Here is a 352,927-nt window from a genome sequence, read left to right on the forward strand (position 1 = left end):
ATCGTCCGTGCCAGCGACGACGATGGAATTGACGCCGGTTTCCTCGGTGAAGATCGCCGCGCCGTGGGCGTTGTCCCGGATCCAGCCGGCAAAGGCGCTCGACCCGGTGTAGTCGATGATCGCCGTGGCGGGGTGGCGCACCAGCTCGCTGGTGATCTCGGCGCCGAGCTCGTCGGCGGCCAGAAGCACCACATCCGGCGAGAACCCGGCTTCGACCAGGACCTCCCGGGCGACGCGGACGGTGAGCGCCAAGGGCAGGATCGCGCCAGGATGCGGCTTGACGATCACCGTGTTGCCGGTGGCGAGGCTGGCAAAGATCGCCGGATAGCTGTTCCAGGTCGGAAAGGTCTGGCAGGCAATAACCAGCGACACGCCGCGCGGCACGATGCGCCAGTGCTTTTCCAGGCGGATCGGCTCGCCCCGGCCCTGCGGCTTCTCCCAAATCGCCTTTGCCGGGACGCGCGCCATCTCGTCATAAGCGGTCGCCACCGCCTCGAGTCCCCTATCGAGGGCGTGTGGCCCGCCCGCCTGGAAGGCCATGGCGAAACCCTGCCCCGTCGTTTGCATCGTCGCATGGCCCATGAGGAAACTCATGGCGTGGAGGCGCGTCAGGATTTCCAGACACACGCCGACACGGTCCTCGATGGAGGCGGCGGCCCAGACGGGTGAGGCGCCGCGAGAGGCGGCGATCAATGCCTCAGCGTCGGCAGCGGGATAGGAGATGGACAGTTCCGCGCCGAAGGGAGAAACCTCGCGCCCGACACGGCGCGCCTCGGGATGCCCCGGCAGATCGAAGGCAGAACGCGATAGCGCGGCAAAGGCGCTTTCACCCTCTTCGGCCGCCGTCTCGCCATATAACTTGCGGCTCGGCACCTCAGGAAACGGCGACCAATGGCCGCGCGCCCTGATCGCATCCAGCGCATCGCCGAGCAGCGCCCGGTGGCGTTCGAACAGTTCCGACACTATCGCTCTCCTCCCAGATCGCGTTTTTATAATTGACTGACCGGTCGGTTTATGCAACAACTTTTTTCGGATGCCGGGGAGGAAACGGCGTCCGGGAGGAATTCATGGCAGAATCGAACACTGTCCTGGTGTCGATGGAGGCGGGCGTCCTCACGCTGACGCTTCATCGCCCCGACAAGCTCAACGCCTTCAACGAAGAGATGCACCGAGCGCTTCGCGCCGGTTTCGAGCGGGCCCACGAAGACACGGGCGTTCGCGCCGTCCTTTTGACGGGCGCGGGGCGCGGCTTCTCGGCCGGCCAGGACCTCGGCGATCGCGATCCGCGCAAGGCAGACGGTCCACCCGATCTCGGCCGCACCATCGAGGCGTTCTACAACCCGCTGATCCGCCTTGTCCGCAGCCTTGAGAAGCCGGTGGTCTGCGCAGTCAACGGCGTCGCCGCCGGCGCCGGCGCCAACCTCGCCTTCGCCTGCGACATCACGCTGGCCGCCCGCTCGGCCCGATTCATCCAGGCCTTCTCGAAGATCGGCCTAGTGCCGGATTCGGGCGGCACCTTCACCTTGAACCGCCTCCTCGGCGAGCAGCGCGCCAAGGCGCTGACCATGACCGCCGAGCCGCTGGACGCGACGACGGCCGCTGAGTGGGGCCTGATCTGGAAGGTGGTGGACGACGAGGCGCTGATGGCGGAGGCGACGGCTCTTGCCGCCCGCCTCGCCGCCGGACCGACCAAGGGGCTCGGGCTCACCAAGCGCGCCATCCAGGCCGCCAGCGCCAACGATCTCGACGCGCAGCTCGACCTCGAACGGGACTTCCAGCGCGAGGCCGGCAGCAGTGCCGACTATGCGGAGGGCGTCGCAGCCTTCCTGGAAAAGCGCACGCCGGAGTTTTCCGGACGATGAGCGCCGCGCCTCAGGATCTTTCGCCCCAGGCGCTGGCCGAAAGCTGCGCCGCTTCCATGTGGGCCTTAGACCGCGCGTCCCAGGGGCTCGGCATGAGCCTCGACCGTGTCGCGCCGGGCGAGGCCTCCGTATCGATGACGGTGACGGAGGCGATGTGCAACGGCCTTGCGACTTGCCACGGCGGCTTCATCTTCACCCTCGCCGATTCCGCCTTCGCCTTTGCCTGCAACGGCTATAACCAGCATACCGTCGCCCAGCACGCCTCGATCACCTTCATCGCCGCCGCCTTTGCCGGCGACCGGTTGACCGCGCGCGCGCGCGAGGTTTCGCGAAAGGGACGCGGCGGCATCTACGACATTTCCGTCGTCAACCAGGCGGGCGAGATGGTGGCCGAGTTTCGCGGCCACTCGCGCACCGTCAAGGGCACGCATCTGCCGGCCCCGCCGGCCGACTGACAGCCGGCTTCGCCGGCCATCCGCACATTTCTCAGGGAGGAGAAATCATGGAAGACCTGTCGCCCCGAAAGGGCGATCTCGACCCTATCGAGATCGCCTCGCGCGACGAAATCGAGGCCCTTCAGCTCAGCCGCCTGAAGTGGTCGCTCCGCCATGCCTATGACAACTCGCCGTTCTATCGGAAGCGCTTCGACGAGAAGGGCGTCCATCCGGACGACCTGAAGAGCCTCGAGGATCTGTCGAAGTTCCCCTTCACCATGAAGAGCGACCTTCGCGACACCTATCCCTTCGGCATGTTCGCCGTGCCGCGCGAGAAGCTCGTGCGCATCCACGGCTCGTCCGGCACCACGGGCAAACCCACCGTCGTCGGCTACACGGCCAAGGATATCGACACCTGGGCGACCGTCGTCGCCCGCTCCATCCGCGCCTCGGGCGGCCGTCCCGGCGATCTCGTGCACGTCGCCTACGGCTACGGCCTCTTCACCGGCGGCCTCGGCGCCCATTACGGCGCCGAGAAGCTCGGTTGCACCGTCGTTCCGATGTCGGGCGGCCTCACCGAGCGCCAGGTGGCGCTGATGGCGGACTTCAAGCCGCGCATCATCATGGTGACGCCGTCCTATATGCTGTCGATCCTCGACGAGTTCCGCCGCCAGGGCATCGACCCGCGCGAGAGCTCGCTCGCCGTCGGCATCTTCGGGGCCGAGCCCTGGACCAACGCCATGCGCGAGGAGATCGAGCACGCCTTCGACATGCACGCCGTCGACATCTACGGACTTTCCGAGATCATCGGTCCGGGCGTCGCCAACGAATGCGTCGAGACCAAGGACGGGCTTCACGTCTGGGAAGACCATTTCTACCCGGAGATCATCGATCCGGAGACGGGCGAGGTGCTGCCCGACGGCGAGATGGGCGAGCTGGTGTTCACCACCCTCACCAAGGAAGGCCTGCCGATGGTGCGCTACCGCACCCGCGACCTCTCCCGCCTCCTGCCCGGAACGGCGCGCTCCATGCGGCGCATCGAGAAGATCACCGGCCGCGACGACGACATGATCATCCTGCGCGGCGTCAACATCTTCCCGACCCAGGTCGAGGAGCAGGTGCTAAAATGCGCCGGCCTCGCGCCGCATTTCCTGATCGAACTGTCCCGCGCCGGCCGTCTCGACACCATGACGGTGAAGGTCGAGGCAGCAGCGGACGCCACGGACAGCGCCGCCCGCCAAAAGGCCGCGGCGCAGCTCATCCACCATATCCGTTCCACCATCGGCGTCTCGGCCAAGGTGGACGTCGGCGATCCCGGCTCCCTCGCCCGCTCGGAGGGCAAGGCGCGGCGCGTGGTCGACAATCGGCCGAAGCGGTGATTCAACGGCGAAGCGCCCGGCGATGACACGCCGGGCGCTTCGCGCTAATTCCGGCTCGCCTGCCCTTTGGCGGCGGGATGGCAGAAGAGGCGAATGGCATGGCACGCACACGCGCCAACGATTTTGAAGAAAAGCGGCGCGGAATTCTGATGAGCGCGGCGGCGGTCTTTGCCCAGAACGGCATGGAAAAGGCCTCCATGGCGCAGATCGCCGAGCATTCCCAGGTTTCCAAGGCGCTGCTCTATCATTACTATGCCAGCAAGGGCGATCTGATCTTCGCCATCATTCGCGGCCATCTCGAAGAGCTGGAAGCCGCGATCGAGGCGGCGGATGATCCCGCCGCCGAGCCTCAGCAGCGGTTGCGCCGTCTGGTCGGCGCGGTGCTGGAGAGCTATCGCGGCGCCGACAACGAGCACAAGGTGCAGCTCAACGCCGCTCCCGCTCTCACGCCCGATCAGCAGGGTGAGATCACGGCGATCGAAAAGCGGGTCGTGCGCCGCTTCGCCACCGTCATCTCGGAGATCAATCCGGGGCTCGACAAGAAAACCCCGTCCCTGGTGACGCCTGTCACCATGTCGCTCTTCGGCATGATGAACTGGGTCTACATGTGGTTCCGAGACGGCGGGCCGCTGACGCGCGAGAAATATGCCGACCTCGCCACCACCTTGATCCTTGAGGGCGTCAAGGCGGTGACGTGAGGGGCGACCGCCCCGAACACGCCACCGCGCATGACTTTCAGACAGTCGCGTATCAATATCCGACGGCGGCGCCCGCCGGCCGGCGATTGTCGTTGGCGCCGGCAAGGACGCGCGTCTTCGTGCTTTCCGCTCCAGGTGCGTGGATCAGGATGCCTTCGGCAGCGCCCCAGGTCGGCTGCTCCTCGATTTCATAGCCCATGTCGGTGAGCTTCTGGCGCGTGTCCGGCGACAGCGCGAAGGGCTCGGCAAAGACCTTGTCCGGCAGCCACTGGTGATGGATGCGCGGCGCGTCGATCGCCGCCTGGATATCCATGCCGTGGTCGATGACGTTGAGGATCGCCTCCAAGGTGATGGTGATGATGCGCGAGCCGCCGGGGCTGCCGACCACCATGAAGATCTGTCCATCCTTGGTGACGATGGTCGGGCTCATGGAGCTCAGCGGCCGCTTTCCCGGCGCAATCGCGTTCGCCTTGCCCTGGACGAGGCCGAAGAGATTGGCGGCGCCGGGCTTGGAGGTGAAGTCGTCCATCTCGTCGTTGAGGAAGAAGCCGGTGTCGCCGGCGATCACCTTGGCGCCGAACAGCGCGTTGATCGTAAAGGTCAGAGAAACCGCGTTCCCGTCCTTGTCGACGACAGAAAAATGCGTCGTCTCTGTGCCCTCGTGCGGCTCCTTGCCGGGCTGGACTTCGGACGACGGCGTGGCCCGCCCTTCCTTGATCTCGGCGCGGATGGCCTCCGCGTGCTCCTTGGAGAGCAGCTTCTTGATCGGATTGTCGACAAAGGCCGGATCGCCCAGCGAGAAGTTGCGGTCGACATAGGCATGGCGCATGGCCTCGACCATCAAGTGGACGCTCTCAGCCGAATGGAAGCCGAGCTTGTCCAACGGATAGGCCCCGACCACGCCGAGGATTTCGCAGATCGTCGTGCCGCCCGAGCTCGGCGGCGGCGATGAAATGACGGCATAGCCGCGATAGGTGCAGCGCACCGGGTCGGTTTCGTCGATGGAATAGTCGGCAAAGTCCTGGGTCGTCAGGATGCCGCCGTTCTTCTCGCTGGCGGCGGAGACCGCCTCGGCGATCGGCCCCTTGTAGAAGGCGTCCGGCCCGTCCTTCTGGATGGCCTCGAGAGTGGCCGCCAGGTCGCTTTGGACGAGCTTATCGCCCACCTGCCACGGCTTGCCGTCGTGAAGAAAGATCGAGGCGACGTTGGGCTGGCCGGCGAAGGCGTCGGTGGCTTGGCCGAGAATGTCGACATCGCCCTTCTTCAGCACATAGCCCTCGCGGGCCAGACGAATGGCCGGCGCCATCACCTCCTCGCGCTTCATCGTGCCGTATCGCTGAAGCATGGTGTCGAGTCCGAGCACGGTGCCGGGAACGCCGACCGCCTTGTAGCCGTCGAGGCTGAGGCGGGGCACGACCTCGCCCTTGTCGTCGAGATACATGGTCTCGGTGGCGGCCGCCGGTGCCTTCTCGCGGAAATTGAGGAAGGTGTCCTTGCCGCTCGCCAGATGGATGGTGGCAAAGCCGCCCCCGCCGAGATTGCCGCAACAGGGATGAACGACGGCGAGCGCATAGCCGACCGCGACAGCCGCATCCACCGCGTTGCCGCCCCTCTTGAGGATGTCGGCCCCGACTTCGGAGGCATAGTGCTGGGCGGTCACCGCCATCCCCTCGCCCGCTTCGACCGGCGGTGGCGACACCGCCCCGGCGAGCGAGGGAACGAAGATCGGCGCGAGAGTGAGAATGAGCCTTGCGGCCAGAATTCGAGGCATCGAAGTCTCCTTTCGGCGAGGGCGAGGCGAAGGGAGCCGATGTCGTTTAAGACAGCGCGTCAAAGCTGCTCCCACCCTTCAAGGTAGCGCAGCTTTCGCGAATTGGTCGTGGGAAGGTGAAGATGCGGGAGCGCGCTTTCGAGCGACGCGATGGACGGGTGACCGCTCAGCTTGAATCGCTACGCGTCGTTGCTGTCAAGGCGAAAAGGATAAGCGGTATCGAGAATAAGCCGGTAAAGGATTGAAAAGACGAGCCCACAGATAAGCCAGGCGAGCACGACATCAGAAAGGAAATGTCCGCCGAAGGCGATCCGGTTCAGCGATAGCGATATGGCATAGAGGAGCGTTATTGCTGTCGCATATGGCCTTACTTGCTTAGGCGTAACCAGGGCCGCAGCGACGAGCCAAGCTGACGAGGAAGCCTCTCCGCTGACAAACGAACAGTTCTCATCGCACCGTTCGCTGATCACCCAGACCATCTGGTGCGCGGCGCTCCCACCAAAGACGTCCAGATTGACCGGTCTGGGTCGACCCCAGAACTCCTTCAGGAGGCCGTTCACGATCAGGCCCGGCCCGAGAGCTAGTCCACACAGTAACCAGATCGGTTGGCGTGCCCGTGACCAGGTCAGCGCTCCGTTGATGGCATCCCGGAGGATGCGGACCAGGATAAAAATGATGACCCCAGCCAGCACCCAGGGAGAACTCTTGCGGAGCCATTGCAGGTTGGGGTCGCTCGAGGAGATGAAGCCATCGACAGGGCTGAAGAACCACCGGCTTACAACCAAATCGACTTCTGGAAATATCCAGAAAAACGTGCTGCTTGCCAAAATGGAAAGCGAGAACGCGACAATCAGACGGTTCGATTTCGCGGCGGATGAAGCGGAGAGATATAGGGAGGCGCTCATGGCCGGCGCATGCGATGGCTAGCTTGCAGAAAACTTGCAGATCCAATCTTGCGCAAGGTTCGATGCAGCCGCCGGAAATGAGCAGCGCGCGTGGCGGTCGCGCTGGCTTGCGTGCCCTCAGCGGAAGCAGAGCATCATGTTGACCAGCCGCTGTGACGTCATGGAGAGCTGCGATGCGAATTCTGGTCGTTGAGAATGATCGTTTGCTGTCCGGGGCCTTGGAGCGACGGTTGACCGAGGTGGGTCATGCGGTCGATGTGTTCGCGACTGTTGCGGACGCCGAGGCGGCCTGGAAAATCGCGCCATACGACCTCAGCATCGTGGACATCATGCTCGACGATGGCGATGGCCGGTCGCTCGTCCGGTCTGTTCGGGCCGCCGGTCTACGGACGCCGACATTGATGCTCACCGCGCGAGATGAGATCGGGGACCGGGTGACCGGACTGGATGCGGGGGCTGACGACTATCTCGTTAAGCCCTTTGCAACCGAAGAGCTACTGGCACGATTGAGGGCGCTGCGACGGCGCTCTGCGGAGATCACGGCGAGCGAGTTGCGCATAGGAAATCTTCTCTACGATCCCCAGACCCCGAGTCTGACAGTGGGCGATCAAGTCGTCAGGCTGACCGCTCAAGAATATGCGGCCCTCGACAAACTGATCCGTGCCGGCGAGCGCATAACGCCGAAACGCATGCTGGGCGAGCATCTTTACGCGCTTCATCAGGACTGGTCTGACAACGCGGTCGAGACGCTGGTTCATCGGCTCCGCCGGAAGCTTCTGGAGGCGGGCGCCACGGTCGAGCTTAAGGCGCTGCGAGGTCTGGGCTACATTCTGTACGAGACCGAGGCATGAGACGACCCTATCGCCTCGATGTGAGACTCGCGGTCGTCGTGACCGTGATATCTGCCTTAACCCTGGTGGGTGCTGGGACGATCCTGTCCATGGAGTTTCTGCGCGGCCAGTTCGCGATCGAGGAACGAGGACTGTCAGCGCAGGTCGAGGAATGGGCGGGATTGCTTCGGCGCAATCCTGACGGCACCGTTGTGTTTGACCGCCCAGCCGAGCCGTCAGTAGAGATTGACCCACCCTATACGGGACTCCTGTCAGGTACACGGCCAGTGTACGGATACACCGTGACGGATGCGGCAGGCACGGTGCTGGATCGCTCCGAGGTCAACGCTCCAGCCGGACATCCCGGGCGCGCAGATTCGGAACCCGTTCTCTTGGTGGGACCGACGCTCGACGGCACCGGACCGGTCCTCATCGCTGAATTGTTCGTGCCGGAACTTAAGGTCTGGCTCCGACTGGCACGATCGCGCTCTGATGTGACTGCCTTGACCAACACGTTCTTTGCCCAGTCTCTCGAAGAATTGGGGTGGGCGGCGATCGGAATGCTCGTCGTCATGGTGATCACGGCCGTGAGCATCGTTCGCTTCAGTCTCTTGGGACTTCGGCGAGTAGCTGCGCAGGCCGAGCAGATCACGTTCGACAATCTGGGTCATCAGCGGCTTGCCGGCTCATCGGCACCTGCGGAGGTTCAGCCGTTGATCGCCGCCGTCAACCATGCCTTGGACAGCATAAGGGCCGGCGCCGTCGCGCAGCGTGATTTTTCCATCCATGCCGCCCATGAGTTGAGGACGCCGCTCGCCGACCTCAAGCTGCGGCTGGAAAGCCTTTCGTCCGATCCGGACCGTAACGCGGCCATGCAGGACATCGACGCCATGGCCCGTCTGATCGAGCAGCTGCTGCATATCGCTCGGTTGGACGGCAGTACGGTCTTCTCCCTCCAATCGCTCCACCTCGGCGAGACAGTTGCTCAAGTCCTGGAGGAAGCCGCGCCTCGGCTGATGTCTGCGGGCTGGTTCATTGAGGCAGACGGCCTCGACCTACCGGTCCAAATAATCGGCGACCCGACATTGATCGCGCTGGTTCTGAGGAATCTTTTGGATAATGTCCGCAAGCACACAGCGACCGGAAGTAATGTGAAAGTGTCCATCTCAAAGGACGGAACGCTTCTGTTTGCCGATACCGGACCGGGCTTGCCCAGCGGGTTTCCCACTTCAGGCTTTGCACGATTTGTCCGGGGTAATGAGAATACCCGCTCGGGAAGCGGGCTGGGGCTTTCGATATGTGAAACCGCCATGCGACGTATGAGAGGAACCTTCAGCATGGAGCCGACAGTTGGCGGCGCCGCGTTTCGAATGAACTTCAACCTGGATCGAAGTTCCAATGAGGACAAACAAACCGAACTCAAGGGGCGTAACGTCTCGGTCTGACGCCTCAACTGATTGGGGTGCGGCTTTTGCGAGGCTCGGGATCGAGCCTGAACAACCGACATAGGCGCATTCCAGCCAACCCCAGCCCGGCCAAGGGAGGGATCGCGTAGCCATACCGTCGACCGCGCGCCATCGCGACGCTTGGCACAGCCAACTGGCGAACGGTTTCCCTGCCGGCGGGCCTCACTCGCTTCCCATCCTCCTCGTCAGATGCGAGGGATCGCTCTCCGCTGGGAAGGGCGGTGGCCGGACAGGGATCGATCCTCGGCCGCCGGACTGCCTCCACTCCTGGAACCCGACCCATACGCCTCTTGCGCCGCGATCTGCCAGGAAAACGCGATTCTGAGACGTTGCGGGAGGAAGCAGACATGCAACAATAGCCCGAGGACGACTTGGGGCGGGCAAAAATGTCTGGAGAAACGCGCGAGCGGCGCAAGACCATCGCCAACATCCAGATGCTTCGCGCCCTCGCCGCGCTTGGCGTCGTCGGCCATCACATCATCGATTCTCTCAACAACTATATTGGCAATTACAATATCCATATCGATGTCGGCGCGCGAGGCGTCGACATCTTTTTCGTCATCAGCGGATACATCATGGCGTACACGGCTATGACGTCACAGACGAGCCCGCTCCGCTTCGCAACCGACCGAATTTTTCGGATCGTCCCGATCTATTACATCCTGACGCTGGCCGCGTCCGCAGCCTTGATTTCAGGCTTCAAGCTCTTCGGACAGTCGTTTTCGGCACAAGAGCTTCTTCTCTCCCTGTCGTTCATCCCTTATCCGCACGGACCGATCCTGTTCGTCGGCTGGACGCTGAACTACGAGATGTTCTTCTATGCGATATTTTGCATGTCGCTGTTCTTCGACAACAGGATCATGAGCCTGACTGTTTCGATGCTGTCGATCGTGGTCCTGTGCGCCCTGCACAGTCACATGAGCGGCGCCCTCAAGACGCTTTCGGACCCGATCATCATCGAGTTCGCGCTGGGCATCGCGCTGCTGTTCATCCTGCGCACGACAAGAACGCCGCCGCTCATCGCGGGCATGATCGGGCTTTCCGGCTTTGCCGGCCTTGTCGTGCCGGAATTCGTCGCCCTGGGCGCAGGGTCATACCGGGCTGTCGTCGCCACCTCAGCCTTCCTGATCGTCTATTCGGCCATATCCCTTGAAGGAAGCGGAAGGTACACCCGGAGCAGCCTGGTGCTCCTTCTGGGAAACGCGAGCTACTCGCTTTACTTGATCCATCCCTTTGTTCTGCAGGTCATCGGGAAGATCAGCATCAAGACCGGGATGAACGAAAGCTGGCCGGGCCTGCTTGCAACGGTGCTGACGATGATCGCCTGCTCGGCGATGGCGGGCACGGCGCTGCATCTATGGCTCGAGAAGCCGATGACCAAATGGCTCAAGGGCACCGCGCGCGGAACGGCGGGCGCGGTCGCGCTTCAACCAACGGCGAGTGAAAAGCTCGGCTGATCGGTCGCCGCTCGCGCGGGGATCATGGCCGCTAGCCTCAATCCCTTGCCGTCATCCTCGCCAGGAACAGCGGATCGTATTCCGGCGAGCGGACGCGGCGGCGGTCCGCCTCGGGCGCGGCGAGCGGCTGGGCGGGCGCAAGCTTCTCCGCCGCCTCGAAGGCAAGGCGCTGATAGATACCGGTGCCTTCGCTCTTCCAGGCGATCTCTTCCTTCGTCAGCTCGCGCATCACCCGCGCCGGGACGCCGGCGACGAGCGTGTTCGGCGGCACGATCATTCCCGACTTGACGAAGGCCATGGCGCCGACGATGGCGTTCTCGCCGATCACCGCCTCGTCCATCACCACCGCGTTCATGCCGACCATGGCGTTGCGCCTTACCCGGCAACCGTGAAGCACAGCGCCGTGGCCGATATGGCCGTCCTCCTCGACCACCACGTCGATCGCGGGAAATGAATGGACGACGCAGGTTTCCTGAATGTTGGAGCCCCTTTCGAGGATGATGCGGCCGAAGTCGCCGCGCAGCACGGCGCAGGGGCCGACATAGCAGGCGGCTCCGATGATGACGTCGCCGATGACGACGGCATTGGGGTGGACGAAGGCGGATGGATCGATCGCCGGGACGACCCCGTCATAGGCATAGATGCCGTTCATCGCGCGGTCTCCTCCGCTGCCGGCGGCCAACTCTTGGCCACCATGGTGAGCACGTCGTATTGCGCCACCACCTTGCCGTCCTGGCGCGTCACCTGACAGTCCCAGCGAACCTCGCCGTGTCCTGCGTCCTGGCGCGGATTGATCTCCTTGCAGGTGAGGCGCACCGACAGGGCATCGCCCGGATAGACCGGCGCCAGGAAGCGCAGATTGTCGGCGCCGTAATTGGCGAGAACCGGCCCCGGCGCCGGATCGACGAAGAGCCCGGCGGCAAAGGAGACGACGAGATAGCCGTGGGCGACCCGCCCGTCGAAGAACGGGTTCGCCTTGGCCGCCGCCTCGTCCATGTGGGCGTAGAAGGTATCGCCGGTAAAGGCCGCGAAATGCTCGATGTCGTCGAGCGTCACGGTGCGCGGGCCGGCGATGAGCTGATCGCCGATCTCGAGTTCGGCAAGGGATTTGCGGAACGGGTGCGTTGTGTCCGCTCGAACCGCGGCGCCCTCGCTCCACCGGCCGGTGACGGCGGAAAGCAGGCGCGGCGTACCCTGGATGGCGGTACGCTGCATGTAATGGATCATGCCGCGCAGCCCGCCGAGCTCCTCGCCGCCGCCGGCGCGCCCCGGCCCGCCATGGACCAGCACCGGAAGCGGGGAGCCGTGACCGGTGGAGGATTTGGCGCTGTCGCGATTGCCGATCATGACCCTTCCATGGAAAGGCGCGAGGCCAAGCGTCACCTCGGCGGCGACATCGGGATCGTCGGTAAAGAGCGAGGCGACGAGCGAGCCCTGTCCGCGCCGCGCCAGGGCCACCGCCTCCTCATTGCCGTCATAGGGCATGACGGTCGCCACCGGCCCGAACGCCTCGACGTCGTGGATGGCGGAAGCGGATATCGGCCTATCGCAATAGAGAAGGACGGGCGAGAGGAAGGCGCCTTTCTCCCGGTTGCCGGAGACGACCGCCGCCGCCTCATGCATGTTGCCGGCAACGATCTCGGCCTCCTTGCCGAGTTCGGCGACGCGCGCCCGCACCTCGGCGAGCTGGCCCAGCGAAGAGAGCGGCCCCATGCGCACGGCCTCGTCACGCGGGTTGCCGACGGTGGTTCCGGCAAGCCTCTGTCGCAGCGCCTCGACAAGCGCCTTAGCGTGGGCGCGTGGGGCTATGACCCGGCGGATGGCGGTGCACTTCTGCCCGGCCTTCGCCGTCATCTCGCGCGCCACCTCTTTGACGAAGAGGTCGAATTCCGGCGTGCCCGGCCCGGCGTCGGCCCCAAGGATGGCGGCGTTGAGGCTGTCGGCCTCCATGGTGAAGCGCGTCGAATTGGCGACGATCGTCGGATGGCATTTCAGCTTACGCCCGGTCGTTGCCGAGCCGGTGAAGGTGACGACGTCCTGGCCGGTGACGTGGTCGAGAAGATCGCCGACCGAACCGCAGACGAGCTGCAGCGCCCCCTCGGGCAGGATGCCGCTGGCGACGATGGCCCTCACCACGCTTTCGGTGAGGTAGGACGTCTGGCTGGCGGGCTTTACCAGTGCAGGAACGCCCGCGAGGAGGCAGGGTGCTATCTTCTCCAACATGCCCCAGACGGGGAAATTGAAGGCGTTGATGTGGATCGCCACGCCTTCGAGCGGCGTCAGGATGTGCTGGGCCGAAAAGCTGTCGTCACGCGACAGGCGTTCCAGGTCGCCATCGACGAGAACGCGCGTGTTGGGCAGCTCCCGCCGCCCCTTGGAGCCGTAGGAGAGCAGCGTTCCAATGCCGCCCTCGATGTCGATCCACGAGTCCGCTCGCGTCGCCCCGGTGGCGAAGCTCTCCTCGTAGAACGCCTCCTTCATGGCCATCAGCATCTGGCCGATGGCCTTCAGCATCGCCGCCCGCTCATGGAACGACATGGCCCGAAGCCTACGCCCGCCGATCGACCGGCCATGGGCGAGCGCCTCGCCGAGATCGAGTCCGGAGGCGTCGACGAGGGCGACGGGCTCGCCTGTCGCCGCATCGAGAAGAGGTACCCCCTCGCCCGTGCCCGCGCTCCAGCGGCCGCAGACATAGCTTTCGAGACGGCGCGGCCGGGATGCCGTGGCGGTCATGGCAGGTCCTTTGCTGGATCGGTCAATCGAGCTGAAGATCGCCGAGGCGGTCGTCGGTGAGGGTTGCCCACTTCGTCATCAGGATCTCGTTCGGCGTGTGCCGAAGGCCGAAGCGCTTCAGCACCTGATAGCGAAGCGACCCCGCCTGGCCGAAGGTCGCGGCGACGCGCGGGCGCCAATAGGCGATCGCCTTGCGCGCCTTCGCCCTGCCCTCCTCGCTCTCCGCGATCCGGGCGAGCCCCTCATAGCCGAGTTCGGCGTGGCGCGTCTCACGCTGTGCGATCTCGCGGAAGGTCTCGGCCAGAGGCCCGTAGGAGACGTGGCTCAGCTCCTCCAGCTGGACCACCGTGGCGATCCCCATGAGGACGTTCATCACCACCGCGTCGACCCAGCCCTGGAGCGGATAATGGAAGACGGAGAGGCGCATGTCGCCGCCCTGGCGCGCGGCGGCGATGTCCGCTTCTCGCTCGACCCGCGTGTCCCACGGTCGGTGCGTGGCATAGCGCGCCGTATCAACGCCGAAGGTCTCCATCACCTTGAGGACGCGCTCGGCGTGATCGGCCTTTTCGAGGACGATCCGCGCCGCGGCGATGCGCGCCTTGATGCCGGGCGCGTCGTTGATCGCGTCGGCAAACCCGGCCGAGCCGGCGAGCTCGCTGTCGACGAAGGAGGCCATGAGCCGCAGAAGCTCGCCGCGATAGCGCGACGGCACGTTGGCGGGCGAGGTGAGGATGCCGCCCTCGGCCAGATAGTCCTCAATGCTCATCGTTTCGGGCATCTCGATCCTCAACTGTCGTAGCTGACGACGACCCGCTCAGTCAGCGGATAGCTCTGGCAGGTCAGGACGTAACCCTGGCGGACCTCGTAGTCCTCGAGGGCGTGGTTGGCGATCATCTCCACCTCGCCCTCGACCACGCGGGCGCGGCAGGTGGAGCAGACGCCCGCCTTGCAGGCATAGGGCGCGTCGATCTTGTTCTCGATCGCCGCGTCGAGAAGGCTCTGGCCCTCGCGCGACATCGTGAAGTCGCGCGTCGTGCCGTCGAGCGTCACCAGCGCCTCGGTGACGTTGCCCCGGTCGTTCTGCGCGACGGCGGCGCGCTTCACCGGCGCGCGCCCCGGCTGGCCGGAGGCGAAAAGCTCGAACTTGATCTGGCGCTCTTCGAGGCCGTGCTCGCGTAAGGACTTCGCGATGGTCAGCATCATCTGCTCGGGGCCGCAGATGAAGGCTGTGTCGACGGAGGCAATATCGATCCAGCTCTTGAAGAGCGCGCTGCATTTCGCCTCGTCGATGCGCCCCGAAAAAAGCTCGATCTCGTCCGCGCCGGTCTTGAGGATATGGATCAGGGCGAACCGGCCGAGATAGAGGTCCTTCAGGTCCTCCAGCTCCTCGCGGAACATGATCGAGTTCACCTGGCGGTTGGCATAGACCAGGGTGAAGGAGGATTTCAGCTCGCGGGCAAGCGTCGTCTTGACGAGCGAGAGCACCGGCGTGATGCCGGAGCCGGCGGCGAAGGCGAGGTAGTGACGCTCGGCGGTTGGGTCGAGCTCCACGTGGAAGTTGCCCATGGGCGGCATTGCCTCAAGGACATCCCCCGGCTGAAGCGCCTCGTTGGCCCAGCTCGAAAAGGCGCCGCCATCGACGCGCTTGATGGCGACACGCAGGGCGCCGTCGTCGCAGCCGGCACAGACGGAATAGGAACGGCGCAACTCCTCGCCGTCGAAGAGCCGGCGGAAGGTGAGATACTGGCCTTGGGTGAAGGCGAAGGCGGCGCGGTCTTCCTCGCGCGGCTCCAGCGTCACCACCACGGCGTCGCGCGTCTCGCGCTTGACGGCGGTGACGGTCAGGGGATGAAATCGTGCCATGAGGCGGTTCCTCGGCATCCTCAGATGCACTTGAAATAATCGAAGGGTTCGAGGCACTCGGCGCAGCGATAGCTCGCCTTGCAGGGCGTCGAGCCGAACTGGCTGACGCGCTCCGTCCGGGTCGAGCCGCAGCGCGGGCAGGCGATGGAAAGGTCGGCGGCGCCGGCAAGGCGGCGCGCCCGCTGGATCAGCCGCCCGTCGGCGGCGGTGCCGTCGATGGGCGGGGCGATGCCATAGGCGCGAAGCTTCTCGCGCCCCTCGGCGCTGATCCAGTCTGTCGTCCAGGGCGGCGAGATGCGCCGTTCCAGGCGAAGGGCCTCGACGCCATGGTCTCGCAGCGCCTGCTCGATGTCGAGATTGATGATGCTGGTGGCGGGGCAGCCGGAATAGGTGGGCGTCACCGTGACCACCAGCGTTTCGCCCTCATAGGCGACGTCGCGGATGATGCCGAGGTCGACCAGCGAGATCACGGGAATCTCCGGGTCGGGCACTTCGGCGAGCCAGGACCAGACCTCCTCGATCGCCGGCAGGGTTCGCACAGCGCTCATGGCCGCTCACCACTTCGCGCCGGGATAGGCGCGCTGGAGGAACTGAAGATCGGCGAGAATATAGCCGAGATGCTCGGTATGGACGCCGCGCTTGCCGCCCTTGTGGCTGTAGCCGCTGTCAGGCACGGTGAGCGTCGCCTCTCCCATCACCTCGCCGATCACCGCCTGCCAATGCGGCTTGAGACTGGCCGGGTCCGGCGCGATGCCGGCCTCCGCCATCGCCGCGTCGACCGCATCGGCCAGAAACATTTCGCCCGTATAGGGCCAGAGGTCGTCGAGCGCGGCCTGCATCCGCCGGTGGCTCTCGTCCGTGCCGTCGCCCAGCCGGATGACGAGATCGGAGGAGCGTTCGAGGTGATAGGCGACCTCGCGGCCGGCCTTAGCCGCGATCTCGGCAACGCGGGAATCGGCCGAGCGCTCCAGCGCCTTCAGCATGTCGAGATGCCAGGCGTCGAAGAGGAACTGGCGCATCAGCGTCTGGCCGAAGTCGCCGTTCGGCCGCTCGACGAGGAGCAGGTTGCGGAAGGCGGCGGCGTCGCGCAGATAGGCGAGGCTGTCGGCCGTCCTGCCCTTCCCCTCGATTTCGCCGCCGAGCCCCAGCCACATCTGCGTCTGACCGATGAGGTCGAGCGCCGTGTTGGCGAGCGCGATATCCTCCTCCAAGACCGGCGAATGGCCGCACCATTCCGAGACACGATGGCCGAGGATCAGCGTGTTGTCGCCCATGCGCAGGGCGAACTCGAAAAGGGAAGCGCGATCCACGGAGGCTTCGAGCGCGCCCATCACATGTGCCCCACTTCTTCGGGAATGTCGAAGAAGGTCGGGTGGCGATAGACCTTCGAGTTGGAAGGCTCGAACAGCGGCCCCTTGTCCGATGGGCTGGACGCGGTGATATCGGCTGATTTCACCACCCAGATGGAAACGCCCTCGTTGCGGCGGGTGTAGACATCGCGGGCGTTGCGGATCGCCATTTCCGCGTCGGGCGCGTGAAGACTGCCGACATGGCGATGGTTGAGGCCATGCTGGCCACGGATGAAGATCTCCCAAAGGGGCCATTGGCTGGACATCGGTTCTCCTCCCGGATGAAAGCCCAGTTCGTCGGTGGAGCGCGGCGCCGCGTGTTTCCCGCGGCTGCCGACGACCCCGTTCAATCTGTCGGATGCGTCAGGCGGCCTGGCGCTTGCCGTGCTTTTCCGCGTGCGCCATCAGCCCCTCGCGGAACCAGGCGCCGTCCTCCCACGCCTTGACCCGCGCGCCGAGGCGCTCCTTGTTGCAGGGGCCGTTGCCGGCGATCACCTCGAAGAACTCGGACCAGTCGGGCTCGGAAAAGTCATAGCCGCCCTTTTCCTCGTTCCACCTGAGGTTATCGTCGGGGATGGTGAGGCCGAGATATTCGGCCTGCGGCACGGTCTGATCGACGAATTTCTGGCGCAACTCGTCATTGGTGTTGATCTTGATCTTCCAGGCAATCGACTGTGCCGAATGGACGGAGTCCTTGTCGGACGGTCCGAACATCATGAGCGAGGGATACCAGAAGCGGTTCAGTGCATCCTGCGCCATCGCGCGCTGCTCGGGCGTACCCTTGGCCATCTTCATCATGATGTCGTAGCCCTGGCGCTGGTGGAAGCTTTCCTCCTTGCAGATGCGGATCATCGCGCGGCTGTAGGGGCCGAAGGAGGTGCGCTGCAACGGCACCTGGTTCATGATCGCCGCCCCGTCCACCAGCCAGCCGACAGCGCCGATATCGGCCCAGTTGAGCGTCGGATAGTTGAAGATCGAGGAGTATTTCATCGAGCCGTTGTGGAGCTTCTCCATCAGCTCGTCGCGCGAGACGCCCAGCGTCTCGGCGGCACAATAGAGGTAGAGGCCGTGGCCCGCCTCGTCCTGTACCTTGGCAAGGAGGATGGCCTTGCGCTCCAGGGTGGGGGCGCGCGTGATCCAGTTGCCCTCGGGAAGCTGGCCTACGATCTCCGAATGGGCGTGCTGGCCGATCTGGCGCACCAGCGTCTTGCGGTAGCCCTCCGGCATCCACTCCTTGGGCTCGATCTTCTCGCCGCGATCGACGCGCTCCTGGAAGGCGCGTTCCTCCGGGCTCATCTCTTCCAGCGTCTTGACGCCCTTGGCGTCGGTCTTGACCATCTGCGCATACATGAAGGGGCTCCTCCCTGTTTCAGACGCGTTCAATGACGAGGGCAATTCCCTGCCCGACGCCGATACACATGGTTGCAAGGCCGTAACGCCCGCCCCGGCGGGCGAGTTCATAGGCCAGGGTCGTGACGAGGCGCGCGCCGCTCATGCCGAGCGGATGGCCGAGCGCGATGGCGCCGCCATTGGGATTGACGTGGTCGGCGTCATCCGGCAGCCCCAGCTGGCGCAGAACGGCGAGCGCCTGCGCGGCGAAGGCTTCGTTGAGCTCAATCAAGTCCATCTGGTCGAGAGTGAGCCCCGCGATCTGAAGCGCCTTGCGCGCCGCCGGCTCGGGACCTATCCCCATGATGCGCGGCGGCACGCCGGCCGCCGCCATGGCGACGATCCGAGCGATGGGCCGAAGGCCATGGGCCTTGGCGGCCGCCTCGGACGCGACGAGCAGCGCGGCAGCGCCGTCGTTGACGCCCGATGAGTTGCCCGCCGTCACCGTCAGATCGGGACCGTTGACGCCCTTGAGCTTGGCCAGCACCTCGACCGTGGTGCCCGGTCGCGGATGCTCGTCGACCGAAACGACGACAGGCTCGCCCTTCTTCTGGGGGATCGTGACAGGCACGACCTCCTCCGCGAACCGTCCCGCCTCCTGCGCCGCCGCCCAGCGCGCCTGGCTACGGGCGGCAAAAGCGTCCTGGTCGGCGCGGCTGACGCCATAATCGGCGGCGACGTTGTCCGCCGTCTCCGGCATAGAGTGGTTGCCGTGGGCCGACTTCAGCTTCGGATTGGGAAAGCGCCAGCCGATCGTCGTGTCATAGACGGCGCTTGCCCGCGAGAAGGCGCTTTCGGCCTTCGGCATCACGAAGGGCGCGCGCGACATGGATTCGACGCCGCCGGCGATCATCAAGGCGCAGTCGCCGGCGCGGATGGCGCGGGCGGCCATGCCCACCGCGTCCATGCCGGAGCCGCAGAGGCGATTGACGGTCGTTCCCGGAACGGAGACTGGTAGGCCGGAGAGCAGCACCGCCATGCGCGCGACGTTGCGATTGTCCTCGCCCGCCTGATTGGCGCAGCCATAGACGACGTCGTCGACCGCCGACCATTCGACCTGAGGGTTGCGCTCCATCAGCGCGGAAAGGGGAAGAGCGGCGAGGTCATCCGCGCGAACCTGGGCCACGGCCCCGGCATAGCGGCCGATCGGCGTGCGTACCGCATCGCAGATAAACGCCTCGGTCATCAGCGGCCCTCCCAAGCCTCTGCCGATCGTCACTCCTCGATTGATCGACCGGTCGGACGATTTATAGCCGACAATACATCACATGAAAAGCGTCTATTCTGATTTTTTTGTGACCCTTTGGCGCAAGCCGCCATAGCGCGTGCGGCAGCGGTGGAAAAAGGGAGCGGAAAGGCGCGCCGAACCGCGCCCTTCCGCTGACCCGTCAGGCGGAAACGGCTTCCTTCAGCACGGCCTCGGTCACGAGGCTGTCGTCCTCCAGGCTGCGCACGGGCGCCAGGCCCTTTTCCTTCAGCGCGCTGTGATAGGCCTTCACCGCCTCCAGCGGCATCATCTCTCCATCCACGACCTTGCGCATCATGGCGATCAGATCGAGCTGGCTTTCCGCCTGGTTGATCTTGCGCCCGAAGAGGGCAACGCGCGCGCCGTATTTCTCTGCCTGGTAGAGAAGCTCGAAGGTGTCGCGGTTGGTGCCGGCCCCGCCGCCGAGCACGCCCACCACGAGCGACGGATCGAAGGACACAAGTTCTTCCAGCGCCGCCGGGCCGTTGTAGGGATATTTCAGAAACTCGGGCCGCTCCTCCTCCAGAAGGCCCGACAGGCAGCGCAACAGGCAGTCGTTGACGTAGCTGCCGATCTCATCCGCCGGCAATCCCGTGTCGACGTTGGGGTTGAAGACTTCGAGGAAGTATGTGATCCCGTTCTGGATCGCATCCTCGCGGAAATCGCGGAAAGCCTCCAGCGAACGAAGGTCGGCCTCGAGATCGTTGTTGAAGGTGACAGAGTAGAGCGCGAGATCCGAAAGGTCGGCCTTGGAAATGCGTTTCAGCGAGGGCGAGCGGAAGGGCCGCGATGGCCCGAGCTTGCCGTAGCCCGAGGGCCGCACGCCCCAAACGTCGGTGGTGTCGTTGCCGCGGAAGGCGGGCTTGACCTTCGTGCCCTTGAAGGCGCCGGCCTTGGTCAGTTGTTCCAGGTTGGACGCCGACACCAGCATGATGTCGAGGAGGTCCTGCTGGACGACCTCGGTGACGACATCCAGGAATTCAGCCCGCGTCCTGTGGCGCAGCAGCTTTCCCTTCGCGTCCCACACCGGCCCGGCAAGGACCAGCGGGTTGGCCATGTCGCCGTCCTTGGCGTCGGCGATCATGAAATCGCCCTTGCGATACTCCCCCGCGCGGATGCGCGCGATCTTCCTGTCGTAGCGGTAGTGCATAAGTCCTCCAGCGGGTTTGCCGGGCCGTAAGCGCAAGATGGACCTCCGCGCATCATTTGCGACCGGCCGAAAACCGATTTGGAGAGTCTACCCGCCCGGCGCGATCGTTCCAATCGCTATCGCACGCCAGCGCGCGCGAATGGACGCATGGCGAAGCAGCTGCGGTGCGCTCACAGCGTCACGCGGAAGTAGTCGACATACCACTCGACGAAGCGCGCGATGCCGGTGGCCAGCGGCGTCTCCGGCGCGTAGCCGGTGAGGCGCATCAGGTCGCCCGAATCGGCCCAGGTCGCCGGCACGTCCCCCGCCTGCATCGGCATCAAGTTCTTGATCGCCTCGCGTCCAAGCGCCTTTTCTAGCGTCTCGATGAATTCCATCAGCGCCTCTGGCCGGTTCTTGCCGATGTTGAGAATGCGGTAGGGCGCGACGCCGCTGGTCGCCGGATCGGGCGCGTCGGGGTCCCAGGACGGGTCGACCTCGGGCGGAAGCGGCAGCAGCGCCTCAATGCCGGCGACGATATCGTCGACATAGGTGAAGTCGCGCCGCATCTCGCCGTGATTGAAGACGTTGATCGGGCGCCCCGCCAGGATCGCATCGGCAAAGAGCATCGGCGCCATGTCGGGCCGGCCCCACGGCCCATAGACGGTAAAGAAGCGCAGCCCGGTCGTCGGGATCGCGAAGAGGTGGGCGTAGGTGTGCGCCATCAGCTCGTTCGCCTTTTTCGTCGCCGCATAGAGCGAGAGCGGATGCTCCGCGCTCTTGTGCTCAGAATAGGGCATCTGCCGGTTGGCGCCGTAGACCGAGCTGGACGAGGCGAAGACGAAATGCGCCACGGGATGGGCGCGGGCAGCCTCCAGAAGCGACAGAAGCCCGTCGATATTGCTGTGGGTGTAGGAGAACGGCTCCTTCAGCGAATACCGCACTCCCGCCTGGGCCGCGAGATTGACGACGTGGCTCGGTTTATGCTCGGCGAAGAGCGCCATCATCCTGTCGCGGTCGGCGATATCGGCGCGAACATCGAGATATCCCGACTGGCCGATGAGGCGCGCCAGCCGCGCCTCCTTCAGTGCGACATCGTAATAGGGCGAGAGGTTGTCGACCCCGATCACCTCGTGACCGGCGCCGAGCAGGCGCCCGGCGAGATTGGCGCCGATGAACCCGGCGGTTCCCGTAACCAGAACCTTCATTCCATTTCCCTTTGTCGCATGTTGCCGCTTCAGGCGCGGCGGCACTATGGCGGCTTGCCGTGACTTGCGAAAGAGCCGCGCCGATCGAATTCCCGCGCTTCCTTAGCCGGCCAATATGGCTAGCCTTGCCGCTCATCGCCCCTATGTGCCCTACTCGCCGATGCCTCACCGGCGCCCTTCACGACCTCAGGAACGAGGCCTCTACCGGATGCCACAGATCTTCAGGCCTGGCGCCAACGCCTATGCCCGCATCGTGCTGGTCTGTCTGGTCACGGTCCCTGTCATCTCGATTCTCGTCGTTTACGTTGTGATGGGTTCGTCCTTTGTCACCGGCCAGAACGTCTTCGTCGACCAGAGCCCGCCCTTCAGCCACCAGCATCATGTCGGAGCGCTCGGCATCGGCTGCAAAATGTGCCACGTCTCGGTCGAGAAGTCGGCCTTCGCAGGGCTACCGACCACCCACGTCTGCATGACCTGCCACTCGCAGATATGGACCAACGCGCCGATGCTCGCGCCGGTCAGGGCGAGCATGGCCGAGGACAAGCCGCTGAAGTGGCGGCGCGTCAACAATCTGCCGGACTATGTCTTCTTCGACCACAGCGCCCACGTGAAGAATGGCGTCGGTTGCTCGAGTTGCCATGGCGCCGTCGACACGATGCCGCTGATGGAACAGGCAAAGCCTCTCACCATGAGCTGGTGCCTCAGTTGCCACGAGGCGCCGGAGAAGATGCTGCGCCCGGAAGACCAGATCTACAACCTCCATTGGTCGCCGCCCAAGGATCAGGAGGAGAAGGGGAAGGCTCTCATCGCCCACTACGCCATCGACCCGAAGCATCTCATCGACTGTTCGGTCTGCCACCGATGACGACGCAAGCCCCTGCCCCCTCCATCGCCTCTTCTGCCGCCGCCGGGCCGACCCGGCGCGACGCGCTGCGCCTGCTCGCCTTGGCGCTGGCGGGTTCTGCCGCCGCCTGCAGCAAGGCCGAGGACATCGTGCCGCTGACCGAGGCGCCGGAGAGCCTCATCTCCGGGGAGCCCCTGCGCTTCGCCACGACGCTGCCCCTCGGCGGCTATGGCCGCGGCATGATCGTTACATCGGTGGACGGACGGCCGATCAAGGTCGAGGGCAACCCGCGCCATCCCGGCAGCCAGGGAGCGACTGACATTTTCGCCGAGGCGGAAATCCTCTCGCTCTATGATCCAACCCGTCTTCGAACGCCCTATAAGGCCGGGCGTCCGCAAAGTTGGGAGGCGTTCTTCTCCGAACTCTCGCCGCGCCTCGACGCTCTTCGCGCACGGGGCGGCGAAGGACTTGCGATCCTGACCGGGCGCGTCACCTCTCCGACGCTTCTTCGCCAGATGGAGGCGTTGCGGCGGCTCTACCCGGCGATGCGCTGGACGCGCTATGAGCCGATCGGCGACGACAATGCCCGTGCCGGCGCCCGCGCGGCCTTCGGACGGCCTCTCGATCTCGTGCCGCATCTCGACCGCTGCGACCTCGTCCTGACCCTCGGCGCCGATCCGCTGGGCGCCGGCCCCGACCAGATCGCCAACGGCTCCGACTTCCGCAAGCGGCGCACGGTGCGCAGCAACGCGCGCGACATGATGCGGCTCTACAGCATCGAAAGCGAGCGGACGCTCACCGGCGCCATGGCCGATCATCGCTTGGCGCTCGGCCCAGAGGCCATTCTGGACGTCGCCTGGGGCTTGGCGGACGGGCTGGACGACGCCGGAACGGCACCGGCGGCGTCGCCCGATTCCAGATTTGTTGAAGCGCTTCTCGCCGATCTTGATGCCCATCGTGGCCGCGCCCTCGTTCTGGTCGGCGAAGGACAACCGCCGGAGCTTCATGCGCTCGCTCATTGGATGAACGCCCGTCTCGGCGCCTTCGGCGCGACCGTCGATCTGGTCGAGCCCAGCGACCCGATAGAGGAGGACCACGCCGCAAGCCTGAGCGCGCTGGTCGGAGACCTTCATCGCGGCGCGGTGGATACGCTGCTGATCCTCTCGGGCAATCCTGTCTACGATGCGCCGGCCGATCTCGATTTCGGCGCCGCGCTCGACAAGGCCGCCTTCTCGGCCCAGCTGGACACGCTCCCCAACGAAACCAACGCGCGCACGGCGTGGCGGCTGGCAGGGAGCCACCCGCTGGAAGCCTGGTCGGACCTGCGCTTCCGGGACGGAACCGCCTCCGTCGTCCAGCCGCTGATCAAGCCGCTCTATGAAACACGCACGGCCCATGATCTCCTCGCCCTGCTCGGCGGCGCGAACGGTTCCGCCGCTTACGACCTGGTGCGGGCGACGTGGCAGCCGGCAGCCGGCGCGGCAGACTTCGAGGCCTTCTGGCAGAATGCGCTGACGGACGGCTTCATCGCTGGCAGCGCCTCAGCCCCCGTGGCGCCTCCCCTGATCGCGGCCAAGCCGGCGCGACCGCCGCGGCGGGAGAGCGAGGGGCTGACGCTCCTCTTCCGTCCTGATCCGACGATCTGGGACGGCCGCTATGCCGACAACGCCTGGCTTCAGGAATGCCCGAAGCCGTTCTCCCGCTATACGTGGGAAAACGTGGTTCATCTCTCGCCCGAGGATGCCCGGCTTCTCGGCATCGAAAGCGGAGACGAAGCGCGGCTGGAGCTTGGCGGGCGGGCGATAGACGCCACCTGCTGGCAGGATGAGGCGCAGGCGCCCGGCACAGCGGCGATCACTCTCGGCTATGGGCGCACGAGCGCCAGCCCCATCGGTCTCGGCCTCGGCGCCAATGCCTTCGCGCTTCGCACGTCCGATACACCCTGGGTCGCGCCGGGGCTGAGGATCAGGCGCATCGGCGGCAAGGGCGCGGCTCTGCGCACCCAGTTCACGCTCGATGCCGACGGGCGCGACCTCGCGCCGGAACACCCCCTCTCGGCGCTCGCGGCCCTGGCGGGCGGCGAGAAGAAGGAGCCGGACAGTTTCTATCCCGAGCAGCCTTACGAGCGCGTCGCCGAGGAGGAGAAGCCCGGCTATGCCTGGGGCATGGTGATCGACACCACGCTGTGCACCGGCTGCAACGCATGCGTCGTCGCCTGTCAGGCGGAGAACAACGTGCCGGTGGTCGGCCCCGACGAAATCGCGCGGGGCCGCGACATGCACTGGCTGCGCATCGACACCTATGAGCACCAGGAAGAGGACGAGCTGCGCACCGTCTTCGAGCCAGTACCCTGCATGCACTGCGAGAAGGCGCCGTGCGAGCCGGTCTGCCCGGTCGGCGCCTCGGTGCATGACCACGAGGGGCTCAACGTCCAGGTCTACAACCGGTGCGTCGGCACGCGTTTCTGCCAGGCGAACTGCCCCTACAAGGTCCGCCGTTTCAACTTCTTCGGCTATGCGGACGGCCAGGAATACGCCAATCTCGGCGAGGAGCCGGCGCAGGCGCGCTACAACCCGGACGTCACCGTGCGGCCGCGCGGCGTCATGGAGAAGTGCACCTACTGCGTCCAGCGGATTTCCTCCGCGCGGCGCGAGGCCGAAAAGGAGAACCGGCGCATTGCCGACGGCGAGGTGACGCCTGCCTGCGCCGGTGCCTGCCCGACCCAGGCGATCCACTTCGGCGACATCGGAACGAAGACCTCCAAGGTCAGCGCGCTGCGCAGGGAGCCGCAGCACCACGTTCTCCTGGAAGAGGTCGGCACGCGGCCGCGCACCACCTATCTGTCGCGCATTCGCAACCCGAACCCGGCTCTTCGCGGAGGATCGCGATGACGGCGAGGTCCGGCCGCGGCTATACAGCGCTGACGGAATCCGTCGCCGACCCGGTTCTGAGCGCGCCGGCGGGCCGCTCGTGGTGGCTGCTCTTTTCGGCCGGGCTCGTTCTGACGTGTGTCTTCTTCGGCTCGATCTTCTGGCTCTTCTACGAAGGCATCGGCATTTTCGGCAACAACACCAGCGTCGTCTGGGCCTATCCGATCGCCAACTATGTCTGGTGGATCGGCATCGGCAACGCCGGCACGCTGATCTCGTGCATGCTGCTTCTGACGCGCCAGAAATGGCGCTCCTCGATCAACCGCTTCGCCGAGGCAATGACGCTGTTCGCCGCCGCCATCGCCGGCATCTTCCCGATCCTTCACCTGGGCCGGCCGCTCTATTTCTACTGGCTGGTGCCCTATCCCAACACCATGGACCTTTGGCCACAGTGGAAAAGCCCGCTGGTGTGGGACTTCTTCGCCATCGCCAGCTACCTGATCTTCTCGCTCCTCTTCTGGTATGTCGGCGCGCTTCCCGACTTCGCGACCTTCCGCGACCGCTCGCGAAGCCGCGCCGGTCAGCTCATCTATGGTGCCCTGGCTCTGGGCTGGCGCGGCTCCGTGCGTCACTGGGCCGCCTACGAGACCTTCTACAAGACGATGGCCGCGCTCGGCGTGCCGCTGGTCGTCTCGGTCCACAGCGTCGTCGGCATGGACTTTGCGGCCGGCAACATGCCGGGCTGGCAGGAAACGATCTTCCCGCCCTATTTTGTAGTCGGCGCCATGTTTTCGGGCTTCGCCATGGTGGTGGTGCTGGCGGCCATCGTACGCCGCTTCCTGCGCACCGAGGAGCTGGTCACGCGCCACCATTTCGAGGCGATGGCGAAGATCCTTCTTGCCGGGTCCATCGTCATGGGCCTGTCCTACGGCACGGAGGCCTTTCAGAGCTGGTACGCCGGCGACGATGTCGACCGCACCGTCGTCGCCTTCCAGTACACGGGCACCTATGCCTGGCTGATGTGGATGCAGATCGCCTGCAACGTCGCGATTCCGCAGCTGCTGTGGCTGCCGGCCGCGCGCCGGAGCATCCCGGTGCTCCTCGTCATCGCCGTCCTCATCAATGTCGGCATGTATCTCGAGCGTATCCTCATCATCATCAACACCTTGTCGCGCGGCCATCTGCCGTCGATGTGGAGCAGCTACGCGCCGACCCTGTGGGATTGGCTGCTGCTGGCCGGTTCGCTCGGCTTCTTCCTGTTGCTCTTCGCCTGTTTTCTGCGGCTCGCGCCCGCCATCTCCATGCACGAGATGCGCAAGCTGGTCTTCGAGGGAGGGCGCGAATGACGCTTCTCCTGGCCGAATTCGACAGCGCCCGCTCGCTTCTCGACGCCGCCCGCCAAACGCGGGAAGCAAGCACCTTCCGCGTCATCGACGCCTTCTCGCCTTTCGCAGTGGAGGGGCTGGCCGAAGAGATCGAGGGCTTTGCCACATCTCCCGTTCGCCCGGCCATGCTGGCGGGCGGCATCGCCGGAGGAGCATTCGGCCTCTTCCTGCAATGGTATTCGGCGGCCATCGCCCTGCCCATCATGGCGGGCGGGCGGCCCTTCGCCAGTTGGCCGGATTTCTTTTTCGTCACCTTCGAGATGATGGTCTTCGGCGCCGCCACCACCGGCTTCGTCGTTCTGCTCTGGTCCTGCGGCCTGCCGCGTCTGCACCACCCGATCTTCGACGCGCCGGACTTCGAGCGCGCCACGCAGGATCGCTTCTTCCTGGAGGTCGATGCTGGCAAGGCGGCGGACCGCGCCGCGGCGCGCCAGTATCTACACGCCCTCGGCGCCCTCTCGGTCAGCGAGGTGGAGACATGAGGGCGGCACTGTTTCTCGTGCTGTTCGCCGCTCTCGGTCTTGCCGGCTGCGGCGATGGCGACATGGCCGATCAACCCTCGCTGCGCGACCAGGAGGCGAGCGACATCTGGGGCATCGGAACGTCGGTCCGACCGCTGCCGGAGGGCGCCATCGCGCAGATCGCCCCCGCGACGGAAGCCGCGCTCGCCGTCCCGCCGCCGGTGTCCGAAGCGCTGCTTCATCGGGGTCAGGAGGACTTCGAGACCTTCTGCGCACCCTGCCACGGGTTCGCCGGCGATGGCGACGGCATCATCGTCCAGCGCGGCTTCTCGCCGCCGCCTTCCTATCATTCGCCCCGGCTGAGGGCGGCGCCGGCCTCGCACTTCATCGACGTCATCACCAACGGATTCGGCGCCATGTATTCCTTCGCCGACCGCGTCACGCCGGAAGAGCGCTGGGCGATCGTGGCCTATATCCGCGCCCTTCAGCTTTCGCGCGAAGCGAGCCTTGCCGAGTTTCCCGAAGCCTCGGAGAAACTGCGATGATCGTGCGCCGCTTCACTTTCGATCATTCCTCGCGCCGCATCGCTCTCATCGGCGGGCTTGGCGCGGTCGCCCTCGTGGTTGTCGCGATCTTCGATCTATCCGCCGCGCTCCACGGCCTTCTTGCCGCGCTGTTGGCGTGGATCGCGGTTCCTGTCGGCGCCCTGCTTCTCCTGCTCATCCATCGCCTGACGGGCGGGCGCTGGGGAGAGGCCTCGCGGGAGACGCTCTCGGCAACGGCACGGACGCTGCCTCTTCTGGCGCTCGCCTTCCTGCCCATCCTGCTCCTGTCGCCCTCCCTCTTTTCCTGGGCGGCCAACGCCGATGCGGCCGTTCATCCCGACGTTGCCGACCTTTATCTCTCGCCGACGCTCTTCGGCGTCCGCGCCCTGGTCATCCTGGGACTGTGGAGCGCCCTGGCCTGGACCGCATCCCAGGGCCTCCTCGGCGTTCTCGGCGCGGCTCTCGGCCTCGCGCTCTACGGGCTGTCGATCAGCTTTGCCGGGATCGATTGGGTTCTCTCGCTCGATCCCCACTTCAAATCGACAGCCTTCGCCATGAGCCTCGCGGTCTCGCAGCTCGTCGCGGGCATCGCCTTCGTGGCCCTGACACGGGATGAGGCTGCGCCGGCAACGAGCGACATTCTTGCCCTGCTCGTCGCCTTCTCTCTGGGGCTCTTCTATCTCGACATGATGCAGTTCCTCGTCGCCTATGACGGCAATCTGCCCGACAAGGCATCCTGGTATCTGAGGCGGTCTGGGCCCGGAGAGGTTGCCGTTCTGACGTGCGCGTTTCTCGGCACGGTGGCCGTTCCCTTCGCCACCGCTCTGCGCGCCCGCTGGCGGCGTTCACCTGCGGCCCTGCAGGTGTGCGGAGCCACCGCTCTCGTCGGCGTTTCCGCGCGGGTTCTTTGGCTGGTGCTCCCGGAAGCCTCCTCCACGGCCTTGAGTTGGATTGCCGCTGCGACAGCCCTTCTGGCGATCGGTTGCCTCTTTGTCGGCGCCCTCGGACGAACGGCGCGTCCCCTGCTGACGCAAAGAAAAAGGAGAGCGCATGGCGCCTGACCGCTCTTCCCGGCCCCCTCGCGACAGGAAGACCTCGTCGTCGCGCTTCATGCTGTCCGCGCTGGCGGCTTTCGCGGCGGGCGCGGCGGCCATCCCGCTGGCAGGCGGGCTGCGCGCTCTCGGCCAGCGCCTCGGCGCGACGATGGAAGGCAAGCGCGCTGACCGCGAGCCGGAAGCGCCGCACGTCTGGACCGGGCGCATTCTCCTCGTCCTCGCCGGATGGACGGTCTTCGTCGCGGCGGGCCTCTACGCGATGCTCCTCTTCGTCAACGCGCATGTTCCGGTCAACACGCCGTTCGAAAGCGTGAGCCAATTCCCCTCTCCGGCCATCGAGACAGACCCGCAGGCGCAGCTCACGGTCCTCCAGTCGAACCAGCGCCAGAGGCTCACCGGCTATGCCTGGGTCGATCGCGCAGCGGGCCTCGTCCATGTGCCGATCACGCGAGCCATGGAAGCGATCGCCGCGCGCGGTGATCATGCCTTCGATCCCCTCGAAGCGGCGGCAGGCGACGACGCGCGTGGCCGCGCGGTCGAGGCGGCCGGCCAGGCTCGGCAAGGGAGGGCTCCATGATCCGCGCCGTCGCCACCACCCTCGCGCTCTTGTGGCTCCTCACTGCTCCCGCCGTCGCGGTTCTGGCGCCGGCCGACCTCGATGGTGTGGTGCTGTCGCCTCCCCCCGATGCCGCCCTGCCTCTCGACGCCGAAGTGACAGACGAGGCCGGGCAAACGACGACGCTGAAGACGGCCCTTTCCGCCCATCCGGTCTCGCTCTTCCTTTTCGTCGACTACACCTGCACCAGCATTTGCGGGCCGGCTCTCGCCATGGCATCCAGCTCGCTTCAAAATCCCGCGCTCGCCGATCTCGATGTCGGGCTGGTGGTGGTCGGCATCGACCCCAAGGACGGGCCGCGCGAGGCGCGCGTGATGCGCGACGCCCAAATCAACCCTTCTTCGAAGCTCGCCCGGCGGGCAAGCTTCCTGACCGCCGACGAGGCGACGGTCGCCCGGCTGACCGAGGCCGTCGGCTACCGTTATCGCTATGATCCGGACACCGATCAGTTCGCGCATCCGGCGGGCACGCTTCTCGTCAACGACCATGGCACCCTCCTGCGCGTCGTCGCCAGCCTCGCCCTCGATCCCGACAATCTGCGCCTGACGCTGGTAGATGCGGGCAAGGGCCGCGTCGGCACGCTTCTCGATCAGGTGGTTCTGCGCTGCTACGGCTTCGATCCGGCGACAGGGCTCTACAACAGCCAGGTCTGGCTGCTCCTGAGGATCGGCGGGGGGCTGATCGTCGTGCTGCTTGCCGGGTTGATGATCGCTCTCAGCCGCTCCAGCGCCCGTCGGAGGAGTGAGGCCTGATGGGAGAATCGATCTTTTGGCTTCCGGCGGCGAGCGAACAGGGCGAGCAGGTCGACCACCTGTTCTTCCTGCTTCTGGCTGTCTCCGCCATCGTCACCATCGTCGTTTTCGTCCTCCTCGTCACCTTTGCCGTGCGCTATCGCCACGGCTCAAAGGCCAAGCGCGGCAAGCTGCCCAATCTCATGCGGCGCGAGCTGGAGATCGGCTGGACGGCGGCGACGGCCTTCCTCTTCCTCTTCATCTTCTGGTGGGTGAGTTCGGCGCAGCTCGAGGGCTATTCGCCGCCGCCCGACGCGCTGGAAATCCACGTCACGGCCAAGCAATGGATGTTCAAGACGCAGCAGCCGAGCGGCGTCCGCGAGATCAACGAACTCCATCTGCCGGTCGACACCCCGGTCCGGCTGGTCATGGCCTCGGAGGACGTCATCCACTCGTTCTGGGTACCGGCCTTCCGCTTCAAGCGCGACATCCTTCCGGGCCGGGTCACGCAAGGGTGGTTCACGCCCGACAAGACCGGCACCTTCCATCTGTTCTGCGCCGAGTTCTGCGGCACCAACCACTCCGAGATGACCGGCCGGATCATCGTCATGTCCCAGGCCGACTACGCCGAATGGACCGCCGGCCAGCCGCAGGGCGACGACCTCGGCAAGGAGGGCGCGAAGCTCTTCGTCGCCAAGGGATGCTCGGGGTGCCACGCGCCCTCCTCCAAGGTTCACGCGCCGAACCTTGCCGGGCTCTTCGGTCGGAAGATCCCCCTTGCCGACGGCAGCATCGTGACCGCCGACGAACGCTATATTCGCGACTCCATCCTGCAGCCGCGACGTGAGATCGCCGCCGGCTATCCCCCCATCATGCCGAGCTTCCAGGGCGTGGTGAGCGAGGAGGACCTCACGCGCCTGCTCGCCTATATCCGCTCCATCGGAAAGGAGACGCCATGACGGACGCCGCCGCCATTCGTTCCGCCGAAGCCAAGGAGCCGCCGAGCTACCTCAAGGCGGGAAGGACGGTCGCCTCCTGGCTGACGACCACCGACCACAAGCGCATCGCGCTGCTCTATTTCGGCTCGATCACCTTCTTCTTCTTCATCGGCGGTGCGGCGGCGACGCTGATCCGCCTGGAGCTGATTTCGCCGGAAGGCCGCTTCTTCACCAATGACGGCTACAACCGGCTGTTCACGCTGCACGGCGTGATCATGGTCTGGTTCTTCCTGGTACCCTCGATCCCGACCACCTTCGGCAATTTCCTCTTGCCGCTGATGGTCGGCGCCAAGGACGTCGCCTTCCCCCGCCTCAATCTCATGAGCTGGTATCTCAACATGGCGGGCGGCCTGCTCGTCCTCGCCTGCCTCATCCTTGGCGGCGTCGACACGGGCTGGACGTTCTACACGCCCTTCTCCAGCATGTTCTCCAATGGCTATGTCGTGCTGGCGGCGGCCGCCGTCTTCGTCGCCGGCTTCTCGACGATCGCCACCGGCGTCAACTTCATCGTGACGGTGCATGTCTTGCGCGCACCGGGAATGACATGGTTCCGCCTGCCGCTGTTCGTCTGGACGCAGTATGCGACCGCCGCCGTCATCGTGCTGGCGACGCCGGTCCTCGCCATCTCGCTGCTGCTGTTGATGGCCGAGAGGCTGTTCGGCCTACCGATCTTCGATCCGGCCCATGGCGGCGACCCTGTGCTCTTCCAGCACCTCTTCTGGTTCTACAGCCACCCGGCGGTCTACATCATGGTACTGCCGGCCTTCGGCGTGATCTCGGAAATCGTCACCTGCTTCTCGCGCCGCCGCATCTTCGGCTACACCGCCATGATCTGGGCGATCCTCGGCATCGCCGTCATCGGCTTCTTCGTCTGGGGCCACCACATGTTCGTGGCGGGTATGTCGCCCTTCGCCGCGCTGGTCTTCTCGTTCCTGTCCTTCGTTGTCGCCGTGCCCTCGGCCATCAAGGTCTTCAATTGGACCTTCACGCTCTATCGCGGGCAGATCTATTTCGAGGCGCCGATGATCTACGCCCTCGGCTTCATCGGCCTTTTCACCACAGGTGGGCTATCGGGCCTCTTCACCGCCTCGCTGCCTATCGACGTTCACGTCACCGACAGCTACTTCGTCGTCGCCCATTTCCACTACATCATGGTCGGCGGCTCGGTGTCCGCCTTCTTCGGCGCGCTTCATTTCTGGTGGCCGAAGATCACCGGAAGGCTGGCCCCAGACCGCTGGGCGCGCTTTTCGGCAATCCTCATGTATTTCGGCTTCAACTTCACCTTCTTCCCGCAGTTCGTCATGGGCTATCTGGGCATGAACCGGCGCTACCATCACTACGCGCCGGAATTCCAGATCTACCATGTCACCTCCTCGGCGGGCGCGGCGATCCTCGCCGCCGCCTACCTCCTGCCCATGGGATATCTCACCTGGTCCCTGTTCTACGGCCGCAAGGCCGGAGATAATCCCTGGGGCGCCACCGGACTCGAGTGGCAGACCACCTCCCCGCCGCCTCGCGAGAATTTCGTCGAGCAACCGAGGGTGGACGAAGGGCCGTATCTCTATCACCCGGACCAGGTCGCCCCGTTCGAGGAGGCGCCGGAGCGCCGTCAGCAGCATGATCCGCAGGGCAAGAGCGATCCGACCCGCGCGGGGATGGAAGAATGAGCAACGACGCCGCCCTCAAGGAGCCCTTCGAGTCGCTTGATCGTCAAAGACTATCGGCCGCGCTCGGCATGTGGATCTTCCTCGCCAGCGAGGTGCTTTTCTTCGGCGGCATGTTCCTGGGCATGACCATCTACCGCCAGATCCACCCGGACGCGATCATGGAGGCGGCGCGCGAGACGAACGTCCTCTTCGGCTCGATCAACACGGCGCTCCTCCTCATCTCCAGCGTCACCATGGTGCTGGCCGACAAGGCGGCGGAAAAGGGCCTGAAAAGCGCCGTGCTCGCCTTCCTCGCGGCGACAGCGGCGCTCGGCCTGTGCTTTCTCGTCCTCAAGGGCTTCGAATACCGCGAAGACATCCATGAGCATCTGGTGCCCGGCCCGGACTTCAAGCTGCATACGCCGGCGGCGCAACTCTTCTTCGGCTTCTACTGGATCATGACCGGCGTCCACGCCGTGCATCTCACCATCGCGATCGTCGCCGTCTCCACCTACTTCGTGCGCATCTGGCGCGGCGGCTTTCCGTTCGAAGGCAGCGCCGCCCTTCCCGTGCTCGGCCTCTACTGGCACCTCGTCGACATCATCTGGATCTTCCTCTACCCCCTTCTTTATCTCGGGGGGCGCACATGACCGCGCAGACAAGAAGCCGCACGGATCGCGCCGAGTTGTGGCGGCTGTCGCGGGGCAGCCTCGTTATTGGCGTGGCGCTGATGGCGCTCCTCGCGCTCACGCTCGTATTCGCCTATGTGCCGATGGGCGCCTGGAACGCACCGGTCAGCTATGCCATCGCGGCGGCCAAGGCGCTGCTCGTCGCCGCCTTCTTCATGAAGCTCAAGAGTTCTCCGGCGCTTCTGACGCTGGCGGCGCTGGCCGGCCTCTTCTGGTTGGCGACCCTCTTTGCCCTGTCGCTCACCGACTATCCCTTCCGCCAGGCCGGTGAGCGGATCACGGCGCCGGTTCCAAGCCGGATCGGAACAGAGTCGCCCCTGTGACAGCCGAGAGGCGCAATCTGTCTTCCGTCAGCCGCATTCGCGTGCGATGGCGAAAGAAATGAGCCCGTTCGCCCGAATCGCCTATCTTGCCACTGCCCTCGCCGCGAGCGCGACCGCCACGGCGGCGTCCGCCCATCCACACGTCTTCGTGGATGCGACGATGGAAATCAGCGCGAGCGCCGACGGTCATCTCGCCGCCGTTCACAACATCTGGTGGATGGACGAGCTCTTCTCCTCCAGCGTCATTCCCGATTTCGACAAGAACGCCAATGGCCGTCTCGATCCGAGCGAGCTGAAGGCGGTTGGCGCGCAGGTGAAGAAGTCCATCGCCGAATGGTCGTTCTATACCTTCGTACGCGTCAATGGGGCGCCGATCGAGATGCAGCCGCCGCCGGTGCTCAATGTCAGTTACGACCAGAAGCGGGGCCAATTGCTGTTCGATTTCACCATGAAGCCGGCAAAGCCCCTCGATCTGAAGAAGCAGGCGGTCAGCTTCTCAAACTTCGACGACAGCTATTTCGTCGCCTTCGACTTCAAGCGCGGGATCGAGGATTTCCGGCTGAAGGGGATCGGCTCGCGTTGCACGAAGCAGCTCGATGTTCCGACGTCCGACGAGGCAGCAAACGCCTGGATGCAGCAGATTGCGGGGCTGGGGCCTGACGCTCAGGTGCCGGACGATGGCATCAAGTTCTCGCAAGTCCTGTCGACCCGTTTCGAGCTCGACTGCACGCACGGCTGAGGTGCCGGGCGATCCTCAGACGTGGCCGCCCACGACCTTGCCCGGCCGGGCGCCGCTCTGCCGGCCAGCCTCGATGACCGCCCCGCCATTCACCCACAGCTCTGAAACGCCGGAGGCAAGCACGGTGGAATCGGCGAAGGTCGCCTCGTCGGCGATGCTATCCTCGAACAGGACGAGGTCCGCCGCCATGCCGGGGCGCACAAGCCCGCGATCGGTGAGCCCGAAGCGCTGGGCCGCGACCGAGGTCATGCGCCGCACCGCGTCCTCCAGCGGAAACCAGCCGCTTTCGCGCCGCAGCCGCCCCGCGATCCTCGGAAAGGTGCCGAAGGCGCGCGGATGGGGCTTCGAGCCCGGGCGCGGTATCCCGTCCGATCCGGCCATGTAGAGGCGGTGGCAGCAGGCGGCGTGGAGGTCGTCCTCGTCGAGCTGGAACAGAATGACGCCGGTTTGGCCGGCGTCCGCGTCGATGAGCCTCAACATGAGATCGAAGGGCGAGGTCGAAAGGCGGCGCGCCGCCTGCCGCATGTCGCAGCCTTCCAGATGCTTGAGATCGGCGGCGCCCACGGCGGACAGGCGGACGTTTTCCCATCCGATGAGGAAGACCTTGCTCTGCCCCTCGAAGGCCTCTCCGCCATGCTCGATCCAGTGCTGGAGACGCGCCCGCCATTCCGGCTGGGCGAGGCGGCCCTTCAGCGCCGGGAGGCCGCCATCCATCGCCGAGGGCGGCAGAAGCTGGAGCATCCATGTGCTTCCGGCGGGATAGGGATACATGTCGAAGCTGATGTCGATCCCCTCCCCCCGCATCTCCTCGAGCCGCGCCGCCGCCTTCGGCACCTGACCCCAGTTGGGACGCCCCGCCGACTGAAGATGGGAGAGCAGACCCGCCGCGCCGGAGATAGCAAGGACGCGGCCGAACTCCTCGATCGCGTCCATGAGCCCCGCCTCGTAGCTGCGGATATGGGCGGCGACGACACCGCCGAAGCCGCCAACCACCCGCCCGAGAGCGACAAGCTCCTCCTCGCCGGCGAAGGCGCTTGGAGGGTAGACGAGACCGAGCGACAGGCCAGCCGCGCCCTGCCGCATCTGTTCGGAAAGCAGCGCGGACATCGCCGCGATCTCCGCCTCGCTGGCGGGGCGTCGGTCATAGCCCATGACGGCGAGACGCAAGGCCGCGTGACCGACGAGAGAGACGAGGTTGAGCGCGACGCCCTCGCGCTCCAGCGCGGCGCGATAGCCGGAAAGGTCATCGAAGATCTCCGCGTCGGCTGTTTCGCCGAGAAGGCCGGAGAAATGCCCGCGCAGCGCCTCGCGCGATCCCGGCACGGCCGGATAGAGCGAGAAGGAGCAATTGCCGACGACGATGGTCGTCACGCCCTGAAACGCTTTCTCCGGGCGGTCGCGCTCCCTCAGGAAGCTCAGATCGTCATGGCAATGGGCGTCGATGAAGCCGGGCGAAAGATAGCGCTCGTCGGCGTCGACGACCCGCGCCCCATCGGCGGGAGAGAGGCCCGAGCCGATCCGCGCAATGCGGCCGTTCGCGATCTCCACATCGCCGCGATACCAGGGAGCGCCCGTGCCGTCGATGATGCGGGCACCGCGAATGAGCGTCGTGGTCATGGCGCCAGAGCCTTTCTCAAAAATCGCGTTCGCTGCCGCTTAACGCCGGCTCAATCCGGCCAGCGGCTCATGGCCGCCATCTTCGCCTTGCGGCGGGCGAGGAGCGGTGTCGCGATGACGGTGTTTGAGCGGGCCGCCCTGGTCAGTTCCTCGTCCAGCCGGCGCGCGACGATCGTCTCTTCGCCCTCGTGGAGGTTGCACGGGTCGAGGTAGAAATAATGATGTTCCACCTCGTGGTCGCGCACGATTACAGGCGGTTCACCCCGCGCCATCGCGTCGGCGAGGTCCCAGGCGGTAATATGGGCAGCCTCCGGATCGACCGTGACCTTGAGGCGGTCGAGGGGGTTGTTCGTCGGGTCGGGGACGATCCTCGGATCGACGCCGGCGCGCCCTTCCAGCGTCGAAAGCCAAAGGTCGAGCGCCCGCTTCTCCCTGGCGCGCACCGCCGCATGGTCGCGCTTTCCCCAAGCCTCCAGCGCGGCGATGGCGCCGGCGATGCTCTCCTTGCCGACCTTCATGCCGCGGCCGATGCCGAGATTCTGGAGATAGGCCGCCTTCACCAGGTCCTTGGCGCCGGCGACGATGCCTCCCGTCGGCCCGCCCAGGAACTTGTGCGAAGAATAGAGCGCCACGTCGGCGCCGCGAGCGAGAAAGCCGGTGAGATCGTATTCCGACGCGCCATCCACGATTACCGGCACACCCTTGGCATGGGCGACCTCGGCGAACTCCTCAAGCGGAATCTGGCCATATTCGACGACATGGTGGGACACGACATAGAGCGCCGCCGCCGTGCGCTCGGTGATTGCGCCGGCAAGGTGATAGGCCTCGGCCGACGTCGCCTGGCCGACAGAGACGACCTTGGCGCCCGATATCCGCACCGCCTGCTCCACCGGCGCGCCGTAGTTGACGAGATGCCCCGCCTGGACCACGACCTCGTCGCGCGGCAGACGGCTGGTATCCGGCAGGCGCTCGATGGCCGCAAGGTCCGCGCCGGTCATGGCGCCGGCGACGGCGAGCGTGATCCCGGCCGAGCATGAGGCGGTGACGAAGCCGGCCTCCGCCCCGCAAGCCTTGGCGATCGTCCTCGATGCCCTGCGTTGCAGATCGCCCATCTCGACGAATTCCGTTAGGATGGCGCGCATTGCCTCGACGGCCTCGGGCACGACGATGGAAGCACCCAGCGAGGTCATTGTGCCGGAGGCGTTGATGACCGGCCGAAGGCCCCATTCGCTTCGAATGTCGGATGATGCCATATCGACTCTCCTGCGGAATCCACACTTCCACTAATATGGAAGAGATGATATAATTAAGGAATGATACGCCCGGCCTCAGGGCCGGTCAACGCGAAAGAAGGCGTCTCCGATGTCCGAAGCCGAAACTCTCCGCCCCCGGCGGGCGCGCCAAAGCGGCATCGACCGGGCGCTGCAGATCCTCGATCATCTTCAGGCGACTGGTGTGCCGGTGACGGCCTACGAGATCGCCCGCTCCATCGGCGCGCCAATTTCGACGGTCTATTCGATCATCGACGATCTGGTGGAGAAGTCCCTTCTCAGCCGCGTCGAGGGCAATGCCGTCTGGCTCGGGCCCCGGCTCTATTATTACGGCCTCGCCTATGCCGCTTCGCTCGACGCTTTCGCGGTCGCCAGCGAAGTCATGCGCGAATTTGCCATGGAGGTCGGCGAGACAGTCCAGATCTGCGGCCGCGACGGCGACATGATGGTGGTGATGGGCATGACCGAGGGGCCGGGGCATTTCCGCGTCACCTCCAAGGTCGGGACACGGGTTCCGCTGTCCTGGACGGCGTCGGGGCGCCTTCTGGTCGGCCATCTTCCGTTCGAGGAGAGGCTGGCGATCTTCCAGCGTTCCGCCCGCCCGTCGCCGACAGGCCGGGCCGAGACGAATGCGGCAACCCTCGCCGAGGCCGCCGGCAAGGCCTTTGGCGAGTGCATCTCCGTGCAGATCGGAGAATCCGACTTTGCCGTCTCCTGCATCGCGGCGCCGATCCGCGACGAGGCGGGCCATTGCCTGATGACCATTTCCATCGTTCTGCCCGAACAGAAGGCCGTGCAGGGGCGCGAGCACTACTGCTCGGCCGTCAGGGACTGCGCCGCCCGCATCGAGCGCCGACTCGGCAGCGCCGCGCGGCAATGATCGGCGCGTCCCGTCCCGCCCCATTCTGATCAGTCCGCCACCTCGATCACCGCCTCGATCTCGACGGTGATCTGGTTCGGAAGGGACCCCATGCCGACGGCCGAGCGGGCATGGCGCCCCGCCTCTCCGAAGACTTCGATCATCAGGTCCGAGCAGCCGTTGATCACCGCCGGATGATCGGCGAAGTCAGGCGCCGCGTTGACCATGCCGAGCAGCTTGACGACGCGGCGAACGCGGCCGAGATCGCCGAGGACGTCGTGCATCACCGCAATGAGGTTGATGCCGGTGAGCCGCGCGTCTTCATAGGCACGCTCGACCGGGATTTCCGCCCCGACCTTGCCCTTGCGAAGGCGTCCCTCGGCATCGAGCGGCCCCTGCCCGGAGAGAAACAGCAGATTGCCGGCTCGAACATGGGTTTCGAAATTGGCGATGGGTTTGGGCGCGGACGGCAAAGTGATGCCGAGGGCCTCCAGGCGCTGATAGGCGGACACGGAAAATGCTCTCCTGATCATTGAAGTTCGTGGTATCGGCGTCCTACGGGACGTCCTGTCGGCTTGTCGGGAAGCGCTGGGCGCTCCCCCGTTTTTTTCAGATTGCGCTAGAGCACGCCCTCGGCCTCAAGCTCGGCGCGCCGCACGCAGGCCGATAGCTGGCGCTCCACGCCGGTGACGGGCACCGGCACGGGATCGCCCTCGGCACAGACGGGTTTGGCGTAGGGGCAGCGTGTGCGAAACACGCAGCCGGACGGCGGCGAGAGTGGGCTCGGAATATCGCCCTCCAGCACCAGCTCGGAACGCTCGGCGTCGGGATCGGGCACCGGCGCCGCCGAAAGCAGCGCCTTGGTATAGGGGTGGCGCGGCCGGGCGTAGATGGCGCGGGCCGGACCCTGCTCCATGATCCGGCCGAGATAGAGCACGATGACGTCGTCGCAGAGATATTCGACGACGGTCAAATCGTGGGCGACGATCAGCATGGTGAGGCCGAGCTCGGCCTGAAGGTCCTGGATCAGGTTGAGGATCTGCGCCTGAACCGACACGTCGAGAGCCGACACCGGCTCGTCGGCGACGATGAACTCCGGCTCGACGGCAAGCGCCCGGGCGATGCCGATGCGCTGACGCTGTCCGCCGGAAAATTCGTGAGGGTAACGCCGCGCGTGCTCGGGCTGGAGACCAACCTTGGTGAGCAGTTCGGCGATGCGCGCCTGACGCGCCGCCCCCTTGGCGAGGCCGTGGGTGTCGAGCGCCTCGCCGATGATGGCGCCCACCCGCATCCTCGGGTCGAGGCTCGAATAAGGGTCCTGAAAGATGATTTGGAGGCGCCGGCGGTAGCGGCGCATCTCCTTGGGCGGCAGCGTGAAAAGGTCGACGCCGTCGAACACGGCCTTGCCGGAACTCGGCTCGACCAGCCGCAGCACCGAACGACCAATGGTCGTCTTGCCCGAGCCGGACTCGCCGACGAGTCCCGTCACCGTGCCGCGCCGCACCTCGAAGCTGACACCGTCGACGGCGCGGACCACGCCGCGCGTCGAGGGAAAGCGCTTGGAGAGATTCTCCACGACAAGCAGGGGAGACGCATCGCTCATGACAGCTCCTCATGCCGAATGCAGCGCGAGGCATGGTCGGGATCGACCTTGACCAGGGGCGGCTTTCGCGCCTCGCAGGCATCGATCCGCAGAGGGCATCGCGGCGCAAAGCTGCAACCGTCGGGCAGCTCGGTGGTCGAGGGCACGTTGCCGGGGATGGGGGTCAGGCGACGGCGGACCGCCGGCTCGCCCCCGGCGGAAGGCGCGAGGTCGCGCGCCGGATTGGGCGTCGCGTGGAGAAGGCCGAGCGTATAGGGATGGCGTGGCTTGCGGAAGAGCTCGCGCATGGGCGCCTGCTCGACCACGCGGCCGGCGTACATCACCACCACCTCGTGGGCGATTTCCGCCACCACGCCGAGATTGTGGGTGATGAAGAGCATGCTCATGCCCATCTCGGCCTGAAGCCGCTCCAGTAGCCGTAGGATCTGCTTCTGAATGGTGACGTCCAACGCCGTCGTCGGCTCGTCGGCGATGAGCAGGCGCGGCTTGCAGGCGAGAGCGAGGGCGATCATCACACGCTGGCGCATGCCGCCGGAAAGCTGGTGCGGATAGTCGCCGAGACGGTTGCCCGCTGCGGGAATCTCGACGAGTTCCAGCATCTGCCGGGCGTGCTCCAGTGCCTTCGTCCTGCCGATGGGCTCGTGCAGCATCGTCATTTCGGCGATCTGGTCGCCGATGGTCATCAGCGGATTGAGCGAGGTCATCGGCTCCTGAAAGATCATCGCGATCTCGGCGCCGCGGATCTTGCGCATCTCCTTCTGCGAGAGCTTGTCGAGGGCAATCATCGTCCCTGAGCGCTGGCGAAAGCGGATGCTGCCGCCCGCGATCCGCCCCCCTCGCGCCAGAAGCTGCATGATGGAGAGGCTGGCGACCGACTTGCCGGAGCCGGATTCACCCACCACGGCAACGGTCTCGCCGGCGCGTACGCGGAAGGTGACGTCGTCCACGGCTTTCGCGACGCGCGGCGGCCGGCCGAAATGCGTCTCCAGCCCGTCGACGGCGAGGATGATGTCCGGATCATCTTCAGCGAGCGGCGCCCCCGCCTTGGTCATCACCGCAGCGCTCATGGCATCGCCTGTCCGCAGCACGGGCAGTGCGCCGCCTTCGCCGGAACGTGGCGGGACGCCGCGATCGTCTCGGCGCCGAGGATGACGGCACGCGGCTCGATCATCTTGGCGAGCAGGGCCGCGTGACCAAGCGAATCCCGCACGGAAAGATCGGCATCGACGACGTCGAAGATGGTGAATTCCGCCGGCCGGCCGACGTCCAGCTGGCCGTCCGTCGCCAGCCCGAGCACCGAGGCCGGCGCGGTCGTCACCGCGTCCACCACGTCCGAAAGGTCCATTCCGACGCTCATCATCTTCGACATCGTCGTGGCGAGGTCAAATGCCGGCCCGTCGAGCGAACGCGCATGAAGATCGGTGGAGATGGAAAAGGGCTTCAGTCCGCGCTTGAGCGCATACTCGCCCACCTTGAAGGAGAACGAGGCGCCACCATGGCCGATGTCGAGACGAATACCCTTGTCGGCCGACCGCTGGACCAGATCGAAGAGGTCTTCGTCCTCCATGATCGAGCCGCCGGCCTTGCCGTTGAAGCAATGGGTGACGATGTCGCCGGGCCCCAGCACCTCCAGAACCTCGTCATAGGTCGGGGGCGGCTCGCCGACATGCACCATGAGCGGCAGCTTCAATATCTTGCCGAGTTTCTTGGCGAGCTTCACCGGCGTAATGCCCCAGCCATTCAGGATGACATGGCTCGCCCGCACCTTGATGCCGACGATGATGTCGCGGTTGGCCTCGACGGTCGCGATGATCTTGTCGATGTCGATCGAGCGCATGTCGATCAGCTCGGAGGTGTTGTAGCTGTCGATCAGCCCGATGGAGCCGATGTTGAGGAAGGCGCGGACGCGCTCGCGCGCCGGCTCCACGATGAAGCGACGGAATCCGGCAAAGCTCGCCTGCCCCGCCGAGCCGGCATCGACCAGCGTGGTGACGCCACGCTTGAGGCCGCAGTCGTCCGGCATGATCGAGATTTCGGTGCCGCCCCACCAGATATGGACATGAAGATCGGTCCAGCCGGGGGAGAGATAGGCGCCGCCGCCTTCGAAGACCCGCGCCTCGGCGGGCGCTGCGAGGTCGCGGCCGGTCGCCGCGATGCGGCCATCGGCATCGACCAAGACGTCGATGGCGGTGGACGGCGCGCCGGCGATGGCGATCGGCCGGACATTGCGAACGAGAAGCGGGGTTGCGGAAAAGTCGATCATGATGCGCGGACCTCCTCCTTCAGACGTTCTGCGACAGGCGCGGATCGAGAAGATCGCGCAGGCCGTCGCCGACGAGCTGGAGCGAGAGCACGGTGAGGACGATGGCGATGCCGGGAAAGAGCATCAGCCAGGGCGCCGTGTTCATGAATTCGCGACCGAGGCTGATCATCGTTCCCCAGGTGGGAACGTCGGGCGAGACGCCGACGCCGAGGAAGGACAGCCCCGCCTCGGCCAGCATGGCATAGGCGAAGACGAAGGTGCCCTGGACGAGGATGGGTGAGACGAGACTGCGCAGGATGTGCCGCGTCAAGATGGCGAAGGTGCCGACGCCGAGCGCATGGGCCGCCTCGATGAAGGTCAGCTCGCGCGTCACCAGCGTCGAGGCGCGCACGATGCGGGCGAGACGCGGCGCATAGGTGATGCCGAGAGCGGCGATGACGTTGACGACCGAGGCGCCAAGCGCGGCAACCAGGGAGATGGCGAGGAGAATATCTGGGAAGGCCATCATGGCGTCGAGCAGGCGCGAGATGGCCGGATCGAGCCGGCGGAAGTAGCCGGCCGCGACGCCGAGCACCAGGCCAATGACGCCAGAAACAAGGACCACCGAGGCGCCGACGGTGAGGGAGAGCCGCCCCGCGTAAAGCGTGCGGGCAAAGATATCGCGACCGAAATCATCGGTGCCGAACCAATGCTCGGCCGAAGGCGGCTTGAGGCGGCTGGCGATGGAGAGCTTGGTCGGCGAGAACGGCGTCACGAAGGGCGCGAACACCGCAAGCGCGACAACGATGATGAGAAGGACGAGGCCGATCGCCACGGCGGGCCGCTGGAGAAAGGCGCGCAGCGAGGCCGGCGCGCCGGCCGAGGAGGCAGCGACGGCGGCCATCAGTAGCGCACCCTTGGGTCGATCACGACGTAGAGCATGTCGATGAGGAAGTTGATGAGAACATAGATAGCGGCGACCACCAGCAACGCCCCCTGGATCACCGGATAGTCGCGCCGAAGCACCGCCGAGACGACCAGCGAGCCGACGCCGGGAAGGCCGAACACGGTTTCGGTGACGACGGCGCCAGAGATGAGCAGCGCGAGGGTCAGGCCGATGACGGTGACGATGGGAATGAGGGCGTTCTTGAAGGCGTGGCGCATGACCGCGCGAAACTCGCTCATGCCCTTGGAGCGCGCGGTGCGGACATAATCCTCCTGGAGAACGTCGAGCATCGAGGCGCGGGTGAAGCGCACGATCAGCGCCGAGTTGACGATGCCGAGCGAGACGGCGGGAAGAACGAGGTGCTGAATGCGGTCGAAGAAGCCGGCATAGGGTCCGCCATAGCCGGAGGTCGGAAACCAACCCATCTGGACGGAGAACCACTGGATCAGGAGAAGCCCCAGCCAGAAGCTCGGAATGGAGGCGGAGAGCATGGCCGCGACGACGACCGCCTGATCGAAGAGCGTGCCGCGCTTATAGGCGGCAATGATGCCGACCGGCACGCCGATAATGGTGGCAATCAGGATCGAAAAGATGGTGAGGAAGAAGGTCGGCTCCGCCCGGTCGGCCAGCGCCGAAAGCACCGGCTGATTGAGGAAGATGGATTGACCGAGATCGCCGTGCAACAATTGTCCGAGATAGAGGAAATATTGGACAAGCATCGGCTGATCGAGCCCCAATTGGGCGCGGAGCTGATCGATGTCGGCCTGCGTTGCGTCCGGCCCCAGCATGACGGCCGCCGGATCGCCCGGCGTGACGCGGACGATGACGAAGACCACCGTCACCAACAGCGCGAGCACGACGATCATCCCGCCGAGCCGGCTCAGAACACGCCGCGCCATGGCACCCCGCGCCATCGTCATCGCACGCTCGCGCCGCGAGCCGTGGAGCCGGGGGCGGTCATGGCCTGCCCTCCGGCGGGATCACGGCATTTTTCGCGATCACGCCCCGCATCCAGTAATAGCTGCTCTTCGGGATGCGCTGGAGCGTCGGATAATCGGTGTAGACGAGGCCGAAGCGCTTGGTGAAGCCGCTGTTCCACTCGAAATTGTCCATCAGCGACCAGGCGAAATAGCCGCGAACGTCCGCCCCGTTCTCGATGGCGCCGGCGAGCGCGGTGAAATAGTCGGCGAAATAGGCGATGCGGTCCGGGTCGTGGACGCTGCGATCAGGCCGAAGGGCATCGGGAAAGGCGCAGCCACCCTCGGTGATGTAGATCGGCGGATGGCCGTAGCGCGAGCCGACATCCTCGATCTGCTCGACCAGCGCCGAAGGATCGATGCGCCAGTTGACGTCCGTCAGCGGATATCCCGGCGGCGGCACGCGCTCGATGAGGCCCCACATCGTCGTGTCGGTGGGTGCCACATAGACGCGGTTGTAGTGGTTGAGGCCGAAGAAATCCAAGGGCTGGCGGATCACCGCCATGTCGCCCTCGGCGATATGGGGCTCGATTTCGGTAGCCAGAGGCTCGGGATAGGTGCCGAGCCAGAGCGGGTCCACCATGACCCGGCGCCAGATGCACTCGGCGAGCGGCAACACGGCGCGGTGCGCCTCGTCGTCGACCGCCGGATGAACCGGGCCGAGGGAGACGATGTTGCCGGCCTCGGCGCCGGGCGCCTCCGCCCTCACCGCCTGGATGGTCAGGCCATGGGCAAGATTGATGTGGTGGATCGCCTTGACCGTATCCTCGCGCGACTGCCGGCCCGGCGCATGGCGGCCGACATTATAGGCCACCCAGGGGATGACGTTCGGCTCGTTGATGGGCACGAAGCGCTTGACGCGATCGCCGAAATGCCGCCCGACAATCGCCGCATAGTCAGCGAACCAACGGGCGCAATCGCGGTTACGCCAGCCGCCGTCCGCCTCGATCGGCGAGGGCATGTCCCAGTGGTGCAGGCAGATCCAGGGCTCGATGCCCTCATGCAGCATCAGATCGATGACGCGGTCGTAGAAGTCGAGCCCGAGCGGATTCACGGTGCCGCGCCCGCTCGGAAGAATGCGTGACCAGGCGGTCGACAGCCGGAAGGCGCCAAGCCCGAGCCCCTTCATCAGGGCAATGTCCTCGGGATAGCGGTGGTAGAAATCGCAGGCGACATCGGCCGTGTCGCCGTTGCGGATCTTGCCGGGAGCGCGCGTGAAGTCGTCCCAGACCGTCGGGCCGCGTCCGTCGATGGCGGCTGCGCCCTCGGTCTGGAAGGCCGACGCGGCGGCCCCCCACAGGAATCCGGCGGGAAATTGCCTGGTCATGCGGTTCTCAGCCCTTGCGCGAGGTGTTCCAGAAGAACGGCCACGGCACGACGGTCAGGTTTTCGAGAGACGCTGAAGCCGCCGAGAGCGCATTGAAGTTGCCGACCTTGTAGAGCGGAGCATCGTCGTAGAAGACCCTCTGCACCTCCGGGAAGAGCGCGACGCGCTTGTCCGGATCGGGCTCGGCGTTAAAGGCGCTGACGGCCTTCTGCTTCTCGTCGCTCACCCACCAGCCCGGATAGGAATCCGACATGGAGCCGATGAGCGCCGGCTCCGGCACGAACGGTCCGTGGGTGATGAAGATATCCCAGAGCGAGGGGTCCTGGCGCCGCGTCGTCAGCGTCGCCCAGTCGGACACCTGCATGTCGGTCTTGAAGCCCGCCGCCTGAAGGTAGGCGACCATGACCTGGGCGATCTTGTAGTGGAACTCGTACTGCCGGCTCGTGAGGATGCGGATGGGGCTGCCGTCGTAGCCCGCCTCCTTCATCAGCGCCGCCGCCTTTTCAGCGTCCGCCGCGCCGTAGCGCTCGACACCCCCTTCGGTGTGCCAAACGTAGTTCTCGGGATAGAGGGCGCCATCCACCTTGAAGAACTTCTCGTCACCGAAGGCGGCGAGCATCATGTCGTTCGGATCGAGCGCGGCCTGGACGGCATGACGCATCTTCTTGTTGGAGAGGATGCCGGCCTTCATGTTCATGACGATCGAAGGATTGCCGAAGGGCTCCAGGATCAGAGGCTTGACGCCGGACGCACCGTCGAGCTGGCCATAGGCCTCGGTCGGCAGAAGATCGGCAAAGACATACTGGCCCGAAACGACGCCGGCGACGCGGGTGTTCGGGTCCGGCACGGGAACGAAGCGGATCTCGTCGAAGATCGGTTCTCGCTTACCGCCATAGCCGCTGGCCGCCTCCTCGCGCGCCGCATAGTCTTCGAAGCGGGCGAGCTGAATATACTGGTCCGGCTTGTGCTCGACGAGCTTATAGGGCCCGGTGCCTACGAATTCTGTCAGCGGCTCGGCGAGCTTGCCCTTGGGCAGCACGACGGCGGCGGAGTTGTTGAACGCAAGAAGCGCCAGAAGCGGCGCCCAGGGCTCCTTCATAGTGATCTTGATGGCGTTGTCGCCGTTCGCCTCGACGCCTGAGACATAGGCGGCGGCCTGCTTGCCGCGACCGGCGACAGCAAGCCAGCGCTGAAGGGACGCCACCACATCGGCGGACGTCATCGGCGAACCGTCATGGAATTTGACGCCCTCGCGCAGCTTCACGTCGTAAGCCTTGCCGCCGTCGGAGATGGCGGGCATCTCGGCCGCCAGCATCGGCACTGTCTTCCATTCGCCATCGAAGGTGAAGAGCGTCTCGAAGATGTGCTGGGTGATGGTGCCGACGAGGTCGGCCGTCGACATCATGGGATCGAGCGTCGGCGGCTCGCCAATCATGGCGACGTCGATGATGCCGCCGGAGCCAGCGGCGGCCCTGGCGGGAAAGTTGAGGGCGAGAACGCCCATTGCGGTCCCTGCGAGAAATGAGCGGCGGTCGATGATCATCTCTAACTCCTGTCGGGCGTGGATCGGCGGCATGCGGATCAGCGGGAGCGGGACCGGCGAAGCGTCGGAGCCCAAGAGCGGGCGGCGGGAGAGCCGCGGCATTCGACGTGCGTCTATTCCTTAATTAAGGAAGCTATCTTCTAGAAATGGAAGCTAGCAGATGCTTATCATCACGTCAAACGCGCCCGATGCCGAATTTAAAGGCGATGAACAGGGTTAGATTTCACGCGGACGAACGCAAGAGGGCAATCTATGCAGCCACGACCGGTGGGAACCTCCCCTTCCCGCTACCGTTCGCTGCATCATGAAAGTCATCCCAGGCGAGAGTTCGAGTGGTGGATTGGCGGCTCCGGAAGAGCCGTCTCCCTCCAATTTTCCGGCCACTGGTACGAAAGAGCTCCAAAACGCGTCGGCGTCGGTCCGCTTCGTCTCCTACAACATCCATTCCGGTATCGGCGCCGACAGACGCCACGACGTGAGCCGCATCGCTCGTGCCCTCGACGAATGCGACGCGGCGGTTGTTGCGCTTCAGGAAGTGGACGTCGGGCGGCGGCGCACCGACTTCGCGCATCAGGCGAACCACATCGGGCAGGAACTGGGGATGCACGTCCACTTTCATCCCGCCCTGGAGATCGAGGACGAGGACTATGGCGACGCCATCCTGACGAAAATGCCATCCCGCCTCATGAAGGCAGGGCTTTTGCCGGGTCTGAAGCATAGACCTCGCCTGGAGCCACGTGGCGCCATCTGGGTCGAGATCGAGATTGGCGGGCAAGCGATTCAGGTGATCAACACCCATCTCGGCCTCAACCGCCGTGAGCGAATGGCCCAGGTCGAAGAGCTTCTCGGCGAGCGCTGGCTGGGCTCGCCGCTCTGCCGCGACCCGGTCGTGCTTCTCGGCGATTTCAACGCCCTACCCCGCTCCACCGTTTTCGCCCGTCTGGCCGGAGCGTTGACGGACGCGCGCCGAACGGCCCCGGAAGGCCGGAGCCCCGCGACGTTCCCGAGCCGTTTCCCCCTGCTGCGCCTCGATCACGTCTTCACGCGCGGCGCCGTCACCGTGCGCTCGCTCGCCGTTCCGCGCACGCCGCTGACGCGCGCCGCGTCGGACCACCTGCCGCTGGTGGTCGAGCTCGAGTTCGACCCAGGCACGAAAACCTCAACGCATGTTCCCGACAGGAGGCCCGCGTGACCGCCGTGACTTCACAAGAGGATACGGCGCCGGCCGACGATCGTGACGATGCCGGCGACAAGAAGCGCGGTCGCAGTTGGCGCATCTGGCTCACCCGCCTCACGCTCGTCCTCGGCATCGCGCTTGCCGTCTACCTCCTCGCGCGGACACTCGGCCGCTACAGCTTCAACGAGCTCGTCGCCTCCGTCACCATTTTCCCCGCCGGCCATCTCGCCATGGCGGGCGTCTTCGCCTTCGCAAGCTACGCAACGCTGACGCTGTTCGACTTTCTCGCGGTTCGCTATGTCGGGCGACGCATTCCCTATCCAAAGGTCGCGCTGGCCTCGTTCGTCGCTCTGTCGCTCGGCCATTCCATCGGCTTTGCCGGCCTCAGCAGCGGTGCGATCCGCTATCGCTTCTATTCCAAATTTGGCCTTTCCATCGGGGATGCGGCGCGGGTCGTCCTCTTTTCCGGCATCACGGTGGGGCTGGGTCTCGCGGCGCTGGGGGGCGGCACCATCCTCATCGAGCCCGACCTCGCCGCGAAGGTCATGGGGCTGTCGCGCTCCGTCACGGTCACCATCGGTATCGCCTGCCTTGCCGGCTGCGCCATCTTCCTGCTTCTGGCGGCGACGGTGCGCCAACGCCTGACGCTCTGGCGCTGGTCGATCGAAATGCCGACATTGAAGCTGGCTGCGGCGCAGCTCGTCGTCGGCACCGTGAATTTCATGTTCGCCGCCGCCTGTCTTCATCAGGCACTGCTCGGCGTCGCGGAGATCCCCTATCTTTCGGCCGCCACGATCTATGTCCTGGCCAATGCCGGCGTGGTCATCGCGCATGTGCCGGGCGGCCTCGGCGTGATCGAGGCAGTGGTCATGTACCTCCTACCCGAGCACCAGGTGATCGGCGCGATCCTGGTCTTCCGCTTCGTCTATTTCCTCGTGCCGCTGATGATCGGCGGGATCGTCTTCCTCATCGTCGAGGCGCGGTGGCGGCTGCAGAAGCGCCAGGGAGAGCAACCCGCCCCAGCCGGCACGCGGTCCAATTGAGCCTCAGCGCCCATCAGGGGCGCCAGGCGCGCCACCATGAGAGAGAGCCGAAGGGCGCGGCCGGATCGAGAAGGCCGGTGCCGGCGACGGGCTGCCTCGGCCCCTCGTCACTCATGGCCGGCAGCGGCTTCAGGCGGCGCTCCCCCGTATTCAGGCGCTCGACAGCGGCGAGCAACGAACCCTCGGCGGAAATCGTCGCGGCCACGGTCTCGGCATCCGTGCCGAGATGCTCGGCCAACAGCTTGTCACGGACCGCAGCGATGGCCGCGCGCCCCTTCTCGTCATCAGCCTCCACACAGACGTCGCACTCGGTGTCGAGCCCCATCGACCGATTGTTGAGGTTGGCTGAGCCGATCTTCAACGCGACATCATCCACCACGAGAACCTTCGAGTGGACGAATATCTCATGCGAGACGCCGTCACGCTCCGTCGCGGGATAGACCACGCGGAGCCGGCCGTGATGGTCGACCTCGCGCAGCGCGCGTATAAGGCGGTCCCGGTTGTTGCCCAGCGCGACCTGCTCGACCCAGCCATTCAGCGTCCGGCTCGTCGCCACCAGGATTTCCGGCCCGTCGGGGCGCTGCAGCAATTCCGAGAGGACCCGGCGCGCCAGGCGGCCGGAGAAATACTGGCTTTCGATGTAGACGAACTTCCTGGCCGCGCGGAGGGTATCCTCCAGCAGATGACCGACCTCGTGAACGGCGGGGGAAGCGCCCCTCGAAGGCGCGGTGATCGCCACGCCCGCCCGCATCTCTTTTACATCTGCCGGGCAGTCGCTCGGCCAGCAGCACGCCGTCCCCGTCACCGGGTCCAGCGCCTCTCCTGTGGCCGAAAGCCAGCGCTCGCGGGCGACGTTGGCGACCTCGCGCGCGATCGGTCCGCTGAAAAGCATCTGACAGTCATGGACGGGATGGTAGAGCGAGCCATCGGGCCGGGCCCGGCGCGGATCGTCTGGTCGGTGCTCGCTGGTGTCCCAGCGCTCGATCGTCAGATCGATGCCGCCGACGAAGGCGAGAGCGTCGTCGATCGCCACGATCTTCTGATGGTGGCAACCGTAGAGCGGGTGATCGGTCGCCAGTCGCAGCGAAATTCTCGGATGGTCCTGCCACTCCGCGCCGAACAGGAGAGGCTTGGGGTCGCTCGGGGTGTGCACCACGGCGACGCTCCAGACCAGGATGCGCACTTCCAGATCGGGCTTCGCCTCGACCAGCGCGCGCAGGGTGCTGCCAAGCGTAGCGGCGGCAGGGTCGCCGATATCGGGACCATGGAGCGGAATCCGGCCATCGAAATCCCAGCCGACGATCAGGATGGAGCGCTCCGCGCACTTCAGACATTCGTCGAGGCGCGAAAAATAGTCCTCCCCGTCGATCAAAAGTGCGGCCTGCTCCACCCGCGACACGCCACGACAGTTGCGCGCCGGATCGAGGATAGGCTCGCTCCTTTGCAGGGAAGGCTGGGATCGAGACTCTGTCACAACAACACGCTTCAGCATTTCAACTTCGCCCAACACTCGCGACGCACACACACTTTCATGCCCATGACGAAGCGGGCGGCCTTTCAGCCGCCTGCCCTGTCCGCCCCAGTTATGGCGTATGCGGGCTTGGACAAGCGCGAGCTATGAGCGCCACTCAAACCCCCATCAAGTGGGCGTCAACGATGAAATACATCTTTTGAATATGCAAACAGGATCGCCAATAATCGTTGACGGCTACCAAACTCCGCCCTGGAAGGCACCTGCTTCACCACTAGGTGCTGAGCATCGAGTTCGTCCCGCGAACCATGATCATCATTCCCATTCTCGCAGTTGAGTATCGTCGGAGGCCTAAGTGGGAAACCAGTACTTGGTAACAGGTGGGCTCGGCTTCATTGGCCGGGCTCTTTGTCGTGAGTTGCTCAATGCCGGTTATCGAGTTCGTGTTCTGGACGCCCTGATCGACCAGGTTCATGGCGGCAAGGTTCCGGACCTGGATGAAAGGGTGGATTTCGTCCACGGCGATGTCCGCGACCATGAGGCGGTGCGCCGCGCCATCGACGGTGTCGAAGGTGTTTTCCATCTGGCGGCCGAGGTCGGCGTCGGCCAAAGCATGTACGAGATCGAACGCTATACCAGCGGCAACGATGTCGGCACCGCCGTACTTCTGCAGGAACTGATCGACAAGCCGGTTCGGCGCATCGTCGTGGCCTCGTCCATGAGCGTCTATGGCGAGGGGCTCTACGAAACCGATCAGGGCGCGCGCGTCTCGAACGCCCGGCGCTCCCCGTCGCGGCTGAAACAGGGCCTCTGGGAGCCCACCGCCTCGGATGGCAGCGATCTCCGCCCGATACCGACCGACGAATCGAAGCCTGTCGATCTCGCCTCGATCTATGCGCTGACGAAATACTGCCAGGAGCGCGCCGTCCAGATCTTCGGCGAAGCCTATGGCGTGGAAACAGTGGCGCTGCGGCTCTTCAACGTGTTTGGCGCGGGCCAGGCCCTGTCGAATCCCTATACCGGCGTGCTCGCCAATTTCGCCTCCCGCCTGATGAACGGCCAAAGCCCGACGATCTTCGAGGATGGTCAGCAGCGGCGCGATTTCGTCCATGTCGCGGATGTGGCGCGCGCCTTCCGGCTCGCCATGGAAAAGCCTGAAGCCGCCGGCCATACGATCAACATCGGCAGCGGCCGGGCCTACGCGATCAGCGAGGTCGCGACGCTGCTCGCCGAAGCCATGGGCGCCCCGCAGATCAAGCCGGAAATTCTCGGCAAGGCGCGAACAGGCGACATCCGAAACTGCTTTTCCGACATTTCGCGCGCCCGCCAGTTCCTCGGCTTCGAGCCGCGCTTTCTACTGGAGGATTCCCTCTCCGAGTTCGTCGCATGGGTGAAGGCGGAAACGGCCCACGATCGCAACAGCCAGATGCGCCGCGAGCTCGAGACGCGAGGGCTCGTGGCATGAGTGATCCGCGCCAGAAGGAGCCGGGTTTCGGCTTCGTTGAGTGGTTCCGCAAGGGCGAGCATCAGCGAGTCGAGCGTGCCGTGGCGGGCATGGTGGGCATGGGCGCCAAGCGGGTGCGCACGCACCTTTCCTGGGCCGAGTACCACGAGCCCGATGGCCGCGACTGGTACGACTGGCTGATCCCGACGCTGGCGGACAAGCTGGACGTCCTGCCTTGCGTCCACTACACGCCGCCCTCCCTGTCGCGCACCGGCCGTTCGTCCGGCGCGCCTGTCCGTCTTCTCGACTATCCCGATTTCATCGACGAGGTGCTGACGCGCTACGGGCACCACTTCACCCATGTCGAGCTGTGGAACGAGCCGAACAACCTGCTCGATTGGGACTGGCGGATCGACCGCGATTGGAACCTCTTCTGCGAGATGATCGGCGCCGCGGCCCATTGGACTGGCGAGCGGGGCTGGAAGGCGGTCCTTGCCGGCCCGTGCCCGTTCGACGCGGCTTGGCTCGACCTCATGGGAGAGCGCGGCGTGCTCGCCAAGGTGGCCGCCGTGGGGCTTCATGGCTTTCCCGGCACGTGGGACAGCGAGTTCGGCTCATGGAAGGGCTGGCGGCAACACTATGCCGAGGCGCGCGAAATCCTCGACCGCTATAATGGCGATGCGGAAATCTGGATCACCGAGGCCGGATACTCGACCTGGCGTAACGACGAGATCGTGCAGGTGGCGGAGTTCCTCGATCTCCTCGATCTGCCGGCTGCGCGACACTACTGGTACGGCTGGCAGGATATCGCGCCGGACGTGGCGGTGCAGGAGGGACACTACTTCGACCCTCGGCATTATCACCTCGGCGTCGTCGCCGCCGGCGGACGGACGAAGCTTCTCGGCCGCTGCCTGGCGGAGGGCGGCGTCGCCAAGGCGCGAGCCATAGACGAATTGGCCCGCCCTGCCCTCGCCCGGCCCGCCAACGCGGTGACGATCATCGGCGGCGCCGGCTTCATCGGCTCCAATCTGGCGAAAACCTACCTCGAAGAAGGCCGGGACATCGTCATTCTCGACGATCTCAGCCGCCCCGGCGTGGAGCGAAACCTCGATTGGTTGAAGCGCGAGCATGGGGACCACGTTCACCCGATCGTCGCCGACGTACGCGACCGCCGCGCTCTCGATGAGGCGCTCTGCGGAACCGAGGCGGTGTTTCACTTTGCCGCCCAGGTGGCGGTGACGACCAGCCTCGACGATCCGATTCAGGATTTCTCGGTCAATGCCGAGGGCACGCTCGCGGTGCTGGAGGCGGCGCGGCGCTCGGGCCGCAAGTTTCCGCTGGTCTTTTCCTCCACCAACAAGGTCTATGGCGGGCTCGACGATCTCGCCATGAGCGAGCTCGCCGATCGCTATGCTCCCGCCGATGAGGACATTCGCGCCCACGGCGTCGGCGAGACGCGCAGCCTTGATTTCTGCACGCCTTATGGATGCTCCAAGGGCGTGGCCGACCAATACGTTCTCGACTACGCCAAGTCCTACGGCCTGCCGACGGCGGTGCTGAGGATGAGCTGCATCTATGGTCCGCGCCAGTTCGGCACGGAGGACCAGGGCTGGGTGGCGCATTTCCTGATCAAGGCGCTGCGCGGCGAGCCGATCACCATCTTCGGCAACGGCAAGCAGGTTCGCGATATCCTCCACGTGGCCGACGCCGTCGCCGCCTATCGGACCGTTTCGGCCAATATCGGCAAGGTTTCGGGCCAGGCCTTCAACCTCGGCGGCGGGCCGGCCAACGCTGTCAGCCTCAAGCTGGTCCTAGAAGAGATCGCCCGGCTGACCGGCCGAAAGGTGGCGCTGGAACATGGCGACTGGCGCCAGGGCGACCAGTTCTATTTCGTTGCCGATACCCGAAAGCTTGCTGCCGCCCTGGGCTGGCGCGCCGAAATCGGATGGCGCGATGGAATGCGCGACCTGACGGAGTGGCTGCGGAGCGGCGAAGGCCCGGTGCCGACGGCCAAAACTGTCTCGGAAGAGGCGGCGCCCGTCCTTCGAGCCATCGCATGAGCGACGATCGCAAAAAGCGGTGGGGCCTCGTCGTCCGATGACCGCGCGACGCATTCTGATGACCGCCGACGCCGTGGGCGGCGTCTGGCAGTACTGCCTGGACGCAGCCCGTGCTCTAAGCGCGTCGGGCGTCGAGATCGTGCTGGCCGTTCTCGGCCCCGCCCCGGACGCGGCGCAGCGCGCCGAAGCCATGGCCCTGCGCAACCTTTCGCTCGTCCATCTCGACGCGCCGCTGGACTGGCTCGTCGAGGATGAGGCGGAGCTTGATCCTCTCGCCCGTCAGCTCGACGGTCTTGCGGGCCGAACGGGCGTGGACCTTATCCATCTCAACGCGCCGTCACAGGTTGTGGGTCTCGGCCAATCGCGCCCGGTCGTCGCCGTCTCCCATTCCTGTGTGATCACCTGGTGGCGCGCCATGCGCGATGGTCCCTGGCCCGCGGAATGGGACTGGAAGCACCGGCGCAATCGGGCGGGTTTCAACGCGGCCGATGTGGTGCTCGCGCCAAGCCGCAGCCACGCGGAAGCCCTCAAGGCGGCCTACGGCGAAATCGCCGGTCTGCGCGTCGTCCACAACGCGGTTCGCCCCGCGCCCGAAAGCTCAAGCGGCAAGGAACCATTCGCCTTTGCCGCCGGGCGCTGGTGGGACGAGAGCAAAAACGGACATTCGCTGGACGCGGCGGCCGCCGACTGTGCTTGGCCCGTCGTCATGGCCGGAAACACCGAAGGACCGAACGGCCAGGCGCTGGATCTTCGCCATGCCGAGGCGCCGGGAGTTCTGTCGAGCGATGCGGTGCGCGAAATGATGGCGCGCGCCGCCATCTTCGTCTCGCCCTCGCTTTACGAACCCTTCGGTCTGGCGCTGCTGGAAGCGGCCCACGCGAAGTGCGCCCTCGTCGTCAGCGACATTGCCATCTTCCGCGAGGTTTGGGCGGACGCCGCGCTCTTCGTCGATGCTCGCGATGCCGGCGCGATGGCGAAGGCCCTCAACCGCCTCATCGCCGATCCGGGCGAAAGACAACGCCTCGGCGAGAAGGCGGCCGAACGCGCCGCCGCGTTTTCGCTGGAACGGCAGTGTCGCGGGCTTCTCGACGCCTATCGTGCCGCGACGCAGCGTCATGAGCAGCGGGCACGGCCCGCCGTCGCCCTGGTGGAGTAGCCATGCATTTTCTGTTCTACACCCACTCCCTCGTCTCCGACTGGAACCACGGCAACGCGCATTTTCTGCGCGGCGTCATGCGAAACCTCCACGAGCGCGGCGATTCCGCCCTGGCGCTGGAGCCGGCCGGCGGCTGGAGCCGCGACAATCTCGCCAAGGACCAGGGCGTCGCCGTGGAGGCGCGCTTCTTCCGCGCGTTCCCCACCTTGCGCTCGGAAACCTACGACGCCGATTTCGACCACGAGGCGGCGCTGGCCGAGGCGGATGTCGTCATCGTCCACGAATGGACCGACCCGGCGCTGATCGCGCGCATCGGTAGGGCACGGGCCAACGGCGGAACGTTCACCCTTCTCTTTCACGACACCCACCATCGCGCGGTGTCCCAGGAAGGAGAGATCGCCGAGATGCGGCTTGCCGACTATGACGGCATCCTCGCCTTTGGCGAGACCCTGCGCCAGCGCTATCTCAAGGCGGGGTGGGGCCGAACGGTCTTCACCTGGCACGAGGCGGCCGACACGCCCCTCTTTAGGCCGCTGCCGGAGGTGGAGAAGACCGGAGAGCTGATCTGGATCGGCAACTGGGGCGACGGCGAGCGCACGCGCGAACTCCAAACCTTCCTGATGGAACCGGCGCGCCGACTTGGGCTCGACGCCACGGTGCGCGGCGTGCGCTATCCCAAGGAGGCGCTCGCCGAACTGGAGCGGGCCGGCATCCACTATGGCGGCTGGATTGCCAATGCGGACGTTCCGGCCGCGTTCGCCGCCCACCGCGCGACGGTGCATGTGCCGCGCCGACCCTACGTCGAGGCCCTGCCGGGCATTCCGACGATCCGCGTCTTCGAGGCGCTGGCCTGCGGCATTCCATTGGTTTCGGCGCCGTGGCGCGACGAGGAGGCGCTGTTCAGGCCCGGCAGGGATTTCCTTTTCGCCGAGAACGGCGAGGAGATGGCCCGGCACCTGCGCGCCATCCTCTCCGACCCGGACCTTGCTAACTCGCTCGCCCGATCCGGCCTCGAGACGATCCTGTCGCGTCACACCTGCGCCCACCGCGTCGACCAGCTCTTTGAAATCCTCTCGGAGATCGGAACGGATAGGGTCCGCCGCCAGATCGCCACACAGGAGGCCGCGCAATGAGGATCGCCTTTTACGGCTCCAGCCTGCTCTCGTCCTATTGGAACGGCGCCGCTACCTATTATCGCGGCCTGCTTCGCGCTCTCGCCGGCCACGGGCATCAGATCACCTTTTACGAGCCGGACGTCTACGACCGGCAGAAGAACCGCGATATCGAGCCGCCGGACTGGTGCCGCGTCGTCGTCTATGACGGCACGATCGACGCCCTGAAGACGGTGTGCGCCGAAGCCGGCGACTACGACGTCGTGGTCAAGGCAAGCGGCGTCGGCTTCATGGATGACGATCTCCTGCGCGGGGTGCTCGCCCACGCGCGGCGCGATGCCGTCACCGTGTTCTGGGATGTCGACGCGCCGGCGACCCTCGCCGAAATCCGCGCGGCGCCGGATCACGCGGTTCGCGCCGCGCTCGATGAGCTCGACCTCGTCCTCACCTATGGCGGCGGCGACCCGGTCATCGATGCCTACCGGGCAATCGGCGCCGCCGAGTGCATCCCGATCTACAACGCGCTCGATCCCTCGACCCATTTCCCGGTGTCGCCCGATCCGCGCTTTGCCGCCGATCTCGGCTTCCTAGGCAACCGGCTTCCCGATCGAGAGGCGCGGGTGGAGGAGTTCTTCCTGCGGTCCGCCACCGAGGTTCCCAGCTCGACCTTCCTTCTCGGCGGATCGGGCTGGGCCGACAAGCCGATGCCCGGCAACGTATCCTATGTCGGCCATGTCGGCACGCGCGATCACAACGCCTTCAACTGCACGCCCAAGGCGGTGATCAACATCAACCGGGCGAGCATGGCCGAGATCGGCTTTTCGCCGCCGACCCGCGTCTTCGAGGCCGCCGGCGCCGGTGCGTGCCTGATCACCGATCACTGGACAGGAGTCGAGCTCTTCCTGAAGCCCGACGATGAGGTTCTCGTAGCGCGCGACGGCCAGGATGTCGCGTCCATCATGCGGGAGCTGACGCCCGAGCGGGCGGGCGAAATCGGCAGGGCCGCTCTCGCCCGCGTCCTTGCCGAACACACCTATGAGAAACGCGCCGAGGAGGCGGACTGCATCCTGAGCAACGCTTCGGCGGCCAAGCGCGCGGAGGCGGCGGAATGAGCAAGCGCCCCCTCGACATCGTCATTCTCGGCCTCTCCCTCGCCTCCTCCTGGGGCAACGGCCACGCGACGACGTTCCGTTCGCTTCTGCGCGGCGTGAAGCGCCTCGGCCACAACGTCCTGTTCCTGGAGCGCGAGGTTCCCTGGTATGCCGGGGGCAACCGCGATCTGCCCGATCCCGACTTCTGCGATCTCCAGTTTTATCAAGGCCTGGACGACCTCGAAGACCGCTTCGCCGAGCGCATTCGCGGTGCCGACGCGGTCATCGTCGGCTCCTACGTGCCGGACGGCGTCGCGGCGATCGATCAGGTGCTGGCGCTCGCCAACGGAACCGTCGGCTTCTACGACATCGATACGCCGGTGACGCTTGCCAAGCTGCGGCGAGGCGACGAGGAATATCTCTCGGTGCGCCAAATCCCGCGCTTCGACGTCTATTTCTCCTTCAGCGGCGGGCGGACGCTCGATCGCCTCCAGAGTGAATACGGGGCGCGGCGCGCCGAGGCGCTGTTCTGTTCGGTGGAGGCGGAGCGCTACCGCCCCACAGGAGAACCGCCGCGCTGGGACCTCGGATATCTCGGCACCTATAGCGACGACCGGCAGCCGACGCTGGAAAAGCTGCTGCTCGAGCCAGCGCGGCGTCTGCCGGAGTGTCGTTTCGTGGTCGCCGGGCCGCAATATCCCGACACCATCGACTGGCCGGACAATGTCGAGCGCATCGAACATCTGCCGCCCGCCGAGCACGCCTCCTTCTATAGCCGTCAGCGCTACACGCTGAACGTCACCCGCGCCGACATGATCGCCGCCGGCTGGTCGCCCAGCGTGCGCCTGTTCGAGGCCGCCGCCTGCGGCACGCCGATCATCAGCGACGCCTGGGACGGCCTGGACAAGCTCCTGCCGGGCGGCGTCGCCATCGCCGAGAACGCGGACGATGTCGTCGCTCTCCTAAGGGACAGGACGGACGAGGAGCGCGGATCGATGGCGGCCAAAGCCAAGGCCACGGTTCTTGCCGATCACACGGGCGACGCGCGCGCCCTCGAGTTCATCTCCGCCTTGCGACAGGCCGCAGCCTCCCCTGCCGCCGAACGCAAGTCGGCCCTTGCCTGAAGTCCTTTAGCAACCGCGCCGGCTCGCGGCCGGCTTCATCGAAGTTCGGAGGAACGAACCAAAACCCTCGCTGTTTTCCATAACAGAGCACCTCCCTCACCAGATCATTCTGCTGCACCGCCGGATTCGGCCGGTGAATTTTTCGCTTTCAGGAGTCAACGCACATGATGGCCAGCGCGCATCCCCACCGTGGAAACACTGTCCTGGTCGCCGGCGGCTCAGGCTTTCTCGGATCGAGCCTCTGCGAAGCCCTGATCGCCGACGGCAAGAAGGTCATCTGCGTCGACAATTTCCAGACCAGCTCGCACCACAACATCGAAAAGCTCGCCCGACGGCGCGACTTCACCTTCGTGCGGCATGACATCTGCGAGCCGCTGCCCATCGAGGAGCCGATCCACCAGATCTACAACCTCGCTTGCCCGGCTTCTCCCCCGGCCTACCAAGCCGACCCGGTCCATACGATGATGACCAGCGTCGTCGGCACGGGCAATCTTCTGCGATTGGCCGAACGCCATGGCGCGACGTTCCTTCAGGCCTCGACCAGCGAGGTCTATGGCGATCCGCTGGAGCATCCGCAGCGCGAGGACTATTGGGGCCACGTCAACTGCACCGGTCCGCGAGCCTGCTACGATGAGGGCAAGCGCGCCGCCGAAACGCTGTGCTTCGACGCGCTCCGGGCGGGAAATGTCGATGCCCGTGTCGTCCGCATCTTCAACACCTACGGCCCGCGCATGCAGCCGGACGACGGCCGCATCGTCTCCAACCTCATCGTCCAGGCGCTGCGCCACCAACCGCTGACCATCTACGGCAATGGCGAGCAGACACGTTCGTTCTGCTATGTCGACGACCTCGTCGACGGGCTGATGCGCCTGATGAACGTGACGCCCAACCCCGGCTGTCCGGTGAATATCGGCAATCCGGGCGAGTTCACCATCATGGAGCTGGCGGATCTCGTCCGTTCGCTGGTTCCGACATCCTCCATCATCGTCCATAAGCCGCTTCCCACCGACGACCCCAAGCGCCGCTGCCCCGATATTAGCCGGGCGCGCGAAATTCTCGACTGGCAACCGACGACGCCGCTCGCCGAAGGTCTGCTGCCGACGATCCGCTGGTTCCAGGAATGCGTCGAGCAGGGCCAGTTGTCCCGCCGGGCGCGGCCGAGCTTTGCACAGGCGACGGGGGCGGCCGCGCTAACGGAGCCGAGGGCGTGAGCGGGACGTCAACCGCGTTGCGGCGTGAAATCGAGGCGCTTGGGCCCTGGTTTCACAACATCCGCATCGGCGATGTCGAAACCGCTCCGGACCATTTCCTGGGCGACTATCCCGCCTTCAAATGGAACGGGTTCAAGCATGTGGTGCCGGCGGATCTCGAGGGGCGCAGTGTCCTCGATATCGGCTGCAACGCCGGGTTCTATTCGATAGAGATGAAGCGGCGAAACGCCGGCCGCGTCGTCGCGATCGATTCCGACCCGCACTATTTGCGGCAGGCGGAGTTTGCCAGCCGCCACGCCGGTGTCGATATCGAGCTCCGCCAGATGTCGGTCTACGACGTGGGCAAGCTGGGCGAGACCTTCGACCTCGTGATCTTTATGGGCGTGCTCTATCACCTGCGCCATCCGCTGCTGGCGCTCGACCTTCTCTATGAGCATGTCGTGGGTGACCGGATGTTGTTTCAGTGCATGCAGCGGGGCTCGGCGCAGTCCATGACGCCGGAGGAGAACCACTCCTTCGACGAGTGGAAGATCTTCGACGATCACGATTGGCCGAAGCTTCACTTCATCGAGGAGCGCTACGCCGACGATCCGACCAACTGGTTCGTGCCCAACAAGGCGGGCGCAGAGGCCATGTTGCGTAGCGCCGGTTTCGTCATCGAGGCCAACCCGGAGCGCGAAGTCTATCTTCTGCGGCGCGAAGAACGGCACTACGCGGCCGAGCCGCCGCCCTCCATCCGCTGAACCGTGGACTGTATGAACATCGACACGCCGAGGAGTACCATGACAGATAATCCGTCTCGCTCACCCGCGGCCATGGAGGCGGTGGTCGTCACCGGTCCGGGCAGGATCGCGATCGAGACGCACCCCGTTCCAACGCCGGGCGCCGGTCAGGTCGTCATCGAACTGGAAGGCTGCGGCGTCTGCGCCTCCAATCTCGTTCCGTGGTCGGGGCCGGAATGGATGCAGTTCCCGACCGAGCCGGGCGGGCTCGGCCATGAGGGATGGGGAACGATCCGCGCCCTGGGCGAAGGCGTGGAAGGCCTGTCCGTGGGCCAGCGCGTTGCCGCCCTCTCCTATCATGCCTATGCCGAATACGACGTTGCCGAGGCCGACGCGGTGGTGCCGCTGCCTGAGGCGCTTGAGGGCAAGCCCTTTCCCGCCGAGCCCCTGGCCTGCGCCATCAACGCCTTCAAGCGCTGCGGCATCGAGGCCGGGCAGACGGTCGCGATCATCGGCATCGGCTTCATGGGCGCGCTGCTGACACAGCTCGCCAGCGCCGCCGGCGCCCGCGTCATCGCAATATCCCGCCGGCCGTTCGCGCTCGAAATGGCTCGCCGGATGGGCGCTGCCGAGACGATCGTCATGGATGACCATTGGAGGATCATCGAGGAGGTCAAGACGCTGACTGACGGGCGGCTCTGCGACTGCGTCATCGAGGCGGTGGGTGCCCAATGGCCGCTCGACCTCGCGGCGGAGCTGACACGCGAGCGCGGCCGCCTCGTCATCGCCGGCTACCACCAGGACGGTCCGCGCCAGGTCAACATGCAGCTGTGGAACTGGCGGGGGCTTGATGTCGTCAACGCCCACGAGCGGGAACAGGCCGTCTATATCCAGGGCATGCGCGATGCGGTGGAGGCGGTTGCCTCCGGCCGCCTCGACCCCGCCCCGCTCTTCACCCACACCTTTCCCCTGTCGCGCCTGGACGATGCGCTGAACATGGCGCGCGACCGCCCCGATGGTTTCATGAAAGCGCTGGTGCTGTGCCAATGACGCTCACCTCAATGTCCGCATCCCTCGCCTCCTCCCATGGCCGGCCGCGCGTCGGCTTTCTCGGCGTCGGATGGATCGGCCGCCACAGGCTCGAGGCCATGGCGGCGACGGGAGCGATCGACGTCGCGGCGATCGCCGACCCCTCGTCGGCCATGGTGGAGGAAGCGCTCGCCGTCGCGCCCGGCGCTCAGGTGGGACAGTCCCTCGACGACCTTCTCGCCATGGATCTCGACGGCGTCGTCATCGCGACGCCGAGCGCGCTTCATGCCGAACAGTCGATCGCCGCGCTGGAGCAAGGCCTCGCCGTCTTCTGCCAGAAGCCGCTCGGACGCACCCACCAGGAGGTCGCAGCGGTGATCGAAGCGGCGCGCGCCGCCGACCGCCTCCTCGGCGTGGATCTCTCCTATCGCCAGACGGCGGGAATGGAGAAGATCCGGTCGCTCGTTCAGGGCGGAGAACTGGGCTCGATCTTCGCCGTCGATCTCGTCTTCCACAACGCCTATGGCCCCGACAAGGACTGGTTCTACGACAAGGCCCGCTCGGGCGGCGGCTGCGTCATGGATCTCGGCGTCCATCTCGTGGATCTGGCGCTTTGGACCCTGGGCTTTCCCGCCGTCAGCCAAGTCGACGGCCGCCTCTTCCGGCAGGGAGAGCGCATCGCCAGCGATGCCGACGAAGTGGAGGATTTTGCCCTCGCCACCATCGAGCTCGGCAATGGCGCCGTGGTTCGCCTTGCCTGCTCCTGGCGCCTCCAGGCCGGATGCGACGCCGTCATCGGCGCAAGCTTCCACGGGACAGGCGGCGGCGCAGAGTTCCGCAACGTCAACGGTTCGTTCTACGATTTCGTCGCCGAGCGCTTCCGCGGCACGGCGAGAGAGCCGCTTGCCGCGCCGCCGGACGAATGGGGCGGCCGCGCCGCCTCGGCCTGGGCCGAACGTCTCGCCCAAAGTGCCGCCTTCGACCCTGCCTGCGAGACGCTGGAGCCGGTGGCCAGCGTACTCGACGCGATTTATGGGCGTTGAGGGGCGGCGGCCGTCAAGCGCGGGTTATTCTCTTGGACGCGACCGGACTGCCGGAACTGATGCCGGTTCCGGCGACTTGCCCCTCCATCACTCCAAATCCATCGGACGAAGGGGAGCCAGCATGGCCGAAGCGACGACCGATCACGACACGATCCGCTCCTGGGCGGAAAAGAGCGGCGGCAAGCCGGCCGCCGTCAAGGAGACCCATCAGGGCGGCGACGTCGGCATCATCCGCATCATGTTTCCCGATGCGCCCAATTCCGAGCATGAATGGCTCGTCGAGATTTCCTGGGACGAGTTCTTCCGCGAGTTCGAGGAGCGCAAGCTGCAGCTCCTCTACGAGAAGGACAGCCTGTTCTCCAAGCTGGTCAGCCGCGACAACGGCTGAAGACAGTCATTCGGCCGGCGGAGATTTCCGCCGGCTTCTTCGTCTCAGGCTATCTGTCGCCTGAGCCGGGCTCGGCCATCTTGCGGTGCTGCCCGGCGAGGAATTCGGGCGAGGTGATATCGGCGAGCGTCGCCTGGAGCTTATTCTTCCAGCCGCTGACGACATCGCCCGTCCCGCTCATCATCGCCTTAAAGCCGTCCTCGGCGACCTTGGCCGGATCGTCCTTCTTCTGCTGGCCGACGCTGGTGTCGAGCATGCCGGCGCGGCGGAAGAACTCGGTGTCGGTCGGCCCCGGCATCAGGCAGGAAACGGTGACGCCGGTGTCCTTCAGCTCGTCGCGCAGACCGAAGGCAAAATTGTCCAGGAAAGCTTTCGTGCCATTGTAGACGGCCTGGAAGCTGCCCGGCATCCAGCCCGCGATCGACCCGGTGATGAGGATCTTGCCCTCGCCGCGCCGGCGCATGTCGTTGCCGATCCGGTGAATGAGATAGATCGTGCCGGTGATATTAGTGTCGACGACACGGCGGGCGGCATCGAAGTTCTGGTCCAGGAAGCCCTTGCCGAGGCCGCGCCCCGCATTGGCGAGAAGCGCGTCAACTGTGCGTCCCGCAGTGACCTCATACAGCTTGTCCACGCCCTCGGTGGTGGCGAGATCGGCCTCCACCGTGACGACATCGGCGCCGAGCGCGCGCAGATCGGCCGCCGCCCTCTCAATTTCGGGTTCATCGGCGGCAATGATGAGGTCGAAACCGTTTTCAGCACATTGGCGGGCGAGATGATAGCCGATGCCGCTGGAGGCACCGGTGACCACAGCGAGTTGGCGTGCCATGACATTGTCCTTGGATATGGTTGCATAAGCACGGGCGGGCTCCCTGGCCGCACCCGCGCGCGAACCGGCTAGGGCTTCAAGACCACCTTGACGCAGCCGTCCTTCTTGTCGCGGAAGGTCTTGTAGAGTTCCGGGCCGTCTTCCAGCGTCGCGCGGTGCGTAATGATGAAGGACGGATCGATTTCGCCCCGCTCGATCCGCTCCATGAGCTGCGGCAGGTAGCGCTGCACCGGCGTCTGGGCCATGCGGAAGGTCAGGCCGCGATTGATCGCCGAGCCCATCGGCACCTTGTCGAGCAGGCCGCCATAGACCCCGACGATGGAGATGGTGCCGAAGTTGCGGCAACAGTGGATCGCCTGACGCAGCACATGCGGGCGGTCCGTGCCCATGAAGGTCGCGGTCTTGATGCGGTCGAGCACGGAGTCGGCGCTCGCGGCGGCATGCGCTTCGGTGCCGACGGCGTCGATGCAGGAATCGGGGCCGCGGCCGTTGGTGAGGTCCTGGATCTTGTCGTAGATGTCCTCGTCCATGAAATCGAGCGTGACGGCGCCGCACTCGCGCGCCATTTCGAGGCGCTCCGGCACCGTGTCGATGGCGATGACCCGCTCGGCTCCCAGAAGAAACGCGCTCTTGATCGCCATCAGCCCCACCGGCCCGCAGCCCCAGACCGCGACGGTGTCGCCGCCATGGATGTTGCAGTTCTCGGCCGCCATGTAGCCGGTCGGAAAGATGTCGGAGAGGAAAAGGACCTGCTCGTCGGTGAGCCCCTCCGGCACCTTGATGGGGCCGAAATCGGCATAGGGAACGCGGAGATACTCCGCCTGCCCGCCAGGGAACCCGCCGAGGATGTGGGAGTAGCCGAAGAGCCCGGCCGGTGAGTGGCCCCAGAGCTTCTCGGCCATCGCCTTATTGGGGTTCGATCTCTCGCAGCCAGAATAGAGCCCGCGCTGGCAGAAGAAGCATTCGCCGCAGGAAATGGTAAAGGGCACGACGACGCGGTCGCCCACCTTCAGCTTGGTATTGTCCTTGCCGACCTCGACCACCTCTCCCATGGTTTCGTGGCCGAGCACGTCGCCGCTTTCCATGCCCGGCATGATGCCGTCATAGAGGTGAAGGTCCGAGCCGCAGATGGCGCAGGCCGTTACCTTGATGATGGCGTCGCGCCCGTTCTCGATCTTCGGATCGGGAACGGTTTCGCAGCGGATATCTTGTTTTCCATGATAGCAAAGGGCGCGCATGGGAACCTCCAGATTGCAGCCGGCAATGGTTGCTTTTGAAGCCCCGCGATGGCGTTCGGGTTCCTGCAAAATCGAGGAAAACCCGTCCCAAACATCTTAGCCGCCAAATATTCTCGACATATTTCGACCATATTTCAGAGGTCACCCACCAGATCTATTGCCGCCCAAGCAAATATCCCCTTTGCCGATGAACGAACAATTCCTGCGATCATTGGGACTGCGATCCGGCCCCATGTTCTCGTGCGGGCTGGAAAACGGCTAAAGAGAGGATTTGCACGTGTTTTATCATGACAAGCGACTTCAGTACCCGGTCAAGGTCGAGAAGCCGGACCCGCATTTCGCGCGGATGCTGCAGCAGGCGATCGGCGGGATCGAGGGCGAAATCCGCGTCTGCATGCAGTACTTCTTCCAGGCCTGGGGCGCGCGCGGCCCGACCACGAAATACCGCGACATGCTCCTCCACACGGCCACCGAGGAGATGGGCCATGTCGAGATGCTGGCGACGGCTGTCGCACTGAACCTTGAGCCAGCGCCGCTCCAGGATCAGGAAGAGAGCGCCGCCGACGCGGTGGTCGGCGCCGTCATGGGCGGCGAGAACCCGCGCCACGTGATGGAAGGGATGCTGCACCGGCATATCCTATCCACCGGGCTGGCCGCCTTCCCGGCCAATTCGGACGGTGTGCCCTTCGACATGTCGCATATCTACGCCAGCGGGAACCTCGCCGCCGACATGTACTGCAACGTCGCGGCCGAGAGCACGGGCCGCGTCCTGGCGACCCGCCTCTACAACGCCACCAACGACCCCGGCATGAAGGACATGCTGCACTTCATGATCGCCCGCGACACCATGCATCAGCAGCAATGGCTGGCGGTTATCGAGGAACTAGGCGGGCACGAAGGGACGCTTCCGATCCCCAACAGCTTCCCGCAGAGCAAGGAGCACCAGGAGCATTCCTACGACTTCTTCGCCACCGCCGCGGATGGTTCACCGCCGCCGCAGGGCCGGTGGACGACGGGTCCCTCGCTCGACCGCAAGGGCGAGTTTTCCGTGTTCCAGAACAAGCCTCTCGGCGAGGAACCGGTGCTCGGGCCGGCACGGCCGCACAGCGGAGCCCAAAGCGAGCAGATCGACTGACCACGCGGCGAAGGCTTACGCTTAGCCCGAAATATTCCCAGGAAACGACAGTGGGGGCGACCGATTCGGTCGCCCCCACTGACTAAAAGCTCAGCCGCTCAACCTTTTCTTAACCCACGATACGGCGCGCAATCCCTGTCTGCGCGAGTGTGCGAGAAATAGACGGGAGGCTGAAGCCAATGAACATGCTCATCGACGATGCCGTTCGCGAGGCAGCCCAGAACGCCAGCGCCATCAATTCCATCCTGGTGGTCCGCTCCACCGCCCGGCGCATCGCCGCGCAGCTCGGCGCGAGCGAAGAGGAGGATATTGACGCAGTAGCCCGGATGCTGATCAAGGAATGCGCCCGTCTCGGCGTCGCCATGGAATATCAGCCAGCCGACGCCCTGTTGCGCATCCAGCGCCATGGCGGCGGCGTTCTGCTTGAATGGTGAAGGTTCGCCACGCACCGGCCTAGCATTCTGTTCCAGCAGAAAGGCTGATGAAAGACATTTTGGTGGGCCCGGCAGGACTCGAACCTGCAACCAAGCGGTTATGAGCCGCCGGCTCTGACCAATTGAGCTACAGGCCCACACGCATCTGCCCTAGACCAAAGATCGCCGGGCGGCAAGGTCGGCAGCGCAGGCAGACGAGGTCCGGCGGGCGGGAGATCGGACACCCGGCAAGACCGCATGGACGACTGGTTATCGGGGATATCGAAAGGCAAGAGCGAGACGCAGCCTCGCCGCGCACCCTTTTGCCGCATTCTCCATCGACAACAGGCCTCCACATCAAAGGAGACTGTTTCCGATCATGCGTATCGCCCTCTGCCGCACCCTGCTTCCGCTCGTCATTCTCGCCTCGGCGCCCGCCTGGGCAGAGCAAGGCATGCCCGGCACAGCCGCCAGCTCGCCCAGGGATGTCGCCCGCATCAGCGTCAGCGGCACGGGAGAAATCTCGGTCAAGCCGGATATGGCCGTGACGACCGTGACGGTGCTGCGGGACGCGGACACGTCGCGCGCGGCGGTCGATGCCGTCAACGAGGCAGCGGCCAAGGTTATCTCGGAACTGAAGCAACTCGGGATCGAGGCGCGCGATCTACAGACATCGGATTTCTCGATCTCGCCGCGATACAGCAATCAGGTTCCCTCTCCCGATAGACAGCAGAACCCGGAAATCATCGGCTATGAAGCGCGCAACAGTGTGACGATCCGCATTCGCGATGTCGCGCGGATCGGCGAGGTGCTGGACCGCGTCGTCACCCAGGGCGTCAACCAGGGCGGCAACATCTCCTTCGTCGTGTCCGACCCGGCGCCGGCGCGCGCGGACGCCCGTCGCAAGGCGGTCGAGCAGGCCCGCTCGGCGGCCGAGACCCTCGCCGAGGCAGCTGGCGTCAAGCTTGGCCGGATCCTCTCGATCAATGACGGCGGCGAAATGGCTCCGATGCCGGTCGCCTTCGCGCAGCGCGGCATGATGAAGATGGAGGACGCTTCCGTCCCGGTCGAGGTCGGGGAAAACACCATCCGCGCCAATGTCGACATGGTCTTCGAAATCGCCGAATGATTCCGGCGCGCTTCTGACAACAGAAACGAAAAGGCCGCGAGCGCCGGGCTGGCTCTCGCGGCCCAAAGGAGCATGAGAGGCGGCGCGCCCAAAGGCCCTGCCGCCTCTTCAGCTCAACTGGTCAGCGCATGCGGACCACGGGACAGCCGGGAACGCGGGCGAAGGTCACGCGGGAATGGTGTCCCCAGCGGCGCCCGGCAACCGTAACCGAGCGGCGGCCGACATCAGCCACATGCGCCCGGTTGAAGCCCATGCGCCCTGCCTTGAAGAGGGCATCGCGCGGGGAGCAGGTGCCGCGCTGATAGCGCCGGCCGTCATGACGCGGGCCGCCCCTTCCCCATTCCGCGAGGCGAAGATCGGCGCCCCGGTCGGTCGTGATCGTGATGGAGGCAGAGCCGTGGCGCTCGGCGGCGGCGGCAGGAGCGGCAGCAAGCGTCGTGGCTCCCGCGGCAAGGGCGGCAACGACACAGGCGGCACGGGCGAGGGTCTTCAACATCTGGGTTCTCCTTTGGCTTCCGTCAGCGGCTCATCGGAGCCGAAGAATGAACACACCTTAGGAGGGGCTGGCTGAACGGGACCGGAAGGCACCGTTCATCAACCGTTCAGCGCCCGCCGGCCTCACCCGCTGGAAAGAAGGGCCGCCAGCGCCGGTCGGTCGTAGGCCAGGCTGACGCGCGAGAAACACCCTGCGTCGATATCGAAAAAGAGACCCGCCGAAAGCGCGTAGGATTGCCCCCTCGCCTCCGGCAATCCCGATACGGTTTCCAGATATTCGCCGCGCAGCGTTACCTCGGCGGCGCCACGCGTATCGTTCTGCCCCGTAAAGATCTCCGCATCCGCCATGCGCTCGCGAAAGTATCGGGACCGTGTCACGAAAAAGGTATGGAACGCCTCGCGGCCGATGAGGCGCTCGCCCTCACCGGTGTCGAATACGACCTCCTCGTCCACCAGACGGGCCATCGCGCTCCAGTCGCTCTGATTGAAGGCGTCGATGAAGGCCCTGATCAGCCTGGCGCTTGCTTCCTGTCCCACGAACAAATCTCCTCCGGTCGCTCGGTAGGAAGGATGGCGCCCGGCCGCCTTGCGGCAAGGGCGAGACGGCGCCCGGCGCAGATGCGATCGCCACTGAGCTACTGTTCACTTTGCTCACCCGCCCTTCTCGTTTCGAACATCCGCCGTGGATTTTTTGCGCATTCACCTCTTCCAGACGACCGCCGAGGCGCACTACCGTCGAAGACTTCTTCCTTTCGTCCTCAAGCACAGGTTCGCGATGCCGCTCTCCACTCCCTCGCAGAAGGCCCTGGTCCCCTTCGTCAGCGTGGAAAACATGATGCGCTTCGTCCTTCACTTCGGCGTGGAGACGATTCTGAAGGAGCTGACAGAGGCAATCACCGCCGACTTCGCCCGCTGGCAGGAGTTCGACAAGACGCCGCGCATCGCCTGCCATTCGCGCGACGGCGTCATCGAGTTGATGCCGGTCTCCGACGGGCGCACCTACGGCTTCAAGTATGTGAACGGCCATCCGAAGAACATGGCGGAAGGCCTGCAGACGGTGACGGCGCTCGGGCTTCTCGCCGAGGTCTCGACGGGATATCCGGTTCTGCTCACCGAGATGACGCTGCTGACGGCGCTGCGCACGGCGGCGACCTCGGCCATGGCGGCGCGCGCGCTCGCGCCCAAGGGTGCCCGCACGATGGCACTGATCGGCAACGGCGCGCAGGCCGAGTTCCAGGCGCTGGCGATGAAGGCGGTGCTCGGCATCGAGCGCGTCCGCCTCTACGACATCGATCCGCAAGCGACGGCGAAGGTGGTGCGCAATCTGTCCGGCTCCGGAATCGAAACCCTCGCCTGCGCGAGTTCCCATGCGGCGGTCGAGGGCGCCGACATCATCACCACCTGCACCGCCGACAAGCAGTACGCGACGATCCTCACCGACAACATGGTCGCCGCCGGCATCCACATCAACGCCATCGGCGGCGACTGCCCCGGCAAGACCGAGCTTCACCGGGATATCGTCGCGCGCTCCGACGTCTTCGTCGAATACGCGCCGCAGACCCGCATCGAGGGCGAAATTCAGCAGATGGAGCCGGATTTTGCCGTCACGGAGCTGTGGCAGGTCCTCACCGGCCAGACGCCCGGCCGCACCGGCGAGCGGCAGATCACACTGTTCGACAGCGTCGGCTTTGCCATCGAGGACTTCACCGCGCTTTCCTATGTGCGCGGAAAGCTGGAAGGAAGCGACTTTTATCAGGAGATCGACCTGATCGCCGATCCCGACGAGCCGCGCGACCTTTTCGGCATGCTTCAGCGGGCGCGCTGAGGCGCGGCAAAGGTCCAGGAGAGGTCGAAGCGCGCGAGGAGATCAGCGAGCGGGAGGTCGCGGAACGAGCCCTCCACGAGGTAGCAATTGCGGATGTAACGCAGGAAGTCCTCCCGCAGGCGCTCGTCCGGATGCCATTCATTGAGCCCTGCAATCGCGTTCCGCAGCTCTTCATAGCCGTCGGCATGACGCACGATCCCCTCGACGTTGTAGCAGGCGTTTCCGAGGGTGATTACCTTCTTGCCGAGCATCAGCCCTTCCATTCCCACCGTCGAATTGATGGTGAGGACGGCATCCGCATCGCGGATGAGGTCTCCCGTCACGCGATCGTTGAAGAAATGGATGGCCGGGTTCGGCTCGACGGTTGTCGTCAGCGAGCGCCGAAAACTCGGGTGTTCCTTGATCACGAAGACCGTGCCCGGAACATCCTTGGCAAGCCGCTCGAGAAGCCGGTGGAAAGCGTGCATGTCCGCGACCCAGGGCGACAGGTTGCGGATCTGCATGTCGCTCGGCACCTGGAAGGGCACGAAGACGTAGCGCGGTGGCAGCGCCTCGGCGCTGGTGTCGCCCGGGGTGCGCTTGTATTTTCTCCGGTTCAGCGAGCGATCGGCGATATCGGGCCCGAACTCGGCGGCTTGAGCGCGATAGAAGGCGGGGTCGCGGGGGACCGAATTGTTGCCGTTGATGCCCTTGGGGTCGACCTGAAGCGTTCCGGGGAAGAAGCCGCCCTCGAGATAGACGCGCGCCATACCCGTCTCCTCGGCATGAAGCGCAAGGACGTTTTGCGGGACCAGTGAGCCGTTATACACGATCGCGCCGGTATAGGCGTTAGCCCGGCTGGCGCGCCTCAATTCGTTGAGAAGAAGCAGCGCGCGAAAGGCGACGGAGCGGCGATAGGCGATAGCAAGGGGAGCGAGGTCATAGACCCTCGGCACGGCGATCCTGCGGCGAGCAAGGTTCTCCCGCGCGACAGCGTTGATGGCGCGCGGCACCCGGCCGAGGGCGGCGCGCAAGAAGGTGGCGATGAGGCCGCCGAGGCTGGCTTTGGCCTCCCGCCCGATGAGGCGATGGAGGGAGACCGGGATGGTGTCCGAGACTGCGAGCACCGCATCGGACAGCTTCGGCCCGTGGTCGAGACGCAAAAAGCGGAGAGCAGGGCGCGCGGCGCCGCCCGCCCTCACCGCGTCTCTCACCAGGATCGTCTGCCCATCGCCATTCTCGGCCATGTCCGCCCGCCATTCCCGTCCAGTTCGACAAGGCAATAATCGTTCCGATCGCCGAGCGACAGGTCCAGATGATCAAGCGGCCGCTTCAGCCCCAATCGAAGGGCGCCGATCAACGAGAGAAAGAGTCCGGTCTACTCGACGCCGAAGACCTCGGCGCAGCGCGAGAAGCTGAAGCCTGCCCCGTCGGTGTCGCGCGTTGCCTTCACGTTGGTGATGATGCCCTTCGCATCGGTGGTGATCTGCGCCTCACAGCCGAGCTGCTCTGTGCGCTCCGGACTGACCAGCACCTGGCCCGGAGGAGCAGAGTTGTAGCCCGCGCCGCCCCCGATGTTGATGACGGTTCTCGGGCCGTACTTGGCCTGAGCCTTCTTCTCCTCCTTCGTCATCGTGCGGTACTGCGCGGGGATGGTGCGCTGGGTGTCACCCCCCTGCCAAGTGTAGATGATGCCGCCATTATTGAGGGAGAACTGGCTTACGGGCGGGCCGTATTGGGCAAAGAAAGAGTCGCTCGACTGGCCGATCCAGCGGGATTGAATCGCCTGATTGGCTTCCTCGGTGGTCGTGCATCCCCCGACACCCACCGCCATCGCGATGATGACGACAATCCTCGCTGCTCCCATGCGCGCATCTCCCCGATGAAAGGCCAAGACCTAACCAGCAGGAGAAGGAGCGACAAGTTGGCGCGCCGGAAAGTCACGCCAAATCTGTGGAAAGAGTGGAGGGAGATGACAGCGCGCCGCAATTCAGCCGAAGAGCCGCTCGCCCTGCTCGTCGATCACCTGATGCGCCTTGCGCAACGAGGCCTGAGTCGCCTCGTCCTCGCTCTGGAAGAGGTCGGCGCGAATGAGATGGTGCGACTTCAGCTCGCCCCCCACCGCCTTCTCGATCAGGGCCGCCAGCCGGAACTGCGCGCCCTCGCGCATGGGCGCGGCCTTGACCGTGAAGCCCTTGTAGTCCTCAACGGCGGCGGGCTTGGGCTCGGACGGGGCCGCAGCCCCGCCGAAGAGTTTCTTCAGGAACGACATCAGCTGTCCAGGAAGCTGCGAAGCTTGCGCGAGCGGCTCGGGTGCTTCAGCTTTCTCAGCGCCTTCGCCTCGATCTGACGGATGCGCTCGCGCGTCACCGAGAACTGCTGGCCGACCTCCTCAAGGGTGTGGTCGGTGTTCATGCCGATGCCGAAGCGCATTCGAAGCACGCGCTCCTCGCGCGGCGTGAGCGAGGCGAGAACACGCGTCGTCGTCTCGCGCAGGTTCGCCTGGATCGCCGCGTCGATGGGCAGGACCGCGTTCTTGTCCTCGATGAAGTCGCCGAGATGGCTGTCTTCCTCGTCGCCCACCGGGGTTTCGAGAGAGATCGGCTCCTTGGCGATCTTGAGGACCTTGCGCACCTTCTCCAGCGGCATTGCCAGCTTCTCGGCCAGCTCCTCAGGCGTCGGCTCGCGGCCGATCTCGTGGAGCATCTGGCGCGAAGTGCGCACGATCTTGTTGATCGTCTCGATCATGTGCACCGGGATGCGGATGGTGCGGGCCTGGTCGGCGATCGAGCGGGTGATCGCCTGCCTGATCCACCACGTGGCGTAGGTCGAGAACTTGTAGCCGCGGCGGTACTCGAACTTGTCCACCGCCTTCATCAGGCCGATGTTGCCCTCCTGGATCAGATCCAGAAACTGAAGGCCGCGATTGGTGTATTTCTTGGCGATGGAGATGACGAGGCGCAGATTGGCCTCCACCATCTCCTTCTTGGCGATGCGCGCCTCGCGCTCGCCCTTCTGCACCATCGAGACGATGCGGCGGAATTCGGTGATCTCGAGCCCCGTCTCGGTGGCGAGGTTCTGGATCTCCTGACGCAGCGCCTTGACCTGCTCCTTCTCGTTTTGAACCAGCTTCAGCCAGCCCTTGCCGGAAAGATTGGCGATATGGCGGGTCCAGTTGGGGTCGAGTTCGAAGCCCTGATAGTTCTTCAGGAAGTCGTCGCGCTTGACGCCATAGCTCTCGGCAAGGCGCAGGAGGCGCCCCTCGTTGCCGACGAGGCGTTTGTTGATGTCGTAGAGCTGGGCGACCAGGGCATCGATACGGTTCTGGTTGAGCGACAGGCTCTTCACCGCGGCGATGAGGTCTTCCTTCAGCTTCTTGTAGCTGCGCTCCTGGCTGGGCGAGAGGGTGCCCTGGGCCGCAAGCCTGTTTTCGACGTGCTGGTCCTGGAGCCGGCGCAACCGCTTGTAGGAGTCGGCAATGAGATCGAACGTCTCCATCACCTGCGGACGAATCTCGGCTTCCATCGCGGCGAGCGACAGCGAGTTCTCGAAATCGTCCTCGTCGTCCTCGTCCTCGCCCGGCGCTCTGCCCTCCTCGTCTTCGCCGCCGCCCTCAGCGGGCTTGGCGGCCTCGGGCTGCATCTCGCCCAAGGGAGGAGTCGGCGCGGGCGTCCGCGCCTCCGGCCCGGCATAGGTCGCCTCGAGGTCGACGACCTCGCGCAACATGATGTTGCCCTCGTTGAGCTCGTCGCGCCAGATGATAATGGCCTGGAAGGTCAGCGGGCTCTCGCAAAGCCCGGCGATCATCGTCTCGCGACCGGCCTCGATGCGCTTGGCGATGGCGATTTCGCCCTCGCGGGAGAGAAGCTCCACCGAACCCATCTCGCGCAGATACATGCGCACGGGATCGTCCGTGCGGTCGGCAGCCTCGCGCTTTGGCGTGGTGGCGACAGCGCCCCCGGGGCTAACCTCGGCGAGTTCCGTGGAGCCGCTCTCCTCGGAGCTCTCCTCGGCCTCGTCGTCCTCCTCGCCCTCCTCGACGACGTTGATGCCCATGTCGTTGAGCATGGCCATCGTGTCTTCGATCTGCTCGGAGGTCACATCCTCGGCGTTGAGGACCGAGTTCAACGTGTCCATGGTCACAAAGCCGCGCTTCTTCGCGGCCTTGATCATCTTCTTGACGGTATCATCCGAAAGATCCAGCAACGGCGAATCCGTCGTCTCCGACCGCTCTTCCGCCGTCCCGTCGCTTTCGTTGACCTTTGTCGCCATGGATCGTCTTCTCCAATTGACGCGCCTTCAATCGCCGCCGAAGAGCGGATGATGCCGCATCCGTTCCCCGAACATCTCGCGCCGTTCGTAAATGCCTGGACGACCTTAATAAATTAGATCATCCCTGAACTGGAACAACGCGAGCAGCGCTTTTCGTAAAAGGCGCAGTCTATTCGTTTTTCAAGATCGTTAGCCGCGTGAAATCGGGCGTCTGTTCCGATATTATGCCGAAAAGTCAAGATCGCAGATCAATACCCAGCACCGAAAGCGTCGCTGTGGCGTGATCGTCACGAGCCAAGCGGCGTTCAATTCGTGGAGTCTGCGTCACTATGTCCGTCACATGGGCGGCTCAATACGTTCGTGCGGGCCGACCCGACAAAACGCCGAAACCGTCGATCAACGCCTCGGTCCCTGTCAGATCCTCGATTTCCCGCTTGATTTCCACGATCTGGGCGTAGGCGGCCTCGTCTATGCCCGTGCCCAAGGCTTCCTCGGCCAATTTCAGCTCCTTAGTTAGGGATCGGAATCTGTGATGCAAGTGAAGGGCCTGCCGGATCGCCTCGCGCGCGTCCTCCGGCGCCGCCCCGGCCAGTGCCGGCCAGCATCGCAGATTGCGCAGGCGCGTCTCATAGGCGTCGAAAACACCGCCGAGCCCGCGCGATCGAAGCTCTTCCACAAGGGCGTCGCGATCATCCTCCAGCCTCTCGGCGCAGATGTCGAGCACGCAGGAGCGCAGCCGCTCCAGGTCCCCCGAGGGCAGATCGACGCCAGCGAACTGCTCGAAGGCCTCGTAGATCAAAGTCGGGTGATTGATGAAGCCGATGATGATGGCCGTCGTGCGCCCGATCGCCGGCTCCGGCGTCTTTCGCACGAGGCCGGAGCGGCTGAGACGATCGGAGATGGCCACGCGCCGGCTCGCCCCGCCATGGCGCGGCGCCGGCTCGTTTCGCCGGTATCCCCCCTTGCCGGACGAGCGCCGGGCCGGCTCCGGCGCAGGACCGAAGAAGCTCGAAAGACGCTCCGCCATGTCCTGGTGATAATGGCGGCGCACGCTTTCATCGCCGATCCGCTGGACCGTCGACTTCAGGCGCTGTTCGAGATCGGCGCGCCGCTCGGGCGTGTCGAAAAGGCCTCCTTGGGTCTCGCGCATCCATAAGAGGTCGGCGAGCGGGCGCGCCTGCGAGACGAGAGAGGAAAATGCCTCGCGTCCCTCCTCGCGCACCAGATCGTCCGGGTCCCGTCCCGACGGCAGAAGCACGAAACGCAGCGATCGCCCCGGCTTCAGCAGCGCCAGCGCCATCTCGGCCGCGCGGTGCGCTGCCTTGAGGCCGGCGGCATCGCCATCGAAGCACAGCACCGGTTCGCCGGCTTCGCGCCAGAGAAGCTCGATCTGGCGCTCGGTGAGCGCCGTGCCGAGAGGCGCCACGGCGTTCTCGAAGCCTGCTTGGGCGAGCGCGATGACGTCGACATAGCCTTCGACGAGAATCATGGTGCCGGCGGCTTTGGTGGCGCGGCGCGCCTTGGCGAGGTTGTAGAGCGTCGCGCCCTTGTGGAAGACGTCGGTTTCCGGCGAATTCAGATATTTCGCTGGCACACCGGGCTGAAGCGCCCGGCCGCCGAAGGCGATCACCCTTTCCTGTGTGTCGAGGATCGGAAACATGATGCGGTCGCGGAAGCGATCGTAGGACACCGGGATTTCCGGGCCATGGACGACGAGGCCCGCGCCCTCGATCTCCTCCCGGCCGACGCCCTTGCCGGCCAGGAACTCCTTGAGCCGGTTGCGCCCGTCCGGCGCATAGCCGATGCCGAAGGCCCTTTGCGTTTCAGGGTGAAGGCCACGATCGCGCAGATAGGCCCGTGCCCGCGCGCCATCGGCCTCAGCCAGCGTGGCGCGGAAAAACCCCTGCGCCAGACGCAAGGCATCGAAAAGCGTCGTCCGCCGCTCCTCGCGGCGCTCGGCGTCGGCATCGCGGGCGGGCATCGGAAGCCCGGCCTCGCCGGCCAGCCGCTCCACCGCCTCAGGGAACGAAAGCCCCTCCGCTTCGGTCAGAAAGCGGAAATGATCTCCCGAAACGCCGCAGCCGAAACAGTGGTATCGGCCTTTCGTATCCTCGCAGTGGAATGACGCGGACTTTTCGCCGTGAAAGGGGCAACAGGCCCAGAAATCACCCTTGGCGGGCTGCGACTTCCTGCGGTCCCACGTCACGCGGCGCCCGATCACGTCGGAGATGCGAACGCGTTCGCGGATGTCGTCGAGAAAGCTTGCGGGGAACTTCATGGGTCCTCCGATAGCACGGCGGCCCGCCGATCGGCGTCAAAACAAATTTTCCACATTTTTCCACAGGCAGGACCGCAGGCCAGCCATGCGACTTCTCACAGCGAAACAAAGGTCCTTCCGTTATATAGGCTCGCGGTTGCGCAATAGCCGGGAGGGGCTCATCCCTCGTTCCGGTTTTACGGGAGTCGAAACATGCTCGAAGCGCTCACCGCCATCTTTCTGTGCCAGCTCGCCGGCGAGCTGGTGGTTGCCGCTCTCGGCCTGCCGCTTCCGGGCCCCGTTATTGGGATGGCGCTTCTCTTCGCCTTTCTGGTGATTCGCGGGAGCGTGCCCCAGGGTCTGGAACAGGCGGCAACTGGGCTGCTTTCCCACCTTACCCTGCTCTTCATCCCGGCGAGCGTCGGCGTCATGGTGCATTTTCACCGCATCGAGGAGGACGCCCTTTCCATCGGCATCGCCATCCTGGTCTCGACCTTCGCGACAATGATCGTCGCCGGCTGGATCATGCAGGCCATGACGAGCAAGAGCCGGAAGGACCGCGCATAATGGACACTCTCTCGGAGCTTCAGGACATCTGGGCCTATCTGGCGGCAAGCCCCCTCCTCTCACTCAGCCTGACGCTGGTGGCCTATGTCGCGGCGCTTGCTCTCTACCGGTTCAGCCACCAGTTCGCCCTCTTCCACCCGCTCCTGGTTTCGATCCTCGTCATCGTCGCGGTGCTGATGGCGACGGGGACGAGCTACGACACCTATTTCAAAGGCGCCCAGTTCGTTCATTTCCTGCTGGGGCCCGCGACGGTCGCGCTGGCCGTGCCGCTCTACCGGCAGTGGGACAGGATCAAGCGCCGGGCTCTCGCCATCTGCGTCAGCCTCTTCCTCGGTTCCGTCACGGCGATCGCCAGCACGCTGGCGATCGCCGCGCTCCTCGGCTCGGACCGGGAGATCATCACCAGCCTTGCGCCGAAATCCGTGACGACGCCGGTTGCCATGGGCATCGTTGAGAAGCTTGGAGGGCTGCCCTCGCTCGCCGCAGTCTTCGTGCTCATCACGGGCGTTCTCGGCGCCACAGCCGGTCCTTTCGTGCTGACGCTGGTGGGGGTGACGGACGAACGGGCGCGCGGCTTCGGCCTCGGCACGGCATCCCATGGCCTTGGAACGGCTCGCGCTCTTCAGGAAGGCGAGGCGGCGGGCGCCTTTTCGGGTCTGGCCATGGGCCTCAATGCGCTCCTGACCGCGATTCTTCTGCCACTGATCTGGTCGTTCCTTTTCTGAACGCGCTGCGATCGAGGCCGGTCAAACCCGATGCTGCTCTGGCCGAGGGCATGCGCTACTGTCCGGTCCGACCGAATCGGAGGGTTTTCATGATGGGAGAGAATTTCCAGGAAGGCGGCTGCCGCTGCGGCCAGGTCCGTTTCAGGGTGCGCGGCCGGCCGATGATCACACTGGCCTGCCACTGCACCGGCTGCCAGAAGATGAGCTCCAGCGCATTTTCCCTGAGCGCGCTCTACGGGAAAGAGAACTTCGAGCTGATCAGCGGCGAGCCGGTTCTTGGCGGCTTGCGCGGCGAACTCAAGCACTTCTTCTGCCCAAGCTGCATGAGCTGGATGTTCACGCGCCTCGACAGCCTCGGCCCCTTTGTCAACATCCGTCCCACCATGCTGGACGATGCCTCAGGCTTCCGGCCGTTCGCGGAGACCTATACCTGCGAGGCGATGCCCTGGGCGAAGACGACGGCCGTGCGCAGCTTCGAGAAGTTCCCGGAGATGGAGCAGATGCCGGCTTTGCTCGCCGAATTCGCCGAGAGCGATTTTTAGGGACCGCCGCTAAGGCACCGGCTCCCGTCTATTGTGGCTTTTGACAAGGAAAGCCTTCGCCATGCCATTGAGCGTCAGGCTCCGGCGCCTGCCGGGCATCTACGCCATTGCGCACCTCGCCCCCGGCTCGCCTATACCCGAATGGGCCGACGGCGAGGGCTTCGTCAGCATCAGCCGAACGGATGAGGAGCTATCGGTGGCGTGCCGGCAGGAGCAGGTTCCCGCCGCGGTCCAACAAGATCGGGAATGGCGCTGTCTGAAGCTCGTCGGGCCTTTCGCCTTCGACGAATCCGGCGTCGTGCTCTCGGTCATCCGGCCCATTTCCGAAGCCGGACTTGGAGTTTTCGTGGTTTCGACGTTCGACGGAGACCATGTTCTGGTCAAGGCGGTGGATCTGCCCCAGGTCGAGATGCTGCTCGAAGCAGCCGGGCACTCCATGCTCTAAAAGCAAATCCTCAGCTCAGCAGACCCTTGACCATCGTGCTGGCCTTGCAGAAGTCCATCTGGCCTCTGTAGCGCTCCTTGAGCCTCAGCATGCAACGGCCGACATCACGAAGGCTCTTCGAATCGGTCTCCTCGACCACCTCGCGGCAGACCTGCTCCATCTCGCCGCTATCGAGCTGGGCGGGAAGAAAATCGGCGATGATCGCGATTTCGTCGCGCTCACGCTCGGCAATATCGAGACGCCCGGCCTCCTCGTGGGCGCGGGCCGACTCTTCGCGCTGTTTCATCATCTTCGACAGGATGCGGATGATTTCCTCATCTCCCGTCGGATCGCGGCCTTCCCTACGGTCCGCCTCGTCGCGGTCGCGGATCGCGGCATTGACCAGCCGCAGCATTCCCAATCGGCGCTTGTCCTGCTCCTTGACCGCTGTGTTCAAGGCTTCCGCAAGCTGCTCACGCAACGCTTGATGCATCACCATAACGCCACCACTTTGCCTCATTCGCCTCGTTAGCTGGCGATGTATTGGCAATCCTTATAATCGATTCGAAAGTCGCGGTCGCCGCCTTGCGTAGGGTTCCCCATTCGCCTCGTTTTTGCTCCCACCGGGACGCAAAATCGGCCGAACAGAGTCCGCATTATATCCCAGCGCCTCGGTTTCGTCACCTTACGATGAACGGCGCGGCCGTGTAATGGTTGCGGAGTTCTGACGCAAGCCACTTGCGGAACGGCCGCTGAGCGGCGATATCCCTTTTTGGCTGGCATGGGCTGGCAAATCCACGACAAGACGACGACGCAAGAACACGAGGGCAGGCGATGACCGACGGCTGGACAAAACGCACGCCAACCGCGCTTCTGGTGCTGGCCGACGGCACGGTGATCGAAGGCCAGGGCCTTGGCGCGACAGGCGCGACCGAGGGTGAGGTTTGCTTCAACACCGCGTTGACCGGTTATCAGGAAATCCTGACGGACCCCTCCTATGCGAGGCAGATCGTGACCTTCACCTTTCCGCATATCGGAAATGTGGGCACGAATGATGAAGATTTCGAGGACCTGGTGCCGGACAACGCCGCCGGCGCGGTCGGCGCGATCTTCAGGGCCGACATCTCCCCTTATTCCAACTACCGCGCGGCGTCCGGCCTCGACGAGTGGCTGAAGAAGCGCGGCGTCATCGCCCTCTGCGGCATCGACACCAGGGCTCTCACGGTTCACATTCGCGAGAAGGGCATGCCGAACGCGGTGATCGCGCATGATCCCGAAGGGCGTTTCGACGTCGAGGCGCTGAAGGCGCGCGCTAAGGCGTGGCCGGGTCTCGAGGGCATGGATTTGGCCAAGGACGTCGCCGCCGGGAAGCCGGTCGATTTCGCCGAGGCCCCCTGGGCCTGGGGCTCCGGATATGGCCGGGGCGCCGACGATGCCCGTTATACGATCGTTGCCATCGATTACGGCACCAAACGCAACATCCTGCGCCTGATGACCGGTCTCGGCGCCAAGGTGGTCATCGTGCCGCCGACGGCGAGCGCCGAGGAAATCCTCGCCCATCAACCCGATGGCATCTTCCTGTCCAACGGCCCCGGTGATCCGGCGGCGACCGGCGCCTACGCGGTGCCGACCATCCAGGAGCTTCTGAAGTCCGATATCCCGATCTTCGGGATCTGCCTCGGGCACCAGATGCTGGCGCTGGCGCTCGGCGGCAAGACGCAGAAGATGCACCAGGGCCATCACGGCGCGAATCATCCGGTGAAGGATTTCACCACCGGCAAGGTAGAGATCGTCTCGATGAACCACGGCTTTGCGGTGGCTCGCGACACTCTGCCGGATGGCGTCGTGGAGACGCATGTCTCGCTGTTCGACGGCTCCAATTGCGGACTGCGCCTCAAGGACAAGCCGGTCTTCTCGGTGCAGCATCACCCTGAGGCTTCCCCCGGACCGCAGGATTCGCACTACCTCTTCAGCCGCTTCTTCGAAATGATCGAAGAGCACAAGGCAAACCAGGGTAAGGCTGCCTGAAACTCTGGGCCGGCGCAGCGCGCGGCCAGACAGCCGCGCTTCGTTGCCGCCGGCAACAATCTGGTCAGTTCATCTCGCGCCATCGCCGGTGCCGGCGCACGATAATTCGGCGAGCGATTCGCCCATCCGCCTCTTGAGTATGACAGCGCTCGCCGCACACACTGCCTTGAAGGGCCGGGAGGATCGCCTCTCTGCTCTGTGCGTAGGAAGACCGGCTGGACATGGATCTCAAATGATGAAACCCGAGGAGTTCCGTGCGTGGCGCCGGTCGCTGGGTCTCAAGCAGAAGGACGCGGCCGAGAGGCTGGGCCTGAAGAAGCGGGTGATTCAGTACTACGAAAAGGGTCATCGCGACGGCAAGCGCGTCGACGTGCCAAGAACGGTGGAGCTCGCCTGCCTCGCGCTTTCCCTTGGCTGCGAGCGCTATGACGGGCGCCCCCTGCCCCGCTCAGCAAGCGATCTTCCGACTCTCCAGGCGTCGAGCCGTACCGCGCGGCCCGAGGACTGACGAGCGGTCTTGAATTCAGTTTGGGATTCGCATCGGAAATTCCGCATTTCCGGGGTTCTGCTTCGCCGCGCAATTCCGTATAAGCCGCTTCCAGCCTGAAATCGCGTCAACCTGCGCCTCGACCAGCGCCTTGCGCTGGCCCATTTTTGCGCCGATCGACAACGGAACGAGACGATGCCGAAGCGCCAAGACCTCAAGTCCATCCTCATCATCGGCGCGGGGCCGATCATCATCGGCCAAGCCTGCGAGTTCGATTACTCGGGCACGCAAGCCTGCAAGGCGCTCAAGGCCGAGGGCTACCGAATCATCCTGATCAACTCGAACCCGGCGACGATCATGACTGATCCCGATCTCGCCGACGCCACCTATATCGAGCCGATCACGCCGGAAGTCGTCGCCAAGATCATCGCCAAGGAGCGGCCGGACGCCCTTCTGCCCACCATGGGCGGCCAGACGGCGCTCAACACGGCGCTGTCGCTGAAGCGCATGGGCGTTCTCGAAAAGTATGGCGTCGAGATGATCGGCGCCAACGCGGCCGCCATCGACAAGGCCGAGGACCGCGCCCTCTTCCGCGAGGCCATGGCCAAGATCGGCCTCGCCACGCCGCGCTCGATGCTGGCCAACGCCACGGAAGCCAAGGCCGCCGACAAGCGCCTCCACGAGGAGCGGCGCGCGGCGCTTGCCAGCTCCATCGCCGACGAGGCCGAGCGTGGGGCAGCGCTCGACCGGATGGAGGCCGAATGGCTTCTGGGCGAAGCGGATCGCAAGCAGCGCTACATGACGCAGGCGCTGGCCGCCGCCGCCGAGGCGCTGAACAGCATCGGCCTGCCGGCGATCATCCGCCCCTCCTTCACCCTCGGCGGGACGGGCGGCGGTATCGCCTTCAACCGCTCGGAGTTCTTCGAGATCGTCGAGCGCGGGCTCGATGCCTCGCCGACGACCGAAGTGCTGATCGAGGAGAGCGTTCTCGGCTGGAAGGAGTACGAGATGGAAGTGGTCCGCGACCGGGCGGACAACTGCATCATCGTGTGCTCCATCGAGAACGTCGACCCGATGGGCGTTCACACCGGCGATTCGATCACCGTCGCCCCGGCGCTGACGCTGACCGACAAGGAATATCAGGTGATGCGCAACGCCTCGATCGCGGTGTTGCGCGAGATCGGCGTGGAGACCGGCGGCTCCAACGTGCAGTTCGCCGTCAACCCGGCGGACGGACGTCTCGTGGTCATCGAGATGAACCCGCGCGTGTCGCGCTCCTCGGCGCTCGCGTCGAAGGCGACCGGCTTCCCGATCGCCAAGGTCGCGGCCAAGCTCGCCGTCGGCTACACGCTGGACGAGCTCGACAACGACATCACGGGTGGCGCGACGCCGGCCTCCTTCGAGCCGTCGATCGACTATGTCGTCACCAAGATCCCGCGCTTTGCCTTCGAGAAGTTCCCGGGCGCAGAGCCGATCCTCACCACGTCGATGAAGTCGGTGGGCGAGGTCATGGCGATCGGCCGCACCTTCGAGGAATCGCTTCAGAAGGCGCTTCGCGGCCTTGAGACCGGGCTCGACGGCCTGGACGACATCGAGATTCCCGGCATCGGCGAGGGCGACGACAAGAACGCCATCCGCGCCGCCCTCGGCACGCCGACGCCCAACCGTCTGCGCATGGTCGCCCAGGCGCTGCGCCTCGGCGCGAGCCCCGAGCTCGTCCACGAGGCTTCAAAGATCGATCCCTGGTTCATCGCGCGCATCAAGGCGCTCATCGATCTCGAGGCCCGTATCAAGGAGCACGGCCTGCCCCAGGACGAGCAGAACCTGCGCTTCCTGAAGGCGGCGGGCTTCTCGGATGCGCGCCTGGCCAGCCTCGCCCACACCGACCAGGCCAAGGTCCGCGCGCTTCGCGAGCGGCTGGGCGTGCGGCCGGTCTACAAGCGCATCGACACCTGCGCGGCCGAGTTCGCCTCCCCGACCCCCTACATGTACTCGACCTACGAACGCCCCTTCGCCGGCGCGACGCGCAGCGAGGCCGAGGTGTCGGATCGCCGGAAGGTGGTGATCCTCGGTGGCGGACCGAACCGTATCGGCCAGGGCATCGAGTTCGATTATTGCTGCTGCCATGCCGCCTTCGCGCTGAAAGACGCGGACTTCGAGGCGATCATGGTCAACTGCAACCCGGAGACCGTGTCGACCGACTACGACACCTCCGATCGCCTCTACTTCGAGCCGCTGACCGTCGAGGACGTCCTTGAGATCCTCCATGCCGAGAAGCAGCGCGGCACGCTCCATGGCGTCATCGTGCAGTTCGGCGGCCAGACGCCGCTGAAGCTCGCCAATGCGCTGGAGCAGGCGGGCATCCCGATTCTCGGCACGGCGCCCGACATGATCGACCTTGCGGAGGATCGCGACCGCTTCCAGCGCCTGCTGACGAAGCTCGGCCTGCTTCAGCCCAAGAACGGCATCGCCTATTCGGTGGAGCAGGCGCGCCTGGTGGCGGCCGAGCTCGGTTTCCCGCTGGTGGTGCGCCCGTCCTACGTGCTCGGCGGGCGGGCGATGCAGATCATCCGCGACGAGGCGACCCTCTCCAACTACCTGCTCGGCACCGTGCCGGAGCTGGTTCCGGAGGAGATCAAGGCGCGCTATCCCAACGACAAGACCGGGCAGATCAACACCCTGCTCGGCAAGAACCCGCTGCTCTTCGACTCCTATCTCGCCAACGCGACCGAGGTCGACGTCGACTGCCTGTCGGATGGCGGCAATGTCTACGTTGCCGGGATCATGGAGCACATCGAGGAAGCCGGCATCCACTCGGGCGATTCGGCCTGCTCGCTGCCGGTCCACTCGCTGAGCGAGGAGATCGTCGCCGAGATGCGGCGCCAGACCGAAGTGCTGGCCCGCGCGCTGGCGGTCGGCGGCCTGATGAACGTCCAGTACGCCATCAAGGATGGCGAGATCTACGTTCTCGAGGTGAACCCGCGCGCCTCGCGCACCGTGCCGTTCGTCGCCAAGACCATCGGCGCGCCAATCGCCAAGGTGGCGGCGCGCATCATGGCCGGCGAGGATCTTCACAAGGCGTTCTCGGCCTATGGCGGCGTTCCGTCGGATGGGCCGCTCGGCCACATCGCGGTCAAGGAAGCGGTGTTCCCCTTCGCCCGCTTCCCCGGCGTCGACACGCTGCTCGGGCCCGAGATGCGCTCGACGGGCGAGGTCATGGGCCTCGACCGCGACTATGCGCTGGCTTTCGCCAAGTCGCAGCTCGGCTCAGGCACGGACCTGCCTCTGGAAGGCACGGTCTTCATCTCCGTCCGGGACGAGGACAAGGCCCGCATCCTGCCGGCGGTGCGCACGCTCCACGACTTCGGCTTCCGCATCTGGGCAACCAGCGGCACCCAGCGCTATCTCGAAAGCGAGGGCGTTCCGGCGGAGAAGATCAACAAGGTGCTCGAAGGCCGCCCGCATATCGAGGACGCGATTCGCAATCGTCAGGTCCATCTCGTGTTCAACACGACGGGCGGAGCCAAGACGGTGTCGGATTCGCGCTCGCTGCGCCGGGCGGCTCTGATCCACAAGGTGCCCTACTACACGACGCTGGCGGGCATGGCGGCCGCGGTCCAGGCGATCGAGGCTCTGCGAGCCGGCAGCCTTGAAGTCAGATCGCTCCAATCCTATTTTGTTCGGGCCTGAGATGTTGGCCGCGACCGCTGGACGGCCGCGGCCCATCGATTGTAACCTTCGTGCGCTGGTTCCGACCGTTCGGTCGGGGCCGGCTTGTTTTTATCGGTCGCGTCCGCGCGGCCTGCGTTTGGGAAGAGCAGGATTCCGGCCCTGGCCGGACTTCTGGGAAGGATCAAGGCATGGAAAAGGTTCCGATGACCGTGAGCGGCTTCGAAACGCTCAAGGAAGAACTTCGCCGCCGTCAACAGGAAGAGCGTCCCCGGATCATCCAGGCGATCGCCGAGGCGCGTTCTCATGGCGACCTTTCCGAAAATGCCGAATATCATGCGGCCAAGGAGTCGCAGAGCCTGAACGAAGGTCGCATAGCCGAGCTCGAGGATCTGACGGCGCGTGCCGAGGTCATCGACGTTTCCAAGCTCTCCGGCGACAAGATCAAATTCGGCGCCAAGGTCACGCTGGTGGATGAGGACACAGAGGAAGAGAAGGTCTACCAGATCGTCGGCGATCAGGAGGCCGACGTGAAGTCCGGCCGCATCTCCATTTCTTCGCCCATCGCCCGCGCCCTGATCGGCAAGAGCGAGGGCGATTCGGTCGAAGTGTCGGCTCCGGGCGGCGCCCGCTCCTACGAGATTATGTCCGTCACCTGGGGCTGAGCGACCGGCAAAGCCATGCGGTTGAGGAATGTCGAGGTCATCGCGCCGAACTTCAAGCGGCGCCTTTCCGGCGTGACCTCGACTGTCGTTCAGCTTCTGCCCCTTCAGGCAAGGGCCCTTGGCATCGCCGCTCTCGGGCCCGGCCTTCCCAGTGACCTCCCTCATATCGCCTGGTGGCAGGTGCCGGGACTTTGGCGGAGGCCGGAGCGCCGGCCGTTCCGCATCTGGCATGCCCGGCGCAATGTCGAGATGCTGGCCGGGATCGTGCTGCGCGACATTCTGCGCATGCCGCTGAAGCTGCTCTTCACCTCGGCCGCCCAGCGCAACCACACCGCCTGGACCCGCTTTCTGATCGACCGCATGGACGCGGTCATCGCGACCAGCGCCAGGAGTGCCGCGTTTCTGAAGGTCCCGGCAACCGTAAATATGCACGGCATCGACCTCTCGCGCTTCACTCCCGACGGCCCATTGCCCGCTGAAGCAAAGCGGTTCGAAGGACGGCTCGTCGTCGGTTGCTCGGGGCGCGTGCGCCACCAGAAGGGCACGGACGTCTTCGTCGACGCGATGATCGCCCTTCTGCCGCGCCATCCCGAATGGACCGCCGTCATCACCGGCCGCACGACGCCCGAGCACGCCGCCTTTCAGCGCGATCTCGCAGAGCGGATCGAGCGGGCGGCCCTTGCCGATCGCATCGTGTTTCTGGGCGAGGTGGACGACATCACGCCGTGGTTCCGCCGTTTCGACCTCTATGTCGCGCCACCGCGCAACGAGGGATTCGGCCTGACACCGCTGGAGGCGATGGCCTGCGGCACGCCTGTGGTCGCTTCCACCGCCGGCGCATTCCAAGAGCTGGTGGTCGAGGGAGTTACGGGACGCATTGTCCCGGCGGGAGACGCCGCGGCGCTGGCGGATGCGGCCGAGGTCTACATGGCCGACGCGGCGCTGCGCCATGCCGCCGGCCAGGCGGCCCTGACTCACGTGCGCGAGCATTTCCCCCTGGAGCGCGAGGCCGCCGGCATCGCCGCCGTCTACGAGCGCTTGTGGGACACGTCGCCCTCTTCGCCGGCGAAATCGGCCTCGATGATATCCACCAGCCTGTAGCGCACACCGAAAAGACGGCTCAGATGGTCGCCCGCCAGCTTCACCTGCGTCAGCAGGCGGCGACCGAGAAAAGGCAGGTTGGTCAGAGAGATCGGCAAGGAGGCGCGCGGCGCCTGGATGGACGTGCCCACCGGGATTGGCGTCGGCAGCCCACGCCGCGCCAGAATATGCACCTGCATGGCCAGAGCCGGCTCTACCTGGAAAGACACCAGTCCTGGCAACGTGTGGAGGAAGGCGTCCACAGGCGCGGCGCGATGCTCGGCCGCGGCAAGGAGCTTCCTCGCGCCCGCTGGCCACAGGATGTAGGCGGCCGAGCCTGACTTGTCACGATAGAGCCGCAGAATCGAAAGGCCTCCGCCGATCGTCCGCTCGTTGCGGCTGACGAAACGGCGCCGGTCGAAGTTCTCGAGGTTGAGGAAATCGATGCTGAGCAGGTTTCGCGCCGTCGCGAGGAGCGCGGGGACACGAGGTGAGAGAACGACGTCGTCCTCGAGAATCAGCATCGGTTCGCTGCCCCCGGCCACCCGCCGCCACAGTGCGCGATGCGAAAGAAAGCAGCCGAGTTCGGCCGGACTCAGCGGCCTCTCCCAGCTCCGTCCGAGCCCTGCCGTCGTCGCCGCGTCGATTGTGGATGCCTCGACCGCCGGGAGGCGCTCGAGCGCCATTCCATAGCGCTCGCCCTGTGCCTCCATGAAGGCACGGCGCTCGGTGGCGCGATCGAGATTGATGTAGACGAGGTCCATGCCCGCCCCTCAGTCCGCCCAAACCGACGGAAACAGCAGCACCAGCACCGTGACTAGCTCCAGGCGCCCGAGCAACATGATCGTCGACAGAATCCACAGCGCCGGATCGGAGAGCGAGGAGAAGTTGCCCGCCGGCCCGATGATCTGGCCGAAGCCGGGACCGACGTTGGACAGCGCTGTCAGCGAGCCGGAAAAGGCCGTGATGATGTCGATCCCGAGAATCATCAGGAGGACGGTTCCGACGAGAAGAGCGCCGAAGAACAGGAAGACGAAGATCGTTACCGTCTGGATGACCTCAACCGAGACTTCCTCGTTTCCGTATTTGATGCGCTGGACCGCGTGGGGTCGGATCAGGCTGCGGAAATTCGCCCGAACCAGCAGGAAGAGGATGACGAGGCGGTTCGCCTTGATGCCGCCGGCGGTCGAGCCGGCGCAGCCCCCGAGAAACATCGCCAGAAAGAAGATGCCGATCGCCGCGTTCGACCACAGCGTATAGTCCTCGGCGGCATAGCCCGTGGTGGTGATGACCGAGACGAGATGGAAGGACGAGGAGATGAGCGCCTCGCCGAAGGGCGTGTCATTGATCACCCGCCGCGTCACGGCGATGGCGAAGGACATGGCGACGCAGGTGAGAAGAAACACCACGACCTGAGGGTCGCTCCACAGCTGGAAGCGGCGCGGCAGGAAGGCGCGGATATAGACGACGAAGGGCAAGGCCGCGAGCGCCATGAAGATGGTCGAGGCGACGAGAATTCCACGATTGTCGAAATAGCCCATGGAGGCGTCGTGGGTCGAATAGCCGCCGGTCGCCAGCGTCGTCATGGCGTGATTGGCGGCGTCGAAGACGCCCATGCCGAGCGCGAAATAGCTCAACGCACAAAGAAACGTTAGCGTGAGATAGGCGGTGATCAGGCCGGCGGCGAGCTGGTTGACGCGAGGCAAAACCTTGTCCGAGCGATCGGAGCTTTCCATGTGAAAAAGCGACAACCCGCCCGCCGACAGCGAAGGCAGGATCAGGATCACCATGACGATGATGCCGATGCCGCCCATCCACTGGAGCAGCGAGCGCCACAGGAGAAGGCCGCGCGGCAGCGCGTCGAGCCCGGAGATCACGGTCGATCCCGTGGTCGTCAGGCCCGACATCGCCTCGAAGAACGCGCCGGCATAGGTGATGTTGATCGAGGAGAAATAGAGTGGCAGCGCGCCGATGGCCGAGGTGAAGATCCAGACGGTCGTGACCAGCAGGAAGCCGAGCTTCTGACTGAAGACCTCGGGGCGCCCGCCCCGGGTCGCCACCGCTACCAGCGAACACGCCGCCGCGATCAGGGACCCGGTTCCGACGAAGATCTGCCAGTCCTTGCTCCCGTCGGCGAAGTCGATGAGGGCAGGCACGAGCATCGCGCCCGAAACCGTTATGCCGAAGATCGAACAGACGTGAAAGACGGTCTTGAGAATGGCCCGCGCCCCTGTTTGCCCCGGCGGCATCCTCTTCCGGCGCCGACGATGGCGGGTTCTACCGTTTCGTTCGTCGTCGGGCAAATCCGGCCGATGACGGGCATCCCCTTCCCGTTCACACATTTTGAGGAAGAGCGATGTTGAAAACCGCGACACCTCGCCCCGGCGGCGCCCGCGCGCGGTCGCCGGACGGTCGCGGCTCTGCTATTGAATGAGCTTTCAGAGACTGCCATCTGCCTGACAGACGCAAAGCAGGACAAGGCCATGACGGATCGCCACGCACACGTTTTGATTCTCGGTTCCGGCCCTGCCGGCTACACGGCCGCGATCTACACCGCTCGGGCGATGATGAAGCCGCTGCTGGTGGCCGGGCTTCAGGAGGGCGGCCAGCTCACCATAACCACCGATGTCGAGAACTATCCCGGCTTCGCCGATCCGATCCAGGGGCCGTGGCTGATGGAGCAGATGAAGGCGCAGGCGCTGCATGTGGGCGCCGAGATGGCGAGCGACCTCATTGTCGAGGCCGACCTTTCGTCCCGCCCCTTCCGTCTCAAGGGCGATTCCGGCGATACCTATACCTGCGACGCGCTGATCATCGCCACAGGCGCCCAGGCCAAATGGCTCGGCATCGCCAGCGAGACGACGTTCCAAGGGTTCGGCGTCTCGGCCTGTGCCACGTGCGACGGCTTCTTCTATCGCGGCAAGGACGTGGTGGTCGTGGGCGGCGGCAACTCGGCGGTAGAGGAAGCGCTCTATCTGTCCAATATCGCGCGCTCCGTCACCCTGGTTCACCGGCGCGACACCCTGCGCGCGGAGCGCATCATGCAGGAGCGCCTCTTCGCCCAGAAGAACGTCGAGATGCTCTGGAACACGGAGATCGACGAGATTCTCGGTGTCGAAAAGCCGATGCGCTCGGTGACGGGCGTTCGCCTGCGCAATCTGGCCAACGGCACTCTCAACGAGGTCAAGACGGACGGCGTCTTCATCGCCATCGGTCACGCCCCGGCTGTCGAACTCTTCGTCGGGCAGTTGAAGCAGAAGCCCTCCGGCTATCTCTGGGTCGAGCCGGGGACCACCAGAACGTCGATTCCGGGGGTCTTCGCCGCCGGCGATGTCACCGACGACACCTATCGTCAGGCCGTCACCGCCGCCGGATTGGGCTGCATGGCGGCGCTCGAAGCGGAAAAATGGCTTGCGGCGTCCTCTCGTTAGGACATCATCAAGAATTGTGTGAGGATTGTTGTCTGGCCGCCGCGGCTCTCAGCCATAGATTGCCTCACAAAGATCTGGCAGCGAAATCGAGACCAAGCGCAAATCGGCCTCAAGTTCGGTGCTTGCAAAGCAGGCGACGGCATCGAATCGGTTAGAAAAGCTCGAACGGTGCCGTGAACTGGTTGATGTCGAGGTTTGACAGCGGCCGGCAACGAAACAAGACGATAACATACGGCACTGCCATGGCGGTGCCGGGAGGGGAAGAAGGAACATGGCGCTCGACTGGGATAAGCTGCGGATCTTTCACGCGGCTGCCGAGGCCGGCTCCTTCACGCACGCCGCCGACCAGCTCAATCTCAGCCAGTCCGCGATCAGCCGGCAGGTGGCCGCGCTGGAGCAGGAGATCGGAGCTCCCCTCTTCCATCGTCACGCGCGCGGTCTCGTCCTGTCCGAACAGGGCGAGCTGCTCTTCCAGACCACCAACGACGTCATCAAGCGTCTGGAATCGGTCCAGATGCAGCTCTCCGAGACCCAGGAGAAGCCGACAGGCAAGCTGCGCGTCACCACGACGGTCGGCCTGGGGTCCGGCTGGCTGACGGAGCGCGCGAAGGAGTTTCTGGAACTCTATCCGGAAGTCGAGTTGCAACTGGTCTTCGACAACGAGGAAATCGACCTGACGATGCGCAAGGCAGACGCGGCGATCCGTTTGCGCGCGCCCCAGCAGCCCGACCTGATTCAGCGACGGCTGTTCACCGTCCACCTCCACGTCTATGCCTCGCCCGCCTATCTGTCGCGCTTCGGGCGGCCTCGCTCCATCGAGGAACTCGACAAGCATCGCATCGTCACCTTCGGCGAACCGACGCCCAGCTATCTGCGCAACTTGAATGCCCTGGAAACCGTCGGACTTCCCGACAACCAGGTCCGCAGCCCTATCCTCCAGATCAACAATCTCATGTCCATCAAGCTGGTCATCGAGAGCGGGATCGGGCTGGCGCTGCTGCCGGATTACATGATCGACAAGCAGTCGAAGCTGGTGCAGGTGCTGCCCGACGTCGATCTACCGACGTTCGACACCTACTTCTGCTATCCCGAACAGCTGCGGAACGCCGCGAAGCTGAAGGTCTTTCGCGATTTCCTGATCTCGAAGGCGCGAACTTGGTCCTATTGAGCAGCCAAGTCGCGTGCGACGCGGCCGAACGGGCGGGTATCAGGACGTCGTCGACCGCCCACCAATGAGTTATGAACAGGCGCATGCGCAAAATGCATGCCAGCCATGCGCTGGCCCCACTGGTGAGCCGCAAGATCAGGCATATCTTGATCCTCAGTTGGCTTGAGCGATTCCTCCTCCCATTGCTCGGCCAGCTATTCCTCCCAAGGGTTTGCTTTCTTGGAAAGTTCCCTTATTGGCCAGGTTCGTTGAACCTGGCTTTTTTTTGTCCGAAATAGAGATCTTCTGCTCCCTTTGCTTAGAAGACATGGGGCGCAAGGGATTGGGTGTGCAAGAGACTGCCGGCCGTCGGGTGAATCCGATTCTGTGGTCGTCGCCAGGGCATTCGGACTTTCATCCGGCGCGTGTCGCATCCTTCCGAATCATGGTCGTGCGGATCATGGCTTAGTTTCGGCGGTTCGCTGCATGGCAGTGCCGTCCCGTGTCCCGCCCGACCCCATGCCTATTCCGCAAATGCCCGGTCATGGTCCCAAGGGCTGGGCGCCCTTCCAAGACGGTTTGCGATTGCAAGGGAGAGGGCGACCGGCTCGGGCAAGCCGATCGCCCTCTTGTGATTAACGGGTGAGTGCGGCGCAGAAGCGCTGGATTCGCTCGCAGGCCTGCTCCAGCAGCTCGTCAGACGTCGCATAGGAAATGCGGAAGTTGGGCCCGAGACCAAAGGCCGAACCATGGACCACCGCGACGGCCTCCGTCTCGAGAAGCTCGGTGACGAAATCCTCGTCGTTCTGGATGATCTTGCCCGAAGGCGCTTTCGTTCCAATCAGCTCCGCGCAGGAAGGATAGACGTAGAACGCACCCTCCGGCGAAGGGCAGCGAAGACCAGGCGCCTGGTTGAGCATGGAAACGACGAGGTCGCGCCGCTTCTCGAAGCGTTTGCGCCGCTCCTCGATGAAGTCCTGCGGGCCCGTCAAAGCCTCCACGGATGCCCACTGGGCGATGGTGCATGCGCCCGAGGTCTGCTGACCCTGGATCACGTCCATGGCCTTGATCAACTCGACCGGTCCGGCGGCGTAGCCGATGCGCCAGCCAGTCATGGCATAGGCCTTGGACACGCCATTGATGGTGAGGGTGCGGTCAAAGAGGCCCGGCTCGACCTGGGCAGGCGTCGTGAACACGAAGTCGCCGTAGACGAGATGCTCGTAGATGTCGTCCACCATCACCCAGACATGGGGGTGACGCATCAGCACGTCGGTCAAACCCTTGATTTCGTCGCGCGTGTAGGCGGCGCCCGAGGGATTGGACGGCGAGTTGAAGAGGAACCACTTGGTCCTCGGCGTGATGGCCTTTTCGAGAGCTTCCGGCGTCAGCTTGAACTTCGTCTCGATTCCAGCCTCCACGATCACCGGCGTACCGCCGCAGATCGCCACCATTTCCGGATAGCTTACCCAATAGGGCGCCGGAATGATGACCTCGTCGCCGGGATTGACCGTGGCCATGAAGGCGTTGAACAGCACCTGCTTGCCGCCCGTTCCGACAATGGTCTGTTCCGGCTTGTAGTCGAGGCCGTTCTCGCGCTTGAACTTCAGCGCGATTGCCTGGCGAAGCTGCGGAATACCCAAAACAGGGGGATATTTAGTTTCGCCACGAGAAATCGCGTCGATCGCCGCCTGCTTGATATTGTCGGGCGTATCGAAATCCGGTTCTCCCGCGCCGAGGCCGATGACATCACGGCCTTTCGCCTTGAGTTCGCGCGTTTTCTGAGCGACCGCCATGGTCGCAGAGGGCTTTACGCGATCGAAGACATCGGCAAGGAACGCCATGGGAAGAAACCCCGAAGAAGAGAGATGAAGACAAGCCCGGCGGCCGTGCCGCGAAGGCGGAGCGACACTAATGCGCCCCGCGCTTGCGCGCAACCGCGTAAGGGCTGCTCCATTGCCCAGCATTTGTGCAATTGCCTGGCCCCGGGGCCAGGCAATCCGATCCGTCGACAGATTCTTCGGAGAGGACGGCGTCCGGCTTACGGTGCCGCGTAGACCACGCCGCACGCCAGCCGCGATCCGGCATCGCCAGAGGGCTGCGACTGGTAATCGTCGGTTCCTGCGTGGATGATGATGGCGGTGCCGTCGGCGTCGTTGAGGGGTGCCTCGCCGCCCGCAAGCGAAACGTGCTCGTTGAAGTGATCGAACTTGGCGGCACCATTCACAGCGCTGAAGTTCGGCATATCGCCGGCGTGTGACCCGCCTTCGACCTTAAAGCCATGTTTCGCATCGGTCGGATTGTAATGGCCCCCAGCCGACGAGAAATCGCCGTCGCAGGCGCCCGTCTGATGGAAGTGAATGGCGTGCTCGCCATCGGGCAAGCCCGAGAGGTCCGCCTTGAGCAGGACGCCGCTTGGTGTCTGCGACAGCACAATGGTTCCGAGGGATTTTCCGTCCTGCGTCTTCATATCGACGTTGACGTCTTGCGCCGTCTCCGAGACCTGGGCGAACGCGGATGAGGCGAGGCAGGCCGCGAAAGCGGTCATAACGATCATCTTCATGAGGTCGTCCTTCCTTGGGGTTGGCGGTTGGCGTGTTCAGACCGTCGGGCTGAAGCCACCGAACTCCGGGAGAAAGGCGCGCCGCGCGCTGCCGTTCCATTTCGGCAGTTCAAACGCCCGAGAAGGGCGCGCCTACCGCCGCATGCTGCCATTGTTCGTCGTCGCCAGGGGCAAGCGGACACCCGACGTCTTGCACGCGCCGCCAAGCCCGACTAGCCAGGAGCCGCTTTCTGGAGAAATTCCTTGAGTCGAATCGTTGCCAACTCGCTGCTGCTTCTCGCCGGCGCCATATGGGGCATGGGTTTCATCGCCCAATCCTCGGCGATGGATGCCGTCGGCCCGTGGACCTATACGGCCGTCCGCTTCGCTCTCGCGAGCCTGTCTGTGCTGCCCTTCGCCGTCAGGGAGGCGCGCCGCGCCCCGCAGCCGCTGTCCCGCCGCGACTGGCATGGCTTCCTCGTGGTTGGCGCCATGATGTTTCTGGGCTCCATTATCCAGCAGGTCGGTATCGCTTTCACAAGCGTCACCAACGCCGGGTTCCTCACCGGCCTTTACGTCGTCATCACGCCACTGCTCGCCATGGTGCTTCTGCGCCACCGCGCTCATTGGGTGGTGTGGCCATCGGCGGCAGCGGCCTTCGTCGGCATCGTCTTGATTGGCGGCGGCAAGCTCGCGGCGCTCGGCCGAGGCGACGCATTGATGGTGCTGTGCGCTGTCTTCTGGGCACTTCAGATTCTGTCCGTCGGCTTTTTTGCCGGCCGCGGCAGCCGACCTCTGGCGCTCTCCTGCGCGCAATTCGCCATCACCAGCGTCTTGAGCTTCGTCGGAATGGCCGTTCTTGAGCCTTTTTCGCTCAACGCGATCCTCTCCGCATGGCCTGAGATCGTCTATGGCGGCGTCTTTTCCTGCGGCTTCGCCTTCACGCTTCAGATCATTGGTCAACGATATACGACCGCGCCCCAGGCGGCCATCTTCCTCTCCTCCGAGTCGCTTTTCGCGGCGCTGTTCGGGGCCATCGTCCTTGGAGAGCGTATCGCCGCGATCGGGCTTTTTGGCTGCGCGCTTATCTTCGCCGCCATGCTTGCCGTGGAATTGGTGCCTCTGTTGGCGGGTGGGCGCCGGGCACAAGCCAGCGCGAACTGAGGCCCACGCGCCTCAATGCGCCCCGTGCTTGCGCTGCGCCTCGATCCAATCGCCGGCGCCTTCCAGATCATCGAAGATGCGGCCGGTACGCCCGCTGAGTTCGCCGAATCCAGCCTCGAGGAACCATTTGCCCCGGCTGGACTGATGAAAGTCGCTGTCCAACCTCACGAGAACGGCGATCAACGCGTCCTCGTCCATCACCAGCATGCCGTCCTGGTCCGGGCTGCTCGTCGCAACCTTGATGGGGTGCAGAGATAGGCTCCGAGCTCGATGCATTGCGCCAGAATGCGCCGATCGGCCTCCCGGTTGCCGCTCAAAGGCGTGGATTTGTTCGGTTTTTCTTTAGACGTCTTTTCATTTGAGGTGCCAAAAGATGGACCTTCCATTACTGTCGCCGATCGATACCGACTAGCCTGAAAGAGCGGCCCTCATGGCTCCCGCGCCCGCCCCGACCCACCCCTTGGTGCGCCACCTTCGAAGCACCACCGACATCACGAGCGACGACCTTGACGCCCTCTTGTCGCTGATGCGCGACCAGCAGGATGTGGACAAGGGTTACGAGGTCGTGCGCGAGGGGGACCACCCGACCCGGTGCTGTCTGCTGCTGACCGGTTTCGCCTGCCGCTACAAGCTCATGAGCGACGGCAGCCGGCAGATCGTGGCCTTTAACGTGCCCGGCGATCTTCCGGATCTCCTGAGCCTGCATCTAGGCGTCATGGATCACAGCCTCGCCACCCTGGCGCCCTCGCGGCTCGCCTATGTGCCGCACGACGCGCTGCGCCAGCTCACCGCCGAACGGCCGAAGCTGACGGCGTGCCTATGGCGCCAGACCATCATCGACAGCTCGATGTTTCTGGAATGGATGACCGGTCTCGGCCGCCGCGCGGCGCCGTCGCGCCTCGCTCATCTGATTTGCGAGGTCATGGCGCGCCTGGCGATCGTCGGGCTGGTGGACGAGGGGCAGACCATCCTTCCGGTGACGCAGGCCGACCTCGCCGACGCTCTCGGCCTCAGCTACGTTCACGTCAACCGCATTCTTCAGGAGTTCAGCCGCGAGGGATTGCTGGACTTCCGCAGGCGCCTTCTCACCGTCCACGACTGGCCCCGGCTGAAGGAGATCGCCGAGTTCGACCCCACCTACCTTCACCTGATGCAGCCGGCCACCATCGATTGACCGCGACGTCCGTTGCGGGAATATCTATTTGCAGACGCCCCGGCGGCGCTGCTTGGCGTCGATGTGGAGATGATCCGCGTGGTCCTCGTTGTAGCCGGGGCCGAGCACCGTGCCGAAGTAGCGACAGGCGCCCTGGCGCACGGCCTTCTGGAACGGCCGCTCGCGGAAGTCGAAGAAGCCCTTCTTCTCCACCTCGATCTTTTCACCGCTGGCGAACAGGAAGCCGCCCACATCGAGGGCGTTGCCGCTGGCGTGCTCGCTGATGGTGCGCGAGCCGGCGATGCGCGTGCAGCGGTAGGAGGACATGTTGATCACGGCGGTTGGGGTCTTCCATAGCGTCGAGCGCGCCGCCGGAACCACCTCGTTCTTCATCCACTGGGCGGCCTTCAGCGCCGCTTGGCAGTTGAGCGTTGCCGCCGGCTTCATCGCGATCCCCGGCAGGATTTCTGCCACCTTGACCGGGTAGTCGATGCCGCAGCTCCGGCTGGCGGAGATGCTCGTCGCGTCGACGAAGCGCACGCCCATCTGTGTCAGCGCTTGGCGGCAAGCCATTTCCGAGGACGGCATCGACGAATAGCCGCTGGGGCTCTCCGATTCCAGCGCGCCATGCGGGATCAGGCGATCGAGCAGCGAGCGGCCCGCCGGCTTGGCCGGCCGATAGGTCACATAGGTCGGAAGCGACGATTTCGGCTTCTGGCGCAGCGCCGGTGCCGCCGGCCGCGCGCCGGGCGTCACGGCCTGGAGCCCGTTCCACGGATCGGGCGCGGCATCGTTCAACTCGTTGTCGATGACGCCCATGTCCTCCAGCGGCGGCAGGGATGCTTCCTGCCGCGCCGGCTGCGGCGCGGCGGAGACCGGCGCGCGCGGCACCGCCATCTGCCTTGGCCTGCCGGGGTCGGATGGCACCGGAATGCTGGCCATCGGGGCGGGATGGACCGGCACCGCCGCCAACGGCTGCGGCCGCGAAGGCGCCGGCGCATAGGCGCTTTCGGCCGGAGCGACGTAAACCGGAACGGCAACGGGAACCGCCTGCTGCGGAATGTTGGCCAACGGCATGGGGGCAGCGGGAATGGAGCCGACGCTCTGTGGCACAGTGACCGAAGGGGCGCGCGTCCTCTGCTGCTGGACTGGCTGCGCGGCCGGAGCCACCAGCCGCTCCTGGCGCGTGGGCGCGGAAGGCTGATAGGCGTCGCCGATGGGGCCGCCCCATACCAACTGATCGGCGCGCGGCGCGCGCAGCGATCCGTCAAAGAGGGCGCTCGCCGCCGAAGCACCCATGGCGGCGAGCGCGATGATCGACCATCCAATTTTACGCGAATACATTCAGGGACGGCCTCTTGCTTTCCGCTGAACTCAAGCGGATGAGCCAAGGCTAGCCGGGTTTGGTAAGCGAACGGTAAATCCGCCGGTGGCAGACACCGGCGCGCGGCGCGTCCCGGCCGTCCAGATTCGGAAATTATCTATTCAGAACAATACCATGGCAAAATCGGCGGTGGATCGTTCAACCGCGCCGCGCCACGTGCCGCCTGGGCCGCAGCGGATCGGGGCCATAGCGGTTCGGCCCTGGCGTTCCCGCCAGAAAGCCATTCTCGACGATCACCCAGATGGCCCCGACCACGGGTACGAAGCCGATCGTCGCCCACCAGCCCGACTTGCCGCGGTCGTGAAAGCGCTTGGCCGAGATCGCGGCAAGCGGATAAAGCGCGCCGAGAGCCGCGACGAGCGCGACGACCTGACCAACACGCTTGGGCATCGGCGCAACGGCGACCGCCACGACAAACGCGGCGATAAGGACGCTGATGGCGGCGAGCCAGAAGCGCCGTCGATTGATCCGTCCCTCGAACGACAGCAGCAACTCCCGCGCGGTCACGCTCGCTCCTCTTCACAGTCTTGCGCCGACCCCTTCCAGAATCCGCTTTTGTTCTCCATATTCGCGCCATGGCTTCCAGAAAAGACCCCTCTCGCCCATCAGGCCGCCGTGGGCCCCTCACCGCGTTCAACGACGCCGCCGAATCGCGGGGCGGATTCGGCGAAGCGCCCCAGGCCGATTTGTCCGGCGATCCGGTCGATCTGTCCGGGCCGATTTCCGGCTGGGCCGACGCCATCGCCGAGGTGGCGGAAGAGCAGGCGGAGAAGAAGGCCGACACCGGAGGCAAGCCGAAGCGTTCTCACCCGAAAGATGAGAAGTCCGCCAAGGCCGGCAAAACCTCGCGCGGCACCTCCATCGGCGCCGCGACGGGACCGAAGGAGCGCGCCCGCGCCGGGCTCAACCCCGTCTCCGGGTTGAACATCGGACTCGAAGAGGCGGAGAAGATGCCGGACAGCGGCGTCACGGCGACGGTGGAGGCGCTGTCCAAGCTCATCGAATCCGGCAATCCGCTGCACAAGAACGGCGAGATCTGGGTGCCCCATCGCCCGGCCCGCCCGGAAAAGAGCGAAGGCGGCATTTCGCTGCGCATCAAGTCGGAGTTCGAGCCGCGCGGCGACCAGCCTACCGCGATTCGCGACCTCGTCTCCGGTCTCGCCGAGCATGATCAGACCCAGGTGCTGCTCGGCGTCACCGGCTCGGGCAAGACCTTCACCATGGCCAAGGTCATCGAGGAGACGCAGCGCCCGGCCCTGATCCTGGCGCCCAATAAGACTCTCGCCGCCCAGCTCTATTCGGAGTTCAAGAACTTCTTCCCCGACAACGCGGTGGAGTATTTCGTCTCCTACTACGACTACTATCAGCCGGAGGCCTACGTCCCGCGCTCGGACACCTATATTGAGAAGGAATCCTCGATCAACGAGCAGATCGACCGGATGCGCCACGCGGCCACCCGCGCCATCCTGGAGCGCGACGACTGCATCATCGTCGCCTCGGTGTCGTGCATCTACGGTATCGGCTCGGTCGAAACCTACACGGCCATGACCTTCCAGATGAGCGTCGGCGACCGGCTGGACCAGCGCCAGCTTCTGGCCGACCTCGTTGCCCAGCAATACAAGCGCCGCGACATGGATTTCTCGCGCGGCAGCTTCCGGGTTCGCGGCGATACGATCGAAATCTTTCCTGCCCACCTGGAGGACCGCGCCTGGCGCATCTCGCTCTTCGGCGACGAGATCGAGGAGATCACCGAGTTCGACCCGCTCACCGGGCAGAAGACCGACGCGCTGAAGTCGGTCAAGATCTACGCCAACTCGCACTATGTGACGCCGCGCCCGACGCTGCAGCAGGCGGTGAAATCCATCAAGGAGGAGCTGAAGCACCGCCTCGTCGAACTGGAGAAGGCGGGGCGCCTGCTCGAGGCGCAGCGGCTGGAGCAGCGCACGCGCTTCGACATCGAGATGATCGAGGCCACGGGATCCTGCGCCGGCATCGAGAACTATTCGCGCTATCTCACCGGCCGCAAGCCGGGCGAGCCGCCGCCGACGCTGTTCGAATACCTGCCCGACAACGCCCTCGTCTTCATCGACGAGAGCCACGTGACCATTCCCCAGATCGGCGCCATGTATCGCGGCGACTTTCGGCGCAAGGCGACGCTGGCCGAATACGGCTTCCGCCTGCCCTCCTGCATGGACAACCGGCCGCTGCGCTTCGAGGAGTGGAACGCCATGCGCCCGCCCACCGTGGCGGTCTCTGCGACGCCGGGCAAGTGGGAGCTGGAGGAGGCCGGCGGCGTCTTCGCCGAGCAGGTCATCCGCCCCACCGGCCTCACCGATCCGCATGTGGAGATCCGCCCGGCCAAGACCCAGGTGGACGATCTTCTCGGCGAGATCCGCGACACGGTTTCGGCCGGCTACCGCGTGCTGGCGACGGTCTTGACCAAGCGCATGGCCGAGGACCTCACCGAATATCTGCACGAGCAGGGCATCCGGGTGCGCTACATGCACTCCGACATCGACACGCTGGAGCGCATCGAGATCATGCGCGACCTGCGTCTCGGCGCCTTCGACGTGCTGGTGGGCATCAACCTTCTGCGCGAGGGCCTCGACATTCCCGAGTGCGGGCTGGTCGCCATTCTCGACGCTGACAAGGAAGGCTTCCTGCGCTCCGAGACCTCGCTCATCCAGACCATCGGCCGCGCCGCGCGCAATGTCGACGGCCGGGTGATCCTCTATGCCGACAACATGACCGGCTCGATGGAGCGGGCCATCGCCGAGACCGACCGGCGCCGCGAGAAGCAGGAGGCGTATAACGCCGAGCACGGCATCACGCCGGAGAGCGTCAAGGCCAAGATTTCCGACATTCTCGACAGCTATTACGAGAAGGATCACGTCCAGGTCGACGTGAAGAACCTGAAGTCGGAAGGCGCGCTGGTCGGCAGCAATCTGAAGGCCCATCTCGAGCATCTCGAAAAGGAGATGCGCAACGCCGCCGCCGATCTCGACTTCGAGCTGGCCGCGCGGCTGCGCGACGAGATCCGCCGGCTGGAGGCGAAGGAGCTGGAATACGGCCCGGACGTTCTCGCCCAGGAGGCCGACGCCGAGGGCCCCGCCACCGGCCGCTCCTCGCGCGGCGGCTCGAACCAGGGCCGCGCCGGCCGGCGCGGCAAGGCCGGCAAGGGCGCGGCGGAGGGCGGCAACGCCCGCTTCTCGGCCCTCGGCGAGCCGCTCAAGCCGCGCGGCAAGGGCGGCCCCCGGCCAGGGCAGAGCGAAGCCCCCTCGTCATCCCCCGCCGAAGGCGCGGCGCCGCCCGCCTCGGACAGCGCCGACGCCGCCGGCCGCTCCTATTTCCAGAAGCCGTCGCTCGACGACATGGGACCGGGCACCGACCTGCCGAAGCCCGACCGGCCGTCGCTCTTCCGCAAGAACACGCTGGACGAGATGACCGTGCGCCGCACCGAAACGCCATCCGGCGCCGACGACGCCCGCCCCGTCCGCCGCGAAAAGATCGGCCTCGGCTCCTACGAGGACAAGACGGACGAAAAACGCAGCCGCCGGCCGAAGAAGACGGGACGACCGGGAAGGTAGAGGCGAGACAGCCGCCGCCGGCGAAGGTGCCCCTTCGTCATCCTCGCCCCTTCTTCGTCATCCTCGGCCCCAGGCCGAGGATCCACCCCAAGCCGCGTCAACCGCCAATCCACCGAACGAACTGCCGTTCCCCGTCGCGGCATGGATCCCCGCGCTCCGCGCGAGGATGACGCAGCGGAGGCGAAAAGCGCGGCCGCCGGCCGAAGAAGACGGGACGACCGGGAAGGTAGAGGCGAGACAGCCGCCGCCGGCGAAGGTGCCCCTTCGTCATCCTCGCCCCTTCTTCGTCATCCTCGGCCCCAGGCCGAGGATCCATCCCAAGCCGCGTCAACCGCCAATCCACCGAACGAACTGCCGCTCCCCCGTCGCGGCATGGATCCCCGCGCTCCGCGCGAGGATGACGCAGTGGAGGCGCTTGACTCCAGAACGGCCGCCGCCTCAGCTTTGAGACATGGGCGGACACGTCTACATCATGGCCAGCCAGAAGAACGGTACACTCTACATCGGCGTGACGTCGGACCTCTCCCGGCGCGTCCACGAGCACAAGACCGAAGCGCTCAACGGATTTTCCAGTCGCTACGGCTGCAAGCGCCTCGTCTGGTACGAGGAGCACGCCGACATCCGGGACGCCATCGCTCGCGAGAAGGCCTTGAAGAAGTGGACGCGAGCCAGGAAGATCGCCCTCATCGAGGCGCTCAATCCCGACTGGCAGGAGCTCTATCGCGGAATGGGATGGTAGTCGCGCCTACGCCACTTCGACTCCGTCCCCCTGGCTTCTCCTATCCGTCACCTTCGGCCGTTCCGTCACCTTCGGCCGTGACCTTCGCATGATCCCACCCCTCCTCCGTCATCCTCGGCCGCAGGCCGGGGATCCATGCCAAGTCACGTCAACCGCCAATCCGTGACCGGACTGCCATTCCCCCCGTCGCGGCATGGATCCCCGCGCTCCGCGCGAGGATGACGCAGCGGAGGCGAAAAGCGCGGCCGCCGGCCGAAGAGCGCGGCACGGCCGGGGCGGTTTCAGCGATAGCGGGATATATCGATGATCCTGGCGCTTCTGCCATTGGCGCGCCATGGCAGAAGCCTGTTGCATCGGCGTTCAGCCGCAGTCGCCCGATCAAGCGGCCATCTCGGTTTGGCCGGCGCTGAGTTTTTCCCACAGCGCGCCGATCGTCGCGCGGTCGTAGTTGAGGCCGAAATCCTCGACGATGAGCCGCTCCAGGGCGCCGGGCGAGGTGATCGTCCAGCTTCTTGCGCCGGTTCGCGTCACTTCCCTGGCCTCGCGGTTCATGAGGGTGAGCTGGGCCTCCGGCCCCGCGCGGCTGATCATGAGGTTCCTGGAGAACGGCGCCCCGGCCGACCACCGCGTGCAGAGATAGTTGGCGCTGTCGATGTCGACGGCGGTGAAAGGGCTCTCGTCGAAGCTGTAGAGCGACAGCCAGCTTTCCCCGTCGCGCCGTTCCAGCACCGTTTCGCCGTTCTGGCCGTCCCGGCCGAACCGGAAGGTCGTGCCCGCCACGCTCTGGTGCGGCCCGACGACGAGTTCGAGCGGGCCGAACGCGCCAGGGCCGCCGAAGCCGACATCGGCCAGCCACTCACGGCCGTTCACGGTGACGATCCAGGCGAGATGAGCGCGGATGCCGCCGACCGGAGCACCCATGCGCACCCGAGCAAGAATCGGCCGCGCCGCGAATCCCACGGCGCCAAGAGCGCGGCCAAACAAGCCGTTTAGCTCGAAGCAATAGCCGCCGCACCGCTGCGCGACGAGCTTCGACCAGACGGCGTCGGGCGCAAGGTCCGGCACGCCGCCGAGAAAGGGCTCGACGTCCTCGAAGGGAATCGCGGCCATCTGCGCCCGCTGGAGCGTTTCCAGCCCGTCGAAGGTCGGAAGGCACATCGTGAGGCCGATCCGGGCAAAATAGGTCTGCAGGTCGAAAGTCATGATTGTCGTTCCGTTGGAAGAGGTGAAAGGCTGGCTTTCGGCGCGGCGGCCGGCTCAGGACTTCGGCGGCATGAACTCTGTCTCGATGACGAGCTCCACCTCGTCGCTCAGCGCCGGCGCCGCGAAGGTCAGGCCCCAGTCGGAGCGCTTCACGACACCTGTGGCGGAGAAGCCGAGCTTGGCCACCTTCTCCATCGGGTGCTCGGCCATCGAGCCGTTGTAGCGGACGTGAGGGTCATCGGGTGGGTCTCGCCGCGAAAGGTCAGATCGCCCTTGACGAGCCCGACGTCGTTGCCGGTCTGCTCGATCGACCGCGAGACGAAGGTGATCGGCTTGCCGGCCAGAAAGTCTGCCTCCGTCCCGATCTTCTTGTCGAAATCCTCGACGTCAGGGAACGGGAACTCTTTCTTCACGGAAGCCGGGTCGATCGCGACTGTCAGCTTCGACTGTGTCGGCTGCTGCTGGTTCCAGTCGAGTTCGGCCGAGATGCCGGTCAGCCGCGCGGTGTAGTGCGAGAGGCCGAAATGGCTGATCCGCCAGATGAGGCTGGTGTGCGCCGGGTCGGCGACATAATGCCCCGAGGGCGCGGGCTTGGACTCGGCTTCGGCCTGAGGCGTTCCCGGAATGATGACAAGTGCGGTGGCAAGAAGGAGGGCCAGGGGCCCGATGCTTGCCGAAGGATGGAATTTCATCGTCGCAACTCCCAGTCTGCGGGTGCGCCACCGCACGCTTTCGGTGGCATCGCGGAAGTTCCTACAAAGGAAGAGGACGTTGCGCTTCCTAATTGCCTCCTAAAAGGGCGAGACGCCTTCTTAAAATTCGCCTAAGCTTGGTTTCTTCTGCTCCCGACGAGCGTTCTTCTTGGATGGGAAAGTGGTGTTCATCCATCCCGATCTTGCCGAGTTCATCGCCAGTCCCGTGATGATCGTGATCGGGACGCGCGACCGGGCGAACCGGCCAGATATCGGCCGGGGCATCGGCGCATGGACGACGGCCGATGCCACGGGCCTGCAAATCATCGTCTCGGCCTGGCAATATGGCGGCACCATCGACAATCTGCGGAGCAATGGAGCCGCCGCCCTCACATTCGTCCGACCGTCCGACTACGTCTGTTACCAGATCAAGGGCAGAGCGAGCATCGGCGAGATCGGGCCGGCGGGGCTCGCCCTTTCCGCGCGCTACATTGCCGCCATGAGCGAGGCCCTGGCCCGGCTCGGGGTCGCGCCCGAAATGTCTGGCGTTTGGCTGGCGAGCCGCGAGCCGACCCTGTTTCAGGTGACGCCCGAGGCGGTTTTTCTGCAGACGCCGGGCCCCGGCGCCGGCACCGCGCTGGCAGGCTCGCCATGACTCCCAATCTCGCCGATCTCGCCGGCTGTTTCGAGGGCGTCATTCCGTCCATCGTGGCGACCGTTTCTGCGGACGGCACGCCCAACATCTCCTACCTTTCCCACGTGGTGATGGTGGACGAGGAGCACATCGCGCTTTCGAACCAGTTCTTCACGAAGACGGCGTCGAACCTGCGCGCCAATCCCCTGGCCACGCTCCTTCTGGTCGATGGACGCGATGGCGCGCAGTTCCGCGTCGGGGTCCGCTTCGTCGGCGCGTCCGAGGATGGGCCGCTGTTCGAGCGCGTGGCGGCACAACTGGCCGCGAGCAGCGCGCAAGTCGGGATGGCCGGCGTGATGCGGCTACGCAGCGTCGACCTGTTTCGTGTCGAGGATATCGTCGCCTATCCGTCGCCATCGCGCAGTGCTTCGAGTTCGAGCGCCTATGAGCCGGACCTTGAGAGGGTTGCGGCGGTGGTCGACGCAATTTCCGGGCAGAGCGAGCTGACGGCGGTGGTCGATGCCACGCTCACCGCTATCGAGACCCACTTCCGCATCCACAGCGCCATGATTCTGCTCGGCCCGATCGGCGGCGTTCTCACCACTGTCGGCAGCCTCGGCTACGAGCGTTCAGGGATCGGCTCCGAGGTGACCCTCGGCGACGGCGTCATCGGCATGGCCGCCGCTCGATGCCAGACGGTCAAGGTCAGCGACATGAGTCGCGTCCGCCGCTACGGCGCCGCCGTGCGTGCCTTGAGCACGGATGAGGACCGTTCGCGAAGCATCGCCGTGCCGAGCCTGCCCGATGCGATGAGCCAGATCGCGGTTCCGATGCTGGTCCAGGGCGGAGTCCAAGGCGTGCTCTTCGCCGAAAGCCGCGAGCGAATGGCCTTCGGAGCCAGGGCCGAAACCGGCCTTTCGATCGTCGCACGGCAGGCGGCGCTTGCGGTGACGCTCGCCGAAGCGCTGTCGCGCGAGGCTGCTCCGGCGGGGCAAGCCACAGTCGTCGCGGCGCCGGCCGCCACCGCTTTTCGCGTGGACCATCATGCCTTCGACGACAGCGTCTTCATCGACGGCAGCTATGTCATCAAGGGCGTCGCTGGACGGCTGCTCGTCCACATGCTCGACGCCTATGTGAGCGACGGGCGGACGGACTTCACCAACCGTGAGATCCGCCTGTCGAGAGACCTGAAGCTGCCGGAGTTCAAGGACAATCTGGAAACGCGCCTGCTGCTGCTGCAGCGCCGGCTCGATGAACGCTCGCTGCCGGTCCGTCTGCTGCGCCAGGGCCGAGGCCAGATCAGGCTCGTGCTCGATGGGGCGCCCGTTCTGAGAAAACTGACATAACCCTCCTTTCTCGAGGACTGCTACGGAGCTGCCGCGTCCTATATCGCCGGCGTTCCGTCCTCCCGTCCGACGGCACCATAATGAGCCCGTCCCGTCCGATTTTCGGCGGGCGCGTGGACGTGCGCCGTCATCGTCCCACTTGAGGACCGGCAAGCAACGCGAAAGGCCCTGCCATATGTCATATGCCCGCGCTCTCGTCCTCGCCGCAACCTTTCTCACGGCGCCGGCTGTCGCCGAGGAGGCTGCCGATACCGACCCCGCCTGCGAACAGGCGACGACGCAAGGGATCGTCGAGTGCCTGAGCGACCAGGCCGAACGGTGGGATACGAGGCTGAACGCCGCCTACAAGACAGCGATGGATGGAATGAGCGAGGAGCGCCGGAAGGGCCTGCGCGACGTTCAGCGCCAGTGGATCGCCTGGCGCGACGCCAATTGTGGCTGGTACGCCGAGGGCGAAGGCACGATCAGCCGAATCGAGGCCGCCGAGTGCGACCGCTCGCTCACGAGGGCGCGCGCGCTGGAACTGGAAGAGCTCGGGTCGAAATAGCCGGCGCTCGGCGGCGGCGGTTTTTGCCCCGCCCCTTAAGCTTCGCGCTTACGCGCTCGCTGGCAGGGGCGAGTTTTCTTCCCCGCCTCTTAAGCTTCGCGCTTACGCGCTCGCTGGCGGGGGCCCTAGCGCATCGGCCGGCCGTCGCGGCGGAAGTCGTAGCCGGGGGCGAAGCCGCCGGGCGGTTCGATCGGTTGCGCGCCCCAGGGGCCATAGACGTACGGCCCATAGTGGCGGCGGTCTTCGCGCCAGTCGCCAGTAAGGTCCGACGGGCGGGGCAGCTGGCGCATCCGCCGCTGCCACTCCTCCCGGTCATGGTCGTGTCTGCGATCCCAGCGATCTCTGTGGTCGCCCCACCGGTCATGACGATCGCCGCGCCGGTCATGGCGATCGTCGCGCCAGTCCGGCCGGTCATCGTCCCACGGCCCCCGCCCGTCCCAGTCAGAGCCACGATCGCGTTCGTCGCCGCGCCAGCTCCAGTCATCGCTACGGCGATCGCGACGGTCGCGCGGGCGTTCATGGTCGCTGGTCGCTGCGGGCGCACGGCGCGGCAGGATCTCTTCGGCGGGGCGATCAGGCACGTCGAGGGGACCGCGCGCATCCCTCGCCCATGCCGGAGCCGCCAACAGAACGAGCGCCAGGGCGGCCGCCATCCTTTTCATCGTCATTGCTCCCTCGTTCGCGCTTTTCCGCCAAGTGTCTGCGCAACACCCTGACGTTGTAGGGCCGCCGGCGCCAACCAGCCAATGGATTTCCGATTCATCGTTAGCGTAGAGGACATTGCTCCAGCCTTGCACCGCGCCGAGTCCTTGATCCTCGGTGTCCAGGCCCGTGTGCCCCGTCGTCCGGCTTGCCATGGGCGGCGGCTTGCCGCATTCGCGCGGGCATCGCTTGCGCCGCGATAAACGCCTGCCTAAACATCCCTTCCGGGTGGGGGGCCAGACACTCGAACGCATAGGCAGGGCAAGACCATGATATCAAAGACGGCAGGGGGTGCCGAGCGAGCGTCCCCGATGGAATGGATGTGCGGAAAAGCGAGCCGCGCCGCCGGGCTCCTTTCCCTGGCCTTGTCGCTTATCCTCGTCTTCGCCGCGCCGTCCCTCGCCCAGGAGGTTCAGGAAGCAGCTCATGAGGCAGCAGGGCTGAACGGCGCCGAGCTCGGCGTCGTGTGGGCTATCCCCTTCGTTGGCATCCTTCTGTCGATCGCGCTGTTTCCGCTGCTGGCGCCGCATTTCTGGCACCACCATTTCGGCAAGGTGGCGCTGTTCTGGGCGCTCGCCTTCATCATTCCCTTCGCCATGGGCCATGACGGGACCCTGGTGGTGCACGAGCTCGCCCATATGGGCCTGCTCGACTACGTGCCCTTCCTGATCCTGCTCGGCGCGCTGTTCACCATCGCTGGCGGCATCTTCATCACCGGCAACCTGCATGGCCGGCCGCGCTTCAACGTGAGCTTCCTGGCCGTTGGCGCCGCGCTCGCCTCAATCGTCGGCACCACGGGCGCCTCGATGGTGCTGATCCGGCCGGTGCTGCGCGCCAATGACGGGCGCCGGCACAACGTGCACGTCGTCGTCTTTTTCATCTTCCTTGTGTCGAACATCGGCGGTTCGCTGACGCCGCTTGGCGATCCGCCGCTCTTCCTCGGCTATCTGCGCGGTGTCGACTTCTTCTGGACGACGGCCCACATGTTCGCCGAGACGGCGCTGTGCGTCTTCCTGCTGCTCGGCCTCTTCTGGCTGATCGACCGGCGCCTCTACAATCACGACGAGGACTTCCGCAATACGTTCGATCCGACGCCCGACACCGGCAAGATCGGCATCCGCGGCAAGGTCAACATCCTTCTGCTGCTGGTCGTCGTCGGCGGCGTCCTTCTCTCCGGCTCCTGGCGCCCCGGTATCAGCTATGACGTGCTCGGCATCGAGCTTGGGCTTCAGGACATCGCACGCGACGTGATCCTGGTGCTGGCGGCGCTGACCTCGCTGGCGGTGACGCCGAAGGGGGTGCGCGAGAGCAACGGCTTCAACTGGGAGCCGATCCTCGAGGTCGCCAAGCTCTTCGCCGCCATCTTCGTCACCATCATTCCGGTGATCGCCATGCTGCGGGCAGCGCACGAAGGCGCCTTCGCGCCGCTGGTCGAGATGGTGAGCCGACCGGACGGCAGCCCGATCAACGCCATGTACTTCTGGATGACGGGTCTGCTGTCCTCGTTCCTCGACAACGCGCCGACCTATCTCGTCTTCTTCAACCTCGCCGGCGGCGACGCCCAGCACCTGATGGGGCCGCTCGCGCGGACGCTGGCCGCGATCTCCTGCGGCGCGGTGTTCATGGGTGCGAACTCCTATATCGGCAACGCCCCGAACTTCATGGTGAAGTCCATCGCCGAGAGCTCCGGCATCAAGATGCCGAGTTTCTTCGGCTACATGATGTGGTCGATGGGCATCCTCGTGCCGCTCTTCGCCATCGTCACCGTGGTGTTCTTCCTCTTCTGACGCGCTTGCCGCGCAATGCAAAAAAAGGGGTGCGGTCCTGCCGGTCCGCACCCCTTCCTTTTTGCGTCCGTCGGATGGGTCGCCTCAGTCCCTCGGCACTGCCTGATCCAGGGTCTCGGCCTTGGCGCCCCAGCGATCCCCGGGGCGAATCGGCTTGTTGATCTGAGAGAGGCAGCCGGATAGCGCCAAAGACAAGGCGAGCACGGCAAGAACGGCAGAGGAACGCGACATGGAGTTTCCTTTCGATCGGATCCCTCTTCCTGGGACCGAGAGCAGGCGGTTACAAGAGGCGGCTTGATGCTCGCTCAGCTGGATTTGCGTGCGATCACCAGATGACCGGGCACCGGCTCGCCCTGCTCGAGCCGCACCGTGATCGGCTCCAGGGAAAGAATCTCGAACCCGTGAGCGCCGAGACGGTCGCGCACATAGCCCTCGCCATGGGCAAAGCGCTGATGGGCACCCACCTTGAAGCCCTGCGGCGGCAGCATCGCATCCGGCAGCGTCTCGGATGAAAAGCCGAAGACACCGCGCCCGGTCAGCCGCCGCGCCGCGCCGGCAAACAAGCCATCGAGCCCGCCGAGATAGGGCAGAACATCGGTGGCGACGATGAGATCCCAGGGCGCTTCCTCGTCGCACTCTTCCAGAAAGCCGACAGCATCGCCAATGAACAGTTCGTCGTAGACGTCCTTCTCGTGCGCCGCCTCGACCATCTTCTCGGAAAGATCGACGCCGGCGATCTCTGCGCAACGATCGCGCAGGATCTCGCCCGCGAGCCCCGTGCCACATCCGAGGTCGAGCGCGCGCAAGAAGAGCCCCGGAACGAGCTCGCCGAGCCGGACGCCAAGCAATCCCGGCACGCCGTAACCCAGCTGCCGCACGAGAATGTCCTCGAAATCTTCGGCATGCTGATCGAAGAGTGTGGCGACGTAAGCTTCCGGCGCACGCTCGGGGGTCTCGCCGATCCCCATCGAGGCCAGTCGCACGGCCGCACCGCCATGATCGTCCGGATCGAGAGCGAGGCAGCGACGATATCCCGCCTCAGCGTCTTGAAGCCGCCCCGCCTTTTCGGCGGCAAGAGCATCGTTATAGGCGGCGGCGAGCGCTTCCTCATCGATTTGCGGCATCTTCTTGTCTCCGAGCACCTCTGGCCAGCTTTGCGTCAAGCCAATGAACCAGCTCGACCACTCCTGTCAAACGCCTGAAAAACAAGCCGTTGTTGCTGTCCCTGAACTGCCTGTGCCCGGGGCCATCAAAGGAATGTTCACATATGTGAAAACTTTCACTTGCAAATCGAAAGCAGAAATAGCAATCATTTGAGTGTTCGGGCAATTTCGCGAACGCGGTGAGACTGGAAGACTGGCGGATCGGGGACGCTGATAACCTCCGGGCGGATGTGAAAACACCCGCGATTGAACGGCTCCTTTCCTTGCAATTCAAGACTTGCCTGCCACAGCCGCCGCGAGGCGGAAACATGATAGCCGAAGGGAAAGGACTCCCATATGTCGCAGACCGGTACGGTCAAATTCTTCAACACCGAGAAGGGCTTCGGGTTCATCAAGCCTGACAACGGTGGCGCTGACATCTTCGTGCATATTTCGGCCGTTCAGGCTTCGGGTCTTCCGGGGCTGACGGAAAACCAGAAAGTCGCCTACGACACCGAGCCGGACAAGCGCGGCAAGGGACCGAAGGCAGTCAATCTGGAAGTCACGGGCTAATCCCCCGCAGCGCCTCGCGCGCTGATTCGCACAACTCATTGTCGCGACCAGCTCGTGCCGGCCGCGCGTTTTTCCTTGCTGGCTGTTTGAACACCTTCCTTGGAGGTGTCTCAATCGAGCATTCGGCACAGGCTCCAGGTATCGCACCTTGGAGGACCCGCAGGGATTCCGGCGGGTCTTTTTCACGTTTGAGGCCCGGCGAGACCGTTTTTTCCAGTGGGCCGACGGCCGGCAGATGAACGGACGGCCGGATGTGGCGATCGGGTCGGTTTGGAGAGGGGTTCTGGCTCGCTTCATCTCGCACATGGCAGGCGAGCAACCCGCAGTCGATCACACAATTGCAAGTCGCCAAGATGCGGCAAGACCAAGCGACAGCTTCAATGTTATATCTATACCTTATTAATTGTTCCGCTGTTCCCCATGCTTACCACGCCACGAGCCCGAGCCGACATGGTGACAGCTTCGGCGCTCTTCCTTAATTTACGCGGATTCCGGGTCCCTCATCCACTTGGCTCTCGCGTTATGAGGCGTCCGGCTCAACCGCGCCGGGGCCGCCAGTCATGCGGGGAAACTCGACCGCGGCTCCTCACACGCCAGACGCTCGCCCCCCGCCGAAGTCTGGGTTCATCAACCTCCATGATTACGGCGCCGTAAATGAACACGACGTTGAAACAAGCGCCCAGCGGCCGATGGAGCGTTTACACCCCCAGCGGCACTTTCCATCGCCGTGTCGGTGGGTACGCTTTGCCGAGGCAAGGCTGGGCGAGGTTGAACGGTCTCAGGCGGCGCGCCCTCTCGCCGAATCGCCGAGCGTAGGATGCGCGCCAAAACGCGAGTACGCGCGATCGCCGCCGATCTTCTGGGCTCCCCTTCTCAAGAGCGGTGAATTCTTCCTTCGGCGTAGGCCCTGGTCCCTCGTCCAGGTCAGCAGTCGTGACGTCGGCAGGTAGACGCTCCCTGCGCGTTAACCTTTTCTTCAGCTATTGCTGGCCAGCCGCCCGGCCCCGCGTTAAGTCGAGGTTAACAAAGGCTTAACACGGCGGGTGCTGACATGTTTCGGATTTCCGCTGCCGTCATGGCCACGGCGGCTGCGCTTTCCCTCTCCCTCGTCCTGGCGGGCGCGGTCACGGCTCATGCCGAGGGCTTCAGCTCTCGCAGCAGCGCATCGGTCCACCACGGAAGAACGGTCGAGCGCCATCCCCTGCCCCGGTTCGCCCGACGTGGCGGCACAGCCATCTCCGACCTGCCGGCCTATCGCGATCTGCCCCATGCGGAGATCGCCTTTCGGCCGCACGGCTCCTTTGTCTCGATCCATCGCCGCCCCCCAAGCGCAAATCCGTTTGAGAGCCCGATCGTGATCATCGAAGACAGGAATCCAGCCGAAGCCGGCATCGCCTATCGCGGTGTCGACGAGGGCGACTGGACCCCGGCCTCGCTCGGCGCCCTGCCCCTCGAAGCCCCGTCGGCTCGCCCGCGGGCGACCCTTGGTCCCAAGATCATCGACGTCGAGACGGCGCGCCTGGATCGCAAACCGATCGGCCCGTCGGGCATCGACGTGATCGAGGCGGGCGGCGCCCGCATCATACGAATCGCGCCGGAATACAAGCACGACGCCAGGGTTGCCAGTATTACGGCAACGCCATCGGAGGCGCGGCAGCCTCCGGTTCCGGCTCCCGTCGTGCGCAACACGCCATTGCCCCGCCCCTATACGCCGCCGAGGCAGGCGAAAGCTCCGTCAGCGACCATCGCGACCGAGAAACCAGCTGCCGCTGAAACGGCTAGGAAAGAGGAAACCTGGATCGAGCCCTGGTCAAACGCCTGGCGCGAGCAGTGTGCGAAAGCCTACCCCAGCTTTGATCCCGATCTCGGCACCTATCGCGCCGGAGACGGCCGCCGCCGCTTCTGCACCGGCGTCTGAGCCGAGGCAGGCCGAAACCGAGGCAAAGGTCAGATGAGGAAGGGGTTGCTGCGGCGTTCCTCGCCGAGCCGACCACCCGGCCCGTGGCCGCAGATGAAGCCGATATCATCGCCAAGCGGCAGAACCTTCCCCTTGATGGAGGCGATCAGCGTCGCGTGGTCGCCGCCCGGCAGATCCGTGCGTCCGATCGAGCCGGAGAACAGAACGTCTCCCGCATGAAGGAAGCCGGCCTGCCGGTTGAAGAACACCACGTGCCCCGGCGCGTGACCGGGGCAGTGAAGCACCTCGAAGACGTGGTCCGCGAAACCGACCGTCTCGCCCTCGTCGAGCCAGCGATCCGGGAGCACGTTGCGGTATCCGGCGCCGACGCCGAACATCCTCGCCTGCTCCTCGATGCTATCCAGAAGGAAACGATCGGCCTCATGCGGCCCGATGATATCGACGCCGAGCCGTTCCTTGAGATCGGCCGCGCCGCCGGCATGATCGATGTGGCCATGGGTGAGCCAGATCGCCTGGACGGAGACGCCGGCGCTCTCGATCGCGTCCTCGATCCGCTCGACGTCGCCGCCCGGATCGACGATGACGCCGACCTTCTCGTCTTCGTCGAAGAGGAGGCAGCAGTTCTGCTGAAACGGCGTCACCGGAATGATATGGCCGTTGAGCCGCCCCATCGCTGCCTCCTTCGAAGTTCTTCGGTCTGGCTACTCCGCCGCCTCGGCCGTGGCAAGCTTCGGCGTGACCTCGGCCGTATAGGCCTCCATCATCTTGCGGCACATCTCGCCCGGCGTGAAGCGGTGCGGCCCGATCTCGGAGACCGGCGTCACCTCGGCGGCGGTGCCGGTCAGCCAGCACTCCGTGAAGCTATCCAGCTCCTCGGGAAGGATCGCCCGCTCCTGAACCTCGATGCCGCGCTCGCGCGCGAGCCGGATCACCGTCTGGCGCGTAATGCCGTTGAGGAAGCAGTCGGCTTCCGGCGTGTGGATGACGCCGTCCTTGGCAAAGAAGATGTTGGCGCTCGTCGCCTCGGCGACACGGCCGCGCCAGTCCAGCATCATGGCGTCGGAATAGCCCTTGGCCTCGGCCGCGTGCTTGGAGATGGTGCAGATCATGTAGAGGCCGGCGGCCTTGGCGCGCGAGGGTGCCGTCTTGGGATCGGGACGGCGGTACTCGGCCATGTCGAGACGAATGCCCTTCATCCGCTGCTCGATGGAGCCGTAGTAGCTCGGCCACTCCCAGATGGCGATGGCGAGATTGATGCGGTTGTGCTGGGCCGAGACGCCCATCATCTCGCTGCCGCGCCAGGCAACCGGGCGCACATAGGCGTCGGTAAAGCCCTGCCGCTTGAGAAGCTCGTTGCAGGCTTCATCGATCTCGTCAGCCGAGTAGGGAATCTGGAAGCCCAGCGCGCGGCCCGAGGCAATCAGGCGCTCGGTGTGAGCGCGAAGCTCGAAAATTCGCCCGCCATACGCCTTCTCGCCCTCGAATACCGCACTGGCGTAGTGCAGCCCGTGGGTGAGCACATGGATCTTGGCGTCCTTCCAGGGGACGAATTCGCCGTTGAACCAGATCTGTCCGTCGAGTTGATCGAATGGAACGCTGTTCATCGTTTTACCGCGCTTTACGCGCTCTCCTTGTCGCGAGGGTCTGCCGGGCCCAGGAAGGCCTGTTCCATCAGACGGCATTCGGTGTAACAATGATCGGGATATACGTCAACCGTACTGACCTATTTATGGAAGCTCCCCTCAATCAGCCCACCCCCGCACCCACCGGCGATGCCGACGTGGTAAGAGAGCCCCTGACTTCGGACGGGCCGATCGACTTCACGCTGATCGAACTCCTGTTCTTCAGCTACCGGGAGTTTACCGCCGACGCCGACATGCTGCTCGAACGCTATCATTTCGGGCGCGCGCACCATCGCGTCCTGCATTTCGTCAACCGCGATCCCGGCATGACCATTGCCGATCTGCTCGATCTCCTCCAGATCACCAAGCAGTCGCTGTCGCGGGTGCTGCGCCAGTTGATCGAAGGCGGCTTCGTGACGCAGCAGGCGGGAACCGACGACCGGCGCCAGCGCCACCTTTACCCCACGCCCGCCGGGCGCGCCTTGACGCTGGAGCTCTCCCGCGCTCAAGTCCGCCTGATCGAGGCGGCGAAAAAGGCGAGCGTGGCCTCGCACGAAGGGTTCGACATCGCCTCCGTGGCCGAGTTCCTGTTCCAGATGGCCATGGAGAGCGGATCGACACGGCGCTGGTACAAGAAGCAGGGAATCGGCGGAAAGGCATGCTATGACCCTGGCTGAGGACGACATCGAGCCGACACAGAGCGCTCTCGACGACGCGCCGCACCTGCTCGTCATCGATGACGACCGGCGCATTCGCACCCTCTTGTCGCGCTTCCTCTCCGAACGCTCCTTTCGCGTATCCACGGCAAGCGATGCCGCCGAGGCCAGGAAGATCCTCGCGGGGCTCCACTTCGACCTGCTGGTCGTCGACGTGATGATGCCGGGCGAAAGCGGGCTCGACCTGGTCAAAAGCCTTTCCGGCAAGATCGAAACGCCGATCCTCATGCTCACCGCGCGTTCAGAGACGGAGCAGCGCATCGAGGGTCTCGAGGCGGGGGCCGACGACTATCTGCCCAAGCCGTTCGATCCACGCGAGCTGCTGCTGCGGATCAACAACATCCTCAAGCGAGGGTCGCAGACCCCCATTCAGAAGGTCGAGCATGTTCGCTTCGGGCCATTCGCCTTTTCGCTGTCGCGGCGCGAATTGAAGCGCGGCAACGAGCTGATCCGCCTGACCGAGCGCGAGCAGGAGATCATGATGCAGTTTGCCGAAAAGGCGGGTGAGACGATCCCTCGCCACCTCCTTTTGACGGCGGACGGAGAGGTCGGGGAACGGACGGTCGACGTCCAGATCAACCGACTGCGGCGGAAAATCGAGGCCGATCCGGCCAATCCGCTTTGGTTGCAGACGGTGCGCGGCATCGGCTACCGCCTCAACATAGACTGACGGACGAGGAAGCGTGGCAGCGTTCCTCGATCGGCTGAAGTCATATGCTCCGCCGCGGCGGTGGCCGCGCCGGAGCGACTTGCCGCGCTGGCGTCCGCCGAAGGTCAACATCTGGCGCGGGCCGCTGAGACATCTGCCTCGGCGATTGTCGCGACTTTTGCCGAAGGGGCTTTATCCGCGATCGCTTATCATCATCATCGCGCCGATGGTGCTGCTCCAGTCGGTGGTCGCCTTCGTCTTCATGGAGCGCCACTGGCAGACGGTGACGCAGCGCCTGTCCACCGCCGTCGTGCGGGATATCGCGGCCATCATCGACGTCATCGATACCTATCCGCAGGATGCCGATTTCGCGCAGGTGGTGCGGATCGCCCGGGAGCGGCTGGACCTCAACGTCGCCGTTCTGCCGCTGGAGGCGCTGCCCGCTCCGGCGCCCAAGCCGTTTTTCAACATTCTCGACGGAATTCTCAGCGAGGAGATCACCAAGCAGATCGCCCGCCCATTCTGGATCGACACGGTCGGCAATTCCAAATTGGTGGAAATCCGTATCCTCCTCGACCACAACATGTTGAGGGTCTTCGCGCGGCGCAATTCGGCCTATGCCTCCAATACCCATATCTTCCTGATCTGGATGGTCGGCACGTCGCTGGTGCTGCTCACCATCGCCATTCTCTTCCTTCGCAATCAGATCCGGCCGATCCAGAAGCTTGCCGAGGCGGCCGAGGGTTTTGGCCGCGGTCAGCCGATGCCGCCCGACTTCAGGCCGCGCGGCGCCTCCGAGGTGCGGCGCGCCTCGCTCGCCTTCATCCAGATGCGCGACCGCATCGAGCGCCAGATCGAACAAAGAACGGCGATGCTCGCCGGCGTCAGTCATGACCTTCGCACAATCCTGACGCGCTTCCGCCTCCAGCTGGCCCTCGTCGGCAACGAGGAGGACCAGCGCGAGCTCAACGCCGACGTCGACGAGATGCAGCGGATGCTGGAGGGCTACCTCGCCTTCGCCAAAGGCGAGGGGGAGGAGGATGTGGCGGAGATCGACCTTGAAGCCGTCTTCGCCCGCTTCGCGAGCGAGGCGAAGCTCAAGGAAAAGAAGCTCGAAACCGATATCGTCGGCGACCCGCGCATCGTCGCGCGGCCCGACGCCTTCGCCCGTCTTCTCGGCAACCTCGTCGCCAACGCCATGCGACACGGCGACCATGTCAGCGTCATCGCCAAGCATGAAGGGCGCTGGCTGACCATCACGGTGGAAGACGACGGACCGGGAATCGCGGCGGAGCAGCGCGAGGAGGTGTTCAAGCCTTTCGTGCGCCTCGATACAGCCCGCAACATCGATGCCGGCGGCACGGGGCTAGGCCTGTCCATCGCCCGCGATATCGCCCGCTCCCACGGCGGCGACATTCTCCTCTCCGACTCCGAGCTCGGCGGCCTCAGGGCCATGGTGCGAATTCCGGCATAGCCACGCCATCGCTGGCCACGCTTGAGCCATGCCGCCGAATCCCGCAAAATGGCGAGCCACGTTAGCGTCAACCTGATGGACCTGAGCCACCCCTCAATGGCTGCGCTCAGCAGACGGCAGCGATGCCATCTTCGGTTATATGCAATTACCTGAAGTTGACGCGCAAGTTTCCAACAACCTAAGCCTGAAAAACAAGAAGGGAGCCCTACAGCTCTGATTCACTCATACTCGGCGGAGTAGTTCTTGCTCAAATCCGTATCTGCACATCTTGCCGTTGCGGCATCTCTCTTTTCGTCCTCCGCGTTGGCTGCAACCGGAACGATCACCTTCAGTGGCACCGTTGGCGCGGCATGCACACTCACGGTCGTCAATTCGAGCGGGACGATGACGGCCAGTTCCACGATGCAGAGCCTCAGCTCGAAGAACCCCGGCGGGACTCCGGGCGTCGTCACAGTGACCACCACCGGCGGCGTCAATCTCAGCATCGATCCACCCGCCGGCATCACCGCTCCTGTCGGCGATGCGTCGACGACCACTTGGCTGCCGACCTACAGTGTCTCCGGGGCTTCCAACGTCGCGGAAACTTCGACGGCCAGTGCCTTGTCCGCCGCGGGCTCCAGTACGGTCAACGTCAACCTGACCGGCAGCAAGACAGGCGCGGCCACATTCGCGGCGGGTGCCTACGCGGCCACCCTCACCCTCCGCTGCGAACCATGACGATAACCGCGCGTCTCCTGACAAGGAGGGAGGTTTTGGCGCTGTCGATTCTTATGGCCATCGCCACCGATGCCGCGCCGCAGTCCATGACCCCTATGCGAGACGAAATCAAAAGCTTCTCCGACGCGTTCGCGGTGCGTGTCTATCCATCCAATCCCTACAGCCACCGCATCAAAATCGAAATGAAAGTCTACGATCAGGCTTTCGCGGAAATTCCGGCAAACATTGCTCCAAAAGAGTTCACTCTCGGGAGCAACGGCTCTCGTTCGGTCACGGTGATCGTCCCCTTCAACGGATCGAATGAGCGCAAGGTCCGAATCTGTACCGAGAGTATCCCCTTTCCCAATCAGCAAACTCAGATCCGGACACAGATATGCGGCAATTTCTTGGGCAGCGGCTGTCCTACTGATCGGAGCTCCTGCCATCGCGGGACCGGTCGGCACGGCGAGGGCCGAGGACGTCTACTATCTCAACCAAAGTCAAAGCGGCTTCAATCTGCCCGGCGTTTCGCTGCCACAGGGCCAGGATGAGGTTCATGCGGCCGACGGCACGACATGCCGCTCGGCGGTCGGCGGCTCCGGCGCCTATCTCGATATCGGCGCCATCAACAGCGGCAAGTCGAGCGGTGATATCGCCACTTACGGGCGCATTGTTATTCCCATCGGTCGAAAGTCGTCGCGCCTGAACTGCGACGAACTCTACCGCCTTGAGGTGGAAAGACTGAAGATGGAGCTCGAACTGCTGAAGATGGGGATGCGCGCCGACACAACAGTGAACATGCCGCAACCAGCCAAAGTCGCGCAGTCGAACGTTGCGCCGGCACCGGCGCCCCGCGCGAACGCTGATTGGGCCAAGGAAGGCTGGTCCAATGGGCGGTAGGGCAAGAGCCCCTTCACCCCTATCGATCGCGATCGTCGGGCTTGTCACTCTGCTGGCTTCTATTCCACCACCGCAGGCGAAAGCAGCAGCAGGAAGTTGCACGATCGTCGTCAATTCCTCGGGCGTTCTCACGCCCGATGCCAATCTGACCTCTCTCAGTACGAACAACCCGGGGGGGCGCCCCGCCTCGGCAACCATCACCGCCATGGCCAGCGGAACCCTGCCTGGGCTGGTCTGCTCCGTCGGCTTGCCACTGAACTGCTTTTCCGTGTCCGTCACGGCGCCTTCCGGCTTCAACAGCGCGCCATCTGGAATGACGGGCACCGCGACCTTCCAGCCAAACGTGCGGCTGGCCAGCGGGTCCAGCTTTCTGAACCTTGTCTCACTGGTCGTCCTCAACGGGACATCGACCGTCAACTTCGACCTGACCGCGCAGACCTCGATGGGCGTCTTCCGGGCTGGGAATTATCAGGTGCAGGAGACCGTGCGCTGCGAGTAAGGCGAGCGCCCCCGCCGGTCAGAACATTCTGGCGCCATTCGGCACGGCCTGGGAGGGGTTAAGAAGGACGACGTTGCCGTTCTCGTCGGGCACGCCGAGCGTCAGCACCTCGGACATGAAAGGGCCGATCTGGCGCGGCGGAAAGTTCACCACCGCCATGACCTGCCGCCCCACGAGTTCATCGAGGGCGTAATGCACGGTGATCTGTGCCGAACTCTTGCGGACCCCGATCTCCGGGCCGAAATCGATGGCGAGGCGGTAGGCCGGCTTCCTCGCCTTCTCGAAAGGCTCCGCAGAAACGATTGTCCCGGCTCGAATGTCGACCTTGAGGAAATCCTCGAAGGCGATTCGCGGTTCGGTCGAGGCGCTATCCATTTCCGGCCTATTCCCGCGAAAGCTCTTCGGAGCGCGCCTTGGCGGCCGCGATGGCATCCACCATCAACGCCTTAAGGCCGCCTTCGGCCATCAGCACGTTAAGCGCCGCGAGCGTCGTCCCGTTGGGCGAGGTCACGTTCTGGCGCAGCTTGGCCGGCGTTTCCTCGGATCGGATCATCAGCTCGCCCGCCCCGGCAACCGTGTGACGGGCAAGGCGCATGGCGAGCGCCGGATCGAGCCCCGCCGCCACGCCCGCCTCGGCAAGCGCCTCGGCGAGCAGGAAGACATAGGCCGGTCCGCCGCCGGAGAGCGCGGTCACGGCATTGATCTGATCCTCGGCCGCCAGCCATTCCACCGGGCCGCAGGCGGAAAGCAGAGATTCCGCCGCCCGCCGCTGCGCCGCGCTCGCCCGCTCGTTGGCAAAGCAGCCAGTGATGCCCCGGCCGATGAGAGCCGGCGTGTTGGGCATGGCCCGAACGGTGGGATGTTGCCCCAGATGCCCTTCGATGAAGGCAATCGTCGTGCCCGCCGCGATGGAGACGACCAACGTCTCCTCTTTCAGAACCGGCGCAAGACCGGGCAGAACGGTTGCCATCATCTGAGGCTTGATGGCGAGGATGACGATATCGAACGTCGCCGCCGGAACCTCGGTCACATGATGAACGCCACGCTCGGTGAAGGCGGCGACGGTCGCCCCCGGCTTCGGGTCGAGCATCGTGACGCGACCTGGCTCGATGCCCGCCGCCATCCAGCCGGAAAGAAGCGCCCCACCCATATTGCCGGCGCCCACCAGCAGAACCGTTCCAAGCTCGCCCGCAGTCATGGTTCAGGCCTCGCCCACCGTCTCGAAGATCGTGCACATCATCGCATCCTCGGCGCTCTTGTTCGCCCAGACGACGAACTGGAGGGCCTGGAAATACTTCTCGCAGGACTCGAGCCCGAGAGCCATGAGCCGTTCCGCCTGCTCGCTGCTCGGCTGAAGGCCGCCGCAAAGCAGCAGGGTGTGGCGATACATGATCGCCCCCTCCTGGGACCAAAGATCGAAATGGCCGATGAGAAGCTGTTCGTTGATCCTCGACAGCAGACGCAACACCTCGGTGCGCCGTGCCGGAGGCACCTTCATCTCGAAGGCGCAGGCCAGATGCAGGGCCTCGCAGTCCTCGAGCCAGGAAATCGAAACCGAATAGTCGGTCCACACTCCCTTGACCGAAAGAGCGATTTCATCATCGCACGACCGCTCAAACGACCAATCGCGCAAAGATGCCACCAATTCAACGACATCCACCGGGTGGATATGCCGTTCCTGGCGAAGTTCATGAAGACCCATCGACCAACCTTAGCTCCCTCGTGCCGCAAGCGGACGGGATCGGCCAGCAAACCGACCGATCCTGTCCAGACGCCTCTTGCAAGCCGAGGCGTCCGCTTCGGGCGACGCGTCCGCCGCGACGAATCACCCTTAAGAATCAGTGTATAGACGCCGATTCTCCGGCTTAAGGGGGGTAAGAAAATTTTAACGGTTCGGTGGATCAAGGCGGCGGGCGGAGGAGCGCCTTCCTCTCGGTAAACGACTCCTGGACCAGGGTTTTTTGCCCGCCGGTCGCCTATGGATTACGGCGCCGAAAGCTGTGGACGGCCTGTGGACAGCCTTATTCGGCGCCCTGCGATCCCGCGAGTTTGGCCTCGAGCTCGCTGACGCGCTTCTTAAGCGCCTCGTTTTCCGCGCGCGCCTTCATCGCCATGTCACGAACGGCATCGAACTCCTCGCGCTGAACCACGTCGAGCTGATTGAGCAGACGCTCGCCCTGGGCGCGAACGGCCGTCTCCATCTCGCGCCGGACACCCTGCGCCGCGCCGGCGGCGTCGGTCACGAGGCGAGCGAACTCGTCGAGGAGGCGGTTGGGGGCTCGGTTGGTGGTCATGGCGAAGGGCTCCGGCGCTATCGTTTGGATGCCTTGACGTAGGCGCCGCGGCCCGCCTTGGCAATGGCGCGTCGGCGCGCGCGCCGTCTCCCCCAACGATGGCGGCTTGACCCTTGGGCGCCGCCACGCCAAGTTCCGCCCGCTTCCGACCCGCCGGCTCCGACCCTGGCCGAAGGGCCTTTTAAGGGAAACGGCGAGTATTCCTGCCATGCCTCCATCAAGCCTTTTCGCGATCCTCGCCTATCCTGAGATCGACCCCGTCTTCCTGCAGATCGGCCCGCTGGCCTTGCGCTGGTACGGTCTGGCCTATGTCGCCGGCATCCTGCTCGGCTGGTTCTATGGCCGGCACCTCGCGTCGAACCCGAGGCTTTGGCCGGGCGGCGTTTCGCCGATCACCGCCGAGGACATCGACGACTTCATCCTGTGGATCACGCTCGGCATCATCCTTGGCGGCAGGCTCGGCTCGGTGCTCTTCTATGACCTGCCTCGCTATGTCGAAGATCCGCTCGCCATCTTCCAGGTCTGGCAAGGCGGCATGTCCTTCCATGGCGGACTGATCGGCGTCGTTCTGGCGATGCTCCTTTTCACCTATCGCAAGCGCCTGCCCCTTTTCAGCCTCATCGATATCGTCGCGGCCTCCGTTCCCTTCGGCCTGTTCTTCGGCCGCATCGCCAACTTCATCAACGGCGAACTCTGGGGGGCTCCGAGCGAAGTGCCCTGGGCCATGGTTTTTCCAACCGGCGGCCCCTTCCCGCGCCATCCGAGCCAGCTCTACGAGGCGCTGCTCGAGGGTGTCGTACTCTTCCTCGTGCTCCGCCTGCTCACCCATCATTTCAAGGCGCTCTCGCGCCCGCGCCTCGTCGGTAGCGTCTTTCTGGGCCTCTATGGCTGCTTCCGCATCTTCGTCGAATTCTTCCGCATGCCCGACCCCCAGCTCGGCTATCTCTATGGCGGCTGGCTGACCATGGGCATGGTGCTTTCGACGCCGATGCTCCTCATCGCCCTCTGGGGCATCCTGACCGCCAAGCCCCGGTCCTATGCGCCCAAGGACGGCGCGGCGGGGACCGTCGTTCAGCCATGACGCCCCTGGGCCAGCGGATCGCCGCCCTCATCGACGAACAAGGACCGATCTCGCTCGAGACCTACTGGTCGATGGCCCTCTACGATCGCCAAGGCGGCTACTACATGGCGAGGATGCCTTTCGGCCGCGAAGGCGACTTCATCACCGCGCCCGAGATCAGCCAGATGTTCGGCGAACTCCTCGGCGCCTGGATGGTCGCGGCCTGGCGCGGGCTCGGGGCTCCCGCCCCCTTCATCTTCGCAGAGATCGGTCCGGGACGCGGCACACTGATGGCCGACATGCTGCGCACGGCGCGCAAGCTCGAACCGGACTTTGCCAAGGCGGCGCGCGTCCACATGATCGAGGTCAGCGACCGCCTCGCCGACGTCCAGATGGCAACGCTGGATCGCCTGGATCTTCCGGTCTCGCGCGTTCGCGCGCTCGGCGAACTGCCGGAAGGCCCGCTTCTCCTCGTCGGCAACGAGCTCTTCGACGCCCTGCCCATCCGCCAGTTTATCCACGACGGAAGCGAATGGCGCGAGCAGAGAATCGGCCGAAGCCAGGATGGGCTTGCCTTCGTCGCCTGCCCGCTCGACACGGAGGATGCGGCATGGCTCACGGCGCTTCCCGGCCTGCCCCCTCCCTCGGCCGGAACGATCCTGGAGATGTCGCCGGCGCGAACGGCCCTCGCCCATAGCGTGGCGCGGAGGCTGGCGGCGGCAAGCGGCGCGGCGCTGTTCATCGACTACGGCCATGGCGGCCTCGCCTATGGCGACACGTTCCAGGCGATCAGCAGACATGAGCGCGCCGATCCTCTTGCCGAGCCCGGCGAGGCGGACCTGACGAGCCATGTCGAGTTCGGCTCGCTGGCGCGGGCGATGCAGGCGGGCGGCCTCGCCGTCGCGCCGCTTGCCAACCAGGGCGATTTTCTCCTTTCCCTAGGGCTCCTCGAACGCGCCGGAGCACTGGGCGCAGGACGCTCGGCCGCCGAGCAGGCCGCCATCGTCGCCGCCGCCGAGCGGCTGGCCGGCAGTGCCGCCGGCCAGATGGGCTCTATCTTCAAGGTCCTCGCGGCGGCCTCCAGGCCGCTCCCCCTGCCGCCCTTCATCAAAACGGGTGCCGATTGACTTCGCCTTCTCCCTCCACCACCATCCGCGCCATGGACGATCGGCCAACCGCCTCCGGTTCAGCGCTGGCGCCCGACGACGTCGTCATGAACGACGCCCTGTCGGGGTCCGGCAGAGTCGCACATGCATTCTTCACGCGGCTCGGCGGCGTCTCCACCGGCATCTATCGCGGGCTCAATGTCGGCTTCGGCTCCAAGGACGAGCGAGCGTCGGTTCGCGAGAATCGTGATCGCGCCATGGCCTTTCTCGGCACGACGCTCGAAGTGGCGACGCCCTGGCAGGTTCATTCCCCCGACGTCATCATCGTCGATCAGCCGCTGCCGGCGGAACGCCCCAAGGCGGACGGCGTCGTCACCTCGACGCCGGGGCTCGCCGTCGGCGTGGTCACGGCCGATTGCGGCCCTGTGCTCTTTTCGGATGCCGAGGCGGGGGTCGTCGGCGCCGCCCATTCGGGCTGGCGCGGAGCGCTTTCCGGCGTTTTGGAGGCGACCATCGCGGCCATGGAACAGCGTGGCGCAAGGCGGGATCGGATCGTCGCCTGCCTCGGCCCGACGATCACGCAAGCCAATTACGAAGTCGGCGCCGAGATGGAAGCCGCCTTCGCCGAGCGGGACGCGGACTACGCCCGCTTCTTCGCCCCCGGACGATCGCCGGAGAAGCGCCAGTTCGATCTGCCGGGCCTCGTGCTCGCCCGCATCGCCAGCGCCGGCGTCCAGGCGAGCTTTACCGGCCATTGCACCTATGCCGACGAGCGCCGATTCTTTTCCTTCCGGCGTACCACTCATCGCCAGGAGCTCGACTACGGTCGCCAGCTCTCCGCGATTATGCTGAAGTTTTGAGATCAAGATGCTGCACTTCGTACCCGACGAATTTCAGACTCGAAAAGAGGCGCTCATGGCCGGAATGGCCGAGCGCAAGCTGGACGCCATCCTCCTGTTCGCGCAGGAGTCGATGTACTGGCTGACCGGCTACGACACCTTCGGCTTCTGCTTTTTCCAGTGCCTAGCGCTGAAGGCGGACGGCGAGATGCGACTGCTCACCCGCTCGGCCGACCTGCGCCAGGCACGCGCCACCTCCAACATCGAAACCGTGGTCGTCTGGCGGCACCGGTTGAACGCCGATCCGGCGATGGATCTGCGCGACATGCTGGACGATATGGAGCTTCTTGGGGCGCGCATTGGCGTCGAGTGGGCGACCCATGGCCTGACGGCGGCCAACGGGCGCGCCGTAGAACAACGACTCGGCTCTTTCGCCACGCTGATCGACGCCTCCGATTTGGTTCCCCTCCTTCGAATGATCAAAAGCCCGGCCGAGATCGCCTATATGCGCGAGGCGGCGGACCTTGCCGACCGGGCCTTCGAGGCGACCCTTCCGCTGGTGCGGCCCGGCGTCAACGAGGCGGCGATCCTCCACGCGCTCCAGGGCACCATCCTCGCCGAGGGCGGAGACTATCCCGCCAATCCCTTCGTCGTCGGCTCGGGGCCCTACGCACTTCTCAGCCGGTATACGTCAGGGCGCCGCACCCTCGAGGCCCAGGATCAGCTCACCCTGGAATGGGCCGGCGTCAAGGCACAGTACCACGTGCCCTCGATGCGCACGATCATCATCGGCAAGCCGACGCAGCGCCATGAGGAACTCTATGCCGCGACGCGCGAAGCCCTGACGGCGGCCGAAGAAGTGCTGCGCCCCGATCATACGTTCGGCGAGGTGTTCGACGTTCATGCGGCGGTTCTGGAAGCCCACGATTTGGCGCGCCACCGCCTCAGCACCGCCGGCTATGCCGTGGGCGCGCGTTTCGCGCCGACATGGATGGATCGGCCGATGTTCGTCACCGGTTCGACGCGCCCCATCCTGCCGAACATGACGGTCTTCGTTCACATGGTCATCATGGATTCGGACAGCGGCACGGCGATGTCGATCGGACGGACCTATCTGACCACGACGACGGACCCCGAGCCCCTGTCGCGCCTGCCGCTCGACCTGATGGTCGTTGAGGGCTGAGGGCCACATCGGACAGACGGTGCGGCCCCCTTGGAGAAGGGCGGCGCCGGTGAGGTTTCAGGATCGTCAAGACGGGGGACCGGGTGGGATGCAGTGGCGCGCCATGCGGAGCGAGGACATTCCGGCGGTCAAGGCGATGGCGGACGAGGTCCACATCGCCTATCCCGAGGATGAGGCCATCTTCGCTGAGCGCCTGTCGCTGTTTTCGGAAGGCTGCTTCCTTCTGGAGGACGTGGAAGGACGGCCCCAGGGCTACCTGATCAACCATCCCTGGATTCTGGGGCATATCCCGCCGCTCAACTCGCTTCTCATGGCGATCCCGGAGCCGGCATCGACCCACTACATTCACGATCTGGCGCTGCTCGAAGCCGCACGAGGCTGCCATCACGGCGCGCGAATCGTCGAGGACGTCGCGCAGCTTGCGGCCGACCGGGGATTTTCCTCCGTCAGCCTGGTCGCGGTGAACGGCTCCGGCGCGTTCTGGCAGCGCCGGTCGTTCAGGATTTATCAGGATATCTCTCTCAACGATAAGCTCGTGAGCTACGGCGACGGCGCCAGATATATGATCCGGGACCTGTGATTTGACGAGCAACGGCGGTTTCGAGGCAATTGGTCGCTGCGCACGCTGCGGCGCGATACTTTGCGGGCGCCGACACAAAGAACGATCCTTCGCGCGCTTCATCCGGGTGGTCTGATATCGCATGCCAGAGCCGCTGATTTGATCTGTGATGGCCAGGCCGTGTCGGCGGCGCTGGCCAGGGGCTGGAGGGGAACAGCCAATGCGCTTCGAGCGATCCGACACTGCCGGACGAGATTCTGCGCGCCGATCGGTGGCCGTTGAGGAAGTGGGCTCGTTCGGTCATTCCGGGCCAACCCATGCCTGGGGGAGGCCGGAGAGTCTCGCACCGCCGGTTCTCGCGACGATCATGCTTCTGGCGCTCGGCGCCTGCACCAATATCGACCCGACCATGGGCATTGCGATCCCGCCGGAGCCGATCAGCGGAGCTTCCATGGCCCGCTCCTCGCCGCCCGTCGGTTCGGCTCCGCGACAGAGCGTCGGTTCCTATCAGCCGGCGGCGGTGCAATCCGCTCCCGCTCCCATGCCGGAACCGGAGCAAGCGGCGGTCGTCGAAAGCCAGCCGATGCAGCAGCCGGCCAGCCCCTCCCCCGCGGCCATGGCGACGACGGAAGTTCAATTCCTGCCAGTGATCGGCGCGCCCGTCGACCGCGTCGAGCTTCTCTCCCAAGCGTTGTCCCGCTACGCCCAGAGCAACGGCATCGCCATCGTGGCCGAGGCGAATCAGCCGGGGGGGCTGCGGCTCAAGGGCTATTTTTCGGCGTTCGCCGATGGCGGTTCCACCACAGTGACCTACGTTTGGGACGTGCTCGACACGTCAGACGAGCGGGTGCGCCGGCTTCAGGGCCAGGAGAATGTCGCCGGAACAGCAGGTGATCCCTGGTCGCTGGTGGGCCAGGAAGTGTTCGACGATATCGCCGCGCGCACGCTTGGCGAGGTCGCCGAGTTCGCCGCTTCGCGGCGTGGCTAAAACGCGTCGGCCTTAAGCCTATTGTGACAGCTTTGCGACGAGAGGCATGAGCAAGCTTGAATCTCCAGCCCGGATGCTGCAAGAGCCACGCCATGGGGGAGGCGACCCAGGGGCCATCGACGAGCGTGATCGGATGAAACTCTTCTCAGGCAACTCCAACCGCGTTCTCGCCGAGGCGATCACGGCTTATCTCGACATTCCGTTGGGCCGTGCATCGGTGCGGCGCTTCGCCGACCAGGAGATCTTTGTCGAAATCCAGGAAAACGTACGCGGCGAGGACGTCTTCATCGTCCAGTCGACGTCGTATCCGGCCAACGATCATCTGATGGAACTGCTCATCATGATCGATGCGACGCGCCGTGCCTCGGCTCGGCGCATCACGGCGGTTCTTCCCTATTTCGGCTACGCCCGGCAGGACCGCAAGGCGGGCGGACGCACTCCGATTTCGGCCAAGCTCGTCGCCAACCTCATCACCGAGGCCGGTGCCGACCGCGTCATGACGCTTGATCTGCACGCCGGTCAGATCCAGGGCTTCTTCGACATCCCGACGGACAACCTCTTTTCGGTGCCGCTGCTCTCGCGCGACATCAAGGAGCACCACGAGCTTTCCAACCTGATGGTGGTGTCGCCCGATGTCGGCGGCGTGGTGCGCGCCCGCGCGCTCGCCAAGCGCATCGACGCGCTTCTCGCCATCGTCGACAAGCGGCGCGAGAAGCCGGGCGAATCGGAGGTGATGAACATCATCGGCGACGTCACCGGCCGCAACTGCATCCTCATCGACGACATCATCGATTCGGGCGGCACGCTGTGCAACGCGGCGGAGGCCCTTCTGGCGGCGGGCGCCGAAAGCGTCACCGCCTACATCACCCACGGCGTGCTCTCGGGCGGCGCGGTCGCGCGCATTGCCGCCTCCAAGCTGCGCGAACTGGTGATTTCCGATTCCATTCAGCCGACGTCGGCCATCCTCGCCGCTCCGAATATCCGGGTGATCACGACGGCCAATCTCCTGGGCGAGGCGATCGCGCGCACCGCTTCGGAGCGCTCCGTTTCCAGCCTGTTCGATTGACGAAGGGAGCGCCGGCCTCTTCTTTCCGGCGCGGAGGAGCATATGGAAAGAAGAACTATCGGCGAACTCGACGGCTCAGCCATCGAGGAGGTGGTGCTGTCGACGCCTGAGGGCGCGCGCGCATCGATCATCACTATCGGGGCGACAGTCCGGGACCTCAAGGTTCCGCTGAGGGACGGCAGCCTGCGCCGCGTCGTCCTGGGCTTCCAGGACGTGGACAGCTACCGCGACAACCCGTGCTATATCGGCGTGACGGCGGGGCGCTGCTGCAACCGCATCGATGGCGGCCGCTTCACCCTGGACGGAAAGACCTATCAGCTCGCCCTCAACAACAACGGCACGCTCCATCTGCATGGCGGGGACAAGGGCTTCTCCCGGAGCAACTGGACCATTGCCGAGGCGGGCGACGACTTCGTGACCCTCACCCTCACCTCGCCCGATGGCGACGACGGCTATCCGGGAAAGGTCGAGGCCACCTGCCGCTATCAGCTGAAGAGTCCGGCAACGCTGTCCATCGAGATGACGGCGACGACCGACGCGGCAACGCCCATCAACCTGACCAACCATGCCTATTTCAATCTCGACGAGGGCAGCAGCTCTCACGATCACTGGCTTGAGATCGACGCCGAGCTTTATACGCCCTCGCTGCCGAGCCTCATCCCGACGGGAGAAATCCTGAAGGTCGAGGGCACGCCCTACGACTTCCGGGCCATGCGCAGGATCGGCGGTGCGGGCGTCGGCTACGATACCAACTGGGTGCTGGGCGGAACGCGCGGCGAGATGCAGGAGGTGGCGCGCCTCTCCTCGCCGAAGCGCGATCTCGACCTGGTGGTGGCCACCGACCAGCCCGGCATCCTCATGTATGACGGCAGCACCCTGCTTCAGGCGGGCGAGGGCCTGGACGGCCAGAAGCACGTGCCCCATGCGGCTCTCTGCCTCGAGACCCAGCATTTCGTGAATTCGGTCAACACCCGCCACTTCCCGTCAGTCGTGCTGCGGCCGGGCGAGACCTATCGGCATCGGTGCGACTACCGCTTCGAGGCGAAGTAGCAGCGCGCAACCGGGGGGCCGACCCTATGCTGGCCTTCGGGCGATCAAGTCGATCAGGGCGGACGGCCCCTTGTGCCGCTCGCCCTCGTCGAGGTCGGCGTCGTAATCCTCCAAAAGCAGAATTTCGCAATCGGCGAAGGCCGTGCGCAGGAGATTGGCGGTGTAGAGCTGATCGATCTGCGAGGGCCCGCCGGTGCCATTGAGGATTTGCGCCGGCCGGTATCCTTCGACAAGAATTAGGCCACCGGGACGCGCCGCCTCCCTCATGCGAACGAACATCTCGTCGCGAAGCGGCGGTGCCGCGAACTGAACGAAAATCGCGACCACGATGTCGAACTGATCTTTCGGCCAGTCCCAAGTCGTGACGTCCCCCTGGACAAGGTCCAGCGTCACATTGTGGCGTTCCGCGAGCCGCCGCGCCTTTTCAAGCCCGACCGCCGAAAGGTCCATGGAGGTGACCTTCAAGCCTTGGCGAGCCAGCCAGACGCCGTTTCGCCCCTCGCCATCGGCGATTGCCAGAGCCGTCTGTCCGGCGCGGAAATAGGAGGCGGAGCGCTTGAGGAAGGCATTGGGCTCGGTGCCGAAGAGATAGTCGGGTCGGTCGTAGTTTTCGTCCCACATGGATGCCGATCCTTTCGCTGTGTTCCACCTCACATCCGCCCGCGCCTACTCCGAACGGAGGGACGGCCTGTCGAATGCCGACGCTCATGTCTTGGCGCGTGGGACCGAGGACCGCATGCCGAACCGCCGGATCGACTTTCCAGCAATGTCGATCCCGGCGGAGTGTTCCACTGTAGCGGTAAGGAAGACGAACCTTCTTTGGGGGGCGAACTGCGACGTTCCGCCTCACCCATCACCGTCCGCTTCGCCATCATCTTTTCCTCTGTTCCATGCGAACCGTTTTTCCCGCCCGGCGTTTATGGAAGCTCTCGTTGCGACCCCACGACGTCGGGCGATGGCAATCGCAAGGGACTGCATGAGAAAGGAACCCTTGATGCTGTTCTCGAGATTGGGCCGGCGCACCCGCCTTACTCTGGCGGCGGGGGCGCTGGCGCTGCTGACCGGCGGCGCCGTCACTGGCCCAGCGACGGGCGCGGCGGCTCAGGAAGCCGTCAGCGGAACCGCCGCAGCACAGATCGAGCTTGCTCAGTATTATCCACCGCCCCGTGAATGGGGCCCTCCTCCTCCGCCGCCGCGTTGGGGTCCCCCACCACCTCCACCCCCGCGCTGGGGTCCGCCGCCGCCACGTTGGGGAGGTTGGGGACCGCCGCCTCCGCCACGGCCGCGTTGGGGGCCTCCTCCGGGAGCGCGCGGCCATATCGCTTGGTGCAGTTCGCGGTATCGTTCCTACAGCATCAGGCGTGATGCCTTTATCGGCGGTGACGGCCGCTGGCACCGTTGCTTCAGCCCCTACGACTGAGCTGAACGCGTGAAGGGCCCCGGCACGGTGTGCCGGGGCTTTTGCCGCTCAAATGGGGAACCGACCTCGGAAGTGTCGAACGCCCGGTCGGTTCAAGCGCGGCCCTTCGACCGACCGAGCTATCCGAGGATATCCCTGACCAGACGAGAGAATATGCGCGCGCCGATGGCGATCAGCTCGTCGGGAAAATCATAATCGGGATTGTGCAGATCGGCATGCTCCTCGCCGGCGCCGAGAAAGGCCATCGCGGTTTTGGAGACGGCGCGAAAGCGCCCGAAATCCTCCGAGGCGCGCATTGGCTCGCCAGGGCGGTGCGGCACGTTTTCGCCGTCGAGCGCTCTCCTGAGGAGGCGTGTTGCCTCGGTGTCGTTCTCGCAATGCGCGAAAACCTCGCGGTAGTCCATCTCCACCGAAAGCTCCGCCCCTCCGGCCGTGATGCGCACCAGCGATTCGGCGGCTTGAACGAGGGCATCCATACGCCCATCCACCAGAGTTCGCAGGGTTGCCCAGATCTCGGCTGCCCCCGGCGCCACGCCGAAGCACCGCTCGCCCATCTCGGCGTGCGTCACCGTGACCATGGCGAAATCCTCGTTCAGGATATCGGGCGAGCCAAGGGCGGTAAGCGCCGGCATGAGCTGGGCGACCGCTCGCATCGGCGATACGCCCGACTGCGGCGTCGAGGCGTGAGCGGTTCGCCCCTCCAGGCGGATCACCATGCCGCGCGAGGCGCAGTTGGCCGGCCCGTCCTTGATCCTCACCTCGCCGAGCGCGAGGCCGGGCAGATTGTGGAAGGCGAAGGCAAGATCGGGCTTGATCTCCGCGAAGCGCGGGTCGGAGATGACGGCCTCCGCGCCCGCTCCCGTTTCCTCCGCCGGCTGGAAGAGCAGCACCACGCGACCTCTTTCGGGTCGCTGGCGGCCGAGCAGCAGCGCGACGCCCGCAAGGATCGCCATATGGCCGTCATGACCGCAGAGATGCCCCTTTCCCGGGACGGTGGAGCGGTGGGGGGAGGATGAATCCTCCTCGATCGGCAAGGCGTCGAGCTCGGCCCGCAGCATCACCGTTGGCCCGTCCTCGCCGCCTTCGAAAACCGCCGCGAGGCCGTGGCCTCCCAATCCGGTGAAAAGGCGATCCGCGCCGGCCTGCCGCATCCGCTCGGCGACGGCGTGAGCCGTTTCGATCTCCTCGCCCGACAGCTCTGGGTGCTGGTGGCGAGAGCGCCGCCATGCTGTGAGCTCGGCCACGTCCTCGTGCGTGAGATGCATGCTCTCTCCCCCCAAACGAATCGGCTAGCCCGATGAGTGTCATTGAGCTGGCCAACCATGCAAGGACGAAAGCCGCCTCGGCCCTGGCTAGATGCGTTTGTGCCGCCGGCAGAAAGCGATGAACCGTCCGCTCATCGTCAACCGCCGATTAACAGCGATGTGCCAATTTGATCTTTGGGGAGCCGGCGCCGGCGGCAGCGTTTTTGTCGACGGGCAGGCGAGCGGCTCCTCGGCGTGGTCAAAAGGATCGCCTTGTGATGCCGAAATATCCAACCCTGTTGGCGCTGGTTCTGGCCTGCATTCTGCCGGCCTGCCAGAGCACCAATCTGGACGAGGTCGTCGGCTCGATCACCCGGGCCGGCTCTTCCATCGAATCCGTCAGGACGGGCGATCTCGTTGCAGCCGGCCAGCAGCAGTTCAAGGCCGGCAATTTTGGCAAATCCTATGAGCTCTACAAGAAGGCGGCCGAAGCCTATCCGCAAAATCCGTCCGCGTGGCTGGGCCTTGCGGCCTCGGCGGACCAGCTCGGGCGTTTCGACACATCGGATCAGGCCTATCGGGCCCTCGCGATGCTCGCGCCCGACAGCCCGGCCTACCAGAACAATCTCGGCTACTCCTACATGCTGCGCGGCGATCTCAAGTCGGCGCAGTCGCATCTGCTCAAGGCGCAAGGGATGGCACCCAGCAACCTCGTCGTCATGAACAATCTGCGCCTACTCGACCGTTCGACATCGTTGGCCCGCCATGGCTGACCTGACGCCACTCAAGGGGGACATCGTGACCGCCACCGCACCGCGGATCGAAGCCGCCAATCTGATCGACCTGCCCACGCCACGGAAAGTGGAGCTGGAGCCGCATCTGCGATCGCACGGAATGCTGTTCGCCTTCGGCATCGCCAGCCTCGCCGTCACCGGCACCTTGGTGATGACGATCATGTTGAGCTGGCAACCGCTTCAGTCGCTCAAGGATATGAACCGGCGCATATCCGCCCTGGATGGGGCCGAGGCGCGGCTTTCGCAACATATGGACGACGGCGTTCAGAGCGTCGTCAATCATGTCGAGAGCCGGATCAGCGGCCTGCGCAGCAACATGGACGGGCGCTTCGACCAGCTTGATTTCGAATTGAGAGGTGTCGATTCCCGCCTGACGGAGGTGCGCCATTCCATGGGCGAAGGTGTCGAGATGCTCCATGATACCAGCGCGCGCATGGACGAGGCCTTGTCGGCGGCTGTGGTCGAAATTTCGCAGCTCGGCGAGATGCAGGTCGCGGCACGGGCGGCGGCAAAATCGAAGCCGGCTATCGATCCGTTCATCGTCGGAGCAGTGCCCGCAGGCGGAACAAGCAGCGGGGGTGGCCACGCGACCCCGAGTTCACCGGAGGCCGCGGTGGCGCGCTTCCAGCGGGTCGAGCTTCCCGACGGATCGGTGAGCTATCGTATCAAGTAGCCGGAGCCGGCTTCCTGCGACATCGCTTCCTTGCCCTGCGGCGGCCCGTTGACCGGCGATTAACCAAACGGATGCAAGGTGTCGCACCAATGGGAGGCCGACCGGCCACCTGGCAGGCGAGGCGACGCGGACGAGGATGACCGGGGGACGTGCGATCTCGGCCAAGGAAGCCAACGAGGATGCCGCGCGGCGGGCCGATCTGGCCTGGCGAGCCGCGGGCGAAGGATGCGTCGTGGAAGAATTCGGCAACCAAATTCGAACGAGCGCCTCGCCGCCGACACGGCGGCGTCGGATGGTTGCGATCCTTGCCTTCCTTCTTTTCGCCCTGCCCCAGCTGTCGCCCGCCTTTGCCCAGCAGCGCGCGGTCTCCATCGGCAATGGCCAGATGACGCGCGTCGTTGTCAGGCCGAACGCAACACTGACGATCACCACCGACCGCCCCTTCGCCAACCTCGTTGTCGGCAATTCGAGCGTCGCCGACGTCGTGCCGCTCTCCGAGCGATCCTTCTATATCCAGGGCCGAACCTCTGGCACCACCAACATCTCGATCTTCAACGATGGCGACGGCCTGCTCGGCGTGCTCGACACCCGCGTCAGCATGGACTTCAGCGACGTCTCGGAGGCGATCAAGGCGGCAGTGCCGAGTTCGCGCGTCACCGTCTCCAATTTCAACGACCGCATCCATCTTTCGGGCACCGTCGACAGTGCTCCTGATGTGACGCGCGTCGTCGAGATCGCCCAACAATTCTCGGCCCAGCCCGTCATCAACGCGCTCGCTGTCGCGGCTACCCAGCAGGTGGCACTGGAGGTGCGGGTGCTCGAGGCGCGGCGCAGCGCCGGCCGCGATCTTGGCGTCAACTTCCGCGTCCGCGGCGGCACCTCGCTCGGCGTCACCGGATCACGCCTGCGGCTGAACGTGCCCAAGGACGGCAACACTGCCGGAACCGACAATTACCTCGGTGTCGTGTCCCAGCTCGACGCCGACGCGGAGCGCAACTCGCAGGGTACGCCTTTCGGCTCACTGGTGGCGCAGGTGCTGGAGGGCGCCGGCGTCAAGGTCGACATGATCATCAACGCCCTTGAGGCGAAAGGCCTGGCGCGCCGGCTGGCGCAACCGAACCTCACCACGGTGAGCGGCGAGAAGGCGAGTTTCCATGCCGGCGGCGAGGTCCCGATCCAGACGGTCGTGAGCAACGGCAACACGACCGCGACGCAGACGGACTACCGTCCCTACGGTGTGCGCCTCGAATTCCTTCCCACCGTCCTCGACCGTGGGCTGATCAATCTCAGGATCATGACCGAGGTCAGCGAGATCGACCCCTCGGTCACTGTCAACGGCAATCCGGGCTTCACCTCGCGCAAGGCGCAGACCGTGATCGAGCTGCGTGACGGCCAGAGCTTCGCCCTCGCCGGTCTGCTTCAGACGGTGAATGCCAAGACCATCGAGCAGATGCCGTGGCTGGGCAACCTGCCGGTTCTCGGCGCGCTCTTCCGCTCGACCTCTTACAAAAAGAACGAGAGCGATCTGGTGGTCGTGGTGACGCCGCATCTGGTGCGGCCCGCCCGGCCCGACGAACAGCTTCGCTCGCCGCTCGACGACACGGTGCCGTCCAACGACTTCGAGCTTTTCGCGCTTGGGCTGATGGAGGTCGACAAGTCCATGATCGAGGGCTTCAAGAACGGCACGGGGATCGAAGGCCCCTATGGGCATCTACTCGACATCGACGGAGAAGACGGTCATGTCGCCGCGCAGCAGCCTTGAGATCGTGCTGATCGCGGCGGCATCTCTCATCGCCGGCTGCAGCGAATACACCGATCATCGCGATTCGATCACGCTCGGCGCCGGCAACGCGCCCGCCGCCAACCTCGCCCTCCAGACCGAAAATCCCTTTCCCCCGGATCGCAACACGACGGCGATCCACGCCGACGGCAAACGAGCGGTGACCGTCGTCAAGTCGTACCAGGAGCGGATCGGGGCCTCGCCGGACGCAGCGGCGTCCAGCGCGGGCGACTCGCGCGACGCTTCCTCTTCTGGAAAATCCGGCATCGGCGGCTGAGCCGCGTCCGGCCTCGGTTAACGGACACTCAACGCCCGTCTGCTATTCCTGGCGTTCCGAAGAGAAAGCGGGGCCTTTCCGGCGGCTGCTTCTGGGGCAAGCATGGTTCGCATTCTCATTCTCATCGTCGCTGTGCTGTGCGGGGGAGTCGCCGCCTGGCTGGCTCTGTCCGACCCGGCGCCTCCGAAGGTCGAGGTGGTTGAGGCGCCAGCGCCGGCAACGGTGGAAGTTCTCGTCTCATCGGCGCAGGTGAAGGCCGGCACCATCCTGAAGCCAGAGATGATGCGCTGGCAGGCCTGGCCGGCGGAAACGAGCAGCGCCGACCTGATCAACCGCGCGGGCCAACCCGACGCCATCGCAACTCTGTCCGGTTCCGTCGTACGCAGTCAATTCGGCGCTGGCGAGCCGATCCGCGAGGACAAACTCGCTCCGGCCGGTTCCGGCTTCATGTCCGCCATGTTGCCGCCGGGCAAGCGGGCGGCGGCCGTGCGCATTTCGGCCGAGACGACGGCGGGCGGCTTCGTGCTGCCGAACGATCGCGTCGACGTGATCGAGACGCTGACGCCCGCTGATACGGACTCCGGCCGTTCTTCCCCGATCAGCCGCACCATCCTGCGCGATATTCGTGTCCTCGCGGTGGACCAGACGCAGGATATCGATCCGGCCGATCCCCAGAGGGTGGTGGTCGGGCGCAGGGCGACCCTCGAGCTCTCTTCCGTTCAGGCCGAGACCGTCATGACCGCCCAGGCCGAAGGTACCCTTTCCCTGGCCCTGCGCTCGGTCTCGGATCAAGTCGACGAAGCGATGCCGATCGCCCGCCGAACCACGAGCACGATCCGCGTCCACCGCGACGGCAAGATCCAGGAATTCGAAGTATCGCGCCACAGCGCGGAGAACGCACAATGACCCCCCTTCGTCCTCTTCGGGGCGCGCTCGCGCTCCGCACATTCGCCGTTCCCGAGCGACGGGGGGGCGCGGCTTCAGCCCGGCCCGGCCATCGTGCCGACGGGCGTCATCGCTGACATCGCGGCTGTCCATGTCGGCAACACCGCCTCCGCCTCCCTCCTCCGAACCGGCGCCGTCCCCGGGCGAGCGCCCGGTGCCGCAGATCTCGATCGCGGCCTTCTGCGAGGATTCGGCGCTGGCGGCCACGGTCGAGGCCGCGGCGACGGACCGGCGCATGAGCCGGGCGCGCGCGACGTGGCACATGGGTGGGCTTTCGGCGGCGATCGAGCTCTACCGCTCCTCGCCCACGCCAAGCCTCATCCTGGTCGAAACCATCGACGACGATGACGAGGTCCTCTTCGCAAGGCTCGAGGAGCTCGCCGAGCACTGCCTCACCACCACAAAGGTGATCGTCATCGGCCACCGCAACGACGTTGGGCTCTACCGCGATCTGCTGGAGCGGGGGGTCAACGATTACCTTGTCGCGCCTCTTGGTCCGATCCCGCTCATCGCGGCCATCTCCCGCCTCTATCGCGACACCGGCCCGCAGACGATCGGCCGCATCTGCGCCTTTCTTGGGGCCAGAGGCGGAGCGGGCTCCTCGACGGTTGCCCACAACGTCGCCTTCTCGCTCGCCTCCGTGAGCGAGGCCGAGGTGTTGCTGGTCGATCTCGACCTGCCCTTCGGGACGGTCGGTCTCGACTTCAACGTTGAGGCGCCGCAGGGCATTCTCGATGTCATCGGCGGCGTCGACCGGCTCGACGACGTGCTTCTCGAGCGCATGTCGACGGCCCATGGGGAGCGCCTCAATCTTCTGACGCCGCCCCTGGCGCTGGATGGCGCGTACGATCTTGCCGAAGCGGAAGTCGACCGGCTGATGGAGGTCGCCCGCGCCGGCGCCCGGATCACCATTCTGGACGTTCCGCACATGTGGACCGCCTGGACGAAGCGAATCCTGGCAGGTGCGGACGAGATCGTGGTCACGGCCGAGCCGGATCTCGCCAGCATGCGCAACGTCAAGGCCATCCTGGAGTTTCTCGCCGAGGCCCGACCGAACGATACAGCTCCCCACCTCGTCCTCAACCGGATGAAGGTGCCCAAGCGCCCTGAGATCAAGCCTCAGGCCTTCGCCAGCGCCGTTGGTCTCACGCCGGCCCTTTCCATCGCTTTCGATCCAAAGACCTTCGGCCTCGCCGCCAACAACGGCCAGATGATCGCCGAGGTCGCGGCCAAGTCGGCGCCCGCAAAGGACTTCTCCAGACTGGCGCAAACGCTTGCGGCGGGGGCCAAGAAGACGCCTTCGTTGCAGAAGAAGGGGCTCGGGCGGCTCACCGCGCGCCTTTTGGGCAGGAAATAGCCGCTTAGAGGCTGCGCATGGTGTTTTGCCGAAGAGTCATGCGACTTTTCGGCATCATGCTCCGGGCGCCCCCCCGGAAAGGGCACCGGCGGCGATGCCTCAAATCCTAACGATCAGCTTCACCGACGAGCAAAAGCACTGGCGTAGTGTTCGACCATCGACGCGCGCCGTATCGCGAAGACCGTCGGACGAAAGCCGCGCGTTGGCGCCGGCATCGAGGATACGGCCACAGTCGCCCTCGCCGGCCCCTCGCAAAGGGTTCCGGCATCGCATGATCCGGAGCCAGGATGTTCGGCAAGAAGCTCGAAGACGCCAATACCCTTTCCTTGCCGCAATCGGCGGAGCTCGCACCACCGGCCTATCGCGAAGCCGAACGCCCCCTTTCCCGACAGGAACGCGCGGATCGCGGGGATCGCGACGGCCGGACAGAGAAGTTCTACGAGCTGAAGCGCCAGATTTTCGACGCCCTGGTCGATACGATCGACGTCGCCATGCTGGCCACCATGGCACCAGCCGAAGCGCGTGAAGAAATCGTCCAGGTGGTCACGGACATTATCGGCGCCAAGAGGGTGCAGATATCGGTCAACGAGCAGGAGCGCCTGGTTGAGGATGTTTGCAACGACGTTCTCGGCTATGGGCCTTTGGAGCCGCTGCTCGCCCGCGACGACATCGCCGACATCATGGTCAACGGCGCCAACAATGTCTTCATTGAAGTGGATGGTAAGGTCGAGGAAACCGACATCCATTTCGAGGACAACCAGCAGCTCCTCAACATCTGCCAGCGCATCGTCAGCCAGGTCGGCCGGCGCGTCGACGAGTCCTCGCCCATCTGCGACGCGCGCCTGCCCGACGGATCGCGCGTCAACGTCATCGCCCCGCCGCTTGCCATCGACGGTCCGGCCCTCACCATCCGAAAGTTCAAGAGGGACAAGCTCACCCTCGACCAGCTCGTCCGCTTCGGTTCGATCTCGCCCGAGGGGGCTACCCTCCTCCAGATCATCGGCCGGGTGCGCTGCAACGTCGTCATCTCGGGCGGCACCGGTTCGGGCAAGACGACGCTGCTCAATTGCCTCACCCGCTATATCGACGCCGACGAGCGCATCGTCACCTGTGAGGACTCGGCCGAGCTTCAGCTCCAGCAGCCCCACGTGGTGCGCCTCGAAACCCGCCCGCCCAATATCGAGGGCGAGGGCGAGATCACCATGCGCCAGCTCGTCAAGAACTGTCTGCGCATGCGGCCCGAGCGCATCATCGTGGGCGAGGTGCGCGGACCGGAGGTCTTCGACCTTCTCCAGGCGATGAACACCGGCCACGACGGCTCGATGGGCACCATCCACTCCAACAGCCCGCGCGAATGCCTGAAGCGCATGGAGTCGATGATCGCCATGGGCGGTTTCTCTCTGCCTGCCCAGACGGTGCGAGAGATCATCGTCGGGTCGGTGGACGTGATCATCCAAGCGGCGCGCCTGCGTGACGGCTCTCGCCGCATCACCCACATCACCGAGGTGGTGGGCATGGAAGGCGACGTCATCACCACGCAGGACCTCTTCGTCTACGACATCCTCGGCGAGGATGCGGGCGGCAAGATCATCGGGCAGCACCGCTCCACCGGCATCGGGCGCCCCGCCTTCTGGGATCGCGCGCGCTATTTCGGCGAGGATCAGCGCCTCGCCGCCGCTCTCGACGCGGCGGAAAAGAAGGCGCCGTCGCAGGCCTGACGCGGTGCAAAGACGGCAAGCGTAACCAATCCTTTCAACATCTTGCGTTCAATAGTGTTGTCTGAGACGGTTTGTTGAACCATCGGAGAGGCCATGGACCTGCCCATTCAAGGGCTCGCCCCCCAACTTCCGATCTTCGGCCTCGCGACGCTCAGCGTCGCGGCGGCCTTGACGATGGTATTCTATCCAAAGGTCAAGAAGACCGACCTCTACGAAAGCCGCTTCACCGCGATCGCCGAAACGAGCGCGCCTAGTCACAATCGGCGCGATGGCGGCGCTCGCCGCAGACGCTCGGTGCAGGAGACGTTGCGCGATCTGGACGAGCGCCAGAAGGCGGAGGCGAAGCATTCCTCCTCCAAGCCGAGCCTGGTGCGGCGGATGCGCCAGGCGCAGCTCTCCTGGTCGAAAGAAATCTACTATCTCGTTTCTGGCGGCACCGGAATTTTGAGCTTCATCATTGCTCTTCTGTTCCGCATCGACACGTTGCCGGCCATCGCCTGCGGCATCGCCGGGGCACTTCTTCTTCCGCATCTGTTCGTCGAGCGCCGGCGCAAGCGGCGCTTCGCCCGATTTTCCGCCGAGTTTCCGACGGCCGTCGACGTCATCGTGCGCGGCGTCAAGTCAGGCTTACCGCTGGGCGACTGCCTGAAGATCATCGCCGTCGAGGCCCAGGAGCCGGTTGCCGGGGAGTTCCGGACATTGGTCGAGGACCAGACTCTCGGCCTTCCGATGGATGAGGCCGTGGGGCGTCTGGCGCAACGCGTGCCGCTGGCGGAGACGAACTTCTTTGCCATCGTCGTCGCCATTCAAAGCCGCACCGGCGGCAGCCTCGCCGAAGCGCTCAGCAATCTGTCCAAGGTGCTGCGCGAGAGGAAGAAGATGCAGGGCAAGATCAGGGCCATGAGCCAGGAGGCGAAATCATCCGCGGCGATCATCGGCGCTCTGCCCGTACTCGTCGCCGTGCTCGTCTATCTGACCAGCCCGGACTATATCGCGCTCCTCTTCACAGAGACCATCGGCAATATCGTGCTCGCCGTGTGCCTTCTGTGGATGGGCATCGGCATCCTGATCATGCGCAAAATGATCAATTTCGATTTCTGACCCGCCATGCTGCTTCCGATCGCCCTTCCCGACACCAAGCCTTTGATCGCCGCCCTCGCTTTCGCCAGCAGCGCGGGTGCCTTTCTCCTCGTTGCCTGGCCCTATCTGAAGCGCGACAAGCTGGAAAAGCGAATGCGGCAGGTGGCCAGAGAACGCGAGCGCATCCGCCTGCGCGAGCGCGCGATCCTTCAGGATCGCCACAAGGACACGATGCTGCGCGGAGAGCAGCCGAAGAAGCTCTACGAGCTGATCGTCGAGCGCTTCAACATGACAGCCAAGGCCGAAGACGGCGACATGGCCCAGATGCTGCGCATGGCGGGATATCGCGGCCGCGGCCCGATGATCCGCTTTCTCGCGGCGCGCATCCTGACGCCGATCGCCATGACACTGGCGGCGCTGTTCTACATGTTCGTGGTCATGGCAGGAAAAACCAATCTCGGTGTCCAGCTGGCCGCGACGGTCGGCGCCGGCACGCTCGGCTATTATCTGCCGCTGATCCTGCTGAAGAACCGGACCATCAAGCGCCAGACATCGATCCGGCGGGCCTGGCCCGATGCGCTCGACCTCATGCTGATCTGCGTCGAATCCGGCATGAGCATCGAAGGGGCGTTCCGAAAGGTCGCCGACGAGGTAGGAAGCCAGTCGCTGGAGCTGGCGGACGAACTCAACCTCACGACAGCGGAGCTCTCCTATTTTCAGGACCGGCGAAAAGCGCTGGATAATCTGGGACTTCGAACTGGGCTGACGGGGGTCAAGGCGGTGGTGACGAGCCTCATTCAGGCCGAGCGCTACGGCACTCCCATCGGCAACGCCTTGCGGGTGCTGGCCCAGGAAAATCGGGACATGAGGATGGCCGAGGCCGAAAAAAGGGCGGCGGCGCTGCCACCGAAGCTCACCGTGCCGATGATCCTATTCTTCCTGCCGGTGCTCTTCGCTGTCATCATCACCCCGGCGGTGATCCAGATTATGACACACCACTAGGGCCCCTCTTCATAAAGACGAATGCCCCTCTTGGCTGCGCTGGCGAAAGCCTTAGTCTCCGGTCTGCTCGATCGATGGTTCCGGAGGTCGTCATGAGCAATCCCGACACCCGTCTTCGTACGCGCACGAAGATCAAGGTGGAGCGGCCACGCCTCTACAAGGTCATTCTCGTCAACGACGATTACACGCCGCGCGAGTTCGTTGTGAAAGTGCTCAAGGCCGAGTTCCGCCTTTCCGAGGATCAGGCACAACGGGTGATGCTCACCGCTCATCGTCTCGGTTCCTGCTTGATCGCCGTCTTCCCTCGCGACGTCGCCGAGACGAAGGCGGCACGGGCGACCGACGCTGGTCGCCAGGCCGGCTATCCGCTCCAGTTCATCGCCGAACCCGAGGAATAGCCCGGCTCGCATCCTTCACTTCGGCGGAGCGGAGGGGCTTTCGGCGCAATAGATGGCATAAAGCGCGCGGACGACCGCGCGCGCCTCCTCGTCAGCGAGGCTGTAATAGATGACTTGGGCGGAACGGCGCGTCGCGACGAAGCCGGCCTCGCGCAGCCGTGCCAGATGTTGGCTGAGAGCCGATTGGCTCAATCCAATCCTGCCCTGGAGCTCGCCGACCGAGGCGTCATGCTCGATGAGGTGGCAAAGGATCAAGAGACGGCTCGGATTGGCCATCAGCGCCAGCCGGGCCGCAACATACCCGGCGCGAGCCTCCAGCGCCGCCATGTCCTCTCGCGTGCCAACGTCAGCCGATCCCAATGTCGCTCCGTTTATTCGTATTGACTAATTTACATCTTCCTAATATATAGATCGAGACGATGGGCGCGCACAAGGCCCACTCATGGAAGAACCAATCCTGGATGGCGCCCAGCGCCGGCCACGCGAAAGGGTCATCGAGTTGCAGCCAGTTCCCACGATCTTCTCTCCCCTCGCCGCGATTGCGGGCGGCGCCCTCATCGGCGTCGCAGCGGTCCTCGTCATGCTCTTGTTCGGCCGTATCGCCGGCATCGTCGGTTTGGCGTCGCGCGCCATCGGGGCTGTGGCCGGCCCGGCCGAAGACTGGGCGTGGCGGGCCGCCTTTCTCGTCGGGCTGGTCATCGCGCCACTGGTCTACTCCTTCGTCTCCGGGGTTGCGGTGCATCAGACTGTTTCCGACGATCTCCCGCTCATGGCGCTGGCCGGTCTTCTGGTCGGTTTCGGAACGGCTCTCGGTTCAGGCTGCACCTCTGGCCACGGCGTCTGCGGCCTCGCCCGGCTTTCCGCCCGATCCCTCGTTGCCGTCGCCGTCTTCATGACATTCGGCGCCGCCACGGTCTTCGTGACACGGCACCTGCTCGCCGGGAGCCTTTCATGAAAACACATCGCGTCATCTGGGGCCTTGCCGCCGGCCTCATCTTCGGCATCGGCCTCATCGTTGCCGGCATGGCCGACCCGGCAAAAGTGCTCAATTTTCTCGATATCCTCGGCGATTGGGATCCAAGCCTTGCCTTTGTCATGGCGAGCGCGGTTATCATCACCTTCGTCGGCTATCGCCTTGCATGGCGGCGCGCCAAACCGGTTCTTCTGGGCGACTTCGACCTACCAGGCAGAACCCGCATCGATAGCAAGCTCGTCATCGGCGCCGCACTCTTCGGCATCGGCTGGGGCCTCGGCGGCCTTTGTCCGGGGCCCGCTTTCACCGCCATCGCGCTGGCCGCTCCAGGCACCCTGGTGTTTGTGCCCATGATGATCATCGGTATCCTGGCCGGCGTCCGCATCCGCCAGTGGGGCAAGATGGCAAGACAGGAAAAGAAGGGAGAGAAACGATGGCAGGCAAGTTGAAGCAGCGCATCGTCCGGCACTCGCTGTCCCGCGGCCCCGGCAGCCCCGACGTCTGGGGGGTCTACGAGCCGGACAGCGGCTCTATCCAGTATGTCTGCGCCGATCCGGCGACGCGGCAGGCGGCGCTGATCGACGTGGTCTGGAACTTCGACCCCAAGTCCTTCGCGACGCATCTGGAAAGCGCCGGGCAGGTGCTGGATATTGTGAGGGAGAACGATCTCTCGGTCGCCTGGGTCCTCGACACCCACCCCCATGCGGATCATCTCATGGCCTCCGCCCATCTCAAGGAGGAGACGGGCGCGCCCACGGCGATCGGCGCCAAGGTGCGCAAGATCGCCGGCATATGGACCGGCATCTATAACGAGCCGGACGCGTTCGATCCCGACCGCGACTTCGACCGCCTGTTCGAGCACGGCGACACCTTCAGGATCGGCGAACTCGACGTTCGCGTCATGCTGTCGCCCGGCCACACGCTCGGCTCCATCACCTATATCGCCGGCGACGCCGCCTTCGTCCACGACACGCTGATGTTTCCGGATGCGGGAACCTCACGCGCTGATTTTCCGGGAGGCAGCGCGGCCGAGCTTTGGGATTCGATCCAGGCGATCCTCTCACTTCCCGCAGAGACCCGCCTTTTCGTCGGCCACGACTACGGCGCGCAAGGCCGCGACGAACCGATGTGGGAAGCAACCGTCGCTGAACACAAGGCGGGGAACATCCACGTCAAGGACGGCACGCGGCGCGAGGAGTGGATCGAGCGGCGCGAGAAGCGCGACACGACGCTTGCTCTTCCCGACAGGATGCTGGCGGCGCTTCAGGTCAATCTGCGCGGCGGTCGCCTGCCCAAGGCCGAGGCCGATGGACGGCACTATCTCAAGATGCCGGTCGACTATTTCGGCCATTGATGGAACGATCGCCGACAGACGCGGCGAACATTGTCGATGACGCAAGCCCGCAGCCCCGGGCAGGAGAAGCCAGGATGCAAGCCAAGAAGATCACCGAGGAGCTTTCGGTCGCGGGTCAGGTGCTGCCTTCGGAGATGAAGGACGTCAAGGCTGCCGGCTTCCGCGCCCTCATCGTCAACCGCCCCGATGGGGAAGAGCCCGGCCAGCCGACCTTCGAGGAGGTCAAGAGCGCGGCTGCGGCGGAAGGCATCGAGGCACGATTCGTGCCGGTTCGCGCGCCGAGCGAGGCAGACGCACAGAAGTTCGGCGAAGCCTTCGAGGCCTCTCCGAAGCCCGTTCTCGCCTTCTGCCGATCCGGCGCGCGCTCCACAGGTCTCTGGTCCATGTGGCAGGCGAGCCAGGAAAAGGGCCATGGTGACGCGAAGCCGGGCGGCCTTTTCGGCCTGTTCTCACGCAAGAAATAGACCCGCTCGGGAGCAGGCATCGCCATGGTTCTGGAGCCGCTGCAATACGCCCTCGGCATTCTTTCGGGCTCGCTGGTCGGCTTCAGCCTTGGCCTGTTCGGCGGAGGCGGTTCGGTGCTCGCGGTTCCGCTGATGGTCTATATCGTCGGCGTGCCGTCGCCCCACATGGCGATCGGAACGAGCGCCCTCGCCGTTGCCGTCAACGCCGGCGCAAACCTCGCGAGCCACGCGCGGCACGGCCATGTGAAGTGGCGCTGCGCCATCTTCTTTTCCGCCGCAGGCATCATCGGCGCCTTCCTCGGCTCGACTTTGGGAAAGGCCGTGGATGGGCAAAAGCTGCTGTTCCTCTTTGCCCTTCTGATGATCGCGGTCGGAATCATCATGGTCCGCAGACGGGCTCTGGAGGGCAATCCCGGCGCGGAATGCAATCGCGAAAACCTCTGGAAGGTGATCGCCCTCGGCTTTGCCACCGGCGCCTTTTCCGGCTTCTTCGGCATCGGAGGCGGCTTTCTCATCGTGCCGAGCCTCGTCGCGGCGACCGGCATGCCCATAATCAACGCCATAGGCTCGTCGCTTGTCGCCGTCACGGCCTTCGGTCTCACGGCCGCCGGCAACTATGCCTTTTCCGGTTTGGTGGACTGGCCCCTGGCCGTCGTGTTCGTCGGCGGGGGCGTTGCCGGAGGCATCCTCGGCATTGCGGCTGCCCGCCGCCTCTCCAAGACTCGCGGGCGGCTCAACGTCGCCTTCGCCGCGCTGATCTTCGCCGTTGCCGTCTACATGCTTGTGAGGAGCGCCGGGACGCTCCTCACCTGATCGCGTTAGAGCGAAAAGCGGTTCATCGGAATTGCAGTTCGCTCTAACACTCTGACGGAAATGATGTTTCTCCGAAAAGTCCTGAAACTTTTCGGCATCATGCTCTGGTTTCGTCCCGGATGTTTGGAGGAAGATCCATGTTCACCACCAATGTCGGCACCACAGATCGCATAGTCCGCATCATCGCCGGACTTATCCTCGCGATCGTCGCCTATGCGGCCCTGACGCCACCCTGGATCTATGTCGGCTATGTCGTCGCCGCCGTGTTGGTCCTCACGGGCCTCGCCCGCATCTGCCCCGCCTACACGCTGTTCGGCATCAACACCTGCGGGACCCGCCATGCATAATACCGTCGAACCGATGAACCGGCTTATCGGCCTCTTCCGGCTCGCTTGAGGGCTCATGAGCCGCCCCGGGCTGGCCAGTAAGCGCGAAAGCAGTGCTTTCGTGGCTCGCCAGCATAGGGCGGACGGCTGCGACGAGCGGTTGAAAAGCAGAAGGCCGCGCCCGGATGGGCACGGCCTTCGAAATTCCTGGCGCGAAGCGCCCGCCAACCGGCTGCGCTCCGCTACGCTCCCTCGCGGGCCTGATATCAGGCCTTCGCGTCGTCGATGCGCCGCGCCACGACCTTCTGATAAAGTCCGCCGAAATAGACTTCCTTGGACCACTCGAAGCCATCGGACCGCGAGGCGAAGTTGCGGATCTCAGACCAGCAAAGGCTGTTGGCGAAAGGCTCGAGGAAGCGGAACACCGACCACATGATCGGCCGCAGCGGATGGAAGGGCGAATAGCGGTGGTAATCGATGAACACCACCTTGCCGCCAGGCTTCACCGCGCCGAGCAGACCATCGACGATCCGGCGCTTGTAGCTGTCCGGCACCTCGTGGAGCAGGAAGAAGCAGTTGATGGCGTCATAGGTGCGCAGGGGCGGATTGGCCGCGTCGCCGCGCCGGATGGTGACATGAGCGAAACGGTCGAGCTTCTTGTGGCACCGCTCGATCTGGATCGGCGCGATGTCGATGATGTCGAGATGACCCTTCGGCCCGAGAAGCTCCGCCAGACGCGGCGCAACGGTGCCATAAGCGTGGGCAGGCTGATAGACGTCCTGACCGGGCTCGAACTCCTCGAGAGCGCGGTCGATCAGCTTGTTGGCGTTGCCCCACAAGATGGCCTGCACGACAAGCTGCCGGTCAAGCAGCGGCACCATCTTGGGATGCAGATAGCACCATGTGTAGATCTTGCGCAGATAATCCGGCACCGAGAGGATGCCCGAGCTGGCGACAGACGGAGCGGCGACCACAGTCTCCCGCTCGGCCGCCATGACGGGGCTGGTTTCTGAGAATTCTTGCAGCATCAGATTCGATCGTTCTCGCGTTGGAGTTCAGTCAACCGAGCAGCTGCCCCGCCGACGGGCTCATTGCCACGACGGAACGCTCCCTTTCCCACCGGCGGGAGAACCGGAGCGGGATCGGGTTTGGCTGCTGGAAAGGGGAAGGACATTCTGAGCACAGGGGACGGAGCTCAGTCGTCAGCGCGGCAGGCAGCATTCTCAGCCGCCGGCACAAAGGCGCGCAACGCGCCGTCGCGACCGAAAGGATTGTCCAGAATCGCGCCAAGACCAACAAAACCGGTCGAGCATTTGCCAAACAACCGGGCTGGTCCTCGTGAATTCAGCGCGAAAGGCGCGTCAAATCTAAACGTCATGGTGCGATCCTTTCGGAGGGATACTGGACTAAACGTGTCATAGTATCAAACCGGGGCATTGATTCCTGTCAACGGCTCCGGTGGGCCTCGAAGAGCAGCGACCATCTAACGCGCTCCTGCCGGTTTGTCTTCCTCACTTTCAGGGCGAGAAGTCGCACCCCAACAAAAAGCGGCGGCGCAAAGCGCCGCCGCTGAACTTTTTCGCCACACCAGATGGCAAATCTTGAGAGATGACCAGGGAGCCGATCTCCGCCGATGATCAGCGGTCCTCGGTCGAGCCGCGCAACGGCATGTCCTCCGCCGCACGGCGGACCGATTCCTCGATATCGCTGAGACCATCGTCCGTCTCGTCATAGCCAGCGCCATAGGCCTGATCGGTCTCGTCGCTCGCCGGCTGCGTCGCAATATCCTGCGTCACCGCCTCATCGCCCGCCAAAGTTCCGGGCTCGCGGTCGGCCTGGTCTCTCGGCTCCTCGGCATCGGCGTTCGCAAGGTCGGCAGCCTCTTCCGGCCGCGCATCGGCCTCGTTGGCATAGGGGCTGCGATGGGTGGTGATCGGGTCGCGCTGTTCAGGAAAGGTTTTGGGCATCGATCGACCTCATGGTTCCTGATTACTTGTAATGGGGGAAGCCGCTACTTTTCGTCGTCGTCGAGCGGGAGTTCGTCCGCGATCTCGCGGGCGTTGTCCCTGCGCGGGCCGGCGGGCGTGTCGCCCTGATCGGTGAGGCCTGGCAGGTCGCCCTGCTTCTCGACGGCCAACTCGGGCTCGACGTCCTCGTCGGTCACTTTCTCAACCGGGATACGCGCGGATTCGGCGCTATCGCGCTCGGCGACGATTGCCCGGGCCTCATCGAGGAAAAGGTCCGCGCCCCCCTTCGGCCGCCCCTCGCCTTCCCACAGCTTTTGCGCCTCGGCCCGGATTCTTGCCTCATCTTCCTTGGGAAGAGCGTCCATGGTCGCCATCAGACCATCCTTTCCGTTGTTCATTGCCAGGAGCCTTCGCCCCAAAAAGAGGACGGCGACGGGAAGCTCATCCCGACGGTCCATCGTTCATCGGAAGGGAAACGGCGTCGACGCGCCAAGCGTTTCATCGCCCGCGCACTTTCGGAGAGAATCCTGACCCAGGTGGCAGAGGCCGCTGGTTACGACATTGAGGGCGATGGTCTGGGCCTATTGGGCGTCGGCGCCGTCATCGACCTCCGTTTGCGGCCGGTCGTCTCCCGAGACGATCTCCTCGTGCCAGCGGCCATTGGGATCTTCATAGGTGATAGTGGCGGTGTCCTCGTCCGCCAATTGCTGGCGCTCCGCCGCATCGCGCGCTGCGGCAAGGGCGTCGCCGTGGGTCGCGAAAGTTTCCGAATAAACGTCGTCCACCTTGTAGGCCCATCCGCCGTCGTGGGGGACGATCTCGTAGTGCAGCACCACCATGGTCGTTCTCTCGCCTTCGTTGGATCGATGAGTCTTCTTCCGCAGCGCCACCTCCCGGTGTGCCGCCTAGCCGGCCATATGGCGGCGCGCCGGCTCTTGGCCAGGGTCATCGGCAACCCCCTCTTGAATCCGGTCGAGAGGTGCAGTACATAGCACCCATATTGTTAGCGTACTACATATACGCACCCTATGGACTTCCCATGGATCCCGTTCAGACCTCTCCCGAGCTTTCCGAGCTCCTTTCCATCGCAAGCCGCAAGTTGCGCACCAGCTTCAACGCCATGGTCGCTGCCCACGGCCTCACCTATTCGCGCGCCCTGGCGTTGCTGCATCTTTCGCGACGCCCCTGCCGCACGCAGAAGGATCTCGGTGAAGACCTGGATCTGGAAAATGCCACTGTCGTGCGCCTGCTCGACGGCATGGAGCGGCTCGGCCTGATCCGCCGCAAGCCTGTCGAGGGCGACCGTCGCGCCAAGCACGTGGTGCTGACGGAACACGGGCGGGAACAGGCCGCGCTGGTTTCGAGGATCATCCAGGAGCTGCGCGGGATCGTGTTGACCGGCATCGATCCCGCCGACGTGGCGGTGACGAAGGCCGTGCTGCGAATGATCACGGCCAATCTCGAACAGGCGGCCGTGGAGCATGCGGATGCGTAGCGCGGCGGCGCTTCAGGGCGCCGCAAACGCCCCCGCTGAAAATGACCGGGAAGCCGAGCTTCATCTCGTGCAGGATGAGCAGGCGAGCGAGACCGCAAGCTCCTCGCGGCCAGAAGACCGTCCGGACGGGGCGACTGGCTCTGCCGAGCCTGCTTCGCCGGAGCCTCTGACACGTCCCGACGAGAAGGAAAACAAGCAAACGGCGGCCACGCCGGAGCCACCGGCCGCGCCGCAGGGAAAGATCCTTGCCAAGCCGCCGCTCGTCGCGGCCGGCTACATGCTCGCCTCGCTGCTTCTGGGCATCACTTACGGCCTGGGAATGGGCTTCATCTCGGTCAATCTCAACCAGATCGCCGGGCCTCTGGGCGGCACGACGACGGAAGCGGCGTGGCTCTCTGCCGTCTTCATGATTCCCAACGCCAGCCTGACGCTGCTCCTGATCAAGATCCGCGGCCAATACGGGCTTCGCAAGTTCGCCGAGGTTTCGATCGTCGTCTATCTACTGGTCAGCCTCGGGCATCTGTGGATCGACGATCTCCAGTCAGCCATGGTTGTGCGCTTCTTCGCGGGCGTCGCCGCCTCGCCGATGACCTCGCTTGCCTTTCTTTACATGCTGGATGCGTTTCAGCCGGCGAAGAAGCTCAATATCGGCCTTTCCCTGGCGCTGACGACGATCTCCATAGGCTCGCCCATCGCCCGCATTATCTCGCCCTACCTGTTGGACGTGGGGGGCTGGCGCGACCTCTACATCTTCGAGATGGGCCTCTCGATGATCGGCCTGATGGCCGTCTATTATCTGCCGCTGACGTCGTCGACCTTTCCGATGAAGCTCGGCCGCACCGACTGCATCAGCTATGTCGGCATCTTCGCGGGATTCGGCGCCTTGTCCGTCGCCTCCATCATGGGCCGGCTCTACTGGTGGTTCGAGGCGCCTTGGCTCGGCTGGGTGTTCGCGCTCGGCATCGCCGGTTTCATCATGACCGCCGTCATCGAGCTCAACCGGAAGGAACCGCTGCTCGACATCCGGTGGCTGCTGTCGCGCGAGGTGCTGCATATCGCGGCAGTGCTGATGCTGTTCCGGCTCGCCTTGTCCGAACAGTCCTGGGGCGTGCCGGGCTTCTTCCAGCAGATGGGCCTGATGAACGATCAGACCCAATCCCTTTGGATCATCGTCGTCGCGGCGACGTTTCTGGCGGGCTTGGCCTCGGCCGCCGTCCTGAAGCCTGAACGCATCCACATCATCCATGCGGTGGCCGCGGCCCTTCTCGCCGTCGGCGCCTTCATGGACAGCCGCGCCACCAGCCTGACGCGGCCGGACCAGATGGTGATCAGCCAGATCCTGGTATCGTTCGCCAGCGGCCTTTTCATGCCGGCCGCCATGGTCAGGGGCTTCAGCGCCGCGCTGAAGAATGGGCCCAACTACATCCTGAGCTTCATTATCGTCTTCCTGACGACGCAAAAGCTCGGCGGCATGATGGGTTCGGCAATCTTCGGCACCTTCGTCCAGATGCGCGAGCGCCTCCACTCAAGCGCGATCGTGTCCCATCTGACGGCGACCGATCCGCTGGTGACGCAACGCATCGGCCAGCTGGCAGGTGCCTATGCCAAGACGCAGCCCGACGCGGCGCTGCGCAAGGCCGAAGGCGCCGCCCTGCTGGCCAAGACGGTGACGCGCGAGGCCTACGTCCTCGCCTACGACGAAGCCTTCCTGCTCATTGCCGCAATCAGCGTGGCGGGCTTCGCCTGGATCGTCGGCCATTCGCTTTATCTGGCGCTGCGCGAGCGGTGGGCACCGTCCCAGGCCGCGGCCGCCGCCTGAATTTTCATAGAGTTTTCCGCCATGAACCGGGTTTTCCGTTCCATCTCCACCTATGTCGCTCTTCTTGTCGGCGTCGCCGGCGTCCTGTTGGTCCTCTACGCTTGGAACCTTCCTCCCTTCCATACGAGCGTCGAGACGACCAACAACGCCTATGTGCGCGGGCAGGTGACGACGCTCAGCCCGCAGATCACCGGCATCGTCACCGAGGTTCCTGTCAAGGATTATCAGCGCGTCAAGGAAGGCGACCTTCTGGTCAAGCTGGACGACCGCATCTACCGGCAGAAACTGGATCAGGCGAAGGCGACCCTTGAATCTCAAAAGGCCGCTCTCGGCAATTCCGAGCAGGACCGGCGGTCCGCCGAAGCCAGCATCCGCTCCTACGAGGCGCAGGTGACGAGCGCCAAGGCCGCGCTGGAAAGCGCCTCCAGCAACTGGGAGCGGATCGAGCCCCTGGCCAAGAAGGGTGTGATGACGAGCGGGGAAGCCATTTCGGCGGAAAGCAAGTTTCGCCAAGCGGAGGCGGCGGTGAAGCAGGCCGAGGCAGCTCTCGATGTGGCCAAGCAGAAGCTGCAATCGACCATCGTCGGCCGGCGCTCTCTCGAAGCGGCGGTGGCCAGCGCGGAGGCGGCGGTGCATCTCGCCGAGATCGACCTTCAGAACACGCGCATCACGGCGCCGCGCGACGGCACGCTCGGCGAGGTTGGCGCCCATGTCGGGCAATACGCGACGGCCGGTAGCCAGCTCGTCTCCATCGTGCCCGACGCGGTGTGGGTGGTGGCGAACTTCAAGGAAACGCAGCTTCCTCACATGAAGCCGGGACAGCGCGTCACCTTCACCGTGGATGCTCTCGCCGATACCTCGCTCTCCGGCACCATCGAGCGCTTCTCCCCGGCCGCCGGCTCCGAGTTCAGCGTGATCAAGTCGGACAACGCTACCGGCAATTTCACCAAGATCGCCCAACGCATCCCGGTGCGTATCGGCATCGATGCGGACCAGCCTCTGGCGGAGCGCCTCGTTCCGGGAATGTCGGTGGAGGTCAGTGTCGACACCGCCCAGTCCGCGCGTCAGACGACCTTGGCGAGCAACGCCGCAGCCCGGACGATGTGACGCTGGCTAGAAACGGCTCGACATCGGCGGCGAAGACGGGCTTAAAGGCGCCATGAGATCCTTTCTCGTCTTCTCCCTTTCGGCACGGGCCGCTCTTGCGGCCCTTTGCCTGTTCGCCGTCACGCTGGCGGGGTGTACGACGCACGAGGGGGTGCTCCTCCCGATGGGACAGACGGTGCCGGGGGCGAGCACCGTCAACATGCTCGTGGCGACGACACGGGCACCCTCGCCCAACCCCGGCGTTCTTTTTTCCGGCCAGCGCGGATCGGGCGTGTCGGTCGACAACATCGTCGTCTCCATCCCTCCCGACCAGAACAGAAAGATCGGCGAGGTCGCCTGGCCCGAGCACGTACCCGGCGATCCCGCCAAGGACTTCACCGTCGTCAGCGCTGAGCGGGTCGATGTCGAGGGCGCGCAGGCGTGGTATCGGTCGGTCGCCGGCCGCCATCGGCGCGTGCTGATCTTCGTCCACGGCTTCAACAACCGCTATGAGGAGTCGGTCTTTCGCTTTGCCCAGATCGTGCACGACTCCGGCACGGACGCGGCACCGATCCTCTTTACCTGGCCGTCGGGCGCCTCAGTCTTCGACTACAACTACGACCGGGAGAGCGCCAACTACTCGCGCGGCGCTCTGGAACAACTCCTGACCCTGGCGGCGGCCGATCCCAATGTCGACGACGTCACGGTGATGGCCCACTCCATGGGGAGCTGGCTGACCATGGAAGCATTGCGGCAGCTGGCGATCCGCCAAGGCAAGGTGCCGGCCAAGATCCAAAACGTGATCCTCGCCTCGCCGGATCTCGATGTCGACGTCTTCAAGAAGCAGCTCGAAGAGATTGACACGCACCACCTCAAGATCACCCTCTTCATCTCGCGGGACGACCGCGCCCTTGCCCTGTCCCGCCGCATCGCGGGCGGCGTCGACCGTCTGGGAGCCATCGATCCGACCCAGGAGCCCTATCGCACCGAGCTGGAGACGGCGGGCATCACCGTCCTCGATCTCTCCGCGCTTCGTGCCGGGGACCGCCTCAATCACGGGAAGTTCGCGGCGAGCCCCGCCGTGGTGCGCCTGATCGGGCAACGGCTGATTGCCGGGCAGAAGGTGACGGATGCCGACGTGGGGCTCGGCGAGCGCATCGGCGCGGCCACGCTCGGAACCGCACAGACCGTCGGCTCGGCCGCCGGCGCGGTCGCCACGCTGCCGATCGCTGTCTTCGTGCCGGGTGCACGAAAGGGCCTGCAAAATCAGGTGGAGAGCATCGGCCGCAACCTCGGCGGCACGCTCCAGACCGCGGTCGGCCAATAGCCAGAAACCGGGACCAGCGCTCTACTCCAAAGGAGACGAGGCAGGCTTGCGCAGGGCGATGGTGGGGCGCGGGAACCAGCGCGGCACCTGACCGCAATAGTCGTCGAAGGATGGGCCGAAGCGCCGGCGCAGCTGGCGTTCCTCCCAGATGACGACGACATGGGCGAGGCAGCACACGCAAAGCGCCAGCGCCAGGGCATCTGGCGCGCGGCGAAACAGCGTCCAGCCGACAAGAGCGAGACAGAAGCCGAGCATCGCCGGATTGCGGCTGTAGCGGTATAGGCCGCCCGCCTCGATGGCGCCCTGCGGGCCGGTCGGCGCGGGCATGCCATCGCGCTGCAGAAGAAAGAGCAGGAAGCAGGTTCCGAGCAGGCCGCCTCCGGCGGATACGGCGACGAGGCCGAGCAACCCACCCCAGCGGGGAATGGCGAGATCAAACGGCAGGCCGAGCGCGCGCAACATCACGGCCGTCACCGGCAGGGCCGCCACCAGGGCACCGACAATCAACGCGGAACGTGCTTCAGCCTTGGCGCGCGAGGCGCGCTTCCTCCTCCTCATCATCGCCTGTTCCGATCCTCCCATCGGTGCAGAACGGATGACGGTGCGAGGTCCGTCATCAAGCGATGAAGTTATTAGCCATTCCAAAGTTCGGCAATGGTAACAATGCCAAATCCATGGAGACGAATTGCCGCTATGCGGCGTCTTCTGCCGGGATTGCCTGAGGAGTGTAGTTGAGAATAGGCGCAAGCCAGCGTTCGACTTCCGTGACACTCATGTTCTTGCGTTTCGCATAGTCCTCCACCTGATCGCGCTCGACCTTGGCGACGCCAAAATAATGCGCCTCCGGGTGGGAGAAGTAGAGGCCGGACACGGACGCACCGGGCCACATGGCAAAGCTCTCCGTCAGTTTGACGCCGGTTTGCCTCTCGGCATCCAGGAGGCGGAACAGCGTTTCCTTCTCGGTGTGGTCCGGCTGCGCCGGGTAGCCGGGCGCCGGGCGAATGCCGCGATATTCCTCCGAGATCAGCGCGTCGTTGGGCACATCCTCATCCGGCGCATAACCCCAGAACTCCTTGCGCACCTTCTGGTGCATCCGCTCGGCGAAGGCCTCGGCGAAGCGGTCGGCGAGCGCCTTGACGAGGATGGAGGAATAGTCGTCGTTGGCGCGCTCGAAGCGCTCGGCGATCGCCTCCTCCTCGAAGCCCGCCGTGACGACGAAGCCGCCGACATAGTCGATCTTGCCGCTGCCCCTCGGCGCGACGAAATCGGCGAGCGCGAGATTCGGCCGGTCGCCGCGCCGGGAAAGCTGCTGGCGCAGGGTGTGGAGCGTCGCGAGCGGGCGGCTCATCGCCTCGTCCTCGAACAGCGCGATATCGTCGCCAACCCGCGCCGCCGGCCAGAAGCCGATCACGGCGCGCGGCCGGAACCACTTTTCCGCGATGATTTTGGCGAGCATCTCCTGGGCATCAGAATAGAGATGGCGCGCCACCTCACCCTGGGTCTCGTCCTCCAGGATCTTCGGAAAGCGGCCCTTCAGCTCCCAGGCCTGAAAGAAGGGCGTCCAGTCGATATAGCGCGACAGCTCCTCGAGGTCCCAATCGTCGAAGGCGCGGGTGCCGACGAAGCCGGGGCGCGGGGGATCATAGCTGGCCCAATCGATCTTCAGGGCGTTGTCGCGCGCGCCTTCAAGCGACAGGCGCTGCTTGTCGCGCTGGCCGCGCTCATGGGCCTCGGCGACCTTGCGGTATTCGTCGCGGATCGAGGCGACATAGGCGCCCTTCGCCTCCGCCGACAGGAGGTTGGAGACCACGCCGACGGCGCGGCTGGCGTCGTTGACGTGAACCGTCTGGCCGCGATCGTAGCGCGGATGGATTTTTACCGCCGTGTGGACGCGGCTAGTGGTCGCCCCGCCGATCAGGAGCGGAATGTCGAAGCCTTCCCGCTCCATCTCTGACGCGACATGGACCATCTCGTCCAACGACGGCGTAATCAGACCGGAAAGGCCGATGACGTCGACCTTCTGCTCCTTGGCGGTGGCGAGGATCTTCTCGGCCGGCACCATGACGCCGAGATCGATGATCTCGTAGTTGTTGCAGGACAGGACGACGCCGACGATGTTCTTGCCGATGTCGTGAACGTCGCCTTTCACCGTCGCCATCAGGATCTTGCCGGCCGACGAGCGGGCGCCGCCCTCTTCCTTCTCCGCCTCCATGTAGGGAAGAAGGATGGCGACGGCCTGCTTCATCACGCGGGCGGATTTTACCACTTGCGGCAGGAACATCTTGCCGGCGCCGAAGAGGTCACCGACGACGTTCATGCTCGCCATGAGCGGACCCTCGATGACGTGGAGCGGGCGATCGGCCTTCTGGCGCGCCTCCTCCACGTCCTGGTCGACAAATTCGGTGATGCCGTTGACGAGAGCGTGCTCCAGGCGCTTCTCGACCGGCCATTCGCGCCATGAGAGGTCGCGCGCCTTCGCTTCCCGGCCACCCTGCCCGCGGTAGCGCTCGGCAAGGGCCAGAAGCTTCTCGGTGGTGTCGCCGCCGTCCTTCGGCGTACGGTTGAGGATGACGTCCTCGCAGGCCTCGCGCAGCTCGGCATCGATCGATTCATAGACCGCGAGCTGGCCGGCATTGACGATGCCCATGTCCATGCCCGCCGAAATGGCGTGGTAGAGGAAAACCGCGTGCATCGCCTCGCGCACAGGCTCGTTGCCGCGGAAGGAGAAGGACAGGTTCGACACGCCGCCGGACACGTGGACGTGGGGCAGGCGCTGGCGGATGGCGCGGGTCGCCTCGATGAAGGCGACGCCATAGCCGGCGTGCTCCTCGATGCCGGTGGCCACGGCGAAGATGTTGGGGTCGAAGACAATGTCCTCGGGCGGGAAATCCGCCTTCTCCGTGAGCAGCTTGTAGGCGCGCGAGCAAATCTCGACCTTGCGCTCGAACGTATCCGCCTGACCCTTTTCGTCGAAGGCCATGACCACCACCGCCGCGCCATACGCCCGGCAAAGGCGCGCATGATCGAGGAAGGCTTCCTCGCCCTCCTTCATGGAGATGGAATTGACCAGCGGCTTGCCCTGAACGCATTTCAGGCCCGCCTCGATCACCTCCCACTTCGAGGAGTCGATCATCACCGGCACCTTGGCGATGTCGGGCTCGGAGGCGACGAGGTTCAGGAACTCCACCATCACGGCCTTGGAGTCGATGAGACCCTCGTCCATGTTGATGTCGATGACCTGCGCGCCATTCTCCACCTGATCACGCGCCACGTCGAGCGCAGCGGAGAAATCGCCGTTGGTGATCAGCTTGCGGAAGCGGGCCGAGCCGGTGACGTTGGTGCGCTCGCCGACATTGACGAAGGGAATGTCGGACGTCAGCGTGAAGGGCTCCAGCCCCGACAGGCGCAGGCGGCGGGACACCTCCGGCACCTGGCGCGGCTCATGACGCGACACGACCTCGGCGATGGCGCGGATATGGTCCGGCGTCGAGCCGCAGCACCCACCGACGATGTTGACGAGCTTGTCGCGGGCAAAGCCCTCGACCTGGGCGGCCATCATCTCCGGCGTCTCATCATACTGGCCGAACTCGTTGGGCAGGCCGGCATTGGGATAGGCGCAGATGAAGGTGTCCGCCACACCCGCGAGCTCCGCCAGATGGCCGCGCATGGCGGCCGCGCCAAGAGCACAGTTGAGACCGATGGTGAAGGGGCGCGCGTGGCGCAGGGAGTACCAGAAGGCGGTCGGGGTCTGGCCTGACAGCGTGCGGCCCGAAAGGTCGGTGATGGTGCCGGAGATCATCACCGGCAGGCGGATGGACTTCTCGCGGAAGACCTCCTCGGCCGCGAACACCGCCGCCTTGGCGTTGAGCGTGTCGAATATGGTCTCGATCAGGATGATGTCCGAGCCGCCATCGATCAGCCCGCCGATCTGCTCGGCATAGGCGGCCTTCAATTGATCGAAAGTGATGGCGCGAAAGCCTGGACGGTTGACGTCCGGTGAGATGGACGCGGTGCGGTTGGTGGGGCCCACCGCGCCCGCCACGAAACGGCGTCGGCCATCATCCTTCTCGGCGCGCAGAGCCGCCCGCCGCGCCAGCCGCGCGCCGTCGCGGTTCAGCTCGTAGACCGCCGCCTCCATGCCGTAGTCGGCCTGGGCGATCGAGGTGGAGGAGAAGGTGTTGGTCTCCAGGATATCCGCGCCCGCCATGGCGTAGCGATAGTGGATATCCTCGATCGCCGCCGGCTGCGTCAGCGTCAGGAGATCGTTGTTGCCCTGAAGATGGCATTCACAGCCGATGAAGCGATCTCCGCGAAAATGGTTCTCGTCGAAGCCAAGCTGCTGGATCTGCGTTCCCATAGCGCCATCCAGGATCAGAATGCGCTCGCGCGCCGCCTTGACGAGCGCGTCCGCCGCGTCCCGTTGGCGGTCGATAGGCTCGATAGAGCCGAAGAGAGAGTCGGTCCGGGCGCTCATCGCTATCGTCGAAATCCCGCGTTTGTCGGAAGACATAAACTCTTCCTTATATCAATTTCAAAACTAAGGCGAGCCCTGGCAATGGCTGCCAGCCGCGCCGGACGCCCAAGTCGGACAGCCAGCCGCACGGAACTGGGCGGTTCATCCGTTAACCCTTTCTTAAGGATCAACCAACTCGCCCTTGTCTGGCCAGTTAATGCGATCAATCTTGCAGACAAATGGAATGGACACGATACGTCCCGAAAGCAGGAGATCCCATGTTCATTGCCATGAACCGCTTCAAGGTTTTGCCCGGCTCCGAAGATGAATTCGAGGCCGTTTGGAAGAACAGGGATTCGCAGCTCACGAAAGTCCCTGGCTTCGTCGAGTTCCACATGCTCAAGGGACCACAGCGCGACGATCATACCCTCTATTCCTCGCACACCGTCTGGGCGAGCCGCGAGGATTTCGAGGCGTGGACCCGTTCCGAGGCGTTTCGCCACTCCCATCGCAGCGCCGGCGACCATAAGCCGAAATATCTCGGCGCTCCCGAGTTCGAGGGCTTCGAGGTCATCCAGACCATCACGAGCGGTGGCTAGGATGAGCACTTTCGAACGAGGCCCACCCGTATCCACGGCTCTGCTGCCCACTTGGGCCGGCGTCGCCCCTAAGCGTGTCACAGCGGAGCGGTCCCTTTCCAGCCCCGGCACGGCCTTTCCGTCGTCGGAAGAGGCAGACCGTTCCAGGACGGACTTCGGCGCCACGCGGCTGGTGCGGTGGGCAATCATCGGGCCGGGCGCCATCGCCCGGCGCTTTGCCGCCGACATGCGCTTCTCGGCAACGGGAACGGTGGCGGCGGTTGCCTCAAGAGCTCCCGAACGCGCGGGCGCCTTCGCGGTGACGCTTGGGCCGGACGTCGCCCATGGGTCGGTGGACGCCGTGCTCGCGCGGAATGACATCGACGCCGTCTACGTCGCGACGCCGAGCGCCAGTCACGCAAGCCTTGCCTGCGCCGCCCTCGCTGCCGGCAAGCCGGTTCTGGTGGAAAAGCCGGTGGCGACCAGCGTTGCCGACGCCGAGAGGATTGCCGGAGCCGCGGCGGACGCCAAGCTCCTCGTGATGGAGGCCATGTGGCTTCGCTTCACGCCCGGCATCGTCAAGGCCAAGGCGATGATCGACGCGGGAGCCATAGGCAAGCTTCACTCGATCAACGCCAGCCTCGGCTTTTCGCAGCTCTATCGACCTGAGCGCTCCATCTTCGACCCGCATCACGGCGGCGCCTTACTCGACCTCGGCGTCTACGGGCTGTCGCTGGCGCTCTTCCTCGCCGGTCCGCCGCTGGCGGCGAGCGGCCAGATGCGGCGCTTCGACAACGGGGCCGTGGCCAGCGCCAGCCTGTCGCTCCGCCACGGACGCGCCTTGTCCACGCTCTCCTGTAGCCTGGAAAGCGAGGGCTCCAACGAGGCGGTGATCGCGGGAAGCGGCGGCGTCATCCGCATCGGACGGCCGTTCTTCTGCCCGCCGCTGCTCTCGCTCCGCTGCACCGCGCCCATCGTGGCCGAGGCGAACGAGGATAAAGACCCGTCTCCCCTTGGCCGCCGGCCCGCGATAGCGCGTCTCGGCGCGATCCGGCAGATGCTGTCATCGGTGAAGCAACGCCGCATTCCCACGCTCTTTTCCGGCACCGGCCTGCATTATCAGGCCGACCATTTCGCCGAATGTCTGGCTTTGGGGCGGATCGACAGCCCGGTCATGCCGATGGCGGATTCGATCGATGTCCTGAAGATCATCGAGGAAGTAACGGCCAGCGCCTCAGACTGATCGGTGGGCGAAGGCCGATCGCGGCCGGTAGGGCATCGGAATGCGCGAGGCGTTCTGTGCGACCAGCGCGAGCTCCGTGACGTGGAGCGCGAAGTCGGCACCGTAGGTCGGCTCCTTCCCCGCAGCTGCCGCCTCGGCGAGGGCGGCCGGTCCTCGGGCGAAGTCCATGCGCGAGGAAGTCGCCGGCACCTTGCTCCGCACTTTCGGCGATTCCACCCGCTCGCCGAACCAGGAGCGCCAGGGGCGACCGCCCTCCAAGCGCCGCAGCACCTTGCCGAGGATCGGCGGTCGCGAGGCCCAGTGCCCCATGCGGTCGCGCAGATAGACCGGAGAGGCGTAATCCCAGGCATCGGTCAGCGACAGAATGCCGTGGGTGCCGACGACATGGATGGAGCGGTCCTTGGGCGCGCCGAGGCCGCAGGACAGTCGCGCAACGACGCCGGAGCGGAATGTGAGGCACGAGATCGAAAGATCGTTGGCCAGTTCCTCCGGGCGCTGGCCGGTGCCCTTGTCGTCGAAGCAGCGATGGGCGAAGGCCGTCATCTCGACGACCGGGCCGAAATAGGCGCAAAGCCAGGTCAGATAATAGCCGGCGTGCTCCAGCGTGGCGCCCACGGCAAATTCATCGCGCGCCGGCCAAGGCGCGCCAGATGGATTGGTCCAGCCGCGATGGTTCTCGGTGAAGACCATGCCGTCCTCCATCTCGGCATAGACGAGACGGACGTCGCCGACGCGGCCCTCGCGGATCGCCTTTCCGAGCGCCTGGGATGCCTCGCCAAGATGGGAACAGGGCGCCGAGGCAAGCAGCCGGCCGCGCTCCCTGGCGATGCGCACCAGTTCTTCCGCCTCCTCAATCGCCATGGCCAGCGGCTTTTCCGAATAGACGTGGAGACCGGCCTCGAGCGCGGCCTTCGACACAGCGAAATGGCTGCCGGGGTTGGTCAGGTTGAGAACAAGCTCCAGCCCCGGCTCGGCGAAGAGCGCCGCCAGGCTCTCGACCATCTTGACCTTGAAATAGGCGCCGAAGCGGCGTGAGGCCTCGGGATCGCGGTCGTAGGCGGCGACCAGCTCAAGCTCGGGATGGTTCGCGAGCGTCATCATGTAATAGTCGGCGACGAAGCCGCAGCCGACGATCGCGATCTTCATGGCTCTGCCTTTCCGGTCCCACTCAGGCGAACCTGCGCCGGAAGCGGTCAAGAAACCGTCAAGCCGCCTTGCCTTCGCCGCAGGACCGAAACTGCGGACGCATCAGCCCAGTGCCACCCTCGGCTCCAGGCGTCCGCGCACGCCGATATCGAGGAGGAAGGTCCGGCCCGCATCGGCCTCGCGCTCCCGCTCTTCCGGCGACAGCCCTTCCTTGGCCGTGGTCATGGCGATGCGATCGGCCTTTTCCCCCAGGAAGGCCGGGCACGTCACCCGGCTTACCGGCAGCGCGATAGACCGGACACGACGGCCGTCGGGGGCATAGACGTCGAGCCGTCCCATGCCGTTGCACGCGTTCCAGAGAAGCCCGTCGACGTCGCAGACGGTGCCGTCCTGCGCACCCTTCTTGCCGCGGTGATCGTTGAACATTTCAGGCTCGCCGGTGGGCAGGCCCGTGGCCGGGTCGATGGCGACCCTGTGGAGAACATGGGCACGGGAATCGGTGAAATAGGCTGTCGTGCCATCGGGCGAAAAGCAGATGCTGTTGGGTACGGTGAGGCCAGAGAACAGCCGTCTCACCTCACCCCGGCAGAACCAATAGATCGAGCCGGCGCCCGTCTCGAACTCCCGGCCCATGGTCGAGGTCCAGAACGCCCCGGACGCATGGGCGCGGCCGTCGTTGGACCGCGTCGCCGGATTGTCCGCCTCAACCGGCGCGACCAACGCCAGATTCCCGTCGCCGATCCGGCGCAGATAGAGGCCATCCTCGGCGGCGATGAGATGATGATCGGCGTCCACCAGCCCCATGGCGCTGGCCATGAAGGGAAGCTCGTGAACCTTGGTCTCGGAGGTTGCAAAGCGATGCTCGATCAAGGTCTTGCCGAGAATATCGAACCACCACAGCGTATCGTCGATGGGGTCATAAACCGGCCCCTCCCCCAACTCGCTCGCATGTGGTGAAAGAACGCGGGCGCCAACGGATTCGGGTTCGCTCATCTTCTCGCTCCTCGCTGCGCCATCACGCGTCCCGAAAATAGGGCAGCGAGGGAGAAGGTCGCCCCTCTCCCTCGCCGTCGAGTATAGCGGACCGATCCGGCCGGTCCGATGCGGAGCCGCCTCAGGCGCGGCTTCTGTTGTAGACGTCGAAGATCACGGCCGCGAGGAGAACGAGGCCCTTGATCATCTGCTGCATGTCGATGCCGATGCCGAGGATCGACATACCGTTGTTCATCACGCCCATGATGAAGGCGCCGACCACCGCGCCAATGATGGTGCCCGAGCCACCCGACATCGACGCGCCGCCGATGAACACCGCCGCGATGACGTCAAGCTCGAAGCCGAGGCCGGCCTTGGGCGTCGCCGTGTTGAGTCGAGCGGCGAAGACGAGGCCGGCCAGCGCCGACAGCATGCCCATGTTGGCGAAGGTGAGGAAGACGAGGCGCGGCGTGTTGATACCGGAGAGGCGGGCGGCCTTCTCGTTGCCGCCGACGGCATAGATGCGCCGCCCAATCGTCGTGCGCGCCGCCAGGAAGGAATAGATGCCGATCAAGAGCGCCATGATGAGGAGAACGTTCGGCAGCCCCCGGAACGTCGCCATGACATAGCCGAGATAGACCAGCGCGAAGGCGATGATCGCCGCGCGGCCGATGAAGAAGGCCATCGGCTCCTCGACATTGCCGCTCTCCTCGAGATGGCGCCGGCTGCGGATGTTGGCCCACAGGAAGGCGACGGCGGTGACGATGCCGAGCACGAGAGACAGCATGTTGAAGCGGCCGCCACCGAAGATGTCGGGAACGAAACCGGAGGAGAGCAGCTGGAAGGTTGGCGGGAACGGGCCGACCGACTGGCCTTCGAGAAGCCACAGCGCCAGACCACGGAACACCAGCATGCCGGCGAGCGTAACGATGAAGGCCGGGATCTTGAAATAGGCGATCCAGTAGCCCTGAGCCATGCCGATCAGGGCACCGACGAGGAGACAAGCGACCGCGGCCAGCAGGTAGGGCACGTGCCAGTGCACCATCATGACGGCAGCGAGGCCGCCGATGAAGCCCGCCACCGAGCCGACGGAGAGGTCGATGTGTCCGGCGACGATGACCAACAGCATGCCGAGCGCCATGATGACGACGTAGCTGTTCTGGAGCACCAGATTGGTCAGGTTGACCGGCCGCATCAGAATGCCGCCGGTGACGATCTGGAAGAAGACCATGATCGCGATGAGCGCGATCAGGATGCCGTATTCGCGCATGTTGTTGCGCACGAAGCTCCACGCGCTGGCGCGTTCCGGCCCCGCCGCGGAGACGTTAACCATTTGTTGCTCCATGGGACTAGCTCCCGCTTCTCAGGATCATGGCCATGATCTTCTCCTGCGAGGCGTCCGCCGCCGGCAGCTCTCCGACGAACCGCCCCTCGCTCATCACGTAGATGCGATCGCACATGCCGAGCAGTTCCGGCATCTCGGACGAGATCATGACGATGCCCTTGCCGGCATCGGCAAGGTCGTTGATGATGGAATAGATTTCGAATTTCGCCCCGACGTCGATGCCGCGGGTCGGCTCGTCGAGGATCAGCACCTCGGGGCCGGCGAACAGCCATTTGGCGAGCACGACCTTCTGCTGATTGCCGCCGGAAAGGTTGATCGCCTTCTGGCCGACGGACGGCGTCTTGATCCGCAGCTTGGCGCGGTAGTCCTGCGCCACCGCGAGTTCCCTGGGATTGTCGATGACGACGCCGTTGGCGATGCCGGGCAGATTGGCCAGTGGCACGTTGTGTCGGATGGTGTCGTCGAGGATCAGGCCGTACCCCTTGCGATCCTCCGTAACGTAGCAGATGCCCTGGGACAGCGTGCGGTGGACGGTGGAGTTGTCGATCTTCTTGCCGTGGAGCCAGATCTCTCCCGAGATGCTGTTGCCGTAGGCGCGCCCGAAGATGCTCATGGCGAGCTCGGTTCGCCCGGCGCCCATCAGCCCCGCGATGCCGACGATCTCGCCGGCGCGGACGTTGAAGTTGACGCCGTTCACCACCTTGCGATCGACATGGAGAGGATGAAAGACGGTCCAGTCCTTGACCTCCATCACGACGCCGTTGATCCTCGGCTCGCGCTTGGGATAGCGGTCGGACATGGAGCGGCCGACCATGTCGCGGATGATGCGGTCCTCGCTGATTTCTCCGCCGGCACAGTCGATCGTCGAAACCGTCGAGCCATCGCGCAGAACGGTGATGGTGTCGGCCACCTTCACCACCTCGTTGAGCTTGTGCGAGATCAGGATCGCCGACATGCCGCCACGCTTCAGCTCCAGAAGAAGCTGAAGCAGCGCCTCGCTATCGCGCTCGTTGAGGCTCGACGTCGGCTCGTCGAGAATAAGGAGCTTGACCTCCTTGGACAGCGCCTTGGCGATTTCCACCAGCTGCTGCTTGCCGAGGCCCAGATCGGTGACGAGGGTGCGCGGCGATTCCTTGAGGCCGACGCGGGCGAGCAGACCCTCGGTCCGCCGATAGGTCTCGCGCCAGTCAATGACCCCTCCCGAGGCGCGCTCGTTGCCGAGGAAGATGTTTTCGGCGATCGACATCAACGGCACCAGCGCAAGCTCCTGGTGGATGATGCTGATGCCCTTTTCCTCGCTGTCGGCGATGCCCGAGAAGCGGCATTCCTCGCCCTTGAAGCGGATGACCCCGTCATAGGAGCCGTGCGGATAGACGCCGGAAAGGACATTCATCAACGTCGATTTGCCGGCGCCATTCTCGCCGACGAGGGCGTGAATCTCCCCCTCCTCGACTTCAAGATTGACGTTGTCCAGAGCCTTCACACCAGGAAAGACCTTGGTGATGCCCTGCATTTCAAGAATTGCACTCATCCTATGACCTCGGCGCGGTTTGCGGCCGCGAGGCCGCGGCAAGCGGCTCGCAACGAGCCGCCGGGCCGGAAGGGGCGGATGGTGCGACCATCCGCCCCAGGGCGCACTACTTCAGCTGGTCGGCCTTGTAATAGCCGCTGTCGACCAGGACCTTCTTGTAGTTTTCCTTGGTCACCGGAACCGGCTTCAGCAGGTAGGACGGAACGACCTTGACGCCGTTGTCATAGGTCTTGGTGTCGTTGACCTCAGGCTTGTTGCCGTTGAGGACGGCATCGACCATCTTGACCGTCTGCTTGGCGAGCTCGCGCGTGTCCTTGAAGATCGTCGAGTACTGATCGCCGCGCTCGATCGCCTTGATGGAAGGAACCTCCGCGTCCTGGCCGGTGATGATCGGCATCTTGGTGTCGCCCGAGCCGTAGCCCACGCCCTTGACCGACGAGATGATGCCGATGGACAGGCCGTCATAGGGCGACAGCACGCCATGGAGCTGCTTGTCGGTGTAGTAGGCCGACAGAAGGTTGTCCATGCGGGCCTGGGCGACCGCACCGTCCCAGCGCAGCGTGCCGACCTTGTCCATGCCCTCCTGGCCGGAGACGATCTTCACCTGGCCGCTGTCGATCAGCGGCTGAAGAACGCTCATGCCGCCGTTGTAGAAGAAGTAGGCGTTGTTGTCGTCCGGCGAGCCGCCGAAGAGCTCGACATTCCACGGCTTGACGTCCGGGAAGCGTTCCTTGAGGCCGTCGACCAGCGAGGTCGCCTGCTGCACGCCCACCTGGAAGTTGTCGAAGGTGGCGTAGTAGTCGACATTCGGTGAATCGCGGATCAGGCGATCGTAGGCGATGACCGGAATGCCGGCGGCCGCGGCATTGGCCAGAACGTTGGACAGCGTCGTTCCGTCGATCGAGGCAATGACCAGCGCGGCGTCGCCCTTCGTCACCATGTTCTCGATCTGCGAGAGCTGGTTCGGAATGTCGTCCTCGGCGTATTGCAGATCGGCCTTGTAGCCGGCGGCCTCGAACTGCTTGACCATGTTGTTGCCGTCATCGATCCAGCGGGCCGAAGACTTGGTCGGCATGGCGATGCCGACCGTGCCCTTGTCCTGGGCCGCCGACGGACCCGCCGAAGCGACCAAGGCGGCCATGGCGAGACCCGCCATCAATGTCGTGACTAGACGCATGTGGTTCCTCCACTCCCAAATTTGGCGCCCGCGCACGCTCCTTGGCGGCGACGGCCCATGGACTTTCCGCCTGATAGGAAGATGGCAACGCCGGTGCCGAGACGGCGAAGATCCTCGCGCGCCTCTCTCCTCTGCCGTTTGGCGACGATGCACCGCCGGCTTATTCTCTCCCATCGGGCCGACAGAGCGGGATTTTTCCGCTCTATTCCCTTTCGGATAGGCTGAGACGATCCTGTCGCACCCTACCCGCCTCCATTACACTCTCCGGTTCAGGCTCGAACCGTACCGAAGGACTATAGCAGGGCTTCGAAAGTTTGCGAAGGTTTTCAACAGCCCGTCGATCCATCATTTTCGCCGTGCCAACAGGGCCTCGCCAATCAAGGCATCCGCCGGCTCCGCGATTCCGCCGCCGTGCGCCAAAGCATTGAAGCTTCGAACCGGCGGGATGCCGTAGGCGGAAGCCGCTATGAGCGGATTTTCCTGCGCGGCGTCGCACTGCGAGTTGATTTCGGCGTTCCTCCCCGATCATCCCGATAGGATAAGCTATCGCGTAAGGTGCATCCGGCGCTAGGTTGAAAGCGGCTGGATGAATGGATGATCCTGCTGTTTTTTTGAGAGCCTGCGGCCAGCCAAGCGGGAAAACCACCTCGGCGGCAGCGTCACAGCCCCGGGGGAGCGGCGGCCACGAATGAGGGCGCCTCCGTCAACGCGGCCCACGCCACATGGATAAAGCGCATGAGCCGCCCGCGCCGGACAGACGGCGCGGCGCATCTTCATTGAGCTTATGACGCCGCGAGGAGCGAAGACGACCGCGCGATCAGACCAGCACTTCGCGGGCCGGATACTGGCTCCTGCCGAAGATGCGCTGATAGCGCTCGACTTCCTGGGGAAGGCCGCTCACCTTGCTGGGGTTGTCGGATAGCTTCACCGCCGGCCGGCCATTCGCCTCGGCCACCTTGCACACGATGGAGATCGCCTCCAGGCCGCCCGCCACCCGCTCCGGCACGATGCCGCGGAAATCGTTGGTGAGGTTGGTGCCCCAGCCAAAGGAGAGACGGACCCGGCCGTGGAAGCGTATATAGACGTTCTCGATGGTTTCCACGTCCATGGCGTCGGAGAAGATCAGGAGCTTCTCGCGCGGGTCCTCGCCGTGCCGCTGCCACCAGTCGATGATGGCCGCCCCGCCCTCGATCGGAGGCGCGGAATCCGGTCGGAAGCCCGTCCACTGGGCAAGCCAGGCCGGCGCCCGTTCGAGGAAGGCGGACGTTCCAAACGTGTCCGGCAGCACGACGAGGAGATTTCCGTCGTAATAGCGCTGCCATTCCTCGAAGACGCGATAGGGCGTCAGCCGCAGTTCCTCATCGCTCTCGGCAAGCGCGGCCAGGACCATGGGCAGCTCATGTGCGTTGGTTCCGATGGCCTCCAGGTCGCTTTCCATGGCCAGGAGCACGTTGCTGGTGCCGATGAACGCCTCACCCAGCCCCTCCTTCAGCGCCTCGACGCACCAGCGCTGCCACAAAAAGCTGTGGCGCCGCCGCGTGCCGAAATCGGATATCTTGAGGTCAGGCAGGCGGCGCAGCCGCTCGACCTTGTTCCACATCTTGGCCTTGGCGCGAGCGTAGAGAATATCCAGCTCGAACTTGCCAAGGCCGGACATGGCCGAGCGCGACCGCAGCTCGTTGATGATGGCGAGCGCGGGCACCTCCCACATGGTCGTATCAGTCCAGCGACCATGAAACGTCAGTTCGTATTGCCCATCCACCTTCTTCAGCTCGTATTCCGGCAGGCGGAACGTCTCCAGCCACTGGAGGAATTCGGGCTTGAAGATCTGCGCCTTGCCATAAAAGGTGTTGCCAGCGAGCCAGATCATCTCGCGCTTGGTGATGGTCAGCGACCGCGCATGGTCGAGCTGGGCGCGCAGCTCGCCCTCATCGATCTCGTCGGCCAAGCGGACAGACTTCGTCCGGTTGATCAGATGAAACGTTGCGTCGACATCGCGGTGAAGGCCCCAGATCATCTGGAGCATCAAAAGCTTATAGAAGTCAGTATCGAGCAGGCTACGCACGATCGGGTCGAGCTTGAAGGCATGGCTCCAGACTCTGTTGGCGATGTCAGTCGCGACCATTGGCCCATGCACCTTTCATACTGCTGTCACAGTTGGCGCAGGCACCCTAACGAGCCTTGGTAAAAAACAAAACCTTCCCTGTCAGCACCTTTGGCCGCAGCAGCGGATTTCTCCGAGATGGCATTGGGCGATGCTGCCAGAGCCCTCAGAGCGGCGGCCCGTCCTGGAGATCGCCTTCGTCTGCGACTGGCGCCAACATCTCGAGCAGGCGCGAGACATCGAGCTCCTCCAGCCGCGCCGGCGACCAGCGCGGCTGCCGGTCCTTGTCGACCACGGCGGCGCGGATGCCCTCGATGAACTCCCCCTTGGGCAGGGCGCGGGTGGCGAAGCGGTATTCCATGACGAGCGCGCGCTCGACGGTCGGCTCCTCGCGAACAGCGGCGATGATAGCCAGCGTCGCGGCAAGCGAAAGCGGCGAACCCTTTCGAATCGCCGCCGCCGCTTCGGTAGCGAAGCTCGAGGCGCCGGCTTCAAGGCGACCGACGATGGCCAGCAGATCGCCGCCGGCAAAGGCTGCATCAGTCTCGTCACGGTGGCGCGCCAGCCTGGACGAGCCGGCGTCGACAGCAAACGGCGCGATGACGTCGGGGCGGCCCGCCGCCAGCAGTTCGGCCTTGAGCGCGGCAAGCCGATCGGTCGGAACCATGACGTCGGCAAAGCCGGCGAAGAGCGCGTCGGCGGCACCCATGCGAGCGCCCGTGAGGCCGAGATATTCGCCGGTTCGTCCCGGCGCCCGCGTCAGGAGCAGCGAGGAGCCGACGTCGGGCACGAGGCCGATGGCGCATTCCGGCATGGCCACAGCCGAACGTTCGGTGACGATCCGATGACTGCCGTGAGCGGAGAGGCCGACGCCGCCGCCCATGACGATGCCGTCCATGAGCGCGACATAGGGCTTGGGGTAATGGGCGATCAGGCGATTGAGCCTGTACTCCTCGTGGAAGAAATGCTGCGCGGAAGCAAAATCGCCCTGCCGGCCCATGGCATGGAGGGCGGCGATATCGGCGCCAGCGCAAAACGCCCGTTCGCCCTCCCCCTCGATCAGCGCCATCGTCACCTGGGGATCGTCTCGCCAGGCGAGGAGCGCCACCTCGATGGCCTGGCACATCTCCGTCGTCAGCGCGTTCAACGCTTTTGGGCGACGCAGCACGATTCTCCCGACACGACCATCAATGAAGGTCGCCACCCCGTCCATGACCGTTCCTCCGCCCGCCTTTCAGGGGTGGCGGGCTTCCCTTCCGTACGCAGCGTCCCGCAGCGTCTCGATATTCCTGCCATAGCCCGCCGCGGTGCCGCGAAACAATGCCGAGCCTGCAACCAGGACGTTTGCTCCCGCTTCCACCACCGAGGCCGCCGTTTCCACGGCGATCCCGCCGTCGACCTCGATGTCGATGGGGCGATCGCCGATCATGGCTTTGACGGCGCGAATCTTGTCGAGCGTCGCGGGCAGGAAGGCCTGGCCTCCGAAGCCGGGATTGACGGTCATCACCAGGACGAGGTCGACCTTATCGAGGACGTAGCGGATCGTTTCCTCGCTGGTCGCCGGGTTGAGCGCCACGCCGGCGCGCTTGCCGAGCGCCTTGATTGTCCGGAGCGAGCGGTCGAGATGGCGCGTGGCCTCGGCATGAACGGTGAGCCCGTCACAGCCGGCCTCGGCGAAGGCCTCCAGGAAGGGGTCGCACGGCTCGATCATCAAATGACAATCGAAGAATTTTTCCGAGACCGGCCGGATGGCTTTGACCACCGCCGGCCCGAAGGTGATGTTCGGAACGAAGTGACCATCCATGACATCGAGATGAACCCAGTCGGCCCCGGCGCGGTCGATCGCAGCAACCTCCTCACCGAGGCGCGAGAAATCGCTGGCCAAAATCGACGGGGCGATGATCACGGAACCTGACACTTTTTCCTCCAAGGCTGCCCCTGTGCGAGACGCCACGATCTGAACCTTAGGCGATCGCGCCTCGCGATCATCCCTGCTCGGCGAGCCGCCGGCGCACTTCCTCCACTTCCTCGGTCGAGCCGAAGACGAGAGGAGTTCTGGCGTGAAGATCGCCGGGAACGATATCGAGAGTGCGCGACAGGCCGTCGCTCGCCGCGCCGCCGGCTCCCTCAATGCACAGGGCAACCGGATTGGCCTCGTAGACCAGCCTCAGGCGGCCCTTCTCGTATCCCTTGCGCGCATCACCGGGATAAAGAAACACGCCGCCGCGCAGCAGGATGCGGTAGGCGTCGGCCACCATCGAGCCGACATAGCGCATGGAATAGTTCTTGCCGCGGTTGCCGGCCTCGCCCGCCTCACAATCGGCGATGTAGCGGCGCAGACCCTCGGCCCAGTGGCGCCGGTTCGCTGCATTGATCGAGAATTCCTTGGTCGTGGCGGGTATGGCGAGCGTCTCACCGACCGACGTGAACCCGGCGGAACCCGGAACGTGGATGAAGGCGCGCGTCTCTCCGCCAAAGCTCGCGATCAGGAGCAGCTGCGGCCCATAGATGAAGAACCCGGCGGCGATCTGTCGCGAGCCCGGCTGCAGAAAAGCGCTCCTCGGCTCCGCCCGGTGCTCGCTCCCCACCGGTAAAATCGAGAAGATGGTGCCGATCGACACGTTGGTCTCGATGTTCGACGAACCGTCCAGCGGATCGCAGGCGACCGCGACAGAGCCCCCCTCGCTGATTGTGATTGGCGCATCCTGCTCCTCCGATCCATAGAAGGCCACCGGCGAGCGATGCATGGCGCCGACCACGGCGCGATCGGCGACGACATCGAGGGCCTTCTGGATATCGCCGCCGAGATTGGCCTCCCCCAGCGACTTGCCGAGTTCGGCGCCCGCGCCGCCGTGGGCGATGAGGCGCGCGATTTCAACGGCCGCCTCGCCAAGATTGAGAATGGTAGTGGCAGCCGCCTGGCGAAGCGGATCGGCGCCCGCCGTCTCGGTCAGATAGGTCTCCAGAGAGAGGCTCATCTACTCTCCTCATCCAGTACGAGGGGTTCAGCGATGAAGGAGAGCTAACGCCTCGCCCCGTCAACGGCAATGGTGAGAGTGGTCGCGCCCGCTTTCAACATCGGGAAACGTCGCGGAAGCAGACAGGCTGCGAAGCGTTACGCCTCGCGACTGCGCGCCAGTCTCTCCTGTCGGCGCAGCCGCGCCTCATCCAGCGCCACCGGCGCCTGGGAGCGGTGCGCGCATCGCCATCCGGTGCCGAGAATCGTCACCACGCGGTTGCCGCGAAAGTCGCTTTCGACCCTGATCAGGCCGTGTTCCGCCATGAAGGAGAGAAGGAAGCGGCCGCGCGAGGGCGAGTGGCTGCCATAGGCGCGCGCCAGGGCGTCGTCGGATGGGCATTCCGCGCCATCGGAAGCAGCGCGCGCCAGCATCAGGAAGACGCCTTGCATCTCCTCCGGCAAAGTTTCGCTGCGGCGGGCGATCTCCTGCCACGCCTCGTCCTCCACCTCCTCGCCCACCCCGGCGCGAGCCAGGGAGAGGCGGCGGCGGAAGCGCGTCATGTCGGTCTCCTCCCCTTTGAGCCGCTTCAGCCGGCAATGAGTGAGGAACTCCTGGTAGAGGATCGGCACGGGGCGGAACGCGGCCTCGGGATCGGCCAGCATCTCGGCGAAGATCGCCTCAACGAGGACCCGTCGCTCGTCGGGCGAGCGGGGATCATCATCCTCCGGCTCGACGGCGTCCGCACCCTGCCCCGCTTCGATGCGCTCGATCAGCGAGGGCGTGGCGAGCGGCGCGGCACGCGGCGCGGGCCCCGGCAGCGGAGTATCCTCGATATGGGAGAAGATAAGGTCCGACAGCGCCTCGCGCGGCGTCTCGGGCAGCGGCATCAATGTCGGCCGCCCGGTGCGCCCTCGCGTTTCGACCGGCCCGATCAGGATCGGCACCGGGCGTCGGTACAGCGCCGGACCGAGGGCGACGAAATGGCCGGGGGCGAGATCGCGGAACTGCTCGGCCTGCCGCCGGTCCATGCCGAGAAGGTCGGCGGCGCGGGCCATGTCGATGTCGAGGAAGGTGCGCCCCATGAGGAAGTTGGACGCCTCGGCGGCGACATTCTTGGCGAGCTTGGCGAGGCGCTGGGTCGCGACGATGCCGGCGAGGCCGCGCTTTCGCCCACGGCACATGAGGTTGGTCATCGCGCCGAGGGAAGCCTTCCGCACGTCCTCCGACACGTCCCCGCCGATCGCCGGAGCGAAGAGCTGCGCCTCGTCCACCGCCACCAGCATGGGAAACCACAGGCTGTGGTCGACGTCGAAAAGGCCGTTCAAGAAGGCCGCCGCGCAGCTCATCTGCACGTCGGCGTCGAGGCCCTCGAGGTTGAGGACGGTCGACACGCGGTGTTCGCGGATGCGCGCCGCGATACGGGCGAGTTCTGCCGGTGTGCGGTCGGCATCCACCACCACATGGCCGTACCGGTCGGAAAAGGAAACGAAATCGCCTTCCGGATCGATGATCGCCTGCTGAACGAGCCTGGCGCTCTGCTCCAGCAGCCGGCGCAGAAGATGAGACTTGCCTGACCCCGAGTTGCCCTGAACGAGAAGGCGCGTCGACAGCAGCTCCTCCAGGTTCATCTCCGCCGGCTCGCCTGTCCGGTTGGTGCCGAGCGTGACGGAAACCTGCATGTCTTCTCCTTCGGGCATCGTGCGACGAGAGGCGGGGCAATGGGGTGGCCCATGCGCGCGCCTGAGGCAAGGCGGGCGGCCCGCGATCCACAGATTCGTTGCCGCTCTGTGAACAACCCCTGGGATTTGAAAAGGATTTAGCTCTCGGCTTCCGTCTCGTCGCCTTCGCCTTCAGGTTCCGGCCGCTCGATGCCGAGCTCGGCCATCACCTCCTCGGTGTGCTCGCCGAGGCGCGGCGCAGGCCGACCGAGGGCGAGCGACGCATCGGAAAAGGTGAGCGGCGTCCTCAGACCCGGCACGCCATCGCTCTCGATCCGGATGCCGCGATGAACGACCTGCGGATCGGCGAACGCCTCCGCGACCGTATGAATGGGTCCTGCCGAAACTCCCGCCGCGGCGAGAGCGGCGATGAGGTCGTCGCGCTTCCAGGCGGCGAGCGCCGGCCCGATGATCTCGTTGAGAGAGGCGCGGTTGACGACGCGATCCTCGTTGCGGTGGAAGCGCGGATCTGCCGCCAAGTCCGTCTTGCCGAGGAGATTCACGAGATTGACGAACTGCTCGTCATTGCCGCAGGCGATGATCACCTGGCCATCGGAAACCGAATAGACCTCATAGGGCGCCACATTGGGGTGGGCATTGCCGGTGCGCGAGGGCGTCGCGCCGGTGGCGAAATAGTTCATTGCCTGATTGGTGAGGACGGCGGTCATGCAGTCGAGGAGCGCGAGATCGATGTGCTGGCCGTGCCCGGTCGCCTCGCGCTGGCGCAGCGCCGCCTGAATGGCGATGACACCGTAAAGCCCGGTGATGATCGAGCCGAAGGCCACGCCCATCTTCTGCGGCGGGCCGGCCGGATCGCCGGCGACGTCCATCATGCCGCTGAGGCCCTCGAGGGTGTATTCGTAGGCAGTACGATCGGCATAGGGCCCGTCCTGGCCGAAGCCGGTGACGGAACAGTAGACCAGCCGGGGATTGATCTTGCGGACGCTGTGATAGTCGAGCCCGTAACGCTCCAGCCCTCTCACCTTGAAATTCTCGATCAGAATGTCCGCCTGGGCGGCAAGCCCTTTGACCAGAGCCTGCCCCTCCTCCGTGCCGAAATCGGCAACGACAGCCCGCTTGCCACGATTGCAGGCATGAAAATACGCGGCCGTTCGTTCGCCCTCATGCTCGATGAAGGGCGGCCCCCAGCCACGCGTCTCGTCGCCTCTCGGACTCTCGACCTTCACAACGTCCGCCCCAAGATCGGCGAGCGTCTGGCCGATCCAGGGGCCGGTCAGGGAACGGGCGAGTTCGACGACCTTGAGGCCTTTCAACGGAGCGTTCATGGGTCCCCTCCTGGCATCCTGCTGCGGCGGCCGGGTGCGCCGCCCGACGGATGGGCGCCCCATCAGTGGCATTCCCGGGCGGCGAGATCAACGCAGAATGATCGCGTTGATGCGACGCAGCGTCAGCTTCTCGCGGGACGGGCCGAAAACCTCAATCTCTGGCAAGCTCCAGGATATGCAGCCTTTAGCCGCGCAATGACAAATTGTCGCACACCATTCCATCTATCCTCCAAAAACATATCTCAAGTGCCGATCCGCCTTGGAACGAGAGATCTCGTCCCAGACATTTAGCCGGGCTCGCGGCCGCCGCGCTCGGAAAAGACCGGAGCCTGCGATGTTCGATGCGTTCGACCCTGTCCTTCTGGCCCGGGTGCAGTTCGGCTTTACCATTGCCTTTCACATCATCTTTCCAGCCTTCACCATCGGCCTCGCCTCCTATCTGGCAGTGCTCGAGGGCCTTTGGCTGGCAACCGGACGCGACGTCTACATGGCGACCTTCCGCTATTGGGTCGCGGTTTTCGCCATCGTCTTCGGCATGGGGGTCGTGTCTGGCGTGGTGATGAGCTACCAGTTCGGCACCAACTGGTCGGTCTTCTCCGACAAGGCAGGGCCCATCGTCGGGCCGCTGATGGGTTACGAGGTTCTCACCGCCTTCTTCCTCGAAGCCGGTTTTCTCGGCGTCATGCTCTTCGGCCTCGGTCGGGTCGGCAAGCGCCTGCATTTCTTCGCGACCGTGATGGTGGCCATCGGCACGCTGATCTCCGCCTTCTGGATCCTTTCGGTCAATTCCTGGATGCAGACGCCGGCGGGCTACGCCATCAACGAAGCCGGCCAGTTCGTTCCAGCCGATTGGTTCGCGGCGATCTTCAACCCGTCCTTCCCCTACCGCCTCGTCCATATGGTGCTCGCCGCCTACCTCACCACGTCCTTCGTCGTCGGCGCTGTGGGCGCGCTCCACCTCCTGCGCGACCGCGCCAACCCGATGGCGCGCCTGATGTTCTCCATGGCGTTGTGGATGGCGACCATCGTCGCGCCGCTTCAGCTTCTGGCGGGCGACCAGCACGGGCTCAACACGCTGGAGTATCAGCCGGCCAAGGTCGCCGCCATCGAGGGACACTTCGAGGACGAGGAGCCGGGGGGCGGCATGCCGCTGACGCTTTTCGGCATTCCAGACATGGAAGCGGAAACGACGCACTATGCCATCGACGTGCCGCGGCTCGGCTCGCTGATCCTCACCCATAGCTGGGACGGCACCATTCCCTCCCTGAAGAGCTTCCCGCCCGAGGACCGGCCAAACTCGCTGGTCGTCTTCTGGTCGTTCCGCATCATGGTCGGCCTGGGCCTCCTGATGATCGCCATTGGCCTCTGGTCGCTGTGGCGGCGCTTCTTCGGCTCGATCTACGAGTCGCACTGGCTTCAGCGCGCCATGCTGGCCATGGGGCCGGCCGGCTTCATTGCCGTCATCGCCGGTTGGATCACGACCGAGGTGGGCCGCCAGCCCTACACAATCTATGGCCTTCTCAGGACCAGCGACAGCGTTTCGCCCGTGGCCATCGAGGCGGTCGGCACGTCCCTCACCGCCTTCATCATCGTCTACTTCCTGCTCTTCGGCGCCGGCACGTTCTACATCCTCAGGCTGATGAACCGGACGCCGACGGGCCTCGAAGGACCAGAGCGCGGCAAACCGACCCGCTCGGCCGGCACGACACCGGCGCCTTCGGTCGACGACGACACCGTCGCAACCGAGCACTGAGGAGGGCTCGTCCATGGATCTCGCGCTCATCTGGGCCTTCCTCATCGCCTTCGCCGTTCTCGCCTATGTCATCCTCGACGGCTTCGACCTGGGGCTGGGCATTCTCTTCCCCTTCCTTGGCAGCGGCGAAGATCGGGATGTGGCGATGAATTCGGTCGCCCCCGTGTGGGACGGCAACGAGACTTGGCTGGTGCTGGGCGGCGGCGGGCTCTTCGCCGTCTTCCCGCTGGCCTATTCCATCGCCATGCCGGCGCTCTACGCACCGATCATCGCCATGCTCCTGGGCCTCATCTTCCGGGGCGTCGCCTTCGAGTTCCGCTTCCGCACCGAGCGCGGCCGCTTCCTCTGGGACATCTCGTTCTTCATCGGTTCGCTGGTCGCCGCCCTCAGTCAGGGGCTGGCGCTGGGCACGCTCGTGCAAGGCATCAAGGTGGAGGGTCGCGCCTATGCCGGCGGCTGGTGGGATTGGCTGACGCCCTTCTCGCTTCTGACGGCCGTGGCGCTGGTGGTCGGCTATGCCCTTCTCGGCTCGACCTGGCTCGTCATGAAGACGGAGGGCGAGCTTAACCGGCGCGCCGCCCGCTACGCCACCTATACCGGCATCGGCACACTGACGCTCATCGGAGCGGTGAGCCTGTGGATGCCGTTCCTCGACCCGCAGTTCTACCTGCGCTGGTTCGCCTTTCCGCAGTTGCTCTATGTCGCGCCCGTGCCGATTGCCGTGGCGCTGGTCGCCTTCGTTCTCTTCCGGCAGCTGAAACGGCACGATTCGACCTACCGCCCGTTCTTCGCTTCGCTCGGCCTTTTCGTCCTTTGCTTCATCGGGCTCGGGATCAATTTCTACCCCAACATCATCCCGCCGAGCGTCACGATCCATGAAGCGGCGGCGCCGGACGACAGCCTCAGCTTCCTTCTGGTGGGCGCGGTCGTGCTGATCCCCATGGTTCTCGCCTACACCGCCTATGCCTACTGGGTGTTTCGCGGCAAGGTCCGGCCCGGAGAGGGCTATCATCACTGATGGAAGATCGCGCTCCCGCTTCCCTTTGGCGCCGGCTCGGCTGGTTCGCGGCCCTCTGGGCCGGCGGCGTCCTCGCGGTCGGGTCGGTCGCCTACCTGATCCGGCTCATGATCCTCTGAGGATCTCGCTTGGCCTTGGAGCCAAGCGTCAGCGGCCGAGCTGATGCTCGATCGCCGCCTTGTCGATGACCGACCATACGGACGCGATCTTGTCGTCCCTGAACTCGTAGAAGACATTCTCGGCAAACGAGACGGTGCGGCCGTCGACCCGAAGCCCCAGGAACTGCCCCCTCGGCGAACATTCGAAGGCGAGGCGGGCCGCGACGCGCGGCGGCTCGCAGACGAGAAGCGCGATGTTGAAGCGAAGATCGGGAATGTCCTCGAAATCCTTCACCAGCATCTCGCGATAGCCCGACAGCCCGAGCTGGCGGCCGTTGTGCTCGGCATCGTCGGCGACATAGGTTCCGAGCCGCGCCCAATCCTGACGGTTCAGGCAGTCGATGTAGGCCCGGTAAATATCGGCAAGAGACACGCGAGATCCTCCCGTAAACGCTCCGCGGACCGTGCGGAACATAAGGCGGGCCTCTTGCCGGACCAGCATCGACCTGAACTCCGCACACGGCGGGGTTTCCTGTCAGGCAGCCAGGGCGATCTCCGGCACCGCCTGCCGCACCCTGGCCATATCCTCGCGAAACAGCGCCTCCTCACGCGCCTTGGCGTCTGGGTCGGGCAGGCGCAGGAGGTAGGACGGGTGGACGGTGACGAGCGCCTGCCCCCCCGCCGGCAGGTCGATGAGCTGCGAGCGCACGGATCGGATGGTGACGGTGCGGCCGAGCACGGACGATGCCGCCGTCGCGCCCATGGCGACCACCAGCTTCGGCGCGACGAAGGAGCGCTCCAGATCGAGCCAGCCGCGGCAGGCGGCGATCTCTCCGCCGCTCGGCTTCTGGTGAATGCGGCGCTTGCCGCGCGGCACGAACTTGAAGTGTTTCACGGCGTTGGTCACGTAGGTCTGCGCGCGGTCGATGCCGGCGGCCGCGAGCGCGGCATCGAACACCTGGCCGGCGGGACCGATGAAGGGCTCGCCCGCCAAGTCCTCCTGATCGCCCGGCTGCTCGCCGACGAACATGACCGGCGCTGCCTTTGGCCCTTCGCCGAAGACCGTCTGCGTGGCCGGCTCCCATAGCGGGCACGCCCGGCAATGCCTCGCCGCCTCGCGCGCCTCCTCAAGGCTTTCCGGCCGATGATCCGGATCGAAGACCGGCGCCTCAGCTCTTGCCATCTCAAAGCGCTCCCTTTGTCGCTCGTGGCGATAACTCGGAAGCGTCGCGGGCGTTGCGATCATCGCCTCGCGCGCGGCCTCGGCGCCCTGCGCCAGTGGCGCGATCAACGCCGCCTCGGGCATGTTCTTCCAGTACTTTTTCGGCATCTGCGCCCGCATCGCCTTCATCTTGAGGCGCGAGGGGTTGAAGATCGAGGCGTAATAGGTGAGCCACAGCGCCTCCATGTCGTCGCCGCGCGGGCGCATTTCCGCGGTTGCGCCGGGGCCATATTCCAGCCGTTCGCCATTCCAGTGGGCGGAAAGAAGCGGCGTCAGGAGCGACCAGGACATGCCGGTGAAACGCCGCACGAAAAAGGGCGCGACGCGCTCCACGATGTGATGCTCGGGCTCGAACCAGGCGATGGAGCGCCGCCCCTCCTCCGTCTCGACCTCGCGAAAACGCACAAAGGCCTTCATCTTATGGCTGTCGCGCGAGACAGCCTTTGCCATGGCTTCCGCAAGCGCGACATCTCTGTCGGAGGCGACGGCGAGGAGCTTCGGCTCGGCCTGAAGCCGGAAGAGCAGCCGATAGGCGAGCGAGAACCGCGCCGGGTCGCGGTGGGAAACGAGCACTTCGGCCAGATCGATGAAGGCGCGCGGCACCGTGAAGCGGCCGCCGACATCCGGGGCCGGCGGAAGCGGCTCGGCAAAGAGCGAGGCGGCGCTTTCGCCCACCGTGAACTCGATGTCGGCGGGATCGACGCCCAGCGCTAGCGCCATGCGCGCGCCCTGACGCCAGCCTTCGAAATCCGTGGGAGATGAGAGACGGACGAACTTCATGGCGCTCGTTCTCAAAACAGCGAAAGCTGCTCTTCCTTCGGGCGCAGCCGTCCGGCAAGGCCGGGACTGTCCAGAAGCCCCCCCGGCGACCAATCCTCGGCGACGATGAACGGGCGCACCTTCTCCAGCGACTGGCACAGCCGGCTGACGTCGTCGAGGCGAAGGCGGCGGTGCCGACGCGTCGACAGAATGCGCTCCACCGCGCGTGTTCCAAAGCCCGGCACGCGCAGCAGCATCTCCTTGTCCGCCGCGTTGACGTCCACCGGAAATCGCTCCCGGCGCTTCAGGGCCCATGCGAGCTTCGGGTCGATCGAAAGGTCGAGCATTCCCGCCTGGCTCCCCTCGACGATCTCGGACCGCTCGAACCCATAGAAGCGCATCAGCCAATCGGCCTGATAGAGCCGGTGCTCGCGCATCAGCGGCGGCTTTGCCAGCGGTAGCCGACTGGAGGCATCGGGGATGGGCGAGAAGGCGGAGTAGTAGACCCGCTTGAGGCTGTACGAGCCATAGAGGTTCTCGGACCGCTGGAGGATCGCATCGTCATTGGCCCCGTCCGCGCCGATGATCATCTGCGTCGACTGCCCGCCGGGGGCAAAGCGCGCCGGCTTGGCCCGATCCTTTTTCTCCCCCTGATGCTCCTCGATCTTGAGGCGCAGATGCCCCATCGAGCGGCGAATATCGCGCGGCTTCTTCTCCGGCGCGAAGCGCTCGATGGCTCCGTCCGTCGGGAGTTCGATATTGACCGAAAGGCGATCGACGAAGAGGCCGGCTTCCTCGATGAGCCGAGGAGAAGCGTCGGGAATGGCCTTCAGATGGATGTAGCCGGCGAAATTCTCCTCAAGCCGCAGGCGGCGGACGACAGCGACCATCTCCTCCATGGTGTGGTCCGGGCTCTTGACTATGCCCGAGGACAGAAAGAGGCCCTCGACATAGTTGCGGCGGTAGAAGGCCATGGTGAGCCGCACCACCTCCTCGACCGAGAACCGGGCCCGCTCCACGTTGGAGGACGAGCGATTGATGCAATAGGCGCAGTCGTAGACGCAGAAATTCGTCAGGAGGATCTTGAGCAGCGAGATGCAGCGCCCGTCCGGCGCGTAGGCATGGCAGATGCCGGACCCTTCCGTTGAGCCGATGCCTTTCGTCTTCAACGAATTGCGTTTGACGCTGCCGCTCGATGCACACGAGGCGTCGTATTTGGCGGCATCGCTGAGGATAGCCAACTTTTCCTGGAGGGTTCGCGCTGTCATGCCGCATCCTATCGTTCTTGATATGTTCTTGCCAAGCCCGCAAATGTGAGGACCGTTCCTTCTGCTGAAAATCCTTGCGGGCGGGAACGACCGGGAGTTTCAGGCATTACGGCGGCAGGGACGCGGTCTCGCCGCACCATTCATCGGCGGCGGCTCAATTCGGGGAGTTCCAATCTTGCGCAAATTCTTCACGGCCTTCGCCAGCGCGGCGCTGGTGGCGGTTACGACGCTGTCGAGCATCGCGGTCACCACGAATCCCGCAAGCGCGCAAATGCGCGACCGCGAAAGGTATGTTGAGCGCTATTGCGCCCGCAATCCGCGCGACAGCGACTGCCGCGATTTCCGTCGTGGCCATCGTCATTGGGACGAGCGCCGCTATCAGCGTTGGTACAGAAAGCACCATGACCGCAACGACAACGCGGCTGCTGCGATCTTCGGGCTCGCAGCCGGGATAGCCGGCGGCATTGCAGCGGGCGCCAACGCGCCGCGCGATCGCGGAGACCGTGGCGTTCGCGAAATGACGCGCCATCAGGAACGCTGCGCCAACCGCTACCGGTCCTACGACTTCCGCAGCGACACCTACATTGGCAACGATGGCCGGCGCCACGCCTGCCGCCTCTGAATTCCACCAAACCACGGATTCATGAAAAGGCTGGGCGCAGCAGTGCGCCCGGCCTTTTAGCCGTTGATCCAGCTCGCGGAATTGGTGTGGCTCATTCGGCACATCGGGTCACGATTCCACCCTTCGGCTCTCTCCTTGGCTTGCTATCGCCATGAATCGCAGCAAGCTTCGCGTAAGCCGTGGAGGGGGCGGGCGGAGCTGAACTTTCAGTCATCGCTTTCCTCGCTTCGAGCCGCAGATGATGCGGCTGGACGACAGAGGTATGCGTTGAGAGCCTGCGAAAGCCATTCGACTTCGTTCCATCGAGCCAGCCTTGTGATCGCTGGGCTCATCGCCGCTTTCGCCTGGATCGCCCCGCAACCTGCGCGTGCGTTCGAGCTTTTCGGAATGAAGTTCTTCGACTCCGACCAGGAGGACGAAGCAGTGCTGGAGCCGGTCAACTACAAGGTGACTCTCGACGTCGATCCCGCCGACAAGGACCTCCGGAAAAAGCTGGAAGCCGCCTCGCTCCTGGTCGCCGACGAGGAGAAGCCCGTTTCCGGCTCGCTTGGCCTGCTCTCAAAGGCGCGCAACGACCGCAAGCGTCTCGTCGCGGCGCTTTACGAGAGCGCCCACTATGATGGTCTCGTCAACATCTTCATCGAAGGCCGCGACATTGCCGATCTTGCGCCCGACGCGACCTTCGACACCTCCGGTTCCGTGCCGGTTCAGATCATCGTTCAGCCCGGTCAGACCTATACGCTCGGCAGCATCGACATCAGCGCGAACGGCGTTCCGATCGATCCCGCCCCTTACGAGCTGAGCAGCGGCGGCAACGCCAATTCCGACCATCTTCTGGATGCCGAGGCTCACGTCCTTCAGGACTTGCGGAACGAGGGGCGGCCCTTCGTCGCCGTCACGAGCCGCGACGTGACAGCCGATGCCGCGACGGGGCGGCTGGACTACAGGATCGCCATTTCGCCGGGAGACCCTGAACCCTTCGGCCTCACCTGGGTCGAGGGCGCCAAGGCGGTCGATCCGGGCTTCATCGCCTACATGGCCGGCATCAAGCCGGGCTCGACCTTTTCGCCCGAGATGCTGGACGCGGCTCGTCAGCGGCTGGTCAAGCTCGGCGTATTCTCCTCCGTCTCGGTGACGCCGGCCTCCGCCACCGCCGACGACGGCACCTTGCCGGTGCAGATCGAGGTGGCCGAGCGCAAGTTCCACTATTTCGGCGTCGGCGGCACCTATTCGAGCACGGAAGGGGCCGGATTCAAGGCCTATTGGGGTGATCGGAACCTCTTCGGCCGGGCCGAGAATCTGCGCCTGGAAGCGAACGTTTCGCGGATTGGGGCCAGCGACCGCAACGACGACACCAATTTCGATCCGGGCGAGATCGATTATGATGTTTCCGCCGTGTTCAAGAAGCCCGGCGTGCTGGGGCCGGACTCGGTCTATGTCGGCTCGGTCGAGGCGCTGATCGAGCATCCCCTCGCCTATGACCGCGAGTCGCTGGCGGCCACGAGCGGCGTTCAGTACGAACTCAGCAAAACGCAGACGGTCGAGGTCTCACTGCGCGGCGAATACGAGAAGCTGACGGATTATCTCGGCACCGACGAGTTCTATCTGCTCTCGCTGCCGACGACCTATACGTTCGACGGACGCGACGACAAGCTGAACCCCACGGAAGGCGTGTTCGCCAAGGTCTATGTCGAGCCGACCTACGACTTCAATTCGTCGGTCGCCTTCGTGAAGGCGCGCGGCGACATTTCCGGCTACGTCTCCTTCACGGATTCCGACCGTTTCATTTTGGCTGGCCGGCTCGCCTATGGCGCGATCTTCGGCGCAGATCGGCTGGACGTGCCCAACGACCGGCGCTTCTATGCGGGCGGCGGCGGCTCGGTGCGCGGCTATGCCTTCCAGTCGATCAGCCCCTATTTTCCGGCGGAGGCCGAGCCGGGCCGCGATTCCGAGTTCGAGGACACGCCGTCCGGTGGCCTGTCCCTCTTCGAGGCGTCGGCGGAGGCCCGCATCGGCGTCACCGAGAAGATTCAGATCGTCCCCTTCGTCGACGCGGGCCTTGCCAGCGACGACATCGTGCCCGACTTCTCGGACCTGAAGCTCGGCGTCGGCGTCGGCGCCCGATACCTGACCTCCTTCGGCCCCGTCCGGGTCGATGTCGCCTTTCCCCTCGACCGTGGACCGCATGACGACAGCTTCGGCATCTATGCCGGAATTGGGCAGGCGTTCTGATGAGACCGATGCACGTTTTCGCCCCCTTCTGCCGCCTTTGCGCCCTCGTCCTCTTCGCCATGGCGCTCGCCTCGCCGCAGCCCGCGCGCGCCCAGGCCTTCGTTGCCAAGCAGATCGAGAACCTGATCTCCACCGACACGGTCACGGTGAAGATCGACGGTCTGTCGGGCGCGCTGTCCGGCAGTGTGCGGATCGACCGCGTCACCGTCTCGGATGCGGTGGGCGTGTTCCTGACGGCGAACGATCTCGCCATGGACTGGTCGCCATTGGCTCTCGTGCGCGGCAACGTTTCGATCGAGCGGCTGTCCGCCGGCAAGATCACCCTCGACCGGCTGCCGCAGGTCCCGCCGTCCGAAGGCGGCGGCGGAGGCGGGTTTTCCCTGCCCTCGATCACCGCGGACGTCGGTGAGATTTCCATTGCCGAATTCGATCTTGGAGAGGCTGTCGCCGGCGTCGCCGCCCGCCTTTCCGCGAATGCCCATCTGACGCTGGCCAAGGAGCCGGCGCGGCTCGACTTCTCCGCCGATGTGAAGCGTCTCGACACGCCGGGCACGATCTCGGCCAAGCTCGCCTTCGCGCCCGACAGCAATGAACTGACGGTCAACGTCACAGCCAGCGAGCCGGCGGGTGGCCTCGTCGCGCGGCTGCTCGAGATTCCCGGCGCGCCGCCGGTGGACCTTGCGATCTCCAGCGCCGGCCCGTTGAGCGACTTCACCGCCGATGGCGCGCTCAAGATCGGCGGCCAGGACGCCGCGACCCTTTCGGCCAGAGTGACGGATGCGAACGAAGGACGCCACATCGCCGGCAACCTCCAGATTCTTTCGGACGCCGTGGTTCCGGCCGCCTACACTGATCTTTTGGCGGGCGGCGCGCGTCTCGACGCCGATCTGACGCAGCGGCCGAACGGCGCCATCGACATCAAGACCGGCACGCTGACGTCCAATGCGCTCGAGATTACCGCATCGGGCACCTTCGACCGTAGCGGAGAGAACGACCTTTCCGTCAAGGTCGCGGCCAAGGACGGCAAGGCCCTGCCGCTCTCCTTTCCCGCCGGCGATGCCTCCGCCGACCTTGAGATCACCAGCGTCGACGCATCCCTCAAGGGCGCCTTCACCGCGGCGACGCTTCGCGCCTCGGCAGCTCTGCCCGATGCAGCCTATGGCGATTATGGCGCCACGGGCCTTCAGGCCTCCATTGCCGCGGACGGCTTCAACCTCGACACCCTGGCCGGCCCCTTCCAGGTGGTCGCCAAGGCGGCGAGCGCGACGGCGCCGGAGGGCATCCAGCAGCGCGTCCTCACGGGCCCCATCGACATCCAGCTTCGCGGTTCGCTGGCCGAGAACGCACTCTCGCTCGGCGACGCGAAGGTGACCACGGGCGTCGCGACAGCTTCGGCCGCCGGCACCGCCGCCTTCGACTTCTCGACCTTCGACCTCACTCTCGCGACCCATTTCGAAACCTCGGCGCTGTCGCCCGATGCCGTCAAGATCGCCGGCCACCGCCTCGCGGTCGATGGTCACGCGGCGCGCGAGTCCGATGGTACGATCACAGCCGATCGCCTCGTGATCCAGGGCGAAGGGCTGATGATCCAGGGCAACGCCAGCTATCAGAAGGACCGCGTCAGCGCGCATGTGACCGGTTCGCTGGATCAGGCAGCCGCCCTGACCTCGGCGCTTGGCGGCAGCGCCCGCTTCGAGCTCACGGCGGACGGGCCGGCGAGCGCGCCCACCGTCGACCTGACACTCAACGGCGAAAAGCTCAGCGTCCGCGACCAGAGGATCGAGAACCTTTCGATCGAAGCTCATGGAACGGCGGACCTGAACGCGCCGTCGGGCCGGTTCGCTCTTTCGGGAACGCTGGACGGCCAGCCGCTGACGGCGAACGCCGACGTCGCGACCGGCCAGGGCGGCGTGATCATGCTCAGCAACCTGTCGCTTCGCCAGGGCGAGAACAGCCTTGCGGGCGATCTGCGCCTGACCGCCGACAAGGTGCCTCTCGGCAAACTCACCATCGATTTCAAGGACATCGCGCCGCTCGCCGCGCTTGCCCTCCAGGACGCCAGCGGCGACCTTGCCGGCAAGGTCGATCTGGCGATGGATGCCTCACAACGGCCGACGGCGGATCTCGCCCTCTCCTCGCGCCGGCTGGCTTTCGCCGGCAACGCCCTGTCGGGCGTCTCGCTGGATGTCGCGGCAACGGATTACCTCAAGGCGCCTTCTCTCGGCGGAACGGTCAAGGCCGCGACGGTCGATGCCGGTGGCGTCTCGGTCAGGGCGCTTTCTGCTGAACTTTCCCCGCTTGAGGACGGCACGGCGATCCAGGCCGAGGCCCAGGCGAACGGCATCCCGGTGTCGCTTGCCGGCAAGGCCACCTTCACCGCAGCCCTGACCACCCTGACCCTCGACCGGCTCGACGCGGCGATCAAGGACGCGGCGGTCTCGCTCGCCAGTCCCCCCGCCACCGTCACGCTCGCCGCCGGCGTCACCAGCCTTTCGGGCGTTGCGCTTCGCGTCGGCGATGGCCAGCTCTTCCTTGACGGCTCCGTCGACGACGAACTTCACCTGACGGCGACGCTCGACCGCGTTCCCGCCGCCATCGCCAACCCGTTCGTCGCCGGCCTCGACGCGGCCGGCACCGTGACCGGCAAGGCCGTGGTTTCTGGCCCGCCGAGCGACCCTTCCGTGGTGTTGACCATCCAGGCGGACGCCATCGAGACGAGCCAGACGCGCGCCGCCCATGTCCAGCCGCTCGATGCGGCGCTCACCGGCACTTACGGCGCCGGTACTCTCAATATCGAGACGGCGACCGTCGATCTCGGCACCGGATCGATCGAGGCTCAGGGCACGGCCGGCAAGACGCTCGACCTCTCCCTCGCCCTGCGCAATGTGCCGGCGAGCCTCGCGAACGGCTTCGTCGAGGGCATCGAGGCATCGGGCAGCCTCTCGGGCACCGCGACGGCCACCGGCGATATCGGCAATCCGACCGCCGACTTCGACATCTCCGGGGCAGGCATCACCGCCCGCCAGGTCGCCGAAGCCGGCATCGCGCCTCTCCAGCTACGCCTTTCGGGGCACTACGCCGACGGCACCGCCCGACTGGAGACGGCGGTCGTCAATGTCGGCGATGGCTCGCTCCAGGCGACGGGCACGGTGGGCGAGGCGCTCGATCTCGATGTCACGCTGACGAACATCCCGGCGGGCCTTGCCAACGGCTTCGTGCCGAACCTCTATGCCACCGGAACCATTTCCGGCCGTGCCAAGGCGACGGGCTCGCTCGCCAATCCGAAGGCGGAGTTCGAACTCGAAGGGCATGGCCTCTCCGCCCGTCAGATCGCGGCGGCGGGAATAGCGCCGGTGGAGCTCAATGTTGCCGGCCGGTATGAGAACCAGACCGCGACCTTGAGCACGGCCAAGATGATCGTCGGCGACGGCTCTCTGGAGGCCACCGGCAGCATCGGGCCGAAGCTGGATCTCGCTCTTTCCCTCGACCGTATCCCGGTGGGACTTGCCAACGGCTTCGTTCCCGGCCTCGACGCGCGGGGCACGATCTCCGGCAGCGCCAAGGCCAGCGGTTCGTTGCGAGCGCCCAATGTCGAGTTCGACGCCTCGGGCTCCGGCATTTCGACTTCGCAGACCCGTTCGGCAGGCGCTCCGCCGATCGACTTCACGGCCGCCGGTCGTGGCGAGAATGGCGCCGTCGTCCTCACCGCCGGCGAGGCGCGCGTCGGCAGCGGCACGGTCAAGGTCAGCGGCAGTGCCGGCCGCACACTCGACATCAACGTCGCCATTGCCGATCTGCCGGCCTCGCTCGCGGCTGCCGCCGCGCCCGACATTGCCCCCACGGGCGCGCTTTCCGGCACAGCGCATGTCACCGGCACCACGTCCGCCCCGGTGGCCGACTACGACCTGCGGGTCGCCGGCCTGACCGTCGCGCAGACGCGCGACGCCGGCGTCGGTCCGCTCGACGTCGCCGCTAAGGGCCAGTACGCCGACAAGGCCGTCAGCCTCGACGCCATCATGTCGGGCAGCGGCATCGATTTCCGCGCGAACGGCTCGGTCAGGCTCGCCGGAACGCCCGAGCTCGACCTGTCGCTCTCGGGCACCGTGCCTCTGGCGCTGGCCAATCGCATCCTCGCCGAGGGCGGCCGCTCGGTTCAGGGCGTCGCAAGCGTCGATGCCCGGATCACCGGCCCCGCTACGGCGCCGCAGGTGACGGGCGCCATCACCACGTCGGGGGCGAGCTTCGTCGACACGGGCGCCAATGTCTCCATCACCGGCATCTCGACGCGTATCGCCCTCAGCGGGCGACAGGCGGTGATCGAGAGCTTCTCGGCGAAGATGGGCCGTAACGGCGTCATCACCATTGGCGGATCGGTCGGTCTCGACAACGGCTTCCCCGCCGACCTTTCGATGCGCGTCGTCAACGGCGACTACAATGACGGCCAGCTGCTGGCCGCCGATTTCAGCGCCGACCTCACCCTGCAAGGCCCGCTCACGGGCGCCCCGCTCCTGGCGGGCAAGGTCAACGCCTCGCGCATCAATGTGCTGGTGCCAGAGGGTATGCCGACATCGCTGAAGCGCCTCGATGTCGATCACAAGAACGCGTCCGCCGCAGTGGTTCGCCAGGCGCGGGAGCTGAAGATCAAGCGCGGCGGCGGAACCAACAGCACCGGCGTTCAGCTTGACGTCACGCTCACCGCCAACAATCAGGTGTTCGTGCGCGGTCGCGGGCTCGATGTCGAGCTCGGCGGCACCCTCCGGCTCATGGGCTCCATATCGGCGCCCCAGATCGTCGGCGCATTCGAGCTTCAGCGCGGCCGTTTCCTGATCCTCTCGCGCCGGCTCGATTTCCAGCGCGGAACGCTGACCTTCACCGGGGGATTGCTCCCCGCACTCGATCTTCTGGCAACCTCGGATGCCGGCGATGCGACGGTGAACGTCTTGGTGACGGGGCCGGCCTCCGACCCGAGCTTCAACTTCTCCTCGACGCCGGCCCTGCCGCAGGACGAGGTTCTGGCGCGGCTGGTCTTCGGCCAGGGCACCGCCGATCTCTCCCCACTACAAATTGCCCAGCTGGCGGAAGCGGCGGCGGAACTCGCCGGCGTCGGCGGCTCGACCGGTCTGCTCGGCAAGCTCAGGGCGCAGCTCGGCGTCGATGACCTCGATATCCGCACGACCGAGGACGGCCAGACCGCCGTCGGCGTCGGCAAGTACATCAACGACCGCACCTATTTCAGCGTCGACACCACGGGGCGCGCCTCGGTGGACCTGAAGCTCGGCGCGGGCGTGAAGGCGCGCGCAGCCGTCGGCGCCGATGGCGGTGGAGAGGTCGGGCTTTTCTACGAGCACGAGTACTGAGGGGCGCGCTCGCCAGCGCTGCCGGCGAGACTCTCGGCCGCTACGACGGGCCGCGTCTTTCCGCCGCTCCAAGGCGAGGAGGCGCTCCAGCCCGCGTCGCGCCTCCGCCCCGCATCAATACAACGATACGCAACCCTTAGTTGATTTGACGTTGCGCCGCTTCGGTGTTCTTGCAATACCCTCACCTGATTCGCATGACGATCCGGGCGCTTGTCCTATCTTCGTCCTCTCACACGGAGTGAATGCCAAGCCAATCAGGAGGTAGAAAGCCATGAGTACAGAGTCGCTCGGCTTCGCCAAGTTTGATCATCCGCGCCACGGCAGTTTCGACGACCCCGCCGCCGTTCTTTCCAACGAGCAGCTCTCGGATGCGGAGAAGGAGGAAGTTCTGCGGGATTGGAAGGCCGATCTGAAGCGGCGTTTCGGCGACATCACGCCTCTTAGCGGCGAACAACACCACGACCTCGACGAGGCGATTGAGCGGCTCGCGGGCGCGCGGACGTGAGGCGCAGGCATGGCTGCGGGCGGTTTGGTCGCAGCCAAGATGGGCGATTTTCACGCCTGGCATGCCTGCCCTGTGCCGCGGCGACTTGAGCCCCTCGCCGATTTCGGCTCTTCTTTCGCCGAATCGGAATGATCCAGGAATGAAGTCGCATCTATCGACCGGATCGAGAACGGCGTTATCCTTGTCGATAAGCTCCTTTCGCCTCCGGTGGCGACCAATTTGCAACGGGTGACATTTTGACCGACGCGCCTCAATCACAACAATCCGGGCTCACGAGCCGGATCGAGAAGCTGAAGACCCTGGGCCAGGAAGCCACGAAGCGCGGCACACGCGCGCTGTTCGCGGCCAACCCCAACCGCTTCGGAAGCATGTCGTTCCGGCTGGATGACCTGCTCCTTGATCTGTCCAAGTGCGCGATCAGCGAAGATGACCTTGCGGCGCTCATCGATCTGGCGCGGGCCGCGAACCTTGCCGAGAGGCGCGACGCCATGTTCGCCGGCGCCAAGATCAACGAGACGGAGGGGCGCGCCGTCCTTCACGTGGCGCTGCGCGGGCGCCCCGAGGATGGCTACGCCGTCGATGGCGAGAAGGTCGGCGAGGAGGTCGAATCCGTCCTTTCCGCCATGTCGCGGTTTTCCGCCGCGCTGCGTGACGGGTCCATCAAGGGCGCGACCGGCAAGACCTTCACCGACGTCGTAAACATCGGTATCGGCGGTTCCGATCTTGGCCCGGCCATGGCGGTGCTGGCGCTCTCGCCCTTCTGTGACGGACCGAAGCTGCATTTCGTTTCCAATATCGACGGCGCCCACCTCGCCGATACGATTGCGGGCCTCGATCTTTCTACGACGCTCTTCATCGTCGCGTCCAAGACCTTCACCACCATCGAGACGATGACCAACGCCGAGACGGCGCGCAAGAAAGTGGCGGCAGCGCTTGGCGAAGAGGCGGTTGGCGCGCATTTCGCGGCGGTTTCGACAGCGCTCGACAAGGTTTCGGCCTTCGGCATCCCGGCCGACCGGGTCTTCGGCTTCTGGGACTGGGTTGGCGGACGCTATTCGGTCTGGTCTGCCATCGGCCTGCCGCTGATGATCGCCATCGGCCCGGAGAACTTCCGCGCGTTCCTTTCGGGAGCACGCGCCATGGACCAGCATTTCAAGACGGCACCGCTGGAACAGAACCTCCCGGTTCTCCTCGGCCTTGCCGGCTGGTGGCATCGTGTCGCCCAGGGCCACCCTTCCCGCGCCATCATCCCCTACGACCAGCGCCTTGCGCGCCTGCCCGCCTATCTCCAGCAGCTCGACATGGAGTCGAACGGCAAGCATGTCGGCCTCGACGGGCGCCGGACGCCGACCGTGACGGGTCCGGTCGTATGGGGCGAGCCCGGCACCAACGGCCAGCACGCCTTTTTCCAGCTCCTCCATCAGGGTACGAACATCGTGCCGGTGGAGTTCATCGTCGCGGCCAACGGCCATGAGGGCGACCTCAAGCACCATCACGACCTGCTTCTGGCCAATTGCCTCGCCCAGAGCGAGGCGCTGATGCGCGGGCGTTCCATCGAGGAAGCGCGTCAGCAGATGCTCGGCAAAGGGATGAGCCCCCAGGAGGCGGAGCGCATCGCGCCCCACCGCGAGTTCTCCGGCGACCGGCCGTCCATCACTATCCTTTATCGCACTCTCGACCCGTTCTCCTTCGGGCGCCTCGTGGCGCTCTACGAGCACCGCGTCTTCGTCGAGGCCCAGCTTTTCGGCATCAATGCCTTCGATCAATGGGGCGTCGAGCTGGGCAAGGAACTCGCCACCGGGCTTCTGCCCATCGTGACGGGCCAGGCCTCGCCAGACGACCGAGATGCTTCGACGGCCGGCCTGGTCCGCGTCATTCAAGAGATGAGAGACCGATGAACCTGACCAATTCCGAATCCAAAAACGCCGATCTCTCCGCCGAGGCTCTCGGCAACGAGATCAAAAGCGCGCCGAACCCCGTCCCCCGCGCCAACGACGCCGACACGCTGGCCGAGGAGATTCTGGAAAAGCTGACCTATTCGGTCGGCAAGGACCCGATCGTCGCCCGCCGCCACGACTGGCTGACGGCGACGACGCTGGCCGTGCGCGACCGCATCATCGACCACTGGTTCGCCACCAGCCAGCGTGGCTACAAGGAGTCGCTGAAGCGCGTCTATTACCTGTCGCTCGAGTTCCTGATCGGGCGCCTCTTGCGCGACGCCATCAGCAATCTCGGTCTCGACAAGACGCTGCCCGTCGCGCTGTCGCGCTACAACATCAATCTCGACCTGATCGAGCTGCTCGAACCGGATGCGGCGCTGGGCAACGGCGGCCTGGGGCGTCTGGCTGCTTGCTTCATGGAATCCATGGCCTCGACCGGGGTGCCGAGCTACGGCTACGGCATCCGCTATCGCCACGGCCTTTTCCGGCAGGAAATCGCCGATGGCAGCCAGGTCGAACTGCCGGAGAACTGGCTCGCCCACGGCAACCCGTGGGAGTTCGAGCGCCAGGAGGCCTCCTACGAAATCGGCTTCGGCGGCAAGGTCATCTCGATTCAGGAAGAGGGCAAGGGGCCGCGCCAGGTGTGGCGCCCGGCCGAGCGCCTGCTGGCGGTAGCCTATGACGTTCCGATCGTCGGCTGGCGCGCCGCCTCGGTCAACACGTTGCGCCTTTGGAGCGCGCAGGCGCTTGACCCGATCCTGCTGGACGCCTTCAACTCGGGCGACCATATCGGCGCGTTGCGCGAGGCCAATAAGGCAGAAGCCATCACCCAGGTCCTCTACCCGGCCGACTCGCACCTCGCCGGCCAGGAGCTGCGACTTCGCCAGGAGTATTTCTTCTCCTCCGCGTCGCTTCAGGACATTCTGCGCCGCCACCTGTCGCAGTATCCGAGCCTCGACAACCTTTCCGACAAGGTGTCGATCCAGCTAAACGACACGCACCCGGCGGTGTCCGTCGCCGAGCTGATGCGTCTCCTGGTCGACGTACACGGTATGGATTGGGACAAGGCCTGGAAGATCACCCAGGAAACCTTCTCCTACACCAACCACACGCTTCTTCCCGAGGCGCTGGAGACTTGGCCCGTCCACATCTTCGAGCGGCTGTTGCCGCGCCAGATGCAGATCATCTACGCGATCAACGCGGCCGTCATCTCCGAGGCGCAGGGCAAGGGCTTCGACGGCGGCAAGATCGCCTCGCTCTCGCTGATCGACGAAGGCCATGGCCGCCGCGTACGCATGGGCCAGCTCGCTTTCGTTGGCTCCCATGCCATCAACGGCGTCTCCGCGCTCCACACCGAGCTGATGAAGGAGACGGTGTTCCGCGCCCTTCACGAGCTCTATCCCGATCGCATCCAGAACAAGACCAACGGTGTGACGCCTCGGCGCTGGCTGTTCCAGTCCAACCGGGGGCTGACCAAGCTTCTCGAGGAGACGATCGGGCCGGAGTTCAAGGACAATATCGACAAGCTCAAGGATTTCGATCGCTTCGCGACGGACCCGGAGACAAGGAAGCGCTTTGCCGCCGTCAAGCTCGACAACAAGAAGCGCCTCGCCAAGCTGATCTCGGAGCGCATGGCTCTCAACGTCAATCCCGAGGCGATCTTCGACATTCAGGTGAAGCGCATTCATGAGTACAAGCGCCAGCTCCTGAACGTCTTGGAGGCCGTGGCGCTTTATGAGCAGATCCGCTCCCACCCCGAGCAGAACTGGACGCCGCGGGTCAAGATCTTTGCCGGCAAAGCCGCGCCGAGCTACTTCAAGGCCAAGCTCATCATCCACCTGATCAACGACGTGGCGCGGGTCATCGATTCCGACCCGGCGGTGCGCGATCTCCTGAAGGTGGTGTTCATTCCGAACTACAATGTGAGCCTCGCCGAGACGATCATGCCGGCGGCCGACATCTCCGAGCAGATCTCGACCGCAGGCCTCGAGGCGTCCGGCACCGGCAACATGAAGTTCGCCCTGAACGGGGCGCTCACCATCGGCACGCTGGACGGCGCCAATGTCGAGATGCTGGAGCATCTGGGCGACGAGAACATCTTCATCTTCGGGCTCAACGCCGACGATGTTGCCCGCCGCCGCAACGACGGCCACAGCGGCCGTGGCATCATCGAGACGACGCCGCTGCTCAAGAGCGCGATCGACTCTATCGCCTCGGGAGTCTTCTCTCCCGACGAACCGCAGCGCTACCGCGACCTGATCACCGACCTCTACGACCGCGATTGGTGGATGATCTGCGCCGACTTCGACGCCTATTGGCAGACCCAGCGCCAGCTCGACGCCCTGTGGCTCGACAAGGACGCCTGGTACGAGAAGGCGATCCGGAACACCGCGCGCATGGGCTGGTTCTCATCCGATCGCTCGATCCGCGAATACGCTCATGACATCTGGAACGTGAAGACTCTGTCGTGAACGGCGCGGCTTCGGCCGCGCTCCCATCCACGTCGCATTCGGGCCGGCGCGAGGAGCTTTCCTCGCGCCGGTCTTTCGCGCCTGACGCTGTGACATCAGGTCACTCGCTGACCGAACGGAATATTTGTGCTCGGCCGAGCTTAATCCTTGCAGACACTGGCGTTTGCCGCATTATCTAGCCCGAGAAGCAGAGACGGCGCCTCTCTGCTTCTCTCTTATCAAGAGCGTGGGGTTCGGCGCCCTGCCGCCCCGCGGCCATGGGAGGGATATATGCCCGAAGGAAGACGCATTGCGCCTATCTCGCGCGACACGATGGCGTTCGTGTTGGCGGGCGGGCGAGGCAGCAGACTTCTCGAGCTCACCGACCGCCGCGCCAAGCCGGCGGTCTATTTCGGTGGCAAGTCGCGCATCATCGACTTCGCGCTGTCGAACGCGATCAATTCGGGCATTCGACGCATCGGCGTCGCCACGCAGTACAAGGCCCACAGCCTGATCCGCCACCTGCAGCGAGGCTGGAACTTCCTGAGGCCTGAGCGAAACGAGAGCTTCGACATTCTGCCCGCGAGCCAGCTCGTTTCCGAGGAATGGTACGCGGGCACCGCCGACGCAGTTTATCAGAATCTCGGGATCATCGAGGACTACGCCCCCCACTACATCGTCATCCTGGCGGGCGACCACGTCTACAAGATGGACTACGAGATCATGCTGCAGCAGCACGTCGACACGGGCGCCGACGTGACGATCGGCTGCCTGGAGGTGCCGCGCATGGAGGCGGTGGCTTTCGGCGTCATGCATGTGGACGGCGACGACCGCATCACCGACTTTCTGGAGAAGCCGGCCGATCCACCGTCGATTCCCGGCCGCCCCGACACGGCGCTCGCCTCCATGGGCATCTACGTGTTCGAGACGAACTTCCTCATGGATCAGCTCCGGCGCGACGCGGCCGACCCGCATTCCTCGCGCGATTTCGGCAAAGACATCGTTCCGCACATCGTCAAGCACGGCAACGCCTACGCCCACTATTTCAGCCGCTCGGTCGTGCGTTCGGCGGCGGAATCGGAAGTCTATTGGCGCGACGTCGGAACGGCGGACGCCTATTGGCAGGCCAATATCGACCTTACCGACGTCGTTCCCCCGCTCGACATCTACGACCGCGACTGGCCGATCTGGACCTATGCGGAGATCACGCCGCCGGCAAAGTTCGTCCATGACGAGGAGGGGCGGCGCGGTCAGGCGTTCTCGTCGCTGATTTCCGGCGACTGCATCATTTCCGGCGGCACGCTGCGGAAATCGCTGTTGTTCACCGGCGTGCGACAACGCTCCTATTCCTATCTCGACCACGCCGTGGTTCTGCCCTATTGCCATGTCGGGCGCGGCGCGCGCATCCACCATGCCATCATCGATCGCGGCGTTCACATCCCGGACGGCCTGGTCATCGGCGAGGACCCGGAGCTCGACGCCCAGCGCTTCCGCCGCACGAGCAACGGTGTCTGCCTCGTCACCAAGGAAATGATCGACCGGCTCAATTATCGATGACAACCAAGGTTCTGTCCGTCGCGTCCGAAATCTTCCCGCTGATCAAGACCGGCGGACTGGCTGATGTCGTTGGGGCGCTGCCACATGCGCTGGAGCCGTTCGACATCGAAACTCGAACGCTCGTTCCCGGCTATCCCTCGGTGATGAAGGCCATCGGCTCCACCGCCGGCGGGCATTGGCCCCTTGGCACGCTGTTCGGCGGCGCGGCGAGCCTGATCGAGGCCCATGTCCACGGGCTGGACCTGTTCGTGCTCGACGCGCCCCACCTCTTCGACCGTCCGGGCGGTCCCTACATCACCCCCGGCGGCTACGACCACCCCGACAACTGGAAGCGCTTCGCCGCGCTCGCCCAGGCTGGGGCGGCGGCGGCGCTCGGAGCGGTGAAAGGCTTCCGCGCGGACATCGTCCACGCCCACGACTGGCAGTCGGCTCTGACGCCCGTTTATCTGTCCTTCGCGCCGGGCCACCGGCCGAAAACGGTGCTGACCATCCACAACCTCTCCTTCCAGGGAAATTACCCGGCTTCGGTCTTCCCTGAGCTCGGTCTTCCGCTCTCGGCCTGGTCCATGGAAGGCGTCGAATATTACGGCAATGTCGGCTACCTGAAGGGCGGCATCCGCATGGCCGACGCCATCACCACCGTCAGCCCCAGCTATGCCCAGGAGATCCTGACGCGCGAGGGCGGGATGGGCCTCGACGGCCTACTCTCCGCCCGCGCCGATCGTCTTTACGGCATCGTCAACGGGATCGACGACGAGGTGTGGAACCCGGCGACCGACCCGGCGGTGCCGTTCAACTATACGGTCGAGACGCTGGACAAGCGCCAGGAAAACAAGCGTGCGCTGGAGGCCGAGTTCGCCCTCGCGCCCGGCGACGGGCCCATCTTCTCGATCATAAGCCGGTTGACGTGGCAGAAGGGCCTGGACCTTCTCGCGGGCATGCTGGACGAGGTGGTGACGCGCGGCATCCGGCTGGTGGTGGTCGGCTCGGGCGAACCGGGCATCGAGGAAATGTTCCGAGACGCCGCCGCGCGTCATCCCGATAAGATCGGCCTCAAGATCGGCTACGACGAGCCGGTTTCCCATCGCATTCAGGCCGGAGCGGATGGCATCATCGTTCCCTCGCGCTTCGAGCCGTGCGGCCTCACCCAGCTTTATGCGCTGCGCTATGGATGCGTTCCGATCGTCGCGCGCGTCGGTGGTCTGGCGGACACGGTGATCGACGCTAATTTTGCCGCTGTCGCCGCAGGCGTCGCCACGGGGTTCCTTTTCTCGCCGTTCGACTCGGAACACCTCTTCGAGGCATTGGACCGGGCCGCTCGGCTCTACGAGGACAAGACCTCCTGGCGGAGCGTGCAACTCGGCGGCATGAGATCGGACGTCTCATGGGCGGCCAGCGCCAAGCGATATGCCGACCTCTATCGGGAGCTTCTACAAGGTTGAGCCAGCCATCATGATCGAGACCGTTGCGACCACTCCCTTCGACGATCAGAAGCCGGGAACATCCGGACTTCGCAAGAAGGTGCCGCATTTTCAGACGGCCCACTACGTCCAGAACTTCGTCCAGTCGATCTTCGACGTGGCGAAGCGCCCCGAGAAGGCGGTGCTGGTTCTTGGCGGTGACGGGCGCTTCTTCAACCGCGAGGTCGTCGACATCGTCATCCGGATGGCGGCGGCCAACGGCTATGGCCGCGTCATTGTCGGCGCCAACGGGCTCTTGTCCACCCCCGCCGCCTCCAACCTCATTCGCCAGCGAAAGGCGTCGGGTGGCATCATCCTGTCGGCCAGCCACAATCCGGGTGGGCCGAAGGGTGATTTCGGCATCAAGTACAACATCGCCAATGGTGGGCCGGCGCCGGAAGGCGTGACGGAGGCGATCTATCGCCGCACCCTGGAGATCAAGGAATACCGGATCGCCAAGGCGGCGGCGCCCGACCTCTCCACGCCGGGCGAGATCGCATTCGAGGGCATGACGATCGAAGTCGTCGACCCCGTCGCCGACTACGCGGCCTTGATGGAGCAGCTCTTCGACTTTGCGAAGATCCAGGCCCTGATCGCATCCGGCTTCACGCTGACCTTCGACGCCATGCATGCCGTCACCGGGCCTTACGCCACCGAAATCCTGGAAAACCGGCTCGGCGCGGCCAAGGGCACCGTCGTCAACGGCGAACCGAAGCCAGACTTCGGCGGCGGCCACCCCGACCCCAACGCCGTTCACGCCGCCGACCTCATCGCCCGGTTGATGGGCGACGACGCTCCGGATTTCGGCGCGGCATCGGACGGCGACGGCGACCGCAACATGATCGTTGGTCGCGGCATCGTCGTCTCGCCTTCGGACTCGCTGGCGGTGCTGGCGGCGAACGCCCATCTCGCGCCGGGGTATGCCGGCGGCATTGCCGGCATTGCACGGTCCATGCCGACCAGCCAGGCCGCTGACCGCGTCGCCGCCAAGCGTGGCCTCGGCATGTACGAGACGCCGACCGGCTGGAAATTCTTCGGCAACCTGCTCGACGCCGGCAAGGTGACGATCTGTGGCGAGGAAAGCTCCGGCACCGGCTCCAACCACGTCCGCGAGAAGGACGGCGTTTGGGCGGTTCTTCTGTGGCTCAACATTCTCGCGGAGCGGGGCGAGAGCGTGAAGGCGATCCTCGAGGCCCACTGGGCCGAGTTCGGGCGCAACTACTACCAGCGCCACGACTACGAGGAGATCGACAAGCGCGCCGCCGAGAAGCTGATGGAGTCGCTTCGCGACCGTCTCGCCTCCATGGCCGGCCAACGCTTCGGCACGCTCGTCGTCTCCGAGGCGGACGACTTCTGCTACAAGGACCCGGTGGACGGTTCGATCTCCACCGGCCAGGGCGTCAGGATTGTCTTCTCGGGCGGTTCGCGCATCGTGTTCCGCCTGTCGGGAACGGGCACGAAGGGCGCAACCCTCAGGGTTTACATCGAGAAATTCGAACCGGACCCGGCCAAGCATGGGCAAAATCCGGAAGAGGCCCTTGCGGAACTGGTTGAAACCGCCAACGCTGTGGGTGAAATTGAGAAGCGAACCGGCCGCACGAAGCCGAACGTGATCACCTGACGGCAGATGCGGGATGATGGATGAACTGACAGCCGAGCGTGGCGCGCCAGCCGCGCTCGGGGCCACCGTGCACGACGACGGCATCGAGTTCGCCGTCTATTCCGAGAACGCGGACGATATCTATCTCTGCCTCTTCAGCGCGACCGACATCACCGAAAGCCGGCGCTTTCGCCTGCCGGGGCGGCAGGGCGGCGTTTGCTACGGCTTTGCTCCGGGATTGCAGCCGGGCACCCGTTATGGATTTCGCGCCAAAGGTCCATATCAACCGACCGAGGGTCATCGCTTCGATTTCTCCAAGCTGCTTGTCGACCCTTACGCGCGCGCTCTCGACCGCCCCTTCGTCTATTCGCCGGCGCTCGCGACCGCGCCTGAGGAGCAGCTCGACAGCGCGCCGTTCGTACCGCGCGCACTCGCCGTCTCGCCGTCGCCCGATGCGCGGCCCCTCCCCTTCCGCGCGCCCGGCTTCACCTACGAATTGCTGGTCAAGGGCTTCAGCCAGCGCAATCCGGGCGTTTCCGCCGAAAAGCGCGGCACCCTCGCCGCCCTGGCCGAGCCCGCCGTTCTCGACCATTTTGCCCGGATCGGCATCGACACGATCGAGCTGATGCCGATCGCCGCCTGGCTCGGCGAGCGCCATCTTCACCAGCTCGGCCTGTCCAATGTGTGGGGCTACAATCCCATCACCCACATGGCGCCGGACCCGCGCTTGGCGCCGGGCGGGCTCGCCGAGGTTCGCCGCGTGGTCGAAGCTTTGCACGCGCGCGGCATCCGCGTTCTCCTCGACGTCGTGTTCAACCATTCGGGCGAGGCCGACGAAACCGGGCCCACCGTCTGCTTCCGCGGCCTCGACAACAAGCTCTATTACCGTACGCCGCCGGACAATCCCGGCCTCCTCATCAACGACACGGGATGCGGCAACACCTTCGCCGTCGACCGGCCGCCGGTCGCCCGCTACTTCGTCGACGTGCTCAGAAGCTGGGTCGAGACCACCGGCATCGACGGTTTCCGCTACGACCTCGCCACCGTGCTCGGGCGCCTGCCCGACGGCTTCTCCATCGAAGCGCCCTTCTTCAGGATGGTCGCCGCCGATCCTGTCCTGAAGGACCGCATCCACGTGGCCGAGCCCTGGGATATTGGCCCCGGCGGCTATCAGGTGGGCAGCTTTCCGCCGTCCTGGTTCGAATGGCAGGACCGCTTTCGCGACGACGTGCGGCGCTTCTGGCGCGGCGATGCCGGCTTGGTCGGCACCCTGGCGACGCGCATCGCCGGCTCGGCGGACATCTACGATCGCGGCGGGCGCAAGCCCTCGGCGGGCTTCAACTTCGTCGCGGCTCATGACGGCTTCAGCCTCGCCGATCTCACGGCCTATGTCGAAAAGCACAATCGCGCCAATGGCGAGAACAACCGTGACGGGCATAACGACAACCACTCCTGGAACCACGGCGTCGAGGGCGAGACGAAGGACCCTGCGATCGTCGAAGCGCGCAGGCGCGACGTTCGCGCCATGATGGCCACCGTGCTTCTGGCGCGCGGCACGCCGATGATCGTCGCCGGCGACGAGTTCGGCCGCAGCCAGAAGGGCAACAACAACGGCTATTGCCAGGACAACGAGACGGTCTGGCTCGACTGGGCGAAGGCCGATGAAAAGCTCATCGCCTTCACCGGAAGGCTCGCCGCCCTCCGAAAGCGGTATCCGGCCCTGTCGCTCGATCGCTTCCTGACCGGAGCACCCATCGACGGCGATGGCGTTCCCGACGTCGTATGGCTGAAGGAAGACGGCAAGCCCCTCGCCGTTGCCGACTGGACCGCCCCCGACCGGCGCTTTCTCGGCATGGCGCTGCACGCGCCGGCGAGCGATCCAGTAGCCGGCCACAACCGTGTGCTGGTCTATTTCAACGCCGCGCCCGGAGACGCGCGCGTGCGCCTGCCTCTCCCCGGCCCCACCGGCATCTACAGGCTCGCCCTGTCCTCGGACGCGCCCGATCTCGCGCCGCGTGTGGTCGATCATCGCGCCGACTTCGTCGTCAGGGGGCGCTCCGTCGCGGTGCTGATCGAGGAGAACGTGTCGCCGGCGTGACCGCCGCCATCGGTGAATTGCGTTTTGGCGGCGGGACCGGCAAAGTCCCGCTTCCGAAGCATGATTCCGAAGCGCAAACCCTCCGAGAATCATGCTGCGTCAATAGGTTACGGCAATAGGCGGGCCGATCCATCCGCCTCTTCGCCTCGCCATACCATCTGTTCCGAGCCTATTCGCCCAATGCCGATCCGCCAACTCTCCGAAACCATGATCGATCAGATCGCCGCCGGCGAGGTCGTCGAGCGGCCGGCGAGCGTCGTCAAGGAGCTGGTGGAGAATGCCCTCGACGCGGGCGCGCGACGAATCGAGATCGTCACCGCCGGCGGCGGCAAGAGCTTGATCCGCGTTTCCGACGATGGTTCGGGCATTCCAGCCGACGAGCTGCCGCTCGCCATCCGCCGACATTGTACATCGAAGCTCGACGGCGGCCTCTCCGATATCCGCACCCTCGGCTTTCGCGGCGAGGCACTGCCCTCGATCGGCTCGGTGGCGCGCCTCAGCCTCAAGTCGCGGCTCATGGGAGCCGACGGCGCCCATGAAATCCGCGTCGAGAGCGGGCGGATCGATGGCCCTCGCCCAGCGGCGCTCGGGCGCGGAACGGTGGTCGAGGTGCGCGATCTCTTTCATGCCGTGCCGGCGCGCCTCAAATTCCTGAAGAGCGACCGGGCGGAAAGCTCGGCGATCACCGAGGTCGTGCGCCGCATCGCCATCGCCGCGCCCGCCGTGCGCTTCGAGCTTGCCGGCGCGGACCGCTCGCCCACGGTGTTCGAGCCGGCGGACGATGACAATGCGCTGGGGCGCATCGCGGCGGTGGTCGGCGCCGATTTCGCCAAGAACAATCTTGCCCTCGACGCCCTGCGGGAGGGCGTTCGGCTGGAAGGCTTCGCCGGACTGCCAACGTTCAATCGCGGCAACGCGTTGCACCAGTACTTCTACGTCAACGGCCGCCCGGTGCGCGACAAGATGCTTCTGTCGGCGCTGCGCGGCGCCTATGCCGACGTCATGGCGCGCGACCGCCATCCCGTCGCCGTGCTCTTCATCTCGCTCGATCCGGATCTGGTGGACGTCAACGTGCATCCGGCGAAGGCGGACGTGCGGTTTCGCGATCCGGGACTCGTGCGCGGCCTCGTCGTCGGGGCGATCCGCGAGGCACTCGCGGCAAGCGGGCTTCGCGGATCGACGGAGCGCGCGGCAGGTATGATGGCGAGCCTACGCCCGGCCGCCTCTGCCTATTCACCCTCGGCCAGCGCCACGCCCTCCCCGCGTTTTGGCGCGGACCACGGCTTCGGCGAGCGCCGCGACCGCCCGTTCGACATGGCCCGCTCGCCCTTCCGCCCGCTCGACGATCGGCCCGAGGCGGGTGCTCCGGCGCCGGTGCAAATGGACGCCGCCCTCGCGCCGGCGGCACGGATCGCCGAGCCGGAGCCGGCCGAGATCAGTGCGACGCACCATCCTCTCGGCGCGGCACGCGCGCAGCTCCACACCAACTATATCGTCGCCGAGACCGAGGACGGCCTCGTCATCGTCGACCAGCACGCCGCCCACGAGCGCCTGGTCTACGAAGCGCTGAAGGAGGCGCTCTATGGCCGTCCCCTTCCCTCGCAGCTGCTGCTTCTGCCTGAGATCGTCGATCTGCCGGTGGAGGATGCCGACCGCCTCGCCGAGAACGCCGAGGCGCTCAGGCGCTTTGGGCTGTCGCTGGAGCGCTTCGGCCCCGGCGCGGTGGCGGTTCGCGAAACGCCGGCGATCCTTGGCAAGGTCGACACCCAGGCACTGGTGCGCGAGCTCGCCGATCAGCTGGCCGATGGCGGTGATCCCGATCACCTCAAGGAGCGCATCGACCATGTGGCGGCCACCATGGCCTGCCATGGCTCCGTGCGCTCCGGCCGCCGTCTCACCGGCGAGGAAATGAACGCGCTTCTGCGCCAGATGGAGACGACGCCCGGCTCCGGGCAGTGCAATCATGGCCGCCCCACCTTTGTGGAACTGAAGCTTTCCGACATCGAGCGCCTTTTCGGCAGGCGGTAGGAACGGTGACGGCGTTGAGGATCGAGCTCCGGACCTCGGCGTTGACTTGAGGCGCCATCGGGGCGAAGACGGCGGCAAGATCACCACGAAAGAGGCGAAAGCCGATGATGAACCGGATGGACAGCGGGGGCGAGGCCAAGCTTCGCTATCTCGACGGAGACTTCGAAATCGTGCGCCCCGGCGCCTTCGTGCGATGTGTGGTGACGGGCGAATCCATCGCCATCGATGCGCTGCGCTATTGGAGCGTCGATCGGCAGGAGCCCTATGTCGACGCCGCCGCCGCGCTGAAGCGCGAGCTCGAATGCCATCCGGAGCTAACCCGCGGACGTTGAGCGTCCTGAACCGGGCGAAAAACGCCGGCGCTCGAAGGCCGAGAACGCCATCTCGATGAGACGCTCCGGCTGATCCTCCTCGGCGAAGCGCAGCTCGACGTCGAGCACATCGAGACAGGACCGGAGCGACGCGGCGAGGCCGCTTTCGCCGGACAAGCGCGCCGCGTCCTTCGACGTCGTGACGAGCTTGAGGTCGGCGCTCATCGCCTCCTTGATCAGGGCCGCCATCTCCGCTTCCGTCAGGCGGTGATGATCGGGAAAATCGCGGGTCGCGACGATGTGTGCTCCGGCCGCCCGAAGCGTCGCATAGAACTTCTCGGGGTCGCCAATGCCGGCGAACGCGAGGACCCGCGCGCCGGAAAAGCGCTCGGGCCGCACGGAGGCGAGATGCGCGCGCAGCATCGTCCGGCCAGCCCTTGCGCTGGCTCGTGCCGCCGCGCCGGCGCCCTCTCCCTCGCCGACGACCACCAGCACATCGGCGCGTCTCAGCTGCGAGACCAGCGGCGCCCGCAAGGGGCCAGCGGGCAGAACCCGACCATTGCCGAAGCCGCGCTTGCCGTCCACCACCAGGACGGCGAGGTCGGGATGGATCTGCGCGCTCTGAAAGCCATCATCCATGATCACCAGATCGGCCCTCACGGCGGACAGCAAATGCTCGGCGCCGCGTGCCCGATCGGGACAGACGACGGTCGGGCCGACCCGCGAGAGCAGCAGAGGCTCGTCGCCGACATCGCGCGCCGCGCTTGCCTGCGGATCGACAAGAACGGGAGAGCGGGCGCGGCTGCCATAGCCCCTCGTCAGGTAGGCGGGGTTAAGGCCACGCGCCCTTGCCGCCTGCCCGAGCGCCAGGGCGAGAGGCGTTTTGCCGGCACCGCCGACCGTGGGATTGCCGACACAGATGACGGGCACCGGCAACGGAACGCGCGGCGCAGTTTCCAGGCGCCGCCCGGCCACATGGCCATAGGCTGCGGCCAAGGGAGAAAGGGCAAGCGAGAGAGCGCCCGGCCCCTGCCACCAGAAGGCCGGCGCCCTCATTTTCCCCCGCTCAGACGATCGCGCCCGCCGAGCGTGAAGCTCAACTTCAAGGGACGCAGAAACGGGTCGAGCGCCTCCATGGTGCGCCCGAACGCGCCGCGCATTCCGGCGATGGTCTCGCCCCCGGCGGCGATCATCTTGCGGCGCGTCTGCGGCTGGGAAAGAAGGCAGTCCACCTGATCCGACAGGCTCGCTTCGTCCTTGACGAGGCGGGCGGCGCCGGCATCGGCGAGGCGCTGATAGCCCTCCCTGAAGTTCTGGACATTGCAGCCCGACAGGATCGCCGTGCCGAGCATGGCCGCCTCGAGGGGGTTCTGCCCGCCCTGGGCCGACAGCGACTTGCCCATGAAGGCGATCTCGGTGAGACGCAGATAGAGCCCCATCTCACCCATCGTATCGCCAAGATAGATATCGGTGTCGGGGGCCGGCAACGCGCCGCTGCTTCGCCGCACGACCTTGAGCCCGCGTTGGGCGAGTTCGCGCTCCAGATCCCCTGCCCGGTTCACATGACGTGGAACGATGAGGGTGAGGAGGCCGCCATGGCGAGCCTTGAGGCTCTCGTGGATCTTGGCCGCCAGCCTTTCCTCGCCCGAATGCGTGGAAAGAGCCGCCCAAATGGGACGCTCGCCAATGGCCGCCTTGAGGCGCGCGAGTTCTTCCGGATCAGCCGCGGGCGGCGGCACGTCGGCCTTGAGATTGCCCGCCACCTTCACAGCCGGGGCGCCGAGAAGGGAGAAACGCTGGCCGTCGATATCCGACTGGGCCACCACCTGGGAAAGGTTCTCCAACAGCGCCTCGGCGAGCGAGGGCAGCTTTTTCCAGCGCCGGAAGGAGCGATCGGAGAGGCGCGCGTTGACCAGGATCTGGGGAATGGACCGCCGGCCGAGCTCGGAGATGGTCACGGGCCAGATCTCGCTTTCGGCCACGATCGCCAGGTCCGGCCGCCAATGGTCGAGGAAGCGCGCGACGGACGGCCGGAAATCGAGCGGCACGTATTGGTGAAGAACCGAGGGCGACAAACGCTCGCGCACCATGGCGGCCGAGGTGACGGTGCCGGTCGTCATCAGGACGGCGAAGTCGTCGTCGATGAGGCGCTGCACCATCGGGGCGACCGCCGCCGTCTCGCCGACGCTGGCGGCGTGTATCCACACCAGCGGCACGCCCTCGGGCCGCGCTGTGGCGGAATAGCCGTAGCGCTCCCTCCGCCTCGCGCTTTCCTCCTTACCCCGGCTGGCCCGCCAGCTGACATAAGGACCGGCAAGCGGATAGGCGACCGTGCCGACGGCGCGGTAAAGCGAAAGGGCAAGGGCGGCTCGCGACAACTTCATGCCGCCTTCCTCAGGAGGGCCTCGGCCCGCTGGGACACGTCCTCGAGCGCGATGGTCACGGCGCGGCGCACTTCTTCCATCTCGACGTCATCGGCATGGGGCGAAACATGGATCGGATCGCCCACGACGACCGCGACCCGGCCGAAGGGAAGAGGAATCGTGGTCTTGTCCCAGGACCGCTCGACGACGTAGCGATGGCTGCTGACGGCCGCCGCCGGCAGGATAGGGCGGCCGGATATCCGTGACAGGGTGACGATGCCGAGGCCGGCCTCGCGGGCGGTGCCCTTCGGAATGTCGGCGATCATGCAGACACCCTGCCCTTCCTTCAAATTGCGCCGCAGCGACATCAAGGCTCGTACGCCTCCCTTCTGCAAGGATGCCTCGCGCACCCGGCCGCCAGAGCCGCGAACCGTCGAGATGCCGAAGCGCTCGACGACGACCGCGTTGATCTCTGCGTCGCGACTGCGTGAAAGCAACGCCACATAGGGCAGCGATTGCGGCCGGAACAAGGGCGCCATGAGATGCTGCCCATGCCAGAAGGCGACAATGGCAGGATGATGCTCCGTCATTGCCTTCGTCCAATCGCTCGACCCCTCGACAAGGCGCTGCGTTGCGCCGACGAATTTGAGGCAGCGATAGATCAGGCCGCCGAGGGCATGCATCGCGCGCGGCGATCGTGAAAGGCGGCGCCAGCGCGCGGATAAGCCCAACCTTCGCGCCGGCCGGGCCTTGCCGGCCGCCGGTGACGGTGTTTCCGCTTCTGCGAGGACAGGCTTCTTCGACACGATTTCCAAATTTCCGCGTGCAGCCGGCTCGCCGGCGCCCGCCACGCTGTCGCTAGGCTCTCGATCGAAACCGGCGAACGCTCAAGCGTCCTATACGCCGAGCTGCCGCGAAATCACAACCGCACTGAGACTATGGCAAAGGGAAACCGGCGCGGCGACGCCAAAGGCCCCTTCTCCACAGCTTCCGCCGAGGATCAGGCCTGCGGATCGAGAAGACGATGGAGATGCACGATGAAATAGCGCGTCTGCGCGTTGTCCACGGTCTGATGGGCCTTGCCCTGCCATGCCTTGAACGCGGAGGCGTAGTCGGGAAAGATGCCGACGATATCGATCTGCGAAAGGTCGGCGAACTCGACGCCGGTGACGCTTTTGAGCTCTCCACCAAAGACCAGATGCAGAAGCTGCTTCGGCTGTTGTTCGACCATCAATGACCTCCGCCGTCTCTTTTTCGGTCACGGTTCCCGCTCCCTGGACCGAGCCCGAGGAGAAGAACCGATGATTATCCCCGGCTCAGATCCGCCGCCTGAGCGGCAGTGTGTCCGAGCTCCTTGAGTCGCGTTAGCGCGTGTTGCGCTGCGGCAATAAGAAGGCCATGCCTTCTGCCTTCGATGTTGTAAAGCACCATACCACCGCCGGCGTCCAGGAGTGCCCCGCCGGCGCGTTCCAGAATGAGATCGGCGGCGGCAATGTCCCAATCATTTGCTCTCGGACGAATCAGGGTTCCATCCAACTCGCCCATGGCAACCATCGCCAGGCGATAGGCGAGCGAGGGCAGGCTGCGCCTGAAGTCGATGTCGGCCGTCGGCACGCCGGCAAGGCTCTGCCGGATACGATCCGGGCAGGCGACGCGCAGCTTCTCGCCGACTGCCGGCGCTGTTACTGCCGCCCCGTTCAGCAGCGCCGGCCCCGTGCGTGTGGCCGTCACCTCATGATCCAGGGCAGGAGCATAGACGACCCCCGCCACCGGTCGAGCGCCGTCCACCACCGCGATCGAGATGCACCACGACGTCTCGCCCCTCAGGTAGGCGCGCGTGCCGTCGATGGGATCAACGATGAAAAAGCGGCCGGTGCTGCCACCGAGACGATGTTCCGCCTCTTCCGAAACCCAGCCATAGCCAGGGCGGGCATCGAGGAGGAGGCTCTTCAGCAGCCGATCGACGGCGATGTCCGCCTCGCTCACCGGGGAGTTGCCCGCCTTGTACCAGACGCGCGGCTCCTTTCTGAAGAATCCGTTGGCCACGGCGGACGCGCGGCGCGCCGCATCGACGATCAGGGCAAGGTCTTCGTCGTCGCGCGGCGCGTCCATTGCTACCTCCCGGCCACCGTCATGGATTCGAGCCGCAAGGTCGGCGCGACGATCGAAAAACGTGTTTCGCCGTCGTTGGCGAAGGTGACGCTCCGGAAAAGGTCGCGCAGATTGCCGGCGATGGTGATCTCCGCCACTGGCGCACCGATCTGGCCGTTCTCGATCAGGAAGCCGGAGGCGCCCCGGCTGTAGTCGCCGGTGACGATGTTGGCGCCGTGGCCGATCAGCTCGGTCACGTAGAGGCCCTGGTGGGTGTCGCGGATCAATTCATCCGGCGACATAACGCCCGGTGAGACGATGACGTTGGTCGAGGAGGGCGAGATGGAGGAGGCAGAGCGCGATGCGCGCCCGTTGCTTTCAAGGCCAAGCTCGCGCGCCGTCGCGCTGTCGAGAAGCCAGGAGGCGAGGCGCCCATCCTCGACAAGCGTGATCGCCTTGCCCTGGAGGCCCTCGCCGTCGAACGGACGCGAGCCGGGCCGGTGCCGAAGCATCGGCTCGTCGGTGATGGAAACGCCCGCCGGCAACACCATCTGCCCCATGGCATCCTTGAGAAAGCTCGTCTTGCGGGCGATCGAGGCGCCGTTGATCGCCCCGAGAAGATGGCCGATGAAGCCGCGCGCCATGCGCGGATCGAAAATCACCGGGTAGCGCCCTGTCGGGGCCTTGCCGGGATCGAGCCGGCGCACGGCCCTTTCCCCCGCCGCCCGCCCGATCGCTTCCGGGGCGTTGAGATCGGCAAAATGCATGCGCGAATCGAAATCGTAATCGCGCTGCATCCGTGTTCCCTCTCCCGCGATCACGCTGGCGGAGCGAGAGAAACCAGACCGCTTCTGGCTGCCGCGAAACCCGGTCGAGGTGGCGAGAAGCAGGCCGCTCCATCCGGCGGAAACGCCCGCGCCATTGGAATTGGTGACGCCGGAAACGGCAAGCGCCGCTTCCTCCATGGCAAGCGCGTCGGCCAGCATCGCATCGCTCGCCGGCTCCGTGCCGTCGAAAAGATCGAGGTCGGGCACATCCTTGGCGAGGAGCGCGGGGTCGGCGAGGCCGGCGAACGGGTCCTCGGGCGAGACGCGAGCCATGGCGACGGCCCGCTCGGCAAGCCTTTCGACATCGGCGGAGGCATCGGCGGAAACCGTTGCCGAGCGCTTTCCGACGAAGACGCGAAGCGCAACGTCCGCGCTTTCGGCGGAATCCGTCTCCTCCACCGCGCCGAGCCGAACCGAGACGGATCGGCTCGCCGAGCGCACCACGGCGGCGTCGCTGCTGTCGGCGCCAGCGCGCCGCCCCGCCTCGATCAGGCGCTCCGCCATGTCGAGGAGCTTCTCGGTCTGTTCGTCCATGAGCAATCCTGCTGAATTCGGCTTTCCAACTCTCTATGATGGAACGGGCGGTCGAGGGAATCACCGCCTGCGCCGATCGACGATGCCGGAACGTGGAAACCACAACATAGGGTGCCGAGGATCAAGGTGGAAGAAACAGGCCCCCTTTTCATCGACGCCCTTCTTCTCCTTTCCAGCGGGGTCGTCGCCGGCGTGGTCTTCAAGCGAATCGGCCTCGGCACGGTGCTCGGCTATCTCTTCGCCGGTCTCGTCCTCGGCCCAGAGCTGCGCCTCATCAATGGCGACAAGGGCGGCTTTCTGCATCTCGGCGAGCTCGGCGTCGTCCTGCTGCTCTTCATCATCGGGCTCGAACTGCGCCTTTCCCGGCTATGGGCGTTGCGCCGGCAGATTTTCGGCCTCGGTCTCGCACAGGTTCTGATCACCGGCCTCATCCTGACGGGGGGCGCCATGGCCCTCGGGCAGAGCACGCCCGCCAGCCTCATCATCGGCTTCGGCCTTGCCCTCTCCTCGACGGCCTTCGCGCTCCAGATGCTGGAGGAGAAGGGCGAGACCAACACGCGCCACGGCCAAGCCGCCTTCTCGGTGCTGCTGTTCCAGGACCTCGCGGTCGTGCCGCTTCTGGCCATGCTGAAGCTGCTCGCGCCCTTCTCGGGCGGAGCGACGCTGGACCCGGTCCAGATCGCCCTTTCGCTGTCGGCGATCGTGGCGTTGATCCTGGCCGGCCGCTTTCTCTTGAACCCGTTGTTCCGGCTCATCGCGGGCGCGGGAGCGCGCGAGGTGATGATCGCCACCGCCCTGCTCGTGGTCCTCGGCGCGGCGATGCTGATGGAGGTCGCCGGCTTCTCCATGGCCATGGGCGCCTTCATCGCTGGCGTCCTTTTGGCTGAATCGTCCTACCGCCATGAACTCGAGGCGAGCATCGAGCCCTTTCGCGGGGTGCTCCTCGGTCTCTTCTTCATTGCCGTTGGCCTGTCCATCGATCTCGACGCGCTGCGGCACAACTGGCTCGCGCTCATCCTTCTGACGCCGCTCATGATGGTGGTGAAGGCAGTCGTGCTCTACGCCCTGTCGCGAGGCTTCGGCGCCTCGCGCACGGTGGCGCTGAGGATCGCGGCGCTCCTGCCGCAGGGCGGCGAGTTCGGCTTCGTCCTCTTCACCTCCGCCGTCTCCAGCTTCATCTTCGACCAAGCAATGGCCTCGCTCCTCGTCGCCATCGTCACGCTGTCCATGGCCCTGACGCCGCTGTCGAGCCTCGTGGGACGCCTCCTGGAAGAGCGCCAGGACGAGGAGGAGGTGATCGACGAGGATTTCGAGGGCGCCGGTGGCGAGGTGCTGATGATCGGCTTCTCGCGCTTTGGTCAGATGGTGGCGCAGGTGCTCTTGTCGAGCGGCATCGACGTCACCATGATCGACTCCTCGGCGAGCCAGATCCGGACGGCCGAGACCTTCGGCTTCCGCGTCTATTTCGGCTCCGGCCTCCGCCGCGACGTGCTGGAGGCGGCGGGCATTCGAAGGGCGAAGATTGTCGCCGTCTGCACCAACCAGCGCGAGGTCACAAACCAGATCGTCGAGCTCATCCGCTCGGATTTTCCCGATGTAAAGCTCTTCGTTCGCTCCTACGACCGGGTCCATTCCCTCAGTCTGCGAGCGCAGGGCGTCGACTACGAGATGCGCGAGACGGTGGAGTCGGCGCTTTCCTTCGGCGGCGCCGTGTTGACGGCGCTCGGCGCCGAAGCCGAACTCGCCGAGGCGATCGTCGCCGACGTGCGGCGGCGCGATCAGGAGCGCCTCGATCTTCAGGAGGTCGAGGGCATCTACGCCGGCAACGACATGATGACGACGAGGGTGGTGCGGCCGGAACCGCTGACGAAGCCGAAGCAGGCACCGGCACGCCAGGACGGGCCTCCAGAGGGGCGCACCCGCTCCGCCGATGCGGAAGCGTCAGGCCAACCGCGCCCCTGATCTCAGTTGCCGCGACCCGATCCGCTTGCCGGATCGGCGGAACCCGCATCGCGCTCTCGCCGTTTTCGCCCGGCTCCGTCGAGCATCTCCGCCGACGGTCTTCCGCCATGTCGCCAGACAGGAGAACGGCCCAGCCCGATCATGAACAAGCGCCTTCTCTTCCATGCCGAGCGGATCGGTCTTCTGATGGTCGACCCTCATTGCTTCGAGGTGGTTCGGCAGCGGCGCGGCAAAGGCTTCTCACTTTGTACTGGCGACGGCGAAAAAATCGCCGACAAGGCTCTGCGAGCCCGCGTGAAGGCGCTGGCCATACCACCAGCCTGGCAGGACGTGCGCATCTGTCTCAACGAGAACGGGCACATCCAGGCGGTGGGGCGGGACGAGAAGGGGCGCCTGCAATACCGCTATCATGACCGTTGGGTGGACGTGCGCAACGCGGTCAAGACCGAGCGCCTGCTCCGCTTCGGCCACGCGCTGCCGCGCCTGCGGGGCCGGGTCGCCAAGGACCTTCGGCGCAGGGATCCTTCCTTCATCCTGACGGCTGCGACGGCAACCCGCCTCATCGATCTGGAAGCCATGCGGCCGGGACACGAGAAATACGCCGAGGATGGCGGGCGCGGCGTCGCTTCATTGCGAAAATCGAACCTGCGGATCGTCAAGAAGACGGCCGTGCTCCAGTTCGTGGGCAAATCCAACAAGGCGCACCGCGTCGAGGTGAAGGACAAGGCGTTTCTCACTTCGCTGAGCCGCGTCCGCAAGGTGCGGGGCAAGCGCCTCTTCCAGTTCCCTGGCGAGACCAAGAAGCGTCGCCGCCTCACCGCCGGCCTGCTCAACGACTATCTCCACGAGGCCGCCGGCGCGCCGATCTCGGCCAAGGACTTCCGCACCTTTCGCGGCTCGGCGGAGGCGCTGCGCTTCCTGATCGAGGACGCGGAGCCCGAAGCGTCGAGCCAGGCGAAGAAGAAACGCTCCGTCGCCGCCGCCATGAAGGCCGTGAGCGAGGTATTGCGCAACACGCCAGCCGTCGCCCGCTCGTCCTATGTCCACCCGGCGATCATCACCGCCTATGAAGAGGGAACGCTGGACCCTTCCCTCTTCAAGGGCCGAACCCGCGAGGGATTGACGCGCGAGGAGACGGGGCTGATGCGCTTTCTCGAAACCCACGCCGTGGACATCAAGGAAGCCGGCGGCGCGCCCTCATCCGACGTCCTGGCCGGTCAGTGAGCGTACCGGCGCGTTCCGCTTCAGCGCGCCTTCCAGCGATCGTCTCGTCTCGTCATAGGTATCGGATGTCGCCGCAAGAATCCGCGCGGCATTGAAGAATTCGAGGACGCCGACCTTCGACACAGCCGGCCGGATCAAGAGGTCGGGGCTCGCGATGCGCAGCTTGGCCTCGATGATGGACTGCATCATCAGCTGGGATGATCCCATGATCGCCTGCATGGGCGTGGGCATGGTTCCAGCAGAGCCCTCCGGCCCGCCGGTCACGTCGACGGCCAGAATGAAGTCAGCTTCGTCCTTCAGGAGGTCGAAGGGCAGCGGATTGGTCATCCCGCCGTCGATCAGGATGGCGTCGCCCTTTCGAACGGGGCGGAAAACCGCGGGGATCGCCGCCGAGGCGGCGAGCGCCGGCAACAGCGCTCCTTCATCCATCACCTGTTGGTGCCCGGCGAAGAAATCCGTCGCCACGGCACGAAACGGAATCGGCAGCGTCTCGAAGCTCTCGGGAAGTCCCTGCGGCAGATAGGCGGCAAGCATCCGTTCGATGTTGAGCTGTCCGAGGCGAAAGCCGCCGTCCGCGACGAAATCGGCGAAGCTCGGCGGACGCGTCTGCCACAGCTTCCCGGCCATACGGGCGGGCGAGAGGTTCTCAAGTGCGTAGGCCCCCAGCTCGGCGCCGCTCATTCCCGCGGCGTAGAGCGCGCCCATGATGGCGCCGATGGAGGTCCCGGCGATGGCCGCCGGACGAATGCCTAGGTCGTCCAGCGCCTTCAACACGTGGATATGGGCAAGGCCCCGCGCTCCGCCGCCGCCGAGCGCGAGGCCGACACGGTGGCCGGCCATCAGCTTTTGGACGGCCCCACCACGACGACCGTCGGCTTGGCCGAGAGGAGCTTGTTGGCCACCCGCTTGGCATCATCCAGCGTTACCGCGTCGATGAGGGCGCCGCGACGGTCGATATAGTCGATGCCGAGATCGTCGAGCTGAATGCCGACGAGGGTCGAGGCGATGGACAGTGAGGAGTCGAGGTTGTTCACGGCATAGGCACCCTTGACGTAGTCCTTGGCCTTGGCGAGTTCCTCGGCCGTCGGCCCGTCCTTCGCCATCTTCGCCACCTCGTCCTTGATGATCTTCTCGCTTTCGTCGGCCGCCTCGGCGCGCGTCGCGGTGGCGATGCCGAGCATCGCGGAATGATCCGAGCTGGAAAGCCAGGAGGAGACGCCATAGGCCAGCCCGCGCTTCTCGCGAACCTCCTGATAGAGACGGGAGGTGAAGGGGCCGCCACCGAGCACCTGGTTCACCAGGTAAGCGGCGAAGAAGTCCTTGTCGTTGCGCTTGAGGCCCGGCAAGGCGAACTGGAGATTGGTCTGAGGCACGGCGAGCGGCACATCGACGGACTTGCCGAGGATCGGCGAGACATCGGGCACCTTCGGCAGATCGGCCTTTTCCGCCAGCGGCCCGAAGACTTCGTCCAGCTTGGCGCCGAGCGTCTTGGCGTCGATCGCCCCGACGACGCCGACATAGAGATTGTCCTTGGCGAAACCGCGCTTGCGATAGGTCTCGAGGTCGTCGCGCGTCACCGCGCCGAGAGTGTCGACCGTTCCCTCGACCGGCTTGGCGTAGGGATGACCGGCGTAAACCGTCTCGCGGAACGCGCGGCCGGCCTTCTCCTGCGGATCGTTCTCGTCGGCGATGATGCCGGTGGCGATCTGCCCGCGAATGCGCTGGATGGGCTCGTCGTCGAAGCGCGGCTGGTTGAGCGCCAGGGAAAGAAGATGGAACGCCTCGTCCTGGCTCTCCACCAAGGTTCGGAAGCTGCCGGTGAAGGCGTCGTAGCTGGCATCGAAACTCAGGGAGACGCCGAGCTCGTCCAGCTTCGACTGGAATTCGGCGCTCTTGATGTCGCCCGCGCCTTCGTCCAGCAGTCCGGACAGAAGATTGCCCGTTCCGCCCTTGCCGTCGGCATCCAGGGTCGTTCCTGCCCCCTTGAAGGCGAACTTCATGGCGATCAGGGGATTGGTGTAGTCCTCAACGAGGTAGGCCTTGATGCCGCCAGGGCTCGTCACCTCCTGAATTTCCACGGCTTCGGCAGGTTCGAGGGCGAGAAAGCCGAGGCCGAAGGTGAAGGACAGGACGGCGAGGGAACGGGCGAGCGGCCGAAAAGACATGGTCATATCAACTCTCGTGAAAGCGGTGTTCGGCGAACGGCCCCCAGGAGATGGCGACCGCTCGGACGTAGGTCTTAAGCGCCGAAATCAGGACTGGCTCTGAGAGACGGCCGGCGGCGGCGCGGGCGGCATCGCGCCTTCGGCCGCGGGAGCGGACGAGGGATGCGTCGGCTCAAGATAGCCGGTCACCGAGCGCTTGGCTTCGAGGTATTTCCGCGCGACGGCGTTGACCTCGTCCACGGTTACGGCCTCGATCCTCTCCGGCCACTTCTCGACATCCTCAATGCTGCGCCCGGTGGACAGGGCCGCGCCATAGCGTCGCGCCATCGCCGCCTGATTATCGCGCTCGAAGATCACCGCCTTGCGCACCCGATTCTTGGCGCGCTCCAGCTCGTCCGGCGTAATGCCGTCGTTGACGACCTTGGCGATCTCGGCATCGATGGCGGCCTCGATCTCGGCAATGGTCGCGCTGCCGCGCGGCATGCCGTAGACCATGAACTGGCCATCGTTGAGGGCCGTGCCGGCATAATAGGCGCCGGCGCCCGCCGCGATGCCCTGCTCCACGACGAGCGAGCGGTAGAAGCGGCTGGTGGTCCCACCGCCGAGGATATCGGCAAGGATATCCAGTGCCTCCGATTCATGCCCCTTGGCCGTCGTGTCGGACGGCACGAGATAGGTGCGCTGGAGGCTCGGCTGCGTCACCTGATCGTCCTTCAGCGTGACGGTGCGCGCCGCCAGCGGCTCCGGCTCCTGCGGGCGCACGCGCGCCCCCGGATCAGCGCGACGCGGCACCTTGCCGTAAGTCTCCTCGGCCAGGCGCTTCACCTCGTCGGTGGTGACGTCGCCGGCGACGATCAGCGTCGCGTTGTTGGGCGTATAATACTTGTCGTAGAAGGCGATGGCGTCATCGCGCGACAGCTTTTCCATCTCGCTTCTCCAGCCGATGACGGGAATGCCGTAGGGGCTGTTGGCGAAGAGCGTCGCGTCGACGGATTCGGAGAGCTGGGCCTGCGGATTGTTGTCGATCCGCATCCGTCGCTCTTCGATGATCACCTGGCGCTCGGGCAGGATCTGCGCGTCGGTGAGTATGAGATTTTCCATCCGGTCGGCCTCGAAGCGCATCATCTCCTCGAGATGATCGGCCGCGACCTGCTGGAAATAGGCGGTGTAATCCTGCGTGGTGAACGCGTTCTCCTGGCCGCCGATATCGGACACGGCGCGGCTGAACTCGCCCTCGGGATGTTTCTTGGTTCCCTTGAACATCAGGTGCTCGAGGAAGTGGGCGATGCCGGAGACGCCCGGCTTCTCGTCGGCCGCGCCCACCTTGTACCAGATCATGTGCGTGACGATCGGCGCCCGGTGATCCGGAATCACCACCACCTGAAGGCCGTTGGCGAGGGTGAAGTTGTCGATCTCGCCCGCCTTCTCCTCCACCTTCTTTTCCGCCGCCTGCTCGGTCGGCGACAGCGTCTTGGCGGCGTCCGCCTGAGCCGCCGGCTTCGCTGCGGCTGTCTCGGCCATGGCCGGCAATGTCAGGCTCGTGGCCAGAAGGGCGGCGAGAAGGGCCGGATGGCCCCGGCGAAGAATGCGTCTCATCGTCAAGAACGAACTCCCATCGATTGGTGCGGGGCCACTTGGCCCGTCCGCCGGGTCGGTCGCTCAGGAAATAGGCGGCCGCGTGTCTCGGCGCCACTTACGATTTTGTTAGGCTGGTTTTATGACGCGAAGGTGAGAAAGCGCAGCGTCGTCTCGCCCATCGAGCGCTCGTCCACCAGATCGAACCCCGCCGGCGGATCGAAAGCGGCATCGGCCGCCTCTTCCACCACGGCGAGCGCTCCCGGCTTCAGCCAGCCGCCGGACAGGGCGCTCTCCAGCGCCCTTTCGCCAAGCCCCTTGCGATAGGGCGGATCAGCCAGGAGAAGATCGAAGGGCTCCATGGTGCCCGGCACGCCGAGCCGCGTCGCATCGCGCCGAAAGATCTTGGTGCGCCCCTGGAGCTGCAGCGTCTCGATGTTGGTGCGCAGAAGGCCCCGGCCCTCGACGCCCTCCTCGACGAAGAGACAGAAGCGCGCGCCGCGCGAGAGCGCTTCGATGCCCAGGGCGCCGGTGCCCGAAAAAAGATCGAGCACCCGCCTTTCCTCAAGATCGAAACCCAGTCCATGAGCCAGGATGTTGAACAGGGTCTCGCGGTTGCGATCGGCGGTGGGCCGGATCTGGTCCGACTTCGGGGCCGCAAGACCGCGCCCGCGAAATTCGCCGCCGACGATCCGCATCGCCTATTCCTTGTCCCTGGTCGGCCGCCGCGGGCCTTTCGGGCCGGGCTTGCCGGCGCCGCGAGGGCGATCGCCGCCCCTCGCCGATGGGGCGGGCTTGCCCTCGCTCCAGCCGCCTTCGGTCGGCTTCTTGCGGCCCTCGCCCTGCGGGCGCGCCCCCGGCGCCATCCAGACATTGGCGTGCCGGCGGCCCTGACCGGTGGGCTTGCGGGGCGCGCGACCCGCATCCGTCCCGCCATCCTGGTCGCTGCGACGATCCTTGAAGCGCGGCCGCCCTGGCCCCGCATCGTCGCGCTCCTGGCTTCGGCGCGGTCGGGTGTCCATGCGCTCCAGCGCCTTTTCCCGCTTCTCCTCGCCGAACCGCTTGCGGTTGGGGCGCTCGGCGGCCTTCTCGCCGGAAGAGCTGATCCAGTCGTTGCGGCGCTTCTGCTTTGGCTCGTCGGTCTCGCGGCGTTCCTCGGACTTGACCGGCTTGTTCGAGAAGGCGTTGACGACGGGGGCGTCGAAATCGGCGCCGGACTCCTCGATCAGGCGGTCGCCGAGCTGGTCGCGCAGGGTGCGGCCCTTGATTTCCCGCACCGCGCCCTCTTCCAGATCCGCGAGCTGGAAGGGGCCGAAGGAGACGCGGATGAGGCGGTTCACCTCAAGCCCAAGATGGCCGAGGATGCGCTTGACTTCCCGGTTCTTGCCCTCGCGCAAACCGACGGAAAGCCAGACATTCGTGCCCTGCTCGCGCTCCAGCGCCGCCTCGACCGCGCCATAGAAGACGCCGTCGATGGCGATGCCGTTCTTCAGCTCGTCGAGCTGCTCCTGCTTCACGCTGCCGTGGGCCCGCACGCGGTAACGTCGGAGCCAGCCGGTGGCCGGCAGCTCCAATGTGCGGGCGAGGCCCCCGTCGTTGGTAAGAAGCAGCAGACCCTCGGTGTTGATGTCGAGGCGTCCGACCGAGAGCACGCGCGGCATATCCTCCGGCAGGCGATCGAACACCGTCGGCCGCCCTTCCGGGTCGCGGTTGGTGGTGACGAGCCCGGCGGGCTTGTGGAAGAGCCAAAGCCGCGTGCGCTCGATGGCCGGCAGCGGAGAGCCGTCGATCTCGATGCGGTCGCGCGCCGTTACCGTCAGGGCCGGGCTTTCCAGCACCTTGCCGTTCACCTTGACGCGACCGTCGGCGATCATGCCTTCCGCGTCTCGGCGCGAGGCGATGCCGGCGCGCGCCAGACGCTTGGCGATCCGCATCTCACCGGGCTGCGACGTCTCCTTGTCCTCGCTCGCGCGAGGAGCACCGCGAGGCGGACGCCGCTCGCCACGCTCGTCGCTCTTGCCGAAAGAGCGCTGCCGGCCGCCGTCGCGCTCGCCGAAGGGCTTGCGGGGCCGCTCGTCGCGCCGCTCCTGCCCCTCACCGCCGCGATCCGGACGAGACCTGCGCTCGCCACGATCCTCAGAGCGTCTTGGCCGGTCGAAATCCTTGCCGGATCGTTCGCGCGGTCCGTCCCGCCGCTCCGCGCCCTCACCGGCAGCGCCATAGGCGCGCAGTGGCCTCTCGGCCCGGTTCGCCCCTTCCTCGCCATCACGAGGACGATCGTCGAAACGCCTGGGACGATCGCTAAACCGCTCCTTGCGGCCACCGAATTCCGCCCCACCCTGCTTGCCGTGGGAAGCGCCCTTGCCGAGCTCGCGCGGCTTGCGGTCGCCGGCCGGTTCGGCCTTGACGCGGCCATAGCTCTTCGGCCGGTCGCCCTTGGCCCCGCCGCCGCCATGGGAGAACATGCCGCGAGAGCGCGGCGTGAACGACTTGCGCCCGCCTTCGCCGTTTCCCGCGCCGCCATCACGTCCACCGTCGCGCCCGCCGCCGCGACCGCCCGACTTCCCGCCGCCTTTTCTTCCGCCGTCCGTCTTGTCGATCATTGTGTCTTTGCCTTTGTTGCGGCGCTCACTATCAGGTCAAGGACGATGGAGCGAGAGGGAGGCGATGGCCAGGGTGAATTTCATGGAACTCGCGCTCGCGGAAGCGCGCGATGCCGCCGCCCGGAACGAGACGCCGGTCGGCGCCGTGATCGTCGAGGGCGGCGTCGTGGTCGCCCGCGCCGGCAACGAGACCCGCGCGCGCAACGATCCGACGGCGCACGCTGAAATACTGGTAATCCGCGAGGCTGCGCAACGGCTCGAAAGCGAGCGGCTGACGGGGTGCGACCTCTATGTGACATTGGAGCCGTGCGCCATGTGCGCGGCGGCGATCTCGTTCGCGCGCATCCGCCGGCTCTATTTCGGGGCCGGCGACGAAAAGGGCGGCGCCGTCGAGCACGGCCCCCGGTTCTACGGGCAGGCAACCTGCCATCATGCGCCGGAGGTCTATTCGGGAATCGGAGAGCGCGAGGCGGCAAGCCTCCTCAAGGACTTCTTCAAGGCGCGGCGCGACTAATCCGTCAATCGAAAGCTGACGTACCGCGTTTCGATCGATTTCGGCCTTCGCGGCGCGAAGCTCAGAAGGGCCAGAGCTTGCCGAGCGACTCACCGATGGTCGACTTGCCGCCGGCCTTGATCCTGCGCTCCTTGACCTCCTCGTCGACGCCTTGCTCGCCGACGGGCGCGCCCGCGGCCGGCTGGCGATAGCCCAGAGGCGGCTCGCTCAGATATTTCCGGCTGGTGTCGCTGCCCTGCTTCTGCTCGGCGATACGCCTCTGGAACTCGGCGCTGCGCTGCTTCGGATCGGCGATCCCGGTGTTTTCTTCGGAACGGGCGCGCGGATACTGATCCATGGTTTCGGCCAGTGCCAGCGCGGTCTTCCGGTCCCCGGCGTCGGCGGCGGCGCGAATCTTCGCGCGACGATCCTCCGGCGATTCAGGCCAATTGGGCTGGTTGGCGACCGCGACCTTCTCCTGCGGAGGCGGCAGCACGGTCGTATTGGCAGGCTTCACCAGTTCGGGCCGAGGCTTGTAGTCGATCGGGTCGTGGCGCGTCGAGTCGAGCGCAACGACATTGGTGATATCGTCGACGAGTTGCTGTCCGGCCGGCTTATCGGTTCCGTAGGTCGGTCCCATGCACCCGGCCGTGGCAAAGCCCGTCACCACCAGAGCCATGGCGAGGCTCAAGGGGAAATCCCTTTTTGACACCATCATTTCGGCCCCCTCGCCGATGAGCGGCGCCCGCAACCGTCGGGCGCGCCGCAGCTTCCGCGCTCTGTCATGAAAACTTGGCGAATTCCGGGCGAACTTCTAAGGCACAGGCACCGGAGAGGCAAGCGGGCGGCCCGCCTCTCCTTTTCACGCTCAACATTTTCGTCAAGCGATCCGGTCCGTCAGACGAGCCGCCCTGCCGCCTTGAGCTCGCGGAGCGCCTGCGCGTCGCGCGGCGTGACATCGGGAAACTCCGAATCGCTGCCGACCTCCGGGCTGATCTTCCAAGAGCGGGCGCACTTTTCGCCCTTGGCCAGTTCCGGCACCACGGCAACGCCGGGCGTATCGGCGAGCCGGAAGGCGGAGTCGGGCGACGGCCCCTCCTCGATGGCGAGACCCGACGTGATGGCGATCTCCGCGAAATCCACCTTGCGGCAAAGCTCCCGCAGATCAGCGTCCTCGATGAAGACGACGGGCGCGGCCTCAAGCGAAGCGCCGATGCGCTTCTCGCGCCGCTCTTCCTCGAGCGCGCCCATGACGACGCGACGAACGCGCTTCAGCTTCTGCCAGCGCTCGGCGAGCGCCGGATCATGCCAGGCGGGATCGACCTCGCGGAACTGCTCGAGATGCACGGACACGGCGTCGGGATGACGCGAGAGCCACGCCTCTTCCGTGGTGAAGGGCAGCATGGGAGCGAGCCACGTCACCAGATGGTCGAAGAGGGTGCGCACCACCTGGAGCGCCGCCTTGCGCGTCACCGACGAGATCGGATCGCAATAGAGCGCGTCCTTGCGGATGTCGAAGTAGAAGGCGGAGAGTTCCACCACCATGAAATCGAGCAGCTGACGGGCGATCCGCTTGAAGTCGAACTCGTCGTATCCCTGGCGGACAAGGCGGTCGAGCTCGAAGAGGCGATGGAGCATCAGCCGCTCCAGCTCAGGCATCTGGTCGAGCGGAACCGTTTCGCCCTCGTCGTGAGCGAGCGTGCCGAGCATCCAGCGGATGGTGTTCCTGAGCTTGCGGTAGGCGTCGATATTGGTCTGGATGATGGTCTTGCCGAGCCGCTGGTCTTCCCAGTAGTCGGTGTTCATCACCCACAGACGCAGGATATCGGCGCCCGATTCCTTCATCACGTCCTGCGGGAAGACCTGGTTGCCCAGGGACTTCGACATCTTGCGGCCGTCCTCGGCCATGGTGAAGCCATGGGTGACGACGGCGCTATAGGGCGCCCGGCCGCGCGTGCCGCAGCTTTCCAGAAGCGAGGAATGGAACCAGCCGCGATGCTGGTCGGAGCCCTCAAGATAGACATCGGCCGGCCATTTGAGATCGGGCCGATCCTCCAGCGTGAAGGCGTGGGTCGAACCCGAGTCGAACCAGACGTCGAGAATGTCCTTGACCTGAAGCCACGGCTCGCCCGCGCGCTCGCCCAGGAAGCGCTCGCGCGCGCCCTCGGCGAACCAGGCGTCGGCGCCCTCGGCCTCGAAGGCCTCGAGGATGCGCGCGTTCACCGCCTCATCCTTCAGCACCGCGCCCTCGCCGTCAACGAAGATGCAGATCGGCACGCCCCAGGCGCGCTGGCGCGACAGCACCCAGTCCGGCCGGTCCTCCATCATGGCGCGCAGCCGGTTTTGCCCAGCGGCGGGCACGAAGCGCGTCGCGTCGATGGCCTTGAGCGCGCGGTCGCGCAAGGTCGTGCCGTCACCGAGGTCCTTGTCCATGGAGACGAACCACTGCGGCGTGTTTCGGAAGATGACCGGCTTCTTGGAGCGCCAGGAGTGCGGATAGGTGTGCTTGAGGCGGCCGCGCGCGAACAGTCGGTTCGCCTCGATGAGCGCGGCGATTACCGCCTTGTTGGCATCGCCCTTCTTGCCGGAATCGTCGAGAACGCGCGCCGGCCCGCCCTCGCGGTCCGGTCCGAAGCCCGGCGCATCCTTGGTGTAGTAGCCGGCGTCGTCCACCGGGAACGGGATTGCGGAGGGGATGCCTCGCGCCTCGAGCGCACGCGCGCTATCCGTCCACACATCGAAGTCCTCGCGGCCGTGGCTCGGCGCGGTGTGGACGAAGCCCGTGCCGGCATCGTCGGTGACGTGCTCGCCGGGGATAAGCGGCACCGGAAAATCATAGCCGCCGCCGAGGCCCTTCAACGGGTGGTCGCAGATGGCCTCGGACAGCTCCTCGGCCGAAACGTCGCGCAGACGCTGGGCCGAGAGCTTGGCCTTGACGAAGCTCTCCTCGGCGAGCGCGTCGGCGAAGACGAGCTTTTCGCCCGGCTGCGGGCCGAACTCGTTCTCCGCTTCCGTCACGGTATAGAGGCCGTAGGCGATGCGGTCCGAATAGGCGATGGCGCGGTTGCCGGGGATCGTCCAGGGCGTCGTCGTCCAGATGACGATCGAGGCCTCCCGCAGCGGGAAGAAGCGGGAGCGGGCCGCCTCACCCACATCCTCGGGCGCACTCGACTTCGGCTTGATGGCGCCGGGCGCCTCGCGCACCGGGAACTTCACCCAGATCGTGTCGGACTCGTAGTCCTGATACTCGACCTCGGCCTCGGCGAGCGCCGTGCGCTCCACCACCGACCACATGACGGGCTTCGAACCGCGATAGAGCTGGCCGCTCATGGCGAACTTCAGGAGTTCGCCGGCAATGCGCGACTCGGCGTGGAAGGCCATCGTCGTGTAGGGATGGTCGAAATCGCCCTCGATGCCGAGGCGGCGGAACTCGCCGGACTGCACCTCGATCCAGTGGCGCGCGAACTCGCGGCACTCCTGCCGGAATTCGTTGATCGGCACCTCGTCCTTGTTCTTGCCCTTGGCGCGGTACTGCTCCTCGATCTTCCACTCGATCGGCAGGCCGTGGCAGTCCCATCCCGGCACGTAGTTGGCGTCGAAACCGCGCATCTGGAACGAGCGGTTGATGGTGTCCTTCAGGATCTTGTTGAGCGCGTGGCCGATGTGGATGTTGCCGTTGGCGTAGGGCGGGCCGTCGTGCAGCACGTAGAGCGGGCGACCCTTGGAGGTTTCGCGCAGCTTCTCGTAGAGCCCCATCTCCTGCCAGCGCGCGACCAGCTCGGGCTCCTTCTTTGGCAGCCCCGCGCGCATCGGAAAGTCGGTGGTCGGCAGGTTGAGGGTCTTGGAGTAGTCCAAGGTGTCGGCGGTCTTGCCTTTGTCGGTCATGTTCGGTCAGCCATGTCGTCGGCCGCGCGGGAGCAGCGGCAAAAAGGGAAATGCGGGGGCGAAAGCGGCGCATCGTCAGAAAGCCCGGTCCTCCCGCGTCGAATTCGCGTCAGGAGGCCGGGCAGCGAATTCGCGGGATGCGGACGGTCGCGCGCGGGCAGGACATGGCCCGTGCCCTTAGCAAGTCCGGCGCGGAAAAGAAAGAAAGATGGCGGGTTGCGGCAGACATTCCGGACGCTTCAGAAGGCGATCGCCATGTCGAGCGGGGAAAAAGGCTTGGCGCCGGCGAGCACCGCCCGCGCCTCGGCCGCGTCACGCTCCATCTGGGCGATGAGGTCCGCCACGCCGGCAAACTTCTGCTCGCTCCTGAGATAGGAGAAGAGCGAGACTTCCGCCGTCTCGCCATAGAGATCGCCGGAAAAGTCGAAAAGATAGGTCTCGAACAAGGGTGCGCCATTGTCGAAGGTCGGGCGGCGGCCATAGCTTGCGACGCCGTCGTGCAGCGTGCCGTCGGCGCGGCGAAAGCGCACGGCATAGACGCCGTGAGCCAGGATGTCCTCGGCCTCGAGCTCCATGTTGGCGGTCGGAAAGCCGAGCTGGCGGCCGAGCTTCTGCCCCCCCACCACCGTTCCTTCGACAGTCCAGTGATAGCCGAGCAGCCCGGCGGCCTCCACCACTTCGCCGCCGGCGAGATGGTCGCGGATGCGGCTTGATGAAACGACCTCCCCATCCTCGTCGGAAAAGGCCTCGATGGCCGTGACGCCGAAGCCCCGCTCCCGCCCGCGCTCGGCGAGCAGAGCGGGCGTGCCGGCGCGCTTTGCGCCGAAGCGAAAGTCGAAGCCGACGACCACGTGGCGCGCGCCGAGGGCGGTAACGAGAATCCGCTCGACGAAATCCCCGGCCGAAAGGGCCGCGAACTCCCTGTCGAACGGCTGCTCCACGACAGCATCGAAACCGAGCCCGGCAAGGAGGCGCGCCTTCATCGGCGCGGGCGTCAACCTCACCACGGGATGGCTCGGATTGAAGACGGTGCGCGGGTGCGGCTCGAAGGTGAGGCACAGCAAGGGCGCGTCGAGCGCGCCCGCCATGGCCCGCGCCTGCCGCAGCACGGCCTGATGGCCGCGATGAACGCCATCGAAATTGCCGATGGCGACGACGGCGCCCCTGAGCCTTTCGGGCAGATCGCCGGCGCCCGCCACCCTGAGGATCGGGGCGCTCATGACAGCGTTGGGATGAAGTAGCGGGCCGTCAGCCCCTCGCGGGCAAGAACCGCACCGACGCTTTCGGGACTGGTGCCGAGCACGTCCCGATGGATGCCGTTGAGGATCAGCAGCGCATCAAGACCGAAACCTTGCGCGCCGGTGATGTCCGTCGGCAGGCCGTCGCCGATGGCAAGGATACGCTTGCCGTCGATCCCGCCGATGCGCTCGGCGCAGACCTCGTAGATCGCCCGGTGCGGCTTGCCGCCGATATGCACCTCGCCGCCCAGCGCCTGATAGGCGTCGGCCAGCGAGCCGGCGCAGTAGATCATGCGCTCGCCGCGTTGAACCACCCGGTCGGGATTGGCGCAGATCATCGGCAGACCGCGCGCCGCCAGCCGGCCGAGGAGCGGCGCGTACTCCTTCGGGGTTTCCATCTCGTCGGCGAACAGGCTGCTCGCCACCACCATCTCGGCATCGTCCTCGTCGGTGAACTCGACGTCGAGCCCCTCGAAGAGATCGTGCTCGCGCGGCGTCCCGATATGAAACACGCGCCGGCCGAAGGTCGGAATGAGGGAGCGCGTGACCTCGCCGGAGGTGACGATCCGGTCGTATGCGTCCTCGCCAAAACCCGCTTCCGCCAAGCGCTCTCGGATGCCCTGTTCGAGGCGCGGCGCGTTCGTGACCAGGATCACCGGCTTGCCGCTCCTCCGGAACTGTCTCAGCGCCTCCTCGGCAGCCGGAACCTTGGCGCGGCCATCATAGATGACGCCCCACACGTCGCAGAAGATGCCATCGTATTCGCCCGCCACCGCGTCGAGAGAAACGATCGCCTTGGGATTGGCGGGCTCGCTGGTCATGCGCTCCGATCTCCGCGACTCCGCCGGCTGCGCTGGATCGTCTCCAGGGCGATGGATACGGCGGCCTTCCGCTTGGGATTTAAGAGAAGCGAAAAGGAATGGGACTCACCATGGCGCGACGCGCCATTTTGCCGAGGCGATAGCGGCGGCGTCCCGCCGGGTCAAGTCGCGCGGCGCCGGCACAGCAATCAGAAGGAAAGCAAACTGTCACGCTTCGTCAAATTCGATGAATTCCCCTGCCTTACGATTAATCCGCCTCGTTTATCTTTTCCGCCGCTAGGGTGACTGCGCGACGGGAAGTGGACATGAGATCCCTGATCAAGGACGAGTCAGGCCAGTTTGCCGTCATCACGGCCTTGATGATGGTGCCGCTTGTCGGGCTGACTGGCCTCAGCGTGGATTATGCCCGCAGCACCAACATGGTCGACTATATGCAAAACCGCAGCGACGCTGCGGCGCTTGCGATGGCAATTCAGGGTCCCACCGGCACGGATCGAAGCGCCGTCAACTTTCTCGTTAGCGACGTCAAGAACCGGCTGGAAGCGGACGGCCAGCTCAGAAACGTATCGATCGAGGCCTCCTGGACTTCGGACGTCGACTATACCGTCAAGGTCGCGGCAGACATTCCAACGACGCTATCGCGCATCGTTCCGGGTATCGGCAACGACATGGGCCTCTCCGTCATCGCCGTCGCGCGCTTCAAGGACATCACGACGACCTGGAAGCCGCCGGAAATGGCCATGCTGGACCCGGAGGCCGGCGACTACAACCGCATCTATGCCTACTGCTTCAATCCCGCCCAGAAGAACGACCCCGTCACCCACGGACGAAGTCAGGAAGTGCCCATCGCCGACAACGGCGGCACAACCTACGACACAAAGAACTTTCCTCAATGTCCCCAAGGTGTTGTCAGCTATCGGCTTTACAACGTCCGGAGCGCGCGAACGAACCCCTCGAAGTGGGACGATGCCAGGGCGACCCACTACAACCATTACACGGATACGGTGTTCAACAGCCAGATGGGCAAGAACATCGACAACTCTATGGATTCGCAAGCAGAGCGGTACGACTATAGCGATTCCGGCAAGGAAGCGCTGGAGTTGATGGAAACCGTCCTTTGCGACAATCTCAGCGAATGTAAGCCGCGATCGCAGGGTGGTGTCATTCCCAGCGGTAAGCGGCGCACGCCACAAAAGAACAAGAAGGCGTGCGCGGCGGGTAAGTTCATGTATTACGGCTGGGAGGATCGTCGGCCGAGCGTATCGTCGGACGGTTCGGACCGCGATTTCGACGATATCCGCCTGATCATCGAGTGCCCGACCGTCATTATCTCTGGCGAAAAGAACGTCCGTCTCATCCGTTAGAGGGAGCGCTCGGCCCGGGCCGGACGTTTGCCCTCATTACCAGCCGCCTTCATCGGCAAACGCCGTGTTTTTGTCCACGCGGGCTTGTATCGGTTGTGCCCAGCCCCGATATGCGCGAGCAACGCCACGCCTTGCGGCAGCGGCTCGAAGGGGCGGAAATCGACGTTAAATATAACGGAAAAGCCCCGGTCTCACCCTTGACAAGCGCGGCGCGAATTCCTTAATTGCGCGCCATTAGCACTCGACAGTAGAGAGTGCTAGCATAGACGCCAGGCGCCGTTGCGGGCCTGGCTTGTCACGTAGAACGAAGGGTTCAACGACAATGGCAAACGTGAACTTCCGCCCCCTCCACGATCGTGTCGTTGTCCGCCGCGTCGACTCCGAAGAGAAGACCGCTGGCGGCATCATCATTCCGGACACGGCCAAGGAGAAGCCGCAGGAAGGCGAAGTCGTCGCCGTCGGGCCGGGCGCCCGCGACGAGAACGGCAAGATCCAGGCGCTGGACGTCAAGGCTGGCGACCGGGTGCTCTTCGGCAAATGGTCGGGCACCGAAGTCAAGCTCAACGGTCAGGACCTCCTGATCATGAAGGAATCCGACATCATGGGCATCGTCGGCTAACGCCGCGCCCACGGTATTCTCGCGTTTCCACCCTTTAGAGATTTCACGGCGCAGCCTTTTTGAGGAGCGCCAGGGAGATAATGAACCATGGCAGCCAAAGACGTAAAATTCGGCCGCGACGCTCGTGAGCGCATGCTGCGTGGCGTGGACGTCCTCGCCGACGCGGTGAAGGTCACGCTCGGCCCCAAGGGCCGCAATGTCGTCATCGACAAGTCCTTCGGCGCTCCGCGCATCACCAAGGACGGCGTCACCGTCGCCAAGGAGATCGAGCTCGAGGACAAGTTCGAGAACATGGGCGCCCAGTTGGTGCGCGAAGTGGCCTCGAAGACCAACGACAACGCCGGTGACGGCACCACCACCGCCACGGTCCTCGCCCAGGCGATCGTCAAGGAAGGCGCCAAGGCGGTTGCCGCCGGCATGAACCCGATGGACGTCAAGCGCGGCATCGATTCGGCCGTCGCCAAGGTCGTCGAGACGCTGGTCGCCTCCGCCCGCAAGATCGAAACCTCCGACGAGGTCGCCCAGGTCGGCACCATCTCCGCCAACGGCGAGAAGGAAGTCGGGGACATGATCGCCTCTGCCATGCAGAAGGTCGGCAACGAGGGCGTCATCACCGTCGAGGAAGCCAAGACCGCCGAGACCGAGCTCGAGGTCGTCGAGGGCATGCAGTTCGATCGTGGCTACCTGTCGCCGTACTTCGTGACCAACGCGGAGAAGATGGTGGCCGAGCTCGACGACCCCTACATCCTCCTGCACGAGAAGAAGCTCTCCAACCTCCAGGCGATGCTGCCGGTTCTCGAGGCTGTCGTTCAGTCCTCGCGTCCGCTGCTCATCATCGCCGAGGACGTCGAGGGCGAGGCTCTGGCCACGCTGGTCGTCAACAAGCTGCGTGGTGGCCTGAAGATCGCCGCCGTCAAGGCTCCCGGCTTCGGCGACCGCCGCAAGGCCATGCTCGAGGACATCGCGATCCTCACGGGCGGCCAGGTGATCTCCGAGGACCTCGGCATCAAGCTTGAGAACGTCACGCTCGAGATGCTCGGCCGCGCCAAGAAGGTCTCCATCACCAAGGAGAACACCACCATCGTCGATGGCTCCGGTGATGCCGAGCAGATCAAGGGCCGCGTCGCCCAGATCAAGCAGCAGATCGAGGAGACCACCTCCGATTACGACCGCGAGAAGCTCCAGGAGCGCCTGGCCAAGCTGGCGGGCGGCGTCGCGGTCATCCGCGTCGGCGGCTCGACCGAGGTCGAGGTGAAGGAGAAGAAGGACCGCGTCGACGACGCCCTCAACGCGACCCGCGCGGCCGTCGAGGAAGGCATCGTTCCGGGCGGCGGCGTCGCTCTGCTGCGCGCCTCCAACGCTCTCGACATCAAGGGCGACAACGCTGATCAGGACGCTGGCGTCAACATCGTGCGCAAGGCCCTGCAGGCGCCGATCCGTCAGATCGTCACCAATGCGGGCGACGAGGGCTCGATCGTCGTCGGCAAGATCCTCGAGAATTCCTCGCTCAGCTACGGCTACAACGCCCAGAGCGGCGAGTACGGCGACATGATCCAGATGGGCATCGTCGACCCGGTCAAGGTCGTTCGCTCGGCCCTTCAGGACGCGGCGTCCGTCGCAGGCCTCCTCGTCACCACCGAGGCGATGGTCACCGAGGCGCCGAAGAAGGACTCCGGCGCTCCGGCGATGCCCGGCGGCGGCATGGGCGGCATGGGCGGCATGGACTTCTAAGGAGCTCCGGCTTCGCGGAAGGCACAAGGCATTCCTCTCGCAACAAGAAGCCGAAACCGGGCTGAGCCCAGTTTCGGGTTGCGGGAAGGGCCTTCGGGTCCAGCCACAATATCACGACATTAAAAAGGGCTCGGCGCTCCAGCGCCGGGCCTTTTTTGCGTCAAATAGCGCCCGTTTGCCGCTCCTCAGTCCGGCAGCCGTTGCTGGCGGCGCTCTATCTATATCCCCTCATATTCATCATAAATAATATAATATAAATCCGATTCCATCGAGGCTTTGACTTGATCCACCCGTTCGTGCGCAACCTGTGATTGGTGTTTTTCAGTCTTCCGATGTAACGCCTTCCTTAAAGGTGCATTTCTCAACGATTTGTTCATCGGACACCTTTGCCGTCGTGACGATAGGCAACAGTGCTACCCTAATTGCACTTCAAACCATTGAAGTTAGTCTGTGGTCAGGTTCGGCTCTGATAGCTCTCCCCAGCGAAACTCGAACGACCACCCGATTCGCGCTGTGCAGCCGGTGGCGCCTGGGCAAGAGACCCCCCGAACATGATTTTATCGTTGAAGCGCGCGGCGCGCCTGATCAGCGCCGTGAACTGGCTTGTCGTCCTTATGCTCGTGCTGATGCCAGCCGAGGCCGGGGCGGTCGGACTACCAACGTCCTCAGGCATAAGTCCGTCCTCAGGGCCGATGGAGGGGGGCAACACCGTTACGATCACCGGAACCAATCTGGATCAAGTTTCGAACGTGACTTGGTGCGCCACTGTAGCAGACCCCCGTTACATTGCGTCAATCACCAGCCAAAGCTCTACCGCTATAACAGTAACCATGCCTTCGATGGCATATAATACCACTGTAAGCTGCGGTATTTATATATTGTATTCATCAACACATACGATAGCTGGTGAATATTTCTACCGCCCGATCAACTTTGTTCCCTCCGGCGGAGCCCTGGCGGACGCAACGCTGGGCGTGACCTATAGCCAGACCATCACCGTCTCGGGCGGCACTTTCACCGGCGCGACCGGCCTCCCGGCGGGTCTTTCCTTCGATCCGAGCGCCGGCGTCATCTCCGGCACGCCCACCATGACTGGCGACTATTCTGTCAGGGTCTCGGCGACGAACGGCAACAACACCACCGGGACCGCCAACTACACGCTGAAGGTCAAGGCTCCGGCGGTCACCTTCTCGCCAGCCGCCGGCGCTCTGGCCGACGCCACCGTCGGCACAGCCTACAGCCAGACCATCACTGCCGCCCACGGCACGCTGACCGGCGCGAGCGGCCTGCCAGCGGGGTTGAGCTTCGACCCGTCGACCGGCATCATCTCCGGCACGCCCACGACAGCGGGCAGCGCCAGCATCACCGTCAGCGCCGATGATGCGGCGAATACGCCCGCCACGGCCACCTACACGCTCGCCGTCAAGGCTGCCCCGGTCGTGCTGTCGCCGACGCCGGGCGCCCTGCCGAACGCGGCCGTGGGCGTCGCCTATGATCAGAGCATCACCATCACCAACGGAACCGCCACGCGGCTCGATCGCTACGGAACCCCCGGTGTCTGGGGGCTGACCCCGGAACTGAGCGCCAACGTCGTCCGGCTTCACGGGACGCCTCTGCGAAGCGGGACCTACCCGCTCGATTTCAAGATGAAGGATGGGGACAATGTCGAGACGACCGTTCAGTACTCGGTCACCATCGACGCCGCGCCGCCTGTCACCTTCTCACCGACCGCCGGCCTCCTGCCGGAGGCAACCGTCGGCACCGCCTATAGCCAGACCATCTCCGTCACCCACGGCACCCTGACGGGTGCGACGGGCCTGCCCGCGGGGCTCAGCTTCGATCCGTCGACCGGCATCATCTCCGGCACGCCGACAACCGTCAGCAACGCCACTATCACGGTCTCCGCCAAGGATCTCGCCAACGTCGCCAAGACCGCCAACTATACATTGGTGGTGCAAAATGCGGTGCCGACGATCACGAGCGTCAATCCCTCGTCCGGCCCGGTCGAGGGCGGCAATCTCGCCGTCGTTCAGGGAAGCAATCTGCAGGGCGTGACCGAGGTCCACTTCTACCTGAAGCAGGCCGAGATCATCAGCCGCGACGCCAACTCCATCACGGTCAAGGTGCCGCCTGCCGATCCGAACTGGCCGACAAGCAAGCTGTGGGTTCAGCTCTACAGCCCCGGCGGCTCTCCCGTCCTCGATCAAGCCTACCAGTACACCGTGCCGGCGCCTGTGTTCTCGCCGGCTGCCGGCGCCCTGCCCGCAGCCACCGCCGGCACCGCCTACAGCCAGACGATCAGCGTCACCGACGGCACGCTCTCGGGCGCGACCGGTTTGCCGGCGGGTCTGTCCTTCAATGCTGGCACCGGCCTGATCTCCGGCACACCGATCAACGCGGGCAGCGCCACCATCACCGTCTCTGCCCTGGATAGAGCCAACGTTGCCCAGACCGCCCAGTATACTCTGACAGTCAACGCAGCCGGCGTCATCTTTTCGCCGGCTCCCGGATCGCTGCCCGGCGCCACGGCGGGGGTCGCCTACAGCCAGACCATCACTGTGACCAACGGTTCGATCCTCGGCGCCAAGGGGCTGCCGCTGGGTCTGACCATGGACACGACCACCGGCCTGGTTTCCGGCACACCGGCCATCGCCGGCGACTACTCCATCGTCGTCGGCGTCAAGGACGGCGCCGGCCAGACCGTCACCGCCGCCTATACCCTCAAGGTGAAGGCGGTGGACGCCGTGGTCTTCGCGCCGGCTGCCGGGCCGCTGCCCAATGCCACGGCGGGGGTCGCCTACAGCCAGACCATCACCGTGACCAACGGTACGATCGCCGGGGCCACCGGCCTGCCCGCGGGCCTCACCTTCGACGTCGGCACCGGCATCATCTCCGGCACACCGACGGTCGCCGGAACCGCCACTATCACCGTCTCGGCCAACGACGGCGCCAATGCCACTCAGACCGCCGCCTATACCCTGAAGGTGCAGGCGGTGGACGCCGTGGTCTTCGCGCCGGTTGCCGGGCCGCTGCCCAGCGCCACGGCGGGGATCGCCTACAGCCAGACCATCACCGTGACCAACGGTACGATCGCCGGGGCCACCGGCCTACCCGCGGGCCTCTCCTTCGACGTCGGCACCGGCACCATCTCCGGCACACCAACGGCCGCCGGAACCGCCACCATCACCGTCTCGGCCAACGATGGCGCCAATGCCACTCAGACCGCCGCCTATACGTTGACGGTCGAGGCCGCGGCGGTCGCCTTCGCGCCGGCCGCCGGGGCTCTGCCCGACGCAACCGCCGGCACGCCCTACAGCCAGACCATCACCGTGACCAACGGCACGCTCGCCGGGGCCACCGGCCTGCCCGCGGGCCTCGCCTTCGATGCCGGCACCGGCATCCTGTCGGGTACGCCGACCACCGCCGGCACCGCCACCATCACCGTCTCGGCCACCGATGGCGCCAATGCCACTCAGACCGCCGCCTATACTATCAAGATCAAGGCAGCCGACGTCGTCTTCGCCTTCACCCCGAAGGCAGGTGCGCTTGCCGAAGCCATGGCAGGCGAGGCCTACAGCCAGACCATCTCGGTTTCGGGTGGCACCGGCACCACGGTCTACCGCCTCGCCTCCGGCGCGCTGCCGGACGGCCTCGTGCTGAACGTGTCGACCGGCACCCTGACGGGCCCGCTTAAAGCCGGCACCGCAGGCAGTTACAGCTTCACGCTGGAGGTCACCGATGGCAACGGAGCCATCGGCTCCGCCTCCTACACCCTGAAGGTCGTGCCGCAGCAGGTCGCGGCGGCCGACAAGGTGGTGGAACTCGCTCCGGGCGAAGCGCCGGCCAATGTCTACCTCAACCAGGGTGCGACCGGCGGTCCGTTCAACGACGCGGCGGTCAGCTATGTTCAGCCGGCCAGCGCGGGAACGGCGCAGATCATCGAGGGCGAAGTCGCCGCGCTCGACGCTGTCAGGCCGCGGGGCTACTACCTGAAGTTCACGCCCAATCCGCAGTACACCGGCACCGCCGTCGTCGGCTACACCCTCACGAGCGCTCTCGGCACCTCGAACACCGGCACCGTGACCTACGTGGTTCCGCTCGACCAGACCGCCGTGGCGGAGGCCGCCGACCGGGCCGTGCGCAACTTCGTCAGTGCCCGGCAGAGCCTTCTCGCCAATCACGTCGCAACGCCCGGTCTGGTGGAACGGCGGATGATGTCGAGCGGCCAGACGCCGGGTACGCTGGAAATGACGCCCAATGGCAACGGCGTTGGAGTCAACTTCTCGTCCTCCACGGCCCAGATCGAAGCGGCGCGGCTTGCCGCCACGGGAGCGCCTGTGGACGCAAGCGCCCTGCCGCGTTTCAACGCCTGGGTCAGCGGCACCTTCCTTCTCCACAAGGAGGACGGTGACGACAACCAGAACGACGACTGGGACAATTTCGGCCTGGTCTCGATGGGCGCCGACTATCTGGTGACGGACAAGTTCCTGTTCGGCATCGCCTTGCATGCCGACCACACGACTGACACCACCAACGATGCCGATGTCGATGGCGACGGCTTCCTGATCGGGCCCTACGCATCGTACGAGCTGGCCCCGAGCCTCTATCTCGACGGCAGCCTCTACTATGGCCAGAGCTGGAACACCGTCGACCTCGAGAGCTTCAAGGGCGACTTCGATACCACCCGCTTCATGGCCACGGCCAAGCTGGAGGGTGTGCTCGGCTACCGTGCGCTGATGATCCGACCGAACCTCAAGGTCAGCTACCTCAACGAAAGTGTCGACGACTACTCGGTCAAAAGCGGCGCCAGCAGCGTCGATGTCTCCGGCTTCACCGAGGACGACCTGCGCTTCAGCGCCGGAGCGAAGTTCAGCTACGCCGTGCCGCTCGACAACGGCTGGACGATGACGCCGACCTTCGGCGCCAGCGTCGGACTTGCCTCGAACGACGGAAACTCGTTCGACAATATCGGCGATGGCATCTTCGGCAGCCTCGAGGCCGGCTTCGTTCTGGCCGGTGACGAGAACTGGTCTTTCCAGGCGAACAGCACGCTCGATCTGGATGACGAAGGCGTCAACGCCGTCGGCGGCCGCATCGGACTGAGCATTCCGTTCTGACGCATTGGCCTTCCGGCGGCCGGAGGGGCGGGTGCGACCGGCGCGCATCCCTCCAGATCGGCGAGAATCAGGGGCTCGGCGCTAAGGCGCCGGGCCTCTTTTGTTTGGGGCCGGCGCCTTAGCGCCGCTTCGAATGCAGACAAGTCTCCCGTCCATGCCCGGCAAGTTCGAAACATATCGCCGAGGCTCTCCTCAAGAGAAGGAATTCTCTTCAATCGACCAGTAAAGAGCCGCCAATCTCCCACTACGCCGATGCAAGCAGGAGTATCATCACGGGCATTGTTGGGAGATCCTGCATGGGCGATTTCGTTCTCTTCTTCCTCGTCGGCGGACTGGCGCAGCTGGTCGATGGCGCATTGGGCATGGCTTATGGTGTCGTCTCATCCACCGTCTTGCTCAGCTTCGGCGTGGCACCGGCTCAAGCATCGGCCTCGGTTCACGCCGCCGAACTCTTCACCACCGCCGCCTCGGGCGGATCGCATCTCATTCACCGAAATGTCGATTGGCCTTTGTTCTGGCGCCTGGTTCCGCTCGGTATCGCCGGCGGCGTAACGGGCACCTATGTGCTCACCAGCGTCAATGGCTCTGTGGTGAAGCCATATGTGGCGATTTATCTCACGATCATCGGTATCTACCTCTTGATCCGCTCTTTCCGACGCATCCCGCAGAAGCCCGTTCGCGGCCCACTGGTGCTGCCCCTGGCGGCCATCGGCGGCTTCCTGGATGCCGTTGGTGGAGGCGGTTGGGGCCCGATCGTCACTTCCGGTCTCCTGGGCGCGGGCGGCCAGCCCCGCTATGTGGTCGGCACGGTGAACACCGCGGAGTTTCTCCTGACGGTCGCAGTCTCCGCCGGCTTCCTCCTCGCCCTGGTGACGGGGCATTGGGATCAGGCGGAAGGATTGGCATCCAATGCCGTTCCCGTCCTCGGGCTGATCATCGGCGGCGTCGTCGCAGCGCCGTTCGCAGGCTACGCCGTTCGGATCATTCCAGAACGTCTTTTGCTTCGCGCGGTCGGCGTTCTGATCTGCCTGCTTGCCGCTCTCCAGATCGGCGGCCTTCTCGCACGAGGTGGAACCCTCCGGGCCTGACGCCGTTTGTTGTGCAAGACCAACATTCGTTGGCCTCCGGTCAACAGGAGAACAAGAAAATGGACAAGGACGAAGTCAAGGGCGCCGCCAAGGAAATGGGCGGCAAGGTCAAGAAGGCTGCCGGCGACCTCACCGATAACGATCGGATGAAGGCGGAAGGCGAAATGGACCGGGTCGAGGGCAAGACCCAGAAGAACGTCGGCAAGGTCAAGGACGCCGTCAAGGACGCGCTGGACTAAGCCGCGCCCAATCCAAGATTTTCTGCGGCGGCCGCCCCTTGGGCGGCCGTTTCATTTTGAAAAGCGGCGTTTCGCCCCTTCGCCTCCAAGGCGGCAGCATGCCGCAGAGGCTTTCTCTCCGGCGCCAAGACGACTAGGAAGGATGCATTCCGAGCGGCGCGATGCGTCTTGAAGGAGCAACCAGGGCGAGAGACATGACAGAGACCCGGAAGGAAACGGATACATTCGGCCCCATTGAAGTGGCGGACGACAAGTACTGGGGCGCTCAGGCGCAGCGCTCATTGCAGAATTTCCGCATCGGCTGGGAAAAGCAGCCGCTGCCGATCGTGCGCGCGCTGGGAATCGTCAAGCGCGCCGCCGCCGAGGTCAACATGGATCTTGGCAAGCTCGATACGAAGATCGGCAAGGCCATCGTTGACGCGGCCCAGGAAGTGGTCGAAGGCAAGCTCAACGAGCATTTCCCGCTGGTGGTCTGGCAGACGGGCTCGGGCACCCAGTCCAACATGAATGCCAACGAGGTCATCTCCAACCGGGCGATCGAGATGCTCGGCGGCCAGATGGGATCGAAGTCGCCGGTTCATCCGAACGACCACGTCAACATGAGCCAGTCATCGAACGACACCTATCCGACGGCCATGCATGTCGCCTGCGCGGAGCAGCTCGTTCACGATCTCCTGCCGGCGCTGAAGAAGCTTCATGGCGCGCTGAAGGCGAAGTCGGAGGCCTTCAAGGACATCATCAAGATCGGCCGCACCCACACCCAGGACGCGACGCCCCTGACCCTTGGCCAGGAATTCTCCGGCTATGCCCAGCAGGTCGAGAACGGCATCGCCCGCATCGAGCAGACCCTGCCCGGCCTGATGCAGCTCGCCCAGGGCGGCACCGCCGTCGGCACCGGGCTCAACGCCCCGGTCGGCTTTGCCGAGAAGGTGGCAGCCAAGATCGCCGAGATCACCGGTCTCGACTTCACCTCGGCTCCGAACAAGTTCGAGGCACTCGCCGCCCATGACGCCATGGTCTTCTCCCATGGCGCGGTGAACACGGTGGCGGCCTCGCTCTTCAAGATCGCCAACGACATCCGCTTCCTCGGCTCGGGTCCGCGCTCCGGTCTCGGCGAGCTGGCGCTGCCGGAAAACGAGCCCGGCTCCTCGATCATGCCGGGCAAGGTCAACCCGACCCAGTGCGAGGCAATGACGCAGGTGTGCGTGCAGGTCTTCGGCAACCACGCCGCCCTCACCTTCGCCGGCAGCCAGGGCCATTTCGAGCTCAACGTCTTCAACCCGGTGATGGCGTACAACTTCCTGCAATCGGTTCGCCTGCTGTCGGACGCCGCCCACTCCTTCACCGACAATTGCGTCGTCGGCATCGAGGCGCGGGAAGACAACATCCGCCAGGCGCTCAACCGCTCGCTGATGCTCGTCACCGCGCTGGCGCCCAAGATCGGCTACGATCACGCCGCCAAGATCGCCAAGACGGCCCACAAGAACGGCACGACCCTGCGCGAGGAGGCGATCGCCACCGGTCTCGTCACAGCCGAGGAGTACGATGCGATCGTGGTTCCGGGGAACATGGTTCATCCCGGCTGAGATCGCATCCGATCACATTCGATGAACAATTCGTGCTGGCTGTTCAGTCTGACTGAACAGCCAGTTTTCGTTTCGGCTTCTATCGTTTCACGGCCGAGCGCTTACTTTGCTCCCACCGATCCAATCCGTGGAGCAAAGACATTATGTCCGCCAACATCCTGCCGCTCAGCCGGCTGCTTCTTTCCGTGCTTTTCATAGTCTCGGGCTTCGGCAAGCTGATGGGCGCCGCCGGCTTCTCCGGCTATCTGACCAACCTCGGCTTCCCCGCGCCGCTCGCCATGGCCTACATCGTGGGCGCCTTCGAGTTCTTCGGCGGTCTTGCGATCCTCGTCGGCTTCCAGACCCGCGTCGTCGCCATTCTTCTCGCGCTGTTCTGCGTGGCGACCGGCCTCCTCGCCCATCTCGGCGATTCCACCGCGTTGATGAAGAACATTGGCCTCGCCGGCGGCTTCCTCGCGCTCGCGGCCGCTGGCCCCGGTGCCTTCGCCTTCGACACCCGCTCGCACACGGGCGCGCGCAAGTTCGCCTGAGGGACGACCCGTCGCTCAGTCGAAGCGGGCGGCGATTTCCGCGGCGAGAAGCGCGTCGGCCTCGGCGCGCTCACGCTTGGCCATGACGAGGCAGGCCTCGGACTTCAGGATCACGCCGTCCGACAGCACTTTCAGCCGGTTGGCGACGAGCGTCGAGCCGGTGGAGGTGATGTCGACGATGATGTCGGCCGAGCCCGCCGCCGGCGCGCCTTCCGTCGCTCCCAGGCTCTCGACTATGCGGTAGCTCTGGATGCCATGGCGGCGGGTGAAGAAGGACTGCGTCAGCCGCGCATACTTGGTCGCGATCCGGAGGCGCCTGCGGTGCTTCTGGCGGAAGCCGGCGGCGACGTCGTCGAGGTCTTCCATCGCCTCGACGTCGACCCAGGCTTCCGGCACGGCCACCACGACATCGGCATGGCCGAAGCCGAGGCGCGCGACGATCTCCACCGACCGGTCGGGATCGGGGATGGTCTCGCGCACCAGATCCTCGCCAGTGACGCCGAAGTCGATGCCGCCGTCGCGCAGCTCGCGCGCAATCTCGGAGGCCGAGAGCAGAAGAACTTCCAGTCCCTCGATACCGGCGACGTTCGCGCGGTAGCTGCGCGCGTCCTCGGGCGAGGAAACCATGATGCCGACCTCGGCGAGGCGCTCCACGGTCTGGTCCTTGAGCCGGCCCTTGGAGGGCAGCGCCAGGGTCAGCGTCATCGTCCGTCCTTTCCGGTGAGGGTCGCGACGCGATCGAGCCAGAGCGAGAATCCGACGGCGGGAACAGCCTCGCTGGCGCCGAGATAATCCAGAAGGCGATCGTAGCGCCCGCCACCGACCAGCGGCTCGGCGGAGCCGGGCTCACGCACCTCGAAGACGAGGCCGGTATAGTAATCCAGCGGGCGACCGAAGGCGGCGCGGTAGCGGATCGCCGAAAGATCGACCATCGCGGCATCGAGCGCGTGGTTGCGCGCCTCGAAGAAGGCGAGCGCGGGGCCGAGATCGAGCCCGCGACGGCCGGCGACGGAGGTCAGCCGCTCCCTTGCCTGATCCAGCGAACAATCGATGGACAGGAAGGCGCGAAGCGCTTCGAGCGCGCCCTCGTCGAGCCGTGTCTCGGCCACCGCCACCTTCTCGATCAGACGGGCGGCGATCTCGCCCGGCGAGCGTCCGGTGTGGATCGGAAGCCCCGCTTCGCTCATCCGCACGCGAATCTCGCGGGTCAGCTCACCCGCTTCGCCGGCCTTGGCCAAGTCGCGAAGGGCGGGATCGAGCGTGAAAGGCTTGGCGCCGCGCGCCAGCGCACCCATTGCCTTGCCGAGAAGAGCGTTCTCGCCAAAGGTGCGGATCAGGCGCCGCTGCCAGCCATCGGGCAGGCCGAGCGCGGCAAGGAAGGCTTCGAACAGCCCCTGATCGCCGAGGATCGTCTGCATTCCCGCGCCAACACCGCAGGCTTCCAGCGCCGCCAGGGAATCGGCGACGGCGCGCGCGTCGGCGCTCGCCAGATCGGGTTCGCCGAGATCCTCGACGCCCGCCTGGATGAATTCGGCGGGGCCGCTACGCTGCTGGCGGAAGATCAGCCCGCGATAGGAATAGCGGCGTGGCAGCGCCTGGCGCTCGGCGAGGTGGCTGAGACAGACGGGAATGGTGAAGTCGGGGCGCAGGCAGAGATTTTCCCCGCCCTCGCCCCGCGTCAGGAAGATGCGTCGGCGAAGCGCCTCGCCCGCCGTGTCGAGATAGGGGTCGGCCGGCTGCAGGATGGGCACGGAGACGAGCGGCGCCCCGCGCTTTTCGAACAGCGCGAGCAGCGGCCCGTCGAAGGGGGAAACCTCCAGCCCGTCCATTTTGCTCAATCCTGCTTGAGGCGCTCGGACGCCTGACGGGCGAGGATGCGGCGCACCGCGTCGACCAGCTCCGCCTCGTCCACCACCTCCTGGCCGGCGCGCGCCTCGCGCCATTCGGCATTGTCGGAGATGCCCTCGGACATCTCCTTGCCGAGCACGAGATCCTTGACCTGCACCTTGCCGGCCGCCTTCTCGTCCCCGCCCTGGATGACGACACAGGGCGAGTTCCGCCGGTCGGCATATTGCAGCTGCTTGCCGAACTGCTTCGGGTTGCCCTGGAACATCTCGACCGGGACGACGGGCTGGCCGGGAGCGTTGAGGCCGTTGCGCAGCATGGTCGTCAGGCGCTGGTAGTCGGCGAGCCGGTCACGGTCCATGACGGTGACGACCACCGGGCCTGGGCGCGCCGCCGTGCCGAGGCGGCCGAGATTCTTCAGCGCCGTCTGGAGGCGCGAGACGCCGATCGAAAAGCCGGTGGCCGGGACCGGTTGGCTCATGAAGCGGGCGACGAGCCCGTCATAGCGACCGCCGCCGCCGACCGAGCCGAAGCGCACCACCTCGCCCTTGTCGTTGGTCACGTCGAACAGAAGCTCGGCCTCGAAAACCGGGCCGGTGTAGTACTCCAGGCCGCGCACGACGGAGGTGTCGATGCGGATCCGCTTTGTTCCGTAGCCCGCAGCGCGAACGAAAGCAGAGATATTCTTCAACTCCTCCAAGCCCGCGACGACTGCTGGAGAATCCAGAAATTCCTCTAGGATAATGTCGAGAAACCGGGGATTTGCCCACACATTGGCGCCTGCAACATCTCCCATGGTTTCAGTTGGCTCGCCAAAGACCGAATCATCTTGAAGAAGCTCAGCGGCGTTCATGAAAAGGAAAAAGTCTTTTCGCCCTTCCTCCTGGACCGAGTAGAGCTTTTCGAGTCGCAGGATCTGCCCTTCATCCAGCTCCGCCCCCTTGGTAAAGTCGCCGCTCTCGTCGAGCCGACCCTTGCCGAGGAGTTCGCGCACGCCGGCAACGCCGAACTTGTCCAGCTTGTCGATGGCGCGAAGAACCGTCAGCCGTCGCTCCGCCTGTCCCTCCAGGCCGATGGCGTCGAGCACACCGTCCAGCACCTTGCGGTTGTTGACGCGGATGACGTAGTCGCCGCGCTTGATGCCGAGGGCCTCCATGGTGTCGGCCATCATCATCGCCATCTCGGCGTCGGCCGAGACGTTCGGCGCGCCGACGATATCGGCATCGAACTGCATGAACTGGCGGAAGCGCCCCGGCCCCGGCTTCTCGTTGCGGAAGACGTAGCCGGCGCGGTAGCTGCGATAGGGCTTGGGCAGGTTCTCGAAGTTTTCCGCCACATAGCGGGCGAGCGGCGCCGTCAAATCGTAGCGCAGCGACAGCCACTCCTCGTCGTCGTCCTGGAGCGAGAACACGCCCTCGTTCGGCCGGTCGCTGTCGGGCAGAAACTTGCCGAGCGCGTCGGTGTATTCGAACATCGGCGTTTCCACCGGCTCGAAGCCGTAGCGCTCGTAGACCTCGCGGATCACCGCCAGCATCGCGTCCTGGGCGCGCAGGTCCTCGGGAGTCCGGTCGATGAAGCCGCGCGGCACCCGCGCCTTGACCTTGTTGGGTTTCTTGGGGGCCATGGGAAAAACTGCCCGTCGCTGAGTTCATGACAAGAAGCCGCGTGGGAGCCTCCCGCGCGGCGAAACCGACAGCCGCGTGTTATCCGATCACCTGCCGAGCGACAAGGCGGGATAGAACGGCATGCCGCTCTTATGCTCCTTCGTTTCCGTCATCCTCGCGCGAAGCGCGGGGATCCATGCCGGGACGGCAACAGCCCGTCAGACGACCTGGCGGTTCAACTGTCTCCGGCATGGATCCCCGGCCTTAAGGCCGAGGATGACGCGGTGACTGGATCTAAGTCGGACCTTAGCCTCGCTCGCGCACATCCGCAGTCGCCGCAGGTCGCACGAACCCGGCCCGTTCCGCCTCGCAAGCCTGCCGGCAGCGGCAGCCCTCGAAATGGTCGTTGACGAAGCCCATGGCCTGCATGAAGGCATAGATCGTCGTCGGGCCGACGAAGGTGAAACCGCGCTTCCTCAGGGCCTTGGAGAGGCGGACGGAGGACGGGCTTGTCGTGTTCGCCCGCGCCCATTCGAGGCTCATGCGCTCGGGTCGCTCCTCCGCCGTCGGCTCGAACGACCAGAGGAAGGCGGCGAGCGAACCGAACTCCGCCCTCACCTCCTGGGCCCTTTTGGCGTTGTTGATCGCCGAGGCGATCTTGCCGCGATGGCGCACGATGCGGGCATCCTTGACGATGCGCTCGATATCGTCCTCGCCCATCGTCGCGACCCTGTCGATGGCAAAGCCATGGAACAGCTCGCGAAACGCCTCGCGCTTCCTGAGGATCGTGATCCACGACAACCCCGCCTGAAAGCCCTCCAGGCACAGCTTCTCGAACAGGCGGTCGTCCTCGGCGGAGGGGCGGCCCCACTCCTCGTCGTGATAGCGCAGATATTCCGTGTCATCGCCGGCCCAGAAGCAGCGCGCCTCCCCGTCCGGTCCCGGCCGCAGGCCATCGTCCAAAATCGTGCTCATGGCCGACAGTGATGGCCGAGCGGTGCGTCACAGGCAAGCCTCTCTCTGCCCGCCGGGTGGATACGGAATGCTAACCATAACGAAGTCTTTGCGTGGACGATCGTTCGCGGGGCGGATCGATTCACCTTTCGCTTGCCAATTCTCGCGCAAATTGTCTGCATCGGCGCTCAGCAGCGCCCTGTCGTTCTCCGATCCACGATCAGGTTGCCTCATGATTCCGCGTTCGTATCTCGCCGCCGTCGCCGCGCTTGCGCTTGTCGTGGCGCTCGGCTCCGGGCCGGCTCATGCCGAGAATGGCCAGCGCCCTCCGGTCAAGGTCGATCCGTCCATCGCCAGCGATTGGCTGCTCCAGCTCTCGCCGGGTAGCGGCGCCGTCGCCGACTACCGCAAGCCCCATCAGGCAAGGAACGGCGTCGTCTATTCCTCCGGCGATCCGGGCTTCCCCATCACCATGGACCCGCGCGCCAGCGGCGTCCTCCTTGCCGCGCCGCCTCAGCCGAGACCCGCCCGCGCCGCCGAGCTGCCGCCCCCGCCTGCCCCGAAGGCGAGCCGCGCGCCGGCCCAGGCGCAGGTGCGCGAGGCAGCCCTTGCGCCCACCCAGCCGGCGAAGAAGGGCCGGGGTATCGATCCCGCCTTCCTGCCGCAGACCATCGACTACCAGGGCGGCGAGGCGCCGGGCACGATCATCATCGATACCGAGGCCAAGTATCTCTATCATGTGCTGGAGGACGGCAAGGCGCGCCGCTACGGCGTCGGCGTCGGCAAGCCGGGCTTCGAATGGGCCGGCACGCACAAGGTCAGCGCCAAGCGCGAATGGCCCGATTGGCGCCCGCCGGCACAGATGATCGCGCGCGAGAAGAAGAAGGGCCGCATCCTGCCGGCCATGATGAAGGGCGGCGAGAACAATCCGCTCGGCGCGCGCGCCATGTATCTCGGCTCGACGCTCTACCGGATCCACGGCACCAACCAGCCCTGGACCATCGGCAAGGCCATGTCCTCGGGATGCATCCGCATGCGCAACGAGGACGTCACCGAGCTTTATTCGACCGTCGACGTCGGAACCAAGGTGATCGTGCGATAGGAACGCCATGGTGAGGGCATGGCGCAACAGGCGCCATGTTTCTCTTCATGCAGGAGTCATTTCGATCTTGAGCAATTGTCACCGATCGGGTCTATGAAAAGCTCGGTCGGGACGAAAAACTATTGAGGGGTTTCATTTGATGACGAAGATGCCGTGGGCGCTCGCCGCGCTTCTCACCCTTGGGCTTGCCTTGCCGGCGCCGGCCTTCGCCAGTTCCTCCGACGGGGCGCGCGTCGTGCCCGTCGCCTCGCGCCAGCTGCACACGCGCAAACCCGCCGAGCAGTTCCAGCGCCGGCGGGTCGAGATCAAGACCGGCGAGACGCCCGGAACCATCATCGTCGATACCCAGCGCCATTTTCTCTATTATGTCGAAGGCAAGGGCCTGGCCACGCGCTATGGCGTGGGCGTCGGCCGCGAGGGCTTCGGCTGGTCGGGCAACATGAAGATCGGCCGCAAGGAAGAGTGGCCGGGCTGGACGCCGCCGGCCACCATGGTTCGCCGTGAGCGCGCCAAGGGGCACATCCTGCCGGCCTACATGCCAGGGGGCCAGGACAACCCGCTGGGCGCGCGCGCCATGTATCTCTACCGCAACGGCCACGACTCGATGTTCCGCATTCATGGCACCAACCAGCCGTGGTCCATCGGCCAGAGCATGTCTTCGGGCTGCATCCGCATGATGAACGAGGACGTTAAGCATCTCTATTCACGAGCCGACAAGGGCACCAAGGTCGTGGTGATCGGCCCCGACGGGCGCGGCCGCGACCGTATCTATCAGGAGACGCGCGGCCATGTCGGGCTGCTGAAGCTGATCTTCGGGAGCTGACGCAACCGCTCGCCTGGAAATCGCGATGAAGCCCGCCCCCCGCGCGGGCTTTTTCGTCTCAGGATGAATTTTCGGGTGGACGCTCCCTCGGCGGCGTGGCTTCATTATCGAAGTTCAGCACCCGAGAGATCGCGATGCCGGTCGCTCCCGCAGTCCTTGCCGCCTTCGTTCTCGCCAGCGTCGTGCTTCTGGTGATCCCCGGGCCGACCATCGTCATGGTGGTTTCCCAGGCGCTGGCCCATGGGCGGCGCGTCGCCCTCGCCAGCGTTCTCGGGGTCGGGCTCGGCGATCTTCTCGCCGCCTCGCTGTCCATTGCCGGCGTCGGCACGCTGCTCGCCGCCTCGGCCACCGCCTTCACGATCCTCAAATGGATCGGCGGCGCCTATCTGGTCTTCCTCGGGGTGAAGCTCTGGCGCGCTCCGGTGCCCGATCTCGGCGTTCTGCCCCAGGCCGAGAGCGAGGCGCCGGTGTTCCAGGTCTTCCTCGACGCCTTTGTCGTCACGGCCTTGAACCCCAAGGGCATCATCTTCTTTCTGGCCTTCGTGCCCCAGTTCATCGACCACGGCCACGCCTTCGCACCCCAGGCGGCGCTGCTGGTCGCCGTCTTCGTCGTGCTCGGCATCGTCAACGCCTATCTCTACGCGATGCTCGCCTCCAGCGCCCGCGGTCTTCTGGCCCGCCGCTCCGTCCTCAGGGCCACCACCCGCGCCGGCGCATGCCTCCTCATGGGCGCGGGCGTCGCCGCCGCCCTCGCCCGGCGCACCGCCTGAGCGGAACGGGAAGGCTCCCCCGCCGTTTTGCTGGACGAAGCCCCCGCGCGAAGGAGCAAGACATGAGCCGAACCTTCCAGACCAACACCGATCCCGATGCCACCCGCAAGGACCGGGAGACAGGCACCGAGCAGATCGTCGACGACAAGAAGACGCCGGGCAACCAGGAGCGCCCGATGACCGAGCAGGAAGAGGTCGACGAAGCCTCGGACGAAAGCTTCCCCGCCTCCGATCCCAGCTCGCCGACACGGGTGGACGACCTCACCACCTGAGCGGCGACGGCGGCGGTGTTTGCGGAATCGCACACTGGCGCCAAGCCTTGAGACTGTGGGCTCTTGAAGCCTTGACCTCTCCGCACGATGTGTCTCGGCGAGAGGGAAAGGGGACGGGAATGCCCGACTACGATTTCCGCAGCCCCCGGCTATATGTCGACGGCACGCTCGAGGCCGGCGGCAGGCTGGGGGCAACGGCCGACCAGATCAACTATCTCATCAACGTGATGCGCCTCGGCGATGGCGACACGGTGCTGCTTTTCAACGGCCGGGACGGCGAATGGAGCGCACGGCTGGAGCGCGCCGGCAAGCGCGATCTCGCGCTCGTCGCCGAGCATCGCACGCGGCCGCAGACCATCTCTCCCGATCTCGTCTACCTTTTCGCGCCGCTGAAGCGCGCGCGCCTCGACTACATGGTTCAGAAGGCGGTGGAGATGGGCGCCTCGGTCCTCCAGCCGGTGATGACGCAGCACGTCCAGGCGCCGCATATCAACATCGAGCGCATGAGGGCCAACGCCATCGAGGCGGCCGAGCAGTGCGGCATCCTGACGATTCCCGAATGCCGCCCGATGGTTCGTCTCAGCGACTGCCTCGCCGATTGGCAGGATGGGCGCCGCCTCATCTTCTGCGACGAGAAGGCCGATTCCGCGAGCCCGATCGAGGCGCTTCGCCAAATAAAGCCGGGTCCCCTCGCCGTGTTGATCGGCCCCGAGGGAGGCTTTTCGCAGGCCGAGCGCGAACTGATCGCCGGGCATCCCGACGCTACCCCGATCTCTCTCGGCCCCCGCATCCTGAGAGCCGACACGGCGGCCGTCGCGGCGCTTGCCGTCGTTCAGGCCGCCGTGGGCGATTGGGCACACATGCCGACGCCGCCGCCTCGCCCATCTTGAAATATTGCGCCGCACCCGGCAAGGCGGCAGCAACAAGATGAAGTCCGACCGCTTGGTCGGCGGCTGAAGGCGGTTTGAAGGAAGAATTTCATGGCGCGCGATACGACCGATGCAACGCCGATCACCTCCATGGACGACCTCGTCGGCCATATCCGAAAGGGTGAAAAGCCGGCGGAGCGGTTCCGCATCGGCACCGAGCACGAGAAGTTCGGCTTTTATGCCTGCGACCTATCGCCGGTGCCCTATGGCGGCGATCGCGGCATCCAGAAGATGCTGGAGGGTCTCGGCCGGATTAACGATTGGGAACCCATCCTCGACGAGGGCAGAATCATCGGCCTCGCGGCCCGGGACGGCAAGGGCGCCATCTCCATCGAGCCGGGTGGCCAGTTCGAGCTTTCCGGCGCCCCGCTCGAGACCATCCACCAGACATGCCGCGAATCCAACGAGCACCTTCGCCACGTGCGTCAGGTGGCAAAGGAATACGGCATCGAGTTTCTCGGCATCGGCTCCAGCCCGACCTGGACGCTGGCCGAGACGCCGCGCATGCCGAAGTCGCGCTATGACATCATGAGCGCCTACATGCCGACGGTCGGCACGCGCGGGCTCGACATGATGTACCGCACCGCCACCATCCAGGTGAATCTGGACTTCTCGTCGGAAGCGGACATGCGCCGCAAGATGCAGATCGGCCAGCGCCTCCAGCCGGTCGCCACCGCGCTGTTCGCGCATTCGCCGTTCACCGACGGGCGTCCGAACGGTCTCGTCTCTTGGCGCTCGGAAGTGTGGAAGGACGTCGACAACCGGCGCAGCGGCCTGCTTCCCTTCGCCTTCAAGCCCGATTTCGGCTATCGTGACTATGTCGAATGGGCGTTGGACGTGCCGATGTACTTCGTCATGCGCGCCGGCAAGTACCACACCGCCACCCACGTCACGTTCCGCCAGTTCATCGACGGCGCGCTCAAGGGGACCATCCCCGACGCGGAGCCGACGCTCGGCGACTGGGAGAACCATCTGTCCACCCTCTTCCCCGACGTGCGGCTGAAGCGCTTCCTCGAAATGCGCGGCGCCGATGGCGGCCCGTGGCGGCGCATCTGCGCCCTACCCGCCTTCTGGGTCGGCCTGCTCTACGACGAGGCGATCCTGGCAGAAGCCGAGGCGCTCACCGCCGACTGGAGCTTCGAGGAGGTCAACGCAATGCGGGCGGAAGTGCCCCGCAGCGGCTTCCGCACGCCGTTCCGCGACGGGTCCGTGCTGGAGCTCGCGCGCGCCGCCGTGAAGCTCGCCCGGCGGGGCCTCGTCGCCCGCGACCAGCGCAACGAGGAAGGCCATGACGAAAGCCTCTTCCTTGCGCCCCTGGAGGAAGTTGTCGCCCGCGGAACCACATCGGCGGAGGAACTGGCCCGGCTTTACGAGCAGCAATGGGACCGCTCCATGGAACGCGTGTTTCAGCATCTCGCCTATTGACGGGGCTCTGCGACCAACTATTCTGAGTTGAATGGGGGATCCGTCCGGATCAACAGAAGCCTTGCTTTTCCCAATTTGTCTCGCGTCGGTGCCAGTTCTTTGAACGGGGAGGACCGCGGCATGATCGACTTCTTTGACTGGCTGACGGCGGGCGACGGCGGACGGGCGGTCCACCATCTCGCGCGACGCTATCTGATCAGCCAGCAGGAGATGCGCAACATTGCCGAGGCCGTGGCTCCAGCGTTCGCGCTGACTCTTCGGCGCGTCGAAAATCGCTGCGGTGGCCGCGCCGTCTTCGCCCACGACATGCTGTCGCTGTTGCCACGCGACGGCGTTGCCAGCATCGATATTTGCCGCCCCTCCGCCCGCCGCTTCATGGCCTCGTTCTTCGGTTCGGGGGCGCTGGCCGCAGCCGTGGCGCGGCATGCCTCATTGCTGACCAGCATCGCGCCCGATACGATCGAAAAGGTGATGCCGACGCTCGCCGCCCTGACCCTGGAAAGGATCACCCGAGAGAGAGCGACGGGGAGCATCGGAACGAAGACCGAAAAATCGATCTTCGAAGATGGGCAAGCCGGATTCCACTCCTCCTACCTGGAGCAAGTCTGCGCCAAGCCGGCGAGTTCATTGTCGGAAGATCAGGATATGGCGGCACCCGAAGCGCAGAAGAGCAGTCCTGCGAGCATCCGCCAGGGTAACGATGCCGCCGCTCGATCCTTTGCCGGTTTCCACCTCTTCCTCGCCGACAGCAGTGGGGCGCGCGTTGCCGTCACTGGCTTCGGCGGCGCCCGGCGCGGTGGAACCTGGGACGGAAGGGTCGGAAAAACGCAGGAATGGAGCGCCGGCTCGTCGGGCGAGGGAACGCGCGAGATGATCGTGCTCTTTTCGCGTTTCGACACCGGCGCCAATCGGTATGCCCGCCGGCGCTGAGAACGCCGTCGGCGGAGATGCGTTGCACTGAGAAAAAAGAGTGTCGATGCGGCGAGTGTCCCTCGCCCATCATTGGAAAACAAGCGGCGCGCGGCTCTGTGCCGCCCGCCGCCGATCAGCAGGATTTTAGAGGCGAATGACCCTGCGACGCTGGCTCGCCGTAAGCGCGAGCCGGTAGGTGGGGTCTTCACGCCAGTCCTGATTGAGCGCTTCATAAACGTCGTCGCGCTTCAGGCCGATATCCGTCAGAAGATGATCCGGCAGCTCGCCGATGCGCTGTGCCTGACGACGATTGATGACGGCGCGGACAATGGCGCCGCATGCCGCGTAAAGAACGCTGACATTGGCAAGAAAGCCGCCGGACACCCGCGTTGTGGGGACCTTGGTAATGACCGTCATGACTGCATCTCCTCGTCGGGTCATGGCGCCAGGAAAAGGTCGCCCGCTCCGACGTCGCCATAGGCGCCGCCGGCTCGGGCAAAGGGAAGATGTTCCTGACAGGGTGGAATGTAGGCGCGCGCGATTGATCAGTCCAACGAATGTTGCTTATATGATTGATCATTGGTTCTGATGTGAGAAGACCATGTCGACGCCCCTCGACCTCGACCAGATCAAGACCTTCGTGGCCATTGTGGACTCAGGCAGCTTCACCCGCGCCGCCGAGGAGGTTTTCAAGACCCAGTCGGCGGTTTCCATGCAGATGCGCAAGCTGGAGGAGCGGCTGCACGTGCCGCTGTTCGAGCGCAACGGCCGCAGCGTCCGTCTGACCGAGGACGGCCACCGGCTGCTTGCATACGCGCGCAAGATCCTTGCGCTGTCGCAGGAAACGCTTTCGGCCTTCGACGAGGACGCAATGCAGGGCCATGTGCGCATCGGCCTGCCGGACGATTATGCCGATCGCTTCCTGCCGGAAATCCTGGCGCGCTTCGCGCGCTCCAATCCGCTTGTCGAGCTGGAGATCGCTTGCGAGCCTTCGGTCTTTCTCGCCGAACACATCGAGAAGGGCCGTCTCGACGTCGCCCTCGTCTCCGATTGCCGCGACTTCAGCAACATCGCCGAAATCGTGCGGCGCGAGCCGCTTCACTTTGTCACATCGGCGGCGCACGACGTTCACAACCGGTCCATCCTGCCGCTCGCCCTCGGCCGCGTCGACTGCCCGTGGCGGCGCCAGGGTTGCAAGGCATTGGACGCGATGGGGCGGCGCTACCGGGTACTCTTCTCCTCCTGGTCGGCGCAGATCGTCACCTCGGCGGTGCTCTCGGGCCTTGCCGTCAGCGTTCTGCCCGAGTGCGCCTTAAGGCCGGGAATGCGGGTTCTCGGCCCCTATGAAGGCTTCCCGCACCTGGAGGCGACCGAGGTGGGCGTCCTGCGCGCCCGAAACGCGGAAGGCCCCTTGGTGACGGCGCTGATCGACCATATTCGCGATAGCCTGCAGAACCTCGTGCCGCCGGCAACGCAGTCGCGCCCGCACATGACCGACAGCGGCGCGATCCGCCTACCGCGCGCGGCCCTGCCCAACGCCGGCTCCAGGCCCGCCTGACGAGACGACAGGCCGCCCTCGCCGCCGCGATTGAAAAGACAAGCGATGACCCTTCTCGACGAACCGCAAACGCCCGCCTCGAACATCACCGAATATTCGGTGACCGAACTCTCCGGCGTCCTCAAGCGCACGATCGAGGACCGGTTCGGGCTGGTGCGCGTGCGCGGCGAAATCTCCGGATTTCGCGGACGCCACAGCTCAGGCCATTGCTACTTCTCTCTGAAAGACGAGCGCGCCCGCCTCGAGGCGGTGATCTGGAAGGCGACCTATGCCAAGCTCGCCTTCAAGCCCGAGGAAGGGCTGGAGGTCGTGGCGACCGGCCGGCTGACCACCTATCCCGGCTCGTCGAAATACCAGATCGTCATCGAGGAGATCGCCCCGGCAGGCGCCGGCGCGCTGATGGCCCTCCTCAACGAGCGGCGCATGAAGCTGGAGGCCGAGGGGCTCTTCGCCGCCGAGCGCAAGAAGAAGCTCCCCTTTCTGCCTCGCGTCATCGGCGTCGTCACCTCGCCCACCGGCGCCGTCATCCGCGACATCCGCCACCGCATCGCCGACCGTTTTCCTGTTCATCTCGTGGTTTGGCCGGTGCGCGTTCAGGGCGAGACGTCAGGCGAGGAGGTGGCGCGCGCCATCGCCGGCTTCGACGCCATCGAGGCGGGAGGACCGATCCCGCGACCGGACGTGATCATCGTGGCGCGCGGCGGCGGCAGCCTGGAGGACCTTTGGGGGTTCAACGACGAGGCTGTGGTGCGCGCCGTCGCCGCCTGTTCCATTCCGTTGATCTCCGCCATCGGCCACGAGACCGACTGGACGCTCATCGACCATGTCGCCGACATGCGCGCGCCGACGCCCACCGGCGCCGCCGAGATCGCCGTGCCGGTGAAGGCCGAAATCTCGGCCGCTCTTGCCGGGCTCCATGCCCGCCAGGACGGGGCAGCGTTTCGCCTCATGGAGCACGAGCGCCGGGCGGTCGCAGGCCTCGCCCGCGCCCTGCCCTCGCCCGACATGCTGCTCGCCCTGCCGCGCCGCCGCCTGGACGAGGCGGCGAGCGGGCTGTCGCGCTCGCTGCGGCTCGGGCTCTCCGACAAGCGCCGCCTGTTCGGCGAGGCGGGCGCGCGGCTTTCCGTCACCTCGCTGGAGCATTCGGTGCAGCAGAAGCGGGCCGAACTGCGCCATGCCGACGCCTGCATCCTGCACGGCCTGCAATCGTCCGTCGGCCTCAGGCGCCAACGCTTCGACCGCGTCGCCTCGCTGCTGCGCCCGCAGGCCATCGCCGCCAAGGGAGACGAGAAGCGCGCCCGTTTCGACGTCTTCGCCCAGCGCTTCGAGGCCGCGCTGGCGCACTCCATGGAGGCGCGGAGGGGCGCCCTCACCACCGCCGGGCGCATGGTCGAGAGCCTCAGTCCGATGCGCGTGCTCTCGCGCGGCTATGCCATCATTCGCGACACGGACAACAATCCCGTCACGCGCGCGGCCGACCTTCTGCCGGGAATGAGCTTTGAGGTGGAGTTCGCGGCCGGAGAGCGGCGCCGCGCTGTCGCCGAGGAGGATGGCGCGCCGCCGCGCCCGCGCCCGGCTCCCCGCCGGCGTGCCGCCAAGGCGGCCGAGGACCAGGGCTCGCTGTTCTAACCTTGCGAGTTTTTAGACCTGCGAGGCCGCCGGCGCGGCTTCGCCGTTCTCATCCGCCACCGTGTTCAGGAGCGAGCGGTGGCGCGAATAGGTGAAATAGACCAGGCAGCCGATCGCCAGCCAGATCACGAAGGCGACCCACGTCACCGGCTGAAGATAGGCCATCAGGCAAAGACAGAGGAGCACCGACAGGGCCGGCACCACCGGCACGAGCGGGCAGCGGAACGCGCGCGGCAGATCGGGCCGCTTGCGGCGCAGGACGATCACCGCGATGGAGATCAGGGAAAACGCCGCCAGAGTGCCGATGTTGATGAGTTCGGCAAGAACGTTGAGCGGCACGATCGCGGCGATCGCTCCGAAAACGAGGCCCACCATCCACGTCGCAAAGAAGGGCGTGTTGTGCTTCGGATGGATCCTCGACAGCCTCTCGGGCAGAAGCCGGTCGCGGGACATGGCGAAGATCACCCGCGTCTGTCCGTAGGTCATCACCAGGATGACCGTGGTCATGCCGAGGATGGCGCCGAGATCGACGAAGCCCGCCACCCAGTTCTCGTTGGCGTATTGCAGGGCGAGCGAGACCGGGTGGTCGATGCCCAGGAACTCGCGGTAGGGCACGATGCCCGTCATGATCGCCGCGACGATGACGTAGAGGATGGTGCAGACGGCGAGCGAGCCGATGATGCCGATGGGAAGATCGCGCTCCGGCCGCTTCACCTCCTCGGCCGCTGACGTCACCGCGTCGAAGCCGATGAAGGCGAAGAACACGAGCGCCGCCGCGCTGAGAACGCCACCGGCGCCGAAGGGCGCGAAGGGTCGCCAGTTCGCCGGCTCCACATGCCGGGCGCCGACGACGATGAACAGGATCACGATGGCGACCTTGATCGCCACCATGACGTTGTTGAGCCGGGTCGATTCGCGCACGCCCAGCGACAGCATCGTCGTCAGGAAGAGCATGATCAGGAGCGCCGGCAGGTTGATCAGCGTCACCTGACCGGGGATCGCCCCCGGCGCCGCCGACAGGGCGATGGGCAGATGAATGCCGAAGCCGGCGATGAGCGATTGGAAATAGCCCGACCAGCCGACGGAAACCGCCGAGGTCGCCAGTCCGTATTCGAGCAGCAGGTCCCAGCCGATCATCCAGGCAACGAACTCGCCGAGCGTGACATAGGTGTAGGAATAGATCGATCCGGCGATCGGCACTGTCGAGGCGAACTCGGCGTAGCACAGGGCCGCGAAGCCGCAGGCGATGGCGGCGATGACGAAGGAGACGGTGAGCGCCGGGCCGGCGGTCAGCGCGCCCGTGCCGGTGAGGACGAAGATGCCGGTGCCGATGATGGCGCCGATGCCCATCAGCACCAAATCCAGGGGCCCAAGGACCCGCTTCAGCCCCTGCTGCGAGCGGCTGGCCGCCATCGCGGTATCAAGGCTTTTCGTCCTGAAGATGTTCACGCCATTCCTCCATCGACCCCCGAGGGAACGGATCGGGGACGAGCGTCATCGTCGCTTGTTCTGTTGTTCGACCAGATGAGCCGGAGCCCTGCCCAGGAAGCCGAAAAAATCCCGGCCCTCATAGACGACTTTGCCGGTACGGAAAACCGCCTCACAACCTTTCCGCCCCCCCGCAAAGGGTCGCAGGGACGGCCTCGCGGATCATGAAGGTTGTCTGCATTGCTGAAGGCGTATCAGTCCGGACGCGCGAACCGGCACCGTCTATTCTTGAGGCGCCTTTGGCAGAGCGTGGTGGAGGATGGCGCGCAAGGCGGCCAGCCCCGGCTCGTCCGAGCGGTTCATGATGCCGACGAGCTGCATCCATTCGTCGTCGGAAGCGGCTTCGACAAAGCCATGAACGGAGGAGCAAATCATCCGCGCGCGATCGTCCTCATCGGGGCCGGCCACAGCGAGGAGGCGCGCGCGAAGCGCCTCGTCCAGGGCGGGGAGCAGGCCGAGCGCGACTTCGGGCCGCTCCAGGGCGGCAATCAGATTTCCGAGCATCGGCCTTCCTCCTATTGCACCAAGGGAGACCGCGCCCCGTCCATCGCGATGCCCCTTATGTCGGCCTGACCGATCAGGATCGAGATGAACTGCGCGCTCGCCTGCCTTCGAACATGATCGTCGAGATAGGCCGCAATCCGCTCGCGCACCGCCTCAAAGGGCAGTTGGCGCGGCTCGACGGCGCGCACCAGCCGGATGAGATGAACGCCGTAGCGCGTTTCCACCGGGGCGGAGATTTCTCCGGGCTTCAACGCGGTCAGCGCCGCCTCGAACTCTGGCGTTGTCTCGCCGGGCGTGATCTGCCCGAGGCTGCCGCCGAGCGCGCCCGAGGGGCATTGCGAGAATTCGCGGGCCAGGGACGCGAAGCGATCCGGGTCTCGGCCAAGAAGCTCAGCCAGCTCCTCGGCCTTTTGCCGGGCGCTATCAAAGGCGGCCGGATCGTCGCGGCGCGCGGCGATCAGGATGTGGTCGACCTCCCAGAGCGGCGCCGCCGTGAAGCGGCGGGCGTTGATGTCGTAGAATCGGCGCAGTGTCGCCTCGTCGGCATGGGGCACGCGAACCTCGCGCTCCATGAGGGTGCGGATCAGCGCATCCTCCTCCGTCTCGCGCCGACCGTCGGCGTCGAGCTCGGGCGCCGGCGTCAAGGCAAGACGGCGGGCTTCCTGGAGAAGCAACTCGCGAATCACCAGGGCGCGCGTCGCCGCCAGCCACCCCTCCCCCGGGTTCTTCGCCGGGAAGTTCTGGACCTCGGCGGCGATGGCGCGGCGCGAGATCGCGACGCCATTGACCGTGACGGACGGCATCGCCACGCGTTCGCGCGAGGGCTCTGTGCTGACGGGAGCGGGGCGGTGCTCATGGCGATGGCTGGCGCCATCGGCCTTGGCGGAATGATCGACGACGAGCGTGGCCATGGGGCTCTACTCCGCGGGCTGATGAGTGGGACGGATCGTCATCGCGTCGCGGCGCGGCCGGCGCGCGGCAATGACCTCGCGGCCGGCCGGCTTCAGGCTCCGGCGCGTGCGCACCACCTGATAGCCGGGACGGCCGAGATACCAGACCGGAGCGCTCCACACATGGACGAGGCGGGTGAAGGGGAAAACGAGGAAGATCGTCATTCCAAGCAGGAGATGCGCCTTGAAGATGGGGCTAACGTCGGCGACGAACCCGGCTGCGGCCGGCTGCAGCGTCAGGATGCCCTGTGCCCACGACATGAACTTCACCATCTCATGGCCGTCGAGGTGCTGAGCGGAGACGAAGATCGTCGACAGGCCGAGGGTGAGCTGGAGCCAGAGCAGAAGCAGGATGGCGGTGTCGCCGAAGCTCGACGTCGCGCGGATACGCGGGTCGAACAGGCGCCGGTGGGCGAGCAGGCTGATGCCGATGAAGCAGGCGACGCCGGCAAGGCCGCCGACCACCATCGCCAGGACCTGCTTGAAGCCATGGGAGATATAGAGAGCGTCGAGCAGCCAGACGGGCGTCAGCAGCCCAAAGAAGTGGCCGACGAAGATGATCAGGATGCCGACATGGAAGAGGTTGGAGCCCCAGCGCAGCTGGCGCTTGCGCAAAAGCTGGGAGGAACCGGTCTTCCAGGTGTACGGCTCGCGGTCGAAGCGGATGAGGCTGCCGAGCAGGAAGACGGTGAGGCAGAGATACGGATACCAGCCGAAAAGGGCGCTGTTGATGGCGGAGGACATGGGGCTTCTCCTCAGGCGGCGGGTTGGGCGACGGCACGGCGCGCGGCGCGCATGCGAGTGCGCAGCCGGTCGACGGAACAGCCGTCCAGGGCGTCGCCGGGACCGAAGGTGACGGCGCTTTCTTCCCAGGCGGCATCGAGCGCGGCGAGATCGTCCGCCGCGCCCTCCGTCTCGGCCTCTGGCTCGGCTTCCGCCGGGCGGTCCGCGAGGGCGACGAGCGCCGACATGACGGCCGCATAGGGCGAGCCGCGCTTGGCCAGCCGCTCATCGAGCAGCATCAGGATTCCGGCCGTCTCGCCGAGAAGCGCCCGCGCCTCGTCGAGCGGGCGCGTCGACAGGAACTCCAGGAACAGCGGCAGATAGTCCGGCAGTTCGTTGGCCGTCAGGATCAGCCCGGCGCGCTCATAGTGAGCGGCAAGGTCCACCATCGCCTGGCCGCGATCACGGCTTTCGCCGTGGATGTGCTCGAAGAGATGCAGCGACAGGCGCCGCGTCTTGTCGAAGAGATCGACATAGGCCTCCTGAAGGGCAAAAAGATCGCCCTCCTCGATCTCGTTCAGCAGCCGCTGCAACTGGTGGCGGCAATCCGGCGCGACCAGGCCCTCGGAGGCGATGAGCGAGGCGATTTCGACGGTCGCCGCCTGAAGCTCCTCGGACGGATAGGCGAGGAGCGCCGATAGGGCCTTGAAGGTCAAAGCGGGAGCGGCGGTCATCAGGCGATCTCCATCGGATTGGTGGCCTTCTTCGGCTTCTTGGTGCCGAACAGGTTGAGTTCGCTGTCGCCACCCGAGCAGCCATTGCCGAAGGAGAAGCCGCAGGAGCCGCGCAGGTCCTGGCTGTCCTCGCTCCATTCGCGATGGGCGGTGGGAATAACGAAGCGGTCTTCGTAGTTGGCGATGGCCATGACGCGGTACATCTCCTCGATCTCCGCGCCGGTGAGGCCGACGCGGGTCGCCAGCGCCTCGTCGATGCGGCCGTCGACCGACTTCGCCCGCATGTAGCCGCGCATGGCGAGCATGCGCTCCAGCGCCAGGGCCACCGGCTCCTCATCGCCGGCCGTCAAAAGGTTGGCGAGGTATTTCAGCGGGATGCGGAGCGAGCGCACGTCCGGCATGTCGCCATCGACGCCCATCTTGCCGGCCGCCGCCGCCGACTGGATCGGCGAGAGCGGCGGCACGTACCAGACCATCGGCAAGGTGCGATATTCGGGATGGAGCGGGAAGGCGATCTTCCACTCCATCGCCATCTTCCAGACCGGCGAGTGCTTGGCCGCCTCGATCCAGGCGTCGGGCACGCCGTCGGCGCGCGCCTGGGCGATCACGGCCGGATCGTTCGGGTCGAGAAACAGCTTCAGCTGCTCCTCGTAGAGGGTCTTCTCGTCCGGCGCGCTGGCCGCCGCCTCGATGCCGTCGGCATCATAGAGCACGACGCCGAGATAGCGGATGCGCCCGACGCAGGTTTCCGAGCACACGGTGGGCTGGCCGGCCTCGATGCGCGGATAGCAGAAGATGCACTTCTCGGATTTGCCCGAGGACCAGTTGTAGTAGATCTTCTTGTAGGGGCAGCCGGAGACGCACATGCGCCAGCCGCGGCACTTGTCCTGATCGATGAGGACGATGCCGTCCTCCTCGCGCTTGTAGATGGCGCCGGAGGGGCAGGAGGCCGCGCACGCCGGATTGAGGCAGTGTTCGCACAGGCGCGGCAGGTACATCATGAAGGTGTTTTCGAACTCGCCGTAGATCTCCTTCTGAACACCCTCGAAATTGGCGTCGGCCGAGCGCTTGGAGAACTCGCCGCCGAGGATTTCCTCCCAGTTCGGCCCCCACTCGATCTTCTCCATGCGCTGGCCGGTGATGGCCGAGCGCGGGCGCGCGGTCGGGAATGCCCTGGATTCCTTGGCGGTGGAAAGGTGCTCGTAGTCGAAGGTGAAGGGCTCGTAGTAGTCGTCGATCTCTGGCAGGTCGGGATTGGCGAAGATGTTGGCCAGGACCCGCCACTTGGCGCCGATCCTCGGCTCGATCTTGCCGTTGGCCTTGCGGGTCCACCCGCCCTTCCACTTTTCCTGGTTCTCCCACTCGCGGGGATAGCCGACGCCGGGCTTGGTCTCGACGTTGTTGAACCAGGCGTATTCGACGCCTTCGCGGTTGGTCCAGACGTTCTTGCAAGTCACCGAGCAGGTGTGGCAGCCGATGCACTTGTCGAGGTTCAGGACCATCGCGATCTGGGCACGGATCTTCATTCTGCGGCCTCCATCGGCGCTTCGGCCGTCAAGGGATCTTCGAGCCAATCGACCTTCGCCATCTTGCGCACGACGATGAACTCGTCGCGGTTGGCGCCCACGGTGCCGTAGTAGTTGAAGCCGTAGGCGAGCTGGGCGTAGCCGCCGATCATGTGGGTGGGTTTGAGAACGATGCGCGTCACCGAGTTATGGATGCCGCCGCGGTTGCCGGTGATCTCAGATCCCGGCGTGTTCACGATCTTCTCCTGGGCGTGATACATCATCATCATGCCCGACTTGACGCGTTGGGAGACCACCGCCCGCGCCGTCAGGGCGCCGTTGGCGTTGAACACCTCGACCCAGTCGTTGTCGACGATGCCGGCGGACTTGGCGTCATCCTCGGAAATCCACACAACCGGGCCGCCGCGATTGAGCGTCAGCATCAAAAGGTTGTCGGAATAGGTGGAGTGGATGCCCCACTTCTGGTGCGGGGTGATGAAGTTGAGGGCGATCTCCTTGTTGCCGTTCGGCTTCATACCGGAGATGCCGCGCACCGCCTTCAAATCGACCGGCGGCTTCCAGGTCACGAGGCCCTCGCCGAAGGCGCGCATCCACAGATGATCCTGGTAGAGCTGCTGGCGTCCGGTCAGCGTGCGCCACGGGATCAGCTCATGGACGTTGGTGTAGCCGGCGTTGTAGCAGACCTTTTCGCTCTCGATGCCCGACCAGGTCGGCGAGGAGATGATCTTCCTCGGCTGGGCCTGGATGTCGCGATAGCGGATCTTCTCGTCCTCCTTCGGCAAGGCGAGATGGGTGTGGTCGCGGCCCGTCACCTTGGACAGCGCCTCCCAGGCCTTGACCGCGACCTCGCCGTTGGTTTCCGGCGCGAGCGAGAGGATCACCTCGGCCGCGTCGATATCGGTCTCGATCTTCGGCAGGCCCTTGGCCGCGCCCGTTGCGTGGACGCCGTTGAGACGGCCGAGGCCCTCGACCTCGTGGCCGGTCTTCCAGGCGATGCCCTTGCCGCCATTGCCGACCTTTTCCATCAGCGGACCGAGGGCGGTGAAGCGGGCATAGAGATTGGGATAGTCGCGGCTGACGACGGAGACGGTGGGCATGGTCTTGCCGGGGATCGGCTCTACCTCGCCGCGCTTCCAATCCGCGACGTCGAAGGCCTGCGCCATCTCGCCGGGCGAGTCGTGCTGGATCGGTGTGAGGACCACGTCCTCCTCGACGCCCAGCACCTCGGGCGCAACCTCGGAGAAAGTCTTCGCCAGCCCCTTGTAGATGTCCCAGTCCGAGCGCGCCTCCCATGCCGGGTCCACCGCCGCCGACAGCGGATGGATGAAGGGATGCATGTCGGAGGTGTTGAGGTCGTTCTTCTCGTACCAGGTGGCGGTGGGAAGGACGATGTCGGAATAGACGCAGGTGGTCGACATGCGGAAGTCGAGCGTCACCAGGAGGTCGAGCTTTCCTTCCGGCGCTTTGTCGTGCCAGACGACTTCCTTGGAACGCACGGCGCCCTCGGCGCCAAGGTCCTCGCGCTGCACCCCGTGCTTGGTGCCGAGGAGATGGCGCAGGAAATACTCGTGCCCCTTGCCCGACGAGCCAAGGAGGTTGGACCGCCAGACGAACATGTTGCGTGGCCAGTTGGCCGGATCGTCCGGATCGTGGCAGGACAGCTCCAGATCGCCCGATTTCAGCGCCTTGGCGACGTAGTCCTTCGGCTCCAGACCCGCCGCCTTGGCGTTGGCCGCGATGGTCAATGGGTTCTGCTTGAGCTGCGGGGCAGACGGCAGCCAGCCCATGCGCTCGGCGCGGACGTTGTAGTCGATGAAGCTGTCGTTCCACTCGCCGTCCGGCGCGGTCGGCGAGACGATCTCGGCGGCCGTCAGCGTCTCGTAGCGCCACTGGTCGGTGTGGGCATAGAAGAAGGACGTCGAATTCTGCTGGCGCGGCGGGCGCGCCCAATCGAGGGCGAAAGCCAGCGGCAGCCAGCCGGTCTGGGGCCGCAGCTTCTCCTGGCCGACATAGTGCGACCAGCCGCCGCCCGACTGGCCGATGCAGCCGCAGAACACCAGGAGATTGATGATCCCCCGGTAGCTCATGTCCATGTGGTACCAGTGGTTCAGGCCGGCGCCGAGGATCACCATGGAACGGCCGTCGGTCTTCTCCGCATTGGTGGCGAATTCGCGCGCCACGGTGACGATGGCGTCGCGCTTGACGCCGGTGACGCGCTCGGCCCAGGCCGGGGTGAACGGCACGTCGTCGTCGTAGTTCACGGCGACGTTGCCGCCGCCGAAGCCGCGGTCGAGGCCGTAATTGGCCATGGTGAGATCATAAACGGTGGCGACCTTCACGCGCTCGCCGGTCGCCGTCTCGATGGTCCTGACCGGCAGGTTGCGGGTCAGGATCTCGTCATGTTCGGTGGCGGTAAAGTGCTCGCTCGCCCGGCCGCCGAAATAGGGGAAATCGACCGGCGCGAACTCCGCGCCCTCCCCCGCCAGCGACAGCTTCAGGCGGATGTCGCGGCCCTCGCCGTCCTTCTCCTCGAGGTTCCACTTGGCTTCCTCGCCCCAGCGGTAGCCGATGGCGCCGCGCGGCGCGACGGGTTCGCCCGACGCCTCGTCGATGGCGACGGTCTTCCACTCGGGATTGTTGGCCTCGCCGAGACCGCCGGCGAGCTCCGAGGCCCGCAGCAGCCGCTCGGGCACCAAGCGGCCGCCCTTCTCGGCGAGACGGACCAGGAACGGCATGTCGGTGTAGCGGCGGGCATAATCGCCGAAATAGCCGACCTGCCGGTCGAGATGGTATTCGCGCAGGATGACGTGGCCCATGGCGAGCGCCAGCGCCGCATCCGTGCCCTGCTTCGGGTTCAGCCAGATGTCGGCGAACTTGGTCGCCTCGGCATAGTCCGGGCTGACGACGGCGCTCTTGGTGCCCTTGTAGCGGACCTCGGTGTAGAAGTGGGCGTCGGGCGTGCGCGTCTGCGGCACGTTGGAGCCCCAGACGAGTAGGAAGCCGGCATTGTACCAATCGGCCGATTCCGGCACGTCGGTCTGTTCGCCCCAGGTCTGGGGGCTCGCCGGCGGCAGATCGCAATACCAGTCGTAGAACGACATGCAAGTGCCGCCGAGAAGGCTGAGATAGCGTGAGCCGGCGGCGTAGGACACCATCGACATGGCCGGGATCGGCGAGAAGCCGATGATGCGGTCGGGACCATGCTTCTTAGCGGTGTAGGCATTGGCGCTGGCGATGATCTCGTTGACCTCGTCCCAGGTCGAGCGCACCAGGCCGCCATGGCCTCGGATCGAGGTATAGGCGTGGCGCTTGTCCGCATCCTCGACGATCGAGGCCCAGGCAGCGACCGGCGACAGCTTCGCCCGCGCCTCGCGCCACAGCTTCAGGAGCCGGCCGCGCACCATCGGGTATTTCACCCGCGCGCCGGAATAGAGGTACCAGCTGTAGGAAGCGCCGCGCGCGCAGCCGCGCGGCTCATGGTTGGGCAGGTCCGGCCGCGTGCGCGGATAGTCGGTCTGCTGCGTCTCCCAAGTCACGATGCCGCCCTTGACGTAGATCTTCCACGAGCACGAGCCGGTGCAGTTCACGCCATGGGTGGAGCGGACGATCTTGTCGTGCTGCCAGCGCTTGCGGTAGCCGTCCTCCCAGGAACGATCCTCGCTGGTGACGATGCCGTGCCCATCGGAGAAGGGCTCCACCGTCTTGCGGAAGAAGGTCAGCCGGTCGAGAAATTGGGACATGATTGCTTCCTTGCGGGCTGATTATTCGGCGGGGGTCGCGGCGATGGCGCGGTCCGCGTGTTCGATGTCGTAGAGGTGGCCGCCCTTGCGGGTGTAGAGCGCGAAGGTCAGCACAACGCAGGTCACGTAGAAGGCCATGAAGCACCACAGGGCCGCCTCGGGGCCGCCGGTGAAGGCGATCGACGTGCCGTAGCTCTTGGGGATGAAGAAGGCGCCGTAGGCGGCGATGGCCGAAGTAAAGCCGATGATCGCCGCCGACTCCTTCTCCGCCTGGCGCAGGCGCGTCGCCGCGTCGGCCTTGGGCATCAGCCGGTCCATGTCCTTGCGCATGATCGCCGGGATCATCTGGAAGGTGGAGGCGTTGCCGACGCCGGTGGCGAAGAACAGCACCATGAACATGGCGAAGAAGCCCCAGAACGCCCCCGGCTGCTCCTTGATCGACAGGAAGAACAGGACGCCGCCGACGGCGAGGATCATGGCGATGAAGGTCCAGAAGGTGACGCGCCCGCCGCCCCAGCGGTCCGAGCACCAGCCGGTCAAGGAGCGCGACAATGCGCCGACGAGCGGCCCGAGAAAGGCGAAGGCGAGCGCGTCGACCATCGGGAACTGGGTCTTCATCAGCAGCGGGAAGCCCGCCGAATAGCCGATGAAGGAGCCGAAGGTGCCGGTGTAGAGCCAGCACATGGCCCAGTTGTGCTTGCGCTTGAAGATCACCGACTGCTCGGCGAAGGAGGCCTTGGCCGAGGCGATGTCGTCCATGCCGAACCAGCAGGCGAGCGTCGCCACCACCAGGAACGGCACCCAGACGAAGCCGGCGTTCTGAATCCACAATGTCGTGGTGGCGCCCGCGATCGTCGCCGTCTCGGGGTCGCCCGCGATCGCCCCGAAGACGCCCATGGTGATGACGAAGGGCACCACGAACTGGACGACCGAGACGCCGAGATTGCCGAGCCCGGCATTGAGCGCGAGGGCATTGCCCTTCTCGCGCTTGGGATAGAAGAACGAGATGTTGGCCATGGAGGAGGCGAAGTTGCCGCCGCCGAAGCCGCAGAGCAGGGCGAGAACCGCCATCACCCCATAGGGCGTCGTCGGGTCCTGCACGGCAAAGCCAATGCCGACGGCCGGCACGAGCAGCGAGGCCGTGGTCAGGGTCGACCACAGGCGGCCGCCGAAGATCGGCACCATAAAGGAATAGAAGATGCGGAGCGTTGCGCCGGAAAGGCCCGGCAGCGCCGCCAGCCAGAAGAGCTGGCCGGTGGTGTACTGGAAGCCGACCAGCGGCAACTTGGCGACGACCACCGACCAGACCTGCCAGATGGCGAAGGAGAGCAGCAGCGCGGGAATGGAGATCCACAGATTGCGGCTGGCCGTGCGGCGGCCGGTCTGCCGCCAGAAGGCAGGCTCTTCCGGACGCCAATCTTGGATGAGGTGAGAAGACATCTTTCGTGTCCTGGATCGGAGAAGAAGAGAGAAGCGAAGCAGCTATTCGGCCGGTGCGATACGACCCGCCGGAGCGGCGGATGCGCTCGACTCATCGGCGGGGGCTGGCGCCGGGAACGGGCGATCCGGCACGTCGCTGAGGAACCGTTCGCCCATCAGCGCCGGGTACTTGCGGGCCTCCATGCGCCGGATGGCGACATGCATCCACATGGTCGACACGGCGACGATGAGGAACATCAGCATGAAGCAGCTGGTCCACACGCCGGTGATGTCGTTGAGCGCGCCGAAAGCGATGGGCAGGACGAAGCCGCCGAGACCGCCGATCATGCCGACGAGGCCGCCGACCGAACCGACATGCTCGGGATAGTAGACCGGGATGTGCTTGTAGACCGCGGCCTTGCCGAGCGACATGACGAAGCCGAGGACCACCGTCAGCATGACGAAGACCGGCAGGCTGACGCCGAACGAAAAGGCGATCGGCCCCTTGATGCCGGAGACGACGTAGCTCGTCTCGGGATAGCTCAGCACGAAGAGGCAGACGAGCGACACGAGGAAGGTGAGATACATGATCGCCCGCGCGCCCCAGCGGTCCGACATCCAGCCGCCGAGGGCGCGGAAGACGGAGGCCGGCAGGGCATAGGTCGCCGCTAGCATGCCGGCGGTGGCGAGCGGCAGATCGTAGGCGCCGACATAGTAGCGCGGTAGCCAGCTGGCGAGCGCGACGAAGGCGCCGAAGACGAAGAAGTAATAGGTGGCGAAGCGCCACACCTGAAGATGCTTCAGCGGCTCCAGCTGGTTGAGCGCGGAGGCAGCCTTGCTGCCGCTCTTGCGGCGCGCCATCTGCGCCGGGTCTTCCTTGGTCAGCAGAAAAAAAGCGACGGCGACGATGGCCAGGACGGCGGCATAGATGCGGGCTGTCTCCTGCCAACCGAAGGCGAGGACCAGGAAGGGCGCGCCGAAATTGGTGACGGCCGCGCCGACATTGCCGGCGCCGAAGATGCCGAGCGCCGTGCCCTGCCGCTCCTTCTCGAACCAGCGCGACACATAGGCGACGCCGACGATGAACGAGCCTCCGGCGAGGCCGACGCCGAGGGCGGCCAGCAGGAACATCTCATAGGTCTCGGCCTTGGAAAGCAGGAAGCAGGCGACCGCCGTCAGCAGCATCTGGATCGAGAAGATGCGGCGACCGCCAAACTGCTCGGTCCAGACGCCGAGCAAGATGCGGCTGACCGAGCCGGTCAGGACCGGGGTTGCGACGAGGAGACCGAACTCCGTCTCGCTGAGGCCGAGCTGCTGCTTGATGCGCACGCCGATGATGGAGAAGATCGTCCAAACGGCAAAACATGCGGTGAAGGAGATGGTGCTGTAGGCCAGCGCCCGATTCTGCTCCCCACGACTGATCCCTGCTCGCTGGTCCATCCTGTCCTCTCAGCGTTCACGCCTTACCCCCAAGGCACACGCAAAGGATCGCCGCGCGTCCAGCAATGCTCTTTGATATCGATCAAAGTATCTTCTCTATGGCGTAGAAATAATCCAAGCGGTCATATAGTTTATCCATGGGATTGAAATTGTATTTTCTTAGCTAATGAGGATTTGTTTTGCATGATTGACAATTATCAATCGTCCATGCGAAATCAATCGATCTCCTGAACGGGGGCTTCCGCCATGCGCCAAGAAGACATCGACAGGGTTCGTGCTCTGCGCTTGTTCCGCGACGTCGCGGATGAAACGTTCGAGACTCTCCTCAGGGCGAGCTTCCTGCAGCGCTTCCCGCGCGGCCTGACGCTCATTCGAGAGAGCGAGCCTGCGGATTTCCTTCACGTGGTGATCGAGGGCGCGGTGGAGATGTTCGCGGCGGGAAACGGCCGGGAGACGACGATCAGCCTCGTTCACCCGATCGGCGCCTTCATTCTGGCCGCCGTCTTGAAGGATCAGGTCAATCTGCAGTCGGCCCGCACGCTGGAGCCCTCGCAGATCCTGATGATCCCGGCGGTCAGCGTGCGTCAGGCCATGGAACGGGACCCGGCCTTCATGTCGGCGATCGTGGCGGAGCTGGCGACCGGCTATCGCACGGTCGTCAAGGATCTCAAGAATCAGAAGCTGCGAACGGGCGCGGAGCGGCTGGCCAACTGGCTGTTGCGTCAGGAAAAGGAGCGTGGCGCCGGCGGCAAGGTGGAGATCGATGTCGAGAAGCGCACCCTCGCCGCTCTCCTGGGGATGACGCCGGAAAACCTTTCACGCGCCTTGGCGACGTTGAAGCAGCATGGCGTCGCGGTGCGCGGCGCCCAAATCGAGATCAACGAGCGCGACCGCCTGGTCCGCTTCGCGCATCCCGACCCATTGATCGACGACTACGACATCTGACGGCACATCGTCAGGCGCGAACAAGCTCCGGAAACATGCTCGCCTCGTGAAGAGCCGTAGCCACGCCCGTCACCGGCCGCCCAAGCGTTCCAAAAGCCGAACCCAGGCGGTCATGCCCAGCCGGAAATTGCTGAGCCGCAGGAACTCGTTGGGGGCGTGGTAGTCCTCGTCCGAGGTGGAAAACGAGAAGAACACCGTCCCGACCTCGAGGTGTTTTTCGAACACCGAGCCGATGGGGATGGTGGCGCCCATGGCGACGCGGATCGGCCGCGCGCCCAAAAGATCCTGCAACACGTCCTGGACGATTGCGAGGGCCGGCAGGTCTGGATCGATGGAGAAGGCGGACGTGCCCGGCCGGTGGTCGACGAAATCGAGGCGATAGCCGCTCGGCTTGACGCGTTCGAGATGCGCCACAATGGAATCGAACACGCGGTCGGGGTCCTGCCCACGAACCAGCCGGCAGGTGATCTTGGCCGACGCCGTGGCGGGAATGACGGTCTTCGTACCGTGACCGCTATAGCCGCCGGTTACGCCGTTGAGCTCGAGCGTCGGGATCAGCCATTGCCGGGTCAGCAGGTCCTCGCCGCCGGGCATCGGCTCGGGAGCCGGAGCGCCGATCTCCTCGAAATACCGCCCTGTATCGAAGCCGAGGCCTTGGATAGCCTTGACGACGGCCGGGTCGGGTGGAAGAGCATCATCGGCGAACCCTTCCACCAGCACATTGCCGTCGTCGTCGTGGAGGGTGGCGAGCATTCCGATAAGAGCGCGCACGGCATTGGGGGCGCTGCCGCCATGCCGGCCGGAATGGAGGTCCTTGGCGGCGCCATGAAGAATCACGTCGAGCGCCACCAGCCCGCGGCCCGCGACCGTCACCGAAGGCAGATCCGGCCGCCACATGGCGCCATCGGCCGAGATCACCAGATCGCAGCCGAACCGTTCGGCATTGGCGGCGACCATGCTCTCAAAGTGCGGGCTGCCGGTTTCCTCTTCGCCCTCGATCAGGAATTTCAGGTTGACCGGCAGGTCCTTTCGGCAGTCCCGGTAGGCGCGAGCCACCAGGATCGGGATCAGCAGCGGGCCCTTGTCGTCGGAGACGCCGCGCGCATAAAGCCGGTCTTCGCGGACGGTCGGCTCGAAAGGCGGGGTCTGCCACTTGTCGAGCGGATCGGGCGGCTGCACGTCGTAATGGCCATAGACCAGCACTGTCGGGGCGCCGGCGATTTCGGGGCCCTGGGCGAAGACGCCAGGATGACCGGCGGTTTCGATGAGCTCGACAGTCGGTAGGCCGGAGCGGCGCAACGCATCGGCGACGAATTCCGCCGCCTCCCTGATGCCGGCCTTGTAGGCGGGATCAGTGGAGACGCTGGCAATGGCGCAGAAGGCCTCGAGTTCGCGGAGGCTTTCGGCGGCATGGGCCGCGAGATGGGCTTCGACCGTTGCCGTCACTTGCCGCCATCCACACTGAGAACCTGCCCGGAAATCCAGCCCGCCTGTTCGGAGGCAAAGAACATCACGGCATTGGCGATATCGTCAGCAGATCCCAGCCGCTTCATCGCGATGTTCTGGATCAGCTTCTGCTGCCCCTCTTCGCCCATCGCGTGCCATTGGCGCTCGGTGGTCGGGTTGGAACGCACGAAGCCGGGCGCGACGTTGTTGACGGTGATCCCGAACGGGCCGAGCTCATGCGCGAGCTGACGCGTGAGGCCGATCTGCGCGGCCTTGGCGCTGGCATAGGCCTGGATGCCGGTGAGGCTGATGCCGAGGCCCGCGCCGGACGAAATGTTGATGATCCGGCCCGCGCCCTTTGCCTTCATGCCGGGCACGACGGCCTGGGACATGAAGAAGGCACCAGAGACGTTCACGTCAAAAATCGCCTGCCAGTCGCTCTCGGAGATGTCCTCGATGGGCCGGCCAACCTGTCCGCGCACGCCGCCCGCATTGTTGACCAGGATGTCGATGGGCCCGGTCCTTTCGATGGCCGCCCGCACCGCCGCGCAATCACCGACGTCCAGGGTGAAGACCGAAACCGCCCCGTCCGAAAGCCGCTCGGTCTCGGCGAGCCCTTCCGCATTGACGTCGCAGGCGAAGACCTTTGCCCCGTTGGCGGCGAAGGCAAGCGCTATGGCGCGGCCGAAGCCATGGGCCGCGCCTGTCACCAGGACGGCTTTTCCCGAAAACGCGATATCCACTGTGCCCTCTTCGCCGGTCAGGATGCGCGGCCGAGCGCGAGCAGGTTGTCGGCCGAAAACGAGCGCTGCCCGTTTTCCATCTCGATGATCATGCCGATCAGCCGGCTCGTCAGCGGCGTGGGCACGCCCAGGCGCCGCCCGGTTTCGACGATGGGCCCAAGCTGGTGCTCGGCCTCCGTCCGGCGCTTGCGGATCGCGAGATCGCGCCAGATCCCCGAATGGGACTTGGCCGAGCGGCGGTTGAACGCCACCATGTCATCGAAGCTCTTGTCGATCAGCGATTGCGGCGCGCCGGGCGCGAAGGCGGCGGGATCGAAGCCGTTGAAGGCTTCGGTCGTAACCCCGTTGGCCTTGGCGACCGCCCCCACCTCCTGCCCGAGCGCCGTCAGCGCCGGCCGGAACGCGGGGTTGGCCATGCAGTCGGCGATGCCGTCATTGGTCAGCGCCGTCGCAAAGAGCTGCGCGCCATAGATCAGCTTGCCCCACAGATACCCCCAGATGTTGGCGGTCAGCACGGCATTGGGCTCGAAGTCCTGTAGCAGGCGATGGAGTTCGATGACGCGGTCGGTTTCTTGCCCGTCGAGTTCGCCGACAACGACGGCGCCGCGCCCGGAATACTGGACCACGCCCGGCTCCAGGTAGTCGGCGCCGAAATTGACGAAACAGCCGACTGTTCGCTCACGCCCGACGATCTTCTCGATCACCAGTTCGTTGAGGCCGTTCTGCGCGGAGATCACGCAGCCCTGCGCCGAAAGATGCGGGGCAAGAGCGCTGGCCGCCGCTTCGGTATGAAGCGCCTTGACGCACAGGAACGCGCGCTCGAAGCTGCCCTCAACCTCATCGGAAAGAAACGCGGGGGCGCGGACGACGTCCTCGAAGATCGGGCCGACGATCTTGAGGCCACGCTCGTTGATGGCCGCGACATGCTCGGGAACGTTGTCGACGAAGACGACCTCGTGACCGGCCCGGATCAGCCCCGCGCCGAGCGAACCGCCAATGGCGCCAGCGCCCCAGATCAGGATCGGCGCCCTCACGCCCAGCCCTCCTCGAGCAGCGCGCGCGTTTCGGCGACGGCGACGTCCCAGATGGCCTGCATGTCCGTATCGGGTCGCTCGTAATGGCCGCCGAAATTTCCGTCCCCGAGATATTTCCGCACGCCGGCGGGGTCGAGCACGCGCATATAGGCAAGGTCGATCATGGGCTTGCGCTGCGTCGGCTGCGTCACGCCGGGCAGGCGCGTCCAGGCGAAGTTCTCCATCCAGGAGGCGTGCGAGGCGACACTGTCGATCTCCTGCACCTTTGCGAAGGTCTTGGGCGCATTCCACCAGTTGTGGAATTTCACCTGCACGCCGGGATTGTCGGCCATCCATTCGATGGCGAGGCTACCGGCCGGATTGTTGCCGCCATGGCCGTTGCAGATCAGGATGCGCTTGAACCCCTGGCGCGCCATCCCGTCGAGGATGTCGCGGATGATGGCGATGTAGGTCGCGTTCCGGAGGCTGATGGACCCCGGATAATCGAGGAAATACGGCGTGATGCCATAAGCCAGGACGGGAAAGACCGGAACGCCCAGGGGCTCGGCCGCGTCGAGCGCCACCTTTTCGGAAAGGATGGAATCGACGGAGAGCGAGAGCCCCGCATGCTGCTCCGTGCTGCCGAGCGGCAGGACGGCCCGGTCGTCACGCTTGAGGTAGGCCTCGACCTGACTCCAGTTCATTTCGGCGATTTTCATGATGCTTCCTTTTGCACGTCGGGCTGGTGGCCGGTCGATTGCACGATCAGGGGCATGACAAGGCGTTCAATGTCGCCGGGATCGGGGGTATGGCGGTACTCGATGAAGGTCAGCCCTTCGGGCGCCCGGTCCATGACGCGGTCCGCGCCTGTCGAATAGACGACCACGCTTGCCTGCTTCAGCATGTCGGCAAGCGCCGGGTCATCCAGGTTTGTGGCGGCGACGGTCTGCACGTGAGCCGCAAAGCGCTGAACACCGGACTTGAGAATGGGCAGAAAATCGGGAAACAGCGACACCACCACGATACTCGACATCGGATCGAGCGAAGCGAGCGCGAGCCGCGTCGCCTCGGACGGAATGAAGCGGATCGAGACCACCTTGGTGGCGGGCAAAAGCGCCGAAACCTCCCGGTGCCGATTGGCGAAAGTCAGCGCGAGATCGGCGGAGCTCGTCCGGTCGCGGAGATCCCGGCTCCGCTGGATGTCGTCGAGCGTGACCGGCTCCACGGTCGCTCCACTACCCAGGCGCGCGGCGATGAAGCGGGCGTAGCTGGTGGTCGCCTCGGGAAACATCCCCACCATCACCACGCTGAAGCGCCGCCCTAGGCTCAGCCGGTAGTTGAGCCGGGCATTGAACAGCGCGCTCACATCGGCGGAACGGATGCCCATCTTGAGCGCCTGGTCTATCAGGCCATCGATCTGCCTGTGCAGCGCAACCACGGAGGGACGGGCGGCCATGCGCGCCTGGGAACTGTCGGCGACATAGGTGCCGGCGCCGGGCCGGGTCTCGATCAGCCCATCGCTCTTGAGATCGCGATAAACGAGACTCACCGTCATCGGCGCGACGCCCGCCTGCTCGGCGAGGTCGCGGACGGAGGGCAATGGGTCGCCCACCAGCAGCTCGCCACAGGCGATGCCGTACTCGATGACACCCTTGAGCTGCAGACGGATGGGGACCTGTAGATCCCGGTCTATGCGGAAGTCCATCAACCAAACCCGATTTGTACCATGGTGCTAGCACACTCGTCGCTCAGGCCACAAGCCGTTCTATGAAGCAAGAACATTGCCGCCGATAATCGCGAAAATGGCCGTTGACAGACCGAAAATCGCGTGGAACGTTACGGTCTATTAGAACACCTTGACAGGGAACAGCGACCATGAAGACTGTGATCACAGCCGCCCTGGCGGTTACTCTTCTGTTCGGCGTCAGCCAGTCTGCGCTCGCAGTCGATCGTGGCGGCACCCTCGCCTATGGCCGCTATGCCGACAGCCTGTTCCTCGAACCCGTGCTCAACGATGGCAATGTCGACATCTGGGTCCTGTCCAACCTCTACGATACGCTGATCTTGCCGACCGACGACGGCCAGGGGCTGCGCCCCGGTCTTGCGACCGACTGGAAGGTTTCCGAGGACGGGCTTTCCGTCACCCTCACCCTGCGCGACGGCATCAAGTTCTCCGATGGCTCGCCGATTACGGTCGACGACGTGAAATGGTCGCTCGAGCGAGCGGCCAAGCCCGACAACGGGATCTGGCAGTTTCTGGTCCAGTCCATCGACCATGTGGAGACCGAGGGCGACAAGACGGTCGTGATCAAACTGAAGAAGACCGATCCGGCGATCCTCTCGGCGCTGACGGTGTTCAACACCGGCATCATGCCGAAAAAGCTGTTCGAGGCGGCTGCGGGCGCAACCGATGCCGAAAAGGCCAAGGCCTTTGCCGAGCACCCAGTCAGCTCCGGCCCCTTCATGCTCCAGTCCTGGCAGAAGGGCGCGGACATGAAGCTCGCCAAGAACCCCTATTACTGGGACAAGGGCGAGGATGGGCAGCCTTTGCCCTATCTCGACGGCATCGACTTCCAGGTCATCCCCGATGATGCCACCCGCATTCTCAAGCTCCAGTCGGGCGAGTTGCAGGGCGCCGAGTTCATTCCCTATGCCCGGGTGAGCGAACTCAAGAACGACGACAATATCAACATGGAGCTGTTCCCCTCGACCCGCGTCGAGTACGTCACGCTCAACGTCCGGCCGCAGCTCAACGGCAAGGACAATCCGCTGAGCAACGAGAAATTCCGCCAGGCGCTCAACTACGCCACCAACAAGCGGGCCATCATCCAGATCGTGACCCACGGGGTCGGGACCGAGATGACCTCGTTCATGTCGAAGGCGACGCCGCTCCACGCCGGCGACACGCCGCTCTACCCTTATGACATCGCCAAGGCCAAGCAGCTGATGAGCGAGTCCGGGGTCCCCGCCGGCTCCGAACTCACGCTCCTGACGCTTGCCGGCAACCAGGACGAGGTCGGGATCGCGACAGCCCTGCAGCAGATGTGGCAGGCGCTGGGCGTCAAGCTCAACATCCAACAGGTGGACAACGCCAGCCGCACCGAGCAGTACCGCGCAGGCACCTTCCAGATGCGCCTCGCCGCCTGGACCGATGACATCGCCGACCCCAACGAGATCACCTCGTACTTTGCCTATTCGCCCACCATCGATGCCATTCACACCAGCTGGAAGAACGACGAGGTCAACAAGCTGTTCGAGCAGTCGCAGTCGGAGACGGATCCGGAGAAGCGGCGAGAGGAATACGCCCGCATCCAGGAGATCTTCAACAGCACCGGTCCGATCGTGCCGCTCTACGAAACGCCCTACCCGGTGGCGCTTTCCAAGAAGGTCCACGACTTCGTGCAGATCCCGCTCGGCAACAACATCTTCCGCTCGACCTGGATGAGCAAGTAAACTCGCATCCGCCCGTGGCCGAACCGGCCACGGGTTTCCCTCCGGCCTCTGCCGCGGAGCATTTCATCCCTTGTCGCTGCTGCCCTATATCTTTCGCCGCATTCTTCAGCTGATCCCGACGCTCGTCTTCATCCTGGTCGTCGTCTTCGTGCTGGTGCGGCTGCTTCCCGGAGACCCCGCGAGCGCGCTGATCGGCGACCGGGCGCTCGATGCCGACGTCCAGCGGATCAACCACGAATTGGGGCTCGATCAGCCCTTGCCGGTGCAGTTCCTGTATTTCCTGAAACAGGTCGCAACGGGCGACCTCGGCAATTCGCTGTCGCTGAAGGCGCCGGTGATCGACATCGTCGCGCAGCGCCTTCCCGTCACCATCCTTCTCACCACCATGGCGGCAGTCATCGCATTGCTCTTTGCCGTGCCGCTGGCCTTTCTCGCCGCTCTGAGGCAGGACGGGGTCGTCGACACCGTCATCCGGGGCGTGTTCCAGGTCGGGCTCTCCATGCCGGTTTTCTACCTCGGCCTCGTCCTGCTGACGGTCCTCGCCGCCGGGCTCCATTGGTTCCCCGTCGGCGGCTATGGCGAAACCTTCCCCGATCGGGTTTACCACCTGTTCCTGCCGGCCCTTACCCTCGCGCTCAGTCTTGCCGCCGTCCTGATGCGAAATCTGCGATCCGCGATCATCGGAGTGCTCGGGGCAGAATATGTCGATTTCGCGCGCGCCAAGGGGCTGAAATCGCGGCTCATCCTGATCCGGCACGTCCTGCGCAACGCGTTGATCTCCACGGTCACGCTGTTCGGCCTCTCGGTCGGCACGCTCCTGGGCGGCGCCGTGATCACCGAAACCGTGTTCGCCGTTCCCGGTGCGGGGCGCCTGATGATCGATTCCATCTACGGCCGTGATTATCCCATGGTGCAGGGCCTTACTCTCGCCCTTGCCGTGCTGGTGTCGCTGACCTTCCTCCTCACCGATATCGTGCAGGCATGGCTCGATCCGCGGGTGGCGCGATGACTGTCGCCGCCCCCACCGCGACCACCACGCCTCGGCGGCGGCGCGCCCGCCTTCTGCGCCTGCCCTCGACCCTCATCGCCGGGGCAATCATCCTGCTGGTCAGCCTGTTGCTGGCGCTGTTTCCGCAGCTGATCGCGCCTTACGATCCGACCGCCTTCGACTACAATGCGCTTCTTGCGCCGCCGAGCGCGGCCCATCTCCTGGGCTCGGACAGCTTCGGGCGCGACGTGCTTTCGCGCGTCATCCACGCCTACGGGCTCGATCTCCAGATCGCGGTCTTCGCCACCGTCCCCGCCTTTACCGTGGGTGTCATCGTCGGCGCCCTCGTGGGCTATGCCGGCGGCTGGGTGGAAGCGGTGTTCGGGCGCGTCGTCGACGCGGTCATCACCTTTCCCTTCCTGGTGCTGGTGATCGCCATCGTGGCCGTTCTCGGCCCTGGCCTCACCAACATGTACATTGCCGTCGGCGTCGTGGGCTGGGTGTTCTATGCCCGGCTCGTCGCGGCGGAGGTCAAGGTGCAGAAGCGCCTCGACTATGCCGACGCCGGCCGGGTCATGGGCTACCGCCCCCTGCGCATCATCTTTCGGCACCTCCTACCCAACTCGATCACGCCGGCCATCGTCTACTGGATGACCGACATGGCGCTTGCCATCCTTCTGGGTTCGAGCCTTGGTTATCTGGGTCTTGGCGCGCAGCCGCCTGCCTCGGAATGGGGTGTGCAGATCGCGGACGGCAAGAACTTCATGAACACCGCCTGGTGGATATCCGTTTTCCCCGGCGTTGCCATCGTCATCACCGGACTTGGTTTCTCGCTTCTCGGCGACGGCCTCGCCGAACTCTTGAGGACGCGCAAATGAGCGCCCTCCCGTCTCAGGCACTGACGCCGGCGCTTTCTGTCCGCGATCTCACGACGACCTTCGTCACATCGGCCGGCCGGGTGACGGCCGTCGACAATGTCGGCTTCGACGTGTTCCCCGGAGAGGTGCTCGGCCTCGTGGGCGAATCGGGCTCGGGCAAGAGCGTGACCCTTCGCTCGATCATGCGGCTGATCCACGCCCCTGGCGTGGTGGGCGGCTCGGTGCTCTGGCAGGGGCGCGATCTTGTCACCATGCCTGAGCGCGAGCTGCGGCGCATCCGTGGCGCCGAGATCGCCATGATCTTTCAGGAGCCGATGACCGCTCTCAACCCGGTTCTCCCGGTTGGCCTCCAGATCGAGGAAAACCTCAAGGCGCATACCCCACTCGATCGGGCCGGCCGCACGAAACGTGCCCTTGAACTGATGGACCTCGTCGGCATTCCCGAGGCACGGCGCCGTCTGTCGGATTATCCGCACCAGTTCTCGGGCGGCATGCGGCAGCGGGCGATGATTGCCATCAGCCTCGCGAGCAACCCGAAGCTTTTGCTCGCCGACGAGCCGACCACGGCGCTCGACGTCACCATCCAGGACCAGATCCTGAAGCTCATTCTCGAACTCAAGCGCGAGCTCGGCATGTCCGTGGTGTTCGTCACCCACGACCTTGGCGTGGTCGCAGCCACCTGCGACCGCATGGCGGTGATGTATGCCGGACGCATCGTCGAGACCGGAGAGGTCGCGAGCGTGTTCGCAAAGCCGCGACATGCCTACACGCGCGGGCTCCTGGGCTCGGTTCCTCGCAGCGGTGCGGAACGCACGATGCTCCTGTCCATCGACGGCACGCCCCCAAGCCTTGCCGCGATCCCGCCGGGCTGCCCCTTCAACCCGCGCTGCAGCTTTGCGACAGAGGTGTGTCGCACTGTGGTGCCGCCCTTGGATGAAGTCAGTCCCGCGAGGCTCGCCGCGTGCCACCATCACGACCGCGTCGCAGCGGCGGGATCGCCGGTCGCATGATGATCCCAATGAACGACACCGTCATCTCCGCCGAAGAGGTCAGCAAGCAGTTCACCCTGCCGCAGACCATGTCGCGCCGGCTGCGCGGCGCGCCCCAGCTTGCCGTGAACGCGCTGAATGGCGTGAACTTCACGCTCAAGCGCGGGGAAACGCTCGGCATCGTCGGCGAATCCGGATGCGGCAAGTCGACCCTTGCGCGCGTTCTGGTCGGACTACTCGACTGCACCGAGGGGAAGGTGATGTTCGAAGGGAACGACATCGCCTATCTGCGGGGCAACGCCCGGCGCAGCTACAACCGCCGGGTCCAGATGATCTTCCAGGACCCCTATTCCTCGCTCAACCCCCGCATGACCGTGCGGCAGGTGCTGACCGAGGCCCTGCATGTCCACCGCATGCGACCGCGCGCCGAAATTCCTGGCCGGATTGCCGAACTGCTCGATCTGGTGCGGCTGCCCGACGATGCGGCGGACCGTTACCCGCATGAATTCTCGGGCGGCCAGCGCCAGCGCATCGGCATTGCCCGAGCCCTTGCCGTGGAGCCCGACGTGCTGGTGGCGGACGAGCTTGTCTCGGCCCTCGACGTCTCGGTTCAAGCACAGGTGGTCAACCTGCTTCTGCAGCTGCAGGAGAAGCTGCACCTGACCGTGGTGTTCGTCGCCCACGACCTTCGCCTCGTGCGCCACATCTCGCACCGGGTGGCGGTGATGTATCTCGGTAGCATTCTCGAGATCGGGCCGACCGAGGCCCTGTTTTCGACGCCGCGCCAGCCTTACACGCGCGCGCTCCTCGATGCGGCGCCGGAGCTCGACCCCACGCACAGGACGACGAGCGTCGCGGCGCGCGGCGAGCTGCCGAGCCCCATCAACCTGCCCGTCGGGTGCCCGTTCAACACGCGTTGCCCATTCGCGTTCGACCGCTGCTTCGTCGAGCGGCCGCTCCTCACCGAGCGCGGCCCCATGCACCGGGCGGCCTGCCACCTGACCGACTTCGGGCTCGCGCCCGCCGCCGTTCCTCCAATGCAAACCGAGGCGGTTTCATGAGCTACGCCGATTTCGAAGCGCGGATGGCGCAGGTCAACGACCTGCTCTCCGTCCTCAATCTCCTCGCCTGGGACGCCCGCACGCAGATGCCGTCCGGTGGGGTGGTGACGCGCGGCCAGCAGGTCGCCACCATCACGGCGCTGGCGCGCGACCTCGTCACCGGCGATGCCATGCAGCGCGCCATCGAGGGCGCCCGCGCGGAGGTGTCCGGCGATCCGATCCGCCAGCGGGCCCTCGATCAGGCCGCCCGGGACATCGGCACCCTTTCCCGCGTTCCCGCCGAGTTGATTTCGGAAGCGGCGGAACTGAAGACCGTCGCGCATTCCGCCTGGGTGGACGCGCGGGCCAAGAACGACTTCGCCGCCTACGCGCCGGTACTCGAGCGGATGTTCGCGATCCAGCACAAGATCGCCGATGCGATCGGCTACGCCGACCATCCCTATGATGCGATGCTGGCGCTTTACGAGCCGGACATGACCCTGGCGCAGCTTGAACCGACGTTCGACACGTTGAAGGCAGCGCTGGTGCCCCTGATCGAGCGGGCGCTGTCGGTGCCGGCGCCCCGTCAGGACTTTCTGTCCCGCTCCTACCCGATCGCCGCGCAGAAGGCCTTCGGTCTGCGGATCGCAGAAAAGTTCGGCTACGACATGAATCGTGGCCGGCTGGATGACACGATCCACCCCTTTGAAATCTCGTTCACCCGCAACGACGTGCGCATCACCAGCCGCTGGCGCGAGAACTGGCTGCCGGGCGGCTTCTTCGCTCTGTGGCATGAAGCGGGGCACGCCATGTACGAACAGGGCGCCGCACCCGAGATCACCCGGACGATCTTCGCGACCGATGTCGTCAACCTTTACGCCGTCGCCGGCGCCAGCTTCGGCATGCACGAATCCCAGTCGCGCCTTTGGGAAAACCGCGTCGGGCGCTCGTGTGAATTCTGGGAGCTGCATTTCGGCGCGTTGCGCGACACCTTTCCCGAACAGCTCGCCGATGTCACCGCGGAGGAGTTCTGGCGCTCGGTCAACGCGGTCCGGCCCGACTATATCCGCGTCGAGGCCGACGAACTCACCTACGACCTTCACATCATCCTGCGCAGCGAGATCGAAGCCGCCGTCATGACCGGCGAGGCCAAGGTCTCGGACCTCCCCGGTCTCTGGGCGGAGCGGATGAAGAGCTATCTCGGCCGCGACGTGCCCAACGACACGCTCGGCGTCCTGCAGGATGTGCATTGGTCGCACGGTTATGTCGGCAGTTTCCCCACCTACACGCTGGGCAACATCATGGGCGCGCAGTTCTTCGACGCGGCGCTGAAGGAGTCGGCCATCGCAACGGGGCTGGAAACCGGAGACTACGCCCCGCTTCGCGGCTGGCTAACCGAGAACATCTACCGCCATGGCCGCGCGTCGAGCCCGGCCGAAACGCTCCAACGCGTAACCGGCGGGCCACTCGACACCGCGCCCTATATCGCTCGCCTGACCGACAAGGTCGACGCGCTGACCGGTGTGTCGAGATGACGGCGATGACCATCGTCACCGCCGATCTCTACGATCAGCACCATGCCGTGCTGCAGGTGTGCGAACTGCAGTTCCGCTCCTTCGGCAAGCGCTCTTCGCTCGCCGGCCCCTGCTCGACCCTCTCCACCTTCGAAGACCACACCCCGGTGCTGGAGGCGCTGTCGGAACCCGGAAACGGCCGTGTGCTCGTCGTCGACGGCCGGGGCTCGCTGCGCGTCGGCATCATGGGCGATCGCCTGGCCAAGATCGGCGCGGACAATGGCTGGGCCGGCCTCGTCATCCACGGCGCCATCCGCGACAGCGCCGGCATCAACGCGCTAGATCTCGCGGTCAAGGCGCTTGGCACCACGGCGCGGCGGGGCTGGACCGCCGGTCCGTCAGCACGCGACGTCACGCTGCGATTCGGCGGGGCCACGTTCGAGCCCGGCCACTGGATCTATGCCGACGAGGATTGCGTACTCACCAGTCCGCGCCAACTCGACGCCACCGCATCCTCAGCGCCCCCTTCGAGTTGACGAACGTCAACGCTCTGAGCATCGGACGAGATCAAGGCGCACGGGAACTCGATGATCGATGAGGTGATGGCCCACCGACATCATGAGTGGCCGACCTGAGCGCTTGGCCGCTCGCATCTGTTTTCCGCGGAAACGATGCGAGCGCCTGGCTTTCCATGGTGTGAGGCGCGCCCCTCTCTGGCGCGCTGAACTGCCGGGCGCGCTGATCGCTGCTACTCAAGGCCAACTTGCGACATGGCGCATTAAACAGTCAGGCGCCCTGAAGCGCCGCGCTGTCAGCAAGTATTTGATTCTTTGGGAAAACTAATGGTACGGTTGGGTGGATTCGAACCACCGACCTTTGGAGCCACAATCCAACGCTCTAACCAACTGAGCTACAACCGCACGAGGCCGCCTGGGCTGGTCAGCCTGATAAAGTCTTTCGCCGCAGTGCGCAAGCCCGATCGTGGCCTCCCTGGACGCGCGTCCCGCCGAATCGTTGCGGCGGCGCGGAAGAAGGCTCAAGACGGCGATCCCCGAACAGCCGTTAACCTTTGCAGCGGTGAGTTAACGGATTGGTCACGAACCGCCTGGATTTGAACATTTCCTGCCATTATTAATTCTTTCTTAGGAGGTAGCCGTTGGCAAGGCCACCGGTGTGAATGGATCGCGCTTCGATGACCACAGGAATGACAGCGCTCGGCATCATGACTCGGCCCGATATTCGCCAGGCGAATATCGACGGCGCGCCGGTCGTCGTTCTGACGCCGTCGCTGGATGGAGTGATCTGGGCAAACGGCGCTGGCGCGCGGCTCGTCGGTGTGCTGCCGGGTGCTCATGCTGAGCCGCAGCCTCTCAAGACCAGCCTTCCGACGACGCGCCAAATCGCCAGCGTGTCCCGTCGCCTCGCTCAAAGCGGAGAGGCACGGCTGATTCTGCGCGCTCCCGGTGGCTCGATGAAGCCCGCCGTCGCCGAAGTGCGATTGGTCGAGGTGAGCGGCGAGCGACATGCCATTCTGATTGCCGATCCGACCTCGGCGGGCGAGGCCCTCTCCCCCGAACATCTCGCAGAGCGTCTGATCGAGGAGGCCGGCCTTTCTGACGGACTGGCGGCTGTCGTATCGCGCGACGGCGTGCTGGCGGAAAGCGCGGCGATGGATATCGCGCGTGTCGGGGAAGCGCTGGATGCCTTCCGCGCCGGCAGCGACGATCTTTCGCAGGCGCGCGTCGATATGGCGAATGTGCGTTTCGCCCGTCTTGGCGGCGACATGATTCTCGTGGCCATGGAACCCGATCCGGTTCCGCCCGATCTCGGCGTGGAGGAGCCAGCCCTCGAAGCCGAAACGCCCGCGCCGCCCGCGCCCCCTCAAGAGGAGGCGGCGCCGGAGGCCAATCCTTCCTCTCCGCGAGCCTTTTCGGTCAAGCGGCAACCGCTTCCCTCCGGCCGGCACAAGCTCGACATCGGCGCGCTGATCCAGCGCTGGAACAGCCGGCGGGCAGACCCGGCCGCGCCCACGGACGACGGGCAAGTGGAGAGCCAGCCGTCCAGGCCGGAAGCCGCCGCCTTGCCCCTCTCGGAGGACAACGACATCGCCCCGGATGCGCCCGCCTCCACGGAGGATCTGGAAGAAGCGCGGCACGATCCCGCGTCGGAAGCGCGTTCCGCCGACCTGAAGGAGCATGACGGGGAAGCGAGCGCTCCCACGGAGGACTTTGCGACCGACCGCGATGAGGACGGTGCGGCCACGAGCGAATCGCTGCCGGTCATCGAGCCGGATGAAAGCACCGCAGCGGCGCCCGAAGACGCCGAACCCGTCGCGACAGAGCCCACGCCGCTCGACGATGATGACATCGTCGAGATCGATCTCACTGTCGTGCCTCGATCCGAGGATGCCCCCTCTGACGCCCTGGCAGACGCTGAAGGTGCTCCCCCGGCCGACGCGGCGGAGGCTGGCGGACCTGAAGCCGTCAGCGACGGCGAAGCAGACGCAGCGGACAAAGAAGGTGAGCTCAACACGCTGCCCGACGCTCTTGAGGCAACCGCGTTCGAAGCCACTGCCGACGGAACCGGGGAGCATCCCCTCCTCGACGCGGACATCCCGGCTCCCGCGCCCACCGATCCAGTGACCCTGGCTCAGGAACCCGCAGACACGGCGTCAGGCGACGGCTTCTTCAAGCCCGACTTCGGCACCGCGCCGGTTCGGTTCGTCTGGCGCATCGATGCCGACGGCCGGTTCCGTTCCTTTTCGCCCGAATTTCCGGCTTGCGTCGGGCCTCATGCGGCCGACGTGATTGGACGCACGTTCCGCGAGGTCGCCCGCGTCTTCGACTTCGACAGGACCGGCGAAATCGCGCAGTTGCTTGAGCGCCGGGACACCTGGTCGGGGCGCAGCGTGCTGTGGCCGGTGGAAACGACCGATCTCAAGGTGCCTGTCGATCTCGCCGCACTGCCGACTTATGACCGCGAGCGCAGCTTCGACGGCTTCCGCGGCTTTGGCATCGTACGGATGAGCGAGGCGGTGCCCGACCCCGATCGGCTTGGTCTCATCCTGACCGCAGCCGGCGCCGCGAGCAAGGAAGCGCCAGACGACCGGCCCTCACAGACAGAGGGCACGACCGAGGTCGACGGCGCCGGGATGGCGCTGACTGCCTCGCAGGACGTCGAAATCAGGCCTTTCGGGCGTCGCGCCTCGCCGCCGCAGGAGTCGAGCGGCTTCGAGCGCGACATCGACGCTTCGGACGAGCCCCGGCGTCTGCGCGAAGCCATTCTCTCCGAAGCCGAGGAAGCGGCTTTTCGGGCCATCGGGCGTCGACTCGGCCAAAATGGCGAGGAGGAACCCAAGGACGGCCGGAAGGAGAACGAGGAATTCCGGCCCATCACGGCGGGGGACTTCGTCGTTCGCACGGCCCCTCTCGCCGACAATGATGAAAGCGAGGACGCAGCGTCCGAGGCGAGCTCTGGCGATGCGGCAGACCGCATCGAGACTCTCTCGGTCGCTCACCCAGCGATCGCCCTCGATCATCTCGGCGACGATGAGGCATCGGATGATGAAGAGGAAGCCGTAGAGGACGTTCTCTCACGGCTCCGCTCGCGCCTCGACCAAGTGTTTGGCCCGTTGCCGCTCGCCGTTCTCGCCCAGTTCCGCGATACCCTCGCCTATGCCAATCCTGCCTTCTTGGCGCTTTCAGGTTATGCCTCGGCCGAGGCGCTATCGCAGGCCGGCGGACTTGGCGAGCTTTTCGCCGAATCGCAAGAGCCGCTTCAAGATGGCCGGCTGGCCATGCGTCATGCCGATGGCCAAGTGGTAAAGACCGCCGTCCGGATGCAGCGCGTCAGCTTTCTCGAACGTGCCTGTCTGGTGATCTCGTTCACCGCCGATCAGGCGAAGCCCGACCATGACGACAGACAAGCCGAGACGCTTAGCGAAATCGAGGAGCTGCGGCGCGAGGTCGAGGAGCTCCAGAGCGTTCTGAACACCGCGACCGACGGCGTCGTCATGCTCGATGGCGAGGGCAATATCCGCTCGATGAACGGCGCCGCCCAGGCCATGTTCGCGGTCGGCCCCGTCGAGGTCGCCGGGCGTCCTTTCTCCATGTTGATGGCCCATGAAAGCCAGCGCATCGCGCTCGATTATCTCGACATGCTGAAGGACAACGGTCTGCCGGCGATGCTGAACGACGGGCGGGAGGTGACGGGCCGGGTCGCCAAGGGCGACGGGCAGGTTCCCCTTTTCATCACGGCCAGCCGGCTGACGCGCGAGCGCGGCTACTGCGTCGTCATCCGCGACATCACGCACTGGAAGCGCGTGGAGGAGGATCTGGTCAAGGCACGGCGCGAGGCGGAGGACGCAAGCCTTCACAAGAGCCGCTTCCTGGCGAACATCTCTCACGAATTGCGCACACCGCTCAACGCCATCATCGGCTTTGCCGACGTCATGGCCTCGGAGTGTTTCGGTCCCATCGGCCATGAGCGCTATCTGGAGTATCTCGCAGACATCAAGCGCTCGGGCCACCACGTGCTCGATCTCGTCAACGATCTCCTCGACATCTCGAAGGCCGAGGCCGGGCGTGCCGAGCTGGTTTTCGAGGCAGTGTCGCTCAACGACGTGGTGAGCGAGGTCTGCTCGCTGATGCAGCCGCAGGCGGGCCGGGAGCGCGTTATCGTGCGCTCCAACCTGCCCTCCTCCGTGCCTCCCGTCGTCGCTGATCGCCGCTCGATGCGCCAGATCGCTTTGAACCTCTTGTCCAACGCGATCCGCTTCACGCCCTCGGGCGGACAGGTGGTCGCCTCCACCGCCTATAGTCCCGACGGCGAGGTGATCCTCAAGATTCGCGACAGCGGCATCGGCATGACGGACAAGGAGATCGAGCTCGCGCTGAAGCCTTTCCAGCAGGTCAACCCCTCGGCGCGCGAGCGCGGGGACGGAACAGGTCTGGGGCTGCCGCTCACCAAGACGCTGACCGAGGCGAACGAAGCGCGGTTCTCGATCCACTCCACCCCCGGCGAAGGCACGGTGGTGGAAGTGGCCTTTCCGCCGCAACGGGTGCTGGCCGACTGACGAGGGCGGCAAGCGCGGAGCCCACGTGCCCGCCTCCGGCGGGCATTTTTTCGGCTTTCACTGCGTCCGAGAAGAGCGGTCCGCCCTCTCCGCGTTGTTTTCAACGAGGATGGAATGCCCGAGGCGCATGCGGCTTTCCAAGGCGGTCTCGAGCCGTTAAATGACACGGTGGACAGAAGGGACCCAGGCATTGCGAGGCAAGCAGAAGCCCGTTGAGCGAACAGAAGCGCGCGCCGACGGCACCGGCCGCCGATTTGTCCGCCCGCGCGTGGCGGCCATCGTCCTCGTCGCTCTCGCCGTCATCGTGGTCGCGGTGCTCGCGATCCTCACCGCGAGCAAGCTCGCGCTCGACGGCGCCAGCGCCCGCCGCGATATCGAAACCCGGCTTGAAACCCTGATCGGACGACCTGTCAGCATTGGCGGAACAAGCACCTTCTCCCTTCTGCCACGCACTGTGCTCACCCTCAATCATGTCCGGATCGGCAGCGGCAAAGATGTTATGACTGTTGATCGGCTGCGCGCGGAACTGGACCTCACCGAGGCATTGCGGGGACGCACCCAGCTCGAAGAGCTGACGTTGACGCGTCCCGAAACGTCATCGATTCTGACGTTTCTTGGCACCGTGCCCCAGGTGCCGCCGGAAGGTGAAGAGGCGACGCTCTCCCAGCTCACCAACTTCCTTTTGAACCACCTCCTGGATCTTCGCACCCTGGTCATCAGGGACGGCGTCTTCGGCCTCGGCGACGGATCGCGCGCAACCGGCATCAGCAACGTCAACGTCGTCGCCAGTTGGCCGCGCCGCAACGAGGCGGCCCGCGTCAGCGCAAGCTATGTGTGGAACGGCCAGCCGGCCAAGCTTGACGTTTCCATCGCGGCCCCTGCCTCCCTGCTGGTGGGCGAACCGACGAATCTCTCGTACGATCTTTCGGCTCCGCCTCTAGCGGTCACGTTCCGCGGCCAAGGCTCGTTCGCCGCCATCTCGACGCTGCAGGGAACGTTCTCGCTGGACGCGCCCTCCTTCGTGCGCGCGGCGAGGTGGATCGGCGATCCGGCCGCTCCCCTGCCCGACATCGGCGCCTTGACGCTGAAGGGCCAGCTTTCCGCGTTCGGTTCCCGCCTCAGCCTTCAGAATGCTTCTGTCGGCATCGGGGGAAATGAGGGCAAGGGCGCTCTGGAGATGACGCTGGCCGAGAAAGGCCTGCCCCTGGTCTCCGGTACGCTGGCTTTCGAGCATTTCACGCTGAACAGCCTGCAACGGGCCATCATCCCGCTGCCGACGTCCCCTGTAGACTTTGAGCGCCCCATCACCCTCGATTTCGTCCGGCGCGTTGATCTCGATCTCAGGCTCTCCGCCTCCAGCGCGGACCTTGGATCCATCCCCCTCAACGATTTCGCCGCTGCCATCAAGATGAAGGACGGCGTGGCCATCCTCGACATTGGCGACGCCAGCCTTCTTGGCGGAAGAGGGCAGGCGAGCGTGATGATCAACGCGACGCAGCACGCGCCGACGGCCAGCGGAGAGATTTCTCTGGAGGATATCGATCTCTCGGCCTTGAGCAGCACGGTGGGCTTTTCCACGTTGGGCGTCTCGGGAACGGGCCGCATCAGCGCAAGCTTCTCCTCGCCCGCCAACAATTGGGGCGCCATTCTGCGCCACGCCAAGGCGCGCGCTAAACTTTCCGCCAGCGATGGCAGCATCAACGGCGTCGACAGTTCGATCTTTCTTTCGCCGGGCGAGCACCCCTTCGCTGCCAGCGCAAACCAGAGCATTCCCTATTCGAGCCTTTCGGCGGAGCTCTCCGCAGAGGGGCCGGATATCGAACTGCAGTCGCTGACCATGAAGACCGGGCAGCGAAACGTCCAGGCCGCCGGAGTTCTGGCAAGTTCCGGCAGTGTCGATGTTGCCGGTCTGATTCTTCCCACCGCCGAAGCCGAGGCGCCGGCCCCCGAGCCTATGCGCTTTGCGCTGTCGGGCGATTGGGTCGATCCACGCATCGAAAGCGAGCCGCTCGAGGAAGCCCTGGCCCCCGCCGACCGATAGGACAAGCCCCACGCCTTATCTCAAGGGGCTCTGCTCTCCGGGAGAATCCGACAGGCCGGCGGAACGCGCGTAAAACAGTTTGCCGCTCGTCCGCGCGCGAGAACTGTTTCAGCGGTGCTGCCGCCCCTCGCCATAAAACAGCTTCTCCCACTTCTTGTGCGCCTTGTAGCCTTCGCGGATGAAGGGCGTGAAAACGGCAAGATTGAGCACGGCCTTGTTGGTCAGGCTGGCGGGAAAGCGCGTCGGCTTCTCGAAGTCGACGAAGAGGACGACGCGCACCTTGTCGGAGTGGTTCCAAGCCTCGTGCTCGTAGGCGTCGTCGAAAATCAGCGCCTCGCCCTCCTTCCAGTGGCACACCTGATCCTGGATGCGGATGCCGATCTTGTCGGGCTCGTCGGGGACGATCAGGCCGAGATGGAAGCGCAGGACGCCATTATAGGGTCCGCGGTGCGGCGGCAGGTGCTTGCCTGGCTCGAAGATCGAGAACATCGCCGATTTGAGGCCGGGGATTTTTTGAAGAATCCGCCAGGTTTCAGGACATTGGGCAATGGCCGCCTCGGATTTGATGCCGTAGCCGCACAGGAAGAACGTCTTCCAGTTCTGGTCCGAGGAAATGGAGCGAACCTCTGAGGAAATCTCGTGGAAGGCCGGGAGTTCACCCTTGCGCGTGAGAACCTGGTCGAGCTCGGCGCGGATGAGGCGCCACTCCTTCTCCACCTCGCGCGCCCAGGGAAAGGCATCGGTGGGGAAAACGGGAGGATTTCCCACCGCCGAGTAATCGAGATTGAGCTTTTCCGCGCCATCGACGAGCTTCTGAACGAGGCGTGCGGCCCCGCCTTGCCGGCTCATCGTATCCTCGAGACCCTGGGTTTTGAGCTGCTGCATATCGGCCATGACGCTGATCCTTGAAAACGCACGAACCTTGCCGACGGCGCCCGATCGACACCGGTGGCGTCTTGGGCAATCCAGTGGAACCGGCAGTGCCAAGTCACATAGTCCTCAATCCTGAAAATCGAAGGCCGAAAGCCCTGTCACCATGTCGTCGAGGCCGAGCGGCCGCGTCATGGGGGGCGCCGTGCGGGCAAGGCAGGCCTGGCGCTCGCAAAATTGGCAGGCCTTGCCGATGCCGGTCGCCGGCGCGCCGGCCGCCAGATGCCTGCCATAGATCGTTCGCTCGGCGAAGGTCACGTCGCAGCCCAGAAGCACCGCGGTTCGCCGAACGCGCTGGTCGAAGCTGGCCTGCAACCCTTCCAGTGTTCGCGCGATGGTGAGAAACGTGGTGCCATCGGGCATCTCCACCGTCTCCACCAGCACCTGCCCCGGCTGCGCGAAAGCGGCATAGACCGCCAGCTTCGGGCAGTCGCCGCCGAAGCGATCGGCCGGGAAGCCGCGAGCGCCGGCGCGGCGGAAGCGGTTTCCCGCGATATCCACCTCCAGCATGAAGAAGGGAATGCCGGCCGCGCTGCGGCGCTGAAGTGTCGTCAGGCGATTGACGACATGCTCGAACGAAACCTGGAATCGGCTCGCCAGTGTATCGATGTCGTAGCCGACACGCTCGGCGGCGCTCTGGAACGCGCCATAAGGCATCATCAGGGCGTGGGCGGCATAGCGGGTCAACTCGAAGCGGGCGAGCCGCTTGGCTTCAGCGCTGGAAAAGCCGAAGGCTTCGACTTCGGCGGCAATCACCGACCCATATTCGAGATGCACCGCCTCGATGGCAATCTCGCGCAGGCGGTCCGGCGCGTTGAGCCGCTCGGAGAGAAAGAGGCGGCGCGAATGTCGGTCCAGGCGGCGGCGCCAATTGGGCATGACGTCGACCGGAAGCACCCGGACTGCAACATCGTGCTTCTGACGCAGGAGGGCACGAAGCGCTCCGGCGAGATCGTCGCCTGGCGTCAGCGACTGATGAAGCTCCTCCACCGCCGTCTCGATCGCGGCGTGGTGGTTCGGGCGCGTTTCGAGGGCATCGCGCACCTCATCGAACGGAAGGCGCCGCCCCGCGAGCCGCGCATCATGGCCCGAGCGGGCGAGAAGCTCGGAAAGGTCGCTGAGGCGACCCAAGGCCTCGCGATAGGCGCGGTAGAGCTTGACGAAGCCGGCGGCCGCGTTGGGCGCGGCGGCGGCGATCTCCACCAGTTCCTGATCCCCCGGCAGCTCGCCGGCCAGGAGCGGATCGGCAAACACCTCCTTCAGCGCCAGCGCCGAGCCGCCATCCTCCTCCATCTGCAGCTCGACCGGATCGATGCGGTAGACCTCCGAGAGACGGAGGATGAGCTGAACCGTCAGCGGACGCTGGTTGCGCTCGATCAGGTTGAGATAGGACGGCGAAATGCCGAGCGCCTCCGCCATGGCGCTCTGCGTCAACCCCTGGGCGTTGCGAATGCGCCGGATGCGCGGACCGGCGAAAATCTTGTTCTGCGCCATCGCTCCTGCCTCCCCTGCCGCGGCACGCATGCCGCGAACAACCAAGGAGCGCAGAAGGCGGGTCAGTTTGTCAATGCGCTGTCAAGCGATCCGGCCGTCCGATGACGGGCCGGCGGGCGCATGCCGGCCCTGGCCCCCGCATGTAATGACGCGCGGGGCTGTAGCCCGGCTTCAGCTTGTGAAGCAGCGTCTTGGTCGCCTTGATGACCCTTTCCATCACCGAATCCCCGTTGAGTGGCCACGCCGCTGCCGGGTGGCTCCTGGCCGACCATCGCAAAAAGATATTGATATTCAGTGACTCGCGCGCGTTGCCAGGGCGAATTGAGTCCTGGCCGCACGCTCTTTTCTTCCTGAAGGCGGTGATCGATTCGGCCGTGGAGGGAGGCCAGGTCCGACTGCGAGCCTCGCCGAAGGCTTCTTTTCAGGACTTAAGACCGTGAGTTTTCCACGAGCCTTCGGGCAGAAGCTCAAGCAAAACGTTTGAATTTTACAAAATTTACAAGTTGACAGAGGTCGACGTCAACGGCGCGACATTTTGACCCAAATTGCCGCACCCTCATCTTCATCTTCGCTATTCGCACAATATTTTCGGTGCCAACTTCCTCTCCAGGAGAAAAGAGACAGGGTATCCAAGAAGCAACCGCTTCTTGCTTCCTTCTCTTTTAAAGAGGAGATATTTCCATGTCGGACTTTTATTCCTTGGTTCCGTCGGCGCCCAAGGGTCGCTTCGAGAAGGTCGAGCGCCCCTACAGCGCCAAGGACGCTCAGCGCCTGCGCGGCACTGTCGAGATCAAGTATAGCCTGGCCGAGCAGGGCGCGAACCGGTTGTGGAAACTGATTCACGAGGACGAATTCGTCAACGCGCTGGGCGCCGTCACCGGCAACCAGGCGATGCAGATGGTGCGCGCCGGCCTCAAGGCGATCTACCTCTCGGGCTGGCAGGTCGCGGCGGACGCCAACACGGCCTCGGCGATGTATCCCGACCAGTCGCTTTATCCGGCGAACGCCGGTCCCGAGCTCTGCCGCCGCATCAATCGCACCTTGCAGCGCGCGGATCAGATCGAGGCATCGGAGGGCAACGGCCTTTCGGTCGAAACCTGGTTCGCGCCGATCGTCGCCGACGCGGAAGCCGGCTTCGGCGGCCCGCTCAACGCCTTCGAGATCATGAAGGCCTATATCGAGGCGGGCGCGGCGGGCGTCCACTTCGAGGACCAGCTCGCCTCGGAAAAGAAGTGCGGCCATCTCGGCGGCAAGGTTCTCATTCCGACCTCGGCCCATATCCGCAACCTGACGGCCGCGCGCCTCGCGGCCGACGTGATGGGCGTTCCTGCGGTAGTCGTCGCGCGCACCGACGCGGAAGCGGCCAAGCTCCTGACCTCGGATATCGATGAGCGCGACCGCCCCTTCGTCGATTATGACGCCGGCCGCACGGCGGAAGGCTTCTACCGGGTGAGGAACGGCATCGAGCCCTGCATCGCCCGTGCCATCGCCTATGCGCCCTATTCCGACCTCATCTGGTGCGAAACCTCCAAGCCCGACCTGGAGCAGGCGCGGCGCTTTGCCGAGGGCGTCAGGCGCGAGCACCCCGACCAGCTTCTCGCCTACAACTGCTCGCCATCGTTCAACTGGAAGAAGAACCTGGACGATGCGACCATTGCCAAGTTCCAACGCGAGCTGGGCGCCATGGGCTACAAGTTCCAGTTCATCACGCTCGCCGGCTTCCACCAGTTGAACTTCGGCATGTACGACCTCGCCAAGGGCTACAAGGACAGCCAGATGGCGGCGTACTCGAAGCTGCAGGAAGCCGAGTTCGCGGCCGAGGCCGTGGGCTACACCGCCACCAAGCATCAGCGCGAAGTGGGAACCGGCTATTTCGACGCCGTCTCCATGGCGATCACCGGGGGCACGTCCTCGACGACGGCGATGAGCGAATCGACCGAGCACGCCCAGTTCCAGGCGGAAATCGAGAAGAACGCGGCGGCCTCCTCCGGCAAGGCCACCGTCGCGGCTTGATCCGCTCGCGCAGGCGGCCGCGTTCGGCCACCCGTTTCCAAATTCCTTAAGGACAAGCACGATGACCAACACCGTTACCCCGATCCCGCGCCCGGTCACTCGCGTCAAGGAGCGCGCCGCCGAGCAGTCGAGCACCATGGACGAAACCCAGCAGGCTGCCATCCGCCGTCTGGCCAACGATCTTCACCGCCTCAACGCATCCGTCATGGCGGCGGTGGAATCCGGCGTCTCGGTCGAGCTGGTGCGCTCGTCCCGCCATCACGACCAGGGCAACTGGGGTGACCTGCTGATCCCTGTCGTCGTGAAGATGTAACGAAACGAGCAAGCCGGGGAGCGATCGTTCCGCCCGACGTCGCCCCAAGACCCACCTTCCTGGGGCAACCGCTCCTGATGCTGGCTCCGGCAGGACCTGACCGGCCCTGCCACGCACGGACCCGACCCGGCTCTCCGCCTAGGGTCCGGGTCCGTGCGTCTCCGGGCGCTGCCCCTTACAAACAGGCGCGCGAGTCCTATCATCGGCTGCAACGGAACGATCCGGCCAGCCTGATTGCCATGCCTATTCACACCCCAACCCGATCCTCTTCAGCTCAAGGCGAGGGACATCCGTCAGATCCCGCCTTCCTTGCCATCCGGCGCGGCGTCCGCTCGATGAGCGAGGCCCGCGAATGGCTCGCCCATCGCGGCATCGAGGACATCGAGTGCATCACCCCCGACCTCGCCGGCGTGCCGCGCGGCAAGATGATGCCGGCCAAGAAGTTCACCGGCGACACGTCGCTGGCGCTGCCATCCTCGCTGTTCCTCCACACCATATCGGGCGAGTATCCGGCCGAGAGCGGCGAGTTCCGTTATCCGCCGGCCGATGGCGACTTCAAGCTGATGCCGGACCTCTCCACCCTCTCGGCCGTGCCCTGGGAAAGCGATCCGACGGCGCAGGTGATTTGCGATCTCATCGACACCGCCGGCAAGGCGGTCGACTATACGCCGCGCAACGTCCTGAAGCGGGTGGTCGCGCTCTATCGCGAAAAGGGCTGGGCGCCGGTGGTGGCGCCGGAAATCGAATTCTACCTCGTCTCCAGGAACGTCGACCCGGACTATCCGCTGACGCCGCCGGTCGGCCGCTCGGGACGCCCCATCCAGGGCGGGCAGTCCTATTCCATCAGCGGCGTCAACGAGTTCGACGAGCTCATCGACGACATCTACGACTTCTCGGACCGCCAGGGCCTGGAAATCGATACGCTGATCCACGAGGAAGGCGCGGCGCAGCTGGAGATCAATCTTCGCCACGGCGATCCGGTCGAGCTCGCCGACCAGGTCTTTCTCTTCAAGCGAACCATCCGAGAGGCCGCGCTGAAGCACGGCATCTACGCCACGTTCATGGCCAAGCCGATCCAGGGCCAGCCGGGCTCGGCGCTCCACATCCACCAGTCGGTGATCGATCGGGAGTCCGGCCGCAACGTCTTTTCCACGGAGGACGGCAGCCCCTCGCCGCTGTTCTACCACTTCATCGGCGGCATGCAGCGCTATGTGCCGAGCGCGCTCGTGATGATGGCGCCCTACGTCAACTCCTATCGCCGGCTGACCTTCGGAATGTCCGCGCCGGTCAACACGGCCTGGGGTTACGACAACCGCACGACGGCCTTCCGCGTGCCGACCTCGGACGCCGCCGGGCGCCGCGTCGAGAACCGCCTGCCGTCCTCGGACGCCAATCCCTATCTCGCCCTCGCCGCCTCGCTCGCCTGCGGCTTTCTCGGCATGGTGGGCGGCGTCGAGCCGGATCAGCCGACCGCCCAGGACTGCGGGGACGCGGGCAAGATCCTGCTGCCGCGCGGCCTCTTGGAGGCGGTGGCCGCCTTCGAGGAGGAACCGGCCTTCCGCGAGATGTTCTCCGCCGCCTTCGTCGCAACCTATGCCGGCGTCAAGCGCGGCGAGTTCGAAACCTTCATGCAAGTGATCAGCCCGTGGGAGCGGGAATTCCTGCTCCTCGCCGTGTGATGGCCAACAAGCCCCCCTTCCGCCTCTCGCCCGGCCGCTCCTGGTATGAAGACAGCATCGGCGAGCGGCCGACCCATCCGCCGCTCGACGGCGCGCTCACCGTCGACGTCCTCGTGGTCGGTGGCGGCACCACCGGTCTTTCAGCCGCCTATCACCTTGCCCGGGCCGGTGTTTCCGTCGCGGCTCTGGAGGCTGGCCGTCTCGGCGACGGCGCCTCGGGGCGCAGCGGCGGACAGATCGGCACTGGCCCGCGCCACTCTCCGACGCAGCTCGCCGCCGAACTGGGAATGGAGCGCGCGAAGGCGCTGTTCGATCTTTCGGAGGAGGCCAAGAGCGATCTTCTCGCTTTCATCCGCGAACAGAACGCCGACGTCGATTACCGTCCCGGGCAGCTTTCGCTCGCACACCGCCGCCGCGATGTCGAAGACTACCGGCGCGAGGCCGACGAACTCGCGATCCGCTTCGGCTATCGTCATGCCCGCTTCATGGACGGCGAGGAGACAGCCGCGCGCCTGGGCTCGTCCGTCTATTTCGGCGGAATGCGCGACACCGGCACCGGGCATCTCCATCCGCTGAAGCTCACCCTGGCCTTCGCGCGGGCCGCCAGGCAGGCGGGCGCGAAGATTTTCGAGGAAGCGCCTGTCACCGGCATCGAGCGCAAGAGCGGGCGCTTCGTGGCGGAAACGCCCGCAGGCCCGGTGAGCGCGGAGCGGGTTCTCCTTGCCACGAATGCCTATGGTCGTGGACTTGAGCGACGAATGGAGGCGCGCGTCCTGCCCATCGGCTCGTTCATCGCGGCCACGCCTCCCCTGGATAAGCCGGATATGGTCCTGCCGGGCGGCGAGGCGGCGGCTGATTCGCGCTTCGTCGTGCGCTATTTCAGGAAGAGCTTCGACGGCAGGCTTCTGTTCGGCGGCAGCGAGGCCTATTCGGCGACAGCCAGCGACCCTGCGCCAGAGCTCAGGCGACAAATAGCCGCGATCTTCCCCCGCCTCGCGGACGTGCCCTTCACGCATGTGTGGGGCGGCTGGGTCGGGGTGACGCGCACACGCCTGCCCATGGTCGAAGCCGTCCAACCGGGACTGACAGTCATTGCGGGCTTTTCCGGCCACGGGGTGGCGCTTTCGCCGTTCTCGGGCCGCCTCTATGCCGAGCGGATCGCAGGTCTTGGCGATCGACTGGCGCAACTCGAGGAAATGAAGACGCCACCGCTGCCGGGAGGCGCCGCGCTGCGCTCTCCGCTGCTCTATTTAGCCATGACTTGGTTTTCTTTGCGCGACCGTCTCTAGCGAGGCTTGCCAATTGCCCAAAAGCAGCTCTTGTGAGCCTGCTAATAATTTCGAACATACAAGGGCATAGCCCTGGAATCTGGGAGTGGTCCTCTTCCGACGGCCGTGCCGTCGCTGGAAGGTTTCAGCGTCGGCCCGAGGCGCCGTCTTGGCCGCGCGGACGGCAGGCGGGCCTTGCGTGGCAGGGGGCACACACCATTTTCTGATGATGGCAAGTTCTAATTCCACCGCGGCGGATCAGCGAGCGCAGCACCGACCAGACATGACGTATTTGGACAATGCTCCGCTTGCGAAAGAGCAGCACAGGGAAGGCACGTCGCTGCGGAATCGTCTGCGGCTGGCCACGCACGGCCGGCATGAGGCGCTTGATCACCAGTTCGAGGGACTGGGTGACGACGCGCGCCCTTCTCTCTATGAAGACTTCATTCGCTTGAATCACGCCGGCCGCGACAAGATCGAGCCCATCCTCGCCGCCAGCCCGTTCGCGCTCCACATGCCTGACTGGCTCTCGCGCCGTGCGACGCCCGTGCTCGCCGAGGACATGGCCGCAATGCGCCTTGAGGCGGTCGAGACTCCGCCTTTCGCGATCGGCCAGCCCGATCTGCCCCAGGCTTTCGGTATCGCCTACGTTCTGGAAGGCTCACGTCTGGGCGCCGGTCTCATTCATAAGCAGCTCCGTCGCACCGGTTTCATTGACAACCATCCCGCCTTGTCCTTCTCCTTTATCCAAAGATCAGGCGACGCCGATGTATTCCGCAGCTATCTTGCAGCGCTCTCGGCACTCGATCTTTCACCGAAGCAGGAGGACAGGCTGATCGCTGCCGCCAACCTTACCTTCGACTTTTTCCGGTCCACTCTGTCCGCGATGCGGAAGAGTGAACAAGGAAAGGCTGTGGCTTGGTGAGCACGCCCGACCCGACGAACTTCAAGGTCGATTTGACCAATTGCGACCGCGAGCCGATCCATCTGCTCGGCGGCATTCAGGGCTTCGGCTTCCTGTTCGCGATCTCATCCGATTGGCTGGTGGAGCGCGTCTCTGCCAATATCGGCGAGTTTCTGGGCCATTCGCCCGAAACGATGCTTGGCGAGCCCATCTCGACATTCCTTCCCCGCTCAACGATCCACGCGATCCGGGGCAAGCTTCAACTCCTGTCGAGCCCCGACAGCACCGAGCGTCTCTTTGCCTTCGACCTCAAGGGAGACGGGCGGCTTTTCGACGTCGCTCTTCATGCGGCGGGCAGCTCGATCATTGTGGAGGCCGAACCCGCCACGAACTTCGGACCGATCAACCCCGGAACGATGGTCAAGGGCATGGTGGCGCGGGTGCGCCGACACGAGGATCTCGACGGGCTCTACCGCGAGAGCGTGCGGCAGGTTCGCGCCATCACCGGCTTCGATCGGGTGATGCTCTATCGGTTCGGGCCAAGGGGAGACGGGCACGTAATCGCCGAGTCGGCGCGAAGCGGCATCGGCTCCTTCCTAGGGTTGCACTATCCGGCCTCGGACATTCCGGTCCAGGCTCGCGCCCTCTATATCCGCAACCAGATCCGCATCATCGCCGACGTCAACGCGGCGCCCGTGCCGATCGTCCCAGAACTCAATCCTCACGGCCAACCCCTCGATCTGTCGCTGTCGGTGCTGCGCAGCGTCTCGCCGATCCACATCGAGTACCTGAAGAACATGGGCGTCGGCGCCTCGCTCTCCATCTCCGTCGTCATCGACGGCCAGTTGTGGGGGCTCTTTGCGCTGCATCACTATGGGCCTCGGCACCTCTCGCTGGAAATCCGCTCCACGGCGGAGCTTTTCGGGCAGATGATCTCGCTCATGATCGAGGGCAAGCTCTACAAGCAGCAGCAGTTGGCCGACGAAGGCGCCCGCGAGTTGCACGATCGCTTCATTTCAAAGATCGTCGCGGCGGCCTCGACGGTCGAGGCGTTGGCGGATTTTTCCGAAGAGCTGCGCGAAATGATCTCTTGCGACGGCTTCGCCGTGTGGAGCAAGGGCGAGGTGCGCACATTTGGGCGCTGCCCGCCAGAGAGCGCCTTCCCGGCTCTCGCGCGCTTTCTCAATCTCGCGGGCCCTGGCCGCGTCTACAGCACAGACGCGCTCGCGGCCGTTTATCCGGACGCGGCCGACTTCGCCGAGGATGTAGCGGGCGTTCTCACCATCCCCATTTCGCGCACGCCCCGCGACTATCTCATGTTCTTCCGCCGCGAGATGATCCACACTGTCACCTGGGCCGGCAACCCCGCCGAAAAGGAGATGGAGGTGGGGCCGAATGGCTCGCGCCTGACGCCGCGCAAGAGCTTTGAGGAGTGGCGCGAGACGGTACGCGGCCGCTCTGAGCCCTGGTCGCCCGTGGAGATCAAGGCAGCGGAGGGGCTGCGCGTCAGCATTCTCGAGGTGCTGGTGCGCTTCAATGAGGAGAACGAGCGCCAGGCGACCAGCGCGCGCCAGCGCCAGGAGCTTCTCATCGCCGAGCTCAATCACCGTGTGCGGAACATTCTCGGCCTTATTCGCGCGCTGGTCGGCCAGAGCCGGTCGAGCGCCGACAGCGTCGACGAATACGCCCGAATCATCGGCGGCCGGATTCAGGCTCTCGCTCGCGCGCACGATCAGATCACGTCGGAATCCTTCTCCACCGTGGTTCTTTCCGAGATCATCCGCACCGAGGTGCTGGCTTATCTCAGCGCCAAGGCCGACCGGGTGGAGCTCAACGGCCCGGAGGCAACGGTCGAAGCGAACGCGTTCTCGACGCTCGCCCTCGTCTTCCACGAGCTCGTGACCAATTCGGCCAAATACGGCGCCTTGTCGGATTCCCGTGGATCAGTGCGCGTCGATTGGGAGATCGACGAAGCCGGCGCCTGTCGCATCAACTGGGTCGAGAACGGCGGTCCGCCCGTTTCGGCGCCCCAGCGCCGTGGCTTCGGCTCGACCATCATCGAGCGCTCCATCCCGCATGATCTCGGCGGCACGGCGGCCCTCGATTTCCAACGTTCCGGGCTGCGTGCGGAGTTTACTCTGCCGGCCGGGCTTCTCCATCCTCACACCGCGCGAAAGGTGCCTGAGAAAGACATGAAATTCGAGCATGAGAGCGAGCCCGATCAGGAGGCGAGCCGACTCACCGGCCTCACCGGCCTCGTTGTCGAGGACAACATGATCATCTCGTTGGACGCCGAGCAGCTGCTTCTCGACAACGGCATGAGGCAGGTCTTCACCGCCGCGAGCCTGGCCGACGCACAGCGCATCATTGAGCAGGAGACGATCGACGTCGCGCTTCTAGACGTCAATCTGGGCGCCGAATCGAGCTTTCCGCTCGCCCCGATCCTGACCGAACGCGATATTCCCTTCGTCTTCGCAACCGGTTACGGCGAACAGCTCGAACTGCCCGAGGAGGCCCGCGACGCGCTGATGGTGCGCAAGCCCTTTTCGGCGGAACAACTGATCGCCGCCGTCACCAAGGCCTTGACCCGACGGCGTTCTCGCCCGAACTAGCCGTCGAAGCGCGTTGCTCCTTCGCCTCGTTCGCACTCACTCCCTGACGCGGAGCGGGGTGGATGGTTGGCCTGCGTTGGGCTGAACGCGTAAGACGCATGTCCGCGCATGGCGATGGAGCAAGCCTGCTTGCGTCGCGCGGGTTGTCATGCGACGCAAGCAAGAGCTCATCCGCTTCGGGTCATCTTTGAGGAATCTATGCCGAGTCAAATCATTCCCGTCGACCCGTTCGACTGTGTCGTCTTCGGCGGCAGCGGCGACCTCGCCGAACGCAAGCTGCTGCCCGCTCTCTATCACCGGGATCTGGATGGCCAGCTGCCGGACGAATGCCGCATCATCGGCGCCTCGCGCAGCGAGATGTCGGACCGCGAGTATCGAACCTTCGCCAAGAAGGCACTCGCCGAACATGTCGGTGAAAAGGATCGCCCGCCGGAGGTGGTCGACCGGTTCCTGAAGCGCCTTCATTACCGCTCGGTCGATGCCCAGTCCGACAAGGGATGGGCGGATCTCAAGGCGCTGCTGGACCAGGCCGACGAGAGCCGAATTCGCGCCTTTTATCTGGCGGTCGGGCCAAACCTCTTCTGCGATATCGCCGAGCGGTTGTCGAGCAACGGGCTTGTCACCGAAAAGAGCCGAATCGTCATCGAGAAGCCGGTTGGCCGCGATCTCTCCTCGGCCATGGCGCTCAACGACACCATCGGCAAGCACTTCCGCGAGGAGCAGATCTTCCGCATCGACCACTATCTCGGCAAGGAGACGGTCCAGAACCTCATGGTTCTGCGCTTCGCCAACTCGCTCTACGAGCCCATCTGGAACGCCTCCCACATCGACCATGTGCAGATCACCGTGGCCGAATCGGTGGGCCTGGAAGGGCGTGGCGGCTACTATGACCGGGCGGGCGCGCTGCGCGACATGGTGCAGAACCATCTCGTCCAGCTGATGTGCCTGGTGGCGCTGGAGCCGCCGGCGGCCATGGAAGCCGGAGCGCTGCGCGACGAGAAGCTGAAGGTTCTTCATTCCCTGGAGCGAATCGACGAGACGAATTGCGAGCAGCGCACGGTGCGCGGCCAGTATAAGGCCGGCGTCGCGGATGGCGCGGCGGTGCCCGGATACCTGGAGGACCTCGGCAACGGCGATTCCACGACCGAAACCTTCGTCGCGATCAAGGCGACCATCGCCAACTGGCGTTGGGCGGGCGTGCCCTTCTACCTCAGGACAGGCAAGCGCCTGCCCCAACGCATGTCGGAGATCGTCGTCACCTTCCGCTCGATCCCCCATTCCATTTTCGGCGCCGCCGCCGGCACCATGCGGCAGAACCAGCTGGTCGTGCGGCTTCAGCCCGACGAGGGTGTTCGCCAATGGCTGATGATCAAGGACCCCGGTCCGGGCGGAATGCGCCTGCGGCACGTGCCGCTCGACATGAGCTTCGCCGAGTCGTTCCACGAACGCAATCCGGACGCCTATGAACGGCTGCTGATGGACGTCATCCGCGGCAATCAGACCCTCTTCATGCGGCGCGACGAGGTCGAGGCAGCATGGCGCTGGGTCGATCCGATCCTGGAAGCGTGGGAAGCGCGCGGCACCAAGCCCCAGAGCTACACGTCGGGCACCTGGGGTCCCTCGGCCTCCATCGCTCTCATCGAGCGCGACGGGCGCACCTGGCACGAGCCGCAATGAGCGCGTCTCGTCCAACGGAGAACGGTTGAGCCCATGGACTTTCTGTTCCGCGCCTATCCATCGCGCCAAGCGCTAGCGGAAGCGCTCGCGGCCGGCGTCGCCGCCGTTCTTTCGGGAGGCATCGCGACCAAGGGGCGGGCGCGCCTCGCCGTTTCAGGCGGCTCGACGCCGAAGCTCTTCTTCGAGACGCTGGCGAAGGCGGAGATCGACTGGGCGGACGTCACCGTCACGCTCATCGACGAGCGCTGGGTCGGCGAGGATTCGTCGCGCTCCAACGCGGCCCTGGTCAAGCGGCATCTGATGCAGGGGCCGGCGGCAAGGGCTCATTTTCTGCCGCTTTACGTCGAGGGCTTGAGTCCTGATGACGCCCAGCCCCGCCTCTCGGCGTTGCTGCGCACCTTCGAGGGGCCGTTCGACGCGGCCATCCTCGGCATGGGCGGGGACGGCCACACCGCCTCGTTCTTCCCCGGCGCCGACACATTGGAATGGGCAACGAACCCGCAGTGTTCCGATCCCGTCGTGCCGGTCAGAGCCGAAGGCGCGGAAGAGCCGCGTGTCACGCTGTCGCTTCCCGCGTTCATCGACGCGCGCCTCCTTGCCCTTCACATCGAAGGCGAGGAAAAGAAGGCCGTGTTCGACAAGGCCCGCGCCGATGGCCCGACGCTCGACCTTCCCATCAGGTCGGTGCTGAGGGCCAAGCGCGAGACGCCGCTCGAAGTGTTCTGGGCGCCCTGAGCCGCCCGATCGACAAGCGAAGGAAATGATCATGACCGTCGACCGCCGAATCGAAGAGGTTACGGAGCGTCTGCGCGAGCGGTCCGAGCCGACGCGCAGCGCCTATCTGAAGCGCATCCGCTCCAGAATCTCCGCCGGGCGGCCGGCGCGCGGGCATCTCGCCTGCGGCAATCTCGCCCATGGGTTCGCCGCCTGCGGCCCGACGGACAAGGAGCGCCTGTCCGGCGACACGACGCTCAATCTCGGCATCGTCACCGCGTACAACGACATGCTGTCGGCTCATCAGCCCTATGAGCGCTTCCCGGAGATGATCCGCGAGGCGGCGCGCGAGGCGGGCGGCACGGCCCAGGTTGCCTCGGGCGTTCCGGCCATGTGCGACGGCGTCACGCAAGGGCAGGACGGCATGGAGCTGTCGCTCTTCTCGCGCGAGGTGATCGCCCTGTCGGCGGCTGTCGGCCTTTCGCACGACATGTTCGACGCCGCGGTCTATCTCGGCATCTGCGACAAGATCGTGCCGGGTCTTGCCATCGCGGCTCTGACCTTCGGCCATCTGCCGGCGATCTTCGTGCCGGCGGGGCCGATGACCTCGGGTCTGCCGAACGACGAGAAGTCACGCATTCGCCAGCTCTATGCCGAGGGCAAGGTGGGGCGCGACGCGTTGCTCGCCGCCGAGTCCCAATCCTATCACGGACCTGGCACCTGCACCTTCTACGGCACGGCCAATTCCAACCAGATGCTGATGGAGATCATGGGTCTCCACACCCCCGGCGCCTCCTTCGTCAACCCGAACACGCCGCTGCGCGACGCCCTCACTCGCGAGGCCGCCAAGCGCGCCCTTGCGATTACCGCGCAGGGCAACGAGTTCACGCCAGTCGGCGAGATGGTGGACGAGCGCACCATCGTCAACGGCGTCGTCGGGCTGCACGCGACGGGCGGCTCGACCAACCACACCATGCATCTGGTGGCCATCGCCCGGGCGGCGGGCATCCATCTCACCTGGAAGGACATCTCCGACCTGTCGGAGGCAACGCCGCTCCTGGCGCGGGTCTATCCCAACAGCGTTGCCGACGTGAACCACTTCCACGCCGCCGGCGGGATGGGCTTCCTCATCCGTGAGCTTCTGGATCGCGGCTTCCTGCACGAGGATGTCAACACGGTCTGGGGCAAGGGTCTCAGGGCCTATGCCATCGAGGCGAAGCTCGGCGAAGGCGGCGCGACGGTCAAGCGCGAGCCGGCGCCGGCGGTCAGCGGCGACGCCAAGATCCTGACGACGTCCGACAAGCCGTTTAGCGCCAACGGCGGGCTGAAGGTGCTTTCCGGCAATCTCGGCGCGGCGGTGATCAAGGTCTCGGCGGTGAAGCCCGAGCGCCGGTTCGTCGAGGCGCCGGCGCGCGTCTTCCACGACCAGAACGAGCTGAAGGCGGCCTTCGACGCCGCCACGCTCACCGGCGACTTCATTGCCGTCGTCCGCTTCCAGGGGCCGAAGTCCAACGGCATGCCGGAACTGCACAAGCTGACGCCGCTGCTCGGCGTTCTTCTCGATCGCGGACAGAAGGTGGCACTGGTCACGGACGGGCGTATGTCGGGCGCGTCGGGCAAGGTGCCGGCGGCGATTCACGTGACGCCCGAGGCCAAGGACGGCGGACCGATCGCCAGGATCATGGACGGCGACATGCTTCGTCTCGATCCCGATGCCGGAACGCTGGACGTCCTGGTGGATGAGGCCGAGTTCGCGGCGCGTCCCGCCGCCGATCCCGACCTTTCCCACTACGAGTTCGGATTGGGGCGCGAACTCTTCGCGGCCTTCCGCCATGCGGTCGGTCGCGCCGACGAGGGCGCCAGCATCTTCTGATGCCGGGTCAGCGCTCGCGCATTCGAGCGGCCGCATAGCCCAAAAGAGCGGCCGCGCCGCCGGCGAGAGCCAGCGCGCCGCCGCGCACCAAACCGCTCGGCAGGCTGAGGACGCGCGTCACCTGCTCGGCCGAGAAGCGGCCCTCGGCACCGGGATCGCCCGGAACCGGCTGAAAGAGGTTGCCCTCGCGTGTACCGGGGGCCGGGATCTTGCTGAGCTGAGCCTTCCAGGCGCGATCCGCCACAGGGCGGTCCAGGAAGTTGGGCGCCACGGTTTCGGCCATCACAAGCTCGGCCGTCGAGCGGCCGATGAAGACTTCCTCGGCGCTGCCCATGGCCGCATCGAGAATGGCTCTGGCGACGGTTTCCGGCGAATAGACCGGCGGCGGCGCATCGGGCTCACGATCCAGCTTGGAGCGGCACCAGGAAAACTGCGGCGTGTTCACGGTCGGCAGCTGCATCATGGCGAGTTTGACCGGAACGCCCTCATGATAAAGCTCGGTGCGCAGCGCGGAGACGAAGCCGCGCACGGCGTGCTTGGCGGCGCAATAGGCCGACTGCAGCGGGATCGGGCGGTAGGCAAGCGACGAGCCGATGAAGACGATCTTGCCGCTCCGCGCCTTGCGCATGTGCCTCAACGCGGCGCGGGCGCCATGCACCTGCCCCATGTACACGACATCGGTCACGCGGGAGAACTCTTCCGGCGTCATCTGGTCGAAGGGCGCGTAGACGGTGGTCATGGCGTCGTTGATCCACAGATCGATACCGCCCCAATCGGCCGCGACGGCGTCCGCCGCCGCCTCCACCGCCGATGCATCGACGACATCGACAGAAAAGGTCATCGCTCGCCGGCCGAAGTCCTGGATTTCTTCTGCCGTCTTGGCCAGCCGCCCCTCGTCGCGGGCAATGACGGCAACGTCAAAGCCTCGTCGGGCCAGCTCGCGAGACAGCGCGCGTCCAACGCCCGCTGTTCCGCCGGTGACGACCGCTCGCGGCATGATGCCTCTCCTTCCATCGAAATTGCTGATCAGGAAGGAGTAATCGAGAGCGATCTGACGGGTTCCTTTTCCGCGTCAGGCGAGGGAGGGAGAGGCCTCGCCCGAGCGCTTGCGCCGAATCTCGGCCAACGCCGCCTTCACCGCCGCGATATCGCGGTGGAGCTGAAGCATCTCGGCGTCGAATTCCTCCTCGTTCGGCTCGTCGAAATCGGCGGGCGACCCGGCGATCTCGTGGATGCGGGCACGAAGGGCCGCAATATCGTCTTCCATGCCGCCGGCCGACGCACTGTCTTCGCTCGGCTTGCGCGCTTCCGCCTTGACCGGCAGCGGCTCGGAGGCCGGCTCTTCGTTCATCGGATGCGCCGCCTTGATCTCCTGCCTTACGGGCTCGGAATCGCGAGCGGCGCGTCGATGAATAAGATCGATATCGCCGAGCGAGGGCGCCGGGGCGGCTGGCCGAACCGGCGCTGCGGGAGCAGTGGGAGCCGCCTGAACGGGCACATCGTCCTTGGCCTCGGGGAAGAGAGGCGATGGCGCCTCGGCCTTGGCTGGAGCCGGGGTCTGCTTCATCGCCGGCTCCTCCACCACCACCTCCATCGCGGCGGGCCCGGACAGCTCGACGGCGAAGGCTGCCTGGCGACCGTTCGCCGAGGGCGCGACGACGGCGGCTTCCGGGACCGGCTGGGCAGACATGGCGGCGGTCGCGGCGGCATAGGCCGGTGAGGGATCGCGCCCTTGCGGCAGCACGTCCCGGATCATGCTGATCAGGACCCAGGCGATGGCGAGGCCAAGGCCGGCGACAAACCCGATGATGGCGCCCAGGATGACGACGATCTTGCGCGAAAGGCTGGCGGGATCAAGCGGCCGGGTGGCTTCGGAAATAACCCGCACGTTGTTGGTGTTGAGCCCCTCCTGCTCGCCGATTTCGCGGGAGCGCAGGAGAAAGGCCTCATAGACGGAGCGGGCGGCTTCGGCCTCTCGTTCCAACTGGCGCAGCCGCACGAAGGCCTCGCCATTGGTGACCTGGCGCACCTTGAGCTCGTCGATCTGGCGGGTAAGGTCGCGCTCGGTCTGCTTGCTGCGTTGAAGCTCGGTCTGTGCGGCTCCCACCACGCGCTGGAGTTCGCCGGCGATCGCCTGGCGCGCGGACGCCAGAGCCTCCTCGGCAGCGATGCGCTGGGGATGGCGCGGGCCGAGCTTGGCGGAAAGGCTCGCCGCCGCATGGGCGAGATCGGCATAGCTCGAACGCAGCCGGACCAGCGCCTCCGAGGTCAGCTCCTCGGGGAAGGCGCCCTTGACCACGGCATCGACATCCGCGTTCCGCATGGAGTCGGCCTTGGCCTGGAGGGAGGCGATCTGGGCGCGGACGCGGGCGAGTTCGTTGTTGATGGAAACGATGTAGTCGTCATCGATGAGCCGACCGTTGACACCGATCAGCTGGTTCTCGGCCTTATAGGTTTCGACGGCGCTCTCGGCATCGCTCACGCGCTTGCGCAGTTCGTCGAGGCGCGAGGACAGCGCATCCGTGGCGCGGCGGGCCGTATCCGACTGGATGCGAGCTTGCTCGTCGAGATACTTGTCGGCAACGAGATTGGCCAGGCGCGCGGCCTTGTCGGGGTCCTCGCTTTTGACGGAGAGCGTGATGACGAAGCTCTTGGGCGCGCGCGCCGCGCTCAGGCGGTCTCGCAGATTGGCGATAGTCTTCAGCCGCGTGTCCTCGCGCGCCTGTTCCTCGTTCTCCTGCCCGAACGGCAGGATGTCTGAGATGAGCGCGCCAAGTCCCTCCTTGGCAGAACCGTTGAATTCGGGATCGCCCGTAAGGTTCGCCTCGTCGACCACCGCGAACAGAACGCTGTTGGATAGGATCACCGAGATCTGGCTGTCGATCAGTGCGAGGCTCGCCTCGCTCGGCAGACCATTGGGCGTCACCTCGTTCTGCACCACCTTGAGATCGCGCGGATCGATGAGGATCTGCGAGGCCGCCTCGTAAATTTTCGGCGTCGACAGTGCCACCATGGCGGCGACGACGGCGCCGAGAACCGTCGTCCCGATGACGAAGGGCCTCGCGGACCAGACACGACCGAAGAATTCCACCGGATCGAAGAGCGACCGACCGGACCCGCCCTGCTGACCGACAGGAACCGTGCCCGACACCCTGGACTGGGGAACGGTCTTTGCGGCGGAGCGAGGCGGAGAAGAGGTGAACATTCGTTGGAAAGGTCCCGTCGCGGCACCATCTGCCGCAGCCTGCGTCTTTCACACGAATCTCTCGCACCATGGCAAACAAAGCGTTAATTTGCTTTGCGCGCCAAAGTATTTCCGCGGAAACGCTCAGCGGCCGTGCTTCAGGCGATCCAGGAGCGGACCGAACCACGCCTTGCGGCGATAATGCTCGTCCAGCGGCAGAGGGCGTACGGGCGTCCCGTCCGGCCTCGGCATCGCGCCGCCGACCCAGCTATAGCGATCGGTCAGTCCCCAGGCGATCACCGCCTCGGGCTGCTGACCGGCGAAGACGGCATCGAGCAGGGCATTGACTGCCTTGCCCGCCGCCGCGTCCTGCTCGGCCGGCCCGCCCTCGATGTGCCAGTCGATGATGTCGAGTTCGCTGACGATGAGACCGACATCGATCGCTTTCAGCGCCGCACCGAAAGCGGCGATCGCGTCGTGATCGATCTGGAGATCGGCATAGAGGTGGCCCTGCATGCCGACGGCGTGGACGGGCACGCCCGCATCCTTCAACTGCCGGACCATGGCGAGCATCGTCGCGCGGCGCGCATCGCACCGAGGACCGACATATTCGAGATCGTAGTCGTTGATGACCAGCCGCGCCTTGGGATCGGCCTTGGCCGCCGTCAGGAAGGCGAGAGGGATATGGCGCGGCCCTAAGACTCTCAGCCAATGGGTATCGCGCAGCGCGCCCTCCTGTGGCGGATCGTTGGCGATCACCTCGTTGACGACGTCCCAGCTCGTGAGGCGCCCGGCGTAATGGTCGGCGACCGTTTCGATGTGCTCGATCAGAACGGCCTCCAGGCGCTTCGGATCGGTGATCGCCTTCACCCAGTCGGGCGTCCCGCCCCACCACAGAAAGCAGTGCCCCCGCGAGCCCTTGCCGTGGGACAGAGCGAAATCAACGATGCGATCGGCGGGCTCGAAGGAAAAGACGTCCGGCGAAGGCCGAAGCAGATCGAACTTCAGCTCGTTCATCGGCATGATGAGATCGCAGTAGGTCAGGAACGCCTTGCGATACTCGGGATCGACGTCGAAATGTTCGGCCTGGATGGCTCCGCCGAAAGGAACGCGCCGGCGCGCCGGTGCCGCGATGGTGGGTGCGACTTCTCCGGCAGCCAGAGCCAAACCCATCGCGCCAGCCAGGCAATCACGCCGCGTTAAGGTTCGGCGGATCATAATTGCCCGATCCTGCGGGCGTGCTCTCCAGCAACCTCATACGCCGCTCTTCGTGATTTGCCGCTGGATGGCATCGGCGCTCGCCCAAGAAATCGGATTCGAATGTCACGGTGGACCACGAAGCTTAACAAGCACATAAGCCTGATGGTCGCCTATGCCTCCTTGCTTGGCGGCTCGGCGGGGCGACTGGTGCTGTCGCTGGCCTATTTCGTCTCTGTGGCCAACAGCCTGACCGTGGCCGATTTCGGGCTGTTCGCGACGGCCTCCGCGACCGGCGTCGTCGTCTCACGCATTGCCGCCTTCGGCTTCGTCTCCCCGCTCTACCGCACCGCGACCGTGCGAAAGCGCCTGATCGGTGCCTATACGACGGGGTTCCTCATCGCCTTCCTGCTGTCGCTGCCGCTGATGGCGCTGGCGGCGGGCGGGTTCTATCTGGCGTTCTTCAAGGCCGAGATGCCCTTCGTCGCCTTCTGTGCCGTCGCCGCCGCCGAAATTCTCTGCTGGCGGATGTTGGAAGTGGTGGTGATCGTCAACAACGGGCTCGGGCGCTTCACGCGCGGCGCGGTCATCGTCATCATGGGTTCCGGCTTTCGCGCCATCGCCGCCGTCAGCTTCGCCATCGGCGCCAGCCATACGCTGACCAACTGGTCGCTCGCCTATCTCGGCGCCAATGCGCTTTCACTCTTGGTCGCGGCGGTTTTCTTCTATCCACGCCAGCGCCTGCGTTTCACGCCCCACCTCTATTTCGCGCGCTGGCGCGACAGTGTCTCGGTCGCGGGGGCGGAAATCCTCTTCTACCTCCAGTCGGAACTGGACAAGATGCTGGTGCTCTCGCTCGGCGGCGCCGAGGTCGCCGGCATCTACGCCATGCTGATGCGGCTGATCGACCTCACCGCGATGCCGGTGCGCGCCTTCAACACGATGATCGTGCAAAAGCTCATGCGCTCCGCCGAGTGGCTCGCTTCCTGGCGCACGCGCATCCTCATCGAAGGCGGGGTGGCGCTGGTTTCGATCGCGGGACTCGGCTTTCTCGGTCTCGTCCTGCACGTTGCGCCGCGTCTTCTCGGCAACAACGTCGCCGAGGCCGCGCCGCTGGTTCTTCTGCCGTTGCTGGTGCCCGCTTTCCGCAACCTCGTCGAATATGAAAGCGAACTCCTCTACGCCACCGGCAGGACGACCGTACGCGCCCTGATCCTGGCGCTTGTCGGCCTCCTCAAGGCGGGGCTCCTTGCCCTGCTTCTGACGACGCATGACACGACCACCGCCTGGATCGTCTGGCTCAACGGGGTGTTCTTCGTGCTCTGGCTGTCCTCGGCGCTGACCACCTATGCCGCGCTCGACGCCCAGCGGCGGCGGGGCCGCGCGACGGCGCTCACTCCAAGCCCGCAACCCGGCGAATGAGGGAGAGGTCGGTGCCGGTGAAGGACTGGATGCCGATCGCCACCTGATGGGGTGCCAGCGCCTCGACGAAGGTCGACAGCGCCCCCTCGCCCATTGCCTCGCCGGCCCAGTAGACGCGGCAAAGCTGCTCGTCGGTCGGGACGTGGCGGTCCCGTCGGCCTTCCGCCTCGTCGACGAAGCGACCGTAGAGCAGGCATTCGGACAGGGCGCGGCTGCCGGCGAGCCCGGTCATCGCGCTCGCGCCGGTGACGTCCTCTATCCTTGCCAGAAGATCGCGCACCGTATCGGCGCGCCAGCCGATAAGCGTCGTGATGTAGTCGATGTCGTGGCGGGGCGGCGCCCCCAGCCCAAGCAGCAAGCCCGCCCGCACCGACCAGGCGTCGTGATTGCCGGCAATGGGTGGCGGAGCGTCGGGAATGCGGAAGAAGCGGAACGCCCTGCCCTGCCAGAAGCTCGCGGCATCAAAGGCGCGCACGAAAACGACGTCGGAGTCGATGGAAATCATCCCGACCTCGTCCATTAAGGCGGCAAAGGCGAGACGCCGGAGCTGCTGGACGTGCCAGCCGCGCAGCGGCGGCCCCTTCGGCGAGAGCCAGATGCGGCGACGGCCGAAACTCAGCGGATCGGGGAAAGCCCGCAGCCACCAAGGGAGCAGTTCGCGCTCGTCGACGATCCTGCGCCTCGGCCCCTCGAGAGGCTTGAACAGCGCGACGTCCGCCGCCTCGACCAGAATATAATGACAGCTATGCCCGGTGACATGCCGGTCGATACTCTCGCAGAGCAGCCGACACCGCGCGAGGTCGCCTCGATAGCTCGATGTGACGAGCGCGGTTGGGGGGCACGTTTCCGTCGTTGCGATCAACGCATCGCCCTCGCCCGGCCGAACCTCAAGAGTGCAACGCGCAAGAGGAAGGCCGGATTGCCGACGACATAGCGCCGCCACAGGCGGCGCGGTTCGATCGCCAAGCGAAAGGCCCATTCGAGCCGCCAAAGCCGAACAGCAGCCGGCGCACGGGGCACCTTGCCGGCCGCGAAATCGAGAAAGGCGCCGATCGCCATCACCACCGTCCCTTCCTGGCCGCTCATGTGCCGGGCAATGAAGAGCTCCTGACGCGGCACGCTGAGGCCGACGAGAACGAGATCCGGACAGGCCGACCGCAACCTGGCGAGAACCTCCATGGTGGGCGACCCTTCACCGAAATAGCCGTGGGAAACCGGCAGGAAGGCATGGCGTGGGTAGCGTTCCGCCAGATGGCGCGCGGCCGTCTCGACGACGCCCGGCTCACCCCCGACCAGCGCCACGCGAAGAGGCCGGCCGATCCGCTCCAGGATCGCCGGCGTCAGGTCCGTGCCGTTGAGGTTCTCTGGGAATGCCTCGCCGAACAGAGCGCGCGAGGCGATGTCCATGCCGATACCATCAGGCAAAACGAGAAAGGCGCCGAGACTGTCGCGATAGTCGGAGCTCTCTGCCGCAACGTTGAAACAATGGGCATTGACGAAGGCGATCTTGAGGTGCGAGCGCGTCGCAAGGCTCGCCTCGATCATGGAGATCACCGCGCCGGTGTTGGTCGCCATGACATCGACATCGCCCATGGCGCGCACTTCAGCGGGACCGACCGAGGCCGCGCTGATGGCGAGGGGCAGCGCATAGGTCATCGCCTCAGCCCCGCATCCGGTTCACCGCCGGGCTCCACTCTGCCATGCGTCCCGCGCCGCCGCGAGCGTCGGCAGAGAGCGCTTCACGAAACAGCGAGATGCCGCGGCCGAGGCCTGCTGATAGCGCCAACCGTTGGCGATCGGCGAATTCGCGCCCGTCGGCTCTGGCAAGACGCCCGGCCCGCTCGCTCTCCACCTGTTCGACCAGGGCGGAGGCAAAGGCTTCCGGGTCCTCGGCGACGACGACATTGGCGGGCAGAAAATCGACGCCCCGCAGGGCTGCGCGGGTCGCGACCGCCGGCATTCCCTCCTCGAACGTCTCGATGGTCTTGAGCTGAACGCCGGTGCCGCCCTTGGTCGCCAGGGCCATCACGCGGCACGAAAGAACGAAGGACTGCGCGTCCGGCACGCGGCCGAGATAGCTGACGCAGGCGGGCGCCGCCGGAGGGCGTCTGTCGAAACGGCCGGCAATGCCCACCCGCAGGTCCGGCGGCAGCAGCGGCGCGACGTTCTCGATGAACCAGTCGAGGCCGATCCGGTTGGGAGCCCAGCTCCAATTGCCGATCAGGCCGATGTCATAGGCGCGCTGCCGGTCGTCGGCACGGGACTGGCGGCCGATGGACAGGGCGAGCGGAATGCACCGCTCCTCCTGGCGCGGGCAAAGCTTCTGGGCATCCATCGCGCTGAGTGTCAGAACCAGACGCGCCTCGTGGCAAAGCCGTTCCTCGGCCGCCTCGAGCAGGCGCGCCTCGCGCGCATAGAGGAAGCGCATGAGCGCAGACCGGGCGTTGACCGCGTTTTCCGCCGCCGACTGGTGCTCGACATTGTGCGCGACAAAGATGGACGGCTTGTCGGTCGCCAGAAACGGATAGGCGGTCGGCATCTGGATCGAATTCAGCACGTAGCCGTCGGAAGGACCCGCCGAGGCAATGGCCTGACGCATCTCCTCCGGCGACAGGACGGCGAGCTTAGCCGCGCCCACCGGCAGGCGGCGTGCCATGGCGCGCGCCACCCAGCCGGCTTTTTTTACAGCGCCAGCGCCGGCGTTTTCGAAGCTGATCTCACCCAGCGAAACCTCGTTGGGTCGAAGAGGACGGAAGCCTGCACGCGTGAAGCCAACAAAGCAAAGCTCGATGCCGGCATGACGCAATTCGTTGATAATCGCCAAAGTGGCGATTTCGAACCCCGTGACCGGGGTATCGTCAGCAAGAAGCGAGCTGATGAACGTTAAGCGCATGGACACCCTGGCCGGAGAGGTCGGCAATCAATCGAATTTAAACTAGAAGGACTTTCCGCTCCACTAACAATCCTTGACCAATGCAATCGATCCATGGCGCCGCGACGGTGCCGCTGTTGATCCATTGTTGAGGGTTCGCTCGTAAATTTGCCGTTCACGGGAAGGCGAATGGACAGCCATGGACGCGATCAGCGGCGAAGTCACGGTCGAATTCCGCAGCCATGAAGGCGCCCGCCCGCCTCATCGCGTCGTTGTCACCCTGCCCACCTTCCGCCGCCCCGAGCACCTGGAAAAGACCCTGCGCTCCCTCTGCGAGCAGAACACCGAGCACCGCTTCGCCGTCGTTGTCATGGACAATGATGACACCGGCCGGGAGGGTGCAGCGGCGGCGCGCCCCTTCTTCCTGGGCGGGCTCCTGGAAGGCCTCGTCATCATCGCCCACGAGCGAGGCAATTGTTCGGCTTATAATGCAGGCTGGAAGACCGCGCTCGGCGAATTCCCGGGCATGGAGTTCCTGCTCGTCATCGACGATGACGAATGCGCTGATCCGCAATGGCTCGCCCGGCTGGTGGAGACGGCGCAGGAGACCGACGCCGACGCGGTCGGCGGGCCGCAGATCCCCGTCTTCGCCGACGAACGCGGCGCCAAGCTGGCCAACCATCCGGTGTTCGAGCCCCATTATGATGCGACCGGCCCGGTGCCGATCCTCTATTCGTCCGGCAACGTCCTCCTTCGCCGCCGCCTTCTGGAGGCCATGGGGCCACCCTTCCTGGACACGGCCTTCAACTTCATCGGCGGCGGCGACAGCGACTTCTATTCGCGGTGCCGCGAGAAGGGCTTTTCGTTCGCGTGGTGTCAGGAGGCTCCGGTCTACGAGACCGTCCCTCAGCGCCGGACGGAGTTTTCCTGGCTCCAGGCGCGCGCGCTGCGAGAGGGCGCCCTGTCGGCGATCATCGAACGGCGCCGCGATAGCTCCTTCAAGGGCCGTGCCCGCAGCCTGGCGAAAAGCCTGGCGCTTCTCGTTGCCTCGCCGGTGCGCGGCTCCTATCTCGCCTGGCAGACAGGCTCTTTCGTGACCGGACTCTATCGCCCACAGGTGGCGCTCGGCCGCCTTCTCGGCGAACTCGGCATCGTCAACGAGCAGTATCGCCGTCCCGAGGAGAACTGACCGGCGACTGCGCCTTTGCTATCGACAGCCGAGGCTCTAGCTTTGGCCTCACATCCTTTCCGCATGTGAAGAAGGCTTCCATGGACCCCTTGCGTCTCATCGCCGTCGACGAAGACGACCTGGCTATTCTCTCCGCCCATTGCCAGGACGCCGTCCTGAAGCTCGGCGAATGCCAGTATCGTCCGCAGCAAAAGCAGTTCGTCATGGCGATCAACCGATTCGCCTGGGAAAAGGCAAATCCCTCCCTGCTCGCTTCGCTCTTCGGCGGGCAGACCTTCGAGCGACGGCGCGCGGCGCTGCATTTCAACCGCGTGGAAAAGGTGCATCAGGAGGGGCTGGCGAGCGCTCCCGCCGACACCGTTCTTTCGCTGCTCGCCATTCGTTTTTCGCCCACCGACGCCCCTTCCGGCCATGTCACGCTTGTATTTGCGGGAGGCTCCACGATAAGGCTCGATGTCGAATGCATCGAAGCACAGCTTTCCGATCTCGGGGCGGCCTGGAGCACCAGCTTCAAGCCCGACCATGACAAGGGATGAGCCGCCGGCCCTGAGCGGCGCGGCGCGAGATCGGATCATCGAGGAGACAAAGGCTTGCCGCTGAGGCTGAACAGCAAGGACGAGGGGTTCGACGCGCAATTTTCGGCGTTGCTGTCGATGAAGCGGGAGGTTTCCGCCGATGTCGAGGCGGCGGTCCGCGCCATCGTCGACGACGTCAAGACGCGCGGCGACGAAGCCCTGATCGAGGCGACGGCGCGCTTTGACCGGCTCACCCTCACGCCGCAGACCCTGAAGGTCGCGCGCGACGAGATCGACGCGGCGCTTGCCGGCACCGACCCCGAGGTGCGTGCCGCCCTGGAGCTGGCCCATCAGCGCATCAGGGACCACCACCAGCGCCAGAAGCCCGAGGACGAACGCTATATCGACCCGATCGGGGTCGAGCTCGGCAGCCGCTGGACCGCCGTGGAGTCGGTCGGCCTCTACGTGCCGGGCGGACTGGCAAGCTATCCCTCCTCGGTGCTGATGAACGCCGTGCCGGCGCGCGTCGCCGGCGTCGAGCGCATCGCCATGGTGGTGCCCTCGCCGGACGGGCGGCTCAACCCGCTGGTGCTCGCCGCCGCCGCGCTCTGCGGCATCGACGAGATCTATCGCATCGGCGGCGCGCAGGCGATCGCCGCGCTCGCCCATGGCACGGAGACGATCCCGCCCGTCGCCAAGATCGTCGGCCCCGGCAACGCCTATGTTGCCGCCGCCAAGCGACAGGTCTTCGGCACCGTGGGCATCGACATGATCGCCGGTCCCTCCGAGGTGCTGGTGGTCGCCGACGGCGAGAACGACCCCGATTGGCTCGCGGCCGATCTCCTGGCCCAGGCCGAGCACGACGCCGCCGCGCAGTCGATCCTCATCACCGACGATGCCGTGTTGGCGGACGCGGTCGAGGGCGCGGTCGAGCGCCAGCTCGCGCTGCTCCCGCGCCGCGATGTCGCGGGCGCGAGCTGGCGCGATTTCGGCGCGATCATCCTCGTCGGCAGCCTCGACGAGGTGCCGGCGCTGGCGGACCGCATCGCCGCCGAGCATCTGGAGCTCGCCGTCGCCGACCCCGAGGCGCTGTTCGCGCGCATCCGCAACGCCGGCGCCGTCTTCCTCGGCCGCCACACGCCGGAGGTTATCGGCGATTATGTCGGCGGCACCAACCACGTGCTGCCGACCGCGCGGTCCGCGCGCTTTTCCTCGGGCCTCTCGGTGCTCGACTTCGTCAAGCGCACGTCGATCCTGAAGCTCGGGCCTGCGCAGCTTCGCGCGCTCGGGCCGGCCGCCATCGCGCTCGCCCGCGCCGAGGGCCTCGACGCCCACGGCCGCTCCGTCGGCGTGCGGATCAACCTCTGAGGCGGCGATGACGGGCCACGGCGGCAAACTCATCCATGTCGAGCTCGACGGCACCATCGGGCGCGCACCGCCCGATATAGAGCACGAGCGCAAGGTCGCGATCTTCGACCTCATCGAGGAGAACAGCTTCACGCCCGCCGGCGCCACGGAGGGAAATTTCCGCCTGACGCTTTCGCTGATCGAAAAGCGCCTGGTCTTCGACGTGCGGGACGAGGCCGATCAGCCGGTGGCCAAGCATATCCTGTCGCTGACGCCGTTCCGGCGCATCATCAAGGACTACTTCCTGATCTGCGACAGCTACCATGAGGCGGTGCGCTCGGCGACGCCCTCGCAGATCGAGGCGATCGACATGGGACGTCGCGGCGTCCACAACGAGGGCTCGGAGACGCTGAAGGAGCGCCTCGCCGGCAAGATCGACCTCGATTTCGACACGGCACGGCGGCTCTTCACCCTGATCTGCGTGTTGCATCGTCGGAGCTGACGAGATGGGCGCGCGCCTCCCCATCCCGGCCGCTATCGGCCGCGTTCCTTCGGGGCGGACGGCCCCGAGGATGTCCGTTTGAGCGCCGCGCCCCTGCCGGGCGGCGCGGAGAAGAAGGGCCGCGGCGTTTCCTCGGTGCTCTTCGTCTGCGGGCTCAACTCGATCCGCTCGCCGATCGCCGAGGCGCTCGCCAAAAACCTCCTGCCCGCCTCGGTCTACGTCGCATCGGCCGGCGTCAAACGAGGCGAACGCGACCCCTTCGTCGATACGGTTCTATCTGAAAAGGGCATCAGCCTCGGCAACCGGCGGCCGCAGAGCTTCGAGGAGATCGAGGATTCCTTCTTCGACCTCGTGGTGACGCTCTCGCCCGAGGCCCATCACATGGTGCTCAACGCCATGCGGGCCGATGCCGTCGACGTCGAATTCTGGCCAATGCCCGACCCGGCCGCCGCCGACGGCACCCGCGAACAGATTCTCTCGGCCTACCGCGATGTCGTCAGGCGCATCGAGACGCGCATCCGCCAGCGCCTTTTGTCCGACGAAAGCGCTGCCTGACCGGCGTCAGCGCTGCTGCGAAATCGTGAGGATCGCCTCGCGCAGCTCGTCGAGGCCCGCGCCCTTTTCCGAAGAAGTGGCAAGGATTTGCGGATAGGCCGCCGGCCTCTTGCGGATCGCCTCGGCCGTTGCCTCCAGAAGCTTCGGAACCGCCGTCGGCTTGATCTTGTCGAGCTTCGTCAGGACGATCTGGTAGGACACCGCCGCCTTGTCGAGAAGGCCGAGGACATCGGCGTCGTTGGTCTTGATGCCGTGGCGTGCATCGATCAACACGAAGACGCGCTTCAGGGTCGAGCGACCGCGCAGATAGTCGAAGACGAGCCGCGTCCAGGCATCGACCTTCTCTTTCGGCGCCTCGGCATAGCCGTAGCCCGGCATGTCGACGATGGCGAGTGGCGGCAGATCGTCCAGCGCGCCGGAATAGCCGCCGGGCACGAAATAGTTGAGCTCCTGCGTCCGCCCCGGCGTATTCGACGTGCGCGCCAGCCCCTTCTGGCGCAGCAGCGCGTTGATGAGCGACGACTTGCCGACATTGGAGCGCCCCGCGAAGGCGATCTCGGGCGGCCCCTCCGGCGGCAGAACGCTCATGTTGGGCACGCCGCGGATGAAGACCCAGGGCTTGACAAAGATCGCCTGGCCGGCCTCCGGCGCGGGTTCGGTGCTGCTCATCGGGCGGTCTCCAGGTGCTTGAGATCGGCGCCGCGAATGGCGTCGAGATTGCGGCCGATCTTGTCCACCGGCCAGTTCCACCATGCGATGTCGAGGAGCCAGGCGACGGTCGCCTCGTCAAAGCGCGAACGCTTCAGCCGCGCCGGGTTGCCGGCGACGACGCCGTAGGGCGGCACGTCCTTCGTCACCACGCTGTAGGCGCCGATGATCGCGCCGTCGCCGATGGTGACGCCCGGCAGAATCCGTGCATGCTCGCCGATCCACACGTCGTTGCCGACCAACGTGTCGCCGCGAAGGCCGCGACCATAGCTCTCGACATCGAAACCCTCTTCCCAGCCATTGGCGAAGAGATTGAAGGGATAGGTCGAGAAGCCGTCCATCACATGGTTGGCGCCGTTCATGATGAAGGTGGCGCCTTTGGCGATGGCGCAGAAGCGGCCGATGACCAGGCGGTCGCCAAGGAACGGATAATGGTGGGTCACGCACTTCTCGACGAAGTGCTCTGGCCCGTCCGGGTCATCGTAATAGGTGAACTCGCCGATCTCGATCATCGGATTTGAGACGAGCGGCTTCAGGAAGCCGATGCGGCGATGCGCCGGCACGGGATGCGGAGAGGAGGGATCGGGGCCTGTCATGCCCGCTTCATGCCCGCGACGGGCATGGAAGGCAAGGCTTGGGCCGGCCGGGCGCGTAAAGCAAAGGCCGCGAACGCCTCTTCGCGTCGCGGCCCCCGCCACAATTGTAAATAAGGAAGGAAAATTATCCCTTGGCCGTTTTCGGCTTTCGCCGGAACATGCCCTTCAGATTGTCCCAGAGTTCGATCTTGGTGCCGTTGCGCTTCATGATGATCGACTGCTGGATGATGGACAGCGTGTTGTTGCAGGTCCAGTAGATTACCAGTCCGGCCGGGAAGTGCGCCAGCATGAAGGTGAAGACCACCGGCATCCAGGTGAAGATCATCTGCTGGCTGGGGTCGGCGGGCGTCGGGTTGAGCCGCATCTGGACGAACATGGTCACGCCCATGACCAACGGCCAAGCGCCGATCATCAGCATCTGCGGCACGTCGTAGGGCAGCAGGCCGAAGAGGTTGAACAGGCTCGTCGGGTCCGGCGCCGCAAGATCGTGAATCCAGCCGTAGAACGGCGCATGGCGCATCTCGATGGTGACGTAGAGCACCTTGTAGAGCGAGAAAAAGATCGGGATCTGGATCAGCATCGGCCAGCAGCCGGCCGCCGGATTGACCTTTTCCTCCTTGTAGAGGCGCATCATCTCCTGCTGCTGCTTGACCTTGTCGTCGGCGAAGCGCTCGCGCATCTCGGCGATCTTCGGCTGGAGGTTCTTCATCCTCGCCATCGACTGGTAGGATTTGTTGGCGAGCGGGAAGAAGATGGCCTTCAGGACGATCGTCACGGCGATGATCGCCAGGCCGAAATTGCCCAGGAAGCGATAGAGCCAGTCGATGGCATGGAACATCGGCCGCGTAATGAAGTAGAACCAGCCCCAGTCGATGAGCTGGCCGAAATGCGGGATGTTCAGCGCCTCCTCGTAGTGATCGATGAGATCCACCACTTTGGCGCCCGCAAAGGTGTGGCTGCTGAAGGTCTTGCTGGCACCCGGCGCGATCTCCATCGGATCGGCGAGGTAGTCCGACTGATAGAAGGTCCGACCCGCGGTCGAATAGCGGAAAGTCGGCTGGAAGGCGCCCTGGTCGACGGGAACGATGGCGGTCGCCCAATACTTGTCGGTGGTGCCGAGCCAGCCGTTGGCAGCCTTCTCGGGCTTGACCGTGCCGTCCTTCTCGATCGACTTGTAGGTGACTTCGTTGAGGCCGTTTTCGCCGAAGACGCCGAGAAGCCCCTCGAAGAGGACGTAGCTCGAGGCGACCTCGGGCTTCGAGAAGCGCACGACGCGGCCCCACGGCGAGAGGCTCACCGGCGTCGAGCCGCCATTGGCGACGGAGTCCTCGATGGTGAACATGAACTTGTCGTCCACCGAGATGACGCGGGTGAAGGTCAGGCCCTTGTCGTTGGTGTAGGTCAGCGTCACCGGGCTGTCTGGTGAAAGAACGGCGCCCGACTGCGCCTGCCACAGAGTGGTCGGCCCCGGCAGCGCGCCGGCCTCCTTGCCCGAATAGCCGAGCTCGGCGAAATAGCCGTCCTTGTCCTGCTCGGGCGAGAGCAGAACGATGGTCGGCGAGGCGTCGTCGACGGTGACGTGGTAGTTCTTGAGCCTCAGGTCGTCGAGCCGCGCACCCTTGAGGTTGATGGAGCCCGACAGCGAGGGCGTGTCGATGGCGACCCGGGGATCGCTGTTCAATGCGTCCTCCCGCGTCGCCGATTGGGCGGGCGTCGGCGTCTCGGCCGGCACCACGCTCTCGCGTCCGGCCGGTGCCACCACTTCCTTCTGGTCGGTGCCGGCGGGGGTCGTCGGGGTCTGCAGCTCGCCGCCCTTCTGCGCCTGCTCCGCCTGGCGCTGCGCTTCCATGCGGGGCGCGACCACCAGGAACTGCCAACCCACCAGCACCGCGATGGACAGCACCATGGCGATCAGGAAGTTGCGGTTGTTTTGCATCACTCTTTCCCCAGGGGCCGCCGGTCGGAAGTGCCGGACGGCGGACGTGGTGCGTTCCTGCCGCTGTGGGCAAGGCGGCGCCCGAGCTCCTTCGTCAACGAAGCGAACGGTACGCCAAGGACGTCGCGGCGGGCGACGATGACATAATCATGGCCCACGGCCATTTCAGCCCCCGCGCCGAGGCGGATCGCCTCACGCAGCCGGCGCCGGATTCTGTTGCGCTCGACCGCGTTGCCGACCTTCTTGGTCACCGTCAGCCCGAAACGGGGCTCACGGCCATCGCCACGGTCGAGGGCTTCGACGAAGAAGAAGGGGCCGTTCAGCCGCCTCCCCCGGCGCGCCGCCAAAAACTCGGCGCGCGTCTTCATCCGTCCGACGGTCATCGGCCCTCTCGCGATCGACAGGACCGGCAAGGCGCCTCGCCCCGTCCCGCATCGTCGGATCGCCGCATGGGAGTCACCGGAAATCCATCCGGCTCGGTCCCATGCGTCGAACAGCGCTTTTTACGCGGAGAGCCGCTTGCGGCCGCGTGCGCGGCGAGCCGCGATCACCTTGCGGCCACCGGTGGTTGCCATGCGGGCACGGAAGCCGTGACGGCGCTTGCGGACGAGCTTGCTGGGCTGATAGGTGCGCTTCATCGTTGAATTCTCCGGGGAGTCACCCCACGGGCCTCTTGGTCGGTCTTCAATCGAGTTTTCGGGCGACAATGGACGCACGACCGCATCGCGCGGACCCCGTCCGTTCGTGGGGGCTTATAGGAAGAGCCTCGGCAAAAAGTCAATCCGCCAACGTCAAACGCGTTAAGCAAGCATCGTGGCGAATGGACTTAGTCCACCATGTCACATGCGCTCACACGGTTTCAAGGTGCCGTGAGACTCGGCGCCTGTCAGTTCCCGGTTAACCATCCCGGCGATAGGTGTTCTTGTCGCGCAAGGCAAGGAAGAGGACGGCGGTGCGCCCCATCTGGCGAGAAAAAGACCACGGCTCCGCCGGCGCGCCATCCGCAGCGCCGATGACGTCGCCCCAGCGTTTCCTGCCGCTGGCGCTGATCGGCTGCGCCCTCGTGCTCTCATGGGCGCTGGGAATCCAGGACCAGATTTCTTTTCACGCCTTCCTTGAAGGCCGGCACGCCCTCAAGCACTGGGTCGACAGCAACATCGTTCTCGCCGCCCTCGGCTTCACCGCCCTTTATGCGATCGCCACCGCTCTCGTCTTTCCGGCGGCGGCGGTGCTGACCATCGGAGGCGGCTTCCTGTTCGGCTGGTGGCTGGGCGGCTCGCTCACCGTGATCGGCGCGACGATCGGCGCCTGCATCCTTTTCCAGGCGACCAATTCGGCCTTCGGCGGAGCCTTGCGACGCCGCGCCGGCCTGATCCGGCGCTTCGCAGACGGCTTCGAGAAAGATGCTTTCTCCTATCTCCTCGTGCTGCGCCTCAGTCCGGTTCTTCCGTTTTCCGTGGTCAATGTCGGCCCTGCCCTGATCGGCGTGCCGTTCTCGACCTATGCGCTGGCAACCTTCCTCGGCATCATTCCGGGCGCCATGGTCTACGCCTTCATCGGCAGCGGTCTCGACGCGGCGCTGCTGGCGGCGGGAGGAAACGCCGATTCGATCTCGGACTTCATCACCTTCGACACGACGCTGGCTCTCCTCGGCCTCGCGGCGCTTTCTGTGCTCGGGCTGGCCCTCAAGAAATGGGTGATCGAGCCACGCCGCCGCGCGCCCGAACGCGGCGGAGTTTCCCGGTGAGCCGAACCGAACTTGCGCCCGATATCTGCGTCATCGGCGGTGGCTCGGGCGGCCTGACCGTCGCGGCTGCCGCCGCATCCTTCGGCGTCGACGTCGTCCTCGTCGAGGAGGGCGCGATGGGTGGCGACTGCCTCAACACCGGCTGCGTGCCCTCCAAGGCGCTCATCGCCGCCGCGCGCCATGCTGCGGACGCGCGCGCCGCGTCCCGCTTCGGCGTTTTCGTGGGCGAGCCGGCTATCGATGCCGCCGCGGTCCACGCTCACGTAAAAGGCGCCATCGCAGCAATCGCCCCTCATGATTCGGTCGGGCGCTTCGAGAGCCTGGGCGTGAAAGTGATCCAGGCGAGGGCGCGCTTCGTCGACGCGCGAACGGTGGAGGCGGGAGAGTTTCGTATCCGCGCCCGGCGCTTCGTCCTCGCCACAGGGTCGGCGCCGGCCATACCGCCGATTCCCGGCCTCGTCAGTGTCTCCTTCCTCACCAACGAAAGCCTCTTTGACCTCGACGAGATTCCACGGCGCCTCGCGATCATCGGCGGCGGCCCGGTGGGCATCGAAATGGCGCAGGCGTTCCGCCGTCTCGGCGCGGAGGTCGTCGTGGTGGAACGTGGCCAGGCGCTTGCCAAGGAAGACCCGGAGCTTGCCGCCATCGCCCTCGGTGCTTTGAGGCGCGAAGGCGTCGATCTGCGCGAAGGAGCCGATGTTGTGCGTGTCGCCGCCGGTGTGGGCCAGCACGCCGTCGATCTTTTTCTTCGCTCGGCGGACGGCAGCGAGACTGTGGTCTCCGCCAGCCACCTTCTGATCGCCACGGGCCGCACGCCGCGCACGGCAGGCCTCGGCCTTGAGGCGGCAGGCATCGACCACGGCCCAGGCGGCGTCATGGTCGGCTCCGATCTTCGCACCACCAACCGGCGCGTCTATGCTGTCGGCGACGTTGCGGGCGGGCTCCAGTTCACCCACGTCGCCGGTCATCAGGCGGGCCTCGTCGTTCGCGCCCTCCTTTTCCGCCTCCCCATCCGCTACCGGCCAGAGATGATGCCGCGCGTCACCTATACCGATCCGCCGCTCGGCCAGGTCGGACTGACGCAGGCGGAAGCGGCGCGCAACGGCCGCTGCGAGGCGCTTCGCCTGCCCTATGCCGCGCTCGACAGGGCGCAAGCCGAGGACGCGACGGACGGCCTCGTGAAGCTGATCGTCGGGGCGCGCGGCCGAATCCTCGGCGCCGGCGTCGTCGGCGACAAGGCGGACGAGATCACCAACCTCTTCGCCCTGGCGATTTCCCGCCGGATGCGGGTTTCCGCCCTTGCCGGCTTCGTCTCGCCCTATCCGACGCTCGGCGAGGCGGCGCGTCGCCTCGCAACGCTCCATTACGCCCCCATGGCGCGGCGCCCGTCGGTGCGCGTCCTCCTGTCCCTGCTTCGCCGTTTGGGCTAGTGTGACAATAGGAAGCAGGCGCTGCGGATCGCAAGCGGCCCAGGCCGCGCCAGATGAGCGACCGCGACATGGAGAACAGAGTGACCGAGGCGGACGACAGCGGCCGGCGGACGGAAAAGGGTGTGGTGCGCCCTGTTCTCGCGCATCGGCTGTCCACCCGCCTGCTTTGGCTGACAATGCTGTTCGTCATGACGGCGGAAGTGCTGATCTTTGTGCCCTCGATGGCCAATTTTCGCGAGGAGTGGCTGCGCCGCAAAGTCGAGACGGCCGCCGTCGCGGGCTTCGCGGCCGAGAGCGAGGCATCGGGCGAAGGCCCTCTTCTCGCGCCGGAGCAAGGCGCAGGGCTGTTGCGCGCGCTCGATGCGGAACTGGTGGCACTGCAGATGGACGGCGCGGCCCATCTCCTCGCCCGCGCGCCGACGCTCAGCCCCATCGATCTCCAGATCGACCTCGGCGAGATGGGCCCCGCCTCTGCCATCGCCCAGGCTTTCGACAGCCTGCTCTTCGGCGGCCATCGCACCCTTCGCGTCTTCGGCCCCGTCGGCGACGGCTCGATGATCGCCGAGCTCGTGATGAGCGAGGCAGCCGTGCGCTCGGCGATGCTGGTCTATGCCCGCAACATCTTCTTCCTCTCGCTCGCGATTTCGGTCTTCACCGCATTTCTTGTCTTCCTGGCGATCAATTATCTCCTCATTCGGCCGATCCGCTCAATGACCCGTTCGATGATCGGCTTCGGCGCCGATCCGGCCGATTCGGATCGCATCATCGTGCCGAGCGGACGGCGGGACGAGATCGGGCTCGCCGAGGCGGAACTGGCCGAAATGCAGGGCACGTTGGCGCGCATGCTGCGCGAACAACGCCATCTTGCCGATCTCGGCCTCGCCGTCTCCAAGATCAACCACGATCTGCGCAATATCCTGAGCTCCGCCCAGCTCATTTCGGACCGTCTTTCCGACCTTGAGGACCCGCGGGTGCAGCGCTTCGCTCCGATGTTGATTCGCAGCCTCGACCGCGCCCTCGAATACACCCGCTCCGTGCTCTCCTATGGCCAGGCTGTGGAGCGGGCGCCGGCGCGCCGCCGGGTGGCGCTTCACCGGCTGGTCGAGGAGATCATGGGTGAGCTCGCCGTGCCCGCCCAAAGCGGCATCGAGCTGATCAACGCCGTCGAGGAAGAGCTGGAGGTCGTGGTCGACCCCGAGCAGTTCTATCGCGTCCTCGTCAATCTCGTGCGCAACGCCGTTCAGGCACTGGAGGGCGAGGAGGAAGCGGCCGTCGTGCGCCGGGTCCGCGTTGAAGCAGAGCGCGGGTCGCAGGGCGATATGGTCATCGCCGTGGACGATACCGGGCCCGGCCTGCCGCCAAGGGCGAGGGAAAACCTCTTCCAGGCGTTTCGCGGCTCGGTGCGCGCCGGCGGCACCGGCCTTGGCCTGGCGATCGTTGCGGAGATCGTCGAGGCTCATGGCGGCACGATTCGCCTCGTCGAACGTGATGCGCCGGGAACGCGCTTCGAAATCCGCCTGCCCCAGCGTTCGTCCGTTTCCACCTCACCGCGAACGCCCACCGACCCCGCCATCGAGAGGGAAAACACCCCTGCCGGCTGATCCGTCCACAGCCTGTCAGATTTGTTTCATCTTGGCGCTTGCAATCGGCGAAGCGAGCCGCTAGTTAGCCCGCACGGCTGGCGGCGAAACGCCCGCCAGCGCAGCGCGCCCGTAGCTCAGCTGGATAGAGCACCAGACTACGAATCTGGGGGTCAGAGGTTCGAATCCTTTCGGGCGCGCCATTTCAGTACAGAACTATGAACGCCGAACGCCGTCGATTTCCCTCCCGAAGCAGCGGCGACGAGCGTTCGCAACAATTCCGACTTCGATCCCATGATGCGAGCCTCGGCGTCGTCAACTTCGACGCGCTGTGCAAGCGCGCGCAGATGGTCGCGGCGGTAGCCGCCGTCCTCCAGCCGTATCCGCTCGCGTGCCTTGCGGGCGAAGGACTTGAGCATGTCGGTGCTGATGGCCTCGCCGCTCTCGCTTTCTAACGCGGCCTCTATGCGATCAGCATCGGCCTGGGCTTGATCCCTGACCGCCTTGAGGCCGGCAATGCGATCTCTCGCCACCGAATCGTCCTTATCGACCAAGCCGGATTCGATGGCATCAAAGAGACGGCCGAGCCGCTGGTCTGCTTCCGTGATTCGCCGATGCAGTTCGGAAAGGTGCTCGCGGCGGCGCTCGGTTCGCTCCTGGCGACGGTCGATGACGCTGGAAAGGATGGTTTCCAGCCGTGTCGGCCGGAGCAAGCGGCCCTCGATGTGATCGACGACAAGATGGTCAAGCCTGTCCATCTGGATCGTGCGGCCCTCACAGCCGGTCTTTCCCTGCCGCGCCTTGGTCGAGCAGGTGTAATACCGATATGTGCCGCCTGCGCTGCCCCTCCCGGTGCGCAGCGTCATTGCGCCCCCGCACTTGGCGCAGAAGCAAATGCCAGTCAGCAGCGTCGGGCCGCTCGAAACGCGCGCCGGCGTCACCATCGGCTGACGTGATTTGAGGCGGGCTTGCACCGCGTCGAACGTCTCACGGTCGATCAGCGGCGGCACCGCCATGATCGCGACCTCGCTCTCCGGCTTCTTTTGGCGGTCCTTATGCGACCGCGTGTTGAACCTGTGCTCGCCGATATAGGTGGTGCGGGTCAGGATGGCATGGACTTGCGCCAAGCCCCATCGGCCGCCATCGCGCGTGAAGATGCGGCGCTCGTTGAGGTAGGTCGCGATGGCCTTGACGCCAAGAGCGCCGGACGTGCCGTCACCTTCAAGGAACAGCCGATAGATCAGCCGCACGGTGTCGGCGTGCAGCGGGTCGATCTCCAGCTTCTTCTTGATCTTCGATCCCCGCTGCTCGGCCGCGACGATGCGGTAGCCGATAGGCGGCCGCGCGCCGTTCCAGAAGCCTTGACGGGCATTCTCGTTCATGGTGCGCAGGACGTGCTTGGCATTCTCCTTTGACTGGTATTCGTCGAACAGCGCCATGATCTGCCGCATCATCTGGTGCATGGGGTCGTCGCCCATCTCCTGCGTGATGGAGACGAGCTTGATGCCGTTCTTGGCGAGCTTCCTGACGTAGAACTCCAGCTCGAAATGATCGCGGAAGAAACGGCTGAACGAATGCACCACGACAATATCGAACGGTGCTGGCTTGGTCGTTGCCGCCTCGATCATGCGCTGAAATTCCGGGCGCTTGTCGTTGGTGGCGGAAGCGCCGGCTTCCACGAAGGTTTCGACAAGCTGGTAGCCGCGCGAGGCACACCAAGTCTCGCCCTGCTTGCGCTGGTCGGGAATCGACACGTCATGCTCGGCCTGCCGGGCTGTCGAGACGCGCAGATAAAGGGCGGCGCGGGTGGCGACGTTGGGGTTGTGGAAGTTCATCGGCCGCCTCCCGCAGCTTTCCGGGTTTCGATGCGACCGATCAACGGCAACGCCAGTTCCACACGGTCATGAACAACCCTGGGCGCGAGCTTGCGGCCATGTCCGCGCTCGAAACGGACGAGGCCGTAGGTTTCCATCGTTTTCAGGGTGCGCGAGAGATTGGAAGCCGCCCGCCCGGTGATCTCCGCCAACTCCTCAAGCGAGGCCGGCGCTTTCTCGGCGATGATGCGCAGCAATTCGCGATTGCCCGCCGACAGCACTTTGGCGAAAGATTCGGTCGAGGTGAACCACACCTTCGGATCGCTTGCCGCCGGCTTTTCCTCGCCGCGCGCAATCCGCATGGTGCGAGCCTTCATTTCTTCGTAGTCGGCAATCCCGACTTTTAGTGTCGTCATATCACGCCTCGCTCCTTCAACACCGCGTCCACCGCCTGCCAGAAGTCGGCCAACAACGTGGCCGCGTCCTCGTAGGCGTAAGGCTTCACGGTCTGGAGGCGATGCCGATGGTCCATCGGCTCGCCGCGCCTGCCTCGGCCGACCGGATGGGCGTTATCGAAGCCGACCAGCCGTTCGCCCGAAGGCCCATGAAGCGTGAGCGAGTAATCGAGGCCGTGCGGCTTTTCCGGCGATACCGGAACGCGGGTGACAACGAACTTCACCCAATGACCGCCTTCGGGATCGACAACGAGCACCTGGCCGTCGAGGTCCAGAAGCGTGTCGAGGTTCGGATCACGATCCTCGCTCATGCTTTTTTCCTATCAGTTTGTGATAGGAAAGGCAAGCTGTCGTTCGGCTTTTTCGGGCTTAGCAGTTCATCGAAAACATCGCCGAACCAGCGCTCGAACACCTCGATCTCGGCCTCGGTGACGGGAACATCATCGGGCCAGTCGTCGGTGACAGAAAAATTCTCCCCGTCTATGGCGTCGAGCAGGGAGTTGCGACGCTGGCGCTTCGGCACTGGCTCGTCGTCATAGCTGTATAGGTCTTCGGGGAGCGTCTTCGGGGCCGGCTGCCGGGGGCGGCCCTTTCTGGTGCGACGGCGTTGTGCACACATGGAATCCTCCGTGGTTCGCTGTGGGATTCCGGGCGGCTGGAAGCCCCGGAATTAGGCGAAGCATGGAGGGGGATCGGCGGCGCGTAGCGTGCCGCATTTATGCTGCTGCGCTGGCGGCACCCCACGGTCAGCTTTTCAATCGTCTCGAAACGCTGCGATAGTTGTCGAGAGTACGAGCAGTTTCGGAGATTGTCAGATGGAAAGAGCCGTAAGACGAATATTCGAGCGATACGAACGCTTTTTCAACCGATCCCTTGGCGACGAGGTCGATACGAACGAACTCTCATCGTTATATGCTTCCGAGTTCATAGGCGCATCTCCGGCTGGCGTGAGAACCGGAAAGAACGACGCTCAATTCAAGCAAGTCATGGCGAAAGGCTATGACCACTATCGAGCGATAGGAACGAAGGGAATGCGGATGCGTAATGTCCGTTTCTCCCCGATAGACGACCTTCATTGTGTGGCTCATGTCTCTTGGACCGCCACCTATGCTCGGAAGGATCAACCGGACGTGGCGATAGATTTCGACGTTCACTATCTCGTTCAGGTGTTGGATGGGGAGCCGAAGGTTTTCGGCTGGGTGTCGGGCGACGAGCAGGCGCTTCTAAAGCAACATGGCATTATTTGACGGCAGACCGTTCAGTGTCACCGCCGATTATCTTTCAACACCTTCGCCTTTTCGCCGCGTCTTCGCGAACTCGCGATCCGTGGCGATGAATCGTTCGAGCATCGGCACAATGAGCTTCATGGGATCGGCGAGCGGCTTGCCCGTCTGACGGGCAAGGATTTCAGCGTTATCCGGACTCTATGAAAATGTCTCACGACCGTGATGCAGGTTGTCTGCGATGAACTGAGCGCCGACGCTTACCCACGACGGCGGCTCGGGACTGTCCGACCCATCCTGTTCTTGCAGCGCAGTCACGGGTAACATGACGCCATGTCAAAGCAGAGCGAACGATTTCAGACGGCAAGCGACCGTTATGCGCAATTCCGCCCGCGATACCCGGATAGCATTGTCCGTAGGGTCGCCACACAGATCGTGGCGGCTCCCGTGGGATCTGCATTGCCTGTGCTCGATGTCGGCAGCGGAACAGGCATCTTCACCCGGCAACTCGCGGCTGCCTTGCCCGAAAGTATGCCGGTAATCGGGATCGAGCCATCGCCCCGGATGCGCGAGCAGGCCATGGTGCAGCCGGCGTCTCCTTCCGTCTCCTATCGCGACGGCAACGCCGAAGACCTGCCTGTCGAGGATAAGGGCGCGCGCGGCGTGGTGGCGGCGACGGCCGCGCATTGGTTCGACCGGCCCGCCTTCTATCGTGAAGCCGCCCGAGCCCTGCCTTCAGGCGGCATCCTCGCCATCGTCGAGTATGTTCGTGACGAACACTCCCCGGCCGCGAGTGCCGTCATCGACTTCCTTGCGCGGCACGGGGAAGCGCGCGCTTATTCCCGTCCCGACTACGCCGCCGAGCTTGGTGCTCTTGCCGGCTTCGGACAACTGGCGGAGGTGACAGAGCCGGTGACTTTCCACCTCACCCTTCCGGAGTTTGCGGGACTGGCGCTCTCGTCTTCCCACGCGCGCAAGATCGTCGAGGATATGGGAGAGGCCGAAGCGACTGCACGGCTCCAGGCGATCGGCAGCGGACTGAGCGACAACGACGGCAAAGTGCCCTACGGTTATGTCTTCCAGATTTTCATGACGCAACGCGCCTGAACCGTCAGGCGTTGTTATCACCATCGGAATTTCTGGATGTCGCAGCGTTTCCCGAAAGTGTTGGGACACGTCGAGATGCACCACCGCCCTTGGCCTTCCTGCTCCGCCAGCCACGATCGGAGCGAATGAACGCTTCCAGCATATGCGGGATCAGCGCCGTCGTTTCCACCGGCTCGTAGAGGCGGCTGTGCTCGGCCGCGTACTGGTCGAGTTCTTCCTTGAGCGGCTCCGACAGCGTGATCGTCAGCCGGACGAGGCCGACTTTCGGCAGCGGGCCGAGTCTTAATTGAGGCATGTATTTTCTCCTGCGCGTGACACAAAGACATGTCGCCTGTTCAGATAATCGGCATAGGCGACAAGATCGCGGTGGAGCGTCGCGGGCAGCTCCACGGTGATCTTCACGGGCTTGTCGTCGGGGATCGCACCGAGTTTCAGCTTGGCCATGGTCAACCTCTGTAAGGTTCGAGCACAAGGTCGCGTGTGACCACGATCCTGACGGGGAAGCCCGGCCGGATGGTCAGCGTCGGGGCGACGTTGAGCTGACGGCGGATGATCTGCTGGCCAGCGTCGTTGATGGTGTCCTGGCCACCGTTGCGGATGGCGCGCAACAGCCGGTCGTCGTCGTCAACTGCAAGCTCGGCCCCGACCGAAAGCAGCGTCGAAAGGCCGGCGGCCTTGGCCAAATCCCACCAATGGTAATCAACACCATCCTCAAGCCCGGCATAGCCTTGGCTGTCCGCGCCGGGCTGGCGCTCCAGAACGAGCGAACGGCCGTTCGGCAGGATGAGACGATTCCAGACGAGCAGCACGCGACGCTGGCCGAACTGCACGGCGTTGTCATACTGGCCGATGATCCGCGTGCCCTGCGGCACGAGCAGGATGCGGCCTGTCGGGCTGTCATAGATGTTCTCGGTCACTTGCGCCGTGATCTGTCCCGGAAGGTCCGAACGGATGCCCGTGATGAGCGCGGCCGGAATGACCGCCCCGGCCTGGAGCACGAAGGGCGATGCCGGAGCCATGACGCGATCCGATGACGTGGTGCGGCGGTCCACGGGCGCATTGAGGAAAGCAAGCTGCTTATCCTGTGCGGTCTGCTGGCCGGGCTGTCCTGTCAGGCCGGCAAGGTCGAGGCCGGCAAGCCCTGGCGTGGTGGAGCCGCCCGGCAACGTGGCTGCCGGGCTTCCGGTGCGGGCCTCGGTCTGGAAAAAGACGCGGCTGACGCGCGCGGCTTCTTCTTCGGCAAGCCGGCGTTCCTCGGCGCGATCGACGGTCGGCGTCGCGATCGTCGGCGGCACGATGGGCTGACCCCTGTTCTGCGCGTCGAGGATGGGCTTGCCCAGGTCGCCCGGCAACGGCGGCCCCAGGACCGGGCCGGTATAGTCGCGCGGCAGGCCGGCGAGGCCATCGGCGGGCTGACGGTTGGAAGTCGAATAAAGCTCCTTGCCGCCGTCGCCACCCGTGCGGGTCTGGAGCGCATAGATCAGCGTCCCGCCGATGCCGACAAGCGCCACGGCGGCAGCGCTGGCCAGCACCTTGCGCGAAAGACGAGTGACGCGCGGGGCTTCCGCGCGAAGCCGCATCGGTGCGGCATTGGTTTCAGTGTCGGTCATTAGGATGGCCTCCCGTCCGTGCGGACAATCCTGACGGTCTGTTGCTGCTTGCCGCCACCAAGGCGCAGTTCGGCCGCCCCAAAAAGGCGGTCCACGATCAGGATGTTTTGATGGATGCGGCTGTTGACGATCTGCGCCTCGCCGTCCGCACCAAGCACGAAGATCGGCGGCATTTCGCCCTGCACGATGCCGCGCGGAAACTCGACATAGACGCGCCTGCCGTCGTCATAGACCGCGACGGGCTTCCACGGCGGATTGTCGCCGGTCAGGCCATAGCGATAGTTGCGCGCGGCGACGGACGGAATGACCGGCGTGGCAGGCACGGCCTGGCGCTGCCCGGCCGGCTGCTGCGGATAGGCCCAGGCAACGGACGGCATATAGGGCTTCTCGCCGGATCGCAGCTCGAGCATGTAGGTGCGCCGGTCTGTGGTCACGACAAGATTGGTCGTGAGGTCCGGCCGGGTCGGCTTCACAAGGATATGGACGCGGCGGGTCGTGCCGCTGCCGCTCTCGGTGTCGCCGATGATCCAGCGGGCCGTGTCGCCGGCCGCAATCGGCCCCGCGCCGGTCAGGCTCTCGCCCGGCTCCAAGGCAATGTCGGTGATCTGGCCGGGCGCGGCATAGACCTGATAGAGCGCGCCTTCACTCCAGGGATAAATCTGAATGGCGTTGTAGTAGCCCTCCCGGCGCGGCTGCACGCGAGCGGCGGCGTTGGCGTTCTCGACGCGGCCGGTCGCCGTGGTGGCTGTCTGGCCGCCGCGCGCGACGGTCCAGGCTGGCGGGATATGGATCGGCCGCGGCCGGTCGTCGGTGACGGCCGCGGGGATCGCCGGCAGCGGCGGCACGCTGGCGTCGTAGCTGATCTGCGGGGGCTTGTAGGTCGCGCAACCGGCCAATGCGGTAGCCGACAGCATGAAGGCGGCAAGCGCGGGTTTATGGAAAGCCTTGCTCATTGGCTCATCTCCCGCGACCACGAAATTGCGTTGACGTAGATTCCGAGCGGATTCGATTTGAGCCGGTCGGCGTCGCGCGGCGGCTGAAGCACGATGGTCAGGATCGCGGTCCACCGCTCCGTGGTGGCGAGCTTGCCGTCTTCATAGTGCTGCTCGGTCCAGGCCACGCGGAAGCTATCCGGCGAAGCGCGAATGACGCTCGACACCTCGACGGAAACCTGTTGCTTGCCGACTTTCGTGAACGGGTCGTTCGCACGCGCATAATCGTTGAGCGCCGCCGCGCCGCGATCTGTCGTCCACTCATAGGCGCGAAGCCAGTTCTGGCGGACGATGATGGGATCGGACGGGATGCTCCTGACCTGCTCGACGAACCGCGCAAGATGCCACGCCACTTGCGGGTCGGTCGGGCGATAGTCGGCCGTTGCCGGCGCGACGGCCTGCGCCTGGCCGAGCCGGTCAACCTGAACCACCCACGGCACGACGGTCCCGCGCGCGGTCTGCCAGACAAGGGCGGACGCGAAGCCGGCCGAAAGGATGAGGCTGCCGAACGCCATAAAGCGCCAGTTCTTCGCCTGAACGCGGGCCGAACCTATGCGCTCGTCCCAAACCTGCGCGGCCTTCTGGTAGGGCGTTTCGGGTTGCGGGGTCTTGCCGTAATGCACGGCGGGTCGCTTGAAGATGCTCATGTGCGGTCGCTTTCAGAGAGGTTGACGGAAGAACCGGAGGCGTGGCTGTCGCCGGAGCGGACGGCGTGCGCGGCGGTCTGAACGGCATGGGCCGTGTGCCCGCCCTGGCGCATCCGCTGCGCCCAGCCGGGCGGCGAACCGGAACCCTGTTGGGATGCGGCTGCGGCTTCGGCCGTGCCGCCCACCGTGCCCCCGGTGGATGCACCGCCCGTCGCGCCGAACCCGGCCTTGACGCCATCGGAGAAGCTGGACTTGACGCTTTCGGAAGCGCGCGCAACGGCGCGCTTGAGTGGCGAGATCGCGGCGGAACCTGCGGCACGCGCGACGCCGCCCATGCCGGAGGCGACGCCGGCAGCGCCGGACTGGCCGACCGAACCAAGGCTATAGGCTGCGGATGCCGCGCCGGCTGCGGTCGCGCCGCCGCGCACGGCGGCAGCGCCGCCCGATAACGCGGCAGCGCCTCCCTTGACAGCAAGCCCGGCTGCGCCGCCTGCGGCAAGAGCTGCGCCGCCAACGGCAAGGCCGGTGCCGACTGCTGCGCCCGCGCCAAGCTGCGGGCTTCCGCTGACAAGGCCGGATGCGATGCCGGGTCCGAAGATGCCTAGGCCGACGAGCGACAATGCGGCCAGCACCACGGCCATGGCGTCGTCGATGCTTGGTGTTTGGCCGCCGAAGCCTTGCGTGAATTGCGAGAACAGGGTCGAGCCGATGCCGACGATCACGGCGAGCACCAGAACCTTGATGCCGGACGAAATGACGTTCCCCATGACCCTTTCGGCCATGAAGGCGGTCTTGCCAAACAGGCCGAACGGGATGAGGACGAAGCCCGCCAGCGTGCTCAACTTGAACTCGATCAACGTCACGAAAAGCTGGATCGCCAAAATGAAGAACGCGAGGATGACGAGCGCCCATGCGAACAGCAGGCACGCGATCTGAATGAAGTTCTCGAAGAACGCGACCCAGCCCATAAGGTCGGAAATGGAGTCGAGCAGCGGCCGGGCGGCGTCGAGGCCAGTTTGCGCGACCTTGCCGGGCCGCATCAAATCCTGCGCGGTGAATCCCGTGCCGGATGCTTTCAGACCCAGGCCGGCGAAGCTGTCGAAAACGATCTTCGCAAGGTTGTTCCAGTTGCCGATGAGATAGGCGAAGACGCCGACGAACAGCGTCTTCTTCACCAGCCGCGCAATAATGTCGTCGTCCGCGCTCCAGCTCCAGAACAGAGCCGCCAGGGTCACGTCGATGACGATGAGCGTGGTCGCGATGAACGCCACCTCGCCGCCAAGCAACCCAAAACCGGAGTCGATGTAGCGGGTGAAGGTGCCTAGAAAATTGTCGATGACGCCTGCGCCACCCATACGTCACCGCCCTTCGCTGGAATTGGCAGCGGGTGCGGCCGGCGCGCGTGTCCGGCCGAGAAAGCGGTCGCGCGTTTCGGCCCATACGCGCAGGCATTCCGTGTCGTCGGCAGCTTTCTGGCCAAGCTGCTGGCACCGGCGCTGCCCTTCTCGCAGCGGGTCGCGGTCGGGCTGGAGAAGACGCTGCGGCGATGCCGGCGCGTCCTCCTTTCGGGTCATTTCGATGGCCGTCGCTGTGATCGCGATGGCGACGAATATGATTGCGCCCAGCCGGGCCAGCATCTTGCCGTCCATGCCCGTGTCCTCAATTGCCGCTGTTGAACATCTGCGCGTTGCCGGGCGTGTAGCCGCTGCCGGGCGTGAGGAAGCGGCGGCGCTGCTCGCGGCCCTGTTCGGCCGCCGCCGCGCGCTCGGCTTCGGTCAGCGCGCCCGCCCGGCCGTTGGCGGCGAGAAGCGCCACGAGGTCGGAAAGCTGCTGCGACTGGAGGGCAAGGATTTGATTGCCCGCCTGCGTCGCCTGGAGCGCGCCGGTCGCGCCCTGGCTCTGGCCGACAAGCGCCGACATTTGCGTGCGGTTGCTGTCGATGTTGCCAACGACACCGGCCTGGACGCGCATGGCGTCCTGCAAACCGCCGACGGTGTTTTTCCAGCGGGCGCGGGCATCGGCAACGAGCTGCTGATTGCTCGCCGACATGGACACGTTGCCGTATTGGCTCTGAAACGCCTGGTCGATCTGCTGGACGTTGAAGGCGATGTTCTGCGCCTGGTTCAATAGCTGCTGCGTCTTTTGAACCGATTGCTGAATTTGCTGGAGTGCCGAAAATGGTAGGCTCGCCAGATTGCGGGCCTGGTTGATGAGCATCTGCGCTTCGTTCTGAAGGCTGGTGATCTGGTGGGTGATCTGCTCCAGCGAACGCGCGGCGGTCAGCACGTTTTGCGCATAGTTGCTGGGGTCGAACACGATGATGGCGTGCGCGGGCGTCGCGATCATCGACGATACGGCCAGCGGCGCGGCGAGGATGGATGCGGCCATGAGAATAGCGCGCGAGCGGAAACGGCGAATGGTCATGGTTGGGACTCCTTTTCGGTCTGGGGGATGAGCGTCGGAAAGGTCGGGAGAAGTTCGACGGCCCAGCCGACTTCGCGGGCCGCGAGCCAGGCCGCGAGAAATCCGTCGCGGCCGTGCTCGGCGACGATCTGCGCGATAAGCGTCTGGTCGGATTTGGAGGATGCGGCGGAGAGCGCGAGGCCGATTTCGGACAGGCCCAGCTCGAACAGGCGATTGCCGCGCCGTGACTGGCAGTAATAATCCCGCTTCGGCGTCGCCCGTGCGAGGATTTCTATCTGCCGGTCATTGAGGCCGAAGCGCCGATAGATGGCCGTGATCTGCGGCTCGATAGCGCGTTCGTTCGGCAGCAAGAGCCGCGTCGGGCAGCTTTCGATGATGGCCGGCGCTATCGGCGAATTGTCGATGTCGGAAAGCGACTGCGTGGCGAAGATGACGCTGGCGTTTTTCTTACGCAACGTCTTCAACCACTCCCTCAATTGCCCCGCGAACCCCTCGTCGTCGAGCGCAAGCCAGCCTTCATCTATGATGAGCAGCGTCGGCCGCCCATCGAGCCGGTCGCCGATGCGATGGAACAGATAGGCCAGCACGGCGGGCGCGGCCCCGGTGCCGACAAGCCCCTCGATCTCGAACGCCTGCACTTGCGATCCGCCCAGGTGCTCGGCCTCGGCGTCGAGCAACCGGCCATAGGGACCGCCGACGCAATACGGCCGAAGGGCTTGTTTCAGGTCGTTGGATTGCAGCAGCACTGCAAGGCCGGTGATGGTGCGTTCTCCGACCGGCGCGGACGCGAGCGAAGTCAGCGCCGTCCAGATATGTTCCTTCACCTCCGGGGTGATCGTGATGCCTTCACGGATGAGGATGGCCACGATCCAGTCGGCCGCCCAGGCGCGTTCATAGGTATCGTCGATCCGGGCGAGCGGCTGGAGCGATACGGAAGCGTCGGAACCTTCGGTCAGGCCGCCGCCCAGGTCGTGCCAGTCGCCGCCCATGGCCAGCGACGCGGCGCGGATGCTGCCGCCGAAATCGAACGCGAACACCTGGCTGCGGTCGTAACGGCGGAACTGCAAGGCCATGAGCGCGAGCAACACGCTCTTGCCCGCGCCTGTGGGACCGACGACGAGGGTGTGGCCCACGTCGCCGACATGAAGGGAAAACCGGAACGGGGTGGAGCCTTCGGTCTTTGCATAAAGCAGAGGGGGCGCACCGAAATGCTCGTCCCGTTCCGGCCCCGCCCACACCGCTGAAAGCGGGATCATGTGGGCGAGATTCAAGGTGCTGATGGGCGGCTGCCGGACGTTCGCGTAGGCGTGGCCGGGCAAGCTGCCGAGCCATGCGTCAACCGCGTTGACCGTCTCCACCATGGCGGTGAAGTCGCGTCCCTGGATGACCTTTTCGGCCAGCCGCAATTTCTCGTCGGCAATCCTGGGATCGGCGTCCCATACGGTGAAGGTGGCCGTGACGTAGGCCATCCCCGCCACGTCGGCCCCAAGCTCCTGCAACGCCATGTCCGCGTCGGCGGCTTTGTTCGCCGCATCCGTATCCACGAGAACGGATGCTTCGTTCGTCATGACTTCTTTGAGGATCGCGGCAATCGACTTGCGCTTGGCGAACCATTGCCGCCTGATCCTGGTGAGCAGCTTCGTCGCGTCGGTCTTGTCGAGCAGGATCGCGCGCGTGCTCCAGCGATACGGAAACGCCAGCCGGTTCAAATCGTCGAGCAGGCCCGGCGTCGTCGCTGTCGGGAAGCCAATGACGGTCAAGACACGGAGATGCTGGTCGCCCAGGCGCGGCTCCAGCCCGCCGGCCAACGGCTGGTCCGTGAGCAGCGCGTCAAGGTAGATCGGCGTTTCGGGAACGCGGACGCGATGGCGTTTCGTCGAGACGCAGGAATGAAGGAAGGTCAGCGTCTCGCTATCGTCGAGCCATGCACATTCCGGCATGAAGCCATCGAGCAATGCGAGCACGCGGTCGGTGCGGTCAATGAAGGCGCGCAGCACTTCATAGGGATCGACGCCGGATTGCTCACGGCCCTCGTAAAGCCATGTCTCGGCGCGTGCGGCTTCCTCGGCAGGAGGAAGATAGAGAAAGGTCAGGAAATAGCCCGACACGAAATGCGCGCCGGCTTCCTCGAACGCGGCCTTGCGCTCGGCGTCGAGCAGCCCGGATGCCGGATCGGGAAACGGGCTGTCGGGATAGGTTGCGGCTTCGCTGCGCTGCGCCTCCACGAAAATCGCCCAGCCCGATCCGAGACGGCGAAAGGCATTGTTGATTCGGCCGGCGACGGCGACCAGCTCGGCCGCGACGGCGGAATCCAGGTCCGGCCCGCGAAACTTCGCGGTGCGCTGGAACGATCCGTCCTTGTTCAAGACGATGCCAGGCCCGACAAGTGCGGCCCAGGGCAGATAGTCGGCAAGGCGACTGGCGGTGCGGCGATATTCGGCGAGGTTCATCATGGCCGCGCCTCACGCTGCAAGGTTCGCGGGGATGCGCAGATGCCGCCGCCCGACTTCGACGAATTGGGGATCGCGCTTCGCCGCCCATACGGCCGCGAAATGGCCGATCGTCCATATGGCGAGGCCGACCAGCCAGAGGCGCAAGCCAAGGCCCACGGCCCCGGCCAGCGTCCCGTTCATGATGGCGATGGAGCGCGGTGCGCCGCCGAGCAAAATATGCTCGGTCAGCGCGCGATGGACCGGGATCGTGAACCCCGGCACCGTGTCCAATTGCTCGAACGCGCCCGTCATCAAACGAGCGCCCCGCCGCCGAAGCTGAAGAAGCTGAGGAAGAACGAGCTGGCCGCAAACGCGATGCTGAGGCCGAACACGATCTGGATGAGACGACGGAAGCCGCCGCTGGTGTCGCCGAAGGCGAGCGTGAGGCCGGTCACGATGATGATGATAACCGCCACCACCTTGGAAACCGGTCCCTCGATGGATTGCAGGATTTGTTGAAGCGGCTGTTCCCAGGGCATGGACGAACCGGACGCATGAGCGGCCGGGGTCATGAGCAAGGTCGTGGCCACGAAAGCGGTGGCTGTCGCGAGGCGGCGACGGATACGCGAGACGGATTGAATCATTCGGATTCTCCTGTGCTGGTGGGGATTGCGGGGGTGATGCGGTAATCGCCGTCCGGCCCCAGCCCCTCGACGCGGGCGAGTTCGACAAGCCGACGCGACGAACCGCGTCCGGACAGGACGGCAACAAGGTCGATGGTTTCCGCGATCAGGGCGCGCGGGACGGTGACGACAGCCTCTTGAATGAGCTGTTCAAGGCGGCGCAGCGCGCCGATGCCCGTGCCGGCGTGAATGGTGCCGATGCCGCCCGGATGGCCGGTGCCCCAGGCTTTGAGCAGGTCCAGCGCCTCCGCTCCCCGGACCTCGCCGATAGGGATACGGTCGGGGCGCAGGCGCAGCGACGAGCGGACAAGATCGGAAAGTGTCGCCACGCCGTCCTTCGTCCGCATGGCGACGAGGTTGGGCGCGGCACATTGCAGCTCGCGCGTGTCCTCGATGATGACGACGCGATCCGCGCCCTTCGCCACCTCCGCGAGCAGCGCATTGGTCAGCGTGGTCTTGCCCGTGCTGGTGCCGCCCGCGACAAGGATGTTCGCGCGCGACGCGACTGCCATGCGCAGCGTCGCGGCCTGATCGGCGGTCATGATGCGGCCCGCTACGTAGTCGTCGAGCGTGAACACCGCGACGGCAGGCTTGCGGATGGCGAAGGCCGGAGCTGCGACGACGGGCGGTAAAAGCCCCTCGAACCGTTCGCCCGTTTCGGGAAGCTCCGCCGACACGCGGGGCGAGCGGGCGTGGACCTCCGCGCCGACATGATGGGCGACAAGGCGGATGATGCGCTCGCCATCGGCCGGCGACATGGTTTCGCCCGTGTCGGCCAGCCCTTCGGAAAGCCGGTCGATCCAGATGCGGCCGTCTGGATTCAACATGACCTCGACCACGGCCGGGTCTTCCAAAAACCGGGCGATGGCCGGGCCGAGCGCGGTGCGCAACATGCGCGCGCCGCGCTGCATCGCTTCCGGTCTATGGTGTGTGGTAATCATATCGGCCCCGATACCAGGCGGGGCGCGACAGACGGTCCCCGCAACGGGGTCGATTAAAAGAGCCTGAAATCAGGCTGATTCAACAAGTATCGAATTGGGTGCGGTGATCGGCGGCCATCGGCGGCGAATAGGACGGTTTGAAAATTCAGGCTTCGCCGCTATTCGCCTCGAACTGTTCTTGCGCTGGACTGTCGCGAAGCGAATCAACGTCGCGCGAAAGCTCTTTCAGAAACCCGTCGCTGGTCGCCAGACGCTTGCCGAGCATCTGCATAAAGCCCTCGAACCTCTCCGCTCCCTTTGCGCGCGCGCCGGCCTGGGCACTCTCCGGCAGCGGCGGTGTGGACGAAAGCCAGATGCGGATGAACAGCGAAACGGTTTCGCCGAGCACGGCTAGATCCTCGTCGAGCGCGTGGATCTCGCGGCCGAGTTTGTCGAGGCGGCGCGACATGGCCGCCTCCAGCCGATCCGATGCGTCGCCGGACAGAAAGGACGCGACCGCCGCCTCGATGATGGCGGATTTCGAGACTTGCCGGCGCAGCGCCAGCGCCTCGACCTGTTTCAACAGCTCGAACTCGAAATAGACGTTCATGCGGGTTTTGGTGGTCATGGGCGTGTCCTCAAAGCTCGATGCCGTCGCCGGGGTCCAGCGACGCTTGCCGCGCGACGATCCGCATCCGCTGGCGCAGGGCGCGGGCCTTGGCGGCGTCAACGTCCGGCTCGTCGTCCAGAATGTCGAACTCCTGTTCGGGCGGACGCGGCGGCGCGACGATTTCCTCATGCTCCGGCAATTCCGGCTCGCGGCGGATGCCGGCATTCGCGGGATCGCCTTCTATCCCGCTGGTCGTGACCGGAGCCGTCGCTTTCGTTGCCGCGACGATACGGCCCGACCAATCATCGGATGATGGATTAGCGGTGGCGGGACCGGCTGCCGGATCGGGCGGCGTCAGGATGCGTTCCATAAACCGCGCGTCCTCGAAATAGCGGGCCTTGGTCGCGCGGATGGGCGGCGTGCCTGCGACCATGACGATTTCGTCGCTGGGCGGAAGCTGCATGATTTCGCCGGGGGTCAGCAGCGGCCGTGCCGTCTCCTGCCGGGAAACCATCAAATGCCCTAGCCAGGGCGCAAGGCGGTGGCCGGCATAGTTGGTGGAGTCGCGCAGTTCCGTCGCGGTGCCGAGCGCGTCACTGATCCGCTTTGCTGTCCGCTCATCGTTCGTGGCGAAGGCGACGCGGACATGGCAGTTGTCCAAGACGCTGTTGTTCGCGCCGTAAGCCTTCTCGATCTGGTTGAGGCTCTGCGCGATCAAAAAGGATTTCAGGCCATACCCGGCCATGAAGGCGAGCGCCGATTCAAAGAAGTCGAGCCGGCCGAGTGCCGGAAACTCGTCCAGCATCAACAGCAGCCGATGCCGCTTGCCGGACGTTTTCAGTTCCTCGGTCAAGCGCCTGCCGATCTGATTGAGGATCAGGCGAATGAGCGGTTTGGTGCGGTTGATGTCGGACGGCGGCACGACAAGGTAGAGGCTGACCGGCTTCTTGCTGCCGACAAGATCGGCAATGCGCCAGTCGCACCGCGCCGTCACGCGCGCCACGACAGGATCGCGATAGAGGCCGAGAAATGACATGGCGGTGGACAGCACGCCCGACCGCTCGTTCTCGCTCTTGTTCAATAGCTCGCGTGCCGATGATGCGATGACGGGATGAACGCCGGCTTCGCCCAGGTGCGGCGTGTCCATCATCGCGCGTAGGGTCGCTTCGACCGGACGGCGGGGATCGGACAGGAAGTTGGCCACGCCAGCCAAGGTCTTGTCGGGTTCGGCGTAGAGGACATGCAGGATTGCGCCGACAAGCAGGCTGTGGCTGGTCTTTTCCCAATGATTCCTGCGATCAAGGCTTCCTTCGGGATCGACGAGAATATCCGCGATGTTCTGCACGTCGCGGACTTCCCATTCGCCTTGCCGGACCTCCAGCAGCGGATTGTAGGCGGACGATCTGGCGTTGGTCGGGTCGAATAGAAGCACGCGGCCATGCTTCGCGCGGAAGCCCGCCGTCAAACCCCAATTCTCACCTTTGATGTCATGGACGATAGCCGATCCCGGCCAGGTCAGAAGCGTCGGCACGACAAGGCCGACGCCTTTGCCGGATCGTGTCGGCGCGAAGCAAAGCACATGCTCCGGGCCGTCATGGCGTAGATAGTCGCCTTCGTGCCGGCCGAGCACGACACCATCCGGGCCGAGCAATCCGGCGACGCGGATTTCCTTGTCTTCCGCCCATCGTGCCGAACCGTATGTCGCGACGTTGCGCGCTTCCCGCGCGCGCATGATGGACATGGTGATGGCGGCAACGATGGCGAGGATGCCGCCCGATGCCGCGATGCCGCCGCCCTCGACGAAGATCGAAGGCGCGTAGGCGTCGAACGCATACCACCACCAGAACAGCGCGGGCGGATAGTAGATCGGCCAGCCGGCCAGCTCGAACCACGGACTTCCAAGCTGCGCCTGAAAGCCGAGCCGCCATGCTGTCCATTGCGTCGCTGTCCACGTCGTCGCCACAACGATGGTGAAGACGACGGCGATCTGACCCCAAAGAATCCGGCCTCCGCGCATAAGGGCTCCAGTCGAGAAAAGAGACGGAGCCGATCAGAGAGTAGGCAATTATGGGACAGGCAACAGGAAAGAGGATACGGGAGGGCTGCCGGATACTATCGGCGGCAAATAGGACGGGTTGCGTTTAGGCTGCCGTCCGCCGTTGCTACAGATGTGCGGCCTGTCGAAACGAATCGCGGCGGCTTAATCCGGCTGGATCGGCCCGATCCATTTCGTTTGCCAGGTCGAGCAGGTTTCGGAGCGTGGCACTTTGATTGAACGGCGACCAGACTGCCGAGAATGGGACCGGCTCCGGCTCGTCGGCAAACGGGACGAAGACGACGCCGGACGATGGTAGCAGCGACGTGGCTGCCCCGAAAATGGTGATGCCGAAGCCCTGTCCGACCATCGACAACAACGTGCCACGCTCAACATCGAAGCGTTGGATGGAGGATGCGGGCCAGCGCCCGGCGAGGCGCAGCACGATATGGTCATGCACCTGCGGGCCGGTGCCGCCGTGACGGACAAGGAACGTCTCCCCCGCAAGATCGGCCCAGGTGACGGCGGGCTGGCCGGCGAGCCGATGCCGCTCCGGCAGAGCGGCGACGAGCGGTTCGGTCCACATTCGGCGGGAATGGCAATCGGGTAGTTCGGGCGTGCCGGCGACGAACACGATGTCCAGCCGGTCGGCGCGAAGCTGCATCACCGTATCGCGCGCGGTGCCCTCGGTAATCTCCACGTCGATGCCTGGATGGCCTTCCCTGTATCGCTCGATCAGTTCGGCAAGAAAGCTGCGAGGGATGAGAGCATGGACGCCGATCCGAAGCCGGCCGCATTCGCCATGCGCCGCCATGCCGGCCGTCTTCACGGCGCGGTCAAGCTGATCGACGCCGGCCGACACCGCTTCGACAAAGAGGCGTCCGGCCTCTGTGAGCCGAACGCCGCGTGTGTTGCGCTCGAACAGGAGGATGCCAAGCTCTTGCTCCAGCCCCTTGATCCTTGCGCTCACGCTGGACTGGCTGACGCCGAGTGCGTTGGCGGCGCGGTAGAAGCTTAAATATTCGGCGACAGCGAGCGCCTGGATCAGCGACGCGAGGGGAATGCGCGACCCTAGCGCGGTCGGCCTCCCCCATTGACGATCATTTATCGGTGCTGATCGCCGCCGCCGCATCGCGTCACGCGGGCCCCGCCATTCCACAGCTATCTTTACGCCGCATAGCGGAGACGCGGCGAGCCTGTAATCGGAGGATTAATGGCAAGAAATCGATCATGGGCAGGCGCCTTACAGCTGCGTATCCCGCTTATGCTAAACACGCCGCACTCCTGATAAGATTCTAACGCGCATCTTATTGCCATCGTGTTTTTCGGTCAATAGGATGCATACATGAATCTTATTGCAGTGTCGGAACGCATGAAAGCACGGAGAATGCCGCACTACACAATTTGCAATGGTGAATGGTGGCGAGCGCCGTCACCGGAATCGGGAGCGTGCTCAGCTGATGTCGCTCGGATAAGCTTTTGCGCGCGAGATGCCGAGCGCTCTTGGGCGGCCAGCCCAGCCGCACGCCTCTGGGAACGCCGGCCCTGCCCAAATCAATTCTTTTTACCTGACATTCGACCTGTGGGAGCGCGATGCCTTTCCCGACGATAGCGATTTTGACTCTGCGGTTGTTGCCGTGACCAACGGTAGGAATATCGTATCGACAATCTCCTCGATCCGTTTTCTCGGAACGGACTTATGGGTCATGATGACCTCGTGGCGGACAAGATCGAGAGCGAGGGTCGATATTCGCGGGGTCAATTTCTTCGGGTCCAGTTCTCCTCTCAAAATCCCTCGCTGCAGAATCTCTTTAAGGTGATCATCGCCCGCTATTCTGTCTCGGATAACAGCAATGCTGGAGCCGGTTTCGATGAAGTAGTCGGTCATGTTGAGCAGGACCCTGGTCATGGTCCCCGCGCCGCGATCCGATAGCCTCTCAAGCAGAATAACCAGTTCGTCGCGCACGCTTCCAAGCTCTGGCACTTCGATAGGATTGCACTCGTTGTAGTGCCCGATAGCCGCTATGGCGAGATGAGCCCGGCTTTCCCAGCGCCGCGCTAGGACGGGCCGACTCGTGCCGGCCCGTTTCGCCACGGCCTCCATCGTGAAGCCGGTATATCCGTGCTCCAACAGTTCGGCCCAGGCCGCGTCGAGGATCGCATCTTCCAGCGTTGCACCGCGTCTGCGTCTTTCGATTCTCGGCTTCATTTTGTTCCTTCGCTAGAATGCGAATATGTATCTTATTGACAGCCTGCAAGCCAAGTGCCAATAGGATGCATAAACGCATCCTATGATGGAAGGACCGCAATACGCGTCTGAAAGATAGGCTCCCTCTTCCACCTACTAAGGACAAATCGCCTAGCGGCAGTCGTCCCGCAGCGAATGGTGGACCCAACTGCTGCCTCCGACAGTGTCCAACAGCTTCTCGCTTCCGGCAGCAAAGCGTGGTGCTCGAAAGGTGAAATCATGCAAATCATCACTCCGGAAACGACCGCCGACCAGCTTCCTAAGGACCTCAAGGGCGAATCCGGACACGGTGTCGGTCGTTCGGCACTCAAGGTCTTCAAATCTCCGTCACTCGATTACCAGTTTACCAAGTTCCTTGATTTCGCGCCGTTCCTCGGAGCCGAGATCGGGGAAGCCTATCACGTCGCCCGCAATATCGATGAGGACAATATCGAGAGTTGGGCGACGGAATGGTCCGCTATGGCTTACAAGATCAAGGCGCTGGCAACGGAGCAGCGTGAACGGGGCCATAAGGTCAGCGCTCGCGAGACGTATTTCCGTGCCAGCGGATATTTCGAGGCGGCGTTTTTCTTCCTGCTGGAGAAGCATCCCTCCAAGGAGACGTTCTACAACGAACATATTGAATGCTTCCGCGCGGCGGGTGCCCTGTTCGATCCTCCCTACGAAACCATCGACATTCCGTTCAATGGCAAGACGCTTCCGGGCTACTTCCTGCGCAGTGACAACTCCGGAAAGCCCAAGCCCACCGTGCTGATCCAGACCGGCGGCGACGGCACTTGCGAGCAGATGTATTTCACCGGTGGCGGCCAGGCCGCGCTTAAGCGCGGCTACAACGTCATCCTTTTCGAAGGGCCGGGCCAGTCTGGAGCCTACAGGCGCGATCATGAGCTTGTTTATCGTCCCGATTGGGAAGTGCCGGTGGGCGCTGTCATCGATTATGCGCTGAGCAGGCCGGAAGTCGATCCCAAGAGAATCGCCGGGATTGGTTACAGCCTCGGCGGATACCTGATGCCCCGCGCTGCGGCTTTCGATAAACGCCTCTCCGCTGTCATCGCGGCGTGCCTCCTGCCGGACGTGTTCGAGTCGACGGTGCGAACCCAAGGCTTGGACGCGATCCTCGACAAAAATTTCAAGGGGCCACTCACGCATGCGCAAGAGTGGACCTTGGAAGAATATCTACCCCGCTGCGGTTTCCGGAACGGTCTGAAAGACCTCGGTGCGTGGATAGAGCATCAGAGGGCCTTTACCCTTCGAGGGATAGAGGACAAGATCGATTGCCCCGTCCTCAACATTCAGACCACCGGAGAAGGCGTTCCAATCTTCGAGGGAGCGCGTAGCGTCTTCGACAAGCTTAAGAATCCGCACAACAGGTTTGTGTTGTTTACCGAAGACGATGGCGCGGAAATGCATTGCTGCACCAACAATCGCACGCTCATGCATCACGCGATTTTCGACTGGCTTGACGACCTGTTCGAAGTGCGTTGACAGATGCTTTCTCCGTATTTTCCGCTCCGGGCGCGGCACCGCTATGCGGTGCCGCCTATGCGCCCTTGGATTGCCAGCTTGGCACATGCTGCAAAATCGCGTCAGGTGATTTCTGCCTCTCACCTAGCGATGATCTGTAGCTCTGAGGCGCGGGCATGAGAGCACGTGAATGGTTCGGATTGCTGCTCCTGTCTGTTCTATGGGGAAGCTCCTATTTCTTCTTCCAGCTGCTGGCCAAGTCTTTGCCGCCTCTCACGGTCGTCGTGGGCCGTGTAGGCATTGCCGCTGCCTTGCTCGGTGCCGTCACGTGCGCCATGGGCAAATGGCAGCCGCTGGGAGCAAAGCGATGGTATAGCTTCCTGACTGTCGCCGCACTCAGTAACGTGCTGCCTTTCGCGCTGACCGTCTGGTCCGAGGCGAGGATCACGGGCGGCCTCGCCTCGATCTTGAATGCAACGACGCCTAGCTTCACGATCGTCGTCGCTTGGGCGGCAGGCCGTGAGGTCATTACCTGGAACAAAGTGCTCGGCCTTGCGCTCGGGCTTATCGGCGTTGCCGTGCTGATTGGCATCTCTGCCCTCCGAACCGGTAGCGGGCAGGAAATTCTCGGCATTCTCGCGGTTCTGCTCGCGGCTTTTAGCTACGCTCTCGCCGGCGTTTATGGCCAACGGTTCCACGATCTTGCTCCAATTCAGGTTGCGACCGTCCAGCTCGCGGCTGCAACGCTGATCTCGCTTCCTCTCGCGCTAGCTGTTGAGCATCCGTGGACGATCGCCATGCCTTCGATTGATGCAATCGGCGCTCTGTTAGGGATTGCGCTGATCTCCACGGCTCCTGCATACATTCTCTATTACCGTATTCTCTTCGCGGCAGGTCCAACTAATCTGTTTCTCGTCACGTTGCTCATGCCGGTTACGGCGCTCGCCCTTGGCGTGCTGATCTTCGGCGAGCGGCCGAGTGCAGCCGCGATCGCTGGTATGGTCATCATCGGCGTGAGCCTGCTTGTCATTGACGGCAGGCTGCTCAAGTCTCACCGATCGCCGCGCGATGGTTGACGCGTGTTCAACCAGCCGGTCAACTTGTCGGAAGATCGTCAAGCAATAGTTCGGCTTCGTTTCAACTTGGCAATGATAACTTACCCGTGCCTATTCGGCACGTTGCTGAGGCTTGTCGGTCCACTCCGGCGGTGCTCCGAACTTGCCAGCAACGACTCCCACAAGGCCAGGAGAGCGGCCGAAATCGTCGCATGCCGTATATTTCGGTGCGCCACCTAACCAAGACTGGACCCGTTGACCGGATGGCAGCGAGAGGTCCAGCGCCTGTGGCTCCTTGCCCGTAACGAGCATCCGGGAGAAGTCATTGCCGAAATTAGTTGCTAGGCTGTAGGCGTCGCCGACTTCGGAGACGCGCGGTTTGTCCGTGATCGAGTTCGCGGCCCGCGCCCATACCATTGCGGCGCGCTGAATACCGGCCTGGTCTATGGCTTCCGCCTCAACGGCGAGACCACCCAGGCCCACAGGAAGGCGCGGGACGCCGATCGGCAGTACCGCGCCAGTGCCCAATGTCACTGCGGTGGATACTCCGGCAGCTGTCATGTCTGTCGGCATAACATCGGTGACAACGGTCCGTATGGTCAGGTCAGCAGCTTCGATTAGCGGGACAACTTGAAACTTGTCGCTTAGTGTAACGCAAATCTCACGATTGAGCGCGGTGGCGATCAGCGCGCGATCCTCGTCCTTCTTTACGCGATACAAGGCATCCTCGGCAAATGCCACTGGAGCGATCCGCACCGTTTTCACTGACAATAGAGCATTGGGATCAATGTAGTTCCTCGACTTGGAGAGCATCCCCTTCTGCTCACCAAGATTCTGGTAAGTTGCCAGCGTGCCAGACGTTTTTGCAGGCATCGATGCGCATCCGGCCACCGTGAGGATGAGTGGCAGAGAGGCCACCCTCGGAAAAGAGGTGAGCATTGCGGAGCCGTTGAATAGACGGAGATGTTGAGCAGGTTGTTGCAGGTTTGTGGGCGCTGGTTTTAAGGCGACAGATTTCCTCACGTGATCGGCTCCAGATATAAGATGCAGGAGCGTATCTATTTATGCGATTAAGGCGAAATCAAGATGCTGCGTCGCATCTTAATCGAGCGCAAAAGTGAGAATAAATCGCCAGCCTAATTATCGACCGTCAGATGCCCAAGCCTCTCACCCGCCCCAACTGCCACGACACCGAACCGCCTTGCACAACGCCCATAACCTCGCGGCCGAGCTGGCGGTCGATGACGGGTCGCCATGGGACAAGCGTGAACTCGTGACTCTGCTCAACCACGGCAAACTTGCCGCTCGATAGCTGCACGGTCCCGGTGAACTTGCCGCTGACGATTTCTCCGTCTGTCGCGGCGCGGAACGGCAGCGCCTTGCTCGCGGCGATCTCCGCGCCGACGCTGGCAACCTCGCGCTCGCGCAGGGTGGCGAGAAGATTGCGCCGGTAGAAGGTTCGGCCGTCTCGGCTGCGGCTGGCGTCGCCCTGGTCGATATGATGTTCCCGCCGCTGGTCCATCGCCTCGCGCACCTGCTGGCCGAAGCCGGCCGACGCTAGGTCGGATGCGTCGGGCGACACCAAGCGCCGGTCCAGCCAGGTCGCGCCATCCGCGCCGATCTGCTTTTCAAGGTCGAGCACCGAAAGCACGCGAACGCTTGCCTGCCGATTCCGGCCGGCATCGTAAGCGGTGGCGCGGCTCTCGAAATCGTCGGGGATGCGCCATTGGTCCGCGTCGATCCGCTCGACGATCCCGGCGCGGCGTAGCGCCTCCAGCCGGCGCACATGGGCATCGACATAACCCTCGTAGTCGCCGCCCGGAACGCGGCCCTCGAACTTCGCTCGTTCCAGATGGCGGCTCGGCCGATAGACGCCATCCTCGGCGATGGCGGCAATGGTCCGGTCGGATGGTCGCTGTGTCGTATCGGCCGGGCCGATCTCGACGACGCTGCCGATCCGCGCATCCTCGACGCGGGCCGGCTCGATCCCGGCGACGTGATGGGTCCGGCCGTCGATGCCATCCACCACGACGGTCAGGTTCTCGCCCAGCTCGTCGGACAGATACTTATCGACGACGCGGCCGACGATAGGCGTTTCGGGCGGCCCGTCGTGGATATGGAAGGTCATGGGATCGCGCTCCAGGCCATCGGCCTTTAGCGCCTTGTGCATGTTGCGGATGATGTCGCCGCGCTCGCCCAGCTCGCGCAAGGTCGGCTCCATCCGCTCGCCCAACTCCCAAACGCCCGGCGCGTGCTCGGTCGCCAGTCCCATTTTCTCCAGCTTCGCCAGCCGACGCAGGCGCAGCGTGCGATTGAATTGCCGCCTATGGTCGTCCGGCTCATGGCGAAGGTCGAGGAACCGTTCGTCGGCTTCCTCCGTCATGGCCCTGTCGATGCGGGTGAAACGGTCCTGGTCGATCTCGGCCGACAGCTTGCGGCTCTGCTCGATCTCGGTCACGGGTCCAAGCTCCAGCGTCGTTAGCTCGCCCGCCCGCTCGCGGATGCCGTTGGCGAGATAGTCGCCGTTGATGACAAGATTCTCGCCCAGGTCGTCCTTGCCCCGGACGATGACATGCACATGGGGATGGCCCGTGTTGTAGTGGTTGACCGCGACCCAATCGAGTTTCGTTCCAAGGTCGGCCTCGATCTGCTGCATGAGGTCGCGAGTGTGCGCGGTCAGGTCGGTCAGGTCCGCGCCGTCCTCCGGCGAGACGATGAACCGGAACTGATGCCGATCCTCCTTGCCGCGCTCAACGGAGGCGTCGCCATCGGCACGGTCCTCGGTCGCGGAATAGAGCTGGCCGCGCTCGCCGTCGCGCGATGTGCCATCGCGCTGGATATAGCGCAGATGGGCGGCGGACTTACCGTTCCGGCCGGCATTCTGGACATAGCGGCTCTTGACGACGACGCGGCGCATTCCGGGCGCGTTGTGCCGCCAGCCGCCCGACAAGGTGCGCGCGCGAACAAAGGCCGCACCGCGCCCGCGTTGCAGGCCCGGCCCCTTGGTCAAACGCGAGGCTTTGCCGCTCTTGCCGGTCGGGCTTTTGCCTGGGCGCTGTGCTGAACGCGGCGACGATCTGGACGGGCTGGCGCTATGCTGCCGGGCGATCTTCTTGGCCTGGCTGAAAAAGCTATTGGTCTTCCCCGGCCGTGCGTCGGATCGGATGCGGCCGGGCTTCGGCCGGAAGCGGTTTTCGTCGTCGGCGCTCAAGGATGCGCCTCCGGCCAGAACTCAAGGAAATCGGGCGTTCGGCGGCCATGGTGCCGGTCGAAACCCCGCAAAGCCAGGGCTTTGCACAAGATCGCGGCACGCGGAAGCAAAAAGCATGGTGCCGCTCGCGGCCCACCTAACCAGTGTGCAGACAACAACAATTTCAGAAATCCGGCCGACCTAGTGCCGGTTTCCTTTATCTTGCCCTCCGCCTTTTCTGCCCTTTCCGCCCTTCCTGCCCTGAATCCAGCCAAGCGCAAACCTGCCTGCTTGCACACCGACATGAGCACCGCCGAATGCGGGAACGCCGTCCTCATGGCGCTCCTCCATCGCTCGCGCGGGCCACGAAAATGCTGCCTTCCTGCGGCTCCGTATCGGCGAGATCGCCTACCGGACCGGTCGCGCGAGCGTCGCCGGATTGCGGCTCGGATGACGGCGCGGCGGTCGGTCGACGGTCGCCCGAGCGCGCGACGAACAGCGGAGCGGCGCGCCAATCCGGCGGCGTTGGTGGTGCAGGCGTCGCCATCTCGGATGCAGCCGCGCCGCCGAGAACCGGCACCAACGCGGCGACATAGGCGCGAGTCTCGGCGGGTAGAACGCGACCGGTCGCGAGATATTCGTCATAGCGGCCGGGACCGGCATTGTAGGCCGCGAGCATCGCGGCGACATTGCCGTAACGGTCCCACATTTCGCGCAGATAGGCCGTGCCCGCCATGATGTTGTCGCGCGGTTCGTAGGGATCGCGACCAAGACGATAGCGAACGCGCAAGCCTGCCCAGGTGTCGGGCATGACCTGCATCAATCCCATCGCGCCCGCTGACGAGATCACACGGACGTCGCCCGCGCTTTCGGCGCGCAGCACGGCGCGAATCCACCGCTCGGGAACGCCGAAGCGCTGCGACGCCTCGGCGATATGAGCGCCATAGGGATCGGCGGTGACGCTGCGCGCGACCGGTGCGGACTGAGCGACCGTAGCGGTCGGTCCCGCGCAGAGCGTGAACACGCCGACAAGCATGAGAACAGCATAACGAGGTACGAACCTGTCTCCGCTATGCCGCCAGCCTGCCAGCGTGCTCGCTGCGGTCAAGGGTGCGCGCGAGGCGCCGGCCGATGGCCGCCCCTGACCTTCACTGCGCGCGCCGGCCGTCCTGCGGTCGAGCGGGACGAAGGAATGAGACGGCTTATCCGCGAACAAAGGAATAAGGACTTTGAGCGCGAGGATGGCGCGAGAACGCATGGCGTTCAGTCCCGCTCATCGCGCGGTTTCGGACGGCTCCAGTGCAGCGACCACGACGTGCCCGCATCGTCGTCACGGAACAGGTTGGCGCGGATCGGCTGCGGCAAGGCGGGATCGTCGAGCAGCACGGAAAGATATTCGCCGGCTTTCTCGCCGGTGCGTTTCCAGGCCGCGCCGATCTCCGGCCCGTCGTCCGCGCCATGATGAACGCGATAGTCCGGCGCATTCTCCGCGTCGGTGTGCTCGGCGGGAACGATGGTGAGTTCGCGGTAGAGCGTGAGCGTGTGGACGCGGCCGGTGAAGCCGGTTTCGTCGCGCGTGAATTGACCGATCTGGGGCATGGGTAGTCTCCTGCGGTTGTGGATTTGGGGGGGTCAGTGTGTCGGCGCGCGCCATTCGTAGCGGCCGTGGCCTTCCTCATCGGTCCAGAGCGGCAGCGCCCGGCCGATGACGGAACTTGCGGGGATGGGTCCAAAGTAACGGCCGTCGAGGCTGTCGCGGACCTCCCAATTCATGAGGAAGATTTCGCCGTCGCCGATGACGCGGCAGCCCTGCCAGACGGGCAGATCGCGGCCGATCCGGTCGCGTTGCAGGGCCTCGCCCATCTCCACGCCATCGACGGTGATGGCGCGGCCGGCGCGGCAAACGCGCTGTCCGGGCAGGCCCAAGATACGCTTCAGGAGCGGCACGCCGCGCCCGACATAGCCGCGCTCGACCATGAAGGTGGCGAGCGGTTCGGGCGGCACGACGGCGACCAGCTCGGGCACGTCGATCCGCTCGACCGGCTCGACGGTGTAAAAGCCGATCGGCGCGCTCGCCGTGGCGTTCCAGATCAGTTTGGTCGGCACGTCGAACGCGCTGGTGGCGGCGATGGTGAGCACGGCGAGCGCCGTCACCGCGAGCGTGCGGCGGCGGGTCATGGCTCGATCCTCCGGCGATGCAGCCAGGCGGCGTGCCGCTCGGGCGTATAGGCGTGCGGCTCGAGATTGGCGGTCAGCCGGTTGTGGACGTGCCGCCAGTGATCGGGTGACGCATCGGCCGGATCGAGGCCGAGCGCTTCCACCGCGTCGATGGCGGCAAGCACGCGCTGCACCTTCGGCCAGCTATCGAGACGCAGCAGGATGTCGCCGCCGGGGCGCACGAAGGGCAGCGTCTGGAACGGTTCGCCGCGGCCGATGGCGCGCACGATGTCGATGCGCGAAATGATCGTGCCGTGTTCGCCGGACGCCCAGCGGACGAATGCGAACACGCTGTTCGGCGCGAATCCGACCACGCTGCGGCGGCGGTCGAGGATCTGTTCGTAGCTCTTGCGTCCGAACCGTATCCAGTGCTCGACCTTGCGTTTCTCAAAGGTCAGTTCGACCAATGTGGTGAAGGGCGCTGGCCCGTCCGGCAGCAGACGGCCATGCATGCGGCGTGCCGCCTTGCCGGTCATGTCGGGTCTCCCTCAATGAGTGGAAATTCGCGGGCGAGCAGATCGCGCAGCATGTCGGCGACGGTGATCCCGCGCCGGAAGGCGACGACCTTGATGCGCCCACGCAGGTCGGGCGTGATGTCGATGGTCAGGCGGGCGGTGAACGCTTCGCCGGCGGCCTTGCCGTCCGGCGGCGTATCGGCCGCCCTGATCCAGCTTTCGGGATTGCCCGGTCTGGACGCGAAACCGGGCTTGCGGGCGCGTCCAGTCATAGTGCTCTCCCAATACCGAGACGGTCGATCTCGTCGGCCAGGGCCGCGATCTCGCGCGCGGCAGGGCTGTCGCCGTCGATTTCGGAGGCGAGCCGACCGGACTGCGCGGCGTCGGCGAAGACGACGCGCTGGCCAATGGTCGCGCCGAGCACAGGCGGATCGTGGTCGGCGAGCGTCTCGGCTGTCTCGCGGGCGATGACGGTGCGCGCGCCGCAGCGGTTGAGGACGAAGCGAGCGGCCAACTCGGGCCGGTAGATGCGCGCCTCCCTGAGAAGCGCCAGCATCTCGGCTGAGGCCCAGCCGTCGAACGGCGAAGGTTGCACGGGGATCAGCACCAGGTCGGCGGCGAGCAGCGCGGAGCGCATGAGGCCGGCGACACGCGGCGGCCCGTCGATGACGACATGATCGGCATCGCGGGCCAGCTCCGGGGCCTCGCGGTGTAGCGTATCGCGTGCAAGACCGACGACGCCGAAGGCGCGCGGCAGGCCCTCATGGCCGCGCCGCTGCGACCAGTCGAGCGCCGAGCCTTGCGGGTCAGCGTCGATCAGGGTGATGCGCTGACCGCGCTGCGCCCAGGCTCCGGCGAGATGCAGCGCCAGCGTTGTCTTGCCGACGCCGCCTTTCTGGTTGAGGAGCGCGACGATCATGGCGCACCTCGCCGGGTGGCACCGGCACCATGCCTCGCATGCGCGCGCGTCAAAGAAGAAGAGTTAGATTCTCTGTTAGATTCTTCTATAGAGTCCGGCGCGCGATTTGCGCCTAATGTCCCGATACTGCCTGCGCCTAATGTCCCGATAGGATTCACAGGGGTTTCCACAGGCACTGTGGACAGATTTTCGGGCAGGAAACGCAGCAGTTCGCGCCCGTCGTCCCATTCGATCTGGAGGCCGTAACCGGGCAGCGACTGGCGGGCCGCGATGCGGCGAAGATCCAGCGCGAAATCGGACGGCCGCGCCAGGCTGCCGGACTTCTGGTGAAGATGGGAAATCTCGAAGGCCCAGCCCTCAGGCTGGCGTCCGGCGTGCTTGCGGGCGACGCGGTAAAGCCATCGCTCGATGCCGCCGGTGAGCAGGAAATAGGCCGGATCGATGGTGAGCACCAGCGAGCGGTCGACGACGCTGTTGTAGAACCATTCAGGCAGGACGAACTCCATGCCCTCGGCGCGGCCGGCGCGCGTCGTCATCTCTTCCCATTCGTTGATCCACGAGAATTGCCGCCGCCGCCAATGCCGGCCGTTGCGGATGGTGGTGGCGATGACGGTCGATTGCAGGCGCGCGAGCGCGGCCTTGAGCAGCAGATAGTCGCGATTGCCGGTGGCTCGCCCGATGGAACGCAGGAGCTGATAGGGCATGAAGCGGAAGAAGCGCGACGTGGCGAAGCCGTTGTTCTCGGCCGCGACGATTTGTGAGGCAGCCCAGATCAGCACGTCGGCGTCCCATATGGTCGCCATGCCGTGCTCAGGCATCGCGAACACCTGCACCTCGACATCGGCGGCCCGGTAAAGGATCGGTTTGGTGCGCGGCTTCTTCGCCAGCGAGAAGAAGGGCCGTTCCATCAAATCGCGCTGGTCGCGCGGTGCAGCATCGCCGGTTGCGACCACAAAGGGGTCGAGGCGACTGCGTTCGCTGTCGCTCTGGAGCTGCGCGGAGCTATGGTCGTCGTCGCGCAGCATCCTAGAGCTTGCTCCGCTCGTCGGGCGTCAGCGGGCGCGCGGGAAAGACCGTGCCGGCGTCCTTGTCGCGGGTGGATTTGCGGGCGCCGATCTCGGACCAGGCTTCCAGATCGCGCACGGCGTAGAGGACGCGGCCGCCGATCTTGCGGTAGACGGGGCCGGTGCCGTAGGTGCGATGTTTCTCGAGGGTGCGGAGTGAAATGCCGAGGAAGCGCGCCGCTTCCTTGGTGCGTAGAAGACGCGGCGGCAGGTCCGCGTTGCGGGTGGCCATGGAAATCACCTCCGGTTCGTCAGACAGGCGGCTGTCGGTGCCGACAGCGGGCTGTGGCGAACCATGGCGAGGGACTGGCGGCGCGTAGCGTGCCGCATTCGCGCCTATGCGCTGGCGGCACCCCTTAAACGGGCGAAAAAACCGGGATTTCAGCGGGTTTTTGCCTGCCGCATCGATTTGGCGAAGACATCGCCGCGCAGCTCGACTAAGAGTGCTGACAGAGCAGACGCGCTGCTCTGGGGCTTAGTAACCCCTGACTAGCGGTTGTTGCCGGCCGTTACGGCAACGCACTCCTTGACCCTATGGTCGGGGAGCCTGTGGCGTATACAACAGGCTTTCCGAGCTAAAGGCCATGGGGCCGTCTAGTCACGGTTACTAACTCCCCGATCACCAGGTCAGAGGGGCCATTTGCGGGGGCGCACCGCAAGCCAGGCCCTTCCGGAAAGAAGGGGAATGACAATGCGAACCCCCGTCGAACTCGATCCCGATGTGGACGATGAAGCGCCGACAGGCGGCTTCATCACCGCCTATGACGAGCGCCATTTTGTAACCTATCTCCGGCTCCTAGATGCCAAGGCCGAGGATGCGGACTGGAAGGAAGTGGCGCGAATCGTGCTGCACCGCGATCCCGTGGCCGAGGAGATGCGCACCTATCGGTGCTGGCAAAGCCATCTCGAACGCGCGCAGTGGCTGTCGCGCGAGGGCTACAAGCGGATACTGGAACAGGCGGCGGCCAACAAATCATAAGAAGAGCAACGGCCGCTAAGCGGGACTTTGCGGACTATCGCATCCGACAGACGCAGCACGGTTTTCTCCGCTCAAGCGTCGGATATCCGCTCACTGGATGGGGCGGATACAATTTCCGCCAACCTACGCTTGAGGCGTCTGAGATCGCGGCTGACGATCAACTTATGTGCCAGCCCGACCGGCACCATATACATGCGCCCGAAGGCGTTATGTGTGACAACGGATGCCGTGATCGTGAGCAGGTGATCGGCAATCGAAAGGCAGATCATGACATCAAGGTGCCGATCTCGTTCGGTCAGGACCAGCATGTCCGGAGCGCTATGTTCCACAAGAAAGAAATCCAGGCGATCACCCGCCTGAACGGCCTCACGCCGCTTGCCGGAGAACCCGCCGATCCGTTTCACGCCGAACAACGAGGATATTGCATCCCTCGTCCGGAAAGCGATGCGCATGAACGGTCCCGGCTCGGCCGTCATGAGGTTCCATGCCCTGATAGGGGTGATCTCCGCAGGTAGCTTAATCGACCTGCTGTCATGATAATCGAGTTCAGACAGCGGGCGCAGGGTGCAAACAGGTGATGCGGCTGCCAAGTATTATCTCCCGGAACATGCGAGCATGATCGTAGTGTAGATTGCCATGATCATGGCCGCCATGGGCTCATGGTGTTCCGCTTAACTATCGCCAGATCCTGTCTTCACCGGATAATGCAGCAGCAGGCGATAGCCGCCCCGCATCATCCTGATCCCGTGAGCGACAAGGCGGCGAGCCTTGTTCTTTCGCGGATCGTTCTCGAAATCCTCTTTCGTCCCGCGAAAGCCGAGCAGCACTTCGGCGATGGTGCGATAGCTCTCGCCAAGCAACCGGGCGTCCAGCGCCCGCAAGGACAGGATATGCCATTGCCGAAGCTGGCCGGGCAGAACGCCGGGAGGCGGTCCCGGTGAACGGCGTGTCAGGGATCGCCAGAGTCTTCGCGCGGCATGAAGACGAAGCTCCAGAAAACCGTCCATCGGCAGCGTGACCGCGTAAAGCGCGGCTGCATCGGGCACCGCTTCGGGTAGCCAGAACCGATGCGCGATCCCGTCGACCTGCCAGAGACCGTGCCAACCGTCGGACGCACGGCGCAGGTCGAGACCGTCGAGATGCGCCAACGTAACAATGGACTCGGTCTCGTCGTCCTTGGGCTCGACGGATGAGAGCATGACGGCCTGGGGCTGAAGATCGGGCGTCCAAAACAAGGACTGCCGATCAGCCGGCGCGTCGGGGTCTCCGGCGAAATCGCAACCCCCATCGTTGGGAGAACCTCTCCAAATGATGGGCTTCCGGCCGCTGCGTCGCAGCCAGGATATGATATTCGCGGCGATAGTCTTCGTTGCGACGAAGATACTCCCAGGCGAAACCGGCGGCGGGAATGTGCTTGGTGTGCTTGTAAGCCGCCGGTGCGCGCCAGTCGATGCTCAGCATGGCGTCACCTCCCTATGACGGGCGAGCTAGGCTGCGCCCGAATAGAGAGCTTCCGCGAAATAAGGCTGTAGTTGTAGCTGTGCTAATGAGATAGCTTGTTCGGCTAACTCGATCAATTTCTTGGTTATTTTGTTCTTAACAATGCTTGTGTTGATTCGCGAGCCGGGCGGAGCCCGGCGAGCGGCGGTCGCGTGCTTCGCGCACGGCCGCGCCGCCGATCCGCCATGCCGGATCGGCGGAAAATCGACAAAACCGGAAAGTCTGAAAGGCGGGAAACCGTAGAGCCGGTTTCCCGGCTCTACGGCATTGCGGTCATCGCGTCTTCAGGCGCTGCATGCCTTCGGCCAGCGTCCAGAGCGCGCGGTTGAGCGTTACATTCTGGTCGATGCCGTTGATAGCGCGGGTTTGGCTGCGGCGAATGCGGCCTTCGGCGTTGCGCTTGCTGCCGTACAAGCCGCCACGAATGATATTCTCCTGAATGGCGTTGAAGGTCATCCAGAGGCTTTGCCCCATATCTTCGCGGCGGCGGGGCTGGATGATCTGCTCGGGGCGGACGGGGCTTTCGTCCTCGCTATAGCGCGCGACAAGGCTCGCCTCGGCCAGAACGTGGCGCTCATCCGCCGACAGGGTGATTTCCTTCATGGTTTCGCTGGCGTCGATCAGGCGCGGGAAGTCCTCGGCGACGGTGTAAACCCCTTCGATGATGTCATGCTGGATATTGCCCTTGTGCGGCACGCGAACTTCTTCGAAGCGCTCGCCCGCAACCAGACTGTTGGTGCAGACGAAACGCAGCATGCCGGCAAACATCTGGTAGCTGCTGGTTCCGTCATGCGAATTGACGACGATAACCTCCGCCGCCTCGGGCTTGCCGATGCCGTCATCCCGGCGCAGGCGCAGCATGTGCTTGGCGTGGCCGTGGCGGCTGCCATCGCGCGGGACCGACTGGACAGCGAAGAACGGGAACCATCCCTCCCGCCGCAACCCCTCCACGATGTCGATGGTGGGGACATAGACGTAACGCTCTGAGCGGCTGTCATGCGCCTCGCGGGCGAAGATGGACGGGACGTGCCGATAAAGTGCCTCGTTGTCCAGCGGCTCCCGCCCGCTGATCTGGTGCGAGTTGCGGCCGAACCGGGTGGCAAGGTGATGATAGGTCATGGTCTTGATCCTTTGGCTTGGGTTGGAGCGCAGCGCTGCGCTGCAACCCTGGCCGTCGCCGAGACCGGGGGGTGCAAGGCGCAAGGGAGACGCGACGGAGGGGGATCACCCGGCCTGCACGGAACGGAGGAACGACGTGGAGGAAGGCTGGGGAAACCGTCTCGGCTCCCTTGCGCCGCGCCAGGGGGCAGGCCCCCAAGCAACCGGCCCGACCGGAGGGGACCGGAGGACGGGTGACAAGATCTGATCGGGATCGCAAAACCGGAGAACCGGAAAACCGTATATCCCGATCTCCTTATTTCCTGACAAGCGGCTGCATGAGCATGAACAAGCCCCGCTCGGGTGAGCGGGGCTTCTTGGGTGCCGGCCTCAGTCGCCGATGCGGCGGGACCAGATGAGGTTGTGGCCGCTGCCGTCCTCAGCTTCGACCAGGCTGGCGTAGATCGGCGCCGGGAAGCTCGGATCGTCCAGCTTGACGGAGAGGTATTCGCGCTGCGTCTCGCGAGCGGTCTTCTTCCAGGCCGCGCCGAATTCGGCGTTATGTGGTGCACCACATAACACCGATTATGCGGAGAGCGGGATTATGCGGAGCACTGGCCTGTGAGGTCTGTGTTGACACCGGTTTCGGCGGGGTTCTGCTCCGCATAATTGCGA

At 65.2% G+C, this 352,927-nt stretch carries 319 protein-coding genes, 3 tRNA genes and 5 pseudogenes (1 of these 327 running past the window's edge); 166 read left to right on the forward strand and 161 right to left on the reverse strand.

What is annotated here, in order from left to right; translation table 11 throughout:
- A protein-coding gene (gene paaN / locus B5D38_RS06495; protein WP_078707600.1) for a phenylacetic acid degradation protein PaaN crosses the window boundary here: on the reverse strand, positions 1-963 show its 5' portion. Its footprint begins 678 nt before the window's first position; only the first 963 of its 1,641 coding nucleotides appear in the window; its start codon is at positions 961-963; its stop codon lies off the left edge, out of view.
- Between the two features lie 104 nt (positions 964-1,067).
- On the opposite strand from paaN, the gene paaG reads away from it, so the two are divergent.
- The 4 genes from paaG (at position 1,068) to B5D38_RS06515 (ending at position 4,373) form a co-directional block, all read left to right on the forward strand.
- A complete protein-coding gene (paaG, locus tag B5D38_RS06500; RefSeq protein ID WP_078707601.1) occupies positions 1,068-1,862 on the forward strand; it encodes a 2-(1,2-epoxy-1,2-dihydrophenyl)acetyl-CoA isomerase PaaG in 795 nt (264 codons plus the stop codon).
- On the forward strand, positions 1,859-2,317 hold the full coding sequence (gene paaI, locus B5D38_RS06505) for a hydroxyphenylacetyl-CoA thioesterase PaaI (protein ID WP_078707602.1): 459 nt from the start codon (positions 1,859-1,861) through the stop codon (positions 2,315-2,317). The genes paaG and paaI overlap by 4 nt, the downstream gene beginning before the upstream one ends.
- Positions 2,318-2,364: 47 nt before the next feature.
- Entirely contained in the window at positions 2,365-3,675 is a 1,311-nt protein-coding gene (gene paaK / locus B5D38_RS06510) for a phenylacetate--CoA ligase PaaK (RefSeq protein ID WP_078707603.1), read from the forward strand.
- A gap of 98 nt (positions 3,676-3,773) precedes the next feature.
- Positions 3,774-4,373 (forward strand): TetR/AcrR family transcriptional regulator, encoded by a 600-nt coding sequence (locus B5D38_RS06515; protein ID WP_078707604.1) that lies wholly within the window; start codon positions 3,774-3,776, stop codon positions 4,371-4,373.
- Between the two features lie 52 nt (positions 4,374-4,425).
- Here B5D38_RS06515 and ggt read toward each other — a convergent pair whose 3' ends face one another.
- Together ggt and B5D38_RS06525 are read right to left on the reverse strand one after the other, a co-directional pair.
- The gene (gene ggt, locus B5D38_RS06520; RefSeq protein WP_078707605.1) at positions 4,426-6,144 is read right to left on the reverse strand and encodes a gamma-glutamyltransferase; all 1,719 of its coding nucleotides are present in this window, start codon (positions 6,142-6,144) and stop codon (positions 4,426-4,428) included.
- Between the two features lie 179 nt (positions 6,145-6,323).
- Positions 6,324-7,049, reverse strand: a complete 726-nt coding sequence (locus B5D38_RS06525) for a phosphatase PAP2 family protein (protein WP_078707606.1) — start codon at positions 7,047-7,049, stop codon at positions 6,324-6,326.
- Positions 7,050-7,222: 173 nt separating this feature from the next.
- Here B5D38_RS06525 and B5D38_RS06530 point away from each other — a divergent pair, with 173 nt between their 5' ends.
- From B5D38_RS06530 to B5D38_RS06540, 3 genes are all read left to right on the forward strand, one after another.
- The gene (locus B5D38_RS06530; protein ID WP_078707607.1) at positions 7,223-7,900 is read left to right on the forward strand and encodes a response regulator; all 678 of its coding nucleotides are present in this window, start codon (positions 7,223-7,225) and stop codon (positions 7,898-7,900) included.
- On the forward strand, positions 7,897-9,324 hold the full coding sequence (locus tag B5D38_RS06535; protein WP_078707608.1) for a sensor histidine kinase: 1,428 nt from the start codon (positions 7,897-7,899) through the stop codon (positions 9,322-9,324). The genes B5D38_RS06530 and B5D38_RS06535 overlap by 4 nt, the downstream gene beginning before the upstream one ends.
- A 407-nt stretch (positions 9,325-9,731) precedes the next feature.
- The gene (locus tag B5D38_RS06540; RefSeq protein WP_078707609.1) at positions 9,732-10,802 is read left to right on the forward strand and encodes an acyltransferase family protein; all 1,071 of its coding nucleotides are present in this window, start codon (positions 9,732-9,734) and stop codon (positions 10,800-10,802) included.
- 37 nt (positions 10,803-10,839) lie between these two features.
- Here the strand turns inward: B5D38_RS06540 and B5D38_RS06545 are convergent, their stop codons facing one another.
- From B5D38_RS06545 to B5D38_RS06595, 11 genes are all read right to left on the reverse strand, one after another.
- The gene (locus B5D38_RS06545) at positions 10,840-11,454 is read right to left on the reverse strand and encodes an acyltransferase (RefSeq protein WP_078707610.1); all 615 of its coding nucleotides are present in this window, start codon (positions 11,452-11,454) and stop codon (positions 10,840-10,842) included.
- Positions 11,451-13,535 (reverse strand): phenylacetic acid degradation bifunctional protein PaaZ, encoded by a 2,085-nt coding sequence (gene paaZ / locus B5D38_RS06550; protein WP_078707611.1) that lies wholly within the window; start codon positions 13,533-13,535, stop codon positions 11,451-11,453. The genes B5D38_RS06545 and paaZ overlap by 4 nt, the downstream gene beginning before the upstream one ends.
- A gap of 22 nt (positions 13,536-13,557) precedes the next feature.
- Complete coding sequence (locus tag B5D38_RS06555) at positions 13,558-14,313, reverse strand: Phenylacetic acid catabolic protein (protein ID WP_078707612.1); 756 nt, start codon at positions 14,311-14,313, stop codon at positions 13,558-13,560.
- Positions 14,314-14,321: 8 nt separating this feature from the next.
- Positions 14,322-15,398, reverse strand: a complete 1,077-nt coding sequence (gene paaE / locus B5D38_RS06560; RefSeq protein ID WP_078707613.1) for a 1,2-phenylacetyl-CoA epoxidase subunit PaaE — start codon at positions 15,396-15,398, stop codon at positions 14,322-14,324.
- Positions 15,399-15,418: 20 nt separating this feature from the next.
- Positions 15,419-15,946 carry a 1,2-phenylacetyl-CoA epoxidase subunit PaaD gene (paaD, locus tag B5D38_RS06565; RefSeq protein WP_078707614.1) on the reverse strand — a complete coding sequence of 176 codons (528 nt, stop codon included), beginning with the start codon at positions 15,944-15,946 and terminating at the stop codon, positions 15,419-15,421.
- A 6-nt stretch (positions 15,947-15,952) separates the two neighbouring features.
- Entirely contained in the window at positions 15,953-16,729 is a 777-nt protein-coding gene (paaC, locus tag B5D38_RS06570; protein ID WP_078707615.1) for a 1,2-phenylacetyl-CoA epoxidase subunit PaaC, read from the reverse strand.
- Positions 16,729-17,013 (reverse strand): 1,2-phenylacetyl-CoA epoxidase subunit PaaB, encoded by a 285-nt coding sequence (paaB, locus tag B5D38_RS06575; RefSeq protein ID WP_078707616.1) that lies wholly within the window; start codon positions 17,011-17,013, stop codon positions 16,729-16,731. Before paaB ends, paaC begins: the two co-directional genes overlap by 1 nt.
- 97 nt (positions 17,014-17,110) lie before the next feature.
- Entirely contained in the window at positions 17,111-18,097 is a 987-nt protein-coding gene (gene paaA / locus B5D38_RS06580) for a 1,2-phenylacetyl-CoA epoxidase subunit PaaA (protein ID WP_078707617.1), read from the reverse strand.
- A gap of 19 nt (positions 18,098-18,116) precedes the next feature.
- Positions 18,117-19,322: a 3-oxoadipyl-CoA thiolase gene (gene pcaF, locus B5D38_RS06585; protein ID WP_078707618.1), complete on the reverse strand. Its 1,206-nt coding sequence runs from the start codon at positions 19,320-19,322 to the stop codon at positions 18,117-18,119.
- A gap of 202 nt (positions 19,323-19,524) precedes the next feature.
- Positions 19,525-20,532 (reverse strand): hypothetical protein, encoded by a 1,008-nt coding sequence (locus B5D38_RS06590; RefSeq protein WP_078707619.1) that lies wholly within the window; start codon positions 20,530-20,532, stop codon positions 19,525-19,527.
- Between the two features lie 170 nt (positions 20,533-20,702).
- The gene (locus B5D38_RS06595; RefSeq protein WP_078707620.1) at positions 20,703-21,719 is read right to left on the reverse strand and encodes an NAD-dependent epimerase; all 1,017 of its coding nucleotides are present in this window, start codon (positions 21,717-21,719) and stop codon (positions 20,703-20,705) included.
- Between the two features lie 208 nt (positions 21,720-21,927).
- Here B5D38_RS06595 and B5D38_RS06600 point away from each other — a divergent pair, with 208 nt between their 5' ends.
- The 13 genes from B5D38_RS06600 to B5D38_RS06660 are packed head-to-tail and all read left to right on the forward strand — an operon-like array spanning position 21,928 to position 34,621.
- Positions 21,928-22,584, forward strand: coding sequence for a cytochrome c3 family protein (locus B5D38_RS06600; protein ID WP_078707621.1), 657 nt, complete (start codon positions 21,928-21,930; stop codon positions 22,582-22,584).
- Positions 22,581-25,454 (forward strand): 4Fe-4S dicluster domain-containing protein, encoded by a 2,874-nt coding sequence (locus B5D38_RS06605; protein ID WP_078707622.1) that lies wholly within the window; start codon positions 22,581-22,583, stop codon positions 25,452-25,454. Before B5D38_RS06600 ends, B5D38_RS06605 begins: the two co-directional genes overlap by 4 nt.
- Positions 25,451-26,779, forward strand: a complete 1,329-nt coding sequence (gene nrfD / locus B5D38_RS06610; protein WP_078707623.1) for an NrfD/PsrC family molybdoenzyme membrane anchor subunit — start codon at positions 25,451-25,453, stop codon at positions 26,777-26,779. The genes B5D38_RS06605 and nrfD overlap by 4 nt, the downstream gene beginning before the upstream one ends.
- Positions 26,776-27,300 carry a DUF3341 domain-containing protein gene (locus B5D38_RS06615; protein ID WP_078707624.1) on the forward strand — a complete coding sequence of 175 codons (525 nt, stop codon included), beginning with the start codon at positions 26,776-26,778 and terminating at the stop codon, positions 27,298-27,300. The genes nrfD and B5D38_RS06615 overlap by 4 nt, the downstream gene beginning before the upstream one ends.
- Positions 27,297-27,824, forward strand: a complete 528-nt coding sequence (locus B5D38_RS06620; protein WP_078707625.1) for a c-type cytochrome — start codon at positions 27,297-27,299, stop codon at positions 27,822-27,824. Before B5D38_RS06615 ends, B5D38_RS06620 begins: the two co-directional genes overlap by 4 nt.
- A complete protein-coding gene (locus tag B5D38_RS06625; RefSeq protein WP_078707626.1) occupies positions 27,821-28,885 on the forward strand; it encodes a hypothetical protein in 1,065 nt (354 codons plus the stop codon). The genes B5D38_RS06620 and B5D38_RS06625 overlap by 4 nt, the downstream gene beginning before the upstream one ends.
- Entirely contained in the window at positions 28,875-29,456 is a 582-nt protein-coding gene (locus tag B5D38_RS06630) for a hypothetical protein (protein ID WP_078707627.1), read from the forward strand. Before B5D38_RS06625 ends, B5D38_RS06630 begins: the two co-directional genes overlap by 11 nt.
- Positions 29,453-30,247: a thioredoxin domain-containing protein gene (locus tag B5D38_RS06635; RefSeq protein WP_078707628.1), complete on the forward strand. Its 795-nt coding sequence runs from the start codon at positions 29,453-29,455 to the stop codon at positions 30,245-30,247. Before B5D38_RS06630 ends, B5D38_RS06635 begins: the two co-directional genes overlap by 4 nt.
- Complete coding sequence (coxB, locus tag B5D38_RS06640; RefSeq protein WP_078707629.1) at positions 30,247-31,185, forward strand: cytochrome c oxidase subunit II; 939 nt, start codon at positions 30,247-30,249, stop codon at positions 31,183-31,185. The genes B5D38_RS06635 and coxB overlap by 1 nt, the downstream gene beginning before the upstream one ends.
- Positions 31,182-32,891 (forward strand): cytochrome c oxidase subunit I, encoded by a 1,710-nt coding sequence (locus B5D38_RS06645; RefSeq protein WP_078707630.1) that lies wholly within the window; start codon positions 31,182-31,184, stop codon positions 32,889-32,891. Before coxB ends, B5D38_RS06645 begins: the two co-directional genes overlap by 4 nt.
- Positions 32,888-33,520, forward strand: a complete 633-nt coding sequence (locus B5D38_RS06650) for a cytochrome c oxidase subunit 3 (RefSeq protein ID WP_078707631.1) — start codon at positions 32,888-32,890, stop codon at positions 33,518-33,520. The genes B5D38_RS06645 and B5D38_RS06650 overlap by 4 nt, the downstream gene beginning before the upstream one ends.
- Entirely contained in the window at positions 33,517-33,882 is a 366-nt protein-coding gene (locus B5D38_RS06655) for a cytochrome C oxidase subunit IV family protein (RefSeq protein ID WP_078707632.1), read from the forward strand. The genes B5D38_RS06650 and B5D38_RS06655 overlap by 4 nt, the downstream gene beginning before the upstream one ends.
- A gap of 58 nt (positions 33,883-33,940) precedes the next feature.
- Positions 33,941-34,621, forward strand: a complete 681-nt coding sequence (locus B5D38_RS06660; RefSeq protein ID WP_116002598.1) for a DUF1007 family protein — start codon at positions 33,941-33,943, stop codon at positions 34,619-34,621.
- A gap of 15 nt (positions 34,622-34,636) precedes the next feature.
- Here B5D38_RS06660 and B5D38_RS06665 read toward each other — a convergent pair whose 3' ends face one another.
- On the reverse strand, positions 34,637-36,238 hold the full coding sequence (locus tag B5D38_RS06665; protein WP_078707634.1) for an N-acyl-D-amino-acid deacylase family protein: 1,602 nt from the start codon (positions 36,236-36,238) through the stop codon (positions 34,637-34,639).
- Positions 36,239-36,288: 50 nt separating this feature from the next.
- Positions 36,289-37,491, reverse strand: a complete 1,203-nt coding sequence (locus tag B5D38_RS06670) for an aminotransferase class V-fold PLP-dependent enzyme (RefSeq protein ID WP_078707635.1) — start codon at positions 37,489-37,491, stop codon at positions 36,289-36,291.
- A 109-nt stretch (positions 37,492-37,600) separates the two neighbouring features.
- On the opposite strand from B5D38_RS06670, the gene B5D38_RS06675 reads away from it, so the two are divergent.
- Positions 37,601-38,389 carry an IclR family transcriptional regulator gene (locus B5D38_RS06675; RefSeq protein ID WP_078707636.1) on the forward strand — a complete coding sequence of 263 codons (789 nt, stop codon included), beginning with the start codon at positions 37,601-37,603 and terminating at the stop codon, positions 38,387-38,389.
- Positions 38,390-38,418: 29 nt separating this feature from the next.
- Here B5D38_RS06675 and B5D38_RS06680 read toward each other — a convergent pair whose 3' ends face one another.
- The 8 genes from B5D38_RS06680 to B5D38_RS06715 all read right to left on the reverse strand — a co-directional run bounded on the left by B5D38_RS06680 (position 38,419) and on the right by B5D38_RS06715 (position 47,006).
- Entirely contained in the window at positions 38,419-38,880 is a 462-nt protein-coding gene (locus B5D38_RS06680) for a RidA family protein (RefSeq protein WP_425349316.1), read from the reverse strand.
- A gap of 107 nt (positions 38,881-38,987) precedes the next feature.
- Complete coding sequence (locus B5D38_RS06685; protein WP_078707638.1) at positions 38,988-39,971, reverse strand: ABC transporter ATP-binding protein; 984 nt, start codon at positions 39,969-39,971, stop codon at positions 38,988-38,990.
- A complete protein-coding gene (locus B5D38_RS06690) occupies positions 39,968-41,038 on the reverse strand; it encodes an ABC transporter ATP-binding protein (RefSeq protein WP_245318866.1) in 1,071 nt (356 codons plus the stop codon). Before B5D38_RS06690 ends, B5D38_RS06685 begins: the two co-directional genes overlap by 4 nt.
- Positions 41,035-42,234, reverse strand: a complete 1,200-nt coding sequence (locus B5D38_RS06695; protein ID WP_078707639.1) for an amidohydrolase/deacetylase family metallohydrolase — start codon at positions 42,232-42,234, stop codon at positions 41,035-41,037. The genes B5D38_RS06690 and B5D38_RS06695 overlap by 4 nt, the downstream gene beginning before the upstream one ends.
- 19 nt (positions 42,235-42,253) lie before the next feature.
- Positions 42,254-43,117 (reverse strand): ABC transporter permease, encoded by an 864-nt coding sequence (locus B5D38_RS06700; RefSeq protein ID WP_078707640.1) that lies wholly within the window; start codon positions 43,115-43,117, stop codon positions 42,254-42,256.
- The gene (locus B5D38_RS06705) at positions 43,117-44,058 is read right to left on the reverse strand and encodes an ABC transporter permease (protein WP_078707641.1); all 942 of its coding nucleotides are present in this window, start codon (positions 44,056-44,058) and stop codon (positions 43,117-43,119) included. Before B5D38_RS06705 ends, B5D38_RS06700 begins: the two co-directional genes overlap by 1 nt.
- 58 nt (positions 44,059-44,116) lie before the next feature.
- Entirely contained in the window at positions 44,117-45,463 is a 1,347-nt protein-coding gene (locus B5D38_RS06710; RefSeq protein ID WP_078707642.1) for a GH1 family beta-glucosidase, read from the reverse strand.
- Between the two features lie 7 nt (positions 45,464-45,470).
- Entirely contained in the window at positions 45,471-47,006 is a 1,536-nt protein-coding gene (locus tag B5D38_RS06715; protein ID WP_245318867.1) for an ABC transporter substrate-binding protein, read from the reverse strand.
- A gap of 304 nt (positions 47,007-47,310) precedes the next feature.
- Here B5D38_RS06715 and B5D38_RS06720 point away from each other — a divergent pair, with 304 nt between their 5' ends.
- Together B5D38_RS06720 and B5D38_RS06725 are read left to right on the forward strand one after the other, a co-directional pair.
- Positions 47,311-48,198: an endonuclease/exonuclease/phosphatase family protein gene (locus B5D38_RS06720; RefSeq protein ID WP_078707643.1), complete on the forward strand. Its 888-nt coding sequence runs from the start codon at positions 47,311-47,313 to the stop codon at positions 48,196-48,198.
- On the forward strand, positions 48,195-49,226 hold the full coding sequence (locus tag B5D38_RS06725) for a putative bifunctional lysylphosphatidylglycerol flippase/synthetase (RefSeq protein WP_245318871.1): 1,032 nt from the start codon (positions 48,195-48,197) through the stop codon (positions 49,224-49,226). The genes B5D38_RS06720 and B5D38_RS06725 overlap by 4 nt, the downstream gene beginning before the upstream one ends.
- Before the next feature lie 13 nt (positions 49,227-49,239).
- Here B5D38_RS06725 and B5D38_RS06730 read toward each other — a convergent pair whose 3' ends face one another.
- Positions 49,240-50,718 (reverse strand): phospholipase D-like domain-containing protein, encoded by a 1,479-nt coding sequence (locus B5D38_RS06730; protein ID WP_078707895.1) that lies wholly within the window; start codon positions 50,716-50,718, stop codon positions 49,240-49,242.
- A gap of 334 nt (positions 50,719-51,052) precedes the next feature.
- Between B5D38_RS06730 and B5D38_RS06735 the strand changes: the two genes are divergently transcribed.
- The 11 genes from B5D38_RS06735 to B5D38_RS06785 all read left to right on the forward strand — a co-directional run bounded on the left by B5D38_RS06735 (position 51,053) and on the right by B5D38_RS06785 (position 63,077).
- Positions 51,053-52,162 carry an NAD-dependent epimerase/dehydratase family protein gene (locus tag B5D38_RS06735; RefSeq protein WP_078707644.1) on the forward strand — a complete coding sequence of 370 codons (1,110 nt, stop codon included), beginning with the start codon at positions 51,053-51,055 and terminating at the stop codon, positions 52,160-52,162.
- Complete coding sequence (locus B5D38_RS06740; RefSeq protein WP_207552906.1) at positions 52,159-54,201, forward strand: NAD-dependent epimerase/dehydratase family protein; 2,043 nt, start codon at positions 52,159-52,161, stop codon at positions 54,199-54,201. The genes B5D38_RS06735 and B5D38_RS06740 overlap by 4 nt, the downstream gene beginning before the upstream one ends.
- 58 nt (positions 54,202-54,259) lie before the next feature.
- Entirely contained in the window at positions 54,260-55,357 is a 1,098-nt protein-coding gene (locus B5D38_RS06745) for a glycosyltransferase family 4 protein (RefSeq protein ID WP_116002610.1), read from the forward strand.
- A 2-nt stretch (positions 55,358-55,359) separates the two neighbouring features.
- Positions 55,360-56,490, forward strand: a complete 1,131-nt coding sequence (locus tag B5D38_RS06750; protein WP_078707646.1) for a CgeB family protein — start codon at positions 55,360-55,362, stop codon at positions 56,488-56,490.
- A complete protein-coding gene (locus tag B5D38_RS06755) occupies positions 56,487-57,581 on the forward strand; it encodes a CgeB family protein (protein ID WP_078707647.1) in 1,095 nt (364 codons plus the stop codon). Before B5D38_RS06750 ends, B5D38_RS06755 begins: the two co-directional genes overlap by 4 nt.
- Positions 57,578-58,684: a CgeB family protein gene (locus B5D38_RS06760; RefSeq protein ID WP_078707648.1), complete on the forward strand. Its 1,107-nt coding sequence runs from the start codon at positions 57,578-57,580 to the stop codon at positions 58,682-58,684. The genes B5D38_RS06755 and B5D38_RS06760 overlap by 4 nt, the downstream gene beginning before the upstream one ends.
- 164 nt (positions 58,685-58,848) lie before the next feature.
- Complete coding sequence (locus B5D38_RS06765; protein ID WP_078707649.1) at positions 58,849-59,895, forward strand: UDP-glucuronic acid decarboxylase family protein; 1,047 nt, start codon at positions 58,849-58,851, stop codon at positions 59,893-59,895.
- Entirely contained in the window at positions 59,892-60,638 is a 747-nt protein-coding gene (locus B5D38_RS06770; RefSeq protein WP_245318873.1) for a TIGR04290 family methyltransferase, read from the forward strand. Before B5D38_RS06765 ends, B5D38_RS06770 begins: the two co-directional genes overlap by 4 nt.
- 39 nt (positions 60,639-60,677) lie before the next feature.
- Positions 60,678-61,667, forward strand: a complete 990-nt coding sequence (locus B5D38_RS06775) for an MDR/zinc-dependent alcohol dehydrogenase-like family protein (protein ID WP_078707651.1) — start codon at positions 60,678-60,680, stop codon at positions 61,665-61,667.
- On the forward strand, positions 61,664-62,689 hold the full coding sequence (locus tag B5D38_RS06780) for a Gfo/Idh/MocA family protein (protein ID WP_116002600.1): 1,026 nt from the start codon (positions 61,664-61,666) through the stop codon (positions 62,687-62,689). The genes B5D38_RS06775 and B5D38_RS06780 overlap by 4 nt, the downstream gene beginning before the upstream one ends.
- 121 nt (positions 62,690-62,810) lie before the next feature.
- Positions 62,811-63,077, forward strand: a complete 267-nt coding sequence (locus B5D38_RS06785) for a hypothetical protein (RefSeq protein ID WP_078707652.1) — start codon at positions 62,811-62,813, stop codon at positions 63,075-63,077.
- Between the two features lie 49 nt (positions 63,078-63,126).
- Here B5D38_RS06785 and B5D38_RS06790 read toward each other — a convergent pair whose 3' ends face one another.
- Positions 63,127-63,906, reverse strand: coding sequence for an SDR family NAD(P)-dependent oxidoreductase (locus B5D38_RS06790; RefSeq protein ID WP_078707653.1), 780 nt, complete (start codon positions 63,904-63,906; stop codon positions 63,127-63,129).
- Between the two features lie 68 nt (positions 63,907-63,974).
- Positions 63,975-65,144, reverse strand: coding sequence for a zinc-dependent alcohol dehydrogenase (locus B5D38_RS06795; protein WP_078707654.1), 1,170 nt, complete (start codon positions 65,142-65,144; stop codon positions 63,975-63,977).
- A gap of 277 nt (positions 65,145-65,421) precedes the next feature.
- On the opposite strand from B5D38_RS06795, the gene B5D38_RS06800 reads away from it, so the two are divergent.
- Positions 65,422-66,279 carry a manganese catalase family protein gene (locus B5D38_RS06800; RefSeq protein ID WP_078707655.1) on the forward strand — a complete coding sequence of 286 codons (858 nt, stop codon included), beginning with the start codon at positions 65,422-65,424 and terminating at the stop codon, positions 66,277-66,279.
- A gap of 179 nt (positions 66,280-66,458) precedes the next feature.
- The gene (locus B5D38_RS06805; RefSeq protein WP_078707656.1) at positions 66,459-66,713 is read left to right on the forward strand and encodes a hypothetical protein; all 255 of its coding nucleotides are present in this window, start codon (positions 66,459-66,461) and stop codon (positions 66,711-66,713) included.
- A gap of 60 nt (positions 66,714-66,773) precedes the next feature.
- Here B5D38_RS06805 and B5D38_RS06810 read toward each other — a convergent pair.
- Positions 66,774-66,850, reverse strand: a tRNA-Ile gene (locus B5D38_RS06810).
- Positions 66,851-67,071: 221 nt separating this feature from the next.
- On the opposite strand from B5D38_RS06810, the gene B5D38_RS06815 reads away from it, so the two are divergent.
- Entirely contained in the window at positions 67,072-67,821 is a 750-nt protein-coding gene (locus tag B5D38_RS06815) for an SIMPL domain-containing protein (RefSeq protein WP_078707657.1), read from the forward strand.
- A gap of 121 nt (positions 67,822-67,942) precedes the next feature.
- Here the strand turns inward: B5D38_RS06815 and B5D38_RS06820 are convergent, their stop codons facing one another.
- Both B5D38_RS06820 and B5D38_RS06825 read right to left on the reverse strand, forming a co-directional pair.
- Positions 67,943-68,317 (reverse strand): hypothetical protein, encoded by a 375-nt coding sequence (locus B5D38_RS06820; protein ID WP_078707658.1) that lies wholly within the window; start codon positions 68,315-68,317, stop codon positions 67,943-67,945.
- A 122-nt stretch (positions 68,318-68,439) separates the two neighbouring features.
- Positions 68,440-68,853, reverse strand: a complete 414-nt coding sequence (locus B5D38_RS06825; RefSeq protein WP_165690805.1) for a nuclear transport factor 2 family protein — start codon at positions 68,851-68,853, stop codon at positions 68,440-68,442.
- Between the two features lie 238 nt (positions 68,854-69,091).
- Between B5D38_RS06825 and B5D38_RS06830 the strand changes: the two genes are divergently transcribed.
- Entirely contained in the window at positions 69,092-70,141 is a 1,050-nt protein-coding gene (locus B5D38_RS06830; protein ID WP_078707898.1) for an ornithine cyclodeaminase, read from the forward strand.
- Here B5D38_RS06830 and B5D38_RS06835 read toward each other — a convergent pair.
- From B5D38_RS06835 to dnaG, 5 genes are all read right to left on the reverse strand, one after another.
- A complete protein-coding gene (locus B5D38_RS06835) occupies positions 70,126-71,367 on the reverse strand; it encodes a capsular polysaccharide export protein, LipB/KpsS family (protein WP_078707660.1) in 1,242 nt (413 codons plus the stop codon). The genes B5D38_RS06830 and B5D38_RS06835 overlap by 16 nt on opposite strands.
- A gap of 131 nt (positions 71,368-71,498) precedes the next feature.
- Positions 71,499-71,987, reverse strand: a complete 489-nt coding sequence (locus B5D38_RS06840; protein ID WP_078707661.1) for a hypothetical protein — start codon at positions 71,985-71,987, stop codon at positions 71,499-71,501.
- 123 nt (positions 71,988-72,110) lie between these two features.
- The gene (locus B5D38_RS06845; protein WP_078707662.1) at positions 72,111-72,392 is read right to left on the reverse strand and encodes an HlyU family transcriptional regulator; all 282 of its coding nucleotides are present in this window, start codon (positions 72,390-72,392) and stop codon (positions 72,111-72,113) included.
- Positions 72,392-74,392 carry an RNA polymerase sigma factor RpoD gene (gene rpoD, locus B5D38_RS06850; protein WP_078707663.1) on the reverse strand — a complete coding sequence of 667 codons (2,001 nt, stop codon included), beginning with the start codon at positions 74,390-74,392 and terminating at the stop codon, positions 72,392-72,394. Before rpoD ends, B5D38_RS06845 begins: the two co-directional genes overlap by 1 nt.
- Positions 74,393-74,741: 349 nt before the next feature.
- Positions 74,742-76,670: a DNA primase gene (gene dnaG / locus B5D38_RS06855; RefSeq protein ID WP_078707664.1), complete on the reverse strand. Its 1,929-nt coding sequence runs from the start codon at positions 76,668-76,670 to the stop codon at positions 74,742-74,744.
- Positions 76,671-76,862: 192 nt separating this feature from the next.
- Here dnaG and B5D38_RS06860 point away from each other — a divergent pair, with 192 nt between their 5' ends.
- The 4 genes from B5D38_RS06860 (at position 76,863) to B5D38_RS06875 (ending at position 78,928) form a co-directional block, all read left to right on the forward strand.
- On the forward strand, positions 76,863-77,216 hold the full coding sequence (locus B5D38_RS06860) for a CidA/LrgA family protein (RefSeq protein WP_078707665.1): 354 nt from the start codon (positions 76,863-76,865) through the stop codon (positions 77,214-77,216).
- Positions 77,216-77,941: an LrgB family protein gene (locus B5D38_RS06865; RefSeq protein ID WP_078707666.1), complete on the forward strand. Its 726-nt coding sequence runs from the start codon at positions 77,216-77,218 to the stop codon at positions 77,939-77,941. Before B5D38_RS06860 ends, B5D38_RS06865 begins: the two co-directional genes overlap by 1 nt.
- An 89-nt stretch (positions 77,942-78,030) precedes the next feature.
- Positions 78,031-78,483 (forward strand): GFA family protein, encoded by a 453-nt coding sequence (locus tag B5D38_RS06870; protein WP_078707667.1) that lies wholly within the window; start codon positions 78,031-78,033, stop codon positions 78,481-78,483.
- Between the two features lie 61 nt (positions 78,484-78,544).
- Complete coding sequence (locus B5D38_RS06875; RefSeq protein ID WP_078707668.1) at positions 78,545-78,928, forward strand: ACT domain-containing protein; 384 nt, start codon at positions 78,545-78,547, stop codon at positions 78,926-78,928.
- Positions 78,929-78,938: 10 nt separating this feature from the next.
- On the opposite strand, the gene B5D38_RS06880 is transcribed toward B5D38_RS06875, so the two are convergent.
- Positions 78,939-79,400 (reverse strand): GatB/YqeY domain-containing protein, encoded by a 462-nt coding sequence (locus B5D38_RS06880; protein ID WP_078707899.1) that lies wholly within the window; start codon positions 79,398-79,400, stop codon positions 78,939-78,941.
- A 341-nt stretch (positions 79,401-79,741) separates the two neighbouring features.
- On the opposite strand from B5D38_RS06880, the gene carA reads away from it, so the two are divergent.
- The 5 genes from carA (at position 79,742) to B5D38_RS06905 (ending at position 86,857) form a co-directional block, all read left to right on the forward strand.
- Positions 79,742-80,935 (forward strand): glutamine-hydrolyzing carbamoyl-phosphate synthase small subunit, encoded by a 1,194-nt coding sequence (carA, locus tag B5D38_RS06885; RefSeq protein WP_078707669.1) that lies wholly within the window; start codon positions 79,742-79,744, stop codon positions 80,933-80,935.
- 232 nt (positions 80,936-81,167) lie between these two features.
- Positions 81,168-81,443: a helix-turn-helix domain-containing protein gene (locus B5D38_RS06890; protein ID WP_342587348.1), complete on the forward strand. Its 276-nt coding sequence runs from the start codon at positions 81,168-81,170 to the stop codon at positions 81,441-81,443.
- A 174-nt stretch (positions 81,444-81,617) separates the two neighbouring features.
- Positions 81,618-85,112, forward strand: a complete 3,495-nt coding sequence (gene carB / locus B5D38_RS06895) for a carbamoyl-phosphate synthase large subunit (protein ID WP_078707670.1) — start codon at positions 81,618-81,620, stop codon at positions 85,110-85,112.
- 170 nt (positions 85,113-85,282) lie between these two features.
- Positions 85,283-85,756, forward strand: a complete 474-nt coding sequence (greA, locus tag B5D38_RS06900) for a transcription elongation factor GreA (protein ID WP_078707671.1) — start codon at positions 85,283-85,285, stop codon at positions 85,754-85,756.
- Positions 85,757-85,771: 15 nt separating this feature from the next.
- A complete protein-coding gene (locus B5D38_RS06905) occupies positions 85,772-86,857 on the forward strand; it encodes a glycosyltransferase family 4 protein (RefSeq protein ID WP_078707672.1) in 1,086 nt (361 codons plus the stop codon).
- On the opposite strand, the gene B5D38_RS06910 is transcribed toward B5D38_RS06905, so the two are convergent.
- Entirely contained in the window at positions 86,785-87,600 is an 816-nt protein-coding gene (locus tag B5D38_RS06910; protein ID WP_078707673.1) for a glycosyltransferase family 25 protein, read from the reverse strand. The genes B5D38_RS06905 and B5D38_RS06910 overlap by 73 nt on opposite strands.
- A gap of 9 nt (positions 87,601-87,609) precedes the next feature.
- On the reverse strand, positions 87,610-88,998 hold the full coding sequence (locus tag B5D38_RS06915) for a TrkH family potassium uptake protein (RefSeq protein WP_078707901.1): 1,389 nt from the start codon (positions 88,996-88,998) through the stop codon (positions 87,610-87,612).
- A 321-nt stretch (positions 88,999-89,319) separates the two neighbouring features.
- On the opposite strand from B5D38_RS06915, the gene trxB reads away from it, so the two are divergent.
- Complete coding sequence (gene trxB / locus B5D38_RS06920) at positions 89,320-90,267, forward strand: thioredoxin-disulfide reductase (RefSeq protein ID WP_078707902.1); 948 nt, start codon at positions 89,320-89,322, stop codon at positions 90,265-90,267.
- 271 nt (positions 90,268-90,538) lie between these two features.
- The gene (locus B5D38_RS06925) at positions 90,539-91,435 is read left to right on the forward strand and encodes a LysR family transcriptional regulator (RefSeq protein WP_078707674.1); all 897 of its coding nucleotides are present in this window, start codon (positions 90,539-90,541) and stop codon (positions 91,433-91,435) included.
- A gap of 614 nt (positions 91,436-92,049) precedes the next feature.
- On the opposite strand, the gene B5D38_RS06930 is transcribed toward B5D38_RS06925, so the two are convergent.
- Together B5D38_RS06930 and B5D38_RS06935 are read right to left on the reverse strand one after the other, a co-directional pair.
- Positions 92,050-93,255: a pyridoxal phosphate-dependent aminotransferase gene (locus B5D38_RS06930; RefSeq protein WP_078707675.1), complete on the reverse strand. Its 1,206-nt coding sequence runs from the start codon at positions 93,253-93,255 to the stop codon at positions 92,050-92,052.
- A 197-nt stretch (positions 93,256-93,452) separates the two neighbouring features.
- Complete coding sequence (locus tag B5D38_RS06935; protein ID WP_078707676.1) at positions 93,453-93,974, reverse strand: superoxide dismutase family protein; 522 nt, start codon at positions 93,972-93,974, stop codon at positions 93,453-93,455.
- A gap of 243 nt (positions 93,975-94,217) precedes the next feature.
- Here B5D38_RS06935 and B5D38_RS06940 point away from each other — a divergent pair, with 243 nt between their 5' ends.
- Positions 94,218-95,117 (forward strand): DMT family transporter, encoded by a 900-nt coding sequence (locus B5D38_RS06940; RefSeq protein WP_078707677.1) that lies wholly within the window; start codon positions 94,218-94,220, stop codon positions 95,115-95,117.
- A 12-nt stretch (positions 95,118-95,129) separates the two neighbouring features.
- Here B5D38_RS06940 and B5D38_RS06945 read toward each other — a convergent pair whose 3' ends face one another.
- A complete protein-coding gene (locus B5D38_RS06945; protein ID WP_245318874.1) occupies positions 95,130-95,324 on the reverse strand; it encodes a hypothetical protein in 195 nt (64 codons plus the stop codon).
- Positions 95,325-95,547: 223 nt separating this feature from the next.
- On the opposite strand from B5D38_RS06945, the gene B5D38_RS06950 reads away from it, so the two are divergent.
- Positions 95,548-96,291 (forward strand): Crp/Fnr family transcriptional regulator, encoded by a 744-nt coding sequence (locus B5D38_RS06950; protein ID WP_078707679.1) that lies wholly within the window; start codon positions 95,548-95,550, stop codon positions 96,289-96,291.
- 24 nt (positions 96,292-96,315) lie between these two features.
- Here the strand turns inward: B5D38_RS06950 and B5D38_RS06955 are convergent, their stop codons facing one another.
- The gene (locus B5D38_RS06955; RefSeq protein ID WP_245318876.1) at positions 96,316-97,614 is read right to left on the reverse strand and encodes an extensin family protein; all 1,299 of its coding nucleotides are present in this window, start codon (positions 97,612-97,614) and stop codon (positions 96,316-96,318) included.
- A gap of 178 nt (positions 97,615-97,792) precedes the next feature.
- The gene (locus B5D38_RS06960) at positions 97,793-98,161 is read right to left on the reverse strand and encodes a DUF805 domain-containing protein (protein WP_078707680.1); all 369 of its coding nucleotides are present in this window, start codon (positions 98,159-98,161) and stop codon (positions 97,793-97,795) included.
- Positions 98,162-98,229: 68 nt separating this feature from the next.
- Here B5D38_RS06960 and uvrB point away from each other — a divergent pair, with 68 nt between their 5' ends.
- Together uvrB and B5D38_RS06970 are read left to right on the forward strand one after the other, a co-directional pair.
- Positions 98,230-101,241: an excinuclease ABC subunit UvrB gene (uvrB, locus tag B5D38_RS06965; protein ID WP_078707681.1), complete on the forward strand. Its 3,012-nt coding sequence runs from the start codon at positions 98,230-98,232 to the stop codon at positions 101,239-101,241.
- A gap of 451 nt (positions 101,242-101,692) precedes the next feature.
- The gene (locus B5D38_RS06970; RefSeq protein WP_078707682.1) at positions 101,693-101,980 is read left to right on the forward strand and encodes a GIY-YIG nuclease family protein; all 288 of its coding nucleotides are present in this window, start codon (positions 101,693-101,695) and stop codon (positions 101,978-101,980) included.
- 378 nt (positions 101,981-102,358) lie between these two features.
- Here B5D38_RS06970 and B5D38_RS06975 read toward each other — a convergent pair whose 3' ends face one another.
- The 3 genes from B5D38_RS06975 to B5D38_RS06980 are packed head-to-tail and all read right to left on the reverse strand — an operon-like array spanning position 102,359 to position 103,875.
- Entirely contained in the window at positions 102,359-103,183 is an 825-nt protein-coding gene (locus B5D38_RS06975; protein WP_078707683.1) for an arylamine N-acetyltransferase family protein, read from the reverse strand.
- Positions 103,184-103,237: 54 nt separating this feature from the next.
- On the reverse strand, positions 103,238-103,369 hold the full coding sequence (locus B5D38_RS22505) for a YceI family protein (RefSeq protein ID WP_245318878.1): 132 nt from the start codon (positions 103,367-103,369) through the stop codon (positions 103,238-103,240).
- Complete coding sequence (locus B5D38_RS06980) at positions 103,333-103,875, reverse strand: YceI family protein (protein WP_245318880.1); 543 nt, start codon at positions 103,873-103,875, stop codon at positions 103,333-103,335. The genes B5D38_RS22505 and B5D38_RS06980 overlap by 37 nt, the downstream gene beginning before the upstream one ends.
- 169 nt (positions 103,876-104,044) lie before the next feature.
- Here B5D38_RS06980 and B5D38_RS06985 point away from each other — a divergent pair, with 169 nt between their 5' ends.
- The 3 genes from B5D38_RS06985 to B5D38_RS06995 all read left to right on the forward strand — a co-directional run bounded on the left by B5D38_RS06985 (position 104,045) and on the right by B5D38_RS06995 (position 106,402).
- Positions 104,045-104,530: a pyridoxamine 5'-phosphate oxidase family protein gene (locus tag B5D38_RS06985; RefSeq protein ID WP_131829874.1), complete on the forward strand. Its 486-nt coding sequence runs from the start codon at positions 104,045-104,047 to the stop codon at positions 104,528-104,530.
- Positions 104,527-105,855 (forward strand): pyridoxamine 5'-phosphate oxidase family protein, encoded by a 1,329-nt coding sequence (locus B5D38_RS06990; RefSeq protein ID WP_078707685.1) that lies wholly within the window; start codon positions 104,527-104,529, stop codon positions 105,853-105,855. The genes B5D38_RS06985 and B5D38_RS06990 overlap by 4 nt, the downstream gene beginning before the upstream one ends.
- Positions 105,856-106,030: 175 nt before the next feature.
- The gene (locus tag B5D38_RS06995; RefSeq protein WP_078707686.1) at positions 106,031-106,402 is read left to right on the forward strand and encodes a lysozyme inhibitor LprI family protein; all 372 of its coding nucleotides are present in this window, start codon (positions 106,031-106,033) and stop codon (positions 106,400-106,402) included.
- A gap of 125 nt (positions 106,403-106,527) precedes the next feature.
- On the opposite strand, the gene B5D38_RS07000 is transcribed toward B5D38_RS06995, so the two are convergent.
- A complete protein-coding gene (locus B5D38_RS07000; protein WP_131829875.1) occupies positions 106,528-107,064 on the reverse strand; it encodes a hypothetical protein in 537 nt (178 codons plus the stop codon).
- Positions 107,065-107,424: 360 nt separating this feature from the next.
- Here B5D38_RS07000 and B5D38_RS07005 point away from each other — a divergent pair, with 360 nt between their 5' ends.
- On the forward strand, positions 107,425-108,891 hold the full coding sequence (locus B5D38_RS07005; protein WP_207552907.1) for a sodium:proton antiporter: 1,467 nt from the start codon (positions 107,425-107,427) through the stop codon (positions 108,889-108,891).
- An 84-nt stretch (positions 108,892-108,975) separates the two neighbouring features.
- Here the strand turns inward: B5D38_RS07005 and B5D38_RS22180 are convergent, their stop codons facing one another.
- Positions 108,976-109,122, reverse strand: a complete 147-nt coding sequence (locus B5D38_RS22180) for a hypothetical protein (RefSeq protein WP_165690806.1) — start codon at positions 109,120-109,122, stop codon at positions 108,976-108,978.
- A 74-nt stretch (positions 109,123-109,196) separates the two neighbouring features.
- On the reverse strand, positions 109,197-110,015 hold the full coding sequence (locus B5D38_RS07010) for a class I SAM-dependent DNA methyltransferase (RefSeq protein ID WP_078707689.1): 819 nt from the start codon (positions 110,013-110,015) through the stop codon (positions 109,197-109,199).
- 375 nt (positions 110,016-110,390) lie between these two features.
- Between B5D38_RS07010 and B5D38_RS07015 the strand changes: the two genes are divergently transcribed.
- The gene (locus tag B5D38_RS07015) at positions 110,391-110,606 is read left to right on the forward strand and encodes a cold-shock protein (protein ID WP_078707690.1); all 216 of its coding nucleotides are present in this window, start codon (positions 110,391-110,393) and stop codon (positions 110,604-110,606) included.
- Positions 110,607-111,657: 1,051 nt separating this feature from the next.
- Complete coding sequence (locus B5D38_RS07020; RefSeq protein ID WP_078707691.1) at positions 111,658-112,524, forward strand: BA14K family protein; 867 nt, start codon at positions 111,658-111,660, stop codon at positions 112,522-112,524.
- A 29-nt stretch (positions 112,525-112,553) separates the two neighbouring features.
- On the opposite strand, the gene B5D38_RS07025 is transcribed toward B5D38_RS07020, so the two are convergent.
- Both B5D38_RS07025 and B5D38_RS07030 read right to left on the reverse strand, forming a co-directional pair.
- Positions 112,554-113,195 carry an MBL fold metallo-hydrolase gene (locus tag B5D38_RS07025; RefSeq protein ID WP_078707692.1) on the reverse strand — a complete coding sequence of 214 codons (642 nt, stop codon included), beginning with the start codon at positions 113,193-113,195 and terminating at the stop codon, positions 112,554-112,556.
- 30 nt (positions 113,196-113,225) lie between these two features.
- The gene (locus B5D38_RS07030; protein ID WP_078707693.1) at positions 113,226-114,128 is read right to left on the reverse strand and encodes a branched-chain amino acid aminotransferase; all 903 of its coding nucleotides are present in this window, start codon (positions 114,126-114,128) and stop codon (positions 113,226-113,228) included.
- A gap of 125 nt (positions 114,129-114,253) precedes the next feature.
- On the opposite strand from B5D38_RS07030, the gene B5D38_RS07035 reads away from it, so the two are divergent.
- The 6 genes from B5D38_RS07035 to B5D38_RS21995 all read left to right on the forward strand — a co-directional run bounded on the left by B5D38_RS07035 (position 114,254) and on the right by B5D38_RS21995 (position 119,080).
- Positions 114,254-114,823, forward strand: coding sequence for a MarR family winged helix-turn-helix transcriptional regulator (locus tag B5D38_RS07035; protein WP_078707694.1), 570 nt, complete (start codon positions 114,254-114,256; stop codon positions 114,821-114,823).
- A complete protein-coding gene (locus B5D38_RS07040; protein WP_078707695.1) occupies positions 114,810-115,532 on the forward strand; it encodes a response regulator in 723 nt (240 codons plus the stop codon). Before B5D38_RS07035 ends, B5D38_RS07040 begins: the two co-directional genes overlap by 14 nt.
- A gap of 79 nt (positions 115,533-115,611) precedes the next feature.
- Entirely contained in the window at positions 115,612-116,985 is a 1,374-nt protein-coding gene (locus B5D38_RS07045) for an ATP-binding protein (protein WP_425349317.1), read from the forward strand.
- A 243-nt stretch (positions 116,986-117,228) separates the two neighbouring features.
- Positions 117,229-117,702, forward strand: a complete 474-nt coding sequence (locus B5D38_RS07050; RefSeq protein WP_078707696.1) for a hypothetical protein — start codon at positions 117,229-117,231, stop codon at positions 117,700-117,702.
- 300 nt (positions 117,703-118,002) lie between these two features.
- Complete coding sequence (locus B5D38_RS07060; RefSeq protein WP_342587349.1) at positions 118,003-118,581, forward strand: hypothetical protein; 579 nt, start codon at positions 118,003-118,005, stop codon at positions 118,579-118,581.
- Entirely contained in the window at positions 118,571-119,080 is a 510-nt protein-coding gene (locus tag B5D38_RS21995; RefSeq protein ID WP_131829876.1) for a hypothetical protein, read from the forward strand. The genes B5D38_RS07060 and B5D38_RS21995 overlap by 11 nt, the downstream gene beginning before the upstream one ends.
- An 18-nt stretch (positions 119,081-119,098) precedes the next feature.
- Here the strand turns inward: B5D38_RS21995 and B5D38_RS07070 are convergent, their stop codons facing one another.
- From B5D38_RS07070 to B5D38_RS07085, 4 genes are all read right to left on the reverse strand, one after another.
- On the reverse strand, positions 119,099-119,455 hold the full coding sequence (locus B5D38_RS07070; protein ID WP_078707698.1) for a tRNA-binding protein: 357 nt from the start codon (positions 119,453-119,455) through the stop codon (positions 119,099-119,101).
- Between the two features lie 7 nt (positions 119,456-119,462).
- Positions 119,463-120,278 carry a pyrroline-5-carboxylate reductase gene (proC, locus tag B5D38_RS07075; RefSeq protein WP_078707699.1) on the reverse strand — a complete coding sequence of 272 codons (816 nt, stop codon included), beginning with the start codon at positions 120,276-120,278 and terminating at the stop codon, positions 119,463-119,465.
- Between the two features lie 3 nt (positions 120,279-120,281).
- Positions 120,282-120,782 (reverse strand): type III secretion system chaperone family protein, encoded by a 501-nt coding sequence (locus B5D38_RS07080; RefSeq protein ID WP_078707700.1) that lies wholly within the window; start codon positions 120,780-120,782, stop codon positions 120,282-120,284.
- 319 nt (positions 120,783-121,101) lie between these two features.
- Complete coding sequence (locus B5D38_RS07085) at positions 121,102-121,374, reverse strand: accessory factor UbiK family protein (RefSeq protein ID WP_078707701.1); 273 nt, start codon at positions 121,372-121,374, stop codon at positions 121,102-121,104.
- Positions 121,375-121,582: 208 nt separating this feature from the next.
- On the opposite strand from B5D38_RS07085, the gene lgt reads away from it, so the two are divergent.
- The 8 genes from lgt (at position 121,583) to B5D38_RS07125 (ending at position 129,225) form a co-directional block, all read left to right on the forward strand.
- A complete protein-coding gene (gene lgt / locus B5D38_RS07090) occupies positions 121,583-122,455 on the forward strand; it encodes a prolipoprotein diacylglyceryl transferase (protein WP_078707702.1) in 873 nt (290 codons plus the stop codon).
- A complete protein-coding gene (locus B5D38_RS07095) occupies positions 122,452-123,561 on the forward strand; it encodes a class I SAM-dependent methyltransferase (RefSeq protein WP_078707703.1) in 1,110 nt (369 codons plus the stop codon). Before lgt ends, B5D38_RS07095 begins: the two co-directional genes overlap by 4 nt.
- 32 nt (positions 123,562-123,593) lie before the next feature.
- Positions 123,594-124,400: a peptidoglycan editing factor PgeF gene (gene pgeF / locus B5D38_RS07100; RefSeq protein WP_078707906.1), complete on the forward strand. Its 807-nt coding sequence runs from the start codon at positions 123,594-123,596 to the stop codon at positions 124,398-124,400.
- Positions 124,401-124,407: 7 nt separating this feature from the next.
- Positions 124,408-125,562: a M24 family metallopeptidase gene (locus B5D38_RS07105; protein ID WP_078707704.1), complete on the forward strand. Its 1,155-nt coding sequence runs from the start codon at positions 124,408-124,410 to the stop codon at positions 125,560-125,562.
- Positions 125,563-125,650: 88 nt separating this feature from the next.
- A complete protein-coding gene (locus B5D38_RS07110) occupies positions 125,651-126,142 on the forward strand; it encodes a GNAT family N-acetyltransferase (protein WP_078707705.1) in 492 nt (163 codons plus the stop codon).
- 199 nt (positions 126,143-126,341) lie between these two features.
- Positions 126,342-127,109 carry a hypothetical protein gene (locus B5D38_RS07115; RefSeq protein WP_078707706.1) on the forward strand — a complete coding sequence of 256 codons (768 nt, stop codon included), beginning with the start codon at positions 126,342-126,344 and terminating at the stop codon, positions 127,107-127,109.
- Positions 127,110-127,242: 133 nt separating this feature from the next.
- On the forward strand, positions 127,243-128,175 hold the full coding sequence (locus tag B5D38_RS07120) for a ribose-phosphate pyrophosphokinase (RefSeq protein WP_078707707.1): 933 nt from the start codon (positions 127,243-127,245) through the stop codon (positions 128,173-128,175).
- A gap of 42 nt (positions 128,176-128,217) precedes the next feature.
- Entirely contained in the window at positions 128,218-129,225 is a 1,008-nt protein-coding gene (locus B5D38_RS07125; RefSeq protein ID WP_078707708.1) for an aldose epimerase family protein, read from the forward strand.
- A gap of 24 nt (positions 129,226-129,249) precedes the next feature.
- Here B5D38_RS07125 and B5D38_RS07130 read toward each other — a convergent pair whose 3' ends face one another.
- The gene (locus tag B5D38_RS07130; protein WP_078707709.1) at positions 129,250-129,846 is read right to left on the reverse strand and encodes a class I SAM-dependent methyltransferase; all 597 of its coding nucleotides are present in this window, start codon (positions 129,844-129,846) and stop codon (positions 129,250-129,252) included.
- Between the two features lie 373 nt (positions 129,847-130,219).
- Between B5D38_RS07130 and B5D38_RS22725 the strand changes: the two genes are divergently transcribed.
- On the forward strand, positions 130,220-130,645 hold the full coding sequence (locus tag B5D38_RS22725; RefSeq protein WP_116002602.1) for a BA14K family protein: 426 nt from the start codon (positions 130,220-130,222) through the stop codon (positions 130,643-130,645).
- Between the two features lie 119 nt (positions 130,646-130,764).
- Here B5D38_RS22725 and B5D38_RS07140 read toward each other — a convergent pair whose 3' ends face one another.
- Positions 130,765-131,910, reverse strand: coding sequence for an amidohydrolase (locus tag B5D38_RS07140; RefSeq protein WP_078707711.1), 1,146 nt, complete (start codon positions 131,908-131,910; stop codon positions 130,765-130,767).
- A gap of 257 nt (positions 131,911-132,167) precedes the next feature.
- Here B5D38_RS07140 and B5D38_RS07145 point away from each other — a divergent pair, with 257 nt between their 5' ends.
- The 10 genes from B5D38_RS07145 to clpS all read left to right on the forward strand — a co-directional run bounded on the left by B5D38_RS07145 (position 132,168) and on the right by clpS (position 141,913).
- Entirely contained in the window at positions 132,168-132,662 is a 495-nt protein-coding gene (locus tag B5D38_RS07145) for a tetratricopeptide repeat protein (protein WP_078707712.1), read from the forward strand.
- Positions 132,655-133,356 carry a hypothetical protein gene (locus B5D38_RS07150; RefSeq protein ID WP_078707713.1) on the forward strand — a complete coding sequence of 234 codons (702 nt, stop codon included), beginning with the start codon at positions 132,655-132,657 and terminating at the stop codon, positions 133,354-133,356. Before B5D38_RS07145 ends, B5D38_RS07150 begins: the two co-directional genes overlap by 8 nt.
- A 292-nt stretch (positions 133,357-133,648) precedes the next feature.
- A complete protein-coding gene (locus B5D38_RS07155; protein ID WP_078707907.1) occupies positions 133,649-135,118 on the forward strand; it encodes a type II and III secretion system protein family protein in 1,470 nt (489 codons plus the stop codon).
- Positions 135,096-135,413, forward strand: coding sequence for a hypothetical protein (locus B5D38_RS07160; protein WP_078707714.1), 318 nt, complete (start codon positions 135,096-135,098; stop codon positions 135,411-135,413). The genes B5D38_RS07155 and B5D38_RS07160 overlap by 23 nt, the downstream gene beginning before the upstream one ends.
- A gap of 102 nt (positions 135,414-135,515) precedes the next feature.
- A complete protein-coding gene (gene cpaB / locus B5D38_RS07165; RefSeq protein ID WP_078707715.1) occupies positions 135,516-136,319 on the forward strand; it encodes a Flp pilus assembly protein CpaB in 804 nt (267 codons plus the stop codon).
- A gap of 193 nt (positions 136,320-136,512) precedes the next feature.
- A complete protein-coding gene (locus B5D38_RS07170) occupies positions 136,513-137,715 on the forward strand; it encodes a CpaE/TadZ family protein (protein WP_131829878.1) in 1,203 nt (400 codons plus the stop codon).
- 287 nt (positions 137,716-138,002) lie between these two features.
- Positions 138,003-139,433 (forward strand): TadA family conjugal transfer-associated ATPase, encoded by a 1,431-nt coding sequence (locus B5D38_RS07175; protein ID WP_078707717.1) that lies wholly within the window; start codon positions 138,003-138,005, stop codon positions 139,431-139,433.
- 93 nt (positions 139,434-139,526) lie between these two features.
- A complete protein-coding gene (locus tag B5D38_RS07180; protein WP_078707718.1) occupies positions 139,527-140,534 on the forward strand; it encodes a type II secretion system F family protein in 1,008 nt (335 codons plus the stop codon).
- A 6-nt stretch (positions 140,535-140,540) separates the two neighbouring features.
- The gene (locus tag B5D38_RS07185; protein ID WP_078707719.1) at positions 140,541-141,515 is read left to right on the forward strand and encodes a type II secretion system F family protein; all 975 of its coding nucleotides are present in this window, start codon (positions 140,541-140,543) and stop codon (positions 141,513-141,515) included.
- A gap of 92 nt (positions 141,516-141,607) precedes the next feature.
- A complete protein-coding gene (gene clpS / locus B5D38_RS07190; protein WP_078707908.1) occupies positions 141,608-141,913 on the forward strand; it encodes an ATP-dependent Clp protease adapter ClpS in 306 nt (101 codons plus the stop codon).
- A gap of 15 nt (positions 141,914-141,928) precedes the next feature.
- Here the strand turns inward: clpS and B5D38_RS07195 are convergent, their stop codons facing one another.
- Positions 141,929-142,273: an ArsR/SmtB family transcription factor gene (locus tag B5D38_RS07195; protein WP_245318884.1), complete on the reverse strand. Its 345-nt coding sequence runs from the start codon at positions 142,271-142,273 to the stop codon at positions 141,929-141,931.
- Between the two features lie 82 nt (positions 142,274-142,355).
- Between B5D38_RS07195 and B5D38_RS07200 the strand changes: the two genes are divergently transcribed.
- The 6 genes from B5D38_RS07200 (at position 142,356) to B5D38_RS07225 (ending at position 145,864) form a co-directional block, all read left to right on the forward strand.
- The gene (locus tag B5D38_RS07200; RefSeq protein ID WP_078707721.1) at positions 142,356-142,868 is read left to right on the forward strand and encodes a YeeE/YedE family protein; all 513 of its coding nucleotides are present in this window, start codon (positions 142,356-142,358) and stop codon (positions 142,866-142,868) included.
- Positions 142,865-143,335: a YeeE/YedE family protein gene (locus B5D38_RS07205; RefSeq protein WP_078707722.1), complete on the forward strand. Its 471-nt coding sequence runs from the start codon at positions 142,865-142,867 to the stop codon at positions 143,333-143,335. The genes B5D38_RS07200 and B5D38_RS07205 overlap by 4 nt, the downstream gene beginning before the upstream one ends.
- Positions 143,320-144,240, forward strand: coding sequence for an MBL fold metallo-hydrolase (locus B5D38_RS07210; RefSeq protein WP_078707723.1), 921 nt, complete (start codon positions 143,320-143,322; stop codon positions 144,238-144,240). The genes B5D38_RS07205 and B5D38_RS07210 overlap by 16 nt, the downstream gene beginning before the upstream one ends.
- Before the next feature lie 74 nt (positions 144,241-144,314).
- Complete coding sequence (locus tag B5D38_RS07215; protein ID WP_165690807.1) at positions 144,315-144,704, forward strand: protein tyrosine phosphatase family protein; 390 nt, start codon at positions 144,315-144,317, stop codon at positions 144,702-144,704.
- Between the two features lie 24 nt (positions 144,705-144,728).
- A complete protein-coding gene (locus tag B5D38_RS07220) occupies positions 144,729-145,517 on the forward strand; it encodes a sulfite exporter TauE/SafE family protein (RefSeq protein WP_078707725.1) in 789 nt (262 codons plus the stop codon).
- Positions 145,518-145,654: 137 nt separating this feature from the next.
- The gene (locus B5D38_RS07225; protein WP_078707726.1) at positions 145,655-145,864 is read left to right on the forward strand and encodes a YgaP family membrane protein; all 210 of its coding nucleotides are present in this window, start codon (positions 145,655-145,657) and stop codon (positions 145,862-145,864) included.
- Positions 145,865-146,109: 245 nt separating this feature from the next.
- Here the strand turns inward: B5D38_RS07225 and rquA are convergent, their stop codons facing one another.
- The 4 genes from rquA to B5D38_RS07245 form a co-directional block, all read right to left on the reverse strand.
- On the reverse strand, positions 146,110-146,871 hold the full coding sequence (rquA, locus tag B5D38_RS07230) for a rhodoquinone biosynthesis methyltransferase RquA (RefSeq protein ID WP_207552908.1): 762 nt from the start codon (positions 146,869-146,871) through the stop codon (positions 146,110-146,112).
- Between the two features lie 609 nt (positions 146,872-147,480).
- Positions 147,481-147,810 (reverse strand): hypothetical protein, encoded by a 330-nt coding sequence (locus B5D38_RS07235; protein ID WP_078707727.1) that lies wholly within the window; start codon positions 147,808-147,810, stop codon positions 147,481-147,483.
- A 44-nt stretch (positions 147,811-147,854) separates the two neighbouring features.
- Positions 147,855-148,184 carry a DUF2934 domain-containing protein gene (locus tag B5D38_RS07240; RefSeq protein WP_131829879.1) on the reverse strand — a complete coding sequence of 110 codons (330 nt, stop codon included), beginning with the start codon at positions 148,182-148,184 and terminating at the stop codon, positions 147,855-147,857.
- A 207-nt stretch (positions 148,185-148,391) separates the two neighbouring features.
- Positions 148,392-148,649, reverse strand: a complete 258-nt coding sequence (locus tag B5D38_RS07245; protein WP_078707729.1) for a DUF2188 domain-containing protein — start codon at positions 148,647-148,649, stop codon at positions 148,392-148,394.
- A gap of 200 nt (positions 148,650-148,849) precedes the next feature.
- Between B5D38_RS07245 and B5D38_RS07250 the strand changes: the two genes are divergently transcribed.
- The 4 genes from B5D38_RS07250 to B5D38_RS07265 are packed head-to-tail and all read left to right on the forward strand — an operon-like array spanning position 148,850 to position 153,537.
- Positions 148,850-149,305, forward strand: coding sequence for a MarR family winged helix-turn-helix transcriptional regulator (locus B5D38_RS07250; RefSeq protein ID WP_078707730.1), 456 nt, complete (start codon positions 148,850-148,852; stop codon positions 149,303-149,305).
- Positions 149,298-151,124: an MFS transporter gene (locus B5D38_RS07255; RefSeq protein ID WP_245318886.1), complete on the forward strand. Its 1,827-nt coding sequence runs from the start codon at positions 149,298-149,300 to the stop codon at positions 151,122-151,124. The genes B5D38_RS07250 and B5D38_RS07255 overlap by 8 nt, the downstream gene beginning before the upstream one ends.
- 21 nt (positions 151,125-151,145) lie before the next feature.
- The gene (locus B5D38_RS07260; RefSeq protein ID WP_078707731.1) at positions 151,146-152,231 is read left to right on the forward strand and encodes an HlyD family secretion protein; all 1,086 of its coding nucleotides are present in this window, start codon (positions 151,146-151,148) and stop codon (positions 152,229-152,231) included.
- Between the two features lie 52 nt (positions 152,232-152,283).
- Positions 152,284-153,537, forward strand: coding sequence for an alpha/beta hydrolase (locus B5D38_RS07265; protein ID WP_078707732.1), 1,254 nt, complete (start codon positions 152,284-152,286; stop codon positions 153,535-153,537).
- Between the two features lie 21 nt (positions 153,538-153,558).
- Here the strand turns inward: B5D38_RS07265 and B5D38_RS07270 are convergent, their stop codons facing one another.
- Positions 153,559-154,098 (reverse strand): methyltransferase family protein, encoded by a 540-nt coding sequence (locus B5D38_RS07270; protein ID WP_165690808.1) that lies wholly within the window; start codon positions 154,096-154,098, stop codon positions 153,559-153,561.
- A gap of 130 nt (positions 154,099-154,228) precedes the next feature.
- Positions 154,229-158,011: a methionine synthase gene (metH, locus tag B5D38_RS07275; protein ID WP_078707911.1), complete on the reverse strand. Its 3,783-nt coding sequence runs from the start codon at positions 158,009-158,011 to the stop codon at positions 154,229-154,231.
- A gap of 257 nt (positions 158,012-158,268) precedes the next feature.
- On the opposite strand from metH, the gene hmuQ reads away from it, so the two are divergent.
- Positions 158,269-158,589 carry a heme-degrading protein HmuQ gene (hmuQ, locus tag B5D38_RS07280; protein WP_078707734.1) on the forward strand — a complete coding sequence of 107 codons (321 nt, stop codon included), beginning with the start codon at positions 158,269-158,271 and terminating at the stop codon, positions 158,587-158,589.
- Position 158,590: 1 nt separating this feature from the next.
- Entirely contained in the window at positions 158,591-159,811 is a 1,221-nt protein-coding gene (locus B5D38_RS07285) for a Gfo/Idh/MocA family protein (RefSeq protein ID WP_078707735.1), read from the forward strand.
- Here the strand turns inward: B5D38_RS07285 and B5D38_RS07290 are convergent.
- From B5D38_RS07290 to B5D38_RS07340, 11 genes are all read right to left on the reverse strand, one after another.
- Positions 159,803-160,957, reverse strand: coding sequence for a Gfo/Idh/MocA family protein (locus B5D38_RS07290; RefSeq protein ID WP_078707736.1), 1,155 nt, complete (start codon positions 160,955-160,957; stop codon positions 159,803-159,805). The genes B5D38_RS07285 and B5D38_RS07290 overlap by 9 nt on opposite strands.
- A gap of 102 nt (positions 160,958-161,059) precedes the next feature.
- Entirely contained in the window at positions 161,060-161,950 is an 891-nt protein-coding gene (locus B5D38_RS07295) for an SMP-30/gluconolactonase/LRE family protein (protein ID WP_078707737.1), read from the reverse strand.
- A 121-nt stretch (positions 161,951-162,071) separates the two neighbouring features.
- Positions 162,072-163,262, reverse strand: coding sequence for a multiple monosaccharide ABC transporter permease (gene mmsB / locus B5D38_RS07300; RefSeq protein ID WP_116002603.1), 1,191 nt, complete (start codon positions 163,260-163,262; stop codon positions 162,072-162,074).
- A gap of 16 nt (positions 163,263-163,278) precedes the next feature.
- Positions 163,279-164,805: a multiple monosaccharide ABC transporter ATP-binding protein gene (gene mmsA, locus B5D38_RS07305; protein WP_078707739.1), complete on the reverse strand. Its 1,527-nt coding sequence runs from the start codon at positions 164,803-164,805 to the stop codon at positions 163,279-163,281.
- A 106-nt stretch (positions 164,806-164,911) separates the two neighbouring features.
- Positions 164,912-165,982: a multiple monosaccharide ABC transporter substrate-binding protein gene (gene chvE, locus B5D38_RS07310; protein ID WP_078707740.1), complete on the reverse strand. Its 1,071-nt coding sequence runs from the start codon at positions 165,980-165,982 to the stop codon at positions 164,912-164,914.
- An 817-nt stretch (positions 165,983-166,799) separates the two neighbouring features.
- The gene (gene pncB, locus B5D38_RS07315; RefSeq protein ID WP_078707741.1) at positions 166,800-168,107 is read right to left on the reverse strand and encodes a nicotinate phosphoribosyltransferase; all 1,308 of its coding nucleotides are present in this window, start codon (positions 168,105-168,107) and stop codon (positions 166,800-166,802) included.
- Between the two features lie 145 nt (positions 168,108-168,252).
- Entirely contained in the window at positions 168,253-169,299 is a 1,047-nt protein-coding gene (locus B5D38_RS07320) for an enoyl-CoA hydratase/isomerase family protein (protein WP_078707742.1), read from the reverse strand.
- A 21-nt stretch (positions 169,300-169,320) separates the two neighbouring features.
- Positions 169,321-170,004, reverse strand: coding sequence for a ribulose-phosphate 3-epimerase (gene rpe, locus B5D38_RS07325; RefSeq protein WP_078707743.1), 684 nt, complete (start codon positions 170,002-170,004; stop codon positions 169,321-169,323).
- 67 nt (positions 170,005-170,071) lie between these two features.
- The gene (locus tag B5D38_RS07330) at positions 170,072-171,064 is read right to left on the reverse strand and encodes a class 1 fructose-bisphosphatase (protein ID WP_078707744.1); all 993 of its coding nucleotides are present in this window, start codon (positions 171,062-171,064) and stop codon (positions 170,072-170,074) included.
- A gap of 137 nt (positions 171,065-171,201) precedes the next feature.
- A complete protein-coding gene (locus B5D38_RS07335; RefSeq protein WP_078707745.1) occupies positions 171,202-172,725 on the reverse strand; it encodes a helicase HerA domain-containing protein in 1,524 nt (507 codons plus the stop codon).
- 137 nt (positions 172,726-172,862) lie between these two features.
- On the reverse strand, positions 172,863-174,050 hold the full coding sequence (locus B5D38_RS07340; protein WP_078707746.1) for a CaiB/BaiF CoA transferase family protein: 1,188 nt from the start codon (positions 174,048-174,050) through the stop codon (positions 172,863-172,865).
- 334 nt (positions 174,051-174,384) lie between these two features.
- On the opposite strand from B5D38_RS07340, the gene B5D38_RS07345 reads away from it, so the two are divergent.
- From B5D38_RS07345 to B5D38_RS07355, 3 genes are read left to right on the forward strand one after another with little or no spacing between them, the layout of a single operon-like run.
- The gene (locus B5D38_RS07345; protein WP_078707747.1) at positions 174,385-175,803 is read left to right on the forward strand and encodes a cytochrome ubiquinol oxidase subunit I; all 1,419 of its coding nucleotides are present in this window, start codon (positions 174,385-174,387) and stop codon (positions 175,801-175,803) included.
- A gap of 13 nt (positions 175,804-175,816) precedes the next feature.
- Positions 175,817-176,821 carry a cytochrome d ubiquinol oxidase subunit II gene (cydB, locus tag B5D38_RS07350; protein ID WP_078707748.1) on the forward strand — a complete coding sequence of 335 codons (1,005 nt, stop codon included), beginning with the start codon at positions 175,817-175,819 and terminating at the stop codon, positions 176,819-176,821.
- The gene (locus tag B5D38_RS07355) at positions 176,821-176,940 is read left to right on the forward strand and encodes a DUF2474 family protein (protein WP_078707749.1); all 120 of its coding nucleotides are present in this window, start codon (positions 176,821-176,823) and stop codon (positions 176,938-176,940) included. Before cydB ends, B5D38_RS07355 begins: the two co-directional genes overlap by 1 nt.
- 28 nt (positions 176,941-176,968) lie before the next feature.
- Here B5D38_RS07355 and B5D38_RS07360 read toward each other — a convergent pair whose 3' ends face one another.
- The 3 genes from B5D38_RS07360 to B5D38_RS07370 are packed head-to-tail and all read right to left on the reverse strand — an operon-like array spanning position 176,969 to position 180,168.
- The gene (locus tag B5D38_RS07360; protein WP_078707750.1) at positions 176,969-177,394 is read right to left on the reverse strand and encodes an ester cyclase; all 426 of its coding nucleotides are present in this window, start codon (positions 177,392-177,394) and stop codon (positions 176,969-176,971) included.
- A gap of 60 nt (positions 177,395-177,454) precedes the next feature.
- The gene (locus tag B5D38_RS07365; protein ID WP_078707751.1) at positions 177,455-178,921 is read right to left on the reverse strand and encodes a UdgX family uracil-DNA binding protein; all 1,467 of its coding nucleotides are present in this window, start codon (positions 178,919-178,921) and stop codon (positions 177,455-177,457) included.
- A gap of 11 nt (positions 178,922-178,932) precedes the next feature.
- On the reverse strand, positions 178,933-180,168 hold the full coding sequence (locus B5D38_RS07370) for a putative DNA modification/repair radical SAM protein (protein ID WP_078707752.1): 1,236 nt from the start codon (positions 180,166-180,168) through the stop codon (positions 178,933-178,935).
- A 175-nt stretch (positions 180,169-180,343) separates the two neighbouring features.
- Between B5D38_RS07370 and B5D38_RS07375 the strand changes: the two genes are divergently transcribed.
- From B5D38_RS07375 to B5D38_RS07430, 12 genes are all read left to right on the forward strand, one after another.
- A complete protein-coding gene (locus tag B5D38_RS07375) occupies positions 180,344-180,790 on the forward strand; it encodes a BA14K family protein (RefSeq protein ID WP_245318887.1) in 447 nt (148 codons plus the stop codon).
- A 387-nt stretch (positions 180,791-181,177) separates the two neighbouring features.
- Positions 181,178-183,022, forward strand: a complete 1,845-nt coding sequence (locus B5D38_RS07380) for an autotransporter assembly complex protein TamA (RefSeq protein WP_078707912.1) — start codon at positions 181,178-181,180, stop codon at positions 183,020-183,022.
- A complete protein-coding gene (locus B5D38_RS07385) occupies positions 183,022-188,379 on the forward strand; it encodes a translocation/assembly module TamB domain-containing protein (protein ID WP_131829880.1) in 5,358 nt (1,785 codons plus the stop codon). Before B5D38_RS07380 ends, B5D38_RS07385 begins: the two co-directional genes overlap by 1 nt.
- A gap of 271 nt (positions 188,380-188,650) precedes the next feature.
- Complete coding sequence (locus tag B5D38_RS07390) at positions 188,651-188,884, forward strand: hypothetical protein (RefSeq protein ID WP_078707755.1); 234 nt, start codon at positions 188,651-188,653, stop codon at positions 188,882-188,884.
- Positions 188,885-189,165: 281 nt separating this feature from the next.
- Complete coding sequence (gene pgi / locus B5D38_RS07395; protein WP_078707913.1) at positions 189,166-190,782, forward strand: glucose-6-phosphate isomerase; 1,617 nt, start codon at positions 189,166-189,168, stop codon at positions 190,780-190,782.
- The gene (locus B5D38_RS07400; RefSeq protein ID WP_078707756.1) at positions 190,779-193,295 is read left to right on the forward strand and encodes a glycogen/starch/alpha-glucan phosphorylase; all 2,517 of its coding nucleotides are present in this window, start codon (positions 190,779-190,781) and stop codon (positions 193,293-193,295) included. Before pgi ends, B5D38_RS07400 begins: the two co-directional genes overlap by 4 nt.
- A 270-nt stretch (positions 193,296-193,565) precedes the next feature.
- Positions 193,566-194,831, forward strand: coding sequence for a glucose-1-phosphate adenylyltransferase (glgC, locus tag B5D38_RS07405; RefSeq protein WP_078707757.1), 1,266 nt, complete (start codon positions 193,566-193,568; stop codon positions 194,829-194,831).
- A complete protein-coding gene (glgA, locus tag B5D38_RS07410; RefSeq protein ID WP_078707758.1) occupies positions 194,828-196,273 on the forward strand; it encodes a glycogen synthase GlgA in 1,446 nt (481 codons plus the stop codon). The genes glgC and glgA overlap by 4 nt, the downstream gene beginning before the upstream one ends.
- Before the next feature lie 10 nt (positions 196,274-196,283).
- Positions 196,284-197,912: an alpha-D-glucose phosphate-specific phosphoglucomutase gene (locus B5D38_RS07415; protein ID WP_078707914.1), complete on the forward strand. Its 1,629-nt coding sequence runs from the start codon at positions 196,284-196,286 to the stop codon at positions 197,910-197,912.
- 16 nt (positions 197,913-197,928) lie between these two features.
- A complete protein-coding gene (gene glgX, locus B5D38_RS07420) occupies positions 197,929-199,989 on the forward strand; it encodes a glycogen debranching protein GlgX (RefSeq protein WP_245318888.1) in 2,061 nt (686 codons plus the stop codon).
- Positions 199,990-200,169: 180 nt separating this feature from the next.
- Positions 200,170-202,017, forward strand: a complete 1,848-nt coding sequence (gene mutL / locus B5D38_RS07425; RefSeq protein ID WP_078707760.1) for a DNA mismatch repair endonuclease MutL — start codon at positions 200,170-200,172, stop codon at positions 202,015-202,017.
- 104 nt (positions 202,018-202,121) lie between these two features.
- The gene (locus tag B5D38_RS07430; protein ID WP_078707761.1) at positions 202,122-202,349 is read left to right on the forward strand and encodes a DUF2093 domain-containing protein; all 228 of its coding nucleotides are present in this window, start codon (positions 202,122-202,124) and stop codon (positions 202,347-202,349) included.
- Here B5D38_RS07430 and lpxK read toward each other — a convergent pair.
- The 6 genes from lpxK to B5D38_RS07460 all read right to left on the reverse strand — a co-directional run bounded on the left by lpxK (position 202,332) and on the right by B5D38_RS07460 (position 208,149).
- Complete coding sequence (gene lpxK, locus B5D38_RS07435) at positions 202,332-203,384, reverse strand: tetraacyldisaccharide 4'-kinase (RefSeq protein WP_078707762.1); 1,053 nt, start codon at positions 203,382-203,384, stop codon at positions 202,332-202,334. The two genes, B5D38_RS07430 and lpxK, sit on opposite strands and share 18 nt — an antisense overlap.
- Positions 203,381-204,712, reverse strand: a complete 1,332-nt coding sequence (gene waaA, locus B5D38_RS07440) for a lipid IV(A) 3-deoxy-D-manno-octulosonic acid transferase (RefSeq protein ID WP_078707763.1) — start codon at positions 204,710-204,712, stop codon at positions 203,381-203,383. The genes lpxK and waaA overlap by 4 nt, the downstream gene beginning before the upstream one ends.
- Positions 204,709-205,374: a lysophospholipid acyltransferase family protein gene (locus B5D38_RS07445; protein ID WP_078707915.1), complete on the reverse strand. Its 666-nt coding sequence runs from the start codon at positions 205,372-205,374 to the stop codon at positions 204,709-204,711. Before B5D38_RS07445 ends, waaA begins: the two co-directional genes overlap by 4 nt.
- Positions 205,375-205,691: 317 nt before the next feature.
- Positions 205,692-205,922, reverse strand: coding sequence for a DUF4170 domain-containing protein (locus B5D38_RS07450; protein WP_078707764.1), 231 nt, complete (start codon positions 205,920-205,922; stop codon positions 205,692-205,694).
- A 74-nt stretch (positions 205,923-205,996) separates the two neighbouring features.
- Positions 205,997-206,803, reverse strand: a complete 807-nt coding sequence (locus B5D38_RS07455; protein WP_078707765.1) for an inositol monophosphatase family protein — start codon at positions 206,801-206,803, stop codon at positions 205,997-205,999.
- A gap of 2 nt (positions 206,804-206,805) precedes the next feature.
- Complete coding sequence (locus tag B5D38_RS07460; RefSeq protein ID WP_425349318.1) at positions 206,806-208,149, reverse strand: TldD/PmbA family protein; 1,344 nt, start codon at positions 208,147-208,149, stop codon at positions 206,806-206,808.
- Positions 208,150-208,269: 120 nt separating this feature from the next.
- Between B5D38_RS07460 and B5D38_RS07465 the strand changes: the two genes are divergently transcribed.
- A complete protein-coding gene (locus B5D38_RS07465) occupies positions 208,270-210,105 on the forward strand; it encodes a monovalent cation:proton antiporter-2 (CPA2) family protein (protein ID WP_078707916.1) in 1,836 nt (611 codons plus the stop codon).
- Positions 210,106-210,246: 141 nt separating this feature from the next.
- Positions 210,247-211,329 carry a DNA topoisomerase IB gene (locus B5D38_RS07470; RefSeq protein ID WP_078707767.1) on the forward strand — a complete coding sequence of 361 codons (1,083 nt, stop codon included), beginning with the start codon at positions 210,247-210,249 and terminating at the stop codon, positions 211,327-211,329.
- Here the strand turns inward: B5D38_RS07470 and B5D38_RS07475 are convergent.
- The 5 genes from B5D38_RS07475 to B5D38_RS07495 form a co-directional block, all read right to left on the reverse strand.
- Positions 211,303-212,169 (reverse strand): patatin-like phospholipase family protein, encoded by an 867-nt coding sequence (locus tag B5D38_RS07475; protein ID WP_078707768.1) that lies wholly within the window; start codon positions 212,167-212,169, stop codon positions 211,303-211,305. The genes B5D38_RS07470 and B5D38_RS07475 overlap by 27 nt on opposite strands.
- Positions 212,169-213,500, reverse strand: coding sequence for a M16 family metallopeptidase (locus B5D38_RS07480; protein ID WP_078707769.1), 1,332 nt, complete (start codon positions 213,498-213,500; stop codon positions 212,169-212,171). The genes B5D38_RS07475 and B5D38_RS07480 overlap by 1 nt, the downstream gene beginning before the upstream one ends.
- Before the next feature lie 81 nt (positions 213,501-213,581).
- Entirely contained in the window at positions 213,582-215,090 is a 1,509-nt protein-coding gene (locus tag B5D38_RS07485; protein WP_078707770.1) for a M16 family metallopeptidase, read from the reverse strand.
- Positions 215,091-215,209: 119 nt separating this feature from the next.
- Positions 215,210-215,767, reverse strand: a complete 558-nt coding sequence (rsmD, locus tag B5D38_RS07490) for a 16S rRNA (guanine(966)-N(2))-methyltransferase RsmD (protein ID WP_078707771.1) — start codon at positions 215,765-215,767, stop codon at positions 215,210-215,212.
- Positions 215,768-215,770: 3 nt separating this feature from the next.
- Positions 215,771-217,672 (reverse strand): pseudouridine synthase, encoded by a 1,902-nt coding sequence (locus tag B5D38_RS07495; protein WP_078707772.1) that lies wholly within the window; start codon positions 217,670-217,672, stop codon positions 215,771-215,773.
- 64 nt (positions 217,673-217,736) lie between these two features.
- Between B5D38_RS07495 and B5D38_RS07500 the strand changes: the two genes are divergently transcribed.
- Positions 217,737-218,186 carry a nucleoside deaminase gene (locus tag B5D38_RS07500; RefSeq protein WP_078707773.1) on the forward strand — a complete coding sequence of 150 codons (450 nt, stop codon included), beginning with the start codon at positions 217,737-217,739 and terminating at the stop codon, positions 218,184-218,186.
- Positions 218,187-218,247: 61 nt separating this feature from the next.
- Here B5D38_RS07500 and B5D38_RS07505 read toward each other — a convergent pair whose 3' ends face one another.
- The 4 genes from B5D38_RS07505 to B5D38_RS07520 all read right to left on the reverse strand — a co-directional run bounded on the left by B5D38_RS07505 (position 218,248) and on the right by B5D38_RS07520 (position 224,109).
- Positions 218,248-218,856, reverse strand: coding sequence for a hypothetical protein (locus B5D38_RS07505; RefSeq protein WP_245318889.1), 609 nt, complete (start codon positions 218,854-218,856; stop codon positions 218,248-218,250).
- A gap of 206 nt (positions 218,857-219,062) precedes the next feature.
- The gene (ileS, locus tag B5D38_RS07510; RefSeq protein WP_078707774.1) at positions 219,063-222,050 is read right to left on the reverse strand and encodes an isoleucine--tRNA ligase; all 2,988 of its coding nucleotides are present in this window, start codon (positions 222,048-222,050) and stop codon (positions 219,063-219,065) included.
- Between the two features lie 239 nt (positions 222,051-222,289).
- Positions 222,290-223,270: a bifunctional riboflavin kinase/FAD synthetase gene (locus B5D38_RS07515; protein WP_078707775.1), complete on the reverse strand. Its 981-nt coding sequence runs from the start codon at positions 223,268-223,270 to the stop codon at positions 222,290-222,292.
- The gene (locus tag B5D38_RS07520) at positions 223,267-224,109 is read right to left on the reverse strand and encodes a TIGR01459 family HAD-type hydrolase (RefSeq protein ID WP_078707776.1); all 843 of its coding nucleotides are present in this window, start codon (positions 224,107-224,109) and stop codon (positions 223,267-223,269) included. The genes B5D38_RS07515 and B5D38_RS07520 overlap by 4 nt, the downstream gene beginning before the upstream one ends.
- A 305-nt stretch (positions 224,110-224,414) precedes the next feature.
- On the opposite strand from B5D38_RS07520, the gene B5D38_RS07525 reads away from it, so the two are divergent.
- From B5D38_RS07525 to B5D38_RS07560, 9 genes and pseudogenes are all read left to right on the forward strand, one after another.
- Entirely contained in the window at positions 224,415-225,473 is a 1,059-nt protein-coding gene (locus B5D38_RS07525; protein ID WP_078707777.1) for a TadE/TadG family type IV pilus assembly protein, read from the forward strand.
- 322 nt (positions 225,474-225,795) lie between these two features.
- A complete protein-coding gene (groES, locus tag B5D38_RS07530; protein ID WP_078707778.1) occupies positions 225,796-226,092 on the forward strand; it encodes a co-chaperone GroES in 297 nt (98 codons plus the stop codon).
- 87 nt (positions 226,093-226,179) lie between these two features.
- A complete protein-coding gene (groL, locus tag B5D38_RS07535) occupies positions 226,180-227,823 on the forward strand; it encodes a chaperonin GroEL (RefSeq protein WP_078707779.1) in 1,644 nt (547 codons plus the stop codon).
- A 626-nt stretch (positions 227,824-228,449) separates the two neighbouring features.
- Positions 228,450-228,662 (forward strand): annotated as a pseudogene (locus tag B5D38_RS22825) (IPT/TIG domain-containing protein); the annotation flags it as partial.
- Between the two features lie 39 nt (positions 228,663-228,701).
- A complete protein-coding gene (locus B5D38_RS07540) occupies positions 228,702-232,940 on the forward strand; it encodes a putative Ig domain-containing protein (RefSeq protein WP_245318890.1) in 4,239 nt (1,412 codons plus the stop codon).
- Positions 232,941-233,236: 296 nt separating this feature from the next.
- A complete protein-coding gene (locus B5D38_RS07545) occupies positions 233,237-234,028 on the forward strand; it encodes a sulfite exporter TauE/SafE family protein (RefSeq protein ID WP_078707781.1) in 792 nt (263 codons plus the stop codon).
- A 59-nt stretch (positions 234,029-234,087) separates the two neighbouring features.
- Complete coding sequence (locus tag B5D38_RS07550; protein WP_078707782.1) at positions 234,088-234,267, forward strand: CsbD family protein; 180 nt, start codon at positions 234,088-234,090, stop codon at positions 234,265-234,267.
- 194 nt (positions 234,268-234,461) lie between these two features.
- Complete coding sequence (gene fumC / locus B5D38_RS07555) at positions 234,462-235,853, forward strand: class II fumarate hydratase (protein WP_078707783.1); 1,392 nt, start codon at positions 234,462-234,464, stop codon at positions 235,851-235,853.
- Between the two features lie 143 nt (positions 235,854-235,996).
- The gene (locus tag B5D38_RS07560) at positions 235,997-236,383 is read left to right on the forward strand and encodes a DoxX family protein (protein WP_078707784.1); all 387 of its coding nucleotides are present in this window, start codon (positions 235,997-235,999) and stop codon (positions 236,381-236,383) included.
- Positions 236,384-236,398: 15 nt separating this feature from the next.
- On the opposite strand, the gene hisG is transcribed toward B5D38_RS07560, so the two are convergent.
- From hisG to B5D38_RS07580, 4 genes are all read right to left on the reverse strand, one after another.
- On the reverse strand, positions 236,399-237,088 hold the full coding sequence (hisG, locus tag B5D38_RS07565) for an ATP phosphoribosyltransferase (RefSeq protein WP_078707785.1): 690 nt from the start codon (positions 237,086-237,088) through the stop codon (positions 236,399-236,401).
- Positions 237,085-238,212 carry an ATP phosphoribosyltransferase regulatory subunit gene (locus B5D38_RS07570; protein ID WP_078707786.1) on the reverse strand — a complete coding sequence of 376 codons (1,128 nt, stop codon included), beginning with the start codon at positions 238,210-238,212 and terminating at the stop codon, positions 237,085-237,087. The genes hisG and B5D38_RS07570 overlap by 4 nt, the downstream gene beginning before the upstream one ends.
- 5 nt (positions 238,213-238,217) lie before the next feature.
- Positions 238,218-239,852, reverse strand: a complete 1,635-nt coding sequence (gene hisS, locus B5D38_RS07575; RefSeq protein ID WP_078707787.1) for a histidine--tRNA ligase — start codon at positions 239,850-239,852, stop codon at positions 238,218-238,220.
- 286 nt (positions 239,853-240,138) lie between these two features.
- The gene (locus B5D38_RS07580) at positions 240,139-240,807 is read right to left on the reverse strand and encodes a DNA-3-methyladenine glycosylase I (RefSeq protein ID WP_078707788.1); all 669 of its coding nucleotides are present in this window, start codon (positions 240,805-240,807) and stop codon (positions 240,139-240,141) included.
- A 211-nt stretch (positions 240,808-241,018) separates the two neighbouring features.
- Here B5D38_RS07580 and B5D38_RS07585 point away from each other — a divergent pair, with 211 nt between their 5' ends.
- The 7 genes from B5D38_RS07585 to B5D38_RS07615 all read left to right on the forward strand — a co-directional run bounded on the left by B5D38_RS07585 (position 241,019) and on the right by B5D38_RS07615 (position 247,037).
- The gene (locus B5D38_RS07585) at positions 241,019-241,888 is read left to right on the forward strand and encodes a L,D-transpeptidase (RefSeq protein WP_078707789.1); all 870 of its coding nucleotides are present in this window, start codon (positions 241,019-241,021) and stop codon (positions 241,886-241,888) included.
- A 139-nt stretch (positions 241,889-242,027) separates the two neighbouring features.
- The gene (locus B5D38_RS07590) at positions 242,028-242,711 is read left to right on the forward strand and encodes a L,D-transpeptidase (protein ID WP_078707790.1); all 684 of its coding nucleotides are present in this window, start codon (positions 242,028-242,030) and stop codon (positions 242,709-242,711) included.
- Positions 242,712-242,845: 134 nt separating this feature from the next.
- Positions 242,846-243,481: a LysE family translocator gene (locus tag B5D38_RS07595; protein ID WP_078707791.1), complete on the forward strand. Its 636-nt coding sequence runs from the start codon at positions 242,846-242,848 to the stop codon at positions 243,479-243,481.
- A gap of 62 nt (positions 243,482-243,543) precedes the next feature.
- Positions 243,544-243,753 (forward strand): hypothetical protein, encoded by a 210-nt coding sequence (locus B5D38_RS07600; protein ID WP_078707792.1) that lies wholly within the window; start codon positions 243,544-243,546, stop codon positions 243,751-243,753.
- A gap of 119 nt (positions 243,754-243,872) precedes the next feature.
- Positions 243,873-244,643, forward strand: coding sequence for a 16S rRNA (uracil(1498)-N(3))-methyltransferase (locus B5D38_RS07605; RefSeq protein ID WP_078707793.1), 771 nt, complete (start codon positions 243,873-243,875; stop codon positions 244,641-244,643).
- Between the two features lie 90 nt (positions 244,644-244,733).
- Complete coding sequence (locus tag B5D38_RS07610) at positions 244,734-246,107, forward strand: glutamate--cysteine ligase (RefSeq protein WP_078707794.1); 1,374 nt, start codon at positions 244,734-244,736, stop codon at positions 246,105-246,107.
- A 120-nt stretch (positions 246,108-246,227) separates the two neighbouring features.
- Positions 246,228-247,037, forward strand: a complete 810-nt coding sequence (locus tag B5D38_RS07615; RefSeq protein ID WP_078707795.1) for a hypothetical protein — start codon at positions 246,228-246,230, stop codon at positions 247,035-247,037.
- 126 nt (positions 247,038-247,163) lie between these two features.
- On the opposite strand, the gene B5D38_RS07620 is transcribed toward B5D38_RS07615, so the two are convergent.
- A complete protein-coding gene (locus B5D38_RS07620; RefSeq protein WP_078707796.1) occupies positions 247,164-247,436 on the reverse strand; it encodes a YjiS-like domain-containing protein in 273 nt (90 codons plus the stop codon).
- Positions 247,437-247,620: 184 nt separating this feature from the next.
- Between B5D38_RS07620 and B5D38_RS07625 the strand changes: the two genes are divergently transcribed.
- Both B5D38_RS07625 and xseA read left to right on the forward strand, forming a co-directional pair.
- Positions 247,621-248,577, forward strand: a complete 957-nt coding sequence (locus B5D38_RS07625) for a LysR family transcriptional regulator (RefSeq protein ID WP_078707797.1) — start codon at positions 247,621-247,623, stop codon at positions 248,575-248,577.
- 45 nt (positions 248,578-248,622) lie between these two features.
- Entirely contained in the window at positions 248,623-250,206 is a 1,584-nt protein-coding gene (xseA, locus tag B5D38_RS07630; protein WP_078707798.1) for an exodeoxyribonuclease VII large subunit, read from the forward strand.
- 12 nt (positions 250,207-250,218) lie between these two features.
- Here the strand turns inward: xseA and bcaP are convergent, their stop codons facing one another.
- From bcaP to B5D38_RS22730, 8 genes and pseudogenes are all read right to left on the reverse strand, one after another.
- On the reverse strand, positions 250,219-251,655 hold the full coding sequence (gene bcaP, locus B5D38_RS07635; protein ID WP_078707799.1) for a branched-chain amino acid transporter BcaP: 1,437 nt from the start codon (positions 251,653-251,655) through the stop codon (positions 250,219-250,221).
- Between the two features lie 261 nt (positions 251,656-251,916).
- Positions 251,917-252,198 (reverse strand): hypothetical protein, encoded by a 282-nt coding sequence (locus B5D38_RS07640; protein WP_078707800.1) that lies wholly within the window; start codon positions 252,196-252,198, stop codon positions 251,917-251,919.
- A gap of 11 nt (positions 252,199-252,209) precedes the next feature.
- Positions 252,210-253,109 (reverse strand): peptidylprolyl isomerase, encoded by a 900-nt coding sequence (locus B5D38_RS07645; RefSeq protein ID WP_078707801.1) that lies wholly within the window; start codon positions 253,107-253,109, stop codon positions 252,210-252,212.
- Between the two features lie 6 nt (positions 253,110-253,115).
- Positions 253,116-253,892, reverse strand: coding sequence for a respiratory nitrate reductase subunit gamma (gene narI / locus B5D38_RS07650; protein ID WP_078707802.1), 777 nt, complete (start codon positions 253,890-253,892; stop codon positions 253,116-253,118).
- An 11-nt stretch (positions 253,893-253,903) separates the two neighbouring features.
- Positions 253,904-254,605, reverse strand: a complete 702-nt coding sequence (narJ, locus tag B5D38_RS07655; protein ID WP_078707803.1) for a nitrate reductase molybdenum cofactor assembly chaperone — start codon at positions 254,603-254,605, stop codon at positions 253,904-253,906.
- Entirely contained in the window at positions 254,605-256,131 is a 1,527-nt protein-coding gene (gene narH / locus B5D38_RS07660) for a nitrate reductase subunit beta (protein WP_078707804.1), read from the reverse strand. The genes narJ and narH overlap by 1 nt, the downstream gene beginning before the upstream one ends.
- Entirely contained in the window at positions 256,128-259,871 is a 3,744-nt protein-coding gene (locus tag B5D38_RS07665; RefSeq protein ID WP_078707805.1) for a nitrate reductase subunit alpha, read from the reverse strand. The genes narH and B5D38_RS07665 overlap by 4 nt, the downstream gene beginning before the upstream one ends.
- A gap of 21 nt (positions 259,872-259,892) precedes the next feature.
- A pseudogene (locus tag B5D38_RS22730) lies at positions 259,893-262,730 on the reverse strand (nitrate/nitrite transporter).
- Between the two features lie 246 nt (positions 262,731-262,976).
- Between B5D38_RS22730 and B5D38_RS07680 the strand changes: the two are divergent.
- Positions 262,977-263,675 (forward strand): helix-turn-helix domain-containing protein, encoded by a 699-nt coding sequence (locus B5D38_RS07680; protein ID WP_078707808.1) that lies wholly within the window; start codon positions 262,977-262,979, stop codon positions 263,673-263,675.
- 69 nt (positions 263,676-263,744) lie between these two features.
- On the opposite strand, the gene B5D38_RS07685 is transcribed toward B5D38_RS07680, so the two are convergent.
- From B5D38_RS07685 to B5D38_RS07700, 5 genes are read right to left on the reverse strand one after another with little or no spacing between them, the layout of a single operon-like run.
- Complete coding sequence (locus B5D38_RS07685) at positions 263,745-265,121, reverse strand: dipeptidase (RefSeq protein ID WP_078707809.1); 1,377 nt, start codon at positions 265,119-265,121, stop codon at positions 263,745-263,747.
- Complete coding sequence (locus B5D38_RS07690; protein ID WP_078707810.1) at positions 265,118-265,864, reverse strand: SDR family NAD(P)-dependent oxidoreductase; 747 nt, start codon at positions 265,862-265,864, stop codon at positions 265,118-265,120. Before B5D38_RS07690 ends, B5D38_RS07685 begins: the two co-directional genes overlap by 4 nt.
- Before the next feature lie 17 nt (positions 265,865-265,881).
- Positions 265,882-266,898: a ketopantoate reductase family protein gene (locus B5D38_RS07695; RefSeq protein WP_207552909.1), complete on the reverse strand. Its 1,017-nt coding sequence runs from the start codon at positions 266,896-266,898 to the stop codon at positions 265,882-265,884.
- Positions 266,895-267,596, reverse strand: coding sequence for a creatininase family protein (locus B5D38_RS22365; RefSeq protein ID WP_207552910.1), 702 nt, complete (start codon positions 267,594-267,596; stop codon positions 266,895-266,897). The genes B5D38_RS07695 and B5D38_RS22365 overlap by 4 nt, the downstream gene beginning before the upstream one ends.
- Positions 267,593-268,582, reverse strand: coding sequence for a GntR family transcriptional regulator (locus B5D38_RS07700; RefSeq protein ID WP_078707812.1), 990 nt, complete (start codon positions 268,580-268,582; stop codon positions 267,593-267,595). Before B5D38_RS07700 ends, B5D38_RS22365 begins: the two co-directional genes overlap by 4 nt.
- 170 nt (positions 268,583-268,752) lie before the next feature.
- On the opposite strand from B5D38_RS07700, the gene B5D38_RS07705 reads away from it, so the two are divergent.
- The 7 genes from B5D38_RS07705 (at position 268,753) to rraA (ending at position 276,275) form a co-directional block, all read left to right on the forward strand.
- Entirely contained in the window at positions 268,753-270,330 is a 1,578-nt protein-coding gene (locus tag B5D38_RS07705) for an ABC transporter substrate-binding protein (RefSeq protein ID WP_078707813.1), read from the forward strand.
- Between the two features lie 70 nt (positions 270,331-270,400).
- A complete protein-coding gene (locus B5D38_RS07710; RefSeq protein WP_078707814.1) occupies positions 270,401-271,339 on the forward strand; it encodes an ABC transporter permease in 939 nt (312 codons plus the stop codon).
- Positions 271,336-272,196 carry an ABC transporter permease gene (locus B5D38_RS07715; protein WP_078707815.1) on the forward strand — a complete coding sequence of 287 codons (861 nt, stop codon included), beginning with the start codon at positions 271,336-271,338 and terminating at the stop codon, positions 272,194-272,196. Before B5D38_RS07710 ends, B5D38_RS07715 begins: the two co-directional genes overlap by 4 nt.
- On the forward strand, positions 272,193-273,206 hold the full coding sequence (locus B5D38_RS07720; RefSeq protein ID WP_078707816.1) for an ABC transporter ATP-binding protein: 1,014 nt from the start codon (positions 272,193-272,195) through the stop codon (positions 273,204-273,206). Before B5D38_RS07715 ends, B5D38_RS07720 begins: the two co-directional genes overlap by 4 nt.
- An 8-nt stretch (positions 273,207-273,214) precedes the next feature.
- Positions 273,215-274,246, forward strand: a complete 1,032-nt coding sequence (locus B5D38_RS07725) for an ABC transporter ATP-binding protein (RefSeq protein ID WP_207552911.1) — start codon at positions 273,215-273,217, stop codon at positions 274,244-274,246.
- Entirely contained in the window at positions 274,243-275,760 is a 1,518-nt protein-coding gene (locus tag B5D38_RS07730; protein ID WP_078707817.1) for a carboxypeptidase M32, read from the forward strand. The genes B5D38_RS07725 and B5D38_RS07730 overlap by 4 nt, the downstream gene beginning before the upstream one ends.
- A 5-nt stretch (positions 275,761-275,765) precedes the next feature.
- Positions 275,766-276,275, forward strand: coding sequence for a ribonuclease E activity regulator RraA (gene rraA / locus B5D38_RS07735; RefSeq protein WP_078707919.1), 510 nt, complete (start codon positions 275,766-275,768; stop codon positions 276,273-276,275).
- Between the two features lie 307 nt (positions 276,276-276,582).
- On the opposite strand, the gene B5D38_RS07740 is transcribed toward rraA, so the two are convergent.
- Positions 276,583-276,659 (reverse strand) — tRNA-His (locus tag B5D38_RS07740).
- A gap of 272 nt (positions 276,660-276,931) precedes the next feature.
- Here B5D38_RS07740 and B5D38_RS07745 point away from each other — a divergent pair.
- Complete coding sequence (locus B5D38_RS07745; protein WP_165690809.1) at positions 276,932-280,813, forward strand: ATP-binding protein; 3,882 nt, start codon at positions 276,932-276,934, stop codon at positions 280,811-280,813.
- Positions 280,814-280,973: 160 nt separating this feature from the next.
- Positions 280,974-282,854 (forward strand): AsmA family protein, encoded by a 1,881-nt coding sequence (locus tag B5D38_RS07750; protein ID WP_078707819.1) that lies wholly within the window; start codon positions 280,974-280,976, stop codon positions 282,852-282,854.
- 108 nt (positions 282,855-282,962) lie between these two features.
- Here the strand turns inward: B5D38_RS07750 and B5D38_RS07755 are convergent, their stop codons facing one another.
- Together B5D38_RS07755 and B5D38_RS07760 are read right to left on the reverse strand one after the other, a co-directional pair.
- Positions 282,963-283,748 carry an aspartyl/asparaginyl beta-hydroxylase domain-containing protein gene (locus B5D38_RS07755; protein ID WP_078707820.1) on the reverse strand — a complete coding sequence of 262 codons (786 nt, stop codon included), beginning with the start codon at positions 283,746-283,748 and terminating at the stop codon, positions 282,963-282,965.
- 105 nt (positions 283,749-283,853) lie between these two features.
- Positions 283,854-285,278, reverse strand: coding sequence for a helix-turn-helix domain-containing protein (locus B5D38_RS07760; RefSeq protein WP_078707821.1), 1,425 nt, complete (start codon positions 285,276-285,278; stop codon positions 283,854-283,856).
- A gap of 681 nt (positions 285,279-285,959) precedes the next feature.
- On the opposite strand from B5D38_RS07760, the gene aceA reads away from it, so the two are divergent.
- The 9 genes from aceA (at position 285,960) to edd (ending at position 298,331) form a co-directional block, all read left to right on the forward strand.
- Positions 285,960-287,291 (forward strand): isocitrate lyase, encoded by a 1,332-nt coding sequence (gene aceA, locus B5D38_RS07770; protein WP_078707823.1) that lies wholly within the window; start codon positions 285,960-285,962, stop codon positions 287,289-287,291.
- Positions 287,292-287,352: 61 nt separating this feature from the next.
- Positions 287,353-287,604 carry an SMc00767 family acetate metabolism repressor gene (locus tag B5D38_RS07775; RefSeq protein ID WP_078707824.1) on the forward strand — a complete coding sequence of 84 codons (252 nt, stop codon included), beginning with the start codon at positions 287,353-287,355 and terminating at the stop codon, positions 287,602-287,604.
- 239 nt (positions 287,605-287,843) lie between these two features.
- Positions 287,844-289,283: a glutamine synthetase family protein gene (locus B5D38_RS07780; RefSeq protein ID WP_078707825.1), complete on the forward strand. Its 1,440-nt coding sequence runs from the start codon at positions 287,844-287,846 to the stop codon at positions 289,281-289,283.
- A complete protein-coding gene (locus B5D38_RS07785) occupies positions 289,283-290,572 on the forward strand; it encodes an NAD(P)/FAD-dependent oxidoreductase (protein ID WP_078707826.1) in 1,290 nt (429 codons plus the stop codon). The genes B5D38_RS07780 and B5D38_RS07785 overlap by 1 nt, the downstream gene beginning before the upstream one ends.
- A 148-nt stretch (positions 290,573-290,720) precedes the next feature.
- A complete protein-coding gene (locus tag B5D38_RS07790) occupies positions 290,721-291,476 on the forward strand; it encodes a biliverdin-producing heme oxygenase (RefSeq protein WP_131829881.1) in 756 nt (251 codons plus the stop codon).
- Positions 291,473-294,067 (forward strand): HWE histidine kinase domain-containing protein, encoded by a 2,595-nt coding sequence (locus B5D38_RS07795; RefSeq protein ID WP_245318918.1) that lies wholly within the window; start codon positions 291,473-291,475, stop codon positions 294,065-294,067. The genes B5D38_RS07790 and B5D38_RS07795 overlap by 4 nt, the downstream gene beginning before the upstream one ends.
- A 198-nt stretch (positions 294,068-294,265) precedes the next feature.
- The gene (zwf, locus tag B5D38_RS07800) at positions 294,266-295,744 is read left to right on the forward strand and encodes a glucose-6-phosphate dehydrogenase (protein ID WP_078707829.1); all 1,479 of its coding nucleotides are present in this window, start codon (positions 294,266-294,268) and stop codon (positions 295,742-295,744) included.
- Between the two features lie 33 nt (positions 295,745-295,777).
- The gene (gene pgl / locus B5D38_RS07805) at positions 295,778-296,479 is read left to right on the forward strand and encodes a 6-phosphogluconolactonase (RefSeq protein WP_078707830.1); all 702 of its coding nucleotides are present in this window, start codon (positions 295,778-295,780) and stop codon (positions 296,477-296,479) included.
- A 31-nt stretch (positions 296,480-296,510) separates the two neighbouring features.
- The gene (gene edd, locus B5D38_RS07810; protein WP_078707920.1) at positions 296,511-298,331 is read left to right on the forward strand and encodes a phosphogluconate dehydratase; all 1,821 of its coding nucleotides are present in this window, start codon (positions 296,511-296,513) and stop codon (positions 298,329-298,331) included.
- A 7-nt stretch (positions 298,332-298,338) separates the two neighbouring features.
- Here the strand turns inward: edd and B5D38_RS07815 are convergent, their stop codons facing one another.
- The 3 genes from B5D38_RS07815 to B5D38_RS07825 form a co-directional block, all read right to left on the reverse strand.
- A complete protein-coding gene (locus B5D38_RS07815; protein ID WP_078707831.1) occupies positions 298,339-299,328 on the reverse strand; it encodes an SDR family oxidoreductase in 990 nt (329 codons plus the stop codon).
- A gap of 75 nt (positions 299,329-299,403) precedes the next feature.
- Positions 299,404-301,536, reverse strand: coding sequence for a GumC family protein (locus B5D38_RS07820; RefSeq protein ID WP_078707832.1), 2,133 nt, complete (start codon positions 301,534-301,536; stop codon positions 299,404-299,406).
- Between the two features lie 123 nt (positions 301,537-301,659).
- Positions 301,660-302,688: an endo-1,4-beta-xylanase gene (locus B5D38_RS07825; protein WP_245318893.1), complete on the reverse strand. Its 1,029-nt coding sequence runs from the start codon at positions 302,686-302,688 to the stop codon at positions 301,660-301,662.
- Between the two features lie 147 nt (positions 302,689-302,835).
- On the opposite strand from B5D38_RS07825, the gene B5D38_RS07830 reads away from it, so the two are divergent.
- A complete protein-coding gene (locus tag B5D38_RS07830) occupies positions 302,836-304,134 on the forward strand; it encodes a lipopolysaccharide biosynthesis protein (RefSeq protein ID WP_078707834.1) in 1,299 nt (432 codons plus the stop codon).
- On the opposite strand, the gene B5D38_RS07835 is transcribed toward B5D38_RS07830, so the two are convergent.
- Genes B5D38_RS07835 through B5D38_RS07845 form a run of 3 tightly spaced genes read right to left on the reverse strand, consistent with a single transcriptional unit; the run spans position 304,106 to position 306,790 of the window.
- Positions 304,106-304,996 (reverse strand): DUF6492 family protein, encoded by an 891-nt coding sequence (locus tag B5D38_RS07835; RefSeq protein WP_245318894.1) that lies wholly within the window; start codon positions 304,994-304,996, stop codon positions 304,106-304,108. The two genes, B5D38_RS07830 and B5D38_RS07835, sit on opposite strands and share 29 nt — an antisense overlap.
- Positions 304,993-305,790, reverse strand: coding sequence for a WecB/TagA/CpsF family glycosyltransferase (locus B5D38_RS07840; protein ID WP_078707835.1), 798 nt, complete (start codon positions 305,788-305,790; stop codon positions 304,993-304,995). Before B5D38_RS07840 ends, B5D38_RS07835 begins: the two co-directional genes overlap by 4 nt.
- A 4-nt stretch (positions 305,791-305,794) precedes the next feature.
- Positions 305,795-306,790, reverse strand: coding sequence for a glycosyltransferase family 4 protein (locus tag B5D38_RS07845; RefSeq protein WP_165690810.1), 996 nt, complete (start codon positions 306,788-306,790; stop codon positions 305,795-305,797).
- Positions 306,791-307,205: 415 nt separating this feature from the next.
- Here B5D38_RS07845 and B5D38_RS07850 point away from each other — a divergent pair, with 415 nt between their 5' ends.
- The 5 genes from B5D38_RS07850 (at position 307,206) to B5D38_RS07870 (ending at position 311,114) form a co-directional block, all read left to right on the forward strand.
- Positions 307,206-308,195: a glycosyltransferase family 2 protein gene (locus B5D38_RS07850; RefSeq protein WP_078707837.1), complete on the forward strand. Its 990-nt coding sequence runs from the start codon at positions 307,206-307,208 to the stop codon at positions 308,193-308,195.
- A gap of 80 nt (positions 308,196-308,275) precedes the next feature.
- Positions 308,276-308,731: a DUF2948 family protein gene (locus tag B5D38_RS07855; RefSeq protein WP_078707838.1), complete on the forward strand. Its 456-nt coding sequence runs from the start codon at positions 308,276-308,278 to the stop codon at positions 308,729-308,731.
- A 54-nt stretch (positions 308,732-308,785) separates the two neighbouring features.
- On the forward strand, positions 308,786-310,078 hold the full coding sequence (hisD, locus tag B5D38_RS07860; RefSeq protein ID WP_078707839.1) for a histidinol dehydrogenase: 1,293 nt from the start codon (positions 308,786-308,788) through the stop codon (positions 310,076-310,078).
- A gap of 7 nt (positions 310,079-310,085) precedes the next feature.
- Positions 310,086-310,559, forward strand: coding sequence for a UPF0262 family protein (locus B5D38_RS07865; protein ID WP_078707840.1), 474 nt, complete (start codon positions 310,086-310,088; stop codon positions 310,557-310,559).
- Between the two features lie 78 nt (positions 310,560-310,637).
- Positions 310,638-311,114, forward strand: coding sequence for an arsenate-mycothiol transferase ArsC (locus B5D38_RS07870; RefSeq protein WP_078707841.1), 477 nt, complete (start codon positions 310,638-310,640; stop codon positions 311,112-311,114).
- Between the two features lie 6 nt (positions 311,115-311,120).
- On the opposite strand, the gene yihA is transcribed toward B5D38_RS07870, so the two are convergent.
- From yihA to rpmH, 5 genes are all read right to left on the reverse strand, one after another.
- Entirely contained in the window at positions 311,121-311,783 is a 663-nt protein-coding gene (gene yihA, locus B5D38_RS07875) for a ribosome biogenesis GTP-binding protein YihA/YsxC (protein WP_078707842.1), read from the reverse strand.
- Complete coding sequence (locus B5D38_RS07880; protein WP_078707843.1) at positions 311,780-312,418, reverse strand: CatB-related O-acetyltransferase; 639 nt, start codon at positions 312,416-312,418, stop codon at positions 311,780-311,782. The genes yihA and B5D38_RS07880 overlap by 4 nt, the downstream gene beginning before the upstream one ends.
- A gap of 124 nt (positions 312,419-312,542) precedes the next feature.
- Complete coding sequence (gene yidC, locus B5D38_RS07885) at positions 312,543-314,354, reverse strand: membrane protein insertase YidC (RefSeq protein ID WP_078707844.1); 1,812 nt, start codon at positions 314,352-314,354, stop codon at positions 312,543-312,545.
- Positions 314,354-314,737 (reverse strand): ribonuclease P protein component, encoded by a 384-nt coding sequence (gene rnpA / locus B5D38_RS07890; protein ID WP_078707845.1) that lies wholly within the window; start codon positions 314,735-314,737, stop codon positions 314,354-314,356. Before rnpA ends, yidC begins: the two co-directional genes overlap by 1 nt.
- 120 nt (positions 314,738-314,857) lie before the next feature.
- Positions 314,858-314,992: a 50S ribosomal protein L34 gene (gene rpmH / locus B5D38_RS07895; RefSeq protein ID WP_026501365.1), complete on the reverse strand. Its 135-nt coding sequence runs from the start codon at positions 314,990-314,992 to the stop codon at positions 314,858-314,860.
- A 314-nt stretch (positions 314,993-315,306) separates the two neighbouring features.
- Here rpmH and B5D38_RS07900 point away from each other — a divergent pair, with 314 nt between their 5' ends.
- From B5D38_RS07900 to B5D38_RS07915, 4 genes are all read left to right on the forward strand, one after another.
- The gene (locus B5D38_RS07900) at positions 315,307-316,101 is read left to right on the forward strand and encodes a TVP38/TMEM64 family protein (RefSeq protein WP_245318898.1); all 795 of its coding nucleotides are present in this window, start codon (positions 315,307-315,309) and stop codon (positions 316,099-316,101) included.
- Positions 316,098-317,531, forward strand: coding sequence for a dihydrolipoyl dehydrogenase family protein (locus B5D38_RS07905; protein ID WP_245318902.1), 1,434 nt, complete (start codon positions 316,098-316,100; stop codon positions 317,529-317,531). Before B5D38_RS07900 ends, B5D38_RS07905 begins: the two co-directional genes overlap by 4 nt.
- Before the next feature lie 53 nt (positions 317,532-317,584).
- A complete protein-coding gene (locus B5D38_RS07910; protein WP_245318906.1) occupies positions 317,585-319,132 on the forward strand; it encodes a sensor histidine kinase in 1,548 nt (515 codons plus the stop codon).
- A 105-nt stretch (positions 319,133-319,237) separates the two neighbouring features.
- Positions 319,238-319,314 (forward strand) — tRNA-Arg (locus tag B5D38_RS07915).
- Here the strand turns inward: B5D38_RS07915 and B5D38_RS07920 are convergent.
- Genes B5D38_RS07920 through B5D38_RS07935 form a run of 4 tightly spaced genes read right to left on the reverse strand, consistent with a single transcriptional unit; the run spans position 319,285 to position 321,999 of the window.
- A complete protein-coding gene (locus B5D38_RS07920; RefSeq protein WP_078707847.1) occupies positions 319,285-320,946 on the reverse strand; it encodes a recombinase family protein in 1,662 nt (553 codons plus the stop codon). The two genes, B5D38_RS07915 and B5D38_RS07920, sit on opposite strands and share 30 nt — an antisense overlap.
- Positions 320,943-321,341, reverse strand: a complete 399-nt coding sequence (locus tag B5D38_RS07925; RefSeq protein WP_078707848.1) for an HVO_A0114 family putative DNA-binding protein — start codon at positions 321,339-321,341, stop codon at positions 320,943-320,945. The genes B5D38_RS07920 and B5D38_RS07925 overlap by 4 nt, the downstream gene beginning before the upstream one ends.
- On the reverse strand, positions 321,338-321,691 hold the full coding sequence (locus B5D38_RS07930; RefSeq protein ID WP_078707849.1) for a toxin-antitoxin system TumE family protein: 354 nt from the start codon (positions 321,689-321,691) through the stop codon (positions 321,338-321,340). Before B5D38_RS07930 ends, B5D38_RS07925 begins: the two co-directional genes overlap by 4 nt.
- On the reverse strand, positions 321,688-321,999 hold the full coding sequence (locus B5D38_RS07935; RefSeq protein WP_078707850.1) for a hypothetical protein: 312 nt from the start codon (positions 321,997-321,999) through the stop codon (positions 321,688-321,690). The genes B5D38_RS07930 and B5D38_RS07935 overlap by 4 nt, the downstream gene beginning before the upstream one ends.
- Positions 322,000-322,195: 196 nt before the next feature.
- Between B5D38_RS07935 and B5D38_RS07940 the strand changes: the two genes are divergently transcribed.
- A complete protein-coding gene (locus B5D38_RS07940) occupies positions 322,196-322,627 on the forward strand; it encodes a hypothetical protein (protein ID WP_078707851.1) in 432 nt (143 codons plus the stop codon).
- Positions 322,628-322,654: 27 nt separating this feature from the next.
- Here the strand turns inward: B5D38_RS07940 and B5D38_RS07945 are convergent.
- A pseudogene (locus tag B5D38_RS07945) lies at positions 322,655-322,792 on the reverse strand (DUF2274 domain-containing protein); the annotation flags it as partial.
- Between the two features lie 144 nt (positions 322,793-322,936).
- Here B5D38_RS07945 and B5D38_RS07950 point away from each other — a divergent pair.
- Positions 322,937-323,710 carry a methyltransferase domain-containing protein gene (locus B5D38_RS07950; protein WP_078707853.1) on the forward strand — a complete coding sequence of 258 codons (774 nt, stop codon included), beginning with the start codon at positions 322,937-322,939 and terminating at the stop codon, positions 323,708-323,710.
- Positions 323,711-323,714: 4 nt separating this feature from the next.
- Here the strand turns inward: B5D38_RS07950 and B5D38_RS07955 are convergent, their stop codons facing one another.
- The 16 genes and pseudogenes from B5D38_RS07955 to B5D38_RS08030 form a co-directional block, all read right to left on the reverse strand.
- The gene (locus B5D38_RS07955; protein ID WP_078707854.1) at positions 323,715-324,005 is read right to left on the reverse strand and encodes a DUF2274 domain-containing protein; all 291 of its coding nucleotides are present in this window, start codon (positions 324,003-324,005) and stop codon (positions 323,715-323,717) included.
- Positions 324,006-324,040: 35 nt separating this feature from the next.
- Positions 324,041-324,154, reverse strand: a pseudogene (locus tag B5D38_RS07960) (DUF2274 domain-containing protein); the annotation flags it as partial.
- 2 nt (positions 324,155-324,156) lie between these two features.
- Positions 324,157-325,320, reverse strand: coding sequence for a TraB/TrbI/VirB10 family type IV secretion system protein (locus B5D38_RS07965; RefSeq protein WP_078707856.1), 1,164 nt, complete (start codon positions 325,318-325,320; stop codon positions 324,157-324,159).
- Positions 325,320-326,273 (reverse strand): P-type conjugative transfer protein TrbG, encoded by a 954-nt coding sequence (gene trbG, locus B5D38_RS07970; protein ID WP_078707857.1) that lies wholly within the window; start codon positions 326,271-326,273, stop codon positions 325,320-325,322. The genes B5D38_RS07965 and trbG overlap by 1 nt, the downstream gene beginning before the upstream one ends.
- A complete protein-coding gene (gene trbF, locus B5D38_RS07975; protein ID WP_078707858.1) occupies positions 326,270-326,959 on the reverse strand; it encodes a conjugal transfer protein TrbF in 690 nt (229 codons plus the stop codon). The genes trbG and trbF overlap by 4 nt, the downstream gene beginning before the upstream one ends.
- Entirely contained in the window at positions 326,956-328,314 is a 1,359-nt protein-coding gene (gene trbL / locus B5D38_RS07980) for a P-type conjugative transfer protein TrbL (protein WP_078707859.1), read from the reverse strand. The genes trbF and trbL overlap by 4 nt, the downstream gene beginning before the upstream one ends.
- A 3-nt stretch (positions 328,315-328,317) precedes the next feature.
- The gene (gene trbK-alt, locus B5D38_RS07985; protein WP_078707860.1) at positions 328,318-328,608 is read right to left on the reverse strand and encodes a putative entry exclusion protein TrbK-alt; all 291 of its coding nucleotides are present in this window, start codon (positions 328,606-328,608) and stop codon (positions 328,318-328,320) included.
- A 10-nt stretch (positions 328,609-328,618) separates the two neighbouring features.
- On the reverse strand, positions 328,619-329,383 hold the full coding sequence (gene trbJ, locus B5D38_RS07990; protein ID WP_078707861.1) for a P-type conjugative transfer protein TrbJ: 765 nt from the start codon (positions 329,381-329,383) through the stop codon (positions 328,619-328,621).
- Entirely contained in the window at positions 329,380-331,836 is a 2,457-nt protein-coding gene (gene trbE / locus B5D38_RS07995) for a conjugal transfer protein TrbE (protein ID WP_078707862.1), read from the reverse strand. Before trbE ends, trbJ begins: the two co-directional genes overlap by 4 nt.
- Positions 331,837-331,845: 9 nt before the next feature.
- The gene (locus B5D38_RS08000; RefSeq protein ID WP_078707863.1) at positions 331,846-332,127 is read right to left on the reverse strand and encodes a VirB3 family type IV secretion system protein; all 282 of its coding nucleotides are present in this window, start codon (positions 332,125-332,127) and stop codon (positions 331,846-331,848) included.
- Positions 332,127-332,459, reverse strand: a complete 333-nt coding sequence (locus B5D38_RS08005; RefSeq protein ID WP_078707864.1) for a TrbC/VirB2 family type IV secretion system protein — start codon at positions 332,457-332,459, stop codon at positions 332,127-332,129. The genes B5D38_RS08000 and B5D38_RS08005 overlap by 1 nt, the downstream gene beginning before the upstream one ends.
- On the reverse strand, positions 332,456-333,439 hold the full coding sequence (gene trbB / locus B5D38_RS08010; protein ID WP_078707865.1) for a P-type conjugative transfer ATPase TrbB: 984 nt from the start codon (positions 333,437-333,439) through the stop codon (positions 332,456-332,458). The genes B5D38_RS08005 and trbB overlap by 4 nt, the downstream gene beginning before the upstream one ends.
- A gap of 145 nt (positions 333,440-333,584) precedes the next feature.
- The gene (locus B5D38_RS08015; protein WP_078707866.1) at positions 333,585-334,046 is read right to left on the reverse strand and encodes a ribbon-helix-helix domain-containing protein; all 462 of its coding nucleotides are present in this window, start codon (positions 334,044-334,046) and stop codon (positions 333,585-333,587) included.
- Positions 334,047-334,056: 10 nt separating this feature from the next.
- Positions 334,057-336,045 carry a conjugal transfer protein TraG gene (locus B5D38_RS08020; RefSeq protein WP_078707867.1) on the reverse strand — a complete coding sequence of 663 codons (1,989 nt, stop codon included), beginning with the start codon at positions 336,043-336,045 and terminating at the stop codon, positions 334,057-334,059.
- A gap of 145 nt (positions 336,046-336,190) precedes the next feature.
- Complete coding sequence (locus B5D38_RS08025; RefSeq protein ID WP_078707868.1) at positions 336,191-337,195, reverse strand: LysR family transcriptional regulator; 1,005 nt, start codon at positions 337,193-337,195, stop codon at positions 336,191-336,193.
- A 432-nt stretch (positions 337,196-337,627) separates the two neighbouring features.
- A complete protein-coding gene (locus tag B5D38_RS08030; protein WP_078707869.1) occupies positions 337,628-338,272 on the reverse strand; it encodes a TetR/AcrR family transcriptional regulator in 645 nt (214 codons plus the stop codon).
- A 258-nt stretch (positions 338,273-338,530) separates the two neighbouring features.
- Between B5D38_RS08030 and B5D38_RS08035 the strand changes: the two genes are divergently transcribed.
- Together B5D38_RS08035 and B5D38_RS08040 are read left to right on the forward strand one after the other, a co-directional pair.
- A complete protein-coding gene (locus B5D38_RS08035; protein WP_078707870.1) occupies positions 338,531-339,796 on the forward strand; it encodes an alpha/beta hydrolase family protein in 1,266 nt (421 codons plus the stop codon).
- A 155-nt stretch (positions 339,797-339,951) separates the two neighbouring features.
- The gene (locus B5D38_RS08040; protein WP_078707871.1) at positions 339,952-340,851 is read left to right on the forward strand and encodes a DMT family transporter; all 900 of its coding nucleotides are present in this window, start codon (positions 339,952-339,954) and stop codon (positions 340,849-340,851) included.
- 90 nt (positions 340,852-340,941) lie between these two features.
- Here the strand turns inward: B5D38_RS08040 and B5D38_RS08045 are convergent, their stop codons facing one another.
- From B5D38_RS08045 to B5D38_RS08095, 10 genes are all read right to left on the reverse strand, one after another.
- Positions 340,942-341,769, reverse strand: a complete 828-nt coding sequence (locus B5D38_RS08045) for a DUF3313 domain-containing protein (protein WP_078707872.1) — start codon at positions 341,767-341,769, stop codon at positions 340,942-340,944.
- A 211-nt stretch (positions 341,770-341,980) separates the two neighbouring features.
- The gene (locus B5D38_RS22190) at positions 341,981-343,747 is read right to left on the reverse strand and encodes a relaxase/mobilization nuclease domain-containing protein (RefSeq protein WP_342587352.1); all 1,767 of its coding nucleotides are present in this window, start codon (positions 343,745-343,747) and stop codon (positions 341,981-341,983) included.
- Positions 343,748-344,354: 607 nt separating this feature from the next.
- Positions 344,355-345,056, reverse strand: a complete 702-nt coding sequence (locus B5D38_RS08060) for a lytic transglycosylase domain-containing protein (RefSeq protein ID WP_425349319.1) — start codon at positions 345,054-345,056, stop codon at positions 344,355-344,357.
- 227 nt (positions 345,057-345,283) lie between these two features.
- Positions 345,284-345,619 (reverse strand): DUF736 domain-containing protein, encoded by a 336-nt coding sequence (locus tag B5D38_RS08065; protein WP_078707875.1) that lies wholly within the window; start codon positions 345,617-345,619, stop codon positions 345,284-345,286.
- A gap of 33 nt (positions 345,620-345,652) precedes the next feature.
- A complete protein-coding gene (locus B5D38_RS08070) occupies positions 345,653-346,198 on the reverse strand; it encodes a S26 family signal peptidase (RefSeq protein WP_078707876.1) in 546 nt (181 codons plus the stop codon).
- Positions 346,195-346,713 carry a DUF2840 domain-containing protein gene (locus B5D38_RS08075; protein WP_078707877.1) on the reverse strand — a complete coding sequence of 173 codons (519 nt, stop codon included), beginning with the start codon at positions 346,711-346,713 and terminating at the stop codon, positions 346,195-346,197. The genes B5D38_RS08070 and B5D38_RS08075 overlap by 4 nt, the downstream gene beginning before the upstream one ends.
- Positions 346,710-346,964: a hypothetical protein gene (locus B5D38_RS08080; protein ID WP_078707878.1), complete on the reverse strand. Its 255-nt coding sequence runs from the start codon at positions 346,962-346,964 to the stop codon at positions 346,710-346,712. The genes B5D38_RS08075 and B5D38_RS08080 overlap by 4 nt, the downstream gene beginning before the upstream one ends.
- A complete protein-coding gene (gene parA, locus B5D38_RS08085) occupies positions 346,961-347,611 on the reverse strand; it encodes a ParA family partition ATPase (protein ID WP_078707879.1) in 651 nt (216 codons plus the stop codon). The genes B5D38_RS08080 and parA overlap by 4 nt, the downstream gene beginning before the upstream one ends.
- Complete coding sequence (locus tag B5D38_RS08090; RefSeq protein WP_078707880.1) at positions 347,608-348,636, reverse strand: replication initiator protein A; 1,029 nt, start codon at positions 348,634-348,636, stop codon at positions 347,608-347,610. Before B5D38_RS08090 ends, parA begins: the two co-directional genes overlap by 4 nt.
- Before the next feature lies 1 nt (position 348,637).
- Entirely contained in the window at positions 348,638-348,907 is a 270-nt protein-coding gene (locus B5D38_RS08095) for a helix-turn-helix transcriptional regulator (protein ID WP_078707881.1), read from the reverse strand.
- A gap of 459 nt (positions 348,908-349,366) precedes the next feature.
- Between B5D38_RS08095 and B5D38_RS08100 the strand changes: the two genes are divergently transcribed.
- Entirely contained in the window at positions 349,367-349,654 is a 288-nt protein-coding gene (locus tag B5D38_RS08100) for a DNA -binding domain-containing protein (RefSeq protein WP_078707925.1), read from the forward strand.
- A 71-nt stretch (positions 349,655-349,725) separates the two neighbouring features.
- On the opposite strand, the gene B5D38_RS08105 is transcribed toward B5D38_RS08100, so the two are convergent.
- From B5D38_RS08105 to B5D38_RS08125, 5 genes and pseudogenes are all read right to left on the reverse strand, one after another.
- On the reverse strand, positions 349,726-350,244 hold the full coding sequence (locus B5D38_RS08105; protein ID WP_078707882.1) for a DUF2867 domain-containing protein: 519 nt from the start codon (positions 350,242-350,244) through the stop codon (positions 349,726-349,728).
- 81 nt (positions 350,245-350,325) lie between these two features.
- Positions 350,326-350,889 carry a DUF2285 domain-containing protein gene (locus tag B5D38_RS08110; protein WP_425349320.1) on the reverse strand — a complete coding sequence of 188 codons (564 nt, stop codon included), beginning with the start codon at positions 350,887-350,889 and terminating at the stop codon, positions 350,326-350,328.
- Between the two features lie 10 nt (positions 350,890-350,899).
- Complete coding sequence (locus B5D38_RS08115; RefSeq protein WP_078707883.1) at positions 350,900-351,115, reverse strand: transcriptional regulator domain-containing protein; 216 nt, start codon at positions 351,113-351,115, stop codon at positions 350,900-350,902.
- 312 nt (positions 351,116-351,427) lie between these two features.
- A complete protein-coding gene (locus B5D38_RS08120; RefSeq protein WP_078707884.1) occupies positions 351,428-352,273 on the reverse strand; it encodes a DUF932 domain-containing protein in 846 nt (281 codons plus the stop codon).
- A gap of 369 nt (positions 352,274-352,642) precedes the next feature.
- A pseudogene (locus B5D38_RS08125) lies at positions 352,643-352,807 on the reverse strand (DUF736 domain-containing protein); the annotation flags it as partial.
- Positions 352,808-352,927 lie beyond the last annotated feature (120 nt).

The organism is Consotaella salsifontis, from assembly GCF_900167365.1.
GTDB classification, from domain to species: Bacteria; Pseudomonadota; Alphaproteobacteria; order Rhizobiales; family Rhizobiaceae; genus Consotaella; species Consotaella salsifontis.

Excerpts from the sequence above, each read along its gene's own strand:
- paaG (WP_078707601.1), top strand. The coding sequence starts at position 1,068 with ATGGCAGAATCGAACACTGTCCTGGTGTCGATGGAGGCGGGCGTCCTC.
- paaI (WP_078707602.1), top strand. The coding sequence starts at position 1,859 with ATGAGCGCCGCGCCTCAGGATCTTTCGCCCCAGGCGCTGGCCGAAAGC.
- paaK (WP_078707603.1), top strand. The coding sequence starts at position 2,365 with ATGGAAGACCTGTCGCCCCGAAAGGGCGATCTCGACCCTATCGAGATC.
- B5D38_RS06515 (WP_078707604.1), top strand. The coding sequence starts at position 3,774 with ATGGCACGCACACGCGCCAACGATTTTGAAGAAAAGCGGCGCGGAATT.
- ggt (WP_078707605.1), bottom strand. The coding sequence starts at position 6,144 with ATGCCTCGAATTCTGGCCGCAAGGCTCATTCTCACTCTCGCGCCGATC.
- B5D38_RS06525 (WP_078707606.1), bottom strand. The coding sequence starts at position 7,049 with ATGAGCGCCTCCCTATATCTCTCCGCTTCATCCGCCGCGAAATCGAAC.
- B5D38_RS06530 (WP_078707607.1), top strand. The coding sequence starts at position 7,223 with ATGCGAATTCTGGTCGTTGAGAATGATCGTTTGCTGTCCGGGGCCTTG.
- B5D38_RS06535 (WP_078707608.1), top strand. The coding sequence starts at position 7,897 with ATGAGACGACCCTATCGCCTCGATGTGAGACTCGCGGTCGTCGTGACC.
- B5D38_RS06540 (WP_078707609.1), top strand. The coding sequence starts at position 9,732 with ATGTCTGGAGAAACGCGCGAGCGGCGCAAGACCATCGCCAACATCCAG.
- B5D38_RS06545 (WP_078707610.1), bottom strand. The coding sequence starts at position 11,454 with ATGAACGGCATCTATGCCTATGACGGGGTCGTCCCGGCGATCGATCCA.
- paaZ (WP_078707611.1), bottom strand. The coding sequence starts at position 13,535 with ATGACCGCCACGGCATCCCGGCCGCGCCGTCTCGAAAGCTATGTCTGC.
- B5D38_RS06555 (WP_078707612.1), bottom strand. The coding sequence starts at position 14,313 with ATGCCCGAAACGATGAGCATTGAGGACTATCTGGCCGAGGGCGGCATC.
- paaE (WP_078707613.1), bottom strand. The coding sequence starts at position 15,398 with ATGGCACGATTTCATCCCCTGACCGTCACCGCCGTCAAGCGCGAGACG.
- paaD (WP_078707614.1), bottom strand. The coding sequence starts at position 15,946 with ATGAGCGCTGTGCGAACCCTGCCGGCGATCGAGGAGGTCTGGTCCTGG.
- paaC (WP_078707615.1), bottom strand. The coding sequence starts at position 16,729 with ATGGGCGCGCTCGAAGCCTCCGTGGATCGCGCTTCCCTTTTCGAGTTC.
- paaB (WP_078707616.1), bottom strand. The coding sequence starts at position 17,013 with ATGTCCAGCCAATGGCCCCTTTGGGAGATCTTCATCCGTGGCCAGCAT.
- paaA (WP_078707617.1), bottom strand. The coding sequence starts at position 18,097 with ATGTATGCGCAGATGGTCAAGACCGACGCCAAGGGCGTCAAGACGCTG.
- pcaF (WP_078707618.1), bottom strand. The coding sequence starts at position 19,322 with ATGACCGAGGCGTTTATCTGCGATGCGGTACGCACGCCGATCGGCCGC.
- B5D38_RS06590 (WP_078707619.1), bottom strand. The coding sequence starts at position 20,532 with ATGCACTACCGCTACGACAGGAAGATCGCGCGCATCCGCGCGGGGGAG.
- B5D38_RS06595 (WP_078707620.1), bottom strand. The coding sequence starts at position 21,719 with ATGAAGGTTCTGGTTACGGGAACCGCCGGGTTCATCGGCGCCAATCTC.
- B5D38_RS06600 (WP_078707621.1), top strand. The coding sequence starts at position 21,928 with ATGCCACAGATCTTCAGGCCTGGCGCCAACGCCTATGCCCGCATCGTG.
- B5D38_RS06605 (WP_078707622.1), top strand. The coding sequence starts at position 22,581 with ATGACGACGCAAGCCCCTGCCCCCTCCATCGCCTCTTCTGCCGCCGCC.
- nrfD (WP_078707623.1), top strand. The coding sequence starts at position 25,451 with ATGACGGCGAGGTCCGGCCGCGGCTATACAGCGCTGACGGAATCCGTC.
- B5D38_RS06615 (WP_078707624.1), top strand. The coding sequence starts at position 26,776 with ATGACGCTTCTCCTGGCCGAATTCGACAGCGCCCGCTCGCTTCTCGAC.
- B5D38_RS06620 (WP_078707625.1), top strand. The coding sequence starts at position 27,297 with ATGAGGGCGGCACTGTTTCTCGTGCTGTTCGCCGCTCTCGGTCTTGCC.
- B5D38_RS06625 (WP_078707626.1), top strand. The coding sequence starts at position 27,821 with ATGATCGTGCGCCGCTTCACTTTCGATCATTCCTCGCGCCGCATCGCT.
- B5D38_RS06630 (WP_078707627.1), top strand. The coding sequence starts at position 28,875 with ATGGCGCCTGACCGCTCTTCCCGGCCCCCTCGCGACAGGAAGACCTCG.
- B5D38_RS06635 (WP_078707628.1), top strand. The coding sequence starts at position 29,453 with ATGATCCGCGCCGTCGCCACCACCCTCGCGCTCTTGTGGCTCCTCACT.
- coxB (WP_078707629.1), top strand. The coding sequence starts at position 30,247 with ATGGGAGAATCGATCTTTTGGCTTCCGGCGGCGAGCGAACAGGGCGAG.
- B5D38_RS06645 (WP_078707630.1), top strand. The coding sequence starts at position 31,182 with ATGACGGACGCCGCCGCCATTCGTTCCGCCGAAGCCAAGGAGCCGCCG.
- B5D38_RS06650 (WP_078707631.1), top strand. The coding sequence starts at position 32,888 with ATGAGCAACGACGCCGCCCTCAAGGAGCCCTTCGAGTCGCTTGATCGT.
- B5D38_RS06655 (WP_078707632.1), top strand. The coding sequence starts at position 33,517 with ATGACCGCGCAGACAAGAAGCCGCACGGATCGCGCCGAGTTGTGGCGG.
- B5D38_RS06660 (WP_116002598.1), top strand. The coding sequence starts at position 33,941 with ATGAGCCCGTTCGCCCGAATCGCCTATCTTGCCACTGCCCTCGCCGCG.
- B5D38_RS06665 (WP_078707634.1), bottom strand. The coding sequence starts at position 36,238 with ATGACCACGACGCTCATTCGCGGTGCCCGCATCATCGACGGCACGGGC.
- B5D38_RS06670 (WP_078707635.1), bottom strand. The coding sequence starts at position 37,491 with ATGGCATCATCCGACATTCGAAGCGAATGGGGCCTTCGGCCGGTCATC.
- B5D38_RS06675 (WP_078707636.1), top strand. The coding sequence starts at position 37,601 with ATGTCCGAAGCCGAAACTCTCCGCCCCCGGCGGGCGCGCCAAAGCGGC.
- B5D38_RS06685 (WP_078707638.1), bottom strand. The coding sequence starts at position 39,971 with ATGAGCGATGCGTCTCCCCTGCTTGTCGTGGAGAATCTCTCCAAGCGC.
- B5D38_RS06690 (WP_245318866.1), bottom strand. The coding sequence starts at position 41,038 with ATGAGCGCTGCGGTGATGACCAAGGCGGGGGCGCCGCTCGCTGAAGAT.
- B5D38_RS06695 (WP_078707639.1), bottom strand. The coding sequence starts at position 42,234 with ATGATCGACTTTTCCGCAACCCCGCTTCTCGTTCGCAATGTCCGGCCG.
- B5D38_RS06700 (WP_078707640.1), bottom strand. The coding sequence starts at position 43,117 with ATGGCCGCCGTCGCTGCCTCCTCGGCCGGCGCGCCGGCCTCGCTGCGC.
- B5D38_RS06705 (WP_078707641.1), bottom strand. The coding sequence starts at position 44,058 with ATGGCGCGGCGTGTTCTGAGCCGGCTCGGCGGGATGATCGTCGTGCTC.
- B5D38_RS06710 (WP_078707642.1), bottom strand. The coding sequence starts at position 45,463 with ATGACCAGGCAATTTCCCGCCGGATTCCTGTGGGGGGCCGCCGCGTCG.
- B5D38_RS06715 (WP_245318867.1), bottom strand. The coding sequence starts at position 47,006 with ATGATCATCGACCGCCGCTCATTTCTCGCAGGGACCGCAATGGGCGTT.
- B5D38_RS06720 (WP_078707643.1), top strand. The coding sequence starts at position 47,311 with ATGAAAGTCATCCCAGGCGAGAGTTCGAGTGGTGGATTGGCGGCTCCG.
- B5D38_RS06730 (WP_078707895.1), bottom strand. The coding sequence starts at position 50,718 with ATGCTGAAGCGTGTTGTTGTGACAGAGTCTCGATCCCAGCCTTCCCTG.
- B5D38_RS06740 (WP_207552906.1), top strand. The coding sequence starts at position 52,159 with ATGAGTGATCCGCGCCAGAAGGAGCCGGGTTTCGGCTTCGTTGAGTGG.
- B5D38_RS06745 (WP_116002610.1), top strand. The coding sequence starts at position 54,260 with ATGACCGCCGACGCCGTGGGCGGCGTCTGGCAGTACTGCCTGGACGCA.
- B5D38_RS06750 (WP_078707646.1), top strand. The coding sequence starts at position 55,360 with ATGCATTTTCTGTTCTACACCCACTCCCTCGTCTCCGACTGGAACCAC.
- B5D38_RS06755 (WP_078707647.1), top strand. The coding sequence starts at position 56,487 with ATGAGGATCGCCTTTTACGGCTCCAGCCTGCTCTCGTCCTATTGGAAC.
- B5D38_RS06760 (WP_078707648.1), top strand. The coding sequence starts at position 57,578 with ATGAGCAAGCGCCCCCTCGACATCGTCATTCTCGGCCTCTCCCTCGCC.
- B5D38_RS06765 (WP_078707649.1), top strand. The coding sequence starts at position 58,849 with ATGATGGCCAGCGCGCATCCCCACCGTGGAAACACTGTCCTGGTCGCC.
- B5D38_RS06775 (WP_078707651.1), top strand. The coding sequence starts at position 60,678 with ATGACAGATAATCCGTCTCGCTCACCCGCGGCCATGGAGGCGGTGGTC.
- B5D38_RS06780 (WP_116002600.1), top strand. The coding sequence starts at position 61,664 with ATGACGCTCACCTCAATGTCCGCATCCCTCGCCTCCTCCCATGGCCGG.
- B5D38_RS06785 (WP_078707652.1), top strand. The coding sequence starts at position 62,811 with ATGGCCGAAGCGACGACCGATCACGACACGATCCGCTCCTGGGCGGAA.
- B5D38_RS06790 (WP_078707653.1), bottom strand. The coding sequence starts at position 63,906 with ATGGCACGCCAACTCGCTGTGGTCACCGGTGCCTCCAGCGGCATCGGC.
- B5D38_RS06795 (WP_078707654.1), bottom strand. The coding sequence starts at position 65,144 with ATGCGCGCCCTTTGCTATCATGGAAAACAAGATATCCGCTGCGAAACC.
- B5D38_RS06805 (WP_078707656.1), top strand. The coding sequence starts at position 66,459 with ATGAACATGCTCATCGACGATGCCGTTCGCGAGGCAGCCCAGAACGCC.
- B5D38_RS06815 (WP_078707657.1), top strand. The coding sequence starts at position 67,072 with ATGCGTATCGCCCTCTGCCGCACCCTGCTTCCGCTCGTCATTCTCGCC.
- B5D38_RS06820 (WP_078707658.1), bottom strand. The coding sequence starts at position 68,317 with ATGTTGAAGACCCTCGCCCGTGCCGCCTGTGTCGTTGCCGCCCTTGCC.
- B5D38_RS06830 (WP_078707898.1), top strand. The coding sequence starts at position 69,092 with ATGCCGCTCTCCACTCCCTCGCAGAAGGCCCTGGTCCCCTTCGTCAGC.
- B5D38_RS06835 (WP_078707660.1), bottom strand. The coding sequence starts at position 71,367 with ATGGCCGAGAATGGCGATGGGCAGACGATCCTGGTGAGAGACGCGGTG.
- B5D38_RS06840 (WP_078707661.1), bottom strand. The coding sequence starts at position 71,987 with ATGGGAGCAGCGAGGATTGTCGTCATCATCGCGATGGCGGTGGGTGTC.
- B5D38_RS06845 (WP_078707662.1), bottom strand. The coding sequence starts at position 72,392 with ATGTCGTTCCTGAAGAAACTCTTCGGCGGGGCTGCGGCCCCGTCCGAG.
- rpoD (WP_078707663.1), bottom strand. The coding sequence starts at position 74,392 with ATGGCGACAAAGGTCAACGAAAGCGACGGGACGGCGGAAGAGCGGTCG.
- dnaG (WP_078707664.1), bottom strand. The coding sequence starts at position 76,670 with ATGAAGTTCCCCGCAAGCTTTCTCGACGACATCCGCGAACGCGTTCGC.
- B5D38_RS06860 (WP_078707665.1), top strand. The coding sequence starts at position 76,863 with ATGCTCGAAGCGCTCACCGCCATCTTTCTGTGCCAGCTCGCCGGCGAG.
- B5D38_RS06865 (WP_078707666.1), top strand. The coding sequence starts at position 77,216 with ATGGACACTCTCTCGGAGCTTCAGGACATCTGGGCCTATCTGGCGGCA.
- B5D38_RS06870 (WP_078707667.1), top strand. The coding sequence starts at position 78,031 with ATGATGGGAGAGAATTTCCAGGAAGGCGGCTGCCGCTGCGGCCAGGTC.
- B5D38_RS06875 (WP_078707668.1), top strand. The coding sequence starts at position 78,545 with ATGCCATTGAGCGTCAGGCTCCGGCGCCTGCCGGGCATCTACGCCATT.
- B5D38_RS06880 (WP_078707899.1), bottom strand. The coding sequence starts at position 79,400 with ATGCATCAAGCGTTGCGTGAGCAGCTTGCGGAAGCCTTGAACACAGCG.
- carA (WP_078707669.1), top strand. The coding sequence starts at position 79,742 with ATGACCGACGGCTGGACAAAACGCACGCCAACCGCGCTTCTGGTGCTG.
- B5D38_RS06890 (WP_342587348.1), top strand. The coding sequence starts at position 81,168 with ATGATGAAACCCGAGGAGTTCCGTGCGTGGCGCCGGTCGCTGGGTCTC.
- carB (WP_078707670.1), top strand. The coding sequence starts at position 81,618 with ATGCCGAAGCGCCAAGACCTCAAGTCCATCCTCATCATCGGCGCGGGG.
- greA (WP_078707671.1), top strand. The coding sequence starts at position 85,283 with ATGGAAAAGGTTCCGATGACCGTGAGCGGCTTCGAAACGCTCAAGGAA.
- B5D38_RS06905 (WP_078707672.1), top strand. The coding sequence starts at position 85,772 with ATGCGGTTGAGGAATGTCGAGGTCATCGCGCCGAACTTCAAGCGGCGC.
- B5D38_RS06910 (WP_078707673.1), bottom strand. The coding sequence starts at position 87,600 with ATGGACCTCGTCTACATCAATCTCGATCGCGCCACCGAGCGCCGTGCC.
- B5D38_RS06915 (WP_078707901.1), bottom strand. The coding sequence starts at position 88,998 with ATGCTCGTGCCTGCCCTCATCGACTTCGCCGACGGGAGCAAGGACTGG.
- trxB (WP_078707902.1), top strand. The coding sequence starts at position 89,320 with ATGACGGATCGCCACGCACACGTTTTGATTCTCGGTTCCGGCCCTGCC.
- B5D38_RS06925 (WP_078707674.1), top strand. The coding sequence starts at position 90,539 with ATGGCGCTCGACTGGGATAAGCTGCGGATCTTTCACGCGGCTGCCGAG.
- B5D38_RS06930 (WP_078707675.1), bottom strand. The coding sequence starts at position 93,255 with ATGGCGTTCCTTGCCGATGTCTTCGATCGCGTAAAGCCCTCTGCGACC.
- B5D38_RS06935 (WP_078707676.1), bottom strand. The coding sequence starts at position 93,974 with ATGAAGATGATCGTTATGACCGCTTTCGCGGCCTGCCTCGCCTCATCC.
- B5D38_RS06945 (WP_245318874.1), bottom strand. The coding sequence starts at position 95,324 with ATGCTGGTGATGGACGAGGACGCGTTGATCGCCGTTCTCGTGAGGTTG.
- B5D38_RS06950 (WP_078707679.1), top strand. The coding sequence starts at position 95,548 with ATGGCTCCCGCGCCCGCCCCGACCCACCCCTTGGTGCGCCACCTTCGA.
- B5D38_RS06955 (WP_245318876.1), bottom strand. The coding sequence starts at position 97,614 with ATGTATTCGCGTAAAATTGGATGGTCGATCATCGCGCTCGCCGCCATG.
- uvrB (WP_078707681.1), top strand. The coding sequence starts at position 98,230 with ATGGCTTCCAGAAAAGACCCCTCTCGCCCATCAGGCCGCCGTGGGCCC.
- B5D38_RS06970 (WP_078707682.1), top strand. The coding sequence starts at position 101,693 with ATGGGCGGACACGTCTACATCATGGCCAGCCAGAAGAACGGTACACTC.
- B5D38_RS06975 (WP_078707683.1), bottom strand. The coding sequence starts at position 103,183 with ATGACTTTCGACCTGCAGACCTATTTTGCCCGGATCGGCCTCACGATG.
- B5D38_RS06980 (WP_245318880.1), bottom strand. The coding sequence starts at position 103,875 with ATGAAATTCCATCCTTCGGCAAGCATCGGGCCCCTGGCCCTCCTTCTT.
- B5D38_RS06990 (WP_078707685.1), top strand. The coding sequence starts at position 104,527 with ATGACTCCCAATCTCGCCGATCTCGCCGGCTGTTTCGAGGGCGTCATT.
- B5D38_RS06995 (WP_078707686.1), top strand. The coding sequence starts at position 106,031 with ATGTCATATGCCCGCGCTCTCGTCCTCGCCGCAACCTTTCTCACGGCG.
- B5D38_RS07000 (WP_131829875.1), bottom strand. The coding sequence starts at position 107,064 with ATGAAAAGGATGGCGGCCGCCCTGGCGCTCGTTCTGTTGGCGGCTCCG.
- B5D38_RS07005 (WP_207552907.1), top strand. The coding sequence starts at position 107,425 with ATGTGCGGAAAAGCGAGCCGCGCCGCCGGGCTCCTTTCCCTGGCCTTG.
- B5D38_RS22180 (WP_165690806.1), bottom strand. The coding sequence starts at position 109,122 with ATGTCGCGTTCCTCTGCCGTTCTTGCCGTGCTCGCCTTGTCTTTGGCG.
- B5D38_RS07010 (WP_078707689.1), bottom strand. The coding sequence starts at position 110,015 with ATGCCGCAAATCGATGAGGAAGCGCTCGCCGCCGCCTATAACGATGCT.
- B5D38_RS07015 (WP_078707690.1), top strand. The coding sequence starts at position 110,391 with ATGTCGCAGACCGGTACGGTCAAATTCTTCAACACCGAGAAGGGCTTC.
- B5D38_RS07020 (WP_078707691.1), top strand. The coding sequence starts at position 111,658 with ATGTTTCGGATTTCCGCTGCCGTCATGGCCACGGCGGCTGCGCTTTCC.
- B5D38_RS07025 (WP_078707692.1), bottom strand. The coding sequence starts at position 113,195 with ATGGGGCGGCTCAACGGCCATATCATTCCGGTGACGCCGTTTCAGCAG.
- B5D38_RS07030 (WP_078707693.1), bottom strand. The coding sequence starts at position 114,128 with ATGAACAGCGTTCCATTCGATCAACTCGACGGACAGATCTGGTTCAAC.
- B5D38_RS07035 (WP_078707694.1), top strand. The coding sequence starts at position 114,254 with ATGGAAGCTCCCCTCAATCAGCCCACCCCCGCACCCACCGGCGATGCC.
- B5D38_RS07040 (WP_078707695.1), top strand. The coding sequence starts at position 114,810 with ATGACCCTGGCTGAGGACGACATCGAGCCGACACAGAGCGCTCTCGAC.
- B5D38_RS07060 (WP_342587349.1), top strand. The coding sequence starts at position 118,003 with ATGAGCGCAAGGTCCGAATCTGTACCGAGAGTATCCCCTTTCCCAATC.
- B5D38_RS21995 (WP_131829876.1), top strand. The coding sequence starts at position 118,571 with ATGGGCGGTAGGGCAAGAGCCCCTTCACCCCTATCGATCGCGATCGTC.
- B5D38_RS07070 (WP_078707698.1), bottom strand. The coding sequence starts at position 119,455 with ATGGATAGCGCCTCGACCGAACCGCGAATCGCCTTCGAGGATTTCCTC.
- proC (WP_078707699.1), bottom strand. The coding sequence starts at position 120,278 with ATGACTGCGGGCGAGCTTGGAACGGTTCTGCTGGTGGGCGCCGGCAAT.
- B5D38_RS07080 (WP_078707700.1), bottom strand. The coding sequence starts at position 120,782 with ATGGGTCTTCATGAACTTCGCCAGGAACGGCATATCCACCCGGTGGAT.
- B5D38_RS07085 (WP_078707701.1), bottom strand. The coding sequence starts at position 121,374 with ATGACCACCAACCGAGCCCCCAACCGCCTCCTCGACGAGTTCGCTCGC.
- lgt (WP_078707702.1), top strand. The coding sequence starts at position 121,583 with ATGCCTCCATCAAGCCTTTTCGCGATCCTCGCCTATCCTGAGATCGAC.
- B5D38_RS07095 (WP_078707703.1), top strand. The coding sequence starts at position 122,452 with ATGACGCCCCTGGGCCAGCGGATCGCCGCCCTCATCGACGAACAAGGA.
- pgeF (WP_078707906.1), top strand. The coding sequence starts at position 123,594 with ATGGACGATCGGCCAACCGCCTCCGGTTCAGCGCTGGCGCCCGACGAC.
- B5D38_RS07105 (WP_078707704.1), top strand. The coding sequence starts at position 124,408 with ATGCTGCACTTCGTACCCGACGAATTTCAGACTCGAAAAGAGGCGCTC.
- B5D38_RS07110 (WP_078707705.1), top strand. The coding sequence starts at position 125,651 with ATGCAGTGGCGCGCCATGCGGAGCGAGGACATTCCGGCGGTCAAGGCG.
- B5D38_RS07115 (WP_078707706.1), top strand. The coding sequence starts at position 126,342 with ATGCGCTTCGAGCGATCCGACACTGCCGGACGAGATTCTGCGCGCCGA.
- B5D38_RS07120 (WP_078707707.1), top strand. The coding sequence starts at position 127,243 with ATGAAACTCTTCTCAGGCAACTCCAACCGCGTTCTCGCCGAGGCGATC.
- B5D38_RS07125 (WP_078707708.1), top strand. The coding sequence starts at position 128,218 with ATGGAAAGAAGAACTATCGGCGAACTCGACGGCTCAGCCATCGAGGAG.
- B5D38_RS07130 (WP_078707709.1), bottom strand. The coding sequence starts at position 129,846 with ATGTGGGACGAAAACTACGACCGACCCGACTATCTCTTCGGCACCGAG.
- B5D38_RS22725 (WP_116002602.1), top strand. The coding sequence starts at position 130,220 with ATGCTGTTCTCGAGATTGGGCCGGCGCACCCGCCTTACTCTGGCGGCG.
- B5D38_RS07140 (WP_078707711.1), bottom strand. The coding sequence starts at position 131,910 with ATGCATCTCACGCACGAGGACGTGGCCGAGCTCACAGCATGGCGGCGC.
- B5D38_RS07145 (WP_078707712.1), top strand. The coding sequence starts at position 132,168 with ATGCCGAAATATCCAACCCTGTTGGCGCTGGTTCTGGCCTGCATTCTG.
- B5D38_RS07150 (WP_078707713.1), top strand. The coding sequence starts at position 132,655 with ATGGCTGACCTGACGCCACTCAAGGGGGACATCGTGACCGCCACCGCA.
- B5D38_RS07155 (WP_078707907.1), top strand. The coding sequence starts at position 133,649 with ATGGTTGCGATCCTTGCCTTCCTTCTTTTCGCCCTGCCCCAGCTGTCG.
- B5D38_RS07160 (WP_078707714.1), top strand. The coding sequence starts at position 135,096 with ATGTCGCCGCGCAGCAGCCTTGAGATCGTGCTGATCGCGGCGGCATCT.
- cpaB (WP_078707715.1), top strand. The coding sequence starts at position 135,516 with ATGGTTCGCATTCTCATTCTCATCGTCGCTGTGCTGTGCGGGGGAGTC.
- B5D38_RS07175 (WP_078707717.1), top strand. The coding sequence starts at position 138,003 with ATGTTCGGCAAGAAGCTCGAAGACGCCAATACCCTTTCCTTGCCGCAA.
- B5D38_RS07180 (WP_078707718.1), top strand. The coding sequence starts at position 139,527 with ATGGACCTGCCCATTCAAGGGCTCGCCCCCCAACTTCCGATCTTCGGC.
- B5D38_RS07185 (WP_078707719.1), top strand. The coding sequence starts at position 140,541 with ATGCTGCTTCCGATCGCCCTTCCCGACACCAAGCCTTTGATCGCCGCC.
- clpS (WP_078707908.1), top strand. The coding sequence starts at position 141,608 with ATGAGCAATCCCGACACCCGTCTTCGTACGCGCACGAAGATCAAGGTG.
- B5D38_RS07200 (WP_078707721.1), top strand. The coding sequence starts at position 142,356 with ATGGAAGAACCAATCCTGGATGGCGCCCAGCGCCGGCCACGCGAAAGG.
- B5D38_RS07205 (WP_078707722.1), top strand. The coding sequence starts at position 142,865 with ATGAAAACACATCGCGTCATCTGGGGCCTTGCCGCCGGCCTCATCTTC.
- B5D38_RS07210 (WP_078707723.1), top strand. The coding sequence starts at position 143,320 with ATGGCAGGCAAGTTGAAGCAGCGCATCGTCCGGCACTCGCTGTCCCGC.
- B5D38_RS07215 (WP_165690807.1), top strand. The coding sequence starts at position 144,315 with ATGCAAGCCAAGAAGATCACCGAGGAGCTTTCGGTCGCGGGTCAGGTG.
- B5D38_RS07220 (WP_078707725.1), top strand. The coding sequence starts at position 144,729 with ATGGTTCTGGAGCCGCTGCAATACGCCCTCGGCATTCTTTCGGGCTCG.
- B5D38_RS07225 (WP_078707726.1), top strand. The coding sequence starts at position 145,655 with ATGTTCACCACCAATGTCGGCACCACAGATCGCATAGTCCGCATCATC.
- rquA (WP_207552908.1), bottom strand. The coding sequence starts at position 146,871 with ATGCTGCAAGAATTCTCAGAAACCAGCCCCGTCATGGCGGCCGAGCGG.
- B5D38_RS07235 (WP_078707727.1), bottom strand. The coding sequence starts at position 147,810 with ATGCCCAAAACCTTTCCTGAACAGCGCGACCCGATCACCACCCATCGC.
- B5D38_RS07240 (WP_131829879.1), bottom strand. The coding sequence starts at position 148,184 with ATGGCGACCATGGACGCTCTTCCCAAGGAAGATGAGGCAAGAATCCGG.
- B5D38_RS07245 (WP_078707729.1), bottom strand. The coding sequence starts at position 148,649 with ATGGTGGTGCTGCACTACGAGATCGTCCCCCACGACGGCGGATGGGCC.
- B5D38_RS07250 (WP_078707730.1), top strand. The coding sequence starts at position 148,850 with ATGGATCCCGTTCAGACCTCTCCCGAGCTTTCCGAGCTCCTTTCCATC.
- B5D38_RS07255 (WP_245318886.1), top strand. The coding sequence starts at position 149,298 with ATGCGTAGCGCGGCGGCGCTTCAGGGCGCCGCAAACGCCCCCGCTGAA.
- B5D38_RS07260 (WP_078707731.1), top strand. The coding sequence starts at position 151,146 with ATGAACCGGGTTTTCCGTTCCATCTCCACCTATGTCGCTCTTCTTGTC.
- B5D38_RS07265 (WP_078707732.1), top strand. The coding sequence starts at position 152,284 with ATGAGATCCTTTCTCGTCTTCTCCCTTTCGGCACGGGCCGCTCTTGCG.
- B5D38_RS07270 (WP_165690808.1), bottom strand. The coding sequence starts at position 154,098 with ATGATGAGGAGGAGGAAGCGCGCCTCGCGCGCCAAGGCTGAAGCACGT.
- metH (WP_078707911.1), bottom strand. The coding sequence starts at position 158,011 with ATGAGCGCCCGGACCGACTCTCTCTTCGGCTCTATCGAGCCTATCGAC.
- hmuQ (WP_078707734.1), top strand. The coding sequence starts at position 158,269 with ATGTTCATTGCCATGAACCGCTTCAAGGTTTTGCCCGGCTCCGAAGAT.
- B5D38_RS07285 (WP_078707735.1), top strand. The coding sequence starts at position 158,591 with ATGAGCACTTTCGAACGAGGCCCACCCGTATCCACGGCTCTGCTGCCC.
- B5D38_RS07290 (WP_078707736.1), bottom strand. The coding sequence starts at position 160,957 with ATGAAGATCGCGATCGTCGGCTGCGGCTTCGTCGCCGACTATTACATG.
- B5D38_RS07295 (WP_078707737.1), bottom strand. The coding sequence starts at position 161,950 with ATGAGCGAACCCGAATCCGTTGGCGCCCGCGTTCTTTCACCACATGCG.
- mmsB (WP_116002603.1), bottom strand. The coding sequence starts at position 163,262 with ATGGTTAACGTCTCCGCGGCGGGGCCGGAACGCGCCAGCGCGTGGAGC.
- mmsA (WP_078707739.1), bottom strand. The coding sequence starts at position 164,805 with ATGAGTGCAATTCTTGAAATGCAGGGCATCACCAAGGTCTTTCCTGGT.
- chvE (WP_078707740.1), bottom strand. The coding sequence starts at position 165,982 with ATGCGTCTAGTCACGACATTGATGGCGGGTCTCGCCATGGCCGCCTTG.
- pncB (WP_078707741.1), bottom strand. The coding sequence starts at position 168,107 with ATGGTCGCGACTGACATCGCCAACAGAGTCTGGAGCCATGCCTTCAAG.
- B5D38_RS07320 (WP_078707742.1), bottom strand. The coding sequence starts at position 169,299 with ATGGACGGGGTGGCGACCTTCATTGATGGTCGTGTCGGGAGAATCGTG.
- B5D38_RS07330 (WP_078707744.1), bottom strand. The coding sequence starts at position 171,064 with ATGAGCCTCTCTCTGGAGACCTATCTGACCGAGACGGCGGGCGCCGAT.
- B5D38_RS07335 (WP_078707745.1), bottom strand. The coding sequence starts at position 172,725 with ATGCAGGTTTCCGTCACGCTCGGCACCAACCGGACAGGCGAGCCGGCG.
- B5D38_RS07340 (WP_078707746.1), bottom strand. The coding sequence starts at position 174,050 with ATGAACGCTCCGTTGAAAGGCCTCAAGGTCGTCGAACTCGCCCGTTCC.
- B5D38_RS07345 (WP_078707747.1), top strand. The coding sequence starts at position 174,385 with ATGTTCGATGCGTTCGACCCTGTCCTTCTGGCCCGGGTGCAGTTCGGC.
- cydB (WP_078707748.1), top strand. The coding sequence starts at position 175,817 with ATGGATCTCGCGCTCATCTGGGCCTTCCTCATCGCCTTCGCCGTTCTC.
- B5D38_RS07355 (WP_078707749.1), top strand. The coding sequence starts at position 176,821 with ATGGAAGATCGCGCTCCCGCTTCCCTTTGGCGCCGGCTCGGCTGGTTC.
- B5D38_RS07360 (WP_078707750.1), bottom strand. The coding sequence starts at position 177,394 with ATGTTCCGCACGGTCCGCGGAGCGTTTACGGGAGGATCTCGCGTGTCT.
- B5D38_RS07365 (WP_078707751.1), bottom strand. The coding sequence starts at position 178,921 with ATGAAGTTCGTCCGTCTCTCATCTCCCACGGATTTCGAAGGCTGGCGT.
- B5D38_RS07370 (WP_078707752.1), bottom strand. The coding sequence starts at position 180,168 with ATGACAGCGCGAACCCTCCAGGAAAAGTTGGCTATCCTCAGCGATGCC.
- B5D38_RS07380 (WP_078707912.1), top strand. The coding sequence starts at position 181,178 with ATGAAGTTCTTCGACTCCGACCAGGAGGACGAAGCAGTGCTGGAGCCG.
- B5D38_RS07385 (WP_131829880.1), top strand. The coding sequence starts at position 183,022 with ATGAGACCGATGCACGTTTTCGCCCCCTTCTGCCGCCTTTGCGCCCTC.
- B5D38_RS07390 (WP_078707755.1), top strand. The coding sequence starts at position 188,651 with ATGAGTACAGAGTCGCTCGGCTTCGCCAAGTTTGATCATCCGCGCCAC.
- B5D38_RS07400 (WP_078707756.1), top strand. The coding sequence starts at position 190,779 with ATGAACCTGACCAATTCCGAATCCAAAAACGCCGATCTCTCCGCCGAG.
- glgC (WP_078707757.1), top strand. The coding sequence starts at position 193,566 with ATGCCCGAAGGAAGACGCATTGCGCCTATCTCGCGCGACACGATGGCG.
- glgA (WP_078707758.1), top strand. The coding sequence starts at position 194,828 with ATGACAACCAAGGTTCTGTCCGTCGCGTCCGAAATCTTCCCGCTGATC.
- B5D38_RS07415 (WP_078707914.1), top strand. The coding sequence starts at position 196,284 with ATGATCGAGACCGTTGCGACCACTCCCTTCGACGATCAGAAGCCGGGA.
- glgX (WP_245318888.1), top strand. The coding sequence starts at position 197,929 with ATGGATGAACTGACAGCCGAGCGTGGCGCGCCAGCCGCGCTCGGGGCC.
- mutL (WP_078707760.1), top strand. The coding sequence starts at position 200,170 with ATGCCGATCCGCCAACTCTCCGAAACCATGATCGATCAGATCGCCGCC.
- B5D38_RS07430 (WP_078707761.1), top strand. The coding sequence starts at position 202,122 with ATGATGAACCGGATGGACAGCGGGGGCGAGGCCAAGCTTCGCTATCTC.
- lpxK (WP_078707762.1), bottom strand. The coding sequence starts at position 203,384 with ATGAGGGCGCCGGCCTTCTGGTGGCAGGGGCCGGGCGCTCTCTCGCTT.
- waaA (WP_078707763.1), bottom strand. The coding sequence starts at position 204,712 with ATGAAGTTGTCGCGAGCCGCCCTTGCCCTTTCGCTTTACCGCGCCGTC.
- B5D38_RS07445 (WP_078707915.1), bottom strand. The coding sequence starts at position 205,374 with ATGCATGCCCTCGGCGGCCTGATCTATCGCTGCCTCAAATTCGTCGGC.
- B5D38_RS07450 (WP_078707764.1), bottom strand. The coding sequence starts at position 205,922 with ATGGTCGAACAACAGCCGAAGCAGCTTCTGCATCTGGTCTTTGGTGGA.
- B5D38_RS07455 (WP_078707765.1), bottom strand. The coding sequence starts at position 206,803 with ATGGACGCGCCGCGCGACGACGAAGACCTTGCCCTGATCGTCGATGCG.
- B5D38_RS07470 (WP_078707767.1), top strand. The coding sequence starts at position 210,247 with ATGAACAAGCGCCTTCTCTTCCATGCCGAGCGGATCGGTCTTCTGATG.
- B5D38_RS07475 (WP_078707768.1), bottom strand. The coding sequence starts at position 212,169 with ATGGCCGGCCACCGTGTCGGCCTCGCGCTCGGCGGCGGCGGAGCGCGG.
- B5D38_RS07480 (WP_078707769.1), bottom strand. The coding sequence starts at position 213,500 with ATGACCATGTCTTTTCGGCCGCTCGCCCGTTCCCTCGCCGTCCTGTCC.
- B5D38_RS07485 (WP_078707770.1), bottom strand. The coding sequence starts at position 215,090 with ATGAGACGCATTCTTCGCCGGGGCCATCCGGCCCTTCTCGCCGCCCTT.
- rsmD (WP_078707771.1), bottom strand. The coding sequence starts at position 215,767 with ATGCGGATCGTCGGCGGCGAATTTCGCGGGCGCGGTCTTGCGGCCCCG.
- B5D38_RS07495 (WP_078707772.1), bottom strand. The coding sequence starts at position 217,672 with ATGATCGACAAGACGGACGGCGGAAGAAAAGGCGGCGGGAAGTCGGGC.
- B5D38_RS07500 (WP_078707773.1), top strand. The coding sequence starts at position 217,737 with ATGGCCAGGGTGAATTTCATGGAACTCGCGCTCGCGGAAGCGCGCGAT.
- ileS (WP_078707774.1), bottom strand. The coding sequence starts at position 222,050 with ATGACCGACAAAGGCAAGACCGCCGACACCTTGGACTACTCCAAGACC.
- B5D38_RS07515 (WP_078707775.1), bottom strand. The coding sequence starts at position 223,270 with ATGAGCGCCCCGATCCTCAGGGTGGCGGGCGCCGGCGATCTGCCCGAA.
- B5D38_RS07520 (WP_078707776.1), bottom strand. The coding sequence starts at position 224,109 with ATGACCAGCGAGCCCGCCAATCCCAAGGCGATCGTTTCTCTCGACGCG.
- B5D38_RS07525 (WP_078707777.1), top strand. The coding sequence starts at position 224,415 with ATGAGATCCCTGATCAAGGACGAGTCAGGCCAGTTTGCCGTCATCACG.
- groES (WP_078707778.1), top strand. The coding sequence starts at position 225,796 with ATGGCAAACGTGAACTTCCGCCCCCTCCACGATCGTGTCGTTGTCCGC.
- groL (WP_078707779.1), top strand. The coding sequence starts at position 226,180 with ATGGCAGCCAAAGACGTAAAATTCGGCCGCGACGCTCGTGAGCGCATG.
- B5D38_RS07545 (WP_078707781.1), top strand. The coding sequence starts at position 233,237 with ATGGGCGATTTCGTTCTCTTCTTCCTCGTCGGCGGACTGGCGCAGCTG.
- B5D38_RS07550 (WP_078707782.1), top strand. The coding sequence starts at position 234,088 with ATGGACAAGGACGAAGTCAAGGGCGCCGCCAAGGAAATGGGCGGCAAG.
- fumC (WP_078707783.1), top strand. The coding sequence starts at position 234,462 with ATGACAGAGACCCGGAAGGAAACGGATACATTCGGCCCCATTGAAGTG.
- B5D38_RS07560 (WP_078707784.1), top strand. The coding sequence starts at position 235,997 with ATGTCCGCCAACATCCTGCCGCTCAGCCGGCTGCTTCTTTCCGTGCTT.
- hisG (WP_078707785.1), bottom strand. The coding sequence starts at position 237,088 with ATGACGCTGACCCTGGCGCTGCCCTCCAAGGGCCGGCTCAAGGACCAG.
- B5D38_RS07570 (WP_078707786.1), bottom strand. The coding sequence starts at position 238,212 with ATGGACGGGCTGGAGGTTTCCCCCTTCGACGGGCCGCTGCTCGCGCTG.
- hisS (WP_078707787.1), bottom strand. The coding sequence starts at position 239,852 with ATGGCCCCCAAGAAACCCAACAAGGTCAAGGCGCGGGTGCCGCGCGGC.
- B5D38_RS07580 (WP_078707788.1), bottom strand. The coding sequence starts at position 240,807 with ATGAGCACGATTTTGGACGATGGCCTGCGGCCGGGACCGGACGGGGAG.
- B5D38_RS07585 (WP_078707789.1), top strand. The coding sequence starts at position 241,019 with ATGATTCCGCGTTCGTATCTCGCCGCCGTCGCCGCGCTTGCGCTTGTC.
- B5D38_RS07590 (WP_078707790.1), top strand. The coding sequence starts at position 242,028 with ATGACGAAGATGCCGTGGGCGCTCGCCGCGCTTCTCACCCTTGGGCTT.
- B5D38_RS07595 (WP_078707791.1), top strand. The coding sequence starts at position 242,846 with ATGCCGGTCGCTCCCGCAGTCCTTGCCGCCTTCGTTCTCGCCAGCGTC.
- B5D38_RS07600 (WP_078707792.1), top strand. The coding sequence starts at position 243,544 with ATGAGCCGAACCTTCCAGACCAACACCGATCCCGATGCCACCCGCAAG.
- B5D38_RS07605 (WP_078707793.1), top strand. The coding sequence starts at position 243,873 with ATGCCCGACTACGATTTCCGCAGCCCCCGGCTATATGTCGACGGCACG.
- B5D38_RS07610 (WP_078707794.1), top strand. The coding sequence starts at position 244,734 with ATGGCGCGCGATACGACCGATGCAACGCCGATCACCTCCATGGACGAC.
- B5D38_RS07615 (WP_078707795.1), top strand. The coding sequence starts at position 246,228 with ATGATCGACTTCTTTGACTGGCTGACGGCGGGCGACGGCGGACGGGCG.
- B5D38_RS07620 (WP_078707796.1), bottom strand. The coding sequence starts at position 247,436 with ATGACGGTCATTACCAAGGTCCCCACAACGCGGGTGTCCGGCGGCTTT.
- B5D38_RS07625 (WP_078707797.1), top strand. The coding sequence starts at position 247,621 with ATGTCGACGCCCCTCGACCTCGACCAGATCAAGACCTTCGTGGCCATT.
- xseA (WP_078707798.1), top strand. The coding sequence starts at position 248,623 with ATGACCCTTCTCGACGAACCGCAAACGCCCGCCTCGAACATCACCGAA.
- B5D38_RS07640 (WP_078707800.1), bottom strand. The coding sequence starts at position 252,198 with ATGCTCGGAAATCTGATTGCCGCCCTGGAGCGGCCCGAAGTCGCGCTC.
- B5D38_RS07645 (WP_078707801.1), bottom strand. The coding sequence starts at position 253,109 with ATGGCCACGCTCGTCGTCGATCATTCCGCCAAGGCCGATGGCGCCAGC.
- narI (WP_078707802.1), bottom strand. The coding sequence starts at position 253,892 with ATGTCCTCCGCCATCAACAGCGCCCTTTTCGGCTGGTATCCGTATCTC.
- narJ (WP_078707803.1), bottom strand. The coding sequence starts at position 254,605 with ATGACCGCCGCTCCCGCTTTGACCTTCAAGGCCCTATCGGCGCTCCTC.
- narH (WP_078707804.1), bottom strand. The coding sequence starts at position 256,131 with ATGAAGATCCGTGCCCAGATCGCGATGGTCCTGAACCTCGACAAGTGC.
- B5D38_RS07665 (WP_078707805.1), bottom strand. The coding sequence starts at position 259,871 with ATGTCCCAATTTCTCGACCGGCTGACCTTCTTCCGCAAGACGGTGGAG.
- B5D38_RS07680 (WP_078707808.1), top strand. The coding sequence starts at position 262,977 with ATGCGCCAAGAAGACATCGACAGGGTTCGTGCTCTGCGCTTGTTCCGC.
- B5D38_RS22365 (WP_207552910.1), bottom strand. The coding sequence starts at position 267,596 with ATGAAAATCGCCGAAATGAACTGGAGTCAGGTCGAGGCCTACCTCAAG.
- B5D38_RS07700 (WP_078707812.1), bottom strand. The coding sequence starts at position 268,582 with ATGGACTTCCGCATAGACCGGGATCTACAGGTCCCCATCCGTCTGCAG.
- B5D38_RS07705 (WP_078707813.1), top strand. The coding sequence starts at position 268,753 with ATGAAGACTGTGATCACAGCCGCCCTGGCGGTTACTCTTCTGTTCGGC.
- B5D38_RS07715 (WP_078707815.1), top strand. The coding sequence starts at position 271,336 with ATGACTGTCGCCGCCCCCACCGCGACCACCACGCCTCGGCGGCGGCGC.
- B5D38_RS07720 (WP_078707816.1), top strand. The coding sequence starts at position 272,193 with ATGAGCGCCCTCCCGTCTCAGGCACTGACGCCGGCGCTTTCTGTCCGC.
- B5D38_RS07725 (WP_207552911.1), top strand. The coding sequence starts at position 273,215 with ATGAACGACACCGTCATCTCCGCCGAAGAGGTCAGCAAGCAGTTCACC.
- B5D38_RS07730 (WP_078707817.1), top strand. The coding sequence starts at position 274,243 with ATGAGCTACGCCGATTTCGAAGCGCGGATGGCGCAGGTCAACGACCTG.
- rraA (WP_078707919.1), top strand. The coding sequence starts at position 275,766 with ATGACCATCGTCACCGCCGATCTCTACGATCAGCACCATGCCGTGCTG.
- B5D38_RS07745 (WP_165690809.1), top strand. The coding sequence starts at position 276,932 with ATGACCACAGGAATGACAGCGCTCGGCATCATGACTCGGCCCGATATT.
- B5D38_RS07750 (WP_078707819.1), top strand. The coding sequence starts at position 280,974 with ATGACACGGTGGACAGAAGGGACCCAGGCATTGCGAGGCAAGCAGAAG.
- B5D38_RS07755 (WP_078707820.1), bottom strand. The coding sequence starts at position 283,748 with ATGGCCGATATGCAGCAGCTCAAAACCCAGGGTCTCGAGGATACGATG.
- B5D38_RS07760 (WP_078707821.1), bottom strand. The coding sequence starts at position 285,278 with ATGGCGCAGAACAAGATTTTCGCCGGTCCGCGCATCCGGCGCATTCGC.
- aceA (WP_078707823.1), top strand. The coding sequence starts at position 285,960 with ATGTCGGACTTTTATTCCTTGGTTCCGTCGGCGCCCAAGGGTCGCTTC.
- B5D38_RS07775 (WP_078707824.1), top strand. The coding sequence starts at position 287,353 with ATGACCAACACCGTTACCCCGATCCCGCGCCCGGTCACTCGCGTCAAG.
- B5D38_RS07780 (WP_078707825.1), top strand. The coding sequence starts at position 287,844 with ATGCCTATTCACACCCCAACCCGATCCTCTTCAGCTCAAGGCGAGGGA.
- B5D38_RS07785 (WP_078707826.1), top strand. The coding sequence starts at position 289,283 with ATGGCCAACAAGCCCCCCTTCCGCCTCTCGCCCGGCCGCTCCTGGTAT.
- zwf (WP_078707829.1), top strand. The coding sequence starts at position 294,266 with ATGCCGAGTCAAATCATTCCCGTCGACCCGTTCGACTGTGTCGTCTTC.
- pgl (WP_078707830.1), top strand. The coding sequence starts at position 295,778 with ATGGACTTTCTGTTCCGCGCCTATCCATCGCGCCAAGCGCTAGCGGAA.
- edd (WP_078707920.1), top strand. The coding sequence starts at position 296,511 with ATGACCGTCGACCGCCGAATCGAAGAGGTTACGGAGCGTCTGCGCGAG.
- B5D38_RS07815 (WP_078707831.1), bottom strand. The coding sequence starts at position 299,328 with ATGCCGCGAGCGGTCGTCACCGGCGGAACAGCGGGCGTTGGACGCGCG.
- B5D38_RS07820 (WP_078707832.1), bottom strand. The coding sequence starts at position 301,536 with ATGTTCACCTCTTCTCCGCCTCGCTCCGCCGCAAAGACCGTTCCCCAG.
- B5D38_RS07825 (WP_245318893.1), bottom strand. The coding sequence starts at position 302,688 with ATGGGTTTGGCTCTGGCTGCCGGAGAAGTCGCACCCACCATCGCGGCA.
- B5D38_RS07830 (WP_078707834.1), top strand. The coding sequence starts at position 302,836 with ATGTCACGGTGGACCACGAAGCTTAACAAGCACATAAGCCTGATGGTC.
- B5D38_RS07840 (WP_078707835.1), bottom strand. The coding sequence starts at position 305,790 with ATGACCTATGCGCTGCCCCTCGCCATCAGCGCGGCCTCGGTCGGTCCC.
- B5D38_RS07845 (WP_165690810.1), bottom strand. The coding sequence starts at position 306,790 with ATGGCACGCCGCCTGCCGGTGGGCGCGGCTAAGCTCGCCGTCCTGTCG.
- B5D38_RS07850 (WP_078707837.1), top strand. The coding sequence starts at position 307,206 with ATGGACGCGATCAGCGGCGAAGTCACGGTCGAATTCCGCAGCCATGAA.
- B5D38_RS07855 (WP_078707838.1), top strand. The coding sequence starts at position 308,276 with ATGGACCCCTTGCGTCTCATCGCCGTCGACGAAGACGACCTGGCTATT.
- B5D38_RS07865 (WP_078707840.1), top strand. The coding sequence starts at position 310,086 with ATGACGGGCCACGGCGGCAAACTCATCCATGTCGAGCTCGACGGCACC.
- yihA (WP_078707842.1), bottom strand. The coding sequence starts at position 311,783 with ATGAGCAGCACCGAACCCGCGCCGGAGGCCGGCCAGGCGATCTTTGTC.
- B5D38_RS07880 (WP_078707843.1), bottom strand. The coding sequence starts at position 312,418 with ATGACAGGCCCCGATCCCTCCTCTCCGCATCCCGTGCCGGCGCATCGC.
- yidC (WP_078707844.1), bottom strand. The coding sequence starts at position 314,354 with ATGCAAAACAACCGCAACTTCCTGATCGCCATGGTGCTGTCCATCGCG.
- rnpA (WP_078707845.1), bottom strand. The coding sequence starts at position 314,737 with ATGACCGTCGGACGGATGAAGACGCGCGCCGAGTTTTTGGCGGCGCGC.
- rpmH (WP_026501365.1), bottom strand. The coding sequence starts at position 314,992 with ATGAAGCGCACCTATCAGCCCAGCAAGCTCGTCCGCAAGCGCCGTCAC.
- B5D38_RS07910 (WP_245318906.1), top strand. The coding sequence starts at position 317,585 with ATGAGCGACCGCGACATGGAGAACAGAGTGACCGAGGCGGACGACAGC.
- B5D38_RS07920 (WP_078707847.1), bottom strand. The coding sequence starts at position 320,946 with ATGAACTTCCACAACCCCAACGTCGCCACCCGCGCCGCCCTTTATCTG.
- B5D38_RS07925 (WP_078707848.1), bottom strand. The coding sequence starts at position 321,341 with ATGACGACACTAAAAGTCGGGATTGCCGACTACGAAGAAATGAAGGCT.
- B5D38_RS07930 (WP_078707849.1), bottom strand. The coding sequence starts at position 321,691 with ATGAGCGAGGATCGTGATCCGAACCTCGACACGCTTCTGGACCTCGAC.
- B5D38_RS07935 (WP_078707850.1), bottom strand. The coding sequence starts at position 321,999 with ATGTGTGCACAACGCCGTCGCACCAGAAAGGGCCGCCCCCGGCAGCCG.
- B5D38_RS07940 (WP_078707851.1), top strand. The coding sequence starts at position 322,196 with ATGGAAAGAGCCGTAAGACGAATATTCGAGCGATACGAACGCTTTTTC.
- B5D38_RS07950 (WP_078707853.1), top strand. The coding sequence starts at position 322,937 with ATGTCAAAGCAGAGCGAACGATTTCAGACGGCAAGCGACCGTTATGCG.
- B5D38_RS07955 (WP_078707854.1), bottom strand. The coding sequence starts at position 324,005 with ATGCCTCAATTAAGACTCGGCCCGCTGCCGAAAGTCGGCCTCGTCCGG.
- B5D38_RS07965 (WP_078707856.1), bottom strand. The coding sequence starts at position 325,320 with ATGACCGACACTGAAACCAATGCCGCACCGATGCGGCTTCGCGCGGAA.
- trbG (WP_078707857.1), bottom strand. The coding sequence starts at position 326,273 with ATGAGCAAGGCTTTCCATAAACCCGCGCTTGCCGCCTTCATGCTGTCG.
- trbF (WP_078707858.1), bottom strand. The coding sequence starts at position 326,959 with ATGAGCATCTTCAAGCGACCCGCCGTGCATTACGGCAAGACCCCGCAA.
- trbL (WP_078707859.1), bottom strand. The coding sequence starts at position 328,314 with ATGGGTGGCGCAGGCGTCATCGACAATTTTCTAGGCACCTTCACCCGC.
- trbK-alt (WP_078707860.1), bottom strand. The coding sequence starts at position 328,608 with ATGGACGGCAAGATGCTGGCCCGGCTGGGCGCAATCATATTCGTCGCC.
- trbJ (WP_078707861.1), bottom strand. The coding sequence starts at position 329,383 with ATGACCATTCGCCGTTTCCGCTCGCGCGCTATTCTCATGGCCGCATCC.
- trbE (WP_078707862.1), bottom strand. The coding sequence starts at position 331,836 with ATGATGAACCTCGCCGAATATCGCCGCACCGCCAGTCGCCTTGCCGAC.
- B5D38_RS08000 (WP_078707863.1), bottom strand. The coding sequence starts at position 332,127 with ATGACGGGCGCGTTCGAGCAATTGGACACGGTGCCGGGGTTCACGATC.
- B5D38_RS08005 (WP_078707864.1), bottom strand. The coding sequence starts at position 332,459 with ATGATTCAATCCGTCTCGCGTATCCGTCGCCGCCTCGCGACAGCCACC.
- trbB (WP_078707865.1), bottom strand. The coding sequence starts at position 333,439 with ATGATTACCACACACCATAGACCGGAAGCGATGCAGCGCGGCGCGCGC.
- B5D38_RS08015 (WP_078707866.1), bottom strand. The coding sequence starts at position 334,046 with ATGACCACCAAAACCCGCATGAACGTCTATTTCGAGTTCGAGCTGTTG.
- B5D38_RS08020 (WP_078707867.1), bottom strand. The coding sequence starts at position 336,045 with ATGCGCGGAGGCCGGATTCTTTGGGGTCAGATCGCCGTCGTCTTCACC.
- B5D38_RS08025 (WP_078707868.1), bottom strand. The coding sequence starts at position 337,195 with ATGCGGCGGCGGCGATCAGCACCGATAAATGATCGTCAATGGGGGAGG.
- B5D38_RS08030 (WP_078707869.1), bottom strand. The coding sequence starts at position 338,272 with ATGAAGCCGAGAATCGAAAGACGCAGACGCGGTGCAACGCTGGAAGAT.
- B5D38_RS08035 (WP_078707870.1), top strand. The coding sequence starts at position 338,531 with ATGCAAATCATCACTCCGGAAACGACCGCCGACCAGCTTCCTAAGGAC.
- B5D38_RS08040 (WP_078707871.1), top strand. The coding sequence starts at position 339,952 with ATGAGAGCACGTGAATGGTTCGGATTGCTGCTCCTGTCTGTTCTATGG.
- B5D38_RS08045 (WP_078707872.1), bottom strand. The coding sequence starts at position 341,769 with ATGCTCACCTCTTTTCCGAGGGTGGCCTCTCTGCCACTCATCCTCACG.
- B5D38_RS22190 (WP_342587352.1), bottom strand. The coding sequence starts at position 343,747 with ATGCGCCGCGTCGTCGTCAAGAGCCGCTATGTCCAGAATGCCGGCCGG.
- B5D38_RS08060 (WP_425349319.1), bottom strand. The coding sequence starts at position 345,056 with ATGCTTGTCGGCGTGTTCACGCTCTGCGCGGGACCGACCGCTACGGTC.
- B5D38_RS08065 (WP_078707875.1), bottom strand. The coding sequence starts at position 345,619 with ATGCCCCAGATCGGTCAATTCACGCGCGACGAAACCGGCTTCACCGGC.
- B5D38_RS08070 (WP_078707876.1), bottom strand. The coding sequence starts at position 346,198 with ATGACCCGCCGCCGCACGCTCGCGGTGACGGCGCTCGCCGTGCTCACC.
- B5D38_RS08075 (WP_078707877.1), bottom strand. The coding sequence starts at position 346,713 with ATGACCGGCAAGGCGGCACGCCGCATGCATGGCCGTCTGCTGCCGGAC.
- B5D38_RS08080 (WP_078707878.1), bottom strand. The coding sequence starts at position 346,964 with ATGACTGGACGCGCCCGCAAGCCCGGTTTCGCGTCCAGACCGGGCAAT.
- parA (WP_078707879.1), bottom strand. The coding sequence starts at position 347,611 with ATGATCGTCGCGCTCCTCAACCAGAAAGGCGGCGTCGGCAAGACAACG.
- B5D38_RS08090 (WP_078707880.1), bottom strand. The coding sequence starts at position 348,636 with ATGCTGCGCGACGACGACCATAGCTCCGCGCAGCTCCAGAGCGACAGC.
- B5D38_RS08095 (WP_078707881.1), bottom strand. The coding sequence starts at position 348,907 with ATGGCCACCCGCAACGCGGACCTGCCGCCGCGTCTTCTACGCACCAAG.
- B5D38_RS08100 (WP_078707925.1), top strand. The coding sequence starts at position 349,367 with ATGCGAACCCCCGTCGAACTCGATCCCGATGTGGACGATGAAGCGCCG.
- B5D38_RS08115 (WP_078707883.1), bottom strand. The coding sequence starts at position 351,115 with ATGCTGAGCATCGACTGGCGCGCACCGGCGGCTTACAAGCACACCAAG.
- B5D38_RS08120 (WP_078707884.1), bottom strand. The coding sequence starts at position 352,273 with ATGACCTATCATCACCTTGCCACCCGGTTCGGCCGCAACTCGCACCAG.